This window comes from Wolbachia endosymbiont (group A) of Andrena hattorfiana (assembly GCF_947179565.1).
In the GTDB taxonomy this organism is placed as follows: domain Bacteria; phylum Pseudomonadota; class Alphaproteobacteria; order Rickettsiales; family Anaplasmataceae; genus Wolbachia.
Window position 1 is genome coordinate 1 of sequence record NZ_CAMXBT010000001.1, and the last position, 343,281, is coordinate 343,281.

A 343,281-nucleotide genomic window follows, 5' to 3' on the forward strand; every position below is an offset into this window, starting at 1 on the left:
TGCAGATTTACCCACCAACTGGAAATCAGATCGAGGTATGGTTTATTATTCTCATCATAAAGATATGACCCATGAGCTTTCTTAATTGCAATTGGAAATTTGGCTACTTTCTCTTGCGTAAAAGGATGCCATATGATTTTTCTGTCACGTTCGCTTAAATTCATTGTTCCAAGATAGCTTTTAATCGATTTGAGAGTGGTATTTGCATCAGATGTTCTCTATCAACTTGTTGCAGTTTGGGTACTGATGCTAACACCTGTGCTCTACCATAAAATTCTATTGCTTCAAGATTATCTTGATTGGGTAGTCCATTTAAGATTATCCCCAAAATAGGAATATTTCTAGCACGTAGCGCTTCTAAGCTGAGCAATGTGTGATTAATTGTGCTAAGTGTAGACCTTGCAACTAGAATTGTTGGAATGGCGAGTTTTTTGATTAAATCGACCATTAGTGTGGTTTTATTGATTGGAACTAAAACTCCTCCAGCACCCTCTACGATTAAGTTATGTGTTTTGGGCAAGCTAATCCTATCGATATTAATGCTATCATTCTCCAGCGAAGCTGCCAAGTGGGGAGATAGGGGTCTTTTATAAACAAAATTTTCTTTATAAACGTTGGCGTTAGTCAAATTGCTCATTTGATGACTATCTGTACCTAGAGTACTTCCAGTCTGGATGGGTTTGAAATACGAATACCCAGTGTGTAGGCAGAGCCAACTGCTTATAGTAGTCTTACCAACGTCGGTATCTGTTCCTGTTACAAAGATCTGCATCTACTTAAAATTCCAAAAAATACTTTATAGGTAACATTAATCTTGCCAGTATAGGTTTTTACGATCTTCCTTAGATCAGGAAAAAAAATTGCTTGGCTACTTTGATTTGCTCCTAGATTCCTAAGGTATCTAATAAATTCACTTGCGCTTGGAAAACACAATGTGAATTCTTGTGAGTCGAAAAAATATTTTTTTGGTTTCAGGTGAAGTAAATAGCTTTCTAATTCTTGTTTAGATGGATACTGATGAGTTGGTGCAGGTAATAAGGATTTTGTAAAGACTCTAGACCATTCATTAAATGTACCATCCAGTAAACACGAAAAAACAAAGACATTTGAACTATTGTATGATTTCTTTATCATCTTTTTTAAATTGCGCACCCATTGAAGTGCTAGGTTTGAAATGGTAAGATCGTGAAAGCCAAAGTCTAGTGTTTCCATATCGCCTAAGATGAATGCAACTTCCTTATATACTGCTAATTTTTCTTTTGTTTTTGCCAACATACTAGGTGATATGTCATTTAAAGTGAACTTGCTTTGCAGAAAGAAACTAAACAAAATTTCTGGAATGTAGCCTGTACCTGTACCCAAATCTAAAATAGATCGTGGATGAAATTCAGGAAAACAACTTTTTAACAAATTGATTAGCTTTGCAGCACATTCTTTTTGAACAAAAGCTACATTATCATAAGACGAGCTTGCTCTGCTAAAATTGTCCTGTATGTATCTCTTTTGTAATTCCATTACAAAAACTTATAATTTGCTCGTACACAAAATGATATTCGCATAACCCTAGACTATGGTAACCTCTGCTATGCATAACAACTTTAACATCTTTATTGAAGTTATCATAGATAAGTTCCTGGGGTACGATTGTATCATTTGTTGCACCTAATATTAATAGTGATGTGCGTGGTAGCTGATGTACTGTGGTGAGTAGCTCTAAATCCTGCATTAGTTTTGCTTTATTTAACCGATTAAAAGAGTTGTAGTTTAAGCCGCATTTTTTATGGAAGGACATCAGGGTATCTACTGGATCCATTCGAAAGTGCTGTATCATCGTTTTCAACTCTAACTTGCGTTTTTTGTGTAATCGTAAATCAAATCCTAAAAAATTGATAAAAGCTTGTACACCGATAAGTCCATTAAACTTTACATTTAAGGAAGCTAGTTTTATTAGTCCAAGAGAATGTCCAATACCAATAAGTGCACCATCTTCTGGTAAGTTTAGGTTTTCTTCTCCAAAATAACCAAGATCTAAACAATAGTAAGGAATTTTAGAAAAATATTTATTTATAAGAGGTTGAAAGAACTTATAATCAAATCCCCAACCGTGACAAAATACAAAGTAATAGTTCATATTTGCTGAAGAACATGCACTAAATAGTCTAGGTTGCTTTCAGTATGATTCACATTGAGTGCAATACGTAATCTTGATGTTCCAGAAGGAACAGTAGGTGGACGTATAGCAGAAACAACCAACCCTTGTTTCAAAAGCTTTTCTTTTGCACTCATTACAGTATCCTCATCACCTAGAACTATTGGTATAATGTGTGTAACTGAATTACCTGTGTTAAATCCAAGATTTTGCAGGTTGTTTCTCAAATTTGCAGCCTTAAAGGATAAAGTCTGGCGTTGATTAGTAAAATGTTTTACTAAATCCCAACTTTTGGCTGCTGCACCAATTATCATTGGAGAAAGAGAGGTTGAATAAATAAACCCTGGACATTTATTGATTAGGTAATTCTTTATAACATTAGAACAAGCAACATACGCACCAAAGCACCCTAAAGCTTTACTAAAAGTACCCAAGACTAGATGTGGAACTTTCTGAAGGTTAATGTAGGTAGATAAGCCATATCCATTACGACCAATAATGCCTGTTGCATGTGCTTCATCTAAATACAGAAAAGCTTCATATTCCTTACTAAGAGCAAAGATTTCCTCTATTGATACAATATCTCCATCCATACCGAAAATTGTTTCAGTAACAATGAACTTCGATCTTAAGTCATTTTTAAATTTTATAAGTAAATTACTCAAGTGATTCATATCGTTATGTTGATACCGTACAAACTCAGCATCACTTAAAAATACAGCTTGATATAAACTTGCATGATTTAATTTATCAAAAAAGACAATAGGCTTGTTACCCAACACTGATTGATCTAACAAGCTTGCAAGAACCGTTATATTGGCCTGAAAACCTGAATTAAAGATAAGAGCTGACTCAGTTCCTTTGTCTTGGGCAATCCTCTTCTCAAGGTCTTCAAATATTTTTTTATTACCTGAAAGCAACCGAGAACCAGTGGATCCTACTCCAAACTGTACTCCAGAGAGCTTTGCTGCATCAAATAGTACTTCTGACTGACTTAGGCCAAGGTAATCGTTGGTAGAAAAGTTGATAAAACTCTCCAGGATAGCTTTTGGCAATTGGCGATATTTTCCTTTACTCTTTAGTATATTATGATATTTTTCATATGGTTTATACATAACCTATCTATTAAGAGGTGTTAAATTATGACAGAAGAATGGGCTTTTGCCAAGGCAGAACAAATCTTTAATCTTCCATTTCCTGAGCTAATTTATACAGCACAAACAGAACATAGGAAGCAATTTAATCCTAGTGGAGTGCAAATTAGTACACTTTTAAGTATTAAAACAGGTAGCTGCCCAGAAAATTGTTCTTACTGTCCCCAATCAGCACACTATAACACCGAGTTACAAAAAGAGCCTTTGTTAGAAATTGCTGAGGTAATTGAAGCAGCAAAATGTGCAAAAGAGGCTGGAAGTAGTCGTTTCTGTATGGGAGCAGCTTGGCGTGGTCCACGTGATCAAGATTTAAAAATTGTTTGCGAAATGGTCAAAGAGGTGAAAAAATTGGGCCTTGAAACGTGTGTGACTCTTGGGTTGTTAAAAGATTACCAAGCAAATATGCTAAAGGAAGCTGGCTTAGATTTTTACAACCATAATATTGATACATCTGAAGAATATTATCATAAAGTCATAACTACACGTATTCTCCAAGATCGCTTAAAAACGTTAGAACACGTACGCGCATCTGGGATTAAGGTCTGTTGTGGTGGTATTCTTGGTATGGGTGAGACTAATGAGGATCGAATAAAAATGCTAGTTCTCATTGCTAATTTGGATAATCCTCCAGAATCAGTACCAATTAATATGCTGATAAAAATTCCTGGAACTCCACTTGAGAATGTGGCCGACGTTGATCCGTTTGATTTTGTTCGTACTATCGCAATAGCCAGAATTATGATGCCAAAATCTTATGTACGTTTATCAGCTGGGCGAGAAAAAATGTCAGATGAATTGCAAGCATTGTGTTTCCTTGCAGGTGCTAATTCAATTTTTTACGGTGAAAAGCTACTTACAGCTCAAAATCCACTACCTGAGCAAGACAATCACCTATTTCAAAGATTGGGGTTACGAAAACTTCATATAGGAAATTAAAGGAATTTCTGCATTGACAGAAAAAAAGATCTATTTCTTATTATAATTTTGCCTAAAATTTTTTTCATTCTTGGGTATATTACCATTAATTTAGCATTATATATTATTAAAATCTCAAGCAAATCAACCATTTCCAGTGGTCAAAACCAAGAGCGGTGAGAGCTTTTTGTTTTGGGATGGATTGGACTACCAAGTGTACCGTTCGAACTTTTCTTTATAATAATTCTACTATACCACAAAACTAGCTATATTAGCCTATTTTTGCCGCATTTAGATATGAATTAATTTACTTAGTTTTGTTACAACAATTTCAAGCTTTTATTTTCACAACGCTGCTTTTATTTAAATCGCTCTCACGAAGGTAGGTACTTTTTTGTGGTTTTTGTAAAAAGTAAATAACTAAATTTGTCATGGCACTAATAGGCTGATGTTTTTATAAAATCTTTTCTATATTAGTTCAAGCCTTTCAAAAATTTTAAATCTCTCATATCTGCCAAGAAGGACCTGCAACTGGTTCATTAGTTACGTTGTTAAATGCAGGGCTTGCTGTTTGTGCTAAATCTGACATTTGTAATTGCATCATTATCTTCTCGGCTACTTTCTGTTCCTCTTTTAATATTTTTCTTTCCTCCTCAGCAGCAGCTCTTGCCTGTTTTATTTCTGCAATTACATGAGACCTCAATTCGTTGATAGCCACATCATCAAATTTTAAGTCATCTTTTGCAGATTCATTTTCTTTTTGTTCACGCTTAATAAAGTTTTTGTTTAATCTATTAAATTCATCATTTAACTTCGACAACTTATCAAATTCTTCCTTACCAATAGATTGCTTACTCTTTAACTCTTCTTTGAGGCTTCTGTATTCATTGCAAATACCCTTAATTTTTTCTTTATAGTCTGTATTTAAAACTAGAAAAGTATATTGTTGCTCTAAAGATTCTTCCGCAGCCTGATTACATCTGATCTTCCTAGATATATTGAATAAATCTTCTGCTTCATCATACAATAAACTAATAGCTTTTACTCTTGCCTGCACTTCCTCTCCAGCTTGTATCGCTTTTTCAAGGCGTATTTTGGCTTCTTTTACCTCTCTCTTAAAAAAAATACTCCATTTTTGTTTTGCGGCAGGTCTTTCATTCATCCTGAAATTAGTACATACAATTTCGCAGCAGGTCTTTTTTCATCACGCTTCCGATAATTTTTATTTTGTCCTACTTTACTCTGATTAGATTTAAGTAAATGATACAAGAAGTACCACTTACCTAAAACTTTTGAGACTTGCAGCATCTTTCGTTTGCAGGACTAGCAGAAGGCTCTACTTACATGATATTGCATCCGGTTTTATTGCACTTACAACTGTAGGAGCGCCGAAAAACACAGCAGTAAACGTACCCAATGCAAAAAGCGCAGGCCACGGCATTCTGCCGAATATTGCAAGCAAAGCCGCACCTATTATCACTATCGTGATCATCGGTCCACCTAGTTTGCGAGCGTACTCCATTATTTTACATATTACGTCTGCTGTTGTGTCCAGTCTAGCTCCAGTTCCATCTACAGCTACAGCTTCAAACGCAAAAGAGAGAACTAATACATACGCTCAACTTGTCCATTTGTCCAAGGATGGCTAACTTTTGTTAGACGATGCTCAATATTATTTTCTTCACAAACACTATCGAATATGTGTTGAAAAGCGTTCTTAAGGTGCTTCTGATTGGTAAACTGTATACCGTTATCTGTCAAAATAGTGTGGATTTTATATGGTAAAATTTTAATCAAATTACGTAAAAACTCAGTAGCTATGAGTTTTGTAGCACTTTTATGCAGCTCAACATAGGTGAATTTGGATGTTCTATCTATTGCAACAAACAAATATAACTTTCCTTCTTCTGTTCTTAGAACCTGTTTAAAATCTCCTCAATAGAAGAGAGATGAAGGAAAGAACAACCATTTGTAGGCTAGTGTTAAGTTTTCGCTCGCAATTTTTCCATAACCGTCTACATTTTTCTAACCAAGCAAAAGATCTCTCAACAACCCATCTTTTTGGTAATACAGCAAAAGAGTGTAATTCACTTCGCTTTATTACTTCAACAGTTGCACCAATAATGGCTTTTATTTGTCTTGCAAAATTTTCTCCTGTATAGCCTGCATCAACTAGTATATTTTGAACTTCAGAGAGGTTTTCTCTTGCATTCTCAACCATTCTCACAGCACTGCTACGATCGGTTGTTTCTGCCGTTGTCACATAAATTGCATGTGGTAACCCTTGAATATCAACTGCTATATGACGTTTTATGCCTGAAATCTTTTTGCCTGCATCATAGCCCTTTTTTTCAGCAGTATCTGTGTTTTTTACACTTTGAGCATCAATTATGCAGAAACTGGTTTTCTCTTTCCGACCACTGTTTTGTCGGACCTCTCCAACTAATTTTTTTTAAGACCAATTCCAGCAAACTTGGTTCTTCTCCATTTTTTTTATTCCACATTTGAAAATAGTAATATATGTTTTCCCACCTTGGAAACTCTTTTGGTAACATTCTCCACTGACAACCACTTTTTAGCACGTCCACAAAATACTTCGTATATATCAATTAATCTTGGTCTCGTTTTCTTTTTCCTACTTTCTAAAATTGGTTTGATTTTTTCAAATTGCTCTCGACTTATGTCGCTTGGATACCTTTGACTCATTTATATACCTCATTATTTACCTGTTCCTACTTTAGCTCATCTCTTTGGGATTTTAAACAGGTTCTTACAGAAGGCAGCGATGTAATATTAACTTTCTATACTAGTTTGGGAGAATTAAAAGTTAGATTATGCCCTCATGAAGAAAATAAAAATTCGATAAAAGTAGAAGTGAGTAAAGAAGGTGCACTTCTACTGAAGGAAATAGAAAGTTACAATAAAGGAATAGAAGATTGTGAAGAAATAGGACAAAATTGCTTATTGTGAGGTTTATCGTTTATTGAAGCTATAGACCGAGGAGTTTTTCCTAGATCTGGTGGATTAATGCGTCCTGAAGTAATAAGCGAATCCAATAAGCAGAAGGGTTCATGGGTAAAACGTAAGATGAAGATTCAAGAAGAGTTTCTGATTCTAGGAGAGGAATTGCTAGGTAAATTATGCAGCTAACCACTTTTGCATCTGGAGTGATTTTGCTTTAGTATATAATCAAGTGTCAGTTTCTGTAACACTGTTCTCATCCCAACTGTGAATTAGATTTTAGGTAAATTATTGAAAATCATTGCTTTTTTAATTAAGTTTGATCAAATTTAAAAGTAGCGTATGCATCATGCGGCTAATATCAACATTCGTTATTGGGAACACAAATGATAAATTTGTTTAACTTCTCAATTATAGGCAAAAACAGCTCTTTTTCATGTGTTTTATAACTAACGGAAATTGGTATTAGAAAAATTATACTTGCATTAGCTTTCATTTGTGCTAATTGTTGTAGATAATGTATTCATAGGTTAAGGGAGTATGGTGTTAGAATGTATTTCAAAGAATGAGCAGGTTTATGCAAATGGTGGGTTAGCTAATGAAGAACAGCATACGGAACGTTTTGGTCGGCAAACCATTGAAGGCAATGCATCATTGTTAAGTCAAGAACAAAGTGATGATGACTGGAATGAGTCCGTTATTGAAGACAAAAATACTGTTGTTGAAAGTTCTTTTGTTCCAGAGAACTCAATTTTAATGAATTTAACAAATCTGTTGACTGAGAGCGAAAAAGTTTTGATTAATGAGTTTCGTGAAAAGATGGAAAATATAATGAAAAAGTTTCATGAAAATAGATACGAAAATTCTGCAGAGGTCACTCTAGAAAAGATAGAACATTTAATAGATGAGTATTTGAAAAGGAAAATAAGACTAAATTTATGCTGTGATCAATATGAATGCACTGTGTCAAATTTTGTATTCAGCAAAATAATTGATATTGCTAATAGTGTTATTCGTATAACTCCTACTACTAGATCACGGTATAAAGAAAACGGGGAAGAGGCAATAGATGAGTGGGAGGAGAGTGAAAAACCTTTATTCAGTATTGTCAGTAAGCTATTATTAGCAGGTGCGAAAATAAACTCTGATTTTTACGATCATAGAATGATAGATGAAATTATGTACGGAAATGATGAGCCTATTTTTGCAGAATGCGAAAAAATTAAGAAAGAACTAAAAAGTATAGCATATGAAGGTTTAGTAAACAAGAATGAACAAGCTCAAGATGATGATCTAACAGTAGAAGTGGATAACAATCTTGCTTTTTTTAGGTGGCCACAAAACAGTATTGTTGAAGTTGTGAAGGTTATAAATAGTAAGGTGAATGAAAATTTCAATATAGAAAGTGGCATTTTGCAGATTGGAGAAAGTATAGTAAGAGTTGAAAGTGTAGGAGGAAAAAGGAACTACACAGATGTCTTAGAAGGTAGCATCGAGATGTCTTTTTCTACTGAGGTAGGAAAGATTAGTATTTATCTAGGTCCTAGGGATGAAGGTAGTAATAGAATAAAGGTAGAGCTTGATGAAAAGAGCAAGGAGAAGTTTGACAAGTTAAAAGATCAATCAAGTCTAGGGGAAAGCTGTCTTTTAGGGGGAAAAAGTGTTTTACAAGCTGTAAAAGGTGGAGATTTTGAAAGAAACTGCGGAATACTTATAGAGTTAGCTGAAACTATTAAACAATCAGATTTTGTAGTGAAAGAATCAGGTGTTCCTTCTACTCTTATGAGGTCAATTGATAGTTTAGACCAACTGCAAAAGATGGAAGCTTCGAAAGGAATATTAGTATGTTCATAAGGTAGCTAAAATTATTAAATAAAAGAATAGTAGGTAAATAAGTATTGAGTTAATAATTTAGAGATTGTTCTAGAAAAGTTTACCATTTACCTGAAGCTTTGAGCATAACATTTTGTCCTCGGTTTGAAGGAGATTGTGTAATAACATACAGGTCTATGTCTTCCACTTTCTCGAGCTTGGTTATACAGCGCAAAACCCATACACGTCATTCCCACATCTGCTGCCACTGCAAAATGAATGGAAATGTTCAAAACATAAAGTGCAACACAGCTTACCAATAACGCTGATACCAGTTACAATTGGTTGATTTGATGTTTTTCGTATATAGGATTTCCTTTACTATAAAAACATGGTTCTATTTCAGCAGAAAAGGGGTTGTTATGTGAGTTTGACTCTTGCTCAATAGTTTGCTCTGGTTTCATATATAAATTAAAAATCTTTACTATTCATACTAATATCCTCATATAATTTAATGTCAGTTTTTGTAACACTGGTTCACGTCAAGACTATTCATTTCCTTTTGTTAAACGGTGCAATTAAAACCATAAAATCTCTTCATTTGTTCACTCCACAGTACCGGCATTTCCCTCAAATCAGCTAGCTTTAAACTTCTTGGCTGTCTTCCATTTACTATGTCTTCTTTAATTTTTGGTGCTAAATAATTCAACCTCAAAATTTGCTGTATACGTCTTGTACCTATATTAATTTTAACGCTCAGCTCTTTCAGACTTGCATATTTTCCTTCCTCTAGCTGACGTTTCCACAGATGGGCTCTCACCACTGCTTTGAGTAACGCATTATTTGTTTTTCCTTCTGGTTCTACTACTGTGCATTTATTTCCTTTCTTCTTTATTGGTATAAATTTTTCCTCTGATTCAGAATGCACTTCTATTCCATCTTCTTTCACCAATACTGTTTTTATTAACTTTTTCACTACTTCCTTCTGTTTTCCAAAACTTAAATTTTCCCATTTTTCTTTTCTTGCTCCTTTTTCCCAATTTTCATATAAACCTTCTGTTCTCTTCATTATTTCCTTTTCTACTTCTCCGGCTACTATTGTTCGATTTACTGATTCACAATTCTTTCCTCTTAAATGGTTATTACATATATAATATCGGTACCTTTTATTTTCTTTTTTTGAGTATGTCAGCGTCATATTTACACTGCAGCTCTTGCACTTAATTATTCCCCTAAGCAATGCTTCCTCATATTTTACTTTTCTATATGGTTGATTCTTTATCAATTCCTGCGCTTTTTGCCATTTTTCTTCTTCTATTATCGCCTCATGCTTTCCTTTATACTGTTTCTCATAATGTCTTATCTTTCCCATGTATATTGGATTTGTTATTATTCTCCTTACCGTTGCCTTTTTAAAGATATCTGATTTTGCTTTCGTTCGATATCCTTCTCTGTTTAACTCTCTTGCCAATGCTGCCATTGACTTCAGCTCTACATACCTTGCAAATATATGCTTCACCGTCTTTGCTTCTTTTTCATTTATTATTAATTCCTTATCTTTTACATCATACCCTAGCGGCAAAGTTCCTCCCATCCATAAACCTTGTTCTTTTGATGTTGCTATTTTATTTTTTACTCTCTCTACTATCATTTCTCTTTCTAGTTGCGCTGCTCCTGATAACACTGTTTGTACAAACTTTCCCATTGGCGTATTATTGTCAAATATTTGTGTTACTGCTATAAAATTTACTCTATGCCTTCTAAAAAATGACGTTACTTCTATGCTGTCTTTTGTTTCCCTTGATAACCTGTCCAGCGTATATACTACTACACAATCTACTTCTCCTGCCTTTACATCTTCAAACAATTCCTTTATCGCTGGTCTATTTAAATTACTCCCTGAAAAGCCTCCATTGTCATACTTTCTTGCCAATGCTACCCAGCCCTCTTTGCTCTTTATATATTTTTCACATGCTACTCGCTGCGCGTCAAGACTATTAAACTTTTGTTCTAGACCGTCTTCATTCGATTTTCTTGTATAAATTGCGCACCTTACTTCTTTTAGCATCTTTTCTCCTTGTCTCTCATTCCAAATAGGAGAGGCCGATTATAGCTCATTCCCGTTATTCTGCCTGCTACTGCTGATAATGACGTATAAAATTCTTCTCGGTAGATTAAACCCTTATCTGTTACCATCACTGCATGCGTCTCTTCACCCCTTTCTAATATCAGCTCCGTTCCTGCTACTGGCAATTTGTCACTACTTATTCTTTTTCCCTTCTCTAGCCGATCTGCTAGATACTCTAGTCTTTTTGCTACTTTTCTTGACATTTCTCCATACGCTTCCTCCTGCATTCTATAAGCTAATCTTGGTATCAGATATTTCTTTGAGTATCTAGGCGTTTCTTCCCCAAATATCAACTATGTTTTTTTAAAAATTTTTTATTTGTAATTTTGCAACTTCATATGGGCAATAAAAACCCATTTGTTATAGAAACAGAATTTTGTATCAAACAGCCACCACAGCAATAACTGAAATTGGTTAATGAATATGCGCGTCCACACACATTAAAAGCGCATATTCATTAACCAATTTCAGTTATTGCTATGTAAATTTTTAAATATGCAAATTAACTGCTTCTTTAAGCCTTGCATTAGCAATCACTATTATTTTACGCATTAGAGCTGTTATAGCCACCATCTTCTTCTTACCACTTTCAATAAGCTTAGAATAAAAGGCACTAAGTGCAGATTTGGACCTTGTAGCAGCCATGGCAGCTGTAAAAAGCTTTGAACGAACGTTACTTCTTCCACCTATAATCCTTCGGTAGCCAATAGCTTTACCACTTTCCTTAGGATGAGGCGCAACACCTGCAAGGCTTGCAATTTGCCTTTTATTTAAAGAACCAAGTTCCGGTATGAGACACAATAAACATTGAGAGGTTTTTCTACCTATTCCAGGGACTGTTTCAAGAATTTTTTGGCATCGTTGCAATTCAGGATTTTCATTGACTATTTTTTGTATAGCTTGATCAAGCTTTTCTACCTGGTTGTTGAGGAATTCAATAGCTTGTTGACAACTTTCCTTAATGTAATCATTTCCAGGAGTTTTTAGCCTATTCTTCTCTTGAACAAGCATTTTCGTAATATCGTCACGACGCTGACAAAGTGCAAACAAGGTGGTTTGTTCTTTTGAGATAGGTGTAAATAGCTGCAAATGTCCACAACGCTCAGAACCATATTGGGCAAGCGCTTTTGCATCAAGACTGTCGGTCTTTGCCAAAGTTCCATGAGATAGAATGAAGTTTTTAACTTGACGAGTATTAGCACGATGCACAGCAATGTTTCTATCAATAAGAAAATACAATAAGCCAAGCTCATAACCTCCTGTAGCTTCTAAAATTACCATGGAGTTGGGCAAGATATTTGAAAATTTTTGGTAGAGTTGTTTCCAACCAACACAACTATTGTCAAATTTGATGACACCTTTTTGTTCATTAACTGCAGTAAAAAATTCAAGTTTTCCGATATCAATGCCAATAAAATTTTGATAAGATGTAACCATAAAGAACCTCGAGAGTTTAAGTTAAAATTTAAGATTGTAAACGGGTGCATATATATGTCCCAAACAACTATTCAAACGTCTCGAAGGATAGGCTTGAGTACCTTGATATCTACGTATGTTATAATACTACCGTCTTACGGTTGCTCAAGCCTGGCGATAACCACATTTTTATAGAGTTATCTTTCTTCTTGCTTCTTTTTATATCACATTTCCAACTTACAACCTTCTTGTACGTCAACAAGAAAATTACAAAATAAGGCAATATTTCATATAAGATTGAAAGTATTTTTTTTAACAATCAGCTAAGTAAACCTTCCTCCAACAGCTTTGCCCTGTAGTTTTTGATATGATCTGGATCAAAAGCCTTCTTTGAACTTAGAACACCAAAAACAATATGGAGTAACTTATGCATCGCAGCTCCCACAATGGCCATATTATGCTTGCCTTTTTTTTTAATCTCTTGCAAAAAGTCATAATAATAGGATTGTGATTTTTAGCTACTATAGCAGGAAAATACATTGCCTTACGTAGTGTTCGTGAACCTGATTTACTTAATCTGGGCTTGGCATATACAGAGGAACCTGACGTTATATTTCGTGGTATAGCTCCAGCATATGCTGCCAATTGCCTGGCATTTCTAAAAGCTTTTATGTCAGGAACTTCAGCTAAGATAGCTATTGCTGATTCCTCTCCTATGCCTGAAATAGTTAATAGAAGTTGAAAATTTTCCAACAACTCTTTGTGTTGCTTTAATAGTTCACGTATGGAGTTTTTTATTGTTTCTATTTTTTGAGCTATATTCATTGCAAGGTCTTCCCAAGCATTTGTAACTTCTTTAGGCAGTCTCTCTTTTTTTTCTAAGTGGTTATTTACTAATGTCAATTCATCTTTTAACGCAGCCGAGCAACGATAAAGATGTTTTAGTTTTTTTAACTCAGGAGAAGGTGGTGTCCAACCACTGTCTTTGGCAGTAATCAGCAATAATTTCCGCATCGGTCTGATCATTCTTTTGTCGTACAAGCTTACTTATTGCATAAGATTTTATGCAATAAGGATTTACAATACTTACAAAATGTCCAGCATTGTATAGAAATTCAGCCAGAGCTTCACTATAACAACCAGGAGCTTCCATACAAGCTTTCACTTGCTCTACGTTATGTTTTTGTAGAAAGCTCTGCAGACCTTGAAACTCATTATCATCGTTCTTAAAGCTTCTTTTCCTAGTTTCATGTTTTCCTTTTTTACTTATAAATGAGAGAAAAACATCAAAGCGATCTTTTGATACATCTATTCCCAGAAAGTTGTTGATCGTATATAACCCCATACGTTACCATTAGAAATGAAAAGTAAGGCTATTCTTGCGGATACAGAATTAGAACCATTTAGGTCTTTCTACGATACCGTCCAGCCTATACCTTTGAGAAGGGAGCTCTTATCTACTTGACAGATTTTATATCTAAGCCCTATGACAGAGTGCTTCCCTTCTCCATCTAATGCTTAAGCTTAAAACATTAGATGCTTTTTACAAGATACAAGCCTCTTTCTTGTCATCCCAGTGCCCAGACTACTTGGATCCAGAAAACTTAACTTTAAATAAGTGGCTGCATAATAAAGACTAGATTCCAGCGTCACGCGCTGGAATGAAACCATTTTCGGTCTCTTAAATTGCTTTAGCTACAAACATTAAGAAATTTACCAAATAAAAAAAAGGCAAAAGAAATCCCATTGGTGGTTGGCTATTTACTATGTACTAAAATATCGGCGTTTTTTTATTCTAAAACGCTTGATTAAGAGCGATTTAGCTGCTTTTAACTTGCAACTAACCTACACCGCAAGTGTTTAAGAAATTTACTAAGCAGGAAAAAAGGCAAAAAAACCCCGTAGTAGCTAGCATTCAAATTCTCCCTTGTCAATTTGACGTTTTTTGCTGTCTTAAACGCTTTGTAAGCGCGTTTCGGCTTTTATAGGTAAAAACCTAGAAATTTTTAAAGACATGCGATGCACGTAGTGCGAAAAATTAAACATGAGACGCCAAATACCCTAAGTTTTTTGTCATTAACCTGCACAGATTGCGAAGATAAATAAATAGCTTCAGTTTCATGATAAGGGGGCTGGCGGAGTTTGTAAAGTAATTTTTTGTAGCTCTCATGACTTAAAAAGCTGGATTCCAGCTTCACGCGCTGAAATGACAGATTACTGTTACCTTATCTAGATACAGAAAAAAAAATCTTAATACTTAACACATTTTTCATAGTACACACCGTATGATTGATAAATAAAATAATGAATAGATTTACATAATGTTTGGAGGCTACCAATGGTCAACGACAAGATTACTTTGAACTTTGAGATAGAAAAAGGCGAACCTATAGATCAATACTACTTTTCTGCACGTATGAGGCTTACAGATGAAAGCAAAAATCTTTTGCGTGAGAAGCTTGGCAGTACAATTCAATTCGATAACCTAGATGATCACTTCAATCTTAACCATGAGAATTTTTATATCTACTACAATAAATATAGTGAGCACAATGGTAGAAGTGAGCTATACGTTAGGGATGATAACGGTAGATATTTAACTTCCAATCTTCCACTTAATCACTATGGATTCTCAATGGAACTATCATCTGATAGGGCGTCAATAGCAGATTATGGCTTTTATCCTCTTTATGCAATCTATAACCCAAATCACTATGATAAGGCAAAGGAAAAAGTATTTGATGATCACGGTGAATTGTCACCAATTGCATCAAATATGTTAGATAATTTTTTCAGCAACACAAATAGCTTAACCACACAAGAGATGTTTTTACAGTTGCAAAATGAAGCTACTGAAAAAGAGGAGAAATTGATAAGAGAGAAAAGACAAGCAGAAGAAGAATTAGATCAAAAGAATGAGAAATTAAAGGAGTTCATAGAAAAAGGTGAAATTACCTTGTTTAAAGTGGTAAAAGGTAATGACGTAGGTAACGGGCGTTCAGAAGTAGTTTTACAGTTTACTGCAGAAGGTAAGGGGACAAATGAAATTACCCTTGATTCCGAAAAATTCTATATAGCAGATTATGAAGAGAGTGAATTCTTGCATTGTGTTAGCTCTGATTATGACATGCTACTTGATTATGAAAATTTATTTTTCGCGCTCAATCAAAGCTTCTACTCAGACTTTGAAAGTGGGTTTTATTCAGCAGACAGCACTGATCCCTGTAATTACGCTAAATATTCAAAGGAACCATATTTGAGTGGTGATAAGCTATCTGAAAAATTATCTCATGAGTTGGAGAAAGATAGTAACCAGATAGATGCAGAAGTTATGTTTAGTGATCAACCTATGAACGAAGAAGTTACAGTGAAAAGTGAAGTCAAATCTAGAAAGAAAAGGGCAGTTGAAGAAGATAATGCAGAAGATACTATAGGAAACATAAATGAAACAAATGAGGTAACCGGTGCGACGCGTTTGCACTCTGCTTCTTTATCAGGGGATTTGAATGAAGTTATCGAACTTGTAGAACATAGCGCAAATATTGACGCGAAAGATAAAGCCGGACAAACACCGCTACATCATGCTATTAAATCAGGAAATACAGAAATAGCAAAATATCTTATCGATCAAGGTGCAAATCTCAATTCTCAAGATATTTATTACGAAGGAACTGATTACTCTTGTTTTAAGACACCTTTGCACTATGCCATAAAATCGGGAAACATGGAAATAGTTGAATACTTAGTGGAACATGGTGCAAATCCTAATATTCCAGTTGCTCACAATCTCAGGCCGCTCGACTATGCTATAAAGAACACAGCTTTAGTAAAATATCTTGTGGACAATGGTGCAGATATTAATATACGTAATCCGATATTCCATTTTGTTAAGCTAGGTGACCTGGATATGGTAGAATATTTAGCTCAACATGGTACAGATCTTAATGTCAAAAACACCTCTGCTCAAACACTACTACATTATGCTATTGAACTCAAACATACAGAGATAGCTAAATACTTAATAGATCACAATGTAGATATTAATACTCGAGATATTAGTTCTGGTAAATCTCCATTACATTTTGCCATGAGCATGAAAAATATAGAGGTAGCAAATTACCTAATAGAGCATGGTGCAGATGTTAATGTTAAAGATAGTTACGGTTTAGCACCTTTACACTTTGCTGTTAATTTAGGAAATCAAGAGATATTAGAATATTTAATAAAGAATAATGCAAATATTGAGGTTCGAGATAGTGAAGGCTGGACACCACTTATTCATGCAGTAAGGCATGGGCAATTGGACAAAGTAAAGTACCTGATAGAGAATGGAGCTGATGTTGATATTCGTGGTAATGAAGGATGGACGCTATTTGAGCATGCTGAACAATGGATAGATGATAGAAGAATATTAAAGGATGTAATCAATAATGATAGAAAATATGCAGATGCTGCAAGTTGGGAAAAGACTGGAAAAGATATGCTTGATTACCTTAAGGGAGTTACAAAAAATACTATACAGGAAGAAGAATCTAACTATATAGATCAAATGCAAGCAGATGATAGCAGCAGTTATGTTGAAGATCAACCAGCTTTGCAAAGCAATCGTGACGGTTATGCTGACATGGAAAAAGCTCTGCAGGAGAAATTGCATGGAGATGAAATACGCAAGCAAAGTAATGAGAAAGCTCAAAAAGATATGGAAACAAGAAAAGTCACTGTGGAAACTGACAGTAGCAATAATAAAATTGAAAAACAAGCAAAACCAATAGAAGACGAACAAGAAACTGTTATGGCAAGTGTGATAGAAAATATGGATAAAAATTCTGATAGTGAAGCAGAAGATTCTAACAGTATTGCAAATGCACAACATCCCTTTAAAATAAGGACAGGAAGTCCTCTTGAAGTGGGAAAGTATGAGGTGGAGCTGCAAGTGACATATGATGATATAAAGAATTTTTATGATACCGTACGTGGTAAATATCATGCTGGTGATGGATATAACTACGAGCAAGTAATGGTTTTATATAATGAAATTGTTAGGCCAGCATCGCAGCATTATGATAAACCATTTACCCTGCCTAAGGCATACATAACAGATGGTCATCTATTTGTTCAAAATAAAGATTTTGGAACTTTGGATGATTTTAATGAGATGTTCTATAAAAGTGATGAGTTAATGTGATGTAAAAAGCAAGATTCAATTTGGTGAACGAGAGTTAACTGACAGAGGAGATTGACGCGTATGCCTTTATCTTTAAAATTGTTTATCAAGTATAGACATCAGCTCGTCCCATTCTCTTTTACCAATATTACTTTCTTCTCTGGTAACGTTTTCCCCTTTAATTAATTTGCGAATTATTTCTAGACCAGTTCTTGAAATACAAGCTGATTCTAGGCAATATTCGACAAAGGCATTGTAGGCCAATGGGACCCATTTTTTTATTATATCCAGCATAACTTCTGCATAAACTCTGATTTCATATTGGGCATGCTTATCAGCTCTAAGCTTCAAAAAATGAAGGAGGTTATGCAGATCTATTTTCCAATAAAATTGCGTGTAGTAATTAAGCGTTAGATTAGTTCGGGCAATTTCTCTTGCAATCCCCTGCTCAATAAATTTCTCATAATGAGAATATACTAAATTAGAGTCATTTGTTAGAGAATCTATTATTTCCTTTGAGGTATCCGGATCAAAAGCTTTACCGCTACCTTGTTTATTATTATCAGATTGTTTTGCAATCTGTTCTGGTTTTGGTATATAAAATTCATTGTCAAGTATTGAATATCTTGCCGAATATTCATTCACATTTGCAGTTCTATGCCTTATCCATTGCCTTGCAACAAAAATTGGAAGTTTCACGTGAAACTTAATTTCACACATTTCAAATGGAGTTGTATGATGATGTCTCATTAAATACTTTATAAGTGCTTCATCCTGACTTATCTGTTTTGTTCCCTTGCCATAAGAAACACGAGCAGCTTGAACTATAGCGCTATCAGAGCCCATATAATCCACTACTCGAATAAATCCATGGTCTAATACCTTATGTTCTTCATATAAGATTTCATCTATTTCTTTTACTGTAGTTCGTTTAGTTGCTTCATTCATAAAATATCCTCAAGATGAAATGGAGATATCAGCTCCACATGAATTGAGTTTTTCGTGCATTGCTTCATATCCTCTCCATAAATGATGCGAATTATTTATTGTAGTTTCTCCACCAGCTACCAAAGAAGCAAGTACCAAAGCTGCTGTTGACCTTAAGTCAGTGGCACACAGATTAGCTCCAGATAAGCTTTTTATTCCACTTATAGTAGCTTTGCTTTTCTCGATGCTGATATTAGCGCCTAACTTTCTCAATTCATCTGCATGTGCAAATCTATTTTCAAAAATGTTCTCTTCAATTACTGATATCCCATCAGCGATGCACATTGCAGACATCAGTTGTGGTTGCATATCACTGGGAAAGTTGGGGTATGGATCTGTTGCAATGTTAGCAGACCTAATAGAGCAACTTTTTCTGGAAATCATAACCCCCTCATTATATAGTTCAACATTAGCCCCTATAGCCTTCAATTCATTCACAATACATCTTATATCAGATAGACTTATTCCTTCTAACTCCAACTTACCACCGGTTATTATAGCAGCTAGTGCATAGGTGCCTGCTTCTATGCGATCTGGTATTATTTTATGAACACATCCATTTAATGCTTCAACTCCTGTTATTGTGATCCTTGTATCACTAATCTCAATATTAGCACCCATTTTCTTTAGGAACTCTATTAAATCAAGAACTTCCGGCTCCGTTGCAGCATTGTTTATTATTGTCACTCCTTCTGCAAGTGTTGCTGCCATTATTACATTTTCTGTTGCACCAACGCTTATTTTCTCAAGTATAACTTCTTTTCCTTGTAGCTTTCCTTTCACTGTTGCAATTATATTACAGCCTTCAACTTCAATTTTAGCTCCCATTTCTTCTAATGCTTTGATATGCATATCAACGGGACGCTTTCCGATATTGCATCCACCAGGAAAGACTGTTGTGATTTTACCAAATCTACTGAGAATTGGACCTAGCATTAAAAGAGATGCTCGCAGCTTACTTGCAGTTTCGTGTGACATTACGTGATTGTTGATATTACTGCAATCAATTTCCAAAGTATGATTTGCTTTATAATCTTTATTGTGTGTAAAATTCACTTTCGCTCCAAGACTCTCAAGCAGCTTAGACATTAGATGCACATCAATTAAATCAGGTACATTATGCAAAATTACCGAGAAGCTACTCAATAGACTTGCTGCCATTATTGGTAAAACAGCATTTTTTGAGCCATTAATCTTGATTTTTCCGACCAGAGGTTTATGGTTACTACTTACTAATATTTTGTGCATTTAATTAAGCTAGATCTTACCAAATAAGTATAGTAAACCGACAGTAAAAGGCAAATTACAGATAATATAGCTATCACAGATCATAATGTTCGTACATTTTAGCTATTCAGCAGCAAAATTGATTACACTTGTCCAAAGATGAGCGATGCATTAGTGCCACCAAAACCAAACGAATTAGAAAGTGCATATTGAATTTTATGCTCCTGAGCTTTAAACGGTACAAAATTTAAATCACATCCTTCTGAAGGTTTATGTAAATTTAAGGTTGGCGGAATAATTCCATTATTTAATGCAAGAATACTGAATATTGCTTCAACGCTCCCTGCAGCACCAAGTAAATGTCCTATAGAAGATTTAGTTGAAGAAACAGGTATTTTATAAACGTAGTCACCAAATAACTGTTTCATTGCTATTACTTCAATTTTATCTCCAAGTGGCGTTGAAGTTCCATGTGCATTGATATATCCTACTTGATTTGGATTAATTTGCGCACTTTTTAAGGCAAGCTGCATTGCCTTAAATGCGCCTCTTCCTTCTGGATGTGGTGCTGTAATGTGGTGCGCATCTCCTGTGAGTCCGTATCCAGTAAGTTCTGCATGTATTTTTGTCCCCCTTTTTTTTGCATGTTCGTATTCCTCCAGCACCAATATACCTGCTCCTTCACCCATAACAAAACCATCGCGTTCTGCATCCCATGGCCTTGAAGCTTCTTCCGGTTTATCATTGAATTTAATTGATAATGCCTTCATAGACGCAAAACCTGCAATTCCAACTCTACACAGTGCACTTTCTGCTCCACCTGCAATCATAATATCCGCTTCACCAAGTTTTATAGTTCTTGCTGAATTTATGATTGCATGCGCACCTGTTGCACATGCGGTTACTGCTGAATCGTTTGGACCTGTAAATTCGTATTTAATAGAAATATGGCCAGATATCAAATTTATTAGACTTGCAGGGACAAAAAATGGACTGACACGTCTGGGCCCTTTTTCCTGCATGGTAATAACATTTTCCTGAATTGACGGAAGACCACCTATACCAGAGCCAATAGTTACGCCAACACGTTCTCTATCTACTTTTGAATCTTCTAAAGATGAATCTTCCACAGCTTGAATCGCTGCTGCAATGCCGTAATGAATAAAACGATCCGTTCTTTTTAGATCTTTTTCAAAAATATAACCTACAGGATTAAAGTAATTCTCAATGTTATCGGATTGCACAGGCACCTGCCCTGCAACCTTGCAAGCAAGATCAGAAGAGTCAAATCTATCTGTATTGATTGCTTTTATGCCAGACTCGCCTTTTATCAGCCTTGACCAAGTGTTGTCAACATCTGCCGCTAGTGGAGTGATTAAACCAACACCAGTGACTACTACTCTTCTGCTCATTTACACTCACTATTAGCCTTTTTTACTATTAATGTACTCAACTATTTGCTCCATAGTTTCCATTTTTTGTGCGTCTTCATCTGGAATTTCTATTCCGAACTCTTCTTCTGCTGCCATGATGATTTCAACTGCATCTAAACTGTCTGCACCATGCTCCGAAAGCCTTGAAGAGGTGTTGAATTTCTCTACATCCTTACTAATGTGCTCTAGTATAATCTTTTTCACTTTCTCTTCTATGTCTTCTCTAGTGCTCTTTGCTAGTTCGCTATTCACATTTCTTACCAAAAAAATAACCTATTCTTTGATGTTATAAAAAATTTTTATGTTTGCAATATCTTTTATAACTGGTAAACTACAGCAAAGTTTTCTACTGCCCTAGCTGGCTAGCGTTACGTGCTAAACAATTAACAATTCAAAAATGCTAGACGAAACAACAAAAAATTTGCTTATTGTAGAAGTAAATAAACTTTTACCAGAAAATAGCGAGAATAAGCTTATATCAGCTATGCGTTATATACTCCTTGCTCCTGCAAAACATATACGCTCCTTTTTAGTCGTAGCTTCATCGCGAGTGTTTAACGCGGAAGCTAAAAAAGTAATATCAGTTGCTGCAGCAATTGAATTTGTTCATGCTTACTCTCTAATTCACGATGATTTACCGTGCATGGACAACAGTGATACTCGCAGAAGCCAGTTAAGCTGCCATAAAAAATTTGATGAAGCAACAGCAGTGCTTACCGGAGATGCACTACTTACTCTGGCTTTTGAGGTATTATCTTCGTTAAATGAGAAATGCTGTGAAATCATGAAAGTTCTTTCTCAGGCAATAGGAATTAGGGGAATGGTAGGAGGACAGATTTTAGATATTGGTACAGATTTTAACAAAATAAAAGAAATTCATTTGATGAAAACCGCAAAACTATTTGCAGCTTCATGTGAAATAGGTGCTATAATAGGGAATGCTACAGATAAGCAACGTAAAGCGTTATATAACTACGGGATAAACCTAGGGCTTATCTTTCAAGCTAAGGATGATATTGAAGATTACGAACAAGATAAAACAAATAATCTAATGTCTGTACTTGGTAAAAGTGAAGTAGAGGACTATATAGACGCCCTCTTTAAACAAGGCTTGGATAATTTGAGTGCACTTTCAGGGGATACTAATTATTTATATGATTTATTGAATCAAGTAAAGAAAGATGGTTAGAAAAATTATATTACAAATGCTTATTTCCATAGTAATGATTCTCACTTTAACCTCTGCTTTTATGTTTACTATTGTCTATATAAACAAAGGTAAACCGGGAAAAAAGGACAAGCTTTATGAGATAAGTGCCACGCATGGTGGTTTGATACAGACAATAGCACATTATCTAGTGAAGCCAATACTTGAATCAGCACTCGACCGCTATATTGAAAAGCATGGGCTAACAGAATATTTAGAAGAAATGACGCAGCAAAAGGAAGAAGATTCGATAAATTTTTATGAAATTACTGAAGGCAGTGGCAGCAAGGCTTTCTGTGGCATGGAAGTCCTATTGCAAATATATAAAATTTCTAATAATAACTCAGCAACACTCCCTAGCAAAGTTTCTGATGTTACTTTGAAAATAGGTCAAGATGACCTAAAAGAAGTGGGTTTAGGGGTGATAGGTATGAAAGAAGGCGGAGAGCGTGTAGTTACTATTGCCAATGATAACAAAATGAATTTTAATTCTTATTACGTCAAATTGATAGAAGTAAAGGATAAATATCCCGACTCAGTGAATAATCTGATGGTTTTTAATGACTTAATTAACAAGACTGGAAAACAAGTAAGGTGCAGTGATGAGATATCAGTTAAATATAGCGTAAAGGAGCATAATGGGGAATATATAGTTAAAGATCAAACAGTGCAATTTAGAGTTGGCGATAAAAAAATACCACTTGCTATAGAGCTTGGAGTTGTGGGAATGAGAGCTGGTAATAAAAGAACTATTCTTTCTCCGCCTGACCTTTTGACTATTACTGACGATATGTTAATAAAAGACATAGATTATGATGAAGAAAATATCTCAATAATTGACTTAAGCTTAGATATTAAGCAAGAGGTCGCAGCACACCATTCTACTGTTGAAAAACAGCCTAAAGAATATAGCTGAAATTTTAGGTTTACTGGCTGACCTTCTGAACACTCTCTATACTACTTAAAGTAGGCTTTTTGTTTTTCCTAAAGTATAAACTTAGATAAATCAAGCTGCTTCGAAATTGACTCAAGTTTATCTTTTACATACTTGCTGTCTATAATGAATTTTTCGCTATTTTTCTCAGAAGCAATGAAACTTATTTCATCTAAAAGCTTCTCCATGATAGTGTGAAGCCTTCTTGCGCCTATATTTTCCACTTGCCTATTAACTGTAAACGCTATTTCAGCTATGGTTTTTATACCATCATCAGTGAACTCAAGCGTCACATTTTCTGTTTTCATTAAAGCTATGTACTGCTTTAACAAACTAGATTCTGGTTCCTTTAATATTCTTATTAAATCCTCTTGAGTAAGTGCCTTAAGTTCTACCCTGATCGGTAATCTGCCCTGTAATTCCGGTAAGAGGTAAGATGGTTTAGACTGATGAAAAGCACCAGATGCAATAAATAATATATAGTCTGTTTTTACATGGCCATACTTAGTTGTAACAGTTGTTCCTTCAAGTAGTGGTAACAGATCGCGTTGCACTCCTTCTCTGTTTACTTCACCTTTTACTTCTGTACGCGCTGCAATTTTGTCTATTTCATCCAAAAATACTATACCGTCATTACTAACAAGATCAATGGCTTCTTTGATTATCTTATCTTCATCCATTAGCCTTTCACTTTCTTCATTAATTAATATTTCACGCGCTTCTTTTACCTTCACCGTAATAGTTTTTGTTTTTTTGCTCCCGTTAAACATCTTGCCCACTATTTCTGTTACATTCATCACACCAACTTGCCCACCTGGCATGCCTGGTATATCGAAAGTAGGTAACATACTCTTGCTCTCTCTGACGTTAATAGAAACTTCTCCGTCCTCAAACTCTTTATTCCTCAACCTTTCTCTAAAAATTTTTTTACTCTCTTCAGTTGCATTTTCGCCTACCATAGAGTTTACTATTGTTTTCTCAGCTAAAATTAAAGCCTTGTTAGCTAAGGCTTTACGGGCTTTCTCTTTAACTAAAACTATTGCTGCATCAACTAAATCGCGTATTATCGAATCAACGTCACGTCCAACGTATCCTATTTCAGTAAACTTCGTTGCCTCAATTTTTATGAACGGTGCACCGGCAAGTTTTGCTAAGCGGCGAGCTATTTCAGTTTTACCAACCCCTGTATGACCGATCATCAATATATTCTTAGGTATGATTTCATCACGCAATGGAAATGAAACCTGATTGCGACGCCAACGATTTCTGAGCGCAATAGCAACAGCACGCTTTGCATCATCCTGTCCGATTATGAATCTATCTAATTCTTTAACTATCTTCTGTGGTGGCAGGTCATCTAACAAAACTTGAGTACTGTCATTAACTTGAATATTGCTGTCATTTGAATCAAAACCACTCTTAGTATCTTTATAGAGGTCATTTTTTTCATCATAGGTGTCACTACTACAAGGCCGCCCTTCTGAAAGGGTTATAGGCTGATTGGAAAAATTAGTGCACAAAGTTTTTTGCTTGGAAGACATATCACTCCTCTATCTTTTCAATAACTACATTATGATTTGTATAAACACATATATCGCCAGCTATCTTCATAGCCTTTTTTGCAATCTCTTCTATTGATATTCCTTTAATGTCAATTAAAGCTCTTGCTGCAGATAGAGCAAAATTTCCCCCAGAGCCAATAGCTGCGATTCCATCTTCAGGTTCAAGAACATCACCTGTCCCCGTAATTACTAATGAAATAGATTTATCTGCAACAATCATCATAGCCTCTAATTTTCTTAGATATTTATCCATTCTCCAGTCTTTTGCAAGTTCAACACATGCTCTCATTAATTGCCCTGGGTGCTTGTCAAGTTTAGATTCTAGTCTTTCAAAGAGAGTAAATGCATCGGCTGTTGCTCCAGCAAAACCGGCAATTACAGAATCACCAGAAAGACGCCTAACTTTTTTTGCTCCGGATTTTATAACAGTGTGGCCCAGTGAAACCTGTCCATCACCTATTACTACTACGCTTTTATCTTTTCTAATTGACAGTATAGTAGTTCCATACATTTTATTGTTATCGTGTTGAATCATTTTTCTATTACTTTAAATAAGAATCTCATTATACTTTAATCTTTAGTCAAATTTGCTAAATATGTTTAATTATAGCTTATAATATAATACCTTCTTTATAACATTTAAAGTGTAGATGCAAAACATAATTCACCCAGATTTGGAAAAAAGTATAAGTAATTGGTTTGAGGCAAAATTTAACAGCCTTACATTGCCATTTTATAGCTCTATAGATCTTAGAAACTCCAGCTACAAAATTGCCCCAGTGGACACTAATTTATTTCCTGCAGGGTTCAACAATCTAAGTGAGACATCAAGAGCAACAGCAGCAAAACTAATAAAAAGTTATTTTGAAACAAAACAATATAAAAAGACTCTTATAATACCGGAGAATTACACACGAAATAAAATGTATATAGAAAACGTATTTGTTATAGAGAAAGTACTGCAGCTCGCAGGTTTTGAAACTAGAATTGGCCTCTTTCACAACGAAGCATATAATTTAATAGAACCATATGAAACTATCGTGAAAGAAAACTCTCTGCTAAAGACAACTTCAGGATTTGTGCCTGATGTTATTATACTAAATCGTGATATGACGAGCCACATTCCAGACACGCTAAAAGACGTAAAGCAAGATATAGTACCAAGCCCACTATACGGTTGGCATAGCAGACAGAAATTTAAGTATTTTGAAATCTATCAAGAATTAGCGTCCGAATTTTGTAGCGAATTTAAAATGGACCCATGGCTTATTTCTGTGCTTACAGAAAGCTGTAATGGAGTTGACTTTAATGATGATTCATCACTAGGAGCAGTAGCGACTAAAGTTGACCAAATATTATCTCTAGTGCAAAAAAAGTATGAGGAATATGAAATAAAAACACAACCTTACATTTTTATCAAAGCAAGCAATGGCACATATGGGATGGGCATTATAACAGCAACAAGTGGAGAGGAAATATTAAATCTCAATAAAAAAAAGCGTCATAAAATGAAAAAGATAAAAGAAGGAATAGCAATCAATAGCGTTATTATACAAGAAGGTGTACCAACCATTGACATATTTAAAAGCAGTTCTGCAGAACCGCTAATATACTATATAGGAGATACTCCAACATGTTACTTATACCGATGTAATAGCAGGAAAGATGTATATTCTAGCTTGAATGCCACTGACTGTGAGTTTCATGATGTTAGCCAGGTTGTGGAAGGTAAAATTCTGTCACTTTGGAGTATTGTTGGCAAATTAGCAGTACTAGCGTTGGCAGTAGAAATAAAATCTTTTCACCTCTAACCCTTACATTCCCACAGCGTTGCCATCGGGCAGATTATTACCGGGCTGAATATGGTTATGGCCAGCATTATCAAGTTCAGTGGAAGGATCATCATTGACAGGTTGTTGAAACAATTTGTCAAGCTGAACTGCCAGAAATACTGCACTATATATTATGCTAACCGTTACGCTTAAGTTGAAATTATAGATTATACCATTACCTAAGTTTATTGGTATGGTTGCAGTCTCCATTCTTTTTAATATGAAGTTTAACAAACCTAATGACAAAGTTAATGTGCTGATAATAAGGTCCTTCTTACACTTAGCAGACTTTTCAGGATCCTTATTATCTAGGTATTTTCTCCATGAATAATAGTAGCTTATAGGTTCTGAAATAAACAGAAATAGGATCGTTGATGTTAAGTGAATGTGACTTATTACGTCTGCATTACCCCTAGTAAAAAAATGGATGACTTTCAACATCATCAATGCTTCTATGATGCTGCTTGCAAGATTAGCCGATTTACCCACAACTTTTGCCAGCTCTTTTTTACTCTCAGGGTTTCTGTAATCCTTAATTAGATCCTGTAGAGTAAATGCAGAATGGGCAATATATAGAATAGATGTCGGAAACGTTACTAGTCGAGCAACATTCCGTATAAGAAAGATATTGGATCTATTATTGTCAATGAACTCGCAGCAAAATTGCAGTGAAATCTTACACAATAGGGCTGTTAAACCTGTTGTGATGCAGATTACCTTCCTGAAATCATGATCATAAATATCATGCACCTTTTGTGCGAGTATGTTAGATTTCTTTTTTAGCTTGTTTGGCATGAAATAGTTAACAAAATAATAACTCCCTTTTATTCTATCACATAAAAGCCTTGAAGAAAAGCCCTATAAATCAGGACTTTAAGGGTGATTTATGCATAAATCGGCTAAGCATTTTATAAACAAGGAATCAATACTGAGAGTTGGTACGCAAAAATAATATCCATCCTTGATAATTGCTTTATATTCTATATCAAGTTCAACTAGAGTTTCTGAATGCTCAGAAACAAAAGATATAGGTGATAAAACTACAGGTACACCATCAGCTTTTGTACGTGATAGCTCACTTTCAGTGCTTGGCTCTAGCCATTTTACAGGACCAATCTTACTCTGATAACATATTGACCAATCTAAGTTATTGATAGCTAACTTTTCTACTATTAACTCTACGCTTCTTTCTACCTGTGAAGCGTAAGGGTCGCCTTTTTTAATAACGCTAAGGGGCAAGCTATGAGCTGAAAATAGGACTCTTGGCTTACCAATCCTGCTGGCTAATTTGTAGTACTTGGCTATCAAGTTAGCATGAGCCTCAATAAAGTTTTCATTGTCATAATAATGATGAATTATTTTTGTATTGCATTTTAGGCCATGCTTTTTAGCATTTTTTTGCCAATTTTCGATGGATGACAAAGTTGTGGTAGTTGAATATTGAGGGTATAGTGGCAGCAAAATTACTTCATCAGGATCAAACTGTTTTACACTTTTAACAACTTCGTCAGCAAATGGATGCCAATAGCGCATGCAAATGAATACCTTGTGTACATGGTTTCTATCTTCATTTAATTTTAGTTCTAAAGCATTAGCTTGTGCTTTCGTATTATCCAAAATTGGTGATTTACCTCCAATTTGCTCATATATTTCTTGTGCAGTATTTTCTCGTTTTGCGGATATAAACTTTGCTAAAAGAAACCGAAAAGGGTTTGGTAAACTGATTATTCTTCTGTCATAAAAAAGGTTAAATAAAAAAGGACGGACCGAATTCAGTGAATCAGGTCCACCAAGGTTAAATAAAATGACAGCCTTTTTCACCTATGCACTACTTACAACAAGTTACTTCTGGGGTGCCTATAAAATTAGCTACACACTCATCAAATTTAGTTATAGGCACTAAATTTCTCACACTGGCATACAATAAATGGCCTGATCTCTGCAGGTTACTCTTGGTGGATGTGAAGCTCCAATCGAAAAATGTATCGACAAAAAGACTTGGTACCGTTTCAAGAAGTTCAACAGCAGCTAAAGATAGCATTATACAACTTTGCAGGACCTTCAAAAGAACCTTTAGGGGAAAAAGTGAAACTTCAACAAAAAGAGGGGTGCTACTTGTTTCATCCAGTGGTCGCCCTGAGTTAGGCGAATTATACTCGGTGTGTTTTCTATTTTGATCAAAGATAGGAAATTTTATAGTATCTTTCTTAAATTCCGCGTCTATTTCTTTTCTACTATGGTTAGTGATTTTTCCCATTAACTTCTCACACAGATGAAAAGTTCTGACAATAAAACATGTGGCAATCATTAAGGCAGCACATAAAAGTGCGCATTGCATGAGGCTCATATTGCCTAGCATAGCTGGCAGTGCAAAACAAACAAGCGGTGCTATGATTGTCATTTCAAGAAATGGAATAGTGTTTCTTTTCATTGCAAAAGCAGCACCTTTTTTTAGCTCCGTGTATTGATCGTTACTTTTTTCTTGTTTTTGTAGAATATAGCCACACATACCATATTCTAAATAACTTAAAAAAGCCAAATTAAAAGTTAAAAACCCTTTTGTTCCACAAAAAATTGACGATTTCAAGTTATTGACCAATTTTTTAGCAGTAGATTCAGCTTGTTTGGTAGTGTTATTTTTACAACATTTACCCATACAATACCTCCTTGATGGTTTATCCTTAACTATAAATAAAAAACTGCTTTTATCAAATCAAAATTTACAATAAAATAAATCTATAAATATACTATAAATATACTATTTTATATAAGGAAATAATATGGCAATTGAGAGAACACTTTCGATATTAAAACCTGATGCAGTAAAAAATAATATTACAGGCAAGATAAATTCATACATTGAAAGCTCTGGGCTCAAAATTATAGCACAAAAAATGATGTTACTGACAAAAAAACAAGCAGAGCTGTTTTATGAAATTCATAAAGATAGGTCTTTTTTTGGGGAATTGGTAGAGTTTATGACTTCTGGTCCTGTGATAGTTCAAGTTTTAGTTGGTAAAAATGCAGTAAGTAAATACAGACAAATCATGGGAGCTACCGATCCAAAGCAGGCAGATAAAGGTACAATCAGGGGTGATTTTGCTGATGACATTAGTGAAAATAGAGTTCACGGCTCGGATAGTCTAGAAAATGCTCGTAAGGAGATAGCTTTCTTTTTTGCTGAACGTGAGTTGGTGTAGTCAACTCAGATTTTCCTATATATAACTAAATTTTCTGGATCCTATGTCAAGCATACATCTGTACGAACGTTGTAATTAACAGGTGGCAAGTGGCGTCATGCAAGTAGCTGACAACATAGAAACGAAAAACTTCCCTGACAAACTCCGCCAGCCCCCTTATCATGAAACTGAAGCTATTTTATTTCACTTCGCAATCTCTGCAGTGGATTAATGACAAAAAAACTTAATGTATTTGGCGTAAATCATGCTTAATTTTTTGCACTATGTGCACCTCATGTCTTTGTAAAACTTTAGGTTTCTACCTATACAAACCGAAACGCGCTTATAAAGCGTTTAAGACAGTAAAAGACGTCAAATAGACAAGGGAGAATTTGAATACTAGCTACCCTGGGGTTTCTTTGCCTTTTTTTCCGCTCAGTAAATTTCTTAACGTTTATAATTTAGGTTAGTTGCATTTAAAAGCAGCTGAGTCGCGGTTATTAGACGTTTGGAATAAAAAAACGCCATACTTGAAAGTATAATGTAAGTAACTAGCCAACCACGGGGCTTCTTTTGCCTTTTTTTTTTATTTGGTAAATTTCTTAAATATTTATGGCTAGCATGAACTGGGCAGTGCGTGACGCTATCCAAGATGATGTCATTCCAGTGCTTGACACTGGAATCTAGTCTTTATTATGCAGCCACTTATTTAAAGTTAAGTTTTCTGGATCCAAGTAGTCTGGGCACTGGGATGACACCCTGACAATCGTCATCCCGCTGCTTGTTAGCGGGATCTGCTGAGATACCGTGGCGGCATGACGCAGAGCTCGCGTTAGCTATACTTTTATACTCACCAACTCAGTATCCAATCAAAATTCCTGGATCCCAGTGAGCTTTGTTGCATAGCAGCAGAAAAACTAGTGATTACTGACTAAATTCACTATAAAATGACGATTTAAGGATAAATATGCCAAAAAAAATGAGAGTCAGTAACTGCCATGAATATAACAAATTTCTAGAAAAAAGAGGAAATATTTTTCATTATATCAACGAAGCCATAGAAAATTGGTATGAAATTGGGCCAAAAATGTAGGGTGGCAACAATATTTACAGCAACAAAGTGGTAATTTTGATACATATAATAACCCATCTATTCAGAATAGGTTTGAGACAAACAGTGGGATTTTTCGAGGGATACATTGAACAAATAGGAAAAAATTTGCAGCTATTCACAAGCATCAAAAGAAACTTGATATTAAGATCAATGATTGCAGAGTTGATAAAAATAACATGGAAGATATCGAAATTGCTATAGACAGTACAGGAATTAGTATATACAACAACACACAGCAAAGAGAATAGCAAAGATAGAGAGTACCGCGGCTATAAACAAGTAAGAAAATTGCACATAATGTTGAGCAAACAAGTCATAGCTACAAAATACAGTGATGGCGTTTACTCTGATCACTATGGAGCATTGGGGAAATTTGATGTTAAATATGCTATAAAAGCACTATATGCAGATAGGGCATATGATAGAAAAAAGCTCTATAAGCTGTGTAATCAATATGGCATAAAAACGAAAATTCCTCCGAAAAACAACGCAGCAGAGCATCCAAAATTGGATTATATGCTTGATAGAAATACCGCTATTCAGTTAATGAAATTACATGGTGAGAATGGTATAAAAAGATGGAAAGAAGAAGTAAATTACGGAAAAAGATCGTATATTGAAGGATTTTTCTCAAGGTTGAAGCGAATATTTGGGTTTAGTTTTAAGAATAAATCTGAGACAAATAGAGAGAAGGAACTACTTATTAAATGCTACTTAATGAACAAATTTACTGCAATTGGTATGCCTAAATTTGAAATAGTCGCATAAAATTATTTACTCTGGAAAAAACTTACGTTGCTATGCAACAAAGCCATCCCAGTGTCTGCTGCTTGCATAGCATTTACCTACCAAAACAATGGTCATGCAAGAGGCTTAATGACTTTGCTTGGATGTATGATATAATTTAAATTGTAAGGTCTAAAAAATACTAGCATGAATGAAGTGATAACATTTGGTTGTCGTCTAAATTTTTACGAGAGTGAGTTAATCAAAGAAGCATTAAAAAAAGCAGAAAGAAAAAATGTTATTGTGGTACATAGCTGTGCAGTGACAAACGAAGCAGAACGTCAGGTAAAGCAAAAAATACGTAAGATCTATAAAAACGACCCAAGTAAAGAAATTATCGTAGTTGGTTGTGCTGTTCAGTTGGATCCAGAAGTTTACAGTAGCATTCCTGGTGTAAGTAAAGTGCTCGGTAATCAAGATAAGCTAAAAGCTGAAAATTACTTACTAAATGACGATAAAATCTTAGTCAGTGATAACCAAGTAAACAAATCAGAACCTGTTCTAATTAATAGATTTGAAGATAAATCAAGGGCATTTATTGAAATTCAAAATGGTTGTAATCATAGCTGCACATTTTGCTCAATTACTGAGGCAAGAGGGAATAATCAATCTGTGCCAATAAACAGTATTATAGAGCAAATTAGGATCTTTGTAGAAAATGGATATCAAGAAGTAGTGTTTACAGGTGTTGATATTACTGACTTTGGTACAGATTTGTTTGCTAAGCCATCACTTGGTTCAATGATTAGGAGAGTTTTAAAAGATATACCAGAGTTGAAGAGGCTAAGACTTTCCTCTATCGATGTTGCTGAAGTTGACGACGAATTAATGGATTTAATAGCTGATGAGTCAAGACTTATGCCTCATTTACATTTGAGTCTACAATCTGGTAATAATTTAATACTAAAGAGAATGAAGCGTCGTCACAACAGAGAACAAGTAATAGAATTTTGTCATAAAATGAAGAGCTTGAGGCCTAATATAGCATTTGGCGCTGATATTATTGCTGGATTTCCAACAGAAACTGATGAAATGTTTCAGGATACAGTTGATTTACTGAAAAAAACAAATATAGTTTACCTACATGCTTTTCCATATTCAGAGCGGAAGAATACACCTGCTGCACGAATGCCACAAGTACCAGAGAATGTGCGTAAAGAACGAGTAAAAAATTTAAGAGAAATGAATAGAGAAATGATGAGTAGCTTTTATCAATCTTTGATAGGCACTGAACAAAGTGTTCTGGTTGAGCAAAATAATGTCGGTAGAACAGAAAATTTTGCATTAGTAAAGCTTGAATCAAAAGCTCAAGCCAAGAGTATTGTGAAAGTTAATGTTAAAGCAGTGGAAAATAATTATCTAATTGGAAATATTCTTTCTTAATTTTGTACATTAAAGAAATATATGATATAGTAGTTATACTATAAATGATAATTATGGGTTCATTTGTGATAACTAAAATATCTATTACTTTATTTTTGATTTTCATTTCATGTGTCTATTTTTTTATTACTTACATTAGTAATACACACATTGAGCAAGTACAACTCTTAAAACTAGAAACGGACAATAATGAAGATGTAATGCATTCTGAAGAGGTTACTGAGAAAAAAATACTAATAAATGATTTAAAATATCAAGAACTTGAAAGTAGTCCTACTGAACAACCTTCTATTCTCCAAGTAGCTGATCAGAAAAATATGTGGTCACGTATTGCAGATCAAGCTGATAATGAGCAGCCTACAAAAGAAAAATCAAAAAAACTTGATTTTTATGTTAGTGCTAACGGTGGTAAAACATACTATGACAATTCAGAAACATTTGTTAAGGGTATACAAGAAATAGGAAGAAGAATTCTTATTTTGGCTAAAAGCCGTTATGGTTTTTTTGTAGACATAGTAGGAGATGAAATTAAAAGCATAAAAGAATTTAATGGTAAAATTGATTTCCAATGGGTTAACAGCATATCTTTAGGTTACTATGCTGGAGAAAATGGCCGAGTTGATTTTGAAGCCATGTATTCTAGAGCCAATATTGAAAATAGTAATTCTCCTCTGGTATTTGATAAATCAGCAAGTATATTTGCGTTTTTGTTAAACTTATATTATAATCCCAGCTTTCAGGATACGCAATTTGCTCCATACATCGGCCTTGGTATAGGACCAACGGTTTTTAGATTAAAAAGAATTAATGGATCACCCCAAAGTTCAATGCCACTTAATGTTCCTTGGTTTGCTTATCAAATAAAGCTTGGTATTAACTATTCAATAATCCCAGAAGTCAAAACCTTTCTCGGCTATCGTTACTTTAGCGTTCCGATACCTGTTGCAGATGACATATCTACTCACAATATTGAAGTTGGTTTGATATTTAATTTTTAGTAGTGATTTAATATATATATAAATTCTTATCTTTTCTATCTAACAAACCAAATGTTGGTACGATTGTTGCTTTTAAAAAAATGACAGTTTCTACTGTTCTAATGTTATTCGCTAGCCTTTTTGACTTCTGATGTAATGTAGCTTTAAAGCTTTGCTTATCTTCCCTATGTTCTATAAGCCCGCCGATTACCATAATTTCACCGCTCTTAATTTTTAACATAGAGTTCATTTCTCTGATTTCAACAATTGGAATGTCGCTATTTAATTTCATTTTACTCTGCTGTGCGATGTACTCTATATCTGGATCTTTAATGTAGCCGTTAATTCTTGATAAAGTTGGATGTATATCCATGAATATTTCACTAGTATCAATGTTAATGCTTGGGTGGATTATTAGCACAACACCTATTGGAACACTATTCATCTTGGTAATTAAGGTCTGATTAGAGTTTCTAGTATCTTTTTGTATATCGGAAGTAAAATAAATGTGGTTTTTGGTAAATGAAATCATCGCTTGCTGATTATTTATAGCATGTACTCTAGGGCTTAAAATTACAGTTGAAGCGCCAAATTTGTCTAAATTTTTTACTAAATCTCCTAGATCACTCGCATCAAAGTTCATTGCTAGGTTAATAATGGAGTTATCTTGATTTATTATAGACTTAGTTCCATCGCGTAAGTCATTTAAGTTTATACCAGAAAGATATTTGTCATCTAACACAACTTCAACTATTTTTGCCTCTATCATTACTTGAGAAGATGCTAATTTCTTAACCTTGTTAATATATTCTTCAACAGCTTTATGGATATCTTTTCTAGCATTCAAAATAATAACACCAGCTTCTCTGTTGGATGAAAGGAATTCGCCATCATCCACCCCGTTAACATCCATTATTGCATTCAAGCCTTTTTCTAATGAATTCCATAAGTCACTACTGTATTGAGACTTCATAACATTGTTATAGTCCCTATCAGTGTGACTTCCATCACTGTTAGTAATATTGTTACTAATGACGAAACTGCTTTGAGCAGAATGTTGAATATTAATGAAGTCTGCGTAATAATTTTGCGCGTATGGCAAGTCCTGCTCAATTCTAATTACACCATTGCTTGTTGAGTAACGCAATTTGGCGCTATTTGCTATACTCTGAATTACTTCATTTATATTCTTATCTTTTAGCTTTAAAATAATATTACCTGATATTTTTGGGTCTATATCCAAGTTAACGTCAGAAAGTTTTCCTATCTCAATCAGCAAATCTTTTACTGATACTTCTTCACTAACATTAATAGAAATAAGCTGATTACTGATTGTGAGATCGGGAAACTCTATTGGTAAAGGCATAATTTCTGGTATTGCCGGTTCATTAATCTCCAAAGAGGTGTTGTATTGCTGCAACGAATAATCGTGCTCACCTATATCATGATGATCTTCGTTGCCTATATTAGTGAGATGTTGCTTAGTAGGCAGGTGTGTGCAAGAAATAATGAAGAGGAGTATTAAGCATTTAAAAATAGCCATTAGAACAGCATATAGATCTATACTAATAGATTTCTATAAAAATATTAAAAATGTATTTAATCTCATTTTCATTCAACAGATAATTGTCATATATTAGCTTGACCTGCACTGGCTATATGTTTTTTTTGTTCGCCCCTCTTGTACTTAAATGTAGAGTAAGTTTTCCAGCATAGCCTTAGTTTTTTTATATATTTTACTTCTTTCTCTATATTTAATAATAGGCTTAAAAATAAATGGTAAGCCTATAATTGTTAAGCTTAGAGCTAGGGTTGAAAGTATACAACAGGCTTTGTGTTTACTATGTAGCTCTTTCAGGTAAAGCATCAAAAATCTACAAAATTTTTTGTAATTTTCTTCGATGTTTTTTTTGCTATGAGCCTTGCTAATGAATATATCTATTGCGGTATGACCGTTATTACACTTAATGTTAAGGTCTGCACCTTTTTCTGTTAACAGCTGAGCTATATCAAAATAATCCTTTTGAACAGCAAGATGTAGAGGTGCAAAACCTTGTTGCTCACAAATGTTCATATTGGCTCTAACTTCCAATAACATTTTCACAATTTTTGTATGGCCTTTTTTAACTGCCAGTAGCAAGGGAGTTCTGTTACATTTAGTAACAGCATTAATGTTTACCTTAAGCTTCAATAAGAGATTAACTGTTTTAGTGTTACCATTATGGCTAGCTTTATGCAGCCTGGCGTTGCCATTAAAATCTTGATCATTTGCATCTATTCCTTTTGATACAAGAAATGTTACCATTTTTCTATTATTATGCTCAATAGCGCAATCTAGTGCATCAAAACCATGGTTGTTTTTTGTGCAAAAAAACTCTTTAAGTTTAATTTTATCGTTACTTGCTTGCTGTTTTTTTGCAATAAGCTTTACTATTTGCATTTTGTTGTTATACGCTGCTAGGAAAAGCGTAGTGCTATTTTCTGCATCTTTGGCTTCTATATTTGCACCTTTCTTTATCAGATATTCTATAATTTCTGCTCTGCTGTCATAATGTGCAGTGCATTGATAGATAGTTAAAAACAAAGGAGTGCGAAAATTGTTATCTTCACATTCGAGATTTGCTCCGCTATCAATTAAAATTTGGACGCTTTTTTTAGAACCGTATAGTGAAGCTATATGAAGAGGAGTATAGCCCTCTTTAGCGTCTTTTTCATTAATTTTTGCGCCTTTTGTTATCAAAAAATCTATTAATTCCGTGTCATCTTGTAGTGCAGCAAGGTGCAGTGGAGTGAATCCATTTTTATCCTTGGAATTGATTGTCAGTTGATTAACAAAAAGTTTAGCAATTTTCTTGTGTCCATGCATAATGGCGTAATGCAGTGGGTTTCTATTTTCGTTGTCTACGACATTAAAATCAGCTTCGTGCTCTAGCAATGATTTTACTCCAACTAAATCACCTTCTTTTGTGAACTTATGCAAGAGAGTGATTCCACTTGCATCTTTTGAGTTAATATCAAATCCATTTTCTACTAATTGGTTTATATCTTCCTCACGCGCCATATCACTTAAGTCTCTAATTGAACCCTTTTCGCGTTAATAATACTCCTACTTGATTAAGTTTGAGTGAATCTGAGAGAAATGGCTAGGATACTATGCATTCTTGCATAACAAACTTTTGGCAGCGCGTTGGATGAAACAAAAAAACCACTTGACAAACTCCGCCAGCCCCCTTATTACGATAATAAGGGTATTTATAACTCAAAACTTGTTTTTGACCTGCAGGCTCAATGACAAAATTCAGTAAAAAACTTAGGGTATTTTTTGGCGGATTACATAAAATTATAGCGGCTACATGTCTTTTAAATTTTTTCTACATTCAGCCAAACCGCGCTTAAACTAAGCGTCAGCACATTATTACAGCGCCAATTTAAAGTATTAGAGGGTCAAAACTCGCACTACGGGATTTTTTTGCCTTTTTTTTTATTTGGTAAATTTCTTAAATATTTGTAGCTAAAAGAGCCCAAGAGAGGTGTCATTCCAGTGCTCCTTTTTTTGTCATCCCAGTGCCCAGACATTGGGATCTAGCTAAGTTGGTGAGTGTAAAAGTAGCCGTTTTATGTTAAAATACAACGTTTTGATGATTATGAAAAGGCTGGATTCCAGTGTCACGCACTGGAATGACAAGAAAGGAGCTACTCGGATGACAGGAGAAAGGGGCACTGGAATGATACTATTATAGAGTGAACCAGTGTCTGGGCACTGCCGTCATAAAGGAACCAGTGTCAGCTACTTGGATGACATCATCCTTTTTTCTGGATCCCAGTGGGCTTTGTTGTATAGCTACTTGTGAAGAGGGCAAATGGAAGAAATTCATTTGCCCTCAAACTGTGCCTTGCGATCCTTAAAAGGAAGAGTAGATGGATCTTTCACCTCACTATTCACCTCAGTCACTGTTGTTGCAGGAGGAGCTTGAGGTCCTGTTTGTAAATTAGCAGGCTTAGGAGGTATTGGTGGCTTTTCTGTATTTGGTTGGTTGCTTGGCAAAGCTGCAATTTTAGGATATTGTTGATCCACATCATCATCAGATCTATAACCACTCTCGGGAGTGCTTGTTCCTTTTTCATCGTCTGATTGGTGGTTTGGAGGTGTTTGATGTTCATCTTCCCATTCACTATTAGGTGTACGATTTTGATCGTCATCTTCGTCATCACTATCACTCGAATAATTTGCTTTGAATCGAGACTGAAGCGTTTTGGACAAAACATCTATAAGATTTTTTGGTTGCACATCTTCCAGTTTATTTAACCTCTCTTTCTCCCTCTTGTCAGACTCTTTCTTGTTCGTGAGTTTTGTTCCTTTTTTTATTGCCTTAAGCAAATCATTATTAGCTTTAGGCATACTAGGACCACCAGTTTCCTTTAGTTTTACATTCTTTATCCCTGCGAACATATCATCATCCTTGGTTTGCATCGTAAGCTTGGGAGCTGGTGCACCATTTGCTTGATTCAATTGCTCAGGAGTTGGCATAGGAGGAGGTGGTGGTGGAGTACCAGTTAATGGAGGAATTGCTGCACCAAATGTTAGCAGAGATTGTTGAGGAGTAAGCTGCAGATTAGTATCAACATGTTCCGAATCTACCACTTCCGTCTGTGTTTCACTATCTTGCTTAACAAGCTTATTAAATTCTTCTCCAATTGGTTTACTTTCCAGATTAGTACCATATGTTGGTTCTTGACATTCAGTATGTTGCTGGTCAGATTCCTCTCTACTAAGACCTGCTTCTTTCTTATTAGTAGCTCTAGAAACGGCAAGTTTAACAAGATATATCACTGAAGCCAATGCAACAACCGTAGAAACAGCAAAAATTGCTAAAGGAACTGCTGCAATGGCACCAGAACCAGAAATTGCTGTAATAACATAAGGAAGATATTGACCAGCTGTGAAACTAAATGCAGATAATGATAAAACAGCAATTAAAGGACCAAGATTTGATGTACGCATTTTTTACTTCACTTGTTAATGATAATTTAATAATAACTAGATTATCATCATTCGTCAATAGTTTATGACTAAATTAATATTTATATTAAGATAATGCACGACAAGTAATAGCCATAATATTTATAGTTACTTTTCAAGCATATATTGAAATATTTCATTAGCTATAGCAACATCTTGGCGCGGGGCTTTGCCGTGTTCTATAAACACAGAGATTGCGTAGCGCGGCTTATGGTAAGGCCCATAAGCGATAAATAACTTATGACTTTCACCCTTAGAGTTTATCTCTGGTGTACCGGTTTTGCCGGCAATTTGTATGCCACTTAGCCCTTTTCTATAGTTAGAATTCACCACGTCAAACATAGCTTTTCGAATTATGTCAAAATGCTCATAATATACATCAATGTCAGGGAAATTTTGCACTGTATTACTCATTTCAATGTGGGGAATTACCTCTTTTCCTGTTGCAATCCTCGCTGCAAGAACTGCAAGCTGCAGTGGTGTTGTAAGCAAATACCCTTGTCCTATAACTAAGTTGATAGTGTCACCTAAATACCACTGCGAATATAGTTTTCGTGCGCGCCAATCTCTATCGGGCAACAATCCCGGAGCTTCTTCCTTAAACGTTCCAATCAGCGACCCACCGCCAATACCAAATTTTCTGGCCATTTCCACCAGAGAGTCTACACTTATTTTTTTTCCTATGTTATAAAAGTAAGTGTTGCATGATAATGCCATTGCCTCATTTAAAGATACATACCCATGGACTTTGCTTTTCAGGCAACGAAATTTCCGCTCACCTATTTTCATATAGCCCTTACACGAGAATTTCTCTTCTGGTGTTATTATCCCGTCTTTTAAACCCGCAAGCGCAACTATTACTTTAAATATTGAACCAGGCGGAATTTGATACGACAATGCACGATTCACAAGTGGTAATGAAGGAGCATTCAAGCTTTCCCAAGTCTCATTTGGTAGTCTACTTGCAAAAAGATTATTATCGTAAGAAGGTGAATTATATAGTGCTAAAATTTCTCCGTTACTTACATCAATTACCACTGCGGAGCCTTGGTGATATTTAAATACCTTTGCGATTTTCTCTTGCAGATTAATATCAATTGTTAGCTGTACATCTTGTCCGTCTTGTTGTGGTATGCTTGATAATTCTTTTATGACGCGTTTTTTAGAATTTATTTCCTGCTCAGATTTTCCTGACTTGCCTTTCAATATATGATCATATGTATATTCAATACCGCTGATTCCTACTTCGTTTATGCCTTGCTGTCTTTTTGTATATCCGATTACATGAGAACATATTGAACCAAACGGGTAATAACGTTTATAAAGAGCAGTTACTTTTGTTTCTGACGATCTTGCTATTTTAGACTCGACTTCTGATAATGTTTGCAAATCGACCTCCTCCCCAGAAGTTTTTTGCTCATCAAACAGAACAACGTACGAAATTTTGTTTACCGCAAGTTCAGTGCTATTCCTATCTAAAATTTTGCCCCGCTGAGGCATAATAGTAGCGACTCTTATTCTATTACTATTAGATAGTGCTTCGTACTTTTGTCTGTTTCGTATTTGTAAATTATATAACCTATAGCTAAAAATAGCGGAAATGGTAAGCTGAATACCACCTAATATGAATGCTCTGCGGTTAAAGACTTTGTTTTTTGTCCACATAACATTCCTTCAAAACGCACTTTTTCCCCCTCTTTTATTGTTACACTTCTGGCTTTTACCGTATTACAAACCCTTTCCTCCCACTCACTTAAGGTAACAAACTTGTAACCCGATTTTTTTAGTATTTTAATAATATGAGGTAAAGCTTCAATTGTGTTTGATCTGTTATTGTGATCATGAAACAGTATAACTGCCCCATTATGTACATTACTTAAAACTCTTTCAACTAAAGCTTCTGGTTTATCACCTTGCCAATCTAGCGAATCAACTGTCCATAATATCGAATACATATCCAATTTATTAGTATTTTCAATCAGATTATCGTCATGACATCCATATGGCGGGCGAAACCATTTTACATCTTGTTTTATTGCATTTTTAATTGCTGTATTTGTCTTTTCCAATTCTTGCAATTGTTCCTCACTTGAAAGTGATGTCAACTTCCTATGCGACCAAGAGTGATTGCCTAACTCATGACCTGCTTCATGGATTTTCTTTACTATCTCATATGTTTTTTTATTTATACGTTCACCAAGCACAAAAAACGTTGCTTTTGCTTCATAGCTTTCCAGAACATTAATAATATCGTTTACTCTATTGTTGGAAGGCCCATCATCAAACGTAAGCGCAACAAACTTATCGTCGTTATTCAACAATTTTTTTATATTACTTAAATTTCTATATGATAGATCCAGATTACAACTGAGCCCACAGTATGGTAAATTAAAATTACAATCACCACAGAAAACCGCGCTTGAGTATAGCAAAAGAAAAGTTATCATCCTTATAAACATTTTATAATCAGCAAATTGATAGGATACTATGCACTTTTTTGCTAAGTTAAGCCATCTTTAATTGCTGTAGCCTTTACTTCATCACTTCTTTAATATATTATATTAATAATTTTATATAATATATTATGATTGCAAATATAAATACCGTTGCGCTTCAGGAAATTAGCACAGTAAATGTCAATGCACAAATTCATATGGCAAATGGTATTCCAGCTTTTAATATTGTTGGATTGCCGGATAAAACTGTTGCGGAATCCAAAGAGCGCATCAGAGCAGCGTTAAATTCAATCAATCTACTACTACCTCCAAAAAGAATTACAGTTAATCTCTCCCCTGCGGATTTGCTGAAAGAAGGCAGTCATTATGACTTGGCTATCGCTATTGGACTACTTGTTGTAATGAATGTGTTACCAGTTGAAAAAGTTCAGTCTTATATAATCATGGGTGAACTGACTCTTGATGGCAGAGTTATTCCAGTTTCAGGAGTGCTGCCAACAGCAATTAATGCAAAAAAGGCAAATAAAGGAGTAATTTGCCCAAGGGGAAATGGAGTAGAGGCTTCATGGGTAAAGAATGTTTCAATTCTAGCTATAGAGAAATTAACTGATATTATCAGACACTTTAAGGGTGAGCAATTAATTCAGCCAGTAATTTTTAATTATAGTGATGCACCCAAAGAAAAAAGATTGGTTCCCGATATGAAGGATATCAAAGGCCAAGTTGTTGCAAAAAGAGCAGCTGAAATTGCAGCAGCAGGTGGGCATAATATGCTTCTTGTTGGCCCTCCTGGTACTGGAAAATCAATGCTTGCTAAGCGCTTTATAGGATTGCTGCCTGATTTGACCGAACAGGAGATGATTGATGTTAATATTATTTCCAGCATAACAAAAACTGGTAATGAAATATTCAAAGTAACTCGCCCCTTTCGTCAACCTCATCATTCATGCTCTATGCCAGCAATGATAGGAGGAGGAAAGAATGCAAAACCTGGAGAAATCACTATGGCTCACAATGGCGTGTTATTCCTTGATGAGCTACCTGAATTTCCAAGACTTGTGCTTAATTCTCTGCGCCAACCACTTGAAGATAGAAAAGTTACCGTTGCAAGGGAAAATGCTCACATAACCTACCCTGCCAATTTTCAACTTATAGCTGCAATGAATCCCTGCAGGTGCGGTTATTTAGGTGATGCAAGTAGATCGTGCAACAAAGCTCCAAAGTGTGGCACAGATTACAAAAACAAAATATCAGGACCATTGCTTGATAGAATAGACATATGCATTGAAATGCCAAACGTCAGCATACTTTCTCCTGAAATCTCTGTGGAGGGAGAAAGTACCGAGGTTATAAGAGGAAGGGTGATAGCAGCGAGAAAAATTCAAACTGAGCGTTATAGTAAATTGAATGTTCGTTGTAACGCAGAAGTAAGCGGTGAAGCATTTAATAAATTTACTGAACCAGATCAGGCAGGGTTAGAATTGCTAAAATACGTACTGAAAGAAAATTACATTTCCAATCGAGGCTACACACGCGTATTAAAAGTTGCAAGAACCATTGCAGATCTTGCAAAAAGTGAAGAAGTAAAAAGAGCACACATTGCTGAAGCGCTGAATTACAGAATAAGGATATATTAAAAAATTAGTCTACTTGACAGACAATTTGTTTCATTATATACTGCCCTTAATGAAATTTTAACATTCTATTTAAGGAGTAGAGTTATGGCATTAACAAAATATAATTACAAACAAGAACATAGTGTTTTTCGCGCTATTTCAGAGGGATATAAACAAGCTGATAATGAACACTGGGGAGTTACAGGTGCTGCTGGTGGGCTTGGTCAGTATATTAAGGATAATAAGTTAAGAACAGCATTATTTCCGGTTGCAGTTGCAAGTGTTGTCTTTACAGCAATGCATATGAAAGCAGGCTTTGTTAGTGCAGCAGAAGCTTCTGGGTTTCTTGCTAAGACTGCCAGCTACTTTGTTGGGATAAATCAAGCAATAGCTGCTTCATTACCTGGATTTATCGGAACAGGTGTTGCTGGTCAGATAGTTGCAGGTGCCATAATGACAATTGCTGCAGCTGCTGTTCTTTATGGAACATATCAAGTTGCCTCAAAATTAAAAGATGTTGCGGTTGAAGCATGGAAAGGAGAAGAAAAAACTGTATAATAACTTCAACAAAATAAAAAGGGATTGGTCTCTGTCCCTTTTTATAAACATTTTTTATTTTTTTGAAGTAATATCATCCAAAAATCTAGTAATTATAAAATAGCATTTATTAGTATAAATATTAAGAATAAGTAAATCCCGTTTACTGTTTACGCCTATAGAAGTGAAAAGTATTTGCATATTATTAAAAAAGCGGTAACTTACTATCAAGTGAATTCGCTAAATTTGAGTAATTTAAATGTCTATTGATCTTAGTCTGCCGGAGTTACCTATATTACACCCAAGGATTACCGTTGTTGGAGTGGGTGGTGCTGGTGGAAATGCTGTGAATAACATGATCCAATCTAATTTGCAAGGAGTGAATTTTGTTGTCGCAAATACCGACGCTCAAGCACTAGAAAAGTCGTTATGTGATAAAAAAATTCAGCTTGGCATTAATTTAACTAAGGGTCTTGGTGCTGGTGCTTTGCCTGATGTTGGTAAAGGTGCAGCAGAAGAATCAATCGATGAAATTATGGAGCATATAAAAGATAGTCATATGCTTTTCATCACAGCAGGAATGGGCGGTGGTACTGGAACCGGTGCAGCACCGGTAATTGCAAAAGCAGCCAGAGAAGCAAGAGCTGCAGTTAAGGATAGAGCGCCAAAAGAAAAAAAGATATTGACTGTTGGAGTTGTAACTAAACCGTTCGGTTTTGAAGGTGTGCGCCGCATGCGCATTGCAGAGCTTGGACTTGAAGAACTGCAAAAATACGTGGATACACTTATTGTCATTCCAAATCAGAATTTATTTAGAATTGCAAATGAAAAAACTACATTTTCTGATGCATTTAAACTTGCTGATAATGTTCTGCATATTGGCATCAGAGGAGTAACTGACTTGATGGTCATGCCAGGGCTTATTAATCTTGACTTCGCTGATATAGAAACAGTAATGAGCGAGATGGGCAAAGCGATGATCGGCACCGGAGAGGCAGAAGGAGAAGATAGAGCAATTAGTGCTGCAGAAGCTGCAATATCCAATCCATTGCTTGACAATGTATCAATGAAAGGTGCGCAAGGAATATTAATTAACATTACTGGTGGCGGAGATATGACTCTGTTTGAAGTTGATGCTGCAGCCAATAGAGTGCGTGAAGAAGTAGATGAAAATGCAAATATAATATTTGGTGCTACTTTTGATCAAGCGATGGAGGGAAGAGTTAGAGTTTCTGTTCTTGCAACTGGCATTGATGGTCGCAATAATAAATCAGAAACTTCACCTATAAGTCAGAGCGAAGACTCAGAGAAAGAGAAATTTAAGTGGCCCTATAGTCACAGTGAAAGTACGCAAGACAAAACACTGGAAACAAAACCAACTGAACAGGTAAGCGAAGGAGCTAAATGGGGCAGCAATATTTATGATATACCGGCTTATTTAAGAAGAAAAAAATAATGCAACTTTGGCTACTCAAGTCAGAGCCAAGTGAATATTCATGGCAAAAAATGGAAAAGGAGCAGGTAGTTGAGTGGGAAGGCGTGCGCAATTATCAAGCTCAAAATTACATGAAAATTATGAAAGTAAGCGATCTTGCGTTTTTTTATCATACAGGTAAAGAGAAAGCAATATTTGGAATCGTTGAAGTATTTAAAGAGTATTATCATGTTAATGATCCCAAGTTCGGATTAGTGAATGTAAAGTTTTTGAAACCTTTAAATAACCAAGTAACGTTAAATAATATAAAACAAAACCCACTTTTGAAAAATATGGCTATATTAAAACAACCACGTTTATCAATTGCCCCAGTTTCGGAAATTGAATGGAATGAAGTAATAAGGATGAGTGAATGTTAGAAGTAAATATTCTTGACAAGAAATGGTGCAGCATTATAGAAAATCCTAAAAATTTTGTATTAGGTGTCATCAATGCTTCTCTAAAAGAATTAAAAATAGACCACTATAAACCAAATATATCAATAGCTCTGGCTGATGATGACTTGCTACATCAACTTAATTTAAAATTTAGAGAAATGGATAAGCCAACTAACGTACTATCATTTCCGTGTGAACAATTGTCTAATGAGTGCGATTTAGGAGACATAGCAATTTCAATAGACACAATAAAAAGAGAATCGCATGAGTATTGTATACCTATTCTTGCTCACATTGCACACATGTTAGTGCATGGATTACTGCATTTACTTGGTCATGATCACCAAAAAAAAGATGAAGAAATTATAATGAAAAATCTAGAAAGAGAAATTTTAGCTTCGCTTGGCTATAATATGTGCGCGATTTAAAAGGAATTTAATAAAAATATAGTAGATGATAATAAAATATGTTATCTACAAAGGGTTTTAGCTATAAACAATAAAAGGTAAGTGATATGGTTCAGTTTTCTTTGCCAAAGAATTCTAAAATTAATCAAAAGGGCAAAATTTATCCTATTCCTGCTAGAGCAAAAAACATCAGAAGATTTCAAATTTACCGTTGGTCTGCTGATGACGAGAAAAACCCTAGAATAGACACATTTTTTATTGATATGGATAGTTGTGGCCCTATGGTACTTGATGCATTAATAAAAATAAAGGATGAAATAGATTCGACTTTAACTTTCAGACGTTCTTGTAGAGAAGGCATATGTGGATCTTGTGCCATGAATATTGACGGAACCAATACTCTTGCATGTACTAGATCTATACACGATATAAAAGGTGATGTAAAAATATATCCATTACCTCACATGTATGTGATAAAGGACCTAGTCTCGGACTTGAGCCAATTTTATGAGCAATACAAATCAATTAAACCTTGGTTACAAGCAGATAAGCCTGCCCTACCAAATAAAGAATACTCTCAATCTCCTGAAGATAGAAAAAAATTAGATGGCTTGTCCGACTGTATATTATGTGCTTGCTGTTCGACTGGTTGCCCAAGCTACTGGTGGAATAGTGATAAATTTTTAGGACCAGCAATACTATTACAAGCCTACAGATGGGTTGCTGACAGCCGTGATAATAAGACCAGTGAAAGACTTGATGTTTTAAACGACCCATTCAAGTTGTATCGTTGTCATACAATAATGAATTGCACAAAAACTTGTCCTAAAGGACTTAATCCAGCAAGAGCAATAGTGAAAGTAAAACAGCTCATGGTAGAGAAAGAAGGAGTTTAAGTATCATCTTTTGCATTCTTCGTAAGAGAACAGCAAACCTTCCGAAGCGTAGGGTATTGTTAATACCCTGAACGCTTTTCCATTCGTGAAATGCATCGTATCATCATACGATGCAAATAATTTTTTGAATAACTCATGTCTTTGGTTACTAATAGTTTGAAAATCCTCTTTTTCTAAAAGCTTTTTAGATTCGAAGAGGTAAAGCATAACTTCATGATAAGTTGGGTAAGATGCCAAAAATTTTGGGTCAAATTGAAAGGTTTTTATGAAAGCATTATTATAAAATTTTAGCTTTTGATTCTTACTATATATTACTATAGCAACCGGCAACCTCTCAAGCAAATTTTTCTGTGTAGCTAAATAACTGTTTAATTCAGTATATAATTTTTCTGCATCACTAACATCTTTCCCATACATTACTATGCTACCAGAACCTTGTATTGGAATTTTAACAAAATCGAAAACTTTAGGTTCGTTCTTGTAAGTTACGACATGCCTTCCTGGTTTTGTGCTATGAGCGCTACTGGTAATAGCAAATTTCTTAGAGCCATCTACATATTTATCATAAAACAAATTATAAAATTCTACCTTTCTATTCTTGTTATATTTTAGTATTGGAAATGGTAAAGAGTTGAAAACATTTTTATAGCTCTCCACTTCTTGTGTAAGCTTACTATTTTCTAGCTCAAGTCCGTGAGCTTTTATTTTACAGTCTGAGACATTCCTTATCCATAACAGCACACCAATCACATTGTTAGAATCATCTATTATGCTTCTACCATAACATATGCAATAAACCTCACTGTCTTTTGACTTTAAATCTAGAGTAAAAGATTTATTTATTTCCTTTGCCTCAGCAAAATTTTTAATTAAACTTCCTGATTGCTCAAAAAAATTCACAAACTCATTAAATGAGTAAAAAACAGTATTAAGCAAAATTAGTAAGTTGGGAGAGAACTTTTCTATACGCTTTTTTGCATCCCAAATATAAAACCCATCATTCACAGTATCAATTAAATTATTTATGATAACATTTTGATGTTGTAAGTTCTTAATCTTATTACTAATTTTTAATTTAGAATAAGAGAGAAAGAATAATATTAGAATCAATATTAAAACCATTTCATACAAAAAAAACATAGCACTTCTAAAACAGATGTAAAAACTTGTAACCGCTCAGAATTATGCTGAAGAGTTATATAAGTAAAGATTGTCTAACATCTGAAAGCCCAATCTCTTATAAAGGTTTACAGAAGGTTTCATACAATGTGCTACTATATATTTGCATTCAAGCTGTTTAGCTATCTTTATTCTTTCTAAAACCATTTGGGTACCTATTCCACGATTCCTGTAAATTGGTAAAACTCCATCACTATAAAAACCAGCTACACTGTCTTGAACATAAAGACCGCATGTCCCAATAATTTCACTATTTAGTGTTACAAGAAAAAATCTTAATCTTGAGTTTTTATCATCATAATTTGATAATCCGCGAAAAAATGTGCTGACAATTCCAACGCCATGATAAAAAATTTTAGAAGTGTGTAAATCTAACTGTTCTAAGAGGTCGCTACCATTTACAGCATTTAACCTCAAGTTTGGAATAACATCAGCAGGTAAAAAGTAATTTTTCATATTAAGTAAAGCTTTTTTTGGTGTGCTAACGTGTTTTATTTCACACTTTTCTAAAATATCTCTTATTTTCATATGTGAATTTATTACCCATGTTGCTTCTATATCTCTTGTTCTGAGATAATCTAGAGTTTTTTGTATAGAAAGCTCGGTACATTGATCTCCACAGAACACAAAATTAAATAATGACTCCCTAGTACCATTTATTGTAAATGTAACGTTATCAAATTCATCGTGTACTTCCCACTCAGATAAATTCGCTGTGTACAGTATATAATCCTTTAAATTTTGAACAATTAAGCTTGAATAATAAATTTTTTTATCCTGCATACATCAACAATAAAAGGCTCCTATAAGAACACAGGCTAAAATTGCAGCTATAATGTCATCTAGCATAACACCTACAGGACCTTTGGTATTTTTATCGATCAAATTTATAGGCCACGTTTTTATTATATCAAAAAACCTAAAAGAAAAAAAGCATAACAACAACGAAGAGCAATTCATCTCTTGGCTTAACAATATCGAAACTAAAAGTATTGTCAGCAATTGACCAACTACTTCGTCAATTACTACCTCTTTTGGATCACATGAAGTCTTGTAGTGTTTTATATAATTGCCTATAGACCATAGTCCAATCAAAAATAAAAAAAAATAATTGCTGCACCTAAAATTCTGTCACTCAGTATCACAGGAACAATTGGATAAGAAGCTAAGCTGCCTACGGTACCTGGCATTTTTTTTACTGTGCCAGACAGCCACCATGTTGATATCAATTTATATAAAAATTTCACAATACACCAAAGTACAAAACTAATTTACAAGAACAGAAATAGTATCCTCTATAGAGACGCTTTCATACAATAATCTATAGACCGCTTCACATATAGGCATTTTTATCTTTAGCTTTCTTGCTAAATTAAATATGGGCTCAGCAGTGCTAAAACCTTCAATCACTGACTTGCCTTCTGACAAAATCTGCTGAACATTAAAGCCATTGTCACTATTACCTATTTTAAACCCAAAAGATAGGTTTCTTGAATTCAAGGATGTGCATGTCATAGTTAGGTCACCCAGACATGCCGGTCCAAGTAGTGTATTTATATCCACATTACCGTTACCAACTTTTGCTGAATATAAAGCCTTAATTTCGCTTACACTTTTTGTAATCAATGCTGCATGAGCATTAAACCCAAGTTTACTACCTAGAACAATCCCACACGCTATAGCAAAAACGTTCTTTAACGCTGCACAAACCTGTATCCCTATAACATCGCTACTAAGGCGTAATTTAACATTTTCTTGCTGTAGTTCTGATACTAGCTTTGAACCCAATATGTTATTTCGGCATGCAAGAACCATTGAATAGGGTAATTTTCTTGCAACTTCTACAGCAAAACTAGGGCCTGAAAAAATAGCAATAGGATTGTTGGGTAAAACTTCATTTACTATTTCACTAGGTAATTTTAATGTAGACTTTTCTATTCCCTTACAAGCTAAAATTATTGCTACATCTTTTTTCAGATTACAATTATGCAATTGCTGACATACCTCCCTCAGAGATTGAGTGGGAACAGCGAGGATTGTTACTGAAGCATTAATTGTGTCTTCAATAGCCAATTTTACTGACACATTATCAGAAATTCGACAACCGGGTAGCTTGTCACTTTCTCTTTTCCCGTTGATTGATTCAAATGTAGTTTCATTGCGAGTCCACAAAATCACATCTTTCTTACTACCTAATGAAATTGCGATTGCTGTACCCCATGCACCAGCACCTAAAATTGACATTGCCACACAATACTCCTGAAAGTATTACTTATACTTTAAAACAGTAGGATAAGTAAATTAAAAATATAACACAGACATATAGAATAGTTAAATATTTATTAACCGAAGTATTCTTTTAATAATAGTAACTTTAATTCAATATTTACTAAAAATATTATTACTACCATGGTATATCTATTATATTTTAGATCTATTTATATAACTTTGGAACAATATATTTACTATTAATTAATAAGTGTAATTTTGATCATTTGTTAATAAAAATTTGATTTATTACTTTCCTTAGTTATATATATTATTAAAATTATAAATTATTTATGGGGTGTAAAATATGCGTATATTATTAATCGAAGATGATCAAGTAAGTGCAAAGACTGTGGTTAATGCCTTAACTTCTGATGGACACTTCTGTGACGTTGTTACTTCTGCACAAGATTATAACAATAATATGGTTTCCTCAAACGGAGATTACTATGACCTAGTTATTTTAGATATACACTTGCCTGGTGATATTGACGGATATGATATATTGTTAAGACTAAGAAGTGCAAAAATCAAAGTTCCTGTCTTAATACTTTCATGTATATCCGCTGTCAATCAAAAAGCTAAAGGGCTTGGGTATGGTGCCGATGATTACTTAACCAAGCCATTTCATAAAAGCGAGTTATTAGCTCGAATTAAGGCCATAGTGCGTCGTACTAAAGGCCATCCTGAATCGGTGATAAAGATTGGTAATATAAATATCAATTTTGATCACAGGATTGTTGAGGTGAAAGGTAAAACGGTTCACCTTACTAATAAAGAGTATTCTATGATAGAATTACTAGCACTGCGTAAAGGAACAGTACTAACAAAAGAAATGTTCTTAAATCATCTTTACAATGGCTTGGATGAACCTTCAGATAACAAGATAGTTGATGTTTTTATGTGCAAATTACGTAAGAAACTTGAAAGTGCAAATGATGGAAAAAGCCACATAGAAACCGTTTGGGGCAGAGGGTATGTTCTGAAAGAGTATATTGATGATGAAGAATATTCTAACGTTAATGTAGGCGAAAGTAGTGATGGCTATCAAGCAGAACAAGTGAAGGACAACGCATGAAATGCCTACACTTAAATATAGCATGGCTTATATCGCACGTATCATGTGACGCCTAGGTGAAATATAAGCCGAGTTCTGTTTATGTAGCTATTTATCTGGAGTAAATGTTACCATTTACCTCATGCGATTTACCCGAGTAGATATGAGAAAAACATAAAATCTACTTCTATTTAATCTTGCTCCTAGTGTTGGTTACTCGACTACCAATGTTGCCATTGCCATGGTGTGCTCTTACCACACCTTTTCACCCTTACCTAAAATATTTTAGGCGGTAATTTTCTGTAGCCCTATAACTGGAGTTGCCTCCGGCGGGCGTTACCCGTCACTATTTTTCCTTGGAGCCCGGACTTTCCTCTGCTATGTTTATCACACAACAGCAGCTACTTATTTCACCCAGGAATTATACTTTAACATGAAAATCACAAAAGCAAAAGACAATTTCCTAACAGTCTACATATTAAAAACATTCAGACAAATAGCTAAAGGTGATATTCCGGCACATCATCGCTATCCCAAGATAAGCTTTTTTCACTTTTAGACTCCGCTTCAGTTAGTCAAGAGCCTGGTCCACCGCTTGAAGACGACGAGCTACTTCTTGCTCGACTACTACTTTCTAATGATATACTGTTTAGCATTGTTTCAGATTGATACGTAGTTTGTATAGATATGTTATTATCACTGCTTGTTCTGCTATGGGTGAAAAAAATTTCTTCATTGCTGCTATTTGAATGTGATTCCAAATCAGCTAATTCTAACACATGAGCAGCATTATAATAACCGTGATATTTCTTAATACATTTATATGCTATAAATCCTATAATTCCAGCAATACCTATTGTTCCAATCAAAGATCCTCCTATCATTCCTGCCCTATTAGACCCTATAGCAAGTTGAGTAGGCTGTGGTGAAGAAGTAGGTTGAGGAAGTAAAGTCGTGGTAAATATAGGAGTTGTTGACTTTTTTGTTCTAGTACTTGGTATACTAAATACTGTTTGTATAGTTTTCTCTGAGTTTATTATTGGCACACTAGTTGACGTTGTAGCAACCGTGGTCACTTGTGAAGTAGTAGTTGTTTTTGCTACTGTTATTGGCTCCACTGTTACTGTACTTATTTGAGTCGTTGACTCCGTTGAAGGTTTATTCATTGTAGAAGTAGGTGCAACGGTAGTTGATGCTTCTGTTGTTAATTTGGTAGTCTTTACAGTGTCGGTTTCTGTTGTGCTAGTAATTGCAGCAGTCAGCGTTTTCTTAGAAGTCACAACCGTTTCTGTAATAGTTACAGGAGCCACGGTACTACTAGAAATGATATCAGGTGTCAATCGACCGTTAATGATATCAACAAAATCACTGAGAGTTTTGTTACTACTTGCCGGTATTATTGTTACCTTAGAAGGTTTTTCAAATCTTTGATGATTGAAAATTGCGATGTTTTCTTCACTTATTGCAGTTACAATAAAACTGTCTTGACCATTGTCTTTAACGTACAATTGCTCTATAGAATCTGCAAATTCGCAAATAGTAAGGTTCGATTTTGATCCATTCTTAACAAGACTTGTTAAATGTAACGTTTGTTTATCAGATAACCGGTCTTCTGCAAGAAAGGCAACTAGATCATTGCCTTCAGTTCGCTTTACATACTGCAAAAAGCTTATTTCATATTCACTAGAAAAAGATGACGCTGTATTTATCTGACAATTTTTCTTACCAAGCAAACATTCATCTTCCTTTCTGCTTTTCAGATCCTCAACCACTTTAGCCATATCAAATTTGAAAATACGTGTTTTTCTCACCTCTTGATCCCCAATAATTTTTCTGCTCACTTGCGAATAAAGCATCGTGTTTCCATTTAATGCCAATTGCCCCGGATTATCAAAATTGAACAATTTTCTTTCTGTAACACCTTTTTCTCCAGTCAACACCTTAAATTTTCCGCCTTTGTCTGATTTCAAATACCAAGAAACTAAAGTTTGATCCTTTAAGTTATGAGCGATTACGATTACATCACCATTATCAACTTTCACTGCTTTTGGTTGAAAGTAACTATTGCTCACATTTGCAAGACTATTATTATCAATATTCTTTTGTAATTTTCTTTTACCTAAATGTTCAACTGAAGGAGTATTAACTGATTGTTTAATTCCGTAAGTGTTAAAAGATAAGCCTTTAACGTATTTTTCTCCTTCTTCGCCAATTCCTTCTTCAGGAAAGACAATTCCAACTTTATCTGTTTCAGCTGAATCTTCTATTAATGTGAGAGACAATTGATCTTTGAATTCATTTACTACGCTGACATTTGTACCCCATTCGTATGTTTTTGATTGATATAATGGACTAATAAGTAATTTTACTTTACTGCTCCCATTACCATTATCTTGATAGCTAAGTCCATAAGCGACTCCATCTCCTTCAATCAACCCTACGTTTGCTGGGTTAAAACCTACCGCTTCTTTAACTTCCGGTGTATTTGAGTTGATCCCGAGCAATCTTCCTAATATAGACATAATTTTATTTAAAATATTAATAAAATGCTATTATGATTACCCCTGTGTGTTAATGTCAATGAAAATTTTAACTAAAATTAAAAAATTAACGTCTTTATTTTATACTAAAAAGTAAATATAGGCTCGAAAATGGCTAAGAAGTTTTATAGATGAAAGGAAGGTAGAGTTCTCAAAACCCTATAATCTACATTTAAAGGTAAATTTTTATTCGTTGTGTCTTATGCAGATTCCGCTAACAGGTAGAGGAATCTTAAGTTTTGGCTAAATGTTTTTTTGACTCTTTATCTCTATCTCTACTACTAGGGTTTCTGCCTTTAGCTCATCTATAATTGTTTGAACCTCAGGAAGCACCTTATGTTTTTCGTGATCTGATACATATTCTTCCTTTTTGTTGGAGGCTTTATATTCATGTTCTTGATAAAGTGAGTATAGAAATCCAACTCCAAAGATAACAATTGCTGCAAGTGCCATGTACTCAAGTGGTTTTTGCACTTTTTCTCTTAGATCGAAATATCGAGATAGCAGAATGAGAGCACAAGATCCTATTACTACTGCACCAGAACCAATTTTGTTGTACATGAAATACTTTTCATTGTAACTTTGTTCGTAATTTCTGTAAATAGTTGTGGCATGCTTTTGAAGATTTTCTTTATCTAGTGATGTGAGAAAATTTTTAAATTTCTCTTCACCAGTTTCTTTTATCCATAAATTTAATTGTTTACTCATAGTTTAACCTCATATTAATAAATATAGTTTATTATACACAACATTTATAATAAATGTCAAGGATAGTGTATTTATAAATAATATACTATAATTTCTTAAGCATTTTTTTAAAGTAGTTAGCTGTAGCTAAAATAATTGAGATTTACTAAAACAAACTTATGAAACAATTGAAGTTAGCGCATGATCAGATTTTTTAACTGGATCCTATGGCCAAGCCAAAAGAATTTACAAGTTGGGCAGTATGGGTAGTATGATACTGCAAAATGCTATTTCTCAAAAAACCAACAATTGCAATCATTGGTTCTACAGGTATAATCTGTAAAGTTTATATGAGTCTCATAAATGATAGAAAAAGAAGAGCAGTTTAGTTTTACATCAGAAAACCTTAAGAAAGCGGAAAAGTTTATAGAGATGTATCCCAAAGGTAGAGAAGGTAGTGCTGTCATGCCTTTACTATACCTGGTTCAAGAGCAATGCGGATGGGTTTCTGAATCTGCTATGCGTTATGTTGCTGATATGCTGCATATTCCACATATTCGTGTATATGAAGTGGCAAATTTTTACACCATGTATAATTTAAAACCAGTAGGCAAATATCTAATACAAATTTGTAGAACAACTCCTTGCTGGTTGTGCAATAGTGAAGAAGTTTTAAATACCTTAAAAAAAAAACTTGGAATCAATATCGGTGAGACTACTAAAGATAATTTGTTCACTTTAAAAGAAGTTGAATGCCTAGGTGCATGCGTTAATGCTTCCGTTGTGCAGATCAATAATGACTTCTATGAAAATCTTACTCCTGAGAAAGTAGAAAACATCATAACAGAACTTTCAGGCAAATAGATGAAAGAAGAATTTGCATTCAAGATAATCAAGCAATCAGGTTCTGCAAAAGTTGGAACAATTAAAACTCCAAATGGAAGCGTAGAAACACCAGCTTTTATATTCTGTGCAACAAAAGCTGCAATTAAAGCTGCAGATATCGAGAGAATTAGTGAAGCAGGTACTCAGATAATACTTTCCAACACCTATCACCTAATGCTCCAACCAGGGGAAGATACCGTAGCAAAACTTGGTGGTTTGCACAAGATGATGGGATGGAATGGGCCAATGCTAACTGACTCAGGTGGATATCAGATATTTAGCTTAGGGCACGGATCAGTTTCGGAAGAGATAAAAGGAATAAGAAAAAAACAAAAGACTCTGATCAAAATTAATGAGGATGGGGCAATTTTTCGTTCTTACATTAATGGTAAAACTTATTGCTTGACTCCTGAAAAGTCTATACAAATTCAACAAAAACTAGGTGCAGATTTAATCTTAGTCTTAGATGAATGTACTCCATTTCACATAAGCAAAGAATACACAGCAAAATCAATGCTCATGAGCCACAAATGGGCTGAACGTTCTTTAAATGAATTTGAAAAAAACAATAATGGCAAGCAGGCACTGTATGGAATTAGTCAAGGCGGAGTATATCAAGATTTACGTAGAGAAAGTTGTAATTTTATTAACGATTTGCCATTTTTTGGTCAAGCAATAGGTGGATCACTTGGTCAAAGTAAAGAGCAGATGTACGATGTAGTTTCTTTCACTATGGACCATCTGAAAAAAGATAGGCCTACTCATTTGCTTGGTATTGGTGGAATTGTGGACATCTTTCGCGGAGTTAGTCTTGGAATTGATACGTTTGATTGCGTGCATCCAACCCGTTTAGCAAGGCATGGTGGTGCGCTTATTAAAGTAAAAAATAGAGATTCTATTTCTTCAAAGTGCAAAGAGCATATTAATTTGCGAAATCAACAATTCGAGCTGGACAATAACCCAATTGAAAGTGACTGCTTATGTTTTACCTGCAGAAAGCATTCAAGAGCTTATATACACCATTTACTGAAAGCTAAAGAGCTCCTGGCTTACACACTCGTTACCATTCATAACGTTTTCTTCATGAATAAGTTAATGGCATCTATAAGGCAGGCAATATTGAATGATAGGCTAGATCAAGAGAAAAATAATTGGATTAGTGAAATACCATTGCACTTTGATTTGGCCTCTCTTTAAGTCTTTTCTTTATGCCGTTGATTTTTACTTCTTGTTATATTTACTTTATTTATCACATTATTAATTAGAAGGGTTATAATAAATAATTAATCTATTAATGTTAGTCTCTACCCATATGATTTGTAAGGATTAGAGGTGAAGATATGGCTAAAGGAAATAATACCCTATTAATATTTGATTTTGATAACACTATTACTAATGGACACATGCATAATACTTTTTCTAGGTTAGGAAAAAGTGATTTTAATTCTGCTGCAGAAGGTGCAGTGACTGATCACAATATAAAAGATTTTCTAGAAAACACAGACGGAATAAAAAATGAAGAGGGGCTAAAGTCTGCACTGCAATCTGCGCTTTCAAGCGGAATGGAAGTTAATATCGCATCGTATACAGGATATTCAGACGCTGTGAGAAGGGTTGTAGAGAATCATTTGGGTTTATCTAAAGAACAAGCAGGCGGTATTTCTGTATTTGGTGGGTTTCCAGGAGATTATGATAATGAGCTTCCAAAAGGTCTCAAAGAACAAAAAAATCAAGTTGGAAAAAATTTACACATCTGTAAGGCAATTGTGGAGTATAAGGATAAACATGGTGAGTTGCCAAAAACTGTCATGCTAGTTGGTGATGATGTAAAAAATATTCAAAAGATTAATGAGTTTGTCGCATCAATGAGTAAAAGAGAGGAATGGCTTGAAAAAAATGGGCTGAGTATTGAAGAGATACAAAAAATCAAATTTGAAGGTGCGCGAGTGCCTAAAGAGGATAAAAATGTTGGTTATCTAGAAAGAGTACAGGAGTTTGTCAATGCTAACTTAGTGCAAGAACCAATTTATGAAAATTTGAAGAAGGAAGAACCTATATACCAAAATCTTCAAGATATTCAGAGATCATTGTCTGAAACGGTACCAAAAGAACCTATATATCAGAACAATGAAAATCGACCACCATTGCCTCCTAAAAAAAAGAAATCAAGTGATGGTATGGTTGCTGATGGTAAGAATAAAAAACAAGATATTAAGGACATGTCGTCATCCGAAACACAAGCAAACCCAACACGCTCAAAACGTCATGCAATGATGCTTGACCATCAGCAAATAGAATCTACACACCAGAATGCTGAAGAGTTATCACCAGGTAAAAAATACGCACATATTCAAATCGTTTCCTTAGCACAAGAATTCAAGGCAATCAAAGCTTTTTTTCAAGAGGTAATAAATGCTATTTGCAATTTATTTAGAAGAGAAGTGGCAACAAAAATTGAAGGGCAGGGCTATAATGTAAGTAGTAAGCAAGGAAGTAGTGAAATTACTGTCAAAGGAAGTAAGCCAATAGATGTTTCAAGAATAAACAAAGATATTATTGTCGAGTCCTTAGCTCAAATAATCGAGAAAAAAGAGAAAATTAAAGATCTTAACAATAATTATAAAGGTGATCAGCTAGGGCGAGAGATATCGAAATTATTGAACGCTGGTTTGCAAAAGGAAAATATAAACTCAAACTATAATGATGGAGAGCCTATATTCCAGACTCGTAAAGAGGAATTGAACTATCCTCTTCAAACAGAAAGACATAAACTCGAACTCTGTGAGAGGAAACTATAATGGTGGAGAGCCTACACATCAGACCGTTCAAGAAGCACGGAACTATCATCGGCAAAAGAAAGGTATAGACTCAAACCCTGTAAGCAAAAAACCACTTGCACCACCAGTACCTCCTAAAAATTATACGGAAAAAGTTACGCAAAATAGAAATAATAATATTATTGAAAGAGGAGGTCGAAGATTCGTATAATTTCTTGCATATCCGGTTCATGGCACATTATTTCAACTTACACTTCTTTAATCACTGTGCTAAATTATATTGTAAAGTAGCCAAATCAATATAATAGAATGTGCTAAGCTTTAAGCATAGAAACCACTTTATCGTAACTTGGCAATGATTTAATTTCTCCAATTGCAGCTAGAGTGGTTTTTTCATGCTGAGATAACAATTCTTTTGCTGCTTTTTTTACGTTAGCAGTGGTAACTGCACTAATTTTTTCTATTAATTCATTTTTACTGATGTACCTATTATAGTTACCATAGTAGTGCCCCAATGTTTCAGCGCGTGAGCTAACACTTTCGCGTGACATTAAAATTTGGGATTTTATTCGCTCTTTCACTCTATTTACTTCTTCTTCCCTCAGATTATCTGTAGACAGCTTCTTTAACTCTGTCGTCATAGATTTTAAAAGCTTATCTAAGTTACTACTATCTGTGCCAGCAAAAATGGAAAACATCCCTGTATCAGTGTAGCTGGAATTAAATGAATAAACAGAGTAAGCTAATCCCTGCTTTTCCCTTACTTCCTGGAACAGACGTGATGACATTCCGCTCCCTAATATAGAATCAAGCACTTGAAACGTGTGATATTTATCGTCATGGCGAGAAACACTAGGTAGACCAATTAGCAAGTGTACCTGATCTAATTTACGATGTTCTAAATACTCACCACCAGTACAGCTCGCATTTTGGCTTTTTTTCAGCTTTTTAGAATGAATCTTCGAGAGAAAATCTTTGGTTAATGCAATAACTTCTTCATGTTCAACATTTCCTGCAACGGTAAATAGCATATTCTCGCCAAAGTAATGTTCATTTATGTAATTATCTAGATCTCCTCGAGTAAAAGATTTTACAGTATCTTGCGTGCCTAAGATTGACCTGCCAAAAGGTTGATCTTTATAAGCTGCCTCAAAATATTTATCGAAAACAATGCCATTTGGTGAATCATTAGTTTGAAAAATCTCTTGTATTACAACGCCCTTCTCACGTTCCAATTCATCTTCTGGAAATGTTGAATTCATCAATATATCTATTAATATATCAATACCAGTTTTTATGTCTTTCTTGAGGACTTTTGCATAATAGGTGGTGCTTTCCCTACCGGTGCTGGCGTTGAAAACCCCACCTATGTCGTCAAAAGCTTTTGCAATTTCAAACGCAGTTCTTGTCTTCGTTCCTTTGAAAGCCATGTGTTCTAGAAAATGGGATATTCCATTTTGATTTGCACTTTCCGCTCTACTGCCAACACCAACTCGTATGCTTAAAGCTACGGAATCAACATCACGCACCTGCTCAGTTATTATGCGCAGACCATTATCTAATTTTGTTACCTGAGGTGTATTCATCTTATGTATTCTTTTTTAAATTTTCTTCTGCAAAATCCCAATTAATCAAATGGTCAAGGAAAACTTTTATGTAGTCAATTCTACGATTTTGACAATCTAAATAATAGGCGTGCTCCCAGACATCCATAGTGAGTAATGGAACTTGGCCATAAATTAATGGCAAATCTGCATTTGGAGTTTTGGTGATTTTGAGCTTTCCTTTTTCGAGCACTAACCATACCCATCCACTACCAAATTGGCTTACTCCATGATTGGCAAATTCCCCACAAAACTTATCAAAACCACCGATATCATCTTGAATTTTTTTTGCCAGAAAACCATCATCTTTAGGTTTACCACCACCATTCTTCTTCATTGAATTCCAATAAAAAGTGTGGTTCCAAACTTGCGCTGCGTTATTAAATATGGGAACTTTATCGCTATTACCATGCACTTTTGTTATTATTTCCTCAATTTTCACATGTTGATAATCTGTATTTTCAACCAGCTCGTTGAGTTTATTTAAATACCCTTTATGGTGCTTATCATAATGAAAATCTAAGGTTTTTGCAGATATGTAAGGCTCTAAAGCTGTTTTATCATATGGTAATTCAGGTAAAGTAAAACTCATGACAATCTCCTTATTTTTGACCTACTTGGATGGTATTGTAATATATGCTCTTGTGCAACATATAATTAATAGCTAAAACATTAGGTATCTATTGCATTATTCTAAATTATACTACAATAATAATTATTATATAAGCCATAGAAACGGATTAAATACAAAAACTTACTTGACAAACTCCGCCAGCCCCCTTATCATGGCATTAAGGGTATTTATGACTCAAAACTTGTTTTTGACCTGCAGGCTCAATGACAAAATTCAGTAAAAAACTCAGGGTATCTTTTGGCGGATTACATAGAATTATAGCGGCTGCATGTCTTTTAAAATTTTTCTACATTCAGCCAAATCGCGCTTAAACTAAGCGTCAGCACATTATTACAGCGCCAATTTAAAGTATTAGAGAGTCAAGCTCGCTACTCGGGGTTTCTTTTGCCTTTTTTTTACTTGGTAAATTTCTTAACGTTTGTAGCTAAAGTAACTTAGGTTCACCGACAATCGTCATCCCGCTACGTGTTAGCGGGATCTATGCTAAGAGATACCGCGAATGAATCGCGGTATGACGGTTAATTATTCCGTGACGGTATGACGGTTCGCGGTGGCATGACGATAACCTCGTCATACCGCTACGTGTTAGCGGTATGACGGTTGTCAGTAAACCTGAATTACTTTAGCTATGCAATGAGATTTCCTAAAAAACACTTTATAGCTCTTGAGTATAAAAAAAAATTCCTTTAATAATAAGGCATGCTAATCAGGAATTTAATCAAACAAGCGACTAAAGTAGGAAGCAGTGAAAATGCAATACGATATATTGAGTATCTCTATCAATTTGAGAAGTTTAGAAACACATTAAACCTCACTTTATCACTAATAAAGCAAAATAAGCTTTCGTTTGAAATATACCAAGAGGGATTAGTGGATATGGAAGAAGGGGTGTGTAAGACAATCAGGTCTTCCGGTGTAAATAGGTATGTTATTGTGCTGAGAAGGTCAAATCCATACATTATAGTGCATGAACTTTCACATATGGTTGAAAATGAGCTTAACTTGAACCTAGAGCAGGAATTTCTCCATAAGGTTTACCAGGATATTGAGCAGAATTTAAGGCAAGCAAATGTTCTTGTGCAGAAAATTATTAGCCAAGTTATATTTAAGGAGATACAAGCTTATCAAACTGCAAAGTCACGCGCATCTGAATTATTTGCACGCTATTTTGAGCTATTTGCTTGGGCACAAGAGGTTTATCCTAAGGATAAAGAATACTTAATTCGCACTCAAGATTTAAACAAAGTGTTCCTTGCTACTGATCAATGGAAAAAGAGCTGCCTGGATCCACAAATGATGGATAGAATAGATAAGGAAATCAATGAATACAGCAATAAAACCACCACTAAAGACGTAACCAAAGTGCAAAGCAGTTGGACTAATAAATTTTCTCCTGGGGGCAAAAAAATTAGCTCCATATTTGGAGATGACAATTAGCTTAGTATAGCTAGTGCAGGTTTTCCTACGTCATACCGCCACGGCGCTAACACGTAGCGGTATGACGGTTGTCGGTAAATCTTTTAGCTATAGAAGTTAACTTTGCAGTTAACTTCTATAGCGTTTCAAGGTATAGTTTTTATAATAAAGTGCTCGAATATACATGAAAACCATTTTAGCTGTTGAAACAAGCTGCGATGAAACTGCAGTAGCGATTGTAAATAGTGACAAGCAGGTCCTTGCTCACGAGATTCTTTCTCAAACAGAACACAAAAAACGCGGTGGGGTGATTCCTGAGATAGCTTCACGTGCTCATATGGAGCATTTAAGTGGTCTAATAAAAAGCGCCATGGAAAAATCTAACCTTAACTTTTGTGATCTCAGTGCAATTGCAGCAACATCAGGACCAGGACTCATAGGTGGATTAATAGTTGGTACAATGATGGCTAAAGCAATTGCACATGTAGCACAAAAACCTTTTATTGCAGTTAATCACTTAGAAGCGCATGCATTAGTTATTAGGTTACTGCATGAGGTGAAATTTCCGTTTTTAGTTCTATTAATATCAGGTGGTCACTGTCAATTTTTAATTGCACAGGATGTAGGTAAATATATTAAACTCGGGAAGACACTTGATGACTCGTTAGGAGAAGCATTTGATAAAGTTGCTAAGATGCTGGGTTTAAGCTATCCCGGAGGGCCATTAATTGAAAAGTTAGCTAAAAAAGGCAATGGTGCAAGATTTAAACTGCCAAGGGCGATGATAAAACGTTCTGGATGTAACTTTTCGTTTTCTGGAATCAAGACAGCAGTAAAAAACTTAGTGCAGAAACTCGAAATGAGCGAGCAAGATGTGTGTGATGTGTGTGCTTCGTTTCAAGAGTGTATTAGTGACATACTGCTGGACAGGGTTAGTAATGCGATTATTATGGCCGAATCTTTAAATATCAAAATCAATGACTTTGTGATTACCGGCGGAGTTGCAGCAAATAATTTCCTGAGAGAGAAATTAAAGAAACACATAAACTTAAATATATTTTTTCCCCCTAATAACCTATGTACAGATAATGCAGTGATGGTTGGATGGGCAGGAATTGAAATGTTAAGGAAAAACTATATCGATTCTCTCAATTTTGCACCAAGGCCAAAGTGGGAGTTGGAGAGTTATTAAAAACTCTCAATTTTGAATTAGGTAATGAAGGAAATATTAACTATACTTCTTTGTTGATATTTCCTATTCACATATATTAATATTTTACTCACTTAAAGCAGGCTAACTGCCGTTATTAATATTTTTGTAATAAAAATTGTATATGGTGCATGTAATCAAATTAAGAGGAAGATTGTGGAAATTACGCCATCAATAAAAAAAGAATTGAAGCAAAGTACTCTATATATTTGCCTAGAAAAATGCAAAAGTGCATTTTGGTTTATCTTTTGGTTTAGTGCGGGAATCAATTTATTAATGTTATTTCTACCACTTTATACCTCTCAAGTGCTTGATCGGGTGATATCAAGCGAAAGTGTGTCAACACTAACTATGCTGACAATTATCACTTTATCTGCATTTGCATGTTCTGCAATGCTTGAAACTTGTCGATATTTAGCCATGGCAAAAATAGGTGATTGGATCGATAAAACTGCAACACCAGATCTGATAGTAAGGTCAATCAGGCTAACGTCAGTGCAGAGCTCAACTTCAAGTGGTGAAGCAATACGAGATCTCGGGGTAATAAAAAATTTCATTACAGGAAATGGTATATTCTCACTGTTTGATACTCCATGGTCGTTAATTTACCTTGTTGTGATTTTCATGATACACACCTCCACGGGGTTTATAGCTATTGCTGGAATCATTATATTAGTCTCTATGGCAATATGGAATGAACTTGCCACTAAACGAATATTACAAGAAACCAACGAAGAAACTATACGGAATATCAGTGCTATAGATGTTGCAACAAGAAATGCAGAAGTAGTTGAAGCTATGGGCATGTCAGAATTCATAGTCTCTGATTGGTGTAAACGAAATGATCAGAATCGAGCAATGCAAATTAAAGCACAAAATCGCTCTAATGTAATTACTGGAATCACTAAGTTTTTGCGCTCAACTCTGCAAATATCAGTAATTGGAACAGGTGCATTACTTGCAATTACAGCTCATAAAACTGCTGGTAGCATCATTGCTGCTTCAATTTTAATGGGTAGAGTATTAGCACCATTTGACGCTGCGGTTCATACTTGGAAGTTTTTAAATCAGGCTAGAATGTCATATGGAAGGCTACAAAGACTTATATTAACATCGCCGAAAAGAGAGCAAACTATGGCTCTACCAGAACCTGAAGGAAAATTGGAATTTGATAGAGTATTTTTTACTCCTTATGGAAGCAATAAGCCAACAGTAAAAGGAATATCATTTATTATAGAACCAGGGGACGTAGTAGGTGTGATTGGTGCAAGTGCTTCTGGTAAATCCACTATCGCAAAATTAACTGTTGGTGTATGGAAGCCAATATCTGGTGTAGTCAGACTAGATGGCGCTGATGTATATACTTGGAATCGAGAAAATTTTGGTAATTATGTTGGCTACTTACCTCAAGATATTGAGTTATTTAACACTAGTGTCAAAGCTAATATTGCTCGCATGAGACCAGATCCAAATCCTGAAGAAACAATCAAAGCAGCAAAAATTGCAGGAATACATGAACTAATACTAAGCTTACCAAATGGATATGATACAACAATAGGAGGTCCTGGAGGAGTAACGCTCTCTGGCGGCCAAAAACAGCTTCTTGGACTTGCCAGAGCTTTTTATGGTCACACAAAACTTTTAGTACTTGATGAACCAAACGCTAACTTAGATAGCAATGGAGAGGCATGCTTAATTAATGCAATTGGCATTGCAAGAAAGCAAAATACTACTACTGTTATCATCACTCACAAGCTACCGTTATTGTCCGTAGTTGATAAGGTGATCCTCATGTCAGATGGTGTCATTTACGCTATGGGACCAAAAGATGAGATTTTGAGCAAATTAGTTGCTCCATCATCAAATACCACAGAAGATGAGCGCTCTTCAGCAAATGGTTAGTTTACTTACACTAAATTCTGTATCTGAAATAACAACTGTTCCAGTATTACTAGAAATGTTTACCATTAGAAATAATATTACAAGAATAGTAAATAGATTAATAACTCCTATTAATTAAAGTTAATCGGCAGATAGTGTATATTTCTAATTAATGAGTTTTCTTAATTTATTAATTAAATAGCTTAATATTAGTATTGATTTTATAAAAAAATTATAATATAAATAATGTTGCTGCGAAAATTTATAACAATATTTCCCTCTAATGTTTAATGAATTTCAATAAATTGCCTTTTTAATTCTAGATAAGTATATGCTTTGTTAATATGTTTAGTTCAAAATCCAAAAGTAAGTTTATGCTTTCTATTGGAGAAGAAGGCATAATATTACTATATTTTAAAAATAATACTTTAAATAAAAGGTATTTTGTTAAGGGCAAAAACGATAAAGCAGTTTCCGATTTAATTTCATGTCTTTCGTCAGATAAAAAAGCACCTTTATACCTAGTGCTTAATCATGCAGATCAAAATTACTCGCTACAGTTTATTACAAGGGCAAACAAGATTAGTGCCTATCTATCAGCAAAAACAAAGATGGAGCATTTTTCTCGTAATAATGACATAAGTTCAGTTTTTTTGGTTGAGAAGCCAAACAAATTCAATCAAAACTGGTGCTATCTTCTTGTTTCATCAAAAGCAAAGCATTTAGTAGAATATTGGTTGAATGTGTTTATTGAGATAGGCTCCAACTTTAAGGGAATATTAATGTTTCCTATAGAAATAAGTAATATAACAAAAAAGATTCTACATAAAGATCCTAATAATTGGAAAATTATAGTTGCTGCAACTAAAACGGGAGGCTATAGACAAGTGGTTCTTAAAGAGAATAAAATGGTATTTACGCGTTTAGTACCATTTACTAATGATAATTTACCAGGAATTATTGCTGGTGGAATATATCAGGAAGTGCAAGATACTATTCGATCCTTAACTAAGTTTGGGTTTGAAAAAAATAACCCTATCGACCTTTGCATCATAGTGTCAGAAGATATTAAAGCTAGTTTATCAGTTATAAATTTTTCAGAGAACAGTGTGAACATATTAACTTCATATGAGTTAGGCAAACTATTAGGAGCAGAACTAGCTATAAGTGAAAAAGATAACTTTTGCGATACCATAATTTTGTTTCACAGCTTTAAGAATAAATTAGCAGCTATTTTTAATACAAAGGAAACTAAAGAATTTTATCTATTCAATTATCTTTATTTAAACTCTCCTCAAATTTTTCTATACTTCGCTTTGGTTTTAGTTGTAATTAACGCCCTTTGTTTGCTAAATTTATATTCAAACTTCAGTGTCGCTGATAATTTATCCGCAAAGCAGAGCACCTTAAATAACCAATTAACAAAACTTAGCCAAAGCTATAATGTAAAAAAAATAGATGAAATTTATGATTTTATTAATATCAATAATATTTTATCAAAAATAGAATACTCTCCTCTTACACAAGTTAAGTATGTAGAAAAGTTAAAAGTACCAGGTATAGAGCTTCGATCATTTGAATGGAATTATAATGAGGCAAAAAGTTATATTACCACAACTTTAAGGTTTAATTTTCGATCCGGTAAAAATATTTCCTATCAATACGAGAAACTACGAAAAAATTTAAACGATAATTTTCGTACCTATGACATTAATATTTCTAACTTACCTGCTGCTAAAGGGCAAAATCTATCTATTGATGTTGAAATAGGAGAGGCAATGTAGATTAATGACTATCTCTCAATTAAAAAGAAAAGCTACAATTCAGTTTATATCGTATTTGTTATTATCTGTTGGATTAATAGGGTTATTAACATATGTTGTTATCTATAACGAAAAGGTTTATAATAAAAATCAAATTGCGATTGATAAAATACGTTCTATGAATTTACAGATTACTGGAATTCAAAAAAAGGAAGTTGTTCTAAATAAAAACCTAGATTTATGGAAAAAAATTTCTTCTTCAAATTTACACAGTAGCAGATACATTGCAAATTTAAATTTCGAGCTTAGCAGGTTATATAAAAAGTACTATATATTAGAACCTGAAATATCAATTTCTATACCCGAAGAAGTTGAGCTCCACAACAAAAGTGAACGCACAAAAGTAATAAAAAGTGAAGTGGTCCTAAATTTAAGTTCAATCAGCGATAAGCATATTTTTTTATTTCTACAGTCTATTCCAAATCTGCCCGGTTATGTTATGATCAAATCTCTTATTTTAAACAAGCAGAGAAATATTGATGCTGCAGCTATGAATCAAATTTTGAATGGTAATATGATAGAGATAGTGAGAGTTAATATAGTCTTTGATTGGTGTACTATATTAAGTAGATAAGGTGATGAACATAAAGCTGTTTTTTATTTTTACGCTACTCATTTCCAATGTTAATGCATATTGCAGTTGTGAAGATATCATAGAAAGCATAGAAATTTGTAAGGAGTATTCTTGCCGACAATATATTGGCAATGAAGATTTTATTGAGCATAAAATATTAGGATTAAATAGTGGAAATTTATGCGTATATATAGAAAAACAAGGTGATGATGAAATGGTTTGTCATCATTCTCAGTATGGAATGATGATAGAAAAAAGATATTTTGAAAGTATTCTTAAAGTTGGCAATCAAGAAATCGATGATTTTATTGATATAGCAAATTTGCGTGCAAAAGAGTGTTTCTTTATTAACAATCAGAAACTAAGCTATACAGATCGGGACGATATAATAAGAGAAGCAGTGGAAAGTGACTTTGACGTTTTGTCACAATATAGTAACGTAAAAAGCATTTTTTTTGATGAGGAGCCAGTTAATAGAATGGTCAATGAAATGGAAAAGTTCAATTTACGGTCTTCAAGAGCTGCAAAAGAGGAGGTATCAGATAATTTCAACTGTAAGGTAGTGAGTTTAGACTCAATTTTATATCTTTCTTCCGATACATGGAAAATATGGGTAAATGGAAAGCTGTTTATAAATACTAAGGACTTAAAGGTGCACTCAGTCACTGAAAATTGTGTGACTTTTGTATGGGCCGTAGATCAAAAAGCAATAAAAAAGCATGCGAATGATTCTCAAAATGTATATCTTGGACATGGGAGTGTTATGTTTACGCTTTATCCAAAACAAAAATTTGACTTGGATAGCTTATCTATTAAATAATTTAGTATATAGCCAAAGTGACTTAGGTTTACCGACAATTTGAAAAACCGTCACCCCACTGCTTGTTAGCGGGATCTCAACATAGATACCGCGGGTGGGTAGCTATATATGCGCTTGTAGCTCAGTTGGATAGAGCGTTGCCCTCCGGAGGCAAAGGCCGTGGGTTCGAATCCCTCCAAGCGCACTTTTAATTAAATTTGACAATAGTACTTTTACATAAGATAATAAAGGGATTTATTTAGAGCATAATTATGTCTGGTGGTACCATAAACAAAGTCATATTAGTTGGTAATTTAGGAAAAGATCCTGAAATTAGGACTACACAAAATGGAAAAGAGATGGCAAGTTTTTCAATAGCCACGTCTGAAAGTTGGACTGACAAACTTTCCGGTATGCGCTCTGAAAAGACAGAATGGCATAATATTGTAATTTTTAGTGAAGGATTAGTAAAAATCGTCAAAGATTTTGCACGCAAAGGCAGTAAAGTTTATGTTGAAGGTTCTTTGAGAACCAGAAAATGGACTGACCAAAACGGTAGTGAAAGATACACAACAGAGGTGGTTCTATATAATTTTAATAGCGCTCTTACTCTCTTGGATTCGCGACCAAATTCCGATTACAAGCCAAGTGAATACAAGCAAAATGAAACAGAACAAAAAAATAAGCACGAAAGTTTTGACAACGATATAAAAGATGAACTAATCGACGATGAAATACCATTTTAACAATTTAAATTGAAATTTACATTTTTATGGACTGCTTGTGTTACTCCTTTTAATTGCAATGGGGATGACATAGATTACCGCAGTTTGCAGCGTTTACTTACAATACAAGCTGAAGCTGAAAATGGCGTAGTGTTACTGGGTAGCACAGGTGAAGGCCTATCGCTTACTGATTCTGAAAAGCGTACATTAGTTGAATTTGTATGTAAGCTAAAATTAAATACGAAAATTATAATTGGTGTACCAGGAGTGAATCTATATCAAACTCTTGAATGGCTTGATTTTTGCAAGGGTATGCCTATTCATGGCTATCTAATGACAACTCCCATTTATGCAAAGCCCGGAATTATGGGGCAGACTTTATGGTTTGAAAAGCTGCTTGAGAAAGCACATGTGCCGGCTATGTTTTACAATATTCCATCGAGAGCAGGAGTGAGTCTTCACGCTGAAACTGTACGCAACTTATCCAGCCACGAAAAATTTTGGGCTATCAAAGATTCAAGTGGCACCGTTGATACTTTAGCTCAGTATAAGAAAGTTGCTCCAAATATTGAGGTCTTTTGCGGAGATGATAATATGATATCCGATATGGCCGCTTATGGTGCGGCTGGTCTGGTTTCCGTTGCTTCCAATGTTTGGCCACATGTAGCACATGAATATGTTAAGCAATGCCTACTGTCATTCCAGCACGTAACTAGAAAAAAAACAACTCATCAAATGACAGGAAATGACATGAAAAGTTCAACAGATATCTGGCAACAAGCTTGCAAAGCTCTATTTATTGCCAGCAACCCAATACCCACTAAAGCACTTTTGCATGATATTGGTCTTATAGAACATCAAACTGTCCGCCTACCACTCAGCACAGAAGACTTGCCTTCTGTTGAGATATTAAGGCAAGCCAATAAAATGATTCTTGGATGGAAAGAACTGACTAATGACTAGGGCTAGGAACACAACCTGCACTAGCACCATTAACTTTCACACCGCTGTCAACCGAGCTATCTGGTTGTTCTCTGCTTTCAGTTTCTATTATCAAATTGCTTATTCTTTCAAAGTGATCCTCTAATTCTTTTACAAACGGGTCTTCTTCTAAAGGGCGAAGATACTCCTTTTCACCCTGTTCCTTATCTATAGGCTTTTTGCGGGTGGCGTATGTTGAACACTTTCTTTCAGTACTTGGTTTTCCCTTACATTCTCTTTCTTTTTGGTAATCTATAGGATTATGACCATTTGCATCATCAACTCTCATGCCGTGGCCGACCATAACTGGCGGTGGAGAAGAAGGGCATTTAGTTTTGCTATCAGGACCAGGATGGTTACCTGGTGGTATTGGTGGAGAAGAAGAGCGTTCAGTTATTTTACTCACAAGTTGCATAACAATTGCATTTGCTATTAGAGTCAAAATAGTTATAGCTATAGGTGATGTGACACCAAGAGCAACTAAGCCTGCTCCAACTCCAAAAGAAACAACAGCCCCTGCTATAAGAGGTAAAACACACTTACTCAATTTATCAAACAATTCAGCTTTTTCATTTATCTTTTTTTGGTCATATATATTACCATATATTTTATCGAGAGAGCTTCTATGAATGCCAACAAGCGTACACGCAACTAGCGGGAGCATAGAGCCAATCATCCCCCCTGCGATCAAAGGCGGTAAACTAGGACAATATTTAAGAGCTGTGATACTAGCTATAAGCCCTACAGACCCTATGGCTATTGCTGCATATGATGCAAACTTTTTTAGGTTTACCGACGATTTGAAAAACGACAAATTCGTCATTCCGCTACTAGTTAGTGGAATCTATGCCGAGATACCGCGAATGAATCGCGGTATGACGTGTTGCTTGGATCAGCTATAGGACCTGTACCAGCACCATGACCTTACCCAGAAAAAATGGAGAGAAAGAAAGGAGTTTTTTTGTGGTAATGACCCTACCCAATCAATCCGTAACCGTTCACAGATTTCCACTTAATTCTTCAATCTCACTAATAGAAAGGCCAGTAAACTTGACAATAGTGTTGACATCAACATTATTAGCCAGCATTGCTTTTGCGACTTCAATTTTCCCTTCAATTTTTCCTTTCTCTATACCTTTTTGTATACCTTTCTCTTCAGCAAGATCAAGTCTGTATTCAAGAATGGCTTCTTCTTTCCGTAGATCCATTATTCTTTCTTCGTAAGCTACTAAATCTTTTTCATTCCAACGAAACTTGTCTAATTCATCATATGCTAGCTTTATTATTGGCGCTTTTTCTGCTATCTCTTTTAAGTCCTCTTCTGTTGTTTCTTCTGCGTATTTAAAAAAGAAACACCACCTTTCTACTATACTTTCTAACTGCTCTACTTTACTTTTTGAAAATTTGGGCAATTCTATAAAGATAAATTGAAAATCTTTTAAGTAATGGCCGTTAGTTTTTATATCAAGTATATTGTGAGTAGAAATATAATCAACTTCTTCAGGAAGTAAGTTACAATTTGATATAGCAATAAAGAAGACTTTCTTTAAATCAATGTAGTTGCCAGATTTATCTAATTGTCTTGAGTAGGCTTTAGCGGCATATAATTGAGCGCGTTTTTCGAAGCCCTTGTCTCTAGCGAGCTGCATTTCTGCTATATATCTATTTCCGTGAGAATCCTTGCAGAGAACATCAACAATACTTTGTTTATCAGAGGCAACTTCGGGATCCATAATAGTGCTAAGAAACTCAACTTCTTGTATTGCATTTATCTCAGTAAACCCTAAAATATCGTTCAAAAAGTGGATCAGGATATTCTTATTTTTTCCGTTCCAAAGATTTTTTTGAAACACAAATCATTGCGAGGATCGAGAAATTTTGAAAGAGCCATGGCAAAAATGCTTGAAAATATTAATAATTATACACTGTTATTAACAATTATTCAACCATATTTTTGAAGATAGCTAGTTTCTGTATTTATTTTAAATTGAAGAAAGCTCAAATGAAAGATCGTGTTTTGCTAAAAATCACAGAATGCAGTCTGGTTACACATATAGTTGAAGTAATTCAGATTTGTAAGATATGTTTATCTGCAGTTATAGCTTCAACAGTAGGCGTTACTCTTGATTACCTCAACATTTTCTCTTGGCAATTCTTTAATGAACCGAGAAGTGCGCATCGGTTGCCACTGGTTGTTAATTTCCCTCCTATCTGCACATGAAATGATTAACCTTTCCTTTGCCCTGGTTATGCCAACATATGCAAGTCTCCTTTCTTCTTCTAAAGCTTTACCACTTTTATCTTCAAAAGATCTTTGATGAGGAAATAATCCCTCTTCCCAACCAGGTAGAAACACGCACGGGAATTCAAGTCCTTTGGCTGCATGAAGAGTCATAACATATACGGTGTCATCGTTATTCATATTATCCACTTCCATCACCAGACTTATATGCTCCAAGAAAGTTGTGGCATTATCGAAATTTTTTAAAGATGAGATGAGCTCCTTGACATTTTCTATTCGTGCTAAGCCTTTTACCTCCTCATTTTCAAGCATTTCAATATACCCTGATTGGTTTGCTACGATTTTAACGAATTCATGCAGTGGTTTTACGCTTACTATTTCTTTCCAAGCTTTAATTTTATTTAAAAAATCATTTAGTGAGAGTTTAATTCTTTCGGTTACTTGATTACTATTAACTAATATTTTTGCTGCCTCAAAAAAAGAAATTTTGTTATCCTGAGCAGTCGTGTATATTTTCTTTAGAGTTGTAGCTCCTATGCTTCTTTTTGGCCGATTTACGATCCTTTCGAAAGCTAAGTCATCGTTATTGTTTGTAACGAGTCTTAAATATGCAATTATATCCCTGACTTCCTGACGTTCGTAGAATTTTACGCCACTTATAATCTTGTAGGGAATTGAATATTTTATAAAATACTCTTCGAGAACTCTAGTTTGAAAAGTGGCCCTTACCAGCACTGCAATGTCACTAAATCTGTATTTATTGAGCTTTAATATCTGTTCGCTTATGAACCTTGCTTCAGCTTTTCCGTCCCATAATTTTATTAGATTTACCTTTTCCCCTTCAACGTTTGTTGTCCACAATTTTTTTTCTAAGCGAGTCTTATTGTGATTGATAACATATGACGCAGCTGCAAGTATGTGGGATGTTGACCTGTAGTTACACTCTAGTTTAACGGTTCTTGCATTTTTAAAATCATCGGAGAACTTCAAAATATTTTCAACTTCTGCACCACGCCAACTATATATCGACTGGTCATCATCTCCTACACAGCAAATATTTGAATGCTCTTTTGCAAGGTATTTTAGCCAAAGATATTGTATTGCATTTGTATCTTGATACTCATCTACCATGACATACTTAAACTTGTTTTGGTAGTAGGACAGAACTTCGGTCTTTTGATTAAAGAGTTGTATGTTATATAGCAATAAGTCACCAAAATCGACAGAGTTAAGGAATTTTAACCTTTCCTGATACTGGTGATAGACTTTGAGTGCAGTTACGTACACTGGCCTAAATGATTGAATATCTTCCACTTCAGATGGCAATAAGCACTTCTCTTTCCATTGCTGAATAATATTCATAATGGTCTTACATTTTTCTGATAGGTAATCAGGGCTGATTTCATTCATGATGTTTTTTATTACCTGTAATTGGTCATCCACACCAATAATTGTAAAATTGGAATTTAGCCCCACGACTTCAGCATGATGACGTAGAATTTTTGCTGCAATTGCATGGAAAGTGCCAAGCCATGGTATGTTTGTGCCTGTTAGCTCAAGTACCCTTGATACCATCTCATTTGCTGCTTTGTTTGTGAATGTCACTGCTAATATCTCATCAGAGTAAGCGTGATCGTTCCTAATTATGTGCGCTATTCTTGAAGTGATCGTTCTTGTTTTTCCGGTTCCGGCTCCTGCCAATATTAAAACCGGTCCATCTATGTTAGTTACAGCTAATTGTTGTTCTGGATTTAGCAGTGAGAGATAATCGTTCATTTGCAGCTCTATAGATTATAACTTCTTAAAGTTAAACCTATGATCGAAATATTGTAAAGGTTTTATTGAATAGAACAGTTAAAGAATGCTTCACTCAAGTACTTTAAACGTAGGTTTTACATCTATTTTGTTTTAGTAGTTTCAGGTGTATGCTGAGTAACAACAACTTGATTTGAGGTGTTGGCACCAGAACTTCTGCTTGTTGGGTGGATAGGTAGAGTTTGGAATGGCTTATATGTACGCCTTTATTTCTATTTCTTCAGCTTTATAATAATTTAAAATGGCTTTGTAGTACAGTGTTTTAAATGTTTAATATAATATTGACTTTACAACGATAGTCATTTTAAATTGGTAATTGTTGTTGCAGTTAAAGTATCGATGCCTTTTTTCTTTTATTTTTTCGCAATTCTTAGCATTTTATCTGCTGTTTGTGTAATTAGTGTAAGAAATCCTGTGCATGCAGTATTATTTTTAATTTTCACCTTCGTTAATTCTGCAGTGCTTTTTATTCTCCTTGGAGCTGGATTCATTGCTATGATGGTGCTGATAGTATATATCGGTGCGGTTGCAGTGTTATTCCTCTTTGTAGTTATGATGCTCGATATTGACTACATAAGGTTGCGCCAGGGTTTTGCAAAGCATTTCACTCTTGGTGCTATGTTGTGTGTTGTGTTTTTTCTGATTATCAGCTTTGTAATCCGCAGCTCAGCACCAAATATAAGCAATGTTATAAACTATAATACCAATAACGTGAAAGCTATCGGTAATTTGCTCTATACTGACTACATGTACGCTTTTCATCTTTCTGGTATTCTGCTGCTTGTTGCAATTGTCGGTGCAATTGCTCTTACTTTGCAGGACAAGAAAAAAGGAGTTAAAAAACAGAATGTATTAAAGCAATTGACACAATCTTCATCTGTAAAATTGATTAAGGCTAAATTTGGAAAAGGAGTAGAATGGAAATAGGATTAAATCATTTTCTGATGGTTGTTGCTATTTTGTTTACTATTGGAGTATGCGGTATTTTCATCAACCGTAAAAGCATAATCAACATACTGTTGTCAATAGAAATATTATTGCTAGCGATTAACATCAATTTAGTTGCTTTTTCTGCCTTTATGAATGATATAGTTGGGCAAATTTTTGTGATGTTTGTGTTGACTGTTGCGGCAGCAGAGTCAGGAGTTGGGCTTGCAATATTGGTTGTATATTATAGAAGTCGTGGCAATATAGATGTTGAACAAGCGAACTTAATGAAAGAATGAAAGTATGATGGATATACTGAAATTAATAGTATTTTTGCCACTCTTTGGTTCGCTATTTGCATCACTTTTTAGAAAAAGTCAGTTAGTTACAACGGCAGGGATTGGAATATCTGCAGTTTTATCTTGGTATGTTTTTCTCACCTTCTCTGAAAATTATCACTTGAGTTTATTTCCTCTATTTTCATTAAGTGTATTAAAAGTAAATTGGGCAATTAGTGTGGATGCTCTCTCATCCTTAATGCTTATTGTTATTACCACCGTTTCACTAGTAGTCCACCTCTATTCTATCGGTTATATGGAGCATGACAAAGGGAAGTCGAGGTTTTTTTCTTACCTATCGCTATTTACGTTTTGCATGATTGTGCTGGTTGTAAGCGATAATTTCGTGCAGCTTTTTTTTGGCTGGGAAGGGGTTGGCCTATGTTCTTATTTACTCATAGGATTTTGGTTCCAAAAATATTCTGCAAATAATGCAGCAATTAAAGCATTTGTTGTGAATAGGGTAGGAGACTTTGCACTATTGATTGGGATCTTTCTCATTTATTATACATTTCACTCTTTGAAATTTACTGAAGTTTTTGACACAGCTGATCTTCTTGGCGCACAGAACATTAGGGCATTCTGCTGTGAATTTAAAATAATTCATATAATATGCATATTACTTTTTATTGGCTGTATGGGTAAATCTGCACAGCTTGGTTTACATGTTTGGTTGCCAGATGCAATGGAAGGGCCAACCCCTGTTTCTGCACTCATTCACGCAGCAACGATGGTAACAGCAGGTATATTTTTAGTAGCAAAATGTTCTCCATTGTTTGAGCTATCAAATGTGGCACGAGAATTAATAGTTATTGTTGGGGCACTTACTGCTTTTTTTGCAGCTACAGTTGCGATTACTCAGAACGATATAAAAAAAATAATTGCTTATTCAACCTGCAGCCAACTTGGTTATATGTTCATGGCATGTGGGCTTTCTGCTTACAATGTTGCTATTTTTCATTTAATGACACACGCTTTTTTTAAAGCTCTACTATTTCTTGGTGCTGGCAATGTAATTCATGCAATGCATCATGAGCAAAACATTCAGAAAATGGGAAATTGCTGGAAGAAAATCCCTTGCACTTACGCTCTCATGTGGATTGGGTCTCTTGCGCTTTCTGGAATATTTCCATTTGCAGGTTTTTACTCAAAGGATTTGATAATTGAACATGCTTACAGCACGGATAGCTTTGCTTTTGTAATAAGCTTAGTTGTTGCATTCTTCACAGCGTTTTACTCTTGGAGGTTATTGCTTCTTGTGTTCCATAGCCAAAAACAAAGTAAAATTAATATACATGAAGCACCGAAGATTATGCTTATACCATTACTGATACTTGCTTTTGGATCGGTATTTTCTGGAGTATGGGGAGCAAATATTTTGAACATAACTAGTAATGCGTTTTGGAAATCAAGTTTAATGGTGATTGATGAGCATGGAGTTCATAATTTCTTTATAAAATTACTACCAACCTTGGCAAGCCTAAGTGGAATAGCACTTGCGTACCTAATTTACCAATATCAAGTAATTAGGCAAATTAAGAGTAAATTTTTACTTAAGTTTTTGCAGAATAAATGGTACTTTGATGAGGTGTATGAGTTTGTTATAATTGCACCGATAAGGTTTATATCTAGGCTTCTATGGAAGTTTGATGTTAAGGCTATTGATTCATTTGGACCAAATGGTGTTGTAAGGTTGGTTAATGAATGTTCAAAAAGTTCTATAAAGTTACAAACTGGTTATATATTTGATTATGCATTTATTATGTTTGTTACTTTAATAATCGGTGCTTTATATATTATTGGAATTAAATAGAAGGTGTTGTTACTTAGTATATTCTTGCTTCCACTGATAGGAGCGTTGATTTTATCCTTGATCAGGACTAATCATCAATCTATACACCTAAGATTCCTTGCCCTATTTTTTGCTGTACTTCCATTCTTGCTTAGCATTGTAGCTTGTATAGAATTTGATTATAACAATGCGGACTTTCAGTTTGTCAGCTATCCAGCAAGAGATATTGGAATAGGGGTGGATGGAATATCGTTGCTTTTCCTTCTACTTACGACCTTCTTGTTTGTTATTTGTATGCTCTATAATTGCAAAATGAGTTATACGACCTTCAAGCCATATATGGCATTATTTCTACTGCTTGAGAGTTTTGTAGTCGGTTTTTTCGTTTCACTGAATGCTATAAGCTTTTATGTGTTTTTTGAAGCTGTCTTAATACCAATGTTCTTTATTATTGGCATTTGGGGAGGGAAGCAAAGGATATATGCAACGTTTAAGTTATTTCTTTATACATTAACTGGCTCGTTATTATTTCTACTTGGGTTGGTATACATCTATAGTGTTTTTGGAACGTTTAGTATACAAAAATTAGCTACATTAGTGCCAAGCCTTGATCTTGAAGTGCAGTCATTGCTGTGGATTGCATTTTTTATTTCTTTTGCAATAAAAGTACCTATGTTTCCATTTCACACTTGGCTTCCTGATGCGCATGTGCAATCACCAACTTCTGGATCTGTGATTTTAGCTGGCTTGCTTATTAAAATGGGGGGATATGGATTTTTAAGGTTTTCTATTCCAATGCTTCCTCAGGCAAGTTTGTATTTTTCAAATTTCGTTGTTGTGCTGAGCATTATTGCGGTGTTATATGCTTCTCTAGTTGCGTTTGCTCAAGATGATATAAAGAAGTTAATAGCTTATTCTTCAATAGCACATATGGGGATCGTTACCGCTGGCCTCTTTTCATTTTGTGAGGAAGGAGTACTGGGTAGCATATTTCAAATGATTAGTCATGGCCTTATTTCTGCTGCTTTATTTTTGTGTGTTGGAATGCTATATACTCGAACTGGAACTTTGGAGATTGCAAAGTACTTTGGCATAGTAAACACAATGCCAAAATTTGGTTTTATGTTCATTTTATTTTCAATGGCTTCAATAGGGCTACCTGGAACATCTGGATTCATAGGCGAGTTTTTGGCTATGGTTGGAATGTTTAAGAGCATAGGGTTTTTTACAGGATTTATCGCACTTGGCACTATTTTAAGCGCAGTTTATATGCTGAATTTATGTAAGCAAATAATATGGGGGGTTAGCTATTCTAAATTATTAAATAATCGCTTGGATAGCATAGAATTTTCTGTCTTAATTCTGCTTGCAGTGTTTGTTATTTTGCTTGGATTCTACCCAACCCTTGCACTGAATTATTTGAAGCCATGTATGGCAAATTTGTTAGTCAAATATAATGCGCTATGAATTATATACAGATATTGCCGGAAACGTTCTCTATTATCTCCTCGTTAGTGTTGCTACTGCTTGGAATTATATTTAACCGCCGAACTATCAACTTATTAGCACTTGGCTGCACAGTGGTAACTTTGATTATTTTAATTATTTCGGCAGAAAACAATGAAATTTTTCTCTTTAATTCGTTGTTAAAACTCAATTTATACATCAGGTCAGCCCAAGGGTTAATTCTCAGCACAGGAATTTTAATACTTTTGATGCTGAATTTATCAAAATATGACTATAAATATGAATTTTCAATACTGATTCTTTTTGCGCTATTTGGCATGATAACTTTGGTTTCAGCAAATAGTCTAATTTCTTTTTATTTAGCTTTTGAGTTGATGAGTATATCTTTGTATGTTCTTGCGAGCTTTAATAAAGATTCAGCTTATTCATGTGAAGCAGGAGTGAAATATTTTACACTTAGTGCACTATCTTCCTGCATTATGCTATATGGAATGTCGCTGCTTTATGGATATACAGGACAAGTCAATTTCTCTGAGCTCTGTTCATTCTTGCAAAACCATCAGATAACTTATGGAATAGTTTTTGGGTTAGTTTTTATCCTTATTGGTTTGTGTTTCAAGCTTGCTATTGCTCCTTTTCATATGTGGGCTCCAGATGTCTATCAAGGTGCACCTACCATAGTAACTGCGTTTTTTTCTACGGCCCCAAAAGCTGCACTTGTAACATTTTTAATTCGATTGATGAATGAAGAGTTAGTAAATGTAAAAAGTTATGTTCAGCCTATTTTCTTATACGTTTCAGCATTGTCTGTGCTTATCTCAGCTTTTGGGGCCTTGCGTCAGCAAAACTTAAAAAGGCTGCTTGCTTACAGTTCAATTGGTCACATTGGTTTTATATTTGCTTCACTTTCTATTTTTACACAAGCAGGAACAGATAGTGCCTTAATGTATCTGGTGATATATATCATCACAAGCATAGGGCTATTCTCATATCTCGTACAAATTGACGATGACGATTGTGATATTGCAAATTTATCTGGTATAGGAAAAAAGCAACCAATTTTAGCATTCCATCTTTCTATACTATTACTCTCGATGTCGGGAATACCTCCACTTGCAGGTTTTATCGCTAAATTTTTTATATTCAAAAGTTTAATAAATTCTGGCTTTATCAGCCTGTCTTTGATCCTTGTAATAGCGAGTGTGATATCATGCTACTATTATTTAAATATCATGAAAGTTATGTATTTTGATAAAGCTAGTGGTAATAAGGTTGCTTATTCTAAGGGTCTATTCATTATCACTTCAGTGGCTTCACTTATCAACCTCGTTCTTTTCTTATATGCAGAAGATCTTTACTCATTGATTAGTTCATTGACAAATTAACAATTTAGTGTTTATAATTAGTGATTAATTAATATTTTGTGGTGAAAAATGAGTAAAAGAAAAACTGTTTTGAAATTTTCAATTGCCGCTCTCTTGCTAGGAAGATCGAGCACTGTAGCTGTTTTATATTTTCCTTATGTTGCTTTAGCAATTAAATTTGGTATTGTAATTTCTACAGCTCCTCTGGCAATTTTTGCCATTTCTGTAGTTGCTGCATTAGCTTCAGTAATTACATTAGCAGCATTTACTATTTCCGCCATACGCAGTAAGGGTAAATCTAATAAGGTTAGTAGCGAACCAAGAAGTAAAAATGAAGAAAAAGGACAAAGTCTAGTACAAGAAAAAGATGCACCTACTCCTATGCCACCTTTGCTTTCGCAAGAGCCTGAAAAGTCGGTTATTCCTATTCCACAACAACCACCAGTTGATGATCCAGTGGAAGAAACAGAAACACCGCAACCTGAAAACGTTATGGTTAATGGTGCTGATCAGCAAGCTAACCAAACAGAGGCATCGTTGCCACCATATCCAGAAACTACCTCGCCTCTGAATAGCATAAACCAGAATCAACCATTTTCTATCTTACCATCAATTTTCATGGATAGACATAATAGTTCTGAAGGTAGTGGTAATTATGTTCAAAATCTAGATGATAATTTTTCTGGACTAAATAATGTTCATGATATATTCGAGCATCGAAGACGGGTATCTCTTATGCGTAATTGCTCTAGCAGTTGTCATACTTCTATGTTTTCATCAATACAAGAATCAGAGAGTCTACAAGCAAGCTTAGGAAGTGATAATCCATCAGTGCAGTCTTTTCAACCAAAGAAGGAGCTTTTATATGATGTAAATAAAAAAATTTTTGATAGCGTTGATTATGAAGTAAATTATACTAGACTTTCTGAGAATGCAGGGGAAGCTCCTAATTACGAACGGGAATTTCCATTTACTGAAACAAATGTTAACAGCAGTCCTGAAGCAATGTTCTATGATGTAAATGAGAATATGGTTCCATGCGAACAAACTATAGAGAACACATTATTAGATTCATTGCCTTCTTATCCAAGCACGTCTTCTCCTCTAAACAGTCTAGATCAAGCATTGACTAGCTTACCAATGTTTGCTAAACTACGGGTAGCACTTGATCAACGTAAACAGCAACAGCCTAATAGTATTGATTTTCACAAAGCTGATGATGTATGTAGTGTAACTTCAACTGACGTTTCAATAACTACATCTGCGTCCTGTTCTAATCATGCTAGTATGACAAATAGTTATACTTCTTGGGATACTAATTGGGATGATTCAATTACACCATCACTAGCTTACCAATATGCACCATCTTTAACCTCAATAATTGAAGGTGTGGAAAGTGGTCCTGAAGCAATGCCCTATGACGTAAATGAAAATAGGGCTCAATATAGCAGTATGCAATCACCTGTATTATCAAGTTCTGCTAGCCGTGGCAACAGTTTTTCTGGATAAGAGAGTTTTTTGATACAATTAAGAAAATGATCCCTGAAACATTTGAGGGCTTTCATATTCATCATTACAAAGAAGTTTCAAGCACTAACGAAGAAGCGTTGGATTTAATTGAGAGAGGGATATCTAATGAAACTATTATTATTGCCGATAAACAAACAGAAGGTAGAGGGCGTACTGGAAAAAGTTGGGTTTCTCCAGAAGGTAATTTCTATGCGAGTTTGATAATTAACCAAGAAACGGATGTCAGAAAATTGACAGAATTGACTTTTGTTACTGCTCTTGCTGTTGGCAACACGTTACTATCATTTATAAGTGACAGTAACGTTCAACATAAATGGCCAAATGACATTCTAATCGATGGCAAGAAAATAAGTGGAATATTGCTTGAAAAAAGATCCAATTCGAATTGGCTCATTATAGGAATTGGAATTAATGTCAATCATGCACCACTTCCAGGAACAACGTGCATCAGCAATTACGGTGAATCTGTGTCTAACATGGATCTGTTAAAGGAATCAATAATAAATTTTAATAAGCTAAGAAAGCAATGGCTATTTGATGGGTTTTATGCTATAAGAGGAATGTGGTTAAAAAAAGCATTCAAAATGAATGAGCAAATCAGTGTAAAGTTAGCTGACAAATTGTATGAAGGAATTTTTGCTGATATAGATAAAAGTGGTAAATTGGTGTTGCAGCAAAAGGATGGAAGCTTAATTTATTTTGACGCAGGTGAGTTATTTATTGATAATGCATTATGAATACATATGTAATTTTTGCTTACCTTATTAGTTTTACGTTGATTACCGAAGAACTGATTTTTACCATTTCTTGCTATACTAAAAGTAAAAAAATTCTAGAAAGCCTGAAAGATAATAATGAAGAAGAAACATAAGCGATTACTTATAACTTCAGGAATTTTCTGCTTTTTAAGCTGCATAGTCTTTTTTATTTTAACGACGCTCAAAGAAAATATCTCATTTTTCTATACAGTAAGTGAGGCAATAGTTTTACCAAATAATCAAAAGCCAATCCGTGTTGGTGGAATGGTCGTTGAAAATAGCGTGATACGCAACGAAAGTGAAGTGATTTTTCAAATGACAGATTTTAATAAGAGCGTTATGGTGAAATATCAAGAAATACTTCCACCAATGTTTTCAGAAAAAAGTGGTGTTGTTGTGCAAGGTAAAATGTTTGATAATAGTACTTTTCTTGCAGATACAGTGTTTGCAAAACATGATGAGAACTATATGCCGAAAGTTTTAAAATAGATTCCCTAATTCAGCTGTGTTGAAACGATATGTAGAGAGAGTAACAGCCTGCTAGCAAGCTGTTACCTTTTTTATTAAAGCAATCCGTTCTCTTCGCCAGTAGCATGAGGTAATATGGGAGCTTCTGCAGTGCCTGGCTGATCATCACGCAATTCCTGCAACTCATCTCGAAGAGTTCAAAGTTGACTTTCTATTCTAGTTGTATTTCTCCCTATATTTGATATAGTTGTTGACAGCGGGTTCACTATGCCATCTGTAATTTGACTGCTTAAACTTGTGTTATACTTATCAATACTGTCTATCAAGCCATCATAAACCTTTTTAAGGTATGTTATACCTACGTTTGTTGGCTTCATTTGCTCTACAGGTATTTTGTCCAGTGGCTGATTTATATCAAAATCTAACTTCTTAGTATCAGCATTTTTGTCTTTATTATCAATTTTTATTGAATCTATATTTGGTTTTACAAAATCTGGTTTTGTAAAACTCGGGCCCTTAAGTTCTATTAATTTCTCTTGGTCTGAAATCTTTTCATTAAAATATAATTCTACATTGTTTTTACTTATAATAAGTTACCTACTATAAAAAAATTGATTTTCATAAATTGCTACCATACAAGTAGCATTGAATCGTTATTGTTTTCTACTATTGTAAAATCTGGAGCTTCTGCAATGCCTGGCATATCGTCCTTGATTTGCTTGAGCATCTCAATCATTTCCTTGTTTTGTTCACTCTGCTCGTCAAGTTTCCCTTTTAATGCATCAATAACAGCTTTAGACTGATCTTGATTGCTGAGATCACCAATCACAGCTGTTACTTTCTCATAAGGCAGCTTGTGAATAATATCTTTAAGCTCTTCTGCACCTATGTTATCCAAAAGTTCTTTAAACTGCTCATTAGACATATTGCGAGCAAAAGCTTGAAGTTTTTCTGGGTTATCAACTAAAGACTTAATGATAATCTGAATCTTATTAGGATCAGTTAAACCTCGAGCTACTATTGCAAGTTTCTTGTGGTCTAGCTTATTAATTAAATCATGTAATCTATCTCCTTCTAAATTGTGTACTAGGATTGGAAGTCGATCTTTCAACGCTTCATCAAAAAGAGTGTTTAAAATTTTCTCATCTGCATCTTTTATTAATTCTACAAACTGATCATTGCTTATTGTACTGATAATCACCCTGAACTGGTCCATTTTTATGTGAGGTAAAATTTCTTTTACTTGGTCTAGATTTAAGTCTTTCACTAGGTTTGTAAGCTGATCTTTATCTAAAAGAGGAACTATTATTTGTAATTTTTCTGGATTTAGTTCCTGAACGAGGGTTTGTAATTGGTGGTTGGTTAGATGATCCACTAAAGCTCGGAATTGTGCATCTGTTAAGTTCTCTGCTAAAACCTGTAGTTGTTTATTTGTTAAGCTCTTTGCTAAAATCTGTAATTTCTCATTATTAAGAATATCGGTAAGAGTCTTTAACTGATTTCCTGTTAAGTTCCTCAAAAAAGTTTCGGCGAACTCATTTGATATTAGTACACTCTTTGGTATCTTAAGTGATGTTATATCTTCTATCACCTTTGCCGTATCATGGTGTGGCATACTGTATTGTAATAACTTGTTGTCAGGTGAATCGATTACATTTCCCTCTTTATCTGAAAAATAATATTTATCGTCATCAATACCTGATTCCTCCCATGTTAAATATCTGCACTTTAATTCTTCTGCTATAAAATTATTATAAGAAGTCTTACCCTCAATGGTCCACCCTAATGATAGTTTAAGCAATCTATCATTGTCATATGCAAATGAATTACTGTTCTCGGAATAACCAGGTGTACCACGGTGAACATATCGATTTTGTTTTTCTTCTACGCAATACATTGCTCCGTTCTGAAGAAAACTGTTACATAATCTTATAGATAACTCTAGGTTATTGTCTTCTTCACTGAGTGGTATAAGCTTGACTTTTCTCAGAGATTCAGGATTCTCAATTTGAGAACACTTATCATACCTACCCATTCCACATGAAAACTTTTGTCCAGGTACCATCTTAAAAACATGTTTTTTTCCACTCATAAGTATTACCTAATAAATTTAATTATAGTTATTCTAACATTTATTGATTAATTTATTGTTAAGTTGGTATATATCAGAATTATAATAACAAACATTACTTGCATAAAGAAAAGTTACAGAAAGAGGGATTTTTAGGGAACCAGTATAAAATACTCATGGGCTAAAATAAGCTGACTTTATGATATGCTAGAACCTATATTGGTGGAGGCAAGCGGGATCGAACCGCTGACCTTCTGCGTGCAAAACAGATGCTCTACCAGCTGAGCTATGCCCCCAATTCTTGCTTAAAGCATAAATCACTCAAGCTGAAATGCAAGAAATATTTATCTGTTATAGCTAACTAACTTAGATTTACTGACAATTTGAAAAACCGTCATTCCGCTACGTGTTAGCGGAATCTATCTGCAGCAGTGTGACGTGTTAGCTATAGGCTATTGCTAAATAGTGCACAAATTCTGCAGTTATGTACAATTCTCTATCTTTTTGTCTTTTCAGATTTGTACATCACACTATAAGCTTTGCCAAATGAATCTGTGAATTGAAAATTAACAAGAAGTTTTTCTTTAAAAATCTTTTAACTAAATTATCACTAACGCAGTATATTATATAATTTATTTAACCACACATGAAAATTTTAGTTTGATTAAAACGGATAAAAACTGTATTGATGTTTAGTATAGCTGAAAAATGAAATGATCCCGTAGCTCAGCCGGTAGAGCAACTGACTTTTAATCAGTGGGTCACGCGTTCGAATCGCGTCGGGATCACTTACAAATTTTGAAAAACATGCTAAAAGAACAAGACAAAATATTCACCAACCTAAATGGTAAAGAAACTCCACTACTTAAGGGTGCAAAAAAACGTGGTAGCTGGCAAAAAACAAAGGAGTTACTAGATTTAGGATCAGAAAAGATCATTGATGAAGTAAAGAAATCTGGTTTGAGAGGTCGAGGGGGTGCAGGATTTTCCACCGGCCTTAAGTGGAGCTTTATGCCCAAAAATCTCCCAAAAGCATATTTAGTAGTCAATGCAGATGAGTCAGAACCTGGTACATGTAAAGATAGAGATATATTGCGATATGAGCCACATAAGTTACTTGAGGGAATTCTCCTAGCCGGCAAAGCGATCAGCGCATCAGTTGCGTATATTTATATCAGGGGTGAATTTTATAATGAATATTTAGTTCTAAAAAAAGCACTTGAGGAAGCCTATAAAGAAAACTTAATTGGAAAAAATGCCTGCAAATCAGGTTATGATCTTGATGTGTTTATCCATAGGGGTGCAGGAGCTTACATATGTGGGGAAGAAACAGCTCAACTCGAATCAATTGAAGGAAAAAAGGGCTTTCCTCGCATGAAACCTCCATTTCCCGCAGGTGTTGGACTTTTTGGCTGTCCAACCACAATAAACAACGTTGAAACTATAGCCATGGTTCCAGATATTCTAAATCGCGGAGGAGAATGGTTTGCATCTCTTGGTAAACCAAATAATACTGGTACTAAGATTTTTTGTATTTCAGGACATGTAAACAACCCGTGTAATATTGAAGAAGAGCTCGGAATTCCACTACGTGAATTGATTGAAAAATACGCAGGTGGAGTGCGAGGTGGTTGGGATAATTTACTTGCTGTAATACCTGGTGGGTCTTCAGTGCCATTAATTCCAAAATCTATATGCGATACTATTGAAATGGATTTTGATTCATTAAGAACCGCACAATCAGGGCTTGGTACTGCTGCTGTAATAGTGATGGATAAATCAACTGATATAATAGCTGCAATAGAGAGGTTATCACACTTTTACATGCATGAGTCCTGTGGACAATGCACACCATGCCGTGAAGGTACTGGATGGATGTGGAGGATTATGAAGAGGATGGTGGCAGGAGATATTAAGCCTGATGAAATAGATAAGCTGCTTGACCTTACAACTCAAATAGAAGGACATACAATTTGCGCGCTTGGTGATGCTGCAGCTTGGCCGATTCAAGGATTAATAAGACATTTTCGCCATGTTATCAAAGAGAGAGCGATAATTTAACTCTACTTATACTTCTTAAGCCGTCTTGCTACTTAGCAACTAGAGCTAAAAAATATTGATTCCCTTCTCTTTTAGGTGCCAATTCTACCTTTGCAATATCTTCAGTGTCTCTAATTAGCCGTTCTAATTTTTCCACTCCGACTTCAGTGTTTATAATCTCTCTGCCCTTAAATCTCATTGTAACTTTGATTTTATGTCCGTGGGCAAGTAAGTCTCTTGCTTGACGCAATTTTGTTTCGTAGTCGTGATCACCAATATTAGGACCCAGTTTAATTTCTTTTATAGTTAATGTTTTTTGTTTCTTTTTTGCTTCACTTGCTTTCTTTTTTATATCATACTTTTGTTTGCTATAATCCAGAATTTTACATACTGGAGGGGTTGAATCAGGTGCAATTTCCACCAAGTCTAAACCAACACCCTGTGCAAATTCCAAAGCTCGTTCTATTAGTACGATTCCGACCATTTCACCACTATGATCAACTAAGCGTACCTCCTTAGCTGTGATGAATCCATTAATTCTGTTTTTATTGTTCTTTTTAACTTGCAAACTTTAACTCCCTTAATTCAAATTAATACTTTTTAACAGCAATTCAGTAGCCTTTTCCAAAGAAAAAGACTCCTGTCTTTCCGATCCTAAATTTCTTACTGACACAGTTTTACTTGTAACTTCATTTTTGCCTACAATCCACAATATAGGAACCTTGTTTGAACTATGCAAACGTATCTTATAACTAATTTTTTCATTGGTCAAATCAGTCTTGACTCTCACACCTTGTTCTTTTAAAATATTGCTAATTTCTGTGGCGTAACCGTCAGCTTCATTTGTAATGGTCAGAATAGCAAGTTGCGTTGGAGCAAGCCAAACTGGAAATTTTCCTGCATAATTTTCTATCAAAATTCCGATAAAACGCTCAAAAGTCCCAAGAATTGCCCTATGTAACATGACAGGGTGATGCTTGTGCCCATCTGCCCCTATATAAAAAGCTCCCAGACGTTCTGGTAAAATGAAATCAACTTGTAATGTTCCACATTGCCAATTTCTGCCTATTGCGTCTTTCAAAACGAACTCTAACTTTGGACCATAAAATGCACCTTCACCAGGGTTAAGTTTATAACTTAAGCCCGCTTCTTTAACGGCTTCAAGCAGCGCTTTTTCAGCTCTATCCCACACTTCATCATTACCTGCTCTAATATCTGGACGGTCTGAAAATTTCACAGAAATTTCATTGAATCCAAGCTCTGAGTATACTTCTTTTAAAAGGTCACAAAACTTTACAGTCTCAGAATTTACTTGTTCTTCCATACAAAAAATGTGTGCATCGTCTTGCGTAAAACCACGCACTCGCATCAGTCCGTGCAATGAGCCTGAGCTTTCATTTCTATGGCATGTGCCAAACTCTGCCATACGTATTGGTAGATCACGATAGCTTCTGGTGTGAGAATTAAAAATCTGCACATGACAAGGGCAATTCATAGGTTTTATTGCTAGCTTTTTGCTTTCAGATTCATCAACAATAAACATATTTTCACGAAATTTATCCCAATGTCCCGACTTTTCCCACAGTTCCTTGCTTACTAAAATAGGGGTTTTTACCTCAAAATAGCCATTATTTATTAGCTTCTTTCTGATGTAAGACTCAAGAACATTATATAAAATATATCCTTGTTCATGCCACAAAACCTGCCCGACAGCTTCCTCTTGGATGTGAAATAAATCCATATCCTTGGCAATTTTGCGGTGATCACGTTTCTCTGCTTCTTTGAGACACTCAAGATAAGCGTTTAATTCATCCTTATTTCTCCATGCTGTGCCATATATTCGCTGCAACATTGGGCCCTTTGCATCACCTCGCCAGTATGCACCCGCTACTTTCATAAGTTTAAACGCTTTAACTCTGCCGGTTGATGGTGAGTGCGGACCACGGCATAGGTCTACAAAATCGCCTTGTCTATAAACAGTTAGGTTTTCACTCTCTGATATAGAGGATATAATTTCAACCTTATATTTTTCGCCTATACCACTAAAGAAATCAACTGCCTGCTTGCGAGTCCAAACCTCTCGAACAAATCTGTGATTACTTTTTACAATCTCTTTCATTTTCTTTTCTATTGCAGCAAGATCATCCGTAGTGAAGGTACGATCTGTAGCAAAATCATAGTAAAAACCGTCCTGAATTGTTGGGCCAATAGTAATCTGAGTATTAGGAAATAGCTCTTTCACTGCCTGCGCCATTATATGAGCAGCATCATGCCTTATTATATCTAAACCCGCTTCGTCACTCAGTTGTATCACCTCTATCTCTGCATCAGATTCAATTTCACGTGAGAGATCATACAACTCACCGTTTACTTTCAATGCAACTGCTTCTTTCAAAGCATCCGGTTGTAATATATCAAAGCCAGTGACTCTACCACTGTATTCTTTTACTTTTTGTTCGGTTGAAAAGGTAACTTTTATCATTCGTCAGACCTTTTGTCATCCCAGTGCGTGACACTGGGATCCATGTTTCTTTTTTTTCTAGATTCCAGCGTCACGCGCTGGAATGACACCAAAAGGTGAGCTACTGATCTTTCACTTAAATAACAGTTGTACAAAAGATCTATTACATACTTGCTGTAAGAAATTTTAATTGTTGACATACCTAGTTAATAATACGGTCTATTTTTTTTTAACCTGAGTGCAATTGCGTCTTCCCAAACTTCACCATTACGCAATAACTTTTCTTTATTGTACATTAGCTCCTCTCTTGTTTCAGTAGCAAATTCAAAGTTAGGCCCCTCCACAATTGCATCAACTGGACATGCCTCTTGGCAAAGTCCGCAGTATATGCATTTTGTCATATCAATATCATAGCGCGTGGTGCGACGACTACCGTCTTCTCTTTCCTCTGCTTCAATAACTATTGCTTGAGCAGGGCAGATAACTTCGCATAATTTACAAGCTATGCATCGTTCTTCACCGTTTGGATACCTACGCAACGCATGCTCACCACGAAACCTTGGACTTAAAGGGCCCTTCTCCATAGGATACCTCAAAGTAACCTTTGGCTTAAACATATATTTTAATGTAATAACAAACCCTTTAATTAACTCTACAAAAGACCAATACCAAGCTAATTTCTTGAGCATAAAATATTTAAAACCTATGTTGATAATTATAAATCATATTATCAGTTTTCAAAATAAATATTTTCACCTGAGTGACCTTTGCAGTTTTTTATATAATGTATTTATTAATATGATATTACTATAAACTAGCAAGATAGATAAAAATTTTGAATATTTTCAAATTAGGTATTTTGGTTTCTTAAGTGTAATATTGCTAAGTAGTTTATATAAATAATGACAAACACAAATGAAACTATTTTCGCTTTATCGACTGTATTGGGTAAGTCAGGAGTTGCAGTAATCAGAATTTCAGGCAACTACGCGCTTAAAGCTTTAAATCATTTTCATATTAAGAAAGAAATTAAACCAAGATTTGCTACTTTAGTTGATCTATATGATGATTCCAATCAATTGATAGATAATGGAATAATCATCTATTTCCCTGCTCCAAACAGTTTCACTGGCGAGAACGTTATAGAGTTACAAGTGCATGGAAGTAAGGCAGTCATAAAAATCATCTTGGAGGAATTATCAAAAATTTTTGTTATGGCCAGGCCTGGAGAATTCTCACTTAGGGCTTTTCTAAATGGTAAATTTGACTTAACGCAAATAGAAGGGATTGCAGACTTAATTGATGCTGAGACGAAAATGCAAGCTAAACAAGCGATTAAGCAGATATCGGGAGAATTGGAGAGACTATACAGCAATTGGAGGCAAAGATTAATAACGATACAATCCAAAATCGAAGCATATATAGACTTTCCAGAGGACATTTGGGCAGAAAAAAGTGAATTGAAAAAAATTAATAATGAAGTGCAATCTCTCGTGCAGTTGATACAAGAGCATTTAAATGATAATAGACGGGGCGAAAGGTTGCGTGAGGGTTTACATATTGTAATAACTGGTGAACCAAATGTCGGTAAATCAACTCTGTTTAATTTCTTAGCCAAGCGTGATATTGCTATTGTTTCTGAATATGCAGGCACAACAAGAGACGTGCTTGAAGCTCATATTGACATTGGCGGATACCCAATCATTCTCTCTGATACTGCTGGAATTCGTGAGAGTTCAGACCCGATAGAATCAGAAGGCATAAGTCGAGCAAAAAAGAGGTCTTTTGAAGCTGATCTAAGAATAGAACTATTTCCTTTTGAACAACGTTATAATATCAATTGCAACGTTGTAAATAGCGATACTATTTATGTATTGAGCAAAGCTGACGATGCAATTAATGACAGAAATATACTGATTGGCGGTGTAGATTTTCTACCTATTTCTATTTTAAAGGGAATAGGTACAAACAAATTGATCTCTCTTATAAAAAAGAAGGCAGAGGAAAAATTTGGGCATGATAGAGACACTCCTGTGATTACTCGGCAAAGACATAGGAGTCACATGCAGAAAGCACTGGAACATTTACAACGTTTTAATATCGATAATCCAATTGAGTTGATATCTGAAGATTTGAGGCTTGCTGCATTTGAACTTGGTGCGGTGATTGGAATTATTAATGTTGAGGAAATATTGAGTAGTGTGTTTAGCAACTTTTGCGTGGGCAAGTAAAGCTTTTATAGATTGCTTAAAATCAAATGTTGTGATAGAAAAGAAATGGACGGATGGCCGAGCGGTTTAAGGCACCAGTCTTGAAAACTGACGTACGTGATGAGCGTACCATGGGTTCGAATCCCATTCCGTCCGCACGCTACTTTTAGCATCCCACTATGTTAGCTGATTTTTAGAGCTTATTTGGACTATGTGGTTCATAACGCTGGAAATCTTATCTAATCTAGCCACATCTTTTAAAAATACATCCCTTTGTAAATTGACCTTATTAGCGAAGAAAGCTAATATCTATAAATAGATTACCATCTGAATATGAAAACCGATATAGTAATAATAGGTGCAGGGCCTATTGGAATATTCACTGCTTTTCAAGCGGGAATGCTTGATATGAGATGTCATATAATAGATGTTTTGGATCAAGCAGGAGGACAATGCACAGCTCTTTACCCAGAAAAGCCAATATATGATATACCTGGTTATCCTGTAATTACTGCCCAAAAATTAATTGAGCAATTAATGGAGCAAGCTTCACCATTTGAGCCTGTTTACCATTTAAGTCAAAAAGTGGAAAAGATTTCGAATAACTGTGATCAAAGCTTTACTATCATAACTAACACAGGTACAGAGGTAAAATGTAAGGCTGTTATTGTTGCTGCAGGTAACGGAATGTTTGAACCTAACCGTCCACCCTTAAGTGGTATATTAGAATATGAAAATCAATCTGTATTTTACAGTGTAAACAAAATTTCTGATTTTCAGGACAAAACTATAGTCATTGCAGGGGGGGGTGATTCTGCAGCTGATTGGACTGTAGAACTTTCTAAAGTTGCAAAGAAAATTTATGTGATACATAGAAGAAAGGAATTTCGCTGCACTCCTGAAACTAGAAATAAATTAGAATCACTTGAAAATGATGGAAAGATAGAACTGGTAGTGCCATATCAATTACACGAACTAGCAGGAGGTAATGGGCAGTTGAGCGCAGTGATAGTAAAAAACATTGCCTCTGAGGAAGAAAAAGAAATATCCGCTGATTTTTTGCTGCCATTTTTTGGATTGTCAATGAATCTTGGTCCAATAAACAGTTGGTGTATAGAGTTAGAACATGGCCGCATAATTGTCGACCCAGCTACACTTAGAACCAGTAGAGATAGAATATATGCAATCGGAGATATAGCTACTTATTCAGGCAAACTAAAGTTAATATTAAGTGGTTTTGCCGAGAGTGCCATGGCTTGTTATGACATATACAAAGTAATCCACAACTCTCCAGTCAATTTTCAATACTCGACTTCAAAGGGAATTCACGGGAAAGAAAAACTTACTTGATACCCTTCGCCAGCCCCTTTATCATGGGAGTGAAGCTATTGTATTTGCTTTCGCCAATCTGCAGATTAAAAGGTAAGGATTACTTAATGTATCGGTGTCTTATGTTCAATTTTTTGCAGTATATAGATACTGTATGTCTTTACAAAACTTCATCTACATCTAGATTTTTATCTAAATTAAGCTGAACGCGCTTACAAAGCGTTACAAGACATCAAAAAATGCCAATACTCGACAAAGATAGTAAAGGACTAGCTAACTCGGGGATTCTTTGTCTTTTTTTCTGCTTGGTAAATTTCTTAAACATTTGCAGCGTAGGTTAGTTGCAATTAAAAGCAGCTAAATCTTGCTTGTCAAGCGTTTAAAACATAAAAAACGCCAATATTTTAAAGCGGATAATAACCACGGGGCTTCTTTTGCCTTTTTTTTATTTGGTAAATTTCTTAAACATTTATGGCTAAAAGAGCCCAAGAGAGGTGTCATTCCAGTGCTTGACACTGGAATCTAGAAAAAAAGAAGCTGGATCCCAGTGTCTGGGCACTGGGATGACAAAAAAATAGGCACTGGGATGACGAGAAAGGAGTACTGGGATGACACCTACGCACGCTCACTTTGTCATTCCAGCGTGTGACCAGAAAAAACATAGACCCCAAGTATCAGCTACTTTCATGACATCATTATAAAGTGTCACGCGCTGGGATGACGAAGAAAGAGCATAAGGCATTGTGTTTTACGTTGTGCATTTTATTAACCGACACTATAAACAACATCCTTACAATTATGAGATTGGACTACAACTTGCTCAAGCGTTAAGCTGCTGCGTTTAGCGTCTTTACTGTGGTTTTCTCCAAGAACCTCTGTTCTTTCTTGTTTTATTTCTTCAATGAATTTCTTGTTAACGCTTTCAGTGTTAATCTTTTCCTGAGAATATATAAGGTTAGTGCAATTTGTTTTTCTATAATAATGCACGCCAAGACATATAATTGATAATGCAAGTATACCAGAACCTATAAGTAATGATAATCCTATGTTATTAGTCAAAGGGTTTTGGTAAAATTTTTGTATATTATTAACACCACCTTCCGCATACAGCAATAAAGGAAGTGCTATATTTGCAGCAACTACACTGGTCAGTAATACAGTAAATAGTGGCCTATTGTTAATTACTGATTCTATTTTATTAGTTCTACCAACTACTTTTTCGTCAATGTTAATGAAGTTGTTTTTAGCTTCCCAAGCATTAAGTACAAAATTTGAATGAGTGCCATTGCTATATTCCAGTCTTACAGATTTTATAGCTTTATTTTTTGGCTGATGCTCCAACACATCAGCTAAAATTTCATTCGCATCTTCTTTTTGAATGTGATGTTCTTCAGTATTTCTAAACTGTTTTATTGCAAAAAATATTGGACTAATTGCAAGCAACGCAGCAAGTGCGATAGCTGGTATAGTGATATATTTTGGGCTGTTTGTAAAAAATGCAATAAATTTTGCTTTATCTTGTAAATATACTAAAGCTGCAGATGTGCTGAGTATAATAGCAGTGGCAGTAAAAATTATAAAGCCCTTCTGCTGCATGGCATATTTTGCTCTTGGCAAGAATCTGTTTGTTTTTTTATTTGTTGTGCTACCTATATCAGAATTTAGTGACAAAGACTCTTCAGAGTCATCTTCGCTTTTATACGATGGTAAAGTATTTGAAGACGCACCTAAATCATCTTTTGAGTTTTGACCACCTATTCTATTGTTTAAACTCTTTTTCAAAGATTTTGCATCAAAATTTATAGTTGCATAAATAGGATCTTCTGGTTCATTACCAGATGATCCTCCTAAACCTAAACTTGCTGTTTGTGATGCCAAATCATGAGTCTCACCTTTTGTTTCTTCTAGGGAAGAAGGTGGTACTTCAGTACTAAGATCAAACAAATTTTCGTCTTCTTTGTCTTGTAAACCTGGAGCTTTTGGCAAAATCGGTGGTGCTATATTCAGTATATCTGAGATAGTTTTTTCTGCTTCCCCAGGCGATGGTGGAGCTTTTTTGCCATCTTCATCTATTGGTGTATGGGAAGTTAATGTGACTTTACCCTTATCTGTGTTTACTGATCCATGCATATTCGCTCCAAAATTAATTACTATGTTGTATTGATTACGCTATAGTTATTAAGATGTAGTAAATACCAGTTTACGGATAATTATGAAAAATTTAGTATAGAAATTGCCTATCAAAGATTCTTTCATTGAGTGAGTCGTCTTTGTCAAAAAGCAGAGTGATTGTGTTCTCATGGTCTTTTTGTATTTTTATCTGTGATATATTATGAAACTCTTTGTAATCTGATACTACAAGCGCTGGACGATTTTTTGTGTCGTTAATGTCAATTTGTACTACCCTATCATTTGAAATTAACGCTCCACTCCAATGCCTTGGGTAATAGCCATTGATGGAGGTCAGTGCAAGTAAGTTTGAATTTAGTGGCAAGATTGGGCCACCGGCAGAGAAGTTATATGCAGTGCTGCCTGTGGGAGTAGATAATATTACTCCATCCCCTCTAAATTTTTCTACTTTTAGTTTATCATTAATAGTAATATTCATCTCTACTATTTGGTTTGCTTTCCTAAAAACATATACTTCGTTTACCGCTATATAGTGGTATTTCTTGCCACTTGTGTCTGTTGCTTCCATTTTTAGTAAAGTTAACTGAGTTGAAGTTGCGTGCTCTATATGATCAATTAAATCTTCACTGCGGCTAAAGCATTTATTCATCAAAAACCCAACATTGCCAGTGTTTACTCCGTATACGTGTGTGTTTTTGTTTTCTATAACGTAATTATGCAAGGTGCGTAGCATAAAGCCATCACCGCCAACAACTATCAATAGATCGATTTCGGACTTATTTTCTTCTGTTATATTGATAAAATTAAGTTTCTTTAATAGTTTAGATACTTCCTGCGATTTTAGTGACTCAGAAGCGATATAGCCTATATTTTTGTATTTATGCATGCTTCACTCTGAAAAAGAAGCGAAAAACTAGAAAATATCCCCATATTTATCGTTAAACTTAGCTAATTTGCTAGTTTTATTTGCTGACCCGCTTGTCAAACTTCCAGTCCATGCAGGGTGAGCGAGAGGATCCCTATCAAGTTTTATCTTATCACCTTCCTTTCCATAAGTGGAACGAGTTTCAAACTCTTGACCATCTGTCATGACTATAGTAACCTTATGATAATCAATTTCTGCCATTGTTGCTTATAAACCTTTAGTCAGTTAATATTCTAGTGAACTTAATTCACTAAGTCAATCATTATTCTAAAATATTGACAAAAAATAAATAAAGTAGTATATTTAATAAGGAATAAATAATAACTATCATGATTTTTGCTTTCCCTGGTCAGGGCTCTCAGTTTGTAGGAATGGGAAAGAGCTTATATAGTGAGTTTTCCGTTGCAAGACAAGTACTTAATGAAGTGGATAGCATATTGGGTAGAAAGCTGTCTCATTTAATCTTCAACGGTCCTATTGAAGAATTAACCATTACAGAAAACGCTCAGCCAGCTATAATGGCAGTGTCAATCGCGACGCTACGTGTTAACGAGCATGTGTTTGGTGAATCTCTTTTTTCTGGTCATAATGTTAAATATGTTTGTGGGCATTCAGTCGGTGAATATACAGCGCTATGTGCTGCAGGGGCATTGACTCTTGAGTCTGCAATCAAGCTGCTGAAAGTTCGCAGCGAAGCAATGCATGAAGCTTCTTTGAAATGCGAAGGGGGAATGGTTGCATTGCTTGGAGCGGAGCTAAACGAAGTGGAAGATATTTTAAAATCAGTCCAGATTGATAGAGTTTGTGAAATTGCAAATGATAACGGTGGTGGGCAAATAGTTATAAGTGGTACTAGAGAGGGTCTTGAAATATTACCCGATTTGCTCAAGAACTTGAACATCAAGAGATTAGTTAAGTTACAGGTTAGTGGACCTTTTCACTCATCTCTTATGAAACCTGCTGATGAAAAAGTTTTGGAATTTTTGGAGGGTATTAAAATAACCCGTCCTATAGTTCCTTTGATATCAAATGTTACAGCTAAAGAGGAGAGTGATCCCAAAGTTATAAAAGCTTTACTTGCTAAACAAGTCATAAGCAGAGTGAAATGGAGAGAAATGGTTTTGTATATGGCAAGCCGTGGCATTAACAAATTTGTTGAAATTGGCCCTAATAAAGTTTTATCTAATCTAGTTAAAAGAATTGACCAATCTATCAGTACAAAAAGTATAGGTAATATTGGTGATATTGACGGCTTCTTTAATGAATCATTAATATTGACAGCAAAAAATTTAAAAGTTGGATTAAGTTAAAGCACATCTATTTGATGTCATTCCAGCGCGTGACGCTGCCTAGCTGGAGTGGCAGAGGGTAATGCAAGAAATCAACGAACTGCCTGTCATTTCATCCGGTTTCTTAATTCCAAGTAGCTGTAAAATAGTAGGGGCAATATCAGATAACCTTCCGTCTCTTAGTTTTAGATTATCGCAAGACACAATAAATGGCACTTTATTTAGAGTGTGTGCTGTATTAGGTGTATTATTTTCTTCATCGAACATACATTCCACATTACCATGGTCTGCAGTAACAATTAATGCAGTGTTGCTTGACTTTTTAACAGCACTCAGCACTTTCGCAAGACAATCATCTACAGCTAGCACAGCTTTCTCGGCTGCTTTTATATTACCTGTATGCCCTACCATATCAGGATTAGCGTAATTTACAACTATCAGTGCGAATTCTTGGAAGCGAATTTTTTCTACAAGCTTTTCTGTGAGCTTGAAGGCTGACATTTCGGGCTGCAAATCATAAGTTTGAACTTTTGGTGAGGGAATGAGTATTCTTTCTTCACCAGAGAAAGGTTCTTCTTTTCCACAATTGAAAAAGAAAGTCACATGAGCGTATTTTTCGGTTTCGGCGATGCGTAATTGTTGCAATTTATTGTCTTCTATTGTTTGTCCTAAAGTGTTAGCAAAAGATATAGGAGGAAAAATATAAGGAATTTTGAGATCTTCTTTATATTTCATCATGCTTAAAATTGAAGAGAGTTTTGCTATTTCAGTATGGTTTGTTTTACTAAGCAAAATACTTGCTAATTGTATCATTCGATCAGCACGAAAGTTAGCCAACAGCACTCCATCTTCTGGTTTTATACCTTGATAGTCACCTATTACTGCGGGCCTGACAAACTCATCAGTTATGTTATTTTGATAATTTTCATCAATCAACGATACTGCATTATCATGACGAGGTGCCTTTGCAAATGCGATAGCCTCATAAGCTTCAATTGTTCTCTCCCACCTGTTATCACGGTCCATAGCATAGTAACGCCCAGAAACAGTAGCAATTCTTATGTCATTTCCCTTTATACTCTTTATAAATTCTTGAATGCATTTTTTTCCTGAATTTGGTAATGTGTCTCTGCCATCTAAAAATGCATGTATCACCACTTTGATTCCATGCTGTGATATTTTATTTGCTAAAGTCGAAATATGCTTTTGATGCGAATGAACACCGCCATCTGACACTAATCCCATTATATGGCATACTCCGTTCTTACTTTTTAGATTACTAATAAAACTTTGTAGATTTACATTGTTTTCTATTGTTCCAATCTCTTGATTAATGCGCTGAAGGCTTTGCATTACTACTCTACCACTGCCAATATTCATATGGCCAACTTCTGAATTACCTATTTGACCACCAGGTAACCCAACATCAGTTCCACAGGCGGACAAACTGCATTTTGGATAACTAGAGCTAATATATTGCCAACAGGGTGGATTTGCGTTGCTAATAGCATTGTATTTACTGCTTTCTATTCCATTTCCCCAACCATCTAGTATACATAAGACAACTGATTTAATGCCCATATAAGATCAACACTAGAATTTCACAGAGAAGAGCTCCCCGGGCCGGATTCGAACCAGCGACCAATTGGTTAACAGCCAACTGCTCTACCACTGAGCTACCGAGGAATAAACCGTCTTTAATTTATCACGTTGAACGTTGATTGTAAACGTTTTTTGTATACTTTGTAAGAGCCTGTTCAAATTCACTTCGCTTTATTACTTCAACAGTTGCACCAATAATATCTTTTATTTGAGTTGCAAAATTCTCTCCTGTATAGCCCCCATCAACCAGTATATTTTTAACTCCAGAAAGGTTTTCTTTTACATTGTTGACCATTCTCACAGCACTGCTGCAGTCAGTTGTTCCTGCAGTTGTTACATAAATTGCATGTGGTAAACCTTGAGTATCAACTGCGATATGGCCCTGAGATTTTTTTACCAGCGTCATAGCCTTTTTCTTCAGCAGTATCTGCGTTCTTTACACTCTGAGCATCAATTATGTACAGGTTCTTAGCTATATTTCTAGCTGTAACTATAAATGTATGGATTTTTTATCGTGCCATGTTATAGTTAACGTCTTGCTAAAAATTAAATATTGATGAATGAACTAAAAAAGTTAAGTATTACACAAATGCATGACGGGCTCAAAAAAAGGAGTTTTTCCTCTGTTGAACTCGTGGAGGCGCACATCAGTGCGGTTGAAAATGAGAAATTAAATGCATTTATAACAAAAACCCCAGAGATAGCAATGAAAGCTGCTAAAGCTGCAGATGAACATTTCTCTAGGCAAAAGGATGATTTAATCTCGCCGCTCATGGGTATACCAGTTGGCATCAAAGATCTATTCTGTACAAAAGGAATAAAAACAACAGCATGCTCAAAAATGCTGGAAAATTTCGTTCCGACTTACGAATCTACGGTGTCTGACTTGCTTTTAAAAAGTGGAGCAGCCATGCTCGGTAAGCTTAATATGGATGAATTTGCTATGGGTTCTGCAAACACAAACAGCTATTTTGGCCCTGTTGAAAATGTGTGGATTAGAAAAAGTGATGGGGAAAAAGTTGTTCCTGGTGGATCATCTGGTGGATCTGCAGCATCGGTTGCTGGATTTTTATGTGCTGGAGCGTTAGGAAGCGACACCGGTGGATCTGTACGCCAACCAGCAGCTTATTGTGGAGTAGTTGGAATAAAGCCAACTTATGGAAGATGCTCGCGTTTTGGTATGATTGCATTTGCGAGTTCTCTGGATCAAGCAGGAGTCATTACTCGTTCTGTCTCTGATTCAGCATTAATGCTGGAAGCAATTTGTGGCTATGATAAAAAAGATTCAATATCGAGCGAAAAGCCAGTGCCTAAATTTTCTAGCTTTATAAATGGTGATGTCAAGGGTAAGTGTATTGGTATACCAAAAGAATATAGGATGGATGGAATTTCAGAGGAAACAGTTCATAATTGGGAAAGAGTTGCTTCCTATTTAAAAGAAAATGGCGCTGAAGTTGTTGACATTACTCTGCCACATACTAAATATGCAATACCGGTCTATTATTTAATCTGTTCTGCTGAAACTTCATCCAATCTTGCTCGTTACGATGGTGTGCGTTATGGATTAAGGGTTGATGCTGATACCCTTGAAGAAATGTATTCACTAACAAGAGCAGAAGGTTTTGGTAAAGAGGTGAAAAGAAGAATTTTAATTGGCGCTTATGCGCTTTCTTCAGGTCATTATAATGAATATTACGAAAAAGCGCAGTGCATTAGAGCATTAATCAGAAATGATTTTATAAAAGCGTTTGAAAAAATAGATTACATACTTGTGCCATCTGCTCCAACAGAAGCTTTTGGCTTAAATGAAAAGCCAGATCCGCTAATTATGTGCATCAATGATGTGTTTACCGTGCCAGCAAGCCTTGCAGGATTGCCTGCTATTTCTGTTCCTGTTGGGCTTTCCAATGAGGGTTTACCACTTGCCTTGCAAGTGATTGGAAATTATTATGACGAAGCTGGAATATTAAATGTGGCAAGTGTGATAGAGCAAAATTGCGGCAGAATAATTAGACCTCTTGCATAATCTATTTTCTGATAGTAATTTTTGCATTAAAATTTGCTTATGCTCATTAACGTACTCTATGGTTCCATTTTTAGATGAATAGCAAAAACAGGGCATATTAATCTGTTTACAAAATTTTCGTGTAACAGTTCACACTTAATTAAACAGACTAAATTCTGTAATTTTTGGATGTTGAAAAATTTACCTTACGTTGTCATTCCAGCGCATAACGCTGAAATCTGGATTTATAGAAACGGCTTAAACGAAAAAACTTGCTTGACATCCTTCGCCAGCCCCCTTATTATGAAAATAAGGGTATTTATGACTCAAAACTTGTTTTTGACCTGCAGGCTCAATGACAAAATTCAGTAAAAAACTTAGGATATTTTTTGGCGGATTACATAAAATTATAGCGGCTGCATGTCTTTTAAATTTTTTCTACATTCAGCCAAATCGTGCTTATTTTAAGCGTTAGCACATTATTACAGCGCCACTTACAGTAATATAGAGTCAAAACTCGCACCACAGGGCTTCTTTTGCCTTTTTTTCCGTTTGGTAAATTTCTTAATGTTTGTAGCTAAAGCAATTTAAGAGACCAAAAATGGTGTCATTCCAGCGCGTGACGCTGGAATCTAGTCTTTATTATGCAGCCACTTATTTAAAGTTAAGTTTTCTGGATCCAAGTAGTCAAGCTACTCGGATGACACTCTCTTGGATGGAAACCAGTGTCAGCTACTTTCATGACACTATGACAACCGTCATTCCGCTGCTTGTTAGCGCCGCGGCGGTATGACGGTTCGCGGCAGCATCTCGTCATCCCGCTACGTGTTAGCGGGATCTAGAGATACCGTGGCGGTATGATGTAGAGTGCTTAGAAGCGGTTATTTTGCTATAAATGGCTGTAATGGCATCATCTATTCTATTGCTATCACAGCCTGTTTGTGCAAGTTCAGCATTCCCACCACAGTTCTTTTCAACTGCTATTGATATTAGTTCTTTTGCGCTAATCTTATTGATTAAGTCTTTACTTACTTTAATAATCAAGACTGTTTTATCTTTTTCTGTTGCCGTGAAAGCTATTACCGTTTTTGGTTTTTGTTGCTGCAAAACAAACTCTCTTATTACATTTGCTGGAATATCAGTGAAAGTGTGGCTTATAAAATTTATTCCATTTATTTCAGTGCTTTTTATATTCTCTGCACTCACAAGCTTTTTATATAGGTTTCTTATTTTGGTTTCGGATTTTTTGTGTTCTTGACTTAAAACACTTAATCTGCTTGTTATTTCACTTACTGGCACTTTTACGAATTCTGCAACTTTTTTTAAGTTAATTTCATTATCATGTACATAATTGATTGCTTCCTGACCAGTTAAAGCTTCAATTCTCCTCACTCCAAAAGCAACAGAACTTTCTGTTACTATCTTAAATAAACCAATTTCTCCAGTATGTTCAACGTGCGTGCCACCACATAGCTCTTTCGAATCTCCAATATTTACAACTCTAACCTGATCACCATATTTTTCACCAAACAACGCCATGGCTCCTTCGTCTATTGCCTGATTCATGCTTTGAATTTTTGTAGATGCAGAAAGATTTTCTCTGATTAGAGAGTTTACCATATCCTCTACCCAGAATAACTGATCTTGAGTCACTTGAGTGTTATGGCTGAAGTCGAATCTCAGTCTATCTGGTGCAACTAGGGAACCTTTTTGAGTGACATGATCACCCAAGATTTTCCTAAATGCAAAGTGCAGAAGATGCGTAGCCGAATGATTTCTTCTTAAGGTTTGCCTTCTTTCCTTGTCGATGCTTGCTGTAACTACATCACCTTTACAAATTGAGCCGAATTTAACTATGCATCTGTGCAAACATAGGTCATTAATCTTATTGGTATTTTCCACTATAACCATACTTCCAGCAATGCGATCTGTCGTCATTCCAGCGCGTGACCACGTGTTTTCTTCTTTCTGGATCCCAGTGTCCGCTACTTGGATGACAGAAGGGACAATGAAACTTCCAGTATCCCCCACCTGTCCACCTGACTCGCCATAAAAAGGTGTTTTATCAAGTATAATGGTTATCTTTTCTCCCTCCTTTGCAGAATCAATTACTTCATTTTTAGAGGAAACTATAGCTAGTATTTTCGCATCACTTACTTCATTGAACTCATAACCAACAAATTTTGTTTTGCCAAATTTATTGATCAAATCAAACCATACTTGCTCAACAGATTTTTCACCAGATCCAGCCCATTTAGCACGTGCTCTCTCTTTTTGTTCTCCCATTGCATCATCAAAACCCTTCTGGTCAAAATTTATTTTTTTTCTCTTTTAAAACATCAAGTGTAATATCCAAAGGAAACCCATAGGTGTCATATAGCTTAAATGCTGATTCTCCAGGTAAAGTATCGCCCGATTTTAAATCTGTAGTGAATTTCTCCAGAAGATTGATACCTTTCATCAAAGTGTCTTTAAAGTTTTCTTCCTCTGATTTTAACGTCGTTTCTATTAAGCTTTTGGCTCTGACTAATTCAGGATAAACATCTCCCATATAAGCCGAACTCGTGCTATCTATCAGCGCTGGAAAAATGCGATGGAGTAGAGAATCATTATATCCAAGCAGGTGGATATAACGCGCGGCTCTCCTAATTAATCTGCGTAACACGTAATTCCTGCCCTCATTTCCAGGAAGCACTCCTTCTGCGATGAGAAATGCAGCCGCGCGAAGATGATCTGCTACGATCTTATGCGCTATTTTATTTTCCGTCCTTCCACAGTACTCTCGAGATTTATTGATCAGAGCAGAAAATAGATCAATATCATAGTTATCATGGACATTTTGCATTACAGTAGCTATTCTCTCAAAACCCATTCCAGTATCGATGCATTTTTTTGGCAATTTGTGTAAATTACCTTCTTCATCTTTGTTAAACTCCATGAATACCAGATTCCAGATTTCAACAATTCTATCGTCGTCTTGTAAATTAGGACTCCCATGGTCATAAAAAATTTCAGAACATGGACCGCATGGACCAGTGCTTCCCATACTCCAAAAGTTATCATCTGTTGTAATTCTTATGATTTTATCACTTGAAAAGCCACTTATCTTACGCCAAATCTCGTACGTCTCATCATCAGTATGGTAGACGGTTATGGATAGTCTGTTTTTATCAAGAGATAACTCCTTAGTGATAAATTTCCACGCAAATTCTATCGCAGTTTCCTTAAAGTAATCACCGAAGCTAAAATTTCCGAGCATTTCAAAAAATGTGTGATGCCGAGTTGTATAGCCAACATTTTCAAGATCGTTGTGTTTACCGCCTGCTCTTAGGCACTTTTGACTTGAGACAGCACGTTTCATTTCAGTTTTTTGAGCACCAGTAAAAATATTTTTAAACTGCACCATACCAGCATTTGTGAACATGAGCGTTGGGTCATGTTCTGGAATCAAAGGAGAAGAAGAAACCTGCTCGTGGTCATTACTTAAAAAAAACTTTATAAATCTTTCTCTGATTTCACTTAACTTCATTATTTTTATTGAGATTATTCATGAATAATAAGCTGCAATGGAAATAAAATCAATTACAATACCACCACTCTCTAGATCTCAGAACTTCTAGTGATATGCACCTTGTGGTAAGGAAAAATCAATATATTCACGATAAATTTACCTCATATCTGTGTTTTATATGTGGAAATTGGAATGGAAATTTATGTAGGCAAAGAAAAAAGAATAGCAAATGTGGTAACTGAGCACTGGAGTGACATAAAAGGACCAGACAGAGATTGGCCAGAAAAGCACGAAATAGACACTGCAGAAATAATGGAGTCATGGCAGCATTGTTTTATCATTGAAGTCAAGGATCAAGGGTTATATTTGTGAAAATGCAGGAGAAAAGGCTGTTGAATTCTATGGTTTTGAGAAAAAGACGCGCATTGATAATAAGTATGCAATTGATGCACCATTTTTGCGACTATATAAAATAGATGCAGTTATTGATAAACTTGATGCTGTAATAGAGAGTAAATGCCCAATCAATGAAGAGGAAGAAAGTGAAAGTGTTAAAATGAGGCAAGTATTGTTGCCACTTGGGAATAAAGAAGGTGTAACACACATATTGGGCGTAATTACTTTTAAACTCCTTTAATATACAATTTTAATTTGATTCTTTAATAAAATTATTTATACTAATGCTTAATTACTATTTAAAGAACTCAATAGTAGTGTTTGTAAATTTATTTGGAATATGAAGAGAATAAAATTAAAAACCAAATCTTCTGTTAAAAAGCGCTTTCACCTTACAGCTAAGGGTAAAGTCCATTTCTACTCAGTCAGGCAAAAGGCATGGCATGGTAAAGAGAAGTAAATCTAATATTCGTAATCAGCGCGGTACAACGATTCTTGGTAAATCTGACTCGCGTATAGTTAAGCTTTATATGCCTTATGGTATTTAACAAAATGGAGGTAAAATAAAATGGCTCGGGTAAAACGTGGAGTCACTACTCACGCTCGTCATAAAAAAATATTGAAACTGGCAAAGGGTTATAGAGGACGTGCAAAAAGCTGTTATAGAATTGCATTACAAAGGGTTGAAAAAGCACTGCAATATGCTTATAGAGACAGAAGAACCCGTAAACGTGATTTCCGTAGCTTATGGGTAATACGTATTAATGCAGCAGCAAGAGAGCATGGGCTTACTTATGGTAGGTTTATGCATGGTCTTACACTTGCCGGCATTGATTTAAATAGAAAAATTCTTGCTGAGATGGCCGTTAATTATAAGGATGCTTTTGCCAAATTAGTAGAAGCCGTAAGTGGTAAATTAGCGAAGAATTCTTAAAGCAAAAACACTTGAAAGCATGAGAATTATTTTCATGGGATCACCAGGATTTGCTGTTAATTCTCTGAGCTTGTTACTGAAATCAAAGAGCGAAGTGGTAGCAGTATACACCAAGGCTCCAAAACCTTCAGGACGTGGACAGAAGCCAACGAAATCTCCAGTACATGTTATCGCTGAAGAAAGTAACATAGAGGTATGTACTCCTATCTCTCTAAAGTTTTTGGCAGAGCAAGAAAAATTTAGAAATTTCAAACCAGACGTTGCAGTTGTTGCTGCGTATGGATTGATACTTCCAAGAAAAATTTTGAATATTCCTAAATATGGTTGTATAAATATTCATCCTTCATTACTTCCAAGGTGGCGTGGTGCAGCTCCGATACAGCACACAATTTTAGCAGGAGATCAAGAAACCGGGGTTAGCATTATGCAATTGGATGAAGGATTAGATTCCGGTCCTATTTTAAAACAGGAAAAATTTCTTATCGAAAAGAACGATAACTACAAGACATTGCATGATAAATTGTCTGAATTAGGCAGTGATTTACTGCTGAAAGTGCTAAACGAAATTGAAAAACAGGTTCCCTTAAAACAGAACGATAATGATGCATGTTACGCTGACAAAGTGGAAGACTATAAAATTTATGCAAGTGATGCTTGTGGGGTTGCTTATAGAAAGGTTAAAGCGTTTTACCCCAAAAGCGTTCATCAAGATAGAGAATAAACGTATCAGGATACTTGATGCTGACTTTGAAGCTCTCGCTTCAGAACAAGGTAAGATTGTTAACGATAATATGCACATAAGTTTAAAAGGTGGCACTTTAATTCCTAAAGTTGTACAAATGGAAGGGAGAAATCCTTGCAGTATTGAAGATTTTATTCGTGGCTTGAAATCAAGCATGGTAAAAAAACTTATAGAATAGACTGCTTTAAATTAGTGTAGAAAATGTAATAGCTAAATTTCCTTTTCTTAGATATAATCTTAAAAACTTTCTGTACAAAAATGAAAATAAAAAGAGCTTTAATATCAGTATACGACAAAACGAATGTAATTGATCTTGCATCGTTTTTAATGCAGCAACAAATAGAAATTCTCTCAACGGGAAATACTTATAAAGCACTATCTGATGCCGGAATAAAAACACAAGAGGTCTCAGATTACACACAATTTCCAGAGATACTGGGTGGTAGAGTAAAAACTTTACACCCTAAAATTCATGGAGGAATACTTTGCAATAGAGAAAAGCACAAAACGGAAATACAAAATCTAGGTATTGAGCCAATAGACCTGCTTATAACTAACCTATACCCATTTTGGGAGACAGTAAGTAGCGGCTCAAATGAAGATCAAATTATAGAACAAATTGATATCGGCGGAGTGGCGTTAATTAGAGCTGCCAGCAAAAAACTTTTGTTTTACTTCAGTTATTTCTAGCATTCAAGACTACGAAGCACTAAAAGCTGAGATGATAAAAAATAACAATGAAACAACATTGGAATATAGAAAACATTTAGCAACCAAAGCATTTGCTCTCACCGCACACTATGATTCTAATATTCACAGTTGGTTTTTATCCCAGAGTAAAAATAATGAGTTGCCAGAGTTTTTTGCACTATATGGACATAAAGTACAAGAACTCAGGTATGGTGAAAATCCCCATCAAAAAGCTGCATTTTATAGTAATCAATTTACCAAATATCCGCTAGAAAAAATACATGGAAAAGAGTTGAGTTATAATAATATAGTAGATATAGAGTCCGCACTTAACATAATTTCTGAGTTTAAAGAGCCTGCAGCAGTGATAATAAAGCACAATAACCCATGTGGCACTGCTGTTAGTGATAATGCTTTGGAGGCATATGAAAAGGCCCTATCGTGTGATAAAGTAAGCAGTTTTTGGTGGTATAGTAGCTTTAAAATCGGGAGATAGATTTAAAGCTAGCAGAAAAATTAAACGAGATATTTTTGGAAGTAGTGATAGCACCTTCAGTCAGCAATGAAGCACTAAAAATTTTGCAAAGAAAGAAAAATTTAAGAGTGATTATTCATAAATCTTTCCAACAAAATGTGAAATACCAAACTAAAAATGTTGTTGGTGGGTTTTTGGTGCAAGAAAATAATGACCACACAATAAAAGCAGAACAAGTAACAGAATGCACTACAACAGAAAAAGAAAAGGAAGATCTTATTTTTGCCTGGAAAATATGTAAACATGTGAAATCCAACGCAATAGTTATAGCAAAAGATGGTTGTGCTATTGGCATCGGTGCAGGACAAACAAGCAGAATAGATAGTGTGAACATTGCAGTAAAAAAAGCAGGTGAAAAATGTAAAGGTGCAGTGCTTGCTTCAGATGCATTTTTTCCATTCCCAGATAGTTATAGTAGAAAGTGCAAAACATGGAATTACAGCTATAATTCAGCCTGGTGGCTCGCTGAAAGATCAAGATGTGATAAAAGCTGCAAATGAAAATAAAATTGCTATGTTTTTCACTGGCGTTCGCAGTTTTTTCCATTAGACTTTGTGTCTTATGGCTAGAGATTTTTCCATATCATACCACCATAACTGTACGAACGTTGTGATTTGAGTCCACAAGGTAGGATGTCATTCAAGTAGCCTCCTTCTCCTGTCATCCCAGTGCCCTGACTACTTGGGATCCAGAAAAGTTTGCTTGTAAGCAAGCAAACTAGCATAGAAAGTGGTTGTTAAAACACAACGTTTTCGATGAGATTATATGGAAAACTAGATTCCAGCGTCACGCGCTGGAATGATACCATTTTCGGTCTCTTAAATTGCTTTAGCTACAAACATTAAGAAATTTACCAAACAAAAAAAAAGGCAAAAGAAGCCCCGTGGTGCGAGTTTTGACCCTATAATAATTTAAACTGGCGCTGTAATAATGTGCTAACGCTTAAAATAAGCGCGATTTGGCTGAATGTAGAAAAAATAAAAAAGACATGCAGCCGCTATAATTTTATGTAACCAGCCAATAAACACCCTGAGTTTTTTACTGAATTTTGTCATTGAACCTGCAGGTCAAAAAACAAGTTTTGAGTCATAAATACCCCTATTGTCATAATAAGGGGGCTGGCGGAGTTTGTCAAGGAATTTTCTTATTTCATTTAAATTGCTTGTAACCTTCTTCTTATACACTCGTCTTTACCAAGAATCACCATGATATCGATGATTCCAGGTGCATCCATTACTCCAGTTATAGGGGCACGTAATGAGTGGTATACACTGCTTATTTTCATATCATGTGATTTTGCACATTCCTTGATCTGAGAAGATAAAAAACCCTTATTCCAATTTTCATCACCGATCTTTGACAGAAATGATGCGAGTAACTTAATTATTATTGAGGTTAGATTTGACAATTTGACAAGCTTCTTCACTTAAATCAAGCGGCGGATCTTGAATATAAAATTTTGCTAAATCCAATAATTCGGTCAGGTAGTTTGCTCTTTTTTTCAGCTCTGTCAGTCCCTGCAGTAAATAGCCCTTTTTTTTGTACAGTTTAGAGTATTTTCTCTAAGCATTAGAGTCAGAATATCTTCATTGCTCATATTACTAATATAGTGGTTATTCAAATGCTCCAGTTTTTTGAAATCAAGCCGTGCAGGTGAACGACCAATACTTTCTAAATTAAACCACTCTATTGCTTGCTCATCGCTAATAATCTCATCGTTGCCGTGACTCCAGCCAAGTCTCAGCAAGTAATTACGCATCGCTTTTGGCAATATTCCCATCTTTTCATAATCGCAAACGCTTGTGGCACCATGCCTTTTGGATAGCTTATTCCCATCTTCCCCATGGATAAGCGGCACATGTGCAAAGCGTGGAATGTCAAAATCAAGAGCCTGGTATATTAGCAGCTGTTTAAAGGTATTAGTGAGATGGTCAGAGCCACGTATTACATCAGTTATTCCAGCATCATGATCGTCAACCACTACGGCAAAAATATATGTTGGAGTATTATCAGAGCGTAAGATCACTATATCATCAAGCTGCTCGCTACTTACTTTGATTTGGCCGTATATTTTATCATCAATGACGATCTCTTGCGAGTCTGGCACTTTGAAACGGATAACTGACCTCACACCCGATGTCATTCCAGCGCGTGACGCTGGAATCCACATATTTTTTTCTGGATCCCAGTGTCGAGCACTGGGATGACAAGAAGGAGGTTTTGTAGTACATTTATGCTTGTATATCTTGCCCTCTTCTCTTGCTTTTATTTTCTTTTCTGTAACTTCATCTTCAGGGCAATAACAGTGATACGCCCTACCCTTCTCAACCAAAAGGTTTGCTACTTCTTTATGCCGCTCTATTCTTTTTGACTGATATACTATTTCTCCATCATAACTCACACCGAGCCATTTTAGCCCTTCTATAATTGCATCAATTGCTTCTTGTATTAAACGTTTTCTGTCGGTGTCCTCAATCCTTAGCAAAAACCTGCCACCATGGTGCCTCGCGTAGAGCCAATTAAATAACGCAGTACGAGCCCCTCCAATGTGCAAAAACCCTGTTGGTGACGGAGCGAATCTAGTGACTACGTCTGGCATGTTATTGTTACAGTAAAGTATAGGCTATTATACCCAAAATCCACGTTTGTAACAATGTAGAATTACTATAAATTATTTATCCTGAGAGATTAAATTTTATTTATTTTTAATAAATCGTGTTGTATAATTTAGTGTTGGTTAATAGTTAGGTATGTTATGATCGGATCTACAGATGAGATAAAAAAATTTCTCTCAGCTAATGAAGCTAATGTCAGTTGGCGTTACACCGGCCCATTTGATAAAACAAGACAAATAGTACAGGCAGATAATCTCTTGCATCTAGCTGCAAGAATACCAAACAAAGATAAATTTGTAGACATTTGCAGGAAGAACATTGCTTCTGTAACTGCGCATAATGAATATGGAAATAATCCATTTCACGAAGCAGCAAGGAGTGGGATTTTGCTGCCTGCAGTAAAAAGAGATTGTGCGTTACTTAGAGACGGAAGCTGATAACAAAATTACAAAAGCAGAAGAAGCTGGAGATCGGAAAGAAGTAAGCAGATTGAAAGAGGAACTCAAATGTAATAAAAAAATATATTAAAGATGCGCTCTGCAGTAAAGACCATGCTTTTAATAAGAAAAGGGAAACTCCTCTTTATTGCTTAGATGCTGCACAACAGAAAGAAATTAAGCAAATCGCAGACATAAAAGACAGCTTTATATGTAATCAGAAGTTTCACCTGTGTTTATATATAGTAGGGGCTATAGCGTGTATTGCTGCCTTGTGTTTATCTTTATATTTTCTGTATCTATCTTCTCAGACTTTTGCACTAAGCTCGATGGTTGCAATAGCTTCTGGCGGAGTCACATACCTGTCAGTTAAGGCATGTAACGAGATACATGCCTTGCATAACGAAAGCACTTTAGTGGAAACTAATGTACAACTTGCAGGAGAAGGTTTGGGTGTGTGATGAAGCTAGAAATTACTTGCAGGCAATTATATAGGAATGTACTTTCTTAAGAGTGATTCTTAAGAAAGTATATTTATACGGTGACAGAAAAGAAGTACAGTAAGATTTTAATAGCAAACAGAGGGGAGGTTGCCTGCAGGATTATCAGAACTGCCCATAAGATGGGTATATCTTGTGTATGCGTATATTCGGATGCGGATATAAATTCTGTGCATGTAAGGCAAGCAGATGAGTCGAGGTATATTGGCCCTTCGCCATCTTGCCTTAGTTATTTAAACATTGAAAAAATATGCGAGGTAGCAGTTGAAACAGGTGCGCAGGCAGTTCATCCTGGCTATGGTTTTTTAGCAGAGAATCCAGATTTTCCACGTGCTCTGCAAAAACACAACATAGATTTCATCGGGCCAAGTGCAAAAACAATAGAAGTTACAGCCAATAAAATAACGGCAAAAGAAGAGGCAAGAAAGGCTGGAGTAAATGTAGTACCAGGATATATGGGCAAGATTAAAGATGTCGCTCATGCAGCCATCGTTGCTGAAGAGATTGGTTTTCCAGTTATGCTAAAAGCTGCATCAGGCGGTGGTGGCAAAGGAATGCGAATTGTAAATTCCAAAAAAGAAATTGAACTAGCGTTCACATCAGCAACAAATGAAGCAGAGAAAAGTTTTAAGGATGGCAGTATCTTTATAGAGAAATATATAGAACTACCAAGACATATTGAAATACAAATCATAGCAGATAAATATGGCAATATAGTGTGTCTTGGAGAAAGAGAATGCTCGATACAAAGGAATAACCAGAAAATAATGGAAGAAACGCCAAGTCCATTCATTAGTGAAGAAGTAAGACAAAAAAATGTATGTCCAATGTGTTTCTCTGGCAAAGCAAGTTGGCTATTTTTCAGCAGGCACTGTTGAGTTTGTTGTAGATAAAGACCAAAACTTCTATTTTTCTTGAGGTAAATACGAGATTGCAAGTTGAGCATCCAGTAACAGAATTTATAACTGGAATAGACATAGTAGAAGAAATGATTAGAACTTCCTGTGGAGAGAAATTGAGATTCAATCAGGATGATATTAAACTTACTGGTTCTGCAATAGAAAGTAGAATTTGCGCTGAAGACCCATCGAAGAAATTTTTCCCTTCCAGCGGAAGAATAAAATATTACGATAAACCGGATGAAAATGATTATGTAAGAATAGATGATGGAGTTGCTGCAGGTTCAGAAATTAGCACGTTCTATGACTCAATGATTGCAAAAGTTATAACATATGGAAAAGATAGAGTAGAAGCGATCAGTAGAATGCAAAAAGCATTGTCTGAATGCTATATAGAAGGAGTAACAAATAATATAGAATTTCTAGAATCCATCTTCCATCACCCAAATTTTATTGCAGCAAAGCTCCATACGAGATTCATTCCAGACCATTACCCTAGTGGGTTTCACGGCGATTTTGTTACAGAGGAGTATATTAAAATATTTATTTTCACTGCGTTATATGTTCATTTGGAAAATGAAGAAAGGTACCATCATAAAGCAGTGAATGAAACACCTGAGGTGTCATTCCAGTGCGTGACACTGGAATCTAGTAAAAAAGAAGGGGCACCAGTATCAGCTACTCGGATGGCAGGTGACCGTGCAAGAGATTTATTCATAGTGAATATAAATGATAATGAGTACTCCGTAAGTGCAAGATATCAAGATAATATATTAACAACAGTATATAACCACAATACATACTCTGTAATAGGCAAGTGGAAATCAAGTCATAAGTTACTATATATTACAATTAATGATGATGCTGATATAACATTTAAAGTAGAAAAACAAGGCAGCAAATACTTCATAAGACATGCAGGCATGAAAGCTGAGTGTTGTATATTTAAGCCTCATGTAGCTGAATTAAGTAGGTTAATGCTAAATAATGAAACAGAAGGGATTTCAGCAGATGCTGTAAAATCCCCAATATCTGGCTTATTAGTTAAGTTGCACGTAAATATAGGAGATCAGGTAGAAATAGGACAACCTTTATTTGTGGTGGAGGCAATGAAAATGGAAAATATCATATGTGCTGAAGCAGCAATGGTGATAAAAAATATTCTCGTTCAAGAAGGAAAAAATGTGCAGATTGGTGATGTAGTATTAGCTCTGCTTTCTTAAATAACACAAGAAGTATAAACTTGACCCAAACAAGATAAATGAAAACACTTGATGAGCTATGGCAATGGCTATTGGTATGTGCAATAATAGAGTAATTATACCTAAAATGATCTGAATGATAACGGAGAGCAGCATAATATATACCGGTTTTACGCTAGCATTTTTTACTGTGAGTATTACTACCAAAGCTAGTATTAGCAATGCCAGTGCTCGATGTATAAATTGCACTGTCGCTCTGTTCTCAAAGATATTCAGCCATATAGGGTGTAAGAAAAATAAATCTTCTGGAACGATTTGTCCGTCCATTAGTGGAAAGATATTGTAAATCAAACCAGCATTTAATCCCGCAACAAACGCACCGAAAATTATTTGTATTACAATTAGGGCCAAAATCATCCCTGTGTAGTATATAGTGTCACTACTAATCTTAAGTTTAGTTTGCTTTGGCCTGATTTGGTAATCAAAAAATTGATATGACAATAATGCAAAGACAATTAATGCTAATAATAAGTGAAGTGCAAGCCTATAGTGGCTAACATGAGGTTCAGTTACTAAACCACTTTTAACCATATACCAACCAGCAAAAGCTTGTAAAGCTCCAAATAATAATGCCACAAATAGCCTTATTACTACCTTTTTATATATTTTTCTTCTTAATGTAAAATATATAAATGGCAGGACAAAAACTAAACCTGTTAGTCTTGCAACCAATCTGTGTACATATTCTATTAAGTATATAGCCTGAAATTCCTCCATACTCATACCATAGTTGAATGCTTTATACTCAGGTGTAGTTTCATATTTTAATTTTTCTTGTAGCCAATCTTGTCCACTCAGTGGTGGCAATGTTCCAGTGATGGGTTTCCACTCCGTGATTGACAATCCTGCTTTTGAAAGTCTGGTAAATCCACCAATCCCCACCATGAGAATTACCATAATACAGCAGAGAAAAAGCCAAATAGCTACAGGTTTTGATTGCTTTTGTTCCATAAACCATGCTGAGTTTTGTTCCATCGCTCAGGGTAAAGAATAAATTCCCACAAGGCAAGAAAAGCTGCAATACTATGTAGCAGACTATAGACCGGAAAAAATATCGATACTATATAAAAATAAAAAGGCATCTTTTGCTGTTTGACAGCTATTACCAAAAGAATCAGGTTAGTAACGTATACCACTACAAAGTAGTACAAAAATAATTCATTTAAAACTTTAGTTAATATCAATGAAAGCAGTAAAAATGGAGTAGTAAAAAATATAAAAGCTGCAGAGCCAACAAAAAGATTCAATAGCAAAATTCCCTTAAATCCAGTGTGTTTATAAAGAGACTTTATATTTTTTAAATGAACAATATAAGTTTGCATATAGCCTTTGATCCAGCGTGCTCTTTGCTTAATCCAAGCAAATACAGCAATTGGTAACTCTTCCAATGTTTCTGAGTCAATCATCCTGGTTTTATATCCCATTTGCGCAAGTCTCAAACCAAGGTCAGCATCTTCGGTAACACTATAAGCATCCCAGAAAAACAATTTTTTTAGAATTTTTACTGAAAAATGATTACTGCTACCACCCAAAGGCATTGGCATGTTCATTTTTTGGAATCCAGGCAATAAGTATTGAAACCAGTTCATATACTCCAGAGAAAAGGATTTTGTGAGAAAATTATAATCACAATTATAGTAATTTAATTTCGCCTGTACACAGGCAAGCTTATCGTCGCCCTTATTAAATTCAATCAGTGCTTTTTTTAACTGCAATGGGTCTGGTTTATCGTCCGCATCATATATTACTGCATACTTTCCTCTAGCAAAGCTCATAGCATAATTGCATGACTTGGCTTTTGTTCTAGGCAAAGAATTAGGCACTTTTATTACTTCAAAATACTGTGGTAAAGTGTACTTTTCTATAGCTGCTAGCGTTTCCTGGTCATCACTTTCTACCTGAAGCTTCACATCTAATTTCGATTTTGGATAATCCAAACTTTCAATGCTTTCAATCAATTGCTCTATCACTGCACTTTCTTTAAAAGCAGGCAATAAAATAGTATATATAGGAAAATCTTCTTCATTCAGCTTACTATAATCCATTTTTTGGTTGGAGGTTTCACATAAGTTAAAAATTGTAGCTATAAACTTGAATAAATAACTAGAACATCCGATTATAAATATCAACATCAAAGCAAAATATGTATATTTCTCTGTTAGTGTTAAAATTGAAGTTACAATAAAGAAAGAAGCAAAAAATATTGAGCTTAGTTTAATGCTTTTAGCTGAAAAATTAGCATTCTTGTAATATAAGTAGTTGCTTGCAAATTCTGAAATACCAAAGTGCGAGTTAAGAAGATTTAAAATCTGTTCGCTATCCACTTTTATTAATACATAGTCAATACCGTAATGAGCTTCGACCCAACGGTTGATATCTCGGCTTGTGTCTTCAACCATAAAAAAAGTAGTATCATTTAATTTTTGCCAAGGAATCATATTAAATTTATAGTAAAAAAGTTTCTCTGGCTCTTTGCACAAACTAGAATCAAACTTAATTTTTTCTACATTATCAGCTTGAAGTATAGGCAATTGTTGCATTAAACCTAATGCAATTTTTTATTTAAGTCACGTGAAAATGAAGATATGACCTCGCTACTACGCTTATCATCTTTACGTTCATGCATTATTTTTTTTACAGCATCAGCAGCTATATTCGCTGTGTTAGCCTGTAAGTCTCCAAGAGCTTTTTCAACTTGGTCAGTGACTTTCTTCAAGTTAGAATGGGCATTGTCATCTAATGTCTGATCTAGCTGCTGTCTATTGTGCTTAATGATACTATTAGCTTTATCAAGTGCTTCATTCATCATTTTATTAACTTCTGCATCTAATTCTTTGTATTTTTCAGAAGATTTTTTGTAATACTCCAACATATCTTTCCTGAATTTTTCAGTTTCTTCACTTGAAAATTTGCTTTTGTTACGCTTATTGTTAAGCGCATTTTTTATCACTTTCTTTAGCAATTTATACGAAAGGACAAAACTTACCAAGAAGGCAAGACCGACAATCAGTGATGTAGACATAAAAACCCCTAAAATTCTTTGGACACCAAGTCAGCAACAAACTCCTCTTCAATTTCAGAATTGGTCAATTTAGTATAATAAATTAAAGCAATACTAGTAGCCATTTGTTTTAACTGATCAGTATATTCAGATTTAAATTCTGCCACTTTTTCTTCAATAAGCTTGCTCTTTTTTTTGTCTTCCTCTTCTAATATATTCTTAACATTAGCTCTCATTTCTTCTACCTGAGCAAGTGCATCATCTATGATTTTTTTTGCCTGTATTCTAGCTTGGTTTAAAGCGGCATTATACTTGGCAATCTGATCTTCCGTAAGTCTTAAAAGATGAACAGAACTATTAAAAGAATCCAATACTTTTTTACTTCTAGTGCTTATTATTTCATCTAACTTTGGTAAAAATAAACAACTTACTACGAAAAAAAGTGAAGAGAAAAAAATTAAAAACCAAAAAACTTGAGAAAAGAAGTTTGAAACATCAAGCTGTGGCATGTGTTAAGCAACAAATATTAATAATACTGCAAGTAAAAACGCAAGCAATCCCATTATTTCAACCATAGCAGCACCAATATAAACGTAAGTTTTCATTTTACCTTCCGATTCAGGATTCCTCGCAATCCCATTCAGCATAGCAGAAAAGATATTAGCTATACCTAAACCAGCACCGAGCATTCCAAACGCAACTAAACCAATTGCTATAAATTTTAAAGCTACTAAATCCATACATTACCTTTAAACATTTCTTTATAATATAATTGTAAAATATTCTGCAAGGAAGTCAATTACTTTACTGCATCTGACAAATATACACATGTTAATATAGTAAATATATAAGCTTGTAAAACTGCAACAAATACTTCAAACCCTATTAATGCAATTATGAACAAAAACGGCGCAGGAGTGAGAAATATGTTCATATTTACAATAAACCCTGCTATCACTTTGATAATTGTATGACCCGCAATCATATTTGCTGTAAGCCTTATTGATAGGCTAATCGGCCTTACTAAATAAGCAAACAACTTAATAATAATTATTATAGGTGCAAGCCACGAAGGAGTTCCCTTTGGTAGCAATATGCGTAAAAATTCTACTCCCCTTTCTTTAAATCCAACAATCGTTATATAAATAAAAGCCACCATCGATAAAGCGAAGGTGACTATCACATGACTTGTGACCGTGAAACTATAAGGAAGAACACCAACCAAATTACATGATAAAATGAAAATAAACACTGTAAATATCAATGGAATGTGCTGCAAGCCTTTGCTTCCAGTGTTATTTTCTATTATTGAAACAACAAAATCATATACATATTCAACTGCAGCTTGCAAATATCCTGGTATTACTGACCCCTTCTTTATTCCAAAAAGCAAAAAGAGTATCACCAATATCACCGAAATCATCATGAAAAGAGATGAATTGGTAAAGCTTACGTCATACCCAAATAACCTAGGTAACTCTATTATTGTATATACTTTAAACTGTTCCAGTGGATTTAATGCCATTTTAATCTGAACTATAAACAGTAAATAAAGTATGAATTTTATAGGACAAAGTCAAGAATTAAGATAAAACCCTGTATCATTATAACATTGATACATTAACAAAATATGTAATTAGAGTGTTAATTACAGTCAGCTCTGTATTTTAAAACTTACTAATCTTATTAAATCATTCAATATCTTGACTTAACATCTTATTTTAATTATAATTTAATTTTTAGTGAGGTATTATTATGAACGAAATAGATTTTATTAACACTAATCATCCTTTAAATTTAGAGCAGGAATTTGGTAGTGGATACATTAAACTAACAGATGGCTCCTTTAACGAATATACTGGCCATTATCAAATGGGAAGCGAAATACTAGATAAAAGCCATAATATGATAGGAAACTTAACTATTGATGGTTACATTCATAACTTCCATGAAGATAACCACAATATGAATCTTAAGCTCTCTATGGAGATAGATTTAAAAGGTGATATCGAGAAGATAAATTCTCTCTACAATAATATATAAAATTACAAAAACTTCTGCATCCTTGTTTATGATGTAGAAGTTACCTTTTATTCCATTACAACAAGCTTTAAAAGCACTACATTTTATATTACAATAACTCTTTTATTTCTTTAAAGGTTCATGAAATTCACATTATCTTGGTTATTAGAACACTTAGAAACCAATGCTAGTTTAGAAGAAATTACCGATAAATTAACTCACATAGGGTTAGAAGTAGAAGATGTGATCGACAATACCAAATTAGCTGGTTTTATTGTTGCAAAAGTATTAGAAGTTGCACCTCATCCAAATGCCGATAAATTAAAATTATGTAAAGTAGATGACAGAAGTAAAACTCTACAAATAGTTTGCGGAGCAAACAATGTTAGAGAAGGTATGAAAACTGTGCTTGCATCTCTTGGTAGCACATTGCCAGAAAGTGATTTCACAATCAAGCCTACAAAAATACGAGGAGTGCTAAGTGAAGGGATGCTCTGCTCTGCTTCTGAACTTGCGCTGGTTCAAGAGGGAAGTGAAGGAATAATCGAGCTTTCCGATGATTATAAAGTAGGGGATAAATTTTTCAATTGTGACCCTGTAATTGATATAAATGTTAATCCAAACCGTGGAGATTGCTTAGGCATTTATGGAATAGCTCGCGACCTTGCTGCAACTGGAATTGGGACATTAAAGACTTTAAGCATTCCACAACTTACCAGCTCCATAAATTCACCAATCGATGTTGAAGTGACTGACGGAGAAAGTTTTATTAGTGGAATATACATCGCCAATGTAAAAAATCAAGAAAGCCCAAAGTGGCTAAAAGATAAATTGAAATCGATAGAAATGCGCTCCATTTCTACAATAGTTGACATTACTAACTATATTATGATATCTTTTAATCGTCCAATGCATGCGTTTGATGCAAACAAAGTAGATGGCAAACTTACAATAAGAAAAGCAAATGATGGAGAAAGCTTCTTTGCTTTAAATGGTAAGGAATATTTACTGGACAATAATATAAACATTTATTCTGATAGTAAAAATATTCATGGAGTTGCTGGAATTATAGGTGGAAAGTGCAGTGAATGTACTCTTGAAACCACCAATATTTTTTTGGAATTAGCTTTGCTCGATCCAATCTCTATCACTAAATCTTCAAGACAGCTCAGCATCTCCACAGACGCTAGTTACAGATTTGCACGTTCAATCGATCCTAGATTTACCCTTGATGGACTCAATCTTGCAGCCAAAATGATTTTGGATTTATGTGGTGGAGAAGTTTCAAGCGTAGTGTCTGCCGGTAATCTAGATAAAGAATACACCTCTGTCATCCAAGTAGCTGACACTGGGATCCAGAAAAAACCATGCTGGAATGATGCTAAGATAAGCCTTGATTACCAAGATATAAACAAGTTTGGAAGTGTATCTGTATCACCTGATGAGACGTTCGATATCTTAACAAAACTAGGATTTAGTGTTGACAAAAAAACCGAAGGTAATTGGAATGTACAAGTACCAAGCTGGAGACCGGACGTGACTATACCTGCTGACCTAATTGAAGAAGTAACAAGAATATACGGCTATGACAAAATAAAAGAAGAACCACTACCAAATAATGTTGAAGAAGTAGATAGTACATACGACAATTTGCGTATTTTGATGACAAACAGAGGGTTTCATGAAGTGCTAACCTGGTCGTTTATGAGTGAATCAACAGCTGAAAAATTTGGTTACTCGAATAAGTTATTTATCATCGATAATCCGTTTAACAATAACTTTAATATGATGAGACCAAGTATTATGCCAAATTTATTGCAAGTCACTGCTGATAATATTGCCCATGGAGTATCTGATCTTGCAATCTTCGAAATTGGGCCGATTTACGATGGTGAAGCTCAGTCTAAACATGTCTTAAGTGGAATAAGAACAGGAAATAATTTACCGCGAAACCATTATAATATTGATAGGAAAGTAGATGTTTTTGACGCAAAGGCTGATTGCATAGCAGCTTTGGAGTTTTTTAACGTCAATTGCGATAATTTAACGATAGAGAGAGCAGAAAAAGAACATTACCACCCAGGAAAGTCAGGCACTCTCTCTTTTAAGAATAAAGCAGCAGGTTATTTTGGAGAGTTGCATCCTAATATATTAGATCTTTTTGACATCAAGCAAAAAGTTGTAGGTTTTGAGGTAATACTAGAAAATATTGAAAATTTACCTGTAAGTAGAAAGAAATTTATTGATTATAAATACCAAAGTGTAAAACGTGATTTTGCATTTATTGTAAATAAGGATGTGGAAGTAGGTAACATAATCAATGTGGTAAAAAAAAGCTCAGAGCTCATCACAGAAGTTTTAGTATTTGACGTATACCATGGAAATAATATAGAATCGAATAAGATGTCTATAGCATTATCAGTTACTTTCTGCTCTCCAATCCACACTTTAACTGAAAAAGAGATCCAAAAAGAATCAAGTGCTATAGTTAATTTAGTATGTGAAAATACCGGAGGAACTTTGAGAACTTATCATTGAGTCACAATCATAGTGTTCTGCTTTTGCTGTGTCACACTTACTTCATCCAATCTATTCCCAATCTTGAATTCAACATCCTTAAAAAATCTATTCCACATTCCATGCAAATGCTCTTCTACTTTAGGCCATACATCATTTTTAAATGTTTCCCCATCATCAGAAAATAAATTACCTAAAAAAGTTCCGATTTCTTCATAACTTGACTGAAAATGTTGAAGAAATGTCTCTACTTCCTTATGAGTATCATGTGCCACACTCAACGCTTTTCCTTCTGCGCTCTTATCCCCATACATTGCAACGGCAAGACCTGTTTGAATATATCCCAAGCATGTCCTAGCAACTTTTATAGGCTGCAGCAATGAACTCTTATCACTTTTTGGCACATTATTTACTATATTTTCCACCAACCTATTTATTAAAGGAGACAATAAATCTTGACAAAAGTATTTGATCTTGTCTTTTGTTTTAATCACAGGACTTTTTATGCACTTTTCTGCCAAATAGTACTCAAGTTCCGCTTCCTCTAATAATCTCTTAATTGCTTCTTCGTTAAAAGTTTCATGCTCGAACGCTTTCAGTAAATCATCTTCTATTATTGCAAACTTTATTTTTTCGCGAGATTCTAGTTCTTCTCTGTAATCATTTGTTGTTTTTTTATTTATCAACAATCCTTCTTTTTCTAATTCTAACTGTTTTAATGCTTTTAGAATTTCTTGGTTATTTTGCAAGTGCTTCTCTATTAATTTTGTACTTGGATGCTTTTCCCCCCTTCTATTTTGCTCATCTTCTAAATATTTGTTTAAATCCTCATTTCCTTCTATTACTTTTTTTAACGATATAGGTTGCTCTAAGCATTCTGCAATTTCCGCTCGGTGCGCATTAATCCTCTGCACTAAATCCGGCTCCTTTTTCTCTAACAGCTTACATGAGTCCTCTATACCCTTTGCTTGGCCTTTGAATAAATTTTGTATTTTACATTTCGTTATTTCTAAATATATCTTTGCTATAAAGTCATTTACTTTATCTGAAACTTCTTTTAAACTTTTCTTGCTAAAAGGACCTTTTATCTCCTCTTCGAAACTGGTCTATTAAGCTTAGCGTGCCTAATAGGACTAACTCACCCTTTGCTTTTTTCATCACTGATTTTACTAGCCTTTGCTCAACCTCCTGATTATCATACTCGAATTTAAAAAGACCTTCTAATTTCCTTTTTAAATCATCATTTGTTAAGTTATTTTTTCCCTCATCATATACTGCTTTTAATTTTTCATATATCTTAGTATATCTTTCTTGTCCTTGTTTTTTTAAATCTTCAATTATTTTTTTAGCATCATTTAGAGCTTTCTCCGTTTTTCCAAGATCTGTATCCTTATAAACATCAATTATTGTTTTCTTAGCTATTTTATCTTCTTGTATAAGCCGTTCCCATTCTGCTTTAAATACAGAAAGCTCACTATCGCCTAAGGCATCTGGCACTTTTGCTCCTGCTTCTTTTAGACCTTTTATTATCATCTCTTTCTCATTTGGTAATTCTTTACCTTGGCTTTCTAGTTTCTGTTTCACTAAAGTATTTCTTAGCTCATCTTCCAGTGAAAAATCTTCTCCCCGTCTATCTCGCTGAAATTTAATTGCTTGTATAAAAGCAACTTGATAAGCATTTTCTATTAAGTGAGTTGCCAACTTAGAATCTATACTACTCACAACTTTCAGCCTGAATTCGTCCAACAGTTCCTTCAGCTTATCATATGTAATATCTTTTCCTTCTAGCTTCATTAGCTCTTCCATAGTCTTTGCGAATTCCTGAATCGAAATTGCAAGCACATTCTTGATCTCATTACGTAAAGGCGTAAGGCCGTTTTTTAAATTGATATTAGCTGATAATTTCAGTATGGTATTATGTTCTGAATCACGTGCAACATTAAACCAACTACCATCTTTATCTTCATATAAATCTCTAAGTAATTGTTCAAATTGCGGTGGAAACTTAACTTCCATATCCCACTTAATGTCTGACTTACCAGCATCTATTTCACGAAAAGACACTTCAATATTCTGGTGTTCATTCTGATATAACCCATTACTTATTTTTAGAGCAGCAACCAAAGAATGAGATAACTTTCTGTTTGTAAGATAAAAAGTAGCTAAGGCGGGTGTTGCAGGAATAATTAAGACTATAAGCATAGCTATATCAACAAGAATTGCAATTGCAGCAAGAACGCCATATGCCAATCTTTTTGCTGTACTTACCTCACTCTTTTTTGTTTTACTTTCCTCTGAACTGGTTTGTGTTTTACTGTTTGTTTTATATATAACTAACCCCAATGCAACAGAAGCAACATAAGGAAACATTAAAACTGATAGAGCTGAATTTAATACTTTCTTCTCCAGGCAAGCTCTGTTTATTTCCTTAAATATTTCGCTTGATATATTATACCAGGAAGTAAAAAAATCTGAGCCGTAACCTTTATAATGAAATATACTTAGTGGAATGCTAAAATCAGCACCTATTTTTTTTAAATTATTAACAGATTCTTGCTCTTCCAAAATAGCAACAGGTCCTTCCTGTTTTTCTGAAGTAGCAAAAGATTCTCTTTGTAAATTAGGTTGTCCATTTAATGCATCTAAATCAACACTATTGTTATTTAAGTCAACAACTTCCTCACAACCTACAACAGCACTCATACCATAACCTTATCCAATTACCTTAAGTATAGCATAAATACTGACAATCTTGTAACTTTATTAAAAATTTAATGCTCAATGCTAACATTTAAATCCTGATATTCCTTAGAATAAAAATTAGTTCCAATTTCTGTATTAATGTCCAAAGATAAGGCAAGGGTCTGCTCTTTTATATATTCAATCCACGTATTTATTGCTTCCTTAATTTTCTCATCTTCTGTTTTGATTATTACTCTGATTCTATCGGACATATGAAAATCAGCTTGTTTCCTAGTTTCCTGAATGAGCCTCACTACATCTCTTGCAAGCCCTTCTAGAATCAATTCATCATTTAAAGTAGTGTTTAGGATAACAACCCCTTTGTTGTTATCAAATACAGAGGAGAATTCACTGTTTGCTTTTAATAATAGTTCATATTCGCCTTTTTCTATGATATAATCTTCTGACTCGTCCCCCAAAAATATGAGACCTCTTTCTGTCATTCCAGCGCGTGACGCTGGAATCTGCGTCTGGATCCCAGTGTCAGCTACTCGGATGACACCGGATTCAACTTGTTTCCACTTTCCTTGTTTAACATATTGAACCAGTGTCTTAATCTTCTCCGGAATTCTTTTTCCAAGCACAGGGAAGTTGAGTTTTAACTCTAGTGATGCAATATCTTCAAGTCTGTTTACTAACTTCAGTTTTTTTACATTTACCTCATCTTTTATCATCTCTTGATATTTATCTTCAAGAAAACCGCAGGAAGACTTATGATAAATCGTCATACTACTAAGTGGCTGTCTGATACGTATATTAAAAGTGTTTCTAATAGAGAATGCAGAGTTACATATCTCTCTCACTAGATCCATTTTGGCAATGAGCTGACTATCAAACTTCTCTGATTGTGGGAAATCAGCCAAATGAACAGATGTTTCTTCATACTTAAGCCCTTGCCATATATTCTCTGTTATAAGTGGCAACAAAGGGGCTGCAGCTCTTAGTATGTAATAAAAAACCGTATATAGAACATTATAAGCATCAGTTTTATCCTGATCCAAATCACTTTTCCAAAAACGCTCGCGACTGCGACGAATATACCAATTATTTAGCACTTCAAAAAAGTTCATCAAAATTTTGCAAGCCTCTTGGGAGTTATAGCTGTTCATAGAAGTTTGGATACTTTCTACAGCTTCAAAACATTTGGAAATCATGTGGCGATCAATAGTACTTTGATAATCCTTACAAACTTCAGCTTTAATTCCATCTGCATTTGCATACATGGTAAAAAAGTGATAACTGTTCCAAATAGGTTTTATTACGTTTTTCAGAACATCTCGTATTGAGTTTCCTTTTTTATCGAGTAGCAAATTACCACCACAAACAATAGATCCAGAAAGCATAAGAAAACGCAGTGCATCAGAACCGTATCTATCAAAAACCTCCATTGGATCTGCATAGTTATTCAAACGCTTGGACAATTTTTGCCCTTTTACATCCAAAACAACACCGTGGCATATGCAGTTCTTAAATGGTTCCCTATCAAACAAAGCAGTGGACAATACAAAGAGCGTATAAAACCACCCCCTGGTTTGCGCTATGTATTCAGTGATAAAATCTGCAGTTTCAAACCACTCCTTATTTTCAAACGGATAGTGGACTTGCGCAAATGGCATCGAGCCAGATTCAAACCAGCAGTCAAATACGTCAGGCACACGACGCATAACTGATTTTCCTGTTGGATCATCAGGATTTGGCCTCGTTAAAGTATCGATAAATGGTCTGTGCAAATCATCTACTTTAACATTAAAATCTCGCTCTAGTTCTTCTATCGAACCATATACATCTACTCTTGGATATCTTGTATCATCTGATTGCCACACAGGAATCGGAGTACCCCAGAATCGATTGCGTGAAATTGACCAGTCGTGTGCCCCTTCAAGCCATTTTCCAAATTGACCATCTCTAATGTGGTTTGGTATCCAATTAACTCTCTTATTTAGCTCTACCATTCTGCTTTTGAATTTTGTAACGGCAACATACCAAGAAGGCATAGTGCGATAGATCAAAGGAGTGTCAGTTCTCCAGCAGTGTGGATAATTGTGAATATATTGTTCAGTTTTGAACCAGTTTCTTTGTTCTTTCAATTTTTTTATTACTGTATCATTGGTATCAAAAACATGAACCCCTGCCAAATCTGAAACTTCAGCAGTAAATTTTCCACTGTTATCAATTGGACAAATAACTGGAATATCATGGCTTTGGCAAAGGTAAAAATCTTCCTCACCAAATCCAGGAGCAGTGTGTACAACGCCAGTACCATCTTCTCCTGTAACATAATCAGCAACAAAAACACGGAATGCATTCTTTGTATCTTTAAAGTAATCAAACAGCGGCTTATAGGAAAGGCCTGCAAGATCATTCGCTTTAAGTTTTATATTGCAGTTTTCATATGGAATATTGTTTTGTTCAGAGTGGCTGATAAATTTTTCTAGGTAGCTTTCAGCGAAAATATAAATTTCACTGTTCACTGAACTCCTTTCATTAACTTCTGTCATCCCAGTGCTTCGACACTGGGATCCAGAAATAGATTCCAGCGTCACGCGCTGGGATGACACCAAAGAGTGGACTGACACTGCACAATACTTGATGTCCTTTCCTATTGCCAATGCCAGATTGCTAGGAAGAGTCCAAGGAGTTGTAGTCCAAGCAAGTAATTTACATTTTTGTTTAACACTTTTAAACTGCTGTGGGTTTTCTAAAAGCTCAAATGCAACAGTTACAGCTTTGCTAGTCTTTTCTCTATACGCGTTATCAAGCCTTGTTTCAAAATTGGATAATGGAGTTTCGCACGCCCAGCTATATGGAACAACGCGTACTGATTCATACACTAGACCCTTATCATAAAGCTGTTTAAATGCCCACATGACCGACTCCATGAATGATTTATCCATGGTTTTATAGTCATTATGAAAATCCACCCACCTTGCCTGCCTATTGACATATTTTTCCCACTCTGATGAAAATCTCATTACAGAAGTACGACAATGGTTATTGAATTTTTCAATGCCGAATTTTTCTATCTCAGTTCTACCAGATATTCCAAGTTCTTTTTCTGCACCCATCTCAGCCGGTAATCCATGGCAATCCCAACCAAATCTACGTTCAACCCTTTTTTGAAGCATAGTTTGATATCTTGCAAATGCGTCTTTGATGAAACCAGTGAGTAAATGTCCATAATGTGGAAGTCCATTTGCAAACGGAGGCCCATCATAAAACACAAAACAATTATCCTTGGAACGTTCTCCAACTGACCGCTCAAAAACTTTATTTTCCTGCCAAAATTTTATGATTTCTTTTTCTAACGACAAAAAATCAGGACTACTTACTGTATCAGGATAATGCTTTGACTTCATGTTCATTTTGACCGGATAAAGCCAAAGAATATAGGGCTTTCTAGAAAATTACAAATGCAAAAAGAAACAAACTTATTCCTGCACCCCACGCCCCAACAAACTGTTCTGCCGAGCTTCCAACACTTTCACGTTTACTATTTTGTTCCTGTATTTACCTTCAGGATCATCAATGCACACTGATTGCATATATGGACTTTTACCAATAATTTGGTTTTGGTGTTTGCCTTTTTTATCACTGAACAGAACAGGTATAGTTTTGCCTACCATACTCTGGTTACACTCAAGTTGTTGCTTACTAATTAATTTCTGTAAACGAAGAAGGCGTTCTGTTTTAACCTCCTCTGGTACTTGATCTTTTCTTTCTGCTCCTGGTGTACCTGGTCTTGGGCTATATTTAAAGCTATAAGCCTGAGCATATCTAATTTTTTCTACTAATTTTACAGTTTCTTCAAAATCTTTTTCTGTTTCTCCAGGAAAACCAACAATAAAATCAGAAGAAAATTCGATTTCAGGTTTCAATTTGCGAAATCTGTCTATTATTTCCAAATACTCCTCTGCAGTGTGTTTTCTGTTCATCGCGTGCAATATTTTATTCGAACCTGACTGCACAGGCAGGTGAATAAATGGCATGAGTTTTGGCTCTTCCGCATGTGCCAAGTAGAGAGATTCATGCATATCTCTTGGATGAGAAGTTGTATAACGAATCCTCTCTAGCTTTTCAATTTTAGCAATATGACTAACTAATTTGCCTAAATCCCACACTTCCCCTTCGCATTTCCCATGGTAAGCATTGACGTTCTGACCAAGCAAATTGATTTCCTTCGCCCCATTTGCAACTAATTTCAATGCTTCACGAAATATTTCATTCACTGGCCGTGAATACTCAGCTCCACGAGTATATGGTACTACACAAAACGTACAAAATTTATCACAACCTTCTTGTATGGCAAGAAACGCAGAAGACCCCTGGCTATTGCCATAGCATTCATCTGGCAATTTATCAAACTTTGCAACTTCAGGAAAATCAGTTTTTATTACATGACCTTTACTTCTGCTTGCTTTGACTATCAGTTCCGGTAAGGTAGCGATACTCTGCGGACCAACAACAATATCAACAAAAGGAGCCCTTCTGAATACTTCTTCTCCCTCTGCTTGCGCTACACATCCAGCCACCACTATAGTAATTTCTTTTCGTGACGAATGAATTTTCCCGAGCTCAGAATAAAGCTTTTCTGCTGCCTTCTCTCTAATGTGACAAGTGTTCAGTATCACCAAATCAGCTTTTTCTGCATCACTAACAACGTTGAACCCCAAAGGTTTAATTATATTTTCCATTAAAACGGAGTCATAAACGTTCATCTGACAGCCGTAAGTTTTAATATATAGGCCTTTCATATTTGGTATGTCTTTTTCAAAACCCTACATACAATCACATTAAATGTCCAACAGACCAGCGCGTGACGCTGGAATCTAGTGAACTTGCTAGCACAATAGATTTTTATAAAATTGGATCCCAATGTCAAGCACACAGCTATTGCAACTCGACTTCACCAGTATCCCTGTAAAAATCATTGGTAAACCTAAGTAACTTTAGCTTATGTTATTTTCAAAAAAGTCAAAAATGAAAATAGAAGAGTAGCTGAGCTTTCTGCTTTTTTTTGGTAAGGTCAGTCAAAAAGGTTTTACAATAACCATAATAACTATAACTATTATTAACACTGTCACTGCTTCATTTAAAACGCGAAAATAAATATGTGACTTCTTATTCGAACCCATTGCAAAATTTTTCCTATATTTTGCAAGTAGCATATGAATAATTAACATCAAAAGTATTGCAAATGCTTTTACATGAAACCATCCTTCACGATATGCTTCCCTAATAACCATTAATGTGATTCCAAGACCAAGTGAGAAAAGCATTGCAGGGTTTATGATATATCTAAGTAGCCTCTTTTCCATTGTTTGAAGCAAGCTATCATTTTCCGATCCCGGTTTTACAGTTGCGTGGTAGACATAAAGCCTGGGTAAATAAAGCATACCTGCCGTCCACATAATGGCGGAGATAACGTGAAAAGCTTCAAGCCAGTGGTAGTAATCCATTGAGATTTATTACAAAATGTTAAAAATTTCTGATATTATTTTAGTTTAATGAAAAAGAAATCGATATGAAAGCAGAAAATTTCACTAAAAAACAGATAATTGGATTCTATAGGAAAATGCTACTCATACGCAGATTTGAAGAAAAAGCAGGACAATTATATGGAATGGGATTAATAGGTGGGTTCTGTCACCTATCAATAGGGCAAGAAGCAGTTGCAGCTGGAACTCAAGCTGCATCAAAATTAGGTGACGCTTTTATCACAAGTTATAGAGACCATGGCTTAATGCTCGCATGTGATTCTGACCCAAATGTTGTAATGGCAGAACTCACTGGCAAAGAAACAGGATGCTCGAAAGGTAAAGGTGGTTCGATGCACGTATTTGACGTTGAAAAAAAATTCTTCGGCGGACATGGAATAGTGGGAGCACAAGTTCCAATTGGCACAGGAATAGCATTTGCTAATAAATATAAGAAAAAAGATAACGTGGTATTCACGTATTTTGGTGACGGTGCTGCAAATCAAGGACAAGTATATGAATCATTTAATATGGCAGCTTTGTGGAAGTTGCCTGTGGTTTACATCATAGAAAATAACGAATACGCAATGGGAACTTCTGTGCAAAGATCAACTTTAGTAACAGAGTTATATAAAAGAGGAGAAAGTTTTGGTATTTCTGGAAAACAAGTTGATGGAATGGATTTTTTCTCTGTTTATGCGGCTACAAGCGAAGTAGCGGAACACACACGCAGCGGAAAAGGGCCTATCCTGCTTGAAATGAAGACATATCGATATCGCGGCCATTCGATGTCAGATCCTGCTACTTATCGCTTAAAAGAAGAAGTTGAAGATATGAAGCAAAATCATGACCCTATAGGCACTTTAAAGAAATACATGATAGATAATAAAATTGCTTCAGAAGAAGAATGTAAAGTAATTGATAAGGAAGTACGTGATTTAGTAAAAAAGTCGGAAGATTTTGCTAAAAATAATAAAGAACCAAGCGTTGATGAGCTGTATACTGATGTTTACAAATTTGTTAGCTAATTTTTTTATCCAGAACTGTGCAAACATTGTATAGTAAACGATGTCATTCAAGTGCTTCCTTCTTCTGTCATCCCAGTAGCCTCCTTTTTTTGTCATCCAAGTAGCTGACACTGGTTCCCTTATGACGGCAGTGCCCTCTTCTTGTCATCCCAGTGCCCTGACTACTTGGATCCAGTTTAGCTATAAACATTAAGAAATTTACCAAATAAAAAAAAAGGCAAAAGAAGCCCTGGGGTTATTATCCGCTTTAAAATATTGGCGTTTTTTATGTTTTAAACGCTTGATAAGCAAGATTTAGCTGCTTTTAATTGCAACTAACCTACGCTGCAAATGTTTAAGAAATTTACCAAGCAGAAAAAAAGATAAAGAATCCCCGAGTTAGCTAGTCCTTTACTATCTTTGTCGAGTATTGGCATTTTTTGATGTCTTGTAACGCTTTGTAAGCGCGTTCAGCTTATTTAGATAAAAATCTAGATGTAGATGAAGTTTTGTAAAGACATACAGTATCTATATACTGCAAAAAATTGAACATAAGACGTCGATACATTAAGTAATCCTTACCTTTTAATCTGCAGATTGGCGAAAGCAAATACAATAGCTTCACTGTCATGATAAGGGGGCTGGCGGAGTTTGTCAAGTAAGTTTTTCGTTTCTCAACGCGCTGCCAAATTATTATGCAAGAAGTCTATTGAAATCGCGTATATCAATCGTTGTAAAATCACACAATTGCTCTGTAGAGCTATGCCCTGTAATAATTACTATACCATTTTGCTCAGAGCGTATTGAGATTAGGTTCAACACTAATTCACACGTTGCACTATCAAGATTACAAAATGGTTCATCTATCAGCCAAACGTTTGCATTAGAAATCAAGAGGCGAGCAAGCGCAACTCTTCTTTTCCAGCCTGCAGAAAGTTCGCCATATCTAATATTAAGTACAGATTGCAACTGCAAGCAACAAACAGCTGCCACAATCAATTCCCTAGTATTTCGTATTCCTGCCCAGAATTCTATGTTTTGAGCAACAGTTAAGCTATCTTTACAGGCATTCTTATGGCCTATATAGACCATAGAAGGTATATAGGATTTTGGATCATCATATATGTCTTTTCCGCAGTACCTTATATTGCCTGATACCGGCGGTAAAAGTCCAGATAAACTTCTAATTAAGCTGGTTTTACCACTACCATTTGGACCAGTGATTAGAATCTTTGATTTTGGCTCAGCTTTAAAACTGAGATGTTTAAATAATACTTTGTTATTACGAGCGCAGGATAAATTTTCACATTCGAGCATGAATTATCTGCCCTTCCCCTTATGTTTACCTTGAGTTGAAGCCTGAGCTTTTATAAATAGCTCCCAAAATCCTTTCTTTCCGCCTTCTCTATGTATCAATTGTGCAAAACGCTGCATTAAACCATTACCCATCATAACCATCTTTGTCCATTTACCTACCGGTTTTGCTATGTCAACTATTTCTGGATCTTCTTTATAAACTTGCACATCTTTTTGTTTCTCGCGTAGCGTTTCTTGTTGTTTCATCAACTCTTTTTGCTTATTTTTTTGATATAATTCATTGAATTTTCTGTCTTCTTCCCACTCTTCTTTAAAAACTTTTCTAGGAAATATGATTTTTCTAATGCGATTTTTGTATATTTTTCTCAAAAAGAGAAATACTGCAGCTACAGCAAGTAATGTTACGCTATATAATATGATCTGTGTAAGTGGCATTTCCTGTATCTAATTCATTAAAAATACCCTTACTATTACACCATAATTATAGAAATTGTGCAATTTTTTTGCGGGTAAAGACAGTATAAAAGTAATACTGCTCTATTTCGTAAATTGGACAAATACAGCTACAGATCAGGTCTCCCTACGTCATACCGCCGCGGTATCTCATCTGCTAACACGTAGCGGAATGACGGATTTTGCGCTTATCAAATTATAGGTAAACCTGAATTACTTTAGCTATACCCGAATGAATGGGCTTGTATGTAGTAAGGTTTATTTCTATACTTCTTAAAGAATTTAGAAGTAAAACAAATATGAACTGCTACAAGACTCACACGTGCAATGAATTAAGGAAGAATGATGTAGGAAAGGAAGTTACCCTCTCTGGATGGTTATACCGTAAGCGCGACCATGGTAACCTAATTTTTGTTGATTTAAGAGACTTCTACGGAATCACTCAACTAGTATTGAATAATGACAAAGATTTTTTTGATGAGATTTCAAATTTAAAATCAGAAAGTGTAATTACTGTTACAGGAATAGTTGAAGCTAGAACTGAAGATACGGTAAACAGCTCTATCGCAACCGGAGAAATTGAGGTTGTAGTTAGCAATTTACACGTTGAATCAGAAGTTGAGTTCCACTGTGATGAAGAAATAGCAAAAGAAGAAAGAAGTATATTAGCGAGCATTGCTGGCGAACAAGAATACCCAGAAAATATGAGATTTAAATATCGTTTTCTTGATTTAAGGCGAGAAAACACCCGCAACAATATTATTCTGCGCTCACAAATTATTGCAGAACTCCGCAAGCTCATGATAGAGCAAGGGTTTTTGGAAATTCAGACTCCAATACTTACTGCTTCGTCCCCTGAAGGTGCACGTGATTATTTGGTGCCAAGCAGACTAAATCTTGGTAAATTTTTTGCATTGCCGCAAGCTCCACAGATTTTTAAGCAATTGCTCATGGTTTCAGGGTTTGATAAATATTTTCAAATTGCACCGTGTTTCCGTGACGAAGACGCAAGGGCTGACCGTTCTCCGGGGGAGTTTTATCAACTAGATCTTGAAATGTCTTTTGTGACTCAAGAAGACATCTTTCAGATTATTGAGTCTACCTTATATAAAGTGTTTGCTAAATTTTCTCGTAAGTCTGTCGATAAAGATTTTCCACGTATTACATACAAAGAAGCAATGCTCAAATATGGTTCTGATAAGCCAGATCTGCGTAATCCACTATTAATCAGCGATGTTACAGAAATTTTCCGTGATTCAGGGTTCAATATTTTCAAAAGCAATATTGAGCGCGGTATGGTAGTGAGAGCCATCCCTGCACCTAAAACAGCAGAGGAACCACGCAGCTTCTTTGATAAAAAGATAGAACATGCGCAAAGAGAATTCGGTGCTAAGGGTCTTGGATATATAACGTTTGATAAAGATGGAACTGCGAAAGGACCGATTGCTAAATTCCTCGATAACAATAGGCTAAATTCCATAAAAGAAATAACGGATATAAAGTCTGGAGACAGCGTGTTTTTTGCTTCTGACAAAGAGAATGAGGCAGCAACAATTGCAGGAAAAGTGCGCACTCTTTTAGGGTCAGAATTAGGTCTTATAGATGATAATATCTTCAAGTTTTGTTGGATCATTGATTTTCCCTATTTTGTATATGACGATAAAAGTAAAAAAATCGATTTCTTTCATAACCCATTCTCCATGCCACATGGCGGCTTGAAAGATTTAGAGGACAAAAATCCACTGGATATCCTTGCTTACCAATATGATCTTGTTTGCAATGGAATAGAACTGTCAAGCGGGGCGATTCGTAGTAACAAGCTGGATATCATGTATAAGGCCTTTGCCATTGCAGGCTACAGCAAAGAAGAAGTTGATACAAAATTCGGTGCGCTCGTGCGTGCATTCAGGTTCGGAGTGCCGCCTCACGGCGGTATAGCACCAGGGGTTGACAGAATGGTTATGCTGCTTGCTGATGAGCCAAATATTCGTGAAGTAATCTGTTTTCCTATGAACCAGCAAGGTGAAGATGTTCTAATGGGTGCTCCTTCCAAGGTGGAGGATAAGCATTTACGTGAGTTGTCTTTGCAGATCATTGAATGAAAAATCTTATAGCAAGGAGCACCGGTTAATTATATATTAGGTTATGTTAAATCGAAAAATTATGACTGACATCCAAAAGGCAATACTATCGGGCATAATCTGCAACATGATTATAGGGTATGAATTAACTCTATTTGGAGTTTTAACACATATAATAAGCAATGTTTTTTTTCCTTCAGAAAGCGATTATTTAAGCACAATCAAATTTCTTGGTAGTTTTGCAATTGGATTTGGATTTAGACCACTTGGTGCATTTATTTTTGGTTATATTGGAGATAAATACGGCAGAAGGAAAATTTTGTTGACTTCCGTAATATTAGCTTCAATATCATCTACTGCAATTGCGATTATACCAAGCTTTAAAGAAATAGGAATATTTTCTCCTATACTGCTTCTGCTTTGTAGAATAACACAAGGAATGGCAGCAGGTGGAGAAACAAGTATCAATTCAGCTTTTTTAATAGAGCATTCAAGCGATAAAAAAGATCTAGGCTTTTTAGGTAGCATGAAAGCTTTTAGTGGTGCTCTTGGTTCTATTACATGCTTTGTAATGATAGCTGTTTGCAAAAAGTTTATAGGTGAAAATTATGAAATTTGGGGCTGGAGGTTGCCCTTCTATTTCTGCTTCATTATGGGCATAATAGGCTTTTTAACAAGATATATAATGGAAGAGAGCTTAGCATATAAAACACACGATAAAAATAAAAGCTTATCTCATTCTCCATTTTTAGAATTAATCAGGGACTATAAAAAAGTATTTGTGATAGCAATTGGACTTGGTATAGCCCAAAATGCAATCGTTTATTCAGCAATCATGTTTTACAACATATCTGTAAAAAAACTTATTCTCTCAGGCATCAATATTAAAAATGTAGTAAGGATTATAGCTGAAATTACATTTGGAGCGTCTGCAGTGCTGTTTGCAATACTGTCTGATAAAGTTGGAAGAAAAAATGTAATGATTCCTACATTAGTAGCTCTAGCTTGCGCCGGTTTGCCGGTATTTTCGCTATTATCGTATGATAATCACTATATTGTAACGCTCACTTTTCTGTTGATAAGTGTGCCGATAGGTGCATCTTTTGGGATATATAATTCTCTTGCCTGTGAGTTATTTCCAACGAAAGTTAGGTGCACCGGCTTTAGCCTCGCACATAACATATCTGCAGGAATTTTTGGTGGCCTTTCTCCATACATATGCATGTGGCTTATAGAAAAAACCGAAACAAAACTTGCAGCAGGTATTTATCTTACTGCCTGCGCATTAATTAGCCTAATATCTGTGCTTCAAATCAAAGCCAAAGACAGAAAAGTTGATTGGTGAAATCGTTTCAGTCGAAAAATAGCACTTCAATAGACTTTTCAATGTGCTTAGGGATAGGAGCAATAACAGTGATTTCTTTATTGCTTGGTAATTTTAAAGATAAAGAATGCGAATGAAGGTGAATTTTATTTGCTACCCCATTAATAAAAGCTTTTTTACCACCGTATTTACCGTCACCAAGAATAGGGCAATTTATATGAGCTAAATGTGCACGTAACTGATGGGTCCTGCCGGTAATTGGTTGTAATTTTAAATAAGCGACATTATGTTCTAACCTTGCTATAATTGAAAAATGCGTAGTGGCATTCTGAGGTGAATTTTCATCAACGACCACTTTTTCTTGACCTGAAACATATTTTTTCACCAATGGATAGTCTATTGTTCCACTATCCTTGCTCGGTATGCCAGAAGTCAATGCCAAGTAAGTTTTTTTTACCCTTCGTCCTTTAAATTCCTCCATAAGGTATCTGGCAACACTAGCATTGCGTGCGAATATTATCACTCCACTCGTATCTCTATCCAGCCTATGGACAATTTTAAATGTTTCTTCCTCTCTTATTTGGTCAAGCAAATCACTAATGCTAATCTTTACTTTTACGCCACCTTGAACGATGACCCCTGCGGGTTTGTTTATAGCTAGTATATATTCGTCTTCATATAATATGTTCTCTCTTAGTAGATTCACTAACTTTTCATTATATTTGCGATCAGAATTAGCATTCTCAATATAATTCAAGTGCTTCAGCGTTATAGTTTGTCCAGAATTTACTCTATCACTAGACTTTGCTTTGCAATCATCAACTTTGATTAACCCTTTCCTTAAAGATTTTTCAATTACAGATTGCTTTAGATCAGGAAAGATTCTTCTAATGTACCTATCCAGCCTAACGTTATCGTCTTTTACTGATATGGTTTTTATATTCTCCATTACTTTATTTGGATGTATGCTAATATCAACTGTTTGCATGACATAAAATAAAGTATAGCACAAGATATAAACCCTTCGGCTACATGTGCTATTTATTTAGTAGATTAAATATGAAGTTTAAAACTCTGCTGTCAACTTCCTGCAAAACTAGTGAAAACCAAACTTGCTTAAAACCACTTAATTAGTTATAGTCGTAAGTTTGAGGTACAGTAAAATGACAGCTTTTGTCCCTTTGATTATTTTTTTAATCTTGTACCTTGGAAGTGGTGCTTATTTTTCTTTTATCGGAACTGATAATCCACTTCATCAGGTTTCACCAGTAATCTGCTTGTTACCAGCGCTATTTTTTGCTGTCTCACGTGGTACAAATAAAATTCAGCATAACATCGATACTGTTATCAAGGGCATGGGTGACAAAAATACCCTTACTATGTGTTTAATTTTTTTATTTTCTGGAGCATTTTCTGCGGTTACTCAATCAATTGGTAGCGCAGACACTGTTGCTAATTTAATTCTTAATTTCCTTCCAGCAAGATTAATGCTGCCTGGAGTATTTTTGGCTTCTGCTTTTATTTCAACTGCAATTGGTACATCTATGGGAGTTGTTGCGCTGATGGTACCTATAGCTGTTAATCTGGCAAAAAGTGGAGCTTTTGGCCTTGAAATAGGAACTGCAACTGTAGTAGGTGGTGCCGTGTTTGGTGACAACCTCTCAATGATATCTGATACCACCATTGCATCTGTTTCTTCACAGGGAGCTTCAGCAAAAGATAAACTTAAAATAAACTCTAAGGTTGCATTTACTGCAGGTATTATAACACTCACCTATCTGGCAGTGATTTCAAGTAGTACAAAAATTATTTCTATATCAAATTTAGATTATTATTCTATAATAAAAATTATTCCTTATATTTCTTTAATAATCATGGGGCTGCTTGAAGTCACCACTTTAGTAACAATAACTGTAAACATAATTATTGCTGGTGTGCTAGGAATAGCTTTTTTTGATTATGCCATCGTTCAATTTCCTCATGACGTGTATGACGGTTTCAAAAAAGTAAACGAAATAGTGATATTTGCTCTATTTATCGGTGGGTTGAGCCATATAATGTACAAACAAGGTCAAAAAGCGTTGCATAAACTCATCGATGAAAGCAATATCACAAAAACTAAAGCTGAATTTGTGATAGCAGGAATTGCGTCTATGTTTACTACCTTAGTTGCCAATAATACCATTGCTATTTTACTAAGTGGTGGCATTGCAAAAAGACTCGCACAGAAACACGATATTGTACCATACCGCAGTGCATACTTATTAGATGTTTTTGCTTGTGCTACAAAAGGCATCTTACCTTATGGTTCTCAACTATTGCTAGCAGGAAGTATAGCTTCTGTATCACCTGTTTCTTTATTAACACAGGTATATTACTGCTTTATTCTAGCGGCAGTTACAATAGGCGAAATAATCATCAACAGCAGAAAAGAGAAACATTGTGCGGCTGCAACTTAGAGTTTCTCTTTTTTTTACCCATAAGAAACGGAATTACTTGACAAACTCCGCCAGTCCCCTTATCATGATAGTGAAGCTATTGTATTTGCTTTCGTCAATCTGCAGATTAAAAGGTAAGGATTACTTAATGTATCGGCGTCTTATGTTCAATTTTTTGCAGTATATAGATACTGTATGTCTTTACAAAACTTCATCTACATCTAGATTTTTATCTAAATAAGCTGAACGCGCTTACAAAGCGTTACAAGACATCAAAAAATGCCAATACTCGACAAAGATAGTAAAGGACTAGCTAATTCGGGGTTTCTTTGCCTTTTTTTCTGCTTGGTAAATTTCTTAAACATTTACAGCGTAGGTTAGTTGCAATTAAAAGCAACTTAATCTCGCTTGTCAAGCGTTTAAAACATAAAAAACGCCAATATTTTAAAGCGGATAATAACCCCAGGGCTTCTTTTGCCTTTTTTTTCGCTTGGTAAATTTCTTAATATTTATAGCAACATGAACTGGGCAGGAAGGTGTCATCCAAGTAGCCTTCTTCTCCTGTCATCCCAGTGCCCAGACACCTTAGACAATCTGCCAACTTCTGATTTTGTCCATTCTGGGCAGGATTGTTGAATTCTCTGATCTTAAATACTACATTTACTTCATCAAGATCAATGTTGACTTCTTTTACTAATGTCCTAATAAGACTACGTTTAGCTTGCCAATCCAGGTGTTCCAATTCCGATTTAACACTAGAATAAAAGCCCTTTATGCTATTTGTAATAAGATTCATTTTCTGCTGTAGTCCCTTTTGATCAATCACCTTTTTCTTCTCTCCTTCAATCTCTTTTAAACGTTCCTTCATTTTTTTCATTGCCTGCTTAAAGTCTTCCTTACTTATATATTTTTCCTCACTTGTATTCTCTTGAATATAATAATCATTTATAAGTTCTTTAATATTTTGTTTTAATTGACTCTCACGTCTTGCAAACCTTTCATCTAATAATTCATTCTTATGTTCTGAAATTCTACATTGATACTCCTTTACCATCCTATCTGGATTTTTTAATACACTTTTTACTTCTTCCCACACACCTGTTTCTAACACTTCTCCACGAATAGATCTGTTAGTGCATACCTTATTCCCGTAAAAATTTCTTGTACCCAGGCAAGTGTAATAAGTATACACAATCTTTTTTTCTTTGCTGTAATTTCGTCTTCCGCAGTAAGCACGTCCACAATACTTACACACAACTAGCTTTTGCAACAGGTATCAGTCCCCGAAAACGATCACTCTTGAAGAAGTTAATTATTCAAGAAAAATTATGAAATCGCAGAACTCTTACTCGGGAATTAATCCTATAGTTGTTAAGTACGTAAAGTATTATGTAAAATATCTTAAACGCCTTAAATGTTTTGCCGATGAAAGTATTGAAGATATTGAACAAGAACTTTTTTTACTTGTTTGGTCAACAATTATTCAATATGACGAGAGTAAAAGTTGTTTTGTCGCTTTTGTTAAACAACTCGTTAAGTGCCGTGCCATTAACTTAGTGTATAGGCAATCATGCGAAAAGCGTGGTGGCAAACAAGGTATATTATATATAGATCATACTATTTTAGATAACATTGCTGATGAAAGGTGCCGTTTTGAAGATGAAATAGCAGACCGTAGTGATCTTGATTACATTGTCTCAACACTACCTCAAGAATGGCAAGTTCTATGCAGACAGCTAGAAATCTTCAGTGTTCCAGAAGTAGCTGAAATACGTGGAATAGCAAGGACAACAGTCTATGACATTCTCAGAAGAATAAGACGACATACAAAAAAAAGTTTTCTAGAACCTCCGACAACAGAGAACCATTCCGGTATATAAAACATAGGGGGAGAACAAAAACATTATGACTCTAAAAATAATAAGTAACGAAGAAAGAGTAAAAACAGTAACAGGTGTAAAAATGGTAATCTTTGGTCCTTATGGAATCGGCAAAACTAGTCTACTTAAAACTCTTGATGAGTCGACAACACTTTGTCTTGATTTTGAAGCAGGGCTTTTAGCAGTTCAGGACTGGAAAGGAGATTCAACTGAGATTCGCACTTGGAATGAAGCAAGAGATATAGCTTATCTTATTGGTGGGCCAAATCCTGCACTGAAGTCTGATCAAGCATATAGTCAAAGGCACTATGAGCATGTATCTGGCAAGTACAAAGATCTTTCTTCGGAGTTTTTTAAATATCATTGCATTTTTATCGATAGTATCACTGTTGCATCACGTTTATGCTTTTTATGGGCAAGGATGCAACCTGAGGCTTTTTCCGATAGATCGGGAAGAGAAGACAAAAGAGCTGCTTACGGCACACTTGCTCAGGAGATGATGGCTTGGCTCAATCAGTTTCAACATATTCGGGATAAAGACATCATCATAGTTGGTACACTGGGCTAATATCTTGATGATTGCAATCGTCCAACCTGGCTACCTCAATGTGAAGTGGCTAAAACTGCCAGTGAAATTCCTGGAATTGTTGATGAAGTAATCAGCATGGTTGGGATCAAAAAAGATGATGGTACAGAAGTACGTTCATTTGTCTGTCAGACGATTAATTCCTGGGAATACCCTGCTAAAGATCGAAGTGGATTGTATATTAAATCAAAGTCGCAAGACTATAATGAGCAAGGAGTGATACTATCAATTGGATTGATTGATAGAAATCGTAGGCATCTCAGTACACTCCTAGCTTTAAAAAATGGAGTACGAACGGTAGGAGGATCTAAAAGATCGAATCACAATCCTGTACAGCATTTACATTATTATTTGATTATATTTATAGGTACAAAAATGGCTAGAACAGTTTTTGTGGGTATTGATGTTTCAAAAGAAACACTTGATATCTCAATCAACAATAAACATCAGCGTATAGAAAATGCAGAGAGAGCTATATCTGAGTTTATAAAGTCGAAAATGGCTAACGTATTTGTTAAGTTATGTGTAGTAGAATCCACAGGAGGTTATGAGAAACTTGTAATAAAATTGTTACAAGAACATAACATAGCTGTTCACAGAGCTCACCCAAATCGGGTATGCATTTGCAAAAGCCTGCAACCACTTTGCAAAAACAGATAAATTAGATGCAAAATTACTAGAAAAATATGCTGAATTTATCACAAAAAATGACGAAGTAATAGAATACATAGTTTCACAAAAGCAAGAAGAACTAAAAGAGCTAAGAGCAGTTGAGCGCAATCTAAACGATGAAGTTCATGCAAATAAGTGTCGTTTGCATAAGGTTACAGGAAAAGCCAGGGAATATATAGAAAAACAGATAGAATTTGCAAAAAAACAATTAGAGCAAATTAGGCAAGACATAGAAGATATAATAAACTCTGATCCTGATTTGAAGGAAAAAAGCAAACTGCTAACTAGCTATAAAGGTGTTGGACGGAAAACCGCAAGTATCCTACTCATAGAGGTACCTGAACTTGGTAGGTTAGATAATAAGGAAATAGCTTGTCTAGTTGGAGTTGCACCAAAAACTAGTGAAAGCGGAAGGAAAGTGAGCAAGGCCCAAGTCATAGGTGGCAGATTTTATGCTCGAAAAGCATTATACATGTCTGCTGTGGTTGCAATGCGTCATAATAAAAAAATGAAAGTATTTTACCAGCGTTTAGTTGACTCTGGCAAAGTCGCTTTAGTTGCTGTAATGAGAAAAATCATCATTTGTTTAAATGCTATGATAAAAAACAATAATTTTTATCTTGATGTTTAAGACGGTAGATGCCTATTTGGGAGTATAATTTTCAAGTTCCTCTGCAGTCAAGCTAGTTATTTGAGAAATATCATCAATAGAAACACCTAGTATAAGTAGATTATTCGCAACCTTGATTGACTCTACTTTATCAATCTTTTCTTTGTAAATTTGCCTTCTTTGGGATAAAAATTCTACCCATGTATCCAGTTCATCTCATGATTCTTGATTGTTAATTTTTTTAGACTCTCTCACCCAACTTAATAGCTCTTTTTCTCCTTCACCATCTTCGTCTTCACAGCAGTCTTCTTCCGTTGATTTAAGCACCAGATCCTTAGCATCCACTGATAATTTTCTCGCTATTTCCCATAACCTTTCACCGAACATGGTGCTCCCTTGTTCATAGTAATGTACCTGTGGACCTCCTACACCAAGCTCTTTTGCTAATTCCTCTTACGTATACCCTTGTATTATTCTCCACTTTTTCATCTCTTGTCTTTTGCTTCGACGCTTAGAACCTTTTTCCTCTTCATTATCATATTCATCAGTTGATAAGCCTGTTGCTCGGTAGATTATATCAGTAGCAAATCCTTCCTCCAGCATATTCTCCGCCATTCTTACTCTTGCTGCTTTTACATCACTTTCCTCTTCAGCTCGGATAGATTTGGTTAATGCGTAAATTGCTTTGCGTGGCTCTCGACCTCTTGTTTTTGTGTACTTTCCTATGAAATTGTACATCCATTGGGTCTTACTTTTATCAAAACAACGATTTTCTTTGAGTACTTTTTGTCTAGGAAATAGATTACTCAAACTAACTGATAATGCATCTGCTATGATTTGTAACTCTTCATCTGGAATGCCACATATCCCTTGTTCATATTTTAGCAGCGTGTAATATTTTATGCCTGTTTTATCTGCTAAAGCTTTCAGGGTATATCCTCGCTTTAACCTCCAGCTTCTTATCTTTTGCGCTATTTTATATCTTGTAGCGTTAGTATGCTTTATACGGCTACTATTAATGTTACTAGCGGTCACTCTTTTTCACACGATTTCAAAACAAACTAACTCTCAGATGCCTGTTGAAAACTAGTATATTAAATGCCTATGCTGTGACAAGCTAAAATGGCACAGGCAACTTATGTTGCTACGGTCTTTAATCTACGTAACTTGGAGTTCTTCTCTTTTTTAGTGGTTTCTGGATCTCATGATTCCTATATTTCAGCTTTTTAGTTTCCTTTCTAATCTGCTTCCTCGTTTGCCACTGTGAGCCTTAACCCACTTCCAATATGGTGTTTCATCTAGCTCTTTCCATAATTCCATCTGGGCTTTTATTTGCCGTCCTCCAACCGTTTATCTTCCATTCATTCTGTTATACCTTGTTTTATATAGAGGCTGTCAGTATGTAAAACAACCTCACAAGAAATTTTTAACATCTTTAGCCCATTAATTACAGCCTTTAACTCCATCTTGTTGTTCGTTGTGTTTTCTTCACCTCCAGAGATACGTTTCTTGATAAAGACACTTTTATTTTCATACATAACTACAGCAGCCCAGCCTCCTGGACCAGGGTTTCCAGAACAACCTCCATCCGTATACCTTCTTTTTTTCGCCCATACTAACAGGATATGGATTTAACATAAGTTTTCTACTGAAATATGTTGATATTGAGTTTCGGATTTTTTATTATGAAGGTGTGAGAGGTTAATCTCACGATGTTAGGTAATTGAGCTTTTGGGCTCGTATTTTTATTAGGAGGTTAACCTCTCACACCAAAAATAAGTGTTTTTAAAGCTCTTTATAGCTACTGAATCTATGAATTCATTTGCCGGGGTTTTTAGGCGCTTTATGAGGGGGTTATAAAAAGATATACAAAAGGACGTCTAAAGTAGAGGATGCTGTTCTAAGATGATCTCTGGCAGCCGTTTTTTTCATCAACGCATTCAAAACTTAAAAAAATAAAAAACTTGAACATTTCTTCACAATTGTGTATAGTTATTAATGCTTTCTAGGTTAATTCATCATGGCTCTTTCTAAGTTTCTAGATCCAAAAAATGACATATCATTTCGCCGTATCTTTGGTACTGAAAAAAATAAGGATATTCTTATTCACTTCCTCAATGATATATTAGGTTTTACTGGTAAAAGTGCAATTAATGATATAGAGTTCTTAAGCACTATTCAAGACCCTGATATTGCAGCTAAAAAGCAAAGCATTGTTGATGTTCTCTGTAGGGATTCTACAGGTGCTCAATACATATGTGAGATGCAGGTCGCTAAAACTAAAGGATTTGAAAAACGTGCCCAATACTATGCAGCTAAAGCGTATTCAAGACAAGCCGATAAAGGCGATCAATACCAAGACCTTAAGGAAATTATCTTTATTGCTATAGCAGATTGTATTTTATTTCCTGATAAGTCTGAGTACAAATCAAAGCATACTATTCGAGATGAAGATACTAATGAACATGATCTAAAAGATTTTTACTTTATATTTGTTGAGTTGCCTAAATTTCCAAAAAACAAAGAAGATCAGCTTTCAAGTATAGTTGAAAAATGGGTCTACTTCTTTAGATATGCAGACGAAACTAGTGAAGAAGAGCTAGAGAGAATAATAGGAAGTGATCTAATAATTAAAAGAGCATATGAAGAACTAAATAGGTTTAACTGGTCAGAAAAAGAATTTATTGCCTATGAACAAGAGATAAAGCGTATTCTTGATGAACAGGCTGTACTCGCTCAAAAACTTGATGATGCTACTGCAAAAGGCATCCAAATCGGACATGAAAAAGGCAGAGCTGAAGGCAAGGAGGAAGGTATTCAAATTGGCGTGGAGAAGGGTGAAAAACAAGCTAAGATGACAGTTGCAAAGAATCTACTTAAAGCAGGGGTTTCTATTGATATCATAGCTCAAACTACTGGTCTTACAGTTAACGAAGTCAAAGACTTAATCTGATTTTATCTTTTGACACCTAGATGAACATCTTTGTACTAGATGAAAACCCGGCAATTGCGGCACAAATGTTATGTGATAAGCATATAGTAAAAATGCCATTAGAAACTGCTCAATTACTGAGTAATGTTTTTTCAATAGCATTAAAAGTGCCAAATCTTTTAGTCAGCATCACAGACCAGAATATAGAAGTTCCATATAAACTTACTCACAAAAACCACCCTTGTTCTCTATGGGCTAGACACTCAAAAGGAAACTTTAATTGGTTGATAAAGCATGGAAAAGAATTGTGCATAGAGTATAGCTTGCGATACAAAAGAACGCATAAATCCGAAGAAGTTATAGATTGGTGTGATAATAATAAGGATTTGCTAATTTTTCAATCAGCTGATATACAAATTTTTACACAAGCGTTACCTGATCGATATAAATGTAGTAATCCAATAGAAGCCTATAGAGAATATTACCTAAAAGAAAAGATGAGGTTTGCTAAGTGGGAAAAAGGTAGAGAAGCACCAGGTTGGATAATCTGCTACACAATACCACAGCTAATATAGCTCATAAATAAAGAAGCCATCCAAATCGGACATGAAAAAAGCAGGGAAGAGGGCGAAAAACAGGCTAAAATAGCTGTGGCTAAAAATTCACTCAAGGCGGGTGTTTCTATTGATGTTATTGCTGAAATAACAGGGTTTTCTGTTGATTATATTGAGAAAATTCAAGAAAAGAAGTTTTAGCCATAACATTTTTTTATTAAACCCTCTATTCTAGTAATTTTAATATTGCAATCCATTCTAATGTCTGTACAATGCCTTTTTTACATAACACTGTTAATACTTAATAGGAGGGGTTAATGCCAACACAGAAAGAGCTTCGGGCTGCGATGTCCAAAAAATTACAGGAAGCTATTAAACATCCAGATCCAACAGTTGCTGCCGGGAGGAAGTCAGCTATCAAGAGATGGGTGGGAGTCCTTCAAGATAACTTTATGGAGCACATAAAATACTTTAAGGGTGATAAGTTGAAGTTTTTGCACAATGTATTCCAAGATGAAGGTTGTTGGTGAGGTACAAGGTTAAATAATGATGTTTTAGGTACAAGATTGACTGAAGAGAAAATAGGAGAAATCGATAATCCACTTCGCAGAATGAGATGGCTTCTAGTTACTGTGTGGTAGAAAAAATTCTTCCGTTCTTTCAAAAAAGATTCGAATTTCTCAAGAGCAAATTTCCTCCTGGTAAATTTGATGGCAAAACTGAAACTGAAATTGACAAATACGTACGAAACTCCCTGCTAGATACGATAAAGAGGAATGGTCGTATTTTTGATTTCTGGATCAATAGAGAGTCTGGGGAATTAAAGGAGTATGATGCAGTAGAAGGTTTTGACAGTGCTGTAAAACTTAAATGGAGTGAAGGAGTAGAGTATTTTTATAATCATCTAAAAGAAGAAGATAAAGAAAAGAAGCTTACAGAAGCTGTTATTGCTCTTTCTCGTCCTCAATCTGTTGAGAAAGACGCTCCTATTTTAGATTTTTGTGTAAGGAATATAGCTGACAAAGATACTCTTTTACAGAAATTATTGCAGAAAGATAAGGGAGTATATTCCCTTCTTGCTGAATTAATAGAGTCATGTTTTTTTGATACGGTTCATGATTTGGTACAGTGCTGGTGTTATAAAGGCGTTCCAGCAGGAGGAGACTGTTCGGACAAAATATTCTCACAGCGAGACTATGAGCTTCTTCTTTCCTCACTTTCAGATGTGATGTTGAAAAATCCTGAGTCAAGTGCTCAAGCTAGGTCTGTTATTATGAAAATTTGGGAGTGTGACAGCTTGGATGAATACAAAAAGACTGCTATTATTGATACTTCGAATGGTAGAATTCCTATAAAGGGTGTACTTGCAGAATTGATAGTTAACTGGAAACGAGAAGACATTTATAAGTCTGATGAGGAAAAAGAAATAGAGAAAAAAGAAATACTAGATATGATGTTATTTGCTAAAAATAGCTTTCCTGAGAGATTTGAGTTCTTTAAGGAAAAGATAATAAAAAACCTTAGATTGTGTGGTAGAGAAGGTAAAAGAGTAAATGTAGATTACGGTCTGTTTGCAGAAGAATTATTCTCTGAGTTAGAGAAAACAATTTTACCACCTGGTCCTGTAGGTGATGGCCCTAGGTATGATTTACGGACGCAATCTCAAGCTCATGGTAGTAAGAAAACATCTTTGCCACTTGATGGTTCTGGTGATGGTCCGCAGTCCAAGTTTGAAGCTCCTAGTATGAGTGGTGTCTCTAGCCGTAGAAAATAGAAGGGTATCTTATATGAATAATGGTGATGGACTTATTAGGAGTTTAGTGGATGGAGATCTTGAAGGCTTCAGACAAAGGTTTGAATCTTTTTTAGATCAATGTCCATCTTTCTTGTATCATGTAAGTGCAGGTTGTTTCCTTCCTGTATTCTTTTTAGTATGTTTGCTACTGCGCATGATGAAGGTATTTTAGATCCAAGTGAAAAAGTCTATTTTCGTTTTGATAACCATGGTGTTAATCCACGTAATGGTGAAAATCGAGATACGGGAAACCTAAAAGTTGCTGTTTATCGTGACGGACAGCAAGTTGTCAGATGCTACAGTATTTCTGATCGTCCTAATAGTGATGGGTTAAGGTTCAGTACAAGGGAAAGAAATGCTCTAGTGCGAGAGATTAGAGGGCAAAATCCAAATTTAAGGGAAGAAGACCTAAATTTTGAGCAATACAAAGTATGCATGCATGGAAAGGGCAAGAGTCAGGGAGAAGCAATTGCAACAGTATTCGAGGTGATTCGTGAAAAAGATCTTAGAGGTAGAGATAAATTTGGCAAATATTCAGCATCTGAAATTAATCTTATTAGACAGCTCTTAGAAGATCACAGATTAACAATTAAGTAAATAGAAAGGAGACAACTCAATCGAAATCAGTGTGAACAGCTTGATAGGTTGATCAATTTTGCACGAGTCGAACCTAGTCAACAAAGAATTGGCGATTTTATAGAAATGCTAGCAAGCAACCAAAGACAAGATGTAAGAGATTCTCTCCGAGAAGATATTTTAGAATATATAACTGATACCTATAATAATTATAGAGCGCAGATAGAAAATAATATTGAAAATCGCAGTCAAAAGTTTGAGAGTCACGGGTTTTTATTAGGTTTCTTAGCAAATTTTAGTCATCACTACGCAATAGGCATTGACCTTGACTTATCTCCTAGAAACTCACATGTTGCATTTCTTGTACGTCATCAAGCAGAAAGAGAAAATATTCCTATTGTTATTAATCTTGCTATATTTGATACACCGTCAGATGTTGCATTAAACTGTGCCATAGGCTACGCTGGAAGGTTACACACTTCTTCATTTATACCTATTCATACTGAATCAAGAAATACTGTCTGTGTTGGATTAAATTTTAATTTAAATCTAGATCCCTTTAGTGTTGATATAGTAGAACTTCAACAGGATAGATTTCCTTTAGTACAAAGATTATTTGAGTGTTTGGAGAATGAAGGAATTAGAGAAAATATTAGAGATTTCTTGCTTCAACACCTTCCTAATGAAATACCAAGGAATGCAGAGAATTATAACAGAATATTTGATTGTATAACTGGTTTTGCTTTTGGGAGTAGTGCTTTTGATATACATCATTTACAACTAGAAGGTGAAGAAGAAGTAGAGGTACCTATAGCAAAGTATATACTTAGATATGATGATGGGGATCATGCTTTAACCATGGTCTTTCATGCTCAAGGTTCTGATATAGTTATATTTAATATCAGAATTAATGATGATGTACAACAAGAAGCTATCAATTTACAAACTCTCAATATTGATGGGAATGATGTTCATGTATGGAAAGTTTCATTCACACTTAATGACCAATTTGAGCTAGATATTGATCAACCAAATGACCTTGGTTTGTATCACGATTACCAAAATAATAATGCAAATAATTTTCTTGCTGGTGATCTTGTACAAGTGCCTAATGCTGAAAATGTACATAACACTTTGAATCAAGTTATGAATGATGGCTGGCAAAATGTAGGTCAGCATAGAGAACTATTTCAAGAGATCTCTGGAGCATTGATGCCACTTATGGATGCAATAAATGTTAATAGTGAGGATAAATTTCGTTCTATACTACATGGTACATTTTATGCTAGTGATAATCCTTATAAAGTGATTACTATGTATAAAATTGGTCAAACATATAGTTTGAAAAGGGGTCAGGAAGAAGAAGGAGAAAGGGTAATACTCACAAGAATTACAGAACAGAGATTAGACCTTTTATTATTAAGACAACCTACAGAGAATGATCTAGATACTCATCCAATTGGATATATATTAAGATTTGCTGGTAATGCAGAAGAAGTAGCACAAAAGGAGAATAACGCAAAAGATCGAATAAAAGAACTTATGAACAAGCAAAGAGGATATTTGCTTATTACTTCTGGAAATGAGGTGGTTTTGTCTTATGCTCTATTTAATAGAGATGCACGAAGAGAGGAAGAACTTATAACTATTCCACAAGAACTGTATGTACATATAATTGATCGTCATAGTCGTGTTTTAGGGGCAGAACAGACTGGAAGACCTGAAATAGTGGAGGGAATAGGGAATCTAGATGAAAGATTTAGAAATTTTCAGGAAAATGTTAATGAAGGTGAAAGACAGCCATCAACTTTCTTATATAGTCGAGGTAATGATGAATGGGTTGAGGTACATGTTATACGTCACTTCAAGGGTACAAGAGAAGAGGTTTTAAGGAGAATAGGGTCAGGTACAGATAATATTGCACATAATGGATCACAAGGAACTACAACTACTCATTTATCACAAGAACAAATATTACGACAAATAAACAATCTTCTTGGAGATGGTAATCAAATACAAAATGTCAACGATCTGCTTACACTAGAATTTGCGACGAGAAATGGACATTATGATTACTGGCTTCAACAAATTGATATAGCTCACGCTGGAAGATTGCGATATCAGCTTCGTACTGAAGGTAATCACACTTTTGAAGTAGCTAATTTGGCAAGGAATGACGGTAACGAGCACATTGTTAGAGTATTAAATCAATTTAGGGAAAATGAAGAACAACAGCGTTTAACTTTAATAATTACTTTAAATAATACTCATTGGGTTACACTAGTGATTGAACGTCAAAATGGGAACTATGTTGGGTACTATGCTGATTCAACTGCTACTGCTGTTCCAGGTGGTATTACCGATATCATTCAAAATAACTTAGGAAATAATATCAGGATTAATAATGTTTCTGTTCGTCAGCAAACAGATGGTTGGAATTGTGGTTTATGGACATTAGAAAATGCTAGTGATATTAATCGAGTTCTAAACGAAAATCATATTGGGCAAGTGCAGAATATCATAAATATAATACGCGATTTTCTTGGAAGAGGCCTCCCAAACAGAGATAGAAATTACTTTCAGAACATAAGAGTGGGCATTTCACAATTATTCAGGAATGATCCGGGATTTCAAGATGTGCAATTGCAAGCATACATTCAAAATAGAGAACAAATTGATCCATTACTGCGTACTTATCTAGAATTAGGATATCACAGAGTAGGAGGAGGGTATGGATTAGTAGAAGCACCTATATCGCTTGGTGTTAGTGATTCCAGTAATTTTGGTGACCTGCCACAGTCGAGCTTAGAAAGTCCTGAAGCTAGTCGTGTTTCTGACCTTAGCAAAGGTAAAGGCGGTAGGTAGAGGTAATCGGTAGATGAAAGGAGTGTAACAAAAACCTTATGCATCAAGTAGAGATTGTGAGCAAATTTAAAGAAGTTAAGGTGGGTAACCTGTTTTTTTCTACTTGCAGCAATGTTTCAAAAAGTATATGTGTCGAGTTGGGTAAAGTTGAAGGAGGTTCTTAAATGAGCAACTATTAATTTGGTAGTATATAACATTAATAAATTTAAACGATGCAACCATTTCCAGCAACAAAAACCAGCTAGCGTGTTATCTAAGTGGAGAAAGTCACCTCTCCCCACTCGACTTCAAAACCGGACTTGATAGTTTCCCATCATCCGGCTTCTCTCTAATTTGGTGCTTGTCATGCATACTTCTATGTAATTGATCGTGGCAGTGCTTATGAAGCCAGGATAGATTTTTCATATTATTATTGCGTCTATTGCGATCTTGATGATGTACATGTGCTAAATCATCAAACTTGAACCAAAGATGACAATAATTACATTTACCTTGCTGTAACTTCAGTAATTTTATTACTCGTGATGATTTTCCTGGTAGTTTACTTAAACGATTTCCCCAGTATGGCCAATCTCCATCATACGGAGATCTATTTCCATTTACTTTGATATGTCGTTTAATAGCATGATCCCTATGTCTAATAAGATATAGCTTGTTACTTACCATATACCTCCAATTGTCGTTACCATACTTTTTAAAGTATTTTCTTTTAACCCAACACCTTCTTTTGTCATGGTGTCTATAGACAGCCCATTTCCAAAGTTTGTTATGCATAGAATAATCTAATAAGTTAAAGACTTTACTTGAGACTACCGAGGTGTAATATTGGCTCCAACCCCTTATTATTGGATTAAGTTCTTTTATTACAGCTTCTTGTGGTGCTGCTCGCAACTCTTTAAGCTTATGTTTTATAGATAACAAGTGTTGACTTATAGATTTACGACTTGGTTTACTTGTAACCACTCTTATTTTGACGTGTTTGATAATGCCTTATTGAAAATCCAAGAAAATCAAATCCTGGCTTTTCCCTATTTAGGGATTTTAGTGTATGTGCAATTCTTGTCTTTGATGACTTTAATTCTAATCCAACAGGTTTTAGCCATTTTTCAATTAGAACCTTTGCCTTCATCACAAGTTCCTCGCTCTCGTGTAAAACCACAAAATCATCGGCGTACGTAATTACACTAACTGAATTTTGTGCCTGCTTGCGAGATACTCTACCATATTTCTTTTTCGCATATTGAAACAGTTCTTCCTTGAGTTCTTCTTTGATATTCTGCTCTAATCCATGTAGTGCTACACATGCAAGTAGTGGTGATATTGTTCCACCTTGAATTGTGCCACATTTGGTGGGTTTGAACTTTCTATCTTCCATAATGCCTGCTTTCAACCATCCTTTTATAATTCTCTTTAAAGTTGGTGTGGTATTGAGTTTTTCAAGCAGTACGCAATGTTTGATATTATCAAAGCATCCGGAAATATCAGCATCCAATATGAATGCTGTTTTCTGACCAAGTGCGATAAATATAGCTGCTATTGCATCATGACACGATCTACCAGATCTAAAACCATAAGTGTTAGGCTCAAATTTTGCCTCCCACTCAGGTTCTAAAGCCATTTTTACAAGCGTTTGTTTTACTCTACACGGATATAGTGGGTATTCCAAGGGGGCGACGCTCCGATGGTTTGCCAGGTTTTGGGATCCAGACACGTTTTGACGGTTTTGCTTTTTCCCTTAAATCCATAGAATATGCTAATAGCAATCTTTCTTTTTTATTAAGATTGGACTTTCCATCAATACCTGCAGTCTTTTTCCCTCTGTTATCCTGAGTTACCCTCCTAACAGCGAGCATTTTCGCACTTGTTGATTTTTGTAATAACCTCTGAAGATTATGCATCTTTTTGATATCATTACATTGTGAAGCTCGGTAAATTCGTTTTTGTAGCTTAAATGAGGATTTCTCCAGCTTATGCCAGGGAATTTCATTCCATTCATACCTTACTTTTTGTTGGCCCATAACATGTTCACTACTATTCACAACTTTACCTCCCAAACTACAGTGTTTACGTCTGCATATCCCAAATATTACTTTGGGCATTAGCTTCTTAAACAATCCCTCCACATAGAAGCATTCAGTTGGCCACCTTCTTAGTTATCCTTTTTAAACAAAGAATAATAAGAGCTTCTATGTGGTTACTCCGTTCCATGAAATCGTTTCACGTTAGACTTAGAACCTGTCTTGAAAAGAAGAAAAGGGTATGATAAGGTAAGTTAAAAAATAGGAGGTAAAATTGTATCCAAGCGATATAAGTGATAAGGAATGGGAAATTTTGGAGCCACATGTTGCACAAGGAGCAATAGGGAGGCCAAGGAAGCATAACATCAGAGCAATTATTAATGCAATAAGGTATATAATGAGAGGTGGCTGTCAATGGCGAATGCTGCCAAAAGACTTTCCGCCGTGGAAAACAGTTTATGATCATTATTTTAGGTGGGGTAAAAACGGAAAATTGCAGGAAATACATGACACTTTGGTGAAAAAGGTAAGAGAAATGGTTGGTAAAAATGATACACCATCGGTTGGAATAATAGACAGTCAGTCAGTAAAAACGACTCAAAAAGGGGATCCAGAGGTTACGATGCTGGCAAGAAAATAAAAGGCCGTAAACGTCATATTATTGTAGATACACTGGGTCTTATCATTACCGCTAATGTACATAGTGCAAGCGTTCAAGATCGTGACGGAGCTTTGGGTCTTTTTGTTCAAGCGAAAAAGAAAATACCAACATTACAGAAGTTTTTTGCTGATCAAGGATATACGGGTGCTCTGCAAAATCACTGTTTTCTGAAAACGGGATGTCTACTCACAATTGCCAAAAAAGCTAGTGATGCTGTAGGGTTTCAGGTCATTCCTAAGCGATGGATTGTTGAACGGACGTTTGCTTGGCTCTCCAATTTTAGGAGTATGAGTAAGGATTATGAACACTCTCCTCTCACCTCCAAGATTAATATTTTCTTTGATATGATTACTCTTATGCTTAATAAATTAGCTACTTAAATGTTTTCAAGACAGGCTCTAAGAGATCTTTAACACTGCTCTCATAATGTCATTGTCTCTACGTGATATAGCATCTGTAAGTATTGTATGAGTTTCTTCCCGACCATCTGAATGTTTTGTGGTCATTTCTTCATTCAGAACTTCCTTTAATAGTTTTTGTTTTTTGGCTTTTTCTAAAAGATCTTTTACAGCTTGATTATTTTTATGACTTATAGCATAATGTAGTAGTGACAATGTCTCCTCTCTACCCTGATACTCGTGAGTTATTTTTGCTAAAAGAATTGTGCTTGCATTATAGCTGGACCTTTTGAATATTCCATTTTTGAACTTTTCTGCAACACCTTTCCCTTCTTCTATTTTTCTTGCTAGTTTTTGTATATTCTTTCTATCTTTATTTGTTAACTCATATATGTCACATACTAATGTCAGTTTTGACGTTTTCATAATGTTTTTCCCCTATTAAGATTTATTGATTTAGTTGTAGTAGTTGAAATAGTGCAGTTACCCACCCCATAAATTTGGTGCTCTCTTTTGATCAAAGGTGTCTTGCTGTTTTTTCTTTGTAAAATTTAGCTTATCTTTTATATCTAAACAGCAGTAACACGACTTGGCCTTTTGTAGGTGAGTAATTCTCTAGGCTCTGTGGACAAAAAATATGAAAAGAGAGAAAAAGATGGTAGTTTAGCCTAATAGGTAAAAAATGGAGAAACTACCATATGCAATATTACATCAAAGAGGAAAATTGGAAACAAATTTTAGAGTTCATAAAAAGCGTAAAAGGAATGCACAGCAAAGATGAAAAACGTTTAAGAATATTCATAGAGGCAGTGTGGTACATAGTGCGAAGTGGTTGCCAATGGAGACTTTTACCAAAAACTTATGGTAATTACAGGAGTATACATAAGCGATTTAAAAGATGGTGTGAAAGAGATGTCTAGAAAAAATTGCTTGAATATATTAAACAAGAGCCTGATTTAGAAGTTGCTATAATCGACGGTACGATCATCCGAGCCCATCCATGTTCATCTGGATATACAAAAAACTCCAAGGATCAAGAAGCTTTAGGGAGGAGCAAAGGTGGCTTTACAACTAAAATACATGCGCTTGTCGATGCACTTGGAAATTCACTTAAATTTACTCTGACTCCTGGTCAAAGAAATGAAATTACGCAGGCACAAGTGTTAACCGAAAGTATCTATAACTCTACTGTAGTAGCTGACAAGGGCTACGATAGCAATGCCTTTGTTATAAGTCTTGAAGACAAGGGATGTACAGTAGTTATTCCGCCAAAACGGAATCGAAAAGTGCAAAGGTATTACGATGAGCATATCTACAAAGAACGTCATTTGATTGAGTATTTTTTTGGTAAAATTAAAAATTTTAGGCGCATTTTTTCCAGATTTGATAAAACTGCTGAGGTTTTTATGGGTTTTCTCAATTTTGTTGGAGCTCTTGTATGGCTTCTCTAAAATTTTGTCCACAGAGCCTAGAAACTGATAATTTAACTAATAAAATCAAGAATTACAGCTATCGTACTGAAGTTCTTCAATTAATACGTTTATGTAATTTATCAAAGATGCCAGAAAAGATAGGAGAATTTATTGAACAGGATGTAAATGCAAAGCAAGCCCAAGAGATATTAATGTCAATACTGGCGGAGAGAACGAAGAAGACAGAGATAATGAGTACAATACCGCAAAATACACCGGAAGACTTGATGATGCAGGTAGCGAAAAGTCGGGGCATTTGATGCGCGGTATATAATGCTAACATACGCCGCGGTAAATAAGTGTTCAAAATGCGCCAGAATAGCCAATTATAGAGTAACATATCTTTTACCGCGACATATAGCAACTTTAAACACCGCGGCAAACAAATCTTATAACCGCCGTATATAACACTAACAAAAGCGGCGGTAAAACAATTAAGGAGAAACATTTATGAGTTGTATAACCGAACAAAATAATCTAGGTGATCTTCTAAAGTATGAAGCATCAAGTCTATATTCAAGAGACCAAATAACAGTAGCAAAAGGTCAAAATATTAAGCTTGGTGCAGTAGTTGCGAAGAAGACAGACGATGGTTTTATTAGAGTACTTAATCCCACTGGAACAGATGGCACACAAACAGCGATAGGTGTAATAGTAAGTGATGTAAATGCAATAGAAAATACTAAAGCGGTAATTATTACTCGTGTTGCAATGTTAGCCGATCATGCAGTGGTGTGGCCAGCAAATATCACTGAAGAGCAGAAAAATGCAGCAGTAAAGCAACTTGAAGGACGGAGGATCATTATCCGCAAGGGAGTTTAACTTAAATTAAAAAGGGAGAAAAAAATGCAAAATCCATTTACAAATTCAGCATTTAGTATGACGGCACTAACAAATGCGATAAACATATTGCCGATAAATTATGGACGTACAGAGAATTTAAATTTATTTCCAAGTAGATCAGTAAGATTTCGACATATTACGATAGAAGAGCAAAACGGAGTATTGAGTTTATTACCAACGCAAGTTCCCGGAGCACCAGCAACAGTAGGAAAACGAGGAAAACGGAAAATAAGAACATTTACCATACCGCATATTCCTCATGATGATATAGTGTTACCAGAGGAAGTACAGGGAATAAGGGCATTTGGGTCAGAAAGTGAACTTAAGGCGCTGGCAGATGTAATAACTGACCATTTACAGCTAATGAGAAACAAACACGCGATAACGTTAGAACATTTGCATATGGGGGCGCTCAAAGGAATAATTGTGGATGCTGATGGGTCAGAATTATTAAATCTTTACAACGAATTTGAAATTACACCAAAAGTAGTAAATTTTGCGCTAGGAACAGCAACAACAGATGTAAAACGAAAATGTCTGGAAGTATTGCGCCATGTTGAAGATAACTTAAGTGGTGAATATATGACCGGGATTCATGCGCTGGTAAGTCCAGAGTTTTTTGATGCATTAACATCGCATAGCAAAGTAAAAGAAGCATATGAGAGGTGGCAAGAAGGAGCAGCGCTGAGAAACGACATGAGATCAGGGTTTACATTCTGTGGAATAACATTTGAGGAGTACAGAAGACAAGCAACTGATCCTGAAGGAACCGTAAGAAGATTTATAGAAAGAGATACAGGACACTGTTTTCCACTAGGAACAGCAAGCACATTTACAATATACTTTGCACCAGCAGATTTTAATGAGACAGTAAACACTCTCGGACAGCCACTATATGCAAAACAAGAGCCAAGAAGATTTGATAGAGGGACCGATTTACATACTCAGTCAAATCCTTTACCAATGTGCCATCGCCCAGGAACATTAATCAAAGTCGTTGCAGCATAACAAGACTGGTAGAGCAACTATAAAAGTGGCGAGGCATGAAACTGCTCTACCAGTATGCCCCTTCTTAGCGTGCATGTAGAGATTAGCGCATAAAGGTAAAGTATGCAAGAAAAAATAAAAAGATTATTTGCAGATTGTTTTACACATTTAGGGCAGCAAGCTTTGTATGAGTCAAAGGATAAGGCATACATGGTACAAATATTGAAGCAACAGCCAGATAAATTATATGAGATTGGTGAAGGACAATTTGTAGGGGAGATGTTGATTTTGGAGGTGAGTGTGTTTGATGTATTGCAACCAGTGGTGGGGGATATCTTTATTATTGGCGATCGTAGATACAAAGTCCACTCACCACCACTTAAGGACAATTCAGGAATGGTATGGAAAATTCAAGCGTCGGGGGTGTGAATGCGTATCAACGTTGAGGTTAGCGGTAGCATTGAGAAGGTTATGCAAAGTATAGATGCTGAAAGGAAAAAAGTGGAAAAAGCAACGATGAGGGCATTAAACAAAACGGCAAATTGGCTAAAATCGAAAGCAGCAAAAGAGATTAGTGAGGAAAAGAAGACAAAATTAACGATAATGAGAAAAAGGTTGCGAATCTTTAAGGCAAGAACAAGTAGATTGGAGGTTTTAATAAGAGCAAATTTATATGATATGAGGGCTTCATTTATTGGCAGTATGAGACAAACAAAAAGAGGTACAAAAATAGGAAAACATGAGTTTATAGGAGCGTTTACTGCAACAATGCCAAGAGGAAATAGTGGTGTTTTTAGGCGTGAAGGAAGAAAAGCTTTGCCAATACAAGAGGTAAAATTAGAACTGGAGCCAGAAGCATCAAAAATAATAAAGGAGCTGGTTAATTATGAAACAGAAGGGATATTTGAGAAGTGTTTTGAGCGTGAATTAGAACTAAAAGTATGAATTGGAAGGATTTGCACAACGCAATTTGTACTACGTTAAAGGAAGAAATACCAGCAATACAGACATGTGAAGTGTATCCAACAATAAGGAAAGAATTAGTAGCGCCAGCGTTATTTGTAGAGCTTGTGAGTTTAGAATCGGGAAAAGATCCAGGAACAGAAGAATTAGCGCTGAGAGCAAGATTTGAAGCAAGAATTGTGATTGATAGTACAATAGAAAATGCCCCTATTATTGTCAGGTCACTAGCAGCAGAAGTAGCAAGAGTAGTAAATAAAAATACTTGGAACGTAAAAAATGTTTCACCAGGAGAATTTATCTCAGGAGGAGGAGATGATTTTAGGCCGGAATTAGATGCATATCTAGTGTGGTTAGTAGAATGGGCTCATGAGATGCACGTAGGGGAGTCAGTGTGGTCAGAAGTTGGAATTAAGCTGCATATTATAGAGATAGGTGAAGTACATGTTAGAGCATAATTTTGCCATTGCGGAGCTAAATAGAAGGCTAGCGAACATTATTCGTATAGGTCTAGTTAAAGAAGTAGACTATAAAAAAGCGAGAGTGCGGGTAAAGGTAGGAGAATTTTTAACCGACTATTTACCGTGGATAACTTATCGTGCAGGAGAGGATAGAAGTTGGTTTTCCCCAGATATTGATGAGCAAGTAATAGTATTATCGCCATTTGGGGAATTATCTCTGGGGATAGTATTACCAGCAATATATCAGGAGAAATATCCGCCTCCAGAGAATAAAAAGGAAATAAGTAGTGTAAAATTTCAAGATGGGACAAAGTTATCATATAACCAAGAAAAGCACCATCTTAAGATAGATGTAGTAGATAAAATAACGTTGAAAGTAGGAGAATCAAGCATAGAGATGACAAAAAAAGGAATAAAACTCAAAGCAAAGAGAATCGACCTTAATTAAGTATGGCTAAAGCTGTGGTTTGTATAGGAGATTATTGCAGTGGAATACCGGCACATGTTTGTATGAGTGGAAGTAGTGATGTTTTTAAGAAAGGGAGATCTGTGTGTCGAAAAGGAGATATCTTAACTCTGGGAGAGAAGCTAATACAAGGTTCAAACAGCGTATTTGTGAATGGTATTGGTGTAGCAAGGACTGGAGATATGGTTTCGTGTGGTTTTAAAGTGATAAGTGGAAGTAAAAATGTATTTGCGAGCTAAAAATGCGTGGGATGAGCGATAAAACAGGAAAAGAGCTTGAAGGAATAGAACATTTAAAGCAATCAATTACTGATATTTTAACCACTCCTATTGGATCACGTATTATGAGAAGAGAGTATGGTTCTCGATTATTTGAATTAGTAGATAAGCCAGTAAATCGCGATTTTACGCTGGAAATTTATGCAGCAGTAGCAGTAGCAGGAGCACTAGAAAAATGGGAGAGAAGGTTTAAATTAGAGAAAGTGAAGATAACAGAAGTAAAAGAAGGGAGAGTAACATTGAATTTAGAAGGTGTCTATCTTTCAGAAGGTAAGTTCATAAATATTAATGGAGTAGTTGTTTAAAAATGCAGCAGCCAGAGATAATTGAAAAACTGAACTTCGAAGAAATCTTTTCACGTATGAAGGAGGAGTTAATAAGTCGAGATGAAAGTTTTACAGCATTAGTAGAAAGTGACCCAGCGATGAAGATTTTAGAAGTAGCAGCATGGAGGGAATTGTTACTAAGACAAAGAATAAATGAAGCAGTAAAAAGTAATTTACTAAAGTTTGCAATGGGAAATGATCTTGATAATTTAGCTGAATTTTATGGAGTGGAAAGGGAGAACGGGGAAAAGGATGAACAATTTAGAAAAAGAATCAAGGCAAGAATAGTTGGCTCAAGCATAGGAGGAAATTATAGATATCACGCACTGTCAGCAGATAATAGAGTAAAGGATGCGCTGGTTGAATCAAAAGTGCCAGGAAGTGTGGAGATCTCAATTTTATCCACAGGGTTATCCACAAATGGCATAGCGTCTGAAGAACTACTTGATATTGTAAGAAAGCAGGTTACCAGAGATGATATAAGGGTATTGACCGACACGATAACAGTAGTTGGATGCAACATTATTGAAATAGATATCCACAGCAAAATTAGCATTAAAAGACCAGATATTATTGAAACGGTGAAGAAGAAATTTATAGAAAAATTTGAAACAACGAAAAGATTAGGGTGGAGTATTACAAGATCTTGGATAATAGCGAATTTATTCGTAGAAGGAGTAGAAAACGTGGAATTAATCGAGCCAAGAGAGGATATTATTGTAGCAGGAAATGAGTGTGCTGCATTGAGAAGTTTAAATGTTGAGTTGAATTAATGCTATTACCGCCAAATGCAACAAAACAAGAGCAAGCATTAGTAGAGGCTATTGATTACAAAGTAGATCCAAGCAGGATAAGAGGATTTAAGCTTAATCCTAAAGATGAAATACTACCGTGGATAATAGAAGAATATGGGTTAGGAGAGATACTGCACTGGGCAAAAGACAAAAGAAAAGCCGTAGAGGAAGGAATAAAATTTCAGCGTTTAAGAGGAACATCAGCGTCACTGAAAATAGCACTTAAATGGGCAAATATAGAAGATATTACAATTATCGAGGAACCTCCAGGAAAACATTTCTTTGAATTACAGATAGGGATAAGAGATGTACCGAATGACTTCTTCGTAGATGCAGTAGTAGAGCTTGCAAAACTATCATTACCTGCAAGATCGAGGCTAATGAGAATTTTTAACGATCACTACAATATTGGTAGGTTCATTTTAGATGAGAGTTTTTTTGGCAGCTTATTATCAGACTACTCTGGTACAAAGGTCGAAAAAGATGGACCAGTGTTATCATTTGGTCGGAAGAACACATTTGAGCTAAAAATCTTAAATCCAAGTTTTAAATTTGGTACTTTTCGAGTTCATTATGAACAAGCTTTGAGCAATGATATATATCGCCTAGATGTAGCAATCCTTGGAGAAACTGAGCCTCACACAAAGAATTATAATGGTCTTTATGAAAGAAGTCATCAGTGGAATAATTTAAAAACGTTATATCCGCTACCACAGAGCTTATTACCTGAGATTAAGTTTGCAAAAGCGCAGATAGTATTATCAGATAGCTGGAACTTGGGAGAAATAAACGCATGTTTTCCGGTTACGAGTGTAGAAGAATGTGGAGAAAAGTTCTATTTGAATGACCACAAACTATCTGAACAACTATGGAATTAAAAATACAAGCCAATTTTAGAAAGGTTTAGCGTTACTCACCACTACAAAGTAGAGAATTTTACTGGTCAAAAGATTACAAGATATAGCTTAGCAGAACATAACATTCATTTTGAAAGCGGTTTAGATTCAAAGCAAAAGGATTCAATACATGAACCGGAAAATTACATTTTAGTGTTTTACCCAGGAGTACTAACGTGGCACGAACATCGACATTTAAACAGGTCCTGGAAAGAGACACAAGTTATATGTTTAACATGCTAAGCATATATATTTATATCTTAATATATTACATTAACATTCGGTAAAAATGTGTGTTTTTTGAAAAAAAGAAGTTGCTTTTCCATGCCAAAACAGCTATAAATTAGGTGGGTGTAGGTAAACAAAAAAAAATTACCAAGCGCTGAAATGAGCCAAATTGGCCATTTTATGTATGTTTTTATAGTGAGGTAGCGAAGATGTTCAATTTAAATAAAAGACTTAAAAAATTAAAGGAGAATTCATTTCGTGGAATAAATGAAAAAGACGTAAATGGAGATATAGTATTGCATCTAGCAGCACAGTTATCCGATAAAAAAGTAGTAAAGTTACTGATAGAAAAGGGAGCAAAAACAAATATAGAAAATAATAGCGGAGAAACACCATTACACCGAGCAGCATTCTATGGAAAGGTAGAGAATGTAAAAGTACTGTTGGAAGAAGGAGCAGATGTAAATGCTATAGACGATGGGGGATATACGGCATTACACAGTGCGAGCTTAATGAGTTGTGAAAAGACAGTAAGGGAGTTAATAAAAGCGGGGTCAAATGTTAATACTGGGAACTACATAGGAAGAACGCCATTGCATAGTGCGGTATTTATGAGGGAAATAGGGAACGTGAGAGCGATATTAGAAGCGGGAGGTGACGTAAATGCGAGAGACCAAAAAGGATATACACCAATAGATCTAGCATATATTGCAAAGACTGAGGAGATAATGAGAGAGTTAGTGGCGAAGCAGAAAGTTATGGAAATTGATTGAGAAAAGGAAGGAAATGGTGGTGTTGTTATTAGAGAGAAAACCGTTGGATGAGCTAAGGTTTATAAAAGGGTAGCAAGTTTTCTAGAAAAGAAAGGTATAAATATGAAAGAAATACCAGAAATGTACGATACTACAGGAGGTAGATTTAACAGATTAAACATATGGATTTACATCTTAATATAATATGCGGAAAAAATATGTAAATTTAGCAAAAAAAAACTTGCTTTTTATGCTAAAACAGCCCTAAGTGAAAAAGTAGCTAGTAAACAAACAAGATTTGCTAAGCACTAAAGTGAGCCAAATTGGAGCCACTTTACATTGCAGTAATAGCTGAGGAAAGTTATGGTAAAATTTAGTAAGAAAGAAAGAGAAGAATTTAATAAGTCGTGGAAAGAGGTATTAGATAACTCAATAAAAAATATTAATAAAAAAGACACAAAAGGGAGGACGATGTTGCATTATGCAGTAGGGATGCCAGATCCAAAAAAAGTGAAATTGCTAATCCAAAAAGGAGCAGATATAAATGCGGCAGATGCAGGACAATATAGACCATTGCACTTAGCAGTCATGGGCCAACGTCTAGAAAATACAAAGGAGCTGATAAAGGCAGGAGTAGAGGTAAACGCAGTGGAACGAAGTAGCAAATTTGCCGCGTTACATCTGGCATGCATGGTAGCAGAGATAAAAATAGTAGAAGAGCTAGTAAAAGCGGGAGCGAGTGTAGAGCAAAAGGATAAATCTGGCAAAACGCCAATGGATTATGCGAGAAATAGTAAAGAGATAAAAGAAGTGTTAGAGAACGTAAAAATCGCAAATAAGCAGAGAGAGTTTATAGAAAGAGTAAGGGTTGTATCGGAAAGCACGGCAGCAGGTGTGATAGTGGCAAAGGAGGAGCTAGAAACTGTGGATGAGAAAGTGCTATGAGCCGCAACCTTTTTTAAAATTCAGAATGGCTATAGCTAGAAGAGAGGCATGGAAGAAATAGAAAAGAAAGTAAAGAATTTAGGAGAGAAACCATTAGTAGAACTGAGGAAAATATGGAAGAAGGTTGTAAGTTGGAAATGTGATATAAAAAGAAGCAAGAAGAAAGATAACTCTATAAAAATGTGGTTATCGCCAGGCTTGAGCAACCGTAAGACGGTAGTATTATAACATACGTAGATATCAAGGTACTCAAGCCTATCCTTCGAGACGTTTGAATAGTTGTTTGGGACATATATATGCACCCGTTTACAATCTTAAATTTTAACTTAAACTCTCGAGGTTCTTTATGGTTACATCTTATCAAAATTTTATTGGCATTGATATCGGAAAACTTGAATTTTTTTACTGCAGTTAATGAACAAAAAGGTGTCATCAAATTTGACAATAGTTGTGTTGGTTGGAAACAACTCTACCAAAAATTTTCAAATATCTTGCCCAACTCCATGGTAATTTTAGAAGCTACAGGAGGTTATGAGCTTGGCTTATTGTATTTTCTTATTGATAGAAACATTGCTGTGCATCGTGCTAATACTCGTCAAGTTAAAAACTTCATTCTATCTCATGGAACTTTGGCAAAGACCGACAGTCTTGATGCAAAAGCGCTTGCCCAATATGGTTCTGAGCGTTGTGGACATTTGCAGCTATTTACACCTATCTCAAAAGAACAAACCACCTTGTTTGCACTTTGTCAGCGTCGTGACGATATTACGAAAATGCTTGTTCAAGAGAAGAATAGGCTAAAAACTCCTGGAAATGATTACATTAAGGAAAGTTGTCAACAAGCTATTGAATTCCTCAACAACCAGGTAGAAAAGCTTGATCAAGCTATACAAAAAATAGTCAATGAAAATCCTGAATTGCAACGATGCCAAAAAATTCTTGAAACAGTCCCTGGAATAGGTAGAAAAACCTCTCAATGTTTATTGTGTCTCATACCGGAACTTGGTTCTTTAAATAAAAGGCAAATTGCAAGCCTTGCAGGTGTTGCGCCTCATCCTAAGGAAAGTGGTAAAGCTATTGGCTACCGAAGGATTATAGGTGGAAGAAGTAACGTTCGTTCAAAGCTTTTTACAGCTGCCATGGCTGCTACAAGGTCCAAATCTGCACTTAGTGCCTTTTATTCTAAGCTTATTGAAAGTGGTAAGAAGAAGATGGTGGCTATAACAGCTCTAATGCGTAAAATAATAGTGATTGCTAATGCAAGGCTTAAAGAAGCAGTTAATTTGCATATTTAAAAATTTACATAGCAATAACTGAAATTGGTTAATGAATATGCGCTTTTAATGTGTGTGGACGCGCATATTCATTAACCAATTTCAGTTATTGCTGTGGTGGCTGTTTGATACAAAATTCTGTTTCTATAACAAATGGGTTTTTATTGCCCATATGAAGTTGCAAAATTACAAATAAAAAATTTTTAAAAAAACATAGTTGATATCTGCTTTTTCCTTGATCCTAAGTTCCTGCATTGGCAATCTATTCTCATCAATACTCGTGCCATCTTCAAGTACTGCAGGTATTATGATCTTCTCAAACTGTCGCTCTGATTTTTTCTCTAAATAACCAAATATGTCGTAAACACTGATCCTTTGACCAATCACTAAAAATGGCGTATCAGCAGTATTACGTCTTGAAGTTATACATTGTTCAAACTTTTGACAGGCACTGATGAGCGATACTCGACTATAAGCACAGCTTGCATCGTGTAAATCATCAAGGATAATGCAACCACCGTACTTCCGACCTTCATCAAAATCAAGAGAACTATCCCTAGCTCCTGTACCTGTTACATGCCCTGATATTGAAAAGCCATTAACAAAACCTCCTTCTTTAGTTCTAATTACTCGTGTACTTTTGCGACCAACTACTTTTACGTTTGGAAAGACTTGACGGTAAAATGGAGACTCAAGTACAATATGTAGTTCATTGATTTTTTCACGCATCAAATCCCTCTGGTGCGTGATATACATAAATTTTGCTCTTGGATTATTGCCGATGGCGAACGCTACATGAAATATCAAACCCAGTGTTGTCTTAGCACAGCGTGGTTGTATGTTCCACCATTGACTGTGTGCTTTTTCAAACACCAATCGATTAATGCTGCTGAACAGTACCCACAAATAGTTTTTGCTGCCATCTTCTCTTTTTAAATTTAATCTGATATTAAACACTCGCAGCATGTCTTGAAACGCAAAGAAGCCAAAATCTTTGCGGCATAGATCGATGTCTTTTTGAGTTAACATTCTTTATTCTTTAAGCTAGTTATAGTATATACTATGTTGACACAGGTACATAAAATTTTTCTAGCAACTTTCCTTATTGAAAAGTTTAGAAAAATGTTGTATAATTACTACAGTAGTAGACTTTGGTAAAACTTATGGCAGATTCAGGAATTAACATTAGCGAAAAAGTTTTAAAAGATCTTACTCGCTTGGCTAAAGTGAAAAACCAATCAGTTCAAGAGCTAGCAGAGGGGTTTATACAAGAAGCAATTGAGTATGAGGAAGATATAGCGATAGTCAAACTCGCTATCCAACGTGACACCCGAAATGCAAAATTCATCAGGCATGAAGACGTCAACTGGGGATAAGACTTAATCTGTTATGAGGAAAATGTAGTTCACGAAGATATTCCAAGTCTTCCTAAGGCAATATGGTCAAGGATAAAAGAAATCGTAAAAGAGCGCCTTACAGTTTCTCCTGAGAAAGCAGGAGATCCCTTGTTTGGTGAGTTTAAGGATATCGTAGAATACGAACAGGTGATTACCGCTTGGTTTATAGGATCAGTAAACTAGAACGTATAGTAATAATTACTGCAATAGAGCATAGAGAATATATTTACAAAGATTAAAACACTCTATAAACATATATATATTTTTATACACCACTCCTTCCTTTCTTTATTGAAAAATTAAAAAAAATGTTGTAGTTGGCTATATTGCAGCCTTACCCGCAGCCTGACCAAAATGACCCAACATTTGATTCATAGCTACCCAGCGATCATTTAAAGATTTTCCGTAAGAAGTGTAACCACCACCTAGATTTTGACCAATTTGTGCACCAAGACCATGTGCTCCGATAAGACTTTGCAACCCTCCTAAAGATGAGCTGATAAAATCATTCAAGCCACGCGACGCAAGTTCAGAGTTTAAACTTGCAACTTTAGATAAACCATAGCTTGATTGATCAAGCCCACTTGCTCTTAATTGGTTGCCAATCATTTGATTGCTAATAAACTGCTGGTAAGGATTGCCTTGATATTGCGATGCTATTTGATTAAAAAATCCTCCTGGACCATCTTTTCCTAAGCCCCCAAGACTATCCATGAATTTATTGTACCGACCATACAATTCTTTTTGTACTCCGATATTATTTTCAAATTGGCGATTAGCTTTAGAACCACCAAAAAGAAAGTCAAATAAATCTCCTAATACCAATTCCCGCTATACAAGTAACGGAGAGACAATAATGGAAAAAAGCCATACTGGAGTAAGTAAAATAGCGAGGTTTAAATGGCATTAAGATCAAAATTATTGGATGAAAAAGTGAGCAAAAGAAATGCTGAAGAAAGTAAGAAATAATGCATATGTTGCAAAAAAACTAAATGCTGTAATTGCAGCAAAAAAGCATAGTATAACAGCCGTAGCAAAAATATGTTGCATTTCAAGAAAGGCACTTACTGCATGACCTAAAATTTGGCAGAGAAGAAAAATTATTTGCTCCACCTCAACGCCGTAGAAAAACTATATTGAACCAAAGCCAACTTGAACAAGTTGAAGCATGGATACAAGAAAATCTCAACATTACCATTAAAGAAACGAGAATAAGAATTCAGGAAAAGTTTGGTTTAGCAAGTCTACAGTACACCATAATATGCAAAGAATGAAATTCTCATATATCACACCAAGACCAGTGCATAACGGACAAGATAAAAGTAAACAAGAGAAGTTTAAAAAAAAATCTTAATGAAACTATAGTATTTTCTAAAACGAATGATAAACGTCTAAAATGGTATTACCAACTAAAAGGTGTAAGTCTGTACATTGATGCATTAAAGGTCTGAGGCGACTTTTGATGGTGTGCCAACAATGCTCTATCGGATTTAGATCAGGTGAATATGTTGGAAGATAAAGCAAATGACAGCCAAAAGACTCTATTAATGACTTTGTTTTGGGAGTTTTATGGAATGTAGCATTATCCATAACTATGGTTGTATTACGCTGCAATTGTGGTTCGCTCTAACCATACATTATTACACCCTCCTGTGAAGGTCATTGGTGCAATAAACTTCTTTTCAATCCATCCACCTATTATACTCACTCTTTCCCACTTTTTTCCTGGAACATCAGCATATATTTTTTCTCCTCTTGGAGCTCATGCATATTCTCGGTATAGTCTATTATCAACTCCTGCTTCATCTATATATAAAATGCTACAGTGGTCTATTTTTGAGACTTTATCGATAAATTGCTGCCTATCTTCTTGATTGCGCTCTTGATAGAATGTGACTTTTTTTAAGGTTATTTTTAGCTGTTTTAACCTATACCAAATTGCACTTATTCCAAAGCCAAGGTTTTGTTTCATTTCTGCTAGTGTGTGATCTGGGTGTTTTTTAACATAGTCTGCAAGTATTTTTGGGTCTATTTTCCGAATAAAACCAGTACTTTTTACCGCTTTGAGACCTTGGCCAGTAGATTTCTTTTTTAGCCATCTATATAGTGTCTATCTCAAAAACCTCTGCAACTTCAACCTTTGACTTTCCTTTTTCTACCAAAGAAACTGCTTTTTCCCTTAAATCTACACTATATACCATCGCTTTCCCTACTTTAAAAAACATATTATACCTTTATCATTCGCTTTTGAAAATACTATAGTTTGCTTATGAGCAACCTGGATCCCAGCGTCAGCTACTCGGATGATAAAAGGAAGGAATATCGGAGTGACAAGAAAGGGGTCATAGTGTGCTAGACTTTATACCTTTTGCATTCAAACTCACACAAATCATGAATTATACACGTTTCACACGAAGGCTTTTGCGCTTTGCAAACATATCTACCATGCAAAACTAGCCAATGATGAGCATAAAGCAGGTATTCTTTTGGAACTACATTTAAAAGAGATTGCTCTGTTTTAAACACATCTTTTTCTCTCACAAGTCCAAGTCTATTGCTCACTCTAAAAACATGAGTATCAACTGCCAATGTTGGAATACCAAGTCCTGAATTTAAGAACACATTAGCGCTCTTTCTCCCAACCCCTGGTAAAGATACCAAATCATCGAAATTAGTAGGCACTTCGCTATTGTACCGCTCAATCAATATTTTGCTGAGCCCGATTATGTTTTTTGCTTTGGAATTATATAAACCAATACTGCTTATGCATTTTCTCAGCTCATTTTGCCCAAAACTCAGCATCTTTTCTGGCATATCAGCGATATTAAATAGTTCTCTTGTAATTTTATTAACGCTTACATCGGTTGTCCGTGCTGATAAAACTATCGCAACTAGTAGTGTAAAATGATTGGTATAATTTAGCTCTATTTTTGGCGCAGGATTTGATTGTTGAAACTTTTCAAATATCAATTCTACTTTTTTTGAGTCCATGCATAGAGCTAAAAGCTTATACTACACTGTTTGCTGTGCAAATTCAATTGCTTGAGGATTAGATAGTCCTTTAGTATTAACATCAGACATACCAGTTTTTACCTCATCAAAATTCCTCTCAGCAAATTCGTTCGCTACCTCTGCAAAACACTTTCTAACAATAGGCATGATAATTGGCATTAATAATTTATGTGGATCATACCATTTCAATAGGTCAGTTTCTTTTTGCACTCTATCTCTTGGATCCTCTTCTAGTAAATCTTTTGTGTACTTTTCAGCATATATTTCACAACCTTTTGAGAAAACAGAAGCTAATGTTTCAATTAATACTGCTAATAACAATAGTGGACCAAGTATAGTTCCACCAACAGTTAATCCATTAGCAATGAAATTCGTTGTAAGTAGATAAACAGAAAAAGCAGCTAGAGGATAGGTAAGAAGGAGCATACTGCCTAGTCCAATATAGCTCATTTTATTCATAAATTCATCAGTGGAAATTTCACCATTTCGATACTTAGCCATATAATGGCTCACTAACTTATAAACAACGTATCCACAAACAGCTACTATCCACCATGACAAGTAACAGCCTACAGTAATGATAGTTAATATAGCTAAAAGTGAAGTACTCACTACTCGGATATATAGTAAGGCATTTTTACGTTCTATGAATTTTAATGCTAATGCCTTTTTATCTTCTTTTTTAATTAGACTTCCACTTTTTTTTAGGGGAGCAATATAATTGAGTAATTGCATGCCTGGCTTTGCTTGATATTGATTCAGTTCTTGTGTTAACTTTTTAGTTTCCATCACTTTCTTGAAATAACCTAAGCTTGAATCTTGGAAAACTTTTTCCATTTGACTTATAAGCTTAACATAGCTTTTTAAGTCTTCTTCAAACAAAAGGTCTTTACTCTTTAATATAGAAATTAATTCTATGTAATTCTTTCCTACCGCTTCTTCTTCACTAATTTTCAGTGTATCAAATAACTTTTTCCTATAATGAAACTCCCTTTCTGTTTAACGCCCGTCACTTTCAGCATCAACACTGACTTTAACGCAAGGATTTCCCGATTCTAAAGGTTTAATATATTTTTTCAGCTCTTCATGAGCTTTATAAACCCGATCGAATCTATCCTTATCTCCACCTTTGTCAGGGTGATCTACAAAAATCAGTTTTCTATACCGTGTTTTTAAAACGCTACTAAGCTCTTCATAATCCTTACCTACAACTTGCTCAGCTTTTATTTCCAATATGTTAAACAAATTGACATTATCGCTAAATTCTTGAATCTCTAACTTAAAATGCTGACCCATTACTACCCCTCATACAAATATATATACTCTTAATATAACAACCTAAATATTGCATATAATTAAAATTGTCAATAATAACTTAAGAAAAGAAACCCTCTTTCCCATCATACAAATACAACTTATCCATTCTCACCACGTCAAAGCTATTTTCTTCGAGTTTGATTAGCAAGTTATTTACATCACTATTTGTAATAGCTTGCTTTTCATTATTTGCGATAAACCTACAGGTTATTTGATCGCTTGAAGATTTTGAGCTTCTTGGCCAAATTGCCAGTCCTTTTGAGTATATTGCTATCATTTGCAGATTATTTAATCCTACTATTTGATCAAAATTGCTGGATTTGTCCCAAGCAAGCGTTATATCACTACCCACTAGCTTTTTAACTTTGTAATCTTGTTCGTAATTGTCTTGTACTTTATTTATTTTACTATCCAAATCACTGCCAATTATAAGCTCAGATAATATTGTAGGTTTTTTCCCTAGATTATCTATAACAGCTTCTGCAAATTCTTTTGTACCAACTTTCTGTTTACTTCTTTTCTCCTTATACAAATCGGCAGTGTGTATTCCATCCTCTAAAGTCTTCAGCCATGCATCGTAGATTAGTTTTGCAGTACCCACTTGACCTATGTAAATTAGCATATGCACTGCAGCATTTAAAAGACCAGAAGGATTAGCTATGTTTTTTCCTGCAATATCAGGAGCAGAACCATGAACCGCTTCAAACATCGCATATTCATTACCTATATTGCTACTTCCAGCGAGTCCCACAGATCCAGAGGTTTGTGCCACTATGTCTGATAATATATCGCCATATAGATTTTCAGTTACTATAACATCGAAATTCTTCGGTTCTGTGGCAACACGTGCCATTCCAATATCAACTATATAATGTTCTGCCTTTATGTCCTGGTATTCCTTTGCAATGCGATCAAACGCTGCATGGAAAGTTCCGTCAGTCATTTTCATTATGTTGTCTTTAGTCAGGCAAGTTACTTTTTTTCTGTTGTGTTTTTTCGCGTATTCAAAAGCATACCTGCATATCTTCTCTGAGCCAGATCTAGTAATAATTTTAGTGCATTGGTAAGAATCACCAGTTAGCCTATGCTCTATTCCGGTGTAAACGTCCTCTTCATTTTCGCGTATCACTACGATATCAAACTTATCGAATTTATTTTCTATAACAGGATGATATGAAATACACGGCCTGATGTTTGCATATAACCCTAGATTTTTTCTGAGTGCAACGTTCAAGCTCTTGTGGCCTTTACCTTGAGGAGTTGTTGTTGGAGATTTTAATAATATTTTTGTCCTTTCAATTGATTCCCAACCACTTGGAGAAATTCCGTGAGACCATTCCTTACTATAAACACGCTCACCTATTTCAATAATATCTATTGAGATTTTTGCTTCCGCTTTGCGCAATATCGACAGCACCGCTTCCATAATTTCTGGTCCGATACCATCACCATACGCAACTGTGATTGGTGTTGACATAACTTCCCTAACTGTAAATGATTTAATGTTAATTCAAATAATAGAGTGGCACAAGTAGCTAGTATTGCACAAATTAGTATATTTACGATTATTTAATAACGTGCTTTTATAGTATATAATGACATTATGAAATATAGTTAGGGTTATGAATACTGAAATAAATGTTAAAGTAAATTACGTAGGGTTTACAAGGCGTACTGTAACAGCAATACTTGACCAAATAATATTTTTCTTTCCTTCATTCATCTTATACATTGCATTGTTGGGCAATAATGAGGTAAATAATTTTCTTGACGAAATTGAACAGTTAACATCTCCTTATACAATCTTTACATCAGTGCTGTGTACAGTATTAGAAATATTAATAATAACAAGACTGGGAGGTACGCCAGGACAACTGTTGTGTGGTTTGTATATCAAAGATGCAGACACATTTAAAAATACTACTCTTATGCAAGCAGCAATAAGGTGTATTTCTGAGACAGTTTTCTTGATTATTTCTTTTTTGCTGACTCACTATGTTTCTCAGTGGTTTATAATTTTACCAATTTTAGTTTTAATATTTGCGATATTCGACCGGCGCAAGCAGACTTTTTATGATAAAATTGCAAAAACAGTAGTAATAGACTATAAACCTAGTTGATATTTTTCTTTATAGGCAGTGTATGGATAAAAACGTAAACTACTCAACAATGACAAGGCGTATTCTAGCATTTATAGTTGATTGTATTTTATTTATCGCAATACCATTTGCTTTAATGGCGGTAGGTTTCTCACTTACACACGTAATACAAGGGATCATGGGTGCAATAATTGTAATCACCACGATTGTATTTTCTTTATTTTTAATGATACCACGTATATTTCATATATTCATGCTAGTAAAATTTGGCGGCACTCTAGGGCACTTGTTATTTAGCATGCGTGTAAGAGACAAAGATACACTTGAGCAGATCACTCTAATACAAACAATAAAAAGAACCATCGCTTTTTTCATAATTTACTGTATATCGCTTTATAATCCTATTTTACTTTTAGCTATACTAATCCTAGATTTAGTATGTGCAGTAGATGATGAACATAAACAAGCTTTTCATGACAAAATTGCAAACATGGTAGTAATAGATTATAAACCTAGTTGATATTTTTCTTTAGTTGTTACCACCAAGGGTGTTATTCCAGCGCGTGACGTTAGTTAGAATCCAAAAACCATGAGAGCTACAAAAACTTCCTTGACAAACTCCGCCAGCCCCCTTATCATGGAAGTGAAGCTGTTTTATTTCACTTCGCAATCTCTGCAGTGGATTAATGACAAAAAAACTTAATGTATTTGGCGTAAATCATGCTTAATTTTTTGCACTATGTGCACCTCATGTCTTTGTAAAACTTTAGGTTTCTACCTATACAAGCCGAAACGCGCTTATAAAGCGTTTAAGACAGTAAAAGACGTCAAATAGGCAAGGGAGAATTTGAATACTAGCTACCCTGGGGTTTCTTTGCCTTTTTTTCCGCTCAGTAAATTTCTTAACGTTTATAATTTAGGTTAGTTGCATTTAAAAGCAGCTGAGTCGCGGTTATTAGACGTTTGGAATAAAAAAACGCCATACTTGAAAGTATAATGTAAGTAACTAGCCAACCACGGGGCTTCTTTTGCCTTTTTTTTATTTGGTAAATTTCTTAATATTTATGACTAAAGTAATTTAGGCCTACCGACAACCGTCATCCCTGTAAAGGTCAAGTAATTCATCATCCCGCTACGTGTTAGCGGATGAGATACCGCGAATGAATCGCGGTATGACGTAGAGTCAGCGTTAGCTATAACACAACACTTTTATACTCACCAAATTAGTTTGCTTGCTTACAAGCAAACTTTCCTGGATCCAAGTAGTCAAGCTACTCGGATGACATCATTATAGAGTGAACCAGTGTCAGCTACTTGAGTGACACCCTTTCTAGTAGAAACTGCTCCTCAAATCACAACGTTCGTACAGCTGCGTTTTAGATTAGGCACTAATGCATTACTTCCAATACCTTCTTACCAATCACTACAGGGGTTTCAGCAATTGCAATCCCGGCGCTCCGCATAACTTCTAGTTTTGCACCAGCACTTCCACCACTGGAAGAGATGATTGCTCCAGCGTGTCCCATACGTCTTCCTGGAGGTGCTGTTTGACCTGCTACAAAACCAACGATTGGCTTTTTAGTTTTTTCTGTTTTCACAAAATGTGATACATCTTCTTCTTCGTTTCCACCTATTTCACCAATAACTACAATACCATGAGTATCGTCATCTTTTAAAAAGAGCTCCATACAGTCAACAAATGTCATACCATGAACTGGATCCCCCCCAATTCCGATACACGTGGATTGACCAAGACCAACAGCGGTTGTTTGTGCTACTGCCTCGTAAGTTAAAGTTCCTGAGCGAGACATAATTCCTATGTGTCCACGCTTATGGATATGGCCAGGCATAATCCCTATTTTGCACTCTTCGGGCGTAATAATTCCCGGGCAGTTAGGACCAATCAATCGACTTTTTGAACGAGCAAGAGCATGCTTCACCTTTACCATGTCAAGTATAGGAATGCCCTCTGTAATGCAAACTATTAGCTCTATCTCTGCATCTATTGCTTCAAGTATTGCATTAGCTGCAAACTTAGCAGGTACATATATTACCGTGGCATTCGCATCAGTTTTTTCTTTGGCTTCTGCTACAGCATTAAAAACTGGTAAGTTAAGGTGAGTGCTACCACCCTTGCCAGGAGTTACACCACCAACCATTTTTGTTCCGTAGCTAACTGCTTGCTCTGAATGAAATGTACCTTGCGCACCAGTAAAACCCTGGCATATTAACCTTGTATCTTTGTTTACTAAAACGGACATACTCTATTTCACCTCTTGTACTATTTTCTGCGCAGCATCGCCCAGTTCATCTGCAGCAATAATATTTAATCCTGACTCTTCTAAAATTCTTTTTCCTTCTTCGAAATTAGTGCCTGATAATCTAACCACTAGAGGAACTTTAATGCTCATTTCTTTTACAGCCGCAACAATTCCACTTGCGATAATATCGCAACGCATTATACCACCAAATATGTTAACCAAAATTCCTCTTATGTTGCTATCAGACAATATGATTTTAAATGCTTCAGTTACAGTTTCTTTACTCGCTCCACCACCAACATCCAAAAAGTTAGCAGGCTCTGCTCCGTAGTATTTTATTATATCCATTGTTGCCATAGCAAGACCTGCACCATTTACCATGCAACCAATACTGCCATCCATTTTGATGTAACTGAGCCCATACTTTGAAGCCTCTATCTCTTCTTTCACTTCTTCATCATAATCACGAAGTTCCATAATTTCTGGGTGACGATATAAAGCATTGTCATCGAAATTAATTTTCGCATCGAGCGCAATAAAATCTCCAGAACTTGTTTCAACCAGTGGATTAATTTCAATTTGGCTCGCATCAGTTGCAATAAACGCATCATATATATTTTTTGCAACATTTGTTATTTTTTCTATTTGTTCTGAACTCAAATTAAAACTGCTGCTTAACTTGCTGCTATCAAAACTTGTAGCAAGATCAATATCAAATTTCACAATTTTTGCGGGAGAATTTTTCGCCACTTCTTCGATGTCCATTCCACCTTCTGAGGAAAATATGAATATTGGCCTACTGAGCTTCGGGTCAATTACCAGGCTTAAGTAATACTCTTTCTTAATGCTTGAGCCTTCTTCAATATATACTCTTCTTACTTGCTGCCCGCTTGGCCCTGTTTGATGAGTAACTAAAGTCATACCAATCATGTCTTTTACAAACTGTTGAGCTTCTTCATCTGACTTTGCTAGCTTTATGCCACCGGCTTTACCCCTACCACCTGCATGAATTTGAGCTTTAACCACAAACACGTCAGATTTTAATTGACTTACTTGAGTCTTTACTCCTTCTGCAGATATAGTGACAAAACCTTTTGGCACCGGGACATTAAATTTATGCAAAATCTCTTTTGCTTGATATTCGTGAATATTCATAAAACAACCAATGATAAACTATTAAAAAATTACCAACCGTAACGCTGCCTTCTGCATTCTTGCTGGTGCCTCTTTTTTCTCGCTTCAGCTTTCTTTTTAGTTCTTTTTTCTGATTTTTTTTCATGATATTGTTTTTTCATTTTCAACCCTCTTCCTTCCTTTTGAATTGTTTTTTTCAATACTGGAAGAGCTCTGTCTACATCACCATAATGGACTGATACTTCAATCAAACTCTATACCTCCTTCGGTAATCATTTCAAAATTTATTTATAAATTAGAAAATTAACATTGTCAATTATTTTATAAACTTGAGCGTTAAACTGCAATATGAACGAAATGCCTTTAAAAGCTCTAACTATTAAAAGCGTTAAAACTTCTGCTAGCATCGGGGCGGAGAGATTTGAACTCCCGACCCTTTGGTCCCAAACCAAATGCGCTACCAGGCTGCGCTACGCCCCGACTTCTTTACTCAGAGTATCAATAACTCAGGCAAAATGCAAGATTCATTTGTTTATTTTAGAAAAAATATAATATAAGATTTAATATTATTTTAGAATATGTTTTTTATTAGCTCCTCTTTAGTAGCAAACTGCTTCGCAGGCGGCCTATAGAGTTTGTACAGTTAGCGCGTGCAACACTGAATCAGATTTCTCTATGGCCCAAACCTTAGCCATATTTAAAAATCTAGCTACACCAATTGGTGAAAGTTAGTGCAGCAACCACAGCAGTATCGACCCTTAAAATTCTTTTTCCTAGACTCAATTTTTGACAAAACTTATCGGCAAGATCAAGTTCATAAGATGAAAAACCACCTTCAGGGCCAACAATAATAGCAACATTTTTCTTACCTTTCAGCACTTTATCAGCTTTACCTGTTTCATCACATAAAACAAAATTTTTACTCTGGGAATCAGGTAACTCACAAAAGTTAATAGGAGGCAAAATCTCTGGTATACTCATCCTACCGGATTGTTCCGCAGCTTCGATTGCCTGTAATTTTGCTCTACTTAGGTTAATGTTTTTTACTACTGTACGTTCCGTTGAAATAAATTGAATGCAGGTTACTCCCATTTCAGTTGCCTGTCTTACTATGTTGCCTAAAGCACCACTTTTTACCATGGCACAATATAAGTATAAATTTTCCTCATATTGCTGTTGTTTAGTGCATTCTTTGAGTGTAACTTTTGTTAATTTACGCGATATATTAACTATTTCTCCTAACCATTCTCCATCCTTTCCATTAAAAAGAGAGAGATTATCATACTTCTTAAGCCGCATTACATTGCAAATATAGTGACTTTGTTGTGGATTAAGTGCTAAACTCACGCCTTGTGATAAAGCTTCTTCAAAATAAAGCCTAATTTTTCCCATTCAAAACTTTAATTATATTCTACTTGAGTGACTCTTACGGGATTTGAACCCGTGTTACCACCGTGAAAGGGTGGTGTCCTAACCACTAGACGAAAGAGTCAATGCGAATTAACTCAAGTTATATTGATTATGCACATAAAGTCAATTATTTTATGGCGCAAACGTCTTTCTCTATTCCATATTTAATATTCACTGAATTTATTTCAGATTTAGGAGTTTTAGATCCTAATTCTAATTGTTGTTCAACTTTTGTATCGGAATCATAGCCAGAATCGTAGCCAGAATCTCTACGCTCATATTTCTGCTTTATTTCTTCTACACTAAAGCCAGCCTTGGTCTTAATTTTTTGATCATTAGTCTGTTGCTGACTTATCGGCTTATTAGCACTTAGCTTCACTTGCTCTTGCCAATCATTCACTTTATCCTGCACTAACCCATGGTAAGTTCCAGAATTGGCTTTTACATCTTTTGCTTTTTTTTCTGCTCTTTTCTTGGACAAATCTACCCTAGCATAAATAGGTTCTGACGATTGTTCTGGCTCTTTCTGTTTTAGGCTAGCAGGCTTTTTTGTTCTGAAAGATCATCTATAGTGCAATAAATAGGTTCTTCTGATATACTCAAATAACCACTATCGTCCAATGATGAATTTTCAGTAGATTTTTTATGTGAATCATATATTTCAGCATAAATAGATTTTTCTGATACGTTCAACTCCCCTAATGAGTTACTAACCTTAGTGTCATACACCTCAGCGTAAATAGACTCTTTTAAAAGAAAATTACCATGGCCAGTACTCTTTGACTCATACTCAAAAGTTCTAGGAGGTTTTTGAGGTGGTATCATGTTACCAACTGAGTTAGCCTCAAGTTTCAGCTTTACTACTTCTTTAAACTCATCAAAACCCTCTCTTTCTTTGAAAATGTTCAATATTTTTTCCTTTTCTGCAACATTTCGAGGCATTGCACCATTTATTACTAACTCACCAAGTATTAAACAACATTTTTCCTTATAGTCTTTGAGATACTCCTTGCCTAGGACCGGCATAACCTCTTTCTCATGAGCAAGTGCTCTTTCGTATTTATAGATTACACTTCTTATACCGTCGCTGCCTATTGCATTAACGTTGGCGCCAGCATTAATAAGTAATTCCATTACATCATAATCAAGACTTTTTACTGCATATCCTAAAGCCTGATTTAAAGCTTGATTATTATTTATATCAAATGATCCTGTATTCTTGAAAGACATAGTCTTTGAAAAGAATTTTCTAAAACTATTTAGTGCATTGTAGAGACTTAGAGTCAGTTTAACACCTTTTATGTCATTGTTTTTGACAGATTTAATTAAAAAATTATCTATTATACCCATGATTATACCCCCTATATAAAAGCTCACTATCATGGTACAACTTTAAACTATGATGATTTATTTTCTGCTAATAGCAGCTCTCTATAACCACTTAACAAGTGGTGGCATTGACATCATAATTGCATCTGGATTGCCGTCAGTCATTAAACCAAACCTTGTGCCACGATCGTATAACAGATTGAATTCTACATATCTGCCACGTTTTATTAATTGATTTTCTCGTTGTTCTTTTGTCCAAGATTTTTGTATATGTTTACGTATGATGTGCAAATAAATTTCCAAAAAGGCTTCACCTACTGCTTTTGTGAACTCAAAATCATTTCTCCAATTGCCAGAACTCAGATTATCATAGAAAATACCACCAATGCCACGCGGCTCTTTTCTATTTGGTAAGAAAAAATAGTTGTCACATTGCTCTTTAAATTTTGGATAATATCCGGTGTCAAATCTATCACATGTCATTTTGATTGATTCATGAATATACTTGCAATCTTCTTCATTTTTATATATTGGCGTAAAATCCATCCCTCCACCAAACCATTGTTTTGAAGTATATATCAGCCTTGTGTTCATATGTGCTGCAGGGATAAGGGGCGATTGCATATGAGACACTAAAGATATACCGCTTGCCCAAAACTCTCCGTTACTTTCACTTGCACCAGGAATTTCATTAATGGCTGAATCTGCAAATTTTCCGTGTACTTTTGAAACGTTTACTCCAACTTTTTCAAAAACATTGCCAAAAATAATTGTAGATTCACCACCTCCACCACCTGGGCGATCCCACTTTCTTTTTTTGATCTTTGGCTCTGCGGATGATTGTTTTTCAATTAATAAGAAAGATTCTATGATCTTATCTCTTAGTGCACAGAACCACTTAAATGCTTGTGTTCTTTGTTTTTCCATAATATCCTCTCGCTAGCTTATTAACATTGTTATATCTGATATTTAAGGAACTTAATTAGATTTGGATGATAATTATCTATCAAAGACGTTAATAAATCTATAATAATTAAATCAATATAATAAAACATTTTCATATGTACAACGATGCCAAGTAACAATAATGAGTAAAAGATACATAGATAACAAAAAAGAGAACAGGGTTGACTTCATACTAAGAAATTATGGAATGTCAATTGTTGTGATGGCAGTTATTATGCTCTTACCTCCAGTAGCAATATTGATACTCTACTTTTTTGATATATATAGTCAGCATATTAATATAGAGATTAATTTATTAGTTAGCATTCTAACAACTCTCTTTATGATATATAATGTAAAACGCTACAGACACCTACTTAATACTATAGAATTTCAAAATGCAATATTTGCAAATGCACTAAATCATAATACAGAATTTTGCCTTATTTTACATAGAGATGAGGGTATTATTTATGCTGATGCAAGGTTCTACGAAAGGTTTAAAGATCATATAGATGATGACATTACGTTAGGCAAGATTTTTGAAATAGGAGATGTTTCAGAAGAAGATAAAAAAGTACTCTATCATGCACTGAAAAATAACTCTTCTGTACAAGTATGCATTTCCTTAAACAAGAAGAATAGAGTATCTAACTTTCTTTTGCTCTTTGAGCCGATACCAGATAATCCCCAAATTGCTATAAATAGTAATAAGATTTTAAATTTATCATTAGTGCCAATAGCAAGGCCAGATGGGTATTTTGTGTTAAAAGCAACACAGATAAACAAGGAGCAGATATATGAAGAGTTAATAGAAAAACACAGCATAGGAACTTACATTGCAAATGCCAAAGGGGTGATTTTATCTGTAAATAAAAGATTTTTAGATATATTTGAACTGAAAAAACTGGAAAAAGGTAGCTCAATCAGTGATTTTATATCTCAATCTAAATATAACAATACAACAACTGATAATGAAATTTTGTTTTTTACTATAAGTGGTATTCCATTCAAGGCTTATATGAGCACTGCTATATTTTGTGATAAATACAACCATAGCTATATATATGGCTTTATAACACCAACCGAATCAAATATTGTTGATTATCAATTACACCCTTGTTTTGCAAATTCATCAATTGCTATTGCACAATGTGACATAAACGGCAACTTTGTAAAGAAAAATACGGCACTAATAAAGCTTGCAGGGTCAGATAATAATTCAATCTTTACATTGATATTAGATAGTTATCATGTGAAAATACGTGAATATTTTTCGAGTAATAGAATAAATAATGCGTCCTTTGATGTACAGCTCAACGGCGATAATAACATAAAAATATATTTCAATAAGTTTCTTCATAATAAAATGATCTTCATACTTTGTTATTTTATTGACAATACTGAACACAAAAACCTAGAGATAAAGCTTGAGCATTATCAAAAGATGCAAGCTATAGGGCAGTTAGCAGGTGGTATTGCGCATGATTTCAACAATATATTGACTGGGATAATAGGATTTTGCGATTTGCTTTTACTCCAACATTCAGCTGGTGATCCATCTTTTGGAGATATAATACAGATACAGCAAAATGCAAAGCGTGGATCAAATTTAGTAAGACAATTGCTTGCTTTTTCAAGAAGACAGACCTTGCTGCCAAAAATTATTGATGTAAATAGTACTATAGCTAATCTTTATGAAATGATAAAAAGATTAATAGGTGAAAATATAAAGTTTAATATTTATTATGGTAGAGACTTGGGTGCTGTTAGGGCTGATCAAGGGCAATTAGAGCAAGTTATACTTAACTTAGCAGTCAATGCTAGTGCTGCTATGGAAAAGGGCGGAGAATTAACTATAAGAACCTTTAATCAAAAGATTGACTCATTAAATTCTACATCTCAGGACATGTTTTCTCCAGACAAGGAAACGATCGAACATGGAAATTATGTTGTGATTGAAATAATTGATACTGGATGTGGAATGACAAGTGATACAATTGAAAAGGCATTTGACCCATTTTTTTCTACCAAAGATATTACCTCTGGTACAGGTCTTGGCCTCTCTACTGTATATGGCATTATTAAACAAACTGAAGGATACATCTATGTTGCTAGCAAAGTAAATCATGGAACTAAATTTAGCATATTTTTGCCCATGGTTTACATATCAGATGAAAATCTGATAGAGGAAGATAGTGAAGAAATAGAAAGACCGGTAGTAAGTGAAATTAAAGGTAATGGTATAATTTTATTGATTGAAGATGAAAATTCAGTAAGGGAATTCATCTCTAAAGCACTCAAAAGAAAAGGATTTGATGTAATAGAAGCGAGCATAGGCAGCGAGGCGCTAGAAATAATCAGTAAAAAAAATCAACACATAGATCTAATAATCACTGATGTAATCATGCCAGAGGTGAGTGGTCCAGAAATAGTTAAAGAAGCATTGATCCATAGGCCAAATATCAACGTTATTTTTATTTCTGGGTATGCAGAGGATGCTTTTTTAAAGAGTGATGACATCAATATAGAAGATTTTCACTTTTTGCCAAAACCATTCACTCTGAATGAATTAGGAAACAAGGTTCAAAGTGTGTTACACAAAGCAAAAAAGACAGTCTAATTTTAGTGTGATTAGCAACAAAAAAATTTTCTAATGCAAAAGTTTCTTGCATATATACAATAGAATTATTTTATACATAAGATAAAAGGCGTGAGCAAGATTATTGCAATAGTAAATCAAAAGGGTGGAGTTGGCAAAACCACAACTAGTATAAATTTATCGACAGCCTTTGCTGCTGTGGAAAAAAGCACTTTATTGGTAGATCTTGATCCTCAAGGAAATGCTAGCACCGGACTCGGGATTTCTTATCGTAGTAGGGAAGAAAAAAATATATACAAAATACTACTGAGCAGCGAAAATAAATTGATAGAATCGGCAATTTTCAATATAAAGGAAATTCCAAATTTATCACTAATTTCGTCAGTAGTTGATCTGTCAGCTGCAGAAATTGAATTATCGCAACTTGAGCGAGGAAAATTTGTGCTAAAAAGCGCATTAGAGAAGATACGCGATAATTATGAGTATATAATCATCGATTGCCCTCCATCACTTGGGCTTCTAACCATAAATGCTTTGACTGCTGCTAATTCTATTATTGTTCCTCTTCAGTGTGAGTTTTTTGCTCTGGAAGGATTAAGCCATTTAGTTAAAACTGTAGAACTGATAAAAAGGAATAACCTAAACCCTTTTTTGGCAATAGAAGGGATCGTGTTAACAATGTATGACAGGCGCAACAAACTCAGTGAACAGATTAAAAACGATATTTGCCAGTATTTAAATGATAAAGTATACAAAACTATCATCCCATTGTATGAGACTGTTATTCCACGTAACGTACGGTTATCAGAAGCACCTTCTCATGGAAAACCCGCTATTGTGTATGATCTTAAGTGTCCTGGTGCACAAGCATATATAAGTTTGGCAAGGGAAATTTTAAAAAAGCACGCGAGCAGTTGTAAGGAGAAGAAGCTAGTGAGTGAGGGCGTGGTATGAAGGATGATAGACGCCTAGGCAGAGGTCTTGCCGGCCTCATAGGCGATAATTATGATAATAAAGAAGATCGACAAGAGTATTTGCCTATTTCATTACTGCACCCAAGCAAATTTCAACCGAGGAAACATTTTGACGAGGAGTCATTAAGAGAACTTGCAAATTCGATAAAGAAAAGTGGCATTATACAGCCTATCGTGGTACGCAAAGATTCAAATGATGATGGTTACGAAATAATAGCTGGGGAACGTCGTTGGCGAGCAAGCAAGATTGCAAATCTTGATAGTGCACCCGTTATCATAAAAGATCTGAGCGACAAGGAATGCTTGGAAGTATCCATTATTGAAAACATACAAAGGCAAGATATTAATCCAATAGAAGAAGGTGAAGCGTATAAGAGACTGATAGATGAGTTTTCCTATACACATGAAGAATTAGCTTCAACTATAGGCAAAAGCCGCAGTCACATAACTAATATGATTCGGATGTTGTCACTTCCTGATGGAGTAAAAACAATGATCAACGAAAAAAAGCTATCTATGGGTCATGCAAGAGCGTTGATTAATGTTGAAAATGCGGAAAGTATTGCAGAAGAAATAATTTCCCAAGGCTTAAGCGTTAGGCAAACTGAAAAATTGATAAAAGACTTACATCAAAGTAACAACCAAAAAGAGCAGAGATATACCAAAAATCAAGATATGGCAGCACTAGAAGGTGCTATATCTTCTCAACTTGGTTTAAAGATCAAAATTAATGACAGTAATTCTAAGGGTAAAGTTATGATACGGTATAATAATCCAAATGAATTGAATTTAATATTAAAAATTTTAAATAGGAAACTTGAGTGCTAGTAGAGCAAAAAGATAATATAAAATACAACTGTTGGTGTCACCCAAGTGGCATGGAGAGACAAAAATCACTTGACAAACTCCGCCAGCCCCCTTATTATGACAATAAGGGTATTTATGATTCAAAACTTGTTTTTGACCTGCAGGCTCAATGACAAAATTCAGTAAAAAACTTAGGGTATTTTTTGGCGGATTACATAAAATTATAGCGGCTGCATGTCTTTTTTATTTTTTCTACATTCAGCCAAATCGCGCTTATTTTAAGCGTTAGCACATTATTACAGAGCTAGTTCAAATTATTATAGGGTCAAAACTCGCACCATGGGGCTTCTTTTGCCTTTTTTTTATTTGGTAAATTCCTTAATATTTATAGCAACATGAACTGGGCAGGAAGGTGTCATTCCAGTGCTCCTTTTTTTGTCATCCCAGTGCCCAGAAACTGGGATCTAGCTAAGTTAGTGAGTGTAAAAGTAGCCAACCTTACGTTAAAACACAACGTTCTTGATGAGATTGCATAAAAACTGGATTCCTTACATCATAGAGGCACTGCCATTATAGAGTGAACCAGTGTCAGCTACTCGGATGACAAAAAAAGGGGCACTGGGATGACAGCTACCCTGACAACCGTCATCCCGCTGCTTGTTAGCCGGTATCTAGAGATACTGTGACGGTATGCGGCAGCATGACGATAACCTTGTCATTCTAGCGCGTGACGCTGGAATCCAGACTTTAACTGATATGATTACAGAAAGAGAATTTATTAGGTAGTCATAGACACTGAAAGTGGTAAAACTTACCACTTTCAAGTAAAGAAAACTACGTTTTGTGCCTCCAATAATTTCTATGAACTATTCTATAGACTATTCTGTGCTGCACCGTTTTTACAAACCACACCGCCTGGTGCTATTTTTGAAACGACTACAGGAGCGCCAAAAAACACAGCAGTAAATATACCGAGTGCAAAAAGCGCTGGCCACGGCATCCTGCCGAATATTGCAAGCAACGCTGCACCAATGATCACTATTGTGATCATTGGTCCACCTATGCCATGAGTATAGTCTATTATCTTGCATATCACTGATAATGTTTCATCTTCTTTTTCATCAGCAGAAATAGTCTTACCATTAGCATTTGCATCAAATGCAAAGGAGAGAATTAAAGCTACAAGTAGAAGAAAATTTTTCATTACGCCTCCTATAATTTCTGTTTCATATTTGATTATCTATCACATTGATTAAGTTTAAGTAAATGGTGAGGATTTTTTGCTTAAAAGGATCCTTTATTTCATTTAGAATACTTTTCTTGGTTCGTTTATATTACAGTGCTACAGAAATTTTACAGTATCGTTTATTGCCTTTATCGTGCTTTGATTGACACAATTCATAATGATGGAGTGGAGCATGCAGGGTATCTATCATTTTTAATCCTGTTATCGATATTCCCTTTTCTTATTGTTTTAATGGCTGTGGCGTCAACATTCGCAAATTTCTTAGACCAGTATAACATTGGCTGGGTATTTATCATTGATAACATGCCACAGGATATTTTGGCATCTTTGATGCCGCGTATCAGAGAGATAATATCAGGCCCGCCGCAAAGCTTACTAACTTTAGCAATTGTAGGCGCTGTTTGGACCGCCTCGTCAACAATTGAAGGGCTAAGAACAATATTGAACAAAGCTTATAAAGTTCCGGTTTCGCCACCTTATATATTAAGAAGGTTGTTAAGTATACTACAATTTTTAGTGATCACGCTCATTATAATTCTAACTATAGTGTTCTCTACATTAGTGCCAATGCTAATTGATTTTTCCTATCAGGGGATTAGTTATACTAAATATCTCCTCATTGAATTTGTACTTTTCACAGTAGTCTCTTGGCTATATTTTATGTTGCCAAACATAAAACAAAATTTATCAGACGTCTTTCCTGGATCTTGTGTGGCTGTTATTCTTTGGACAATTTCTGCTTCAGCTTTCAAGCAATACTTAAAAGCTTCCTTTGATCAACTGAATTTGATATATGGAAGTTTAGGTGGTATGGTAGTGTCATTACTATTTTTTTATATGCTAAGTTTGATTTTTATATATGGAGCAAAATTTAATTTTCAGCTAAAATATTTCAATGAATCTCGCTAAGGAGAAAGAAATGAGTAAGTTAGAAGGTAAAGTAGCTTTAATCACCGGAGCTTCAGGTGAAATAGGCTCTGCTGTTGCAAAAAGATTTGTAAAAGAAGGTGCATGTGTAATTCTGATTTCAAGATCTCTTGATAATCTCAAGCCACTATATAATGAAATTGAAGAGCTTGAAGAATTTAAAGAAGGCTCTGTGAAACTAATTCAGCTTGATCTTTTAGACTTTGAGAATGTAAAGATACTGACAAACATGATAGAAAGCCTGAAATTATCAGAATCTGGAGCACTTGATATATTAGTTGCATGTACTGGAATTTTAGGCAAATTGAACCCTATTCACGACTGTGAGATTGAAGAGCTACAGAACGTAATGAATACAAATTTTACTGCCAATTGGTACTTGCTAAAAAACTTAGATCCAATGCTAAAGAAGTCTAATGCTGGAAGAGTGATATTCATGACCTCAGAGGTGACACTTTCTCCTTCCTCTTATCCATATTGGATGCCGTATGCTGCAAGTAAAGTTGCACTAGAAATAATGGTGCAGATATATGCATCTGAGACAAAACATACAAAATTATGTGTAAATGCTGTATACACGAAAGGACCTGTGGGTAGTGAGCAGGCATTTCCTGGATCTGAATTGGTGTCACCTGATAAACTAACAGACAAATTTGTGGAGTTAGCTTCTAACGATTGCAGCGTATCAGGAGAAATCTTACCGCTTAGCAAATCTCCCGAATAAATTACACTAGAAAGGATGTCATCCCAGTGCCCAGACACTGGGATCTAGTTTTTAATTTAACATAATCAAGAACGTTATGTTTTACTTTTATGCTTACCAAATTAGTTTACAATCAAAGTTTCCTGGATCCCAGTGTCTGGGCACTGTAGACAATGTGGCAAAAAATATTATAGAATTCAATAGGATAATCCCTAGGCTCTGTGGACAAAAAATATGAAAAGAGAGAAAAAGATGGTAGTTTAGCCTAATAGGTAAAAAATGGAGAAACTACCATATGCAATATTACATCAAAGAGGAAAATTGGAAACAAATTTTAGAGTTCATAAAAAGCGTAAAAGGAATGCACAGCAAAGATGAAAAACGTTTAAGAATATTCATAGAGGCAGTGTGGTACATAGTGCGAAGTGGTTGCCAATGGAGACTTTTACCAAAAACTTATGGTAATTACAGGAGTATACATAAGCGATTTAAAAGATGGTGTGAAAGAGATGTCTAGAAAAAATTGCTTGAATATATTAAACAAGAGCCTGATTTAGAAGTTGCTATAATCGACGGTACGATCATCCGAGCCCATCCATGTTCATCTGGATATACAAAAAACTCCAAGGATCAAGAAGCTTTAGGGAGGAGCAAAGGTGGCTTTACAACTAAAATACATGCGCTTGTCGATGCACTTGGAAATTCACTTAAATTTACTCTGACTCCTGGTCAAAGAAATGAAATTACGCAGGCACAAGTGTTAACCGAAAGTATCTATAACTCTACTGTAGTAGCTGACAAGGGCTACGATAGCAATGCCTTTGTTATAAGTCTTGAAGACAAGGGATGTACAGTAGTTATTCCGCCAAAACGGAATCGAAAAGTGCAAAGGTATTACGATGAGCATATCTACAAAGAACGTCATTTGATTGAGTATTTTTTTGGTAAAATTAAAAATTTTAGGCGCATTTTTTCCAGATTTGATAAAACTGCTGAGGTTTTTATGGGTTTTCTCAATTTTGTTGGAGCTCTTGTATGGCTTCTCTAAAATTTTGTCCACAGAGCCTAGAGAATTACTCACCTACAAAAGGGCAAGTCGTGTTACTGCTGTTTAGATGTAAAAGATAAGCTAAATTTTTACAAAGAAAACATTTCAAGCAGCAAGACACCTTTGATTGAACCAAATTTATGGGGTGAGCAACTGCAACTACTACAACTAAATCAATAAATCTTAATAGGGGAAAAACATTATGAAAACGTCAAAACTGACATTAGTATGTGATATATATGAATTAACAAATAAAGATAGAAAGAATATTCAAAAGCTAGCAAGAGAAATAGAGGAAGGGAAAAGTATTGCTGGAAGGTTCAGAAATAGAATATTCAAAAGGTCCAGCTATAACACAAGCACGATTCTTTTAGCGAAAATAACTTACGAGTATCAGGGTAGAGAGTAGGCATTGTCACTACTACATTATGCTATAAGTCATAAAAATAGTCAAGCTGTAAAAGATCTTTTAGAAGAAGCCAAAAAACAAAAACTATTAAAGGAAGTTCTGAATGAAGAGATGACCACAAAACATTCAGATGGTCGGGAAGAAACTCATACAATACTTACAGATGCTATATCACGTAGAGACAATGACATGATTAGAGCAGTGTTAAAGATCTCTGAGGAAAATGGTATTTTGAAAGATATTCTAAAAAAGAGAATAATTATAAAACATTCAAATGGCAAGGAAACAACTTACACTCCATTCACCTATGCTGAAGCACGTAAAAATAGTGAGGCTGTAGAAGAAATCTTAAAATTCTCCGGAGAACTTGTTAATAAGAGAGTAACCCAGCAGTCCACTGTTGTAACAGCCAAAACTACTACAGCTAGAAGTGAAAAAGTGCTTCAAGATACTATCGGTAATATCGAGACACCGGCTGACGCATATGAAAATAGTAATAAAAGTAGTCTTGAAGAATCTATAGAACATGAATATCTTGAGCCATGTGAAAATAGTAATGAAAGTAATACAATAGCTATAGAGCACATCGCTGCTTCAATAGAAAATCCTGATAATACTGGAATATGCAAAAACAGTACCTCCAATATTTTAACAGAAATTGCTGCACAACCAACTCTAAGTACTACCGATAGTACAGAAAAAGCTAATACCTTATCTTCTACTGAAATGAAACCTTGTTTTTATAGTGGATCTGGAAAAGAAGATACTGTGAACGAAAAAGAAGGACCATTAACACAACAAAGGCAAGCAATCCTGGCTGGTGTTGTTGGTGCAATATTACTGGCAAGCGGTGTTGCATTGTATATCATGAAAATGCCTGTAGTAGCAGTGGTTGTGGGAATAGTTGGATTAGTATGTATAGGCTTTGCGCTGTATAATATCATAAATCCCAACACCAAGCTCGAGAAAGTAGAAAGTGTCAACCCAACTACCACTGATCTTACTTTTCAACTTTGAAATTAATATCCTTACCATTATTAATAACAAATAAATATTTAAAAAATTTCTTGACTTCCGCCAAAATAGATGGCTTCATGCCAATACTACTAAGAAAACAGTAGTAAACATTAAAAAAAATTGAAGCGTTAATTAGTGAGGATTTTTACATGAATAACAATAACCGAAAATCAGCGTTAGCACGACTACTATCAAAGACCCCTGAGCAGCTAAAACTATACTGCAAACTACTCGATAATGAGAAAAGACAAGATCTTTATCAAAAGGTGCTGAAGGAAATGCGTGAGAACCCAGAAGTGAATCAGTTGAAGAAGCTGAACGAAATAGCTGCTGTCATAGAAGAGGCCATTGAAGAGGGAAGAGAATGAGTTTATTAATTAATATATATAAGATATTAGCATAATTATGAATGCCCTCATGAGAAAGAATGAGCAGTGCATATAGGAATTTATACGGGTTTTGCAGTTAATAAAAAAATAATGTTTGTGTCTGTAGAATGGAATAGTTCTATTAATTTAGTGAGGTCATTATGACAAAAAAATATGTTGAAAAAAAGGATAATGTTAAAGAAACGTCTGATCAAAGTACAAAATATCTAAATGGCAAACCCATAGATACTAGTATTGCAGGCAAAACACCTTTACATTTAGCTGCTGAAAAAGGTAATTTGTATCTAACCGCACGTCTTCTTCTAAGTGAAGGAGCTGACTTAAATGCTCAAGATGAAGAGGGTTGGACTCCTTTGCATTATGCTGCCTATTCAGGAAACATTGGTGTAGTAAAACTTCTAGTAGATAAAGGTGCTGATCTTAGTATTACTGATTATCACCACAAAGAAGGTACACCTATGTTTTATGCGTTTCAAAATGGTCATACTGATATGTGTAATATCATAGAAAAGTACTTAGTAGATAAGGATGCTAATTTTAGGGATGATACACCTTTGCATTTAGCTGTGGAAGAAGGTAATCTTGAAACAGTTAAATATCTTATAGAAAAAGGTGCTGGTATTAATGCTGTTAATAGGTATGGATATACTCCTTTGCGTATTGCTGCTTATAAAGGTAGCACAGATATAGCTGTATATCTTGTAGAGAAAGGGGCTAATGTTAGTGATAACATTCTACATAAAGCAAGTAACTTAGATATAGTAAGACATTTTATAGCAAAAGGAGCTAATATTAATGCTACTAAAGAAAATGGTGAAACATTTCTGCATATAGCTGCTATAGACGGTAAGTTAGAAATAGTTCAATATCTAGTGGAAGAGAAAAACTTCAACATAAATGCAGCAAACATAAAGGGTAATACTGTTCTGCATCACGCTGCTCATGGTGGTTGTGAGAAAACAGCTAGATATCTAGTAGAAAAGGAGCAAATATGAAAGCAACTAATAGACATGGGATAACACCCTTGCATATAGCTGCTTTTTGTGGGTACTCATATGTGGTAGAAAATCTTATAGAAGATGGTGCCGACAAGAATGCCAATAGTAGCAATGGTTGTACGCTAGCACATTATGCAGCTATAGGCGATGAGTCTGGTATGTCATGTGTCCTTGAATATCTAGTAGAAGAAGAAGGAGTAAATTTTAATGTCACTGATAATCTAGGTAGTACACCACTACATTGGGCAGCTTATTGGCGTAATAGTGAAGTAGTAGAGTATCTTGTGGAGAAGCAAAACGTGGATATAAATGTAACTGACAATGAGGGCAGAACACCTCTACATTGGGCTGCTTACCACGCCAAAATTGATTTAGTAAAATACTTCATAGAGAGAGGAGCTGAAATCAAGGCCACTAAGAAATATGGGAATACACCATTACATTATGCCCTTAATGGTCGATGGAATAAGGATTATTTAGAGGTAGTTAAATACATATCAGGAACAAGAAAATTAACTATTCCCAAAAATGTTGAAAACGTTGAAAAGGACAGCTTGGACATCATCAAATATGATTTTTACTGAAGTCTTACTCTCTTACGGTAGTGCAAGGTAGCTTTAATAAAATCTTAGATTAAAGAGTATATATGTGTCTCAAGGTATATTAAAGAGACATGACTACTGACACAAAGTTAACAGACTACGAAGTAGGGAAAAAATTAAAATATGAGAGGGAAAAGCAAAGACGTACTCAGGCAGGTCTAGGAAGTAAAGTCGGAGTATTAGAGAAGCAAATGTCCAGATATGAGCGAGGGGAAAATCCGATTTCAATCATTATATTCTGTATGATAGTAGTGGAACTAATGATTGATATGGCAAAACTACTGCCTGAATCGACGGCGGCAGAGAAAGGTGAGGTAGAAAAAACATTAAATCTAGTTAGAGAATGTAAAAAATTTAGGAATCAGGAATTATGTAAGATAGCCTCTGCATTAAATAAATCTATCCAGATGGGAGAAGAAGAGGGTAGAGAAGCAGGAAAGATTAAAGTAGCAAAGAATCTACTTAAAGCGGGTATTTCTGTTGATGTCATCCTCCAAACAACAGGCTTGTCTAAAGATGAACTTGAGAAACATAATAAAACAGAGATAGTTAATTTTATAGCCTATAAAACAGGGGAAAATATGAAAGACTGGAGGCTAGCAAGAGGACGTTCTCAGGAGGATTTAGGAAATGAAGTCGGTTTAACAGGTGGTCAAATACGACGCTATGAGCAAGGAACCCATATCATGACAATAAGAAAACTACTTAACATGGCAGGTAAATTGTCAACGCACGCTAAAACTCTACTACCGAAAATTAGTGAACTAATAGAAAAAGGCAATGTTGAAATTGAAAGAAGTAATGAGGATAGAGAAGGAGAAAATGGAGTATTAGATTTAGTGAGAGAGTATAATAAAATTGAAGATGAAGAAATACGTGATAAATTTTATTCATTAATTATGTCAGTATCTAAAAGAATACAGATTGATAAAGAAAAGGGTAAAAAAATAGGAGAAACAGAAGTGGCAAAGAATCTACTTGAAGTAGGTGTTTCTACCAATGTAATATGCCAAGCGACTGGCCTACACAATCTTGAAGCTAGTGGCATGCTTGAAGGACCATAAGCGTCAAGATAATTTCTTTAGAACATCTCTTAAGCCATTAACCTGATAGCACCACCCATTTTACCCCATAGCACGGCTTGTTGTTTGTTCTGAGTTTGAGGCTCTGCTTATTCTTTCACACCAACTCCCTTTTTTCTGTCCATTAGATTGACTCATTGCTTCAGAACGCATCAATTTTCCAGACCTGACAAAAAACCCTTGTTCTATGGCTTGATTAACTGGTAACCCGCCAAGTAAGCAATTCTTGCCTATTTTTTCGTTACAATTTTTTAATCGCTCCAGCAGACCTTGATTGTTCACCTCTACCCTTATTAGGTCTTTATTTCGCATATCAGGATATAATCTAACCTCTAATTCTCCCTCACTAATATAGAAAGTTAATACTATATCACTATTATCCGCAAGGTCTGTGTAATTCCTTATACCATTTTCCGTTATAATTTCTACTTCACTTTTACCGATCTTTATTATATCTCTTCCGTATTCTATTTCTCCTTGAACTAACCCTAAATCCCTTGCTCCATCTGTAATTTTTGCAACATTTATTGTGCTGTCCTCTGAGTATTCTAAGTAAAAAGTAGAATTATCTATTTTTGCATTTTCTACTTTACCATTAGCTGCACTTTTAACAATTTTCATAAATTTTAAAGTATTATTGACATATTCTTCATGAGCTTTTTTCATATTAGTTTTGTGATCTTTAGATTCTGACTCCAGTGTGTCGATTACATCTATACTACTCAAGTTATGCAACACTGCTCCTTTTGATACTAATTTACATATTATACCACTAGCAACTTTAGGATTCTTTTTTAATTTACTAATCCTTTTTATTACATAATCTGTAAAATTATATGTATCTTGGTGCATCATTTCACCTGGACGAACAAGAAAATTAAACCTTACTCCAGACTCTATAGCTTCTTTTACTACTTGTTCTAGCTTGTTCATGTCTTGAGCTTCACCTACTCTGTCTAAAAACATTTTCAACTTCTGCTGCTGGTCTAATATTAAATTATCCCATAAAGTTCCAGATTTAGGCAAATGTTCTTTTCTATCTAATCTTTCATGGTCAATCGCTCCCGCTTCTAACAGCAGTCTTTTTGCTTCTTTATAAGGAGTTTCGCAATAACGAAAATGTCTTGAGTAAAAAAATGATTCTGAGATTTAGAAGAATTTCTGATTTTCCTTCACGATCACGAAGGTTCAAAATCCTTTTAAGATCTTGAGTATTCTTGTATTTATTCAAAAATACTTTTAGTTCAGTAAAGTCTGTACTTGCGTTAACAATACGACCAAATTCTTGGCACAATCTTTTTTGATTGTCAGTTAAAAAGTGCCTTTCAACATGGTAGTTATGATTATCAGTTGCAACTTGTAGCGGAGTTTTTCCCTGTTTATTCTTTTTATTGGAGTCATCTCCGTGCTCTAGAAGAGCACTTATACTTTTCTTATTACCAATACCAGCAGCACAATGCAAAGGCATTCTCCCTTCACTATCCTCCATATTAGGATTAGCCCTTGCTTTTATGAGAGACTCTATATTATCATACGAAGCATAATGTAACAGTGTTTTTCCTCTATCGTCCTTTATATTAGGATCAGCTCCAGCCTCCAAGAGTAAATTCACATATTTTTTTTGCTAACTTACTATCCATACTTGATACTACATGCAATATTGTCAACTTAGATTCTCCTCTTTTAAGAGCAAGGATGTCTTTTAGATCGTCATCATCTTTATTCTTTAGTAAAAAATTTTGGTGTTAAATTAGATGTGTCAGCAAACCACGTACATAATAAACTATCAAATGTATCTCTTCTAACATTATCAACTAATGGGCAACCTTTACGAAACAGCAATGAATATTTAAGCAATTCATATTCATCATCCACTTGCTCTTCTTCCCTCCCTGTTGTTGCTTCCTCTGCTTTTTTCGGAAGATGCTCTAAACTATTATTTTTGATTAATTCAGTTAAACGCTTGAGAGTTATATAACTTTTATTCTCCAATAAAGGATCTGCTCCTTTTTCCATTAAAGCCTTGACTGCTTCTGCATGACCACTTTGAACAGCAAGGTATAATGGAGTCACCTTATCAGATTCACTCAACATGTTAACATTTGCCCCGTTTTCTATGAGAGTATTTACTATTTCTGTATGACCCATTTGAGCAGCAAAGTGCAATGGAGTAGACCCGTTTTGATTCACTGCATTAACATGTGCCTCTTTTGCTATAAGGGCATTTACTATCTCTGTATGGCCTTCTACAGCAGCAAAATGTAATGGAGTCCACTTGTCTTCTTCCACTGCATTAACATCTGCCTCTTTTCCTATGAGTGCCTTTACTATCTCTGTATGACCATTTTCAGCAGCACAATGTAATGGAGCCCATTCGTATTGATTTGCTTTATTAACGTCAGCACCTTTTTTTATTAGAAGTTTTGTTACCTTTGCAAGACCTTTTGTGGCAACTATATGCAACAACATTTGATCATTAAATGTATAATTTATGTCAAATCGACTATCCTGCCACTCTTGATATGTGCCTGGATCTTCTTTTTCTAACTTCTCTTTTATTTTTTCAATTACATTATCTTTATTCAGATCATCGTCAGCATTTATTGCGCTTAACATTTCTAACCACTGTTTATATTCCACGATTCACACCTCAAACTATTTACTTTATATAACTAGAAAAACGGTCAATCCATAACCAAAGATATTATGTACAACACATAAAAAACTAATGCAAGAATAATTTTTCTAACTTTGTTATTTTTTACTCCCATAAACTTCACTGACATTGATGTGCACACCTTTGAGCCTACTATGCTTCTCCTCTTAATTAGCTATGCAACAAAGCCTGCCTGATGATATACTTTCCGTCCATTCCCAGTTATGCCTTGCTCTTCTCTCGTCTCATCCATTTTAGTACTGGGCTTCACATGAGCATTTTCGTTATTATTTCCGATATGCCGTAAATTTTCTAAATCTGAATTTGATAAATCAAAAGCTATTTTCCTACTCATTTCTGGAGGTAAATTCTTACTATTGCCAAAGCGTTGAATAATTCTTGTACCATCATCTATTAGCTCTTGTCTTTCTACTCCCTTATTGAATTTATTCCTTATTTGGCTTTCAAAGATAGGAAATTCCTCATAATCAAGGTCATTCAGTATATCTCTAATTTCACGATTTGTTACGTACTTAACTATTTCATTTTTACCAGCTTTAAGTAAGTCAAGGTATGAAATATTGCTACTGCCAATTTTTTTACCTTCAATTTCATTTTTGCACCCATCCCAATAAGTAGAAAATGCACCTGCCAAGTAATCTGGTTTTTGTACACTAAAATCTTGTATTAATGTTCTCTGAATTAGAACTTCAGTTACATCTTTATGACCACCTTGAACAGCACAATGTAAGGGAGTATACCCATCCTCATTTTCAAAAAAAAGACCTGCACCATAAGCTAATAGTAACTTTATAACAGATAAGTTTTGATTTAGTACCGCTATATGTAAAGGTGTGTTACCTATACGGTCAGGTGCATCCATCATTAGCACGTTTGTAAAGGCGTTTGCTTTTTTTATAAAAATTTCTTTTTTAAGCTTAAGTATTTTTTCCATTTTGTTTAAGTCAGAAACTTCTGTAGATTTGGCAAGTTCATGTAACTCATTACTTTGATGATAAGAATCACTTATATTATCATCCCAATTATAATTATTATCCCAATTATAAACAGACCTGTTAAGATGAAATTCACGAGGCAAATTGCTTGCTATATTAGGCATATAATGCAGTCTTGCTTCTCTTTCAAATCGAAACCTAGCACATCTTTCAATTGCATCAGATGCATCTAAATTAAGAGGATATCGTTTAATCTCTAAATCCGGTAAATTAAACTTAACCGGTTCATTTTTAATTTTAAAATCTGACTCTAAATTAAGAGAATATTGTTTAATCTCTAAATCCGGTAAATTAAACTTGATTGGTTCAATTTTAATGTCATCTTTAATTTTAAAATCTGATAAATTAAACACAATTTCCACCTCAATAGTATATATTATTTATTAGTAGCATATTTATGGAAACAAGCAATTAATTTTTTTCAGTAGATGTAATTATTTGTGAATGTTGTATTTTAAATAGTCTTGCTATTATAAAAGATTAAAAAAGTATTTTTATAAAAACATAGGGCAATTAGCATCACAAGAGATTCAATCATTTACTTCTTCAAAAATAGTACGTACCTTTGTGAGAATAATTTAAATAAAAGCAGCGTTATAAAAATAAAAACGCAAAATTGTTACAACAAAGCTAAGCAAATTAGTTCGTATGTAAATTTAGCAAAAGTAAGCTAATATAGCTGGTTTTAGTGTATAATAAGATTACCATATAAAAAAGTTCGCATGTATCACATGGTAAACCATGCCATCCCAAGAAAAACACTTCTCACCGCCCTTGGTTTTGAGTGGTAGAAATGGTTATATTATTTAATTCATTAGCAATATATAATATTAAATTAATAGTAATTCATTTGACAATAAGTATTAAGATAAACTTATAAAAAACAGAATTTAAAATAAACAAAACGTCATGTATCTCTCATATTAAGAGGCTTTTGTTGAGAGTTATTCAAGTCTAAAAAAATTTTCAAATTGAGGATTGACAAAACCTAAAAACGGGATATCTTACTTGAAATGGTATCAAGTTACTATAGTGTATGTTAGACGTAACAGTTTCCATTTTTTTTCCATTCATAAAGGGGTGATCATGCTGCGTTCAGATATTCCAAAAGTTTTATTTTCGTCTATTAAAGAGGATGATCCTTATAGAGCATCTAAGCTTTTTCAAATTGAACGCTGGTGCTATGCAAATTGGCGTCTGCACCAAAAAAGTGGCAAGAAAGGACGTAATTTTCTTGCACAGGTATTGTCTAGTGAGGATTGTTGGAAAAAAGTAGACAATTTACATGGAGTTAAGCTTGATAGGCAAGTGGTAGGCAAAAAGTTAATTGCGCCAGATTCAGGTAATCTCTTTGATAAGTATGCCATTGCCTGTCGTTGCTGTCTAGAAGAAGATATTATTGCTTTGTTTGAGGAAAGAAAAGAGGAATTATCAGCTCAAGGTAAGAGTAGTCTATTGGAGTATGAGCACTTAGTTAGGTGTTGCGGGTCGGGTCTTTTAGCGCAGTTTTGGTCACATTTTATTAGCGGTTATATCTCTAAATTAAATTTAGATGGCTGTCATCCATATGAATATGGACTTAAGTGTGCTATGAGCCTTAAGCAGGGTGAGGCAGTGGAATTCTTCTGGAATAAAATAAAGTCATTACCTGCAAGTGAGATGGGTGCACAGAAAAAGGATGAAATCTTCATGAAGACAGCAGTATATGCAGCAGGTAATCGCTGTAATAGTTATCCCGAAATATTCGAATTTTGTTTTAGTCAAATAAGTCCTGATAAATATCCAGAACTTCTAAAAAGAGACTTAGCTGAAAATGGTTATTATGGTAGTTTAGATGTGCTACAGGGTGCACTTCGCTTTGATCAATTTCAAAGACTATTTGACTGTTTAAAACCAAGTGATGTTTCAGAGAATTGTTATTATATTTGGTTGAAGTATATGAAAGAATTGGAAAATTATTCGGAATCTTGTATAGATGAAGGAGTAAAGCTTTTTATGCATATGTGGACGAAAGAGGGATTTGATAGCCATCGTGCCTTATTATTAAATAAAGAAATGAGGAGTAGCTCAGTATTTCAAGGGAGGTTGTTAGTCCCTTTAATTGATAGAGGTTATATGGCACCAGTATGGGCAATATTAGATAAGGCTAATTCTGATCAAATCAAAGAATTTATGGATTCTAGGCAAGCGGGGTATATACGATCTGTATTAGAGAAAAGAGATATTGATTCATTAAATAAATTTTTATCATACGGTAAGTCTACAGCTAAAGAGCTTACTAGCTTAACTGAGGTTAAATTAAGCAAAGCATGTGAGCAATTAGGGTTAGGCAATTAAGGTATTATAAGGCAATTCTATAAAGTAGGTGATGGTTTCTTGTTACTACTTTAGCTTCTGTCAAAAAGATGTTGCATTGTAATACAAATGTTATATATACAAGTTAGTATATAGGCAAAAATAGCTTTTATTATTGATATCTCTGGTGGTTATATAATAAGCTTGGTATAGTGGGTTTAGTATAATATAATGAAGGGGGGGTTATGTTCAAGATACAATATCCAACAGATCATCTAAAAAAAGAAGATGTTAATTCAAAGATTACTGAATTATCGGATGAAATGCAATATATAGAGCAAGCTAGAGAATTTTCTCAACTTAAGCGTTATCGGAGATCTGATGTTGATTCCGAAAGTGGAAGTCGGATTAAGAGAATCGATGTTCCAGGAGACGGTAGTTGCTTGTTTTGGTCTGTTACTATGGCTTACTTAATACCTGTCAGAAACGACGATGCTTTATTTCGACAAAGGTATGAAGTACTATTTGGAAATGAAGGAGCTGTAATTCAAAATTTAGATCGTATTAGGAATTTGGTAAGGAATTTAAGTACTGCCAATTATGATGATACATTTGCAAACTTAGTAAGAAATGTGTTTCGCAATCGAGTAGTTGATCATATAAGTTCTCATGAAAGCGAGTTTAGAAATTTTGTTGAAGGTGAAAGTGGACTCAGTTTCAAAGATTACTTAGAAAACATGAGAAAACTTAATACTTGGGGAGGTGAACCTGAAATAAGAGCAATGAGTGGAATGCTTAGTGCAACAATTAGTGTTTCTGGTGAAGTGCCACTTCCTCCATATGGTAATGGGGATATTCAAATACAATTATTTCATGTTGGTGCACCAGGTAACCGAAACCATTATAATTTTGGTCTTGAAAGCAATATTATTAATAATGATAAAGAGCTTGCAAAAGGCTTAAAAAAAGTCATGGGTAAAGTAAGGCCACAAGATTTTGAGTTAATACAGTTATTGATAGAGGAAGCAGGTAAAGAAGTTGGTACAAACCAGCAAGAAGAGGACTTTAAATCTTTCGAAACAAGATTTCAATCATTTGTGGATCAGGTTCCATCTTATTTACACTCTGTAGGAAAAGCAGGGTTTTTTACGCACTTCTTCTTAGGAAGCTTTTCTACTTTGCTGGATACAGAAATTGCAGAAAAGTTAAATATTAAAAAGATTTATTTTAGTTTTGATACTTCGAAAACTTTAAAAGTAGCTATTGTTAAAAATGGTCAAATTGGAAATGCTGAAGATGCTATTAATAATATAGATTTATTTTCCATTTCAGAAGGTAAGCGTGGCCATCAGTTTACTGTTAATGAGTTGGAGAACATATTAAGAAATAATATAGATAGGGGTAGGATTAGAAATCGAAACGTTGAGAATGAGATCATAAATATTAAGAATGAAATTCAAGATAGAATAAAATCTAGATTAGTACAGATCTATAAAGGAAAGGATGGTATTTTTGTTGATATGGAAACTAAAGGGATACTTGATTCTGCTACTAGCAAAGAATTTCATGAAATAGAAAAAGGAGCATGGAATAATCCGGAAGCTGATATAGCTGAGCTAAGTTCTAGTAGAAAGATAGGGGTTAAAGAATCTCTTGAGAGAATTCTTAGAAAGATTAGTAAAGTTCATTCTAAATATGAAAACTCATTAATCTATGATAAGAGTGCACGTGAAGCAGCGCATCATGGATTTATGGTAGGCGTTTTCATGAATTTCCACTATAGGTATAATCTTAGAGTTTATCCAGAGCAATTTGCAGGTAGGGGTTATGCAGATATTATCCTGCTAGCTCGTGGTCCTGATCGTGCATTAGACTCTATTCCTATTATTATTGAGTTAAAAGCGGGAGCAGGTACTAATGCTACTCCAGATAAAGCTTTGCAACAAGCAGAAAAGTATGCACAAGGCTTCCAGCCAAACGTTCAGCGAGTTTTAACTACTGCGGATAACATTTTATGTGTTGGTGTAAATCTTGATAATCCATCTCCTATCTCTGATATTAAAGTATCAAATCGTGGAGAAGAAATAATCCCTCTTTTTCAAGATATGCTAAAATCTGCTGATGACTGGGATACGCAAAGGATTGGAACAATAGAATTAAAAGGACAGGTGAAAGATAATTTAGAGCGTATTTATCATACGTTTCCTGGTACATCGGAGAAGGGAGATAATCATTATTTTAGCAGGTTTTTACTGGGGCAATCACTACTGTTAAATAGAATTGAAGATTTAAAAACTGGTTTCAAAAAATACATTTTTATCTATGGAAACAATATACCTACCGAGGTACATCCTAATCTTCGTGGGCTTGGACGTACAGCAGCTGCAAGAGCCAGGGAGAGGCTGTCAGCTAATCTTGATGCGAGTCATGCAGTTGTAACAATGGTGCTTATTCCAGAAAATACAGAAAAGTTGGTTTATGTAATAAATATTGTTGAAGCTAACAGAAAAGATGTTTTGAACGGGATGAATGAAGTGCTTCCTCTTGATAGATTAAATAGGGAAATAGAGAATAGGGAAATAGTCGAATTAAATCTTAATTTTGATACTAGATATAAGTCAGATTTTAAAAGATATCTTACTATTTGGACTGAAAAATACAATTCTTTACAAGAGTACAACAACGGAGATAATAGATTTCAAGGTACTTTTAAAGAAGTTACTTATCCTAATGAGTTAAAAGAAACATTTGATAAAGCACTAGATATCCAATCCTTATCAATAAGAGGATATAGTAGATTATTAGAAAAAATTGGAGAAGGAATCTTTCCTTTTAAGAGTCTCGTTAATAAAGAAGCTCATTTCCATGGAATATTGAATGGAGTGTTTAGTTATTATAGTGACTTAAAATTACAGGAATCACCAGAAACTAGAGCATTAGTTTTAACTGAGTTTCAAACTGGTAGAGGGGAACGTATTGACATGCTAGTTCATGGTATTAAGTTTGTGGCTCAAGGTGGAAATGCTGAGGAGTACACTCCAATAGGGTTAGAACTTAAGGCATCAAGGCAGGGTAAAGGGGCTCAAGCTTTATTGAGGGAAGCAAATGATCAAATAAATGAAGAGTACAAAGAAGGTGTTACCTATAAAACACTTACAGATGGTGATGAGGTAAAATTTATCGGTGTTGTTTTCGATAAAGGATCTAATAATCCAAATAAACTTATTTTAACAAGTAGGACAGCTGAGGAAGGATTTATTCCTGTTGGAGTAGTTCATAGTTCACATCATATGTTGCCTACTGTAGGGCAGTGTTCTAAAAGAAAATCTTCATCGCCGGAGTATTCACCAAGTAAAAAGCCAAGAAGAGAAAGAAGTGTAAGTATGGCCTGCATAGATTCGTTTGATGAAGAAAAGATTACAGAGGAGGAAAAAGAAAGACTTATTAAAGAGTTATTTGGTATTGAAGCTCATGACACAAAAATTATAACAATAGATTCTCCTCAAGTGAGGATTGATGGTGGTAAAGTAAATGTAAAATTCAAAGACAATAGTGGTAATGATAAAGAATTAATGATAGATGATGCTGCAAATATTAAGAGTATAGAAAATTATATACTGGATGAGAAAAATCTTGAGATAAAGTTAAAAGTAAGCAGCGATAAAGAGTATGCTATAATAGAAGAAATTAAAGAGCAAGGTAGCGAATATTATTTAAAAATTGATGATTATAGAATAAAGCTAGATAGTATATTTCAAGATGGAAAAGAAGTAATCTTTGATAAATTACATCAACTATCAAATGATAAGCAGTTGTTAGAGAATAAAAAATACATTGAAGACATAGGTGATGTTCAAACTAATCAAGATTACAATGATATTGTAAAGGAAATTAAACAGAATTTATTAGCAAAAGGAGTTAGGGAAGATACTTTCGACAGGTTTAAAAGTCATTTTGATGATCTTGGTGAAAAAGTTTTTGCAGATTATATTAGTAATGTAGAAAGCAGCCTTAAAGAAAAAGGAATTGCATTTGATCGTAATAAATTTGATTCAGCAAAAATAAAAGGAGTAAAAGGTGGAAAGTTTTTCTCCCTTATGGCTATATATGACTTGCTTGATAGTATAGGTGATACAGCAACACTTGGACGGCATGATAATGATGCTTTAAAGCAAGTATTTGATATCAATGGTATACTAGATACTATGGATGATGTTAGGACGAGTGTAAATATTTCTCCTAGTAGTAAAGTAGGAAAACTGATTGGTAAAATACCAGGGCCTGCACGTCAAGCTTTTGTTAAGGTTATCAGTAATCCTGTAGTTCAAAGTATTACATTTGCAACCATTGCTTATCAATTTGGATACAGTATAAACGAAATAGCTCAAGGTAATAATCATCCACTAAATTATTATTGGACAACAAGTAGTGGTGTAAAACTAGCAAGTATGAGCATAAGGCCTATAAGTGCAGGGGTTAGTTTTACGATAAAAAGTGTAAGTGCTACTACTAAGATTTTAAGGGGTTTATCTGCTGCAGGCAAAGTTTTAGGTAGGGCAGCAGTAGTTACTATGGTTGCTGATGTATTGATAACAATGGGCGTAAAAATTCATGAAAGAATGGAGTATACTAAAGCAATAGCAGAGCAAGTGCCTCTATTACCTGGTGGTGAACAAGCGGAAGTATTTTTTGCAGGGGTGATTAAGTTTTTTACAGGAAGAGATGTAGAAAAAGAATATGAAGATACAATTAGAATAAAAGGTTATTTAACTTACGTAAAAGAAGCAGCTATTAAACTGTTAAATGACAATTATGACATAGATGCGGTTGTACAATACGTAATCTCCATTGAAGAGAAACATAGTGAGGTGATTAAAAATATGGGTGCACAGCCTATATGTATTATGCCATCATCGTATGGTTCTGGTTGTGCGACGCAGATGAAGTGGACATGTGATTTAGAAGAAAAATATAAAGATATCTCTTTTGACAAGATTAATATAGCTTCTAGTGTAAAAAGAGATTTGTCTTCTATTGATATCTCTAAGATATTGACTATGACACCTTATACTTTGGTTATGAGTGAAGGTTGGGAAAGGTTTATCTGTGGTATAAAGAATAGTCCTCAATGCTATCAAGAGATCGAAGAAAAGAAAGTTTATATTGTTAATACAGGTGCAAAACATATCCCTCATCTAACAAAATATGAATATGAAAATCTTGGTTTAAGAGTTGTAGATGCACCATTAACAAATCCGATACAAAAATCTCAATGCAGCAAAATAATCAATACAAAGCACACAGGTGACGATGCGTTCGCTCCATGTAACAGTGGCAAAATTTATAGAAACTGTCAAGAGAGCTTTACTCTCTCAGGCGAACCTTTTATTTTTACTAATCCGAAAAGGAAAGATCCTGGCAATACAAAAAAGCAAACATTTCCTAGAGGGTCGATATTATATATTTCAGGGCCAAAAACGTTAACAGCAGCAGCAAATTATCCAGCAGTAATGCATATTCCAGAGGGTAGTAATATACGTTATATTGGCTCTAAAAACAATGAAACTATTTTTATTATTAATAATTCTATGTCTGGTACCCTCAAAGGTGGAGCAGGAAAAGAAAATACTCTAGTAATGAATGTTAAAGCTAATAATGTTGTAGTAGATTTGCATGAAGGAGTAATACATTATGGTAGTAATAATATAAAATTAGTTAATACGTATAACTATGTGTCAAACTCTGATAGCAAACAAAATATTACTACTCACTGTAAAACAAGGTTAATTAACGTAAAAAATACAGAAGTGCATCAGGGTTCATTTGATTGTCAAGATCAAGATTATGAAGTTAGAGTAGTAAATAAAGAAAATGTGCATTATAGAGGGTTAAAACAAACAATATTTATTGTTAATGATAATAGTGATAACGCTAAGATAGTGAGTGATTTAAGTGATACAGGAAAAGAAAACTTTGATGTAATAGATGTTCAAGGTGCTAATATTACACAGTTGGAGATAAGTGAAGATATAGGAAAAGGTGGCTATAGTTTAAATCTTTTAGCTGATGATATGGAAAGTATTGTTTCGAGTACTAAAATAGATGATTTTAAAAACTTAGTAATACAAGCAAAATATCAGGGAATAACAGAATCTGTAGTAATACAAGATAAGTCTTTATCTGATATAGTAAAGGATATCTGGTATCAAGAGTTAAATGGTTTAGGAAAGGATATTCATACATTAGAGTATGATCCCCTTTCATCTCCTATAAGACTTAATTTAAAGATAAAAAATAGAGCGGTGCTTCATCAAAGCATACCTTATGACATTATCGATTTTGCTGAATTAAATGTAATGGATATTAATAGTATAAATATAAGGGAAGGTGAAAGGAATTATATAAACGAATGCTATAACAAACCAATTTCTGATCTTACGGAAGACAGTTTAGAAATACAAAATATTACAATATTAGATAGTAAGGGCATCAGATGGTCTTTATCTATTGGTTTAATTGATTACTTAAAAAGTCCAGAACATCAATACATTATATTGCGGATAAACAATAAATTTTACAAAATCGATAGTGCAAATCTAGAACTTAAACATATAGAAACAAATCCTAATTTTTTCAGATATTACAAACCAGATGAACAAGGATTACAGATTTACCATAATCAGCCAATTAATAATAATGATATTGGTTTAGTCGATTTCAGAGATAAATCTATATTAGGTTTTGATGCAGAAGTTATTAATGATAGCTTAGTTCTATTACATAAAAATAATACTCTAATAAAAGTAGAGAATTGGAATACCTACCAGCCAGCAAGAGAGATGATATTTGCTTTTAATGATACAATACTCTCTAACTCGAAATGTATAATTTCTACTTGTAACTCAGAAGATATTATAGGGGACCTTAATAAAGAAAAAGTGGTTGTATTAAAAAATCAGATGTTTAATGCTATAGTACAAAATAACATCAGTGAAGCTGAAGACTTAATCAGAAGAATTGGAAATATTGATACCGAAAATAAGCACGAATTAACACCTTTATATGTAGCTATTCAAGAAGGTAGATTAGATGTGGTTAAGCTTCTTTTTAATAGAGGATCCGTTAATGTTAAAGACAAAGATATTCATGGTTGTAATTCTTTACACTGGGCTGCTCAAGAAGGTAAGTTAAATATAGCTAAGCTTCTTGTTGATAAAGGTGCTAATATTATTGCTGAAGATAATAATGGTAGAACACCTCTACGTGTAGCTGCTTGCAATGGTAATCTAGATATGGTCAAATTCTTCCTTAATAAGAGTGTTGATATCGAGTCTGAAAGTAATGACCCAGATAAGATGATGGGAAAGATTGAGAGTATAAGGAAGGAAATTATAAATCAAGTAGATGCTTCATCTAATGTAAAAAAGTGGGCAAAGTCTTTTATAGAAGAGTTAAGATATTCAATAAAAAGTAAAGCAAAGAGAAAGCTGGATGGTAATATATCGAGTAATTGTAGTGCTTCGACCACTGAACTTACTAATAGAATTTATAATTTTGATAAAAACTTATTTGATAATATAATTAAAGAAGTTGTAGATGATGCATATGGAAGAGTAGATACGAAAAAAATATTAAGCTGTGTACGCAGTCATGGTTATATTGGTCAGCTGATTTCAGGTTACATAGCTGTATTTGATGCAATGCAAAAGAGTGGTGATCTAAATGATAATGCAATATTTAAGTTAGCTTCTTACATTAAAGAAGCAATGGAGATGAAGTATTATCCTAAAGTTCCTTTAGAAACAAGATCTAGCCTTGAAAAGCTAGAAAATAGATTACCAAAATCAGTAAGGAATGCAATATTTGCTTCAAAAGTATGTATAAAGAACGTTTATCAGGATGAATATTTATATGCTGCTAACAAATGTTTCAATTATGATAATGACAGACGAATGGCATTTACTTGGACTCCAAAGAATGAAGAAAATGATAAGTTTAGGTGGAAGATTAAACCTGATGGTAACAATTTTTATATAGTGAATGTTGCATTTAATGAAACCTTGTATGCTGCTAGTAACTATTTTAATTATGATAATGATAGACGAATGGTATTTACTTGGATTTCAGGGGGAAGAGTTGCACGAGATGTGTGGATGATTAAACCTGATGGTAACAACTGTTCTATAATGAATGTTAAGCTTAAAGAACATTTATATGCTGCTGATTATGCTAAATATGACAATGATAGGCGTAGAGTATTTACTTGGATTCCAGGAGGTCAGGTTCTGCAAGGGATGTGGATAATTGAAGATTGTGGGTCTACTGTAAGAAAAGTTAGAGATATTGTCAGTAATGCTAGAGAAGAATTAGATCAAGAATTGCTAGATGCTGCAAAAGTTGGAGATATGAGCAAAGTAAAAGATTCTGTCAATCGAGGAGCTGATGTTAATACTAAAGACAGAGATGGTAACACTCCTTCGCGCAATGCTGTATTAAAAGGTCACTTTGGTATATTTAAATACCTTGTTGAAAATGGTGTTAGTTTAGAGGGTAAAGATCATCGTTGTGGTCCCTCTATATGTGATGCTTCTTATAGTGGTAATTTGGATATACTAAAGTACCTTATTGGGAAAGGTGTTGATGTTAATGAGTCTGACAAAAATGGTTGGACACCGCTACATTTTGCTGCATGGAGAGGTTACTTAGAAGTTGCTAACTTTTTAATAGAAAAGGGTGCTAATATTAACGTTGAGAACATTTTTGGCAGGAAACCCATACATGTTGCTGCTGAAAATAATAACAAAGACATTATAGAATTTTTCCTCAGCAAAGGAATGAGCATTGATGATACTGATAGAGATGGTCGCACTCCTCTATACTATGCCTCTTGGAATGGTCATTTAGACATGGTAAAGTACCTTATAGATAAGGGAGCTGATATTTACATTCAAGATAAAGGTGGCATAACACCGCTAGATGCCGCTACTGATCAAAAACACGATGATGTAGAAAGGTATTTAAAACAAGTGCAACTAGATAAAGAATTATTGATTGCAGCACAATATGGTAATCTTGATGAAATTAGAAGTCTTGTAGGTCAAGGAGCTAGCTTAGGTGCTAAGTATATTGATGGCCGGACTCTTATGCATTGTGCTGCTTATGGAGGTAAGTTAGATGTAGTAGAATATCTCGTTGCAGGTGAAAAAAGTAGTTTAGAAGTCAAAGATAATAGTGGTAGAGTTTCCCTACACTATGCTGCTTACAATGGTAAGCTAGATGTAGTAAAATATTTTATAGATGAAAAGAAAATTGATGTTAACATAAAAGATAATAATGGTTGGGCATCTCTACATTGGGCTTCCTGGGGTGGTCATCTGGATGTAGTAAAGTATCTTATAGATAAAAAGGCTAATATTAATGCTAAAGACAAGAATAGTAAAATACCTTTAGATGTTGCTACTGGTCAAAAACATGATGATGTTGTAGAGTATTTGCAACAAACTCAATTAAGTCTGAATAAACAATTGATAGCTGCAGTACAAGGTGGTGATCTTAGCAAAGTTAAAAATCTTGTCAGTCAAGGCACTAGTTTAGACACTAAGTATAATGATGGCTGGACTCTTATGCATTATGCTGCTTATGAGGGTAGGCTAGATATAGTAAAATATCTCGTAGACAAATGGGCTATTTTAGAGATAAAATACAATGATGGTAGAACTTTTTCATGCAACACATCTCTAGATAGTGCCTCAGATCTTGTGAATAGTTACTTCGATACAATGAAATGTCTCATAGGCAAAGAAAATAGTTTAGAAGTCAAAGATAATAGTGGTAAAACTCCTCTACACTGCGCTGCTTCCAACGGTAAGCTGGATATAGTAAAATATTTTGTAGATGAGGAGAAAATTGATGCTAGCATTAAGGATAATAGTGGTTGGACACCACTACATTGGGCTTCTTGGAATGGTCACTTAGATGTAGCAAAGTATCTTATAGGTAGAGGAGCTAATCTTGTTAATATTAAAGACAAAGATGGAAAAACACCTCTAGATATTGCTGATCAAAAAGGTTACACAGATATAGTAGAAATTTTAAAGCAAGCGCAATCAGGCCTATATAAAAAATATAATGAGTTGTTGATTGCTGTACTGGAAAATAATCTTATTAAAGTCAAAAATCTTGTAAGTCAAGGTACTAGCTTAGAAACTAAAGATAGTTATGGCTGGACGTTATTACATTTTGCTTCTATTTATAATTACTCAGATATGGCAGAATACCTTATAAATAAAGGTGTTGATATTAACGCTAGAGACCAGTATGGTAAAACTCCTCTACACCTTACTTCATGGTTCAATCGCTTAGATGCAATGAAGTGCCTTATAAGCAATAATGCTGATATTAATGCTAAAGATAACAATGGTAAAACACCTCTAGATGGTTCTGGTTTTAATTCAGATGCAAAAAGAGTTTTAATGCAGGCACACTTAGATAAAGAATTATTGACTACTGTAGAAGGTAATTATCTTGAAAAAATTAAAGGTCTTATTGCTCAGGATGTGAGCAAAGATAGGCATGGTGCATATTATTATGCTTGGAGTGGTAACTTGAACATGGTCAAGTTTCTTGTTGAGAGAGATGTTGATGTAAACGCTACTGATAAATATGGGTGTACATTACTACATTGGGCTACATTGAAAGGTCATTTAGATGTTGCTAAGTTTCTTACTAGTAAGGGAGCTAATGTTAATGCTGAGGATATTCTTGGCAGAAAGCCTATACATTTTGCTGTTATAAACGATCACAGGAATATTATAGAGTTTCTTCTCGATAAAGGGATAATAGTTAATAGTGCTGATAAACAAGGTCATACACCACTGCACTGGGCTTCTTGGAGCGGTCATTTGGATATGGTGAAGTACCTGATAGATAAAGGGGCCAATATTAATGCTAAATGTGAAGCTGATAGGACACCACTAGATATTGCTAGAGGCAGAGGACATAGTAACATTGTAAAATATTTAGAAGAAAAACTTAATCAAGAAAGAGAAAAGCCTGTACAACGCAGACGCCGTCATCACCATGGAGATCACAATCGTCATCAGAATCACTTATCACGTAAAACTCTTGCTATAGATTCAAGTAATCAACATGAGATAGCAGCAAGTAGTGGCACAAGACCATATTCGTGGATAAATAATTGTATTTCCTGGGCAAAAAAATTAGCAGCTAGCACTTTCTCTATAATTCCTGGATTACCTACTCAATACAACATTGCAGATAAGAATGATGATATTAATGTAAAAAGTGATAATAACAACATACCACAAAGTATATCATCTGTTGGTTGGAATAATTTCCTAAATAATGAAAATATTGCCCTTGCGAGTTGTGTTGCCGATGCGTTAGATGATACTCCAGGTAGACGCTATCAAAACTTAATAAGCAAAGGAGTAGAAGTTATACCAAGTAGAGAAGTTGCGGTTGAGTTCGCTCTTAGAAAATTTGATTCATTTGTAGAAGGTAAAATAAGAAATTTGGGCTCAAAAGAACAAGCTAGAATACGTGTTGAAATTAAAGACGCATATCCAGAAATAACAGCAAGTCTTGAAAGAGGAGTTGAATTTAGTGGTAATGTTGGGTTAAATAATGTTTTAGAAAAGTGCAAGAAGTGCTTTTGTACAAATGTCCTACCAAAGGATAAAGTATCAACTTGTCTTTCTGATGTAGGAGTAACCAAGCTTGGAAATACTTTGAGTAAGTAGATGAGAATACGGAAGGTATAATATGCCAAGTAGTGGAAAATTTAAAGTGAGGGTAGCCAAAATAATTAGGGAAACCAGTAGCAAGTTTGATAGTCTTAATACTAAAATGGATGAAGTAGACATTAAATGCTAAGTGGTTAATGTGTTTTCCATATTGAACTTACAGCACGTAGCTTTGATACAGAAATTTGGATAACGTTATGATAGTAATTTATATAATTCTATGTGCAATCTTTATAGCCATTTTAGACAGTTCACTAGATTCTTAATTAGGGGATATGTCTAACTTAGAGAAGGTTTTCATAAATGTTAAAGCGAATAAGTAGGAATATCATGTTTTTTCTTTGAGTTGTGAAATTTCAGAATGAGAGAGACCTGTAATTTGAGCTATAACATCAATAGAGACACCGGCCTTGAGTGAGTTTTTTGCAACTTCGATTTTTTCTTCTTGCCTACCTTCTTGTCTACCTTTTTCTTGACCTAGTCTAAGACCCTCATCAAATTTTTGAGCAAAAGCAGCAATCTCATCCATTATACGTTTTTTCATTTGTTCATATGCTAGTAACTCTTCTTCTGACCAATTAAACTTATTCATCTCTTCATAAGCTCGTTTTATTATTACGTCACTACCAACTATCTTATCTAGATCCTCTTCCCTTGTTTCTCCTGCATAGCGAAAAAAGTAACACCATTTTTCTACTATATTTTCTAGTTGGTCTTCTTTTGTCTTTGTAAATTTTGGTAGTTCTATGAATACGAAGTAAAAATCCTTTAAGTCATGTTCAAAGCTATTTTGATCTAAAATGACATGATTAGATTTGTACTCATCCTTATCTGGAAAAATAATACAATCAGCAACAGCAATAAAGATAATTTCCTTGAGATTATGATAATTATCACCTTGATCAGCTTGACTTGAGTAGGCTTTAGCAGCATAATATTGAGCACGCTTTTCGAAGCCTTTGCTCTTAGTGAACTGCATTTCTATGATGTATCTTGAACCTTGAGAGTCCTTACAAAGAACATCAACAATACTCTGCTTTTTAGCGGCAATTTCAGGATCCAAAATGGTAGCTAAGAATTCAACATCGTGAATAGCAGCTAAGCCAGTGAAGCCCAAAATATCGTTCAAGAAATGAATAAGAATATCTTTATTCTTCTCGGTGCCAAATATTCTTTTAAATGCATAATCGTTGCGTGCGTCAAGAAACTTCGAAAGAGCCATGAGAAAGTAAGATAAAAAGCATTAATAATTATACACAATTGTTAAGAAATGTTCAACAATTTTGATTTATGTTAACCTGTATAATATTTATTTCTGTATGGCAAAGCATACTACTACTGTCTCTCTAAGATACCAAATAGCACAAAAAGTAAGAAACTGGAGGTTAAAGCGAGGATATACTCAAAGAGATTTAGCGGGAAAAATCGGAGTAACGTATCAAATAGTACTACAATATGAAAAAGGAACACGAAAAATTTCGATTGAAAAGTTATACGCTATAGCAAAGGTGTTATCAATTAGTATTACGGATCTGATTCCTGTATCAAATGAAAAAATCCGCCTTGAAGACGAGGAAGAGGAAATATTAAATCTAGTAAGAAAATATAAAACGATTAATGATCAAGAGTTGCGCAAGGTGTTTTACTTGCTAACAAAATTTACCCGAGTTGGTGAGAAAAGTAGTAAAAAAGCAGAGAAAGTAAAAATTGCAAAGGGCCTGGTTAAAGCAGGGATTTCTGTTGATATTGTTTCGCAGGCAATTGGCCTCTCTGCTGATGAATGTGTTGAAGAAAAAGTTGGTTCTATCTACTGCCAAATAGGAAAAAAGATAAAGGAGTGGAGGGCAGTACGGGAGTATACTCAAAAGGATTTGGCTGAGAAAATGGATACAACACGTGATGAAATAAGCAACTATGAGCAAGGACGTGTGGCCATTCCACTGGAAAAATTATATGCAATAGCAGAAACATTATCAATTAGCATTACAGATCTGCTCATAGAGGAAGATGAGATAGTAGAAAGTGAGCTACCTGATTTAATAAAAGAATACAAAAAAATTGAGAGTCAAGAATTACGCTATGCGCTAATAAAATCTCTGTTTGAAAGCATACAAATTTGCGAGGAAAAAGTGAAAAGAGCAGAAAAGATGAAAATTGCAAAGGATTTAGTGAAAGGAGGAATTTCTACCGATATTATTTTGCAAATAACAGGCCTCTCTTTAGGCGAAATTCAACAGATTTAAAATAAAAAATCAGTATATATATTAATATCTTTACTCTTAGATGAAAAAATAAGTAAAAAAGATTGAGAAATTGATTTGACTTCACTCGAAAGCTATGGCTCTATGCCAATGCTGATAAAAACAGCAGTAAATATCTAAAAAAAGTTTGTTGTTAGTGAAGGGTAAATTATATGAATAAAAGTAAAGAAGAAATCGAATTCAGAATATTAGAAAGCAAAGGCAAAGCACTACTTGATCGTGAAATAATGGAAACGTTTTTAAGTGCAGTACATGAAAGGCCACAAGCTCAAGAAATTGCTAAAAATCTGGTGAATAGCTATACGGGAGTAGGAAGGATTTTAGGTAGAGAAATGGATGACCTGAAAGTTATAGAAGGAGTAACTGATTCTGCAGTAGCGATGATTATGTGCGTTAAGGAAACACTAGAAAGGGTACTGAGAGAAAAGCTCAAGGGAGAACCAATCATGGACTTACAAGGGCTAGTAGAATACTTGAACGTAAGTATAGGTCATGCAGAGAGGGAATGTGTAAAAATACTGTACTTGAATAAAAGGCGCCAACTAATCGGAGAAGAATCCTATATTGGTGAAATGGAAAAAGCACCAGTGTACATAAAGGAAATTATAAGAAAAGCATTAATAAAGAATGCAACATTAGTAATAATGTCACACAACCATCCTGGGGGACGCTTAGAACCATCAGAAGAAGATCAAGAAGTAACGAAGAGCTTAGCAGCAGCATGTAGTACTGTAAGCGTAAAATTGTTTGACCATATTATCATCACAAGTGGAGGCTATTTCAGCTTTCGAGAAAACGGATTGTTATAGCAGAAAATATTTGCAAATCTACTCACTATAATTTATAATGAGTAATAGAATGTATAATAATAAAGTTTATTGTACGCTTAAAAAGTATTTTTAATAGTGAGGATAATATGGGTAATAAAATAATTGTACCTTTTGATGATAAGAAAGGAGGTACTTATCAATTAAACGTTGATCTTGATAAATTATCAGAAGGTGAGATGTTAAATGCTATTATAGGAATTGGTCGTGTTAACCAGCAGTCCACCTTTGTAAGCAAAACCAATAAGGCTAAAAAACCTGGAGAAGTGCCCTTCCCTAATAGAGACGTTCAAATCAACTACGGAAAGGGACTTGATTACATATATGGCACAAAACCTATAAGTGATCAAGAAGATAAAAATCCATTTACCTCTGCCTTGCAAAAAATAAAGCCAAGTATAAGCGAAAGCGAAAAATTGAGCTGGTTTAAAAGTGCTGTGGTAAGAGCAAAAAGTTTAAAAGAGATGAATAAAGTTATAGATGAAGTAATAGATGATGGAGCAAGGCTAAATGCATGTAATGATGGGGAATGGAGTTTCGCAGAGTATGTAGTATTAGGTACACATTTTCATAAATTTGATAAGGTTGATCGTAAAAAGGTAATACGTAAATTAATGTTAAGCGGTGCAGAGTTTCATGATACTCTACTACAGAATAAACTGATAGGTGAAATCTATAATGAGCTACAACCAGAAATTCAGCCACAGATAGATAAGCAACTAGAAGAACTAGGAAAAGCTGGTGAAAGTGCTGTTCAGGAAGGAGCATTAATAGGTATCGAAATAGATAACAAAATGCTTTTCATGGAATTTTCTGAAGATAGCAAGGTAGAAGTAGCCAAAATACTGGAAGGTATGGATCAAAACAGAAAGTTAGGAAGTAATATTTTAAAAATTGGCAATGATGCAGTTGAGGTTAGAAGGGAGCAAGGAGGTGCAAGAAATTACGTTGATGTATCAGATGGTAGCTCTGTTGTGTTAGAATTTCCTACAAGCATTGGTAAGCTAAATGTTATATTGTACCACGATGTAAAAAAATATGATCAAGTACAAGTCAGAGTAGAAAACAAGGAAATGTGGGCTGAATTACAACAAATAGGGGAAGAAATTGGAAAAAATTGCCTTTTCGGGGGAGTAAAACTTAAAGAAGCAGTAGAGAAAGGTAGTTTCACTAGATGTGGCATATGGAGTGAAAAGCAGAAGGAAGTAAGTGAAAAATTGTTTTCATGGGCAGACAAAGTACGTGAAAATAGTAAAGAAACTTGTAGGGCACTTTAATTCATCTACAACCAATTTAAAGGTTCCAGAGTCTAGCTATTATATCTGGAGCCTTTGAGCTATAATAGAAAATATTATATGCAAGGTTCTTTTTGTGGAAAGAAGTTTAGACTACGAAGTAGGGCAAAAAGTAAAAAATTGGAGGTTAGAGCGAGGGTACACTCAGAAAGATTTAGCAGAGAAACTTGGTGTAAAGTACTGGGTAATACTTCAATATGAAAAAGGGAACCGTAGAATTTCAATCGAAAGGTTGTACGCTATAGCAGGTGCATTGTCAGTAAGTATTACCGATCTCATTACTGCATCAAAGGAGAAAATCGGCTTTAAAAATGAGGAAGGAGAAATATTAAATCTAGTAAGAGAATATAAAAAGATTAATGATCAGGAGTTACGTAAGATGTTTTGTTTATTAACTAAATTTGTCAAAGTTAGTGAAAAAAGTAGTAAAAAATCAGAAAAAATAAAAATTGCAAAGGGTTTGGTTAAAGCAGGAGTTTCTGTTGATATTGTTGCAAAAACAATTGGTCTGCCTGCTGATGAATGTATTGAAGAAAAAGTTGGTTCTATATACTGCCAAATAGGAAAAAAGATAAAAGAATGGAGGCTAGTGAGAGAGTATACTCAAAAGGATTTAGCAGAGAAAATGAATACAACACGTGACGAAATAAGCAACTATGAACAAGGAAGGACTGCTGTTCCACTTGATAAATTATATGAAATGGCAGAAGCGTTATCGATTAATATTACAGATCTACTAATAGAGAAAGATGAAGGTAGTACAGTGGAAAATGAGCTGCTTGATTTGATTAAAGAATACAAAGAAATTGAGAGCCAAGAACTACGGCATGCACTAATAAAGTCTTTGTTTGAAGGGATACGGATTTGTGAAGAAAAAGTGAGAAAAGCGGAAAGGATCAAAGTTGCAAAGAATTTAGTAAAAGGGGGAATTTCTATTGATATTATTTTGCAAGCGGTAGGTTTACCTGTTGATATAGTTTTAGATGGGTAGCTCATGAAAAAATTATAGCAATAAAGTTTTTTTCTTAAATGGAGGTATATGTGTTTGTTTCTGCAAGCAATGTTAGTTATGGAATAGGGCAAAAAATAGAAAATAGTAGGTTAATGCGAGGTCATACTCAAATAGGATTAGCAGGTCAAGTAGGTTTAACATACCAAGAAGTGAACAGCTATGAGAATGGTTATACTCCTATTCCAATTGGAGTACTATATATAATAGCAAGAGTATTATCAGTTAATGCTGTAGATCTATTACCTAAACCAATAACAGTAAGAGAGTATAAAGATGAAGACGAAGAAATACTCTATCTAACGAAAATATACGAGAATCAAAAGTTAGGCAAAATAGTACCTTCATTAGTCAGGTTTGTTCATATTAGCGAAAAAATTAATCAAGAAGAGGCAAGGTTGGAAATAGCAAAAAATCTAGTGAAAGAAGGAGTTTCTACTGATGTTATTTCCCAGGCAACGGGTTTATCTATTTACGAGTATGATAGTACAGAGAGAGAGAAATCTGCACTGATTCTATATATTACAGAATAGGACAAAGAATAAGAGAATGGAGATTGATAAGGAGATACACTCAAAAAGATTTGGCTGATAAAGTTGGTTTAACACTCAAGGAAATACACGACTATGAAAGAGGGCATACTGCTATAACATTTGATAAATTATATGAAATATCAGATGCATTATCAGTGAATATTAAAGTTCTGCTACCTAAAACAAGAGAAAGCAAAAAGCTATTGAGTTTAATGGATGAGTACGGAGAACAAGAATCATTAGATGCGTTAGTCAAATCTCTATCTGAAGATACGAAAAGTGGCAAGGAAAAAGTTAAAAAAACAGAAAGGATCAAGGTTGCAAAAAATCTAGCAAAGGCAGGTGTTGCTATTGATATTATTGTGCGAGCAAGTGGCCTAACTACTGATGAGTGTGAAAATTGAATTGTGTTAAAGACGGTACTAAGAAATATTATATTAAGATATAAGTAAAAATAGTTATATATTTAATATTTCTATACAGAATTTGTTTATCACTTTTTGATTGTCCTCTATCATTGCCTTTGCCTCCTGTTGAAGAAATTTGATATTTTTTGATGTAATGTTATCCATCTCAGTCGATGCTACTTTCAATTGCGATTGTATTCTTATATATTTATCGTCTATTACTTGTTCTAGTTGATAATCAACGCAATCCAATCCAGAGGCAAACATCACATTCAGTAGTGGCTTGACCCACCCTATTTTGCCAAATTTCCTTGAGTTAGCATACTTTATACTTCTATCTGTTCCACCAGTGCCTATTGATAGCAGTATAATCTCATCATTTGGAAATAACCTCTTAGCACTTGCATATGCACAAGCCGCTGGATTATTAGCAAACACTCCGCCATCTATCAACACTCTCTCTGTTTGGCTAATTTTTAGACGTTTTGGTGTAAAGTACGTTGGGGCAGCTGTTGTAGCTCTGAGTGCATCTTTCAACTTAATGTTTTCTTCTTTCCAACTTTTGAAGAAAAACTCACAACTATTGTGAATGTCATAACTGGTGAGTAGTAGATTACTCGCAACATCGGCCATAGTACTTTCACCAAAGTATTTGTTGAGAATAAATTCCATATTTCTATACGAGTACTGAGAACCACTCAGCCAAGAAGCAATTGATTTTCTCCAAAATGATGATTGAAAGATATATGCTCCATACTCTTGGTAAAGTTCAACCAAATCATTGGCAGAGTATTGAAGTTTATTGCTTTTACAAAGTCCAGCAACAATAATCCCACCGGTTGAGGTGCCTGCCATTAAATCAAAAATCTGGGAAATTGGCTTTTTTGTCCTAGATTCAATTTCTGCAAGAATAATGGCAGGTATTATCCCTCTAATGCCACCTCCATCTACAGATAAAATGTACTTTGTCACTGTAAAATTTATTTGTGTTTGTGAATAGCTTCAAGTTCGTTGACTTCTTCAGTGAGGTTTTTCACTCTCTCTTCAAGTCGATAGACTATTTCGATTAGTTCTTGGTTTTTTTCTATAAATTTATCATGGATGTGTACACGTAAGTCAAGTTTTGCCAACCACCATATGAATCCTACAGTCTGTAGAACTATTGTTATTATTACCGCTATTGGGATTTTTTGCTTTTTCATGTGAAAATATTAACTTGTTATGGATAGTTTTGGAAATTTATATGCAGATTATAGAAAACTTACAGCTTTAGTGATTACTTTTTGTTGATTCGTATCGGTCCTCTGCTTCTGCAAGTAGCTTAATGATTTCATCATAAGGTTTGTCCTTATTATGCCGTGATCTTAATACAGCAATTTTCCTTGGTGTTTTTCCATCTGTATCTCTAATGGTAGGGTCTGAACCTTTGTCTAATAAAAATCTAATTATCTCCAATTTGCCTTCATATGTAGCTGCATGTAAAGGTGTCCATCTTTCATATTTCGTAGCATTTATATCAACTCCTTTTTCTACTAGGAATTTTACAACCTCTGCACATCCCTCTTCTGCAGCATAATGTAGTGCTGTTAATTTAGGGATCTGCACATTAATATCTAATAGATTTTCTACTAAGAATTTTACAGTCTCTAAGTTACAATTTTGAGAAGCAATGCGTAATATCGTTTTATAATTATCTGCAGCCTTTGCCTTCATGTAGGAATAGGTAGCAATAATACATACTATTACTGTTATAAGCCACCAAAAATGCAGCTTGTTTTTTGTATCTTGACCCAATTTATCCATATTCAACATCTTTTTAATATTAAATAGATCATTTACTCATTTTTTATTAACATTACTTACTCAAAGATGCTGACAACATAGTAAGGTAACCTGAGCTATTTAAAGTATGCTCCGCTCTATTAACTATCCATTCACCATCTACCGCTTGGTTAAAGTCTATAAGATTAAGTTTAGCTTCTGCAAAAATTTGAGGATTACCAGGCATAGTTATATCTAAAGCTTCATTGTTACGCTTCAATTGTTTCAACTTGGCATTTGCTGCATTCAGCGCTGACTCTGCATTAGAGTAAAGTTCCAGCATAATATAACTTGGCTCGCTACTACCAACTGTTTCTTTAATAGTTTCGCCCTTTTCATAGCTATGCCACTTTGCCACTACTGAATTATACTTATCACGTACGGTAAAATGTACTTTCCAGTTAATTGTATCTTGAGGTCTAATAGTCGTTGTTCCTAAAGCTTTTCCTGTGGCTGATTTTGCCATATTCTTTGAAATAAACAATATATACCCACCAGCTAATTTTGCCATTGCTTCACGCTCTGTTGCGATCTTTGTTAACAGACTTATATCACTTTCATCTGCCTGATTAATATGGGGTATCAATACATTCTTAAATTCCTCAGCGACTTTGTATCCATATCCATGTTTTTGGGCTATTTCTTTTACTAAGTTTTCTATGGTAATTTGGCGCCATTCTTTTGATACTTTTGCCTTCAAAGATATTCTTAAATTTGTTGCATGAGCTTTGATTAGTAGAGTCTTAGGTGGACCCTGTATAGTCACTTCGTTGACTGTATATATACCCATTGGAAAGATTCCAAATTCCTTATAACCTAGTGCTATGTTCAATTCATTCGGAACATTTAAGTTTTCATCTCTGTAATCAACATGTACTTCAACTATATCATCTATAGTTCCAGATTCATCGGTAAGGCGTAACGATATAACTCTATCTCTAATTGATTCACATTTATCTATTACAAAATCTGGCTGCATTTATTCCCACACCTTTAATTTTGACTTTTGTACTGTTTTCTGAATAGCAGAAAGCTTTATCTTTAATCCTGCTGGCAAAAAGCTTCCATATTCTGCCAAACCTAAGTTCTCTGCTAGTGCTAATTCCACTACTCCATCCGTAAATCCGTAATGTTTCCAGCAAATCAGATCTAACATCTCATTTTCTTTACTCACATAGTATACAGTCATCTATAGCTTTTTAAACTCAAACTAAATTCAACTTTTCTTGGTAGTCCATTAGGTAAAAAATACATCTGCTTTTCTTCTAACCTAGTAATTACGAATTGTCCTAAAATATTACCTAAACTATCTACTAAAATATGTGGTTTTTCAGCTTCTTTCACACTCTTTAATTGATTTAGCCCGTTGAGATTATGCAGATAAATCATTCCTTCTAAATCTATATTTTCTACACCTTGACCGATATTTTGTAATAGTGGCATATTTTCAATACACTCAATCGTGCTCCAACGATTTTCTCTGCTATACTTTAAACTTGTGGGAGCAAACTTATACGGACCAAGAGATAGCATCAATAAAATGTCTCTACCGTATCAAATAAAACATCACGTGACTTTTCTCTTATCCTTTTTATTACTTCATCTGCAAGGCTACGTACATCTTGGTTAGGTTCTGCTTTAATGCTGATAGTGTAATTATTAGTGATGTTCTGAGTTTTATTTTGTTCTTTATTTTCAAATTTACTCCTTGCAAAGTCAGCAAGTATCTTATCGTTTTCTGTGGACTTTTTCTCTTCGATAAGGCTTTTGACTCTAAAGATATTCTTATTTCTCTTGGAAAATTCTTTAATTATACTGTTACCTAACAAAGGATTTCCACTGTTGAAAATGTTGCTCTTTAAGGGAGTATGGACTGCTTTTACTTCAGTAACAATACTTTTCCTTTTTTTAAGCTCTTTCAATGTGCTATTCCCCAGTACTTTTCCAAATACACTTTCCCCTATCCATGAAAAAGCTTCTCCTATAGGTTTAATAAGTGATTTCCAAAAGCTAGAGAAAAAGTCTTTCACCTTTTGCCAGTTAGTCACAACAAGAGCTGCACCAGTAACAAGACTTGCTATTAAAAATCCAATCGGGTTACTCATTACAGCGAGTGTTACTGCTCTTAGTCCTGTTATTACTGCAGGAAAAACTGTAGCTGATAAAAATGAAAATGTTGCAATTATTTTTGCTCTTAAACCGAGAACTGTACTTGCTAAAAAAGTAAATCCATAACCTAAGCCCACTACTAAGATTTTCAAACTTATTAAAGCTGCTATAGTTCCCATGATTGCTTTGGTTAAAGTTGGATATTTTTCTGCAAATAACGCTATGCTTCTAGTTTTTTCTTGTAAAAATTCAGCTATAGATTTTAAAGTAGGCAGCATCACTGAACCCAGGTTCATACCAACTTCAGCTATTGCGTTTCGAAGAAGTCGTAATTTACTGGCTGTGGTGTCTACACGGTTTTGAAATTCTTTCTGCAACGAGCTCTTGTACTCTTCTGTGTCAGCTAGTAACCTTATAGCATCTTCATATTTGTTAAAACTTCCAGCTAATAATGCAATATCATCTTGATATTCCTGACCGAAAAGTTTCATAAGGATTGTAGAACGTTCCTGGTTATCCATTTTCTTTAGAGTTTGAAAAAAGTAGAGTAATGCTTCTTCGCCGTTTTCGCTTATTCTTTGTACTATTTCTTCTGCAGTTATGCCCATTTGCTCTAGTGCTGCTTTAAAATCCCCTCCTTGTTCTTCAGCAGTCTGAAGTTTACTAAGTAGAGCATTTATAGCAGTTGCAGCTTTTTCAGGTGTTTTACCTAAGCTAATGAAAGCATTTGCTAAACTACTTGTTTTCTCGATATCCAAACCAAACTGCTTTGCAGTACCACCAACTATTGCTAGAGCTTCAACCATATCTCTTGCTTTAGCAGCAGTGTTATCTGATAAGTGGTTGATCACATTACCAACATGTTCCATTCTACTAACATCAATTCCATAAACGTTAGAGAGTTTAGCTATAGAATCACCTGCTTGCTCTGCAGACATATCAAATGCTGTAGACATTTTTGCCACTGTTTCTGTAAACATAAAAAGATCTTCTTTCTTGATACCAAGTTGACCACCGCTTGCAGCTATTTGTGCCAGTTCTGCCGCTGATAATGGTATAGTATGTGACATCTCTTTCAACTTCTTGGCAAATTTAGTTGCTTCATCCGTTCCTTTTTTAAAATCTACCACTTTTGTAACATCAGCCATAGCACTTTCAAAGTCAATCGCAACTTTAACTGGAGCTGCAAGCGTTAGCCCTAGTCCAATAGTCTCTATAATTTGTAACTTAAAATGTGCTTTACTTGCTAAAACATTTTGGTGACTACGTATTGCAGATCCAAGCTTACCATACTTACCTTTTAGTACTTCAATAGAAGAACCAAGTTTATATTGATCACTTACTAATGACTTAATATTTCTTCCACTTTTCCTTACTTCTTCATTGAATGAATGCAAGGCATCTCTCTTTCTTAAGTATGCCTCTTTTGCTTTTGTTGCAGAAAACTTAGCTTTATCAAACTCAGCTTTTAAAGTTTTGCTCGGTTTCTCTATCGCTTTCATTTGTTTAGCTAAAGATTTTACTTGATCTTCAAAGCCCTTCCATGATCTCCTGCTAGTCAAAACATCACTACCCAACTGCTTAAACTTTGATACTGATTTTAAAGATGAATCAAGCTTTCTTATATTCTCACCAAGACGAGTAAGTTGACTACTACTTCCCTTTATTACAGTACTGAAACTGCCATCCAAGATTGCTCCGATTTTTATAGATAACGTTGACATTTCGCTGCTTCATTCCATAGGATAAATTCATTAATTTCCATATCAAGCAAAGACTCAATTCCACTACCAATAATAGAACTAAGCGTGATTACTTCTGACCTCAAGTCTTTTGGATAATTGGTGAAAAAAAATCTTTTAATACTTCTTGCACTTTCACATAGTCTGCAATATCTAACTCTTCAATCGCTTCTTTTGCAACTGATGTCAGATTGGCAGTCAAAGTTACTTCCTTACTCAGATCACTACCATTAAGTCTCTCAATAGCTAGATAATCTCTAACTTTTGGACGTCTAATGGTAAGTTCTGAGACAGAAATACCATCAACTGTTATTGGGTTATTAAGTGTTATAGCTTGCATATTTCTCCTTAAAAAGTTAATTAAATAAAAGTCTGCTTGGCTTTTACATAACTAATTTTTTTATTATGATTGTGGTTCTATTACGCTTGTGCTTTATTGAAGTCCATTTTTCTAAATTTTTTCAATAAAAAAGTTAAAATATATTTAATGTCTACGCAGTATCTTTCTAGCCTTCTCGTAAATTGTATCTCTATGTCCTATTGTAACTATGGTTACTTCATATTTTGCAGTGTTGACATGATATATAGTACGGTAATCACCAACCCTTAGTCTTCTGCATCCCTTAAGACTATGGTGTAGCACTTCACCAAGATTAATAGGATCAACTGTAAGCCGCTCTTTTATTGCACTTATAACCCTTGATCTTACTGTTTTCGGAAGACTTGGGAGATCTCTTTCGAGAGCACTGTCTAGGAAGATAATAGTGTATCCCAATCTACGTCCTCACTTTTAGTCTTTTTTGCACCTTCAATATCATACTCATCAGCAACTGCAGATAATAAAATGTCCTCCTCTTCAAGCTCAATTGCTTCCCTGATTAACCTTTCTGCCAGTTCTTGAGCAGGCTGCTTAGTGAGCTTGGCCAGTTCAGCAAGATGCTGTGAAGTTTCTTTGCTAAGAGCTACATTAGTTCCAAGATTTGCCATATACTTTACTAAAATCCACCACTATGATTATTTTATAATGTTTTTCTAAACTTTTCAATAAAAAAAGCGTTCAAAATATATGCTTTATATTTTAGCATTTTTGTTTAATTTTATCAACCATATCAAATCCCTAAAACCGTTTGTAGAAAGGCCATCTGATCAACACCATTTATCTTTCTAATCATATTTTCAGCATCGATTTCTATTAACTCATTGCCACCTATAGTAAGTTTATAGTAATGAGCAGCGACAGTACACTTCAGCGTTGCTTTTTCAGCAGGTTTCCAGTTACCAAAATCAAACTCTTTAAAAATGCCTCTTAAATTGATTATTACTGCTTCAATATCATTACTTCCACTACCTTGCATTCCACCTCTGAGCGTCAAAGATACCGAATTTCCATTTATCAACCCAAATAGCCGAAAGAGCTCTGTATCGTATTCAGAAAAAGTAAAGTCTGCTTCTAATTTCTCCATGCCCATGTCAATATTTATTGGAATATCCATACCACCAGCTCTATATTCATCTGTTTTTATGGTAAGTTTTGGCAAGGTTATTTCATCTATTTTTCCTGCATAACCCCGGCCATCAACAAATACGTTAAAATTTCTCAGTATTTTCGGTAACACTTTACTTTCTCCTAACTTATTACACTATTATTTACAAGATGAGACCTGAATATTATTTGCTCAGCCGGATATGGCGGTGTAAACTCAAAATCAAAATACACTTTTCCGCTTGCAATATTTGCCGGTGTATTGAGTTCGGGAGTTGCATAACATTTTCCGCTGATAATTGCTCCTTGTGCTTTTAAATTGGCCAAATAAGAATTCACCCCCTCAATCACATCATCTATATAAGTTTTAGTGATATTGCGATCAACTGCCCATAAATGAGCCCTAAGTAAACTATCGTTAATTAAATCTGCAGTTCTTCTCACTGATAAAAAAGCCCATTTTGAGTCATTTGAACATGTTCTATTTCCCCAAAGCCTATAGCCATTTTGATGAATTATCGTTGTTACTTCATTTTCATTCAAGTGGTTTGCTCTACAATTTGTATTACCGAGCGTAAAATCAATAGGCCTGCTTGTGCCAATAATACCGTTTATTTCTTTATTTGAAGGTGAGTGCCAGAAGCCTTGCTCGCTGTCTATCTTAGCTATTAAACCAGCTACAAATGGACTCGATGGCAAGATTTTTTCTTTTCCTTCAATAAATAACTTAATCCATGGGTCAACTACGTAAACTCTTGAGCTGCCTACACTTTTTCTCCATTTTATTGCTTCTTTATCATTGGTATTTGGTCCATCTGCAACAATAATTGCTCTTAATTTTTCTGCTATGGAAATTAAAGCACTCACTACTGAATTTACTCCATCTATTTCAGGTAACTGATGAGTAAACTGAGGTGCAATTAATATTCTTGGCGCAACATGAACTATGCTTTCACTGCTGAGAAATGCCTCAATTCCCTGATATTCTCCGGTTTCTTTATCAACTCCACCGATTATACTTTGAATAGTTTCACTTTCTTTGAGCTTTGGATCGCTGTTTTCACTTTCTTTAACTCGAATAACTACTACTGTTGCACCAATCTGGGAAAATATTCCATTTATTGCAGAAGGTAAACTGCCACTCTTTCCGAGCTTTGCTGCTTCCTTTAAGCTTCCTGCAACTAACACTGGTTTATTTAGCGGAAATTTTTGCTCATCTGCTTCAGGTGCAGTACCAATTACACCTATCACTGATGATTTAGCTGTACGTACTGTCTTTGCTCCTGAGGTTACCTCAATAACATTTACGCCATGTAAAAATTCTTCAGCCATTTCTTTGTATTTTTTTCCTGAAATCATCTAGCAAAGTCTGTAGCTCATTTTCACTTTCGGCTTCTTCAATCTTTCTTTTGGCTAAATCTTCAAGCTCTTCACATTTAATTATTGCTTTTACTGCTTTTTTCACTTTTTCCTCAATTATTCTTGCCATTTCAATAACCGTAATACCACGGACTTTTGCTAAAGGTTCTATAATTTCTTTATCCTTTTCATCTATAGATTCTGGTGCTGCTAGAATGCTTTTTGCGGCTTCCGCTTGAATCTCATAAGATTTAGCTTTTTGGTGAGAATGACCTGCATATTGGTGAGTATGATTATCATAATAGAAACGCATACTATCAAATGCACAAAGCTTCGCATTATCCAGTAACTCCTTTTGTATATCTTCTTTAGTACGCTGAGCAATTTTTCCTCCTTCTGTTAAACAATAGCTTTTTTGCCAATCAAAATCTTCTGGTGCTTCATACCAATCATTTTCAGTTGGCTTACTTTCAAGCGTTGTTGTTTCTACTTGTTTATCATTCTCAAATCTAATGTAGATAGACATTCTTTGTTACCTCCAGAGTTCATAAGTTTCAGATAACCCAGGACATTGCCAAGCTTTTAGCGTTCTCTCTACATCTATTTCAAGCCCCGTGGTTAGAAAATTGCTACGTATGTTATATATTCCCCACTGGATAAATTGACCATAGTTGTATACATAATTTGATGCAAGCATACCTTGACTGACTTGTGTTCTGGAACATAGGTAAGATGATGTGTAAAGTAATATTGCAACTGTTTTTCCTGCTGGAATTTCTACATTGCCAGATCCAGCTAACTTGCTATCAGAACTTGTGTATTGGTAAACATTTTTCCATATTATTCTTGAAATACTTGATTTATTGGTATTATCTGGTGTTCCCACAAATAATCCTGCACCCCCATACTCCGTACTTGAGTACGATGATCCAACAAATTCTATTGTTTTATTTATGTTCACATTGGTTGTATTTTTTACAAATACTACTCCAAGTGCAGCATATGGGTAATAGTATATCTCATCATAACTACCAGAAAAACTATTTGTGCATAACTCTCCGTAAATAAATGTTCCTTTATTTCCCTCTATAAAATAGAGTTGTCTTGGCCGATAAAAACTAACGTAATCTGTATCGTATGTATGGCTACCTGCTAGTAGTTGCAGCATATAGTCTGTTTTTGTTATATCACTGCTCCACTTTCCAAGCTCTGTTGTAAAAGTTCCGTGGCCAAAGTAATTATTTTTTCTGCCAAGTACACCAAACAAGAAAGGTAATGACCCTGGTTCAACCATATTCCTCTTTTTCACTTCTCTCATAATTGATGAACTGCTAGGCACATCATTGATGGAGTTAAATTTGGTTGTCAGTGTTTTTAGTTGGTCTTCCCTGGTTTTTATTTCCTTCATGATCGATGAACCACCTGGCACATCATTAACAGCACGAAAGTTATCCACTAAACCTTTAAGACCATCTTTATGATCATTGCCAACACTATTTATTGCCGCAATATTGGTATTTTTACGAGTATCAAGTAGCGATATATGTGAATCTGATGATGCTTTTAAAGTGTTTAAGGAACTATCCCTAAGCTTGTTGATTTCACTTACAGATTCTGTTTTTGCTACAGTTATCGCCGATATAGAGCTTGCTTTATTGCTGTTTATGTCACTTAAGTGTTTTTTTGCACTATCAAGAAGTTCTTTTAGCTTACCATCTGTCATCTGTACAATTTCAGAAACCGAACTTTTGTCGACTATCAATTCCAATGCTTTAGCAAGATATGCTAATTGATCTGGTGTACTATTTGCTGCTAAATCCTTAAGCCTTCCTTGTAGTACATCAATTATTTCTTTTATTGTGGTCATTTGCACAACGTTGGAAATAGTTTTTTTATCTATTATTAATTCCAGCGATTTTGCAAGATATGCCAATTGATCAGGTGTACTATTTGCTGCTAAATCCTTTATCCTTTGGTATATTGCTTCCTTCATTCCCAAAAATTCAAAAAAGTTTCAAATCTAAATCGTTCAAAATTATTTTTAAGTTCATCTTCTCTTTCACTCATATCTTCATCTATCTTTTCTATGGCTCTGCGTATACGTACTACATCTTCTACAGCTATGTTCTCTGGATGCGGCAAAGGATATCCGTGCCTCGTTTCATCATTTGGCATTTTTTTTATGTTATAACAATCCGCAAGTTTTTTACCTTTGGACGATAGGCAACCGTTCCACTTAAAACCAATTTTATCCTTGTCTCATTACCATTAAAATTTGATAGCACGTGAGTTCTTTCCACCCAGTTGTCTCCAATAGGTTTTCCTACTGTTAAATCTACTAATTGCCATTCTCCCACGTTTTTCTCTACATAAGTTTTAACATCTGCAGTACCAGGTATTAGCGCATCATAGGTAATTGTTATCTTAGTGTTAGCTCCTGCTGTAATGCTTCTTGTAACATAATCTCCAGACTCTGAAAGATTACCCAGAACTAGCTGTAATCCAGGATATAGCACTGGACTTTTTTCTCGCCCTCCTTTTAGGCTTGCTTTTACCGTTAATTCCCCACTTATTCTTTCACGCAGTGCAAGTGGCAAATTATCAGACAAAAAGTTTTCTCTTCCCTCTTCATCTGTTAAGATAAATTCTACATTGGTATCAAATGCTACTTTTTCGACGTTCGTCAAAACAATTAAATCTGATACATTATTTACAGTAACTTTGCCCAGATCAACAACATGAGAAACTTCACTAAATTTTGCAGCTAGTAGTCGAAACGTTAAATCTAAATTCTGATGCGGTGTCCACGTACTTGCATTGCTAGATGACAGTAATACTCCTACTTGATATGGCTGACTTGTTACCCAACGGCTATTTACTGCATCATATTTGCCAAGTTCTGCTACTTTGACCGCATTTTCCCCGTCATCGGTAAGTAAAACTATTGCATATTCCTGCCCAGCATGACAAAACACTGGCGACCAAGTAATACGTGTTGCTGTGCCATCTATCTTTATATCTTTTGGCTCAATATAGCTTTCAGCAATGACAGTCTGCGAGGGCATTCCCACTGCTGTTTCTCTAATCTGCACAACAACACGTTTTTTGCCTTTATTTATAAACCATAGCTCCACGCCTCCTATGTGTCTGCTCTCATTTAGCGTAAATGTTTGGGCTAAAGGATCAACTCGTCTTGCTGCGATCACTCTTCTTCTTTCTTCTATGGTAATAGTTTTTTTACCAGTATACGTTGTTTCTCCATAGCTTCCTTTATCCCCGTAAAACTGTACTAATTTAGTACCTGCTGGAATATTTGCTGGGATTTTTATTTTTCCACTTATTTGTCCTTGATTTTCCACTTTTTTTCTTTTTATTTTTACATAGGTTGGATAATGATGCCGTCAAATTTTACTTCTTTAAGCCTTTCACCTAGCTCAAAACCTTCAATTTCAAAATTCTGTACTGCTTCTCTCATAAATTCAGCTTCGTATGAAGTACTTGACAGCAATTCTGTTGTTTCTTTAACATTAAATACTCTGGTTACTGGACTTTTCCAATTAGTGGTAACCTCTGTCCAGTGGTCAATGTTTTTATTTAGAGTAATTTGTGCCGGGACTGGATCAAAAGCTTGATATGGATTAATCTTTTCTCCTTTAGTCTGTAAAAGCTGCTCCAGTACCGGTTCAAGTTCATATGGCAAAAGATATCTTTCCCCACCTTTTTCAATATCTGCAACTTCTACATCTATTGGCAGAACTAGCTCTCTATTTACTATTGCTGCAGACTGCGAAATTCCTTGATCGCGCATATCATCATCAAAGAACGGATCTACAAATACCCCTTTTTTTGTGGTAGGCTCTCTTGAATTTGCATCACTGCGTAAACGCTCCTCTGCAACTAATGCATAAAGATCATTTATTCCTTTTTTCATTGCTTCAAGTTCATTCATCGGTACAGCATGAATAGCATTATTCATTACTTTCACCCCTTCTTTTTCCCCATCTTTCCACGTCTGATGAATGTAGCAGAGTAAAAGTTGTCCGCTAGGTGCTTTTGGCATTGATGGTTTCCAAGGGTGGGCAATTCCTTTTATTCTCCTTACTACCCCTTTGCTATCTATAGTAATTAAATCAAAGCGTGGCATCTTCCAGGTGTAATCAATCAGAACCAAGCTGTTATCAACTGCTCCCCTTACTTTACATCCCTCTTCATTTATATCTTCAGGGCTTACATGAGTGCGACAGCGATAGGTTATCGAGTAACTACTTCCAGGAGCTGGTTCTTTGCCGGGTAATGACCAATCAACGTTTCCTGCGTTTAACTTATAGTCTATACTGTTTTCATAAATAACATCACCTTGTTTAATTTGAATAATCTCAAGTACCGCAGAGTCAGGTATCGGATCAATAGCTCCAGAGTATGAACCGTGAGTAACGGTAACTGTTTTTTGAACAGTGATATCAACCTTTTTGATTTCGCTGATTGGAAAATCATTAACCTTCAGTTCCATTACTCTTTCGCTGTTTGGCTGAAAAGTATGGGGTTCTGATTCAACTGATTTTATATCTGGATCTTCATCAAAAGAAACACGAATACTGTGAGGCAACTCAATTTCATAACCATCAACATGAGCTTTGCCCTCATTAATCACAAAAATTTCTTTTTTACCCTTTTTTACCCCTTCTTCTCCCTTTTCTTCTTTGTGGAGGAACATCACTTCTAGCCCATTTACGACGTAGGAACCATTTGCCTCCTTGTCATAACGAGCAAGCACTGTGGTTACTATGTTTGCTTGTGGTGGCGGTGAATGCTCTATTAATACTCCGTTTTCAATGTTGTAAATTGGATAAAATTCTCCATCAGTAGAAAAAGTGGGAGAAACATTCTCTGCTTGATAACCCCAAATGGTGGAAACTTTAAGCCTTGCTGACCCTACTTCTTGATAATTACGTGTACCAACAGCAGGATCACGAAGATTTTCATCCTCAAGTTCTGTAATGGTAGATTCTACGTAATAAACACCGATACGAACTATAGTATTAAGAGGAACAACAAACTCTTCTTTTTCGACTTTTCTAACTGCACCACGCAGATAGATTTTTCCTCCTTCAAGTGTAACTTTACCAGTTTCTCTATCTATAATACAATTGCTTCCTGTTATAACATCACCATCACGAAATATTGCATCACCTATGCCTTTAAGCTTAGAGAGAGCATACTCCTGAGTTTCGTTTAATTCTGCAGACTGTAGACCTCTTCCAGCAAGAAATAAGCTTTTTTCGTATTCTTTGTCAGGATTAAAGCGGTTATAATAGGTGTTTAAAGTCATTTTATTCTAAAAGGTTACAACAAATGAAAAAGTTTCCCGAGTTGCAGATGTTCTGATAAGTGGTACGGTGTGTTCCAAAACTAACAAAATTCCAGGATTTTCCACGTCTTTTGGCTCAAAATATCTCTGTCCAGGAGGCAATTTTTCTACCACCTTTGTACCAACCATAACTCCAAGCTCTCTTATTACTTGATTTGCAGCATCGTTGAAATCGAAGTTAAATTTAAGATATAAGTTATTAGTTGGTACATTAGATGGTTTAAACCTACCTGTAGGAGTTACAAGCTCTCCATTCTCATCACCTATGCAGAATAGTACTTCATCTGCAGTACGTCTGCCAAGTTCATTCAAGAGCTTTATAGAATTTATAGGTTCAGGTGGTGTGCTTTCAGTATACTCTACAGTAACTGCACTATTTGCCCTGATAGAGCTATTTTCCGTACGTTTTATTACACCACTACTGCTATCAACTATATTTGGCTGATAAGTTGTTTGTCCTGTAAAAACCCTTACATCTTTAATAGTATGGTGATCTAGAGCTATTTCACCCTCAACAAAAACTTTTTCGACCTGATGGATACTTCCCCAATTTGTATCACCACTGCCCCAGGCAAGATGTATAACTCGCTCTTTTATACTTGCTGCTATTGCTGCTCTTCCTGACTCTGTGAGTATTGACATTTGAAAATTTGACTCCTGTATATATATTCACCAAAATTACAAAAACTGTTCAGTTTTTTTAGGAAAATTCTTCTTTTTTTTCATAATAAATTTTTGTTGACTAATCTTTAATCTATTTTAGACATAATATATTTACTTTTAGATATATGATAGCTAGTGAGGAGTTTTGGGAAAGCAGTTTAGAAATGCCAGTATCCTTTCTGCTTAAGGACTTTCAAAATCCAAGTTTACGTGAAAGTTGGCTTAATTCTCTTTCTGGTAGACAATTAAGTGTGATTTTTAACCACTATTTTCAGAATAAACAAAATAGGCAATTATTTAAAGACCACGAAAAATGCGATGATATTTCAACTCAGCAAAAGCGTAAGATGCTTATTAAAATTTCTGAAGCTCTGTTTGATTATTACTTAGTCAATCGTTTTAGTCGTGCAAAATCAGAAACAACTATAGCTGAAGTAGCACGGTCTGTGTTAAGCCAAGATCTTCTGAAATCATTTCTGTTGCAAAATAGCAAATATGACAAAAAGTCCTTGTTGTTTACTCTCTTTATAACTAATCATAACTTGCTGAAACAAATCTTCTGCTTTAATCAAGTACAAAAAAAAGGGTTTTTACCTTTCATATTAAAAAATCCTCCAAGACAAAAGCCCACTTCATTTAAGGATTTTTTATCAGAAAGTACAATACAGGAAATATTAAAACAGCATGATCTCTCGGAAAATGATAGTTTTGAAAGTCAGTTTCAAGAACTCTTTTACTACCAAAATAGTATTTACTTATTTATACGACGTGCTAGTAAAGATGAGGATTTATTAATCAGTTCAAATAAGGTAATACACGGTTATAAACCTAGTAGAATTATTATTGACTTTGCTTTAAACGCTAACCAAGTAAACCTATCTATTCAAAGTTTTGATCAAGGATTAAAAATAGCAAATAGAATAGTAAGCTGTTATTTTCAGCGAGGATGTTCATTTACTAACATGCGCCATCAAAATACAACAGCACAAGTGAGGACTTTTTTGAATGACTGTGTAAAACAACATGTACCTGATATTCACCTATTTGAATTAAAGTTTGGTCCATCTAAATCTAAAACTAATCTTACGTTAAACACGGATAATATTGAAGAGTGGTTGCAGAAAATAGAGCCTTCGGTTGGTAGTGTACTGCATGATGTTTCGCTTGTTCAGCATATCAAAGTATTGTTCAAAAGTAAAAAAGTTACTTTATCCTTTCAGACAGACACGCAATACGCAAATTATATAGAAATTGATTACTCAGAATATGTTCTCAATAGAAAAGAACGAGATAATTTTAAGTCTTTAATTAGAGATAGCTATGGAATTACCGTTTTGTCGAAAACACTCTCAAGATATTGATACTATGTTAGTAAATAGGTCCTGGGTAAATCCTGACGAGAACTATATAAAGGCTGCAGAGTATCTCAGTCAGCTTGATTTTGTTAAGCTTGAGAAGTATTATTTCGTTGTTTGCGCTAATGATTTAGATCTTGATTTTCCAAATATACAAAATCCTTATTGCAAAAACGAGGTTATCATTCCTCATGGTTTTGATGAAGGTTGTGATGATCTAGCTTGCGAGGATTGTGGTCGTGATATTTTTCCTGATACTTATAAAAAACAGCGTTATCTTGTGCTTTCAATTAAACTCAATACGCAAAAAATTATAAGTTGGTTTGAAAAACTATTGATAGGACTCATATGGGAAAAGGCGGCAAATGGGATATATCACATAAGCTTTAAAAGTAAAATAGTAAGCATTATTATACCAACTTTATGTACTGATAAGTCATATTTAACTGTAGATAGGTTAAGAACTAATGTTGCTGTTCTTATAACTTTTGGAAAGGCAGACCTAAAAATATTGTTAACCCTATACACTGTTCCCATGGCTGATTTAATTTGTAAACATCAAACTCTAAATCAAATACTAAGCGAAGCAGTTGAAAAAGGAGTACCAGAATTATTACCTAACGTTTCCTTTCAAGCATTCCCTTATATTCCACTGCAAGAAACAACTCTCCCAGAAAAAAAGATACTGCGATTAAAGGTTGAAGATAATACTATTTATGTTAATGACGTTGAAATTATAGGCAAACAAGCAACTTCAAGTATCCGCATCTTTAGAGTGTTACTTAAACAGTTTTTATGTGATTTAGAAGCAGCTAAAGAATGTAAATTTCTTAGTATCATTCAAATAGCAGATAGTTTAGGTATTGAAGACCCAGAACAGCAAGTACGCAGACCTCTTAATAGAATGCAAAAAACAATAGCAGAAAAGCTAGCTAGCACCTTGGGACTAAATATAAGACGAGATGATGTGATACAAGCATGTAACTGGTCAGGCTACCGGCTTAATCCATCTACCATTAACTTAAGTGCTAGCTAAGCTCCTTAGTCAATGTTGGACAGAAAACGCAGAAGGATACTTCTCTAAAATATACCGATACAATTCTTCAGCGCTTTTTTTGTCACCTGCAATGAAAGTAAAAAATTCAACTACGTCTCCTTTAATTTTGGCTAGTTTATACCAATCTCCTGCTCTTTCTCCTGTTGTCTCAACTATTATTTTATCTCCACGTAAATCTCCAATGTAAAACTTACTTTTGTAAAACTCACCACCAGGTAGTAAATGGAGTAGGTATTCTTCAATTCTATCAATTACTAACGCTTTTATTTCTTCTGGAGATCTATTCATAAAAGGTGCCCTCCAATAATTTATGATAAAAAAATGATTCTTTTATTCGCTTAGAAAGGTATCCAATCAAGCTCAGTATTTTGATGTTGCTCTTGAGTAATAACCGTAGCAATCTTGTTTTTCTCTCCATATCGATCAGCTTCAATACCAACTTTTGCAGTAAACTCTAACCCGTTAAAATCAGCTATAGAGTTGACTTTTCTAGCAATAACTGCTTTTTCTGAAGTGTCATTTGAATGAATGTTCCGTGCTGACTCTAAAATACTTCTAAGCATAGAACGACCAGATTCTGCCCAAACATCTTCTCCTTCAACGCTTGCTTTGCCACTTTTGACACCTATAATCTGAAAAATCTTACGTTTTGCATATGGACCTTCAGTGACAGTAAATTCAGCGTTTAAATAGATGCTGCCAGTAGTGTAGCTTTTCGTGAACCAATTCTCATAACCTCCAGGCTTTATTGCCATTTTTACCTTGACTGTTGTACCTTTCGGTATTAAACTGCTTTGCAGTTTCGCGTTATTAAAATCAGTTAAAAAATCTGATAACATATTGTCTCCTATAAATTAAGTGAAAAAAGAATCAACTCCATTGGTCTACAAGTTTCCAACGACCATTTATCTTATCGACGAGCTTACTTGCTACACGTTCACCATTTCGCAACTCAAATACTACTTGACGGGTAGTGCTTTCCTCATCATGAGCAAACATCACCATACCAGTACTGTAAAATCCACGTAAAGATCCAGCACCGCTTAGGCCTTGAAATGGATCTTCTTCCAGCATCTTTTTGGACAGTTTTTTTGTGTGGTGGGTGAGTATTATGCCCGAATCTGGATTAATAATATTTCTCAATCTCTCAAGTGTTTTTTGCAAGAAGAATAACATAGCGCTATTGTCGTTTTCATTGCCATATTCACTTGAGTTAAAAATGTTACGAAGAGGATCAATCGCAATAATATCAGGCTTAAAACGTTCTTTGACAGTATTTTTAATTTCATCTATTTCTTCACTGCTGAAAGATAATTGTACTCTTGGCGTGATAATTAAGTTGTTAGCAGCTACATCTAAGAGTTCTTTATCAAGTTGAAGTTGTTGCAAACGTTCTTTCATATATTCATATTCAATTTCAGTTTGCATGTAGAAAATTTTCAAAGGTCTATTTGGTGTCATACCAAGAAATGATCTGCCGGCAGCCATGTGGACAAGCCAAGAGATCAAAAAGTCACTCTTGCCGATTTTAGGTGGACCACCCAGTACCAATAGACCTCTTTTCGTTAAAATTCTTGGTGAGATTATATCCCCTGGTATTGGCGATTGATCACTTAAATATTCCTTTACGCTATAAAAAGGGACTTTTTGACCGATGTTGAAAAAGCTTTGTTCCATATTACTCCTTTTAAAATTAAATTTAGGCAACAGAAGCCAAGGTTTTGGCTTTAATTTTCGCAAGTAATTTACCTAAATGCGGTTCTTCAACCATATCAAGGCAGCCACTTCGATCTTTAGCGGGATATCCCCAAGAGTTAATAGTCTGACAGACAAATGAGCGAACCTCTGTACCATCATCTTTCTTGATTCCAACCATGCTGATTACCTCATCAACTATCCCTGGAATTTCACTAGCAGTTTTTGCTCCTTCACATTGAGGCAGCCAAGTTGGACGATTGCAGTCATCAAGATATTGACCTAATGTGCCAACTATGATGATGTCTTTGTCTCTGATATGTTGAAACTGATTGAGCCAGGCCATCATTTCTTGTGCAAGTAATCCGTAAGCAGCTCTTTTATCTTCTTTCCCCGATCTATCTGAAAAAGCTTCAGGTTGCATTCTGGCCCATGAAAAACATAAACGTGATGCAACAGTTATGCTATCAATAAAAATAGAGCGGTATTTAGAAACCTCAGAAAGAAGATCTTTGTGCTTGCTACAGACATGCTCATAATGTTTTTGACTATACGCCTGATCAGACCTTAATGCAGGATTAGGACCACCAATAAGACAAGCAATGTCTCTGGCCTCATTCCAAGTGCGAATCTCAGTTGAATCTCCTTTCCAGTCTTGTACAGCTAGAAGTCCTGCTTCAAAATCAAGGCAAAGTGTTGTTGATTCATCGAGGGTTTTAAGTAGGCTAGTCTTGCTGATTCCATAAGGTCCAAAGATTACTACCTTCACACCTGTGATCATTTTTGCTCTTTCTTTGCTGTTTATTATTTTCATGCTTTTACCTTAATTTGCCACTATATATAAATTCACCAAATTTCAAAAAACTGTTCAATTTTTCTTATGCTTTTTTCCGTAAACAGGTGCAAATTTAGATCGCATTTTCTTGAGAATGTTGTACAAAGTAGTCCGTGACATATTGTTTATGTCTGCAACTTCAGCAATGCTGTGGTGTTTTAATTGTTCACATAAAACTTGCCACTTCTTTGGTAATTTTGAAATAATTTGCTCAACATCAATACGTAGTATCGCTTCATCTTCAAAACAGTAACTTTCCTGTTGCACATTATTTTCAAGTTTAGGATTAGTACGTGAGTGTTTACGGACTAGATTATTAATACGATTTTTAACAACTTGCTTAGCAAAAGTTGAAAGACTGCCCTTAGTTTTATCATACTGATCTATGCATGAAAGAAACTCACAGAATAGGTCCTGTTCTATGTCTTCAATATCTTGATCAGTAAGCGATTTATAATATTTTGCGTAAAATTTTATTAAATTAACAACTTTAGGATCAATACCTGAATAAGAGTTTCGAGATTTCATAAGATGTATCCTTAAATGAAAGACTTAAGGATGAAACTTTCTTAGTAAATATTGTAGGACATGAAAAAAATACCTCAGACAATCGTGAGTTTTTTACCCTCTGAAAACCTGGAATCTTTTTTCAAACCTCAGACACTCAAAACTTTGATCAGACAATGCACCTACGAACTGAACAGTTTTTGTAAATCCGGTGAATATATAGAACAAGACTCCGAATTTAAAGGTTAATTATGAGTGTTTCATACAATGTTCCAGAGATTAAAGCACAACTATTGTTGAATTTAAGATCTTGTCTTTCTTACCTTTTCCCCAATGGTACCTTCCATGGTGATGAATTTCGAATAGGTGATGTGCATGGTAACAAAGGAAAAAGTTTAAGAGTAGAACTAAGTGGCAGTAGAGCTGGGTTATGGAATGATTTTGCAACTGGAGAAGGTGGTGACATTATCGACCTTTGGGCAGCTGTGCATAGAAAGAATGCAAGGACAGAGTTTCCTGAGGTAATGGCTTCTATAGCTGAGTGGCTTGGTCATTTCAAAAATTCAAGTAATCCAACTGCATATTGGGATTATTACGATGAAAAAGGCCAAGCTCTTGTTAGAGTCTATCGTTATGATGACGGTAATGGAAAGCGATATCTTCCTTTTGATATTAAAAAATCCGACTTTGGTGCGCCAGAGATAAGGCCACTCTATAATATCCCAGGTATTTTGAAGTCCGATAAAGTTATTCTTGTTGAGGGAGAAAAATGTGCAGAAGCGCTAATAAAACAAGGTATTACAGCAACAACAATAATGTCTGGAGCAAATGCAGATGTTAAAAAGACTGATTGGTACAGCTTAAGGGCAAGCATATTATTATATGGCCAGATAATGATGAAGCAGGTGCAAAGTATGCTAAAAATGTTGGAAATAAGCTTTTAGAAATTGGAGTTGCATCACTTGCTGTGCTTGAAATTCCTCGAGGTAAGCCTAAGAAATGGGATGCTGCTGATTGTGTGGAAGAAGGTATAAATGTTGAAAAGTTTTTAGCTTTAACCACATGTATAAATTTATCTGCTACTGATATTTTAAATACAAAAAGGTTTGTTGGATTTCCTGCAAGACAATATTTGAGTGACAAATCACCAATGCCAGAAGATATAATCGCACCAAGAATTTTAACTCCAAGTGGGCTTTTAGTTTTTGCTGGCGCACCCAAAGTAGGAAAAAGTGACTTTCTAATTTCCTGGCTTTTTCATATGGCAGCAGGAGTTTCATTTCTTGATATGATACCTAAGAGGCATTTAAGGATCTTTTACCTTCAAACAGAGATAGGTTACCATTATATGCGTGAACGGACACAACAACTAAAACTTAGCGATGAGCTCATAGAGCTTGCTGCAGATAATTTGGTAATTACGCCACAAGTAAAGATGCTTTTAAACGACGATAGTATGGATGAGGTTGTTGCTGAAATAGAAAAGTCATTTGGTTCAAACACAGTTGATGTTATTGCTATTGATCCACTGCGTAATATTTTTGATGCTGGTGATAATGGTAGTGAAAATGACAATAATGCAATGCTCTTTTTCTTACAAGAGAGAGTTGAAAAGCTAAGGACATTAGTCAATCCAGATGCAGGAGTTATTCTAGTGCATCACACGAAAAAGATACAAAAGAAATCATTAGAAGAAGATCCTTTTCAGAGTTTCAGTGGTGCTGGTTCATTAAGAAGCTTTTATACTACAGGAATGATAATGTTTAAGCCAGATAAACGGCAGAGTAGTCGTCAACTGATGTTTGAATTACGTAATGGTCATGCTATTCCATCAAAATATATAGATAAAATCAATAACTGCTGGCATATGATTGATTATGAATCACAGAGGCTTATAAATAAAGATTATGGTAAAAAGTTAGATGCAGAACGTTCTCGTAGACATGATGTTATTTTGCAGTTGATTTATGAAGAAGCACGAGAAAAAGGAAAAGTATATACAATTAATTCATTCTGTCAGATATTTGAAGGTAAAGCAGGTCTTGGTAGTCAGCATTCTATTCGTAACCGTATCGATGTGCTTGCTGCAAAAGGTTATATAAAATTTAACAGAAAAGGTAAAAATGCTGCAAGAACCAAATATGGAATACTTTGTGTTGAAGGTATGGAAAAAAGAGTAACAAAGTTTGATAATCAACTAAACAAGAATGTTATAGTCTATGAAAAGATTTTACCTACTGATTACAAATCATCGGAATGTGAGGATGTTGTTCCAGAAGAAAATCCAAATATTTGGGTTTATAACGATCAAATTTTAGATATCTAGAACTTTTTCACCAAAATTCTCTATTACTTAAATATTTCAGTTTTCAGTCTTGGCCAGTTTTTGTCAGAATGCGTTCAGTCTACGAAGTCAGAATTTGTTAATAATTAAAAAGCACTAGATTTTCAATAGTTTAAGAAATCGTCAGACTGTGAAATCGTAGACTGAAAAAAGAGATAAAAAGCTAGAAATATAGAGGGTTTTGTCCGATTTTCAGTTTTCAAAATAACTCCTATTATTATAAATAATAATATTAAGTAGTATGAATTAACACATACTACCTTTAGCTTTTAGCTTACTAAAAAATCTCAATAGACAAAAACATGAAAAACCTACTATTGCACTTTGGATAACCTAAAAAAAGATGAAAGATAAATGCTTACAAAAGACGAAATTGCTAATAATAGCGTTTCAAAAAGATTCTATGACTTCAGGGTACAATCGTACAATCAAGATCTAAGTTACTCATGTAGGGTGGCTTAAAACTTGATTACAAGGCATTTCTAAGTTATCCCTTGCTTTAAAGTTTTACTTATTATAAAAAACCCTCACTCTACTTTATCACGCTTTTTATTCCTTGTAAAATATTTTTTCAAAAAAGTGAACAGTTTTTGTAATTTAGGTGAATATATAACAAGAGCTGGTTATTTTGGAGGTCCTATTGAAATACAACTATTTTTATCTAGAACTCTTAAGTTGGGTCTTTAGGTAATCTATATAAATAATTTGTAGATGAAGCTAAAGGAAAAAAGTTTGGAGTTGCTGCTATGGAAGAAGAAACAGAAGCTACAAAACCCGCTTAAAATAGAGACAAAGATCTAAATTTATTTATTTACGTCTCCAATTTTATCACGTACAATGGAGACAAAGATTTATATTTTGTGTTTTATGTCTCCATCATTTATTGGTAGGCAAACTGAGTTAAAGCAACTACTGGAACTTACAGAAAAAAATACTGCATCTTTTGTAGTAGTCAAAGGAAGGCGCCGTATAGGAAAAAGTCGTTTAATTCAAGAGTTTGGTAAGTATTTTGAACAATATTACTCCTTTATAGGTTTGCCACCAGAAAGGCATACTACAACGTCCTACCAACTTAATGAATTTTCTAGACAAGTTGCTAGACAATTTAATACATCTTTTGCTAGGTATGATGACTGGAGCGATTTACTATGGGCAGTTGGTGAACGTCTACTATCAGGAAAAACATTATTGCTGTTTGATGAAATTTCTTGGATGGGCTCAAAAGATCCAACCTTTTTAGGCAAAATAAAAAACTTTTGGGATACACAGCTAAAAAATAATAACAAGCTAATTTTCGTTGTTTGTGGATCAGCTTCATCCTGGATCGAGAAGAATATACTTAGTAGTACTGGTTTTGTAGGAAGAATATCGTTAACTTTGACACTCGGAGAATTATCACTTTCTGATTGCAACAAATTTTGGCCAAAAAATATTTCAGCATATGAAAAGTTTAAGGTGCTTGCAGTAACTGGAGGAATTCCAAAGTATTTAGAGGAGATAAATTTTAAACATAGCGCTGAAGAAAATATTAAAAGGCTTTGTTTTACAAAAGGTGGGTTTTTAGTTGAAGAATTTAATCAAATATTCTCAGATTTATTCATGCGAAAAACGGCTTTTTATAAGCAAATAGTCAGAGCTCTTTCTACTGGAGCTAAAGAACAAGAAGAAATTTGTGCTACTTTAAATATCGTAAGACATGGACGCATTTCTGAGTATCTACATGAGCTCGAACTTGCTGGTTTTATCGCAAAAGATCATACTTGGAGTATAAAAACTGGTACTGATTCACGGCTCAGGAGGTACAGACTTCAAGATAATTATTTAAGGTTTTATCTAAAATATATCGAAAAAGATCTAGGAAAAATTAGTCGTGACACCTACTCTATAGGATTCCTACCAGAGTGGCATACAATTATTGGGCTTCAATTTGAAAATTTGGTGCTGAACAATAGAAAGAGTATACGTAATATCTTAGGAATTGATGGAATAATAAGCGAGAATCCATTTTTTCAGAAAAGAACGCGTAATAGTGCAGGTTGTCAAATTGATTATATGATTCAAACGAAGTTTAACACTCTCTACATTTGCGAAATCAAATTTTCAAAAGATAAAATTGGTCATTCAATAATACAAGAGGTACAAAAGAAAATAGATGCACTAAATCGTCCAAAAGGCTTTTCATGTCGTCCAGTCCTTATCCACGTCAATGATGTAAGTGATGATGTTATAGATAGTGGTTACTTTTCACACATAATTGATTTTGGAAAATTATTGAATTGTAAGTAATGGTTTTTCTGACTTAAAAATAATGTCTTTTTAGTTTTTACGTTTATTCTTAACTTATAGAGGTTGCTTATGACTGATACTTTAACTTTAAAAGAAGGAGATATTGAAACTACTGCTTTTGATAATAGCAGTTTTACTAGAGTACTACATGATGGAGAGTGGTGGTATGTAATAACAGAAGTAATAGCTTTTCTGACAGGTAGTAAGAACCCATCTGACTATCTAAAAAAGATAAAAAGCAGAGATATAGGGCTTTCTGAAGGATGGGGACACCCCCCCTTGAAATTAAAACAAAAGGTGGTAAACAGAATGTTAATTGTACAAATGTTGAGGGGTTGTTTCGTATTTTGCAGTCTATTCCTTCCAAAAGAGTTGAGCAATTTAAACGTTGGCTTGCAAAAGTTGGGTATGAAAGACTACAAGAATATGAAAACCCTGAACTTGCACTCAAAAGAATCTATGCCGATTATGCTGCAAAACTCAAGAATGGATACAAAAGAGAATAGAATCAATAGCTGTCAGAAATCAACTAACAAAAGAATGGGGTAATAGAAATATATCTGACCACAATAACAAGTATATTGAAGGTAGGGAATACGCAATATTGACAGACGTAATTTCTGAGGGAACATTTGGAGTAAAAACAAAGCATCATAAGGAAATAAAAGGCTTAACCTTTAAGAGATCATATGACACCGATTGAGCTAATTTTCAATATGCTAGGAGAACAAGCTACCATTGATGAGATAAAGGATAAAGATGCACAGGGCTATAATAAAAATTTAGAAGCGGCAAAGGAAGGTGGTAAAAATGCAGGCACAGCAAGAGAGGCATTTGAAAAAGCAAGAGGTATGAAAGTCGTTTCTTCAGACAACTTTTTAAAGAGGATTAAAGATTAAAGTTCTCACTATGAGAAATCTCTGAATTTTATGGTTTAAAACGTTTTAGAGGGCTATTATAGTGTTATTGATGATATAGATAGTGAATTTTGCTTTTACCAAAAACTCATGTAATTTCTTCTCAGCTCAAATAGTAAGGTGTCTAGGAGTTCCGTTTAGCTGGTTCTTAAAGTTTAGGCTCTCTTTAGTTTCTTAGCTGTCTTAAAATTATTTTAACTTTTTTTGAAAAAATCCCGAAAAAAGTAGTAAGAAATCCGGTATATATTAGTGTAGGGGCATTGAGTGTAGATGTGCTTCAAACAGAAAAGTTGGAAAACAGAAAGCAAAAGAAATATAGGCTTTTGGCAAGTTACGTAATTGAGAATTTATATTTTTTTAAATAAGGTAAAAACTGTGTTTTAAAGCTAGATGTGACTTTAGGGAAAAAAACATCACTACTTACTAAAGAACGTCTATAATAGCCTCTAAACTCAAATAAAAGCTATCCTTAGTAATCTTATTGTTACAAAACAAACTTGCAAGCAAGTTTAACACGGTTTTTATCCTTTGCAAAAAAAAGTGAACAGTTTTCGTAATTTTGGTGAATATATATAACAAGAAAACAACTTTCTGCAGTAGCACATAATTCTCGAATTTCCGTTGTTGGCCTACAAAAACCTATGAATTGCTAGTGTATTTTGCAGAAACCAAACGACATTTTGGAATCAGTGCTACTTATAGTTTTAAATAATGTCAATCCTAACACTGGACCTCGGCAAACAGACAGGCTGGGCAATTCTAACAGATGGAGTAATTGAAAGTGGAAGCAAAAGTTTTCATGGTAGTCGTTTCAGCGGAGGTGGAATGCATTTTTTGAGTTTTCGCAATTGGCTTAATTCCTTGGAGCATAAGTTCACTGCGGTTTATTTTGAAGAAGTAAGAAGACATCTTGGAACTGATGCAGCGCATTGTTATGGTGGTTTCTTTGCCGTCTTAGCTGCTTGGTGTGAAGGGGGAAAAATTCCTTACAAAGGTGTGCCGGTGAAGACGATAAAACGCTTTATAGCAGGTAATGGCAATGCAAGTAAGGGTGAAGTAATTGAAGCTGTGAAAGGCAAAGGTTTTTCACCTAGAGATGATAACGAAGCAGATGCTTTGGCATTGATGTTTTACGTTAATAATTTTAGTAAAGATTTTAATATGCTAGATAGCACATAGGAAGTGGGTCCTTTCGGCCAGGCTGGCGGATTTGGGCGCGAAACCCCAGGCTCTCTCTAGCGTCAGACGTATTTTGATTATTAACTTTTTAACAAGAATTTCCACTAATATGAACTTAGCAATCCACTACTATCCTATTGAAAATCTGGTCGAATATGAGCGTAATCCACGTAAAAATGACGATGTAGTAAACAGAATGTGTGCTTCAATCAGGGAATTCGGCTTTCGTATTCCAATAGTTGCAAAAAGCGATGGCACTGTGGTTGATGGTCATTTAAGACTTAAAGCAGCAAGAAAGCTGGGTATGGAGAGTATTCCAGTGGTGCTCAGTGATAACTTAAGTGATGGACAAACCAAAGCTTTTCGGTTACTGGCAAATCAATCAGCGAACTGGGCAAAGTGGGACGATGAGCTTTTAAAAGTGGAAATTCAAGAGTTAGAAGATTTGCAGTTTGATCTTAAAATGACTGGATTTGAATTGGAAAAAGTTCAACGTTTTCTCGATGATTTTGATGGAAAAGAAGAAGTAGAAAGAGGAGTTTTGGAGTTAATTGATAAAAAGGTAGAAATAACAAAACCAGGTGATCTTTGGATTTTAGGTAATCATAGAATCTATTGTGGTGATAGCTGTGTAGTTGAATCATTCAAAGCAGTATTAGACGATAAAATGGCAGATATTACTGTTTGTGATCCTCCGTATAATGTTGATTATGGTAGTAGCCAGGAGAGAGAAGATAAAAAAATATTAAATGATAATCAAGGTGAAAAGTACGAACTTTTTCTCTACGACATCTGTTCTAATATTTTAGCATATACGAAAGGTGCAATTTACATCTGCATATCATCATCAGAGTTTTCAACGTTGCAAAAAGTATTTGAAGAAGCAGGAGGAAAATGGTCGACATTTATCATTTGGGCAAAGAATCACTTTACGCTAGGAAGATCTGATTATCAAAGACAATACGAAGCAATGCTCTATGGATGGAAAAGCGGCAATAAACGTGAGTGGCATGGTGGTAGAAATCAAAGTGATCTGTGGTTTTATGATAAGCCAATACATAACTCACTGCACCCAACAATGAAGCCAGTAGAGCTAATGGAAAAAGCAATAGTAAACAGCAGCAGACCAGGAGACATAGTACTTGATCCATTTAGTGGTTCTGGCAGCACACTAATTGCATGTGAAAGAACAGGAAGAATCTGCAGGACAATAGAGCTAGATTCAAAATTTGTAGATGTAACTATAAAACGTTGGCAAGTGTACACAGGTAGGGAAGCTATTCTTTCTGGTACTGGCAAAACTTTTGCACAAATGCAAGAAGAAAAACAGCAATAAAGGGGCAAAAAAAGTGGAAAAGATAACGCAAACAGAATGGGCAAGAGAGATAGGAGTATCAAAGCAATATGTCTGTTATTTAGTGAAGAAAGGAATAGTTGAGTTAGAGGATGGACTCATTGACCGAGAACGAGCAAATAGGGCTATAGAAACAATCAGAGATCCAAGTCAACCACTGAGAAGAAAAAACAATTCAGAGAACGAAAGCACAAGTAACCTTTCTACAATGCTGCTAAAAACGCGAATAAAAAATGAAATGGAGCGGGGAAGATTATTGGAGGCAAAGGCAAAAGCTGAGATAGGAGAACTTGTAGCAGTAGAAGAAGTAAAAACTGAAGCATTTAATGTAGCAATAGTTGTACGTAATAATTTGCTTAATATTCCAAATAGAGTTTCAGCACTGCTTGCATCACTGAGTGACACTGAAAAAATTCACGAGACGCTAACTGAAGAGATTACAAACTCACTTGAAGAATTATCTAACGCTAAATTTAAAATATAAAAAGATTTTGAATACAAAATGGCTGATCACTTAAGTTTAGAGTTAATAAAGTGTTTAATCAATCAACCTGGATTAGATGTTAATGTCAGAGGGTTAAACGGAAAAACTCCACTGCATTGCGCTATAGAGTTTGATGAATTAAGCATGGTAGATTTGTTACTCACGAAGAAGAACATTAATCCTTTTGTGGAAGATAATGAAGGTAAAACATCTCTTGATTACGCCAAAGAAGGGAAAAAAGCAGAAATATTACAAGCACTAATTAATAACAAGTACGGGTCAGAACAAGATAGCTTACTTCATTTAGCTGCAATGATAGGTGAAATTAATGCAGTGAGATATTTGATCAGAAAAGGTATTGACGTTAATGTACGAAATGCTTTGCATCATACGCCATTACATCTAGCAGCAGGGATAGGACATGCAGAAGTTGTAAAGATTTTGATAAGAGAAGGAAAAGCTGAAATAGATGTCTTTGATGCACGAAATCAGACACCAATGCACTATGCAGTTAATAATAAAAAGTTGGAGATAGTAAAGTTACTGCTGAAGCTTGGAGCAGATGTGAATAGTGCACGCATGGGACAAAACTCAATGAAATTGTCACCTGTGCATATAGCTGTAAGTAATACTAATTACGATGAAAGAGACTTATGTCTTGATATCCTCAAATCCTTAATAAAGGAGCCTAATGCTCAAGTCAATTTGCAAGACTATGAAAATAAAACACCACTACATTACGCTGAAAGACTTAAAACAATAGAAGTTTTACTAACGCGAGAAGATATAGACCCTCTGGTAAAAGACGATAGCGGTAAAACACCATTTGATTACGCTAAACCTGAGATAAAGAAGGCTTTGATGAGTAATAAATACGGTTCTGAAAAGAATAGTCTACTCCATTTAGCTGCACAAAGAGGAGAAATTGAGATTGTAGATGCAATTTTAAAAGAAGAAATCAATATTGATATTGTAAATAATAAAGGTCTATCACCGATTTACCTTGCTGCGGAAAAAGGGCATTTACATGTAGTAAAGTTATTGCTGAAAAAAGGAGCAAATTATACACCTGTTCTGCACTTAGCAATCAAGTCAAATAATTTAGAATTGCTAAAAACTTTATTTAAAGAAAAGAGCATCAAATTACCAGACGAGATAGGCAAGTCTGTACCAGTTTATTATAGGTGTATAGAACATAGAGATGCAAAAGTAAGAAAATACAACAATGTGATCTGTGTTTTTACCTCAGTAAGTGCAGTAGCAATAGCGGTATGTATAGGGTTAACAGCAACAACAATAAGCAGTGCAATCATTTTTGCAACAACAACAGGGATATTTGCGCTTATTATAGCACTAATGATAAGTGAGATGAGCAAAAGATATATAGAAAACGAATTTCAGAAAAAGGTGTTTATGGAATTGGAGGAGTGTGGAGGAATAAACTCTACTGTTAACAATATTGAGATAGAACCAATTATGAGTAGATGCAGACAATGATATACGCTAGAGCTTTTTCTGAAGGTTTAAGATCAGATCCCCAGCTTAAAGTATCAGAGTGGGCAAATGAGTATCGAGTTTTAGCAGCAACTGCAGCATCAGAACCAGGTAAATGGAGAACGGAAAGAACTCCTTATTTAAAAGAGATCATGGATTCACTATCTCCGTCCTCACCAGCAGAAAAAGTAGTATTCATGAAAGGAGCGCAGATTGGGGGAACAGAAGCTGGTAACAATTGGATAGGCTATATTATAGATCAGACTCCTGGTCCAATGTTAGTTGTGCAGCCAACAGTTGAAATGGGAAAGCGTTGGTCAAAAGGAAGATTTGCGCCGTTAATAGAGAGTACGCCATGTTTAAAGAGTAAAGTAAAAGACCCAAGGTCAAGAGATTCAGGGAATACTGTACAAAGTAAGGAATTTCCAGGTGGAATAGTAGTAATAACTGGAGCAAATAGCAGTGTAGGACTGAGATCTATGCCAGTAAAGTATCTCTTTCTTGATGAGATTGATGCGTATCCAGGAGATTCAGGAGGAGAAGGAGATCCAGTACTGCTCAGTATTGCTCGAACTAATACATTTGCAAGGCGAAAGATTTTTTTAGTATCAACACCAACTATTCATGGAATCAGCAGAATTGAGAAGGAGTTTGAAGCAACAGATAAGAGATATTTTTTTGTACCATGTCCGCATTGTAATTATTACCAAATATTAAAATGGTCACAAATAAAATGGGAAAATAACGACTCAAGAACAGCACATTATGTCTGCATTGAATGTAGCGGCAAAATAGAAAATCATCAAAAGACAGAGATGCTGGACCGTGGAGAATGGAGACCTACTAACCCAATAAAAGGTGAGAAAAAAGGATTTCATCTTTCAAGTCTTTATAGTCCAGTTGGCTGGTATAGTTGGCAACAAGCAGTAGAAGATTTTTTGCATGCAAAAGAAAGTGAACAATTACTAAAAGTATGGATAAATACCACTTTAGGAGAAACTTGGGTAGACAAAGGAGAAGTACCAGACTGGAAGCAATTATTTAACAGGAGAGAAATTTTTCCCGTAGGCACAGTACCTAGGAGAGAAGTGGTACTTACTGCAGGAGTAGATGTCCAAAAAGATCGTCTAGAGGTAGAAGTTGTAGCATGGGGAAAAAGTCGTGAAAATTGGTCAATAGACTACCGAGTATTTGAAGGAGATACAGGAAGAGGAGAAGTATGGAAAAAGCTTTCGGAGCTCCTCAATCATCATTTTATCGGTGAAAATGGGCTTGAATACATGATAAGCATGATGGCAGTTGATGCTGGATATGCAACGCAGGAAGTATATAACTGGGTGAGAAGTCATCAGAGCTGTGGAAGAGTAATGGCAGTAAAAGGTGCAAATAAAGCACTAGTGCCGCTGAGTAGCCCAAGCAGAGTAGATATAACAGTTGGTGGTCAAAAGCTAAAGAGAGGAATAAAGCTATGGCCAGTAGGAGTATCGATATTAAAGTCAGAGCTTTTTCAATTACTTAATGTTTTAAAAGAAGAAGAGGGAAAAGCTCTACCTGGATACTGTCATTTTCCGGAGTATGCACCTGAATATTTTAAGCAGCTAACGGCAGAGCAATTAGTCAGCAAGGTAGTGAAAGGATACACTAAACAAGAGTGGCAAAAGGTAAGAGAAAGAAATGAAGTACTAGATTGCCGAATTTATGCGAGAGCAGCATCTATTGCACTTGGGATTGATCGTTGGCCAGAGAGTAAATGGAGTAGTCTAAATGAAAAACCAGAAAGTAAAAAGTCGAAGAAGATAGTGAAAAGTAAATGGATGAAAAATGTATAACGAAGAGTATTTGTTTCAAGTCGAAGAAGCGATAAAGAAACTGCAAAATGGAGAGCGAGTAGTATCAATTGCATATGGTGATCATGTTGTCCGTTATGCAGAAGTAGATATAAATGATTTACTAAGTTTAAGACAACGTATTAAGGCTGAATTGAAAATTGCAGGCATGAAACCGAAGAGAAAGATTGTTTTTTCAACGAGTAAAGGGATCATATAATGATAAAAATCGTTGAAAGGAACCGTATGACAAAAATTATAGCAAAAGAATATACAGAATTTTTAGAGCAGCTGAAAGAGCAGATTGCTACTAGCCGTTATAAAGCAGCATTAGCAGTAAATAGCAAGCTTATTGTGCTTTACCACCATATTGGTACAGAGATCTTAAAGCGCCAAAAAGAACATGGTTGGGGTGCAAAGATCATTGATCAACTCAGTAAGGATTTGAGAAGCGCATTTCCAGAAATGAAAGGTTTTAGTCCTAGAAATTTGAAGTATATGCGTAAGTTTGCTGAGGAGTATTCTGATATTGAATTTGTGCAGGAGCCTCTTGCACAATTGACTTGGTACCACAATGTTACTCTTTTGGAAAAGATAGAGAGTCACGAAACAAGGTTGTTTTATATAAAAGAAGCAATTGAACATGGCTGGTCACGTAACATTATGGTAATGCAGATTGAACTTGGGTTACATAAGCGTCAGGGGAAGGCTATCACTAATTTTAAAGAGAAGTTACCTTCACCTCAATCAGATCTAGCGCATTACACATTAAAAGATCCATATATTTTTGATTTTTTAAGTATAGGAAAGGATGCTCATGAAAGAGAAGTAGAAAAAGGTCTTGTAGGACACATGGAGAAGTTTTTATTAGAACTTGGTGAAGGCTTTGCGTTTGTCGGTAGACAATTTCATTTAGATGTTGGTGATGAAGACTTCTTTGTTGATTTATTGTTTTACCATCTGAAGTTACGTTGTTTCATAGTAATTGAATTGAAAGATAATAAGTTTAAACCAGAATATGCTGGTAAAATGAATTTCTACCTTTCAGCAGTAGATGACTTGCTAAAACATGAGACAGATCAACCATCTATAGGGTTGATTTTATGTAAATCTAAAAATGATGTATTAGCAAAATACACGCTAAAAGATATGACAAAACCAATAGGACTTGCAGAATATCGAGTTACTGAAAGCCTACCAGAAAAGATAAAAACAGCGCTACCAACAATAGAAGAGTTAGAAGCTGAATTATTGAAAATTTCAGATAAGGAAAAGTAATGCTACTCAAATCATTCAAACAACTATTTAGTAAGCCAAAAATCAAAAGTTCTGCTTGGGATGCAGCAGGCTCAGGAAGAAGATTTTTTCACTTTCAACCAGAGTTAGGAAGTATAAACAATTTGCTGTCTCAAAGCCTTGAAACTTTACGTAGTAGATCACGTGATATGGTGAGAAAAAATCCATATGCAGCAAATATCATTGATACGATAGTAAGTAACTCTATTGGAACAGGAATAAAACCACAATCAAAAGCAAGAGATGGAGAATTTCGAAAGAAGGTGCAAGAATTATGGCTAAGATGGACAGATGAAGCAGACAGTAACGGAGTAAGTGATTTTTATGGATTACAAGCTCTAGTATGCAGAAGTATGATAGAAGGTGGAGAGTGTTTTGTACGCCTCCGAAATCGTAAACTCGAAGATGGATTTTCTGTACCATTGCAACTTCAAGTATTGGAATCAGAGCATTTGGACAATAAGAGCAATCAAACACTAGCCAATGGTAATGTAATAAGAAACGGGATTGAGTTCAATAGACTTGGGCAAAGAGAAGCATATTACCTATTTAAAGAACACCCTGGTGAAAGCACGTTTGGAGAATCAGTGAGAGTGCCAGCAAATGATGTTTTACATATCTATAGACCACTAAGACCTGGCCAGATAAGAGGAGAGCCGTGGCTTTCGAGTATACTTCTGAAACTTTATGAGCTTGATCAATATGATGATGCAGAGCTGGTGAGAAAGAAAACTGCAGCAATGTTTGCAGGGTTTATTACGAGACTTGATCCTGAAGCAAATATTTTAGGAGAAGGTGAAAGTAATGAGCAAGGAGTAGCACTATCTGGTTTAGAGCCAGGAACAATGCAGCTTTTAGACCCAGGAGAGGACATAAAATTTTCGGAGCCATCAGATGTTGGAGGAAGTTATGAAGCATTCATGAGACAGCAACTGAGGGCAATAGCGATTGGTACAGGGATAACATATGAGCAGCTAACAGGAGATTTGACTGGTGTTAATTATTCATCAATCAGAGCAGGATTAATAGAGTTTCGTCGTAGATGCGCTATGCTGCAACATAACATTATGGTATTCCAATTTTGCAGACCAGTATGGAGTAGATGGCTAGAACTTGCCACTTTATCTGGAGAGCTTTCTACAACAGATAATCAAGTATTTAAAGATGTAAAATGGATACCACAGGGATTTGATTGGGTGGATCCACTGAAAGACCAGCAATCGCAGCAAATGGCAGTAAGAAATGGCTTCAAAAGTCGATCAGAGGTAGTATCAGAAATGGGTTATGATGTAGAAGAAATTGATCAAGAAATAGCAGAAGATCAAAAGCGTGCAAATAGTCTCAACTTAATGTTTGACTCTGATTGTAAAGGATTATGATGCTCTTAGGAAAACCATTAATGCTTGAACCAAGGAGTTTTGAGCTATTGTCATTAAACAATCAAAAACATCCCACGTTTAAAAACATAAAGCACTCCATCAAAAGTAGCGTAGAAAGAACTGCAATTATAGCAATACATGGAATCTTGACTAAAAAACCAGGTGCGTTTGATGAAATGCTCGGGATGACATCATATGAGCAAATAGAAGAACAAATTAAACAAGCATTAGCAGATAGTAGCATAGAGACAATTATGCTGGAAATAGATAGCCCCGGAGGAGAGGTAAACGGTATATTTGACCTAGCTGACTTTATTTATGAATCAAGAGGAAAAAAGAGGATAATAGCGATAGCAAATGATGATGCATACTCTGCTGCATATGCTATAGCTTCTAGCGCTGAGAAGGTATTTGTGAGCAGAACTTCTGGTGTTGGCAGTATTGGAGTAATAGCAAGTCATATAGATCAAAGTAGATTTGATGAAAAGCAAGGTATTAAGTACACCACAATCTTTGCTGGTAGTCGAAAGAATGATTTAAACCCACATGAGCCAATGACGTCTGAAAGTCTGGGAAGCTTACAAAAAGAAGTAGACCGACTATATGAAATGTTTGTGCAGCTGATAGCAAGGAACAGAGGTCTTTCAATTGAAAAGATTCGATCAACAGAGGCAGGGCTATATTTTGGGGAGAAAGCAGTAGAAATAGGCCTTGCAGACGGAATGACAATTCTTTCATCTATTAATAAAAACAGGAGTATTACTATGAATGAACAAACTACAAATGACCTAGAAACTGATAATTTAACCAAGTATCGTACTGAAGTTCTTGAATTAATACGTTTATGTAATTTATCGAAGATGCCAGAAAAGATAGGAGAATTTATTGAGCAAAGCGTAAGTGTTGAGCAAGCCAGGGAAGTTTTAATGGAACTGCTAGCAGAGCGAACGAAGAAGACAGAAATACTGAGTGCAATACCACAGAATTCAGGAGAAGATTTAATGATACAGGTAGCAAGAAGTCGTAGGAGTTAAAGTATTTTTATAACCGCCGTATATAGCATTGATAAAAGCGGCGGTAAGTAGTTAAGGAGAGAAATTTATGAGTTGTATAATCGAACAAAATAATCTAGGTGACTTATTAAAGTATGAGGCATCAAGTCTATATTCAAGAGACCAAATAACGGTAGCTAAAGGTCAAAATATCAAACTTGGTGCAGTAGTTGCCAAAAAGACGGACGATGGTTTTATTAGGGTACTTAATCCAGCTGGAACAGATGGCACACAAATAGCGATAGGTGTGATAACAAGCGATGTAAATAACAAAGATGGAGATACTAAAGCAATAATAATTACTCGTATTGCCCTTCTTGCGGATCATGCAGTTGTATGGCCAGCAAATATCACTGAAGAACAGAAAGCTGAAGCAATAAAGCAACTTGAAGGACGAGGAATCATTATCCGTAAAGCGGCCTAAAGCTATATTAAACAATAAAAAACACAAAGGGGGAAAAGAAAAAATGCAAAATCCATTTACAAATCCAGCATTTAGTATGACGGCACTAACAAATGCGATGAATATATTGCCGATAAATTATGGACGAGTTGAAAATTTAAATTTATTTCCAAGTAGGTCAGTAAGATTTAGACATATTACCATAGAAGAACATAATGGAGTTTTAAGCCTATTGCCAACGCAAATTCCAGGAGCACCAGCAACAGTAGGAAAACGTGGCAAAAGAAAGGTAAGAACATTTACGATTCCACATATTCCACATGATGATGTAGTGTTACCAGAGGAAGTACAGGGAATAAGGGCATTTGGATCAGAGAGTGAACTTAAAGCGCTGGCAGATGTAATAACTGATCATTTGCAGCTAATGAGAAACAAACATGCGATAACATTAGAACATTTGCGGATGGGAGCGCTGAAAGGAATAATTTTAGATGCTGATGGCAGTGAATTATTAAATCTGTACAACGAATTTGAAATCACACCAAAAGTAGTAAATTTTGCACTAGGAACAGCAACAACAGATGTAAAACGTAAGTGTCTGGAAGTACTCCGGCATATAGAAGATAATCTAAGTGGTGAATATATGACAGGAGTTCATGCCTTGGTAAGCCCTGAGTTTTTTGATGCACTAACTTCTCATGCTAAAGTAAAAGAAGCATATGAAAGATGGCAAGAAGGAGCAGCGCTAAGGAACGATATGAGATCAGGATTTACGTTTTGTGGAATAACATTTGAGGAATACAGAGGACAAGCAACTGATCCTGAAGGAACGGTGAGAAGATTTATTGAGAAAGATACAGGGCACTGTTTTCCACTAGGAACAGCAAGTACATTTACAACATATTTTGCACCAGCAGATTTTAATGAGACAGTAAATACTCTTGGACAGCCACTATATGCAAAACAAGAACCAAGGAGGTTTGATAGAGGAACAGATTTACATACGCAGTCAAATCCATTGCCAATGTGCCATAGACCTGGCGTATTAGTAAAAGTCGCTATAGCTTAACATACTGGTAGAGTAATTACAAGTTGGTGAGGCACAGAAAGACTCTACCGGTATGCGCTTTCTTAGCATGTAAAGGTTAGTATATCAAAAAGAAATATGCAAGAGAATATTAAGCGATTATTAGAAGATTGTTTTGCCCATTTAGGAGAAGTAGCTTTGTATGAGTCGAAAAATAAGGCGTACATGGTACAAGTATTAAAGCAACAGCCAGATAAATTATACGAGATTGGTGAAGGACAATTTGTGGAAGAAACTTTAGCGTTAGAAGTAAGTGCGTTTGATGTGTTAAAGCCAATAGTAGGAGATGTTTTTGTTATAGGTGATCGAAGATATAAAGTACACTCACCGCCACTTAGAGACAAGTCTGGAATAACGTGGAAAATAAAAGCGTCTGGGGTGTAAAATGTCTGTTCATATAGAAGTTGAGGTAATAGAAAGTGTAAATGCTAAAAGAAGAAAAGTAGAATTAGCAACGGTAAAGGCATTAAACAAAACGGCACTATGGTTAAAAGCGCAAGCAGCTAAGGAAATCAGTGAGGAAAAGAAGATAAAATTAAGTTTGATAAGAAAGAGATTAAGAATTTTTAAGGCGAAAACTAGCAGATTAGACGTGTTAATTAGAGCAAATCTCTATGACATTAGAGCATCGACAATTGGTAAAATACAAAAAACAAGAAGGGGATCGAAAGTAGGAAAGCACCAATTTATAGGAGGATTTGCAGCAGTTATGCCAAAAGGAAATAGCGGTATTTTTAAACGTGAAGGAAGAGCAGCATTGCCAATAAAGGAAGTTAAATTGTCACTGAAACCAGAGGCTTCAAGGATAATAGGGAGTCTTGTTAATTATGAGGTTGAGAAAGTCTTTACAAAATTTTTTGAACGTCAATTGAGCTATAAAGGATGAATTTGAAAGATTTACATGATAAAATTTGTACCACGCTGAAGAAAGAAATTTCTGCGATACAAACATGCGAAGTATATCCAGCAATAAGGAAAGAATTAGTAGCACCGGCAGTATTTGTGGAACTTAGTGGCTTTGAAAAAGGACATGATCCAGGAACAGAAGAATTAGCGCTGAAAGCAAGATTTGAGGCACGAATTGTGATTGATAGCACAATAGAAAATGCCGCTATTATTGTCAGATCTTTAGCTAGCGAAGTTGCAAAAGTAGTAAATAAAAATACTTGGAATGTGGAAAATGTCTCGCCAGGAGAATTTATATCAGGAGGAGGAGATGATTTTAGGCCAGAGCTTGATGCATATTTAGTGTGGTTAGTAGAGTGGACTCATGAAGTGCATGCGGGTAAATCAGTATGGTCAACTGGCATAATGCCACATGTTATTGATATAGGTGAAGTGCATGTTAGACCATAGTTTTGCAATTTCAGAGCTAAATAGAAAAGTAGCGAATATCATTCGTATAGGAGTTGTAAAAGAAATAGATTATGAAAAAGCAAAAGTAAGAGTAAAAATAGGTGAACTTTTAACAGATTTTCTTCCATGGATAACTTCTAGAGCAGGAGAGGAAAGAAGCTGGCTACCACCAAGCATAAATGAACAGGTAGTAATATTGTCACCATTGGGAGAGTTATCATTAGGAGTAGTACTAGCTGGAATATATCAACAGAAGTATGCTGCACCAGAGAATAAAAAGGAAATAAATAGTGTAAAATTTCAGGATGGGACAAAGTTTACATATGATAAAGGGAAGCATCATTTAGAGATTGAAGTAGTGGACAAAATAACACTGAAGGCTGGGGAATCGAGTATAGAAATGACAAAAGATAGTATTAAATTAAAAGCAAGAAGAGTAGATTTAAATTGATATATATGAGTAAAGCAGTTGTTTGCATAGGAGATCATTGTACAGGTATGCCGATTCATGTCTGTGTGAGCGGGAGTGAAGATGTATTTGTTAATGGTAGACCTGCTTGTCGTAAGGGTGATATCTTGAGTATTGGGGAAACACTAACGCAAGGATCAAACAACGTATTTGTAAATGGTATTGGTGTAGCGAGAACAGGTGATGTGGCATCTACCGTCTTAAACATCAAGATAAAAATTATTGTTTTTTATCATAGCATTTAAACAAATGATGATTTTTCTCATTACAGCAACTAAAGCGACTTTGCCAGAGTCAACTAAACGCTGGTAAAATACTTTCATTTTTTTATTATGACGCATTGCAACCACAGCAGACATGTATAATGCTTTTCGAGCATAAAATCTGCCACCTATGACTTGGGCCTTGCTCACTTTCCTTCCGCTTTCACTAGTTTTTGGTGCAACTCCAACTAGACAAGCTATTTCCTTATTATCTAACCTACCAAGTTCAGGTACCTCTATGAGTAGGATACTTGCGGTTTTCCGTCCAACACCTTTATAGCTAGTTAGCAGTTTGCTTTTTTCCTTCAAATCAGGATCAGAGTTTATTATATCTTCTATGTCTTGCCTAATTTGCTCTAATTGTTTTTTTGCAAATTCTATCTGTTTTTCTATATATTCCCTGGCTTTTCCTGTAACCTTATGCAAACGACACTTATTTGCATGAACTTCATCGTTTAGATTGCGCTCAACTGCTCTTAGCTCTTTTAGTTCTTCTTGCTTTTGTGAAACTATGTATTCTATTACTTCGTCATTTTTTGTGATAAATTCAGCATATTTTTCTAGTAATTTTGCATCTAATTTATCTGTTTTTGCAAAGTGGTTGCAGGCTTTTGCAAATGCATACCCGATTTGGGTGAGCTCTGTGAACAGCTATGTTATGTTCTTGTAACAATTTTATTACAAGTTTCTCATAACCTCCTGTGGATTCTACTACACATAACTTAACAAATACGTTAGCCATTTTCGACTTTATAAACTCAGATATAGCTCTCTCTGCATTTTCTATACGCTGATGTTTATTGTTGATTGAGATATCAAGTGTTTCTTTTGAAACATCAATACCCACAAAAACTGTTCTAGCCATTTTTGTACCTATAAATATAATCAAATAATAATGTAAATGCTGTACAGGATTGTGATTCGATCTTTTAGATCCTCCTACCGTTCGTACTCCATTTTTTAAAGCTAGGAGTGTACTGAGATGCCTACGATTTCTATCAATCAATCCAATTGACAGTATCACTCCTTGCTCATTATAGTCTTGCGACTTTGATTTAATATACAATCCTGTAGTTTTCAAATAGTAAGTAAAAATCAAAGTGTGTTTTCAAAATAAAAAAATTAAAATAGTCGAAAAATGAAAGGAATGGACGCTAAAACAGGTAAAGAATTAGAGGGAATAGAACATCTGAAACAATCAATAATTGATATATTAACTACTCCTATTAACAGTAGAATAATGAGGAGAGATTATGGCTCAAGATTATTTGAATTGGTGGATAAGCCAATAAATAGAGATTTAACACTTGAGATATATGCAGCAACTGCAGAAGCTTTGGAAAAATGGGAAAAGAGATTTAAGTTAGAAAAAGTAAAAGTTGAAGGAGTAAAAGAAGGGAGAGTAACATTGAATTTAGAAGGTGTCTATCTTTCAGAAGGTAAGTTCATAAATATTAATGGAGTAGTTGTTTAAAAATGCAGCAGCCAAATATTATCGAACCACTGAACTTTGAGGAAATCTTTTCGAGAATGAAGGAAGAGTTAGTGCGTAGAGATGAAAGTTTTACAGCATTAGTTGAAAGTGATCCAGCGATAAAGATTCTGGAGGTAGCAGCATGGAGAGAACTTTTGCTTAGAGAAAGAATAAATGAAGCAGTAAAGAGTAATTTACTTAAATTTGCGACAGGAGAAGATCTTGATAATTTGGCTGAGTTTTATGGAGTAGAGAGGCAGAAAGAAGAAGATGACGAACGATTTAGAAAAAGAATCAAAGCAAAAATAAAGGGGTGGTCAACAGGAGGAAGCAAAGAATATTATCGTTATCATGCACTTTCGGCAGATAGAAGAGTAAAGGATGCGCTAGTAGAATCACCTATACCAGGGAAAGTACAGATCTCGATTTTATCAACACAATTATCCACAACTGGCATGGCGTTAGAAGAGCTACTTGAAATTGTAAAAAAGCAGGTTACTAGAGATGATATAAGAGTTTTAACCGATACAGTAACAGTAATTGGCTGCAATATTATGGAAATAGATATCCACAGCAGAATCAGCACGAATTATATAACATCAGAGGAAGAAATCAAGAAGCAGTTTATTAAGAAGTTTGAAGCAAGTAAAAGGTTGGGATGGAACGTTACAAAATCTTGGATAATAGCGAATTTATTTGTAGATGGTGTAGAAAACGTGGAATTAATCGAGCCAAAAGAGGATGTTGTGGTGCTAGGTAATGAGTGTGCAAGTTTGAGAAATTTAAAGGTTGAGTAATGTTACTGCCACCAAATGCAAACAAACAAGAAAAAGCGCTAGTAGAAGCAATCGACTACAAAGTTAATCCAAGTTGCATCAAGGAATTTAAATTTAGTCTTAAAGATGAAATACTGCAGTGGATAATAGAAGAATATGGTTTAGAAGAGATACTGCGTTGGGTAAAAAATAAAAGAAGAGCTATAGTAGAAGGAGTAAAATTTCAGCGTTTAAGAGGAACCCCAGCATCACTCAAAATAGCGCTCAAATGGGCAAATATAGAAGATATTACAATTATTGAAGAGCCACCCGGTAAACACTTTTTTGAGTTGCAGGTAGGGATAAGAGACGTACCAAATGATTTCTTTGTTGATGCAGTAGTAGAATTAGCAAAACTATCACTACCTGCAAGATCGAGACTAATGAGGATTTTTAACGATTATTATAATGCGCAGAGATTTATATTGGATGAGAGTTTATTTGGAGATCTTCTTTCTGACTATTCGGGGGTAAAAATAGAAAAAGATGGCCCAGTGTTATCATTTGGAAGAGTAAATTTTTTCATGTCTCATGGTCCAGTTATTAGGATTGTAGAAAACTATCTACGCGATCATTATGAACGAGCTTTAAGCAATGATATATATCGGTTGGATGTAGCAATCCTTGGAGAAACCGAACCTCACACAAAGAATTATAACGGTATTTATGAAAGAAATCATGTGTGGTATAACTTCAAAGCGCTATATCCGCTACCACAGAGCTTATTACCGGCAATTAAGTTTGCGAAAGCGCAAGTTATATTATCGGATAGTTGGGATTTAGGAGACATAAATGCGTGCTTTCCAGTTAGTAGAGTAGAAGAAAGAGGAAATAAATTTGTATTGGGAAGTAGCAAACTATCTGAAGAACTGTGGAATTTAAAATACAAGCCAATTTTAGAAAGATTTTTTGCCGTTCACCACTATCAAGTAAAGAATTTCTCTACCCCCAAAATAATAAGATTTAGCGTAGCAGAACACTACATTCATTTTGAAAACGAATTGGATTCAAAGCAAAAGGATGCAATACAGGAGTTAGAAAATTACATTTTAGTGTTTTACCCAGGTGTACTAACATGGCACGAACATCGACATTTGCACAGAAGTTGGAAAAATAGCCAAGTAATATCTATAATAAGTTAAGTACTTATATTTATATCCTCATATATTATATTAATAATAGGTTAAAGTGTATGAAATAAACAGAAAAAGACTTGCTTTTTCATGCCAAAACGCACATAACTTAAATAGTAGCAAGTAAACAAAAAAAATTGATCTTGCACTAAAGAGAGCGAAATTGGCGTATGTTTTTATAGTGAGGTATGTAATGAGGTTTAGCAAGGAAAAGAGAGAAGCTTTTAATAAGTCATTTTATGAATTATTAGAGAACTCGTTTAAGAATATTAATGAAAAAGATGAAAAAGGGGAAACAGTATTGCACCATGCAGTAGAAATCTCCGATTGCAAAACAGTGAAGTTATTAATAACAAAAGGAGCGGACATCAATGCAAGAGATAAAAAGGGTTATACACCACTGCACTGCGCAGTATTTGCGAGAAGTTTAGAAAATGTAAAAGTGCTGATCAGGGGAGGAGGAGAAATAAATGCCACTAAATATATCAACGGATGTACGCCACTGCACTCTGCATGCTAGGCTAGGGGCAGGAATTGCAATAATAAAAGAGCTAGTAAAAGCGGGAGCTGCAGTTAATCAACTGGATAAATATGGTGCAACACCAATGTATTATATATGGGAGAGTGAAAGGTATGGCCTATGGGATACATGGAGAGAATGAAAAGGCGAGGAAATTTCTGGGAAAGCAAGGTGGAATAACAAAAAGTAGAAAACTGACGTGCTATGGAATAGAGGGTCTAGTGGGAGAAATAGCAGATATGTTGGATAGGAGCTATTTACCTGAGTTAAAAATAATAGAGATAGAAGAAATAAGAAAGAGAGATAAGGGGCTAATAAGGGAAGAGTGTAAAAATTTAGCGAGCAAGATAATGAGCCAAGTGAATGAAATGATAGATGAGGTGGTGAGAAGGAAGGCTTAGGGGTTTAAATTTAAAGAAAAGGTGAGGTAAATTATGAGTAAAAAAGAGAAAGAGAAGTCAGCAAAAGAATTATTAGAGAACTCATGTAAAAATATTTATGAAAGAGACGAGAATGGAAGAACAGCTCTACATTATGCAGTAGAGGTAAAAACAGTGGAGTTATTAGTCGAAAAAGGAGCGAATGTGAATGCAGCAGATGTGAAAGGATACACAGCACTGCACCTAGCGGTAACGGAGAAACGTCTAGAAATCGTGAGGGAATTGATAAAATCAGGAGCAGACGTAAATGCTGAGGAATATGGAAATAAATGCATACCTCTACACCTTGCGTGCATGGTAGGTGAAAAAGAAATAGTGGAGGAGCTGGTAAAAGCTGGAGGAGAAATAGAACAAGAGGATGAATGTGGGATGACAGCAATAGATTATGCAAAAAATAGTAAAGAAGTAACTGAAGTATTGAAGAAAGAAACGGACAGAATTGAAAAGTTATTTGAATAAATAGAACCTTCTATGAGAGGCTGAAAATATGGAGGAAGAAACAGAAAAGAAAGTAATGAATTTAGAGAGAAAACCTTTGGATGAGCTGAGAAAAATATGGAAGAAGGTATATGGAGAAGAAGTGCCTAGATACTCAAAGAAATATCTGATACCAAGATTAGCTTATAGAATGCAGGAAAAAGCGTATGGAGAAATGTCAAGAAAGGGGACAAAAAGACTAGAGTATCTGGCAGATCGGATAGAGAAGGGAAAAAGAATAAGTAGCGATAAATTACCAGTAGAAGGTACAGAATTAATACTAGAGAGAGGTGAGGAAACGCATGCGGTAATGGTAACAGATAAGGGTTTAATCTACAGAGAAGAATTTTTCACATCATTGTCAGCAGTAGCCGGAAAAATAATGGGAATGAGCTACAACGGACCTTTATTATTTGGGATGCGTGATAAAAATGGAAGTTGAAAATGCTAAAAGAAGTAAGATGTGCGATATATACGAGAAAATCAAATGAAGACGGTCTAGAACAAAAGTTTAACAGTCTTGATGCCCAGCGAGTAGCATGTGAAAAGTACATAAAGAGCAGAGAAGGCTGGGTAGCATTGGCCAAAAGGTACGATGATGGAGGTTTCTCAGGAAAGAATTTAGAAAGACCAGCAATAAAGGAATTATTTGAAGATGTAAAGGCAGGAGAAGTAGATTGTGTAGTAGTATATACATCTAGACAGGCTCTCAAGGGAAACAAAAGACAGCATCGAAGTAACGTCATTTTTTAGAAGGCACCGAGTAAACTTTATAGCAGTAACGCAGATATTTGACAATAATACGCCAATGGGAAAGTTTGTACAAACAGTGTTATCAGGAGCAGCACAACTAGAAAGAGAGATGATAGTTGAGAGAGTAAAAAATAAAATAGCAACATCAAAGGAGCAGGGATTGTGGATGGGGGGAACTTTGCCGCTTGGATATGATGTAAAAGATAAAGAATTAATAATAAATGAAAAAGAAGCGAAAATAGTAGGGCACATATTTGAAAGATATTTGGAGCTAAAATCAATGGCAGAGTTGGCAAGGGAGTTAAATAGTCAAGGTTACCGTACGAAATCAGATATCTTTAAGAAAGCGACGGTGAGAAGAATAATAACAAATCCAATATATATGGGAAAAATAAGGCATTATGAGAAAGAGTATGAGGGAAAGCATGAAGCAATAATAGAAGAGGAAAAGTGGCAAAAAGCGCAGGAATTGATAAAGAATCAACCATATAGAAAGGCGAAATACGAGGAAGCGCTGCTAAAGGGAATAATTAAGTGCAAGAGCTGTGAAGTAAACATGACGCTGACATATGCAAAAAAGGAGAATAAGAGATATCGATATTACGTATGCAACAATCATTTAAGAGGAAAAAATTGTGAATCAATAAACCGAACAGTAGTAGCAGGAGAAGTAGAAAAAGAAGCGATGAAGAGAGCAGAAGATTTATATGAAAAATGGGGAGAAAAAGCGGAAGAGTGGAAAAATTTAAGTTTTGGAAAACAGAAAGAAGTGGTAAAAAAGTTAATAAAGGGAGTAATGGTAAAAGAAGATGGAATAGAGGTGAGTTCAGAAGATAAGGTAGAATTTATATCGATGTGGTTAAAAAAGAAAGGAAATAAATGTACAGTAGTAGAACCAGAAGGAAAAACAAATAATGTGCTACTCAAAGCAGTGGTAAGAGCCCATCTGTGGAAACGGCAATTAGAGGCAGGAAAATACGCAAGTGTGAAAGAGCTGAGCATTAAAATTAATATAGGTACAAGACGCATACAACAAATTTTAAGGTTAAATTATTTAGCTCCGAGGATTAAAGAAGACATAGTAAATGGGAGACAGCCAAGTAATTTGAGGTTAGTTGATTTGAGGGAGATAACGATGCTGTGGAGTGAGCAGTTAAAGAAATTTTATGAATTAGTGTCGTAACGTTTATAAAAGCAACAAGAGGAGAAAAACTATGAAAACGCCAAAGCTATTGAAAGGTATTGCTAAAAAATTTAAAAATAGGAAGAGTTCAAAAGAAACTGCAATACAAGATCAAAATGTTTCTAGTAGTGTAGATGGAGAGAAACTTTCAGAAGACGTTCTTAATGAGAGAATAGAGCAGCAGGTTGTAAAAGCTACAACTATACCGGATAAAGAATATAGTAAGGAAGTGCATGAAGTACGTAAATATAGTGTAATAAATAAAGATGCTACTCACGCAATTGATAAAGCTACAGAAACTGATACCAAATTATGCGAAGATGTCAATAAAAGTAGTGAAGGTCTTCAGCCTACATGTGAAACCAGCGAAAAGGCTCAAGATGCTCCAACAGAGACGTCCAATGCCTCCAATGACCTTCCTTTAAATGAAATAAAGCCATGTGATGCTGTGGAAGAGAAATCATCAACAAAAACAACGCAGCAAAGACAAGCAATCCTGGCTGGTGTTGTTGGTACAGCGTTACTGGTGAGTAGTGTTGCGTTGTGTATCATGGAAATGCACGTTATAGCGGTGATTGGGGGAATTATTGGATTAGCTTGTGTGAGTTATGCGTTGTACAGTGCTCTGAATCCCAACACCAAACTCGAGAAAGTGGAGAACGTAGAACAACTGGATCTACAAAATCTTAAAGCTAGTGGTATGCTTGAAAGACCATAAACATCAAGATAACTTCTTTAGAATATCTCTTAAGCCATTAACCTGATAGCACCATCCATTTTATCTCATAGCACGGCTTGTTGTTTGTTCTGAGTTTGAGGCTTTGCTTATTTTTTCACACCAACTCTCTTCTGTTTTTCCATTAGATTGACTCATTGTTTCAGAACGCACCAATTTCTCAGACCTGACAAAAAACCCTTGCTCTATGGCTTGATTAACTGGTAACCCGCCAAGTAAGCAATTCTTGCCTATTTTTTCGTCACAATTTTTTAATCGCTCCAGCAGACCTTGATTGTTCACCTCTACCCTTATTAGGTCTTTATTTCGCATATCAGGATATAATCTAACCTCTAATTCTCCTAAACTAGTAGAGAAAGTTAATACTATATCACTATTGTCTGCAAAGTCTGTGTAATTCCTTATCCCATTTTCCGTTATAATTTCTATCTCACTTTTACCGATCTTTATTATATCTCTTCCGTATTCTATTTCTCCTTGAGTTAGCCCTAAATCCCTTGCCCCATCTGTAATCTTCGCAACATCTATTTTGCTGTTCTCAGAATATTCTAAGTAAAAAGTAGAGTTATCTATTTTTGCATTTTTTACTTTACCATTAGCTGCACTTTTAACAATTTCCATAAACTCTAAAGTATTCTTGACATATTCTTCATGAGCTTTTTTCATATTAGTTTTGTGATCTTTAAATTCTGACTCCAGCGTATTGATTACATCTATACTACTTAAGTTATGCAACACCGCTCCTTTTGATACCAATTTACATACTATACCACTAGCAACTTCTATATCATTTTCAACTTTAGAACTCTTTTTTAACGCACTAATTTTTTTCATTACATAATCTGTAAAATTATATGTATCTTGGTACATCATTTCACCTGGATGAATAAGAAAATTAAATCTTACTCCAGACTCTATAGCTTCGGTTACTACTTGTTCTAGCTGGTTCATGTCTTGAGCTCTATCTACTTCATGTAAAAACCATTTCAATTTCTTTTGCTGGTTTAATATTAAATTATCCCATAGAGTTCCAGATTCAGGAAAATATTCTTTTCTATCTAATCTTTCATAGTTAATCGCTCCCGCTTCTAACAGTAGTCTTTTTGCTTCTTCATAAGGAGCTTCACAATCACGAAAATGTCTTGAATAAAAAACGATTCTGAGATTTAGAAGAATTTCTGATTTTCCTTGACAATCACGAAGGTTCAAAATCCTTTTAAGATCTTGAGTACTCTTGTATTTACTCAAAAACCCTTTTAGTTCAGTAAAGTCTGTGAAAAAGTCTTCTGCATCAACAATACGACCAAGCTCTGTGCACAATCTTTTTTGATTGTCAGTTAAAAAGTGCCTTTCAACATGGTAGTTATGATTATCAGTTGCAACTTGTAGCGGAGTTTTTTCCTGTTTATCCTTTTTACTGGAGTCAGCTCCATGCTCTAGGAAAATATTTACACTTTTCTCATCACCAATACCAGCAGCACAATGCAAAGGCGTTCTCTTCTCACTATCCTGCACATTAGGATCAGCCCCTGCTTTTATGAGAGACCCTATATTATTATACGAAGCATAATGTAATGGTGTTTTTCCTCTATCGTCCTTTTTATTAGGATCAGCTCCAGCCTCTAAGAGTAAATTCACATATTTTTCTGCTAACTTACCATCCATACTTGATATTACATGCAATATTGTTAACCCAGATTCTCCTCTTGGAAGATTAAGGATGTATTCTAGATCGTCATCATCTTTATTCTCTCGTAAAAAATTACGTAAAATATTTTCATCACGATCACTCAAATATGAAAGATCTTTAAGAATACTTAACAATTTTTTATTCAACTCCTTTTGCTCTTGTGTTAAACCAGATACGTCAGCAAACCACGTACATAATAAATTATCAAATGCATCTCTTCTAACATTATCAATTAATGGACAACCATTACGAAACAGCAATGAATATTTAAGCAATTCATATTCATCATCCACTTGCTCCCCTGTTGTTGTTTTCTCTGCTTTTTTCGGAAGATGATTATTTTTGATTAATTCAGTTAAACGCTTGAGAGTTCTATAACTTTTATTTTCCAATAAAGGATTTGCCCCTTTTTTCATTAAAGCCCTAACTGTTTCTGCATGACCATTTTGAACAGCAAGGTATAATGGAGTCACCTTATCAGATTCACTCAACACGTTAACATTTGCCCCGTTTTCTATGAGTACATTTACTATCTCTGTATAACCCATTTGAGCAGCAAAGTGTAATGGAGTATATCTATGTCCATTTATATCCACTACTTCAACATTTGCCCCTTTTTCTATGAGGGCCTTTATTACTTCTGTGTGGCCATTTTTAGCAGCAAAATGTAATGAAGTATATCCCATAATGTCCACTGCATTAACATTTGCCCCTTTTTCTATGAGGGCCTTTACTATCTCTATGTGGCCACCTACAGCAGCAAAGTGTAATGGAGTCCAACCGTTTTGATTTACTGCATTAACATCTGCCCCTTTTTCTATGAGGGCCTTTATTACTTCTGTGTGGCCATTTTCAACTGCAAGGTACAATGGAGTATAGTTATCTTCTCCCACTGCATTAACAATTGCCCCTTTTTCTATAAGGGCCTTTACTATCTCTATGTGGCCACCTACAGCAGCAAAGTGTAATGGAGTGGACCCGTTTTGATTCACTGCACTAACATTTGCTCCTTTTTCTATGAGGGCCTTTACTATCTCTGTATGGCCTTCTACAGCAGCGTGATGTAATGGAGTCCACTTATCTTCTCCTGCTGCATTAACAATTGCCCCTTTTTCTATGAGAGCTTTTACTATTTCTGTACGACCATCTGCAGCAGCACAATGTAATGGAGCCCACCCGTATTGATTTGCTTTATTAATGTCAGCACCCTTTTTTATTAGAAACTCTGTTACCTTTGCAAGGCCATTTGCGGCAGCTATATGCAACAACGTAAGTTGACCATCTAATAGTGTATAATTTACGCCACATTGATTATCCTGCCACTCTTGATATGTGTCTGGATTTTCTTTTTCTAACTTCTCTCCTATTTTTTTTATTGCATTGCTCTCATTTAAATCATTGTCAGCATTTATTAAAGTTAATATGCCTAACCACTGCTCATATTCCATAACACACACCTCAAACTATTTATTTTATAACTAGAAAAACGGTCAATCCATAATGAAATAACTAAGGACATTACATATAACATATAAAAAACTAATGCAAGCATAATTTTTCCAACTTTATTATTTTTTACTACCATAAACTTCACTGACATTGATGTGCACACCTCTGAGCCTACTATGCTTCTGTTTGTTAATTAGTTATGCCTGCTAGATTAACGACATTGCGATTTACTAATTACTTCAATATCACTATCATCAGAATGCAGAGAGTTCAGTGACTGGCTACGCGATATTGGTGGTACTTCACTTTAACTCCTACTTGGACATGGCTGATCATTATTGCTACCGCCAGGACTTTACAGGCTTGACTACCTGATAAGAAACGTTGGCTGCATATTTCGATCACTGGCAGGTTGAGCATATAATTTCTCTCGATAACTTTCTGCAAATTTTTGAGCTTCCACACAGGGCTTAATGTTTTGCGGTAGCAGCATAAGTATAGTTGTTTTCTCATTATCCTCTTCTGAAGACATCGAGTCAGAGTCCTCGTGTATAAATTTCTTGTCTACCCTAATCAGCCTCTGTTTTGGGCTTTGATCTTCTAGTGTAGCCTCTGTTTGCCTTTTCTGATTCTCTTTATATGGTTCTAGATGTTCTACAGATCCATTAAGAATAGATTCAGGTGAAAGGCTGCCTGAAGAAGTAGTTGGAGTATTGGTGTCACTGTAGTAACCACTATCATTTTTTTGAGCTTGTTCATTTTTCAAGTTTTCTAATTCTTGTTTTATATTAGTTAGCTCTAAACCTTTTGCAGATAATTGAACCTCTAATTTTTGCTTTGCTTCATCTAGCTCTTTGATTTTAGTTTCCAAGTTTTTTATTGTGTTCTCTTGCTCTTTAGCTAGTCTATTTTTTTCATTAAGTTCTATTTCTTTGACATCAAACCTTTTATTCTGACTAATTATTTTGTATGAAAGTGCAATTACTACCGCAGAAAGTACAAATAAAGTCAAAATAACGGGAAGAGCTACACCTAAAGCTGCGATTGGAGCTAAAAACGCAACATAAGGAGCTACAGTAAAAACTCCAGATGTAAGCAATATAAGAGAAGCAACGGTACCAGCTATAAAAGAAGGTGTATTAGTTCTATTAAACACACTTTTCATTGTACCACCTCACAAACCAACCAAAAAAGTACTATATAATTTCCTGAATCAGATAAGCCTGGTGATGGATTTATATATAAAATCCTTTTAGCTTATCTTGAGCTTGTAAACATATGAAACGACACCTAATGCAATGTTTTGAAGTTTACATAGCAAAGTTAGGCGTTTGTATACTACCCCCCAATATAACAAAAACCCAGTTTTAATTGTAATGTGGGGTTTTCATAAGTCAACCACTTTTTAAAAAAATATTTTCGATAAAAATGTAAGCCAATTAGCACCACAAAAAATCTAATTATTGACTTTTTCCAAAAATCGTAAAAAGTACCTACCTTTGTGAGAACGCGTTACGTAAAAATAGGGTTGTGAAAATAAAAGCGCAAAATTATTGCAACAAAGCCAAGTAAATTGGTTCGTATGTAAATATGGTAAAAGTAGGCTAATATAGCTGCTTTTATGATATAGCAGAATTACTATAAAGAAAAGTTCACACGTATCATTTGGTAGTCCAACTCATCCCAAAAAAACTTCTTCTCACGTTCCTTGATTTTAACCACTGGAAATAGTTGTTTTATTTAAATTTTTAGTAAAATATATTACTAGATTAATATTAATTCATTTGATATGAGAAAGAAAAATTGAGGCAAGTCTATAGTAAAAATAGATACCTGTTCAATTTTTCATCTTTTTGCATAAAGTACTAAAAACTAGACAAATTATATTATATTTAACCTATCTTAGCCTTACAACTTTGCCTATGTGACCACTTTCTACCAAGTTGCTAATAGATACTAAATTAGGCAAATCTTTTTTGTCAGTAAATTTATTTGACCTGATAAGGCTGGCTTTAGCTTAAGAAGATATAAAATAAGCCCTATTCTTCAAGAATCTTATTTTTCTCCCTTCAACCTTACCTACACTCTCTGGACTTAATATGTATGTTTCACTATAAGCACATCCAAACCCTGAGCACTTCCATTGGTAAAAGATCATCTATAAAACTGTCCTAAGTTATCTCTTACGTTAAGAACATCCCTAACCGATATTAGAGTATCTGGTCCTCGCGCACCGTTATTGAATACAGCATATGATAAAACCATTTGATCTCCATCAGTAATACGTTCGCATCCTCCACATTGTGTATATCGTTGTAATTGTCGATTCGCTTCTGCACTTTTTTGTCGTATCTGCCCTGCAGTTCTAGCAAATTTTAGCTCTATCCCAATTGGATGAGTATCATCTCTTTCCACAAATCTTGACAACACTAGATCTATTCTTCCCCCTCTTTCTAATTGAAACTCAATAATTACTCTAGCAGGATTGCCAAGAGTATAAAATAACCCATGTAATACAGCTTGAAATTCAGCTTCACTCGTTACCAATGCTTGCCTTAACGGAAACAACACATTAGAAATTTCCTGAAATAATTCCGTATGCCTATTGACATCTTGCCAGCCGGTATTCATCATTACACTTGCAGCTCTGTGTACTTGTCCAACACCACCTATTCGTAAAAGATCACCTTGGAAATGCCCAAGATAATTTCTTGAATAATCATCAGGTGACTGAAATGGTGTTAAAATAACGTTTACTTGAGGATTATCATCAATCATTTCACACAATACTTCACGCACTCTAGCACCTTGCCAATGTGGACGTAATAGATCTAAGGCCATTACTGGAAATTGGTGACGCAATATTTGACGGATGTTAAGCACAACTAGTGAGTTAATACTTAGTGCAAACAGAACCATGGTCAAAGCTCTCTCTCGAACATTTATTCTTGCAATTCTTTGTCCTTGCTGGCCTAGCATTCTATCATCATTATGGTAATTGAATAGATATTTTGTTACTCTTACCAAATCTCTCCCTATCCGAGCAGTACCTTTTTCAAATGCAATACTTGCAAACGCAAACCTAGATGTGTAGGAAAATGGGCTAGAACCAGGTACTGCACGTGTGCAAGAGGCTGGATATAATAAATAGTTTTCTACATCTCTTGCAACCTCTCTCTCAGTAGGATTAAGTAATCTTTTTATCAAAGAAGGTTCTTGCTCTAAAAAGTGTTCTGCATCAAGCTGCAGACGTTGAGCATTATGGTTAAAGTTTAGCCCTACACAAACAGCATTTCTTGACGAAGTATGAGCAGATACAGATGAAATGGGACAGTTTCTAACATAACCCCTAGCTTGTTCCAACGCTTGTCCAGCGTGTTCTTGACCTGCTTTGAGCTCAATTATAATGGGAACTGAATTATTTAATTTTTCCTGACCACGCACAAGCAAAGTAATATCTGCATATCCTCTTCCTATAAGTAATTCTAGGTAGATATCAGCCATAGCGCGGTACCTAAAATTTACTAAAAATCCGGATAAAAAACCATGATCGTCAGACTCACTATCAAAATTCAATTCTTGGCGATATGCATCGTAGACATTGACGATGTATTGTAAAATTCTTCTAATGTCTCTTCTTACTTCTTGACTGTTATTATTTGCTAACCCATTTGCTCGATCTAATAAGTTGCCTTGCTGCATGATTGGAGCAATTTCTCTAAAATTATCGATGGGAGATGCATGATTTCCATTAAAATCTCTTCCTTGAGGAAAAAATACACACTCTTCTCCCCGCTGAAATATTTTATATTCTTCCCAAGCCAGATCTTCCTGTAAGTGCTGTAGCTGATTTTCTTCTATCCATAGCCTTTCTTCTTCACTGAATCTTGATCCAGGACTGTTCTCATTATCAGCAATAGTGTAGCATCTTACTATTCTCATGCCATCTTCATCTACGTCATTAGTTAGAACAGCAATTTTTAGATTTCCTTTCCCATTATCATAATTATCAAAACGAAAGTAAATTCTTTCACCATTTGCAATATCAGGGTCAAAATCTATAATACCAGAATCAAATGCAGTAGCAAACATACCGAAGAAGAATGCAGGAAAAAAACGACTCCTACCAACCGAGTGTAAAAAAGATGGACACTGGTCTAAAAAAAGTCCAACTTTTCTATTTAGCTCATCACAATCTCCATTTAACAAATCTTGAATTAATTCAGTATCTTCATCATTATTTCGCATAAACACTCCTAATTATAACTACGACTAGCCACACCACTAACACCAGCACTTTCTAACACGGTCTGTGGATCACTGAAACCACTACCTTCAGGAGACAAATGCACAGACTTCCCTAGCTGAGAAAATAACCCCTCTGCTAACTTGCTATAGTCGATGCCATCTTTCATACCTGACACATAAACCGTTTTTAGATCATTAGTGATACCATCTTTAAATAATTTAAAATCCTTATCTGAACAAAAATCTTTGACAAATTGCAAAATTTCCAGTATTTCACGCTTCTTTACAACGTTACTACTGCTATTATCACGTTGCCAATCAACAATTAACCCTGCAAGCACATCTGTTATCGGATCTATGTTCTTGGAAAATTTAACCACAGCTTTTTTATGCTCATCAAAAAGATCGCATTTCCAAAGATTCACAATAATCATTCTTGCCTTAATTTGAATATCTATTTCAGGATCTTCTAACATCAAATTTGAAAGCGAGGAAAGGAGAAACGCGTAACCACAATGTGAAAGTATTTTCTTCTCCTCAGACACTAAAACTTTTTCCTGAGACAAGTGCTTTACTACATATTGAACTGTATCAACGAACCCGCACTGTATTAATGTGTTAAGAGGTTGATACATAACTCCTTTGCCTTTATTTGATAACTCAAGTAATAATTTATGCTTTATTGGATCAGTGATTATTTCATGCAGAAGAAAATCTAAAACGGTAGCAACATTATGGTTAGCTTGAATAGCAGATAAATTAGCAACAGCTTTAACCATCAGGTTATCAATCTTTTCCTTTCCTTCCTGATTTATACGACGATAGAAGTATTCTACTCCTTCACTCCACTTGAATTCCACAGCTTTATTAAAACCCTCTACTGCATTATCATGCTTTTTAAATTCTCCAGATTTTTTATCAATCCAAAAGCTAAGTACAGGATCTTCACTATTCATAGCATTTAACAATTCATTTCTGACATATTTGCGGTTGTTAGTTGCAGGCCTGCCATTATCATCTACTTCTTCGGAAGAGAAGCCACTTTTGTAAGACTCAAGTTGCTTCTGAAATAGTGGATGAATTTTATCTGTCATACAGTACCTACAAGCCATATTGTATCTGCAAAGTGGATTCTTTACTTCATCTATTTCTTCTTCAGTTAACATTCTTCCTAGAGTAGCAGTGTTTAACCTTGCACTTGACCAACAATTCTCATCACGAAATACGTTATATAAGAACTGTAATTCATCATCTTTTAGATATTCTACCTCTCTAGTGTAGGTTTTTACCCATTTTTCAATAGCTAAACGCCTTCCGGCAGCAATATTAGAATCTGGATGTTTAATGATATTCTGCAATTTCTTAAGTATTGTAGCATGGCGATCTGTCCATCTTGGCATTGTATCCTCCATATAGAAATATTTACTGCATTATGCAAAAGTTAGAATCAAATAGCAACACTAAAATTATCAAGGACAAGAAAAATTTTATGAAAAATATTTTTTATATTTAAATATCATCTATTTTGCGCTTAACTGATGCGTAGAATTAGTGAGAAAATCAAATAGGCCATAGCGAGAATAGCGGAAGAGTTAGATGTAGGCTTTAATATATTAGACTAATGGATAAAGAAGTATAATAAGTTGAAAAGAGCTCTAAGGGAGTTACAGTACTTAGAACCTGTACATGATCTCAAGAAAGGAATAAACTAAGAGATAATGTATATAAGTTAGGATATATGAGGAGTTTATACCCAAGTGATATAAGTCGGGAAAGATTTGAGATTATGTTACCAGATCTAGAGTCCTGTAGAAAAAAAACAAAACCAAGAAAACTTGATTTGTATGATGTATTTTGTGGAGTGTTATACGTTCTGAAAAGTGGTTGTCAGTGGAGAATGCTACCAAAAGAGTTTCCAAAATGGCGCAATTGTTACGACTATTTTAAGAAGTGGAGTGAAAAACCAGATGCAGATAAAGAAAGTGTTCTGGAGCTGGTGTTAAAAAAAAATAGTTGGCGTGGTCCGACAAAACAATGGTCGGAAAGAAAAAACCAGCTTCTGCATAATTGATGCACAGAGTGTAAAAAATGCAGATACTGCTGAAGAAAAAGGCTATGATGCAGGCAAAAAGATTTCAGGAATAAAACGCCATATTGAAGTAGATACGCAAGCATGCAATTTATATAACAACAGCAGAGATAACTGACCGTAGCAGTGCTGTGAGAATGGTCGAAAATGCAAAAGAAAACCTCTCGGGAGTTAAAAATGTACTGGTTGATGCAGGCTATACTGGAGAGAATTTTGCAACTCAAATAAAAACGATTATTGGTGCAACCGTTGAAGTGATAAAAAGAAATGAATTACATTCCTTTGTTGTATTGCCCAAAAGATGGGTTGTGGAGCGATCTTTTGCTTGGTTAGAAAAATGTAGAAGATTGTGGAAAAATTGTGAGCGAAAACTCAATACTAGCCTACAAATGGTCGTTCTGGCTTTCACTGCCTTACTTCTGAAAAGATTATGAACAGGCTCTTAGGCTTTTTCCTTAGGTTTTGAAATTTCAGCTTTAGGAAGACCGGTAGACTCAGCTATTAATTCAACAGATACACCTGCTTTAAGTAGGTTTTTTGCAACTTCAATTTCTCTTTCTTTTCTACCTTGCTCTTCCCCAATTTGGATGCCTTCCTCCCTGCCTTTTTCATGGCCGATTTGGATAGCTTCTCTATTTATGACTGATCAGACTATAGCATTCTGTCTAGCAACCAATCTGGTGCTTCTCTGCCTTTTTCCCACTTGGCAAACTTCATCTTTTCTTTTAAGTAATACTCTCTATAGGCTTCTATTGGATTACTACATTTATATCGATCAGGTAACGCTTGTGTAAAAGCTTGTATATCAGCTGATTGAAAAATTAGCAAATCCTTATTATTATCACACCAATCTATAACTTCTTCAGATTTATGCGTTCTTTTATATCGCCAGGTGTACTCTTTACATAATTCTTTTCCATATCCTATCAACCAATTAAAGTTTCCTTTTGAGTGTCTAGCCCATAGAGAACAAGGGTGGTTTTTGTGAGTAAGTTTATATGGAACTTCTATATTTTGGTTTGTGATAATGACAAAAGGATTTGGCGCTTTTAATGCGATTGAAAAAACACTACTAAGTAATTGAGCAGTTTCTAATGGCATTTTCACTATGTGCTTATCGCATAACATTCGTGCTGCAATTACTGGGTTTTCATCTAGTACAAAGATGTTCATCTAGGTGTCAAAAGATAAAATCAGATTAAGTCTTTGACTTCGTTAACTGTAAGACCAGTAGTTTGAGCTATAATATCAATAGAAACACCTGCTTTTAGTAGATTCTTTGCGACCTCAATTTTCTCTGCTTTTCTGCCTTTTTCATGTCCGATAAGGATGCCTTCTTCTCTACCTTTTTCAGTAGCATCATCGAGTTTTTGAGCAAGGACAGCCTGTTCATCACGAATACGCTTGATTTCTTGTTCATAGGCAATGAATTCTTTTTCTGACCAGTTAAATCTATTTAATTCTTCATACGCTCTTTTAATTATTAGATCACTTCCTATTATTCTCTCTAGCTCTTCTTCACTAGTTTCATCTGCATATCTAAAGAAGTAGACCCATTTTTCAACTATACTTGAAAGCTGATCTTCTTTGGTTTTTGGAAATTTAGGCAACTCAATAAATATAAAATAAAAATCTTTAAGATCGTGTTCATTAGTGTCTTCATCGCGAATAGTGTGCTTTGATTTATACTCAGACTTATCAGGAAATAAAATACAATCTGCTATAGCAATAAAGATAATTTCCTTAAGGTCATGATATTGATCGCCTTTGTCAGCCTGTCTTGAATAGGCTTTAGCAGCATAGTATTGAGCACGTTTTTCAAAGCCCTTAGTTTTAGCGACCTGCATTTCGACTATGACTTGCAGCCCATTTTCATCCCTACAAAGAACATCAACAATGCTTTGTTTTTTAGAAGCAATATCAGGGTCTTGAATAGTACTTAAAAACTCTATATCCTGTATTGCACTTTTGCCAGTGAAGCCAAGAATATCATTAAGAAAGTGAATAAGGATATCTTTATTTTTTTCAGTGCCAAAGATGCGCTTGAACGATATATCATTTTTTGGATCGAGAAACTTCGAAAGAGCCATGACGGGTTAACCTAGAAAACATTAATAATTATACACAATTTTGAAGAAATGTTCAACAATTTTGATTTATGTTAACCTGTATAATATTTATTTCTGTATGGCAAAGCATACTACTACTATCTCTCTAAGATACCAAATAGCACAAAAAGTAAGAAACTGGAGGTTAAAGCGAGGATATACTCAAAGAGATTTAGCGGGAAAAATCGGAGTAACGTATCAAATAGTACTACAATATGAAAAAGGAACACGAAAAATTTCAATTGGGAAGTTATACGCTATGGCAGAGGTATTATCAATTAATATTAAGGATCTTATTCCTGTATCAAATGAAAAAATCTGTTTTGAAGATGAGGGAGAGGAAATATTAGATTTAGTAAGGAAATATAAAAAGATTAATGATCAAGAGTTACGTAGGATGTTTTGTTTATTAACCAAATTTGTTCAAGTTAGTGAGAAAAGTAGTAGAAAATCGGAAAAAATAAAAATTGCAAATGGTCTGGTTAAAGCAGGAATTTCTGTTGATATTGTTTCACAAGCAATTGGCCTCTCTGCTGATGAATGTATTGAAGAAAAAACAGGTTCTATCTACTACAAAATAGGAAAGAAGATAAAAGAATGGAGGCTAGTGAGAGAGTATACTCAAAAAGATTTAGCAGAGAAAATGAATACAACACGTCATGAAATAAGCAACTATGAACAAGGAAGGACTGCTGTTCCACTTGATAAATTATATGAAATGGCAGAAGCGTTATCGATTAATATTACAGATCTACTAATAGAGAAAGATGAAGGTAGTACAGTGGAAAATGAGCTGCTTGATTTGATTAAAGAATACAAAGAAATTGAGAGCCAAGAACTACGTAATGCACTAATAAAATCTCTGTTTGAGGGAATACGTATTTGTGAGGAGAAAGTGAGAGAGATAGAAAGGATTAAAGTTGCAAAGGATCTAGTAAAAGGGGGAATTTCTATTGATATTATTTTGCAAGCGGTAGGTTTATCTATTGATATGGTTTTAGATGGATAGCTCGTAAAAAAATTATAGCAATAAAGTTTTTTCTTAAATGGAGGTATATATGTTTATTTCTGCAAGTAATGTTAGTCCTATAAGCTACAAAATAGGGCAAAAAATAGAAGAGTGTAGATTAATGCAAAGGTGTACTCAAGCAGAGTTGGCAAGTAAGATCGGGCTAGCATATCAAGAAGTAAACAGCTATGAACAGGGATATATCGTTATTCCAATTGAAGTACTATATATAATAGCAAGAGTATTATCAGTTGATGCTGTAGATCTATTACCTAAACCAATAACAGTAAGAGAGCATGAAGATGAAGACGAAGAAATACTCTATCTAACAAAAATATACGAGAGTCAAAAGTTAGGCAAAATAGTACCTTCATTAGTCAGGTTTGTTCATATTAGCGAAAAAATTAATCAGGAAGAAGCAAAGTTGGAAATAGCAAAAAATCTAGTAAAAGAAGGAGTTTCAGTTGACATAATTTCCCAAGCAACCGGCTTATCTATTTACGAGTATAATGATACAGAACAAGAAATTTACACTGATTCTATATATTACAGAATAGGGCAAAGAATAAGAGAATGGAGATTGATAAGAAGATATACTCAAAAAGATTTGGCGGATAAAATTGATTTAACGCTCAAGGAAATACACGAATATGAAAAAGGATATACTGCCATCTCATTTGATAAATTATATGAAATAGCAAGAGCATTATCAGTGAATATTAAAGTTCTACTGCCTAAAACAAGAGAAAGCAAAAAGCTATTGAGTTTAATGGATGAGTACAGAGAACAAGAATCATTAGATGCATTAGTCAAATCTCTATCTGAAGATATGAAAAGCGGCAAGGAAAAAGTTAAAAAAGCAGAGAAAATCAAGATTGCAAAAGATCTAGTTAAGGCAGGTATTGCGATTGAGATTATTGTGCGAGCAAGTGGTCTAACTGTTGATGAGTTGAGTGAGTGATGAAGTAACAACTTGAATTCTGGATTAAAAACAGAGGTACTCAGAAATAATATATTAAGATATAAGCAAAAGTAATTGTTTATTTAATAAATCTATTTACCATCTCTGAAAATTTGCTTAGATTTCGCTTGTTCAACAGATACCTCTTCTAGTTTTTCTGGCTCATCTTCGGATCTTACTGCTAATTTGCGTTGTTTGATAACTTTCTTTAACGTCTTCACAGCTATAAAATTAATACTGAAAACACATGCAGAAGTTACCGCTAATGCTGGCAAGGGAGCTAAACTGAATGTTGGTAAAATTGCCACGATTGTAGCAGATGTTAGTAAAAATGCTAGTCTTTTGCTCCCGATTATCTTGTTTTTCTTGGACTTTATGGGGTTTAGGCTTTTTATTTTCCCTTTTAGCTTTTTGAAGCCTTTTTTGAATATGTTACCCTTTTTCAGCTCTTTTTCTACGGGTTTTATTTTAAAGCTTTTTATTTTTTCTTTTATTCCTTTTTTATCTTTTTTTACTTTAGAGGTCTTCTCCATCAACTTTAGAGGTTGCTCATGTAGCGGTTTTGGCTTATCGTTTGAAGTTTTAGCTTCTTGGCCCTTAGTATGTTTTTCGGACGAAACTATGTTTTTTAAACCTTTCTTTGCTTTGTGGTATAATTTTTTTAGTTTGCTTGGCATTTTTATGTAAATTAAGATACGATATCGCAAAATTTATCGATTACTTTTTGATTACCTTCTATCATTGCATTTGCCTCCTGCTGAAGAGATTTGATATTTTTTGATGTAATATTATCCATGTCAGGTGATGCTATTTTTAGTTGCGATTGTATGCGTATATATTTATCAGCTATAACTTGATTAAGTTGATAGTTTACTGCATCTAAACTTGAAGAAAACATCACATTCAGTAGTGGCTTGATCCATCCTATTTTTCCAAATCTCCTTGAATTAGCTATGCTTCTATCTGTTCTACCAGTACCTAGTGATAACAGTATAATCTCATCATTTGGAAACAATTTCTTACCACTTGCATATGCACAAGCCGCAGGATTATTGGCAAACACCCCGCCATCCACTAATACTCTATCTATCTGGTCAATTTTTAGATGTTTTGGTATGAAATAAGTAGGTGCAGCCGTTGCAGCTCTGAGTGCATCTTTCAGCTTAATAGTACCTTCTTTCCAGCTTTTAAAGAAAAATGGGCAATTATTCTGAATGTCGTAACTGGTAAGCAGTACATTATTTAAAGTGTTTTGTAGAGTATCATCACCAAAATATTTGTCCAATACAAATTCAATATTTTTATATGGGTATTGTGCACAGTTAAACCAAGATAATATTGATCGCCTAAAAAATGAAGACTTGAAAATATATGGTCCATACTTTTGGTAAAGCTCAACTAAATCATTGGCTGAATATTGAGGGTTTCCTTGTTTATCTTTTTTACATAATCCTGCTACAACAATTCCACCGGTTGAGGTCCCTGCCATAAGATCAAAGATTTCTGCTACCTTTTTTCTTGATCTTTTTTCTATTTCTGCTAGTATTATGGCTGGTATTATTCCTCTTATGCCTCCGCCGTCAACGGATAAAATATATTTAGTCATTGTGAAATGAAAATTTAGATAAAGATGTTAAGATTTAATTTTCCCGCTTAAGACTTGTAATTTAAACTCATCAAGTTCCTCAGAAAGATTTTTTACCCGTTCTTCCAGACGATATACCGTAACGGTCAATCCGTTGTTCTGCTCTATAAATTTATCATGAATGTGAACCCGTAAATCCAGCTTGGCAAGCCACCAAATTGTTGCTATGGTCTGTATTACCATCGTTACTATTACTGTGATTGGAATCTTTTGATTCTGCATGTTTCTCCTAACTGTGTAATAAAAAACTTTCAACTACTTCTCGTTTCCAGTTACGAAATATTACCGATCAGACTCGTGTTTCTTTTCAGCATTATAGAGCAAGTGTATAATTTCATCGTATGGTTTATCTTTATTATGCCGCGATCTTAGTACAGCTACATCTCTTGGGTTTTTTCCATCTGTGTCTCTAATGTTAGGGTTTGCGCCTTTTTCTAACAAAAATTTAATTATCTCTAGGTTACCTTTGTATGAAGCTGCATGTAATGCTGTCCATCTTTCATATTTTTCTGTGTTTATATCAACTCCTTTTTCTATTAAAAATTTAACAATCTCCAAACATCCTGCACCAGATGCATAATGTAATGCTGTTAATTCGGGAATCTGTGTATTAATATCTAATAGATTATTTGCTGAAAATTTTACAGTCTCTAAGTTACAATTTTCAGATGCAATCCGCAGTATTGTTTTATAATTGTCTGTCGCTTTTGCTTTCGTATAGCAATAGGTAATATACTACTGTTGCTATAAACCACCAAAAGTGTAGCTTATTTCTTGCTCATGTTTAACACTTTTCTTAACATTGAATATTTATTTTACTGATTTTCGTTTAACATTTACTGATAGATGCTGATAATGCAGTGCGATAACCTGAACCATCTAACAAATGTTCTGCTCTGTCAATTATCCATTCACCGTCTATATCTTGATGAAATTCTAATAAGCTAAGTTTCGCCTCTGCAAATAGTTCTGGATTACCAGGCATAGTGATATCCAACACTGCATTATTTCGCTTGAGTTGTTTAATTTTAGCATTTGCTGCACTTAGTGCTGATTCTGCATTCGAATAAAGCGTTTGTATAATATAACTTGGACTACCAGAGCCAACTGTTTCTGATATAGTTGCACCTTTTTCATAGCTATGCCATTTTGCAATCACTGAGTTGTACCTGCTTACGGTAAAATGCACTTTCCAATTTATCGTGTCTTGAGGTCTAATAGCTGTTGTTCCTAAAGCTTTTCCAGTTGCCGATTTTGCTTTGCCTTTTGGAATAAAAAGTATATATCCGCCAGCTAGCTTTGCCATTGCTTCACGCTCTGTTGCGATCTTTGTTAACAGACTTATATCACTTTCATCTGCCTGATTAATATGGGGTATCAATACATTCTTAAATTCCTCAGCGACTTTGTATCCATATCCATGTTTTTGGGCTATTTCTTTTACTAAGTTTTCTATGGTAATTTGGCGCCATTCTTTTGATACTTTTGCCTTCAAAGATATTCTTAAATTTGTTGCATGAGCTTTGATTAGTAGAGTCTTAGGTGGACCCTGTATAGTCACTTCGTTGACTGTATATATACCCATTGGAAAGATTCCAAATTCCTTATAACCTAGTGCTATGTTCAATTCATTCGGAACATTTAAGTTTTCATCTCTGTAATCAACATGTACTTCAACTATATCATCTATAGTTCCAGATTCATCGGTAAGGCGTAACGATATAACTCTATCTCTAATTGATTCACATTTATCTATTACAAAATCTGGCTGCATTTATTCCCACACCTTTAATTTTGACTTTTGTACTGTTTTCTGAATAGCAGAAAGCTTTATCTTTAATCCTGCTGGCAAAAAGCTTCCATATTCTGCCAAACCTAAGTTCTCTGCTAGTGCTAATTCCACTACTCCATCCGTAAATCCGTAATGTTTCCAGCAAATCAGATCTAACATCTCATTTTCTTTACTCACATAGTATACAGTCATCTATAGCTTTTTAAACTCAAACTAAATTCAACTTTTCTTGGTAGTCCATTAGGTAAAAAATACATCTGCTTTTCTTCTAACCTAGTAATTACGAATTGTCCTAAAATATTACCTAAACTATCTACTAAAATATGTGGTTTTTCAGCTTCTTTCACACTCTTTAATTGATTTAGCCCGTTGAGATTATGCAGATAAATCATTCCTTCTAAATCTATATTTTCTACACCTTGACCGATATTTTGTAATAGTGGCATATTTTCAATACACTCAATCGTGCTCCAACGATTTTCTCTGCTATACTTTAAACTTGTGGGAGCAAACTTATACGGACCAAGAGATAGCATCAATAAAATGTCTCTACCGTATCAAATAAAACATCACGTGACTTTTCTCTTATCCTTTTTATTACTTCATCTGCAAGGCTACGTACATCTTGGTTAGGTTCTGCTTTAATGCTGATAGTGTAATTATTAGTGATGTTCTGAGTTTTATTTTGTTCTTTATTTTCAAATTTACTCCTTGCAAAGTCAGCAAGTATCTTATCGTTTTCTGTGGACTTTTTCTCTTCGATAAGGCTTTTGACTCTAAAGATATTCTTATTTCTCTTGGAAAATTCTTTAATTATACTGTTACCTAACAAAGGATTTCCACTGTTGAAAATGTTGCTCTTTAAGGGAGTATGGACTGCTTTTACTTCAGTAACAATACTTTTCCTTTTTTTAAGCTCTTTCAATGTGCTATTCCCCAGTACTTTTCCAAATACACTTTCCCCTATCCATGAAAAAGCTTCTCCTATAGGTTTAATAAGTGATTTCCAAAAGCTAGAGAAAAAGTCTTTCACCTTTTGCCAGTTAGTCACAACAAGAGCTGCACCAGTAACAAGACTTGCTATTAAAAATCCAATCGGGTTACTCATTACAGCGAGTGTTACTGCTCTTAGTCCTGTTATTACTGCAGGAAAAACTGTAGCTGATAAAAATGAAAATGTTGCAATTATTTTTGCTCTTAAACCGAGAACTGTACTTGCTAAAAAAGTAAATCCATAACCTAAGCCCACTACTAAGATTTTCAAACTTATTAAAGCTGCTATAGTTCCCATGATTGCTTTGGTTAAAGTTGGATATTTTTCTGCAAATAACGCTATGCTTCTAGTTTTTTCTTGTAAAAATTCAGCTATAGATTTTAAAGTAGGCAGCATCACTGAACCCAGGTTCATACCAACTTCAGCTATTGCGTTTCGAAGAAGTCGTAATTTACTGGCTGTGGTGTCTACACGGTTTTGAAATTCTTTCTGCAACGAGCTCTTGTACTCTTCTGTGTCAGCTAGTAACCTTATAGCATCTTCATATTTGTTAAAACTTCCAGCTAATAATGCAATATCATCTTGATATTCCTGACCGAAAAGTTTCATAAGGATTGTAGAACGTTCCTGGTTATCCATTTTCTTTAGAGTTTGAAAAAAGTAGAGTAATGCTTCTTCGCCGTTTTCGCTTATTCTTTGTACTATTTCTTCTGCAGTTATGCCCATTTGCTCTAGTGCTGCTTTAAAATCCCCTCCTTGTTCTTCAGCAGTCTGAAGTTTACTAAGTAGAGCATTTATAGCAGTTGCAGCTTTTTCAGGTGTTTTACCTAAGCTAATGAAAGCATTTGCTAAACTACTTGTTTTCTCGATATCCAAACCAAACTGCTTTGCAGTACCACCAACTATTGCTAGAGCTTCAACCATATCTCTTGCTTTAGCAGCAGTGTTATCTGATAAGTGGTTGATCACATTACCAACATGTTCCATTCTACTAACATCAATTCCATAAACGTTAGAGAGTTTAGCTATAGAATCACCTGCTTGCTCTGCAGACATATCAAATGCTGTAGACATTTTTGCCACTGTTTCTGTAAACATAAAAAGATCTTCTTTCTTGATACCAAGTTGACCACCGCTTGCAGCTATTTGTGCCAGTTCTGCCGCTGATAATGGTATAGTATGTGACATCTCTTTCAACTTCTTGGCAAATTTAGTTGCTTCATCCGTTCCTTTTTTAAAATCTACCACTTTTGTAACATCAGCCATAGCACTTTCAAAGTCAATCGCAACTTTAACTGGAGCTGCAAGCGTTAGCCCTAGTCCAATAGTCTCTATAATTTGTAACTTAAAATGTGCTTTACTTGCTAAAACATTTTGGTGACTACGTATTGCAGATCCAAGCTTACCATACTTACCTTTTAGTACTTCAATAGAAGAACCAAGTTTATATTGATCACTTACTAATGACTTAATATTTCTTCCACTTTTCCTTACTTCTTCATTGAATGAATGCAAGGCATCTCTCTTTCTTAAGTATGCCTCTTTTGCTTTTGTTGCAGAAAACTTAGCTTTATCAAACTCAGCTTTTAAAGTTTTGCTCGGTTTCTCTATCGCTTTCATTTGTTTAGCTAAAGATTTTACTTGATCTTCAAAGCCCTTCCATGATCTCCTGCTAGTCAAAACATCACTACCCAACTGCTTAAACTTTGATACTGATTTTAAAGATGAATCAAGCTTTCTTATATTCTCACCAAGACGAGTAAGTTGACTACTACTTCCCTTTATTACAGTACTGAAACTGCCATCCAAGATTGCTCCGATTTTTATAGATAACGTTGACATTTCGCTGCTTCATTCCATAGGATAAATTCATTAATTTCCATATCAAGCAAAGACTCAATTCCACTACCAATAATAGAACTAAGCGTGATTACTTCTGACCTCAAGTCTTTTGGATAATTGGTGAAAAAAAATCTTTTAATACTTCTTGCACTTTCACATAGTCTGCAATATCTAACTCTTCAATCGCTTCTTTTGCAACTGATGTCAGATTGGCAGTCAAAGTTACTTCCTTACTCAGATCACTACCATTAAGTCTCTCAATAGCTAGATAATCTCTAACTTTTGGACGTCTAATGGTAAGTTCTGAGACAGAAATACCATCAACTGTTATTGGGTTATTAAGTGTTATAGCTTGCATATTTCTCCTTAAAAAGTTAATTAAATAAAAGTCTGCTTGGCTTTTACATAACTAATTTTTTTATTATGATTGTGGTTCTATTACGCTTGTGCTTTATTGAAGTCCATTTTTCTAAATTTTTTCAATAAAAAAGTTAAAATATATTTAATGTCTACGCAGTATCTTTCTAGCCTTCTCGTAAATTGTATCTCTATGTCCTATTGTAACTATGGTTACTTCATATTTTGCAGTGTTGACATGATATATAGTACGGTAATCACCAACCCTTAGTCTTCTGCATCCCTTAAGACTATGGTGTAGCACTTCACCAAGATTAATAGGATCAACTGTAAGCCGCTCTTTTATTGCACTTATAACCCTTGATCTTACTGTTTTCGGAAGACTTGGGAGATCTCTTTCGAGAGCACTGTCTAGGAAGATAATAGTGTATCCCAATCTACGTCCTCACTTTTAGTCTTTTTTGCACCTTCAATATCATACTCATCAGCAACTGCAGATAATAAAATGTCCTCCTCTTCAAGCTCAATTGCTTCCCTGATTAACCTTTCTGCCAGTTCTTGAGCAGGCTGCTTAGTGAGCTTGGCCAGTTCAGCAAGATGCTGTGAAGTTTCTTTGCTAAGAGCTACATTAGTTCCAAGATTTGCCATATACTTTACTAAAATCCACCACTATGATTATTTTATAATGTTTTTCTAAACTTTTCAATAAAAAAAGCGTTCAAAATATATGCTTTATATTTTAGCATTTTTGTTTAATTTTATCAACCATATCAAATCCCTAAAACCGTTTGTAGAAAGGCCATCTGATCAACACCATTTATCTTTCTAATCATATTTTCAGCATCGATTTCTATTAACTCATTGCCACCTATAGTAAGTTTATAGTAATGAGCAGCGACAGTACACTTCAGCGTTGCTTTTTCAGCAGGTTTCCAGTTACCAAAATCAAACTCTTTAAAAATGCCTCTTAAATTGATTATTACTGCTTCAATATCATTACTTCCACTACCTTGCATTCCACCTCTGAGCGTCAAAGATACCGAATTTCCATTTATCAACCCAAATAGCCGAAAGAGCTCTGTATCGTATTCAGAAAAAGTAAAGTCTGCTTCTAATTTCTCCATGCCCATGTCAATATTTATTGGAATATCCATACCACCAGCTCTATATTCATCTGTTTTTATGGTAAGTTTTGGCAAGGTTATTTCATCTATTTTTCCTGCATAACCCCGGCCATCAACAAATACGTTAAAATTTCTCAGTATTTTCGGTAACACTTTACTTTCTCCTAACTTATTACACTATTATTTACAAGATGAGACCTGAATATTATTTGCTCAGCCGGATATGGCGGTGTAAACTCAAAATCAAAATACACTTTTCCGCTTGCAATATTTGCCGGTGTATTGAGTTCGGGAGTTGCATAACATTTTCCGCTGATAATTGCTCCTTGTGCTTTTAAATTGGCCAAATAAGAATTCACCCCCTCAATCACATCATCTATATAAGTTTTAGTGATATTGCGATCAACTGCCCATAAATGAGCCCTAAGTAAACTATCGTTAATTAAATCTGCAGTTCTTCTCACTGATAAAAAAGCCCATTTTGAGTCATTTGAACATGTTCTATTTCCCCAAAGCCTATAGCCATTTTGATGAATTATCGTTGTTACTTCATTTTCATTCAAGTGGTTTGCTCTACAATTTGTATTACCGAGCGTAAAATCAATAGGCCTGCTTGTGCCAATAATACCGTTTATTTCTTTATTTGAAGGTGAGTGCCAGAAGCCTTGCTCGCTGTCTATCTTAGCTATTAAACCAGCTACAAATGGACTCGATGGCAAGATTTTTTCTTTTCCTTCAATAAATAACTTAATCCATGGGTCAACTACGTAAACTCTTGAGCTGCCTACACTTTTTCTCCATTTTATTGCTTCTTTATCATTGGTATTTGGTCCATCTGCAACAATAATTGCTCTTAATTTTTCTGCTATGGAAATTAAAGCACTCACTACTGAATTTACTCCATCTATTTCAGGTAACTGATGAGTAAACTGAGGTGCAATTAATATTCTTGGCGCAACATGAACTATGCTTTCACTGCTGAGAAATGCCTCAATTCCCTGATATTCTCCGGTTTCTTTATCAACTCCACCGATTATACTTTGAATAGTTTCACTTTCTTTGAGCTTTGGATCGCTGTTTTCACTTTCTTTAACTCGAATAACTACTACTGTTGCACCAATCTGGGAAAATATTCCATTTATTGCAGAAGGTAAACTGCCACTCTTTCCGAGCTTTGCTGCTTCCTTTAAGCTTCCTGCAACTAACACTGGTTTATTTAGCGGAAATTTTTGCTCATCTGCTTCAGGTGCAGTACCAATTACACCTATCACTGATGATTTAGCTGTACGTACTGTCTTTGCTCCTGAGGTTACCTCAATAACATTTACGCCATGTAAAAATTCTTCAGCCATTTCTTTGTATTTTTTTCCTGAAATCATCTAGCAAAGTCTGTAGCTCATTTTCACTTTCGGCTTCTTCAATCTTTCTTTTGGCTAAATCTTCAAGCTCTTCACATTTAATTATTGCTTTTACTGCTTTTTTCACTTTTTCCTCAATTATTCTTGCCATTTCAATAACCGTAATACCACGGACTTTTGCTAAAGGTTCTATAATTTCTTTATCCTTTTCATCTATAGATTCTGGTGCTGCTAGAATGCTTTTTGCGGCTTCCGCTTGAATCTCATAAGATTTAGCTTTTTGGTGAGAATGACCTGCATATTGGTGAGTATGATTATCATAATAGAAACGCATACTATCAAATGCACAAAGCTTCGCATTATCCAGTAACTCCTTTTGTATATCTTCTTTAGTACGCTGAGCAATTTTTCCTCCTTCTGTTAAACAATAGCTTTTTTGCCAATCAAAATCTTCTGGTGCTTCATACCAATCATTTTCAGTTGGCTTACTTTCAAGCGTTGTTGTTTCTACTTGTTTATCATTCTCAAATCTAATGTAGATAGACATTCTTTGTTACCTCCAGAGTTCATAAGTTTCAGATAACCCAGGACATTGCCAAGCTTTTAGCGTTCTCTCTACATCTATTTCAAGCCCCGTGGTTAGAAAATTGCTACGTATGTTATATATTCCCCACTGGATAAATTGACCATAGTTGTATACATAATTTGATGCAAGCATACCTTGACTGACTTGTGTTCTGGAACATAGGTAAGATGATGTGTAAAGTAATATTGCAACTGTTTTTCCTGCTGGAATTTCTACATTGCCAGATCCAGCTAACTTGCTATCAGAACTTGTGTATTGGTAAACATTTTTCCATATTATTCTTGAAATACTTGATTTATTGGTATTATCTGGTGTTCCCACAAATAATCCTGCACCCCCATACTCCGTACTTGAGTACGATGATCCAACAAATTCTATTGTTTTATTTATGTTCACATTGGTTGTATTTTTTACAAATACTACTCCAAGTGCAGCATATGGGTAATAGTATATCTCATCATAACTACCAGAAAAACTATTTGTGCATAACTCTCCGTAAATAAATGTTCCTTTATTTCCCTCTATAAAATAGAGTTGTCTTGGCCGATAAAAACTAACGTAATCTGTATCGTATGTATGGCTACCTGCTAGTAGTTGCAGCATATAGTCTGTTTTTGTTATATCACTGCTCCACTTTCCAAGCTCTGTTGTAAAAGTTCCGTGGCCAAAGTAATTATTTTTTCTGCCAAGTACACCAAACAAGAAAGGTAATGACCCTGGTTCAACCATATTCCTCTTTTTCACTTCTCTCATAATTGATGAACTGCTAGGCACATCATTGATGGAGTTAAATTTGGTTGTCAGTGTTTTTAGTTGGTCTTCCCTGGTTTTTATTTCCTTCATGATCGATGAACCACCTGGCACATCATTAACAGCACGAAAGTTATCCACTAAACCTTTAAGACCATCTTTATGATCATTGCCAACACTATTTATTGCCGCAATATTGGTATTTTTACGAGTATCAAGTAGCGATATATGTGAATCTGATGATGCTTTTAAAGTGTTTAAGGAACTATCCCTAAGCTTGTTGATTTCACTTACAGATTCTGTTTTTGCTACAGTTATCGCCGATATAGAGCTTGCTTTATTGCTGTTTATGTCACTTAAGTGTTTTTTTGCACTATCAAGAAGTTCTTTTAGCTTACCATCTGTCATCTGTACAATTTCAGAAACCGAACTTTTGTCGACTATCAATTCCAATGCTTTAGCAAGATATGCTAATTGATCTGGTGTACTATTTGCTGCTAAATCCTTAAGCCTTCCTTGTAGTACATCAATTATTTCTTTTATTGTGGTCATTTGCACAACGTTGGAAATAGTTTTTTTATCTATTATTAATTCCAGCGATTTTGCAAGATATGCCAATTGATCAGGTGTACTATTTGCTGCTAAATCCTTTATCCTTTGGTATATTGCTTCCTTCATTCCCAAAAATTCAAAAAAGTTTCAAATCTAAATCGTTCAAAATTATTTTTAAGTTCATCTTCTCTTTCACTCATATCTTCATCTATCTTTTCTATGGCTCTGCGTATACGTACTACATCTTCTACAGCTATGTTCTCTGGATGCGGCAAAGGATATCCGTGCCTCGTTTCATCATTTGGCATTTTTTTTATGTTATAACAATCCGCAAGTTTTTTACCTTTGGACGATAGGCAACCGTTCCACTTAAAACCAATTTTATCCTTGTCTCATTACCATTAAAATTTGATAGCACGTGAGTTCTTTCCACCCAGTTGTCTCCAATAGGTTTTCCTACTGTTAAATCTACTAATTGCCATTCTCCCACGTTTTTCTCTACATAAGTTTTAACATCTGCAGTACCAGGTATTAGCGCATCATAGGTAATTGTTATCTTAGTGTTAGCTCCTGCTGTAATGCTTCTTGTAACATAATCTCCAGACTCTGAAAGATTACCCAGAACTAGCTGTAATCCAGGATATAGCACTGGACTTTTTTCTCGCCCTCCTTTTAGGCTTGCTTTTACCGTTAATTCCCCACTTATTCTTTCACGCAGTGCAAGTGGCAAATTATCAGACAAAAAGTTTTCTCTTCCCTCTTCATCTGTTAAGATAAATTCTACATTGGTATCAAATGCTACTTTTTCGACGTTCGTCAAAACAATTAAATCTGATACATTATTTACAGTAACTTTGCCCAGATCAACAACATGAGAAACTTCACTAAATTTTGCAGCTAGTAGTCGAAACGTTAAATCTAAATTCTGATGCGGTGTCCACGTACTTGCATTGCTAGATGACAGTAATACTCCTACTTGATATGGCTGACTTGTTACCCAACGGCTATTTACTGCATCATATTTGCCAAGTTCTGCTACTTTGACCGCATTTTCCCCGTCATCGGTAAGTAAAACTATTGCATATTCCTGCCCAGCATGACAAAACACTGGCGACCAAGTAATACGTGTTGCTGTGCCATCTATCTTTATATCTTTTGGCTCAATATAGCTTTCAGCAATGACAGTCTGCGAGGGCATTCCCACTGCTGTTTCTCTAATCTGCACAACAACACGTTTTTTGCCTTTATTTATAAACCATAGCTCCACGCCTCCTATGTGTCTGCTCTCATTTAGCGTAAATGTTTGGGCTAAAGGATCAACTCGTCTTGCTGCGATCACTCTTCTTCTTTCTTCTATGGTAATAGTTTTTTTACCAGTATACGTTGTTTCTCCATAGCTTCCTTTATCCCCGTAAAACTGTACTAATTTAGTACCTGCTGGAATATTTGCTGGGATTTTTATTTTTCCACTTATTTGTCCTTGATTTTCCACTTTTTTTCTTTTTATTTTTACATAGGTTGGATAATGATGCCGTCAAATTTTACTTCTTTAAGCCTTTCACCTAGCTCAAAACCTTCAATTTCAAAATTCTGTACTGCTTCTCTCATAAATTCAGCTTCGTATGAAGTACTTGACAGCAATTCTGTTGTTTCTTTAACATTAAATACTCTGGTTACTGGACTTTTCCAATTAGTGGTAACCTCTGTCCAGTGGTCAATGTTTTTATTTAGAGTAATTTGTGCCGGGACTGGATCAAAAGCTTGATATGGATTAATCTTTTCTCCTTTAGTCTGTAAAAGCTGCTCCAGTACCGGTTCAAGTTCATATGGCAAAAGATATCTTTCCCCACCTTTTTCAATATCTGCAACTTCTACATCTATTGGCAGAACTAGCTCTCTATTTACTATTGCTGCAGACTGCGAAATTCCTTGATCGCGCATATCATCATCAAAGAACGGATCTACAAATACCCCTTTTTTTGTGGTAGGCTCTCTTGAATTTGCATCACTGCGTAAACGCTCCTCTGCAACTAATGCATAAAGATCATTTATTCCTTTTTTCATTGCTTCAAGTTCATTCATCGGTACAGCATGAATAGCATTATTCATTACTTTCACCCCTTCTTTTTCCCCATCTTTCCACGTCTGATGAATGTAGCAGAGTAAAAGTTGTCCGCTAGGTGCTTTTGGCATTGATGGTTTCCAAGGGTGGGCAATTCCTTTTATTCTCCTTACTACCCCTTTGCTATCTATAGTAATTAAATCAAAGCGTGGCATCTTCCAGGTGTAATCAATCAGAACCAAGCTGTTATCAACTGCTCCCCTTACTTTACATCCCTCTTCATTTATATCTTCAGGGCTTACATGAGTGCGACAGCGATAGGTTATCGAGTAACTACTTCCAGGAGCTGGTTCTTTGCCGGGTAATGACCAATCAACGTTTCCTGCGTTTAACTTATAGTCTATACTGTTTTCATAAATAACATCACCTTGTTTAATTTGAATAATCTCAAGTACCGCAGAGTCAGGTATCGGATCAATAGCTCCAGAGTATGAACCGTGAGTAACGGTAACTGTTTTTTGAACAGTGATATCAACCTTTTTGATTTCGCTGATTGGAAAATCATTAACCTTCAGTTCCATTACTCTTTCGCTGTTTGGCTGAAAAGTATGGGGTTCTGATTCAACTGATTTTATATCTGGATCTTCATCAAAAGAAACACGAATACTGTGAGGCAACTCAATTTCATAACCATCAACATGAGCTTTGCCCTCATTAATCACAAAAATTTCTTTTTTACCCTTTTTTACCCCTTCTTCTCCCTTTTCTTCTTTGTGGAGGAACATCACTTCTAGCCCATTTACGACGTAGGAACCATTTGCCTCCTTGTCATAACGAGCAAGCACTGTGGTTACTATGTTTGCTTGTGGTGGCGGTGAATGCTCTATTAATACTCCGTTTTCAATGTTGTAAATTGGATAAAATTCTCCATCAGTAGAAAAAGTGGGAGAAACATTCTCTGCTTGATAACCCCAAATGGTGGAAACTTTAAGTCTTGCTGCCCCTACTTCTTGATAATTACGTGTACCAACGGCAGGATCACGAAGATTCTCATCCTCAAGTTCTGTAATAGTGGATAGGGCGAAAAAAACACCGATGCGAACTGTGGTATTCAGTGGAATAATAAATCTTTTTCCCCCTACTTTTCTCACCGCTCCACGAAGATAGATTTTTCCCGATTCAAGTGTGACTTCGCCGGTTTCCCCATCTATGATACAGTTGCTTCCTGTTATAACATCACCATCACGAAATATCGCATCTCCTATGCCTTTGAGCTTGAAAAGAGCATACTCTTGAGTCTCGTTTAATTCTGCTGACTGTAAACCCCTTCCTGCCAGGAATAAGCTTTTTTCGTACTCTTTGTCAGGATCAAAGCGATTGTAATAGCCGTTTAAACTCATGTTACTTCCAATTGACTTCAGCCTTATAAGGGATTATCACCGTAATCTCCTCTATTTTATTCGCATTAGTTGCTTTAATGACCCAATCATTCTCCAGCTCAGTTACAGTTACTTTATGAGTATCCTTATCCCAAACATTATTACCCAGTTTTATATTTACCTCACTCCCATCTGCTATTTTTGGTACGAGATAAACACCGTTATAACTTAAATCAATTTCTGGATTTTTAATTCGAGTCGAAAAAGAAGGTTTAAACTTAAACTCTCCTGATTGTTTAAATCTTTGCCACTTTTCTTGATCTACCTCACTTAACTTCACTGCCAACATGTCATAATAGTATTTTAGCTTCGGCAGAGCTTTTACTTTGTTACTTAACTCTTTTCCTCCGTTAAATGCAGTATAATCAAGATGTATAATCACATCAGAAACTTTTTCAGTATTTTGTAGCTCTAAAATCCAATCAGATACCGCCCCTGTACCTTCAAATGGTAGATAACGTTCATCATTGAAGTTTAATTCGAATAATCCACTATCTTCTTGGTTTCCTTTTGATATTGCTATCTGCTGATTTGTATTACAGTTTACTCTTAATGATTGATTATCACTGAGTTCATTATTTTCATCGAGTAATGACCTTATTGCCTCAATCTCAGGTTTCAGTACTACTCTGTTGGCTGTTTGTTGCAATGTAGCATGAATATCCTGATAAGGAGCAACTTCTGCTTTAATAGTAATTCTTATACTTTTAATCTTACGACAATAATGACCTGGAAAATCAAGATCAAACATTTTTTCTGTTAATGCAAACTTACAGCTTCCTTGAGTTTTTAACTCATTGATTGCAATAGGACTTAGAGGTATTGTTTTAGTAATCTCCAGAGCTCTTTCATTATTATCAAGATACTCTTTGGCCATTTGCTCAAGAGCAAACTTCAAGCTATGACCTGCAAGTAATCCTTCTTTTAAGCTGTTCCAAGAGCTTGCTGTAACAAATACTCTATCGTTATTCAACTCATACTGATAAGTTTTTTCCACCTGTTTTACCATCTCTAAAGCCATCTTATAAGCTTGGAAATATATTATTGCTATTTGCCCTTTCATCCAGTCATAGAGCTCTTTACTTGTAAACTTACTTTCAAAGAATTCCCTTTTTTCCTGGTTTTGCTTGATTGACTCTTTATGTACTTTTAATTCTTGCTCAGCAATGGTTTGATTAATTTGATTTGCCTCTATTGTGTGGTTGATCTGCTTCACATCACAGGCAGCTAATTTTTTCTGTAGATCCCAATCTTCAGCACGTCTTTGATAACTTGCTATGATATTGGATAATTCTGCACCTTCTTTCTTAATATCTGCTAGAGTAGTCAGAAAATCTGCTCCTGTTTGTGTAGAAAAGCCAGGTTTAGCACCACCAAAAGAAAAACCAAATACTGTAGGTATCCAATGTGCTAATGCTGCAGCTCCAAATATACCACAAGCTCCAAGTCTTGTTGAAGTTGCTTCAGAATATGATAAGATTCCTTTCACTTCATGGTATGAACGTCCAGCATTGATTAAACTTTCATAATGCGATTCACGCTCCTCAGCATTATTTAAACTTGCACTCAGTGCATCTTTTTCTTTCTTTAAGGCTTCTATGGTCTTTTCTTTAACCGATGAGATTAAATTACTGATTATTCCTTCTTGTTTGTTGTAAAGAATAGTCAGTGACTCAGCGTCTCTCTTTTCCAGAACATCAAGTAATTCTGAGCCAAATTCTATCACCGTTTCAACTATCGATTTTGCATAACTTACCATTTTACTGAAGCGATAATGTGGTATTAGCTTCACCTCTGGTAGTGCTAGAGAATAACTGCCAGTTGCTGCTGCTAATTGCTTAGGATTAAGTGGTGGTTGAAATAAAGGTAATACTGCTTTTTTTCCTCTAACATCTAAACAATGTCTTATTTTATATAAGCGATCTTCAACTTTATCCCATAGACCAATAAAGCTCTTATTTTCAGGTGTGCAGAAGTAATTGCTGTATTTGATAAGATCATGAGCTTCATCAGATTGAACTGCGAGTTGTGAACCAGCTGGTAGTTCTGTTTCCATTTTCAATAAATCATGGTCTTTTAATTCACTGAAGGATTGAGGTTGAACTGAAAAATTTCCTTTTTTAATAGGTTTTGGGCCAAGTAAATCCCAAGCTCTGATATACAGCATCGTAGCTTGATTTAATGCTTCCCAAGATCCCTTAGCAAAGAGCATATCTCCCCAATCAATGAGGTTATCTATGTAGGAGATGATGATATACTTTTCAAATGCAGTGGTACGTTGTTTTGCAATGGTGTATGGGTCAAATGGATCAATTGCCAGTTCTTCAGCAGTTTGAGTATCATTTATCGACTCAACGATATTATCACTGTTATGCTTTTCAAAAGGCAAAAACTGCCATTCTTTATTATTATTGGTAGGGTTAAAGATATATTGATACCATTTCCTTGCTGTAGCAAAGTCCTGTTCTTTGTGCAAGTGCCAAGCAACCAGCATTGGAATATGGAAAAATATTTCCCATAGATAAAGGCCATAAGCGCCACTGAAGTCCAAAGTATCACTTGGACGATGAGAGATACTATCTGTTGGATTAAATCTTGAAAATGGAAGTTGTTCTATTTTCTGTGACTTTAGAGTTAAAATACTTTTTGGCCCACCAGCATAAGCTTTTTGACGTAAATGGCGAACATTGCCGGTGATGTTTAACCTCGTAAAAGAGAATTTTATATCTTGAAAGTTAGATTTTTGGCTTTTACCATCATATTCAAACTCAAGCTTATTTTCACTTTTGTTTATCTTGTAAGTTGATTTCTCACTAATTGCAGGTAGATCGTAATCTTTAGGTAAAAGCAAGAAAGACTCACGAATATTTTCACGCTCGAGGTTACCTTCAACGATGAACCAACCAGGTTTATTGATTACTTGCTGGGATAAGGACTTTTTAAAATTACTTAGCAATGTTAACCACTTTTTATCATCATCTTTATGTAGAAGTTCAGCATTATCCTTTTTATTAGTAACGTTAGTTTCAAAGATATTTTTAGTTTTCCCTAAATGAAGTTTATCATCACGGTTAATTACATCATAAGAAGGGTATGAAATGCTTATTTGTATTTCTTGTTTGAATACGTTATTATTTTCATCAGTACCGAAAAATGATACTTTATCACCTCGAATGATAGAGCAGGCATCGCTTTTAATATTTGAAGTTATGGTTGTCCAATAATCAGCCTCATTGTTGTAAACATATACTTTTTCACAATACTTACCATCTAATTTGCTACGAAAGAAAATAACGTTATCGCCAACTACTGCAACTTTGTCTTTACCTAGTTCTCCACTTAAGGTGTGTGAAGTCCATTTTTTATTTTCATCAACTTCATCGTCATTATAGATATCTACCTGCGAAGAGTATATAAAATTACCATTTCTCAAACCTTTATTTCCTCCAAGGAAAATAGCCTTTTTGCCAATTACTGCTACTGCTGCAAAAGCCCTCGCTTCACTAGCAGCATGTACTGTCCATTCTCCAGTTTCATCATCATAAATATCTATCTGTGAGGATTCGTAACCTCCAAAGAAAATAGCTCTCTTATCTACTACTGCTACCGATATCCATTCCCGTGCTTCACTAGTGGTGTGAGTAGTCCAACTTCCTGTTTCACTGTCATAAATATCTATTTTTGAAGAATTACCTATAGTTTTTATATCTCCAAAAAAAATAGCTTTTTTGCCGACTACACCTACTCTTGCACTATACCTTCCTTCACTAGCAGTATGAGTAGTCCAACTTCCTGTTTCACTATCATAGATATCTACTTGCGAAGAACATATTACATGATTACTACTATCATAACCTTTATTTCCTGCGAAAAAAATAGCTTTCTTTCCTACTACCGCTACTGTTACACTCATTCTTGCTTCACTAGTAGTGCATGTTGTCCAACTTCTTGTTTCATCGTCATAAATATCTATTCGTGCTGAGCATTCACCATTAATCTTCTTACCTCCAAAGAAAACGGCTTTGTGATTTACTACTGCCACTGCTACATCCCACCGTCCTTCACTAGCAGTATGAGTAGTCCAGCTTCCTGTTTCACTGTCATAAATATCTATTTTTGAGGAAAATAGCTCCTTTGAGAACCGATTATTTGTAGTACCCCCAAAGAAAATAGCTTTGTTGCTTACTATTCCTACTGTTGGTTGATATCGTGCTTCGCTAGAAGTATGAGTTGTCCAATTTCCTGTGTTATCATCGTAAACATTTACTTGTGAAAAGTATTGATAATTTGGATAATTGCCACTCCTGCCACCAAAAAAAATGACCTTATTGCCAACTCCTGTAATCGTTATACTCTTTCGATTAAGGAAACTTTTGTTTAGGTCGATAATACGATATTTATAAGGAAGATTATTAATAAACTTTCCTTTCTGATTCTTACTAGCAACTAAATCTTCATCAAGAGTAAATAGATTAGATAAACTTACACTATCAAACTTTGTTTTGCCGATAACAATTACTATCCGTTTTTCTTTTCCGTTCTCTTCTTGAAGGTAAAAAGCTGCCACTTTCTTCCAGTATAATTTTTTTGCTTCATCAACTGGATCTATTTTAATATCACTTGCAAGCTTCTGTGGTGCTGTCCAACTGCCACTTGGTTTTTGAAATATGTAATTAATCGTTGCATCGATTCTTTTTTCGTTATTTTCACTTTTTTCAATTTGTTGCACCCAAAATATAAATAATCTGTTGAATGCATGTATTGGGGTTATTGTTTCAACTGGAATCGATGCCTCTATTTTCTCCCACGCAGTCCAGTAAAGTATATTTTGATTTTTCTGATCAAATACTGCTGCGCGGTAATAATAATCGTATGGTTGCGCAAGAGTTCTGCCAATAACGTACAGTGTGTTTTTTCCTTCTACTTTTTCATAACAACTATCAACTATTTTTAAACTAGTTACTTGTTCAAAATCTTCAAAATACTTCATGTATGCATCACTTACTCCTTCGTCGGTGATATTTCCTTGCATGAGCGTGTTTTGTAGTTTCTTATACTCTGGAGTAACAATTTTACGTAATGTTGGATTTAAGTAGTTTTCTGGATATAATTTTATCTTATTGCTTGCTTCCCATTCACGATAACTGGACAGCCATTTCCATTCTTCTTCCGTCAGGCCTTTAATCTCCACATCCTTATCTTTATCTTTTTCTATCTTCATCATAGCGCGATGAATGTATAGCTGAACACTATTTAGTGCTGCTTTAATCGGCGAAATCTTTGAACATTCACTCATTTCAACATCGATCAACAAAAATCCATAAAGATCTCTCATGTTTTTCAGACCTGGATTAGTATGTATCATGTACCTTGCTAGAATATCTCGCTTTTCTCTTGCTAAATATCCTTCGTCTTTTTCAGTGATCAGTTCTAAATCTTTTTCAGTATCGGTATATTTTTTCCATCCTTCACTTGCTTTTAAATTGTATAAATCCTGAAGCTTCAGTAGAACTTTGACATTGATTTCAGCTATATCCATGAGAGACTTAATCTTCATTAAAGAATTCACCGAATCTTGCTTGCCAAAACATTGCTTAAATATTTCGACTTTTTTAATAGCTTCGAGTGTATCTTTACTCCAACCAGTAAGCTGAACCATTTTCTCCGTTACTTTATCACTGCTGTAGTCATTGCCAAATAACCAGTTAATGTATTCAGGTAGTGTAGAATATGATGCTTTAAGTGTTTTATAGTTTAACAGAGTCCGAATCTGCTCAATTGACCATTTTCCCTCTACTCCATAGACACTTTTGTAACTTGTAATACCCTCTACTTCAAACTTTAGCGTTGTAAATACATCTATGTTATGAATGAGCTTTTCTAAAAATCCTTTGTCTGAAAATGACTGTGGTTTATTGGGATCAACAGTAAATGCATAAATAGCATCGAGTATTTCAGGTTGAATGTTGCCTACACACTTATATACTTCGTTATAGAAACTCTGCGAATCTTTTACTTCTTTTGTTGATTCATATAATTGTTTCGCAAGTTGCTTACTTGAAGCAGGATCAATCAATCTGCGTATTTGCTCTGTCGTAATTGCATGTTTTGTGAGCCAATCATTAAATTCAACCACATTTTCCAGATTTATTCCTTCTACGCTTAATTGTAATAAGAGCTCTGCTATTGGTATGTTTACTAATCTTGCAAGCAGAACTTGTTTATATACTTTTAAAATTTTTTCTCCGAATACCTCTTGATCATTGTGGTAGTTAATCAAAGCAGTTAATTCATTACTGTTTACTTCTAAAATATTTTGCAATGCGCTATAATTACTTGCTGTAGCAGCTAGATCTTTGAGGCTTTTTTGACTTAAAAGTGCTTTAAATTCTGGTAGACTGTCAATTTTACTTGATACACTCTCTGGTAAACTATCAGCATACAATGCAAATATCTTAGCTAAAGGTTGCTTAAATCTTTCTTGTAGATTTTTAATCTTTGCTATTTTTTTCTGATCAATTTTACTCCCATTTAGTGCTTGAGTTAATTCAGCAAATGACCAATTAAGTTTGTTTGCTAAACGAATGAAGCGATGTAGAAAGCTCAGTGCTTGATTATCAAGATTATTTATAGTTTGTTCTGTAATAGTAAGTTTTTTTGCACCTTTATAGCTATCAAGTAATGGTTGAAGCTTATCATGCTCTATACCTGTTTGTGCAATGAATTTATCAACATTTTTCAATTGATCTATTTTTCCATCTTTTATTCCATATACCTCTTTTAAATAAGCTTCTGTTTCATTATCAGACGTAATTACTTCATATTCCTCCGGAGAAAGACTCAAAAATTCTGCATCAGTGTCAGCATTTTCAATCAGTATTTTATATATCTCTGCTAAGCTTGTCTTATGCTTCTTAAGGTAAGCACGTATACTCATTAGCGGAAAATTTGCTGGAAGATTAAAAGGATATTTGGCAGTTGCAAGCTTACATAGGACATCATCTTCTTTAAGCGTAAGTTTTAGATTTTTCTCCATTATTTCATTGACAATTTCAAGATATAGCTTTTCCTTGTTGGTATTGTCACAATCGAGTTTAATATCGTAGAGATCAGGACGACGTTTTTTAAGTAATTTAGGTGGCTGCTCATATTTATCAACTATTTCCAATAATTTAACCAGATAAGCTGCAGGACTAAGTACCGATTGGCAACTTTCACATTGATTGTAATCGTCGGTATTAAAGATTTTTGGTATTTGCATTTTTTCTCCTGTAAATTTTAATGTATGTTACAACAACGTTGAGCTCGATAATGAGGCTCAGAGATGTTCCTAGCGTTTGCCATGTAAATTGAGATAAACTTTTTCCTGGCCACAGCTTTTTGATAGATATCCCGTGCTGTGCTTTCTAAAAATATATCTTTTACCGCTTCGACAAATCTATCTTCGAATAAGTCGGTAATTTTAAATGCTGAGTCGTATAAGAAGTTTTCATTATCTTTAAAACTAAGCAGCTGCTTTGCAGTTAAATCATCAAGTCCCATCTTCTGAAGACGGACAATAGCATCATTTATCATTTTTTTCTCCCTTTAAGTTTTTTAAAATGTGACAACAAAGGAAAAAGTTTCCCGAGTTGCTGCAGTTCGAATAAGTGGTACCGTATGTTCAAGTACCAACAAAATTCCTGAATCTTCAATGTCTTTTGGCTCAAAATATCTCTGTCCTGTAGGTAATCCTTTTTTTACTTTAGTACCAACCATAACCCCAAGTTCCCTGATAACTTGATTTGCTGCGTCCGTGAAATCGAAAGTAAATTTAAGATAGAGATTATTAGTTGGTACATTTGAGGGCCTAAACCTTCCGGAGGGAGTAACAAGCTCTCCATTCTCATCACCTGTGCAGAAGAGCACTTCGTTCGCAGTACGTCTGCCAAGCTCATTGAGCAGTTTTTCAGAAGTTATCAGCTCTGGTGGTGTGCTTTCACTATATTCTACAGTAACTGCACTATTTGCCCTGATAGAGCTATTTTCCGTACGTTTTATTACACCACTACTGCTATCAACTATATAATCTATACTTGACTGATAAGTTGTTTGTCCTGTAAAAACCCTTACATCTTTAATAGTGTGGTGATCTAGAGCTATTTCACCCTCAACAAAAACTTTTTCGACCTGATGGCTACTTCCAGAGCTTGAATCACCTGTTCCCCAAGCAAGATGTATAACTTGCTCTTTTATGCTGGCTGCTATTGCTGCTCTTCCTGATTGTGTAAGAATTGACACCTGTGATGAGTTTGAAAGGCTTATATAATATATATTCAGGATTTGGAAAATTTTTGTCCAAAAAAAATGAATTTTTGCCTAATTTTTTGTTGCAGTATTATTTAAAAATCGAACTGTATTATTCTCGAAAAAAAACAATAGAATATCAATAGGTTAAAAATTGCATCTGTATTATTTATTTTTGCTCCTGTCCTACAAAGTGCACCTATAAGTTCTCATCCTTAAAGCATTAATTGTTTTAGGGAAAAGTTATGAAACTAAAAACTGCCATAGTTGTTCAAAATATACGGTATCAAGCTAAGAGATTAAAACTTTTTGAATGCTTTGCTCATGAAACTCATGAAGATCTTGAGCAAGAACTTTTCTGTGAAATTTGGACTTATCTTGATAGATATGATGAAAGTAAAGGTAGCTTTAACACTTTTGTAGCAAGATTAACTGAACGTCGTGCCAATAACTTATTGGAGAAACAACTATGTATTAAACGCAACATTAATAACTACGTCAATATTGAGAAAACAGAAGCTTTTGAAGATGAAGTAGCAAAACGTACTGATGTAGATTACATGATTTCAACGCTACCAAGAAAGATGCAAAAGATATGCGAACAACTCAAGTACTTTAACTTATATGAAGTTGCTAAGATGAACAACATATCAAGAACTACTTTAAATACTATGGTAAGAAAAATACGTATAAAACTCTCTTCCATCTACTACAAGAGCAAAAAGAAAAATTGAACATAAATTCTACCTTTCCTGAATATATAACATATACCATTGAGGTGAATAAATGACTTTTAAAATTTTAAACAATAATGAAAGATTGAAAACAACTACAGGCATAAAAGTAGTAATTTTTGGTCCTTACGGTATTGGTAAAACCAGCCTCTTAAAGACTATAAGTGAACCAACACTATGTCTTGACTTTGAAGCAGGTCTGCTTGCTGTTCAAGATTGGCAGGGAGATTCAATTAGTGTTCGTACTTGGAATCAAGCTCGGGATATTGCCTGCCTAATTGGTGGTCCAAACCCTGCGCTGAAATCTGACCAAGCATACAGTCAAAAACACCATGAACATGTATCTGGCAAGTATAAAGATCTTCTTTCTGAGACTTCTAAATACCGATGCATCTTTGTAGATAGTATAACCGTTGCTTCACGTTTATGTCTTTTATGGGCAAGGATGCAACCTGAGTGTTTTTCTGATAGATCGGGAAAAGAAGACAAAAGAGCTGCTTATGGGTTACTTGCTCAAGAGATGATGGCTTGGCTCAATCAGTTTCAACATATCAGAGATAAAGACATCATCATAGTTGGCACATTAGGTCAATATCTCGATGACTGCAATCGTCCAACTTGGCTACCTCAATGTGAAGGAGCTAAAACTGCTAGTGAGATTCCAGGTATTGTTGATGAGGTAATCAGCATGGTTGGAATTAAGAAAGATAATGGCACAGAAGTACGTTCATTTATCTGTCAGACTATTAATACTTGGGGATACCCAGCTAAAGATCGAAGTGGCTGCCTGAATATGGTTGAAGAACCACATTTGGGTAAATTACTTGCGAAAATTAAAGCCAAAACTTTGGCTCCTATTGCTTAATTAAAAATTGGAGAATAATTATTATGGAACAAAGCTTTTTCAATATCGGTCAAAAAATTCCCTTTTTCAGTGTGAAAGAATATTTGAATGATCAATCGCCAATACCAGAAGATATAATCGCACCAAGGATTCTAACTAAAAGAGGTCTATTGGTACTGGGTGGCCCACCTAAGATTGGCAAGAGTGATTTTCTTATTTCCTGGTTGATTCACATGGCTGCCGGAGTTTCATTTCTCAGTATGACTCCTAGTCGTCCTATGAAAATTTTCTACATGCAAACTGAAATTGAGTATGAATACATGAAAGAGCGTTTACAGCAACTGACATTCGACCAAGAACTTTTGGATATAGCTGCCAATAACTTAATTATCACGCCAAGAGTGCAATTATCTTTCAGCAGTGAAGAAATAGATGAGATCAAAAGCACCGTTAAAGAGCGTTTCAAACCTGATATTATTGCAATTGATCCTCTTCGTAACATTTTTAACTCAAGTGAATATGGTAATGAAAATGACAACAGCGCTATGCTATTCTTTTTGCAAAAAACGCTTGAAAGGCTGAGGAACATTATTAATCCAGATGCAGGTATAATCCTTACCCACCACACAAAAAAACTATCCAAAAAGATGCTGGAAGAAGATCCATTTCAAGGCCTAAGCGGTGCTGGATCTTTACGTGGATTTTATAGCACTGGCATGGTGATGTTTGCTCATGATGAAGAAAGCACTACCCGTCAAATAGTGTTTGAGCTGCGAAATGGTGAACGTGTGGCAAGCAAGCTTGTCGATAAGATAAATGGTCGTTGGAAACTTGTAGACCAATGGAGTTGATTCTTTTTTTTACTTAATTTATAGGGAACAATATGCTAACAGATTTTTTAACTGATTTTAATACTGCAAAATTACAGAGTAATTTAATACCAAAAGGTACAATAGTCAAGGTAAAAATGGCAATTAAACCAGGAGGTTATGAAAATTGGTTCACGAAAAGCTACACTACTGGCAGCATCTATTTAAACGTTGAATTTACTGTCACTGAAGGTCCATATGCAAAACGCAAGATTTTTCAAGTAATTGGTATTAAAAGTGGCAAAGCAAGAGTTGAAGGAGAAGATACTTGGGGAGAATCTGGTCGTTCTATGCTTAGAAGTATTTTGGAGTCAGCACGGAACATTCATTCAAATGACACTTCAGAAAAAGCAGCTATTGCTAGAAAAGTCAACTCTATAGCTGACTTTAACGGGGTAGAGTTTACTGCAAAAGTTGGCATTGAAGCTGATCGGTATGGAGAAAAGAACAAGATTGCTACGGTTATTACTCCAGAACAATCTGAAGTTGATTGGTTGCCATTTTGAAGTACGACGAAGAGAAGCTCTGGATTGCTGTAATTGAGAGAGCTATCAAAGATGCAGCAGGAAAAAATCTAGAGCTAAAGAAAGAAGCAATTAAATGGTTTGATTCAGAGTCTTTTGAAACTGTTTGTGAGCTAGCTAATCTCAGCTCTAAACGTATGAAAAGTATGTATGGGGGTTTTATGCAGAGAAAGGAAATAAAAGGATTATTGATTGATAATATTAAGGAGTGTGTACCTTACCTAATTCCAAACGGTAATTTTTATCGAGAGAGGACTTATGTTGGCAACTGTGACGGGGATATGATTACAGTTAAAATAGTGGGTAAAGAAGCTGGAAATTGGCATAATTTTACTAAAGGAATTAGTGGTGATATCATTGATCTTTGGACTTTAGTGAAAGGTGATATAAATTCCGCTAAGAAGTGGTTAAATACTAAAGAAAACACAACAAAACATAAAATTACATCGTTTTCAGCAAGGCATTACTTGAATGATAAATCACCAATGCCAAAAGATATAATAGGCCCAAGAATTCTAACTCCAAGTGGTCTTTTGGTCATAGGTGGAACTCCAAAAATAGGAAAAAGTAATTTTCTACTTTCCATGTTAGTACATTTAGCTGCTGGAGTATCATTTCTTGGTATGAAGCCTGCAAAGCCACTTAAGATATTCTATCTACAGAATGAAATGGAATATGATTACATAAGAGAGCGCTTACAGAAGCTAAGAATCAGCAAGAAAATCCTTGATGAAGGAACAGAAAACTTAGTTATTACTAAAAAAGTACAGTTAACTTTGAATGTGGAAAAAATAAAGGAAATTATGTCGGAAAATCTCGATGTAAAAACAGTTGATCTTATAGTAATAGACTCTGTTTTTGATTATAGGAGTATGATCTCTTTTCTGCAAAATAGTATTGATGAACTACGCTCTATAACTAATCCTACGGCTGGAGTAATAGTTACACATTACACAAAAAAAGTGTCAACAACCACGTTAAAAAAGAATCCATTTCAAGCATTGAGTGGTGCTAATGTTTTAAGAAGTTTATATACATCTGGAGTAATGATATTTAGGCCAGAAAGGAATACTCTGCAATTGATGTACGAACTTAAAAACGGCAAACCAATACCAACAAAATTCATAAACATGGTTAACGGACGCTGGATAGCCACAGCTTAACCAAATTTCTAAACTTTAAATATATTGGAGATTTTATGGGTATCTATTGTGATTTTAATACTGCAGCTCCACGAAAAAATGCACCGTTAGTAGAAAAAGAACAACTTAAAGCTCAGCTTCTGTTAAATATCAGATCATGCCTTTCATATCTATTACCAAGAGGAACTTTTCGTGGTGATAAGTTTTATGTAGGCAATGTACAAGGTGATAAAGGAAAGAGTCTAGTAGTAGAATTAAGTGGTAGTGAAGCTGGCCTATGGCATGATTTTGCAACAGGAGAAGGTGGTGACATTATCGACCTTTGGGCGGGAGTAAATAGAAAAAGTACAAGAATAGAGTTTCCTGAAGTAATGGCTTCTATAGCTGAGTGGCTTGGTCATTTCAAAACTTCAAGTAGTCCAACTGCATATTGGGATTATTACGGTGAAAACGGCCAAGCTATTGTTAGAATCTATCGTTACGATGATGATAATGGGAAGCGATATCTTCCTTTTGATATAAAAAAGTCCGACTTTGGTGCACCGAAGATAAGGCCACTCTATAATATTCCAGGTATTTTGAAGTCCGATAAAGTTATTCTTGTTGAAGGAGAAAAATGTGCAGAAGCGCTGATAGAGAAAGGAATAACTGCAACAACAGCAATGTCTGGAGCAAATGCACCTATTGAAAAAACAGATTGGACTCCACTTAAAGGTAAACACATTATTATATGGCCAGATAATGATGAAGCAGGTAAGAAATACGCTGAAAAATCTGCTATGAAACTTACTTGTCTTGGAGTTGAAGAACTTTGCATTTTGGAAATACCTAAAGATAAACCAAAGGGTTGGGACGCTGCTGATTGCGTGAAAGAAGGTGTAAATGTTAAAGAGTTCATCCTTAGTACAAAAAAGGCTCCTTCAAAAAAATCGTTGAGAATAGATACCAGAGCTTGGGCTAATATTGCTCCAGAAAGAGAATGGATTGTTAAAGATTGGCTTCCTATTGGAAGTGTTACGGCTCTCTACGGTGATGGTGGTATGGGAAAGTCTCTACTTGCTCAACAACTAATGACAGCAGCGAGCACAGGTAAATCTTGGTTGGGAATGGAAATTGAGCAGATGAAGACATATGGTGTATTTTGTGAAGATGATACAGAAGAGCTGTGGCGAAGACAGTGTGCTATAAATAGATTATATCAGTTAGATATGGAATCCTGTGACTTTCATGATAATATTGGCTTTTTATCGAGAGTGTGGAAAGATAATCTACTCATGATATTTGATAACAAAGATATAGGTAAATTAACTCATTGCTTTGAAGAATTACTTGAAGATATTAAATTGTTTCAACCAAAGCTAGTAGTTTTAGATACAGCAGCAGACTTATTTGGTGGCAATGAAAACAATCGCTCTCATGTGAGACAATTTATTCAAAGTTGTTGTGGAAAAATAGTGAAAGTAATAAAAGGAGCTGTATTATTATGTGCTCATCCTTCTGATTCAGGAATAATACGTAAAACAGGTACAGGTGGTTCAACTGCGTGGAATAATACAGTAAGATCTCGTTGGTACTTGTCAAAGCCAGATAAAGCTGATGCTTCTGGTAATGAACGAGTACTTTGCCGTAAGAAGTCAAATTATTCTGCATCTAACGAAGAAAAGATTTCATTTTATTGGCATAACGGTGCGTTTGTACAATCTGATGATACATTAAATTCAGAAAGAATAGTAAGGTCTAGCTATAATACTAAATTGGATTTAGAACGTCTAAGAAGATGTGATATAATTTTAGAGTTAATCTCTAATGAAGCGTATAGAGGAGAAGTATATACTGCAGCTAGCTTTGCAAAGTGTTTTGAAGGAAAGTTCGGACTTGGTAGTGATCGTAGCATTCGTGAAAGAATTAGTAATCTTGCAATGATAGGTCATATAAAATTTTTCAAGAAGTGTGATGAATATGGATTATCAAACACAAGATCGAAGCATGGTTACCTATGTGTAAAAGACATGGAGCTAAAAATTGCTGAAAATCAGTATGTATTGGTAAAACCAGATTACTATCTTGTACCAAACAATGGAGCGACTCTACCTGTGGAAAATAGGGATGTATGGGTCTTACATAACTCTGAGAAATAATATGGGAAAGATAATATACAATGTTAATTATTATTAGTATAATGAAAATATAATGTTACTCAATCTTCATTATAGATAACATCTATAGGAAAGCTAAAGAAGCAAATAGCCTCTTTATAGATAGCAAACGAATTAGGGGTCTGAAACAAAAATTTTTTGGAAGTAAATACCCATTCAACAAAATAGCAAAGTAAATACAAATGCTAAAAAGATAATTATAGAACAGATATAAACATGTCTGGCAAGCCTTTTAAAAATATCTGAAAATTTGAATATAGTAGGACTAAGGAATTAAAGAGAGGAGAGAAAATACTATTTCAATGAGCTGCTTGAGAAAGATCAGGACCTAGGAGCACAGATTATACCAAAAATTTCCAAATTATTATCTTTTACCAAATGCAGTTAACAGCTAAAAACCAAGAAATGTATAACATTGCAAAAGGAGATAGTAGAATTATATATTAAGTTGGCAAGATGGCAAGTTGGCAAACTGAAGAATCTGCCATTCTACCAACTTAAAATTGATAAAAATATAAGAAAATCAGTAGCTTAGAAAAAGTAATAAGTTGGTAGAATGGCAGAAAGTTGCCAACTTGAAATATGTTCCAAAGTTCCCTTCTATGGCTGATTTGAGCAAGTTGGCAGAATGGCAGATTCCTTTATATATATAATATATTACATATTAGTAGTATGTAATATATCTATTGTGATTATTAGCACAGAAGCAGTTGAAGAAAAATTCATCTTGATAACAGTCTATTTTTTTAATTCCTATTTTTAATGCTTTTTAGAGTAATTATACCACTTGGTGGACCCAAATTTATAGGTTTAACCCAAAGAACTCTTGTAAACTACATTAAAAACCCAATGAGGGGCATGTGTAGCTTAACTCAATAGAAAACCTTGTGCAGCCATATCACGTTTTATTTTAGCTGTAAAGACTTAAGAAAAAACAAAAGCCTGAAAGAGACAAAAAACATACCTTATCTACAATAGGTGAATACTGTTTTTAGCAGGCTTGCATGGTGCCATTTTGGAAATCTCAACGAGTGAATCTTCTTTGAAGGAAAAAATTTGTCAATGCAAGGCAATATGAAGAGCAGTTAAAGCACCTATGCTGCAGGTGATATAAAACCAAAAGCTACTAGCCCTGCTCCAACTGTAAAATGGGAACTGGGAAACTATTTATAGGTGATTTGAACCGGAGAGACTTTAATCTACTAAAAACTTAACGAACTACTTTTATCAGCACAGTGAAAGGGTTAATACGGTAGCCATAATCTTTACGCGATGATCCAGGCCAACCAACTGTTTGAATCACATCATTACGTTCGATGTTTAATCCTAACTTTTTAGCTAAGGTGGTTTTTATTGTTCTTTGGATTGTGTTTAGTGGTTTTCTGATGTGATGTTCTGGATCTGCTTCTGGATCAAGATTTAGGCGCTTTTCTATTTCAGTTATGCTAAGCAACATGTGTTTTTCAGGAGGTAATTCTTTTTTACAATCATGCAAAAATTGTTCAAATAATATGCGAAAAACCTTCATACATGCTACAGCTTTCTTATTTAGAATCTCTATATTGTTTACGTAAAGTGAGCCCTCTATCAATTGCAACTTTAGCAATTCCTTCTCTTTAGGAGGTTCAATTAGATTAAGTGCAGTATGTAAGATTTGCATTGAAGTATTTGGTATGAACTCTAGTATTCCTCTTTGTGCTGCTTCTTGGAATACTTCAATTAACGTCTTATGCTGAAAGAAAAGGTCAACCATTTTTACTATGGGCAAATCAAGAGGTATGTTTGATGGATTTTTTCTCAGTATTATTAATACAGTTGGATTAGCTTTAAGCTTATCTATCGTTAAGAATGTTGGATTGGTGCAAAAATCAAGTATGATTAAACTTACAATCTTACCTTGTCCACCAACATGATAAACTCCACTTTCCACTTTTTGCCACATGAAATGCGTATTACTTAGCTGACCTTCAAACCAATTCATAAATTTCTCTGGGTTTAAATATGCAGATAAGCGGTGAAATCTTTGCTTCTTGTAGGTATTAGGTAAAATATCACGGTTGCAATTTTCACAAATTATATTATCGCATGCTTCGTTAAAGTTCTCATCAATGAAAATCTCATTGTTACAGTATGGATCAACTATATTTGGCCAATCTAATTTATCTTGTCTATGAGAGCAGATAATATAGGCCCTCTCTTGCATCTTAATTAATTCAAGATTCGACAAATACCTTGCTGCTTCGATATAATTTTGATTTGGATTAACCCAAGAGCTGCCAGAATTAAGAAGATCAGAGATTTGCTCTTGGCAAGATTGTAAGACCATAAAATTGTTTTATGTATGCTTTAAAATCCTCTCTTTCCCTTTTATTCAGAGGATGTTCAGAGTAGTAAATTGCTATATACTCATCACTTCGCTTGAAAAATAAGCCTATCTTTTTGCCTTGAAATATTACTTTAATCGACTCTATAAATGGCACTATGTCTCCTACAAATGGCTTTAAAACATGCAATTCCGGTGCAATAGGATCATATGGAGCAACAGTCAAAGTGATATTAGTATAGCTGTAATTGAAACGATTTGACTGAAATTTTAACTCAAAAGTGAATATATTTGAATCAGAGCCATCAACACAAACTTTAATGAATTTATATACTTGCTCTGCAAAGTTTTTATCCTGCGCGTTTACAAAAACACATTCAGAGCTAAAATAACGACTCGCAATGCTATTTGCTATCTCTGTAGCTTGATCAATATTTTTGGCAGTAAGATCTACTTGAGTACCATTAACTAGAAAATCCAAAATCATCCAATCTGGCTTATGACCATGAATAACCTTATTTGAGTTTAGTAGTAAATCTATACCACTAGCTCTACGAACTAATACATATAAACGATTTTGATGGTAGAAGAAACCTTGTAATTGATTTTCAAAACCGTCATTGCGTTTAATGTCGTCTTCTTTCAGTATCTGCACTATGGTTTCCTGAGAGATGAAGTCTTTAAATGGAACATTTGGTTGTCGTGGTGTCTTTTGAAGAGCAAATGATACAGAACCTTTTCTTTGTATTTTTTCAAAGTGATAGACAGACTTTAAAAGGTTGTGATCTACATGAAACAATAGAAATAACAAAGACTTTTTGTCGTATTTATTGTTACCTTTTAGAAGGTAGGATTTCATGAGTTCCTCAGTCAATGCAGATCTTGCAATTTCACTGACAGTAGCTTCAAGCTTTGCACGTTCAAAACAGCTAATCAGGTAATAAATAACTAGAGAGTCTAAATGTTTAGCAATCACTTTACGTTTATATTGTATGGATGTGTTATCGTAGTCTTGATCATCAAAGAGTTGACCATTTAGCTTGTCTTTAAAGCAGTGTTGAAAGATAACACTTAACTGCCTACCAGAAAGTGAATTCATCCAAGAATGACGGACTTCTGTATTGTGAAAACGCTCAAGTAAGTAGTTAACTGGTACTTCTAAATCATCTTCCCAGAATTTACGGTTTGGGTAAACGTTCATAAGAAATTAGCTAAGCTACGTTAGCATAATAGATTAATTACACTGTTAAGATAGAAATCTGAAAGCCTTGACCAATAATTATACAATGCTTGTTTACTGATTTTTAACCAAGTTTTTTTCTAAAAAGTTTATTTATGAAGAAGATTTTTTGGACAAAAATTTTTCAAATCCTGAATATATATTATATAGCACTCTAGCGAAACAAATTCTGAATATAAGTGTCAATCCTAACACTCGATCTCGGCAAACAAACAGGCTGGGCAATTCTAACAGATGGAATAATTGAAAGTGGAAGCAAAAGCTTTCATGGTAGTCGTTTCAGTGGAGGTGGCATGTGTTTTTTAAGTTTTCGCAATTGGCTTAATTCTTTGAAAGAGATTTCTGCAGTGTACTTTGAGGGGGTGAGAAGACATCTAGGAACTGATGCAGCTCATTGCTATGGTGGTTTTCTTGCAGTGCTGTCTGCTTGGTGTGAAGAACATCACGTACCATACAAAGGTGTTAATGTTAAAACTATAAAACGCTTTATAGCAGGCAAAGGCAATGCAAGTAAGAGTGAAGTTATTGAAGCTGTAAAGGAAAAAGGGTTTTTGCCTAAAGATGATAATGAATCTGATGCTTTAGCATTAATGTTCTATGTTATGGATTTCAGTAAAAATGTTAATAAGACGAAAAATCCATAAAAAGTGGGTCCTTTCAGCCAGAATGGCGGGTTTGGTGGTGCTGACCCCAGGCCTTCTTTAGCGTCAGAGATATTTTGAATATTAACTTTTTAATTATTAAGATATGAATTTAGCAATCCACTACTATCCTGTTGAAAACCTCGTCGAATATAAGCGTAATCCTCGTAAAAATGATGATGTAGTAAATAGAATGTGTGCTTCAATCAGGGAATTTGGCTTTCGTATACCAATAGTTGCAAAAAGCAATGGAACTGTGGTTGATGGTCATTTAAGACTTAAAGCAGCAAGAAAACTTGGTATGGAAAGTATTCCAGTGGTCTTAAGTGATAATCTAAATGAACCACAAACCAAAGCTTTTCGATTACTGGCAAATCAATCAGCTAATTGGGCAAAGTGGGATGATGAGCTTTTGAAAGTAGAAATTCAAGAGTTAGAAGATTTACAGTTTGATCTTAAAATGACTGGATTTGAATTAGAAAAAGTTCAAAACTTTCTTGATGATTTAGATGGTGAAGAAGAAGATCTTTCTGACTTAGTTGTTGATGACAAAAAAGTAGAAATAACAAAACCAGCTGATCTATGGATTTTAGGTGATCATCGAATCTATTGTGGTGATAGCTCTTTAGTTGAATCATATAAAGCGGTATTAGATAATAAAATGGCAGATATTACCGTATGTGATCCTCCATATAACGTTGATTACGGTAGCAGTCAGGAAAGAGAAGAGAAAAAAATATTAAACGATAATCAAGGTGAAAAGTACGAACTTTTTCTCTACGACATCTGTTCCCATATTTTAGCATATACGAAAGGTGCAATTTACATCTGCATATCATCATCAGAGTTTTCAACGTTACAAAAAGTATTTGAGGAAGCGGGAGGGAAATGGTCAACATTTATCATTTGGGCAAAGAATCACTTTACGCTAGGAAGATCAGATTATCAAAGACAATACGAAGCAATGCTCTATGGATGGAAAAGCGGCAATAAACGTGAGTGGCATGGGGGTAGAAATCAAAGTGATCTGTGGTTTTATGACAAACCAGTGCATAACTCATTACATCCAACAATGAAGCCAGTAGAGCTAATGGAAAGAGCAATAGTTAATAGCAGTAGATCAGGAGATATCGTACTTGATCCATTTAGCGGCTCTGGAAGTACACTGATTGCATGCGAGAGAACAGGAAGAATTTGTAGGACAATAGAGCTAGATTCAAAATTTGTAGATGTAACCATAAAACGTTGGCAAGTGTACACAGGTAGGGAAGCAATTCTTTCTGGTACTGGTAAAACTTTTTCAGAGATTCAAGAAGAAAAACAGTAAGAAAAAAGTGGAAAAGATAACGCAAACAGAAATTTAGTAAGCCTTGGTAGTTGTAATATTAATACTGGTATATACCGTATTTTAATGAGTTTAGCGTAACAAATAACTTTGGATTAAATGTGATGTACTCAATGAATCAAGAAAAGATGTTAGCTGGAGTAGTAACTTCGCAAACAAATAATGAAGCATCGTTTTCTGAAGAAGTAGAAAATAATGTTTCAAATTCTACACTATCTGTTAAGGAGAGAATTGAATTGTTTGAAAAAGGTACGAAGCAAGAACCTGACCTGAACACTGAATGCAAACTAGCTTCTTTAAATGTGATTAGCAATAGTAGCGATAGCAGTATTACAGCAAAAATAGACGAAGCAGGTGCTGATTTTTCAGTGAGTTGTTCTTCTTTAGTATTGGATGATGGTAAAGACATAGAGGACGAATTTAATGCAGTTTGTGAGGCAAATGGAATAGAATATAACCGTCCGTATTCTCTTGATCAGTTTGAGGCAGCATCCAACACATCTTCCAACCCCAAAATAGACAATACAAAAGAAATGCAAAAAGAGGAAGAGGATAAAGAATTAGGAGATAAACCAAAGCCGTTACCTAGGAATGGAATGTTGGAGAAGGACAATATTAGAAATGTAGCTCCACCTTCACCTAGAACAGCAGAAAATCATCGGTTGAGTATTATTCAGGATATTGCACCACCAAAGCTACCACATTCTTCTTTCCAATTAAATGGAGAAAAATGTGATGAGCAAGAAGCTATAGGAGAACCTATGTATGCAACTATAGACCAAAGTAAAAGATTCTCGAAAAGAGGTTTAGATGGTGAAATAAATGATCAAAGTCCAGAGATAGAAAAGTCAAATTCTGAAGAAACATCAATTAAGAAAGAATCAGAAGATATAACTGATGAACCTGTAGATCTGAATACGAAATTTTTAAAAAAGAGTTTGGAAGGAAGCGATAGTGGGATAGACAATAGAAGTGCAGAGGTGACAAGATCAAATTCTCAAGTAACAGAAATGAGTGAGTTTTGTGGCAGGCAAGGATGGGAGAATATGTCATTAAATCATGATAGTCCAGTTACACTTTCAACTAGCCCATCAGAAAAAAGTGATAATGAAGAAACCCCGTTAATTAAAAAAGAAAAGAAAACAAATAGAATTTTGCCAAGAGTAAAATATGCAATGCAGCAGAAGGAATTTGTAATTTTCGGTATAGCTGCTGTTGCACTTAGCGCTTCTGCAGCTTTGGTATATCTACAGGATAAAGGACAATTTATTGCATTTTTTGCAAACAGCCCTCTCTATATTACTATGCCAATGATAGCAATTACTTCATTGCTTGCAATTAGCACAATATTTTGTGGAATAAAGCAATTTAGAGATACTGAGGAGTGTCAAATAGGGGGAAAGAATGCGAATGAAACTTTGAATCAGGTGCTAAAGTATCAACCAAAAGATAAAGTAATAAAATCAGTCAAACTGGAATACAGCAATGGTACTCATTCACATTTTACACTTAACGCTTGGAAGGGTAAGAACAACTTCATTAATATTGACGACAAAGTCATTAGTAGAAGAAATAAAGTAGAATCAGTAATCAAAGATAGGCCATTATTTACAGCATTATTAAGCAGTTTGGTTGCTGCAAATATAGTATTGCCTTTATTACTGTATGTAGAAGGTGGTATTAATAGTGTACAGAAGTTTTACCAGAACGCTTTGATTAATAACGTAGGGTTATCACTACTTATAGGCTCGAGTATACTTGCACTATCAGTGATATTCCTTGGAGTACATTACTACAGAAAAACAAATTGCACAAATCTTGTATATTGTGAGGAAAGAATTGAACCAGAAAAAGTTAATGGAAAGTTCATTGAGGAAATAAAGGAAGCAAGGACAAAAGTGCTTGAAGAAAACCATAGTAAAGATGCCAAATGCAGCAGTTTAACGCTAGAGCAAGTAGTGGTTGAATCTCATAACTACAAAGATGCAATTTATAGTATTAGTTGAAAATAGCCAAATTTCACTATGTAAAAAGAAAGCAGCTATAAACCGGAGTACTTCGCTCTATATTAGTAAAATATCTCTAAGACGCCGGCAAGTATAAACAGGTAGGGAATTGCTGATACTGGCAAAACCTTTTCAGAGATTCAAGAAGAAAATTCGTAGAAACAAGAGAGAGGAGAAAAAAAAGTGAAAATCACACAAACAGAATGGGCAAGAGAGATAGGAGTATCAAAGCAATATGTCTGTTATTTAGTAAAAAAAGGAATAGTTGAGTTGGAGGATGGACTCATTGACCGAGAACAAGCAAACAGGGCTATAGAAACAATCAGAGATCCAAGTCAACCACTGAGAAGAAAAAACTATTCAGAAAGCGGAGAAAAACTTTCCACGATGTTGCTTAAAACGCGAATAAAAAATGAAATGGAACGAGGTAAACTTCTTGAGGCAAAAGCTAGGGCTGAGATAGGAGAACTTGTAGCAGTAGAAGAAGTAAAGCGCGATGCATTTAATGTAGCAAGAGTTGTCCGTAATAATTTACTTAATATTCCAAATAGAGTTTCAGCATTGCTTGCATCACTGAGTGACACTGAAAAGATTCATATGGCGCTAACTGAAGAGATTACAAACTCACTTGAAGAATTATCTAATACTAAATTTCAAATATAAAAAAGATTTTGAATATAAAATGGCTGATAACTTAAGTTTAGAGTTAATAAAATGTCTCATCAATCAACCAGGAGTAGATGTAAATGTTAGAGGATTAAACGGAAAAACCCCACTACATTGCGCTATAGAGTTTGATGAATTAAGTATGGTAGATCTGTTACTCACGAAAAAGAACATTAATCCTTTTATAGAAGATAATGATGGTAAAACATCTCTTGATTACGCCAAAGAAGGGAAAAAAGCAGAAATATTACAAGCGCTAATTAATAACAAATACGGGTCAGAACAAGATAGCTTACTTCATTTAGCTGCAATGATAGGTGAAGTTAATGCAGTTAGATATTTGATAGGAAAAGGCATTGATGTTAATGTACGAAATACTCTGCATCATACTCCATTACATCTAGCAGCAGGCATAGGACATGAAAATATTGTCAAAATTTTAGTGAAAGAAGGAAATGCTGAAATAGATGTCTTTGATGCACGAAATCAGACACCAATGCACTATGCAGTTAATAACAAAAAGTTGGAAATAGTAAAGTTACTGCTAAAGCTTGGAGCAGATGTGAATAGTGCACGCATGGGACAAAACTCAATGAAATTGTCACCTGTGCATATAGCTGTAAGTAATACTAATTACGATGAAAGAGACTTATGTCTTGATATCCTCAAATCCTTAATAAAGGAGCCTAATGCTCAAGTCAATTTGCAAGACTACGAAAGTAAAACACCACTACATTACGCTGAAAGACTTAAAACAATAGAAGTTTTACTAACACGAGAAGATATAGACCCTCTGGTAAAAGACGATAGCGGCAAGACACCATTTGATTACGCTAAACCTGAGATAAAGAAGGCTTTGATGAGTAATAAATACGGTTCTGAAAAGAATAGTCTACTCCATTTAGCTGCACAAAGAGGAGAAATTGAGATTGTAGATGCAATTTTAAAAGAAGAAATCAATATTGATATTGTAAATAATAAAGGTCTATCACCAATTTATCTTGCTGCAGAAAAAAGGCATTTACATGTAGTAAAGTTATTGCTGAAAAAAGGAGCAAACTATACACCTGTTTTGCACTTAGCAATCAAGTCAAATAATTTAGAATTGCTAAAAACTTTATTTAAAGAAAAGAGCATCAAATTACCAGACGAGATAGGCAAGTCTGTACCAGTTTATTATAGGTGTATAGAACATAGAGATGCAAAAGTAAGAAAATACAACAATGTGATCTGTGTTTTTACCTCAGTAAGTGCAGTAGCAATAGCGGTATGTATAGGGTTAACAGCAACAACAATAAGCAATGCAATCATTTTTGCAACAATAACAGGGATATTTGCACTTATTATAGCAATAATGATAAGTGAGGTGAGCAAAAGATATATAGAAAACGAATTTCAGAAAAAGATGTTTATGGAACTGGAGGAGTGTAGTTCTACTGTTAATGACGTTGAGTTAGAACCAATTACTAGTAGATGCAGACAATGATATACGCTAGAGCTTTTTCTGAAGGTTTAAGACCAGATCCCCAGCTTAAAGTGTCAGAGTGGGCAAATGAGTATCGAGTTTTAGCACCAACTGCAGCATCAGAGCCAGGAAAATGGAGAACAGAGAGAACTCCTTATTTAAAAGAGATCATGGATTCACTTTCTCCGTCCTCACCAGCAGAAAAAGTAGTATTCATGAAAGGAGCGCAGATTGGTGGAACAGAAGCTGGTAACAATTGGATTGGCTACATCATAGATCAGACTCCTGGTCCAATGCTGGTAGTACAGCCAACAGTTGAAATGGGAAAACGTTGGTCGAAGGGAAGATTTGCACCGTTAATAGAGAGTACGCCATGTTTAAAAAGTAAAGTAAAAGACCCAAGGTCAAGAGATTCAGGGAATACTGTACAGAGTAAGGAATTTCCAGGTGGAATAGTAGTAATAACTGGAGCAAATAGCAGTGTAGGACTTCGTTCTATGCCAGTAAAATATCTCTTTCTTGATGAGATTGATGCCTATCCAGGAGATTCAGGAGGTGAAGGAGATCCAGTTTTACTCAGCATAGCCCGTACTAATACATTTGCACGGCGAAAGATTTTTTTAGTATCAACACCAACGATTCATGGAATAAGCAGAATTGAGAAAGAATTTGAAGCAACAGATAAGCAGTACTTTTTTGTACCATGTCCGTATTGTAATTACTATCAAGTTCTAAAATGGTCACAAATTAAATGGGAAAACAACGACTCAAGAACAGCACATTATGTCTGCACTGAATGTAGCAGCAAAATAGAAAATCATCAAAAGACAGAGATGCTAGACCGTGGAGAATGGAGAGCTACAAATCAAGTACACAATAGCAAAGTAATAGGATTTCACCTTTCAAGTCTTTATAGTCCAGTTGGCTGGTATAGTTGGCAACAAGCAGTAGAAGATTTTCTCCATGCCAAAGAAAGTGAACAATTACTGAAAGTTTGGATAAACACAACGCTTGGAGAAACTTGGGTAGATAAAGGAGAAGTACCAGACTGGAAGCAATTATTTAACAGGAGAGAATTTTTTCAGATTGGCACAGTACCTAGGAGAGAAGTAGTACTTACTGCAGGAGTAGATGTCCAAAAAGATCGTCTAGAGGTGGAAGTTGTAGCCTGGGGAAAAAGCCGTGAAAATTGGTCAATAGACTACCGAGTATTTGAAGGAGATACAGGAGGTGGAGAAGTATGGAAAAAGCTTTCGGAGCTCCTCAATCATCATTTTATCGGTGAAAATGGGCTTGAATATATGATAAGTATGATGGCAGTTGATGCAGGATATGCAACACAGGAAGTATACAATTGGGTAAGAGGTCATCAAGGCTCTGGAAGAGTAATGGCAGTGAAAGGTGTAAATAAAGCGCTAGTGCCGCTGAGTAGCCCAAGTAGAGTAGATATAACAGTTGGTGGTCAAAAGCTAAAAAGAGGAATAAAGCTATGGCCAGTAGGAGTATCGATATTAAAGTCAGAGCTTTTTCAATTACTTAATATTTTGAAAGAAGAAGAGAAAGTGCCAGCAGGATATTGTCATTTTCCGGAGTATGCACCTGAATATTTTAAGCAGCTAACGGCAGAGCAATTAGTCAGCAAGGTAGTAAAAGGATACACTAAACAAGAGTGGCAGAAGGTAAGAGAAAGAAATGAAGTACTAGATTGCCGAATTTACGCAAGAGCAGCATCGATAGCACTGGGAATAGACAGATGGCCAGAGAGTAAATGGAATAGTTTAAGTGAAAAACCAGAAAGTAAAAAATCAAAGAAAATAGTGAAAAGTAAATGGATCAGCAAGTAGTAAATGTATAACGAAGATTATTTAATTCAAGTCGAAGAAGCGATAAAGAAGCTGCAAAGCGGAGAAAGAGTTGTCTCAATTGCATATGGTGACCATGTTGTGCGGTACGGAGAAGTTCAAATAAATGATTTATTGAATTTAAGACAACGAATTAAGGCTGAGTTAAAAGTTGCAGGCATGAGGCCAAAGAGGAAAATTGTTTTTTCAACGAGTAAAGGAATTTTATAAATGCTGCTAAAAACCTTCAAGCAATTATTTAACAAACCAAAGATAAAAAGCTCAGCGTGGGATGCAGCAGGCTCAGGAAGAAGATTTTTTCACTTTCAACCAGAGTTAGGAAGTATAAACAATTTGCTGTCTCAAAGCCTTGAGCACTTGCGTAGCCGCTCTCGTGATATGGTGAGAAAAAATCCATATGCAGCAAATATTATTGATACAATAGTAAGTAACTCTATTGGAACAGGAATAAAGCCGCAATCAAAAGCAAAGAATGCAGAATTTCGAAAGAAAGTACAAGAATTATGGCTGAAATGGACAGATGAAGCAGACAGTAGTGGAGTAAGTGATTTTTATGGATTACAAGCTCTAGTATGCAGAAGTATGATAGAAGGTGGAGAGTGTTTTGTACGCCTCCGACATCGTAAACTCGAAGATGGATTTTCTGTACCATTGCAACTTCAAGTATTGGAATCAGAACATTTAGATAACAAGAGCAATCAAACACTAGCCAATAGTAATGTAATAAGAAACGGGATTGAGTTCAATAGACTTGGGCAAAGAGAAGCATATTACCTATTTAAAGAACACCCTGGTGAAGGTTCGTTTGGCGAATCAGTGAGAGTGCCAGCAAATGATGTTTTACATATCTATAGACCATTAAGACCTGGGCAAATCAGAGGGGAGCCATGGCTTTCGAGTATACTTCTGAAACTTTATGAGCTTGATCAATACGATGATGCAGAATTAGTGAGAAAAAAGACAGCAGCAATGTTTGCGGGATTTATTACAAGACTTGATCCTGAAGCAAATATTTTAGGTGAGGCGCAAGCAAATGAGCAAGGAGTAGCACTATCTGGCCTGGAACCTGGAACAATGCAGCTTTTAGACCCAGGAGAGGACATAAAATTTTCAGAGCCATCAGATGTAGGAGGAAGCTATGAAGCATTCATGAGACAGCAACTGAGGGCAATAGCAATAGGCACAGGGATAACATACGAACAACTAACAGGAGATTTAACCGGTGTTAATTATTCATCAATCAGAGCAGGATTAATAGAGTTTCGTCGTAGATGCGCTATGCTGCAACATAACATTATGGTATTCCAATTTTGCAGACCAGTATGGAGTAGATGGCTAGAACTTGCCACTTTATCTGGAGAGCTTTCTACAACAGACAATCAAATATTTAAAGATGTGAAATGGATACCACAGGGATTTGATTGGGTAGATCCGCTTAAAGACCAGCAAGCACAACAAATGTCGGTAAGAAATGGCTTCAAAAGTCGAGCAGAAGTAGTATCAGAAATGGGTTACGATGTAGAAGAAATTGACCAAGAAATAGCAGAAGATCAAAAGCGAGCTAATTCTTTTGGACTTTGTTTCGATTCTGATGTTAATCATAAAAGGGAAGGAAGGTGATGTGGATAAATAAACCAGTAATGGTAGAGAGAAGAAGCTTTGAACTACTATCATTATATAACAGCAAACAACCTATCTTTAAGAACTTAAAGCATTTTCATATAAACCCAAAAGGAATAGCAATAATACGTATTTATGGAGTTTTGACAAAAAAAACAGAAGCTTTTGATCATATTTTAGATATGACTTCGTATGAAAATATTCATGAAGAGATAGAGAGTGCTTTAGGAGATAAAAGCATAGAGACGATTCTACTTGACATAGATAGTCCAGGAGGGGAAGTAAACGGTGTCTTTGACCTAGCTGATTTTATTTATGAATCAAGAACAAAAAAGAGAATTATTGCAATAGCAAATGATGATGCATATTCTGCTGCATATGCTATAGCTTCTAGCGCTGAGAAGGTATTTGTGAGCAGAACTTCTGGTGTTGGCAGTATTGGAGTAATAGCAAGTCATATCGATCAAAGTAGGTTTGATGAAAAGCAAGGTATTAAGTACACCACAATCTTTGCTGGTAGTCGAAAGAATGATTTAAACCCACATGAGCCAATGACGTCTGAAAGTCTGGGAAGCTTACAAAAAGAAGTAGACCGACTATATGAAATGTTTGTGCAGCTGATAGCAAGGAACAGAGGTCTTTCAATTGAAAAGATTCGATCAACAGAGGCAGGGCTATATTTTGGGGAGAAAGCAATAGAAATAGGTCTTGCAGATGGAGTTACAACATTTTTTGAATTTATCAACAATCATAAAAGTAGGAGTGTTAGTATGACAACTATTGAGGAAAGCTACGAGAACTGTCGTAGAGAAATTTTAGAGATAATAAGATTATGTAATGTATCAAAGATGCCAGAAAAGATAGGAGAATTTATTGAGCAAAGCGTAAGTGTTGAGCAAGCACGGGAAGTTTTAATGGAGTTACTTGCAGAGCGAACGAAAAAGACAGAGATACTGAGTGCAATACCACAGAATTCAGGAGAAGAATTGATGATGCAGGTAGCTAAAGCTAGAGCACAATCAAGTATTTAAGTTTTTTTATAACCGCCGCGTACAATAACTACAAACATGGCGGTAAAACTAAAGGAAAAAAAGGAGAAAAGAAAATATGACATGTATAACCGAACAAAATAATCTAGGTGACTTATTAAAGTATGAGGCATCAAGTCTATATTCAAGAGATCAGATAACAGTAGCAAAAGGGCAGAACCTAAAGCTTGGTACAGTAGTGGCTCTCGATAAAGATAGCATGGTTAAGATAATAAATCCAACTGCCACAGATGGTACACAAACAGCGATAGGTGCAGTAGTAAGTGATGTAAATGCGACAGAAAATGCTAAAGCAGTAATTATTACTCGTGGTGCAATACTAGCAGATCATGCGGTTGTGTGGCCAGCAAATATCACTGAAGAGCAGAAAGCTGCAGCAATAAAGCAACTTGAAGCACGAGGGATCATTGTCCGCAAGGGAATTTAACTAAAATTAATAGGAAAAAAGGGAGAAAAAAAATGCAAAATCCATTTACAAATCCAGCATTTAGTATGACGGCACTAACAAATGCGATGAATATATTGCCGATAAATTATGGACGAGTTGAAAATCTAAATTTGTTTCCAAGTAGGTCAGTAAGATTTAGACATATTACCATAGAAGAACACAACGGAGTATTAAGTTTATTACCAACGCAAGTACCAGGGGCGCCAGCAACAGTAGGAAAAAGAGGAAAAAGAAAGGTAAGAACATTTACGATTCCACATATTCCGCATGATGATGTAGTGTTACCAGAGGAAGTACAGGGAATAAGGGCATTTGGATCAGAAAGTGAACTTAAAGCGCTAGCAGACGTAATAACTGACCATTTACAGCTAATGAGAAACAAACATGCAATAACATTAGAGCATTTGCGAATGGGAGCGCTGAAGGGAATAATTTTAGATGCTGATGGGTCAGAATTATTAAATCTGTACAACGAATTTGAAATAACACCAAAAGTAGTAAATTTTGCCCTTGGAACAGCAACAACAGATGTCAAGCGTAAGTGTCTGGAAGTACTCCGGCATATAGAAGATAATCTAAGTGGTGAATATATGACCGGAATTCATGCCTTGGTAAGCCCTGAGTTTTTTGATGCATTAACTTCGCATAGTAAAGTGAAAGAAGCATATGAAAGATGGCAAGAAGGAGCAGCGCTAAGGAATGATATGAGATCAGGATTTACGTTTTGTGGAATCACGTTTGAGGAATATAGAGGGCAAGCAACTGATCCTGAAGGAACCGTAAGAAGGTTTATAGAAAGGGATACAGGACACTGTTTTCCAGTAGGAACAGCGAGCACATTTACAACATATTTTGCACCAGCAGATTTTAATGAAACAGTAAATACACTAGGACAGCCACTCTATGCAAAACAAGAGCCAAGAAGATTTGATAGAGGGACTGATTTGCATACGCAGTCAAACCCTCTGCCAATGTGCCACCGTCCAGCGATACTAGTCAAGATCGTTGCAACATAGGTAGAGCAAATATAAAGCGGTGTGAGGCAGAAGAATGCTTTACCTCTTCTTAGCATATAAATGTTAGTATATAGCGGAGAAACGTGCAAGAGAATATTAAGAGATTATTTAAAGATTGTTTTGCCCATTTAGGAGAAGTGGCTTTATATAAATCAAAGGATAAGTCATATATGGTACAGGTATTAAAGCAACAGCCAGATAAATTATACGAGATTGGTGAAGGACAATTTGTGGGAGAGATGCTTTTTCTTGAGGTAAGCATTTTTGATATACTGAGGCCAATTGTAGGAGATATTTTTGTTATAGGTGATTGCAAATACAAAATACACACACCACCACTTAGAGATAAATCTGGAATGGTCTGGCGAATCGAAGCGTATGGGGTGTAAAATGTCTGTTCATATAGAAGTTGAGGTAATAGAAAGTGTAAATGCTAAAAGAAAAAAAATAGAATTAGCAATAGTGAGAGCGTTAAACAGAACAGCACTATGGCTAAAATTGAAGACAGCAAAAGAAATTAGTGAGGAAAAGAAGATAAAATTAAGTTTGATAAGAAAGAGATTAAGAATTTTTAAGGCGAAAACTAGCAGATTAGAAGTGTTAATTAGAGCAAATCTCTATGACATTAGAGCATCGACAATTGGCAAGATACAAAAAACAAGAAGAGGATCGAAAGTAGGAAAGCATGAGTTTATAGGAGGATTTGCAGCAGTTATGCCAAAAGGAAATAGCGGTATGTTTAAACGTGAAGGAAGGGCAGCATTGCCAATAAAGGAAGTTAAGTTGCCACTGAAACCTGAGGCTTCAAGGATAATAGGGAATCTTGTTAATTATGAAGTTGAAAAGGTATTTGAAAAATATTTTATACATTACATGAGTTAAATTATATGCATGACAAAGTTCTGGAAAGATTTACATCAAGCAATTTGCAGCACACTGAAGGAAGAAATACCGTCTATACAGACATGTGAAATTTATCCAGCAATAAGGAAAGAATTATTAGCGCCAGCGTTATTTGTAGAGCTTGTGAGTTTAGAATCGGGAAAAGATCCTGGAACAGAGGAATTAGCGCTGAAAGCAAGATTTGAAGCGAGAATTGTAGTTGATGGAACAGTCGAGTATTCCTCGTTAGTTGTAAGGTCATTAGCAGCAGAAGTAGCAAGAGTAGTAAATAAAAATACTTGGAACGTGAAAAATGTTTCACCAGGAGAATTTATATCAGGAGGAGGAGATGATTTTAGGCCAGAGCTCGATGCATATTTAGTGTGGTTGGTTGAATGGGTTCACTATCTGCATTTTGGAGAATCAGTCTGGTTAGAGGGGAAAATTAAGCCACATAAAATAGCAGTGGGAGAAATGCATGTTGGAAAATAATTTTGCCATTGCAGAGTTACAGAGAAAAGTAGCGAATATTATTCGTATCGGAATTATTAAAGAAATAGATTATGAAAAAGCAAAAGTAAGAGTGAAAATAGGAGAATTTTTAACAGATTATCTGCCATGGGTAACGAGCAAAGCAGGAAAAGATAGAGATTGGTCTCCACCAGATATCGGTGAACAGGTTATGATATTTTCTCCTTTTGGTGAACTATCATTAGGAGTGGTATTAGGAGGAATATATCAGGAAAAATACCCTGCACCAGAGAATAAAAAAGAAATAAATAGTATAAAATTTCAAGATGGAACAAGATTGTTATATGATAAAGGGAAGCATCATTTAGAGATTGAAGTAGTGGACAAAATAACACTGAAGGCTGGGAAATCAAGTATAGAAATGACAAAAAGTGGAATAAAACTGAAAGCAGAAAGGATTGACTTAAATTGAACAAAGGAATAGTAAGGTTAGGAGACTACTGTGGAGAAGCTATACCACATTTCTGCATTAGCGGAAGTAATAATGTTTTTGTAAACGGTAAGTCAATATGTAGACAAGGAGACAGTTTTAGTGAAGGAAAAGTAATGATTTAAGTATCAAAAACAGTGTTTGCAAATGGTCTTAGTGTAGGAAGAGTAGGAGATATAGTTTCATGTGGGTTTAAAGTAATAAAAGGCAGTGAAAGCGTCTTTGCAAAATAGAAATGAAGGGTATGGATGGTAAAACAGGAAAAACATTAGAAGGAATAGAGCACTTAAAGCAATCGATAATTGATATACTGACCACTCCTATTAACAGTAGGATAATGAGGAGAGATTATGGGTCAAGATTATTTGAATTAGTGGATAAACCAATTAGTAGAGATTTTACTTTGGAGATCTATGCAGCAACAGCAGAAGCACTGGGGAAATTTGAGAAGAGATTTAAGTTAGAAAAAGTAAAAATTACAGAAGTAAAAGAAGGAAAAGTGATTCTTGTACTTCAAGGTATTTATCTTCCAGAAGGCAAATTCATAGATATTAGAGGAATAGTTGTTTAGAAATGCAGACACCTAATATTATTGAAAAGCTGAGTTATGAAGAAATCTTTTCGAGAATGAAGGAAGAATTGGTCCGTAGAGGTGAAACCTTTTCAGCATTAGTTGAAAGTGATCCAGCGGTAAAGATTATGGAGGTAGCAGCATGGAGAGAACTTTTGCTCAGAGAAAGAATAAATGAAGCAGTAGAGAGTAATTTACTGAAATTTGCAGTAGGAGAAGATCTTGATAATTTGGCTGAGTTTTACGGAGTGGAGAGGCAGAAAGAAGAAGAGGATGAAAGATTTAGAAAGAAGGTAAAAGCAAAAATAAAAGGCTGGAGCACATGTGGGAGCAAGGAGTATTATAGGTATCATGCACTGTCAGCAGATAGTAGAGTAAAAGATGCATTAGTAGAATCACCTATACCAGGGAAAGTACAAATTTCAATCTTATCAACACAATTATCCACAACTGGCATAGCGTTAGAAGAGCTACTAGAAATTGTAAAAAAGCAGGTTACTAGAGATGATATAAGGGTTTTAACAGATACAGTAACAGTAATTGGTTGCAATATTACGGAAATAGATATTCACAGCAGAATGAGCATAAGTCCTGTAATATCGAAGGAGGAAATCAAGAAGCAGTTCATTAAGAAGTTTGAAGCAAATAGAAGGCTGGGATGGAATGTTACAAGATCTTGGATAATAGCAAATTTGTTTGTAGAGGGTGTAGAAAACGTAGAATTAATCGAGCCAAGAGAGGATGTTGTGGTTCTGGGGAATGAGTGTGCGGTGCTTAGCTACGTCAAGTTAGATAGGATTTAAAACGTATTTTTTGCTTTGTGGAATCATACCAGTGAGAGGATTACGTGCAATAAGTGGTTTAAGGTTTACTGGATAAAAATGACCAATGTTATGCAGACGAAAAGATTCTCCTTCTCCTAGCTGTTGCAACTTATTTTTTAAGGTATTAACAATATAGTCAAATATCAAAGAAAGTATTTTTAATACCGAGAATATCTTTGTTTTTTATCAGTTCTGCAATGATCTCTTGCTTACTCATAAGCTACCTAAATAAAGGAAATTAAAGCAACTTGAAAGAAAAGACAAATGAAAAGTTTATTACCGCCAAACGCAACAAAGCAAGAAAAAGCGCTAGTAGAAACAATCGACTATAAAGTTAATCCAAGTTGCATAAGAGGGTTTAAATTTAGATTAGAAGAAGAAACATTGCCGTGGTTGATTGAGGAATATGGTTTAGAAGAGATACTGCGTTGGGTAAAAGATAGAAGAAAAGCCGTAGTAGAAGGAGTAAAATTTCAAAGACTGAGAGGAACTCCAGCATCACTAAAAATAGCACTAAAATGGGCAAATATAGAAGATATTACAATTATTGAGGAGCCACCTGGTAAACATTTTTTCGAGTTGCAAATAGGAATAAGAGATGTTCCAAATGACTTTTTTGTAGATGCAGTAGTAGAGCTGACAAAACTATCATTACCTGCAAGATCCAGATTGATGAGAATTTTTAACGATTATTATAATGCACAGAGATTTATATTGGATGAGAGTTTATTTGGAGATCTTCTTTCTGACTATTCAGGGGTAAAAATAGAAAAAGATGGACCGGTGTTATCATTTGGAAGAGTGAACTTTTTCAGATCTAGCAATCCATTAATTGAGGTTATAGAGAGTTATCTACGCGATCATCATGAACAAGCTTTAAGCAATGATATATATCGCTTGGATGTAGCAATACTTGGAGAAACCGAGCCTCACACAAAGAATTATAACGGTATTTATGAAAGAAATCATGTGTGGTATAACTTCAAAGCACTATATCCGCTACCACAGAGCTTATTACCTGAGATTAAGTTTGCTAAAGCGCAGATAGTATTATCAGATAGCTGGAATTTAGGGAAAGTAAATGCATGTTTTCCAGTAAGTAGCGTAGAAGAAGAAGGAAATAAATTTGTATTGGGAAGTAGTAAACTGTCTGAAGAACTGTGGAATTTAAAATACAAGCCAATTTTAGAAAGGTTTAGCGTTACTCACCACTACAAAGTAGAAGATTTTACCAATCAAAAAGTTATAAGATATGGTTTAGCAAAGCACTATGTTCATTTTGAAAGCGAATTAAATTCAGAGCAAAAGGATTCAATACATGAACCGGAAAATTACATTTTAGTGTTGTACCCAGGTGTACTAACATGGCACGAACATCGACATTTGCACAGAAGTTGGAAAAATAGTCAAGTAATATCTATAATAAGTTAAGTACTTATATTTATATCCTCATATATTATATTAATAATAGGTTAAAATATATGAAATAAAAAGAAAAAGACTTGCTTTCTTATGCTAAAACGGACATGACTTGAATAGCGGCAGGTAAATATAAGAAATTTGTCTGGCGCTAGAAAAGCTAATTTTGTGAGGTATGCAATGGGGTTCAACGAAGAAAAGAGAGAATCTTTTAGTAAGTTTTTTAAAGAAGTATCAAGTAACGGGTTTGAAAACATTAATAAAAGAAATGAAGAAGGAGAGACGATATTACACCAAGCAGTGGAAATCTCTGATTACAAAACAGTAAGGTTATTAATAAATAAGGGAGCAAATGTGAATGCAAGAGATAAAAAGGGTTATGCACCACTGCACTGCGCAGTATTTGCGAGAAGTTTAGAAAATGTAAAAGTGCTGATCAGGGGAGGAGGAGAAGTAAATGCTACTCAATATATCAACGGATGTACGCCACTGCACTCTGCATGTAGGCTAGGGGCAGGAATTGCAATAATAAAAGAGCTAGTAAAAGCAGGAGCTGCAGTTAATCAACTGGATAAATATGGTGCAACACCAATGTACTATATCTGGGAAAGTGAAAGGTATGGCCTATGGGATAATGGAGAGAATGAAAAGGCGAGGAAATTTCTGGGAAAGCAAGGCGGAATAACAAAAAGTAGAGAACTGACGTGCTATGGAATAGAGAGGCTAGTGGGAGAAATAGCAGACATGTTGAATAGGAGTTATTTGCCTGAGTTAAAAATAATAGAGATAGGAGAAATAAGGAAGAAAGATAAGTCACTAATAAAGGAAGAATGTAAAAATTTAGCAAGCAAAATAATGAGCCAAGTGAACGAAATGATAGATGAGGTGGTGGAGGCAGACTTAAGCAAGATGTGGTGAGGAGGGAGCTCAAAAAGATGAGCAAAGAGTTTGGTTGCGAAAATTTCAAAGGGAAAGTGAGGTATGTTATGTCAAGGAAAGAAGCAAGGAATGTTTTTGATAGGTTATTGAAAGCATTATCAGAAAACAGGTTTCAACAAATAAATGAAAAAGACGCAGCAGGTTGCACAATATTGCACCGAGCAGCACAGGTGTCAGAGCCAGAAGTAATAAAGTTATTAATAGAAAAAGGTGCAGGTACAAACGATAGAAACAATAGAGGCGAGACACCGTTGCACCTAGCAGCGTTTTTAGGAAGAAGAAAAAATGTGAAAGTGCTGATAGAAGGAGGAGCTACAGTAAATGCAAAATCAAACAATAAAGCAGTACCACTACACTTAGCCTGTTTAGCAAGAAGAATAGGAACAATAGAAGAGCTGATAAATGCAGGAGGAGATCTTGATACAGTAGATAAATTTGGATGTAGCCCACTAAACTATGCAAAAATTTACCCGAAAGTGACAAGTTATCTAGAAAAGAAGGGAGTGAATATGAGAGATGTAGAAGTGATGTATGGAGAAGCAAACAAGGCAATAGAGGAGATAATGGAGAAACGAAACGTAAATGAATTACAACAGCAGGAGGTAGATTTAACAGATTAAACATATAGATTTATATCTTAATATAATATGCTGAAAAAATGTGTATATTTTGTAAAAAAAAACTTGCTTTTTATGCCAAAACAGCCATAAGTGAAAAAGTAGCTAGTAAATAAACAAGATTTGCTAAGCGCTAAAGTGAGCCAAATTGGAGGCACTTTATATTGCATTAATAGCTGAGGAAAGTTATGGTAAAATTTAGTAAGAAAGAAAGAGAAGAATTTAATAAGTCGTGGAAAGAAGTATTAGATAACTCAATAGAAAATATTAATAAAAAAGACACAAAAGGGAGGACGATACTACATTACGCGGTAGGAATGCCAGATCCAAAAAAAGTGAGGTTATTAATCAAAAAAGGAGCAGATATAAATGTGGCGGATGCAGGACAATATAGACCACTGCACTTAGCAGTCATGGGGCAACGTGTAGAAAATACAAAGGAGCTGATAAAGGCAGGAGCAGATATAAACGCAGTGGAACGAAGTAGCAAATTTGCCGCGTTACACCTTGCCTGCATGGTAAGTGAAATAAAAATAGTAGAAGAGCTAGTAAAAGCGGGAGGGAATGTGGAACAAAAGGATAAATTTGGCAAGACCCCAATGGATTATGCGAGAAATAATAAAGAGATAAAAGAAGTGTTAGAGAACGTAAAAATGGCAAATAAACAGAGGGAGTTTATAGAAAGAATAAGGGTTGTATCGGAAAGTACAGCAGCAGGTGTGATAGTAGCAAAGGAAGAGCTAGAAACTGTGGATGAGAAAGTGCTATAGCGTTTTAAAAATTCAGAAGGGCTGTGTTTGAAAAGGTGATTATATGGAAAAAAAAGTAGAAAAAGAGGTAAAATGTTTAGAGAAAAAACCACTAGCAGAACTGAAAAAAATATGGAAGAAGGTATTTGGGGAAGAGGCACCTAGACACTCAAAGAAATACCTGATACCAAGATTGGCGTATAGGTTGCAGGAGAAAGCGTATGGAGAAATATCAAGAAAAGGGGCAAAAAGACTAGAATATCTAGCAGATCGACTAGAGAAGGGAAAAAGGATAAGTAGCGATAAACTGCCAGCAGTAGGAACGGAGTTGATATTAGAAAGAGGTGAAGAAACGCATGCAGTGATGGTAACAGATAAGGGTTTAATCTACAGAGAAGAATTTTTTACGTCATTATCAGCGGTAGCCGGAAAAATAATGGGAATGAGCTACAACGGTCCTTTATTATTTGGGATGCGTGATAAAAAGGTAAGTTGAGGGGGAGAAAATGCTAAAAGAGGTGAGGTGTGCGATATATACGAGAAAATCAAATGAAGATGGACTAGAACAAAAGTTTAATAGCTTGGACGCACAAAGGGTAGCATGTGAAAAATATATAAAAAGCCGAGAAGGGTGGGTAGCATTAGCCAAAAGGTATGATGATGGAGGCTATTCAGGAAGTAATTTAAATAGACCAGCGATAAAGGAATTATTTGAAGATGTAAAAGCCGGAGAGGTAGACTGCGTGGTAGTATACACGTTGGACAGGTTATCAAGGGAAACGAAGGATTGCATAGAAGTAACGTCATTTTTTAGAAGGCACCGGATAAGTTTTGTAGCAGTGACGCAAATATTTGATAACAACACACCAATGGGAAAATTTGTGCAAACAGTGCTATCAGGGGCAGCACAACTAGAAAGAGAAATGATAGTAGAGAGAGTAAAAAATAAAATAGCAACATCGAAGGAAGAGGGTCTATGGATGGGAGGGAATCCACCACTTGGTTATGATGCAAAAGATAAGGAATTAATAATAAATGAAAAAGAAGCAAAAGTAATAAAGCATATATTTGAGAGGTATATGGAGCTGAAATCAATGGCAGAATTGGCAAGAGAGTTAAACAGAGAAGGATATCGAACGAAAGCAAAATCAGATATCTTTAAAAAGGCCACAGTGAGGAGAATAATAACAAATCCGATATATATGGGAAAAATACGGCATTATGAGAAGCAGTATAAAGGAAAGCATGAGGCAATAATAGAAAAAGAAAAATGGCAAAAAGCGCAAGAATTGATAAAGAATCAGCCGTATCGAGGCAAAAAATATGAAGAGGCGCTACTAAAGGGGATGATAAGATGCAGATGCTGCAAAGTAAACATGACGCTGACATATTCAAAAAAAGAAAATAAAAGGTATCGATATTATGTGTGCAACAATCATTTAAGGGGAAAGGGTTGTGAATCAGGAAACCGAACAATAGTCGCCGGAGAAGTGGAAAAAGAAGTAATGAAGAGAGCGGAATGCTTATATGAGAATTGGGAAAAAGGGGCAAAAAAAGAAAAATGGGAAAATTTAAGTTTCAGAGAACAGAAAGAAGCAGTGAAAAAATTAATAAAGGAAGTAATGGTAAAAGAAGATGGAATAGAGGTGCGTTCTGAATCAGAGGAGACATTTATAGCAATGAATTTGAAGAAGAAAGGAAACAAATGCACAGTAGTGGAACCAGAGGGGAAAACAAACAATGCACTACTGAGAGCAGTGGTGAGAGCTCACCTATGGAAACGGCAGCTAGAAGAAGGAAAATATAGAAGTGTGAAAGAGCTGAGCGTTAAAATTAATATAGGTACAAGACGTATACAACAAATTTTAAGATTAAATTATTTAGCACCAAAGATCAAAGAAGACATAGTAAATGGGAGACAACCAAGTAGCTTGAGGCTAGCTGATTTAAGGGAAATACCGATGCTGTGGAGTGAGCAGTTTGAAAAGTTTTACAAGTTAGCGTCTTAAATTACACACATTAAATACAACAAATTTTAATAAAAAGGAGAGAACATCATGAAAATACTGAAAAAAATATGGGAAAGTATTACTGAAAAACTTAGAAATAAAAAAGGTACCACTACCGCAAAAGTAACTGATATGGAGAAGTCAAGAACCTCTGATACGCCGGCAGATGTTGAGGAAGTTAAAGTTGAAATAAAAAAGCAAACCAATACAGTTGATAAAGCTACAGAAACTGACACCAAATTATGTAATATAAATAGTGAAAAAGCGCAAATAGAAACTACTGTAGAGCCAACCTCCGAACCGTGTTTTGATAGAGAAACTAATGAGCAAACTCCTGACAGCCCATCTTCCGCTGAACCATGTTTTGATGCTACAGACGAAAAAAACAAACCGTTAACGCAACAAAGGCAAGCAATCCTGGCTGGTGTTGTTGGTGCGGTGTTATTGGCAAGCGGTGTTGCATTGTATATCATGAAAATGCCTGTAGTAGCAGTGGTTGTGGGAATTGTTGGATTAGCTTGTGTGAGTTATGCGTTGTATGATGTCCTAAAGCCGAATACGACGCTAGAGAAAGTAGAAAGTGTGGAGCAGCCTATTCAGTCTTCTTTGAATCTAACATAAAAGGCTATGCTCAAAAAACTATAAGCGTCAAGTAAATTTCAAATAAGGTAATTTCTTTAGAAGAATCTATAAGTTATTAAACTTTCTGCAATTCTTTTATCTCACTTATAGAAAGACCAGTAAACTTGATAATAGTGTCAATATCAACATTATTAGCCAGCATTGTTTTTGCTACTTCAACTTTTCCTTCAATTTTTCCTTCCTCTTTACCAATTTTTTTGCCTTGTTCAGTAGCATCATCGAGTCTTTGAGCGAGGACAGCCTGTTCATCAAGAATACGTTTTATTTCCTGTTCGTAGGCAATAAATTCTTTCTCTGACCAGTTAAATCTATTTAGCTCTTCATAGGCTTTTTTGATTATAAAATCACTCCCTATTATTTTTTCCAGCTCCTCTTCACTGGTTTCCTCTGCATACCTAAAGAAATAGACCCACTTTTCAACTATATTCTCCAACTGATCTTCCTTAGTTTTTGGAAATTTTGGCAATTCAATAAATATAAAGTAGAAATCTTTTAAATCATGTTCATTAGTGTCTTCATCCCGAATAGTATGCTTTGATTTATACTCAGACTTATCGGGAAACAAGATACAATCTGCTATAGCAATAAAGATAATTTCCTTAAGGTCATGGTATTGATCACCCTTGTCAGCTTGTCTTGAATAAGCTTTAGCAGCATAGTACTGAGCACGTTTCTCGAAGCCTTTAGTTTTAGCGACCTGCATTTCGACGATCACTTGCAGTCCATTTTCATCTCTGCAGAGAACATCAACAATACTTTGCTTTTTAGCGGCGATATCAGGGTCTTGAATAGTACTTAAAAACTCTATATCCTTTATTTCATTTTTACCAGTGAAGCCAAGGATATCATTGAGGAAGTGAATAAGAATATCCTTATTTTTTTCAGTACCAAAGATACGCTTGAACGATATATCATTTTTGGGGTCAAGAAATTTAGAAAGAGCCATAATAAGTAAACCTATAGGACGTTAACAATTATACACAATTCTGAAGAAATGTTCAACTTCTTTATGCTAAAGTCTATTAAAGTTAGCTGAATTTCAAGAGTTGGTGAAGAATCTACTTGAGGTAGGTGTTCCTATTAATATAGGCGACTGACCTAAAAAATCTTAAAGCTAGTGGTATGCTTGAAAGATCATAAATATCAAGTAATTTTTTTAGAAGAATATCTAAATTATTAACTCAATATCTAAACAGTTATTCTACTTCTGCTATCCTTTCTCAACTTGGGCTATTTTAAACTTCCACAGCTATAGGATCAACACCATTTTTAACTTCAACATTACTAAGCGCTGTATTTGCCTTATATGAACAGTAAAATCCTACTGCAAGAAAAGTTAATGCAGCTACAGCAAGTGAAATACATATTACTAAATGAAACATTGTTAAACTTGCACCAACAGCAAATACTCCTGACAACACAAAAGAAACAGAGGCATAATTACTTTGCCTTTTACTATGAGTGCTTGCCTTCGACAGCTTTTGATTTTTACAACTTAGCTCCTTAATCTGATTTTCCAGCTTGCTTTTGTTTTCAAGTTGTCCATGTGTATTATTTAACTCTTTACTTTTAAGTTTATTGTTTAACTCTTTGACTCGAACATCATTACTTTTTAGTTGATCATTTAGGCCTTCAATGTGACTGTCTTTATTTCTTAGTTGCTCATTTAGTTCTATGATGTTACTGTTTAGGTTCCCAATTTGACTGTCTTTTTCATTCACGATTTTTCGTGTAACCTCTAGATCATTCTGCAGTTTAGTATCTTCTTCAGTTGTAGTCTTTAGGGTATTTTTTATAGCATCAAAATTGCTCTGTAGTTTAGTATTTTTTTCAGTTGTAGTTTTTAAATTGTCCTTTAATTGAGTATTTTCTGCAGTAAGTTGAGTTACTTCGCTAATTCTTATACCCAATTCTTTCTGTACACTATCCAACTGCTCATCTAGTTGATTTTTTTCTTGAGTAAGTTGATCTATTTGACCATTTAGCTTGTTAATCTCTTCTTCAGCTTGAGCTTTTGTATTCTTAAGTTGTTCAGTAAGGTTAGTTACTTCATTAGCTTTTCCAACTGATTCTTGCTGTAGCTTTTCAAGCTGAGCTTGTGTCCTCTCAAGAGCTTGAGTTCTTGCATTCAAAGCTTGATTTGCAGCATCCATCTCTTTATCTTTACTTGCAAGCTGTTCTTGTAGCTCTTCGATTCGACTCTCTAGTCCTTTACTTTTGTTTTCAGATTCCTGCAGCTTTGTCTTCAGGTCGTTATTTTCATTTTTAGGCTTTTTCAGCTTTAGCTCATTCTTTAGTTCGGTGTTTTCTTCAGTTGTAGTCTTTAGGTTATCCTTTAATTGAGTATTTTCTTCAGTAAGGTGAGTTACTTCACTAGTTTTTGTATCCAGAGCTTGATTTGTATCATCAATACTTGCTTGTTGATTTAATGTCTCGTGCTCTAACTTTGAAACCTTTTCATTCACATTATCCAGCTCTTTCTTGCCGTTTTTAAGATCAGCCTCTTTCCTCTTAAGCTCCTCAGTTGTTTTATCCAATTCTTGCTTTACACTATCCCGCTCCCGTTCTAACTGAGCTTTTGTACCCTCGAATTCTTTAGTTTTTGCATCTGAGTCTTTCTGTAGCTTTTCAAGCTGAGCTTGTGTGCTATTAAGTGCCTTAGTTTTTTCAACCAAGTCTTGCTGTATACTATTTCGCTTTTTCTCTAGTTGACTTTTTTCTTCAGTAAGCTCAGTTACTTCCCTAGTTTTGCTATTCAGCTCTTTCTCTTTCTTCTTGAGCTCATCTTGCAGTTTTGTTTTCTCTTGCTCTAATTGAACTTGTACACCCTTCAGCTCTTCCTCTTTCTCTGCAAGCTGAGTTTTCATGCTTTCAAGTGCCTGAGTTTTTTCATTCAATTCTTTTTGTAGCTTTTCAAGCTGATTTCTTGTATTCTCAGATTTCTCTTGTCCTAATGAGCTTTTGACTTGCTGTTCTGTATTTGTAGGCATTTTACCCTCCCTGGAATTATGGCTTATAAGGTTCTGTATTGAACTCCCCATTCTATTTAAGGTATCATTTTTTTCTTCTTTTGCAAAAGTCTTTCTGTCTTTAAGTTCTGCAATTTTCCCATCCAAGCTTTTCTGTGCACTATTTGGTTCTTTTCCTAGTTGATTTTTTTCTTGAATAAGGTCATCAGTCTTTGCTTGTTGACTTGGTTCTTCTTGTTCTAATTGTAAAGCATTTTGCCCTGTAATGTCTAAGTTCTCTTTTCTATCTTGTGAAGTATGACCTTGAAACCTAATAGATGAGGCTACTGTTTTTTTATTTTCACCTTCACTACTGTTGCTTTCAGTTACTATAACTTCAGAATGTGCTTTACTACTATCACCTTGCGCATTCGACCCAGTTGTATTGTCTAAAGAGTTACAACCTAAACTCAAATCTTTCATTTTAAGATCTTTATTCTTCTTGCTCAACTCTTCTGAAAACTCTTTTGCTTTTTTAACTTGATCATACAATATTTCCTTGAAATACTTACTAAGCTCATCACCTTGATCAGTAACGAATACACGATGTTTAGCATTATACGAAAAAGTCTCATTGAGAATGGAAAATTTTATACCGTGATGTGCACTTAGAGCCTTGTTTAAATCTCCTACTTGTTTGTCTATTAATTGCTCAATCAGTGCTTTACTTTCTTCTAAGAATTTGCACATATTACCCAATTCTTCTGACAATTTACCATCATCTACTAACTCTGCTAAAACTTCTTTCAACAAGCCATCTACTGCTGGATGCCCGTGCTGTTTTCTTTCTTGCAAATAAAACTTCAAAATCCCTAGACAATCACTTGATGAACACTCCTGATCAAAGCGCTGATATTCAAATGACAAGCCATGATCAATTTTTGCCCATTTTCTTTCTGCTATGCCTGTGTCATTTGTTTCCGTCATTCCAAAATTTCCTAAATGAAAATCAAATTCCCTAAATATTAAACATGCAGCTAAAAACTTAGCGAAGTATTTGGAATTTTCTACGCTTTTTTGCAACTCCTCTTAGAATTTATGTTGAGCTTCATCTGAATATTTTTCTTGTTTGATATTGCTTTTGTCACGTGCTTCTATATATAGATGGTTAAATGCATTAAAGTTAGGCAGAAATTCCGAACCCAAAAAGATTTGATCCTGATCGTCTTCAATTAGCCAAATTTTTGGTGATTTGCCAAACAGTGCTAGTCTATATAGCGGACCAGCAATAACTTCTGTTATAAATGATCGTACAGAGTCGTCATTGTCAACATTCAATGGCTTAATAAAAAAATCTACTCCTTTGCGCATAGCAAACCACCCACGAGAAGAAGCCTTAATATCTCTGCTTTCGATTGCTTCGAACTCTGAGTATTTGTGAGGGATTCTACTTTCTAAACATTTTTCTAAGGCCTTTTGTATTTCCTCTCTAGGTTCAACGTCACGTGGCACTTCTGTAAACTTAGTCATATCTTTATACTTTTGTAATTGCTCAACAGTTGTAGGAGAAGCATTTTCTGAAATAGTAGCAAAACTTTCACGAAAAGGCTTTGTATTACCTTTAACTAAATTCAATACTTTTCCTAAAAATATAATGTTATCAGCACTCGATGCAGTTTTCAACATTAAATCGTAAATTTCCCTTCTACCGCGAGTTCCTATGCTTTTCAGGATTTGTTTCTTTAACGTCTCAATAATCTTATCATCTGTAAATGCTTCTTTGTAGATTGTTTGAATTGCTTCATTTTTGTCCTCAATACATTTTTTGCATAAGTATTCAACAATCGGGAAACACTCTTGACTTATTGCAGCTTCTAATAAAGTAATACAACTCTCCTTCAACAGAGTTTTGGTAGCTGGATCATTGATATTCTGTTTAGCATCTCTTTCAAACACATCTAATACTTTCTTGATAAATTCCTCATTTTGTACTAATGACGCTGCTTCAAGTACACCATACGTAGGATCAGAAGTATTATTTTTCAAAATTTCTTTTAGATTTTGAAGAGTATCTTCATTAGCAAAAACTTTATCCAGTAATTCTTGTTCTTCCCTTAGCACTATAACTGAGAAAAACCCAACTTCACCATTTTCAAGTCGGATTGCTTGATTTTTTAAACTTTGATAAAGATCGGGAAATTTCCCTATAAAGGTTTCAATATACTTTTCACCACCAACAAGCAGATGTAAAAGATTCAAGTTTCCTTTAGCAAAAAGCATATCATGGTATTTCTTTGTTAGCTCATCATTAGCTGCGATTGCCAGCAGTAACAATTCTTTTACTGAGTACCTGCTACCATTTTCTTGAGATTGAAGCACCATTAATATACGGCTTAGTACATATTGGTCTCTAACTTGCGATTGTAAATTCAAAACCTTCTTAGAGAATCCCACGAAAAGCCCTGCTTCTTCTGGATCATCAAAATTGCAAATCACCTGACTTTCGTAATCCTGAATATTATTTACAACCTCAGTCAATTTTGCATCATCATTTTCATTTGCTGCTTTATCTAGAATGTCCTGTATTTTATTCAAAGTTAAATTGTCAGGAATAATGACAAATGAATCCTCTAAACTTTTAGACTCTCTTCCCAATTTTTGATTAAATAAATTCATAAGCTCAATATTACCTTTATCGGTAGCAATTTGCATTGCATCAGGTTCTCCTATATTAGGATCAGCCCCTTTATCTAAAAGCAACTTTACAATTTCAGTACTTTCCAGGGTTACATTGCTTGAAAAATGTTTTAGCATCTCGGTATTTTGTTCAGGAGAAGTATGCTGCAACAGAATCCCCATCGTCTCCTTTTCATATTCGCTGTAGCTATCAGCAATAATTGCTTGTTCTAATTCAGGGGTAACATCAATTTTTGCTCCATATCGAAAAAGCAAACTTGCTAGATTGTGGTCATTGTTTTTTAGAGCAATAAGAATTGGTGTTTTACCCGACAGGGCACTCACTTTATTAATATCAGTTCCATGCTTTAATAGTAATTCTGCAACATCTTTGTTCTTTTCTCTGCATGCATAACTTAAAGCTGTACCACTAGAACAAATATCGGCATTAAGATCAATTTTACCACCTTCTGACAAGACATCTTTGTAAAATTCGAACCAGCCAGCATCTTTACATGCGTTTGTAACAAACAATCTTAATAAGAGTAGTAGTTTGACACCCTGTACCCGATAAGATATATTAAGGTTCTTCATCTCCCTTACTAGCTCTTTTGCTGATACCAAATCTTCACCTTCAAAAGCTTTTAGTAATTTAAAGTACAAATCTTTTTGCCCTGTATTAGCTTGCCTAAGCTGTTTCTCTATTTTGGTGAATTTCCTTGCATCTTTACACGCTCTTCTTTTTCCTGTAGATGGAATGTCTTTAACTTGAACTTTTGGCTCAAATTTTAGCTTTCTTTTTTGTTCTAATTCCTCATGAATAGAACCCTTTAATTCTTCATAGCGCACAGGCAAACTAGTATTAACTTGTTGATTTTCACTATTAGTACCAAGAACCATATTTCTCACTCATTGCAATTAATTTAGTCTATCACTAAAAAAAGATTATGTCAAACAAATTACGAATTTTGGTAAAATGCTAATACCAACCTTCGTTATTGGTTTTGCCCTATTACCTACGAGATTTGGTATTACATGTCCATTTTTCCATATCCTACAATACAGGCAACATTTTTTAGGCAAAACATTGCAATAACTAGTAGCAGCAACAATTTAATTGTTTACTCTTTATGAAAAATCGTAAAGAAGGTACGTATCTTTGTGAGAACTTTTTACGTAAAAGCGGTGTTTCAAAAATAAAAACGCAAAATTATTACAACAAAGTTAGGCAAATTAGTTCATATGTAAATTTAGTTAAAGTAGGCTAAAATAGCTGCTTTTACAATATAGTAGAATTATTATAAAGAAAAGTTCGAACAGGTTATTTGGTAGACCATGCGATTCCAAGAAAAAATCTTCTCACGCTAGCTGGTTTTTGTTGCTGGAAATGGTTGCATCGTTTAAATTTATTAATGTTATATACTACCAAATTAATAGTTGCTCATTTAAGAACCTCCTTCAACTTTACCCAACTCGACACATATACTTTTTGAAACATTGCTGCAAGTAGAAAAAAACAGGTTACCCACCTTAACTTCTTTAAATTTGCTCACAATCTCTACTTGATGCATAAGGTTTTTGTTACACTCCTTTCATCTACCGATTACCTCTACCTACCGCCTTTACCTTTGCTAAGGTCAGAAACACGACTAGCTTCAGGACTTTCTAAGCTCGACTGTGGCAGGTCACCAAAATTACTGGAATCACTAACACCAAGCGATATAGGTGCTTCTACTAATCCATACCCTCCTCCTACTCTGTGATATCCTAATTCTAGATAAGTACGCAGTAATGGATCAATTTGTTCTCTATTTTGAATGTATGCTTGCAATTGCACATCTTGAAATCCCGGATCATTCCTGAATAATTGTGAAATGCCCACTCTTATGTTCTGAAAGTAATTTCTATCTCTGTTTGGGAGGCCTCTTCCAAGAAAATCGCGTATTATATTTATGATATTCTGCACTTGCCCAATATGATTTTCGTTTAGAACTCGATTAATATCACTAGCATTTTCTAATGTCCATAAACCACAATTCCAACCATCTGTTTGCTGACGAACAGAAACATTATTAATCCTGATATTATTTCCTAAGTTATTTTGAATGATATCGGTAATACCACCTGGAACAGCAGTAGCAGTTGAATCAGCATAGTACCCAACATAGTTCCCATTTTGACGTTCAATCACTAGTGTAACCCAATGAGTATTATTTAAAGTAATTATTAAAGTTAAACGCTGTTGTTCTTCATTTTCCCTAAATTGATTTAATACTCTAACAATGTGCTCGTTACCGTCATTCCTTGCCAAATTAGCTACTTCAAAAGTGTGATTACCTTCAGTACGAAGCTGATATCGCAATCTTCCAGCGTGAGCTATATCAATTTGTTGAAGCCAGTAATCATAATGTCCATTTCTCGTCGCAAATTCTAGTGTAAGCAGATCGTTGACATTTTGTATTTGATTACCATCTCCAAGAAGATTGTTTATTTGTCGTAATATTTGTTCTTGTGATAAATGAGTAGTTGTAGTTCCTTGTGATCCATTATGTGCAATATTATCTGTACCTGACCCTATTCTCCTTAAAACCTCTTCTCTTGTACCCTTGAAGTGACGTATAACATGTACCTCAACCCATTCATCATTACCTCGACTATATAAGAAAGTTGATGGCTGTCTTTCACCTTCATTAACATTTTCCTGAAAATTTCTAAATCTTTCATCTAGATTCCCTATTCCCTCCACTATTTCAGGTCTTCCAGTCTGTTCTGCCCCTAAAACACGACTATGACGATCAATTATATGTACATACAGTTCTTGTGGAATAGTTATAAGTTCTTCCTCTCTTCGTGCATCTCTATTAAATAGAGCATAAGACAAAACCACCTCATTTCCAGAAGTAATAAGCAAATATCCTCTTTGCTTGTTCATAAGTTCTTTTATTCGATCTTTTGCGTTATTCTCCTTTTGTGCTACTTCTTCTGCATTACCAGCAAATCTTAATATATATCCAATTGGATGAGTATCTAGATCATTCTCTGTAGGTTGTCTTAATAATAAAAGGTCTAATCTCTGTTCTGTAATTCTTGTGAGTATTACCCTTTCTCCTTCTTCTTCCTGACCCCTTTTCAAACTATATGTTTGACCAATTTTATACATAGTAATCACTTTATAAGGATTATCACTAGCATAAAATGTACCATGTAGTATAGAACGAAATTTATCCTCACTATTAACATTTATTGCATCCATAAGTGGCATCAATGCTCCAGAGATCTCTTGAAATAGTTCTCTATGCTGACCTACATTTTGCCAGCCATCATTCATAACTTGATTCAAAGTGTTATGTACATTTTCAGCATTAGGCACTTGTACAAGATCACCAGCAAGAAAATTATTTGCATTATTATTTTGGTAATCGTGATACAAACCAAGGTCATTTGGTTGATCAATATCTAGCTCAAATTGGTCATTAAGTGTGAATGAAACTTTCCATACATGAACATCATTCCCATCAATATTGAGAGTTTGTAAATTGATAGCTTCTTGTTGTACATCATCATTAATTCTGATATTAAATATAACTATATCAGAACCTTGAGCATGAAAGACCATGGTTAAAGCATGATCCCCATCATCATATCTAAGTATATACTTTGCTATAGGTACCTCTACTTCTTCTTCACCTTCTAGTTGTAAATGATGTATATCAAAAGCACTACTCCCAAAAGCAAAACCAGTTATACAATCAAATATTCTGTTATAATTCTCTGCATTCCTTGGTATTTCATTAGGAAGGTGTTGAAGCAAGAAATCTCTAATATTTTCTCTAATTCCTTCATTCTCCAAACACTCAAATAATCTTTGTACTAAAGGAAATCTATCCTGTTGAAGTTCTACTATATCAACACTAAAGGGATCTAGATTTAAATTAAAATTTAATCCAACACAGACAGTATTTCTTGATTCAGTATGAATAGGTATAAATGAAGAAGTGTGTAACCTTCCAGCGTAGCCTATGGCACAGTTTAATGCAACATCTGACGGTGTATCAAATATAGCAAGATTAATAACAATAGGAATATTTTCTCTTTCTGCTTGATGACGTACAAGAAATGCAACATGTGAGTTTCTAGGAGATAAGTCAAGGTCAATGCCTATTGCGTAGTGATGACTAAAATTTGCTAAGAAACCTAATAAAAACCCGTGACTCTCAAACTTTTGACTGCGATTTTCAATATTATTTTCTATCTGCGCTCTATAATTATTATAGGTATCAGTTATATATTCTAAAATATCTTCTCGGAGAGAATCTCTTACATCTTGTCTTTGGTTGCTTGCTAGCATTTCTATAAAATCGCCAATTCTTTGTTGACTAGGTTCGACTCGTGCAAAATTGATCAACCTATCAAGCTGTTCACACTGATTTCGATTGAGTTGTCTCCTTTCTATTTACTTAATTGTTAATCTGTGATCTTCTAAGAGCTGTCTAATAAGATTAATTTCAGATGCTGAATATTTGCCAAATTTATCTCTACCTCTAAGATCTTTTTCACGAATCACCTCGAATACTGTTGCAATTGCTTCTCCCTGACTCTTGCCCTTTCCATGCATGCATACTTTGTATTGCTCAAAATTTAGGTCTTCTTCCCTTAAATTTGGATTTTGCCCTCTAATCTCTCGCACTAGAGCATTTCTTTCCCTTGTACTGAACCTTAACCCATCACTATTAGGACGATCAGAAATACTGTAGCATCTGACAACTTGCTGTCCGTCACGATAAACAGCAACTTTTAGGTTTCCCGTATCTCGATTTTCACCATTACGTGGATTAACACCATGGTTATCAAAACGAAAATAGACTTTTTCACTTGGATCTAAAATACCTTCATCATGCGCAGTAGCAAACATACTAAAAAGAATACAGGAAGGAAACAACCTGCACTTACATGATACAAGAAAGATGGACATTGATCTAAAAAAGATTCAAACCTTTGTCTGAAGCCTTCAAGATCTCCATCCACTAAACTCCTAATAAGTCCATCACCATTATTCATATAAGATACCCTTCTATTTTCTACGGCTAGAGACACCACTCATACTAGGAGCTTCAAACTTGGACTGCGGACCATCACCAGAACCATCAAGTGGCAAAGATGTTTTCTTACTACCATGAGCTTGAGATTGCGTCCGTAAATCATACCTAGGGCCATCACCTACAGGACCAGGTGGTAAAATTGTTTTCTCTAACTCAGAGAATAATTCTTCTGCAAACAGACCGTAATCTACATTTACTCTTTTACCTTCTCTACCACACAATCTAAGGTTTTTTATTATCTTTTCCTTAAAGAACTCAAATCTCTCAGGAAAGCTATTTTTAGCAAATAACATCATATCTAGTATTTCTTTTTTCTCTATTTCTTTTTCCTCATCAGACTTATAAATGTCTTCTCGTTTCCAGTTAACTATCAATTCTGCAAGTACACCCTTTATAGGAATTCTACCATTCGAAGTATCAATAATAGCAGTCTTTTTGTATTCATCCAAGCTGTCACACTCCCAAATTTTCATAATAACAGACCTAGCTTGAGCACTTGACTCAGGATTTTTCAACATCACATCTGAAAGTGAGGAAAGAAGAAGCTCATAGTCTCGCTGTGAGAATATTTTGTCCGAACAGTCTCCTCCTGCTGGAACGCCTTTATAACACCAGCACTGTACCAAATCATGAACCGTATCAAAAAAACATGACTCTATTAATTCAGCAAGAAGGGAATATACTCCCTTATCTTTCTGCAATAATTTCTGTAAAAGAGTATCTTTGTCAGCTATATTCCTTACACAAAAATCTAAAATAGGAGCGTCTTTCTCAACAGATTGAGGACGAGAAAGAGCAATAACAGCTTCTGTAAGCTTCTTTTCTTTATCTTCTTCTTTTAGATGATTATAAAAATACTCTACTCCTTCACTCCATTTAAGTTTTACAGCACTGTCAAAACCTTCTACTGCATCATACTCCTTTAATTCCCCAGACTCTCTATTGATCCAGAAATCAAAAATACGACCATTCCTCTTTATCGTATCTAGCAGGGAGTTTCGTACGTATTTGTCAATTTCAGTTTCAGTTTTGCCATCAAATTTACCAGGAGGAAATTTGCTCTTGAGAAATTCGAATCTTTTTTGAAAGAACGGAAGAATTTTTTCTACCACACAGTAACTAGAAGCCATCTCATTCTGCGAAGTGGATTATCGATTTCTCCTATTTTCTCTTCAGTCAATCTTGTACCTAAAACATCATTATTTAACCTTGTACCTCACCAACAACCTTCATCTTGGAATACATTGTGCAAAAACTGCAGCTTATCATCCTTAAAAAATTTAATATTCTCTATATAGGTTTCCGCCCACCTTTTAATAGCTAACTTCCTTCCAGAAGCAATTTCAGAATCTGTATGTTTTATAACATCTTGTAGCTTTTTAAGTACTGCAGCATGACGATCTGTCTTCCTTGGCATTTTACCCTCCCATTAAATATTAATAGTATTATGTAAAAGGGGCATTATACAGACATTAGAATGGATTGCAATATTAAAATTACTAGAATAGAGGGTTTAATAAAAAAACGTTATGGCTAAAACTTCTTTTCTTGAATTTTCTCAATATAATCAACAGAGAGGCCAGTATCTTCAGCGATAACATCTGTTCACCTTTTTTTCGCCGATTAGGATTGTATATTAAATCAAAGTCGCAAGACTATAATGAGCAAGGAGTGATACTGTCAATTGGATTGATTGATAGAAATCGTAGGCATCTCAGTACACTCCTAGCTTTAAAAAATGGAGTACGAACGGTAGGAGGATCTAAAAGATCGAATCACAATCCTGTACAGCATTTACATTATTATTTGATTATATTTATAGGTACAAAAATGGCTAGAACAGTTTTTGTGGGTATTGATGTTTCAAAAGAAACACTTGATATCTCAATCAACAATAAACATCAGCGTATAGAAAATGCAGAGAGAGCTATATCTGAGTTTATAAAGTCGAAAATGGCTAACGTATTTGTTAAGTTATGTGTAGTAGAATCCACAGGAGGTTATGAGAAACTTGTAATAAAATTGTTACAAGAACATAACATAGCTGTTCACAGAGCTCACCCAAATCGGGTATGCATTTGCAAAAGCCTGCAACCACTTTGCAAAAACAGATAA

The 343,281-nt window shown here is 35.1% G+C and carries 292 protein-coding genes, 7 tRNA genes, 1 other RNA gene and 40 pseudogenes; 178 read left to right on the top strand and 162 right to left on the bottom strand.

What is annotated here, in order from left to right; all coding sequences use genetic code 11:
- Window positions 1-160: 160 nt before the first annotated feature.
- The 4 genes from bioD to OM966_RS00020 are packed head-to-tail and all read right to left on the bottom strand — an operon-like array spanning window position 161 to window position 3,264.
- A complete protein-coding gene (gene bioD / locus OM966_RS00005) occupies window positions 161-772 on the bottom strand; it encodes a dethiobiotin synthase (RefSeq protein WP_065095357.1) in 612 nt (203 codons plus the stop codon).
- Window positions 757-1,515: a methyltransferase domain-containing protein gene (locus OM966_RS00010; RefSeq protein ID WP_264328346.1), complete on the bottom strand. Its 759-nt coding sequence runs from the start codon at window positions 1,513-1,515 to the stop codon at window positions 757-759. The genes bioD and OM966_RS00010 overlap by 16 nt, the downstream gene beginning before the upstream one ends.
- On the bottom strand, window positions 1,478-2,131 hold the full coding sequence (locus OM966_RS00015; RefSeq protein ID WP_065095355.1) for an alpha/beta fold hydrolase: 654 nt from the start codon (window positions 2,129-2,131) through the stop codon (window positions 1,478-1,480). The genes OM966_RS00010 and OM966_RS00015 overlap by 38 nt, the downstream gene beginning before the upstream one ends.
- Window positions 2,128-3,264 (bottom strand): aminotransferase class I/II-fold pyridoxal phosphate-dependent enzyme, encoded by a 1,137-nt coding sequence (locus tag OM966_RS00020; protein WP_264328347.1) that lies wholly within the window; start codon window positions 3,262-3,264, stop codon window positions 2,128-2,130. The genes OM966_RS00015 and OM966_RS00020 overlap by 4 nt, the downstream gene beginning before the upstream one ends.
- A 24-nt stretch (window positions 3,265-3,288) precedes the next feature.
- Between OM966_RS00020 and bioB the strand changes: the two genes are divergently transcribed.
- Window positions 3,289-4,239 carry a biotin synthase BioB gene (bioB, locus tag OM966_RS00025; protein WP_405197130.1) on the top strand — a complete coding sequence of 317 codons (951 nt, stop codon included), beginning with the start codon at window positions 3,289-3,291 and terminating at the stop codon, window positions 4,237-4,239.
- Window positions 4,240-4,723: 484 nt separating this feature from the next.
- On the opposite strand, the gene OM966_RS00030 is transcribed toward bioB, so the two are convergent.
- From OM966_RS00030 to OM966_RS07280, 4 genes and pseudogenes are all read right to left on the bottom strand, one after another.
- Window positions 4,724-5,380 (bottom strand): hypothetical protein, encoded by a 657-nt coding sequence (locus tag OM966_RS00030; protein WP_264328349.1) that lies wholly within the window; start codon window positions 5,378-5,380, stop codon window positions 4,724-4,726.
- Between the two features lie 174 nt (window positions 5,381-5,554).
- Window positions 5,555-5,827 (bottom strand): annotated as a pseudogene (locus OM966_RS00035) (TrbC/VirB2 family protein); the annotation flags it as partial.
- Window positions 5,828-5,829: 2 nt separating this feature from the next.
- Window positions 5,830-6,135: pseudogene (locus tag OM966_RS00040) on the bottom strand (DDE-type integrase/transposase/recombinase); the annotation flags it as partial.
- 7 nt (window positions 6,136-6,142) lie between these two features.
- Window positions 6,143-6,924 (bottom strand): annotated as a pseudogene (locus OM966_RS07280) (IS5 family transposase).
- On the opposite strand from OM966_RS07280, the gene OM966_RS00055 reads away from it, so the two are divergent.
- The 3 genes from OM966_RS00055 to OM966_RS00065 all read left to right on the top strand — a co-directional run bounded on the left by OM966_RS00055 (window position 6,916) and on the right by OM966_RS00065 (window position 9,033).
- Entirely contained in the window at window positions 6,916-7,188 is a 273-nt protein-coding gene (locus OM966_RS00055; RefSeq protein WP_065095500.1) for a hypothetical protein, read from the top strand. The pseudogene OM966_RS07280 and the gene OM966_RS00055 overlap by 9 nt on opposite strands.
- 57 nt (window positions 7,189-7,245) lie before the next feature.
- Window positions 7,246-7,368: a hypothetical protein gene (locus OM966_RS00060; protein WP_264328351.1), complete on the top strand. Its 123-nt coding sequence runs from the start codon at window positions 7,246-7,248 to the stop codon at window positions 7,366-7,368.
- A 351-nt stretch (window positions 7,369-7,719) separates the two neighbouring features.
- On the top strand, window positions 7,720-9,033 hold the full coding sequence (locus OM966_RS00065) for a hypothetical protein (RefSeq protein ID WP_264328352.1): 1,314 nt from the start codon (window positions 7,720-7,722) through the stop codon (window positions 9,031-9,033).
- Window positions 9,034-9,326: 293 nt separating this feature from the next.
- Here OM966_RS00065 and OM966_RS00070 read toward each other — a convergent pair whose 3' ends face one another.
- The 6 genes and pseudogenes from OM966_RS00070 to OM966_RS00095 all read right to left on the bottom strand — a co-directional run bounded on the left by OM966_RS00070 (window position 9,327) and on the right by OM966_RS00095 (window position 13,880).
- On the bottom strand, window positions 9,327-9,455 hold the full coding sequence (locus tag OM966_RS00070) for a hypothetical protein (RefSeq protein ID WP_264328353.1): 129 nt from the start codon (window positions 9,453-9,455) through the stop codon (window positions 9,327-9,329).
- A 101-nt stretch (window positions 9,456-9,556) separates the two neighbouring features.
- The gene (locus OM966_RS00075) at window positions 9,557-11,059 is read right to left on the bottom strand and encodes a recombinase family protein (RefSeq protein ID WP_264328354.1); all 1,503 of its coding nucleotides are present in this window, start codon (window positions 11,057-11,059) and stop codon (window positions 9,557-9,559) included.
- Window positions 11,053-11,409, bottom strand: a pseudogene (locus OM966_RS00080) (DUF2924 domain-containing protein); the annotation flags it as partial. The gene OM966_RS00075 and the pseudogene OM966_RS00080, both read right to left, overlap by 7 nt.
- 199 nt (window positions 11,410-11,608) lie before the next feature.
- On the bottom strand, window positions 11,609-12,556 hold the full coding sequence (locus tag OM966_RS00085; RefSeq protein ID WP_264328356.1) for an IS110 family transposase: 948 nt from the start codon (window positions 12,554-12,556) through the stop codon (window positions 11,609-11,611).
- A 118-nt stretch (window positions 12,557-12,674) separates the two neighbouring features.
- Window positions 12,675-12,854 (bottom strand): hypothetical protein, encoded by a 180-nt coding sequence (locus OM966_RS00090; RefSeq protein ID WP_264328357.1) that lies wholly within the window; start codon window positions 12,852-12,854, stop codon window positions 12,675-12,677.
- Window positions 12,855-13,880, bottom strand: a pseudogene (locus OM966_RS00095) (IS110 family RNA-guided transposase).
- A 993-nt stretch (window positions 13,881-14,873) separates the two neighbouring features.
- On the opposite strand from OM966_RS00095, the gene OM966_RS00100 reads away from it, so the two are divergent.
- Complete coding sequence (locus OM966_RS00100; RefSeq protein WP_264328358.1) at window positions 14,874-17,720, top strand: ankyrin repeat domain-containing protein; 2,847 nt, start codon at window positions 14,874-14,876, stop codon at window positions 17,718-17,720.
- Window positions 17,721-17,792: 72 nt separating this feature from the next.
- Here OM966_RS00100 and thyX read toward each other — a convergent pair whose 3' ends face one another.
- The 4 genes from thyX to acpP all read right to left on the bottom strand — a co-directional run bounded on the left by thyX (window position 17,793) and on the right by acpP (window position 21,598).
- Window positions 17,793-18,647, bottom strand: a complete 855-nt coding sequence (thyX, locus tag OM966_RS00105) for an FAD-dependent thymidylate synthase (RefSeq protein ID WP_264328359.1) — start codon at window positions 18,645-18,647, stop codon at window positions 17,793-17,795.
- Between the two features lie 9 nt (window positions 18,648-18,656).
- A complete protein-coding gene (gene murA, locus OM966_RS00110; RefSeq protein WP_264328360.1) occupies window positions 18,657-19,934 on the bottom strand; it encodes a UDP-N-acetylglucosamine 1-carboxyvinyltransferase in 1,278 nt (425 codons plus the stop codon).
- Window positions 19,935-20,056: 122 nt separating this feature from the next.
- Window positions 20,057-21,325: a beta-ketoacyl-ACP synthase II gene (fabF, locus tag OM966_RS00115; RefSeq protein WP_264328361.1), complete on the bottom strand. Its 1,269-nt coding sequence runs from the start codon at window positions 21,323-21,325 to the stop codon at window positions 20,057-20,059.
- A 12-nt stretch (window positions 21,326-21,337) separates the two neighbouring features.
- The gene (acpP, locus tag OM966_RS00120) at window positions 21,338-21,598 is read right to left on the bottom strand and encodes an acyl carrier protein (RefSeq protein ID WP_264328362.1); all 261 of its coding nucleotides are present in this window, start codon (window positions 21,596-21,598) and stop codon (window positions 21,338-21,340) included.
- A 145-nt stretch (window positions 21,599-21,743) separates the two neighbouring features.
- Between acpP and OM966_RS00125 the strand changes: the two genes are divergently transcribed.
- Together OM966_RS00125 and OM966_RS00130 are read left to right on the top strand one after the other, a co-directional pair.
- Complete coding sequence (locus OM966_RS00125) at window positions 21,744-22,535, top strand: polyprenyl synthetase family protein (protein WP_264328363.1); 792 nt, start codon at window positions 21,744-21,746, stop codon at window positions 22,533-22,535.
- The gene (locus tag OM966_RS00130) at window positions 22,528-23,469 is read left to right on the top strand and encodes an FKBP-type peptidyl-prolyl cis-trans isomerase (RefSeq protein ID WP_264328364.1); all 942 of its coding nucleotides are present in this window, start codon (window positions 22,528-22,530) and stop codon (window positions 23,467-23,469) included. The genes OM966_RS00125 and OM966_RS00130 overlap by 8 nt, the downstream gene beginning before the upstream one ends.
- Before the next feature lie 68 nt (window positions 23,470-23,537).
- Here OM966_RS00130 and hslU read toward each other — a convergent pair whose 3' ends face one another.
- A complete protein-coding gene (hslU, locus tag OM966_RS00135) occupies window positions 23,538-25,028 on the bottom strand; it encodes an ATP-dependent protease ATPase subunit HslU (protein ID WP_264328365.1) in 1,491 nt (496 codons plus the stop codon).
- 1 nt (window position 25,029) lies between these two features.
- The gene (gene hslV, locus OM966_RS00140; RefSeq protein WP_096617344.1) at window positions 25,030-25,584 is read right to left on the bottom strand and encodes an ATP-dependent protease subunit HslV; all 555 of its coding nucleotides are present in this window, start codon (window positions 25,582-25,584) and stop codon (window positions 25,030-25,032) included.
- 115 nt (window positions 25,585-25,699) lie between these two features.
- Between hslV and gshA the strand changes: the two genes are divergently transcribed.
- A complete protein-coding gene (gene gshA / locus OM966_RS00145; RefSeq protein ID WP_264328366.1) occupies window positions 25,700-26,860 on the top strand; it encodes a glutamate--cysteine ligase in 1,161 nt (386 codons plus the stop codon).
- A 3-nt stretch (window positions 26,861-26,863) separates the two neighbouring features.
- Here the strand turns inward: gshA and OM966_RS00150 are convergent, their stop codons facing one another.
- The 3 genes from OM966_RS00150 to OM966_RS00160 all read right to left on the bottom strand — a co-directional run bounded on the left by OM966_RS00150 (window position 26,864) and on the right by OM966_RS00160 (window position 29,537).
- Window positions 26,864-27,676, bottom strand: a complete 813-nt coding sequence (locus tag OM966_RS00150) for a hypothetical protein (protein ID WP_264328367.1) — start codon at window positions 27,674-27,676, stop codon at window positions 26,864-26,866.
- Window positions 27,677-27,754: 78 nt separating this feature from the next.
- Window positions 27,755-28,702, bottom strand: a complete 948-nt coding sequence (gene hemH, locus OM966_RS00155; protein WP_264328368.1) for a ferrochelatase — start codon at window positions 28,700-28,702, stop codon at window positions 27,755-27,757.
- A 7-nt stretch (window positions 28,703-28,709) separates the two neighbouring features.
- Complete coding sequence (locus OM966_RS00160) at window positions 28,710-29,537, bottom strand: hypothetical protein (protein WP_264328369.1); 828 nt, start codon at window positions 29,535-29,537, stop codon at window positions 28,710-28,712.
- 124 nt (window positions 29,538-29,661) lie between these two features.
- On the opposite strand from OM966_RS00160, the gene ndk reads away from it, so the two are divergent.
- The 4 genes and pseudogenes from ndk (at window position 29,662) to OM966_RS00185 (ending at window position 34,341) form a co-directional block, all read left to right on the top strand.
- On the top strand, window positions 29,662-30,081 hold the full coding sequence (gene ndk, locus OM966_RS00165) for a nucleoside-diphosphate kinase (protein ID WP_264328370.1): 420 nt from the start codon (window positions 29,662-29,664) through the stop codon (window positions 30,079-30,081).
- A 946-nt stretch (window positions 30,082-31,027) separates the two neighbouring features.
- Window positions 31,028-31,942: pseudogene (locus OM966_RS07455) on the top strand (IS5 family transposase).
- A 165-nt stretch (window positions 31,943-32,107) separates the two neighbouring features.
- A complete protein-coding gene (mtaB, locus tag OM966_RS00180; RefSeq protein ID WP_264328372.1) occupies window positions 32,108-33,343 on the top strand; it encodes a tRNA (N(6)-L-threonylcarbamoyladenosine(37)-C(2))-methylthiotransferase MtaB in 1,236 nt (411 codons plus the stop codon).
- Between the two features lie 65 nt (window positions 33,344-33,408).
- Complete coding sequence (locus OM966_RS00185; protein WP_264328373.1) at window positions 33,409-34,341, top strand: P44/Msp2 family outer membrane protein; 933 nt, start codon at window positions 33,409-33,411, stop codon at window positions 34,339-34,341.
- Window positions 34,342-34,348: 7 nt separating this feature from the next.
- Here OM966_RS00185 and OM966_RS00190 read toward each other — a convergent pair whose 3' ends face one another.
- Together OM966_RS00190 and OM966_RS00195 are read right to left on the bottom strand one after the other, a co-directional pair.
- A complete protein-coding gene (locus tag OM966_RS00190; RefSeq protein ID WP_264328374.1) occupies window positions 34,349-35,863 on the bottom strand; it encodes a type II secretion system protein GspD in 1,515 nt (504 codons plus the stop codon).
- 144 nt (window positions 35,864-36,007) lie between these two features.
- The gene (locus tag OM966_RS00195; RefSeq protein ID WP_264328375.1) at window positions 36,008-37,381 is read right to left on the bottom strand and encodes an ankyrin repeat domain-containing protein; all 1,374 of its coding nucleotides are present in this window, start codon (window positions 37,379-37,381) and stop codon (window positions 36,008-36,010) included.
- A 556-nt stretch (window positions 37,382-37,937) separates the two neighbouring features.
- Between OM966_RS00195 and OM966_RS00200 the strand changes: the two genes are divergently transcribed.
- The gene (locus tag OM966_RS00200) at window positions 37,938-38,060 is read left to right on the top strand and encodes a hypothetical protein (protein WP_264328376.1); all 123 of its coding nucleotides are present in this window, start codon (window positions 37,938-37,940) and stop codon (window positions 38,058-38,060) included.
- Between the two features lie 131 nt (window positions 38,061-38,191).
- On the opposite strand, the gene OM966_RS00205 is transcribed toward OM966_RS00200, so the two are convergent.
- The 3 genes from OM966_RS00205 to OM966_RS00215 form a co-directional block, all read right to left on the bottom strand.
- Window positions 38,192-39,322, bottom strand: a complete 1,131-nt coding sequence (locus OM966_RS00205) for a hypothetical protein (RefSeq protein WP_264328377.1) — start codon at window positions 39,320-39,322, stop codon at window positions 38,192-38,194.
- A gap of 126 nt (window positions 39,323-39,448) precedes the next feature.
- Window positions 39,449-41,005 carry a penicillin-binding transpeptidase domain-containing protein gene (locus tag OM966_RS00210; RefSeq protein WP_264328378.1) on the bottom strand — a complete coding sequence of 519 codons (1,557 nt, stop codon included), beginning with the start codon at window positions 41,003-41,005 and terminating at the stop codon, window positions 39,449-39,451.
- The gene (locus tag OM966_RS00215) at window positions 40,960-41,799 is read right to left on the bottom strand and encodes a polysaccharide deacetylase family protein (protein WP_319604106.1); all 840 of its coding nucleotides are present in this window, start codon (window positions 41,797-41,799) and stop codon (window positions 40,960-40,962) included. Before OM966_RS00215 ends, OM966_RS00210 begins: the two co-directional genes overlap by 46 nt.
- A 125-nt stretch (window positions 41,800-41,924) precedes the next feature.
- Here OM966_RS00215 and OM966_RS00220 point away from each other — a divergent pair, with 125 nt between their 5' ends.
- The 6 genes from OM966_RS00220 to OM966_RS00245 all read left to right on the top strand — a co-directional run bounded on the left by OM966_RS00220 (window position 41,925) and on the right by OM966_RS00245 (window position 47,124).
- Window positions 41,925-43,433: a YifB family Mg chelatase-like AAA ATPase gene (locus tag OM966_RS00220; protein ID WP_264328380.1), complete on the top strand. Its 1,509-nt coding sequence runs from the start codon at window positions 41,925-41,927 to the stop codon at window positions 43,431-43,433.
- Between the two features lie 84 nt (window positions 43,434-43,517).
- Window positions 43,518-43,970, top strand: coding sequence for a hypothetical protein (locus tag OM966_RS00225; protein ID WP_264328381.1), 453 nt, complete (start codon window positions 43,518-43,520; stop codon window positions 43,968-43,970).
- Window positions 43,971-44,208: 238 nt separating this feature from the next.
- Window positions 44,209-45,405, top strand: coding sequence for a cell division protein FtsZ (gene ftsZ / locus OM966_RS00230; RefSeq protein WP_264328382.1), 1,197 nt, complete (start codon window positions 44,209-44,211; stop codon window positions 45,403-45,405).
- Window positions 45,405-45,803, top strand: coding sequence for an EVE domain-containing protein (locus OM966_RS00235; protein WP_264328383.1), 399 nt, complete (start codon window positions 45,405-45,407; stop codon window positions 45,801-45,803). The genes ftsZ and OM966_RS00235 overlap by 1 nt, the downstream gene beginning before the upstream one ends.
- Window positions 45,797-46,249, top strand: coding sequence for an rRNA maturation RNase YbeY (gene ybeY, locus OM966_RS00240; RefSeq protein ID WP_253309310.1), 453 nt, complete (start codon window positions 45,797-45,799; stop codon window positions 46,247-46,249). Before OM966_RS00235 ends, ybeY begins: the two co-directional genes overlap by 7 nt.
- An 86-nt stretch (window positions 46,250-46,335) precedes the next feature.
- The gene (locus OM966_RS00245) at window positions 46,336-47,124 is read left to right on the top strand and encodes a succinate dehydrogenase iron-sulfur subunit (protein WP_264328384.1); all 789 of its coding nucleotides are present in this window, start codon (window positions 46,336-46,338) and stop codon (window positions 47,122-47,124) included.
- Window positions 47,125-47,127: 3 nt separating this feature from the next.
- Here the strand turns inward: OM966_RS00245 and OM966_RS00250 are convergent, their stop codons facing one another.
- From OM966_RS00250 to OM966_RS00265, 4 genes and pseudogenes are all read right to left on the bottom strand, one after another.
- Window positions 47,128-48,264 carry a hypothetical protein gene (locus tag OM966_RS00250; protein ID WP_264328385.1) on the bottom strand — a complete coding sequence of 379 codons (1,137 nt, stop codon included), beginning with the start codon at window positions 48,262-48,264 and terminating at the stop codon, window positions 47,128-47,130.
- A gap of 42 nt (window positions 48,265-48,306) precedes the next feature.
- Complete coding sequence (locus OM966_RS00255; RefSeq protein ID WP_264328386.1) at window positions 48,307-49,086, bottom strand: GNAT family N-acetyltransferase; 780 nt, start codon at window positions 49,084-49,086, stop codon at window positions 48,307-48,309.
- Window positions 49,087-49,089: 3 nt separating this feature from the next.
- Window positions 49,090-49,550, bottom strand: a pseudogene (locus OM966_RS00260) (phosphatidylglycerophosphatase A family protein).
- Between the two features lie 19 nt (window positions 49,551-49,569).
- Window positions 49,570-50,553 (bottom strand): NAD(P)H-dependent glycerol-3-phosphate dehydrogenase, encoded by a 984-nt coding sequence (locus tag OM966_RS00265; RefSeq protein ID WP_264328387.1) that lies wholly within the window; start codon window positions 50,551-50,553, stop codon window positions 49,570-49,572.
- Window positions 50,554-50,878: 325 nt separating this feature from the next.
- Here OM966_RS00265 and OM966_RS00270 point away from each other — a divergent pair, with 325 nt between their 5' ends.
- The gene (locus OM966_RS00270) at window positions 50,879-51,649 is read left to right on the top strand and encodes a response regulator transcription factor (RefSeq protein WP_264328388.1); all 771 of its coding nucleotides are present in this window, start codon (window positions 50,879-50,881) and stop codon (window positions 51,647-51,649) included.
- Window positions 51,650-51,698: 49 nt separating this feature from the next.
- Here OM966_RS00270 and rnpB read toward each other — a convergent pair.
- The 3 genes from rnpB to OM966_RS00285 all read right to left on the bottom strand — a co-directional run bounded on the left by rnpB (window position 51,699) and on the right by OM966_RS00285 (window position 54,876).
- An RNA gene (rnpB, locus tag OM966_RS00275) (RNase P RNA component class A) lies at window positions 51,699-52,045 on the bottom strand.
- Window positions 52,046-52,203: 158 nt separating this feature from the next.
- On the bottom strand, window positions 52,204-54,150 hold the full coding sequence (locus tag OM966_RS00280; RefSeq protein ID WP_264328389.1) for a hypothetical protein: 1,947 nt from the start codon (window positions 54,148-54,150) through the stop codon (window positions 52,204-52,206).
- Window positions 54,151-54,411: 261 nt separating this feature from the next.
- Window positions 54,412-54,876, bottom strand: a complete 465-nt coding sequence (locus OM966_RS00285) for a hypothetical protein (RefSeq protein ID WP_264328390.1) — start codon at window positions 54,874-54,876, stop codon at window positions 54,412-54,414.
- Between the two features lie 342 nt (window positions 54,877-55,218).
- Between OM966_RS00285 and nuoE the strand changes: the two genes are divergently transcribed.
- The 3 genes from nuoE to OM966_RS00300 all read left to right on the top strand — a co-directional run bounded on the left by nuoE (window position 55,219) and on the right by OM966_RS00300 (window position 58,538).
- Window positions 55,219-55,719 carry an NADH-quinone oxidoreductase subunit NuoE gene (gene nuoE, locus OM966_RS00290; protein WP_264328391.1) on the top strand — a complete coding sequence of 167 codons (501 nt, stop codon included), beginning with the start codon at window positions 55,219-55,221 and terminating at the stop codon, window positions 55,717-55,719.
- On the top strand, window positions 55,720-56,937 hold the full coding sequence (gene tgt, locus OM966_RS00295) for a tRNA guanosine(34) transglycosylase Tgt (RefSeq protein ID WP_264328392.1): 1,218 nt from the start codon (window positions 55,720-55,722) through the stop codon (window positions 56,935-56,937).
- A gap of 143 nt (window positions 56,938-57,080) precedes the next feature.
- Window positions 57,081-58,538, top strand: coding sequence for a hypothetical protein (locus OM966_RS00300; protein WP_264328393.1), 1,458 nt, complete (start codon window positions 57,081-57,083; stop codon window positions 58,536-58,538).
- A gap of 293 nt (window positions 58,539-58,831) precedes the next feature.
- Here OM966_RS00300 and OM966_RS00305 read toward each other — a convergent pair whose 3' ends face one another.
- Together OM966_RS00305 and OM966_RS00310 are read right to left on the bottom strand one after the other, a co-directional pair.
- Window positions 58,832-60,103 (bottom strand): M16 family metallopeptidase, encoded by a 1,272-nt coding sequence (locus tag OM966_RS00305; RefSeq protein ID WP_264328394.1) that lies wholly within the window; start codon window positions 60,101-60,103, stop codon window positions 58,832-58,834.
- Window position 60,104: 1 nt separating this feature from the next.
- Window positions 60,105-60,713 (bottom strand): superoxide dismutase, encoded by a 609-nt coding sequence (locus OM966_RS00310; RefSeq protein WP_064125010.1) that lies wholly within the window; start codon window positions 60,711-60,713, stop codon window positions 60,105-60,107.
- Window positions 60,714-61,454: 741 nt separating this feature from the next.
- Here OM966_RS00310 and OM966_RS00315 point away from each other — a divergent pair.
- From OM966_RS00315 to dapA, 9 genes are all read left to right on the top strand, one after another.
- Window positions 61,455-62,192, top strand: a complete 738-nt coding sequence (locus tag OM966_RS00315) for a WD_0702 family putative metalloprotease (protein ID WP_264328395.1) — start codon at window positions 61,455-61,457, stop codon at window positions 62,190-62,192.
- Window positions 62,193-62,355: 163 nt separating this feature from the next.
- Window positions 62,356-63,363: a tRNA (adenosine(37)-N6)-threonylcarbamoyltransferase complex transferase subunit TsaD gene (tsaD, locus tag OM966_RS00320; protein WP_264328396.1), complete on the top strand. Its 1,008-nt coding sequence runs from the start codon at window positions 62,356-62,358 to the stop codon at window positions 63,361-63,363.
- A 174-nt stretch (window positions 63,364-63,537) separates the two neighbouring features.
- On the top strand, window positions 63,538-65,283 hold the full coding sequence (locus OM966_RS00325) for a type I secretion system permease/ATPase (RefSeq protein WP_264328397.1): 1,746 nt from the start codon (window positions 63,538-63,540) through the stop codon (window positions 65,281-65,283).
- A 323-nt stretch (window positions 65,284-65,606) separates the two neighbouring features.
- Complete coding sequence (locus tag OM966_RS00330; protein WP_264328398.1) at window positions 65,607-67,046, top strand: hypothetical protein; 1,440 nt, start codon at window positions 65,607-65,609, stop codon at window positions 67,044-67,046.
- Between the two features lie 4 nt (window positions 67,047-67,050).
- Window positions 67,051-67,659: a hypothetical protein gene (locus OM966_RS00335; protein WP_264328399.1), complete on the top strand. Its 609-nt coding sequence runs from the start codon at window positions 67,051-67,053 to the stop codon at window positions 67,657-67,659.
- A gap of 4 nt (window positions 67,660-67,663) precedes the next feature.
- A complete protein-coding gene (locus OM966_RS00340; protein WP_253309204.1) occupies window positions 67,664-68,479 on the top strand; it encodes a hypothetical protein in 816 nt (271 codons plus the stop codon).
- 110 nt (window positions 68,480-68,589) lie between these two features.
- Window positions 68,590-68,663: transfer RNA gene (locus OM966_RS00345), tRNA-Arg, on the top strand.
- Between the two features lie 67 nt (window positions 68,664-68,730).
- Complete coding sequence (gene ssb, locus OM966_RS00350; protein WP_096616007.1) at window positions 68,731-69,204, top strand: single-stranded DNA-binding protein; 474 nt, start codon at window positions 68,731-68,733, stop codon at window positions 69,202-69,204.
- 9 nt (window positions 69,205-69,213) lie between these two features.
- The gene (gene dapA, locus OM966_RS00355) at window positions 69,214-70,146 is read left to right on the top strand and encodes a 4-hydroxy-tetrahydrodipicolinate synthase (RefSeq protein ID WP_264328400.1); all 933 of its coding nucleotides are present in this window, start codon (window positions 69,214-69,216) and stop codon (window positions 70,144-70,146) included.
- On the opposite strand, the gene OM966_RS00360 is transcribed toward dapA, so the two are convergent.
- From OM966_RS00360 to OM966_RS00370, 3 genes and pseudogenes are all read right to left on the bottom strand, one after another.
- Window positions 70,136-70,978 (bottom strand): hypothetical protein, encoded by an 843-nt coding sequence (locus OM966_RS00360; RefSeq protein ID WP_264328401.1) that lies wholly within the window; start codon window positions 70,976-70,978, stop codon window positions 70,136-70,138. The two genes, dapA and OM966_RS00360, sit on opposite strands and share 11 nt — an antisense overlap.
- A 184-nt stretch (window positions 70,979-71,162) precedes the next feature.
- Window positions 71,163-72,055 (bottom strand): annotated as a pseudogene (locus OM966_RS00365) (Rpn family recombination-promoting nuclease/putative transposase).
- A 213-nt stretch (window positions 72,056-72,268) separates the two neighbouring features.
- Window positions 72,269-74,182, bottom strand: a complete 1,914-nt coding sequence (locus OM966_RS00370; RefSeq protein ID WP_264328402.1) for an ATP-dependent helicase — start codon at window positions 74,180-74,182, stop codon at window positions 72,269-72,271.
- 378 nt (window positions 74,183-74,560) lie between these two features.
- On the opposite strand from OM966_RS00370, the gene OM966_RS00375 reads away from it, so the two are divergent.
- The 9 genes from OM966_RS00375 to ccmE are packed head-to-tail and all read left to right on the top strand — an operon-like array spanning window position 74,561 to window position 82,886.
- Entirely contained in the window at window positions 74,561-75,148 is a 588-nt protein-coding gene (locus tag OM966_RS00375; RefSeq protein WP_264328572.1) for an NADH-quinone oxidoreductase subunit J, read from the top strand.
- The gene (nuoK, locus tag OM966_RS00380; RefSeq protein ID WP_264328403.1) at window positions 75,139-75,447 is read left to right on the top strand and encodes an NADH-quinone oxidoreductase subunit NuoK; all 309 of its coding nucleotides are present in this window, start codon (window positions 75,139-75,141) and stop codon (window positions 75,445-75,447) included. Before OM966_RS00375 ends, nuoK begins: the two co-directional genes overlap by 10 nt.
- Before the next feature lie 4 nt (window positions 75,448-75,451).
- Window positions 75,452-77,299, top strand: coding sequence for an NADH-quinone oxidoreductase subunit L (nuoL, locus tag OM966_RS00385; RefSeq protein WP_264328404.1), 1,848 nt, complete (start codon window positions 75,452-75,454; stop codon window positions 77,297-77,299).
- Window positions 77,300-77,302: 3 nt separating this feature from the next.
- Complete coding sequence (locus tag OM966_RS00390) at window positions 77,303-78,745, top strand: complex I subunit 4 family protein (RefSeq protein ID WP_264328405.1); 1,443 nt, start codon at window positions 77,303-77,305, stop codon at window positions 78,743-78,745.
- The gene (locus OM966_RS00395) at window positions 78,742-80,130 is read left to right on the top strand and encodes an NADH-quinone oxidoreductase subunit N (RefSeq protein ID WP_264328406.1); all 1,389 of its coding nucleotides are present in this window, start codon (window positions 78,742-78,744) and stop codon (window positions 80,128-80,130) included. The genes OM966_RS00390 and OM966_RS00395 overlap by 4 nt, the downstream gene beginning before the upstream one ends.
- A 48-nt stretch (window positions 80,131-80,178) precedes the next feature.
- The gene (locus tag OM966_RS00400) at window positions 80,179-81,618 is read left to right on the top strand and encodes a hypothetical protein (RefSeq protein ID WP_264328407.1); all 1,440 of its coding nucleotides are present in this window, start codon (window positions 80,179-80,181) and stop codon (window positions 81,616-81,618) included.
- Window positions 81,619-81,644: 26 nt separating this feature from the next.
- A complete protein-coding gene (locus OM966_RS00405; protein ID WP_264328408.1) occupies window positions 81,645-82,376 on the top strand; it encodes a biotin--[acetyl-CoA-carboxylase] ligase in 732 nt (243 codons plus the stop codon).
- Window positions 82,373-82,510, top strand: a complete 138-nt coding sequence (locus OM966_RS00410) for a CcmD-like small membrane protein (RefSeq protein ID WP_264328409.1) — start codon at window positions 82,373-82,375, stop codon at window positions 82,508-82,510. Before OM966_RS00405 ends, OM966_RS00410 begins: the two co-directional genes overlap by 4 nt.
- Complete coding sequence (gene ccmE, locus OM966_RS00415; protein ID WP_264328410.1) at window positions 82,494-82,886, top strand: cytochrome c maturation protein CcmE; 393 nt, start codon at window positions 82,494-82,496, stop codon at window positions 82,884-82,886. Before OM966_RS00410 ends, ccmE begins: the two co-directional genes overlap by 17 nt.
- A gap of 176 nt (window positions 82,887-83,062) precedes the next feature.
- Here the strand turns inward: ccmE and OM966_RS00420 are convergent, their stop codons facing one another.
- The 3 genes from OM966_RS00420 to OM966_RS00430 all read right to left on the bottom strand — a co-directional run bounded on the left by OM966_RS00420 (window position 83,063) and on the right by OM966_RS00430 (window position 85,232).
- Entirely contained in the window at window positions 83,063-83,242 is a 180-nt protein-coding gene (locus OM966_RS00420) for a hypothetical protein (protein ID WP_264328411.1), read from the bottom strand.
- A gap of 251 nt (window positions 83,243-83,493) precedes the next feature.
- Window positions 83,494-84,957 (bottom strand): magnesium transporter, encoded by a 1,464-nt coding sequence (locus OM966_RS00425; RefSeq protein ID WP_264328412.1) that lies wholly within the window; start codon window positions 84,955-84,957, stop codon window positions 83,494-83,496.
- Between the two features lie 199 nt (window positions 84,958-85,156).
- A tRNA-Ala gene (locus tag OM966_RS00430) sits at window positions 85,157-85,232 on the bottom strand.
- 419 nt (window positions 85,233-85,651) lie between these two features.
- Between OM966_RS00430 and OM966_RS00435 the strand changes: the two genes are divergently transcribed.
- Together OM966_RS00435 and nuoF are read left to right on the top strand one after the other, a co-directional pair.
- Window positions 85,652-85,724 (top strand) — tRNA-Lys (locus tag OM966_RS00435).
- Between the two features lie 19 nt (window positions 85,725-85,743).
- Window positions 85,744-86,997, top strand: coding sequence for an NADH-quinone oxidoreductase subunit NuoF (gene nuoF / locus OM966_RS00440; RefSeq protein WP_264328413.1), 1,254 nt, complete (start codon window positions 85,744-85,746; stop codon window positions 86,995-86,997).
- Window positions 86,998-87,025: 28 nt separating this feature from the next.
- On the opposite strand, the gene infC is transcribed toward nuoF, so the two are convergent.
- From infC to nuoI, 4 genes are read right to left on the bottom strand one after another with little or no spacing between them, the layout of a single operon-like run.
- Complete coding sequence (gene infC / locus OM966_RS00445; protein WP_264328414.1) at window positions 87,026-87,544, bottom strand: translation initiation factor IF-3; 519 nt, start codon at window positions 87,542-87,544, stop codon at window positions 87,026-87,028.
- Window positions 87,545-87,556: 12 nt separating this feature from the next.
- On the bottom strand, window positions 87,557-89,458 hold the full coding sequence (gene thrS, locus OM966_RS00450; RefSeq protein ID WP_264328415.1) for a threonine--tRNA ligase: 1,902 nt from the start codon (window positions 89,456-89,458) through the stop codon (window positions 87,557-87,559).
- Window positions 89,455-89,637: a hypothetical protein gene (locus tag OM966_RS00455; RefSeq protein WP_264328416.1), complete on the bottom strand. Its 183-nt coding sequence runs from the start codon at window positions 89,635-89,637 to the stop codon at window positions 89,455-89,457. Before OM966_RS00455 ends, thrS begins: the two co-directional genes overlap by 4 nt.
- A gap of 6 nt (window positions 89,638-89,643) precedes the next feature.
- The gene (gene nuoI / locus OM966_RS00460; RefSeq protein ID WP_038199316.1) at window positions 89,644-90,126 is read right to left on the bottom strand and encodes an NADH-quinone oxidoreductase subunit NuoI; all 483 of its coding nucleotides are present in this window, start codon (window positions 90,124-90,126) and stop codon (window positions 89,644-89,646) included.
- Between the two features lie 213 nt (window positions 90,127-90,339).
- Between nuoI and mnmE the strand changes: the two genes are divergently transcribed.
- The 3 genes from mnmE (at window position 90,340) to OM966_RS00475 (ending at window position 92,997) form a co-directional block, all read left to right on the top strand.
- Entirely contained in the window at window positions 90,340-91,668 is a 1,329-nt protein-coding gene (mnmE, locus tag OM966_RS00465; protein WP_264328417.1) for a tRNA uridine-5-carboxymethylaminomethyl(34) synthesis GTPase MnmE, read from the top strand.
- A 47-nt stretch (window positions 91,669-91,715) separates the two neighbouring features.
- Window positions 91,716-91,803, top strand: a tRNA-Ser gene (locus OM966_RS00470).
- A 177-nt stretch (window positions 91,804-91,980) separates the two neighbouring features.
- Complete coding sequence (locus tag OM966_RS00475; protein WP_264328418.1) at window positions 91,981-92,997, top strand: NAD(P)/FAD-dependent oxidoreductase; 1,017 nt, start codon at window positions 91,981-91,983, stop codon at window positions 92,995-92,997.
- Window positions 92,998-93,741: 744 nt separating this feature from the next.
- Here the strand turns inward: OM966_RS00475 and OM966_RS00480 are convergent.
- From OM966_RS00480 to rpmE, 3 genes are all read right to left on the bottom strand, one after another.
- The gene (locus OM966_RS00480) at window positions 93,742-95,106 is read right to left on the bottom strand and encodes a hypothetical protein (RefSeq protein WP_264328419.1); all 1,365 of its coding nucleotides are present in this window, start codon (window positions 95,104-95,106) and stop codon (window positions 93,742-93,744) included.
- A gap of 91 nt (window positions 95,107-95,197) precedes the next feature.
- Window positions 95,198-95,992: an NAD kinase gene (locus OM966_RS00485; RefSeq protein ID WP_264328420.1), complete on the bottom strand. Its 795-nt coding sequence runs from the start codon at window positions 95,990-95,992 to the stop codon at window positions 95,198-95,200.
- Window positions 95,993-96,019: 27 nt separating this feature from the next.
- Window positions 96,020-96,232 carry a 50S ribosomal protein L31 gene (gene rpmE / locus OM966_RS00490; protein ID WP_264328421.1) on the bottom strand — a complete coding sequence of 71 codons (213 nt, stop codon included), beginning with the start codon at window positions 96,230-96,232 and terminating at the stop codon, window positions 96,020-96,022.
- Between the two features lie 128 nt (window positions 96,233-96,360).
- Between rpmE and fabD the strand changes: the two genes are divergently transcribed.
- Window positions 96,361-97,341, top strand: a complete 981-nt coding sequence (gene fabD / locus OM966_RS00495) for an ACP S-malonyltransferase (protein ID WP_264328422.1) — start codon at window positions 96,361-96,363, stop codon at window positions 97,339-97,341.
- Between the two features lie 39 nt (window positions 97,342-97,380).
- On the opposite strand, the gene gpmI is transcribed toward fabD, so the two are convergent.
- The 3 genes and pseudogenes from gpmI to OM966_RS00510 all read right to left on the bottom strand — a co-directional run.
- Window positions 97,381-98,901 carry a 2,3-bisphosphoglycerate-independent phosphoglycerate mutase gene (gpmI, locus tag OM966_RS00500; protein ID WP_264328423.1) on the bottom strand — a complete coding sequence of 507 codons (1,521 nt, stop codon included), beginning with the start codon at window positions 98,899-98,901 and terminating at the stop codon, window positions 97,381-97,383.
- Between the two features lie 33 nt (window positions 98,902-98,934).
- Window positions 98,935-99,006, bottom strand: a tRNA-Asn gene (locus tag OM966_RS00505).
- 67 nt (window positions 99,007-99,073) lie between these two features.
- Window positions 99,074-99,389 (bottom strand): annotated as a pseudogene (locus OM966_RS00510) (transposase); the annotation flags it as partial.
- A gap of 89 nt (window positions 99,390-99,478) precedes the next feature.
- Here OM966_RS00510 and gatA point away from each other — a divergent pair.
- Window positions 99,479-100,948: an Asp-tRNA(Asn)/Glu-tRNA(Gln) amidotransferase subunit GatA gene (gene gatA / locus OM966_RS00515; protein ID WP_264328424.1), complete on the top strand. Its 1,470-nt coding sequence runs from the start codon at window positions 99,479-99,481 to the stop codon at window positions 100,946-100,948.
- An 807-nt stretch (window positions 100,949-101,755) separates the two neighbouring features.
- On the opposite strand, the pseudogene alaS reads toward gatA, so the two are convergent.
- Window positions 101,756-104,456 (bottom strand): annotated as a pseudogene (gene alaS / locus OM966_RS00520) (alanine--tRNA ligase).
- A 174-nt stretch (window positions 104,457-104,630) separates the two neighbouring features.
- Here alaS and OM966_RS00530 point away from each other — a divergent pair.
- The 5 genes and pseudogenes from OM966_RS00530 (at window position 104,631) to purH (ending at window position 108,284) form a co-directional block, all read left to right on the top strand.
- Window positions 104,631-105,075, top strand: a pseudogene (locus OM966_RS00530) (PAS domain-containing protein).
- A 99-nt stretch (window positions 105,076-105,174) separates the two neighbouring features.
- Window positions 105,175-105,382, top strand: a pseudogene (gene rpmI / locus OM966_RS00535) (50S ribosomal protein L35).
- A gap of 20 nt (window positions 105,383-105,402) precedes the next feature.
- Window positions 105,403-105,768: a 50S ribosomal protein L20 gene (rplT, locus tag OM966_RS00540; protein ID WP_264328427.1), complete on the top strand. Its 366-nt coding sequence runs from the start codon at window positions 105,403-105,405 to the stop codon at window positions 105,766-105,768.
- A gap of 19 nt (window positions 105,769-105,787) precedes the next feature.
- A pseudogene (fmt, locus tag OM966_RS00545) lies at window positions 105,788-106,688 on the top strand (methionyl-tRNA formyltransferase).
- 80 nt (window positions 106,689-106,768) lie between these two features.
- Window positions 106,769-108,284, top strand: a pseudogene (purH, locus tag OM966_RS00550) (bifunctional phosphoribosylaminoimidazolecarboxamide formyltransferase/IMP cyclohydrolase).
- Between the two features lie 16 nt (window positions 108,285-108,300).
- Here the strand turns inward: purH and OM966_RS00555 are convergent.
- Window positions 108,301-108,459, bottom strand: coding sequence for a hypothetical protein (locus tag OM966_RS00555; RefSeq protein ID WP_264328428.1), 159 nt, complete (start codon window positions 108,457-108,459; stop codon window positions 108,301-108,303).
- Between the two features lie 429 nt (window positions 108,460-108,888).
- Window positions 108,889-110,334, bottom strand: a pseudogene (gltX, locus tag OM966_RS00560) (glutamate--tRNA ligase).
- A 156-nt stretch (window positions 110,335-110,490) separates the two neighbouring features.
- Between gltX and OM966_RS00565 the strand changes: the two are divergent.
- From OM966_RS00565 to OM966_RS00575, 3 genes and pseudogenes are all read left to right on the top strand, one after another.
- The gene (locus OM966_RS00565) at window positions 110,491-110,787 is read left to right on the top strand and encodes a hypothetical protein (RefSeq protein ID WP_264328429.1); all 297 of its coding nucleotides are present in this window, start codon (window positions 110,491-110,493) and stop codon (window positions 110,785-110,787) included.
- A gap of 329 nt (window positions 110,788-111,116) precedes the next feature.
- Entirely contained in the window at window positions 111,117-111,248 is a 132-nt protein-coding gene (locus tag OM966_RS00570) for a hypothetical protein (protein WP_264328430.1), read from the top strand.
- An 80-nt stretch (window positions 111,249-111,328) separates the two neighbouring features.
- Window positions 111,329-113,409, top strand: a pseudogene (locus tag OM966_RS00575) (acetyl-CoA carboxylase biotin carboxylase subunit).
- On the opposite strand, the gene OM966_RS00580 reads toward OM966_RS00575, so the two are convergent.
- The 6 genes from OM966_RS00580 to OM966_RS00605 are packed head-to-tail and all read right to left on the bottom strand — an operon-like array spanning window position 113,392 to window position 117,974.
- A complete protein-coding gene (locus OM966_RS00580) occupies window positions 113,392-114,423 on the bottom strand; it encodes a COX15/CtaA family protein (RefSeq protein WP_264328431.1) in 1,032 nt (343 codons plus the stop codon). The pseudogene OM966_RS00575 and the gene OM966_RS00580 overlap by 18 nt on opposite strands.
- Window positions 114,372-115,979 (bottom strand): glycosyltransferase family 2 protein, encoded by a 1,608-nt coding sequence (locus OM966_RS00585; protein ID WP_319604300.1) that lies wholly within the window; start codon window positions 115,977-115,979, stop codon window positions 114,372-114,374. Before OM966_RS00585 ends, OM966_RS00580 begins: the two co-directional genes overlap by 52 nt.
- A 14-nt stretch (window positions 115,980-115,993) precedes the next feature.
- On the bottom strand, window positions 115,994-116,470 hold the full coding sequence (locus tag OM966_RS00590; protein ID WP_264328433.1) for a F0F1 ATP synthase subunit B family protein: 477 nt from the start codon (window positions 116,468-116,470) through the stop codon (window positions 115,994-115,996).
- An 8-nt stretch (window positions 116,471-116,478) separates the two neighbouring features.
- A complete protein-coding gene (locus OM966_RS00595) occupies window positions 116,479-116,958 on the bottom strand; it encodes a F0F1 ATP synthase subunit B family protein (RefSeq protein ID WP_264328434.1) in 480 nt (159 codons plus the stop codon).
- Between the two features lie 3 nt (window positions 116,959-116,961).
- The gene (locus OM966_RS00600) at window positions 116,962-117,189 is read right to left on the bottom strand and encodes a F0F1 ATP synthase subunit C (RefSeq protein ID WP_250294934.1); all 228 of its coding nucleotides are present in this window, start codon (window positions 117,187-117,189) and stop codon (window positions 116,962-116,964) included.
- Window positions 117,190-117,248: 59 nt separating this feature from the next.
- Window positions 117,249-117,974 (bottom strand): F0F1 ATP synthase subunit A, encoded by a 726-nt coding sequence (locus tag OM966_RS00605; protein ID WP_264328435.1) that lies wholly within the window; start codon window positions 117,972-117,974, stop codon window positions 117,249-117,251.
- Window positions 117,975-118,204: 230 nt separating this feature from the next.
- Here OM966_RS00605 and OM966_RS00610 point away from each other — a divergent pair, with 230 nt between their 5' ends.
- Both OM966_RS00610 and pheT read left to right on the top strand, forming a co-directional pair.
- The gene (locus tag OM966_RS00610) at window positions 118,205-118,492 is read left to right on the top strand and encodes a hypothetical protein (protein ID WP_253309467.1); all 288 of its coding nucleotides are present in this window, start codon (window positions 118,205-118,207) and stop codon (window positions 118,490-118,492) included.
- Between the two features lie 120 nt (window positions 118,493-118,612).
- On the top strand, window positions 118,613-121,009 hold the full coding sequence (gene pheT, locus OM966_RS00615) for a phenylalanine--tRNA ligase subunit beta (RefSeq protein ID WP_264328436.1): 2,397 nt from the start codon (window positions 118,613-118,615) through the stop codon (window positions 121,007-121,009).
- On the opposite strand, the pseudogene OM966_RS00620 reads toward pheT, so the two are convergent.
- From OM966_RS00620 to hemJ, 4 genes and pseudogenes are all read right to left on the bottom strand, one after another.
- Window positions 121,003-123,691: pseudogene (locus OM966_RS00620) on the bottom strand (hypothetical protein). The gene pheT and the pseudogene OM966_RS00620 overlap by 7 nt on opposite strands.
- Before the next feature lie 68 nt (window positions 123,692-123,759).
- Window positions 123,760-127,086 (bottom strand): isoleucine--tRNA ligase, encoded by a 3,327-nt coding sequence (gene ileS / locus OM966_RS00625; RefSeq protein WP_264328573.1) that lies wholly within the window; start codon window positions 127,084-127,086, stop codon window positions 123,760-123,762.
- A 72-nt stretch (window positions 127,087-127,158) separates the two neighbouring features.
- Entirely contained in the window at window positions 127,159-128,481 is a 1,323-nt protein-coding gene (gene miaB / locus OM966_RS00630; protein ID WP_264328437.1) for a tRNA (N6-isopentenyl adenosine(37)-C2)-methylthiotransferase MiaB, read from the bottom strand.
- A 276-nt stretch (window positions 128,482-128,757) separates the two neighbouring features.
- Window positions 128,758-129,186: a protoporphyrinogen oxidase HemJ gene (hemJ, locus tag OM966_RS00635; protein ID WP_264328438.1), complete on the bottom strand. Its 429-nt coding sequence runs from the start codon at window positions 129,184-129,186 to the stop codon at window positions 128,758-128,760.
- Window positions 129,187-129,251: 65 nt separating this feature from the next.
- Between hemJ and pdhA the strand changes: the two genes are divergently transcribed.
- Window positions 129,252-130,232, top strand: a complete 981-nt coding sequence (gene pdhA, locus OM966_RS00640; protein WP_264328439.1) for a pyruvate dehydrogenase (acetyl-transferring) E1 component subunit alpha — start codon at window positions 129,252-129,254, stop codon at window positions 130,230-130,232.
- Between the two features lie 67 nt (window positions 130,233-130,299).
- Here pdhA and OM966_RS00645 read toward each other — a convergent pair whose 3' ends face one another.
- From OM966_RS00645 to OM966_RS00655, 3 genes are all read right to left on the bottom strand, one after another.
- Entirely contained in the window at window positions 130,300-130,422 is a 123-nt protein-coding gene (locus OM966_RS00645) for a hypothetical protein (protein ID WP_264328440.1), read from the bottom strand.
- Between the two features lie 482 nt (window positions 130,423-130,904).
- On the bottom strand, window positions 130,905-131,528 hold the full coding sequence (ccmA, locus tag OM966_RS00650) for a heme ABC exporter ATP-binding protein CcmA (RefSeq protein WP_264328441.1): 624 nt from the start codon (window positions 131,526-131,528) through the stop codon (window positions 130,905-130,907).
- Between the two features lie 3 nt (window positions 131,529-131,531).
- Window positions 131,532-131,963: a hypothetical protein gene (locus tag OM966_RS00655; protein WP_264328442.1), complete on the bottom strand. Its 432-nt coding sequence runs from the start codon at window positions 131,961-131,963 to the stop codon at window positions 131,532-131,534.
- 317 nt (window positions 131,964-132,280) lie between these two features.
- On the opposite strand from OM966_RS00655, the gene aspS reads away from it, so the two are divergent.
- Window positions 132,281-134,083: an aspartate--tRNA ligase gene (gene aspS / locus OM966_RS00660; RefSeq protein ID WP_264328443.1), complete on the top strand. Its 1,803-nt coding sequence runs from the start codon at window positions 132,281-132,283 to the stop codon at window positions 134,081-134,083.
- Window positions 134,084-134,144: 61 nt separating this feature from the next.
- Window positions 134,145-135,407 (top strand): MFS transporter, encoded by a 1,263-nt coding sequence (locus OM966_RS00665; protein ID WP_264328444.1) that lies wholly within the window; start codon window positions 134,145-134,147, stop codon window positions 135,405-135,407.
- A gap of 7 nt (window positions 135,408-135,414) precedes the next feature.
- Here the strand turns inward: OM966_RS00665 and OM966_RS00670 are convergent, their stop codons facing one another.
- Entirely contained in the window at window positions 135,415-136,335 is a 921-nt protein-coding gene (locus OM966_RS00670) for an RluA family pseudouridine synthase (protein ID WP_264328574.1), read from the bottom strand.
- Window positions 136,336-136,549: 214 nt separating this feature from the next.
- Between OM966_RS00670 and OM966_RS00675 the strand changes: the two genes are divergently transcribed.
- Entirely contained in the window at window positions 136,550-137,845 is a 1,296-nt protein-coding gene (locus OM966_RS00675) for a Na+/H+ antiporter NhaC family protein (protein WP_264328445.1), read from the top strand.
- 481 nt (window positions 137,846-138,326) lie between these two features.
- On the opposite strand, the gene OM966_RS00680 is transcribed toward OM966_RS00675, so the two are convergent.
- Window positions 138,327-139,094, bottom strand: coding sequence for a recombinase zinc ribbon domain-containing protein (locus OM966_RS00680; protein WP_264328446.1), 768 nt, complete (start codon window positions 139,092-139,094; stop codon window positions 138,327-138,329).
- Between the two features lie 58 nt (window positions 139,095-139,152).
- Between OM966_RS00680 and OM966_RS00685 the strand changes: the two genes are divergently transcribed.
- The 3 genes and pseudogenes from OM966_RS00685 (at window position 139,153) to OM966_RS07460 (ending at window position 141,593) form a co-directional block, all read left to right on the top strand.
- The gene (locus tag OM966_RS00685; protein ID WP_264328447.1) at window positions 139,153-139,704 is read left to right on the top strand and encodes a sigma-70 family RNA polymerase sigma factor; all 552 of its coding nucleotides are present in this window, start codon (window positions 139,153-139,155) and stop codon (window positions 139,702-139,704) included.
- 25 nt (window positions 139,705-139,729) lie between these two features.
- Window positions 139,730-140,464, top strand: a pseudogene (locus OM966_RS00690) (ATP-binding protein); the annotation flags it as partial.
- Window positions 140,465-140,665: 201 nt separating this feature from the next.
- Window positions 140,666-141,593: pseudogene (locus OM966_RS07460) on the top strand (IS110 family RNA-guided transposase).
- Between the two features lie 195 nt (window positions 141,594-141,788).
- Here OM966_RS07460 and OM966_RS00700 read toward each other — a convergent pair.
- From OM966_RS00700 to OM966_RS00710, 3 genes and pseudogenes are all read right to left on the bottom strand, one after another.
- Entirely contained in the window at window positions 141,789-141,959 is a 171-nt protein-coding gene (locus OM966_RS00700) for a hypothetical protein (RefSeq protein WP_264328449.1), read from the bottom strand.
- A gap of 66 nt (window positions 141,960-142,025) precedes the next feature.
- Window positions 142,026-142,607, bottom strand: coding sequence for a helix-turn-helix domain-containing protein (locus OM966_RS00705; RefSeq protein ID WP_264328450.1), 582 nt, complete (start codon window positions 142,605-142,607; stop codon window positions 142,026-142,028).
- A gap of 183 nt (window positions 142,608-142,790) precedes the next feature.
- Window positions 142,791-143,197: pseudogene (locus OM966_RS00710) on the bottom strand (RNase H family protein).
- A gap of 395 nt (window positions 143,198-143,592) precedes the next feature.
- Here OM966_RS00710 and OM966_RS00715 point away from each other — a divergent pair.
- The 7 genes and pseudogenes from OM966_RS00715 (at window position 143,593) to OM966_RS00730 (ending at window position 150,294) form a co-directional block, all read left to right on the top strand.
- Entirely contained in the window at window positions 143,593-144,525 is a 933-nt protein-coding gene (locus OM966_RS00715) for an Rpn family recombination-promoting nuclease/putative transposase (protein WP_264328451.1), read from the top strand.
- 20 nt (window positions 144,526-144,545) lie between these two features.
- Window positions 144,546-145,079 carry a pyrimidine dimer DNA glycosylase/endonuclease V gene (locus OM966_RS00720; RefSeq protein ID WP_264328452.1) on the top strand — a complete coding sequence of 178 codons (534 nt, stop codon included), beginning with the start codon at window positions 144,546-144,548 and terminating at the stop codon, window positions 145,077-145,079.
- A gap of 9 nt (window positions 145,080-145,088) precedes the next feature.
- A pseudogene (locus tag OM966_RS07465) lies at window positions 145,089-145,259 on the top strand (pyrimidine dimer DNA glycosylase/endonuclease V); the annotation flags it as partial.
- Window positions 145,260-145,375: 116 nt separating this feature from the next.
- Window positions 145,376-145,588, top strand: a complete 213-nt coding sequence (locus tag OM966_RS07215) for a hypothetical protein (protein ID WP_319604181.1) — start codon at window positions 145,376-145,378, stop codon at window positions 145,586-145,588.
- 86 nt (window positions 145,589-145,674) lie between these two features.
- Window positions 145,675-146,832 (top strand): cytoplasmic incompatibility factor CifA, encoded by a 1,158-nt coding sequence (locus tag OM966_RS00725; RefSeq protein WP_319604183.1) that lies wholly within the window; start codon window positions 145,675-145,677, stop codon window positions 146,830-146,832.
- Between the two features lie 159 nt (window positions 146,833-146,991).
- Complete coding sequence (locus OM966_RS07220; RefSeq protein ID WP_319604185.1) at window positions 146,992-147,450, top strand: hypothetical protein; 459 nt, start codon at window positions 146,992-146,994, stop codon at window positions 147,448-147,450.
- A 48-nt stretch (window positions 147,451-147,498) separates the two neighbouring features.
- Window positions 147,499-150,294 (top strand): cytoplasmic incompatibility factor CifB, encoded by a 2,796-nt coding sequence (locus OM966_RS00730; RefSeq protein WP_319604187.1) that lies wholly within the window; start codon window positions 147,499-147,501, stop codon window positions 150,292-150,294.
- 267 nt (window positions 150,295-150,561) lie between these two features.
- On the opposite strand, the gene OM966_RS00735 is transcribed toward OM966_RS00730, so the two are convergent.
- Genes OM966_RS00735 through OM966_RS00745 form a run of 3 tightly spaced genes read right to left on the bottom strand, consistent with a single transcriptional unit; the run spans window position 150,562 to window position 152,333 of the window.
- On the bottom strand, window positions 150,562-151,257 hold the full coding sequence (locus OM966_RS00735; RefSeq protein ID WP_264328453.1) for a group II intron maturase-specific domain-containing protein: 696 nt from the start codon (window positions 151,255-151,257) through the stop codon (window positions 150,562-150,564).
- Window positions 151,244-151,912, bottom strand: a complete 669-nt coding sequence (locus tag OM966_RS00740) for a reverse transcriptase/maturase family protein (RefSeq protein WP_264328454.1) — start codon at window positions 151,910-151,912, stop codon at window positions 151,244-151,246. The genes OM966_RS00735 and OM966_RS00740 overlap by 14 nt, the downstream gene beginning before the upstream one ends.
- 22 nt (window positions 151,913-151,934) lie before the next feature.
- Complete coding sequence (locus OM966_RS00745) at window positions 151,935-152,333, bottom strand: reverse transcriptase N-terminal domain-containing protein (protein WP_264328455.1); 399 nt, start codon at window positions 152,331-152,333, stop codon at window positions 151,935-151,937.
- A 253-nt stretch (window positions 152,334-152,586) separates the two neighbouring features.
- Here OM966_RS00745 and OM966_RS00750 point away from each other — a divergent pair.
- Window positions 152,587-153,353 (top strand): IS5 family transposase gene (locus tag OM966_RS00750; RefSeq protein WP_264328456.1). Its coding sequence is split into 2 segments (ribosomal slippage): window positions 152,587-152,914 and window positions 152,914-153,353, totalling 768 coding nucleotides; the frame shifts between segments, so codons are not numbered across the junction.
- Between the two features lie 18 nt (window positions 153,354-153,371).
- Here OM966_RS00750 and OM966_RS00755 read toward each other — a convergent pair.
- A complete protein-coding gene (locus OM966_RS00755; protein ID WP_264328457.1) occupies window positions 153,372-153,797 on the bottom strand; it encodes a WD_0033/WD_0034 family tandem repeat-containing protein in 426 nt (141 codons plus the stop codon).
- A gap of 272 nt (window positions 153,798-154,069) precedes the next feature.
- Between OM966_RS00755 and OM966_RS00760 the strand changes: the two are divergent.
- The 16 genes and pseudogenes from OM966_RS00760 to OM966_RS00835 all read left to right on the top strand — a co-directional run bounded on the left by OM966_RS00760 (window position 154,070) and on the right by OM966_RS00835 (window position 164,074).
- Window positions 154,070-154,822: pseudogene (locus OM966_RS00760) on the top strand (IS5 family transposase).
- Between the two features lie 17 nt (window positions 154,823-154,839).
- Window positions 154,840-155,103: pseudogene (locus OM966_RS00765) on the top strand (S49 family peptidase); the annotation flags it as partial.
- A gap of 190 nt (window positions 155,104-155,293) precedes the next feature.
- The gene (locus OM966_RS00770) at window positions 155,294-155,665 is read left to right on the top strand and encodes a head decoration protein (protein WP_264328458.1); all 372 of its coding nucleotides are present in this window, start codon (window positions 155,294-155,296) and stop codon (window positions 155,663-155,665) included.
- Between the two features lie 24 nt (window positions 155,666-155,689).
- Window positions 155,690-156,694: a major capsid protein gene (locus OM966_RS00775; protein WP_264328459.1), complete on the top strand. Its 1,005-nt coding sequence runs from the start codon at window positions 155,690-155,692 to the stop codon at window positions 156,692-156,694.
- 102 nt (window positions 156,695-156,796) lie between these two features.
- Window positions 156,797-157,102, top strand: coding sequence for a head-tail joining protein (locus OM966_RS00780; protein WP_264328460.1), 306 nt, complete (start codon window positions 156,797-156,799; stop codon window positions 157,100-157,102).
- Window positions 157,103-157,618, top strand: a complete 516-nt coding sequence (locus OM966_RS00785) for a phage tail protein (RefSeq protein WP_264328461.1) — start codon at window positions 157,103-157,105, stop codon at window positions 157,616-157,618.
- On the top strand, window positions 157,615-158,091 hold the full coding sequence (locus tag OM966_RS00790) for a hypothetical protein (RefSeq protein ID WP_264328462.1): 477 nt from the start codon (window positions 157,615-157,617) through the stop codon (window positions 158,089-158,091). Before OM966_RS00785 ends, OM966_RS00790 begins: the two co-directional genes overlap by 4 nt.
- Window positions 158,078-158,542, top strand: coding sequence for a phage baseplate assembly protein V (locus OM966_RS00795; RefSeq protein ID WP_264328463.1), 465 nt, complete (start codon window positions 158,078-158,080; stop codon window positions 158,540-158,542). The genes OM966_RS00790 and OM966_RS00795 overlap by 14 nt, the downstream gene beginning before the upstream one ends.
- Window positions 158,543-158,544: 2 nt before the next feature.
- Window positions 158,545-158,799, top strand: a complete 255-nt coding sequence (locus OM966_RS00800; protein WP_236514486.1) for a PAAR domain-containing protein — start codon at window positions 158,545-158,547, stop codon at window positions 158,797-158,799.
- Window positions 158,800-158,801: 2 nt separating this feature from the next.
- Window positions 158,802-159,143 (top strand): GPW/gp25 family protein, encoded by a 342-nt coding sequence (locus OM966_RS00805; RefSeq protein ID WP_264328464.1) that lies wholly within the window; start codon window positions 158,802-158,804, stop codon window positions 159,141-159,143.
- Between the two features lie 2 nt (window positions 159,144-159,145).
- A complete protein-coding gene (locus OM966_RS00810; protein WP_264328465.1) occupies window positions 159,146-159,937 on the top strand; it encodes a baseplate assembly protein in 792 nt (263 codons plus the stop codon).
- Window positions 159,937-161,097, top strand: a pseudogene (locus tag OM966_RS00815) (phage tail protein). Before OM966_RS00810 ends, OM966_RS00815 begins: the two are co-directional and overlap by 1 nt.
- A 194-nt stretch (window positions 161,098-161,291) precedes the next feature.
- Window positions 161,292-161,855: an ankyrin repeat domain-containing protein gene (locus tag OM966_RS00820; RefSeq protein WP_264328466.1), complete on the top strand. Its 564-nt coding sequence runs from the start codon at window positions 161,292-161,294 to the stop codon at window positions 161,853-161,855.
- A gap of 342 nt (window positions 161,856-162,197) precedes the next feature.
- Window positions 162,198-162,779, top strand: a complete 582-nt coding sequence (locus OM966_RS00825; RefSeq protein ID WP_319604199.1) for an ankyrin repeat domain-containing protein — start codon at window positions 162,198-162,200, stop codon at window positions 162,777-162,779.
- A 48-nt stretch (window positions 162,780-162,827) separates the two neighbouring features.
- Window positions 162,828-163,007: a hypothetical protein gene (locus OM966_RS00830; protein WP_264328467.1), complete on the top strand. Its 180-nt coding sequence runs from the start codon at window positions 162,828-162,830 to the stop codon at window positions 163,005-163,007.
- 118 nt (window positions 163,008-163,125) lie between these two features.
- Window positions 163,126-164,074, top strand: a pseudogene (locus OM966_RS00835) (IS110 family transposase).
- 165 nt (window positions 164,075-164,239) lie between these two features.
- Here the strand turns inward: OM966_RS00835 and OM966_RS00840 are convergent.
- Window positions 164,240-165,082 (bottom strand): hypothetical protein, encoded by an 843-nt coding sequence (locus OM966_RS00840; RefSeq protein ID WP_264328468.1) that lies wholly within the window; start codon window positions 165,080-165,082, stop codon window positions 164,240-164,242.
- Window positions 165,083-165,216: 134 nt separating this feature from the next.
- Here OM966_RS00840 and OM966_RS00845 point away from each other — a divergent pair, with 134 nt between their 5' ends.
- Entirely contained in the window at window positions 165,217-165,429 is a 213-nt protein-coding gene (locus OM966_RS00845; RefSeq protein ID WP_264328469.1) for a hypothetical protein, read from the top strand.
- A 179-nt stretch (window positions 165,430-165,608) separates the two neighbouring features.
- Window positions 165,609-165,689, top strand: a complete 81-nt coding sequence (locus tag OM966_RS00850) for a hypothetical protein (RefSeq protein ID WP_264328575.1) — start codon at window positions 165,609-165,611, stop codon at window positions 165,687-165,689.
- 82 nt (window positions 165,690-165,771) lie between these two features.
- On the opposite strand, the gene OM966_RS00855 is transcribed toward OM966_RS00850, so the two are convergent.
- Window positions 165,772-166,275: a hypothetical protein gene (locus OM966_RS00855; protein ID WP_264328470.1), complete on the bottom strand. Its 504-nt coding sequence runs from the start codon at window positions 166,273-166,275 to the stop codon at window positions 165,772-165,774.
- 75 nt (window positions 166,276-166,350) lie between these two features.
- On the opposite strand from OM966_RS00855, the pseudogene OM966_RS00860 reads away from it, so the two are divergent.
- A pseudogene (locus OM966_RS00860) lies at window positions 166,351-166,795 on the top strand (winged helix-turn-helix domain-containing protein); the annotation flags it as partial.
- 26 nt (window positions 166,796-166,821) lie between these two features.
- On the opposite strand, the gene OM966_RS07285 reads toward OM966_RS00860, so the two are convergent.
- From OM966_RS07285 to icd, 6 genes and pseudogenes are all read right to left on the bottom strand, one after another.
- Complete coding sequence (locus tag OM966_RS07285) at window positions 166,822-167,040, bottom strand: transposase (RefSeq protein ID WP_264736254.1); 219 nt, start codon at window positions 167,038-167,040, stop codon at window positions 166,822-166,824.
- 172 nt (window positions 167,041-167,212) lie between these two features.
- Window positions 167,213-167,500, bottom strand: a pseudogene (locus OM966_RS00865) (IS630 transposase-related protein); the annotation flags it as partial.
- A 49-nt stretch (window positions 167,501-167,549) separates the two neighbouring features.
- The gene (locus OM966_RS00870) at window positions 167,550-167,675 is read right to left on the bottom strand and encodes an IS630 transposase-related protein (RefSeq protein ID WP_264328471.1); all 126 of its coding nucleotides are present in this window, start codon (window positions 167,673-167,675) and stop codon (window positions 167,550-167,552) included.
- A gap of 127 nt (window positions 167,676-167,802) precedes the next feature.
- Entirely contained in the window at window positions 167,803-168,441 is a 639-nt protein-coding gene (gene nth / locus OM966_RS00875; protein WP_264328472.1) for an endonuclease III, read from the bottom strand.
- 21 nt (window positions 168,442-168,462) lie between these two features.
- Window positions 168,463-169,758, bottom strand: a pseudogene (locus OM966_RS07290) (molecular chaperone DnaJ).
- Between the two features lie 79 nt (window positions 169,759-169,837).
- A complete protein-coding gene (icd, locus tag OM966_RS00890) occupies window positions 169,838-171,256 on the bottom strand; it encodes an isocitrate dehydrogenase (RefSeq protein WP_264328475.1) in 1,419 nt (472 codons plus the stop codon).
- 145 nt (window positions 171,257-171,401) lie between these two features.
- On the opposite strand from icd, the gene OM966_RS00895 reads away from it, so the two are divergent.
- Complete coding sequence (locus tag OM966_RS00895) at window positions 171,402-171,899, top strand: RDD family protein (protein ID WP_264328476.1); 498 nt, start codon at window positions 171,402-171,404, stop codon at window positions 171,897-171,899.
- A gap of 22 nt (window positions 171,900-171,921) precedes the next feature.
- Complete coding sequence (locus tag OM966_RS00900; RefSeq protein WP_264328477.1) at window positions 171,922-172,398, top strand: RDD family protein; 477 nt, start codon at window positions 171,922-171,924, stop codon at window positions 172,396-172,398.
- Between the two features lie 868 nt (window positions 172,399-173,266).
- Here the strand turns inward: OM966_RS00900 and sucD are convergent.
- From sucD to hemF, 8 genes and pseudogenes are all read right to left on the bottom strand, one after another.
- A complete protein-coding gene (gene sucD / locus OM966_RS00905) occupies window positions 173,267-174,139 on the bottom strand; it encodes a succinate--CoA ligase subunit alpha (protein ID WP_264328478.1) in 873 nt (290 codons plus the stop codon).
- A 3-nt stretch (window positions 174,140-174,142) separates the two neighbouring features.
- Entirely contained in the window at window positions 174,143-175,294 is a 1,152-nt protein-coding gene (gene sucC, locus OM966_RS00910; protein ID WP_264328479.1) for an ADP-forming succinate--CoA ligase subunit beta, read from the bottom strand.
- 29 nt (window positions 175,295-175,323) lie between these two features.
- Entirely contained in the window at window positions 175,324-175,524 is a 201-nt protein-coding gene (rpsU, locus tag OM966_RS00915) for a 30S ribosomal protein S21 (RefSeq protein ID WP_264328480.1), read from the bottom strand.
- Between the two features lie 155 nt (window positions 175,525-175,679).
- A tRNA-Pro gene (locus tag OM966_RS00920) sits at window positions 175,680-175,753 on the bottom strand.
- Between the two features lie 225 nt (window positions 175,754-175,978).
- The gene (locus tag OM966_RS00925; protein WP_264328481.1) at window positions 175,979-176,665 is read right to left on the bottom strand and encodes a 16S rRNA (uracil(1498)-N(3))-methyltransferase; all 687 of its coding nucleotides are present in this window, start codon (window positions 176,663-176,665) and stop codon (window positions 175,979-175,981) included.
- 28 nt (window positions 176,666-176,693) lie between these two features.
- Window positions 176,694-176,765, bottom strand: a tRNA-Glu gene (locus OM966_RS00930).
- A 45-nt stretch (window positions 176,766-176,810) separates the two neighbouring features.
- A pseudogene (locus tag OM966_RS00940) lies at window positions 176,811-178,066 on the bottom strand (hypothetical protein).
- 48 nt (window positions 178,067-178,114) lie between these two features.
- A complete protein-coding gene (gene hemF / locus OM966_RS00945; RefSeq protein ID WP_264328484.1) occupies window positions 178,115-178,939 on the bottom strand; it encodes an oxygen-dependent coproporphyrinogen oxidase in 825 nt (274 codons plus the stop codon).
- A gap of 160 nt (window positions 178,940-179,099) precedes the next feature.
- Between hemF and OM966_RS00950 the strand changes: the two genes are divergently transcribed.
- The 3 genes from OM966_RS00950 to OM966_RS00960 all read left to right on the top strand — a co-directional run bounded on the left by OM966_RS00950 (window position 179,100) and on the right by OM966_RS00960 (window position 183,361).
- Window positions 179,100-181,580 (top strand): response regulator, encoded by a 2,481-nt coding sequence (locus OM966_RS00950; RefSeq protein ID WP_264328485.1) that lies wholly within the window; start codon window positions 179,100-179,102, stop codon window positions 181,578-181,580.
- A gap of 90 nt (window positions 181,581-181,670) precedes the next feature.
- Complete coding sequence (locus OM966_RS00955) at window positions 181,671-182,513, top strand: ParA family protein (protein ID WP_264328486.1); 843 nt, start codon at window positions 181,671-181,673, stop codon at window positions 182,511-182,513.
- Complete coding sequence (locus OM966_RS00960; protein ID WP_264328487.1) at window positions 182,510-183,361, top strand: ParB/RepB/Spo0J family partition protein; 852 nt, start codon at window positions 182,510-182,512, stop codon at window positions 183,359-183,361. The genes OM966_RS00955 and OM966_RS00960 overlap by 4 nt, the downstream gene beginning before the upstream one ends.
- Before the next feature lie 850 nt (window positions 183,362-184,211).
- Here the strand turns inward: OM966_RS00960 and OM966_RS00965 are convergent.
- On the bottom strand, window positions 184,212-184,544 hold the full coding sequence (locus OM966_RS00965; RefSeq protein ID WP_264328488.1) for a TrbC/VirB2 family protein: 333 nt from the start codon (window positions 184,542-184,544) through the stop codon (window positions 184,212-184,214).
- 135 nt (window positions 184,545-184,679) lie between these two features.
- On the opposite strand from OM966_RS00965, the gene OM966_RS00970 reads away from it, so the two are divergent.
- From OM966_RS00970 to OM966_RS01010, 9 genes and pseudogenes are all read left to right on the top strand, one after another.
- Window positions 184,680-185,495, top strand: coding sequence for a YihY/virulence factor BrkB family protein (locus OM966_RS00970; protein WP_264328489.1), 816 nt, complete (start codon window positions 184,680-184,682; stop codon window positions 185,493-185,495).
- Window positions 185,482-186,237 carry an SDR family oxidoreductase gene (locus OM966_RS00975; RefSeq protein ID WP_264328490.1) on the top strand — a complete coding sequence of 252 codons (756 nt, stop codon included), beginning with the start codon at window positions 185,482-185,484 and terminating at the stop codon, window positions 186,235-186,237. Before OM966_RS00970 ends, OM966_RS00975 begins: the two co-directional genes overlap by 14 nt.
- 274 nt (window positions 186,238-186,511) lie before the next feature.
- Window positions 186,512-187,264, top strand: a pseudogene (locus OM966_RS00980) (IS5 family transposase).
- Between the two features lie 202 nt (window positions 187,265-187,466).
- On the top strand, window positions 187,467-187,673 hold the full coding sequence (locus OM966_RS00985) for a hypothetical protein (protein WP_264328491.1): 207 nt from the start codon (window positions 187,467-187,469) through the stop codon (window positions 187,671-187,673).
- 3 nt (window positions 187,674-187,676) lie between these two features.
- Window positions 187,677-188,690: a WD_0033/WD_0034 family tandem repeat-containing protein gene (locus tag OM966_RS00990; RefSeq protein ID WP_264328492.1), complete on the top strand. Its 1,014-nt coding sequence runs from the start codon at window positions 187,677-187,679 to the stop codon at window positions 188,688-188,690.
- Window positions 188,691-188,839: 149 nt separating this feature from the next.
- Window positions 188,840-189,058 carry a hypothetical protein gene (locus OM966_RS00995; RefSeq protein ID WP_264328493.1) on the top strand — a complete coding sequence of 73 codons (219 nt, stop codon included), beginning with the start codon at window positions 188,840-188,842 and terminating at the stop codon, window positions 189,056-189,058.
- Window positions 189,059-189,219: 161 nt separating this feature from the next.
- Window positions 189,220-190,074, top strand: coding sequence for an ankyrin repeat domain-containing protein (locus OM966_RS01000; RefSeq protein WP_264328494.1), 855 nt, complete (start codon window positions 189,220-189,222; stop codon window positions 190,072-190,074).
- The gene (locus OM966_RS01005) at window positions 190,071-190,661 is read left to right on the top strand and encodes an ankyrin repeat domain-containing protein (RefSeq protein ID WP_264328495.1); all 591 of its coding nucleotides are present in this window, start codon (window positions 190,071-190,073) and stop codon (window positions 190,659-190,661) included. Before OM966_RS01000 ends, OM966_RS01005 begins: the two co-directional genes overlap by 4 nt.
- Window positions 190,662-190,750: 89 nt before the next feature.
- On the top strand, window positions 190,751-191,743 hold the full coding sequence (locus OM966_RS01010) for a helix-turn-helix domain-containing protein (RefSeq protein WP_264328496.1): 993 nt from the start codon (window positions 190,751-190,753) through the stop codon (window positions 191,741-191,743).
- Window positions 191,744-191,803: 60 nt separating this feature from the next.
- Here OM966_RS01010 and OM966_RS01015 read toward each other — a convergent pair whose 3' ends face one another.
- The 4 genes from OM966_RS01015 to OM966_RS01030 form a co-directional block, all read right to left on the bottom strand.
- Entirely contained in the window at window positions 191,804-192,787 is a 984-nt protein-coding gene (locus tag OM966_RS01015) for a hypothetical protein (RefSeq protein ID WP_264328497.1), read from the bottom strand.
- Between the two features lie 67 nt (window positions 192,788-192,854).
- On the bottom strand, window positions 192,855-193,373 hold the full coding sequence (locus OM966_RS01020) for an ankyrin repeat domain-containing protein (RefSeq protein ID WP_264328498.1): 519 nt from the start codon (window positions 193,371-193,373) through the stop codon (window positions 192,855-192,857).
- A gap of 107 nt (window positions 193,374-193,480) precedes the next feature.
- The gene (locus tag OM966_RS01025) at window positions 193,481-194,401 is read right to left on the bottom strand and encodes an ankyrin repeat domain-containing protein (protein WP_264328499.1); all 921 of its coding nucleotides are present in this window, start codon (window positions 194,399-194,401) and stop codon (window positions 193,481-193,483) included.
- 191 nt (window positions 194,402-194,592) lie between these two features.
- Window positions 194,593-195,786, bottom strand: a complete 1,194-nt coding sequence (locus tag OM966_RS01030) for an ankyrin repeat domain-containing protein (RefSeq protein ID WP_264328500.1) — start codon at window positions 195,784-195,786, stop codon at window positions 194,593-194,595.
- Between the two features lie 733 nt (window positions 195,787-196,519).
- Here OM966_RS01030 and OM966_RS01035 point away from each other — a divergent pair.
- Window positions 196,520-197,770: a hypothetical protein gene (locus OM966_RS01035; RefSeq protein ID WP_264328501.1), complete on the top strand. Its 1,251-nt coding sequence runs from the start codon at window positions 196,520-196,522 to the stop codon at window positions 197,768-197,770.
- A gap of 203 nt (window positions 197,771-197,973) precedes the next feature.
- Complete coding sequence (locus tag OM966_RS01040; RefSeq protein ID WP_264328502.1) at window positions 197,974-209,490, top strand: ankyrin repeat domain-containing protein; 11,517 nt, start codon at window positions 197,974-197,976, stop codon at window positions 209,488-209,490.
- A gap of 331 nt (window positions 209,491-209,821) precedes the next feature.
- On the opposite strand, the gene OM966_RS01045 is transcribed toward OM966_RS01040, so the two are convergent.
- On the bottom strand, window positions 209,822-210,715 hold the full coding sequence (locus OM966_RS01045; RefSeq protein WP_264328503.1) for an Rpn family recombination-promoting nuclease/putative transposase: 894 nt from the start codon (window positions 210,713-210,715) through the stop codon (window positions 209,822-209,824).
- Window positions 210,716-210,812: 97 nt separating this feature from the next.
- Here OM966_RS01045 and wmk (OM966_RS01050) point away from each other — a divergent pair, with 97 nt between their 5' ends.
- The 5 genes and pseudogenes from wmk (OM966_RS01050) (at window position 210,813) to wmk (OM966_RS07470) (ending at window position 215,822) form a co-directional block, all read left to right on the top strand.
- Complete coding sequence (gene wmk / locus OM966_RS01050) at window positions 210,813-211,736, top strand: WO male-killing family protein Wmk (RefSeq protein ID WP_264328504.1); 924 nt, start codon at window positions 210,813-210,815, stop codon at window positions 211,734-211,736.
- 170 nt (window positions 211,737-211,906) lie between these two features.
- Window positions 211,907-212,563: a JAB domain-containing protein gene (locus OM966_RS01055; RefSeq protein WP_065094618.1), complete on the top strand. Its 657-nt coding sequence runs from the start codon at window positions 211,907-211,909 to the stop codon at window positions 212,561-212,563.
- A gap of 107 nt (window positions 212,564-212,670) precedes the next feature.
- Window positions 212,671-213,858, top strand: coding sequence for a hypothetical protein (locus OM966_RS01060; protein WP_065094617.1), 1,188 nt, complete (start codon window positions 212,671-212,673; stop codon window positions 213,856-213,858).
- Between the two features lie 94 nt (window positions 213,859-213,952).
- A complete protein-coding gene (gene wmk, locus OM966_RS01065; protein WP_082941390.1) occupies window positions 213,953-214,867 on the top strand; it encodes a WO male-killing family protein Wmk in 915 nt (304 codons plus the stop codon).
- Between the two features lie 38 nt (window positions 214,868-214,905).
- A pseudogene (gene wmk, locus OM966_RS07470) lies at window positions 214,906-215,822 on the top strand (WO male-killing family protein Wmk).
- Window positions 215,823-215,876: 54 nt separating this feature from the next.
- On the opposite strand, the gene OM966_RS01080 reads toward wmk (OM966_RS07470), so the two are convergent.
- The 18 genes from OM966_RS01080 to OM966_RS01165 form a co-directional block, all read right to left on the bottom strand.
- Window positions 215,877-216,797 (bottom strand): patatin-like phospholipase family protein, encoded by a 921-nt coding sequence (locus OM966_RS01080; RefSeq protein WP_264328507.1) that lies wholly within the window; start codon window positions 216,795-216,797, stop codon window positions 215,877-215,879.
- A gap of 8 nt (window positions 216,798-216,805) precedes the next feature.
- On the bottom strand, window positions 216,806-217,027 hold the full coding sequence (locus OM966_RS01085) for a hypothetical protein (protein ID WP_019236453.1): 222 nt from the start codon (window positions 217,025-217,027) through the stop codon (window positions 216,806-216,808).
- 67 nt (window positions 217,028-217,094) lie between these two features.
- Entirely contained in the window at window positions 217,095-217,628 is a 534-nt protein-coding gene (locus OM966_RS01090; protein WP_155968672.1) for an ankyrin repeat domain-containing protein, read from the bottom strand.
- Between the two features lie 52 nt (window positions 217,629-217,680).
- Complete coding sequence (locus OM966_RS01095) at window positions 217,681-218,625, bottom strand: contractile injection system protein, VgrG/Pvc8 family (RefSeq protein WP_264328508.1); 945 nt, start codon at window positions 218,623-218,625, stop codon at window positions 217,681-217,683.
- The gene (locus OM966_RS01100; protein WP_264328509.1) at window positions 218,626-218,835 is read right to left on the bottom strand and encodes a tail protein X; all 210 of its coding nucleotides are present in this window, start codon (window positions 218,833-218,835) and stop codon (window positions 218,626-218,628) included.
- Window positions 218,832-219,179, bottom strand: coding sequence for a phage tail protein (locus OM966_RS01105; protein WP_015589018.1), 348 nt, complete (start codon window positions 219,177-219,179; stop codon window positions 218,832-218,834). The genes OM966_RS01100 and OM966_RS01105 overlap by 4 nt, the downstream gene beginning before the upstream one ends.
- Window positions 219,179-221,479: a phage tail tape measure protein gene (locus tag OM966_RS01110; RefSeq protein WP_264328510.1), complete on the bottom strand. Its 2,301-nt coding sequence runs from the start codon at window positions 221,477-221,479 to the stop codon at window positions 219,179-219,181. Before OM966_RS01110 ends, OM966_RS01105 begins: the two co-directional genes overlap by 1 nt.
- A gap of 100 nt (window positions 221,480-221,579) precedes the next feature.
- Complete coding sequence (locus OM966_RS01115; protein ID WP_254229419.1) at window positions 221,580-221,837, bottom strand: phage tail assembly protein; 258 nt, start codon at window positions 221,835-221,837, stop codon at window positions 221,580-221,582.
- 144 nt (window positions 221,838-221,981) lie between these two features.
- Window positions 221,982-222,272, bottom strand: coding sequence for a type II toxin-antitoxin system RelE family toxin (locus tag OM966_RS01120; RefSeq protein ID WP_065095400.1), 291 nt, complete (start codon window positions 222,270-222,272; stop codon window positions 221,982-221,984).
- On the bottom strand, window positions 222,248-222,484 hold the full coding sequence (locus tag OM966_RS01125) for a hypothetical protein (RefSeq protein WP_065095399.1): 237 nt from the start codon (window positions 222,482-222,484) through the stop codon (window positions 222,248-222,250). Before OM966_RS01125 ends, OM966_RS01120 begins: the two co-directional genes overlap by 25 nt.
- A gap of 122 nt (window positions 222,485-222,606) precedes the next feature.
- Window positions 222,607-223,113 carry a phage major tail tube protein gene (locus tag OM966_RS01130; RefSeq protein WP_065095398.1) on the bottom strand — a complete coding sequence of 169 codons (507 nt, stop codon included), beginning with the start codon at window positions 223,111-223,113 and terminating at the stop codon, window positions 222,607-222,609.
- A gap of 11 nt (window positions 223,114-223,124) precedes the next feature.
- Window positions 223,125-224,312, bottom strand: coding sequence for a phage tail sheath subtilisin-like domain-containing protein (locus OM966_RS01135; protein ID WP_065095403.1), 1,188 nt, complete (start codon window positions 224,310-224,312; stop codon window positions 223,125-223,127).
- Window positions 224,305-224,865 (bottom strand): hypothetical protein, encoded by a 561-nt coding sequence (locus tag OM966_RS01140; RefSeq protein WP_065095397.1) that lies wholly within the window; start codon window positions 224,863-224,865, stop codon window positions 224,305-224,307. The genes OM966_RS01135 and OM966_RS01140 overlap by 8 nt, the downstream gene beginning before the upstream one ends.
- Window positions 224,866-224,871: 6 nt before the next feature.
- Complete coding sequence (locus OM966_RS01145; protein ID WP_264328511.1) at window positions 224,872-226,332, bottom strand: hypothetical protein; 1,461 nt, start codon at window positions 226,330-226,332, stop codon at window positions 224,872-224,874.
- Window positions 226,329-226,514 carry a hypothetical protein gene (locus OM966_RS01150; protein WP_264328512.1) on the bottom strand — a complete coding sequence of 62 codons (186 nt, stop codon included), beginning with the start codon at window positions 226,512-226,514 and terminating at the stop codon, window positions 226,329-226,331. The genes OM966_RS01145 and OM966_RS01150 overlap by 4 nt, the downstream gene beginning before the upstream one ends.
- A gap of 5 nt (window positions 226,515-226,519) precedes the next feature.
- Entirely contained in the window at window positions 226,520-227,698 is a 1,179-nt protein-coding gene (locus OM966_RS01155) for a hypothetical protein (protein ID WP_264328513.1), read from the bottom strand.
- Window positions 227,699-227,715: 17 nt separating this feature from the next.
- Window positions 227,716-229,668, bottom strand: coding sequence for a DUF4815 domain-containing protein (locus tag OM966_RS01160; RefSeq protein WP_264328514.1), 1,953 nt, complete (start codon window positions 229,666-229,668; stop codon window positions 227,716-227,718).
- A gap of 6 nt (window positions 229,669-229,674) precedes the next feature.
- Window positions 229,675-230,349: a hypothetical protein gene (locus OM966_RS01165; protein ID WP_264328515.1), complete on the bottom strand. Its 675-nt coding sequence runs from the start codon at window positions 230,347-230,349 to the stop codon at window positions 229,675-229,677.
- Window positions 230,350-230,495: 146 nt separating this feature from the next.
- Between OM966_RS01165 and OM966_RS01170 the strand changes: the two genes are divergently transcribed.
- Window positions 230,496-231,731 carry a hypothetical protein gene (locus OM966_RS01170; RefSeq protein ID WP_264328516.1) on the top strand — a complete coding sequence of 412 codons (1,236 nt, stop codon included), beginning with the start codon at window positions 230,496-230,498 and terminating at the stop codon, window positions 231,729-231,731.
- Window positions 231,691-232,761 (top strand): hypothetical protein, encoded by a 1,071-nt coding sequence (locus OM966_RS01175; RefSeq protein WP_264328517.1) that lies wholly within the window; start codon window positions 231,691-231,693, stop codon window positions 232,759-232,761. The genes OM966_RS01170 and OM966_RS01175 overlap by 41 nt, the downstream gene beginning before the upstream one ends.
- Before the next feature lie 9 nt (window positions 232,762-232,770).
- On the opposite strand, the gene OM966_RS01180 is transcribed toward OM966_RS01175, so the two are convergent.
- From OM966_RS01180 to OM966_RS01200, 5 genes are read right to left on the bottom strand one after another with little or no spacing between them, the layout of a single operon-like run.
- Window positions 232,771-233,070 carry a hypothetical protein gene (locus OM966_RS01180; protein ID WP_264328518.1) on the bottom strand — a complete coding sequence of 100 codons (300 nt, stop codon included), beginning with the start codon at window positions 233,068-233,070 and terminating at the stop codon, window positions 232,771-232,773.
- Between the two features lie 50 nt (window positions 233,071-233,120).
- Entirely contained in the window at window positions 233,121-233,621 is a 501-nt protein-coding gene (locus OM966_RS01185) for a hypothetical protein (RefSeq protein ID WP_264328519.1), read from the bottom strand.
- 31 nt (window positions 233,622-233,652) lie between these two features.
- Window positions 233,653-234,459: a helicase RepA family protein gene (locus OM966_RS01190; RefSeq protein WP_264328520.1), complete on the bottom strand. Its 807-nt coding sequence runs from the start codon at window positions 234,457-234,459 to the stop codon at window positions 233,653-233,655.
- A 22-nt stretch (window positions 234,460-234,481) separates the two neighbouring features.
- Window positions 234,482-235,291 carry an ATP-binding protein gene (locus OM966_RS01195; RefSeq protein WP_264328521.1) on the bottom strand — a complete coding sequence of 270 codons (810 nt, stop codon included), beginning with the start codon at window positions 235,289-235,291 and terminating at the stop codon, window positions 234,482-234,484.
- Window positions 235,292-235,345: 54 nt separating this feature from the next.
- Window positions 235,346-235,840 carry an RNA polymerase sigma factor gene (locus OM966_RS01200; protein WP_264328522.1) on the bottom strand — a complete coding sequence of 165 codons (495 nt, stop codon included), beginning with the start codon at window positions 235,838-235,840 and terminating at the stop codon, window positions 235,346-235,348.
- 230 nt (window positions 235,841-236,070) lie between these two features.
- Here OM966_RS01200 and OM966_RS01205 point away from each other — a divergent pair.
- From OM966_RS01205 to OM966_RS01300, 20 genes and pseudogenes are all read left to right on the top strand, one after another.
- Window positions 236,071-238,145: pseudogene (locus tag OM966_RS01205) on the top strand (AAA family ATPase).
- 885 nt (window positions 238,146-239,030) lie between these two features.
- A complete protein-coding gene (locus OM966_RS01210) occupies window positions 239,031-240,449 on the top strand; it encodes an AAA family ATPase (protein WP_264328523.1) in 1,419 nt (472 codons plus the stop codon).
- 69 nt (window positions 240,450-240,518) lie between these two features.
- On the top strand, window positions 240,519-240,998 hold the full coding sequence (locus tag OM966_RS01215; RefSeq protein ID WP_264328524.1) for a BRO-N domain-containing protein: 480 nt from the start codon (window positions 240,519-240,521) through the stop codon (window positions 240,996-240,998).
- A gap of 140 nt (window positions 240,999-241,138) precedes the next feature.
- Entirely contained in the window at window positions 241,139-241,348 is a 210-nt protein-coding gene (locus OM966_RS01220) for a hypothetical protein (RefSeq protein WP_264328525.1), read from the top strand.
- Between the two features lie 729 nt (window positions 241,349-242,077).
- Window positions 242,078-242,545 (top strand): crossover junction endodeoxyribonuclease RuvC, encoded by a 468-nt coding sequence (locus OM966_RS01225; protein WP_264328526.1) that lies wholly within the window; start codon window positions 242,078-242,080, stop codon window positions 242,543-242,545.
- A 109-nt stretch (window positions 242,546-242,654) separates the two neighbouring features.
- On the top strand, window positions 242,655-243,881 hold the full coding sequence (locus OM966_RS01230; protein WP_264328527.1) for a DNA modification methylase: 1,227 nt from the start codon (window positions 242,655-242,657) through the stop codon (window positions 243,879-243,881).
- Between the two features lie 13 nt (window positions 243,882-243,894).
- Complete coding sequence (locus OM966_RS01235) at window positions 243,895-244,383, top strand: hypothetical protein (RefSeq protein ID WP_264328528.1); 489 nt, start codon at window positions 243,895-243,897, stop codon at window positions 244,381-244,383.
- Between the two features lie 18 nt (window positions 244,384-244,401).
- Window positions 244,402-245,880 carry an ankyrin repeat domain-containing protein gene (locus OM966_RS01240; RefSeq protein ID WP_264328529.1) on the top strand — a complete coding sequence of 493 codons (1,479 nt, stop codon included), beginning with the start codon at window positions 244,402-244,404 and terminating at the stop codon, window positions 245,878-245,880.
- Window positions 245,877-247,706 carry a phage terminase large subunit family protein gene (locus OM966_RS01245; RefSeq protein WP_264328576.1) on the top strand — a complete coding sequence of 610 codons (1,830 nt, stop codon included), beginning with the start codon at window positions 245,877-245,879 and terminating at the stop codon, window positions 247,704-247,706. The genes OM966_RS01240 and OM966_RS01245 overlap by 4 nt, the downstream gene beginning before the upstream one ends.
- On the top strand, window positions 247,699-247,923 hold the full coding sequence (locus tag OM966_RS01250) for a gpW family protein (protein WP_264328530.1): 225 nt from the start codon (window positions 247,699-247,701) through the stop codon (window positions 247,921-247,923). Before OM966_RS01245 ends, OM966_RS01250 begins: the two co-directional genes overlap by 8 nt.
- Window positions 247,924-247,949: 26 nt before the next feature.
- On the top strand, window positions 247,950-248,981 hold the full coding sequence (locus OM966_RS01255; RefSeq protein ID WP_264328531.1) for a PDDEXK nuclease domain-containing protein: 1,032 nt from the start codon (window positions 247,950-247,952) through the stop codon (window positions 248,979-248,981).
- Entirely contained in the window at window positions 248,981-250,378 is a 1,398-nt protein-coding gene (locus OM966_RS01260) for a phage portal protein (RefSeq protein WP_264328532.1), read from the top strand. Before OM966_RS01255 ends, OM966_RS01260 begins: the two co-directional genes overlap by 1 nt.
- On the top strand, window positions 250,378-251,412 hold the full coding sequence (locus OM966_RS01265) for a S49 family peptidase (protein ID WP_264328577.1): 1,035 nt from the start codon (window positions 250,378-250,380) through the stop codon (window positions 251,410-251,412). Before OM966_RS01260 ends, OM966_RS01265 begins: the two co-directional genes overlap by 1 nt.
- Window positions 251,413-251,479: 67 nt before the next feature.
- Window positions 251,480-251,854 carry a head decoration protein gene (locus OM966_RS01270; protein ID WP_264328533.1) on the top strand — a complete coding sequence of 125 codons (375 nt, stop codon included), beginning with the start codon at window positions 251,480-251,482 and terminating at the stop codon, window positions 251,852-251,854.
- Between the two features lie 43 nt (window positions 251,855-251,897).
- A complete protein-coding gene (locus OM966_RS01275; RefSeq protein ID WP_264328534.1) occupies window positions 251,898-252,902 on the top strand; it encodes a major capsid protein in 1,005 nt (334 codons plus the stop codon).
- Between the two features lie 96 nt (window positions 252,903-252,998).
- The gene (locus OM966_RS01280; RefSeq protein ID WP_264328535.1) at window positions 252,999-253,304 is read left to right on the top strand and encodes a head-tail joining protein; all 306 of its coding nucleotides are present in this window, start codon (window positions 252,999-253,001) and stop codon (window positions 253,302-253,304) included.
- A 1-nt stretch (window position 253,305) separates the two neighbouring features.
- Complete coding sequence (locus tag OM966_RS01285; RefSeq protein ID WP_264328536.1) at window positions 253,306-253,806, top strand: phage tail protein; 501 nt, start codon at window positions 253,306-253,308, stop codon at window positions 253,804-253,806.
- Window positions 253,803-254,276 carry a hypothetical protein gene (locus OM966_RS01290; RefSeq protein WP_264328537.1) on the top strand — a complete coding sequence of 158 codons (474 nt, stop codon included), beginning with the start codon at window positions 253,803-253,805 and terminating at the stop codon, window positions 254,274-254,276. Before OM966_RS01285 ends, OM966_RS01290 begins: the two co-directional genes overlap by 4 nt.
- Entirely contained in the window at window positions 254,263-254,727 is a 465-nt protein-coding gene (locus tag OM966_RS01295; protein ID WP_264328538.1) for a phage baseplate assembly protein V, read from the top strand. Before OM966_RS01290 ends, OM966_RS01295 begins: the two co-directional genes overlap by 14 nt.
- A gap of 5 nt (window positions 254,728-254,732) precedes the next feature.
- Window positions 254,733-254,990 (top strand): PAAR domain-containing protein, encoded by a 258-nt coding sequence (locus OM966_RS01300; protein WP_264328539.1) that lies wholly within the window; start codon window positions 254,733-254,735, stop codon window positions 254,988-254,990.
- On the opposite strand, the pseudogene OM966_RS07475 reads toward OM966_RS01300, so the two are convergent.
- Window positions 254,946-255,873 (bottom strand): annotated as a pseudogene (locus OM966_RS07475) (IS110 family RNA-guided transposase). The gene OM966_RS01300 and the pseudogene OM966_RS07475 sit on opposite strands and share 45 nt — an antisense overlap.
- A gap of 273 nt (window positions 255,874-256,146) precedes the next feature.
- On the opposite strand from OM966_RS07475, the gene OM966_RS01315 reads away from it, so the two are divergent.
- From OM966_RS01315 to OM966_RS01350, 8 genes and pseudogenes are all read left to right on the top strand, one after another.
- Complete coding sequence (locus tag OM966_RS01315; protein WP_065095512.1) at window positions 256,147-256,482, top strand: GPW/gp25 family protein; 336 nt, start codon at window positions 256,147-256,149, stop codon at window positions 256,480-256,482.
- A gap of 2 nt (window positions 256,483-256,484) precedes the next feature.
- Window positions 256,485-257,279 (top strand): baseplate assembly protein, encoded by a 795-nt coding sequence (locus OM966_RS01320; protein ID WP_065095511.1) that lies wholly within the window; start codon window positions 256,485-256,487, stop codon window positions 257,277-257,279.
- Window positions 257,279-258,439 carry a phage tail protein gene (locus tag OM966_RS01325; protein ID WP_264328541.1) on the top strand — a complete coding sequence of 387 codons (1,161 nt, stop codon included), beginning with the start codon at window positions 257,279-257,281 and terminating at the stop codon, window positions 258,437-258,439. Before OM966_RS01320 ends, OM966_RS01325 begins: the two co-directional genes overlap by 1 nt.
- Before the next feature lie 184 nt (window positions 258,440-258,623).
- Window positions 258,624-259,351, top strand: a pseudogene (locus tag OM966_RS01330) (ankyrin repeat domain-containing protein).
- Between the two features lie 33 nt (window positions 259,352-259,384).
- Window positions 259,385-259,849: an ankyrin repeat domain-containing protein gene (locus OM966_RS01335; protein WP_264328542.1), complete on the top strand. Its 465-nt coding sequence runs from the start codon at window positions 259,385-259,387 to the stop codon at window positions 259,847-259,849.
- Window positions 259,850-259,877: 28 nt separating this feature from the next.
- On the top strand, window positions 259,878-260,309 hold the full coding sequence (locus OM966_RS01340; protein WP_264328543.1) for a DUF2924 domain-containing protein: 432 nt from the start codon (window positions 259,878-259,880) through the stop codon (window positions 260,307-260,309).
- 2 nt (window positions 260,310-260,311) lie between these two features.
- A pseudogene (locus tag OM966_RS01345) lies at window positions 260,312-261,803 on the top strand (recombinase family protein).
- 31 nt (window positions 261,804-261,834) lie between these two features.
- On the top strand, window positions 261,835-262,521 hold the full coding sequence (locus OM966_RS01350; RefSeq protein WP_264328544.1) for a hypothetical protein: 687 nt from the start codon (window positions 261,835-261,837) through the stop codon (window positions 262,519-262,521).
- A 60-nt stretch (window positions 262,522-262,581) separates the two neighbouring features.
- Here the strand turns inward: OM966_RS01350 and OM966_RS01355 are convergent, their stop codons facing one another.
- The 4 genes from OM966_RS01355 to OM966_RS01370 form a co-directional block, all read right to left on the bottom strand.
- Entirely contained in the window at window positions 262,582-265,677 is a 3,096-nt protein-coding gene (locus OM966_RS01355; RefSeq protein ID WP_264328545.1) for an ankyrin repeat domain-containing protein, read from the bottom strand.
- Between the two features lie 368 nt (window positions 265,678-266,045).
- Window positions 266,046-266,843, bottom strand: coding sequence for a hypothetical protein (locus tag OM966_RS01360; RefSeq protein ID WP_264328546.1), 798 nt, complete (start codon window positions 266,841-266,843; stop codon window positions 266,046-266,048).
- A gap of 989 nt (window positions 266,844-267,832) precedes the next feature.
- Window positions 267,833-269,926 (bottom strand): hypothetical protein, encoded by a 2,094-nt coding sequence (locus OM966_RS01365; RefSeq protein ID WP_264328547.1) that lies wholly within the window; start codon window positions 269,924-269,926, stop codon window positions 267,833-267,835.
- Window positions 269,927-269,934: 8 nt separating this feature from the next.
- Complete coding sequence (locus tag OM966_RS01370) at window positions 269,935-271,326, bottom strand: hypothetical protein (RefSeq protein ID WP_065095361.1); 1,392 nt, start codon at window positions 271,324-271,326, stop codon at window positions 269,935-269,937.
- A gap of 338 nt (window positions 271,327-271,664) precedes the next feature.
- Here OM966_RS01370 and OM966_RS01375 point away from each other — a divergent pair.
- A pseudogene (locus tag OM966_RS01375) lies at window positions 271,665-272,449 on the top strand (IS5 family transposase).
- An 8-nt stretch (window positions 272,450-272,457) separates the two neighbouring features.
- Here the strand turns inward: OM966_RS01375 and OM966_RS01380 are convergent.
- The 3 genes and pseudogenes from OM966_RS01380 to OM966_RS01390 all read right to left on the bottom strand — a co-directional run.
- Window positions 272,458-272,646 (bottom strand): annotated as a pseudogene (locus tag OM966_RS01380) (Rpn family recombination-promoting nuclease/putative transposase); the annotation flags it as partial.
- A 20-nt stretch (window positions 272,647-272,666) separates the two neighbouring features.
- Entirely contained in the window at window positions 272,667-273,188 is a 522-nt protein-coding gene (locus OM966_RS01385; protein WP_264328548.1) for a pyrimidine dimer DNA glycosylase/endonuclease V, read from the bottom strand.
- A gap of 20 nt (window positions 273,189-273,208) precedes the next feature.
- Window positions 273,209-274,105 (bottom strand): Rpn family recombination-promoting nuclease/putative transposase, encoded by an 897-nt coding sequence (locus tag OM966_RS01390; protein ID WP_264328549.1) that lies wholly within the window; start codon window positions 274,103-274,105, stop codon window positions 273,209-273,211.
- Window positions 274,106-274,202: 97 nt separating this feature from the next.
- Here OM966_RS01390 and wmk (OM966_RS01395) point away from each other — a divergent pair, with 97 nt between their 5' ends.
- Both wmk (OM966_RS01395) and wmk (OM966_RS01400) read left to right on the top strand, forming a co-directional pair.
- Entirely contained in the window at window positions 274,203-275,132 is a 930-nt protein-coding gene (gene wmk, locus OM966_RS01395; RefSeq protein WP_065095428.1) for a WO male-killing family protein Wmk, read from the top strand.
- A 49-nt stretch (window positions 275,133-275,181) separates the two neighbouring features.
- Complete coding sequence (gene wmk, locus OM966_RS01400) at window positions 275,182-276,093, top strand: WO male-killing family protein Wmk (RefSeq protein ID WP_065095427.1); 912 nt, start codon at window positions 275,182-275,184, stop codon at window positions 276,091-276,093.
- Window positions 276,094-276,185: 92 nt separating this feature from the next.
- Here wmk (OM966_RS01400) and OM966_RS01405 read toward each other — a convergent pair whose 3' ends face one another.
- The 21 genes and pseudogenes from OM966_RS01405 to OM966_RS01505 form a co-directional block, all read right to left on the bottom strand.
- Window positions 276,186-276,770: a hypothetical protein gene (locus OM966_RS01405; protein WP_065095426.1), complete on the bottom strand. Its 585-nt coding sequence runs from the start codon at window positions 276,768-276,770 to the stop codon at window positions 276,186-276,188.
- A gap of 11 nt (window positions 276,771-276,781) precedes the next feature.
- Window positions 276,782-277,699 (bottom strand): patatin-like phospholipase family protein, encoded by a 918-nt coding sequence (locus tag OM966_RS01410; protein ID WP_065095425.1) that lies wholly within the window; start codon window positions 277,697-277,699, stop codon window positions 276,782-276,784.
- 27 nt (window positions 277,700-277,726) lie between these two features.
- Window positions 277,727-277,960: a hypothetical protein gene (locus OM966_RS01415; RefSeq protein WP_065095424.1), complete on the bottom strand. Its 234-nt coding sequence runs from the start codon at window positions 277,958-277,960 to the stop codon at window positions 277,727-277,729.
- Between the two features lie 60 nt (window positions 277,961-278,020).
- Window positions 278,021-278,486, bottom strand: a pseudogene (locus OM966_RS01420) (ankyrin repeat domain-containing protein).
- Between the two features lie 81 nt (window positions 278,487-278,567).
- The gene (locus OM966_RS01425; protein WP_264328550.1) at window positions 278,568-279,512 is read right to left on the bottom strand and encodes a contractile injection system protein, VgrG/Pvc8 family; all 945 of its coding nucleotides are present in this window, start codon (window positions 279,510-279,512) and stop codon (window positions 278,568-278,570) included.
- On the bottom strand, window positions 279,513-279,722 hold the full coding sequence (locus OM966_RS01430) for a tail protein X (RefSeq protein WP_264328509.1): 210 nt from the start codon (window positions 279,720-279,722) through the stop codon (window positions 279,513-279,515).
- A complete protein-coding gene (locus OM966_RS01435; protein ID WP_015589018.1) occupies window positions 279,719-280,066 on the bottom strand; it encodes a phage tail protein in 348 nt (115 codons plus the stop codon). Before OM966_RS01435 ends, OM966_RS01430 begins: the two co-directional genes overlap by 4 nt.
- Entirely contained in the window at window positions 280,066-282,366 is a 2,301-nt protein-coding gene (locus OM966_RS01440; RefSeq protein WP_264328510.1) for a phage tail tape measure protein, read from the bottom strand. The genes OM966_RS01435 and OM966_RS01440 overlap by 1 nt, the downstream gene beginning before the upstream one ends.
- Before the next feature lie 100 nt (window positions 282,367-282,466).
- A complete protein-coding gene (locus tag OM966_RS01445; protein WP_254229419.1) occupies window positions 282,467-282,724 on the bottom strand; it encodes a phage tail assembly protein in 258 nt (85 codons plus the stop codon).
- A gap of 144 nt (window positions 282,725-282,868) precedes the next feature.
- On the bottom strand, window positions 282,869-283,159 hold the full coding sequence (locus tag OM966_RS01450) for a type II toxin-antitoxin system RelE family toxin (RefSeq protein ID WP_065095400.1): 291 nt from the start codon (window positions 283,157-283,159) through the stop codon (window positions 282,869-282,871).
- Window positions 283,135-283,371: a hypothetical protein gene (locus OM966_RS01455; RefSeq protein WP_065095399.1), complete on the bottom strand. Its 237-nt coding sequence runs from the start codon at window positions 283,369-283,371 to the stop codon at window positions 283,135-283,137. The genes OM966_RS01450 and OM966_RS01455 overlap by 25 nt, the downstream gene beginning before the upstream one ends.
- 122 nt (window positions 283,372-283,493) lie before the next feature.
- Window positions 283,494-284,000: a phage major tail tube protein gene (locus tag OM966_RS01460; protein ID WP_065095398.1), complete on the bottom strand. Its 507-nt coding sequence runs from the start codon at window positions 283,998-284,000 to the stop codon at window positions 283,494-283,496.
- Between the two features lie 11 nt (window positions 284,001-284,011).
- Complete coding sequence (locus OM966_RS01465; protein WP_065095403.1) at window positions 284,012-285,199, bottom strand: phage tail sheath subtilisin-like domain-containing protein; 1,188 nt, start codon at window positions 285,197-285,199, stop codon at window positions 284,012-284,014.
- Entirely contained in the window at window positions 285,192-285,752 is a 561-nt protein-coding gene (locus tag OM966_RS01470) for a hypothetical protein (RefSeq protein ID WP_065095397.1), read from the bottom strand. Before OM966_RS01470 ends, OM966_RS01465 begins: the two co-directional genes overlap by 8 nt.
- A 6-nt stretch (window positions 285,753-285,758) precedes the next feature.
- Window positions 285,759-287,219, bottom strand: coding sequence for a hypothetical protein (locus OM966_RS01475; protein ID WP_264328511.1), 1,461 nt, complete (start codon window positions 287,217-287,219; stop codon window positions 285,759-285,761).
- On the bottom strand, window positions 287,216-287,401 hold the full coding sequence (locus OM966_RS01480; RefSeq protein ID WP_264328512.1) for a hypothetical protein: 186 nt from the start codon (window positions 287,399-287,401) through the stop codon (window positions 287,216-287,218). The genes OM966_RS01475 and OM966_RS01480 overlap by 4 nt, the downstream gene beginning before the upstream one ends.
- 5 nt (window positions 287,402-287,406) lie before the next feature.
- Complete coding sequence (locus OM966_RS01485; protein ID WP_264328513.1) at window positions 287,407-288,585, bottom strand: hypothetical protein; 1,179 nt, start codon at window positions 288,583-288,585, stop codon at window positions 287,407-287,409.
- A gap of 17 nt (window positions 288,586-288,602) precedes the next feature.
- Window positions 288,603-290,555: a DUF4815 domain-containing protein gene (locus OM966_RS01490; protein WP_264328551.1), complete on the bottom strand. Its 1,953-nt coding sequence runs from the start codon at window positions 290,553-290,555 to the stop codon at window positions 288,603-288,605.
- Between the two features lies 1 nt (window position 290,556).
- On the bottom strand, window positions 290,557-297,855 hold the full coding sequence (locus OM966_RS01495) for a Tc toxin subunit A-related protein (RefSeq protein ID WP_264328552.1): 7,299 nt from the start codon (window positions 297,853-297,855) through the stop codon (window positions 290,557-290,559).
- Window positions 297,856-297,872: 17 nt separating this feature from the next.
- On the bottom strand, window positions 297,873-298,169 hold the full coding sequence (locus OM966_RS01500) for a hypothetical protein (protein ID WP_065095317.1): 297 nt from the start codon (window positions 298,167-298,169) through the stop codon (window positions 297,873-297,875).
- 21 nt (window positions 298,170-298,190) lie between these two features.
- Window positions 298,191-298,874, bottom strand: coding sequence for a hypothetical protein (locus OM966_RS01505; RefSeq protein WP_065095316.1), 684 nt, complete (start codon window positions 298,872-298,874; stop codon window positions 298,191-298,193).
- A 251-nt stretch (window positions 298,875-299,125) separates the two neighbouring features.
- On the opposite strand from OM966_RS01505, the gene OM966_RS01510 reads away from it, so the two are divergent.
- From OM966_RS01510 to OM966_RS01535, 6 genes are read left to right on the top strand one after another with little or no spacing between them, the layout of a single operon-like run.
- On the top strand, window positions 299,126-299,614 hold the full coding sequence (locus OM966_RS01510; RefSeq protein WP_065095315.1) for a sigma-70 family RNA polymerase sigma factor: 489 nt from the start codon (window positions 299,126-299,128) through the stop codon (window positions 299,612-299,614).
- A 52-nt stretch (window positions 299,615-299,666) separates the two neighbouring features.
- Window positions 299,667-300,479, top strand: a complete 813-nt coding sequence (locus tag OM966_RS01515; RefSeq protein ID WP_065095314.1) for an ATP-binding protein — start codon at window positions 299,667-299,669, stop codon at window positions 300,477-300,479.
- A 23-nt stretch (window positions 300,480-300,502) separates the two neighbouring features.
- Window positions 300,503-301,309 carry an AAA family ATPase gene (locus OM966_RS01520; protein WP_065095313.1) on the top strand — a complete coding sequence of 269 codons (807 nt, stop codon included), beginning with the start codon at window positions 300,503-300,505 and terminating at the stop codon, window positions 301,307-301,309.
- A 32-nt stretch (window positions 301,310-301,341) separates the two neighbouring features.
- The gene (locus tag OM966_RS01525; RefSeq protein ID WP_065095312.1) at window positions 301,342-301,833 is read left to right on the top strand and encodes a hypothetical protein; all 492 of its coding nucleotides are present in this window, start codon (window positions 301,342-301,344) and stop codon (window positions 301,831-301,833) included.
- A complete protein-coding gene (locus tag OM966_RS01530) occupies window positions 301,830-303,014 on the top strand; it encodes an AAA family ATPase (protein ID WP_065095311.1) in 1,185 nt (394 codons plus the stop codon). Before OM966_RS01525 ends, OM966_RS01530 begins: the two co-directional genes overlap by 4 nt.
- Window positions 303,015-303,049: 35 nt before the next feature.
- On the top strand, window positions 303,050-305,131 hold the full coding sequence (locus tag OM966_RS01535; protein ID WP_082941387.1) for an AAA family ATPase: 2,082 nt from the start codon (window positions 303,050-303,052) through the stop codon (window positions 305,129-305,131).
- A gap of 1,228 nt (window positions 305,132-306,359) precedes the next feature.
- Here the strand turns inward: OM966_RS01535 and OM966_RS01540 are convergent.
- On the bottom strand, window positions 306,360-307,475 hold the full coding sequence (locus OM966_RS01540; protein ID WP_264328553.1) for a hypothetical protein: 1,116 nt from the start codon (window positions 307,473-307,475) through the stop codon (window positions 306,360-306,362).
- Complete coding sequence (locus OM966_RS01545; RefSeq protein ID WP_065095464.1) at window positions 307,441-308,673, bottom strand: hypothetical protein; 1,233 nt, start codon at window positions 308,671-308,673, stop codon at window positions 307,441-307,443. The genes OM966_RS01540 and OM966_RS01545 overlap by 35 nt, the downstream gene beginning before the upstream one ends.
- Window positions 308,674-308,891: 218 nt before the next feature.
- Here OM966_RS01545 and OM966_RS01550 point away from each other — a divergent pair, with 218 nt between their 5' ends.
- The 18 genes and pseudogenes from OM966_RS01550 (at window position 308,892) to OM966_RS01635 (ending at window position 324,047) form a co-directional block, all read left to right on the top strand.
- Window positions 308,892-309,356 carry a RuvC family protein gene (locus OM966_RS01550; protein ID WP_065095465.1) on the top strand — a complete coding sequence of 155 codons (465 nt, stop codon included), beginning with the start codon at window positions 308,892-308,894 and terminating at the stop codon, window positions 309,354-309,356.
- Between the two features lie 103 nt (window positions 309,357-309,459).
- Window positions 309,460-310,680, top strand: coding sequence for a DNA modification methylase (locus OM966_RS01555; protein WP_065095466.1), 1,221 nt, complete (start codon window positions 309,460-309,462; stop codon window positions 310,678-310,680).
- 131 nt (window positions 310,681-310,811) lie between these two features.
- Complete coding sequence (locus OM966_RS01560; protein ID WP_264328554.1) at window positions 310,812-312,704, top strand: hypothetical protein; 1,893 nt, start codon at window positions 310,812-310,814, stop codon at window positions 312,702-312,704.
- A 183-nt stretch (window positions 312,705-312,887) separates the two neighbouring features.
- Window positions 312,888-313,367 carry a hypothetical protein gene (locus OM966_RS01565; RefSeq protein ID WP_065095468.1) on the top strand — a complete coding sequence of 160 codons (480 nt, stop codon included), beginning with the start codon at window positions 312,888-312,890 and terminating at the stop codon, window positions 313,365-313,367.
- Between the two features lie 19 nt (window positions 313,368-313,386).
- Window positions 313,387-314,856, top strand: a complete 1,470-nt coding sequence (locus tag OM966_RS01570; protein WP_065095471.1) for an ankyrin repeat domain-containing protein — start codon at window positions 313,387-313,389, stop codon at window positions 314,854-314,856.
- Window positions 314,853-316,679, top strand: a complete 1,827-nt coding sequence (locus OM966_RS01575; protein WP_065095469.1) for a phage terminase large subunit family protein — start codon at window positions 314,853-314,855, stop codon at window positions 316,677-316,679. The genes OM966_RS01570 and OM966_RS01575 overlap by 4 nt, the downstream gene beginning before the upstream one ends.
- A gap of 3 nt (window positions 316,680-316,682) precedes the next feature.
- The gene (locus tag OM966_RS01580) at window positions 316,683-316,907 is read left to right on the top strand and encodes a gpW family head-tail joining protein (protein WP_065095024.1); all 225 of its coding nucleotides are present in this window, start codon (window positions 316,683-316,685) and stop codon (window positions 316,905-316,907) included.
- Complete coding sequence (locus tag OM966_RS01585; RefSeq protein WP_264328555.1) at window positions 316,908-318,317, top strand: phage portal protein; 1,410 nt, start codon at window positions 316,908-316,910, stop codon at window positions 318,315-318,317.
- Entirely contained in the window at window positions 318,317-319,348 is a 1,032-nt protein-coding gene (locus OM966_RS01590; RefSeq protein ID WP_264328556.1) for a S49 family peptidase, read from the top strand. Before OM966_RS01585 ends, OM966_RS01590 begins: the two co-directional genes overlap by 1 nt.
- Window positions 319,349-319,424: 76 nt before the next feature.
- On the top strand, window positions 319,425-319,793 hold the full coding sequence (locus tag OM966_RS01595) for a head decoration protein (protein ID WP_065095519.1): 369 nt from the start codon (window positions 319,425-319,427) through the stop codon (window positions 319,791-319,793).
- A 32-nt stretch (window positions 319,794-319,825) separates the two neighbouring features.
- Complete coding sequence (locus OM966_RS01600) at window positions 319,826-320,830, top strand: major capsid protein (RefSeq protein WP_264328557.1); 1,005 nt, start codon at window positions 319,826-319,828, stop codon at window positions 320,828-320,830.
- 83 nt (window positions 320,831-320,913) lie between these two features.
- Window positions 320,914-321,219 carry a head-tail joining protein gene (locus tag OM966_RS01605; protein ID WP_052265018.1) on the top strand — a complete coding sequence of 102 codons (306 nt, stop codon included), beginning with the start codon at window positions 320,914-320,916 and terminating at the stop codon, window positions 321,217-321,219.
- A 1-nt stretch (window position 321,220) separates the two neighbouring features.
- Complete coding sequence (locus tag OM966_RS01610) at window positions 321,221-321,712, top strand: phage tail protein (RefSeq protein WP_065095516.1); 492 nt, start codon at window positions 321,221-321,223, stop codon at window positions 321,710-321,712.
- A gap of 9 nt (window positions 321,713-321,721) precedes the next feature.
- Complete coding sequence (locus OM966_RS01615; RefSeq protein ID WP_065095515.1) at window positions 321,722-322,204, top strand: hypothetical protein; 483 nt, start codon at window positions 321,722-321,724, stop codon at window positions 322,202-322,204.
- Complete coding sequence (locus tag OM966_RS01620) at window positions 322,191-322,655, top strand: phage baseplate assembly protein V (protein ID WP_264328558.1); 465 nt, start codon at window positions 322,191-322,193, stop codon at window positions 322,653-322,655. Before OM966_RS01615 ends, OM966_RS01620 begins: the two co-directional genes overlap by 14 nt.
- Window positions 322,652-322,906, top strand: a pseudogene (locus OM966_RS01625) (PAAR domain-containing protein). Before OM966_RS01620 ends, OM966_RS01625 begins: the two are co-directional and overlap by 4 nt.
- A 2-nt stretch (window positions 322,907-322,908) precedes the next feature.
- Window positions 322,909-323,244, top strand: coding sequence for a GPW/gp25 family protein (locus OM966_RS01630; protein ID WP_264328559.1), 336 nt, complete (start codon window positions 322,909-322,911; stop codon window positions 323,242-323,244).
- Between the two features lie 2 nt (window positions 323,245-323,246).
- Entirely contained in the window at window positions 323,247-324,047 is an 801-nt protein-coding gene (locus OM966_RS01635; RefSeq protein ID WP_264328560.1) for a baseplate assembly protein, read from the top strand.
- Here the strand turns inward: OM966_RS01635 and OM966_RS01640 are convergent.
- Complete coding sequence (locus OM966_RS01640) at window positions 324,033-324,215, bottom strand: HU family DNA-binding protein (RefSeq protein WP_264328561.1); 183 nt, start codon at window positions 324,213-324,215, stop codon at window positions 324,033-324,035. The genes OM966_RS01635 and OM966_RS01640 overlap by 15 nt on opposite strands.
- A 117-nt stretch (window positions 324,216-324,332) precedes the next feature.
- Here OM966_RS01640 and OM966_RS01645 point away from each other — a divergent pair, with 117 nt between their 5' ends.
- From OM966_RS01645 to OM966_RS01675, 7 genes are all read left to right on the top strand, one after another.
- Window positions 324,333-325,499, top strand: a complete 1,167-nt coding sequence (locus tag OM966_RS01645) for a phage tail protein (protein WP_264328562.1) — start codon at window positions 324,333-324,335, stop codon at window positions 325,497-325,499.
- Between the two features lie 168 nt (window positions 325,500-325,667).
- Window positions 325,668-326,405, top strand: coding sequence for an ankyrin repeat domain-containing protein (locus OM966_RS01650; protein WP_264328563.1), 738 nt, complete (start codon window positions 325,668-325,670; stop codon window positions 326,403-326,405).
- Between the two features lie 17 nt (window positions 326,406-326,422).
- Complete coding sequence (locus tag OM966_RS01655) at window positions 326,423-327,046, top strand: ankyrin repeat domain-containing protein (RefSeq protein WP_264328564.1); 624 nt, start codon at window positions 326,423-326,425, stop codon at window positions 327,044-327,046.
- Window positions 327,047-327,231: 185 nt separating this feature from the next.
- Window positions 327,232-327,813: an ankyrin repeat domain-containing protein gene (locus OM966_RS01660; RefSeq protein ID WP_319604288.1), complete on the top strand. Its 582-nt coding sequence runs from the start codon at window positions 327,232-327,234 to the stop codon at window positions 327,811-327,813.
- A gap of 43 nt (window positions 327,814-327,856) precedes the next feature.
- Window positions 327,857-328,288, top strand: a complete 432-nt coding sequence (locus OM966_RS01665; RefSeq protein WP_264328565.1) for a DUF2924 domain-containing protein — start codon at window positions 327,857-327,859, stop codon at window positions 328,286-328,288.
- Window positions 328,289-328,298: 10 nt separating this feature from the next.
- Entirely contained in the window at window positions 328,299-329,801 is a 1,503-nt protein-coding gene (locus OM966_RS01670; RefSeq protein WP_264328566.1) for a recombinase family protein, read from the top strand.
- 48 nt (window positions 329,802-329,849) lie between these two features.
- Complete coding sequence (locus OM966_RS01675) at window positions 329,850-330,422, top strand: hypothetical protein (protein WP_264328567.1); 573 nt, start codon at window positions 329,850-329,852, stop codon at window positions 330,420-330,422.
- A 76-nt stretch (window positions 330,423-330,498) separates the two neighbouring features.
- On the opposite strand, the gene OM966_RS01680 is transcribed toward OM966_RS01675, so the two are convergent.
- The 7 genes from OM966_RS01680 to OM966_RS07230 all read right to left on the bottom strand — a co-directional run bounded on the left by OM966_RS01680 (window position 330,499) and on the right by OM966_RS07230 (window position 342,583).
- A complete protein-coding gene (locus tag OM966_RS01680; RefSeq protein ID WP_264328568.1) occupies window positions 330,499-331,389 on the bottom strand; it encodes an Rpn family recombination-promoting nuclease/putative transposase in 891 nt (296 codons plus the stop codon).
- A gap of 289 nt (window positions 331,390-331,678) precedes the next feature.
- The gene (locus OM966_RS01685; RefSeq protein WP_264328569.1) at window positions 331,679-334,474 is read right to left on the bottom strand and encodes a TomO hydrophobic C-terminal domain-containing protein; all 2,796 of its coding nucleotides are present in this window, start codon (window positions 334,472-334,474) and stop codon (window positions 331,679-331,681) included.
- 6 nt (window positions 334,475-334,480) lie between these two features.
- Window positions 334,481-336,967 (bottom strand): host RNA manipulator TomO, encoded by a 2,487-nt coding sequence (locus OM966_RS01690; RefSeq protein ID WP_264328570.1) that lies wholly within the window; start codon window positions 336,965-336,967, stop codon window positions 334,481-334,483.
- Between the two features lie 709 nt (window positions 336,968-337,676).
- Window positions 337,677-340,472 carry a cytoplasmic incompatibility factor CifB gene (locus OM966_RS01695; protein WP_319604187.1) on the bottom strand — a complete coding sequence of 932 codons (2,796 nt, stop codon included), beginning with the start codon at window positions 340,470-340,472 and terminating at the stop codon, window positions 337,677-337,679.
- Between the two features lie 48 nt (window positions 340,473-340,520).
- Window positions 340,521-340,979: a hypothetical protein gene (locus tag OM966_RS07225; protein ID WP_319604185.1), complete on the bottom strand. Its 459-nt coding sequence runs from the start codon at window positions 340,977-340,979 to the stop codon at window positions 340,521-340,523.
- Between the two features lie 159 nt (window positions 340,980-341,138).
- A complete protein-coding gene (locus OM966_RS01700; protein ID WP_319604183.1) occupies window positions 341,139-342,296 on the bottom strand; it encodes a cytoplasmic incompatibility factor CifA in 1,158 nt (385 codons plus the stop codon).
- 86 nt (window positions 342,297-342,382) lie between these two features.
- Window positions 342,383-342,583: a hypothetical protein gene (locus OM966_RS07230; RefSeq protein WP_319604294.1), complete on the bottom strand. Its 201-nt coding sequence runs from the start codon at window positions 342,581-342,583 to the stop codon at window positions 342,383-342,385.
- Window positions 342,584-342,996: 413 nt separating this feature from the next.
- Between OM966_RS07230 and OM966_RS07480 the strand changes: the two are divergent.
- Window positions 342,997-343,281: pseudogene (locus OM966_RS07480) on the top strand (IS110 family transposase); the annotation flags it as partial.

Coding starts and splice junctions, on each gene's coding strand:
- OM966_RS07220 (WP_319604185.1), top strand. CDS start 146,992: ATGTTTGCTACTGCGCATGATGAAGGTATTTTAGATCCAAGTGAAAAA.
- OM966_RS00610 (WP_253309467.1), top strand. CDS start 118,205: ATGAACGAAATAGATTTTATTAACACTAATCATCCTTTAAATTTAGAG.
- OM966_RS00590 (WP_264328433.1), bottom strand. CDS start 116,470: ATGTCTACATCACTGATTGTCGGTCTTGCCTTCTTGGTAAGTTTTGTC.
- OM966_RS01255 (WP_264328531.1), top strand. CDS start 247,950: ATGACAAAAATTATAGCAAAAGAATATACAGAATTTTTAGAGCAGCTG.
- OM966_RS01145 (WP_264328511.1), bottom strand. CDS start 226,332: ATGAAGGAAGCAATATACCAAAGGATAAAGGATTTAGCAGCAAATAGT.
- OM966_RS00840 (WP_264328468.1), bottom strand. CDS start 165,082: ATGTTAACTCAAAAAGACATCGATCTATGCCGCAAAGATTTTGGCTTC.
- OM966_RS00475 (WP_264328418.1), top strand. CDS start 91,981: ATGAAAACCGATATAGTAATAATAGGTGCAGGGCCTATTGGAATATTC.
- OM966_RS00820 (WP_264328466.1), top strand. CDS start 161,292: ATGTTCAATTTAAATAAAAGACTTAAAAAATTAAAGGAGAATTCATTT.
- OM966_RS01095 (WP_264328508.1), bottom strand. CDS start 218,625: ATGCAGCCAGATTTTGTAATAGATAAATGTGAATCAATTAGAGATAGA.
- ccmE (WP_264328410.1), top strand. CDS start 82,494: ATGAAGAAGAAACATAAGCGATTACTTATAACTTCAGGAATTTTCTGC.
- OM966_RS00845 (WP_264328469.1), top strand. CDS start 165,217: ATGGCAGATTCAGGAATTAACATTAGCGAAAAAGTTTTAAAAGATCTT.
- OM966_RS00125 (WP_264328363.1), top strand. CDS start 21,744: ATGCTAGACGAAACAACAAAAAATTTGCTTATTGTAGAAGTAAATAAA.
- OM966_RS01615 (WP_065095515.1), top strand. CDS start 321,722: ATGACAAAGTTCTGGAAAGATTTACATCAAGCAATTTGCAGCACACTG.
- OM966_RS07285 (WP_264736254.1), bottom strand. CDS start 167,040: ATGGATAATGCTACATTCCATAAAACTCCCAAAACAAAGTCATTAATA.
- OM966_RS01225 (WP_264328526.1), top strand. CDS start 242,078: ATGTCAATCCTAACACTGGACCTCGGCAAACAGACAGGCTGGGCAATT.
- OM966_RS01520 (WP_065095313.1), top strand. CDS start 300,503: ATGGAACAAAGCTTTTTCAATATCGGTCAAAAAATTCCCTTTTTCAGT.
- icd (WP_264328475.1), bottom strand. CDS start 171,256: ATGTCAACACCAATCACAGTTGCGTATGGTGATGGTATCGGACCAGAA.
- mtaB (WP_264328372.1), top strand. CDS start 32,108: ATGAATGAAGTGATAACATTTGGTTGTCGTCTAAATTTTTACGAGAGT.
- OM966_RS01100 (WP_264328509.1), bottom strand. CDS start 218,835: ATGACTGTATACTATGTGAGTAAAGAAAATGAGATGTTAGATCTGATT.
- OM966_RS01160 (WP_264328514.1), bottom strand. CDS start 229,668: ATGACTTTAAACACCTATTATAACCGCTTTAATCCTGACAAAGAATAC.
- OM966_RS01115 (WP_254229419.1), bottom strand. CDS start 221,837: ATGCAAGCTATAACACTTAATAACCCAATAACAGTTGATGGTATTTCT.
- OM966_RS00665 (WP_264328444.1), top strand. CDS start 134,145: ATGACTGACATCCAAAAGGCAATACTATCGGGCATAATCTGCAACATG.
- OM966_RS00395 (WP_264328406.1), top strand. CDS start 78,742: ATGAATTATATACAGATATTGCCGGAAACGTTCTCTATTATCTCCTCG.
- OM966_RS00375 (WP_264328572.1), top strand. CDS start 74,561: ATGCCTTTTTTCTTTTATTTTTTCGCAATTCTTAGCATTTTATCTGCT.
- OM966_RS00215 (WP_319604106.1), bottom strand. CDS start 41,799: ATGTTTATAAGGATGATAACTTTTCTTTTGCTATACTCAAGCGCGGTT.
- OM966_RS01435 (WP_015589018.1), bottom strand. CDS start 280,066: ATGCTATCTCTTGGTCCGTATAAGTTTGCTCCCACAAGTTTAAAGTAT.
- OM966_RS01040 (WP_264328502.1), top strand. CDS start 197,974: ATGTTCAAGATACAATATCCAACAGATCATCTAAAAAAAGAAGATGTT.
- OM966_RS00340 (WP_253309204.1), top strand. CDS start 67,664: ATGAACATAAAGCTGTTTTTTATTTTTACGCTACTCATTTCCAATGTT.
- rpmE (WP_264328421.1), bottom strand. CDS start 96,232: ATGGCAGAAATTGATTATCATAAGGTTACTATAGTCATGACAGATGGT.
- OM966_RS01555 (WP_065095466.1), top strand. CDS start 309,460: ATGAATTTAGCAATCCACTACTATCCTGTTGAAAACCTCGTCGAATAT.
- OM966_RS00130 (WP_264328364.1), top strand. CDS start 22,528: ATGGTTAGAAAAATTATATTACAAATGCTTATTTCCATAGTAATGATT.
- OM966_RS01340 (WP_264328543.1), top strand. CDS start 259,878: ATGGAGGAAGAAACAGAAAAGAAAGTAATGAATTTAGAGAGAAAACCT.
- ileS (WP_264328573.1), bottom strand. CDS start 127,086: ATGAAGTCAAAGCATTATCCTGATACAGTAAGTAGTCCTGATTTTTTG.
- OM966_RS01220 (WP_264328525.1), top strand. CDS start 241,139: ATGACACCGATTGAGCTAATTTTCAATATGCTAGGAGAACAAGCTACC.
- OM966_RS01140 (WP_065095397.1), bottom strand. CDS start 224,865: ATGTCTATCTACATTAGATTTGAGAATGATAAACAAGTAGAAACAACA.
- OM966_RS01370 (WP_065095361.1), bottom strand. CDS start 271,326: ATGCCAAGATGGACAGATCGCCATGCTACAATACTTAAGAAATTGCAG.
- OM966_RS00405 (WP_264328408.1), top strand. CDS start 81,645: ATGATCCCTGAAACATTTGAGGGCTTTCATATTCATCATTACAAAGAA.
- OM966_RS01575 (WP_065095469.1), top strand. CDS start 314,853: ATGATATACGCTAGAGCTTTTTCTGAAGGTTTAAGACCAGATCCCCAG.
- OM966_RS00770 (WP_264328458.1), top strand. CDS start 155,294: ATGAGTTGTATAACCGAACAAAATAATCTAGGTGATCTTCTAAAGTAT.
- OM966_RS00195 (WP_264328375.1), bottom strand. CDS start 37,381: ATGGCGCGTGAGGAAGATATAAACCAATTAGTAGAAAATGGATTTGAT.
- OM966_RS01110 (WP_264328510.1), bottom strand. CDS start 221,479: ATGTCAACGTTATCTATAAAAATCGGAGCAATCTTGGATGGCAGTTTC.
- sucC (WP_264328479.1), bottom strand. CDS start 175,294: ATGAATATTCACGAATATCAAGCAAAAGAGATTTTGCATAAATTTAAT.
- OM966_RS00975 (WP_264328490.1), top strand. CDS start 185,482: ATGAATCTCGCTAAGGAGAAAGAAATGAGTAAGTTAGAAGGTAAAGTA.
- OM966_RS00250 (WP_264328385.1), bottom strand. CDS start 48,264: ATGTTTTTTTTGTATGAAATGGTTTTAATATTGATTCTAATATTATTC.
- OM966_RS00795 (WP_264328463.1), top strand. CDS start 158,078: ATGTTAGAGCATAATTTTGCCATTGCGGAGCTAAATAGAAGGCTAGCG.
- OM966_RS00595 (WP_264328434.1), bottom strand. CDS start 116,958: ATGCCACAGCTTGATGTTTCAAACTTCTTTTCTCAAGTTTTTTGGTTT.
- OM966_RS01665 (WP_264328565.1), top strand. CDS start 327,857: ATGGAAAAAAAAGTAGAAAAAGAGGTAAAATGTTTAGAGAAAAAACCA.
- OM966_RS01390 (WP_264328549.1), bottom strand. CDS start 274,105: ATGGCTCTTTCGAAGTTTCTCGATCCAAAAAATGATATATCGTTCAAG.
- rplT (WP_264328427.1), top strand. CDS start 105,403: ATGGCTCGGGTAAAACGTGGAGTCACTACTCACGCTCGTCATAAAAAA.
- hslU (WP_264328365.1), bottom strand. CDS start 25,028: ATGTCTTCCAAGCAAAAAACTTTGTGCACTAATTTTTCCAATCAGCCT.
- OM966_RS00315 (WP_264328395.1), top strand. CDS start 61,455: ATGCTAATCAGGAATTTAATCAAACAAGCGACTAAAGTAGGAAGCAGT.
- OM966_RS01185 (WP_264328519.1), bottom strand. CDS start 233,621: ATGTTATCAGATTTTTTAACTGATTTTAATAACGCGAAACTGCAAAGC.
- OM966_RS01105 (WP_015589018.1), bottom strand. CDS start 219,179: ATGCTATCTCTTGGTCCGTATAAGTTTGCTCCCACAAGTTTAAAGTAT.
- ybeY (WP_253309310.1), top strand. CDS start 45,797: ATGTTAGAAGTAAATATTCTTGACAAGAAATGGTGCAGCATTATAGAA.
- OM966_RS01055 (WP_065094618.1), top strand. CDS start 211,907: ATGAATAAAAGTAAAGAAGAAATCGAATTCAGAATATTAGAAAGCAAA.
- ndk (WP_264328370.1), top strand. CDS start 29,662: ATGGCAATTGAGAGAACACTTTCGATATTAAAACCTGATGCAGTAAAA.
- OM966_RS01150 (WP_264328512.1), bottom strand. CDS start 226,514: ATGCCAAATGATGAAACGAGGCACGGATATCCTTTGCCGCATCCAGAG.
- OM966_RS00965 (WP_264328488.1), bottom strand. CDS start 184,544: ATGAAAAATTTTCTTCTACTTGTAGCTTTAATTCTCTCCTTTGCATTT.
- tsaD (WP_264328396.1), top strand. CDS start 62,356: ATGAAAACCATTTTAGCTGTTGAAACAAGCTGCGATGAAACTGCAGTA.
- OM966_RS00985 (WP_264328491.1), top strand. CDS start 187,467: ATGAAAACGTCAAAACTGACATTAGTATGTGATATATATGAATTAACA.
- pheT (WP_264328436.1), top strand. CDS start 118,613: ATGAAATTCACATTATCTTGGTTATTAGAACACTTAGAAACCAATGCT.
- OM966_RS01430 (WP_264328509.1), bottom strand. CDS start 279,722: ATGACTGTATACTATGTGAGTAAAGAAAATGAGATGTTAGATCTGATT.
- OM966_RS00925 (WP_264328481.1), bottom strand. CDS start 176,665: ATGGGAAAAATTAGGCTTTATTTTGAAGAAGCTTTATCACAAGGCGTG.
- OM966_RS00675 (WP_264328445.1), top strand. CDS start 136,550: ATGACAGCTTTTGTCCCTTTGATTATTTTTTTAATCTTGTACCTTGGA.
- OM966_RS01335 (WP_264328542.1), top strand. CDS start 259,385: ATGAGTAAAAAAGAGAAAGAGAAGTCAGCAAAAGAATTATTAGAGAAC.
- OM966_RS01475 (WP_264328511.1), bottom strand. CDS start 287,219: ATGAAGGAAGCAATATACCAAAGGATAAAGGATTTAGCAGCAAATAGT.
- OM966_RS01620 (WP_264328558.1), top strand. CDS start 322,191: ATGTTGGAAAATAATTTTGCCATTGCAGAGTTACAGAGAAAAGTAGCG.
- OM966_RS01190 (WP_264328520.1), bottom strand. CDS start 234,459: ATGGAACAAAGCTTTTTCAACATCGGTCAAAAAGTCCCTTTTTATAGC.
- OM966_RS01655 (WP_264328564.1), top strand. CDS start 326,423: ATGAGCAAAGAGTTTGGTTGCGAAAATTTCAAAGGGAAAGTGAGGTAT.
- OM966_RS01195 (WP_264328521.1), bottom strand. CDS start 235,291: ATGAAAATAATAAACAGCAAAGAAAGAGCAAAAATGATCACAGGTGTG.
- OM966_RS00280 (WP_264328389.1), bottom strand. CDS start 54,150: ATGTCTATATTAGGAAGATTGCTCGGGATCAACTCAAATACACCGGAA.
- ccmA (WP_264328441.1), bottom strand. CDS start 131,528: ATGCTCGAATGTGAAAATTTATCCTGCGCTCGTAATAACAAAGTATTA.
- OM966_RS01600 (WP_264328557.1), top strand. CDS start 319,826: ATGCAAAATCCATTTACAAATCCAGCATTTAGTATGACGGCACTAACA.
- OM966_RS00160 (WP_264328369.1), bottom strand. CDS start 29,537: ATGGGTAAATGTTGTAAAAATAACACTACCAAACAAGCTGAATCTACT.
- OM966_RS01595 (WP_065095519.1), top strand. CDS start 319,425: ATGACATGTATAACCGAACAAAATAATCTAGGTGACTTATTAAAGTAT.
- OM966_RS00020 (WP_264328347.1), bottom strand. CDS start 3,264: ATGTATAAACCATATGAAAAATATCATAATATACTAAAGAGTAAAGGA.
- OM966_RS00605 (WP_264328435.1), bottom strand. CDS start 117,974: ATGGCATTAAATCCACTGGAACAGTTTAAAGTATATACAATAATAGAG.
- OM966_RS00270 (WP_264328388.1), top strand. CDS start 50,879: ATGCGTATATTATTAATCGAAGATGATCAAGTAAGTGCAAAGACTGTG.
- OM966_RS00805 (WP_264328464.1), top strand. CDS start 158,802: ATGCGTGGGATGAGCGATAAAACAGGAAAAGAGCTTGAAGGAATAGAA.
- OM966_RS00285 (WP_264328390.1), bottom strand. CDS start 54,876: ATGAGTAAACAATTAAATTTATGGATAAAAGAAACTGGTGAAGAGAAA.
- OM966_RS00995 (WP_264328493.1), top strand. CDS start 188,840: ATGAATAACAATAACCGAAAATCAGCGTTAGCACGACTACTATCAAAG.
- OM966_RS01650 (WP_264328563.1), top strand. CDS start 325,668: ATGGGGTTCAACGAAGAAAAGAGAGAATCTTTTAGTAAGTTTTTTAAA.
- OM966_RS00085 (WP_264328356.1), bottom strand. CDS start 12,556: ATGGTTACATCTTATCAAAATTTTATTGGCATTGATATCGGAAAACTT.
- OM966_RS00210 (WP_264328378.1), bottom strand. CDS start 41,005: ATGTGGACAAAAAACAAAGTCTTTAACCGCAGAGCATTCATATTAGGT.
- OM966_RS00235 (WP_264328383.1), top strand. CDS start 45,405: ATGCAACTTTGGCTACTCAAGTCAGAGCCAAGTGAATATTCATGGCAA.
- nuoE (WP_264328391.1), top strand. CDS start 55,219: ATGATAGAAAAAGAAGAGCAGTTTAGTTTTACATCAGAAAACCTTAAG.
- OM966_RS01535 (WP_082941387.1), top strand. CDS start 303,050: ATGGGTATCTATTGTGATTTTAATACTGCAGCTCCACGAAAAAATGCA.
- OM966_RS01045 (WP_264328503.1), bottom strand. CDS start 210,715: ATGGCTCTTTCGAAGTTTCTTGACGCACGCAACGATTATGCATTTAAA.
- fabD (WP_264328422.1), top strand. CDS start 96,361: ATGATTTTTGCTTTCCCTGGTCAGGGCTCTCAGTTTGTAGGAATGGGA.
- OM966_RS01410 (WP_065095425.1), bottom strand. CDS start 277,699: ATGACTAAATATATTTTATCCGTTGACGGCGGAGGCATAAGAGGAATA.
- OM966_RS00870 (WP_264328471.1), bottom strand. CDS start 167,675: ATGTTTTTTAAAGTAGGGAAAGCGATGGTATATAGTGTAGATTTAAGG.
- OM966_RS00070 (WP_264328353.1), bottom strand. CDS start 9,455: ATGAAACCAGAGCAAACTATTGAGCAAGAGTCAAACTCACATAACAAC.
- OM966_RS00425 (WP_264328412.1), bottom strand. CDS start 84,957: ATGAGTGGAAAAAAACATGTTTTTAAGATGGTACCTGGACAAAAGTTT.
- OM966_RS01480 (WP_264328512.1), bottom strand. CDS start 287,401: ATGCCAAATGATGAAACGAGGCACGGATATCCTTTGCCGCATCCAGAG.
- OM966_RS01290 (WP_264328537.1), top strand. CDS start 253,803: ATGAATTTGAAAGATTTACATGATAAAATTTGTACCACGCTGAAGAAA.
- OM966_RS01440 (WP_264328510.1), bottom strand. CDS start 282,366: ATGTCAACGTTATCTATAAAAATCGGAGCAATCTTGGATGGCAGTTTC.
- OM966_RS01610 (WP_065095516.1), top strand. CDS start 321,221: ATGTCTGTTCATATAGAAGTTGAGGTAATAGAAAGTGTAAATGCTAAA.
- OM966_RS00030 (WP_264328349.1), bottom strand. CDS start 5,380: ATGAATGAAAGACCTGCCGCAAAACAAAAATGGAGTATTTTTTTTAAG.
- OM966_RS00800 (WP_236514486.1), top strand. CDS start 158,545: ATGGCTAAAGCTGTGGTTTGTATAGGAGATTATTGCAGTGGAATACCG.
- OM966_RS00895 (WP_264328476.1), top strand. CDS start 171,402: ATGAATACTGAAATAAATGTTAAAGTAAATTACGTAGGGTTTACAAGG.
- OM966_RS01470 (WP_065095397.1), bottom strand. CDS start 285,752: ATGTCTATCTACATTAGATTTGAGAATGATAAACAAGTAGAAACAACA.
- OM966_RS00205 (WP_264328377.1), bottom strand. CDS start 39,322: ATGCGTACATCAAATCTTGGTCCTTTAATTGCTGTTTTATCATTATCT.
- OM966_RS00330 (WP_264328398.1), top strand. CDS start 65,607: ATGTTTAGTTCAAAATCCAAAAGTAAGTTTATGCTTTCTATTGGAGAA.
- OM966_RS01580 (WP_065095024.1), top strand. CDS start 316,683: ATGTATAACGAAGATTATTTAATTCAAGTCGAAGAAGCGATAAAGAAG.
- hemJ (WP_264328438.1), bottom strand. CDS start 129,186: ATGGATTACTACCACTGGCTTGAAGCTTTTCACGTTATCTCCGCCATT.
- miaB (WP_264328437.1), bottom strand. CDS start 128,481: ATGAAAGGCCTATATATTAAAACTTACGGCTGTCAGATGAACGTTTAT.
- OM966_RS01645 (WP_264328562.1), top strand. CDS start 324,333: ATGAAAAGTTTATTACCGCCAAACGCAACAAAGCAAGAAAAAGCGCTA.
- OM966_RS00790 (WP_264328462.1), top strand. CDS start 157,615: ATGAATTGGAAGGATTTGCACAACGCAATTTGTACTACGTTAAAGGAA.
- OM966_RS01135 (WP_065095403.1), bottom strand. CDS start 224,312: ATGGCTGAAGAATTTTTACATGGCGTAAATGTTATTGAGGTAACCTCA.
- OM966_RS00150 (WP_264328367.1), bottom strand. CDS start 27,676: ATGCCAAACAAGCTAAAAAAGAAATCTAACATACTCGCACAAAAGGTG.
- OM966_RS01690 (WP_264328570.1), bottom strand. CDS start 336,967: ATGGTTCTTGGTACTAATAGTGAAAATCAACAAGTTAATACTAGTTTG.
- OM966_RS00455 (WP_264328416.1), bottom strand. CDS start 89,637: ATGTCAACAATTAAAATTTCTTACAGCAAGTATGTAATAGATCTTTTG.
- nuoL (WP_264328404.1), top strand. CDS start 75,452: ATGATGGATATACTGAAATTAATAGTATTTTTGCCACTCTTTGGTTCG.
- OM966_RS01590 (WP_264328556.1), top strand. CDS start 318,317: ATGTGGATAAATAAACCAGTAATGGTAGAGAGAAGAAGCTTTGAACTA.
- murA (WP_264328360.1), bottom strand. CDS start 19,934: ATGCACAAAATATTAGTAAGTAGTAACCATAAACCTCTGGTCGGAAAA.
- OM966_RS01675 (WP_264328567.1), top strand. CDS start 329,850: ATGAAAATACTGAAAAAAATATGGGAAAGTATTACTGAAAAACTTAGA.
- OM966_RS00755 (WP_264328457.1), bottom strand. CDS start 153,797: ATGAAAACGTCAAAACTGACATTAGTATGTGACATATATGAGTTAACA.
- OM966_RS01005 (WP_264328495.1), top strand. CDS start 190,071: ATGAAAGCAACTAATAGACATGGGATAACACCCTTGCATATAGCTGCT.
- OM966_RS00010 (WP_264328346.1), bottom strand. CDS start 1,515: ATGGAATTACAAAAGAGATACATACAGGACAATTTTAGCAGAGCAAGC.
- OM966_RS01360 (WP_264328546.1), bottom strand. CDS start 266,843: ATGAAAAGTGTGTTTAATAGAACTAATACACCTTCTTTTATAGCTGGT.
- OM966_RS01585 (WP_264328555.1), top strand. CDS start 316,908: ATGCTGCTAAAAACCTTCAAGCAATTATTTAACAAACCAAAGATAAAA.
- thrS (WP_264328415.1), bottom strand. CDS start 89,458: ATGATAAAAGTTACCTTTTCAACCGAACAAAAAGTAAAAGAATACAGT.
- gshA (WP_264328366.1), top strand. CDS start 25,700: ATGCAAAACATAATTCACCCAGATTTGGAAAAAAGTATAAGTAATTGG.
- OM966_RS01700 (WP_319604183.1), bottom strand. CDS start 342,296: ATGGCTTCTAGTTACTGTGTGGTAGAAAAAATTCTTCCGTTCTTTCAA.
- hslV (WP_096617344.1), bottom strand. CDS start 25,584: ATGATTCAACACGATAACAATAAAATGTATGGAACTACTATACTGTCA.
- OM966_RS00645 (WP_264328440.1), bottom strand. CDS start 130,422: ATGTTTATAGCTAAACTGGATCCAAGTAGTCAGGGCACTGGGATGACA.
- OM966_RS00775 (WP_264328459.1), top strand. CDS start 155,690: ATGCAAAATCCATTTACAAATTCAGCATTTAGTATGACGGCACTAACA.
- OM966_RS01560 (WP_264328554.1), top strand. CDS start 310,812: ATGAATCAAGAAAAGATGTTAGCTGGAGTAGTAACTTCGCAAACAAAT.
- OM966_RS01085 (WP_019236453.1), bottom strand. CDS start 217,027: ATGAAAAAGCAAAAAATCCCAATAGCGGTAATAATAACAATAGTTCTA.
- OM966_RS01350 (WP_264328544.1), top strand. CDS start 261,835: ATGAAAACGCCAAAGCTATTGAAAGGTATTGCTAAAAAATTTAAAAAT.
- OM966_RS00780 (WP_264328460.1), top strand. CDS start 156,797: ATGCAAGAAAAAATAAAAAGATTATTTGCAGATTGTTTTACACATTTA.
- OM966_RS00960 (WP_264328487.1), top strand. CDS start 182,510: ATGAAGGATGATAGACGCCTAGGCAGAGGTCTTGCCGGCCTCATAGGC.
- OM966_RS00725 (WP_319604183.1), top strand. CDS start 145,675: ATGGCTTCTAGTTACTGTGTGGTAGAAAAAATTCTTCCGTTCTTTCAA.
- OM966_RS00480 (WP_264328419.1), bottom strand. CDS start 95,106: ATGCATGGATCAGTAAACACAGATAAGGGTAAAGTCACATTAACTTCC.
- hemF (WP_264328484.1), bottom strand. CDS start 178,939: ATGGAAAAACAAAGAACACAAGCATTTAAGTGGTTCTGTGCACTAAGA.
- OM966_RS00715 (WP_264328451.1), top strand. CDS start 143,593: ATGGCTCTTTCTAAGTTTCTAGATCCAAAAAATGACATATCATTTCGC.
- OM966_RS01215 (WP_264328524.1), top strand. CDS start 240,519: ATGACTGATACTTTAACTTTAAAAGAAGGAGATATTGAAACTACTGCT.
- OM966_RS00485 (WP_264328420.1), bottom strand. CDS start 95,992: ATGCATAAATACAAAAATATAGGCTATATCGCTTCTGAGTCACTAAAA.
- OM966_RS07215 (WP_319604181.1), top strand. CDS start 145,376: ATGCCAACACAGAAAGAGCTTCGGGCTGCGATGTCCAAAAAATTACAG.
- OM966_RS01545 (WP_065095464.1), bottom strand. CDS start 308,673: ATGAACGTTTACCCAAACCGTAAATTCTGGGAAGATGATTTAGAAGTA.
- OM966_RS00310 (WP_064125010.1), bottom strand. CDS start 60,713: ATGAGTTTTACTTTACCTGAATTACCATATGATAAAACAGCTTTAGAG.
- OM966_RS01500 (WP_065095317.1), bottom strand. CDS start 298,169: ATGATAAATGATGCTATTGTCCGTCTTCAGAAGATGGGACTTGATGAT.
- OM966_RS00190 (WP_264328374.1), bottom strand. CDS start 35,863: ATGGCTATTTTTAAATGCTTAATACTCCTCTTCATTATTTCTTGCACA.
- OM966_RS01405 (WP_065095426.1), bottom strand. CDS start 276,770: ATGCCAAGCAAACTAAAAAAATTATACCACAAAGCAAAGAAAGGTTTA.
- OM966_RS01090 (WP_155968672.1), bottom strand. CDS start 217,628: ATGGATAAATTGGGTCAAGATACAAAAAACAAGCTGCATTTTTGGTGG.
- OM966_RS01270 (WP_264328533.1), top strand. CDS start 251,480: ATGAGTTGTATAATCGAACAAAATAATCTAGGTGACTTATTAAAGTAT.
- OM966_RS01200 (WP_264328522.1), bottom strand. CDS start 235,840: ATGAAATCTCGAAACTCTTATTCAGGTATTGATCCTAAAGTTGTTAAT.
- OM966_RS01210 (WP_264328523.1), top strand. CDS start 239,031: ATGTCTCCATCATTTATTGGTAGGCAAACTGAGTTAAAGCAACTACTG.
- OM966_RS00245 (WP_264328384.1), top strand. CDS start 46,336: ATGGTTCAGTTTTCTTTGCCAAAGAATTCTAAAATTAATCAAAAGGGC.
- gpmI (WP_264328423.1), bottom strand. CDS start 98,901: ATGGGCATTAAATCAGTTGTCTTATGTATACTAGATGGTTGGGGAAAT.
- OM966_RS00570 (WP_264328430.1), top strand. CDS start 111,117: ATGGTTGCAATAGCTTCTGGCGGAGTCACATACCTGTCAGTTAAGGCA.
- tgt (WP_264328392.1), top strand. CDS start 55,720: ATGAAAGAAGAATTTGCATTCAAGATAATCAAGCAATCAGGTTCTGCA.
- mnmE (WP_264328417.1), top strand. CDS start 90,340: ATGACAAACACAAATGAAACTATTTTCGCTTTATCGACTGTATTGGGT.
- OM966_RS00810 (WP_264328465.1), top strand. CDS start 159,146: ATGCAGCAGCCAGAGATAATTGAAAAACTGAACTTCGAAGAAATCTTT.
- wmk (WP_264328504.1), top strand. CDS start 210,813: ATGGCAAAGCATACTACTACTGTCTCTCTAAGATACCAAATAGCACAA.
- OM966_RS00580 (WP_264328431.1), bottom strand. CDS start 114,423: ATGGAACAAAACTCAGCATGGTTTATGGAACAAAAGCAATCAAAACCT.
- fabF (WP_264328361.1), bottom strand. CDS start 21,325: ATGAGCAGAAGAGTAGTAGTCACTGGTGTTGGTTTAATCACTCCACTA.
- OM966_RS00100 (WP_264328358.1), top strand. CDS start 14,874: ATGGTCAACGACAAGATTACTTTGAACTTTGAGATAGAAAAAGGCGAA.
- OM966_RS00410 (WP_264328409.1), top strand. CDS start 82,373: ATGAATACATATGTAATTTTTGCTTACCTTATTAGTTTTACGTTGATT.
- OM966_RS00305 (WP_264328394.1), bottom strand. CDS start 60,103: ATGAATACACCTCAGGTAACAAAATTAGATAATGGTCTGCGCATAATA.
- OM966_RS01660 (WP_319604288.1), top strand. CDS start 327,232: ATGGTAAAATTTAGTAAGAAAGAAAGAGAAGAATTTAATAAGTCGTGG.
- OM966_RS00720 (WP_264328452.1), top strand. CDS start 144,546: ATGAACATCTTTGTACTAGATGAAAACCCGGCAATTGCGGCACAAATG.
- OM966_RS07230 (WP_319604294.1), bottom strand. CDS start 342,583: ATGCCAAGGAAGACAGATCGTCATGCTGCAGTACTTAAAAAGCTACAA.
- OM966_RS00075 (WP_264328354.1), bottom strand. CDS start 11,059: ATGCTAAAAGAAGTAAGGTGCGCAATTTATACAAGAAAATCGAATGAA.
- OM966_RS00825 (WP_319604199.1), top strand. CDS start 162,198: ATGGTAAAATTTAGTAAGAAAGAAAGAGAAGAATTTAATAAGTCGTGG.
- OM966_RS01035 (WP_264328501.1), top strand. CDS start 196,520: ATGCTGCGTTCAGATATTCCAAAAGTTTTATTTTCGTCTATTAAAGAG.
- OM966_RS01320 (WP_065095511.1), top strand. CDS start 256,485: ATGCAGCAGCCAAATATTATCGAACCACTGAACTTTGAGGAAATCTTT.
- nuoI (WP_038199316.1), bottom strand. CDS start 90,126: ATGCTCAAGAAATTAGCTTGGTATTGGTCTTTTGTAGAGTTAATTAAA.
- OM966_RS01570 (WP_065095471.1), top strand. CDS start 313,387: ATGGCTGATAACTTAAGTTTAGAGTTAATAAAATGTCTCATCAATCAA.
- OM966_RS01230 (WP_264328527.1), top strand. CDS start 242,655: ATGAACTTAGCAATCCACTACTATCCTATTGAAAATCTGGTCGAATAT.
- wmk (WP_065095427.1), top strand. CDS start 275,182: ATGTTTATTTCTGCAAGTAATGTTAGTCCTATAAGCTACAAAATAGGG.
- nth (WP_264328472.1), bottom strand. CDS start 168,441: ATGGACTCAAAAAAAGTAGAATTGATATTTGAAAAGTTTCAACAATCA.
- OM966_RS01275 (WP_264328534.1), top strand. CDS start 251,898: ATGCAAAATCCATTTACAAATCCAGCATTTAGTATGACGGCACTAACA.
- OM966_RS00065 (WP_264328352.1), top strand. CDS start 7,720: ATGGTGTTAGAATGTATTTCAAAGAATGAGCAGGTTTATGCAAATGGT.
- OM966_RS00670 (WP_264328574.1), bottom strand. CDS start 136,335: ATGGAGAATATAAAAACCATATCAGTAAAAGACGATAACGTTAGGCTG.
- OM966_RS00740 (WP_264328454.1), bottom strand. CDS start 151,912: ATGGCTTTAGAACCTGAGTGGGAGGCAAAATTTGAGCCTAACACTTAT.
- OM966_RS00335 (WP_264328399.1), top strand. CDS start 67,051: ATGACTATCTCTCAATTAAAAAGAAAAGCTACAATTCAGTTTATATCG.
- OM966_RS01425 (WP_264328550.1), bottom strand. CDS start 279,512: ATGCAGCCAGATTTTGTAATAGATAAATGTGAATCAATTAGAGATAGA.
- OM966_RS00200 (WP_264328376.1), top strand. CDS start 37,938: ATGTTAAAATACAACGTTTTGATGATTATGAAAAGGCTGGATTCCAGT.
- pdhA (WP_264328439.1), top strand. CDS start 129,252: ATGAAAGCAGAAAATTTCACTAAAAAACAGATAATTGGATTCTATAGG.
- OM966_RS01295 (WP_264328538.1), top strand. CDS start 254,263: ATGTTAGACCATAGTTTTGCAATTTCAGAGCTAAATAGAAAAGTAGCG.
- OM966_RS00900 (WP_264328477.1), top strand. CDS start 171,922: ATGGATAAAAACGTAAACTACTCAACAATGACAAGGCGTATTCTAGCA.
- OM966_RS00655 (WP_264328442.1), bottom strand. CDS start 131,963: ATGCCACTTACACAGATCATATTATATAGCGTAACATTACTTGCTGTA.
- OM966_RS00600 (WP_250294934.1), bottom strand. CDS start 117,189: ATGGATTTAGTAGCTTTAAAATTTATAGCAATTGGTTTAGTTGCGTTT.
- OM966_RS01300 (WP_264328539.1), top strand. CDS start 254,733: ATGAGTAAAGCAGTTGTTTGCATAGGAGATCATTGTACAGGTATGCCG.
- OM966_RS00400 (WP_264328407.1), top strand. CDS start 80,179: ATGAGTAAAAGAAAAACTGTTTTGAAATTTTCAATTGCCGCTCTCTTG.
- ssb (WP_096616007.1), top strand. CDS start 68,731: ATGTCTGGTGGTACCATAAACAAAGTCATATTAGTTGGTAATTTAGGA.
- wmk (WP_065095428.1), top strand. CDS start 274,203: ATGGCAAAGCATACTACTACTATCTCTCTAAGATACCAAATAGCACAA.
- OM966_RS01240 (WP_264328529.1), top strand. CDS start 244,402: ATGGCTGATCACTTAAGTTTAGAGTTAATAAAGTGTTTAATCAATCAA.
- OM966_RS07225 (WP_319604185.1), bottom strand. CDS start 340,979: ATGTTTGCTACTGCGCATGATGAAGGTATTTTAGATCCAAGTGAAAAA.
- OM966_RS00830 (WP_264328467.1), top strand. CDS start 162,828: ATGGAAGAAATAGAAAAGAAAGTAAAGAATTTAGGAGAGAAACCATTA.
- OM966_RS01510 (WP_065095315.1), top strand. CDS start 299,126: ATGAAACTAAAAACTGCCATAGTTGTTCAAAATATACGGTATCAAGCT.
- OM966_RS01180 (WP_264328518.1), bottom strand. CDS start 233,070: ATGAATAGATCTCCAGAAGAAATAAAAGCGTTAGTAATTGATAGAATT.
- OM966_RS00015 (WP_065095355.1), bottom strand. CDS start 2,131: ATGAACTATTACTTTGTATTTTGTCACGGTTGGGGATTTGATTATAAG.
- OM966_RS01170 (WP_264328516.1), top strand. CDS start 230,496: ATGATAGCTAGTGAGGAGTTTTGGGAAAGCAGTTTAGAAATGCCAGTA.
- OM966_RS00565 (WP_264328429.1), top strand. CDS start 110,491: ATGATCGGATCTACAGATGAGATAAAAAAATTTCTCTCAGCTAATGAA.
- OM966_RS01365 (WP_264328547.1), bottom strand. CDS start 269,926: ATGCGAAATAATGATGAAGATACTGAATTAATTCAAGATTTGTTAAAT.
- OM966_RS00420 (WP_264328411.1), bottom strand. CDS start 83,242: ATGAAGCCAACAAACGTAGGTATAACATACCTTAAAAAGGTTTATGAT.
- OM966_RS00685 (WP_264328447.1), top strand. CDS start 139,153: ATGAAATCGCAGAACTCTTACTCGGGAATTAATCCTATAGTTGTTAAG.
- ftsZ (WP_264328382.1), top strand. CDS start 44,209: ATGTCTATTGATCTTAGTCTGCCGGAGTTACCTATATTACACCCAAGG.
- OM966_RS00700 (WP_264328449.1), bottom strand. CDS start 141,959: ATGTTCGGTGAAAGGTTATGGGAAATAGCGAGAAAATTATCAGTGGAT.
- nuoK (WP_264328403.1), top strand. CDS start 75,139: ATGGAAATAGGATTAAATCATTTTCTGATGGTTGTTGCTATTTTGTTT.
- gatA (WP_264328424.1), top strand. CDS start 99,479: ATGAATGAACTAAAAAAGTTAAGTATTACACAAATGCATGACGGGCTC.
- OM966_RS01000 (WP_264328494.1), top strand. CDS start 189,220: ATGACAAAAAAATATGTTGAAAAAAAGGATAATGTTAAAGAAACGTCT.
- OM966_RS01265 (WP_264328577.1), top strand. CDS start 250,378: ATGCTCTTAGGAAAACCATTAATGCTTGAACCAAGGAGTTTTGAGCTA.
- OM966_RS01010 (WP_264328496.1), top strand. CDS start 190,751: ATGACTACTGACACAAAGTTAACAGACTACGAAGTAGGGAAAAAATTA.
- OM966_RS01525 (WP_065095312.1), top strand. CDS start 301,342: ATGCTAACAGATTTTTTAACTGATTTTAATACTGCAAAATTACAGAGT.
- OM966_RS01315 (WP_065095512.1), top strand. CDS start 256,147: ATGAAAGGAATGGACGCTAAAACAGGTAAAGAATTAGAGGGAATAGAA.
- OM966_RS00950 (WP_264328485.1), top strand. CDS start 179,100: ATGAGTAAAAGATACATAGATAACAAAAAAGAGAACAGGGTTGACTTC.
- aspS (WP_264328443.1), top strand. CDS start 132,281: ATGAACTGCTACAAGACTCACACGTGCAATGAATTAAGGAAGAATGAT.
- OM966_RS01325 (WP_264328541.1), top strand. CDS start 257,279: ATGTTACTGCCACCAAATGCAAACAAACAAGAAAAAGCGCTAGTAGAA.
- OM966_RS01250 (WP_264328530.1), top strand. CDS start 247,699: ATGTATAACGAAGAGTATTTGTTTCAAGTCGAAGAAGCGATAAAGAAA.
- OM966_RS00370 (WP_264328402.1), bottom strand. CDS start 74,182: ATGAACGATTATCTCTCACTGCTAAATCCAGAACAACAATTAGCTGTA.
- OM966_RS01415 (WP_065095424.1), bottom strand. CDS start 277,960: ATGCAGAATCAAAAGATTCCAATCACAGTAATAGTAACGATGGTAATA.
- OM966_RS01445 (WP_254229419.1), bottom strand. CDS start 282,724: ATGCAAGCTATAACACTTAATAACCCAATAACAGTTGATGGTATTTCT.
- OM966_RS01280 (WP_264328535.1), top strand. CDS start 252,999: ATGCAAGAGAATATTAAGCGATTATTAGAAGATTGTTTTGCCCATTTA.
- OM966_RS01060 (WP_065094617.1), top strand. CDS start 212,671: ATGGGTAATAAAATAATTGTACCTTTTGATGATAAGAAAGGAGGTACT.
- OM966_RS01385 (WP_264328548.1), bottom strand. CDS start 273,188: ATGAACATCTTTGTACTAGATGAAAACCCAGTAATTGCAGCACGAATG.
- OM966_RS01285 (WP_264328536.1), top strand. CDS start 253,306: ATGTCTGTTCATATAGAAGTTGAGGTAATAGAAAGTGTAAATGCTAAA.
- OM966_RS01175 (WP_264328517.1), top strand. CDS start 231,691: ATGGAATTACCGTTTTGTCGAAAACACTCTCAAGATATTGATACTATG.
- OM966_RS01465 (WP_065095403.1), bottom strand. CDS start 285,199: ATGGCTGAAGAATTTTTACATGGCGTAAATGTTATTGAGGTAACCTCA.
- OM966_RS01245 (WP_264328576.1), top strand. CDS start 245,877: ATGATATACGCTAGAGCTTTTTCTGAAGGTTTAAGATCAGATCCCCAG.
- OM966_RS01495 (WP_264328552.1), bottom strand. CDS start 297,855: ATGCAAATACCAAAAATCTTTAATACCGACGATTACAATCAATGTGAA.
- thyX (WP_264328359.1), bottom strand. CDS start 18,647: ATGAATGAAGCAACTAAACGAACTACAGTAAAAGAAATAGATGAAATC.
- OM966_RS01635 (WP_264328560.1), top strand. CDS start 323,247: ATGCAGACACCTAATATTATTGAAAAGCTGAGTTATGAAGAAATCTTT.
- OM966_RS01355 (WP_264328545.1), bottom strand. CDS start 265,677: ATGGAATATGAGCAGTGGTTAGGCATATTAACTTTAATAAATGCTGAC.
- OM966_RS00555 (WP_264328428.1), bottom strand. CDS start 108,459: ATGCTAGTTTGCTTGCTTACAAGCAAACTTTTCTGGATCCCAAGTAGT.
- OM966_RS01455 (WP_065095399.1), bottom strand. CDS start 283,371: ATGGCAAATCTTGGAACTAATGTAGCTCTTAGCAAAGAAACTTCACAG.
- OM966_RS01515 (WP_065095314.1), top strand. CDS start 299,667: ATGACTTTTAAAATTTTAAACAATAATGAAAGATTGAAAACAACTACA.
- OM966_RS01125 (WP_065095399.1), bottom strand. CDS start 222,484: ATGGCAAATCTTGGAACTAATGTAGCTCTTAGCAAAGAAACTTCACAG.
- OM966_RS01630 (WP_264328559.1), top strand. CDS start 322,909: ATGAAGGGTATGGATGGTAAAACAGGAAAAACATTAGAAGGAATAGAG.
- OM966_RS01260 (WP_264328532.1), top strand. CDS start 248,981: ATGCTACTCAAATCATTCAAACAACTATTTAGTAAGCCAAAAATCAAA.
- sucD (WP_264328478.1), bottom strand. CDS start 174,139: ATGTCCGTTTTAGTAAACAAAGATACAAGGTTAATATGCCAGGGTTTT.
- OM966_RS00255 (WP_264328386.1), bottom strand. CDS start 49,086: ATGCAGGATAAAAAAATTTATTATTCAAGCTTAATTGTTCAAAATTTA.
- OM966_RS01670 (WP_264328566.1), top strand. CDS start 328,299: ATGCTAAAAGAGGTGAGGTGTGCGATATATACGAGAAAATCAAATGAA.
- bioD (WP_065095357.1), bottom strand. CDS start 772: ATGCAGATCTTTGTAACAGGAACAGATACCGACGTTGGTAAGACTACT.
- nuoF (WP_264328413.1), top strand. CDS start 85,744: ATGCTAAAAGAACAAGACAAAATATTCACCAACCTAAATGGTAAAGAA.
- OM966_RS00225 (WP_264328381.1), top strand. CDS start 43,518: ATGGCATTAACAAAATATAATTACAAACAAGAACATAGTGTTTTTCGC.
- OM966_RS01165 (WP_264328515.1), bottom strand. CDS start 230,349: ATGTCAATACTCACAGAGTCAGGAAGAGCAGCAATAGCAGCAAGTATA.
- OM966_RS01490 (WP_264328551.1), bottom strand. CDS start 290,555: ATGAGTTTAAACGGCTATTACAATCGCTTTGATCCTGACAAAGAGTAC.
- OM966_RS00220 (WP_264328380.1), top strand. CDS start 41,925: ATGATTGCAAATATAAATACCGTTGCGCTTCAGGAAATTAGCACAGTA.
- OM966_RS01540 (WP_264328553.1), bottom strand. CDS start 307,475: ATGGTCTTACAATCTTGCCAAGAGCAAATCTCTGATCTTCTTAATTCT.
- OM966_RS00060 (WP_264328351.1), top strand. CDS start 7,246: ATGCGTCCTGAAGTAATAAGCGAATCCAATAAGCAGAAGGGTTCATGG.
- OM966_RS01680 (WP_264328568.1), bottom strand. CDS start 331,389: ATGGCTCTTTCTAAATTTCTTGACCCCAAAAATGATATATCGTTCAAG.
- OM966_RS00785 (WP_264328461.1), top strand. CDS start 157,103: ATGCGTATCAACGTTGAGGTTAGCGGTAGCATTGAGAAGGTTATGCAA.
- OM966_RS00300 (WP_264328393.1), top strand. CDS start 57,081: ATGGCTAAAGGAAATAATACCCTATTAATATTTGATTTTGATAACACT.